The sequence below is a fragment of the Roseibium limicola genome (assembly GCF_017313085.1).
Taxonomy (GTDB): Bacteria; Pseudomonadota; Alphaproteobacteria; order Rhizobiales; family Stappiaceae; genus Roseibium; species Roseibium limicola.
Window position 1 is genome coordinate 1 of sequence record NZ_JAFLNF010000003.1, and the last position, 461,373, is coordinate 461,373.

A 461,373-nucleotide genomic window follows, 5' to 3' on the forward strand; every position below is an offset into this window, starting at 1 on the left:
TCTGGGGACAAGCTGATCGAGCGTCACAATCTCGAGCGCTGTCTGGGAAGGGCCGGGCTGCTTCAACATCAAAACAGTGAATCAAAAACCCCCGGCAAACGCCAGAGGTTTGTCAGCAGTCTGGGAGGCGCCCCTTGGGCGCCTCTTTTTTATTCCCGATTTTAGCTGACAGGCTCGCTTGACTTAGAGTGCGCTCTACCACCTATACCTGCGTGCGACGCAAGGAAGGCGAGAAATCATGAAGATCGGTATCCTGTCGCAAAAATGCGGTTTGTCCTCCCATACCATCCGCTATTATGAAAAGATTGGCCTGCTTCCGAGAGCAGGTCGGGATGCCGGCGGGCGGCGTAACTACGACGCTTCGATTTTGACTTGGCTGGCGTTTCTTGGCCGTCTGAAAGCAACAGGCATGCCCATCCGGGAGATGCTTCGCTATGCAGATTTGCGCCAATCCGGCCCTTCCACGCAGGGAGAGCGTCGAGACCTGCTTGTCAAACACCAGTCAGCCGTACGTCGCGCACTGGTCGATCTTCAGAACAACCTCACCGTCCTCGAGAACAAGATTGCCACCTATGGCAATTCCCTCTCTACACAGATGGACGAAGACGATGCACAGCGAAAACCCGCCCCCCTTAGCAAGCAACGACAGCCGGCATGAGCGCGGCCTACGAGCTCTGGCCGAGATCGATGGCGAAGGTGGGCAGAAGGTGGTCGATGCCCTCGCCGACATTGCCCCGGACTTCGCCCGCTACCTTGTGGAGTTTCCATTTGGCGACATCTATAGCCGACCCGGCCTTGCCACTCGCGATAGAGAGATCGCGACCATCGCAGCGCTCACCGCGCTCGGACACTCCGCCCCACAGCTTGAAGTTCACATACAGGCAGGATTGAACGTTGGATTAAGTCGTGAGGAAATTGTCGAGGTAATCATGCAGATGGCGGTCTACTCCGGATTCCCGACTGCCCTCAATGGTTTGTTTGCCGCCAAACGCGTGTTTGCAGAAAGCTCGTGCGAAACGTCACATGCAAAGTGACCGACAAAGGACAATACAGCTGCGAACCTGCTAGAAGACTTAAATGGAGTGGACCAGCGACGCCTTCATTCTCGCGACCCGCAAACACGGGGAAGCGGACCTCATCCTTGAGGTAATGACCCCTGCGCACGGGCGGCATCTGGGTCTCGTGCGCTCTGGTCGGTCGCGGCGGCACAGCCCGATCCTGCAGCCGGGGAACAGCGTCCGTGCCACTTGGAAAGCTCGGCTGATCTCCCAGCTTGGGCGATTTCAAATCGAGCCTCTGACCGCCCGAGCAGGATCCCTCATGGGCTCGGCCACTGCGCTGAACGGACTCCAGCACTTGGCTGCGTTGCTGCGTCTGCTGCCCGAGCGAGACAGCCATCCACAACTCTACTCGGCCCTGAGCGTCCTGGTGGAGCATCTGGACCGGCCAAACGTAGCGGCACCGCTTCTCGTGCGGTTTGAACTTCAGCTTTTGCAGGAGTTGGGATACGGCCTCGATCTGAGTACTTGCGCGGCCACCGGCTTGACGGACGACCTGGCCTACGTTTCTCCGCGATCCGGGCGCGCCGTCAGCCGCGATGCGGGAAAGCCCTATCACGACAAACTGTTGCAGTTACCGTCCTTCCTCGTGGACGGTCAGCGCCAGCAGGGCTCGGAAATCTCTTATCCGGAGATTTCTCAGGGCTTTCAGCTTACCCATTTCTTTTTGGAGAGACTGCACCGCGGGCGGTCTGGTGAAGATGCTCCTGCACCGCCCTTTGCGGCGTCGAGAGCTGGTTTGGTCAACGTGCTTGAAGGTGCCTATCGCAAGACGCAACCTTGGGACTTCATCAACCTGCCGGAAGATGCCGTGTCCTGAGACAGGAACGCCTCAGGCACGTCGCAGGACAGGGTTGAGATCCTGTCCGAACTTGGCCAGATACGGAAGGATGTCCTTGGCAGCCATCGGACGTGAAAAGAGATAGCCCTGGATCGTCGTGCCACCAAGTCTTCGGACAGTCTTCAAAACTTCTTCCGTCTCAACGCCTTCAACCACACAGCCAACTTCCATCTGACGCCCGAGTGCCAGCATAGACTTGACGATGGTAAAGCTCGCAGAGTTCGTGAGTACAGCGGACACGAATGATTTGTCGATCTTGATCTTGTCGAATGACAGAAGATGCAAGTGCGCCAGGCTAGAATAGCCCGTTCCAAAATCGTCAAGCACGATCCCAACTCCGAAAGCCTTCAACCGATCAATGGCAGTGAGGACATCATCAAAGTTTCCGATCATTGCCGTTTCGGTGATCTCCACATCGACACGACAGGGATCAACACCGCTCTCCTCAATCTGGGCAATCATCCGATCAATCATGACCGACGATGTCATGCTGTTCGGCGACAGATTGAAGGACAGCTTGATATTGTCCGGCCAGGTTTTGAGCTGATCGAGCGCCCGTTGCAGCAAGGCATGGGTCAGCTTGTCGATCAGGCCGATGCGCTCCGCAACAGGAATGAAGGTCGTCGGAGGAATCGCCCCAAAGACTTCAGAATTCCAGCGTGCCAGGGCTTCGAAGGCCAGTACCTTTCCGTTGATCGTGTCGATAATCGGCTGGTACACCACGCTTAGCTCGCGCTCGATTCCATCCGTGCGGAGGCAAAATTCAAGCGAGCGTATTCTCTGGATTTCAATCTCGTGCTCAGCACTGAAGATCTCCATCTTGCCCTTCCCTGATCGCTTGACCTGGTACAAGGCATAGTCGGCGCGCTCGTAAAGCTCCTTGGGTGTCAGATCTGGAACCTGCCATCTGGCAAAACCAATGGAGGCCGTAACATCAAGCCCACGATTTGATCCGTCTGCGCCTTCTTCGGCCGTTTCGCTGATCACCCGACAGATATCAGCTCCGATAGCCTCCAGTTCCTCATCCTCGAACTGACCATCCAGGATCATCGCAAATTCATCACCACCCAAACGGGACACAAACATGTCCGTCCGACCAAGACCGCGAAGGCAGGCTGCCACCTGCTTGAGAAGGTTATCTCCTCCAGTATGACCAAAGACATCGTTGATGCGTTTGAAGCCATCCAGATCCAGGATCCCAATCGTCACGCTTCCATTCGGTTTGATGAAGTTTGGCTGATCCATTTTTTCTTCGAGTTTCTCGAAGAAATGGCGTCGGTTCGGTAAATCCGTCAGAACGTCGACATAGGCCAGCCGCACTGTTTCGTCGCTCAACCGACGGGTGACAGCCTCTCGCCGGATTAGCTCTTTCTGCTGAGTAATCAGATGACGCCGCGATTCGATCAACGCGCGAAAATCACGAAAATTGATATTCAAGAGCATGTACATGGCCGCGGAAGCGAGTCCGACATTAATTGCTTCTGCAACAAACACCGAGTCTCCGACGTTCCAGGCGAAATAAATGAAACCTCCGTTGATCACGAGGGCCATCATGAGCGCAGCAGAGCGGATATGCATGAGGCAGAACATGCAGCCGACTGTGGTGATCCCGATATAGAAGCTGATGTGCCCGCGGGTATGATCGTCTGAATAGGGCGTCAGTGAAATCGCCCAGGCGACGAAAACCAGCGAAATTACTCCCGAGACACGGTTTGTCGCGCGCAACGCTTTCAACGTCGATCGTGTGTCGAGCCGCCGGGAACGCAACCTCGCCCAGCTGACAAACCTCGATGCGGCTACCAGACTAAGCACAACAGGAAGATACAACGACAGGTAGTTGGGAGCAGCACCAATGAAACTGGATGCCAGGCCCCATGTACTAACCAAAACGAGAAAGTACATCAGAGGAATTTGATTGGTGTTTGCCTTGTACTGGGCCTTCAAAAGGTCCGGATCAAGATCGGAAACCTTAAAATGCCGCAATACGGATTCAACGCGACCAGACAACTTCATTCTTTTCCCCGACCTCTTCACCGCTGGTCAGTTCAGCTCGACCCCTGATACAAATTGCAGACATCGAACCTCACTCCAAAGGTGTACCCCTACGTAATTTACGGAGGATTAAGAGCAGGTAGATTCTCGTCCAAAATTGTGAGTTTTCACTAGATGCAGCGAGCGATGCTTTCCTTTTTACCAAGACCGAAAGGAAGGTCATGACCTGCACTGCAGCGCCACTGGTTCGCCCCATCTGTTATCGACGAGCTGAAGACCAACAGTCGTCAGAAAGGTGGGATTTCAGTTCTTGGGACGAGACTTGGCTTGAACCTGTTCTATCAACCGTCAGCAGAAAGGAGCGCCTGATCTTTGGACAAAACGAGAAAGTCGCCGGTTTTCCGCGCCTTTCCCCGAGCTTGCGCATTGCGGAAAGCCCTCCTCCCCTGCTACGTCTCTTGGCATGGGTAATGAGCTGATTCCGCCAAATGGCATTGAAGGCATTGATCTGCGCGAAGCGCTTGAAGAGCGCTACCTCGCCTATGCCTTGTCGACCATCATGCACCGTGCGCTTCCAGATGTGCGCGATGGCCTGAAGCCGGTCCACCGGCGCCTGCTTTATGCAATGCGTCTGTTGAAGCTGGATCCGAGTTCCGGCTTCAAGAAATGCGCCCGTGTGGTCGGCGATGTCATCGGTAAATATCACCCGCACGGCGATCAGGCAGTGTACGACGCCCTGGTTCGATTGGCGCAGGATTTCGCCCAACGTTATCCGCTGATCGACGGTCAGGGTAACTTCGGTAACGTGGACGGTGATAGTGCCGCCGCCATGCGTTACACCGAAGCCCGGATGACCGACACAGCCAAGCGGCTGCTGGACGGTCTGGATGAAGATGCGGTAGAATTTCGCGAAACCTATGACGGCGAAGACAAAGAGCCCATTGTCCTTCCTGGCGGTTTCCCTAACCTTCTCGCCAACGGATCCTCCGGCATTGCGGTCGGTATGGCGACATCGATACCCCCGCATAATGCACATGAGCTGTGTGAAGCTTCGCAGCATCTGATCAAGAACCCGGACTGCACTGCGGCTGACTTGCTGAAGTTCATCAAGGGACCTGACTTTCCGACCGGCGGCCTGCTTGTTTCAGACGAAGGCTCTATTCACGAAGCCTATGAGACCGGTCGCGGGTCTTTCCGTGTGCGATCGCGCTGGGAGAAGGAAGATCTTGATCGGGGTCAGTGGCAGATTGTTGTCACCGAGATCCCCTATCAGGTTCAAAAGTCCCGTCTGATTGAAAAAATTGCCGAACTGCTGATTGCCCGGAAATTGCCACTGCTGGACGATATTCGCGACGAAAGCGCTGAAGACGTTCGTGTCGTTCTGGTGCCGCGTTCACGTAATGTCGACCCCAACCTGATGATGGAAAGCCTGTTCAAGCTGACGGACCTGGAAAATCGGTTCTCGCTGAACATGAACGTCCTGTCCAAAGGCAAGGTGCCGATGGTGATGGGCCTGAAGCAAGTGCTTCGTGAATGGCTGGACCACCGTAAGGAAGTGTTGATCCGGCGGTCCGAGCACCGTCTTGGCCAAATCAATCATCGCCTCGAAGTTCTCGACGGTCACCTCGTTGCCTATCTGAACCTGGACGAGGTGATCCGCATCATCCGTGAAGAAGATGAGGTAAAGCCTGAGCTGATGCGGACGTTTGACCTGACAGATGTTCAGGCCGAAGCGATCCTTAACATGCGCTTGCGGTCCTTGCGCAAGCTGGAAGAGTTTGAAATCCGCAAAGAGCACGAGAAGCTCAGTGCGGAAAAGGAGAGCCTGACCAAACTTCTTGAGTCCGACACGAGACAATGGACGAAGATCAGCAAGGAAATCGGCGAAATTTCAAAGGCCTATGGACCTGAAACTCTCCTCGGAAAACGCCGCACCGGTCAGGCAGAGGCCTCTGATCATGATCTGGAAGATATCTACCAGGCCATGATCGAGAAGGAGCCGATCACTGTGATCGTTTCCGACAAGGGCTGGATCCGTGCGCTCAAGGGCCATCAGAGCGAGCTTGGTAATCTGACCTTCAAGCAGGGAGACAAGCTCAAGCTGTCCTTCCATGCGGAGACCACCGACAAGATCATTCTCTTCACGACCGGAGGCAAGTTCTTCACCCTTGGCGCCGACAAGCTACCCGGCGGGCGCGGACACGGAGAGCCCGTGCGCTTGATGGTCGATATGGATGAGTCCCAGGATATCATCTCCGCTTTCGTACATAAGCCCGGGCGCAAGCTCATGCTGGCAACGACCGATGCGCGCGGCTTCCTGGTGGAAGAAGACACGGTGATTGCCAACACCCGAAAGGGCAAGCAGGTGCTGAACGTCACGCAGCCCGCCGAGGCCAGCCTCTGCGTCGAGGCCGATGGCGATCAGGCCGCCATCATCGGCGAAAACAGGAAGCTTCTGGTGTTTCCGCTTGATCAGGTGACAGTCATGACCCGAGGACGGGGGGTCCGTCTGCAACGCTACAGAGACGGCAGCATCGCGGATATTCGCATTTTCAAAGGGGATGACGGACTGACCTGGACCGACAGCTCCGGGCGCAGCTTCAACCGCTCTATGGACGAGTTGACGGACTGGCGCGGAGATCGTGGCCAGGCTGGACGCCTGCCACCGTCCGGCTTCCCACGCTCCAACAAGTTCGGCCCGCGCAAACCGTAAGAACTGGGCTTATCAGAACAGTAGGCTCTCGCTTTACTGCGTGTACTGTGAGGGCAGAAACACCCCTGAGCGTCAAAGCTCGCACAACCGGGAAGAAAGCGAATCTGGCCAACCACCATCAAGCGTCCCTCTGTGGATATCGTTGGGGCTTTCTGGGGCAGGCTGACGCGTGCTTACTCGCCCAGGGTCTCCCTTTCCGAGATCTGTGCGCTATGCGCAGTTCAAGCGGATGCGGCGTTTTTCATGGCATTAGTATAGGTAGTGCGACCGCATCTCAGGTAGGCGCCCTTTCACACCAGAGAACCCGCGCCGCATGAATTTTTAATAAACCTAATTTTCAATAGTTTAACAGAGTAAATCCAAGCCTCCTCGGAATTCCTTCCTGCTGTCCGAGGCGCTCGTTCCAGTTTCGGAGTGGCGCACGGCAGTTGGAATATGGAGGACTACAGCCCGCTCAACGCCAGCTGGATAACGGGAAAAGGCAAGGAACAAGTCGTGGATAAGCTGTGGTTACAGGCAAAATTGTTCACAGGATATCCCCAACTTGTCCCCTGACTGAAGCTGATCAAAAACTTCAAAAAGCCGGTTAGCCCAGGTTCTTCATCAAACGGGACTTTTCACGATTCCAGTCACGTTGCTTTTCCGTTTCACGCTTGTCGTGCAGCTTCTTGCCCTTCGCCAGGGCAATCTCCAGCTTCGCAAATCCCTTGTCGTTAAAGTAAAGCTTCAACGGAACAATGGTTTTACCATCCTTTTGCACTGCAAGGGCCAGCTTGCCGATCTCACGCTTATGCAGAAGCAACTTGCGCGGGCGACGCGGCTCGTGATTGTTGCGATTCCCCTGAAGATACTCTGGAATATAAACGTTATAGATCCAGATTTCGCCCTTATGCTCAGCTGCATAGGACTCGCCAATGTTGGCCTTGCCAGAGCGAAGGGCTTTTACCTCGGTGCCTTTCAGTTCGATACCGACTTCGAGTGTGTCCTCGATCGCGAAATTGAAGCGCGCCTTGCGGTTGTCGGAAATGATCTTGTTTGCCGGCGCACCGCCACGTTTGGCAGCCATATGTCTATCCTTTGAGACCGGAGACCTCACAGGCCTCCGGCTTCCTGATGGGGGCAGCCCCGTGTGGGCCTTCCCGTCAATTCCTAGTTGATCAGCCCCGCATGGCGCATCGCTGCTTCGACAGAGACCTTCGTCTCGTCGCTCACGGGTACCAGCGGCAGGCGCAAGTCATTTTCCATCTTGCCCAGAAGTGACAGAGCGTATTTCACGCCTGTCGGGTTGGGCTCAATGAACAAAGCCTGATGAAGCGGGCCGAGCTTGTCCTGATATTCCAACGCCGTGGCAAAGTTATTGGCTGCACAGGCCGCCTGAAATTCTGCACTCAAGCGAGGCGCCACGTTGGCCGTTACCGAAATGCAGCCATGACCACCATGGGCATTGAAGGCCAGAGCGGTGATATCTTCGCCCGACAGTTGAACAAAATCCGGACCACACAGGTGGCGTTGCTGCGTCGCTTTTGCAAGGTTTGCCGTTGCATCCTTGACTCCAACGATGCGGTCGCAGGACTTGTAAAGATCCGCCATTGTCTCAGGTGTCATATCGATCACCGACCGACCCGGAATATTGTAGATGATAATCGGCAAACCAATGGCATCATGAATCGCCTTGAAATGCGCCTTCAGACCAGCCTGGTTTGGTTTGTTGTAGTAAGGCGTGACGATCAGCACCGCATCTGCACCAGCTTTTTCAGCATAGCGCGCAAAATCAATGGCTTCGACAGTATTATTAGAGCCAGCGCCGGCGATGACCGGGACACGGCCAGCAGTCGCTTCGATGCAAAGTTCGATTACGCGCTTATGTTCGTCGTGGCTCAGCGTCGGACTTTCACCGGTGGTTCCAACAGGAACAAGACCGGTGCTGCCCTCTTTTATCTGCCAGTCGACGAAGTCCTGGAACCGTTTTTCATCGACCGCGCCGTTTGTGAACGGTGTAACGAGCGCTGGAATCGATCCCTTAAACATTTCAGTTTCCTCAGTCGACTAATAGATACAAACCGCCGGATCCCTCTCCGACCGGTGACGCACAATAGTCATCTGACCCGTCCTCGGCAATGGCTAAAGCCCGGATACGACGAGGTCTTTTGATCTTTGCAGTGCCTTGGCAAAGTGCGGCTCATCTGTTGCTTTCAACACCTCTGGCCAAGGCGGTTTGCGGCAGTTACGCTGCCTCTTCTGGGACATCAATAGGATGCACTGCAAAGCAGACTCTTTTCTATGCGGGAGGAATTCATGTCCACTCAGGAAGGCCCGCCGCAGGTTGGCGGCGCCAATCGTGACGGCCGAAGCACGGTGCTTCACTGGTCCGCCGACGACGGCCTCCGGCTTTCAGGCAGGATGTGGCCGGCTGTCAGCCAAGGCACGCGCAATGGCGGATTTGGCCAGGGGCGGAAACAAAAAGACGAGGCGCCTACCTTGCTCTGCCTTCCCGGCTTGTCACGAAATACCCGAGACTTCAATGATATCGCCAGTTTTGTTCAAGCCAGAGGCACGCGTGTTATCGCCCTTGATTATAGAGGACGAGGTCTAAGCGCATGGGATGATGATTGGAGCCACTATTCCCTCGAGATGGAGTCGAGCGACATTGAAGCCGGGCTACGTGACCTGCAGGTCGGCCGCTTTGCTATTCTCGGCACGTCGCGTGGTGGTCTCCACGCAATGGCGATGGCTGCAAGGTTCAAACCCGGACGGATTACAGGGGTTATTCTCAATGACATCGGGCCCAATATCCAACCAGCGTCACTCAGTCGGATTGCGCAGTCGATCGGAAAGCGGATGGAATTTGAAAGCGCCTCGGATCTGGCAATTCGAATCGCTGCTGACCTGGGCGACCAATTCACAAACCTGAGCCAGGCGGAATGGGTGAAGCTGGCGCACCAATTGGGAGAAGCCGATGGGGATGGAAAATTTCGCCTGAGTTATGACCCCGCCTTGGCAAAAACACTGACCGAATGGGAAGATCCAGGCAAGGCGCCGCCTTCCCCTGACCTCTGGCCACTCTTCGAAGCCTTGAAGCCACTCCCCTTGCTGGTTATGCGCGGCGGAAATTCAGATCTGCTATCCGATGCCACCTGCGTCGAGATGAAACGGCGCCATGAAAACTGTGACGTCTTGACCATCCCGGACCAAGGGCATGCCCCCTTACTCTGGGACAGCGCTGCGCAAGAGACGATTCAAGCGTTTCTCAGCCAACTGGCAGAATCGACCGAGACCAAAGACTTTTAATCAATCACTTTGACGCTTCGGCGATCCTCAGAACAAAAAAGAGCCCGGCGAAACCGCCGGGCTCTCTCGTCATGCCTTTAAAGAAAGGCGCAACTGATTAGAACGTACGCTGTACGCGGAAGGCAGCTGCCAGAGTGTCTGTGTCACCGGTGACATCAAAGTCTGTTTCGGAGTAACCAACGTCAACACCCAGAGCGAAGCCAGAAACCGGCTCCCACATGACGGAACCGTCGATGGCCCACTTGTTGTAATCATTGGCCGTCGAAGCAAGATCAACATCGAGGTAAGAACCGTCAAGCGCAAGGCCGACGGTCGGAGTTGCCTGGATGTAGATACCACCACCGACGTTGAAGCCAGAGGATGTGGAGCCAGCAAGGCCGTCATAACCAGCAGCGTTCAGATAGGACAGAGCACCGTCAGCATAAGCAGCCTGGAATGCAATGTTGGAACCAGATGTCAGCATTGGCAGGTTGATGACAACACCACCCTGGATAGCGTAGCCCATGTCTTCATCCGGCGTGCCGGTCATGTTGACGTGATGCAGAGCACCAGCAAGTTTGGCGCCACCCCAACCCTGGGACACTTCCAGAGCTGCAACGAGATCAGGGTAACGCTGACCGTCGTATGTGCCAACTTCACGGAACCCGCCTTCTTCAACAGACAGCGTCGCAGAGAAGCCGTTGCCGAATGCAGCGGTGTAAGCAATCAGGTTGGTTGTCTGATCGGAGTAGTCACGATCAACAATACCGACGAAAGTCTGTCCTGTGAAGTAATCGAAGAAAGACGTTGCGTAACCGAATGTAAAGCCGCCCCACTGGATGAAGGCCTTGTTCACATTCGCCGCACCTTCGGCGCCAGCAGCTGCACTAGCTTCAAGTTCGAAGAAAGTGCGCAGAAGGCCCCACTCGGTTGCCGTACGGCTATCGAGATAGAGGTAACCACGGCCCAAGAACTCATACCCGTCAGAAGCTGTGGTGGCCCAAGCGCCCCCATCAGTCATGTCGTTGAGCTGGTATTGTGCGCGGATACGACCGCCGACACGCAGGCAGGTGTCTGTGCCCGGGATGTAATAGAAGCGAGCGCCGTAAGCGTCACAAACTTTGACGTAATCAACCGGCTCCGGTGCAACCGGAAGGTCGGCGGCGTGTGCGCCTGTCACTGCAGTTGCAGCAGCGGCGGCGAGCATAAGGCTCTTAAAGTTCATTTCTGACCTCCAAATCAGTCATGTAAAAGATGACTCACCTCTCGGCGGGGCTCTTGCCCAATTGCCATCTCAATCCCCGCGAATAATGTCTGGAAGTGAAGGGGTTCGAAGGTTGGATGTTCGAACGTACGCTCCAGTGCGGCCCGTGAGCCGCTCGCAAGATGACCTTACCCATAGGAATTTGAGTCGCAACGTGGAAAACCCTTCCGAGCCGGCCGGAGGGCCTGTTTCAAATCTCACTGTTGCGTGGAAGACACAAAAACACCGCCCTCAGAAAGACTTTGGTAACACTTGCGGCGCTGATGGCCTGCAAGGTCCCGTCCCGAAGCGGAATAAAGAACTATATATAATGTGTACGGCTGCGTGATCCGCATCCGACTCACCCGTTCAACAATTTGAACCGTGAGTTCCCCATTCGTCCTCTTTGAAAAAGGGGACAGCCCGGCGAGGTGGAAGTCGCCGGGCTGCATGACCGACTGGAGATCAGAAGATCAACCTGTCAGATCTGTAATCTGGTCAGGCCAGATTAGAATGTGCGCTGTACGCGGAAGGCAGCTGCCAGAGTGTCTGTGTCAGCAGAACCAACTTCTGTGTTGGCGTAGCCGAGGTCGACGCCCATGACGAAGCCGGAAACCGGGGTCCAGGATACGGAACCGTCAACTGCGTAACGTGTCACGTTCAGGTCGTCGATGGAAAGGTAAGAACCGTCCAGTGCGAGACCAACAGTGGAAGTTGCCTGATGGTACAGACCACCGGACAGAGCGTAACCGGAAACTGTGTTACCAGCTGCAACGTCTGCATAGCTGCCAGCGCCGATGTAAGCGAGAGCGCCGTCAGCATACTGAGCCTGGAAGAAGACGTTGGAACCGTCGGACAGCATCGGCAGGTTGAAGGACACGCCACCAGCTACTGCGTAGCCGAGTTCGTTGTCGAAACCAGAGACGTTTACGTCATGCAGAGCGCCGGAGAGCTTAGCAGAGCCCCAACCCTGGGAAACGCCGAGCGTAGCAACGACGTCCGGAAGACGTGTGCCGTCGTATGTGGAAGCAGAGCTTTCACGACGTGCGCCGCTTTCGATACCAACTGTTGCGGACAGACCGTTGCCGAAAGAAGCGGCATATGTCAGCTGCTCAGTGGTGGTGTCGGACCAGTTACGACCAACAACGCCTGCCAGAGCCTGGCCGGTGAAGATGTCGAACTGTGATGTTGCGTAACCGAAGGTGAAGCCGCCGAACTGAATGTAAGCGGAGCCAACACCGAAGCCACCTGTGGAAGAGCCGTTCAGCTCTGTGAAGGCGCGCAGCAGGCCGAATTCGGTTGCTGTACGAGCGTCGAGGTACAGGTAGCCCTTGCCGTACATGGAGTAGCCGTCAGCTGCATCCGAACCCCAGTTGCCGTTGTCGGCAAAGTTGTTGGCTGTGTACTGAACGCGAACACGACCACCAACGCGGAGACATGTGTCTGTGCCCGGGATGTAGTAGAATTTGGAACCGTATGCGTCACAAACCTTGACGTAATCAACTGGCTCAGCAGCAACCGGAAGATCGGCAGCCTGGGCAGTGGTGGCAGCAGCAGCAGCAGCGGCTGCGAGCAAAACGCTCTTAAAGTTCATTTCTGACCTCCTAAGTCAAAACCATAAAGATGAGCACTCAAATTAAGTATTCGGGCTCATCAATCCCCGCGAAATTTTGACAAGACATTCTCGAAATTCGTCACGTTAAACAACGATCCGGAATGTAATGACAACGACATTGACGCCGTTCGCAAGGACGAAGAAACCAAATCGGATTCCTCGTCGCAACCGAATTCGGCGCCACTTCACATCGGGCATACGTTGCCGTGATTTATTTGCAACATATTGATATTTAGGAGATTTATTAATTACGTAAGGTAAGTTTAATAAAAATACACATTAAATCTCTATATGTTTTTGTAATTTAAATTAAAAAATTAATATTTATATTTTTTTATATTCATTTAATAATAAAAATTCGCGCAGAACTCTTCGTAATGCATCAATAAAAATTACATTTCATATCTATTTAGCCGAATAATTCGCTAAGCGATACTGCATATATACTAATATAATTTGGAATTATGTTAAAAATTCAAATAAATACATAGATTCTATTTTCGACATTCAAACAACTGAATCTGAGCATGAAAACTCATCTGAGGGACAGATTGGGGACAAAACGTCGGGAGAAATCATCTCGATCGCCGAATCTTTCGATCAGAACCGGCATGGAAATCGATTCACAGCCCAAAAATCGCGACGATGAGGTAAGCGCTGCGCCTGCAGAAGCAGCTCTGGGAACGCCCGCCTTCTTTAGAGGGGACGACCCGGCGGGTTGGACGCCGCCGGGTCGCATGGCTGACCGGAAATCAGAAGATTATCCCGTCAGGAGCCATTGAAGTCGGTCGCCCGACTTAGAATGTGCGCTGTACGCGGAAGGCTGCCAGCAGGGCATCTTCGTCCTGGCTGTCGATTTCGACGTTCGAGTAGCCAAGGTTTGCACCGAGAGACAGACCGGAAACCGGCTCCCACTGAACGGAGCCGTTCACTGCGTAGCGGGTCAGGTCGAGGTCATCGCCAGTTTCGATGTCGGCATAGGAACCATCAAGAGCCAGACCAACGGTCGCGGTTGCCTGATGGTAAAGGCCGGCACCAAGTGCATAACCGGAAGATGTGTCGCCGTTCGCTGCATCAGAGATGGAAACGTCAACGCCGTTGACGGTGTATTCATCACCCACAGCGATGTAGGACAGGGCGCCATCTACATAGACAGCCTGGAAGGCCAGCTCGGTGCCTTCGGAGATCATCGGCAGACCGAAAGTCACGCCGCCGCCGACCGCAAAGCCGAATTCGCTGTCCTGGCCGGTTACATTGGTGTTGTGCAGCGCGCCCATCAGCTGGGCAGAACCCCAACCCTGATCAACGCGAAGCTTGGCAACCAGATCCGGGTAGCGAACCCCGTCGTAATCGCCAACCTGACGGTCAGCAGCATCTTCAAGGGCGACAGTGGCGGAGAAGCCGTTGCCGAATGCCTGCGTGTAGGCAACCTGCTCAACAGTGGTATCCGACCAGTTACGACCAGCTACGCCGATGTAGGACGTGCCAGTGAAGTAATCGAAGTTGGACGTAGCATAACCGAAGGTGAAGCCACCGAACTGAACGTAGGCAGCACCGAGGCTGAAACCAGTGTCACTGCGACCGGAGAACTCGGTGAATGTGCGCAGGAGACCGAATTCAGTTGCTGTACGGCTGTCCAGGTACAGGTAACCACGGCCGTATGCGCCGTAACCGTCAGCGGAAGAGTCGCCCCAGTTGCCGCCATCGGAGAAATCGTTGGCAGTGTACTGAACACGAACACGACCGCCGACGCGCAGACATGTGTCTGTGCCAGGGATGTAATAGAAGCGCGAACCGTATGCGTCACAGACCTTGACGTAATCGACTGGCTCAGCAGCAACCGGAAGATCGGCAGCCTGGGAAGTGGTGGCGGCAGCGGCTGTAGCAGCGGCTGCGAGCATGATGCTCTTAAAGTTCATTTCTGACCTCCTAAGTCATTTCTGAGAAGCTCTTCCGGAATTAAGTATTCCCAAAGAAACCTAACCAGCGAAGCGACCATTCCCCGCCCCTCACCCAACAGCCCGAAACCGGATGCCGGGAGAGAACTCGCTCGGTGGAAACGCTCTCGCTCGCCACCCAAAAAGACAGAGTCACTAATTACACTCAATAGTTTTCTTCACACAAGGGGCATCTGCATATGACGCGTGATTTTTCTGCAACAGACTCAAAACCAGCCTAAAACAGCCATTACTATCAGAACTTTTGAATATACTAAACTGTGTAGTTTACAATTCAGATTAATTCCAGGCCCGGCTTTTTGATTTGAGTCATAGGCATGAAAAACCCTCCAGCTTTAAGGGTCCAAGACTCATATCGTTTCATTTTTGACATGAATAACGTTAGGTAAGACTTGCGGAAAATCGTAGATTAATTTTGAACTCGAATGAATTTTTACTTCACTTCACAGCTCAGAAATGAAATCTCCTTATTTTGGCTCTATATGTTTCTGAACCAATACAAGTAAGAACCATCGCCAAACGCACTTGAACTGACGCTGAAATCAAGCTGGGGAAGCGTTAGAGCCGACACAAATTGAGTCGTAGAACCCGGTTGAGCGCAGCGGGAATCGTCAAGTTGGGAGTTCTCATGGATATTTTTGCGCATTTCGGCCGACGACCCTTCGATCGAAACGCCGTCAGAGCGCATGGATGGCGATCGAATGACTGCAAGATCCAATACCCCAACCTTTGGCGTTGCTAAAGGAACGCAGGGAGGCAAGCCCGCCAGAGATAACGGCAAAGCAGTGATGCGGCTGTCATCAGGTACGATGGAGGGGGAGTTCGGACTTAAAACCGCGAAAAGAGCTCTTTCAACAGAGCGTCGACTTCCTGTGCAGCTTTACCGGAGGATTCGGTCTCAACCACTGTGAGCCCCTTGCCCATGGAAGATGCAAATGCAGTCCGGTTGCCAAGCTTGGCTGACAGAGATTCAAACCCTGCCTTGGCGATGGCTTCGGTCATTTCACCAGTCAATGCGGCGCGAGGCGGCACACGGTTGAAAACCAAAACAGCAGGCGTGTCCTCACGATCAGCCAACCGGAGGGTCTGATCTGTCGCCCACAAATCAACAGGCGTTGGCTGGATCGGAACCAAGACAAGATCTGCAGCATCAATCGCAGGTTTGGCGTCCGCATCTGTCTTTGGCGGGGTATCAATCACCACATAGTCGAAATTCCGGGCGAGTGATCTTGCTTCGCGTCGTGCGCCCCAGCCAGAAGCGGTTCTGAACTCCAGGCCCGTACCATCTTCGCCAAGGGTGCGCTCCCGAGCTTCGAACCATGTTCCAAAAGAACCTTGCGGGTCGACGTCAAGCACCGCGACAGATCCACCGGTCAACCGCGACAGGCTGACGGCCAAATGCGCGGAAAGGGTCGTCTTACCTGAACCGCCCTTCTGCTGAGCTACCGTAATAATGCGGCCAGTCATTGCAAAGTCCCTCTGTCACGCGGTCATATTGCTTTGCAACAGAGCCACTTTCAACACCTGTTCCAGCCCGTTTCCAATCCGCATCCGACGTTTTGCAACCCTTCAGGAAGGGTTATATTACGTCATCCCGGTGAAAACTTGACTTGAGTGTCAATAATAGGACGCATGGAAAGGGATTATGTTCCCATATTAGCGGCCCCCAAGACGGGAATAGACCTCCCAGGCCGGACGGCCCGTGACGGTCAAGCCGAAATGGGCCTCCGCTTTCTTGATGCCTGCTCGGGTTGCGGGACCAACTTTACCGTCTGGCTCGCCGACATTGAAGCCATTCGAGTTCAGCAGCTTTTGCAGGTCCAGCCGTTGGGCACGCGACAACCCCGGGTTCGCCGTCGGCCACGGTGCCTTGAAAGGCTCCCCACCAGACACCAGCTCGGAAAGAAGTGAAATCGCCAAGGCATAGGACGTCGAGACGTTATAGGAGCGGATTGCCTCGAAATTGCGCGTCACGAGGAATGCCGGACCATTGCTGCCGGCCGGTTGAATAAGAGCTGCTTCAGTGTTGCCACTCAAACGCTTGCCATCAACCTTGGCCACACCGCGTTGCGCCCAGGTGCTGAAGGGCGCACGCTTTTTCCGGCCAGACGGGCCATTATAGCCCTCGGGAAGCGTCACTTCGTAGCCCCATGGTCGGTGATCACGCCAACCGGCGTCCTTCAGAAAATTCGCTGTCGAGGCCAGCGCATCAGGCACCGAGTTCACCAGATCCTTGTGGCCATCGCCATCATGATCGACGGCCAGGCGTTGATACGTCGTCGGCATAAACTGGGTCTGGCCGAATGCACCTGCCCAGGAGCCGCGAAAAGCCTTCGGTGCGACATGCCCGTCTGAAGCAATCTTCAGGGTTTTGATCAGCTCTCCGCGAAAATACTTGGAGCGACGCCCCCCGGCGCAGGCAAGATTGGCCAACGCATGCGGCGTGTAGAAATCGCCCTGAAACTGACCGTAGTCACTTTCAATACCCCAGACAGCAAGAACGATGTGACGATCGACACCGTACCGCTTCTCGACGCTTTTCAGGGTGGCGTCATGTTTGCGCAGCAACGCCTTGCCGTCGGAAATCCGTTCCGGATCGACAAGAAAAGCCATGTAATCCCAGATCGGTGTCTTGTACTCGGGCTGAGAGCTGGAGAAACGGATGACCTTCTCGTCATATGTCGCGCCATCCAGCATCCCGGAAGCGATTTCAGCGCGCACGCCGGATTGCACGGCCTGTTTCTTCAAGGATGCAACACAGGAAGACAGCGACGCAGCTTCCACGGGGCTGCCCATTATTGCCAGCCCGCCCAAAAGGGCGATCCAACGCGGCGCCCCAAAGTCCGTCCATTCCGTCATGTCACGCCGCTCCAGCTCGAATCATTGCCAAAGAATCGCCGTAGAACGTGGGGGAATGATGGCAGACGCCTCGCTCTTTCTGGCTCGCCATTCAAGTCACGCCGCAACATCTGCAGCAGGAACCTTTGACGAGCGTTGCCGGGCTGTTTTGGCCGGTGTGGCGGACGTGGTGGCGTTCGGTATTACCGAGCATCTCCCCTAGGACGCCCAAAACCTGAAATCCTTGCTGCATGCGCTGCCGCTGTTGGGTAAAGGCGGTCGCTCGGCACTGTGAAGCCGAAAACGCGAAAGGCGGGCTCAAGTGCCCGCCTTTGCTTGTCAGTTCCCTGCTGCCCGGAAGGCGCTCAGCCCTCAATCAGCTTCTTGCGCAGCCAACTGGAGGCCTGATCCATCAAGATCACCACAATGATGGTCAGGATGATGATGTAGCTGGTGTTCTCCCAGTCGCGGGAGGTCTTCATGGTTTCCACCAGCATCAATCCGATACCGCCGGCGCCAAGCGCACCGATAACTGTGGCCGAGCGGGTATTTGATTCAAGATAGTAGAGAACCTGAGAGACAAATACCGGCAAGATCTGGGGGATCACACCAAATCGATACCGCTGCAATTGGGTCGCGCCGGTCGCCCGAACGCCCTCAACCTGTTTGTTATCGATGTTCTCAAGCGCTTCGGAGAACAGCTTGCCGAGTGACCCGGTATCCGTGAAGGCGATGGCCAATGCGCCCGTGAGAGGCCCCAGACCGAAGGCACGGATGAAGATGAGCGACCAGATCAGCATGTCGATGCCGCGCACGAAGTCGAAGAGGCGACGAACACCGAAGCGGACAAGGAATGACGGGGTGAAATTACGCGCAGCCAGAAAGGCGAGCGGCAGTCCGACTAGGGCTGCGGTCAACGTGCCCAGTACAGCCATCATGATCGTCTCGAACAAGGCAACGAACACCGCACCATGCTGCCAGTCCGAGTTGGACAGAAACTCGTCAACAATCAGCGAAAGATTCGATTGGTCCGGATCGATACGCTCATCGCTCATCGCGAGACTCGTCAGCTCTCCGAAAGACTTCCCATGAAGCGGCGAGTTGAAGGTGAACCAGAAGTTTTCCCAGCCACCGAAATAATTATGCACTTCGATCTTGGTCTTGGTGACCTGAACGCGTCGGTCGAGTGTCGGGCGGGCATCAAACTTGCGCGGATCGTCCTTGACCCACTCTGGGATATCGCCAGGGGGCAACTCTGTTTCAACGCCGGTCTTGGTGGCAGTCACCTTGATGACGCCATAGTCCGGCACCGTGAACTGAATGACGTTGCCGGTGATCTCGATCAGATATCCCTCATCAAGATCGACCACCGCATCATCTCCGCGGATTTGAACCCAATCCGGCGAAGCACCTTTGGCATAGGTCGCCGTACGTTCTCCTTCGATGGCGACGGACACCCCGCCCCGACGCAAGTCCTTGGTGACATGCACCTTATGGGCGACCGCATCGGTTGCCAAGATAACCGCTCTGTCGGGTCGAGCCCGTTCCAACAGATCAGGAATGTCAAAGGCGAACCAAGTGTAGGTGAAATAAGCCAGGATCAAGAGTGGCGCAGCCACTGTGAAGGCTGTGCGCTTCCGGATCTGTTCCAGAATGGCCTGGCTGTCGAAACCGGGCTGTAGCGTCGCGGCGGTCATCTCGGAATTCCTCAATGTGCCCGGCCTGCGCCGACAAGCTTGCCGCGCAGGTAGGAAGACGTCTGGTCAATGAGCATGATGGTGAGGAACAGCAGCACGAAGATCGCGGCGGTCTCGTCACCAGATCCCTTGCCCCAACCGATGGTGCGGCGCAATTCCGCCCCAATGCCGCCAGCCCCGACGAAGCCGAGGATGGCCGAAGCCCGCACATTGATCTCGAAGCGCAGCAGAAAGTAGCTGAGGTAATTGGGCGCGACCTGAGGCAGAACGGCATAGCGGATACGTTGTATCCAGCTGGCGCCACAGGCTGACAGGCCCTCGATCGGTTTGCGGTCGATGTTCTCATTGACCTCAGAAAAAAGCTTTCCAAGTGCGCCGGCCGTGTGAAACGCAACGGCGATCATCGCCGGAACCGGACTGGAGCCGAGAACAAAAATCAGGAACAACGCGAGGATCAATTCGGGAAAAGCGCGCATGATGTCCATCATTCGGCGGACCACCGGGATCAACGGGCCATAGCTGTCGACATTGCGGGTTGAAGCCATCGCTAGAACCACCGCGAGTGCGCCACCAATCAGCGTCGCAACACCTGCGATATTCAATGTTTCCAACATGAATGGCAGAAAATGGAGAATAAGGCCGAAAAGCGCCCAACCAGCCTCCCAGGCTTCCTTCACGATCTCGCCCGGATAGTCGAAGAACTTCGACAGGCCATTGATGAAACTGCCTGAATTCATGCTGTTCGACTCTGAATAGCCGGACACCAGGACAGCCACCATCAGCAACACCCCGATCATGGAGTAAAGCTGGCGGCGTTTGCGCAGGGACAGGATTTCCTGCTCAAGAGCGGCGACGGCCATATGCGAAGAACCTTTGTTGGCGGATGCATGTAGAAAACGCGGGCCGGTCCCCCGACCCGCGTCTGTGATTTAGTCGCAGCGCTTAGTTCTTGGCCTGACGAGCAGCAACGATGCTTTCGTAAGCAGCGTGCGTGATCGGCATGAAGCCCTTGGCTTCACCAGCGGCAACGCCGTAGAAGCACTCTTCGTCCATGGACTTGAGGCTAGCCATCAGGCCAGTCATCTTGACCTTGACGTCTTCTGGCAGCTTCTTGGACAGAACAACTGGACCTTCCGGGATCACCGGCGAGCGCCAGATTTCGTGGATCTCGGTCATGTCGACGAGACCGGCATCGGACGCCTTACGCAGAGCGCCGGAGTTGTAACCATCTTCCCATTCGCCCTGGCCATCGGCCCAGGTCACGCCCGCAGCGATGTCGCCATTGGCAACAGCAACGATGGTCTGCTCATGTCCGCCGGTGAACTTCACTTCAGAGAAGTACTCACCCGACTTCATGGAGTAGCCTTCCTTCGGGATCTCGATGGACGGGATCAGGTAGCCGGAGGTGGAATTCGGATCACCAAAGCCGAAAGCCTTGCCCTTCATGTCTTCCAGCGAGTTGATTTCGCTGTCGACGCGCGCAAAACCGATGGAGTAATAGCCGTAGCCGCCATCGTTGTTGACCTTGACGAGAACCGGATCAACAGCTTCCGGATCGGTCAGGAAAACCTTGGCGTAGCCCGATGCTCCGAGCCAGGCCATGTCGAGGTTACCGCCGAGGAGGCCTTCGATGACACCATTGTAGTCGGCCGGAGCGAAGAGCTTGACCGGAACGCCGAGAAGGTCAGCAGTCTTGTCTTCGAGGCACTCATAGGCGCGCAGGCGATCAGAGGCGTTTTCGCCGCCGAGGATGCCGATGCGGAATTCAGTGATGTTGTCTGCAGCAACTGCGGAAGTTGCATTCAGGGCAAGCATGCTGACCGCAGCAAGGGCGGCGAACTTAGAAACGACGTTCATCTGGGGAACTCCCGAAGAGATGGATATTGATGACTTTGGAAAGCAGCCGGGTTCACACCGCAGCCACAGCTACCGGCGTCATCGCACCGGCAGGATCTTTTCTCCGGACACTCAGGTCCGGGCTCTCGATGGCAGTGGATGTCGCCGCCTCGTTGAAGTTTTCATCGGCGCCGTAGATTTCCCGCGCCACATCCGTGGTCAGGAGCTCGGGTGCACCGTCAAAGACAATCTTCCCATCGCGCATGCCGATCACCCGATCACAGTAGTTCCGGGCGGTATCAAGCGTGTGGAGGTTGCAGATGACGACCTTGTTGTCGCGCTCGTGGATTTCGCGCAGAGCGTCCATGACGATCTTGGCATTCATCGGATCCAGCGAGGCAATCGGCTCATCCGCCAGCACCAAGTGCGGGTCCTGCATCAAGGCCCGTGCGATGGCGACACGCTGTTGCTGCCCACCAGAGAGCTCTTCGGCGCGCTTTGTCGCTTCCTGAGCGATACCCAGGCGGTCCAGCGCAGCCAGTGCGTTTCGAACATCTTCGGCGCTGAAGATGTTGAACATGCTTTTAAGTGTCGACTGAGCGTTCAATCGTCCCAGCATGACGTTGGTGACTACGTCGAGACGTGGCACGAGGTTGAATTGCTGGAAGACCATGGCGCAATCACGCTGCCAGCGACGCTTCGCGCTGCCATTCAGGCTGAGAATATCCGTGCCTTCAAAGAGGATCTGCCCGGAAGTCGCCGGCGTCAGGCGATTGATCATCCGCAGGAGTGTTGATTTGCCCGCACCGGACCGCCCGATCACGCCAACCATCTGCGGTTCGTCAACGCGAAACGTTACCTGGTCAACTGCGTGGCGATTGCCAAATGTTTTGACGACATTGTCGAACTGAATCACCAGCCGCCCCTGTCTGCTTGAGTAAAAATATCAAGCGACAAGAGCCACGGCACTATTACAGCAACATGACAAGTCCTGACGGCGCGTTTGAATATTTCATGACAGTTTCAACAAGCCAGCATGACAAAGCGCTATATCTTAGCCAAATAACTTTCCTGACTTACTATTAAAATGCCTTCGGTCAATACCTTACAGGAATACTCGCGCTCTCGATTTCAATGCCAAAATGCAGCTCTATTACACAAGCGACCTCAAACTCTCCTGCCTCCCGAACATTTTATCGGGTAAAAACCCATCGCAGAAAACGTGCCCTCGCAATGACCTCCCGATGGGGAGGCTGGCACCTCTCGTGGCCAATCATTTTTGACAAAGCGTCGCTTTGAGCCTCCCGTTGCCGGCAATCCTTGCGGAACGATGTGAGAACTGGCTTGGATGCATGCCTATTCACGTTCGCGTGAGGCTCTCCCCAGTCAAGCCAACCGCCGTTACGTTAAGCTTACTTAAATCGACATCGGCTACAAAGACGTCCTGTGTTTAGTCTGGAATTCAATTCATTCTCATTCTGTCGGGGGATTTTCAATGAAACCACTTATTCGGGCAGCGCTTGCAATATTGCTGCTGACTTTCGGTTCGGCTGCCATGGCAGCGCCCGGAGGCAAATTCTACGATCCAAACACCCGCAAGTGGATCGAATATGGTCCGACCAATGGGTCGGTCAGCGGCAAGTCGCCTGTCCGCCGCCAGACGGTTCGCTACGATGGCTCTTATCCAGTCGGCACGATCATCGTCGACACCAAGGAACGCCGCCTCTATCATGTGCTCCCGGGCGGCAAGGCCATGAAGTATGGCGTCGGCGTCGGCAAGCAGGGCTTTCAGTGGTCCGGCACCCATCGCATTACCCGCAAGGCCGAGTGGCCGGGCTGGACACCGCCTTCGCAGATGCGTGCGCGTGAACGCGCCAAGGGCCGGATTCTTCCTGCCCACATGAAGGGGGGCCCGAACAACCCGCTGGGCGCCCGTGCACTTTACATCGGCTCAACGCTGTATCGCATCCACGGCACCAATCAGCCCTGGACCATCGGCTCTGCCGTTTCTTCAGGCTGTATTCGCCTAGCCAACGACGATGTGGTCCATCTTTACAAGCATGTGAAGGTTGGATCCCGGGTCGTTGTTCAGCGCTAAAGCGCGATCCGTTTGACAACACAGAAAAGCCGGCCTCAGCGCCGGCTTTTTTTCATTTCAGAAATGAGAACCACGCAATTATCTGGCCCAGAGGCCCTTCTCTTCCTAAACTGCAGAAAAATGGGAGAGCCTGATGTCCTTGCGGATGCCATCCTGGAGCCGGAAAACCGGTCACTTTGTCGCCGTCACCCTGCTACTGAGTAGCAGCGCTCTGCTTGCCGTATCGGCTCAAGCGCAAGACGTTTCCAACGACGCACAGGTTCAGGCCGGATACGCGCTTTCCAGACAACATTGTGCCCGTTGTCACATCATCAATTCGGCCGACCGCTTCACCGGCCATGCCTCGACACCGTCATTCATGATCATGATTACGGCGCTAAGAGACTGGCCAGACCGCTTTGACACCTTCATGGCTCGCAATCCGCACCCGGCACACATCCGATTGGAAGGTGCAGAGGAGCGACCGGACCATCTCCCCTCGACAATCACCGAAGTTATGCTGACCCTGGACGACCTTGACGACATCCTGACGTATGTAGACAATCTTGCGGTAGAACTCGACAATCCGCGGCCGGAGTAATGCGCCCCTTCAGCGTTCACGGCTCAGGCCTTTTTCTTCCAGTTCCCGTACATAGGTCCCCCAGTGCTTGTCGCGTTCGTGCGCCAGCTCCAGAAAATACTCCCAGGAGAAAATTCCGGAGTTATGCAAATCATCAAAATGGATCCGCACCGCGTAATTGCCGACCGGTTCGATCTTCATGATACCGATGTGTTGCTTTCCAGGCACAGTCTTCTTCTGCGAGGGATTGTGCCCCTGCACTTCTGCCGAAGGGGAGCACACCCGCAAATATTCGGCTGAAAACTCATGAGTCTCGCCATTGTCGAACCCGACAAGAAGGGTCTTCTTGTCGGCTTTCAGCCGCAATTCAGTCGGCCAAGCCTTCTGCGTGTCGCTCACGTCGTCACCCCTGATCTCAATGTTGGCGCAACGATAGGCTTTCAGGCTGGAAGATCAAAGGGGCGTGGCGGATCCCTCAACAGGTATGGAGCCGTCTCCCCTCCTTCACGTTGGGATTGCAGGTTCAGGTCAGGTTTCCTGATTCGCCTTGTGTTGCTTGATACTCTCATAGCCATCCAGGGCAGCCTGACGCGCTTTTGCATGGTCAACAAGCGGCTTCGGATATGTCTGCCCGAGCTGCACACCGGCTTTTCGCAGCACATCAGAAGGGGCCTTAAAGGGGACGTTCAGGTATTCCTGCGGAAGCTCAGCAAGTTCCGGCACCCACTTGCGAACATAATCACCATCGGGATCGAATTTTTCACCCTGTGTCATAGGGTTAAAGATGCGAAAATACGGGGAGGCATCGGCACCGCTGCCGGCCACCCACTGCCAACCGGCCGAATTGTTCGCCAGGTCCGCATCTACCAGAGTGTCGCGGAACCATTCCTCGCCGCGGCGCCAATCGATGCGCAAGTGCTTAATCAGAAAGCTCGCCACGATCATCCGCACCCGATTGTGCATATAGCCAGTTTGCCACAGCTCACGCATGCCGGCATCGACGATGGGGTAGCCGGTTTGGCCGCGTTGCCAGGCCTTGAGATTGGATTCGCTGTCGACCCACGGATAAGCGTCGAAATCTTGCTTCCAGTTTTCCGATGCCAATTTGGGAAAGTGATAGAGGAGATGATAGGAGAAATCGCGCCAAGCGACCTCGCTCAAGAATTTTTCACCATCCTGAGTGTCGTGACCATCTCGAATTCGATGCCAGAGCTGACGCGGCGAGATCTCACCGAAATGCAGATGTGGCGAAAGTCGAGAGATGTTCGGCTTGTCTGGCCGATTGCGCAGAGTGCCATAGCCTTCCAGCCCGTTCGTCAAGAAGCTTTCGAATTGCTCAAGCGCGCCCTGCTCGCCCGGCTGCCACAGCTTTTCCCACCCTTCAGCCCAGTTCGGCCCGTGCGGTAAAAGCTCAAGGTCCTCCAGCTGGTCTTCCGTCTTGAAGTCAGCCAGCTCCAGCGCCTTGGGAGGCGCCAGGGGCGGATCTATGGTCTTGTCCTTGAGTGCGCGCCAGAACGGCGAGTAGACCTTGTAAGGGCCTCCGGTTTTGGTCTCGATCTCAAAGGGTTCCAGCAGCAGACTGGCCTTGAAGCTTCTCACTTCAATTCCGTTGGCCTTAAGGTCCGATTTCAGATCACTGTCCCGCTCGATCGCATGGGGCTCATAACAACGGTTCCAGAAAACGGCGGTCGCGCCCGTCTGCTTGACGAGCTGCGGAATTGCCATGCGGGGATCACCCCGCATCAGAAGCAGTCTGCCGAGATCTTTCTGCAGCGCTGCGAGCGAGTGATGCAGCCACCAACGACTGGCGCCTCCCAGAGGATGGGTATCGCCGGATTTCGTAGGGTCTTCGAGAACATAAACGGGGAGAACCTTGCCTCTGCCGGCTGCCTCTTGCAGCGCCGGGTTGTCGGATACTCGCAGATCCTGGCGGAACCAGACAATGGTGGTCATGGGAGATCGGCCTCTCTTGTCGCGCTCTTTTCAAGTCATTACGGATCTCGGACCAACAAAGATCACTCGCCAGCTCCGGATCATTCTCTTCGCCAGCAAACAGGTATTTGACCGGGGAGGCGCTTGATGAACACCCTGTGTGACCTCTATAGTCTTGAAAAACCCGCTGCAGCCAATACGTTCCCGGTACAGGGAACCGTTCGCGCCGCGATACGGGAGAGGGAGAAACGCATGACGAGCTCTTTTGACAAGAGCGAATCTGGTGGCGACATGTCGACCATTCGCATGCCCAGCATGGACACTCTGTCCGCAGGCAACGCATCTTCGCGTCCGAACATGATCGATCCGTTTGGCAGAGCCGTCAGCTATCTGCGCGTTTCCGTGACGGATCGCTGCGATTTCCGCTGTGTCTATTGCATGGCCGAGAACATGACTTTCCTGCCGAAGAAAGAAATCCTGTCGCTTGAAGAACTCGACAGGCTGTGTTCGGCTTTCATTGAAAAAGGTGTCCGCAAGCTGCGCCTGACTGGCGGCGAACCGCTTGTTCGCAAGAACATAATGGTGCTGTTTCGTTCACTCTCGCGTCATCTTGAGAGTGGTGCGCTGGAAGAATTGACCGTGACGACCAATGGCTCGCAACTGACCAAGTTGTCGCGGGAGCTTTATGATTGCGGCGTGCGACGTATCAATGTCTCTCTCGACACGCTGGACGATGAGCGGTTCAAGGCGGTGACACGTTGGGGCAATCTGCAAAAGGTGCTAGATGGCATCGAAGCGGCTAAAGCGGCTGGTCTGCAGGTCAAGATCAACATGGTCGCGCTGAAAGGCGTCAACGAGCACGAAATCATTCCGATGATGACGTGGTGCCACGCCAATGGTCACGACCTGACACTGATCGAAACCATGCCGCTTGGGGAAATCGACGAAGATCGGACGGACCAATATCTGCCGCTGTCGATGGTCCGTGCCCAGCTGGCCGAGAGGTTCACCTTGACCGACATTCCCTACAAGACCGGCGGGCCTGCCCGTTATGTCACGGTTGAGGAAACTGGCGGGCGGATGGGCTTCATCACGCCGATGACCCACAATTTCTGCGAAACCTGTAATCGGGTTCGGGTCACGTGCACAGGCCAGCTCTACATGTGCCTGGGTCAGGACGACATGGCGGATCTTCGTGCGCCCCTGCGCGCATCTGAAGGTAATGAGCTTCTGTCCGATGCCATCGACGAGGCCATTGGCCGCAAGCCGAAGGGCCACGATTTCATCATCGACCGACGTACCAAGCAGCCAGCGGTAACTCGCCACATGAGCGTAACTGGCGGCTGACCATGGCCGAGCAGCGCTCAACACAGCACACTCTCGATAGTCCGGCGCCCAGAGTGACAGCCCTGGCCATCGCCTTCGCCTGCCTGTTGCTTATGGCCTGGCTCGGGCGTGAGGATGTTCCCGTGTTGCGAAGCCTTTACCAAACGCTGACCGGGGCTGAAACTGCTGGCGGCATGCCCAGCAGCGGCAATCCGGAGCTCGATGCCTGTCTGGAAAAGCGGCTTGGCGATGTCACGAAGATGGTGAGCGAAGGCATTGTGACCGACACACAGGCTGCAAGCTTCAAAAGCCGGGCGACCTCCTACTGCGAGACCCAATTCCCGCGCAGCAACTGAGCCATTTTCTCCGCCCTCGCGCTCAAGCGACATGCACCACTAAGGCTGATGGTTCAGCCCTCCTCCTGGCCGAACTGCATGCGCCGCCGCAAGCCGACCTTGGCCGGCTGCTCATCCACTTCTTCATCGTCGCCTTCAGAGGCAGGCTCAAGCGTCGTGGTGTCGGTTGGCTCAGAGCCGAACACTTCTGGAGCTTCCACATTCACGCGAGCCAGCTCCGAAGTGCTGTCCTCGTTGGCGGAGCCGAGGGTCTCAAGAGCCGGCACTTCATCATCCAAACCACCCTCGGGCTCATTCTGCTCAGCTCTCAAGCGGGCGAGCCTGGCGCTTTCTTCTTCCATCTTGCGCGCGATCTCTTCCGCCTTGTCGGCGTATCCCTTGCCAACGACCCAGGAGGATTTATAGAGGTCAGTAACACCTGCGACGGTGCGAAAATCTTCGTCGTAGTCGTTCAGTCCATCCAACACCGCAAAGACCGGATTGGAACGCCAGATTCGCGACAAGGCTGCATTTTTCAGCGCGGCTGGCACACCGCGTTTCAGGAAAGCGGAAATATCCGAAGCATCCGTCAACTCATCCAGGTTGATTGCCTCAGCAGCCTCCCGGTTGGACTGAGCATCCTCATCCACTGCTTCAACTGCAGACTCTGCGGCTTCAGGCGCAATTTCAGAAGCATTCGAATCGCTTGGGAGCTGCTCTTCAGAGCCTGGAAGCGTTTCCAGGGATTGTTCCGGGTCCTCGTTCGCCGGGCCGTTGCGCTTCCGCCGCGACCAGCGTGCCAGGAAACCTTCCTCCCCTTCATCGGAGCGGCTGCGGGTCATGGAAGCTTCTTTCCCTGTTCGGTAAAGATGGGGTCCTTACCAAACTTCTGGTCGTCTTCGCGCTTGAAATTGATGCGTTTGCGTTTCTTGAATTGTTCGGGCTCTGGCATCTGCTGCATGTAAGCGGCCATCCAGGCCAGAATGGGCGCAGGCATCGGCAGTCGCTCGGCCAGCCCCTCGGCCGCATCTAGAAAGCCCTGGGCTTCATAAGGGTCGACTGTCACGCCGCGCAGTTTGAACGGCACAGGACTGTCATCCGTGTCATCAAGCATCACCCAGATGGCTGGCTGCTGCGTCAGAATGTTGTGATCATAGGCTTCGCCAAGGCGCCGATGCAGCGTCACGCTGGCAGGCCCGTAACAAAACCGGCGAACATTCAGCCCTGCCTTTGACTCATCTTCTTCGACGGAGGACGTGGCGCTGGGCAGCTCTTGCCAGCCTTTGTGCTTGGGAGATTCTGGCAGGATATCCACCACCTGCCAAATATGATCTGTCCAGGGATTCCGACTGTCCCGTCGCTCAATCACGATTGCCACCGGATAGGTTATTTCCCGTTCCACCCTGTACTCCTCCTGACGATCTTCACCGTGATTTTAAGCAATCCCCATCCTGTACGAAAGAGCCGATCTCATTCGAAAGACAGGTGTTTGCATTGGCGGCACCATGCGCTAATCTGGTCAAAATTGGAATAATTATAAACTGCCGGAAACGACCAAAGGCGCCGCAATACATGCCAGCTCAGACAAACGCCCGCATTCTCCTGTGTTCCTGCTTCAAGACAATGGACCTCGGCAAAACAGCCGAAGCCATGGCGGAACAACTGGCTGCCCCTCTTTGCTCCCAGCTTTGTCGTGATGAAGTCCCCACATTCGAAGCCGCCCTGAAGGGTGACGGCCCGTTGATGGTTGCCTGTACCCAAGAGGCCCCGCTGTTTGCCGAGATCGCAGACGATGCCGACGAAGGCGCGAAGGTCAGCTTCGTAAACATCCGCGAACAGGCAGGCTGGACCCATGATGGCGGAGACATTTCGCCAAAGGTTCAGGCTTTGATCGCCGAAGCGCAGCAAGCGGCACGCTCAACCCCCGCCCACCTGCAGGAAATCGTTTCCGATGGCATGTGCCTTGTCTATGGTGCCGGCCAGGCCGCGCTGGATGCGGCCATTGCACTGGAAGAGAGCCTGTCCGTCACTCTGGTTCTGACCAGCTGGGATGATGTGCTTCTGCCATCCGTCCTGCCCTTCCCCATTTTTGCTGGTCGCCTACGCCGCCTAAACGGAGCACTGGGGCGGTTCGACGTGGTGATGGATGCCTATGCGCCGATGCTGCCATCTTCCCGCAGTCAGCCGGAGTTTGGCCTGACCCGAGACGGCGCCAAAGCCTCCTGTTCCGTCGTGGTCGATCTGTCGGGTGCCTCCGCGCCTCTGACAGGACCCGAGCGACGTGATGGCTATCTACGTGCTGATCCGCGTGACGCTGCTGCCATCGCCAAACTGGTCAATGAAGCATCAGAGCTAACGGGCACCTTCGAAAAGCCTGTCTACGTGTCTTATGACGCTGATATCTGTGCCCATTCCCATGCAGGCAAAACCGGGTGTTCGCGATGTCTCGATGCCTGTCCAGCGGGGGCTATCACCTCGACTGGCGAGGAAGTTTCCATCGACACCGGCATTTGCGGTGGCTGCGGAAATTGTGCCGCCACTTGCCCGACCGGTGCCATTTCCTATCGCTACCCGAACCGCTCTGACCACCTGTCGCGGCTGGAGCGTCTGCTGAGTGCCTATGACGATGCTGGCGGTGTTGCGCCGGTTGTTCTCGTCCACGGTGGCGAGCACGGCAGCCAGATCATTGGAGCGATGGCGCGCCTTGGTCAGGGATTGCCTGCTCATGTCTTGCCCTTCGCTGAACATTCGGTCAGCGGCTTTGGACATGAAGCCATTCTCAGTGCCTTTTCTGCCGGTGCGCGCGGGCTGATCTTCCTTGCCGACCCGCGCCAGCAGGATGCTCTCGCGACACTGGAACAAGAAGTGGCGCTGGCCAGCGAACTTCTTTCCGGTCTCGGCTATGACATGACGAACCGACTGCCCATCCTCACCAGCAGCGACCCGGATGCCTTGGAGCAGGTCGTTGCGGGACAGGCACCTGCCGCCTTGGTCCAAACGGTCAAGCGGATCGCCCCGGTCGGCAGTAAGCGGGATATCGTTCGCCTGGCCGTCAGCAACTTCAAGCAGGAAGCCCCGGTTCCAAGCGAGACGATCGCTCTGTCCGAAGGCGCGCCTTATGGCCGAATTTCAATTGATGCAGAGGGCTGTACGCTTTGTCTCTCCTGTGTCTCGGCGTGCCCGGCGGGCGCTCTTGCCGACAATCCGGACCGGCCCGAGGTCAGCTTCATTGAAACCGCCTGTGTTCAGTGCGGCCTTTGCCAGACCACCTGTCCCGAAAGCGTCATCGCGCTGGAGCCGCGCTACAACCTGCAGCTTGAAGCCGTGCGTCCCGTCGTCCTTCACCGCGAGGAGCCGGCAACCTGCGTCTCTTGCGGAGAACCCTTCGGCACTGCTTCGACCATCAACCGGATTAAGGAAAAGTTGGCCGGCAAACACTCTATGTTCCGCTCGGAAGCCCAATCGGCCTTGATAGAGATGTGTGACGATTGCCGGATCAAGACCCAGGCCGAGATGGGGACATTTCAAACGTCTGCCCAAGGCACTGCGTCGGCAGGTGCCAATCCGTTCCTTGGGGATCTGGCCGCAAAAGGTGCAGCACCCCGCCCCAGGATCCGGACCACGGATGACTATCTTGAGGCGGATCGTCAGGGACTGAGCATGGATGACTTCCTGAAAGAGAGCTGAGCCACTCAAAGGGCGGCTCAGCCCATCAGATCGCATTGTTCTCAGCGCGGCTCAAGCTGCGCTATCCTGTAGACGCTCACCCAGGTCAACAGCACGCATAGCCCCATGACAATCACCATGGGCCAGGCGCTGTCAGCAAAAGGCGGGCCGGACAGCATGTGGGCGACAAGCGCACTGGAAAGCGCCCCGAGCCCCATTTGCAGGCTGCCGACAAGACCGGACGCGGCACCTGCAAGATCCGGCCGGACGCTCACAGCCCCGGAAATGGCACTGGGCAGGCACAGGCCGTTGCCAAAACCGATAAAGAACATCGGACCGAAAAGCGTCAGCGGGTGATAAAAATCAATCCCTGCAAAAACCGCCAAAGCGATCACCGCGACAACCGGCAGGAATGAGCCAACCATCACCATCCTCAGGCTGCCGATGCGCTGAGCGTATCGGCCAGAGAGAAAGTTGCCCAACATGTAGCCCAGGGCAATGCTCATGAAATACAGGCCCATGACCTGCGCCGACATGGCGAGGCGGCCGGCTGCCAGAAATGGCGTACCTCCGAGATAGGCAAAATAGACCGACGAGGTGAACATCACGGCCAAGGCATAGGACCGGAACAGGGGCTGGCGAACAAGTTCGCGGTAGCTGCCAGCGAGCTTCGGAAGGCTGAAACCCGATGCCCGTTGGTGGTGGGTTTCAGGCAGAAATCGCAGCGCAAGAGTGAGAACCACCAGCCCCATTGTCAGCATGAAATAAAAGCTGCCTTGCCAACCAAAGCCGGTTTGCAGAACGCCACCAATCAGCGGTGCAGACATCGGTCCAACTGCCATGCCCATGGTGACATAACCAAGCATGCTGGCCGCCTTGTCGCGCTCATAGAGATCGCGCACGATGGCCCGGCTCAGCACCAGTCCCGTACAGCCGCCCGCCGCCTGAACCATCCGCGCGACAATCAGAAACTCAACAGAAGGCGCCAGGAGGCAGAGCGTGCTGCCGATGCAGAACAGGACCATTCCGCCAATTGCAACAGGTCGACGGCCGAACCGGTCGGACAGCGGCCCGGTGACGATCTGCGCCAAAGCAACGGAGGCAAAGAACAGCGACATGGTCAGCTGAATCATGCCAGCGGAGGTCTGGAATGAGCGTGCCATAGCCGACATCGACGGCAAATACATATTCATGGAGACCGGAGCGACCATTGACATTGCCACAAGCATCAGGAGTGATGGGCTACGACGACGTGACTGACGATCTGCTTCTAAGGAACTAACGGACATAGGGCCTCTGGTTTGCGGCGTGTTCGGAACGCTCTTCTTGATCAAGCGAGGTTGGTGTAACGGCAACGGTGGCGACGGCCGCAATGGCTGATTGGGACAGAGCCCCGCGTCGGGCCAATCGATGCTCCCGCAGAAAGGTATAGATGCCTGTCGCGGCGATGATGACCATGCCAACGAGCGTCAGCCCATCCGGCACCTCGCCGAAGACCAGGAAGCCCAGGCCCATAGCCCAGAGAACGCTGGAGTATCGGAAGGGTGCAACCAGCGAGATTTCGCCGAGCCGTACAGCGATAATCAGGAAGGAATAACCGCCGACCAGAAGCACCCCAGTAAGGCCAAGAACCACAAGATCCAAAGCCGCGAGTGGCGCCCAGCCACCGATGGTTTGAGGCTCGCCTAGTCCAATAAAGACCGCGCCGAGCAGTGTTACACCGATTGTCGACATCAAGCTGATGCCGAATGTCGGAACGTCGACGGATACCTTACGCGTGGCCAGATCCCGGGCGCCCATCAGGAAAACGCTGGCCAATGCCACCAGGGACCAGGCACTGAAACCCTCGACCCCTGGACGAATTATCAAAAGCACCCCCGACAAGCCGATGAAGATCGCGAGCCAGCGACGCCATCCCACCGGCGCGCCAAGAAACACCGCAGCACCAGCGGTCACCACAAGCGGCAGGATCTGAAGGATCGCAGCCGCATTGGCCACCGGGATGTTCAGCAGCGCATACAGGTAAAGCGCAGCTGCCCCTGTTTCAAACAACGCGCGCAGTAAAACGGCAGGCTGGAGCAAGCGCTTCCAATGGCGGAAAACGCCCGTAACCTGGCAAGCTACAATCAGCAAAGCCACCGCGAAGACGCCACGGATCAGGATAATCTGCCCCAACTGCAGATGACCGGCCTGAAACTTCACCAGGACATCATTGACCATGAAACACGCGTTGGCGGTCAACATGGCTGCAATGGCGCGGCCATTGTCACGGAGATCCACAACCAGCTCCAATTTGTCGCTCAAGAAGCCATAGCCAGCGACGCCTGTAGAACAAACGACGGGCAGCTAGTACGGGACGTGTTGAGGAGCTTTGCCTGCGGGCGCGGCACCATCGTTAGATGGTATTAGTGATACCACGTAGGCCATGCAAGGCCTTCTCGCGCTCTAACTGGCCTGTGCCAACGGCAGGTTGACCAAAAGATTCTGCGGTTTCATTCGCAGGCGATTGTCAGGCCCGACGGCCAGTGCCATCCACACCGGCTTGCCAGCTATATCGGCACGCTGGTCACGCTTGTTGAGGAAGTCGAAGCGGAACAACGCAATCAGCCGCATGGCTTCCTCATCACTCATCGGTGCGCCTTGCCACAAGCTGTTCAGAAGACGCGTTGCCTCCGAATCCAGGCCAACATGCCAGGACCAGCGTTCGTCACGAATCTTCATCACCGGCTGAATACGGCAGTCAACTCCGGTGAAATGGCGTACCCATGCCTCAAGAACCCGCGCAAAGGCATCGGGTCCCGGCTCGGTAAAACGAAAATCCAGAGCCGTATCGAACCGGTCTGACCTGTCCCAGTAAAGCGCCGCATTATCCTCGCCCAGCACATCCAGAGACACCTCGCGCATCGGCGTGCCGCTTTCGCGCAGAAGGGAGCCCAGCCCGCCAAGGCCACCGGTTTCAGAAAGTTGCTCAACGATTTCGGCATCCGCAACCATCACCCGTCCGCCTTCGAACGTGATGGACTGCTCACGGAAGAAAAGCTCGGCCGCGCGCAGCCGCAAGGGATCGTTGCAGTGGCGCAGGATGTTGCGCAGAATCAGATGCACCAGCTGGTCGAGGAACACCGGCGGAATGGAAATCGGAGCCCCCTGAAAAAGGCCAGCATAAGCCGCTTCCACGGTGCCGTGATGCAGCAGATGATCGCGAAAAGCGAGCATGACGCGGTAGTTGTCGACAGCATCGGGGTCAGCAAAGCTGGCCAGATCCGCATCCGAGACCGGCCGCGCCGGATCTGCCATCAGTGCCTCGAAAAGAGCGTGTTCCGCATCGCAGCTCTCTTCCACCGGATGAATTTCCGGCCGCGTCAGATAGGCCCGGATGAGGTCCGGCGTCACATCAAGCCAGCCATGCGCATTGCGGGTCACGAGGTGATAGCCGGCAGACTTCCAAAACTCAGGCATTACTCTTCCTCAACCACGTCCCATATCCGCGCATGGGGCGTTTCCCCCGGCGCTGACACCACCGAGAACTGCTCTCGGATGTTGCCGGTCTCATCAACTTCCCGACGCATCGCCAGAAGGGTGTTCAGCGGCACGTCGGCTGCCAGTTCCAGCGCATAGCTGACCTCGTCCTGAGCGGCCTGACGCGCTGACGACACGTCCGGCGCCCCACAGTCTGACAGGAAATAGCCCGCCAAGCCCTTGCTTGTTGCCTCAACCTCGTCGGGGCGGGCCTCCCCGATGCAGACAAGTGTGGAGAACCCGAAGGAGCCGATGCCGAGAAAGCCGCTGACAAAGGCCTGACGCCCCTTGCCCTTGATGTCAGCCAGCGGGCCATAGGCACCACAGGCAAACACGGCGCTTCCCGGGACGGCCCATTCGTCCGGGAGGGCTGCGCGCGTGAACACATGGGTGTCTGAAGGATCAAAGCGGATGGCTCGCAGAAAATGCGGCATGGGTTCAGGTGTCTTCCCACTGTTGAAGGGTAGCGGCAAGATCAACGAGATCGACAGCGCTGCCCTCCGGTTTCAAAAGCAGATTTCCGGCTTCGTCGAGGCCGAGCAACCGCCCTTTTCGCGGTCCGTCGGGACCCGACACTTCAACTTCCTGCTTGTATCCCTCACACCGAAACAACCAGGCTTCCTGTACGGGCCTGAAACCTTCGCTTTCCCAGCGGTGCAACCAGACGAGAAAATGCCGCGACAGACTTTCAAGACAACCAACCGTGTCGAGTTCCGCAGCCCCTTCGTCCCACAGGCTCGTCACATCCGGCTGCTGGCCCGGTTCGCTGTCGCCCTGCCCTTGCAGGCTGTCTGGCTGCAACGCCAGATCAAGGCCCACGACAAGCCAATCGGGTGCCCCATCATCGTCGACGCTCTGGCTCATGGCCATCCGCGCACCGCCGAGTTTGCCCCGGTTGGCCAGTACAGTTGCTGGCCAAGCCCAGGTAATCCCTATTTCCGGCGGCGCAATGGCGCCAAGCGCATCAGCGGCGGCAACCATCATCACAAACAGCATGTGTCGAGCCTGCTCGGGCTTCACCTCAGGCGCCAGAACCAACCCAAAGGCCAAACGGTCAGCACGTGTAGACCAGAACAGATCGCCGGTATCTGCTTGGTCAGCTGCAGCTGCCTGACCGGCCGCCTCGAACGGATCGTCGGGCGGCACGACCGGACGGCTGTTGAGAAGCGGCGGCAGGATGAGATCGGAAAAAGGTGGAATGGCCGTCATGGGTCCAGTCGGGTAAACAGGCTAGCAGGAAGGGATGAAAATCCGTGCCTAGTCGAGCACGATCTTGCCCTTCACCTCGTGGCTGAAATCCGAGCCCTCAATTGTCAAAGTCACCTTGGCATCCAGCGCACCGCTGTCTAACCCCTGGTCGCGCACAAAGGTCTCGATGGCCTGCTGCGAGGTCACGCCGACCTGCTTGAGGAACTTGCGCAGGGACATATTGAAGCTGTCGTCGTTCATGGTTTTCATCTCGTTCTTTAAAGCTGTCATGCCGCACTGAGGTGCTCTCACAACGCCTGAAGTTCTGATTCAAGTCACTTGCAGATTGATTCAAACCGGCAAGAGAACCCATTGATTTAAAACATCAATGAAGCGCGCCGGTTGGACGCTCCCCCATGCCGGGGCTCAGACGTACCGCATCCGGATTCTGGCTCTGGTACACTCGGGAAGAGGAATAGTCGAACTCCTGGGTCAAGAGAGCCCAGGCGCCTATACCGATCACAGCAGTGACGACAAGGCTGGATAGAAAAGCGGTCATTGATTGGTGTCTCCTGTTGTTCTGTTCTCGACCGAGCCTGGATCAAAAGGCTTTGTTGCCTTCTTCAGAAAGGTCACCAGCGCCTTCCGGTCGTCTGCCGAACGCATCCGCTGCATGGGCATCTTCGAGCCAGGCGTATAGACGTCGGGTCCGTGATCGAAGAGTAGAGCGATCGTCTCCTCCGACCAGATGATATCACTTTTCAGAAGTGCTTCCGAATACGGATAGCCCTTCAGGGTGCCGGCCTCTCGGCCGAAGACGCCATAAAGCGTCGGTCCCGCGCGGTTGCCGCCATCCGGGGTCAATGTGTGGCAGACCGAGCATTTACGAGCAAACTGCAGGGCGCCCGGATCGTCCTCATCTGCCACCTGAAAGCGGCGTGGGTAAGCGACCTCAAGCGGCTCGAACGCCTTGCGCGGCGCCACCTGCCAACGATGTATCGTGTCGTCCAGCCCGGTGTAAAACAAGCTGCTGCCATCCTGCGTGAATGCCAGTCCCCAAACCGGACCATAGGGTGTTTCAAATTGCTCCAGCAGCCGCTGGCTTTCCCGATCGTAAACCCGGATCAGTCCGTCCCCACCGCCGCTGGCGATATGTGCACCATCCGGAGACACAGCCAACGCCAGAACGGGCCGAGAGTGCTGCTTCAGCTGCCCAAGATCAAACCCGGTTTCCGCATCGAGCAGACCCACCGTTCCATCAGCCCCACCGTAGACAAGAGTGCGACCGTCCGTCAGCATCTTCAGCGCGTTGACACCCCACCCCAGTGAAAATATCTCTCGTTCCAAGGTATTGGATGCAAGATCGAAACGACGAACTCCTCCATCCGTGGAAGCGGTAAAGACATGGGTTTCCTCAGGTGAGAAAACAACCGCGTTGACGTTGTTTCGATGGCTCTCAAGACTTGCCACAAGACCAGGCTCATCCGCCCCCAGATCGTAAACCCGTGCCTGGTTTTCCCAACTTGCTACCGCTGCATATCGACCACTGGCAGACACTTCCAGGCTCAAGACCTTTTCTCCCAGGCCTGCAAAGCGGTGAAGAACGTTTCCGGAAGCCAAATCCCATACGATGAGTGAACTGTCATCCGACACGGTTGCTGCTCGATTATCCGGCAAAAACCTGGCGTCATTGACTGCTGCATCGTGACCGATCAGAACCAAAGGCTCGAGGAGCATCCCCGCCTCGCCGCTGTAGATCCACAGCCGGGCAGAGTAATCGAATGATGTGCTGAGCAGTCGTTTTCCGTCCGGGGCAAGCGTGACCGACTTCACCGGCCCGCCATGGCCCTTCAGGTTTTCCGGCCAGACGTTACCAGCAGGGTCGGCAGCCCAGGTCGGTGACATCACGGTGAGGCTTGCGGCTGTCGCGATGACAGCCGCAACCAATGACAATTGGCGCTGCAAGAAGCCTGTGCTGGCGACCATGGCGCGGCCCGGACTATTCCGCCGGCTGGGCGGCGCTGCTGCCCCGCTCGCGACGACTTTCCTTCTCCAGCTCTTCATCAACCCACAGGGCGTGGTGCTCCTTGGCCCAGTTCAAGTCGACTTCGCCAGACCCCATGGCGTCGAAGGCACCTTCCATGCCCAGGGTCCCGATGTAGATGTGAGCGAGGATCACGCAGACCATGAAGATGGCCATGATTGCATGCCAGAGCTGATTGATCTGCTGTTCCTGCAACACGGTCAGGGCTGTCGGCAGCTCCGTGCCAAAGAGCCAGTTGATCTTGTCAAATGTGTCGCCAAAGAAGTGCGTCGTGAAGGGAAAGAGCAGAGCCCACCCGGACAAGGACAGCGACAGGCCACCCAGCATCACGGACCAGAAGATCAGCTTCTGGCCGGCGTTGAATTTCTTCGCAGGCGGATGCAGATTTTTGGAGAACATGCCGCCCGCCTGCAGGATCCATTTGATGTCGGTCCTGTCCGGCAGGTTATGGCGCACCCACATCACGAAGATCATCACCAGTCCGCCCATGAAGGCGAAGGCCAGATAGTTGTGCAGATACTTGCCGATCTGGGTCAGGAAGCCGAAGGCACTGTCGCCGATCAGAGCAGGAAACACATAACGGCCATACAGCACATTAAGCCCCGACAATCCGAGAACGACGAAGGAAATGGCTGTCATCCAGTGGCCGAAGCGCTCGATCCAAGCAAACCGGGTGATCGTCTGGTCAGACTTGCCATGCTCGATACGGATTCGTCCGCGCAGAGCATAAAAAAGACAAAGGCCAATAATCGTCGCCAGAATGGCCCAACTGGCATAAAGCGACAGCGGACCATTGCGGAAGGAACGCCAGGCTTCCCCTTCGGACTGAATGAGCGTGCCGGCTTTCTTGTCAGGAATGGAGACGAATCCCTGGGTGCCGCTGCGGACGGCGCGCCAGTAGTCGGCCTGGGACGTTTCGCCGAGCGCATTGCCTGGGACCTGACCGTCGACAGGGCTGATTGAACTTGCTTCTTCGCCAGTCCGAACGGAGCTTTGGGCGAAGGCATCCGACGTGCCCAGCTCGGCACCGGCCAGAAGCAACACGCCGAAGACGAGCGCAACCGCCAGACGGCGGAGCAAAGTGCGGGTCATATGAGCAGATGCTGCCTGCATGATGTTACCTCCCAGCCGAAAGTCGAAAGCACTCGGCATCAGTTTTGTTGCAGTTGGCCGCGTTGGCGGAGCTCACGAAGGGTTTCGGCGTCGAGAACCTGGTCGTGTTGACCCTCATAGCCGCCTTTTTCCAGTTTGATCTGGCGGTGCTCTTCGCTGTCACGGCAAGCGGACAGACCCACGACAAGGCTTGCCGCGATCAGGAGTGTTCTTGCCACTCGCCCATTGAAACTGAGGCTCGTCATCTCTTGAATTCCTAACCAGTGAATGAACCGTCATGCGTTGCAAGCCCGCCTGCCGGCCCATTTCCCAACTTGGAGACCTGGTTCACGGCAGGGTTCGATTTGGTTTCCCGCTGCACGCCTTGCGGAAGCGGGAAACGGAGACGCCCTGAAAAGGGTGCCTCCGTTTCGCTCTCGTCGTGGAAGATGGGGCCTTCCACGAACCTCATCTTGTGAGCCTAGAGGCTGCCAGCTTTCTGTTCGTAAGCCGTGCCCCAACCCCAGGCGCCGGATCCAAAGCCACGGGCGACAACGCGCTCGCGGTAGATCGCGGAGACCACATCCCCGTCGCCGGCCAAAAGCGCCTTCGTGGAGCACATCTCAGCGCAGAGCGGCAACTTGCCTTCCGCCAGACGGTTGCGGCCATACTTCTGGAACTCGATGGAAGACATGTCTTCTTCCGGGCCACCGGCACAGAATGTACACTTGTCCATTTTCCCACGGGAACCGAAGTTGCCAGCCTGCGGATACTGCGGCGCGCCAAAAGGACAAGCGTAGAAGCAGTAGCCACAGCCGATGCACAGATCCTTCGAGTGCAACACCACGCCCTCATCGGACTGGTAGAAGCAATCAACCGGACAGACGGCCATGCAAGGCGCGTCGGAACAGTGCATGCAGGCGACTGAAATGGAGCGCTCGCCTGGCTTGCCGTCGTTGATCGTCACAACGCGGCGGCGATTGATGCCCCACGGCACCTCGTGCTCGTTCTTGCAAGCGGTGACACAAGCGTTGCACTCAATGCAGCGTTCGGCGTCACAGAGGAATTTCATACGTGCCATTTTTTCTCTCCTCTCTTACGCGCGCTCGACCCGGCAAAGTGTTGCCTTGGTCTCCTGCATCTGCGTCACGCTGTCATAGCCGTAGGTCTGGGCCGTGTTGGTTGATTCACCCAGGACATACGGGTCGGCACCTGACGGGTACTTATCGCGAAGATCCTTGCCCTCGTAGAACCCACCGAAGTGGAAGGGCATGAAGGTTACACCGCGTCCGACACGCTCGGTGACCATCGCCATGACCTTTACCTTGCCGCCTTCCGGACCGTAGACCCAGACCATCGCACCATCGCGAACGCCAAGATCGTTGGCATCGGCAGTGTTGATCTCGATGAACATGTCCTGCTGCAGTTCGGCCAGCCACGGGTTGGACCGGGTTTCGTCGCCGCCACCTTCGTATTCAACCAGACGACCTGAAGTCAGGATCATCGGGAAGTCCTTGGAGAAATCCTTCTCCTGGATCGACTTGTAGGCCGTTGGCACACGCCAGAAGGTCTTGTCGTCGTAGGTGGCGTAATCTTCGAGAAGATCGCGACGGTTGGTGTAAAGCGGCTCGCGATGCAGCGGTACCGGATCCGGGAAGGTCCAGACCACGGCACGTGCCTTGGCGTTGCCGAAAGGCGCACAACCGTGCTTGATGGCCACGCGCTGGATGCCGCCGGAAAGGTCGGTTTTCCAGTTCACGCCGCCGATCTTCTTTTCCCAATCGGACGGATACGGACCCTGCTGTGACTGCTCGCCGACTTCCTCGGTGTTGCCTTCTTCTCGAACGTAGCCGGCGACCTTTTCGATGGATGCCCGCTCTTCGGGGCTCAGATCCTTGTCCCAGCCAAGCTTTTCAAGCATGGCCATCGTGAACTCGGGATAGCCATCCTCGATTTCCGAACCGACCGGATAGCTGCCTTCAGCAAGCAGGTTCTCACCATTGCGCTCCACACCATAACGTGCACGGAAGCACAGGCCGCCTTCGGCCACCGGCAAGGACGGATCGTAGAGGTTTGCCGTTCCCGGATGCTTCATTTCCGGGGTGCCCCAGGCCGGCCATGGCAGACCGTAGAAGTCGCCATCGCACGGACCACCATTCGCCCGCAAGGATGTGCGATCGAAGGTATGCTGGTTTTCCATGTGGAGCTTCATGCGCTCCGGAGACTGACCAGTATAGCCAATGGTCCACATGCCGCGGTTGAATTCGCGGGTCACGTCTTCGACCAGAGGCTCTTCGCCGTTGATTTCGATGTTCTTGAACATCTCGTCTGCGAAGCCGAACTTCTTGGCGAACTTGTACATGATCGTGTGGTCCGGAAGGCTCTCAAAGAGAGGCTCGACCACTTTCTCACGCCACTGCAGTGACCGGTTGGATGCGGTGACAGAACCGTAGGTTTCGAACTGTGTCGAAGCCGGCAGCAGGTAGACGCCGTCCTTGCGATCAGAAAGCACGGCAGACACGGTCGGATAAGGATCGATGACCACCAGGGTCTCGAGCTTTTCCATCGCGACCTTCATGTCCGGCAGACGGGTCTGGGAGTTCGGAGCATGACCCCAGAATACCATGACCTTGGTGTTGTGCGGCTGCTGCAGGTTGTCTTCGTCTTCGAGGACACCGTCGATCCAGCGGGACACCGGAATGCCCTTCTGGTTGATCATCGGAACGTCTTCGCCGTCAGCACCCTTCATCGAAACGAAGCGACCACGAAGATAGTCGTTGTCAACCTCCCAGACGCGGCTCCAGTGAGCCCAGGCACCGTCGGACAGACCGTAGTAGCCCGGCAGGGTATCGGCCAGAACGCCAAGATCTGTCGCGCCCTGAACGTTGTCATGGCCGCGGAAGATGTTGGTGCCGCCGCCAGCCTTGCCCATGTTGCCAAGGGCGAGCTGCAGGATGCAGTAGGCGCGGGTGTTGTTGTTGCCGTTGGAGTGCTGAGTGCCGCCCATGCACCAGATCACCGTGCCCGGACGGTTGTTGGCAAGTGTGCGAGCAACGCGCTTGAGCTGCGAGCCCGGAACACCGGTAACATTCTCGACTTCTTCGGGCGTCCATTTCGCGACTTCGTCACGGATCTGGTCCATGCCCCAAACACGCTGGCGGATGAATTCCTTGTCTTCCCAGCTGTTTTCAAAGATGTGCCACAGGATACCCCAGACCAAAGCAACGTCGGTACCCGGACGGAACCGGACATACTCGCTGGCGTGGGCCGCCGTACGGGTGAAACGCGGATCACAAACGATCAACGGCGCGTTGTTCTCTTCCTTCGCCTTTAGAAGGTGCATCAGGGAAACCGGATGCGCTTCAGCCGGATTTCCGCCGATGAGGAAGATCGCGCGGGACTTGTGGATGTCGTTGTAGGAGTTTGTCATCGCGCCATAGCCCCAGGTGTTTGCAACACCTGCAACTGTGGTCGAGTGGCAAATACGGGCCTGGTGATCGACATTGTTCGTGCCCCAGAAGGCAGCGAACTTACGCATCAGATAGGCCTGTTCATTGGAATGCTTGGCGGAGCCGAGCCAGTAGACGCTGTCCGGACCGAAGTCTTCGCGAACCTGGGTCATCTTATCGCCGAGTTCGTCGATCGCCTGCTCCCAGGACAAACGCTCCCATTTTCCGCCGACGAGCTTCATCGGGTACTTGAGGCGACGTTCACCATGAGCATGCTCACGAACCGACGCCCCCTTGGCGCAATGGGAGCCAAGGTTGAACGGACTATCGAAGCCCGGCTCCTGACCGACCCAGACACCATCCTTGACTTCCGCCAGAACGGTACAGCCGACCGAGCAGTGTGTACAAACAGACTTCTTGATTTCCACCTTGCCAGCAGAAGCGGCCTGAGCCTGAGCCTTTTGAACCATTCCACCGCCCGACAGCGCGGATACAGCAGCCACGCCACCAGCAGCAAGACCGGAGCGCCGCAAGAAGGTGCGCCGATCCATCGTCGCCATTGCGGCTCCAGACAGCGCAGAGGCCAACCGACCTGAAGCCTGGCGGGCCATACGGCTCGTCTTTTTCCTGAGCATATTTCTCTCCCTCAGTACGGGACCGAACAGCCTCGATAGAGCGGCGGCTTGTGTGCCTGTGCCCTCGTGCGCCAATCCCCTGATATGCCGGCCCCCGTCTGTGCGTCCACGGGGCCCTTTATAAGTTCCGGATCATTTCCCGAGCGCCCTCTCACCAGCACCCGCAAAAACCCGTATTCCTAGAAGCGTGCGGTCTCGTAGACCTTTTTCACGTGGTCAGTTTCCCGGTACCCGACAGCCGTCTCGGACTGCACTTCAGTAGCGACCGCTTCTCCGGCAACAAGCGTCGCCCCGCTGGCCAACGTGCCCAGTCCGGCAAGCTTCAGAAAGCCCCGACGATCTGATCCTTCGTTCGGGGAAGCTGGCGTTTTCCGTTTGTCTGTCATGCCTTGCTCCTGCGTTTTAACGCTTCACATTCAAGTACCGGCTTAACCGGCCATTCCAAACGCTTCTGTTTCAAGCGCCACCAAAACACCGCCCAAAGCCCCAACCGCCGCATAAAATGCGCTGGTGTTCTGAGCCGTCAGATCCTTGAAGAAATGCGGGGCCCAAGAGGCGATATGACAGGTGAAAAACTTTTCCTGGATCGGAAGGGTTGCCGGCTCGCCAAAAGCGCCGGTAATCAGACCTTCCATACATTGCAGAAGAGCTGCAATGTGATCCTCAGGCTCCTTGACCGTGTCGGCCCGGGCAATTCCGAGAACGCCCATGTCAGCACGCAATTCCGCTAGCGGCTTCTCATTCAAGAAGCCCGTCAGGTAAAAGCTGCCGTAAGGCACGAGTTCCCCCCGCCCAAGGCCGATAAAGAGCGCGTTATACTCATCTTTCAAGGAGTTGACGTTTGCGGATTGCGCGGCTTCACTCAATGACTTCAGCGCGAGACCCATCTCGGTTTCATCAGCCGTCAGCGCGCGCAATACATCCATATCGCCAGCACTTGGCGGAGCCTGCAATAGCCGGCCCACAAAACCATAAATCACCGCACGATCCGCATCTTCCGGTGCGATGGCGTGCGTTTGGGACGTCATTTGCGACATTCCAGCCTCTCCTTCGCGTACATGATCACCGCATTCTAAGAGGACATCAAATTAAACCTATAGTGCAACGCACTATAAAGTGCATAAAACTGATTTTAAAACACATCTTTCTTAATTAAAGAAAATTTCACGCATAAAAGATCAATAAATCATATTAGTTTAGCGAAAACCTCATATTTTAAGAATGGAATTTCTCTTTTGATTCCTTGTAGGTAACGCCATTCCTGAAGCAGCCTGAGCAACTCTTGGGCGACTTTTCGCCTTTTTGCCGGCCGAAGCGAAAATAACCGCCCCAAAGCTCTGAAGAAGGAGCAAATGCCGCAGTGCAGCAATCCGCCAAACCCCTTAAAGACCTATGCATGAAATGAAAAACTGAAGCCATATTTCCACTTTCTGGAAAAACAAAAAAGCCGGCCCCCATTCGGGAACCGGCTTCTTGATTTAGGGCAGCCTCAACAACGCATTGTCGTCACATACACCGCCATCATCGCCTCTGCTTATTCGAAGACAATATTCGGCGCGGTCTTTTCACCAGTTTCCGCGTAACGCTCGATCTCGGCCATCACCTTGGAAGCAATGTCACGGTAGATCTGTGCGTGCTGGCTATCAGGCGCAGAGACGACGATCGGTGTTCCGTTGTCGGAGTTCTCACGAATGGCGATGTCCAATGGCACTTCGCCGAGGAAAGGCACTCCGAGCTTTTCCGCTTCCTTGCGGGCGCCACCATGCCCAAAGATATCGTGACGGCCGCCACAACCCGGACAGATGAAGTAGCTCATGTTCTCGACAATCCCGAGAACCGGCACATCGACCCGGCGGAACATGTTCAAACCCTTGCGGGCATCAATCAGCGCCAGATCTTGCGGCGTGGAGACAATAACCGCCCCCGCCAATGGCACCTGCTGAGCCATTGTCAGCTGAGCATCGCCGGTTCCCGGTGGCATATCGACGACCAGAACGTCGAGTTCGCCCCAAGCCACCTCCCGCAGCATCTGGGTTAGCGCCGAAATCACCATCGGGCCGCGCCAGATCATCGGCGTATCCTCTTCCACCATGAAGCCCATCGACATCACCTTGATGCCATAGCCTTCCAACGGCTTCAGAACCCGGCCAGACACTGGCTCCGGCCGACCGGAAACCTGAAACAGACGCGGTATCGACGGACCATAGATATCCGCATCCAAAACCCCCACCTTGAGGCCGTTGGCCTGCAAGCCCAGCGCCAGATTGGTCGTCGTGGTCGATTTCCCGACCCCTCCCTTGCCCGAGGCAACGGCGATAATGCGTTTGACGCCTGGAACGCCGGGCTTGGCAGTGGCCTGCTCCTGTGGCGGATGGCCGCCACGCCCCTGCATCGGCGGCGGCACTGCTGCGGCCTGAGCCGGGGTCGGTGCCGGGCGAACGGGAGAAGCGCCGGATGGTGCTGCGGGCGGAGTTGGCGCAGGCGATGGGGCGCCAGGCATCTTTTCAGCCGTCAGGGCCACCATGGCCGCCTCAACGCCGTCCACTTCGCGCACGACCTTTTCTGCCGCCTGACGCAGTGGCTCCAATTCCTGGGCACGATGGGCAGGAACAGTAATGGAAAAGGCCACTCGCCCATCGGACACGAAGATGTCCGATATCAGCTTCAGGGACACGAGATCTCCCTCAAGATCCGGCCCCTTGACCTTGGAAAGCTGCTCCAGCACCGCCTGTTTGATTGCTTCGCTCATAAATATTCCTGTTTTGCGTCCCAGCCAGGTGCGTTCTCTGGCTGTCAGATTCCGTGCGCCTAACGTAGTCACCTTCTGTCTCGGGTCAATCGGGCCATAACGCCACCCCCGCATGTTGTCCGTCATTTCCCTCGCTTTATGCGATCTTAATGCGGAGGATATGGAATGCCATCGCCACATTGTCGGACTATTTATTTCCCTATTACAGGCAATTGGTGCCAACGCTGCCGTACCAATTGACAAGCTTGTCATAGAAGCCTGAAATCATCTCTCAGACAGACAATGCAATAGGATTAAGGCTGGCCCCTCATCTTCACGCTGCCAACTCGCACTTTTGGAGACCCCTGATGATCACATATCTCAAGAACGGCGTATCGCGCCGCATGTTGCTCAAAGGCGCGGCGGCTGCCGGGATTACTGCTGCTCTCCATCCGTATTCCGTGCTGGCCAAGGAAGGCACAGCCCACCTGCGGCTGATGGAAACCACCGACCTGCACGTTCATGTGTTTCCCTATGACTATTATGCCGACCGCCCGACCGATACCGCAGGCCTGGCGCGCACGGCCACGCTGATCCGCCAAATCCGCGACGAGGCCACCAATTCGATGCTTGTCGACAACGGAGACTTCCTGCAGGGCAATCCACTCGGCGACTACATTGCCTATGAGCGCGGCATGAAGGACGGCGACCTGCATCCGGTGATCAAGGGCATGAATGTGCTCGGCTTCGATGCAGGTACACTTGGCAACCATGAGTTCAACTACGGCCTGGAGTTCATGCAGAAGGTTCTGGCCGGTGCCAATTTCCCAATGGTCTGTGCCAATCTCGCCTCCGGCAAACTGGCCAGCAATCCGCGCGATGACGCCTTCCTGCTCGATCCCTATTTAATCGTTGAAAAGACTGTCATGGACGGTGCAGGCAAAAGCTATCCGATCAAGATCGGGTTTGTCGGTTTCGTCCCGCCGCAGATCATGAACTGGGACCGAGGCCATCTGGAAGGCAATGTGCAGACCCGTGGCATCGTCGAAGCGGCCAAGGCCATCGTACCGGAAATGAAGGAGAAAGGCTGCGACCTGATCGTCGCTCTTTCCCACTCCGGCATCGACGCTTCCAGCCATCAGGATGGCATGGAAAACGCCTCCCTGCATCTGGCCAGCGTAGATGGCATCGATGCGGTCTTTACCGGGCATCAGCATCAGGTGTTTCCGGGCCCGTCGTATGAAGGTCTACCAGGCGTCGACGTGAAAAAAGGGACGCTCTTCGGCAAACCGGCGGCGATGGGCGGCTTCTGGGGCTCGCATCTGGGGGTCATCGACCTGATGCTCGAGCGTGGCGGCGGGTCCTGGCGGATTGCCGGGTTCACCACCGAAGCCCGCCCAATCTACGAAAAGGAAGGACGGGAGGTCACGCCTCTGGTGCACAGCCAGGAAGACGTTCTGGCCGCCGTTCAGGCAGACCATGACGCGACACTGGCCTATGTCCGCCGCCCGGTCGGCGAGACCTCCGCGCCGCTGCATTCCTATTTTGCGCTGGTCGCCGACGACCCGAGCGTACAGATCGTTTCCAAGGCACAGCTCTGGTACATCGGCGACATGATGAAGGAGACGGAGTGGGAGGGCCTGCCGATCCTTTCTGCCGCAGCCCCGTTCAAGGCCGGCGGCCGCGGCGGTCCGGACTATTACACCGATGTGCCGGTCGGCGCCGTCGCCATCAAGAACGTCTCGGATCTCTATCTCTATCCCAACACCGTGCGTGCGGTGAAGGTCAGCGGAGCCACGGTCAAGGAATGGCTGGAACGCTCTGCCGGGATTTTCCTGCAGATCGAGCCCGGGGCCCAGGATGCGCCGCTGATCAACCCGGAGTTCCCAAGTTACAATTTCGATGTGATCGACGGCGTGACCTACAAGATCGACCTGAGCCAGCCATCGAAATACGGCGCCAAGGGCGAGGTGCTTGATCCGCAGGCCAGCCGCATCATCGACCTCCAGTTCGATGGTGCCCCTGTTGATCCGTCTCAGGACTTCATCGTTGCCACCAACAACTACCGCGCCGGCGGTGGCGGCAACTTCCCCGGCATCAGCGACGAAGTGGTGATTTTCGTCGCCCCCGACACCAACCGCGATGTTCTGGTGCGCTATATCGTCGATCAGGGAACTATCAATCCCTCGGCCGACGCCAACTGGACCTTCAAGCCGATGGACGGCACCTCCGTGCTGTTCGACACAGGTCCGCGCGGCAAGGAGCACCTGAACGATGTGAAAGGCGTTGACATTGTCGCGGCCGGCGATGGCGACGACGGCTTTGCACGGTATCGCATCTCCCTCTGAGAGCAGAAATGCGCGGTGAGGTGAAGCCCCATCGCTGCCAAGACAGGCGCCATCCCCGGGCAAGGACACACGGCGGGGGTGGCGAACTTCTTTTGGGGCCGACAGCCTCGAATTCTTCCCAGACCTCGTTCCACCGGAGATCCCATGACTTCACTGCTCGTCACCGGAGCCAATCGCGGCATCGGGTTCCACATCGCAGCATCGGCGCTCGCCAAGGGATGGAGTGTTTTCGGCAGTGTCCGGACCGCCGCTCAGGCACAAGAGCTTGAAACGTCCCTGCCCGGCGTCACGCCGCTGATCTTCGATGTCACCGACGCAAGCGCGGTCAGGGCGACAGCGGAAGCCTTTGACGGACCGCTCGACATCCTGATCAACAACGCCGGAATCATCGGTCCGGAGCGACAGTCGACACTGGACATGGACTTCGAAGGCTTTGCCAGAACGCTTGAGATCAACACGCTTGGCCCACTGGCCGTTTCGCAGGCCTTCCTGCCGGCCTTGAGACGCGCGCAGAGCGGTCGCATCCTGTCCATCTCCAGCCAGATGAGCTGGATGGGCTATGACAAATCTGACCGCATTGCCTATCGCGCCTCGAAAGCGGCGCTGAACAAGGTGATGCAGGGCCTGGCTGCCGACCTGAAACCGGCGGGCATTTCGGTCTGCGTCATAGACCCCGGCTGGGTCGCCACAGATATGGGCGGATCTGCGGCCGACAATGATCCTGCGGATGTGGGCGCGGGCGTGGTCGCGCTGGCCGCCGGTCTTTCACTTCAGGGGACAGGCCGGTTCTACAAGTGGACGGGCGAAGAACGACCATTCTAAACTGCTGGCAACGATAAAGATTCGTTTTCAAGGCATCGCTTTCATGTGCTGGCCCCAGCCCTGCTGCATTCGCGGCAAATACGTCACCCTCGTGCCCCTGTCCCAGGACCATGCCGCCGATCTGGCCGATGCGGCTGCCGATGGCGACGTCCACAAGCTCTGGTACACCAGTGTACCCCATCCAAAGGCAGTTCCGGCAGAGATTGACCGCCGCCTCGGATTACAGAAAGATGGCTTGATGCTGCCGTTCGCGGTCCTCGGCACGGCCAGCGGCAAGGCTGTCGGCATGACCACCTACATGAATATCGACGCGCTCAACCGCCGGGTGGAAATCGGCTCGACCTGGTATCGCAAGAAGGTTCAGCGCTCGCCGTTCAATACGGAATGCAAGTTGCTGCTGCTCAGCCATGCTTTCGAGCAACTCGATTGCATCGCGGTGGAGCTACGCACACATTTCATGAACCGGCAAAGCCGCAACGCCATCGAGCGGCTTGGCGCCAAACTCGACGGCATTCTCCGCTCACATCAGTTGATGGAAGACGGGGCGCTGCGCGACACAGCCGTCTATTCCATCATCGCCAGTGAATGGCTCGCCGTGAAAGCCAATCTGAACTGGCAAATGGAAAAGCCGCGCTAGGAACTCAGCTCAACGGAACACTCCCGCTGCAAACCGGCCTTGCGGCACAGATATGAACCCGGCATAGAGCTTGAAGTCCTCCAAAGCCTTTTCACTACGAATAGCCAATTTCCATGCCCCGAACGCTGCCTTCTCCTCAGAATATTTCCACAGGTCTGTTAATCGGCCTTGTCGGCGCAGGCAGTTCCTTCGCCGTTGTCGTTCAGGGATTGATCGGTGCGGGGGCCACCCAGTCACAGGCAGCCAGCGGCTTGATGGCGCTGTGTCTGGCGCAAGGCGTCATGGCAATCATTGCCTCGCTGAGCTTGAAGATGCCGATCAGCACCGCATGGTCGACACCCGGCGCCGCGCTGCTGGCCACTGGCGCTGCGGTTCAAGGCGGATTTGAGGCCGCTGTCGGAGCGTTTCTCCTGAGCGCCTTGCTCGTCGTGCTCGCCGGACTGTTCAAGCCGCTGACCCGCATCGTGTCGGCCATTCCCATGGCGTTGGCAAATGCCATGTTGGCCGGCATTCTCATGGGGCTTTGCCTGGCGCCGGTCAAAGCCATCCCCGATCATCCCGTTGAGGCCCTGCTGATCATCGCAGTCTGGGCCGTCACTCTTCGTATCAAGCGCGTGCTTGCCGTACCGTTGGCCATGGTGGTGACCATCGGTCTGATTGCCTGGACTGCCGATAGCTCCGATTTAGCCACCCTCTCACTCTTCACTATGCCCGAGTTGGTGACACCAAGCTTCACATGGTCTGCAGCGGTCGGCATTGCTCTGCCGCTGTTCATTGTAACCATGGCTTCCCAGAATATTCCCGGCATCGCCGTGCTCGCTGTTAATGGCTACCACCCCAATGGCGGAAAACTGTTCTCGCTCGCCGGGCTGTTCAGCCTGATCGCTGCTCCGTTCGGCGGACATGCCGTCAATCTGGCCGCGATCACCGCAGCCATGGGGGCTGGTGAGGAGGCTGACCCGGATCCGCAACGCCGCTATTTGGGCACCACCGTGTCTGGCATTTTCTATCTCATCTTCGGCGTATTTGCAGGCGCAGCGACTGTGTTCATCACCCTGGTTCCGCCGATCCTCATTCAGGCTGTCGCCGGGCTTGCGCTAATCGGACCGCTTGCAGGCGCGATCACCGGGGCGACCAATGATCCGGAAACCCGCGAAGCCGCCATGATCACCTTTCTGGTCACAGTCTCCGGAGTAACCTTCTTCCAGATCGGTGGCGCCTTCTGGGGACTCATCGCTGGCGGAGCGTTTTTGGCGCTCATGCGTTATCGACGCGGACAAGTTACCTAAGCCTCTTGCCCGCCAGGTGTTATGTCCCGTAACCTCGAGATCAAATGAGCAGCGACTCCTCCCCTTTCGACAGCTATCTGCTGCGCCCTGACCCGCATTCCGCCGGTTTATCAACCAGTGTGGACGGCATGGATCAGGATGGCCAGATGGTAGCGACCAAGGTTGTCACCGAAAAGGCCCTGACCCTTTACCTGAACGCTCAGGAAGTCGTAACGATGATGACCATCGGCGACCACCCGGACTTGCTCGCGGTTGGCTATCTGAAAAACCAGAACATGCTGGAGCCGGACGATGTCATCACCGCCATTGACTACGACGATGATCTCGAAGTCGTTGTGGTCCGCACCGAGCGGGAAACCAACTATGAGGAAAAGCTGAAGAAGAAGGTGCGCACCTCCGGCTGTGCTCAGGGCACTGTTTTCGGCGATGTCATGGACGGGTTCGAGGACATGCGCCTGCCTCAAACAGCTCGCATGAAAACCTCCTGGCTGTATGCCCTGACGAAGGCCATCAACACCACGCCCTCCCTGTATCTCGAAGCAGGCGCCATCCATGGCTGCGTGCTGGCCTGCAAGGACAAGCCCTTGGTCTATATGGAAGATGTCGGTCGGCATAATGCAGTCGACAAGATCGCCGGCTGGATGACGCTGAACAACATCCCTGCGGAAGACAAGATTTTCTATACCACCGGGCGCCTCACCTCCGAGATGGTGATCAAGACCGTCATGATGGGCATTCCGATCCTCGTGTCGCGCTCCGGCTTCACCGCCTGGGGTGTCGAGCTGGCGCGCAAGGCCGGGCTGACGCTGATCGGTCGCGCCCGAGGCAAACGCTTCGTCGCCCTGGCAGGCCAGGACAGAATTGACTTTGATCTGTCGCCTGACCTCGTTGAGGCAGAACCTCCACGAGCCTCGCGCAAAGGAAGCATGGAAGGCGAATGAGCTCCAGTCCCCTATCCCGACCCGACCCCTCTGTTCTTGCCTGCGTTCTGGCCGGGGGGCAGTCCCGCCGTATGGGAGGCGGTGACAAGACGCTTCTCGACATGGGTGGAAACTCCATGCTGGGCCTCATTCTGGAACGCTTGAAGCCACAGGTGACAGAGGTGATACTAAACGCCAATGGCGACCCGGCACGGTTTGCCAACTTCGGCCTACCGGTGGTGGCCGATCCGATCGAGGGCCACCAAGGGCCTCTGGCGGGAATTCTAGCAGGCCTGATGCATGCGCGTGAGACCGCTCCCAGCGTCAGTCATGTCGTTTCGATTGCCGGCGACACTCCGTTTTTTCCGCGGGACCTGATTGCACGCCTGAGCACTCACCTCCCCTCGGCTGCGCCGGTAATTGCTCTCGCATGTTCACGCCGACGGCTTCATCCGGTCTTCGGACTTTGGCCAGTGGCCTTGGCTGATGACCTGCAGGCCTGGCTGGAGGCTGGTAAAAGCGGCAAGGTTCTAGCCTGGGTGGAACGCCATGACAGTATCGAAGTCGATTTCGACGACGATGCAGAAACCGGACTGGATCCCTTCTTCAACGCCAATCGCCCCGAAGATCTGGACACCGCCCGAGCCGTCCTCAGCCAAGTCGAACGCAATCAGGCAGCAGGATCCGACACACCCGCATGACAACCCCTCCCATCTTCGGTGTCACCGGCTGGAAAAACTCGGGCAAGACACAACTTGTCACAGCGCTAGTCAGTGCGCTGACAGCGCGCGGACTGAAGGTCTCGACCGTCAAACACGCCCATCACGCCTTCGATGTGGACACACCCGGTACCGACAGCTACCGCCACCGGGAAGCCGGGGCGAGCGAAGTGGCACTGGTCTCTGGCCGCCGCTGGGCCCTGATGCATGAGTTGCGGGAAGACGACGAGCCGCCTCTGACCGATATCCTGAAGCGGCTGTCGCCCTGCGATCTGGTGCTCATCGAGGGCTACAAGAGAGAAAGTCACCCCAAGATCGAGGCGCGGCGCCTTGGAAGCACCAAAGACACTCCGCTCAGCGATCAGGATCCGGCCATTCAGGCCATCGCGGCAGATCACCCGGTGGCCGAAACGCATCTTCCTGTCTTCGATCTCAACGACATTTCGGCAATCGCCGATTTCATTTGCCAGAAAACCGGCTTAAAAACCGGGACATGACCAAGGCTGACACCCTCCTCAACGATTGTTTTCTGCACGACAAGGACAGGCTCCGGCACGCGGAGGCCCTGGAGATCCTGCGGAGCCGGATTGCCCCGGTCGTCCCGACCCAGACTGTTGCGTTGCATGAGGCCATGGGGCGCGTTCTGGCCGAAGCGGTTCATGCCCCGCAGGATGTGCCGCTTTGCGACAATTCCGCCGTCGACGGGTATGCCTTCCGGTTTTCCGATCATGAGCCAGCAGGCGGGTTCTTCCAGCTTCGCCACAGGATCGCCGCCGGTCACCCGGCAGCGGAAACCCTGGCACCAGGAGGCGCTGCGCGGATATTCACCGGCGCCGTCATGCCCGATGGGGCCGACACCGTGGCGATGCAGGAAGATTGCGAAACGCATGAACAGGATGGCAAATCCTTTGTTATCGTTCCGAGCGGACTGAAAGCTGGGGCGAACTGCCGAAAGGCTGGCGAGGACCTGACCGCAGGCGCCCAACTGATGCCCTCCGGCCATCGTCTGCGCGCCCAGGACATCGCAGGCCTTGCGTCCATCGGCATGGCCCATGTCAACGTCTTCGCAAAACTGAAGATCGGCCTGTTTGCCACCGGGGATGAACTGAAGCGACCAGGCGAACCGCTGTCTGTCGGAGAAGTCTACGATTCCAACACTTTCTTGCTGAAGGCCCTGGCGTCCAGTCTGCCCGTAGAGATCGAAGATCTGGGGATTCTGGAAGACAAGCAGGAGACCGTGGAAGCCGCTCTGGCCGCTGCCGCCGACCAATGCGATCTGATTCTTACCACTGGCGGCGCCAGCAAGGGCGAAGAAGACCATGTCGGCACCGCTTTGACCCGGCTTGGTCATCGCCATATGTGGCAGCTTGCCATCAAGCCTGGTCGCCCCATGATGTTCGGTCAGATCGGCAACACGGTTGTCCTGGGTCTGCCGGGAAACCCCGTCGCCGCAATGGTCTGTTTTCTTCTGTATGGGCGCCCAGTGATCAGCCGACTTTCTGGCGGTGAGTTTTTGGAGCCGCAACGGTTTCAGGTGCCGGCAGATTTCGCTGTCCCGAAGAAAAAACCAGATCGTCGCGAGTACTACCGGGGCACGTTGGTTACTGATACCCTGGGAATGAGCCGGGTAAAGAAGTTCCAAAAGGATGGCTCCGGCCTGATCACTGGCTTGCGCGAAGCCGATGGCCTCATCGAAATCGCCGAAGAGACGCGCTCCGTAAAGGAGGGCAGCCTTGTGACATTCCTGCCGTTTTCCGGCATGGGGCTGATAAGCTGAGCGCACAGTGCTGAGGCTTCTGCAGTGACCGACTTTGCCGCCTGACAGACCAGACTAAATTACCGGCTCTTTGATCGGCACAGCCCTGCTTGCGTAACCACACGTGACATCACGCAGCGAAACCTCAACCCTTGCGAGAAACATCTCCACGTAAAAGTATGTTTTTTTATTGGGCATGCTTGAATTTTATGCTGAACTACAGCGAAATCATCGCATCGGGTTCTGGAAGGCTTGGCCCTCCAGCCTCAATGCGACACAAAAAGGGGAATAACTTATGCTTTTGAAGCGTATCGCTGCAGCTACCACCGTTCTCTTGGGAACCCTTGCCGGCGCACAGGCCGCCGATTGGTCAAAAGTTCGCATCGGAACAGAAGGCGCCTACCCTCCGTTCAACACCATGACCGCTGATGGTCAGCTGGTCGGGTTCGACATCGACATCGCCAAGGCCCTTTGCGCCGAAATGAAAGTCGAATGCGAATTCGTTGTTCAGGATTGGGACGGAATGATCCCGGCGCTTCTCGCCGGCAAGTTCGACGCAATCATCGCGTCCATGTCGATCACTGAAGAGCGCAAGGAAAAGGTCGACTTCACCGGCAAGTACTACAATACGCCGCCGGCGATCGTCGTCCCGAAAGACAGCAAACTGACCGGCGTGACTGATGCCGATCTGGATGGCGTCGCTCTCGGTGCACAGTCTTCCACGACCCATTCCAACTTCGCGGAAGAAAAGCTGCCTTCCACCGATCTGAAGCTCTATCCGACACCGGATGAGTATAAGCTCGATCTGGTTTCCGGCCGGATTGATGCGGCTATCGATGACGTTGTCGTTCTCTCCGAGTGGCTCGCCACCGAAGACGGCGCTTGCTGCAAAATCCTCGGCACGATCGATCCGGTTCTCGAAATCCACGGCGAAGGCGCAGGCATCGCGATCCGGAAGGAAGACGGCGACCTGAAGGCCATGTTCGACAAGGCCATCGCTGCCATTCGCGAGAACGGCACCTACGAAGAAATCAACAAGGAATACTTTGATTTCGACGTTTTTGGCGGCTAAATACCCCTTCAAATATGGTGACCCGTGGCATTTCCTGCCACGGGTCAAACTTTCACAGGCCAAGTTTTTCTGGTCTGGCGCACACTGCACAACTGACTAGGAAAGCAGCGCCGAAGGAATGGATGACTTACTCACGCTTCTTTCTTTCGGTGACGCCGGGTGGGGAGATGAAATCGCGACTGGCGTCTTCATCACCGTCAGTCTTGCCATTGCGACGATCCCTTTCGGCCTGGTGCTCGGCTTCCTGCTGGCTCTTGCCAAACGCTCCGAAGATCAAAGCCTGCGGCTGGCTGCGAACATCTACACAACCATTTTTCGCGGGCTGCCCGAACTCCTGACGCTGTTTCTCGTCTATTACGGTGTGCAAATCGGCTTACAACAGCTGACACAGATGCTCGGCTTCGATGCCTATATCGAGGTGAATTCCTTTGCAGCGGGTATGATCGCGCTGGCGATGGTGTTTTCCTCCTATGCCTCGGAAGCTTTCCTCTCGGCCTTTCAAGGCATTCCGCAAGGCCAGTATGAAGGCGGCTACGCGCTGGGTCTCTCCAAACGTCAAACAATGGTGCTGGTGATTGCACCGCAGCTGCTCCGCCTCTCCCTGCCCGCCTTGAGCAATCTCTGGCTGATCCTGCTGAAGGACACCGCCCTCGTTTCGGTGATCGGCCTGGCAGACCTGGTTCGCCAAGCCGGTATGGCTGCGCGGATCACCAAGGAGCCGTTCCTGTTCTTCGGCATTGCCTTCCTGATCTATCTGGTGCTGGCGATCCTTTCCTCAATCGGCCTGTCGCGCATTGATGCATACGCCAAGCGCGGGGAGGCTTCACGATGAGCATTTCCCTCGCCGTCATAAGTCCGAAAGCACCACCACCGCCGCGGCCCCAGCCATGGAGCTCGACCCGTATCATCGGCCATGTGCTCATGGCATTGTGGATTGTGGCCGGAGCCTCTCTGCTTTGGTATCTTGCCAGCAATGTCGCCAGCCCGTTTGTGCTGAAATACTGGTCCGATTATCTGGACGGCATATGGACCACGATCCAGATCGTTGTCATTTCCCTAGCCATAGGTTCGCTGCTGTCGCTACCGATCGCCGCCGGGAGGTCGTCCAAGCGCAAGATCTTTTTCCTGCCGGCTTATGCCTACGTCTATATTTTCCGTGGCACGCCACTGCTCGCCCAGACGTTCCTGATCTACTACGGGGCCGGCTCCTTTCGGCCGGAGCTGCAGGAAATAGGATTGTGGTGGTTTTTCCGAGATGCCTGGTATTGCGTGATATTCGCCTTCTCGCTGAACACTTCCGCCTATCAGGCAGAAATTCTGCGTGGCGCAATCCAGAGTGTGCCCAAGGGCCAATGGGAAGGCGCACAAGCGCTTGGCCTATCCCGCCCGATCATCTTCTGGAAGATCATCCTGCCGCAAGCCCTGATGGTGTCCCTGCGCCCCTATGGCAATGAGATCATCCTGATGGTCAAAGGTTCGGCCATTGCCTCCATCGTGACGGTCTTCGACCTGATGGGCGAAACCCGGCGAGCCTTCTCGCGTTCCTTCGACTTCCAGGCCTATATCTGGGCGGCGGTTTTCTATCTGCTGATCGTTGAAATACTACGTCAGATCTGGGACCGGTTGGAACGTCGCCTCACACGCCACCTCCAGCGCTGAGCAGATCATCTGAATCCATCGCCGTCTCCCTGCCGAAAATTCGATACGTCACGATCTGGCCTTGACCAGACGACGGGCAATTCGTCAAAAGAGAGCTCAATTCAGCGCGGAGCTTTCACGATATGACTTCTCAGAAAAAGACACCAAAAGCACTGCACACCAACAGCCTTCTCGCCCACGGTGGCGGGGGCTACGACAAGGCGACTGGTGCCGTGGTTCCCCCCATTCCGATGGCCACGACCTTCGTGCGCGACGAAGCCTATGAGCTGGTCTCCGAGGGGCATCTCTACTCACGCGACCACAATGATGTGTTTCGCAAGGTCGAGGGGCTCATCGCCACTCTGGAAGACGGCGCAGAAAGCCGGCTTTTTGCCTCGGGCATGGCGGCGATTGCAGCAATCGTGCGGACAGTGAAACCGGGCGGCACCATTCTGCTGCAGGCCGGCATTTACTGGGGCACCACGGTGTTTTTTCGCAAGACCTGTGAGCGCTCCAACATCGCCCTTGTGGAAGTGGATGCAACCGACCTACAGGTGCTTGCTGATCAGATCGCTACGACAAAGCCTGACCTCATCTTTATCGAAGTACCAAGCAACCCTTTCCTGAAAGTGGTCGACATCGCCAAGGTGTCGGAGATATCGAAGTCATTCGGCTCGGTGGTCTGCGTCGATGCCACGGCTGTAACGCCGCTGATCATGAAGCCACTGCAGCTGGGGGCCGATCTGGTGATGCACTCCGCGACCAAGGCACTGAACGGCCACTCGGATGTTCTCGGTGGTGTGATTACTTGCACCGACCCAACCTCACCGGCGTGGGAGTTCATTCGTGCCGAGCGTCATGGGGCCGGCGCGGTGATGGGATCTTTTGAAGCCTGGTTGCTGCTGCGCGGTCTGCGCACGCTGGGTCTGCGAGTTGAACGGATGAATGCCAACTCTCAGGCCTTCGCAGAGCACTTCGACGGCCACCCCAAGATGGAAGCAGTGCTTTATCCGGGGCTTGAAAGCGCCGAAGGGCATGAGCTTGCGAAAGCTCAGATGTCTGGTGGCTACGGCTCATTGATGAGCCTCATCCTCAAAGGCTCCAAAGATGACGCCCTGAAGGTTGCTGGTGCGCTCAATCTCTTCCAGCGCGCGACATCACTGGGTGGAGTGGAAAGCCTGATCGAACACCGCGAGACCATTGAGGGCCCAGAATCCGGCATTCCCGTCACCTTGCTGCGCCTATCCATTGGCATCGAGCACCTGGATGATTTGATTGGCGATATGGAACAGGCACTCGAGATCATCTGATCTGACTAAAGGCCACCGCACTGGACTTCCGTTTCCGCCGCTTTGCGTTTGATCCAATGGATAAACTTCTTGAGCGGCGGACGCGGTTCGCCTTTGCCTCTGACGATATGATAGCCGGACGCCTCCGGACGCAATTCTTCAGCCAGAACGCGCAAGTGACCGGCCTGAATCAGGCTTTCCACAAAGATCCGTGCCGTAGCCGTGATCCCCGTTCCCCGCCGCACGCCATCCAGCACCATGTAGCCTGGCAAATGGGTGATATTGAGCTTTGAGCGAGGCACCACGCCCTGACGTTCCAACCATTGCGCCAGCTCATTGGTGCCCAGCTCCTGCAGCCAGGGGAAGTCCTGAAGATCAGACGGCTGATAGACCGTATCCTTGCCCACAAGGCTGGTCGCGCCAACCACCACATACCCCGACAACAGCAGCGGTTCGCACAGCAGGCCCGGCCATTCGCCGCCGCCATATCGAACCGCAACATCCACATCGCTCGCCGCCAGATCCACAACTTGCGACGTCGGATTGAGCATCAGCTCGATCTCCGGATGGATCTGCTTGAAGTCTGAGATGCGCGGCATCAGCCAGCTGACCGCAAAAGAGGGCGTCACCGTCACATTGAGCGGCCTTTCGGTGTTGCCGCGCAGAATATCGTCGACGGTCTCAGAGATCACCGCGAATCCCTCCATCAGGCCCTCAGCCAGCCGCGCCCCATCGGCGGTCAGGGACACCCCGCGCCCTGCCCGCTCCACCAGCCTTGTGCCCAGATGGGTTTCCAATGCGCGCACCTGCTGGCTGACAGCAGCATGGGTGACGTTCAACTCCCGTCCGGCTGCGGAGAAGCTGTTGGTCTGGGCGACAGCTGCGAAAGCCCGCAGTCCGGTCAAGGGGGGAAGGTGGCGAAAACTCATATGTAATTCCAGCTTACATTTGAAAAATTATCCTGACTGGCATTAATTCAGCAATGACCTCATGTTTCAAGCACCGAAAGCAAACAGAGGACGTAAGACCATGTTTAACACATACGCTGAGAGCATTCTGACCGCCACCCGTTTGGGCCAGTTCACCCGCCCTTTGCCCGTTCCCCAGCAGAGGTTGCACCACGTATCTGATGCGGCGCCTGAGAACCGCGAAATCCGGCGTCCACGCAATCGCTTCACCTTCTGGATCTAGGTCTATCTCCTGACAGGCAAAAGTGAATGCGCTACACATCTTCCACAGTGACGTGACAGGCCCAACAATGCAGGGCCTGTCACTTTTCAGCGGAGGAGTTCTCATGGCGAAGGTTGCATTCATCGGGCTGGGCGTAATGGGGTATCCCATGGCTGGCCACCTCAAGACCAAGGGCGGGCACGACGTGACCGTCTACAACCGCACAACTGACAAGGCGGAAAAATGGGCGACCGAATTCGGCGGTCAGTACGCTTCGACCCCAGCAGAAGCAGCTAAAGACTGTGACTTCGTCTTCGCCTGCGTCGGCAATGATGACGACCTGCGCGCTGTCACCATAGGGCCCGACGGCGCTTTCTCCGCTCTGAAATCCGATGCTATCTTTATCGACAACACCACGGCTTCGGCGGCAGTGGCACGTGAGTTGTACCTTGCGGCAAAGGAAAAGGGTTGCGGCTTCATCGACGCGCCGGTGTCCGGCGGCCAGGCGGGGGCAGAAAACGGCGTGCTGACTGTGATGTGCGGTGGCGATCAGGATGTCTTCGACCGCGCCAAACCGGCCATTGATTCCTTTGCCAAGTTCGTCGGCCTGATGGGCGAAAGTGGCGCTGGCCAGCTGACCAAGATGTGCAATCAGATCTGTATCGCAGGTATCGTTCAGGGTTTGTCAGAATCCATCCACTTTGCCAAGCAGGCGGGCCTTGATGTCGCGACTGTCATCTCTGCCATTCGCGGTGGCGCAGCACAGTCGTGGCAAATGGAGAACCGTTGGGAAACCATGGAAAAAGGCAAGTTCGACTATGGCTTTGCCGTGGACTGGATGCGCAAGGACCTGGGCATCTGCCTGAAAACCGCGAACGACACCGGAGCCAGGCTGCCGGCAACGGCGCTGATCGACCAGTTCTACGCCGACGTGCAGGAGATGGGCGGTGGGCGCTGGGATACGTCGTCGCTGCTGACCCGCCTGGAAAAGCCAAAAGGCGCCTGAGAAGAAGGCGCGGATCGTCAGATCCGCGCCCTTGCCCCAACGTCACAGTGGGCGCTTTTCAGCTCAGGAGGCGCTGCCCTTGGGCTTTTCGGCCGGTACATAGCCCAGCGGCAGCTGGGTCGTGTATTTGATCTGCTCCATGGCGAAAGTTGTAGAGACATCCGTGATCTCGATCTTCGCGATCAGGCGCTTGTAGAAGTCGTCATAGGCATCGATATCAGGAACCGAGACGCGAAGCAGGTAATCGACCTGCCCTGCCATTCGATAGAATTCAACCACTTCCGGAAACTCCCTGATCACATCAGCAAATTTCTTCAGCCAGTCTTCCGTATGCTGAGAGGTCGTGATCGCGACGAAGGCCGTCACCTTGACGTTGACCTTCTTCGGATCGAGCAACGCCACCCGCCCCGTGATCACCCCGTCTTCTTCCATCTTCTGGATACGGCGCCAGCAGGGCGTGGTGGACAGGCCCACACGACGGCCAATTTCAGCAACGGGGATAGTGCAGTCTTCCTGGAGAATGGACAGAATGCGGCGGTCAATGCGGTCAATCATGGTTCTTCCAGGCCCTAGAAGGGAATTAGCGATCTGCGTAAGAGCGACGGAGGTGGAATATCATACCTCAGATAACCTCAAATCCTTGCGCCCATCCTAGTCCAAAGTCAATGTAACCGGCATTATGAAACGATTTTCCAGATTCCATCAACGCTAGACTTCAGACGGACGCGCCACCAGCTTCGCCACGCGACCGCGCAGAACTGGCAAGAGGTCTGTTTCAAACCAGGGGTTCTTGCGAAGCCAGGCATTGTTGCGCCAAGAAGGATGCGGCAAGGGCAGCACTGCGGGGCTGCGTGTCTCATCCTCCAGATAATCCCGCCAATTCGTGACCGTTTCCGTCAATGTCTTCTTACGTTCGCTCCCGAGGTGATAGGCCTGCGCGTATTGACCGATGGTCAGGACCAACTCGACCTGTGGCAGCAGCGTAAAGAGACGGTCATGCCACGTCAGGCGACATTCCTTGCGTGGCGGCAAGTCGCCCCCTTTTGCGTCCAGCCCCGGAAAACAGAATCCCATGGGCACGATCGCCAAGCGGTTTTCATCATAAAATACGTCTTCATCGATCCCCAACCACGTGCGTAACCGGTCACCAGACGGGTCCGTGAAGGGCCTGCCGGATTTATGGACTCGTGTTCCCGGCGCTTGTCCACAGATACACAGACGTGCGGAGGATGAAACCTGCAGTACCGGGCGGGGCTCGTGCGGCAATGGCTTGGAAACCGGGGCTTCCACGCAGATCCTGCAAGAGCTGATTGCGCCGGCCAGTTCTGCCAGCTCCCCGCTTTCACGACATGATTCCGCCATTCCATCCAAGCCCTTGATATTTTTACGTTTCGTTCACCATGAAACTGAGCCTGTTCTTAAGAAATTCTGATCAGGATATGTCCAACACACACCCACTCAGTCAGGCTTTCGAAAGGGTTTCGTCGGCACATGGCCCCTCAGGCCCCCAGCTCAGATACCAACACCACTTCGGCTCACACCCGCACGGTCGTCAACCGTGAACGGGCAAAGCGCCGACGTGAGATGGCACGCACCCTGCGCACCGCGCGCAGTCATATCGGCCTGCGCGACCCTGACAGCAGTACCTTCGAACAAGAACGCCTGCATCTGTTTGCCGACACGCGTATCAGTTCGACGTTCGCCGTGCCACTTCTGGCGTTGGTGATTGCCGCCATCGCCAGCTTGTGGATCCACCCGGCACTGGTCGGCTGCTGGTTCGTCGGCACATTGTGCATGCACATCCTGACAGTTGCCACTTGCCGATCCTACGAGCGGGCCAGCTCTACCCGGCGCGCCAAACGTCCATGGCTGCGTCGGTTTGCACTTGGCGACCTGCTCTATGGCTGCTCATGGGCGGCATTCTTCCTGCTCCCCCGCCACACGGAGGTAAGCGACGGCTTTCTGGTTTTCCAGTTTGCCGCGATGTTGATCGTCGTGGCGATGAACACAATGCAATCGGCAACCCTGCCGCGCGCGCTTCTGGCGGGTACACTGCCCGTGTCTCTGACCTTGACGGCGACCTTCCTTCAGCATCCCGAACCGATGCAGTTCACGTTGGCCGCGATGGCGCTGGGATCGCAAGGCTTCTTCCTGATCCTCGGCAACCAGCTTTTGAAAAACGCCAACACGATGCTGGAATACCGGGCGGAGAAGGACCACCTGATCGCCGAGCTGGAAACAGCCAACGCCATGTCGGACGAATCCAGACGTCGGGCTGAGGAAGCCAATCTTGCGAAGTCACGCTTCCTGGCCACCATGAGCCATGAGTTGCGAACGCCGCTGAACGCCATCCTGGGCTTTTCGGAGGTGATGAAGGATGAAATCCTCGGGACTATGCAGAACCCGACCTACAAGTCCTACGCCGCAGACATTCATTCCTCGGGCTCACATTTGTTGAACCTGATCAATGAGATCCTCGACCTGTCCCGCGTCGAGGCCGGACGTTATGAGCTGCACGAAGGGTTCCTGGACCTGCCGGATCTGGCTGAAGACTGCATGGCCATGATGCAGATCCGCGCCAAGTCGAAGAATATTGAACTGATCGAAACCCATGATGTGGACATCGGCCGAGTGTGGGCGGATGAGCGCGCCCTGCGGCAAGTGATCCTCAACCTGATGTCGAACGCCATCAAGTTCACTCCGGTCGACGGCCGTGTCGAAGTTCGAATGGAAAGCACCTCCCACGGCGGGATCCGCATCAGCGTCTCAGACAATGGGCCCGGAATTCCGGAGACGGAGCTTCCCGTGGTTTTGCAGGCCTTTGGCCAGGGATCAGTTGCCATTCAAAGCGCCGAACCCGGAACCGGCCTCGGCCTGTCCATCGTGCAGGCCTTGGTTGCCATGCACGGCGGCACCTTCAAGCTGACGTCCAAGGTGCGTCAGGGCACCAACGCCAGCTTTACCCTGCCCGCTTCACGGCTTTCGAGCGAGGCGCCGGCGCTTTTCGACGCGGTACCAGCCTTCGACGAAGAAGACGCCCGTCGCACCGCCTGAGCGCCGCGACCTGGGCCGAGTTCCCCGCTGCGCAGATACTAATGCGCCTGGTGAGCTAACAGTGATGCGGGTCAGGCGTCCTTGGAGCTGACCCCAGCCTGCAAGAAGGTTGCCATGCCATTGTGAGTTTCGGCAGCTGCCTTGACGATGCCCGCGGCCAGAGCGGCTCCTGTGCCCTCACCCAAGCGCATTCCGAAATCAAGCAGAGCTTCCTTGCCCATGGTCTCCAGTGCCCGCCGGTGCCCGGCTTCAGCCGAAATATGAGCGAACTGGCAATGGTCGAGGCCAGTCGGATCCATGGCGTAAACGACAGCTGCCGCTGCGGTGGTGACAAAGCCGTCAACCAGCACAGGCACCCGCTGCAGACGGGCGGCCACAATCAGGCCTGCCATGGCGGCAATCTCGCGACCGCCAATCTTGCGCAGCACCTCAAGCGGATCTTTTTCGTTACCCAATCGGGCAATGGCCTGTTCGACTGCTTCGCGCTTGCGCGCAAGACCGGCATCGTCAACACCAGTGCCGCGACCGATCCAGTCAGCAGCCTGACCACCAAAGAGACCATTGAGAACAGCTGCTGCAACCGTTGTGTTGCCAATGCCCATCTCACCCAGACAGATGAGATCCACGCCGCCAGCCAGAGCCTCCATGCCGTAGGCCATGGTTGCAGCGCAATTGGCTTCATCCATCGCATCTTCTTCGGTGATCGACGGCGTCGGGATTTCGACAGCCAGATCGAAGACCTTCAGGCCGATGTCATTGGAACGGCAGATCTGATTGATTGCAGCACCACCGGCAGCGAAGTTCTCGACCATCTGTGCATTGACCGAGCTCGGAAAGGCCGAAACGCCCTTGTCGGCGACACCATGAGACGTGGCGAAGATCGCCACGAGCGGACGCGTCACCTTTGGTGAAGACTTGCCGGACCAGGCTGCCAGCCACTCTGCGAGCTCTTCCAGCTTGCCGAGAGAGCCTGCTGGTTTGGTCAATTGGGCATCGCGGGCTTTCACCGCCTGCAGAGCATCCTCATCCGGCCCCGGCATGGACTTCACCAGGTTGCGAATATCTTCAAAGGGAAGCGCGGATTCGGAGAAAGACATCAGGCAAGGGCTCCTGGCATATTGAAGTGGGACAACAAAGCGGCACGGCACTTTTGGCCGTCGTTGGGGCGCAGACAGCAACCTCCGCCGCACTTGGTTTGTCATGTGCGCCGATCTATAACGGGGGCCGTGAAAAACACAAGGTCGGGACGGGCAGCGCACCATGGATGATGGCGAAAACAGATCCTGGGCCAAAAGCCTGAAACAGGTTCTCAGGAAATGGCACCCGCTTCAGGTTGCCAGCGATGTCGCCGCCTGTGTCCGGTTCTTTTCGCGACTGCCCTTGCCTCCCGCCGGTCCCTTGGACCGGATCGACGCTGCACCGGACTTTTCCCGAATTTCCTACGCGGCTCCTTTGGCGGGCCTGGTGATCTCTGCCCCCGCAGCCCTACTCACTCTCGTCCTCGGTTTGACGCCCCTCCCCGATCTGGTCGTGGCAACTTTAGCGGTCGCGCTGCTGGTGGCAGTCTGCGGGGCCCTGCACGAAGATGGGCTAGGCGACGTTGTTGACGGCTTTTTCGGTGGCACGACCCCGAAACGACGCATGGAGATCATGAAGGACAGCCGGGTGGGTGCCTTTGGAGCGCTGACGCTGGCGATCGCGATCCTTCTCAGGGTATTGCTTCTGGCTGGCCTGCTGCAGGCTCTGGACGGCTGGGCCGTCGTGCCGCTTGTTGTCGGCGAAGCGCTCAGCCGTGGCCTTATGATCTGGCAGTGGCGATCTCATCCTTCCGCCCGACCGGGCGGGCTTGGCGCACGCTTTGGCAAACCCGACGCTGTTCAGGTAAATGCCGCCGCCCTGATTTGCGGGTTGGCTCTGCTGACTTGTCTCATAAGCGTTCCCCTGCTCAATCTGGCACTTGGCGGTCTTCTGGCCAGTGCTGGCGCCTACGGTGTCGGGCGCCTCGCCGTCTCCAAGATCGGCGGAACAACCGGCGATGTTCTGGGAGCAGCACAACAAATCGCCGTGATCTGCTTTTTAATCGGCTTGCAACTGGCCCCAATGTGATGTGATTGGCGAGGATTGCGGTTGCGCTCGCCGCGTGCCAGTTTCCCGTCATGTGCTTTCCTCCCCCGTTCCGTAAAGTTGAAATGCAGCCAGAAACCTCGACCACCCGCCTGATTGCAACGCTCCTCGTCTGCCTGTTTCTTGCCGGCTGCGGAGCGCGCCCGGTCACGGGCGCCTTGCAGGTCAGCGAAGAGGATGCGCCAGGCACCACCAAGCATGACATCCTGATCGTCTCGACACGTGAAAAGGATGAACGCCCTGGGACCTACTTCAATGGCGAGCGGTCGATGCTGGCCAATTACGCGGAGGCCGAAATCAGCGTCCCTCCGGGCCACGCAGCCGGCCAGATCGAATGGCCGAATGCCGCACCAGGCAATCCGGCCACGGATTTCACAGCACGCGAAGCATCCTATCTAAAAGACCGGGCAGCTTGGAAAGCGGACCTGAACAAGAGACTGATGGCCAAACCGAAGAGCGAACGCAGCGTTTTCCTGTTTATCCATGGCTACAACACTTTGTTTGCCGAGGGGCTCTATCGTTTCACCCAGTTCGTCCATGACAGCGGATTTACCGGCGTTCCTGTGCATTTCAGTTGGGCGTCGCGCGGCAGCCTGACCGACTACGTCTACGACCTCAACAGTGCTCTGGTGGCCCGCACTGCCTTGCAGCAAACGGTCGCCGACATTGCCGACAGCAAGGCAGAAAACATCTTCATCCTGGCCCACTCCATGGGCAACTGGCTGATGATGGAGACGGCTCGGCAGTTGCCGATCAAGGAGCGGTTGCAGCTCGACCGCAGGGTGACGCAGGTCATACTGGCAGCTCCTGACATCGACATCGATGTTTTCAAGGAGCAGCTGATGGCGATGGGCAAGCCGAGCAAGCCCTTCGTCATTCTGGTTTCGGAAGATGATCGCGCCTTGAACATTTCGCAGCGCATTGCCGGAGGGAAATCGCGGGTTGGGTCCTACGGCGATGGCAAGGAGCTGGCGGAGTTGGGTGCCATTGTCATCAATCTGACGAGCATCAAGGGCAGCGATGTCACCAACCATTCGAAGTTTGCCGAAATTGCCGCAGCAGCTCCGCAACTGGCCGACGTCCTGAGCCAGCAAGACCTGACAAGCTTCGACCCCAATGGCCCGAACCAAATCGGACAAGCGGGTCAGGATCTGGGCAGCTTTGTCCTGTCGACTGCTCAAGTCGCCGTGACCCTTCCAACTGCCCTGATCACTCTACCGATCTCACTTGCGAGCGGGAGACGGTAACGGCCAGAGACTGGCGGGATCCGCCAAGCCTGCCTATATCCCAATGCATGAAGACACCTTGTAACAAAACCTGCCAGATCCATCCCGTCACGGGGCTCTGCCTTGGCTGTCATCGCAGCCTTGAGGAAATCGGCAGCTGGTCACGCTATTCCGACACTCAACGGGCGCACATCATGGCTGAGCTTCCCACCCGCACGCCTGCCCAACGGACGGAGGCTCAATGATGCGGCAGATTCGCGGTATTGCTCTAGGTGTTCTGGTGCTGGCAATCATGGGGTTTGGTCTCTACTGGCTGTTTGGCCCCGCGACAGATCCATCCGAGCTTGACATGGACACAACCGGTCCCCGGCTTGTGGCGATGTCGGTGCTGGCGTTCGTGTTCGTCGCCAGCCTTTTGTTCCAACAACCCAAAGTTGGCGACATCGTGCGTGGCACCTTTTTCTGGGGTGGTCTGATCGCCGTACTGGTTGTCGGCTATACGTTTCGCCACGACATGATCAATGGCGGCTACCGGGTGCTCGGAGCCCTTGCCCCCGGTCTTGCTGTGCCGCAGGAGGATGGCAATATACTGGTGGTGCGTGACCGCTCCGGGCATTTCCAGGTGCGCGCCGACGTCAACGGCCAATCAACGGAGATGCTGTTCGACACCGGCGCCAGCACAGTCGTGCTGACTTACCAGGACGCGCAGGCAGCAGGATATGATCCGGAAAACCTCATCTTCACAATCCCGGTCCGCACCGCCAACGGCCGCGCCATGGTCGCCCCAGTCCAGATCAACGAACTGCAAATTGCCGACCTGCGGCTGACCGACCTGCGAGCCTTTGTCGCCCGCGACGGCACATTGGAGACCAGTTTGCTGGGCATGCGTGCCCTTGATCGTCTGAAAAGCTGGCGGATTGAAGGGGACAAGCTCGTTCTAACTCCATAAAGAGTGCTACTTTTTGAGATTAGAAACCGGCAAGGCTCGCAAAAAAGCGGGCTGACACCACCAGCAGAAACGCTCCAAAAGCCAGCTCCATCTTGCGACGGCTCGTGGCGTGCGCGACGCGAACACCCAAAGGTGCCATCAGGATGGTGACCGGAATGATCAGCGCAACACCGAGCAGATTAACGAAGCCGAGCGAGAACGGCGGCAGATAGTCAGAGCCCCACCCAGCCCAGATCAGGCCAATGGTGCCGGGAATGGAAATCAGCACGCCGGTGCCGGAGGACGTGGCGACGGCCTGATGGATCGGGCGTCCGTAGAGGGTCATGAAGGTATTGTTCATCACTCCGCCGCCGATGCCCATCAATGTGGAGAAAAATCCGATCAGCGCGCCACAGACAGGACGAATCGGAAAGCCTGGAATGTCGTCGGCAATCTTGGCCCCGCGCTTGTCGAAGAGCATTCGAAGACCCAGCACCAGTGCCAGAACGGCAAAGATGCCCTTCAGCTCGGCACCTGAAACGTAAGCCGCCAGTAGCGAGGCGACAACCACCCCCAGAGGCAAGGGAATGAGCCAGGAACGCAGAAGATCAAGATCGACAGCGCCACGGCGCTTGTGCGCCATGAAGGAGCGCAACGAGGTCGGCACGATGATCGCCAAAGAGGTCGCGACAGAAATGTGCATCCGCACACTTTCATCGACCTGCAGGATCGTCAGAAACTGGTAGAGAACCGGCACCAGAACAGCGCCGCCGCCAATGCCAAAAAGCCCTGCCAGAAAACCGGCGATGGCGCCGGCCCCGATCAGGGCGAGAGCGAGCCAGACGGCATCCATGATCTGGAAGCTGCCGGCGATCGTCGCAAAGTCCATCTTGTTTAAATTACCTTCAGGCAGGGACTGAAGGATCCTGTATCAGCGTCAGGCTGCCTCACCGGATCCAATATCAGACTCAGAAAAATCGTCGTCAGCATGATCTTGAGGCTGAACCGCCGCAAGGGCCTTTTCCACCACTTCGGTACCCGCACCCGGCTTGACCGCCTCAACAGTCAGAATACGGCGCCAAGAGCGGGCACCCGGGCGGCCATGAAACAGGCCGAGCATGTGGCGGGTGATGTTTGACAGCCGCGCGCCCTCTGACAGCCGGGCCTCGATATAGGGCAAATAGGCTTCCACCGCCTGCCAGGGAGATATGTCTTCACCGGTATCGCCATAGACCCGGCGATCGACCTCCCCCATCATCTGCGGCGTGTGATAGGCCGCACGCCCGAGCATGACTCCGTCGAATTCCGGCAGAAATGTCTCGGCCAATTCAAGGTCGCCGATGCCGCCATTAATTCCGATGAACAGGTCAGGAAAGCGACTCTTCAATCGGCGAACCCGGTCGTAATCCAACGGTGGAATATCGCGGTTCTCCTTCGGACTCAGGCCTTTCAACCAAGCTTTGCGGGCATGTACCCAGAGCGCATCGGCGCCCGCTGTTACAACCGCATCGGCGATGGCATCCAACGCCGGCTCCGGATCCTGCTCGTCAACACCGATGCGGCATTTCACCGTCACGGGAATATCGACGACATCCTTCATCGCCTTGACGCAATCCGCGACCAGCTGCGGTTCAAGCATCAGGCATGCACCGAAGGCGCCAGACTGAACCCGGTCTGACGGACAGCCAACGTTGATATTGACTTCGTCATAGCCCCAATCCTCAACTATCTTGGCTGAAGCGGCCATCGCCTCGGGTTCAGATCCACCAAGCTGGCAGGCAATCGGGTGTTCGAGATCGGAAAATCCCAGAATCTTGTCCCGGTCACCATGAATGACCGCACCTGTTGTCACCATCTCCGTATAGAGCAGTGCATGACGGCTCAACTGCCGATGGAATGCGCGGCAGTGCCGGTCTGTCCATGCCATCATGGGCGCAATGGCAAAGCGCGGCTGATGCTCGGAATAAAGGCGTTTCGATGTGGTCATGGCCGGGCTTTTAGCAGAGAGCCCCTCAAACGCAAAGACCAGTGTGACCGCACAGTTTGGCCCGCTGCTGACCTTGCGGCTTTGCAACCGACCTGCGACAGAACCTCGAACCCTGGAAGTCAGCACAAGCAAGAGTACGGTCGGGAGGAAGAGGCATGGCAACGGCGGCAGACGCACTTCGCGCACGCACCACCACCGGTATCCTGCTGATGTGTGCCGGTGTGGCATGTCTTTGCGTCAATGACGCGATCGCCAAGACATTGAGCAGCAGCTATTATCCGGTGCAGGTTCTGTTTCTACGCAGCATCATTGCTCTGCCTTTTGCAGCCCTGATTGCCTGGAAAATGGGTGGCGTTGCGGCTTTAAAATCCTATCGACCCGCCGCTCATCTCTTGCGCGGCTTGTTGTGGATCGTCGCCGCTACAATGTTCTTCACCAGTCTGGGGTTGCTCGGACTGGCAGAAGCCACGACGCTGATTTTCGCCGCCCCCATGTTCATTTGCGCGCTGTCCGCGCTGGTCTTGCGCGAGCAGGTCGGATGGCGGCGCTGGCTTGCCGTATTGGTCGGGTTTGTCGGCGTTCTGATTGTCGTGCGGCCCGGCAGCGATACCTTCCAGGCGGCCTCACTCTTGCCAATCGCAACAGCAGTTCTTTACGCCTTGCTGATGATCAGTGCCCGTTGGGTCGATCCGCGCGAGAGTGTCTGGACCATGATGGTCTATCTCGTGGGCGTTGGAACTCTTCTGAGTGCATCGGCTGCGCCATTTTTCTGGCTGCCGGTTCAGGGAAAAGACATCTGGTTTTTCTTCGGCATTGCCGTGTTCGGCACCGCCGGAATGACGTTAATGACCCAGGCGTTCCGGTTTGCGCCTGCCCCAGCCGTGGCCCCCTTCGACTATACTGCTCTGCTCTGGGCGACTTTGCTCGGATATGTTTTCTGGAGCGAGATCCCCGACACGGCGACTTACGTTGGAGCCTCCGTGATCGTCGCCAGCGGTCTGTTCATCGTCTACCGCGAATGGAAACTGGACAGCTGAACCTGCTCAGCTATTTCGGTCCTGCTCAAGCTCGGATTTGGACCGGCTGACCACCCTGTGTTCCACCCAGCGCAACACTGCGATGACCAGAAATCCGAGTAGCGCTGCTGGAATGGCGACCGACCAAAGCCCAAGTCCCACAGCGAGGCCGCTAGCCCCGGCAAGCCACATTCCGGCACCGGTGGTCAGCCCCTTCACCTCCCCTTTGGTGAACACGATCATCCCTGCAGCCAGAAATGCCACCCCGGATGTGACAGCTTCAACCATACGAATTGGATCCATGCGGACTGTTTCCTGCTTGAAGGAGCCGAAATGCAGGAACTCGATCGTCAGGATCGCAACTGTGGCAGCGGAAAGACTTATCAGCACATGAGTACGCAAACCGGCAGCGTGCTCATTCAACTCCCTTTCGAAACCCAGCAGTGCGCCCAATGCAACAGCTGCAGCCATCCGAGCCAGAATGACTGCCAGGGGCAGATAGGTTGAAGTGGTAAGTTCATCCAGCAGCTCATTCATCTGCAGCAGCTCCTTTAGCTGGAATACGCAGATCTGCAGCAGGATGTTCCGTCGAAATCTCAGACGACCGGGGGCAGACGCCTTTGAACCGTCTGTGCCTTGACCACCGCCGTGTGCGTCTCGGCTTTCTCTGCGACCTTGTCCAGCAGCGTGTCCAGTTCTTCCATGGAGCGCACATAGAGGCGGGCATAGAAGCAATCGTCTCCCGTTACCTTGTCGCATTCGATGATCTGCGGAATATCGTCCAGCAGCTTCTGCACCACATGCAATGTGCCAGGCAGGGGACGAACACGGACAATGGCTTGAAACAGATAGCCCAGCGCCTTGGGGTCGACATCCAGTGTGAAACCACGAATGACCCCGCCCTCTTCAAGCCGCTTCAGCCGCTCGGAGACACTGGGCGACGACAAGCCGACGCGACCTCCAAGCTCCTTGAGCGACAGGCGAGCATCGGCAAGAAGCTCTTCAAGGAGGCGTCGATCAATATCGTCAATTTTCATTTCGAAGGCCCTTTTCTCTAATCACCTTATTAAAAAATGCGATTTTATATTCTTACAAACTTTTACACATAGAGAAAGCCCAGCTTCTGCTGCGAAAATGAGGCATATTCATAGGAGAACCTAATTATGACTCAGTCTCAGACCCGTGGCGCATTGGAAATGTCTGCCGCGATGCTGATATCTGGCAGCATCGGCTACTTCGTGCTTCTGTCCGGCCAGAGCCCGTTCCAGGTGGTATTCTGGCGCTGCGCCTTCGGCCTTCTCGCCCTGTTTCCGGTCTGCTTCGCGCTCGGTTTGCTTCGCCCCGGCAGCATCACCTTGCGCCAGGCCCTTTGGGCTGCTTTCGGTGGCGTCGCCATCGTGATCAACTGGCTGTTGCTGTTTTCCGCCTACGACAAGGCGGGGATCGGCGTGGCAACCGTTGTCTACAACACGCAGCCTTTCATGCTGGTCGCCCTTGGCGCTCTCGTGCTGAAGGAGCGCCCGACAGCGCAGAAGCTCGCCTGGCTCACGCTGGCTTTCGCAGGCGTCCTGATGATCATCGGCGAAAAGCCACAAGGCGACTATCTGACCGGCAACTACGCAAGCGGTGTCTTGTTGGCACTGGGTGCGGCTGCGCTTTATGCTGGAGCGGCGCTAATCGCCAAAAAACTCAAGGGCGTGCCGCCTCATCTGATTGCGCTGATCCAGGTTGGCGTCGGCATTGTCCTTCTCTCGCCGGTGCTTCTGGCTGCGCCCTTGCCGCAGACGTCGGGCAGCTGGGCCAGCCTCGGCGCTCTCGGTCTCTTTCATACCGGCCTGATGTATGTGCTGCTTTACGGCGCCATTCAGAAATTGCCGACAACACTAACGGCGGCCTTGTCTTACATTTATCCGGTGGCTGCCTTGCTGATCGACACGCTCTTCTTGGGGACGTCCCTGCATCCTCTCCAGATCGGCGGAACAGCAACCATTCTGCTGGCCGCCGCCGGTGCGACCTTTGGATGGCATTTGCCGCTTCTGAGACGGGCGGGAGTAAAACCGCAATCGCTTTGAAGCGTGTCCCTCCATTCAAATGCAAAACGCCCGGCCATCGTCTGATGACCGGGCGTTTCGGCGATCCTGCTAAAAGGGGGGAAGCAGGATCAGATAGCTTTTTCGCGAGAGAACTGGATGAAGATCTCACGCAGACGCTTGGCAACCTGGCCCGGTTTGCCATCGCCCAATGCAACACCATCGATTTCGACTACCGGAACCACCATGCCGGTGGCCGATGTGGTGAAAGCTTCCTTGGCCGCCTTGGCTTCTTCGACAGTGAAAGAGCGCTCCTCAATCTTGATCTGATGCTCTTCAGCACAGCGCATCAGCGACGCCCGGGTGATCCCGGCCAGAATGTCGTTGGAGATCGGGCGGGTGACGATGTTGCCTTCCTGAGTGACGATATAGGCGTTGTTGGAGGAGCCTTCCGTCACCATGCCGTCCAGCACCATCCAGACATCATCGACGCCATTGGCCTTGGCTTCGTTCTTCAAGAGAGATGCATACAGCAACTGCACAGTCTTGATATCGCAGCGCCGCCAGCGAATGTCGTCGGCAGTCATGACCTTGAGGCCCTTGTCGACCGATGGCCCGGCGAGAAGCGACTTTTCCTGGGTGAACATCACCAGTGTCGGTGCAGTGCCTTCCGGCGGGAAAAGAAAGTCGCGGTCGGCTTCACCACGGGAGACCTGAAGGTAGATCAGACCTTCCTTGACGTTGTTGACTTGCGCCAGCTTGCGGTGAGCTGCCAACAGCTCCTCATCGGTCGCAGGTGATGCCATCTTTAGCTCATCCAGCGAGCGACGCAGGCGCGCCATGTGCCCCTCGAAGTCGACGAGCTTACCATCGAGAATGCAGGTTACTTCATAAACGGCATCGGCAAACAGAAAGCCGCGATCAAACACCGACACCTTGGCTTCCGTCTCCGGCACGAAGGCGCCATTCACATAAACAGTACGCATTTTTTCAAAACCCCTTTTAGCCCCAGAGACCTGGCACGGACGGCGTCACGAGAGAGCCGGTGAATTCAAGCGGAATGTCACGATCCTTGGCCAGCAATAGCGGACCGTCGAGATCGACATACTCTGCGCCCTGGGCAAGCAGCACCGCAGGCGCCATGGCCAATGATGTGCCGACCATGCAGCCGATCATGATTTGAAAACCTTGCGCCCTTGCAGCTTCACGCAGAGCCAGGGCCTCGGTCAGGCCGCCGGTCTTGTCCAGTTTGATGTTGATCAGGTCGTACTTGCCGCCAAGGTGGTCAAGGGACGCCCGATCATGACAGCTCTCATCGGCACATACGGGCAGAACCCGTTCCAAACCAATAAGAGCATCGTCATCGGCAGCGGGAAGTGGTTGCTCGACCATGGCAACGCCAAGACGAACAAATTCCGGTGCCAGCTTCTGATATTCGGAAACCGACCAGCCTTCGTTGGCATCAATGATGATTGTACTATCAGGCGCGCCGTTGCGCACAGCCTCGATCCGGGCGAGATCGCCTTCACCACCCAGCTTCACCTTCAGCAGTGGACGCGCAGCATTTTTCGCCGCCTGTTCGCCCATGCTCTCCGGCGTGCCAAGAGACAGAGTGTAGGCGGTGGTCACCTGCTCAAGCGCCGAAAATCCGGCGAGCGTGAAAGCCCGCTGACCTGACTGTTTGGCTTCCAGATCCCACAGCGCACAATCAAGAGCATTGCGGGCGGCGCCCGGCTTCAGCAGAGCCTGAAGCTCGGACCGGCCGGCGCCATTGGCGAAGTCATCGGAAAGGGAAAGGATGGTGTCGACGACACCATCCAGAGTTTCGCCATAGCGGGCATAAGGCACGCATTCGCCTCTGCCCGTATGGGTGCCGTCCGAGATTTCCACCGTCACCACATGCGCTTCCGTGCGAGAGCCACGCGAAATGGTGAAGGTTCCCGCAATGGGGAAAGTCTCGGCATAGGCCTTGAGGTTCAGTGCAGCCATCAGATCAAAGGGCTGCCAGAGCGTCAGCCAGACGGCCTGCGCCATGACGGAACGGATCGACGCACGGCAGACCGAGACGGTCTTCGACTTCCTTGCAGTAGGCCAGAGCTTCGTCGTCCGACATGGAAGAGGTGTTCAGCGAAACACCGACAACCTGACAGTTCGGGTTCACCACCTGCGCCAGACGCAGGGCAACGTCGCGCACGTCTTCCAGGCTTGGAAGCTGATAATCCGGTAGACCACGCATGTGCGGGCGGTTCGGCTCATGGCAAAGCACCAGCGCATCCGGCTGGCCGCCATGGACGAGAGCCAGGGTCACACCGGAATAAGACGCATGGAACAGGGAGCCCTGACCTTCGATCAAATCCCAATGGTCAGCATCATTGTCCGGCGTCAGATATTCGATGGAACCGGCCATGAAATCGGCAATCACCGCGTCCAGCGGCACGCCGCCACCGGTGATCAGGATACCGGTCTGACCGGTGGCGCGGAAAGTTGCGTTCATGCCCTTTTCGCGCATGGCTTTTTCAACGCAGAGCGCGGTGTACATCTTGCCCACAGAGCAGTCCGTGCCGACGGCCAACATGCGCTTGCCTGTCCGTGTCTTGCCGTTTGCAATCGGGTATTTCACTGAAGGAACGCGAACGTCGTGCAGGGTACGGCCGAGATCCTTGGCCTTGGCAGCCAGGTCAGCTTCGTCGCGCAGCAGGTTGTGCAGGCCCGACGCGATGTCGAGACCAGCTTCGAGCGCTTCGATCAGCACGTTTTTCCAGGCAGGAGAGATCACGCCGCCGCGGTTGGCGACGCCGATAACCAGCGTCTTCACACCCTTTTCGACAGCTTCCGCAATCGTCAGGTCCGGCAGCTTCATGTCGGCATTGCAGCCATCAAGGCGCAACTGGCCAACGGCATATTCCGGACGCCAGTCCTTGATGCCCTGAGCCACCTTGGCAGCCAGCTTGTCCGGAGCATCGCCGAGGAACAGAAGATAAGGGGTCTCGATCATGGTTGGATTCTCAATCTGGAAGGTGTCTTTGGGAGCGATCAGCGCGGGTGCCTTAATGGCCTTTTGATGAGGTCGCGTCAGATCTTCAGTGACTTCGCAATCGCACCACAGCGCCCTTGTTGCAAATGCCGATTTTAGATAGGTTATGCATAATTTGCATAAAGGTATCCGAGATGGAATTGAGCTGGCTTGAAGACTTCGCGGAACTGGCTGCCGTACGCAATTTTTCCACTGCGGCGTCGGCACGCCATGTCACTCAACCGGCATTTTCGCGGCGCATCAAGGCACTGGAAAACTGGGTTGGTGCCGAGCTGGTCGATCGCTCTTCCTACCCGGTCACTTTGACCAAGGCAGGCGAAACTTTTCTGGAAACCGGGCGCGAACTGATGCGCTCCATCTACCGATTGCGCGACGACTGTCGCCAACAAACCCAGACGGCTGCAGAAACCATCCACATCAGTGCCCTTCATACCATCGCTCTGGCGAATTTCCCGGAATTGCTGCGCGATATTGAGAAAACCGCTGGCCCGTTCACCACCCGCATGAATGCAACCGAGTTCTACGATTGCATCGAGTCGCTTTCACTCGGACGCTGTGATCTGGCCATGGCCTACGTGCATCCGCTGGGTCCACCGGTTCTGCAAACTGGACAGTTCGTCTCCAAGAAGATCGCGAGCGACCCTTTCGTCCTGATCTCCGGCGTTGATGAAAGCGGCACACCGTTGTTCAACCTCGAGGATACCGGCACGCCCTACCCGTTAGTCTCCTATTCTGGCGACACGTTTCTGGGGAAGGTTCAGGCAGATCTCTTGAGCCAACTACAGGCGCGCGGTTTCCGCTTCCGCACGGTGTTTGAAAACACCATGTCCGAGGCAATCAAGCGCATGGTGCTCACGGGAAAGGGTATCGGATTTCTGCCACGCGCAGCGGCAGAACGCGAAATCTTCCATGGCGACCTGGTCGTTCTCGATCCCCTAGAGACAAAAGTCGAGCTGGACGTGAAGGTTTTCCGCAAGATCGGCCGCGGCTCCAAGGTGATGGAACGCTTCTGGAATGAAATGCCAGAGGTTGGGTGAAGAGCAACGGTAACCCCTCCCGTCATTGCCGGCTGGATCCGGCAATCCATGCCGCTTCTGAACCATGCACTTACGTCTGTGTTGATCACTGAGGATCTACGGCATCCTAATCATGCAGGCCTTTCAGCGTTGAATTAGCGCTTCAGCCAGTTTGACTGCGCTGGCAACGCCGTCGATGACAGGGACCCCGAATTTGGAGCTGAGGTCAGCAGCCAGATCCGCCATGCCGGCGCAGCCGAGAGCGATGGCCTTGCTGCCGTCTTGCGCAAGTGCGCGTTGGATCTCGGCCTCGACCTTTGCACGGGCATTGCTGAGCGGGTCTTCCAGATCCAGAACGGGCACTTCCGAGGCCCGAACGCGTGCGCACCGCGATGCCAGACCAACGTCTTTGAGGTTCTGCTCCAGCACCGGCACCGAGACACTTAGCGTGGTGACAACGGAAAAGGTTGTCGCTGCCAGACTGGCCATGTGATAGGCAGCCTCGCCAATGCCGATGACCGGGACCGGCAAGGTTTCGCGCAGGTGCCACAGGCCGGTGTCATCGAAGCAGGCGATGATGACCGCGGAAACGCTCGCGTCTTCCGCCAGCGTCTCGTCAATCAGCGCATAGAGCTCGGGAAGTGCCGCCTCCCCGTCTTCAGGCCCCTGAATGGCAGCCGGTGACTTGGTCGGATTGACGGCGGTAATACGAGTGCGGCTGTCCGCTACGGCTCTGGCCGCCTCGCCGATCTTTGCCGTCATCGAAGCGGTGGAGTTGGGATTGACCACCAAGATATGCCGCAAGGCTGGTTCGACGTTGTGCACCTTCAGACCATTCCCTTGCCGGCATCCGAGCCCTTGCTCGCCTGGGAGCGGCGCAACAGGATGACTATGCTCAGGAAGCAGCCAATGATCAGGAATGAGAACAACGTCGTCAGCGTACCAAGCGCATAGAGAACCGGCGATGTGACGTTGGTGGTCATGCCGAAAATTTCCAGAGGCAGGGTGTTGTAGGACCCGGCAGTCAGCAGAGTTCGAGCAAACTCGTCATACGACAGCGTGAAACCGAACAGCGCCACCCCAATCAGCATCGGCGCGATGATTGGCAATACAACATAGCGCACGGTCTGCCATGGCGAGGCGCCCAAATCGCGCGCAGCTTCCTCATAGGATCTGTCGAAGCGGTTAAAGACTGCAAACATGATCAACAGGCCGAATGGCAACGTCCAGGTGAGCTGCGCACCGAAACCCGAGGTCGCCCAATGCACATCGAGATCCAGAATGTTGAAGATCAGGCCAACACCGAGGGAAACCAGGATAGATGGAATGATCAGGCTGGCAATGATCATGTAAAACAAGAACGTAGAGCCCCTGAACTTTTGACGGAAGGCCATGCCGCCCATCACCGAAAAGACCACCGTCACCACCATGACCATCAATCCGAGACCAAAGGATCGACGGAACGAGCCCCAGATATCGCCAACAGCCTGCTCCTCGAAGAGGTCAAAGAACCAGTGCAGGGAGACGCCGTTCATCGGGAAGGTCAACCCGCCGCGCGGGCCCTGGAAAGACAGAATGCCGATGGTGATGACCGGGCCGTAGAGGAACAGAACAAACAACCCGAAAAAGGCAGCAAGGGCATAGAAAGAGCGCGACCGGGGTTCCATCTTACAGTTCCTTCCGGATGTTCACAAAGCGCATCATGATGCCGATCATCAGAAGCACAGTGCACAGCAACACGACCGACGATGCGGCAGCGGCCGGGTATTGCAGCAGAGAGATTTCATTGGAGATGATGCGGCCGACCGAGGCACTCTGACCGCCGGACATGTGACGTACTGTAATGACATCGCCCATGACCAGCGTGACAACGAAGATTGAGCCGATCATGATACCTGGCTTGGTCAGCGGGATGATCACGTTGGTCAGGATCTGAAGGCCGGAGGCGCCAGCATCGCGGGCAGCCTCAATCAGCGATTTGTCGATGCGCATCATGGTGTTGAAGATCGGTACGACCATGAACAAGGCGTAGAGATGGACAAAAGCCAGCACCACCGCGAAATCGGAATACAGCAGCCAGTCCAATGGCTCATCGGTGATACCAAGAGACTGCAACATGGAGTTGGCAATGCCGTTACGGCCCAGGAACGGGATCCAGGAAATCATGCGGATGATGTTTGAGGTCCAAAACGGAATGGTGCAGACCAGAAACAGCGCAATCTGGGCCGGCAAAGACTGGACGTGAAAAGCCAGGAAGTAGGCCACGGAAAAGCCAATGGCCGCGCAGAAGATCCAGGTGATGACGACGAACTTCAACGTCTTGAGATAGGTTGCCCATGTCACCGCCGAAGTCAGGTGGAACATGTAGTTATCCAGGTTGAAGTCCGGATAGAATGACCATTCATTATAGCTCCAGAAGCTGACCGAGACGATCGTGGCTATGGGCAAGAGCAGGAAGAATCCGAGCACCAGGGTAAGCGGCGTGACGAGCGCCCAACTGACGCGTTCCGCCCGCTTTTCGGGGTCGAGTGCCTTTTTTTTCATCTATCAAACTGCCTGGATTCGTTCTGCCGGGAATGGTTGACGTGGATTGCCCGCCCGGCCCAAAGGGCCGGACTGACATGTTTGGCACAGATGCCAGCGGAGACAGGAACCCCTCCGGCGTCTGCGGGAAATCGCGAACCTTAGGCTGCGATGAACTCGTTCCACTTGCGGACCATGTACTGGTTCTCGTCCATGACGGCGTTCCAGCATGCAACAGCGCCCATACGGTCGTAGAAGGAACCACCGTCGCGAACTTCGCCGGCCTGCGCCATTGCGTCACCGAACGGGTTCTTGATGACGTCCGTGGCTTCCTTGCCTTCAAACCAGTAGCCCCATTCGTTGGCGTCCATGAACTCCTTGGAGGTTTCCGGCACAGCAGAGTAGTAGCCCTGACGCATGAGGAAGCCGCCGACCCAACCGGACAGGTACCAGTTGATGTATTCGTAAGCTGCTTCCAGCTCGAGACCGGACAGGTTCGCCGACAGGCCGAGACCACCACCCCAGGAACGGTACCCTTCCTTCAGCGGCTGATAGACGCAAGGAATGCCCTTAGACTTCACAGCCGTGATTGCCGGGGACCACATGGACTGGATGACAACTTCGCCAGATGCCATCAGGTTGACGCTTTCATCGAAGGACTTCCAGAAGGCACGGAACTGGCCGTTCTTCTTGGCTTCCGTGAAGATCGCCATGGTCAGGTCGATCTCCTCGCGGGTCATGTTGCCCTTATCCGGATACTTGTATTCACCCATGGCTTCGACAACCATGGCCATGTCCATGATGCCGATGGAGGAGATGTCGAGGATGGAGGCCTTGCCCTTGAATTCCGGGTTCAGCAGCTCAGCCCATGAGTCGATCGGACGGCCGATGAGGTCGGGACGAATGCCGAGTGTATCGGCGTTGTAGATCGTCGGGATGAGGGTCATCCAGCCGGTTTCAGTTTCTGAGAACGTCTTGCTTTCCGGACCTTCCGTGAAACCAACCGTATGCGGTGCAGTCCCCTGAGCTATGGTGCTCTCCGGTGTCAGCTTGCCGCTTTTGAAGGTGCCGACGATCTTGTCGTAGTTCTTGATCTTCGAGGTGTCCATCGCCTGCAAGTTGCCGGCACCCCAGACCTTCTTACAGATCCAGTACTCGATGTCGGCAATGTCGAAGGACTTCGGCTGCGTGGCTGCGCGCTGGGTGACGCTGTCGGAATCCAGAGCCGTCATTTCCAGGGTAAAACCAAGATCTTCCTTCACCTTCTTGCCAACCTCATTGAGGTTGGAAACGCCAGTACCGAACTGACGCAGGGTGATATCCTTGATGTTCTGCGCCCAGATGGTCGGGAAGCCAGTGATGGCGCCCGAACCGATGGCAGCGCCGGCAGCAGCAGCGCCGCCCTTGAGAACACTGCGGCGGCTAAGGCCCTTCGTGTCGAGTTTCTCAGTCATATTCCTAAACTCCTGTTCCCCAGTGGAGGTTTCGGCCTGTCCTGTCTTGGGTGCGGATGAGGCCGGATACGGCGGCTTGTGGGTCAGGCCGCCAATTCATGGGCATCTTCCGGCTTCCAGCTAAGGAAGACGGTCGAGCCAATCTCGATCGGACTTGCAAAGAAGTCGGCGTCTGACATGGAGGCCACCAGTTCGCCCTCGTTCCCTGCATCAATCGACAGGGTGACGGTCGACCCGAGGTACTCGACGTCGAGAACCTTGCCGGAAATTGCTTCGCCTGCCGGCAAGGCAGATCGACTGACCATCAGGCGGTCGGCGCGCAGCGCCAGCGGTTGCGGGCCGGTCTTCAAGACGTTATGGCCGCCAATGAATTTCGCCACGAACTCGGTCTTCGGTGCGTTGAAAACGTCACGCGGGGCGCCTGCCTGCTCGATCAGGCCGTTGTTCATGACGATGATATCGTCGGCCAAAGCCAGGGCTTCGTCCTGCGAGTGGGTGACGTGGATGAACGAGATGCCAAGCTCACGTTGCAGGCGCTTCAGTTCGGCACGCATCTTGATCCGCAGAAACGGATCGAGCGCAGAGAGCGGCTCATCAAGAAGCAGGACGGACGGCTCAGTGATCAGGGCCCGTGCCAGAGCGACACGCTGCTGCTGACCGCCGGAGAGTTGGGCCGGAAGACGGTCGGCATACCCAACCATGTCCACCAGATCCAGAAGCTCCATGGCCTTCTTTGCCCGGACCGCCTTGTCGACGCCTTTCATCTTTTGAGAAAAGGCGACATTCTCAACCACGTTGATATGAGGGAAGAGCGCATAGCTTTGAAACATCATCGCCGTGCCGCGGGCTGAGGGCGGCAAATCGGTAATGTTGGCGCTGCCGAGAAGAATGTCTCCTTCGCTGACATGCTCGTGCCCGGCAATCATGCGCAGGGTCGAAGACTTGCCGCAGCCGGACGGGCCGAGAAGGCAAGAGTACGTGCCAGCCTTGAAGCTGTGATTGATGGCCTTGACCGCAACAGTGTCACCATAACGTTTCGTCGTGGCAACCAGCTCCAGTTTCTGGATCTTGGCGGTGTCTATCGTCTGTTTCATGGGCAGCAGCCTTCAGCGTGTGTCCGTGGTGCCCCATGAATTGCAACGGTCGTGCCAAGTCGCATAAGTGGCTTGAATGCGCCATTCTTGCGGTTTTGAGTGCTGGCAAGGCGAGATCTCACGCACAATTTTTAATCACATAGAATACAAATTGAACAATTATTGTATACGATTTTAAATTGCCCCTCCTGCCCGCCTCGTCTAGACTTCCTCCATGCATAAAAACAAACAGGGTCACCCGACATGGCCAAGCCCATGACTGACCTGATGGACACGCCTGCGGGCCATCAGCATCCGCTCTTTCCTCTGCCCCCTGGCAGAACCCTCGACATCTGCACAGAACTACACAGCGCCATTCTGGAGCACCGGCTCGCACCGGGCACCAAACTGTCTGAAGATGAAGTGGGTGAGATTTATGGCGCCAGTCGTACGGTGGTTCGCGCTGCACTTCAGGCTTTGGCTCATTCAGGCATGGTTGCGATCGAGAAAAACCGGGGCGCCTTCGTCGCCAAGCCGACCGTCCGCGAGGCCCATGAAGTGTTTCAGGCCCGAGCGCTGATCGAGCCTGCTGTGGCGCGGATGGCAGCGGAGGCCATGACAATTGAGCACCTGGCCCAGCTGAAAGCGCATTTGGATGCGGAGCACGCCGCCTTGCATGATGGCGACATGGGCAAGGCTTTGGCTCTGTCCGGGAATTTTCACACGGTGATTGCCGAGATTGCGGATCAACAGGTGCTGACTCAAATGGTCCGCTCGCTGATTTCCCGCTCGTCGCTGATTATCGCGCTTTACTGGAAGCGCGCCGACACGGCGTGCGAAAGCCATTCGCACCATGCCTTGCTGAAAGCCTTTGAGGAGCGCAACGGCCGCGCTGCCGAAGATCTGCAGAAGAGCCATATCATCGATCTGCACTCCGGCCTGAATCTGAAGCAACAACCCGAGGCCACGCCTTCGCTGGCAGAGGCACTGACCCGGCGCGGGTAACAGGGGCGTTCCCGATCTCGTGCCTCTTGGCGTTTAAAGACAAGAAAACCCACCGGCAGCCCCCCGCCGATGGGTCTTCCTTCAAGGGGCCTGCGCGCCCCCTGGTTGTCTTGTGAAGTCAGAAGGTCTTGGCAACCGTCAACTTGAACGTCCGGCCATCGCCGTTTTCCTGAGACAGGTAGTTGGTGTAGGTCCGGTCAAAGACGTTCTCTACCCCGAAGACCACATCCGTACCCTGAAGCAATCCATCTTCCGGCTTCCAGACGGTCTTGAAGTTATGGATGGCATATCCGCCGGTTTCCGACAGACTGGAGACGCGATCCTGACCTGCGTTGAAAACGGCTTCCCAGCTGACATCAAGATTCCAGGTCGGGAAACGGGTTCCCACGGTCCAGCGGGCCTCATCGGCAGGAACATACGGCAGCCATCCGGAAGACCCGTACTGATTGCTCAGATCATAGCCACGGATCTGAGAGTAGCTGAACATGGTGTAGAAGCGTTCGGCGTCATAGCGCGCTTCCACTTCGAAGCCTTCCACTTTCGCTTCGTCAGCCTGAGTCGGGCCATCGATCATGTTTTCGATGTTGTTCTGATAGACGCTGAGCTTGGCTTGAAACACATCGCCATCAGTGATGAAGCTGCGGTGATCGTAAGAAACACCGGCCTCATAGTTCATGGCCGTTTCTGGTTCCAGCTCGGTCGTGACGCTGGTGTTGTAAAGCTCATCGACCGTCGGCAACCGATCCGTATAGGCGACGGAACCAAAGACATTCAGGTGATCGGTGAGCGCGTAGACCGCTTCAAAGCTTGGAGAAATAGCAAAGTTGGTGCTTTCGGCGCCATAGCCGCCTGTCGTGCCATTCAATGGCTCAATCTTCTGGAACTCGAAGCGAACCGTCGGCGTCAATGTCAGTCGACCTAACTCGATCTTGTCCTGGGCAAAGGCTGCGAGCTTCGTGCTGCGCCCATCCGGATTGGATGAGGAAGAGTTGCCGTTGTAGGAGGCAATACGGTCGTAGATCGATCCGTCAACGCCATAGATCAGAGAATGGGCAAACGCGCCAGTTTCAAGCCGCGATGTGTTTTCCGCCCGGACGGTATAGAACTCGTTGTCAAAGTCGACTTCTGTCGTTGAGGCGAACATGGGAATTGAGGAATTGGACTGCTCGATTTCCTGTTTGCGGTAGCCCACTGACAGCTTGAAGTCGACGAGATCGTTGTCACTCGGGTTGTAGCCATACTCCAGATTGGCTTTGTTCTCGACGACATCGCGATCGACAAAACCGAACATGGTGAAGCTTGGGACCAGCGCGCTGTACGGTACATTCGTCAGCTTAGCTTCACCATACTGATAACTTGCCTTGATGCTGTGCGCCTTGGTGTCGCCAAAGGTGTATTTGCCACTCAAGAGGCCGAAAGGCGTTCCGAAGTCCGACCCATCAATGTCATTGCCGTCACCGTCGACGTGAACATCGCTATAACGGTAGCTGAAGGCACCCAGCAGTTCGAGGTTTTCCAGCGGCTGAGCAGCCACGTAAGACGATGACAGCAAGCCGTCGCCATTGCTGGAGTATTCAAGCTTCTGACGCGCCATGAACCTGTCATCGCCTTCCAGCAAATCGCTGGCATCCTTGGTTTCGGCAATCACTGCCCCACCAATAGCGCCAGAAGAAAACAGCCCCGTCCCGGCCGGTCCACGGTAGACCTTGACGTTCTTGAGAAGGTCCGGCTCGATGAAACTCAAGGACCCGAGGCGGTAAGCTTCGTCCGACCCGGCACTGACACCATCGACCGACACAGCCACACGCTGATCCGACCCGTAAGTGCCGCCTTGGCTGCCAAAGCCACGAATGTTGATGGCCTGCCCCGCCGGATTAGAGGAGCCGGCAACTGACACGCCTGGAACGCTGGCCAGAAGTTCTGCAAAGCTTCCCGCCTGCTTGACTTCAATCTCTTCCGCGTCAATTTCGCTGACAGCAGCGGCGGTATCGGTTGCCACATCAGCACTGTCGGTGTTGACGACAACCGAACTCAGTTCCGTTTCCTGAGCAAGCACAGGAGAAATAACAACGAGAGAAGAGAGAACGGTGCCGGCAAGCAACATCGTCCTGAGCGCATGAGTGTTCATGGCACAAGTCCTTGGATGGTTTTTTGGGAAGGCTGGCGGAGCAGCATGGCTCTCGCTGGCAAGACAGAGAATGTGGGTCACATATCGAATGCGATGGCGCTTCCGCGAGCAGCAACCCTTAATACCTGAGCATAAACATCATCTTTTATAAAGTTGACTAAAAAATTCAATTTTAACCAGAAACCCCATTGTAAAACAATCAATGTTGCATTTAAGCCACAAACGCTCTTTGCTTGAGCTGTGGTCATTGTCACCGTCCGCCTGACACAGCGATGAAATTTCGCTGCGGCTTTCCCGCCTTGAAAGATCACAATACAAAAAGCCCGGCGCGGGGCCGGGCTTCTGATTGTCCTGTCGCGAAGACAACTGATTTGCCTCTTCGGCTCAGCTTTCGCGATGGGTCGCCTTGCGCTTGTCTTCTTCACGCAACTCAAGCCACATGGCGTTGAGGATGGCAAAGCAGCAGGCCAGCGGCATTCCGAGAAGCCAGGCAAAGTACCACATGTGTCTTACTCCTCAGTAGGCCGTGTCATTGTTGGTTTCGATGTGCTGCTCATCCACCCGGCCCCACAGGACCTTGTAGACCCAGGCCGTGTAGACGAGGATCAGTGGCAGGAAGATTGCCGTAGCGATCAACATGTTGAACAGGGTCGCATGGCTGGAAGCGCTGTCCCAGACTGTCAGGCTCGCCTCAGGCTGTGATGAAGATGGCAGCAGGAACGGGAACATCGAGAGACCTGCAGTGGAAATGATGCCGACGACCGAGAGCTTGGAACATACAAACGTCAGCTTCTCATAGCTCGTCTGCAACCCGATCACCGCACCGATTGCCCCAAGAAACCCGAGAATAGGAGCAATCATCATCCACGGGTGCGCAGCATAATTTGCCATCCAGGCGCTGCCATCCTTGACGACCTCCTTCATGGTGATGTTGGCAGCCATCTGCGGATCGACTTCACTCGTGATGCGATACCCTTCGACAAACCCACTGGAAACGAGAAAGCCCCCGACCGCGAACAGAACGATCGCAAGGATCCCGGCGAAGGTACCGAAACGGCGTCCCCTGATGGCAACGTCTCCTCCTGCCCGCATAGCAAGCCATGCGCCTCCGTGCATCACCAGCATGCTGACGGACAAGAGACCGCTCAACAGTGCAAAAGGTGAAAAGAGCTGCAGGAACGCCCCTTCGTAGGTCATCCGCAGATTGTCATCCAACGTGAAGGGTACCCCTTGCAACACGTTGCCAACCGCAACGCCGAAGACCAGCGCCGGGACGAAAGACCCGGTGAAGAGCGCCCAGTCCCAACTGGCGCGCCAGGTCGGATCGGGCCGCTTGGAGCGGTACTTGAAGGCGACCGGGCGCAGGATCATCGCCGCCAGAACGATGAACATGGCAAAATAGAAGCCGGAAAAGGAGATCGCATACAGCGGCGGCCATGCGGCGAAGATCGCCCCACCACCGAGAATGAACCAGACCTGATTGCCTTCCCAGGTCGGCGCAATCGTGTTGATGGCGACACGCCGCTGCACATCAGTTTCTGCCACAAAGGGCAATAGGGTTCCAACGCCCATGTCAAAGCCGTCAGTGACGGCAAAGCCAATCAACAAGATGCCAAGCAACGCCCACCAGATAAGCTTCAAAGTGGCATAATCGACGAATTCATAGAGGATCATGCTCTTACTCCGCTGCGACTGGTGTGAAGTTGGACCGCGCGACCTGCGGATCCGGGTCTTCCTCATGCTCTTCCGGCCCCTTGCCGATGGCCTTGATCATCAAGGAGATCTCGACCACCAGAAGCACCGTATAGAGGATGACAAACCCGGAGATCGTCACCAGAAGCTCGGCGACGCTGAGGTTGGACGCCGCCTGAGCCGTCGGTAGGACCCCTTCAATGATCCAGGGCTGACGACCGTATTCAGCCACGAACCATCCCATTTCGCAGGCCAGGAAGGGCAGCGGAATGGACAGAACCGCGATCTGCAGGATCCATCTGTGCTTTTGCCGCAAGATATCCAGCTTGCCGGCGGAAGACATGACAGTCAGCGCTGCGGTGAACGCAATGAAGAAGAAGCCACATGCCACCATGATGCGGAACGCCCAGAACATCGGCCAGACATTCGGCACGGTGGACCAGGCCGCCGCGTCGATTTCCTCTTCGGTTGCATTAAGCGGGTCGTCGCTGAAGGGAACCAGCAGGTAGCCGTAGCCCATATGCTTCTTGTTGGCCTCGAAGGCGAGACGAACCTCCGGATCAACTTCCTCGCCTTTTGCAGCACGGATTGTCTTCAGAGCATCCAGAGCAATCGCGCCTTGGCGAATATGTTCCTTGGAGCGCTCGACAAGCTCGATTATCCCCGGCACTTCCTTTGTCAGAGAGCGCGTAGCAATCAAGCCCATGACATAGGGCACCTCGATGGCGAAGGCGTTGTCCCGATTGGCCATGTCAGGCACGGCAAACAAGTTGAAGGAGGCTGGAGCCGGTTCGGTCTCCCACATGGATTCCATTGTCGCCAACTTCATCTGTTGGTTGAGGTTGGCTTCATACCCGCTTTCATCGCCGAGAACGACGACGGACAGGGCTGATGCGATGCCGAAAGCCGAGGCCACCGTAATGGAGCGCTTGGCAATATCGATATGGCGCCCCTTGAGCATGTACCAGGCAGACACCCCAATGACGAACATCGCCGCCGTGACATATCCCGCAGAGACCGTATGAACGAATTTGGCCTGAGCCACGGGATTGAACATCACCTCGAAGAACGAGACAATTTCCATGCGCATGGTGCCCGGATTGAATTCGGCTCCGACCGGATGCTGCATCCAGCCGTTGGCAATCAGGATCCAAAGGGCAGAGAAATTCGTTCCAATCGCAACCGCCCAGGTCGCCATCAGATGCTGACGGGCACTCAAGCGGTCCCAGCCAAAGAAGAACAGCCCAACAAACGTGGCCTCCATAAAGAAGGCCATCAAACCTTCAATGGCCAGAGGCGCTCCAAAGACATCACCGACATACTGGCTGAAGTAAGCCCAGTTCATGCCGAACTGGAACTCCATGGTCAGTCCCGTGGCAACACCAAGCACAAAGTTAATACCGAACAGGGTGCCCCAGAATTTGACCATGCGCTTCCAGATCTCGCGACCCGTCATCACATAGACTGTTTCCATAGTCGCAAGCAGAACGGACAGACCGATGGTCAGAGGGACGAAAAGAAAGTGATAGAGCGCCGTCATGGCAAATTGCAGCCGTGACAGGCCGACAACGTCGAGTTCCATAAGTCCACCTCGCGTTCAAAGGCCGAGGTTGCCCAGCAAGGCCGGCCTTTGGTGGTTCTGGTCTACGTTAAGTATAGGGCCATGCAGCCCATTTTTAATGTGACAAAATCACCCTCAGCAGAAGAACCTAAACGAACTCGCTACAGTTAACTACCCTTACGGAATAGCTTCGGCGGCTGTGCCTTCTGGGTCAAGGCCCGCAAGCCCTTCACTCGCGGCTCGTCGTGAACATAGCCTCTAAAGCTGGCTGAGATCGAACGTCCGATGGGCCCAGTCGATGTCGACGGACTTATGCGCGATCATCAAAACAGCTGCATCGCCGCGAAATGCGGCAAAGCGCTGGAGAACCAACTGAGCCGTGTCATGGTCCAGGCCTTCAGTCATCTCATCCAGGATGAACAGGTCTGGACGGGTGAGATAGGCTCTGGCGAGACCAAGACGACGCTGCTCACCACCAGACAACCCAAGCCCCCCCTCGCCGAGTATGGTCTCCAGCCCGGTGTCCTGTCGGGCAATACGTTCATCAAGGGAGGCAGCCTGCAGCGCTTGCCACAAGTCGGCTTCGCTGGCGTCAGGATTGGCTATTCTGAGGTTGGCGGCAATCGTATCGTGGAACAACGCCGGTCTCTGACCGATCACCGTGATGCGGCTGCGCAACGCGCCTTCTGCGATCAGATCAACAGGGCTGCCATTCAGAAGCACTTCGCCGTCATCTGCAGAGAGCAATCCGCTCGCCAGAGCAGAGACTGTTGTCTTGCCACATCCACTCGGGCCGACAATGCACAGCCATTCTCCCGGCTGCACGTCTAGCGAGACATCCGCAAGAACGGCGCGCTCGGCACCTGGGTAGCGAAAGGTCACATGCCGGAAAGCCAGAACCGGGGTGCCTTGCGGAGACGGAGCCCTGACAGCCGGTCGCTTTGGATCTTTCATCAAAGCTGCCGACTTGGCAGCGCGCGCTGTTCCGGCCACGGCCCGGTTTGCTGCCCGGCTGATCGTGCCAATACGGGCATAGCCACTGGCCACGCCGTTGAGCACATCCGGCAAGCCAAGAACAAGCAGCAGGACCGCAGTCGCCATGGGCAGAGACAACAGCCCTTGGGCCACCTGCCAACAGGCAAGCCCGAGGGTAAACGCCACTGCGGCCTGAGCGCCGAACCCAGCAACAGCAACGGCGGTGGCGGTCTTTCCGTTCAAAACGGCTTCAGCTTCTTGCAAGCGCTTGTCTGCCTGCAAAATGGCATCTGCCCGGACTGCCAGCCCTCCGTACACAGCTAGATCCCGCCGCCCTGCCACCAGATCAACTGTGCGCACACGCAGGGCTTCCTGTGCAACCTCTTGCCGACGCGCGAATTTCGTCCTGCGACGTCGCACCAAAACAGTGGCAACCGTGGCCGTGGAGATCAGCGCCAAAAATGGCCCGAGCGCGACCACCGGTGTCTGCCAGAAACTGAAGACAGCCACGCCAAGACCGACAAAGACGGCAATCACTGTTGGCACAGCCAGCCGCAAATAGACGCCGTCCAGCGCCGCTATGTCCGAAGTCAGGCGGCCGAGAAGACCGGCGGAGCGCCAAACCCGGCCGTCTCCGGCGGATTGCGCCTGCGCAGAGAATATCCGGCAGCGTAGGTCCGTCAGAAAGCGAAAAGTGGCATCGTGAGTGATCAGGCGTTCGCCGTAGCGCCCGCCTGTCCGCGCCAGGGCAAGGCCGCGGATGACCGCACTCGGCGTGAAGACGTTCATTGCAACCGCAGCAACTCCAGCCAATGCCGTTGCTGTGATGAACCAACCAGCCACCCCGAGCAACGCCAACCCAGCAACCGCTGGGACGAAGGATATCAGGATCCCGGCGACAAAGGCGCGTGGATGAAACTTCATCTGCCAGAACAACAAGGTCCGCAAACCTTGGATCGAGGACGTCGATGATGCTTCAGCAGCCATTGTTCTCACACGATCCCTCATGCGCTGATATCCTCGGGCGCTTTGGTTGTCCCTGACCTCATCTTAATCTGACGGAAGTTCCGCGCCAGCAAAGCCTCGTCGTGCGTGGCAATCAGCAGCGTCTTGTCGCGCGCCAATGACAGCAGGCCGTCAATTACCAGATCTGCAGTTTCCCGATCCAGCCCGGCTGTCGGCTCGTCAGCCAGGATCAGCAGTGCATCACGCCGCAAAGCTGCACGGGCCAATGCAACGCGGCGTTGCTCTCCGATGGAAAGCCCAAAGCCATTTTCCCCGATACGGGTGTCCAATCCGCGCGGCAGACGCGCGACAAGCGCCCTCGCACCGGCCAAATCAAGGGCAGCCAGCACTTCGGCTTCGCTGGCATTGGGACGCGCAACCAGCAGATTGGATCGCAAGGAGCCGTGGGCGAGCACCGGCGCCTGTCCGAGCCAGGCGACATGGCCGCGCCACCAATCCTTGTCGAGCGTTTCAAGATCCAACCCACCGACAAGAACCCTGCCGCTCTCCGGGCGATGAAATCCCAGAAGCAGATCGATAAGTGTGGTTTTTCCAGCCCCGCTCTGGCCTACCAGAAGGACTTTTTCACCCGCGACGATGGTGTCGCAGGTCTGTTCCAAGACAGGATGACCACCCAGTCTGACAGAAACGTCCTCCATTTCGATCGAAAGGCCTGAGCCGGCGAAGCTGACAGTCTGACCGCCCGTCGTGCGACCTTTCCCCGAGTGGGGTGTTACCTCGGCCGCCCCGCATAAACGCTGATCCAGTCCTTGCAGGCTCTCCAATGCTGCAAGACCGGAAGAACGCTCGTGATAGGCAGCGGCATAGGCGCGCAAGGGCGCATAGAACTCCGGAGCCAACAGCAGCAGGAATAAACCTGCACCGAAGGTCAACTCGCCCACCCAAATGCCGGTCGAAACATCCCCAAGCAGCGAGAAACCGACAAAAACAGCAATGAAGGCAATGCCCAGCGCGCTGAAGAGCTCAAGAACAGTGGACGAAAGAAACGCGATCCGCAGCACTTTCATAGTGCCTTTGCGAAATTGTGTACCCACCGCCTCGATCTCCTGTCGGCTGCTTTCAACGGCGCCAAACAAGCGCAAGGTCTCAAGCCCGCGAAGCCTGTCCATCACCATGCCGCTCATCCGGGTCAACTCGTGCTGCTGCGCCAGACTGGCAGATTTGGCACGCAGTCCAATCAACGCCATGAAGACCGGAATGATGGGGCCCGTCATGAGCAGGATCAAAGCCGCGAGCCAACTGATGCACCCCATTGCGATCAAGATCGCCAGCGGGACGATGGAAAGCCGCACTTTCTGCGGAAAGAAATTCGATAGATAGGGACCAACAGCGTCAATCTGCTCACCCATATGGGCCGCGATTTCTCCACTTGCAGGCAGGTGCGCCGCCGGGGACGTTGCTGAAAAAGCGTCCAGGAGTTTCCCCCGCAACCGGCTCTTGACCGATTGCGCGGCCTTCAATGCCATTTTCTGAGATCGCAATGTCAGCCGAAGTCGCAGGAAGGCGAGAGCAAAAAAACCACCGGCTGCTGCAACGATGATCATAATTCCGGGCTCGTCGAAAGCTGACGGGGCATCGGTCAATGCTGCTGGAACAAAAGCACTGACAAGCGCAGCGACAATTGCCGCCTGTGCAATCCAAAGAATGTCAGCGAAGGAAAGAATATGGCCTGCGCGGCGCAGTGCCTTGCGTTCGGTTGGCAGAAGCGGTTCGCCAGTCGTCTTCACATCGACAGGATCCGAGGACCCCTTCCGGTTTTGCGCGCGTGTCGCTGCAAGCCCCTCGGGCTCCGTAGGGAGTGCCTTATGCATGACGTCCTTATGCTTCTTTGAGGGAGCGCACGAGCTCAACTCCCTGCCTGCGTCCAGCCTCTCCGTACCAGCCTCTCCGACACCGGTTTCGGATCATTCGCCCCTTCTAGAGAGGGCAAAAACAAAATACCAGACTCCATTTGCCGCAGGTTAGATGCTCCACGACTTCGGCAAGCGACCGATGCAACCGCTACTCAACCTATTCGTGTTCAAATGAGGTGAAGCCGCAAAGCTTGTGGATATTTTCAAGACTGATTTCGACGTATCAGAGCCCGCAGACGCCCTTGCGCTGATCTTCTAATCCTCTATCTCATTATGAAAAAAGAGGTTTTTCATCTACGGAAGATTTAATCTCGTTTCGGAAAATTTACCCTCCGTAAAATAACTTATACACTAACCGTGCAAGCAATCGAAACTTGTGTTTGAAAGGGTTGTTTTAGAAAGCTGTTTTTCAAGCCATTACATCACTGCTTTTTCAGACACAGCCCTCTGCACCCATTCTGCAGGCCACAGGGATGTGCATGCCTGTTTTAAGGTACTCGCAAAAAACTTGAAGCCGGGCTTTCCAGTCCGGCTTTCTTTTTGACCAGACGCTACCCAAAAAAACGGCTCCACATGAAGGCGGAGCCGAGAGGTTCGGTTGAGCAATCCTCTGCTCTCTCCCGCCCCGGAAAGCCAGGTCGGGCGAGAGCAATTGCGAATGTCTTTTACTTCATCGTCGGCATGACGAATTCAGCACCATCCTTGATACCTGACGGCCAGCGGCTGGTGATGGTCTTGGTGCGGGTCCAGAACTTGATGCTGTCCGTACCATGCTGATTGAGATCGCCGAAAGACGAAGACTTCCAGCCACCAAACGAGTGGTAAGCAAGCGGCACGGGGATCGGCACGTTGACACCGACCATGCCGATGTTGATGCGCGAGGCAAAATCACGGGCCGCATCGCCGTCACGGGTGTAGATCGCAACGCCATTGCCATATTCATGATTCATCGGAAGCGCGAGCGCTTCCTCATAGGTGTTGGCGCGCACGACGGACAGAACCGGACCGAAGATCTCGGCCTTGTAGATATCCATCTCATTCGTGACGTTGTCGAACAGACAACCGCCGACGAAATGACCGTTTTCATAGCCCTGGAGCTTGAAATCGCGTCCATCAACCACGAGATCAGCGCCTTCTTCGACGCCGCGGTCAACCAGACCAAGGATACGCTCACGAGCTTCCTTGGTGATCACCGGGCCCATGTCTGCCTTGTCGTCCGTATATGGCCCGATCTTCAGAGACTCGATCATCGGCGTAAGCTTCTTGATCAGGCGGTCGGCCGTTTCCTTGCCAACCGGAACAGCCACCGAGACTGCCATGCAGCGTTCACCGGCCGAACCGTAACCTGCGCCCATCAGAGCGTTGGCAGCCTGATCCAGATCGGCATCCGGCATGATGATCATGTGGTTCTTTGCGCCACCGAAGCACTGGGCGCGCTTACCATTTGTGGCGGCAGTGCCATAGACGTAGCGAGCGATCGGCGTCGATCCGACAAAGGATACCGCGCTGATGTCCGGGTTGGTCAGGATGGCATCAACTGCCCCCTTGTCGCCGTTGACGACATTGAGGATGCCCTCCGGCAAACCAGCTTCGATCATCAGTTCGGCCAGACGCATCGGCACAGACGGATCCCGCTCGGACGGCTTCAAAATGAAGGCGTTGCCGCAGGCGATGGCCGGTGCAAACATCCACATCGGGATCATTGCCGGAAAGTTGAAAGGGGTGATGCCTGCGCCCACGCCAACCGGCTGGCGAATGGAATACATGTCGATGTTAGGGCCAGCGCCTTCGGTGAATTCACCTTTTTGCAGATGCGCAATACCGATGACGAACTCGCAGACTTCGAGACCACGAATGACATCGCCCTTGGCATCTTCAACCGTCTTGCCATGCTCCTTGGAGAGAAGGACAGCCAGGTCGTCCATATTGTCGTTCAACAACTGAACGAACTTCATGAACACACGGGCGCGGCGCTGCGGATTGGTCGCAGCCCAGGCAGGCTGCGCCGCCTTGGCGTTCTCGACAGCGGCTGCCAGATCAGCTTCGTTGGCAAGAGCTACCTTTGCCTGAACTTCACCCGTTGCCGGATTGAAAACATCAGTGAAGCGGCCGGAAGTACCCTCCACGTGCTTGCCGCCGATGAAATGCCCGATAGTCGTCATGTCATGTCTCCCTGAAATTGGTCCGTTCGACTTCGCCTGAAACGATAAGGAATCGTCAGGCTTAAGCCGGTTTAATCACTGGGCACTGTGTTGCCTTTTATTTTTGTCGCTAACAAGGCCTGTTTGGGCGTATCTATTGTGCAAATATTATAGTAACCGGCAGCAATGCCACGCGAGGTGATCGTGAATTGGGATGATATCCGGATTTTCTTGAGTGTAGCACGCGCCGGCCAGATTCTCGGAGCGGCCCGACGCCTGAGCCTCAACCATGCCACGGTTGCCCGACGCCTGACCGCCCTGGAAGAAGCGCTCGGCGCTCGGCTGTTCGATCGCTCCACCAACGGCTGCTATCTCAGCGATGATGGCGCGGCCTTCCTTCCCCATGCGGAGCGAATGGAAACCGAAATGCTGGCTGCGGAAGCCCAATTCGGCACCCATACGATGGAAGTGACAGGGACTGTGCGCATCGGCGCGCCAGACGGTTTCGGTGTCGCGTATCTTGCGCCTCGGCTGTCTGAGCTGACGCGCCAGCATCCGGGGCTTACACTTCAACTGGTTCCGATGCCACGCAGCTTCTCGCTCTCGAGGCGTGAGGCCGACATCGTCATCACCATCGAGCGCCCGGATCATGGACGGCTCGTGGCGGCCAAACTGACCGACTACACACTGGGGCTCTATGCCTCGGACGCCTATCTGGACCAACGCGGCGTGCCGGCGTCAATCAGCGAGCTGCAGACCCATGACCTGGTCGGCCTGGTCGAGGATCTGGCCTATTCACCAGCGCTGAATTATCCCGCCGACTTCATCAAGAGTTGGCCAGCGCGGTTTGAAGTTGCATCGGCCTTGGGGCAAGTCGAGGCTGTGGCGGCCGGAGCAGGCATCGGCATTCTGCACGGCTTTCTGGTCAAGGACCGCCCGGGCCTGCGCCATATCCTGCCAGAGGTTATCGTCAGCCGAGCCTATTGGACAGTTCAGCATGAAAGCACGCGTTCTCTGCGCCCGATCAGCCTTGTCCTGCAATTTCTGCGCGATACACTAGTGCGCGACCGGGCGCTTTTTACCTGACAGGCTCAGACAAGGTTTTCTGACCGGTCACCGATAACAAGGGGCGGTCGGTTCGCTTGCTCGGGTCGGCGCGCTGATGAAAGCCATCCGCCGGTAGGATGGTCGGGACTTCCGGAAACTGAAACAGCAAGTTCAAGCGTCGCGATGCCTGATCGTCGCCCGCTAACTCGGGATCTTCCGGCAGGATCGCAAATTTGACGCCGCGCTGTTCGGCCTCATAGCGTTGGAACCCAACCACAGCCTCGGCAAAACCATCCGGCGGGACGAGGCTGTATTGGCTTTCCAGCCGCCCCAACACCACCTGCAGGTTCTCAAGGCCGAAGGGCCACAAGTTGGGATCGGGCACGTTGAGCTTCAGCCGGATTGACCTTACTTCCCCCTGCCTGCGCCCCCGCACCAGAACAAACAAGGTCGCCTTGCCGAAATCGACGCTGGCTGTGCTGAGGGACACCGTCTCCGAGGCGCACTGCCAGAGAGTGTCGTAAAATGGCGCCTTCTGCCAATCATTCGTCTCAAGTCCAACATCATCCAGCAAGGCACAGATCGCCTCCGGATCCGCCAGCATGCTCTGAATGAAATGGATTGGGAGCTCCAGGTCCCGGTCGAGAAGCCGGGCGCGTGCTGTCTGGGAGATGTGCGCCAGCGGATCGGGCGGCGCGGCGGGAGCGGTCACCACCTCAGCTGCATTTTCCTCATGCGCAACCATGCCCGAAACATAAAGCGCGGCAACGGCCCCGGCGAGAAACACGACAAGGCCAACAGAGAGCAAGACGCGCCGGACCAAAAGCAAAGGACGGCTATCTGCGCCCGCTCTGGATCTTCCCGATATAGGAGCGCGTGCACGCCTCGGCATCGGGTTGTCTTCCTGCCAGCGCCATGCGTTTGCCGACGCCCTATCGTCAGCCTTATGCCCGAGGCTCAAACGCCACTTCTGCTTTACCGGCCGTTCGTCTCGTGCCACTTGGCCACCACACTTGCCCGTACTCGCCCAAGTTTGCTCGAGCTTAACGCATTACTCTGCCCCGACACCCACCGCATCGGCGACACACGGATCCAACTGCCATACTTCATAGCGTGAAAGCCGATAAAATGGCACCCGCTTCCGAACATCCGCGCATGGGGCAATTGTGCCAAACTGTCTGAAAGGCGCCCAACTTGGCGTTCCTACCCAGAATGCAGTTACTGCGTCGACAGGCCTTTGAAAGTGCGTGGCATCCTGCTTAAAACAAGGCAGAGAGTTTTGGAGTTTCCATGCCTGACCATTCCTGCGCCCAGCCAGCCAAGCCGCTGACAACGAACAGCGTAAAGAACGCCAAAATACGTTTCGGCATCGATTGGGGCGGGACAAAAATGGAGATCATCGCCCTGTCGCCTGACGGTCAGGAGGCCTTCCGCAAACGTCTCGACACGCCGAAAAACGACTACGCAGGTTGCCTTGCAACAGTCGAGGCGCTGTTGGCGGCAGCAGAAGCAGCAGTCGGCAATCCGGGTCCTGAGCATAGCACCCTTGGCTTCGGCATACCCGGCTCCATTTCGCCAGAAACAGGCCTCGTCAAGAATGCCAATTCCACCTGGATGAACGGCCAGCCTTTGCGCGAAGATCTGATAACCCGTCTCGGACGCACCGTTCGTATTCAAAACGATGCCAATTGCCTCGCCGTATCTGAGGCTGTTGACGGCGCTGGCGCCGGGTGCCACCTGGTCCATGCCATCATCATCGGCACCGGCTCGGGAACAGGAATCGCCATCGACGGAAAAGCACATCAAGGTGCCAATGGTATTGGTGGCGAATGGGGCGCGATCGCCCTGCCATGGCGGCGCGCCGACGAGTTTCCGGGCCCCGACAGCTGGACCGGGCACGACGGCGCGATCGACATGTGGTGCTCAGGTACCGGTTTTCAGTGGGATTACCAGAGGGCGACGGGATTGCCCGCCAAGGGGGACGAGATCATCGCCTTGATGCGTCAAGGCGACGCCGCTGCCCACGCAACCTTTGAACGATACGTCAGCCGACTCGCGCGGGCTCTTGCCATGGCCGCCAATCTGCTTGATCCGGACGTCTTCGTGCTCGGCGGTGGAATGTCGAACATCGATGAACTCTATGACGCCCTGCCAAAGGCGATGCTCCCGTTCATCATGTCGGATGTGTTTCATACACCTGTGCGCAAGGCAAAGCATGGTGACAGCTCAGGCGTTCGCGGCGCGGCCTGGCTCTGGAACTGATTTCGGACATTCCCTCTATCCGCTGAAAACGCCATAGCCTTGCCGTTATTTCCAAGCCAAAGTGCCAGAAACCCGAATCCAATCGAGGACCCTCATGTTCAAGAAGTTTGCCTTTCTCACCGCCCTGTTTGCCAGCACCAGCACATTCGCGACCGCCCAGGATCTGCAAATCACCGACGTCATGGTTGGCACAGGGCAGGAAGCCAAGGCCGGAGACACTGTGACCGTGCATTACACCGGCTGGCTCACGGACGGAAAGAAGTTCGACAGCAGCGTTGATCGCGGAGATCCCTTTTCCTTTCCGCTTGGAGCAGGTCGCGTCATCAAGGGCTGGGACGTTGGCGTGGAAGGCATGAAAGTCGGCGGCAAGCGCCAGCTGATCATCCCGCCGCAAATGGGTTATGGCTCGCGTGGCGCCGGTGGCGTGATCCCGCCGAACGCAACGCTGAAGTTTGACGTTGAGCTGCTTGCGGTCAACTGACCTTTTGTCAGCTCGCCAATTGCACACGCGCTGCGCGAAAGTACCAGCACCTCGCGCACCCTTTGCAAATTTTAAGCTGACGAACCGGTCAGGCGGCATCTGAGCAGATAAGATGACCAAAGGAACGAGATGACCCAGGATGCCAAAGTTGCCCTGATCACCGGTGTAACCGGTCAGGATGGTGCCTATCTTGCCCGTCTGTTGCTAGACAAAGGCTACATCGTCCATGGCATCAAGCGGCGGTCTTCCTCGTTCAACACCGGTCGCATTGAGGACATCTATCAGGACCCGCATGAGGCTGATCGCCGGTTTCACCTGCATTATGGTGACCTGACCGATGCGACGAACCTGATCCGTATCGTGCAGGAAACCCAGCCGGACGAAATCTACAATCTCGCAGCTCAAAGCCATGTGCAGGTGTCTTTTGAGACACCGGAATACACTGCCAATTCCGATGGTTTGGGAACATTGCGCCTACTCGAAGCAATACGTATTCTCGGAATGGAGAAGAAGACCCGCTTTTACCAAGCCTCTACGTCGGAACTTTATGGCCTGGTGCAGGAAGTGCCGCAGAAAGAAACCACGCCCTTCTATCCGCGTAGCCCCTATGCCGCTGCCAAGCTCTACGCCTATTGGATCGTGGTAAACTACCGCGAGGCTTACGGCATGCATGCCTCCAATGGAATCTTGTTCAACCACGAAAGTCCGTTGCGCGGTGAAACCTTCGTCACCCGGAAGATCACCCGTGCAGTCGCTGCCATCAAGCTGGGACAGCAGGAGAAGCTGTATCTGGGCAATCTGGATGCCAAGCGGGACTGGGGCCACGCTCGCGACTACGTTCAGGGCATGTGGATGATGATGCAGCAGGAAACTCCGGACGATTATGTCCTGGCGACGGGAGAAGCAACCTCTGTGCGTTCCTTTGTCGACCTGGCCTTCGCGGAAGCCGGCACCTCGATTGAGTGGTTCGGCGAGGGCGTGGATGAAAAAGGCATGGACCGCGTCACCGGCGAGGTGCTTGTGGAGGTTGATCCACGCTACTTCCGGCCGACCGAAGTTGATCTGCTGATCGGCGACCCTACCAAGGCGCGGGAAAAACTTGGGTGGTCACATGTAATCGGCATTGCAGATCTCGTTGCAGAGATGGTGCGCGAAGACCTTACCAGTCAGCAGCTCGCTGCTGCCACCGAAACCGCCATGAAAGAAATCTGAGATGACACAGATCTATGAACTGGCCGGAAAAAGAGTTTGGGTTGCCGGTCACAGGGGCCTGGTTGGCTCCGCACTAGTGCGACGTCTGGAGGCCGAGAACTGCGAGATCTTGACCTGCACCCGCCAGGACGCGGATCTGCGCGATCAAAGTGCGACCGCCGCCTGGGTTGCCAATGCCAAGCCGCAAGCGATCCTGCTAGCGGCCGCAAAAGTCGGCGGGATTCTGGCCAACGAAAGCCGGCCGGCGGAATTTCTCTATGACAACCTGATGATCGACACCAACATCATCGAGGCCGCCCGGCAGAATGATGTCGAAAAGCTGCTGTTTCTTGGATCATCCTGCATCTATCCAAAGTTCGCCGAGCAGCCAATCCTGGAAAGCTCCCTGCTGACGGGTCCGCTGGAGCCGACAAACGAGTGGTATGCGATTGCCAAGATCGCCGGCATCAAGTTGGCACAGGCCTATCGCAAGCAATACGGTTGCGACTATATTTCGGCCATGCCCACCAACCTCTATGGTCCTGGCGACAACTTTGACCTATCCAGCAGCCATGTCCTGCCCGCTCTGATCCGTAAAGCGCATGAGGCCAAACTGGCTGGAACTCCGCAGATCACTGTCTGGGGAACGGGAACGCCAAAGCGTGAATTTCTCTATGTCGATGATTGTGCCGATGCGCTGGTGTTTCTGCTCAAAGGATACTCCGAGTACGAGCATATCAACGTCGGTAGTGGCGCCGACGTCTCGATCCTCGACCTGACCCGACTGGTGTGCAAGGTCATCGGCTTTAAAGGTGACATCGTCCACGACTTGAGCAAACCCGACGGCACACCGCGCAAGCTGATGTCAGCGGAACGACTTACCGCGCTGGGGTGGTCGCCTAACGTCGGCCTGGAAGACGGTATTCGCCGTACCTATGAGAGTTTTCTGACTAAGTTCTGAGCTTGCTCACTTAGGATTGACGTTGAACTTTGGCCGGATAAGTCTTGTGTGAAACGTCAAAGGGAGCCACGCGGCTCCCTTTTTGCATTTTCAAACACATCGCCGGTGCGGCGATCATTTTTCCATTGGCGGCATACGGTTCCAGGCATCGAGAGCGGCAATCTTGTAGGCCTCAGCCAGCGTCGGATAGTTGAAGGTATTCTCGACGAAATACTCCAGCGTGCCGCGCAGGTTCAAAACCGCCTGACCGATGTGAACCAGCTCGGTCGCCCCTTCGCCAACGATGTGGCACCCCAGGAGCCGACGGGTCTTCAGCGAGAAGATCATCTTCAGCATGCCGGAATCGAGGCCCATGATGTGGCCTCGGGAGGTCTCGCGAAAACGCGCGATACCGCATTCATAAGGAATACCGCGCTGTTTTACTTCTTCTTCTGTCATGCCGACGGTAGAGATCTCGGGCACGGCATAAATGCCATAGGGGAAGTACTCGGGCGGGTCATAAGCCTGTTCGCCAAGCGCATGACAAGCCGCAATACGCCCCTGCTCCATCGACGTCGAAGCCAGTGAGGGGAAGCCGATTACATCACCTGCCGCAAAGATGTGCTTGACATTGGTCTGGAAGGTCTGGGCATCTACTTTCAGCCGGCCACGGTGGTCAACTTCCAGGCCACAGGCATCCAGGTTCAAGCTTCCAGTCGCTCCCATTCGGCCAGCCGCGAACAGGACCACGTTGGTGCGCACCAAACGACCGTCGGCAAGTTCGATCTCGCAGTTCGCAGGTCCGTGTTTCGTGATCTTATCGACCTTCGATCCGAACCGGAGGGCTATTCCACGGTCTCGCAATTCGTGGATGAAATCCTGCACCAACTCGTGGTCGAGGAAATCAAGCATGGTGTCGCGCGGTTCGACCAGGGTCACCTTCACATCAAGCGCGGAGAAGATCGTGGCGTATTCCACGCCGATCACGCCTGCGCCGATCACAGCAATGGTGCGTGGCAGTTCGGTCAGTTCGAGAATCTCATCACTGTCGAGAATATACTCGCCGTCAAAGGGCACATAGTCCGGACGGAAGGGCTTGGTTCCCACGGCAATGATGAAGCGGTCTGCGCTGTATTGCAGCACCTCGCCAGCGTCACCAAGAACTTCGATGGTCTTGGCATCGACGAATTTGGCTTCACCGCGCAGGGTGCGGACCCGGTTGCGGGCAAACTGGTGTTCCAGAACCTCGACTTCGTGGTCGAGGGTAATATGCAGGCGCGCACGCAGATCGCCGGCGGAAATGTCTTTCTTGACCCGGTATGCCCGACCATAAAATCCACGCTCGCGCCAACCAGTGAGGTTCAGCGCTGTCTCACGCAAGGTCTTTGAAGGAATGGTCCCTGTGTGGACCGAAACGCCTCCGACGCGGCGCCCTCTCTCGATCACCAGAACATCGCGTCCAAACTTCGCAGCCTGGATGGCTGCGCGGCGTCCAGCTGGTCCGCTGCCGATGACAATCAGATCGAAGTGGTCCATCTTTTCCCTCGTATTGCGTCGCACACCATTCACTTGTGTAGGCCACAATAATGAAGACCGGGTCAACCGCCAGGCCGATCTTCATGGCGTGAAACCCCGCGATTTTTTCTTAGAACGCCCGTGTTTTGTGCTGATTATTATTTCTGACGCAGATCTCCTCATCCTTCGCACTCGAGAGGCAATGTGCCGTCTTGGCAGCGCCGAAACGGCAAAGGGTACCACGCTCCCCCACACAACAAGCCCAGATTGAACCTCCGAAACGGGAGGCTACTTAACATTCGCCTTTAAACCGAGTGCTGACCTTAATACTTTCTTATAATTGGCAATTATACCATTGCAGCAATCTTTTCGCTGCGCCTTGCGAAATTATACTGAGCAGCGCCTCAACTTAACGCAAACTGATCTCAACCGGTTGCTTTCCATGCCTTTCCGTCTGATCCATGTCGTCGCGTTTTCTTGCGTGCTTCTTTTCTACATGAACTCCTTTTCATCAGCTGAGCAGCTTCACTCATTTACGCCATCAGACAGGCTCCCAATTTCCGGTCATCTGACGATCAAAACCGGAAATTCAGTCCGCGAGGTCGCGCTGGCAGATCTCGAAACCCTGCCAATGCATGAGGTGACGGCCAGCATTACCGTCGAAGAACCTATAAAGACGTTTGAGGGCATTTTGCTGCGTGACGTGCTCGCCTACCTCGGCGCTCTGGATGCGGAAGAAATAACCGTACGTGGAAATGACGCCTACGCTGCCAGCATTCCACAGAAGGATTGGAAAACCTGGCCGGTCCTGCTGGCCACGCGTTCTGAGGGGAAACCCTTGACTTTGCGCCAGCGTGGCCCAGCACGGGTCATCTATCCGATGCAGGACTTTGAGGAGCTGAACCACCGTCGTTACCGGAACCGCAGTGTCTGGATGGTTCAAGAGATTCAATGGTAAAAATGGCATCAGGTGCAACGTCTCTCAGACGCTTCCTTCCCCGCTCCCCTCATGTCTTTGGCGTGGCTTTCCTGATTGCCGGATCGCTGACGGCTATCTTTGCGATTCGCTCACTGGAACACCTCAAGCCGCCGGAGACTGACTACGGCCAACACCTTGGTCGGCATATGCGCTACACATTTGCAGAAGTGGCAGCGATCGACAGCATGCTCGGCGCATTGGAGGTTTCCGAGAACAAGCAAAACGCGCTCGATCTGATCCAGAAAACGGCAGACCGTTTCTACGTCCGACTCGAAAATCTCTCAGGCCTGAAAACCGGACCATTGTCCAATCCGGCAGGCCCCATCAATCTGACCGCCAACGCTCTGATGGAACAGCTGGACAAGATCGTCGTTGCTGGTGTGCCTCTGAACCCGGGCGCCCTGAATGAAGCAAAAACCCTCAGCCACAGCCTGCTGCAAGAGACCGGCGACTTCACGCGTCAAGTGGAACTAGACGTGGATCGCATGCTGCGTCATCGCCGCAAGCTTGCTTCCGCTGTCTCGTTCGAAGTCGCTTTCAGTATTTTTCTTCTGCTGATCCTGGCAATGCTGACGTTCGGGCTTTTTCTCTACAATCGCCGAATTGTCCGAAAATTGCAGATTTCAAACGGGCAAGACAGCCTGACCGACCTGTCGAACCGTCGCGGTTTCACCGACTGGATCGGACAGAAGGTCCTGGACGAGCCGGATACGCAGTTTGCTTTTCTGCTGTTTGACGTCGACCGCTTCAAAGCTATCAATGATAACTTCGGGCATTTTACCGGCGACCGGATCCTCAAACATACGGCAGCGCATTTACGTCTATTCTTTGGCGTCGAAGGCCATGTGGCACGCTGGGGAGGCGATGAGTTTGTCGCTGTCGTGCGGTTGCGGAGCGAAGGAACTGCCGCGCTTGAGCACAAGCTGATCAAACTGATTAGCCGCCCGCCAGAACTGCCCATGGACGGCGGCGGCACCATGCCGGTCGGGCTAAGCTGCGGTGTTTCCCTTTGGCCACAAGACGCAGAAACTGTTGATGAGGCCGTGTCGCGCGCTGATGCCGCCCTGCTTGAGGCCAAGCGCAATGGTCGCGGGCGCTTTGCCTTTTATCACGATGACCTGTCAGAAAAGCAGCGTCGACAAGATGCGATCCGCTCCGACCTGAAACGTGCCATTGCCGACGGTGAGTTCTTCCTTGTCTATCAGCCACAGTTTTGCGTTCGCAGTAACAAGATTGTTTGCGCTGAAGCGCTGATCCGCTGGCGCAGTTCACGCACCGGCACGATTATCCGGCCTGACGAATTCATTGCGGTTGCGGAAGAAAGCCAGCACATCTGGTCTATCGACACATTCGTACTGAACACAGCCTGCCGAGCCGCTGCGCATTGGGTCAACATGCCGAACGGGCTGGACCGCATTGCCATCAACTTGTCCCCCCATAGCTTCCAACGGGTCGGACTTGGGGCACATGTGGAAGCCATTCTCCGGCGCTGGAATATGCCAGCGAACAAGCTTGAACTGGAGATCACCGAGGGCGTTCTGTTGAGCGAAAGCCCTCAGCTAAACGAAAACCTTGCGGCTCTGAAGGCTCTTGGCATTCGGCTGGCACTCGATGATTTTGGCACCGGCTATTCAAATGTCGCCTATCTGGCCCGCCTGCGTCCGGACCTTCTGAAGATTGATCGATCGTTCCTGCGGGAACCCAACGACCACATGCGCAAGAGCATCATTCAAGGTGTCTCGCGAATTTCCTCCAGTATTGGTGCGACCACCCTTGTCGAAGGGGTAGAGACCCAGGCGGATCTCGACTTCGTGCGCGAATCTGGCTGTAGCCTGGTGCAAGGCTATCTGCTGGCCTACCCGATGCCAGAGGACGAGCTGCAAGCGCTTCTGGTCAAGACAAACCAGCCAGATGCCGCCCTCCCCGCCACACCGTAACCTACGGTTTCAAAGCCCCTGAGACGACGTGACACCCAAGGTCCGCCTCGTCTCAAAGCCAAGTGGCGTTTCAGGCGAGCGCCAACTCAGCTCATCATGTCCCGAACCAGTGGGATGACCTTGCGACCATAAAGCTCAATGCTTTTCATCAGCTGCGCATGCGGCATTGGGCCCGTGGCATATTTCAGATCGAAGCGGCTCAGGCCGAGGGTCTTCATCGTCTTGGCAATCCGCTTGGCGACCGTTTCCGGCGAACCAGCATACACGGATCCGTTGCGAACTTCCGACAAGAACGCATCCTTGCCCATCGGTGACCAACCACGTTCCCGTCCCAAGCGATCATGAAACGCCTTGTAATGCGGCCACAGCTGTTCGACCGCGGCTTCGTCCGTTTCAGCCACATGACCGGGCGAATGAACGCCGAGTGGTTTGACCGGGTGTTCCATCTGATCACATGCACGGTGGTAAAGATCGACGTAAGGCTTGAAGCGCTCCGGGTCACCGCCAATGATCGCCAGCATCATCTGGAGGTTATAGGTGACGGCCCGAATGACACTGTCGGGACTGCCGCCCACACCGACCCAAATTGTCGGTCCCTTGTCCTCAAATCGCGGAAAGACTGACTGACGTTTCAACGGCGGACGAATGTCGCCGGACCAGCTGACGACCTCATCCGCCCAAAGGGTCGTGAGGAGATCCAGTTTTTGCTCGAACAGAACCTCATATTGATTGAGGTCATGGCCGAAGAGCGGGAAGCTCTCGGTAAAGGATCCGCGCCCCAAGGTGATTTCCGCCCGTCCGCCAGACAGGGCGTCGAGCGTCGAAAAGCGTTGAAACACCCGGATCGGATCGTCCGACGACAGGACCGTCACTGAAGTCCCAAGCTTCAGCCGTTCGGTTTTGGCCGCAATGTAGGTCATCAGGATTTCCGGAGAGGAAATTGCAAAGTCCTTGCGATGATGTTCCCCAAGGCCAAGGAAATCAACACCGACCTGATCGGCCAGAACACCTTCCTCAACCAAATCCCGCAAAACCTTAGCTTCATGTTTCAGCTTGCCATTCCCGTCTTCGGTGATGTCACCAAACGTATCGAGGCCGAGTTCAAGATTTTTGCTCATAAGGGCACCTGACAGGTTCCGAGGATTGCATTGGGGCCAAGCACTCTTAAAGAGAAACTCTAGGCGCTTCATTGAGAGGGAAGGTAAGCGTTAGTGTCATCGAACAAAAGCTCGAACTGTTCACCTCGGACGAACACTCTGTTCGGCAGCGTCGGCTTCCCTGCACCAAAGCCAGGCGGTGCAGACCAAAAGAGCCAGAAGAATGTTGACGGACGGAACTATCGAGTAAGCGAGTTTCATACCGTCGGTGGGGAGCATCGCCGTGATGATCGACGTCGCCATCGGCTGCAGCCACAACAAACCCAGCACCACTTGCACACCCGCCGGCCAGGGTTCACGCTCCTTCAGAAAGGCGCAGTGTGCCGCCGCCAGCAGTGGCCAGCTATAGGCCATGAAAGCAGGTGCCGCGCAGGCAGAGGCCAGGAAGCATAGTCCAAGTGCCTGCCAGGCCTCGCACCTTCTTGCCGCGACCCAGACAATGCCGGTGGAGATCGCAATGATGAGTATATAGATGCCATCTCGCGCCATAAGCGGGAGACCCAACTTACCGAGCATGGATGTGACATTGAAGAAACCCAGCGTCGCTGCGTTGAGGTAAGAAACATATATCTCCTCGCTAAACGTGCCCAAGTAGGCTCCAAACACCTCCCCGCCATACAACAGCGCACTGGCAGCAAGAAGCCCCGCCGTCGTTACACAGGCCGAGACAATGGTTCGGTAGTGCCCGCTCGCCAGCAGGAAGACCGGTACCATCAGGCCATATTGCGGCTTTACGGTCGCCAGCCCCAACAGAAAGCCTGCAAGCCAAGGTCTTCTTTCGGAGAGAACCAACCCCAGCACAATCAACAGGATCGCAAGCACGGAGTTGTTCAAAATGTTGAGCGTATGAAAACCGATACCACTGGCGACGATAAAAAATCCCATGACTGCCGGGGCTCCCAGAATGATTGGGATGGCAATTAAAGCCCCCAGGGAGATCAGCAGGAAGACCGCTTTGGCTTGGCCGTATGTCATCCACGCCAACGGCTCCGCCATGAGAAGAAAGTGCGGCGGATAGCGGAACACCAGGGTTTCGGCGTGGCCGGTTAAGGGCGCTCTGAACGCTTCCACATCATAGGCTTCGACTCCTCGTCCTTCTGCCGCCATCTGCCCAGCGCGATAAAAAGCGGCGAGATCCTCCGAAATCGGATCGCTGATAGTTGCTGGTAAATGCCGCAGCCTCGCTGCGCCGTCAGGCACCCACACCAAGGCCGAAAGAATCGCGCTTAGGATCAGGCAAGCAAAAACAAAACGCCCGCCCAATCTGCCGGCGAGCTGATAGCCGGCATTTACCTTCTGGATCCGTTGGATGTGGTCGGCCATTGATGGAAACTCGAAATGTCAGAGAAGCGGTCGGACCTAGAATGTCCGATTCCTACCTCGCGTGACGAGAAAAGAAGCGGCTGAGCGTTCACTCCTCTGGCTCAGCCCCTGAGACCGTGCGAAGGCGGGCAGCAACATCCCGAACGATAGCGGCCAGAAGATTGACGCGTCCGGGGAGCGTGCGTCCCCGGCGCCAGGCTAGCCAGATGTCACGTCGAACAGGCTTCGGCAACTGGGAAATACGCAGTTTGCCCCGGCCACGGAAAGTCGCAACCCCACTGCGAGGCAAGATCGTGTAGCCCACGCCAGATGCCACCGGAGCGGGGATTTGGCCAATCTGGTTGACGAAGCCTCGTTGACGCAACCGACGCGCGCCCTCAAATTCGCCCGGATAATTCAGGCTGAACAGGGCGTCCGCATATTCGTATCCGTCCGGGTGAGCGATGAACCCCAAAGTTTCCAAGCTGGAAAACGTCGGCACGTTCTCAGATACGGAAGCAGGCAGGATCAGGCACAATTCTTCAAAGCCAATTCTCTCCGCTTCTATGCGGGCACGGTGAGGGGGGTGATCGAGGACCCCAAGATCAAACTTGCCCTCAACCAGGCCGGCCAGAATGCTGCTTTGAGGCGCTGCTTCAAGATGAACCGACAGTTGAGACGCCTTCGCCATTTCCGCCACCAGATCCGGATAGAGGATCATGGCGAAGCTTCCCGAACAAGCAAGCGCTGCTGTCCCCACTGACGGATCGTCGGTGCCAATTTCCGCGGCGAGTTGCTCCTCTTCAGCACGTCGGGCCACGCCAAGCCGATAAACCGCCTCGCCCGCCTCGGTCAGAGTGAAACTCTTGCCGGATTTGGTGACCAGCTGCTGACCGACCTGCTGTTCAAGCTTGCGCATGTGCTGCGAAACCCCTGGTTGGGTCATGTTCAGGCGCTCCGCAGCTCGCGAGTACCCTCCGGTCTCGCACAAGCAGGTAAAGGTCTCCAGCCATTGGGAATTCAGCATCGCGCCTCACTCAGAACGAATAATTATAACGTTTTATAATACAAATTATCAAAGATGATAATTTTTAAATATCCGACAAAGGGCATACATGAGGTCGCAACCAAAGGAGAATATTATGCCCACCTACCCAAGATCATTTTCGCATATCGGCCTATCTGTCCCGGACCTGGACAAAGCCATCGAGTTCTATGCAAACGTCCTAGGCTTTTACGTCATCATGCCACCGACTACGGTGGTTGAAGATGACAGCGAGATCGGCCGCATGTGTACAGATGTGTTCTCCCAAGGCTGGGAAAAGCTGCGGATCGCCCATCTGGCCACAGCAGACAGAATCGGCATCGAACTGTTCGAGTTCGCTGGAAACTTTCCTCCTGAGGACAATCTCGATTTCCGCCGGCATGGACTGTTCCATTTCTGCATTCAGGACCCGGACGTGGAAGGCCTGGCAGCGCGCATTGTCGAGGCAGGCGGCAAACAACGCATGCCGGTGCGCGAATATTATCCAGATGAGAAACCCTACCGCATGGTCTATGTCGAAGACCCCTTCGGCAATGTCTTCGAGATCTACAGCCACAGTTATGAATTGACCTATTCCGCAGGCGCCTACGCCGACTGATTGGCGGGTTGCTCTTGAGCCTCTGCCGCCACAGGCGGGCGGCAGAGCTGCTTTCCAATTGCCACGAAGCAGAAAAACAAAAGCCCATGACGATGCCTTAGCGTTCTCTTATTGCGTCGCCTGCGCCTTTCGGCTATGCAGATTTCCATGAACATGCTCAAGATCCAGAACTGGTGGTGGCGGGACGCTTAATTGGCGGCCAGCGCATCCTCGTGTCTGTAGTGACTTGAGTTTTTGATAGGCCGCCGCGAACCCGCTGGCGGCTTTTTTTATGTTCTTGGACAGATCAAGACCAGCCGGGCCGCCGTCCAACCGCGGTCGCAGGATTAAGAAGGAAGAGACTAATGCCGGCCTTCGCCGACCAGACTTTCAAGACCCAGGGCGGGATCACCATCCACCGTTCCGCCCGTCCTTCCGACTATGAAGCCGGCACAGATGCCTGGATCGACCGGCTGGATCAGGAGCGCGGCGCGGTGCTCGCATCTTCCTACGAATATCCGGGCCGCTATACCCGCTGGGATATGGCGCTGGTCAATCCGCCGCTGGTGATGGAAGCCGCAGATCGCACCGTCGAGATCAAGGCGCTGAACGACCGCGGGCGCCTGCTGATGCCAGCGGTTGCCGCTGCGCTGAAGAACCATCCGGATGTTGCCACCTTCTCGGCCGACGAGAACCACATCGAGCTGAGTGTCAAAAAGCCGGGACGCGCGTTCCGTGAGGAAGAGCGCTCGCGGCAGCCGTCGACCTTTTCCATCGTCCGCGCATTGAAAGAGCTGTTTGCCTGCGAAGACGATCAGCTTGGTCTGTATGGTGCCTTTGGCTACGACATCGCTTTCCAGTTTGAGCCGATTGACCTGAAGCTTTCCCGTCCGGACGATCAGCGCGATGTGGTGCTGTTCCTGCCCGACGAAATTCTGATCGTCGATCACCACGGCAAGCGTGCGCATGTTCTGGAGTATGAATTCGAGGTAGATGGCAAGTCGACCAAGGGGCTGCCGCGCGACGGCGACAAGACCCCCTATGCTCCTGCGAACGAAGATCCGGGCCGTGGCGATCACGAACCGGGCGAATATGCCAAGCTGGTGGAACAGGCCAAGGACTACTTCCGGCGTGGGGATCTTTTCGAAACCGTGCCAGGTCAGACGTTCTATGAAGCTTGCCCCAACCCGCCTTCTGCCGTCTCCCGCCGTCTGGCGCAAATCAATCCTTCCCCCTATTCCTTCTTCTTCAATCTGGGCAATCAGGAGTACCTGGTTGGCGCTTCGCCGGAAATGTATGTCCGCGTCACCGGAGGCCGCCGGGTCGAGACCTGCCCGATTTCGGGCACCATCCGGCGCGGCAAGAATGCCATCGAGGACGAGGCCCAGATCCGCAAGCTGCTGAACTCCGCCAAGGACGAAGCAGAGCTAACAATGTGTTCCGACGTCGACCGCAACGACAAGAGCCGGGTCTGCGAGCCGGGATCGGTCAAGGTCATCGGTCGGCGCCAGATCGAGATGTATTCCCGTCTGATTCATACAGTGGATCACATCGAGGGGATTCTGCGCCCTGATATGGATGCGCTTGATGCGTTCCTGTCCCACACTTGGGCAGTCACCGTCACAGGCGCGCCAAAACGCTGGGCGATGGAGTTTATTGAAAACCACGAGAAGTCCTCGCGTGCCTGGTACGGCGGTGCGATTGGTGCCGTGCTTTTCAATGGCGACATGAACACCGGCCTGACCCTGCGCACCGTGCGCATCAAGGATGGCGTTGCGCAGATCCGTGCCGGAGCCACCCTGCTTTACGACAGCGTACCGGAGGACGAAGAAGCTGAGACCGAGCTGAAGGCGGAGGCCATGCGCGCCGCTGTACGTGAGGCCGGTCTGGCGACCAAGGGCGTGGCAGAGGCTGCCAAGGCCAAACCAGGCGCAGGCATCAAGATCCTGCTTGTCGATCATGAGGACAGCTTCGTTCACACGCTGGCCAACTATTTCCGGCAAACCGGCGCCGAAGTCGTTACCTATCGCTCCCCTGTCGCCGATCATGTGTTTTACGATGTGAACCCGGATCTGGTGGTGTTGTCGCCTGGCCCAGGCAACCCGAAGGACTTCGATTGTGCGGCGACCATCGGTCGGGCACGAGCACGGGCCTTGCCGATCTTTGGTGTCTGCCTCGGCCTGCAGGCGTTGGCAGAAAGTATGGGCGGCGAACTGGGACAGCTGGATGTTCCGATGCACGGCAAGCCTTCAGCAATCTCCGTCTCCGGCAACTCGTTGATCTTCGACGGTCTGCAGGCACCGGTCATCGTCGGCCGATATCACTCTCTTTATGCAAAGAAAGACAAACTGCCGACTGGCTTCAGGGTCACCGCAGAGACGGATGACGGAGTGATCATGGCGATCGAGCATGACGAGGAGTCGATCGCCGCCGTGCAGTTCCACCCGGAAAGCATCATGTCACTGGATCAGGATGCTGGTCACAAGATTATCGAGAACGTCGTGGCCAGACTGGTTACCCAGAAGGTGACCGAAAGCGCGTAAAGCACCTCGTATTGCGCTGAGCTTTAAAGAAGCAGACCTCAGATCCTGAGGCCTGCTTTTTTCATGGCCGACACTCCATTCGAGCCCCGACCGCCTTTATGCTCTGAGCTCCTATACTCTGAGCTCCGCCAATGCGTCATGATCTATGTAGCCAAAATATAATATAACTCGACCATATTTACATTTTTTGCCCATAAAGCGAAATGTGTCTGGAATGTGAAAAGATTTTGTCGAGCCCGTGAGGCCGTATTAGTTCCAAAAACGGGGAATTTTATTTAATCGTATAAGTCCGTTTTTTTTCGGAACGATCTTTTACCTCAGAGTGTTTGCTCCTCGAACGCCGACGCTGATACCCATCGATCAGTTCATAACAAAGTCAGTGGGTGGCGTCATTAACAAAGCAGAAGGAGAAATCTCATGCGTACTATCAACACAATCCTTGCAGGTCTTTTCGCAACGACAGCACTCGTTGGCGCAGCAAACGCTGCAAGCTCCGGCGATGCAAACGGCGAAGTCAAGATCATGCCGAGCGCTTCCACGCAGGCTGAAGTCAAGGCTGAAGGCGATGCAACTGCAGGCGAAGCTCCGGAATACATCACTGGTGACGCAAACGGCGAAACCAAGGTCATGCCGGGTGCCGCTGCTAACGCAGAGGCCATGGCCGAAGGCGATGCCACAGCAGTCGAAACTCCGGAGACCATTACTGGTGACGCAAACGGCGACCAGACTCCGCTTCTGAACCAGCAGGCCGCTGCCATGGATATGGACATGACCGGCTATACCATTACAACTGTAGACGGTGAATCTGTTGGTGAAGTTGCATCCGTGAACCGTGATGCTTCCGGCAACCTGATCTCCATCGAAGCTGAAGTTGGTGGCTTCCTGGGTATTGGTGCCGACACTGTGACCATCCCGGCCGATCGTTTCACCATCTCCGGTGAAGAGCTGAAGCTCAACATGAGCGAAGCTGAAGTCAAAGTTCTTGCAGATAGGTAATCACTAGCTGGAAAACTTGCAAAAAGGGTCGTGCCGAAAGGCACGGCCTTTTTTTATGCCAAATCTCTCTTACGAGTCCGCTCCCGGCATCGGAGGCAATTGGGTCCCCCACCTGACCTGTCAAATTCCCGCGAACTTTTTGCCATCTTCGTCGTTTACCCTGAGGAAATAACAGCTGCTCAGGTGGCGACGCTCCAAAGATCCGGGAGCTGGAGAAGGAAACGACCATGCTAGATCGCCTTGATGATGCCCTTGGCAGAAACGCCACCGACGACATCGGCCTTTTGGGAGCTCGTCTCCTGCTGATAACCGGCTGCGTTTGCTTCGGCCTGTTAACGACTGTCTTTTCATCCCACGCCTTGGGTCAGGAGGTTCAGGTGGTCCGCCCCAGCACCGACGGACCTGCTGACGGCGTCAACCAAACCAAGAAGCCTCTAGTGCCGCGAACCGACGGACAAACGGATGCAACCGTTGCCGTTCCCAAGGAGCTGATCGGGGAGCCTGTCTTGTCCCTGGAAGGCCAGACCCTTGGCGATGTCACGCAGGTTCAGGTGAACGAAAACGGCCTTCTTGTCAGTCTAGATGCTGAACTCGGCGGCTTTTTCGGGATCGGCTCCAAGTCAGTACGCTTTCCAGCCGAAAACTTTGCGGTCAACAGCCACGGGATCGTTCTCGACATGACGTCGGACGATGTCGAGGCCCTGATGGACCAGTAAGGACATTCAGCAGGCAGGCTCTGGCACTGGCGGCTCCGTTGCCCCGATGAACGCAATCTCGGCCGGGCGGATGGTGGACTTCCCGAGAGTACGTGCTTTCAGCCAGTCCCAGTCACCTTCTGCAATAGCTCTGCGCGTCAGCAGGCCGCGCACCGGCGCGACCTCACGCAAGGTTTCCGCTTCCAGCTCAGCGACTGTGAAAGAGAACGTGTACCCAGGCGTCAGTCCCATGCGCAAATCTGAGATCGACACGCGGTCGCCCTTGCGATCCGCCCGGAAGAACCCGTGACTGAACCAGTCCAGCTTCTGAAAAGACAGATTGTCGTCGAGACAAGACGACAGCTCCAGATGACGGGCGTGGGTGTAAACCGGCTGAGTGTCCTGATCATCCAGAACCGAGAGATAGAGATTGTGATACCGCCCCTCCTCGAGGCCGATCACCTTCCATAAAAGCGTATTGAACGGTGCCGCCTGCGCCAATATGCGCTGCGGCGCCACCCCGGCCTGCTTGAACAGCCTTTCAGCTCTCGCTTCCATGTAAGTCTTGGCGCCGATCCCCCAGGCGAGATATCCAGTCGTCAGAACGAGGACAACGCTCAACCCCGTTTTAAACGCGTCCGACCAGCGACCACGTATGAACGCCCAAAGGACGATGAAAAGCAGCGGCAGGGAATAGACCGGATCGATGATGAAAACCGACCCCACTCCGACCGGGTCTGGGTAGAGTGGCCAGAGTAGTCGCGTGCCGTAGATCGTCAAGGCATCCAGCAGGGCATGAGTGGACAGACAGAGAAAGACCGCCGCCCAAACCCGCCACCGGTGCTCCTTCCAGCTTTTGAACACTCGAACCAGCGCCTCACCAATCAGCGGTGTTGCAGCTACATGAACCACCAGCGAGTGGCTCCAGCCCCGGTGAAAGACAAAGCTGTCGACCGGATCAGCGAATGGTTGAAGCACGTCCAGATCCGGCAAAGTGCCCAACAGGCCACCAAGAAGGGCCGCCTTGCGCAGTCCGATCTTTCCGCCCAGGCAAGCGCTGGAGACCGCGGCGCCCAGAACGAATTGAGTAAGAGAATCCATACAAATCCATCTACTTTTTGGTGAACGGAAGGACAGTGACGAAGGCGTTTTATACAGCGCAACCGCTCTTCATCAAGGCGCCTGCTTGTTTTCAGGCTTGGCCGCTTCTTCCGCTGCGACTCGCTCGAAGTCATCGAGAAAGCGGGAATAGAGCTCGGAGAATTTCGCAATATCTTCCTCAGGCCAATCGGCCAGGAGCTGTTCAATCAGGCCAAGCTTGGTCTTGATTTTTTCGCGCAAAAAGGTCTGACCTTTTTCAGTCAGAAAGATCACGGACCTTCGTGCATCAAGCTGCGAGACGCCCCGGCTGACCATATCTCGCTCGACGAGATGAGCGACAGCACGACTGGCGCGAGAGGGGTCAATGCACATTTGCTCGGCCACTGTGCCAATGGTGACTTCGCCGCCTTTCCTGGTGATCCGACCGATTGACTCGACGATATCGATGTAGCCGATGTCGAGATCCGGCGCGGCTCTGCCGATCACCAGGCGTGTGATGATCCGGCTTTTGGCCAACACCCGATACCGGGACATGGTTTTGCCGATGCGATCAATGTCCGTTTTCAATTTGCTGTCGGTCATGGTGCCGGTTTTCGCTCGCGCAGGGAGCTTCATCTCCAATGGTGAACTCAATTGCCTGACGCATATTTATGCCTTTGACATATATATGCGTCAAGCATATAAATCTGACGACCCTCTGCTTTCAAAAGACCCAACATGACCACATCCACCTCCACGACGACGCCAGCTCCTGAGGCTCAACACCCGGAAAAATCCCCCGGTGCCCCGCTCACTCTCGACAAGAAGCGGCGTTTGACGATCTTCCTCATCCTGATGACAGCCGCCTTCATGTCGATGATGGATGTCCAGATCGTTGCCACTGCGCTTCCGACTATTGTTGGCGAGTTCGGCGACATCAGCGGCTTCAGCTGGATTGCCTCAGCCTATCTCCTCACCTCCAGCGCGGTCATGCCGCTTTACGGCAAGCTGGGCGACTTGTTCGGGCGCAAGTATGTGATCATCACCGTGGTCGGGCTTTTCGTCATCGGATCGCTGGCCTGCGCAACCGCGGTCTCCATCAACACGCTGATCGCCGCTCGGGTTCTGCAGGCAATCGGCGGCGGTGGCATCATGGTGACGATCTTCGCCATTAACGCGGACCTGTTCGAACCACGCGAACGGGCAAAATATCAGAGTTACAGCAGTCTGGTGCTCATGACTGCAGGAGCAGCCGGACCGACGCTGGGCGGTCTGATGACCGACCTCTTCGGCTGGCGTTCAATCTTCCTGATCAATCTGCCCATCGGTATCGTTGTGATCGCCGGCCTTGCTTTGCTGCTTCCCTACAAGCGCCCGGAACGCAAGCCGAAGGTCGATTATGTTGGCGCGGTTCTTCTGGCTGGTGTGATTTGCAGCCTGGTTCTCTGGGCCGATAGCGCCACACTGTTCGGCAGTCTGATTGCTCCGCAGAGCCTTCTGATCATTTTGATTGGCGTCACCTGTGCTCTCGCCTGGGTCTATGTCGAGAAGCGCGTGGAAGAACCTGTTATCCCACTGAGACTTTTCAAGGACCAGACCATCTCGCTGCTGCTGATCGTGACGCTGGCCAGTGGTTGTATGGGCATCGGCATGGCCAATTATTACGCGCTCTTCCTGCAATCCGGCCTCGGTATGACTCCGTCGATTGCCGGACTGTTCTTCATTCCGCTGACCACCGGCATCGCCGTCGGCTCGGTTTCCGCCGGGCGTATCATGTCACGCACGGGGGGCTACAAATACTTTGCCGTCGCCAGCACCGCGACAACAGCCTGCGTGTTGATCGCCGTATCGCTGATTGTAGATCAAACGACCAGCCTGGCCATCGTCGCCGTCCTGCTGTTCCTGCATGGCATTGGCACCGGCATCGGCCAGCAAGTGCCTATCCTCGGGGTACAGAATGCCGCCCCCCGACAGGATATCGGCAGCGCCACCGGCATGACGACGCTGTCCCGCATTGGTGGAGCATCCATCGGCATCTCGATCTATGGCGCCATCGTTTCCTACATGATCAGCCATGCGCCGCAGACGGTACCCGGTGTCGGTGAAATCGAAACGCTGACGCCCTCAGAAATCGTCAAGCTTCCGGTCGATGTCCAGCACGCGATCAACGACATTTACCTCATGGCGTGTAACCCGGTTCTTCTGACGGCAGCCGGCATCGGTTTGACAGGCTGCGTTGCCGCGCTGTTTCTGGAAAACCGGCGACTGGGAAGCAAATAGACCCCGGCCGCAATCAAACAAACGAAAGGCCGGGATTTTCCCGGCCTTTCGATTTTCCGCAGATCGACCTGCCGCTACCTGTCAGGCTTGCTTGGCAAGAAAGCTCAGAACTGCTTCGATAATCTGACGATGAACCTCACTTCTGTCAGATCCTTCCGGGTTATTGCAAATTGGGTCCTCGCCCTCCTCGATCAACATCTCCGGTCCATTCTCCTTGCACAAGGCAAGGAAAGAAAAATGATCCGCCGGGGCAATCTGAAGATAACTGGCGTTGTCCAGACGCCCGACCAGATCGGTCCCACCTGCACCGACATTGATCGCCGGCCACAAAGTCTCGTCCGTCCCAAGGTTGATGAACAGGAACGGCAATTCGGACTCCGCCACACTTTCTTCAGTGAAACCGACACTCATGCCCGGATCGATTGCGATCACTCCAGCCAATCGCGGATCGCGGTATGTGGCGTTCATTTTTTCGGCGTCCAGCAGGCGAAAGTCGACGCGCCCCTTGTGGAAGAACTGGCAGTCCACAGCTTCCGGCTTCTCGTCACAATAAGTCGCGTAGGTTTCCAGATCCATTCGCATGCCGCCGGTTTGAAGCACCGACAGGCCTCCAAGCGAAAAACCAAGTGTGTAGATCTGTGTCTCATCAATCGCCGGGGCAAACACCGGATCTGCCAGCACCGCATCGATTGTTGCATCCAGATCCATTGGCCTGTCCCAGAACCGAGCAGAACGCCGCGGTGAACTGTCACCGCTGGTACTGCCAGGATGATTCACACCAAGCACCATGACACCGGCCTGGGCGAGCGCCGAAGACAACCAACCAGCGTTGTCCATGTTGCCGCCCGATCCGTGGGACAGCACCACAAGCGGATGCTTGCCGGCGTCGACGCCTGCCCCCAACATGACCTCCGTTCCATAGAAGACAGGATTATCACCAACCCTGGACTTGTAGGTGCGGCTTGCAGCCGGATACCAGACAGAACCCTGCAACAACGTGCTGCGGTGAGGCGCCTCGATGTCGAGTTGATCATAACCGCTCAGATCTGCTGCCTGGGCAGAAACAAGGGAAGAAGCGAGTACGCAGCAAGAAAGAAAAAGAGTTTTCATGGTATCGATCCGATTATTGAACGTGGGGTTGAACACGGAACCGATCCTGTTGAATATCAGCGCTCTAGGCGTCCTACATCCGATTTGAGGTCGCCCTAGATCCTGTTTCAGGACATCATCTTTTCAGGTTTAACCGCAAAGCAGCCATGCCCGTTCTTCCCATTCCCATGTTTGCCGCACTCGTTCTGGGCTATGTCTGGCTGCGCGCTGCGCTTCTGCGCGAGACGCCGAGGCTGATGCTGGTGCTGATTGCTGCCTGCGCGCTCCAGTCTCTGCTGATTTCCCTCAACCAGCATTACCATGTCACCGCATTGGCACCGGTGCAGCCGATCACCGCTCTGGCCATCCCGGCGTTAGCCTATCTGGCATTTCTCGACAGCGCCGTGCGTCGGCTACGCCCGCTGGACCTTGCCCTTCATGCGCTTGGGCCGCTGCTCGGGCTGGCCAGTTACCTGCTCCTGCGTGAGATCCTTGATGCGCTGATCATCGCCAGCTATCTGAGCTACGGCATAGCCCTGCTTTGGCGCATGGCATCGGGAGCCGACAGTCTGCCGCGTGTTGCGTTGGAGCACGGAAACCGCGCCACGGTCATCTGGCGTGCCGTTGCGATTGCGCTTCTGGTATCGGCGGTGAGTGACTGCGTCATTGCGATCAGCATGGCCCTTGGCGATGTCTGGTTACGGTCCTGGATTGTCTCCTTCGTTTCCACCGGCCTGCTATTGGTCATCGGCGTGCTCAATATTTCCGAGGCATTGAAACGCAGCCCTGAAGACGAGCCTGGGACTGCGGCGCCTAGAGAGCGGCAGACCAGTCCGATTGAGACCGTTGTTTCAGCGGAAGAAGACGTGGCCCTGATCAGCGACTTGCGGATCCTGCTTGCAGAACAGCAGTTGTATCTCGACCCTTCGCTGTCCTTAGGCAAATTGGCGAGGCGCCTTCGGGTGCCGGAAAAGCAGCTCTCCGCCGCCATCAACCGGCAGACCGGCGAGAACGTTTCGCGCTACATCAACAGCTTCCGGATCGACTATGCCTGTGACCTGCTCCAACAAGGCCAGCCGGTTACCGCGGTCATCTTCGCCAGTGGCTTCAACACGAAATCAAACTTCAACCGGGAATTTCTGAGATTGAAGGGTACGGCGCCCAGTGTCTGGCTGAAACAGCAGGCCGCATGATTTCCAAAACCTGCCTGTCTGTGTCCGGTTTCACAGTTCACCGTTGACCAGAGCTTTCTCCAGCTTCTGCACGGCCTCGGCAAGTTTCTCGTCGACGACATGCAGGTACTCGCGCCAGTCATCGACGTGCTTCAGCTCGTCTTTTCCGTCGGAAATTCCGCGCAGGCCGATCATCGGCACATCGAGCAAGGCGCAAGCGCGCATGACGGCGAAGCTCTCCATGTCAACCATATCTGCATCAATGCCATCATAGGCCGCGCCGGAAACAATATTTGCTCCGGTCGAAAGCGAGGCTTGTGCAACGTCTGGAATGCGAAGCGGCAGCGGAACGACGATTGGCATGTCGAGAAACGGCGTCTGGCCTTTCTCAAAGCCAAGCGGGCTGGCATCCATATCCCGGTAGCTGAGCGCGGTGGCCTGATAGACCTGCGTCCGCTCCAGTCTGGCAGAGCCAGCGGACCCGAGAGAGACCACGAGATCCGGCTTGCGGCCTTCGTGGTCGAGACGGGCGAGCGCATTGCTCAGCACAACAGCTGCTTCAATCGGTCCGACGCCCGTCATCAACGGTGCAATCAAGGCCCGAAGGTGTTCGCCGTATTCGGCATCAACCGCCATCACATAGAGGATGGACTTGTCACCGACGCTCTTTATTTCGATCTGCAATTCCCGTCTCCTACCGTTGTACGGACCGCTCCTTGTCCTTCCTGTATTTTATCGCAGGTGTCGAGGGTCGAAGCGGTAAAAGGTGACGCGGAGCGACATACGCTAGTCCGTGACTAAGCGCCTTTCCCGTCGTCATGCCATGGCTTGACCATGGCATCCATGCCGTTCGGTTTCATATCACCAAAGCCTGAGGCGCGCGGAGATGAAGCGGCATGGGGTGCAGGATCAAGTCCTGCAATGACGGAGAACAAACTGTGCGATCCCTCGCATCGCAACTTCAGCTCAACACAAAAAAGCGGACCCGAAAGCCCGCCTTCCACTTGTTGCACAGCGATACCGCTCAGTCGACGACGCGGACAGCGCCCTTGGATGCGCTGGTTGTCAGGGCGGCATAGGCGCGTAGTGCCGTGGTGATCTTGCGCTTGCGCTTTTCAACCGGCTTCCAGGCGGTATCGCCCTTGGCTTCCATCGCTTCCCGACGCGCTGCCAACTCGGCATCCGACAAATCGACTTTCATGATCCGGTTCGGAATATCGATGACGATCATGTCGCCCTCTTCGACCAGACCAATCGCACCGCCCTCAGCCGCCTCCGGCGAAATGTGGCCGATAGACAATCCTGAGGAGCCACCGGAGAAGCGACCATCGGTGATCAACGCGCAGGCCTTGCCCAGGCCCTTCGACTTCAGGTAGCTCGTGGGATAAAGCATTTCCTGCATACCTGGACCGCCGCGCGGACCTTCGTAACGGATCAGCACCACGTCCCCTTCATGCACCTTGCCAGTCAGGATCGCCGAAACTGCGCTGTCCTGGCTTTCGAAGATGCGGGCGGGGCCGTTGAACTTCAAAATGCTCTCGTCAACACCTGCCGTCTTCACGACGCAGCCATCGAGAGCAATGTTGCCGTATAGAACAGCGAGGCCGCCGTCCTTGCTGTAGGCGTGGGCGCCTTCACGGATGACACCGGATTTACGGTCGAGATCGAGCTCATCCCAGCGGCGCTCTTGCGAGAAAGCAACCTGTGTCGGAACTCCACCCGGCGCGGCCTTGTAGAAATTATGCACGCTTTCGGAGTTGGTCTGGCGAATATCCCAGCGTGCCAGAGCTTCCTTCATGGTTGTGGAATGCACTGTCGGATTGTCGGAATGCAAGTGCCCTGCCCGGTCAAGCTCGCCCAGAATCGCCATGATGCCGCCTGCCCGGTGAACATCTTCCATATGGATGTTCTCGATCGCTGGTGCGACTTTACAAAGCACGGGAACCTTGCGGGACAGACGGTCGATATCATCCATCGTGAAGCCGACTTCGCCTTCGTAAGACGCGGCCAAAAGGTGCAGGATCGTATTGGTCGAACCGCCCATGGAAATATCCAGGGTCATGGCGTTTTCAAACGCCTGGAAGTTGGCGATGGAGCGCGGCAGTACGCTTTCGTCATCCTGCTCGTAATAGCGCTTCGCCAGGTCGACGATCAGGTGGCCTGCTTCGACGAACAAGCGCTCGCGGTCGGCATGAGTCGCCAGTGTCGAACCATTGCCCGGCAGTGCGAGACCGAGAGCTTCGGTCAGGCAGTTCATCGAGTTGGCAGTGAACATGCCAGAGCAAGACCCGCAGGTCGGGCAGGCATTTTGTTCCATCTCCATGACATCTGCGTCAGAAGCACCGTCGTCCGCAGCCATCACCATCGCATCGACCAGATCGACAGCCTTCGCGACGCCATTTTCCAAAACGACCTTGCCGGCTTCCATCGGACCGCCAGAGACAAAGACCACCGGAATGTTGAGCCGCATGGCTGCGTTCAGCATGCCTGGCGTGATCTTGTCGCAGTTGGAAATGCAGACGATGGCATCGGCACAATGGCCGTTGACCATGTACTCGACCGCGTCGGCAATCACTTCACGCGACGGCAGCGAATAGAGCATGCCGTCATGGCCCATGGCGATGCCGTCATCGACCGCAATGGTGTTGAATTCCTTGGCGATACCACCGGCTTTTTCAACTTCCCGAGCGACCAGCTGACCAAGGTCCTTCAAATGGACATGGCCCGGTACGAACTGGGTGAAAGAGTTGGCAATCGCAATGATCGGCTTACCGAAGTCGCCGTCCTTCATGCCGGTTGCGCGCCAAAGGCTGCGTGCTCCGGCCATGTTGCGTCCATGGGTGGAGGTTCTTGACCGATACGGAGGCATGGTCTTCGTCCTTCTTGAGCTCTTCTTAGCTTTTCAATTCAGCCGCCCGCCCGTCGTTCAAGACAAGCGGCCCCGGTATCTGTCCCGGGATCTCCCTATTTGCGGCCATTGCGTCGAGGTCTTTTGTGTCAGGTTTTGCTGAAAAACGGAAGGCCGGTTCGGGCAAAAACAGTACGCTACGGTACGGCTGCGAAATACGGCGTTCTTATTGACGCCCGCGACGACCCTCGGGCTCCTTTAGAATAATTGTAAAAAATAACAATGTATTTTTTCGTGCATCCTAACTCTCTGTTTATGGGAAGTGCTGATAAGATCTAGTTCTTATCTAGATTCTGGATCCCTTCATGACGTTGGACACCACGACGCTTTTTGCCAGTGTCACCATCGCAAACTTTGCCGGCGCCCTGATCATCTGCGCTTTTGCGGCCGTCCTGAAGCCGATGGCGCAGGAAACGCGCCGAAGTTGCATGATGTGGTGTGCGGCGATTTCACTGGTGGGCGTGGGCTGTATCCTCATCGGATTGCGCGGCCAGATATCTGATACGCACAGCATCATCGTCGGCAACGCGCTCCTGCTGAGCGGACAGTTCCTGAAACCGAGCGCCATCACGCTTTTTCACCGGAACCGGATCAAATTCCTGTCACTTCCAGTTATTGTTACCGGAAGCTGGCTGCTGCTTTGTCTGCAACCTTTTTTCGAGCCGAGCCTGCTGGTGCGCGTTGCCTTTGTGCAAGGCCTGATGATCCTTGGCAATCTGATCAGCATTCGCATGGTGCACAAGGGCAACCGGGAGCAGATGATCACCCCGCGTCTGCTCATCGTGACGTTGCTGCTGGAAATCGCGGCCAGCGCGCTTTTCAGCATTTATCACGCAAATCAGCCTTTCGATGATTTGATGGGCTCCTTCGGAACCACCACAACCACCATCTATATGGGCTTGGTTCTGGTTGCCATGATGCTCAAGACCGTTCTCATTCCGGCAATGGCCCTGGAATGGATGCAGGTGAAGTTTCGCAAGGATGCCTGGCAAGATCCTTTGACCGGCCTGGCCAACCGTCGGGCCTTCGAGCGGGAAGCCAGAGACATCCTCGCCCGGCAAGGACAATGCAATCAGCCGCACGCACTCATCGTCCTCGACATCGATGACCTGAACGAGGCCAACCAGCAGTTCGGCTCACCCATGGGGGACGCGCTTTTGCGCTTGCTGGCAAAGATCTGCCGACAGGCTGCTCCTGACAGTTCGCTCATCGGCCGCATCGGTGACGATGAGTTCGCGCTGCTCCTGCCCGAGGCCAACCAGTCCAAGGCCCAAGCGTTGGCCGCCCAAATCTGCCATACGATGAAGTTTGAAGCCGCCCGTGCCTCAAACAACCGTCTCCGCGTGACGATCAGTGCTGGGATTTACTGGGGCTGGTCCGGCCTTCCCCTGTCAGAAGTCATGGAAATTGCCAATTCCTGTCTTCGCAAAGCCAAACGCATCGGTCCTGGCTTGACCATCACCAACCATGACACTTCCAAGGTGTCCTCCAAGCCGCGTCGACTGCTGTCGCCCTTCACCACCAGACGCGTCGACGCTGCTTGACTAGGAGGGCTGACTGGATTGGTTCCAACGGATGCCCAACAAACACGTTTTACTAAGCCTAAACTTGACTGAAGACCACTTGCTGAGACTGCGGTGATCTGCAAATAACCACTGTGACCTAGTCCGCCACAAAGGCGGTCTTCTGACCTCCCTTGCAAACCCGAGAACTGCGTCCCTAAATTTCCAGCCTTTCAGGTTCCATTCCATGTCATTGGACACGCCCACGCTGTTTTCAGCCATTACACTCGCCTATTTGACCGGCGCTGTTTTAATGGCGGTCCTTGCGCTTTCGGTGCGGGGCCTGCCCAGCTCGGTCCGCTCGAGCTGGCTCATCTGGGCGGTGGCTCTCGCACTCTCGGCAGGCGGCACCTATATGGTCGGGCAGCGTGGTGCGATCCCCGCGTGGATGAGTATCACTGTCGCAAACGCACTGGTTCTTGCGAGTTTTGGCTTGCGGCCGAATTCCCTCAGCCTTCTGACCCGCAACCAATTTGCTTATCTGTACCTGCCGTTGACTGCGGTAGGTGGCTGGCTTGCGCTCAACACCATGTCCTGGTTTGCCGACACCATCAGTTTTCGAGTTGTCTTCATCAATTCCTTCTGCCTGCTGTCTTCCGCACTCTGCATCCGTGAGGCCCTCCTGCTGCGCAAGGAAACCCCGATATCCGGCGTCATTCTGATTGTTGCGTTTGCCTGCGACATGTTCGCTCGGACGGCCTTTATTCTCAGTCAACTCTGGCTGCATGCTGACAATTTCCTGGCGACGTTCCAATCCACATCGCTCAAGCTATGCCTGATCGGCCTGATGGTCGCGATTGTCTTGAAGATGATCGGGCTGGGGTTAGCTCTGTTTGAAAAGCTGCAGTGGAACTTCCAGCGGCTTGCTGATCGCGACCCGTTGACGTTGCTTTACAACCAGAAGGGGCTTCAATCGGTCTTCTCAGAAGCCTCCGACCCAGAGACCAAAACTCCTGGTCATGGTGCTCTGATCGTTCTGGAAATCACCGATTTCAGCAAAATCCGCAAGCGTTACGGAAACTCCATGGGAGAAGCTGTCTTGCGGCTGATCGCCCAGACCTGCCGCGAGATGCTGGAGCAACCGCAACAGGCCGCTCACCTTCACACAAACCACTTTGTGCTGATGCTTCCAGGCGCCACAACTGCCCAGACCAACTCCCTGCTGCATCGAATCCGTTTGTGCCTGCAGTTGGAAAGCAATCTTGCATCCCAGCACAAACTCCCAATCTCCGTCGATGCCGGGGTTGCCCTTTATGCCTCTGGGGCCTCACTTCCGGAGATCCTGAACGAAGTAGATCAAAACTTGCGTACTGGACGTGAGCAGAAAACATCAAGCCCTCTCGCTTCAGAAAGCCACGCCCGAAAAGCGGCAAGCTAATCCAGGTTCGTGCATTTCATTTCCGGAGACAGACTGCGCAGAACCGCCTTGAAGAATTACTATTTAGTAACATATAAAGTTACAAATAAATTTCATCAAGGAGTGCGCAGTGTCCGCTTCGATAATCCCAGGATCTGCAGGCGGATACGCCGAAAGGGTCGCGCGCCACGTTCCCGGTCTGTCAGACATGCACCGGATGACTGCACTTTTGCTGCAGGAACAAGCGCCAGAGGACGCCCATGTTCTGATTGTCGGAGCTGGTGGTGGCCTGGAGCTTAAGGCCATTGCCGATGCCAGACCCAAATGGCGGTTCACTGGCGTGGACCCGTCGACAGACATGTTGGATCAAGCGCGCAGCACCCTCAATGCGGCTGCCAACCGTATCCGCTACCACCAAGGCTATATGGATGACGCGCCTTATGGCCCCTATGACGGCGCAACCTGCCTGCTCACTCTGCATTTCCTTGAGGCTGAAGACCGACTTCGTACGCTGATTGAAATAAGACGTCGATTGAAGCCGGGAGGCGTTTTTGTTGCCGCACATCACAGCTTTTCCAAAGAGCGTCAGGAAATATGGCTGGCGAGAAATGCGGCCTTTGTCGGCACCTCTGGCATTCCTGTCGAACAGGTCGCCAAGAACATCGAGGCGATGAAGTCGAGCTTGCCGGTTCTTTCGCCCGCCGATGATGTCGAGCTTCTCCGCCAAGCCGGTTTTTGCGACGTTGAATTGTTCTACGCCGCCTTCACCTTCAAGGGTTGGGTCTGTCGCAAAGCCTGAAAGTATTACAGTCTGACAGACACAAAAGAACCGGCGCCGAAGAGAGGACGGCGCCGGTTCTGTCTGGCAGATCACCCAAGAGGGATGGAGCCCTTTGTCATGGTCGGGCGATCTGCCGAACCTGCTGGGAAGATGCCGCTTACGCGGCCTTTTCTTCGCTGAGGGTCGGATAGTCGGTGTAGCCCTTTTCCGAGCCGCCATAGAAGGTGGACTGGTCCCACTCGTTGAGTGTCGCATCTTTTTCCAAACGCTCGACCAGGTCGGGATTGGAGATAAAGAGCTTGCCGAAGGCAACCATGTCGACGGCGCCGCTTTCAACAGCGTCAACGGCGAGCTTCCGGTCATAACCGTTATTGCCCATCTTCACGCCGTCAAAACGGGCATAAAGCGCTTCAAGGCTGAGGCCCTCTTCCAGTTCACGCGGGCCACCGGTCTGGCCTTCAACGAGGTGCAGATAGGCAAGGCCGTAGCTGTTCAGCAGGTCCACGACATGACCGAAGAGTGCCATCGGATCGCTGTCAGAAACGTCATTGGCAGCGGAGAACGGGCTGAGACGGATGCCCACCTTGTCGGCGCCGATTTCTGCGGTCACTGCATCCATGACTTCCTTCAGGAAGCGCGTGCGGTTTTCAATGGAGCCACCGTAAGCGTCCTCACGCTTGTTGGAGCTGTCACGCAGGAACTGGTCGATCAGATAGCCATTTGCGGCATGCACTTCGACGCCATCAAAGCCTGCAGCAATCGCGTTGGCGGCTGCCTTACGGTAATCGGCGACGATGCCCGGCAGCTCATCAGCTTCCAGCGCACGTGGCTTGGGTGTGTCGACGAACTGCTCGCCGTCAAAGGTCTTGGAAGCCGCCGCGATGGCTGACGGTCCAACCGGGTCGACACCGCCTGGCTGCAGAACCGGATGCGAAATGCGGCCAACGTGCCAGAGCTGAATGACGATCTTGCCGCCCTTGGCATGGACGGCATCGGTCACCTTCTTCCAGCCTTCGATCTGGCTTTCGGAATAGATTCCCGGTGTCCAGGCATAGCCCTTGCCCTGTGGCGAGATTTGCGAGGCTTCGGTGATCAGCAGGCCAGCAGAGGCGCGCTGGCCGTAATATTCGGCATGGATCTCATATGGTGCATCGTCTTCTGCGCGGGCACGGTTACGGGTCAATGGCGCCATGGCAATTCGGTTTTGGACCTGGATCGAGCCAACGGTAAGGGGGGAAAACAGTTTTTCTTCACTCATGTCATTCTCCTCGAATGCGTCCCGTGGAGGCGGGAATTTTGGACTGATTGATCCATAATGAGCCGGAAAGAACCCGGCCAGATGGATTTGACTGCAAACTCTCCGCGTCACAAAAACGTTCCCGGAGAGCAGACCAGTCAGGTGGAGAGGATGCCTTTAGCAGCCTGCAGTGCTTGCGACACCTGCTCAGGTGGCATCCCGGATTTGCGCAGCGTCAGAGTCCCAATCGCCAGAGCAGACAAGGCACAAGCCTTGTCACGCGCTGCATCCGGATCATCTGGCGAGATCGCTTTGGCAAACAGCTCCTCGATCTTGCGAAGATGCTTGCGTCCAAGCTCGGCGACATCTTCCTGATGCGGTGCAAGCTCGGCGATACAATTGACCATCAGGCAACCACGAGGGCCTTCCTTTGGCAGGGAAAGTGCTTCCAGCATGGCCATTGGTGCCTGATCGCCAGGGAGCTCAGCCAGCTTCTGCAGCTGAGCCAGTCCCGAGACGGAATAGTTTTTCAATGCCGCCATCAGCACACCCTGCTTGGATCCGAAGGCTGCATAGAAAGATGATCGTGACAGGCCCGTGGCTGCGGTCAGATCATCAAGCGATGTCGCCTCGTAACCCTGGCGCCAAAATACTTGCAAGGCGGCATCCAGAACCTTGTCCTCGTCATAGGCGCGCGGACGCCCTGGACCGGACTTGACCGGTGCCGACGTCACCCCAACCGGGGCACAAACATGGGTGGGTTGCTTGCTCATGAACGGGGATATCGGACCGGCCAGTACAAAATACAAGAGCGCACATCTTTTATTTTGGACCAGACGTTCCTATTTGCAGGATTAATCAGCATGCAGGCTTCCCCGCCTGCCGAACGCCCCCAGACTTCAGGCAGTTTCATGACCCCATATTCCCTGCTCGACCTCTCCCCCGTTCCCGAAGGCGAAACCGTCGCCCAGGCCCTGCGCAATACGCTCGACCTTGCCACGTTGGCCGATACGCTCGGGTTCACCCGGTATTGGCTGGCGGAGCACCACAACATGCGCGGCATCGCCAGCGCCGCAACAGCCGTGCTGATTGGTCAGGTAGCCGCCGTCACCAAAACCATTCGGGTGGGTTCTGGCGGCATCATGTTGCCCAATCACGCCCCGCTTCAGGTGGCAGAGCAGTTTGGGACACTGGCTGAGCTCTTTCCCGACAGGATCGACCTTGGGCTGGGCCGTGCACCAGGCACCGACATGTTGACGGCCCAGGCACTGAGACGCGACCCGAACGCTGCCGACACCTTCCCCGATGACGTGATGGAGCTGATTGCCTATCTGGACGACTGGGATGGTCAGCGAAAGATCATCGCGGTTCCCGGTATCGGCACGAAGGTGCCTGTGTGGATCCTCGGGTCATCCACTTTCGGTGCGCAGATGGCGGCCTATTACGGGTTGCCTTATGCATTCGCCTCGCACTTCGCACCTGCAGAACTGAAAAACGCCGCGCAGATTTACCGCCGCTCCTTCCGCCCGTCGAAGCATCTGGACAAGCCGCATTTCATGTTGGCGGTCAATATATTTGCAGCCGCGACCGACGAGGAAGGCGCCTATCTCAAGACCTCCATGCAGCAGGCCTTCATCAATTTGCGCACAGGTCAGCCCGGTGCCCTGCCTCGTCCAGTGGCGGATCTTGAAGCGCAAGTCGGCCCTGTAGCCATCGAAATGGTGGAAGATGCACTGAAAATTTCGGCGACCGGCTCACCTCAGTCCGTCAAGGCAAAGCTGGAGCAGCTGATCGGCACCTACAAGCCGGACGAAATCATATTTACCGGACATATTCACGATCACATTTCCCGCCGGGCGTCTTTCGAGATCGGAGCGCGGGTCATGCAGGAGATCAACGCCGAGCGGGTTGCAGCCGAGTAAAACCGACGGCATAAACCAGGCTGGCGGCAGTCCCTCATCAGGACCGCCGCCGGCTTTTTCGTGTCTAGCGGTAGATCAATGTCGGCAACCACATGGAGACAGCCGGCACGAAGGTGACCAACAGCAGCACCAGGACCAACGGCACCAGGAAGGGCATGGTCGCAGAAAGGCATTTCTCAAACGGCACTTTCGAAACCCTCGAGAGCACATAGAGCACCATGCCGACTGGCGGCGTCAGCAGGCCAATCATCAGGTTAAGCACCATCACCACGCCAAAGTGGACCGGGTCGACTCCAATGTGGATCGCGATTGGTAGCAGAACCGGCACCAGAATGGTGATCGCGGCAACCGTCTCCAGAAAACACCCGACAACCAGCAAGATGATGTTGATCAGCGCCAACACGACATACGGATTGTCGGAGAACTCCAGGATTAGGCTGGCAAAGCTTTCCGTCACCCGGTTCGACGTGAGGATCCAGGCAAAGATAGAAGCGCCAGCGACGATGAAGAGCACCACAGAGGTGGTCTCGATCGTATCAAACGATACCCGCAGGAACCGTTTCAGGGTCAGAGTGCGATAGACACCTAGTCCGAGAAACAACGCCCAGGCACAAGCAGCGATGGCTGCCTCAGTTGGTGTAAAAATGCCGAACAAGATGCCGCCAACGATGATGACCGGCGTCAGCAACGACAGCAATGCAGACTTGAACGTGTCCCACAGCACAGACATCTGGAAAGCCTGATCGCGGGGGTAATTGCGAGTACGTGCATACCAGGCGACCATGATCATGAGCGCCACCGCCATGATCAGACCGGGGATGAAGCCTGCAGCGAACAACTGTCCGATCGATGCCCCTGCCATCACACCGTAGATGACCATAGGCAGTGAGGGCGGAATGATCGGGCCGATTGTCGAAGATGCTGCCGTCACGCCAATGGCGAAACCAGGATCATACTTGGCATCTCGCATGGCCTTGATCTCGATGGCGCCAAGCCCACCAGCATCTGCCACGGCAGCTCCGGACATCCCGGCAAAAATCACAGACGCACCAATATTAACGTGCCCTAGCCCGCCCCGCATCCAGCCGATAAGCGCCCGAGCAAAGCCGAAAATGCGGTTGGTAATGCCGGACGTGTTCATCAGGTTACCGGCCAGAATGAAGAAGGGAACCGCCAGCAACGGGAAGCTGTCGACCCCGTTGATCATGCGATGAACCACGATCACATCCGGCACCTGGCCGGTGTAAAGGATAAATGCAAGCGACGACCCGGCAAGGGCAATCCCGACCGGCAATCCAAGTACGATCAGGCCGAAGAGAAGCAGAAACAGACCCAGAATTTCCAAAACCGTTACTCCACTTGCAGGGCCGGCTTCGATGCCGGGTCATCCGGAAGCTCCGGATCGATCAAAGCGCTCGTGCCGGTGCGCAAATGCTTGACCAGAATAACGATAGCAAGCAGGCACATGCAGGCGAAACAGGCTGCGACAGTCCAGTAGACGATCGACTTCGGCACATCGATGGAGACCATCTTCTGTCTGGTCTTCATGGCCAGACGGACGCAGGTGAAGGTCATCGCGCCATAAAAGCCCATCGCGATCAGATCGATAATGAACTGGCAGAACCGTCGACCAGGACGGCCAACCCAGCGATAGAAGATCTCCACCGCAATGTGGCTCTCCTTTCGGACCGCAGTGACCGCGCCGATGAAGGTGACGAGTATCAGGAGGTAACGTGCGATTTCCTCGGTCCAGCCAAGGGAATCATTCAAGACATACCTTGTGAAAAACTGCAGGAAAACAACGGCAAACAGAGCCCAGAAGACGAGAAGAACAAGACCATCAGGCCAACGAACATCGTTGAGCTCGATCGGCTCTTCTTCCAGCAGCACTTCGGGACCCTGCGGAAGATCGGATGCGCTCATGACGCAGGACCTCTTCGCGTGATGGGGAGAAGGACAGTAAAACGGACAAGACATCCAGAGGGTCGGCCGGGGGCCTAGGTGACGCCCGGCCAACCCTCGGGATTAAAGCGGCGAAGCCTAGAGGGCCTGAAGCTTGTCGTAGATTTCCTGGCTCCAGGTCGCGTCCGGGCCGTTGTGCAGAGCCATGGTGGCTTCACGGAACGGTGTGATATCCACCTCGTTCACGTTGTTGCCCTGCTCCTTGAACCATTCGCCAAGAGATGCTTCGTTCTGCTGGATATCGCCCGTACATCCAGCTGCTGCCTCATGCAGGACTTCAAGCAGGAGGTTGTAGTCGGCCTCCTCCATCTGATCCTTTGCCGGGCCGCCAACGATGGTCAGCAGAGCATCCGTGATGTGTCCGGTGAGGTTGATGTCTGACTGGACTTCGTAGAACTTCTTCGCCTGGATCGTGGTCAGCGGGTTTTCCTGCGCATCCACGGTTCCTTGCTGCAGAGCCAGATAGACTTCTGCAAAGGCGATCGGTGTCGGATTGGCTCCAACGGCCTTCGGGAACATCATGTAAAGCGGCGCATTCGGCACGCGGATCTTGAGGCCAGCCATATCTTCCGGCTTCAGGATTGGCTTGTTGGATGTCACGTGACGCTGACCGTAATAAGTCAGGGAAGCGACGTGATTGCCCGCAGCATCCCGGTATCCGGCGGCAAGCTCCTGCAGCAGCTCTGAGTCGCGATAAGCTTCCCAATGGGCAAAATCGCGGAACATGAAGGGCGCACCACCAATGGCGAGAGCACCGAAAGACCGTCCTGCGAACAGCTGGCCGGTGTAGATGATGTCGACTGTGCCGAGGCCGAGGCCTTCGTTGATGTCGACTTCCTTGCCAAGCGTTGAAGCCGGGAAGACCTCAATGCCATATCGATTGTCAGTGCGCTTGGCCAGCTCCTCTCCGGCCCACTCCGCCCACTTGTGATAGGGCTCTGACGTTTCGTAGACATGCGCCCACTTCAGCACCTTGCCAGCCTGCGCCTTGGCACCGGAGACGGCGCCAGGAACAAGTGACAACCCGGCTGCAGCAGCGCCAGTTGCAAGCAGAGTCCGCCTGTTAATTGAAAAAGCCACGGTTCATTCCTCCCAGAATTAAATCGTTTTAAATGTTTTAGTTATGGCAGGAGTGTTCCGAAGTTATACGTATTTGGCAACACTCAACTTCAAAATTCCGCTAAGCACTTGATACACATGACATGCTCGCGTTAGCGCAGCAGGCCTCCCAGACGTTTGGCGCTGACCAGTGCTTGCTCCCCCAAAAGAGCCCAGCTCTGGGTGAGTCCCTCCATGATCACAGTGATTTCCACCACACACGCCGGCAGGCCGACAGCCTCTGCAGCACGCTGTCCGACGTCAGCCTTGTGGCGCTCTAACAAGTGTCTCAACTTGGCATTATTTGGTGCGGCTGCAACGGCTGAATGGAACAGACAACCATGTGTGGCCTCCGTTTTCATCCAGTTTGACACCCGATCCAGCAGAGTATCCAGTGCAATTCCCCCCTCTTCGGGCAGGCCGTGGAACAATAGGCTTAGGTAACGCCCATGGCGGTGCTCAAGCGCGGCCAGAACCATCTCATCGCGTGACGGCGTGTATTTGTAGAGGGTTCGCAAGCTGACGCCTGCGGCTGCGCGCAGGGTCTCGATCAGGATGTGTTTGCCAATTTGATCCGATGCATTGAAAAATCCGAGATCAAGCCGCTCGTCGCAGAGATTTTCTCCTTACGGGAAATCGGCGCGGCTCAGGCAGCTTTCGCGCAAAAAGGCTATATTGGGAAAATCGTGCTGAAGGTGAGTTAAGCTGGCGCGGCGTGCGCTATCGGCAGGCACCGGAGCGCGCGCCCAGCGCCCCACGGCTCTTCACACCGACACCAGCTGAAGAACGGCAATCAGGGGCATTTTCCTGCGAACAGATCTGGTAGGCCATGTCGTACAGTGCCTGCCAGCCTCCAGGATAGGCCGCCAGATTGTCGAGAACCGCCTGAGCGCCCCCGGCTCTGGCGCCACGCCGCGCACCACGCGGACCGCCCCAGGCGCCACCCTCCGCCGCCCCTTCCATGCCCCGTGTAATCACGTCGCCGATCGGATCTCCAGAGCCGAGAAATTGATCAGCGTAGGCGCGAGCATAGGCATCGCATCCACCGCCTTCGGGGCGGGCTGGTGCGGGGATAGGCTGCGGATCACCAGTCGGCGCATCCATGCCCCCAGCGAGCACAGCGGTCACACCGAAATGGCAGAGAAGCGCAGCCGCCAGAACATGGCCGATCCCGATCATCATCGTGTTTTCCCGGTCCATTTAAGGATGTCCTGCAAGAATATTCAGTAAGGGCTTAACAACCGGTCGTTTTTTGCCTTTAAATGCTTCCATACGCAATTTTCGCAGCCCGCATTGGAAACACGCCATGCGGGACCAAGCGAAACGAGGGGAATTTAGGGGAACCATCATGAAACGCATTCTGTCTGCCTTGGCTGTCAGTACCATTGCCGGAACGGCCACCCTGTTCGCAGGTGTTCTACCGGCCGCCGCCGAAGGTCTGAAGATCGGCTTTCTCGCCACCCTGTCCGGCCCACCAGCGGTTCTGGGACAGCACATGCGCGACGGCTTTCTGCTCGCCGTCGAGCAAGCTGATGGCAAACTCGGCGGTGTCGAGACGGAAGTCATCGTTGTCGATGACGAGCTGAAGCCGGACGCCGCCCTTACCAAAGTGCAGGGTCTGATCGAGCGCGACAAGGTCGACATGCTCGCAGGCGTCGTCTTCTCCAACGTTATGATGGCCGTCTACAAGCCGATCATCCAGTCGGAGACCATCTTTGTTGGTGCAAACGCTGGTCCCTCCCCGATCGCCGGCAAAGGCTGCAGCCCTTATTTCTTCTCTGCCGCCTATCAGAACGATCAGAACCACGAAGTCATGGGCCGCTATGCTGCCAACCAGGGCTACGAAAAGGTCGTCGTTATGGCGCCGAACTACCAGGCCGGCAAAGACGCGATTGCAGGTTTCAAGCGTCACTACACCGGCACCATCGTCGAAGAAATCTACACCAAGCTTGGCCAGTTGGACTTCTCCGCTGAACTTGCCCGCATCTCGGAAGAAAAGCCGAACGCGCTCTTCACCTTCATGCCCGGCGGCATGGGTGTAAACCTGGTGAAGCAGTACGACCAGTCCGGCCTGAAGGAGAGCATTCCGTTCCTCTCCACCTTCACCGTGGACGAAACCACCCTGCCTGCGACCAAGGATATGGGCGTTGGCCTCTACTCCGGCGCGGAGTGGGCTGCAGACCTCGACACGGCGGCCAATAAGAAGTTCGTTGCCGATTTCGAAGCCGCTTACGGCTATGCCCCGTCGCTATATGCCGCGCAGGGCTACGACGCAGCCCGTCTGATTGGCGGTGCGGTTGAGATGAACGGCGGCATCGAAGACAAAGCCGCACTGATCAAGGCGCTGGAAGCGGCGCCGTTTGAAAGTGTGCGCGGCGACTTCTCCTTCAACACCAACCACTTCCCGATCCAGGACTTCTATCTGGTAAAGGCCGTGAAGTCGGGTGAAGGCAAATACACGACCTCCATCGTTGAAAAGGTCTTCGACGACTTCGGCGACGCTTACGCCGGCTCCTGCAAGATGTAAGCTGACCGTCACGATCAAGGCCCCGGCGCGGAGCATCCGCGCCGGGGCCTTTTTGAATTGCCCTGTCGCCTTCGTGCCCGGACCTGACCCTTGAGCTTCACTCTTCTCGCCGTGCAGACCCTCAACGGGCTGCAGCTCGGTATTCTCCTGTTTCTGATTGCCGCCGGACTGACGCTGGTCTTCGGGGTGATGGATTTCATCAACCTGGCACACGGGGTGCAATACATGCTGGGCGCCTATCTGGCCGTTGCGGCTTTCCAGTTCACGGGCGGGTTCTGGAGCGCGTTGCCGCTGGCGCTTCTGGCCGCCCTCGCCTGCGGCCTGCTGCTGGAGGTGCTTGTCTTCCGGCGACTATACGACCGGGACCATCTGGATCAGGTGCTGGCAACGTTTGGCGTGATCATTTTTTTGAACGAGCTGGTAAAAGTCGTCTGGGGCGCGGCCCCCTTGTCCGTACCGCTGCCGCTTTATCTCGACTGGTCGGTGCCTCTCACCGATACGCTTTCCTATCCGGTCTATCGTATCGCATTGATTGTGGCCGGACTTCTGGTGGCCGTGCTGCTTTATGGATTGGTGACACGCACTCGCATCGGCATGCTGGTGCGCGCCGGGGCGAGCGACGCTGAGATGGTCGCAGCGCTCGGCGTCAACATTCGCCGCCTGTTCATGCTGGTCTTCGGCTTTGGCGCCATGCTCGCAGGTTTCGCCGGTATTCTGGCAGCGCCGATCTTCTCGGTTGAGCCGGGAATGGGCGACAATCTGCTGATCCTCGCCTTCGTGGTGATCGTCATCGGTGGCATCGGCTCCATCCGGGGCGCCTTTGTGTCTGCCCTGATCATCGGCCTCGTCGACACCCTTGGACGCTCGTTTGCCACTGACATCGCCCGCCTCGCTCTGCCGCCCTCTGCGGCCAATGATGTTGGCCCGGCACTGGCCTCCATGCTGATCTACATCCTCATGGCCGTCGTTCTCTTCGTACGTCCTTCCGGCCTCTTTCCGGTAAGCAGCAAATGATCCCCGCTTCCATCACCCCAAAAACCTCGCCGCTTAAGGCAAGTACCCTGGTGCCGCTGATCCTGTTTCTCGGCCTTGCGCTGGTGCCTGTGTATGCGCAGGTCTTCGATGACCGCTTCATGATGCTGTTTGCGACCAGGATCGCCGTACTGGCGATTGCCGTCGTCAGTCTCGACTTCATCCTCGGCTTTGCCGGTCTTGTCAGCTTCGGGCATGCCGCCTTCATCGGCATCGGCGCCTATGCCATCGGGATCCTGTCAGAGCACGATATCTGGGAAGCGTGGATCAGCTTCCCCGTTGCGCTGGCTGCAGGCGGCCTGTTCGCCCTGATCACCGGCGCCATTTCGATGAAGACCCGTGGCGTCTATTTCATCATGATCACCCTTGCATTTGGGCAGATGGCCTATTTCACCGCCACATCGCTTTCGGCCTATGGCGGCGATGATGGCCTGACCATGTGGGGCCGGACGGAATTCTTCGGCACGAACCTCTTCGCCAATGACATCAGCTTCTTCTATCTGGTCGTCGGCTGCCTGGCGGCAAGCTACCTGCTGCTGCGCATATTCACCGGATCCCGCTTCGGGCGCGTGCTTGCGGGCGCTAAACAAAGCGAATTGCGGGTCGAGGCTCTGGGCATTTCACCCTATCGCTATCGTCTGGTGGCCTATTGCATTTCCGGCATGGTCGCGGCGCTGGCCGGGGCACTGATGGCCAATCAGGCCGAATTCGTTTCCCCTTCGGCCATGTCGTGGCATCGATCCGGCGAACTGATCGTCATGTGCTTGCTTGGCGGGCTTGGCTCGCTGCATGGCGCGCTGCTGGGAACCATTGCCTATCTCGCGCTCGAAGAAGTTCTCTCCGGCACGACAGAGCATTGGCGTTTGATTTTTGGCCCTCTCCTGGTTCTGGTTGTGCTCTACGGCAAGGGCGGATTGATCGGCCTTGTCACCCGGAGGCCTGGCAAATGACCCCGGTTCTACAACTTGAAAACCTCAACAAGGCCTATGGCGCCCTGCAGGTGACGAAAAACCTGTCATTGGACGTGCGCCCAGGTGAAATCCATGCGCTGATCGGGCCGAATGGTGCTGGCAAGACCACGTTGATCGGCCAGATCTCCGGGGCCCTGACAAGCGACAGCGGCCGCGTTCTCTTCGCTGGCCGCGATGTCAGCCGCTTGAGCCTGCCTGAGCGCGCCCGCGCCGGTCTGGGGCGTACCTTCCAGATCACCCAGATCCTTCCTGAATTTTCTGCACTGGAGAATGTTGCTCTCGCTGTTCAGGCGCATGAGGGCCATTCCTTTCGCTTTTTCCGCAATGCCGCAACCGATCCCAGCCTGAATGACAAGGCTGCCGCCATCCTCGCGGATGTCGGGCTCGGAGACCGCTGCACGGAGCCGGCCGGTCAGTTGTCGCACGGCGAAAAGCGCTCTCTCGAACTGGCGTTGGCCTTGGCTCTCGAGCCAAAGCTTCTATTGCTCGATGAGCCAATGGCGGGCACAGGTCCGGCAGAAACAGAGCGCCTGACTGAGCTGTTGAAGACCGTCAAAAACCGCTGCCCGCTGCTGCTGGTAGAACATGACATGGCCGCCGTGTTTGAACTTGCAGATCGGATTTCTGTACTTGTCTACGGCGAGATCATTGCCACCGGCACACCGGACCAGATCCGAGCCAGCAAGGAAGTCCAGTCCGCCTATCTGGGCGAGGAGGACGAGACATGAGCACGCCGCTGCTTGAGGTCACCCGACTCGCCGCCGCCTATGGGCCGGCGCAGGTTCTGTTTGACATCTCCCTGTCTGTCAGCACCGGCGAAGTGGTCACCCTGATGGGCCGCAACGGCATGGGAAAGACCACCACCTGCAAGACGATCCTCGGCATGGTCTCGACCTCTGGCGGCGAGATCCTCTTTGACGGCACCCCGCTAATCGGGCGCAGCTCGCACGCCATCGCCCGGCAAGGCATCGGGCTGGTGCCGGAAGGTCGCCGGGTCTTTCCGACACTGTCCGTGGAGGAAAACCTCGTAGCAACCTCTCGCAAGGGCGCCACCGGCGCCTGGACGCTGGAAACGCTGTACCAGTTGTTTCCGCGCCTGCGCGAACGTCGCAAGCATCTGGGGTCACAATTGTCGGGTGGCGAGCAGCAGATGCTGGCGATCGGCCGCGCCCTGATGACCAACCCGAAGCTGTTGATTTTGGATGAGGCAACGGAGGGCCTTGCCCCATTGATCCGCGCCGAGATCTGGGAGTGTCTGCGGCGGCTGAAAGCCGAAGGCCAATCCATTCTGGTGGTCGACAAGAATGTTTCTGCGCTGGAAAGCCTCGCCGACCGACACGTCATCCTGGAAAAGGGCTGTACGGTGTGGTCGGGCAACAGTGAAGCGCTGCGTGCTGAACCGGAATTGCGCACGCGCTATCTCGGAGCGTAAACCAATCTTTACCATGAGCAGCGAGGATCGCGCCCGATCAACGGTTGACCGCGGTCCAGGAGCCGCGTCAATTAGAGCGAATGACCACAAGAGACGCTGCCTTTGGCCGCGCTCTTTCCGATTATCCGGGACCGGAGACATTCATGTTAAAGCCCTTCCGACGCGCCGCCCTCGCACTCACCGTTCTGCTCGCCAGTGCGCCTGCCACGCTCGCAGCTCAATGCGGTGGTGACTTCAGCACCTTTCTGCGAGGCGTCAAGCAGGAGGCCGTTGCCAAGGGCCTGAGCCAGCGCGCCGCCGACACGACCCTGCGCAATGCCCAGATCGACCGCAAGGTTCTCGCGCGTGATCGGGCCCAGGGCGTCTTCAAGCTGGACTTTCTAACCTTCTCCAAGCGCGTGATCTCGCAGCACCGGATGCAACACGGCGCCAAGAACATGAAGAAATACGCCCGCATCTTTGATCGGGCGATAAAGGAATACGGGGTTCCGGCGCCGGTAATCACCGCCTTCTGGGCACTCGAGACCGACTATGGCGGGTTCCAGGGTGACTTCAATACAGTCAACGCGCTGGCAACTCTGGCGCATGATTGCCGTCGACCGGAACTCTTCCGCCCGCAGCTGATCGCCGCCATCGAGATGGTGCAGCACGGCGACCTCAACCCGGCGACCATGACAGGCGCCTGGGCCGGCGAAATCGGTCAGGTTCAGATGCTGCCGGAAGACATCATCAAGTGGGGTCGCGACGGGGATGGCGACGGGCATGTAAACCTGAAGCAAAGCTCTGCCGATGCGATCCTGACGGCCGCCGCCTTCATCCAGCACCTGGGCTGGCGCCGGGGCGAACCCTGGCTGCAGGAAGTCAGCGTTCCGGGCAACCTGAACTGGGCAGACAGCGGTCTGGACCACACGAAAAATGGCAACGACTGGGCACGCCTGGGCGTCAAGGCACGCTCAGGCCAGATTGCCAATCTGCCGGCATCGCTGATCCTGCCGCAAGGACGTAAGGGCCCTACTTTCCTTGCCTATCCGAACTTCGCCATCTATCTGGAATGGAACCAGTCGTTCATCTACACAACGACTGCCGCCTATTTCGCAACGCGTCTGGGTGGTGCATCGGTTTACAATCCGGGCAACCCGGACGCCGGGCTGAGTGATGGTCAGATGAAGCAGCTTCAGAGCAAGCTTCAGGGCATGGGCCACGACGTCGGCAAGATCGACGGCATTCTGGGCTCCGGCACACGCAATGCCGTACAGGCCGTCCAGCAAAAGCTCGGAATGCCGGCAGATGGTTGGCCGACGCCTGCGCTGCTCAACCGGCTTTGAGCCCCCGGATCAGCGCTTAAGCCAACACGATGAGGTCGACGGTGGTTTTTATCCCGTCGACCCGTTCCGCAGGGCGCTCATCGAGGATTTCACCTGAGAACCCTTGGTCGCGCGCCAGCGCCAGCGTCTCGGCGTCAGTCAGTGCCTTGCTCGACTGGCGCTTGTTGGCATCTTCCAGCTTAGCCGCCCGGTTGACGGCATTGCCTATCACGGTGAACTCAAGTCGCTCGGCCGTTCCAACAGTGCCGACCATAACCGGCCCAGAAGCAACAGCCGACCCGAGCCGCAAGTCTCCTGGCCATCCGGCGTCACGGAACAGGTGCTGATTGTTTTCCACCCGCGAAATCACAGCCTGAGCGGCGCGCAGCGCATCGGCAGCGAAACTCCCGGATGGGGCAACCGCACCAAAAGTTGCCAGAATTCCATCGCCGAGAAACTTGTCTACATGACCTCCCGTGGCTTCGATCTCGGCGACGGCCATATTCTGATAGTGCGCCAGAACGGCCATCACCATAGCTGGTGAAAGCGTGCTGGCAGTGGCCGTAAAGCTGCGCAGATCCACATAGAGAATGGCTGCTGGGCGCAGATGCCCCTGCCCGGCTTGCAATCCGGTTTCGGCTCCGGTGATCGACTTTGCCACTTCCGGATCGAAGAAGCGGCTCAGGTCTGCTGCTGCGGCATGATCCCGACTTGCGGCGAACAGCAATGCCCTTGCCCGAAAGATGACAGCCCCCAAAACAGCCGTCACCGTGATGATGACCATCGTCTTGTCCAACTCTGCGCCAATCAGAATCGTATTGTCAGTGAGATATTCGACATAGTTTCGGGTGATCCGCATGGCCCCCATCTGCGCGAAGACCGCATAGGCGACAAGCCCCAACCAGCCGATCACCGCCACCACCCCGGACACAAGAACAAAGCGCGGGTCGAAGCGCAGGGCGCGCAGAACGATGAAGATGAAGACATACATCAGCGTCGGCGTCTTCAGATAGAAGGTCGGAGGCTGGTCGTACTGGATGTGGAACGAGAATATGATCCCGACAAGCAAGGCCACGTCGGCGATGATGGAAAGATAAAGATACCAGTTCGGCAATTCAACCCGATAGGAGAGCCAGAGTCTGATGAGCGTGAAGAGAAAATAGCCACCCAGCGCCAGGGGCACGAAGTTGAAGCCGGAGCTGCCTTCGGCCCGCGGCGCCAATGTGTAAAGGGTGGAGAAAAACAAGACGATGGCCAGCTGCACCCAGCCGATCAATTGTTCGGACTGACGTTCCGCCGCATGAATTTGCGCCTGAACACGCTGCGGCAATCGGGTGGCCGACCCAATGGGCGCAGGCACAACAGTTTCTTCATCTTGAACCGGCATGGGCAGCGTTCCTACTCTTCAGGTCTTGTAGAAACCCTATACCAGCTCTTGTTCAAACGCTTGTCACAGACGTTCACTTGCCTGTCGCGCTCGATATCTTTCGTAACATGTCATGGCGATCGCCATGACCCCGCCAAAGACAATCACAGCAATAACGAACCGTTGCCAAGGCGATCCAGGCACATGGGTATTGAAAAGCAGCTGTACGAGCGCGAAAGGAACACCGTAGACCAGCACCTTGAGGAGGAATTTCAACCCGGCTCTGAGCGGCACCTTCCGACCCTGCATCATGGCGTCAGAACCATGCCTTCACTGGCAATCAACGCGCCGGGATGCGCTTCTGCTACGGCCATGCCGATCTCATCGAGTTCGTCATCGGAGCGGCGCGGATCGTGGTGGAACATCACCGGGACCTGGACATTCGCGGCCTTGGACAACTCCAGAGCCCTTTCCCAGGTAGAATGACCCCAGCCTTTGTAGACTTCATATTCGGCATTCGAGAACATCGCATCATAGATCATAATGTCCGTGCCCTGAACAAAGGCCTGCAGATTGGCATCGATCTCTGCATCGCCATGTTCGTGATCGGTGATGATGCAGATCGACTTGCCCTTGAATTCAAACCGGTAGCCGCAGGCGCCACCGGGGTGGTTGAGGCGGACCGTCTTGATCTTGAGGTCTCCCGCAAACGGCAGATCGTCGCCTGCGTGAAAGCTCTTGAAGGTGACAGCCTTCAAGGTCTTCGCGGCAACGGGAAAGATCGGCGGGGACATGATCCGACTGATGATGTCGATCAGGCAGGTTTCATCCTTAAAATGTCCGGCCCAGGCGGTGAGGTCAAACCGCGGATCATAGGCCGGCTTGAAAAACGGCAGCCCACAGATGTGATCCAGATGGGTATGGGTAAAGAGCATGTTCAAATGGCAGGGACCGGATTTATACAGCTCCATTCCCAGATTGCGGGCACCGGACCCGCAGTCGATGAGAATGACTTCGTCGCCGGCACGCAACTCAAAGCAGGAGGTCTCGCCGCCATAACGCAAGGTGCTTGCGCCAGGGGTCGGGGTAGATCCGCGTGCCCCCCATATCCGGAGAGAAAACTCTGCCGTCAAAACCGTTCTCCCTAGTCAACCGCACCAGAGCGTGCTGCGGCCAGATCCCGTGTCGTGCGCTCCAGCCGCAAGGCCAAGGTTCGCATCACCTCCAAGGAAATATCAGGAAACTCTTTCAAGAGTTTTAGAAAGTCGTCCTTGGAGACCGTCAGGACATCCATGTTGCTGGCGGCGATCAAGGTTGCCGTACGGGGCACATCGCAGAGGATGGCAATCTCGCCGACAATCGAATTCTCCTTAACATCTGCAACCTTGCGCTCCCCATCGGGGGTTTGCACAAGAACATCCGCCGACCCTTGAAGAATGATAAACGCGCTGTCGCCCTCCTCACCCTGGGTACACAGGCGCTCGCCTTCCTGAAATTCCATCCGATCTGAAATAAACGCCAGGAGGCGCAATTTGGTTTCGTCGATCCCGCGGAACAAAGGAACCTTGCGCAGAGCCTCGACTTCGGTTTCCAAAGACACCTTAAACCTCCACCGGGGCATCGCGCCCCGAAATTCCTGCGAACTGCCTGCCCAAGCCATTATGGCGACAGCACAATCCAAGTTCGATCAGCAAACCATTTTGTGGACGCGGGCTCAAGCTCAACTCTCCCGCTCTTCGACGATACGTCCTTGATCCAGAACTATTTTCTGCTCGAATTCGTCGCCGACTGTCGCACTCGACGCGCCAAAGATCAGAGTGCGCCCTGACAGCAGCTCGCGCAGCACGGCGCGCGCCTTCTTGTCATCTTCGCCAAGACCGGTCGCGATATCATCGAGAATGGTCACCCGCGCATTCTTCAGCAGCGCCCGCACCACTGCCAGCCTCCGGCGCTGGCTTGCCGACAGCCGTGAACCAGAGACACCGACGTGGTAATCGAACCCAGCATAGACAATTGGCTCCCGCAGGCCATTCTCCTCAACCATGGACCGGATAACCTCGTCGATCCGCTGACGTGCATCGCGCCGGTCTACACGGGCGCGACCGAACAGCAGATTATCCTCGATCGTCAGGGACGGCAGATAGACCTTGGGGTCGATGGCTTCGAAATCGGGAGATTTGTCGACAACCTCCTTTAGGAAGGTCTGCCGCGCCTCGATCATTTCCTTGCGCATTTCATCGTCCAGAACGCCCAGACGATGGCGCGCGGGCACCATCTTGAGGGCCAGACGAATCAGCTTCATCTTATCTTCGTCTGCCAGTCCCGGCTTGGCGCTGGCAGACTTGGCCAAGCGTATGATGCGTTCGTAGTCGGGCAACTCCTCCTGAGTAATGAAGGAGTAAGTGCCCAGAAGCCCGCTGTCGCCACTGACGTTGGCAAAAAGCTCGACCATGGTTTCAGCGATCTTCTGACCGATGTCCTGCAGCTTCTTGTCCAGCTTCTGCTCAGCCAGGAAGACCCTGACCTCCGGGATGGCGGACACTTCGTCCATCCGCATGTCTGCGTCGGAAGGCACCGCGAAGAAAAGGTTTTCCGCAAGAGACGCTGAATTGTTGAAGTGGTCGACCTGCCACAGCTCCGTCAGACCCGAAAGCTTCGGATCCTCGGCGATACGTGTTGCCAAAGCCTGACGAACGGCCAGAATTCGGTCGGCAAACGTGTCATTCAGGGTTGGATCCAGGCGCGACTGAAGCCCCAGGCGATAGACATCGGGTTCAAGACCAACTGTCTTCAACAGTTCCATTGCACGGGCGTTCAAGGCCTTGTCATCCCGAACCCCGGCCGCTTCCAGGTCATTCCACGGCGCGTCCAGATCGAGGATCAGGTTCTTGGTGAAGTTGGCTTCGCTCAAGCGGCGCTTGTACTCGACAAGATCGTCCCCCTCACGCTCGATTTCAGCCGTTGGACGATGGCGCAACCCGTAAAACAGATTGTCTCGAATAGTGCCGGTCCAGATGTGGACAGCCCCGCCGACATAGGCGATCTGCCGACCAAGAGTGGCTGCTGCCAGCTTTTCCAGGTCCTGTCCGCCGATTTCAACACGGCCCGACACTGGGCTGACGAGACCGGCTGCGAGTTGCAGGATTTCCGTCCGACCGGATCCGTCGGGACCGACAATAGCGCAGGTGCTGCCTTCCTTGATCTTCAAGGTCGCATCAAACAGCTCCTGCCCGGCAGCACCGCCTGAGAAACTGACATTCTTCAGCTCCAGGTCGCCTTCCAGCGACACAGCTTCTTCGGAGGTCAGACGCTCGACGGGATAAATGTCGACCGGATCAAAGTTTTCCACGACGGTCTGATACTTGACGTCTACATCGGAGACCATCTGATAGTAGGACAGCAGCTCTTTCCAGGGACCGGCCAGGTCCTTGTAGGCAGCAATCACCGCCAGCAGCGCACCGATGCTCAAATCCCCCTGAATGACCAGATAACCGCCGATCAGATAGAAGAAGAACGGCGTCAACTGGTTCATGAAGTTATTGAGAAACTTGATGAAATACTTACGGTTGAAGATCTCGTAGCGGATGCGGAAATTCTGATAGAGCCGGTCTGAAATGTCGGAGGAATGCCAGGCAGCTGTGTCGTTGGCATGGATTTCCGGCACGCCTGTGATGCTTTCGCCCACCTTGTCGGCGATGACGCGAATATTTTTCACCCGTTCCCGCGACAGCACCACGACGCGACGCTGCAGCTTCGGGATGATGTATCCTTGGATCGGGTAGGAGGAGATCGCTGCCAACCCCAGGAGCGGATCCTGCATGAAGATGAAGCCAAGCTGCACGACCAACATGCCGCCCTGATAGGCAGGCAGAGCGATGGCCTCGCCGATGAAGCCACCGACATCTTCCACTTCAGACGTAATCATCGGGATGATTTCGCCGGAACTGATCTTGCGGAAATGCGGAAGACGGAACCTCAGAACCCGCTGGAACAGCTCAAAGCGCAGCCGCCGCAACATGCGCTCACCCAAACGGCCCTTGTAGACGTTGAGATAGAGCTTCAGTCCATTGGAGGCGACAACCAGCCCCAGAAAACCAACGCAGAGCAGAACGAGGTAGGAGATCTGGTCGAATTCAAAGCCGAAGACTTCTCGCGGAAAACTGTCGCCCTGCACAGCGTCGTTGACGATAAGCTTGGGCAACTCGAGAAGCACATAGCTGATCGGATAGGAGAAAACCGTGACCAGAAGGATGAAAAGCTGCTGTCGCGCGCTGAATCGCCAAATAAAGCGAAAGAGGCTCTTTTCCATTCCCCAAACCCCGAGTTTTCAATCCCTTAATTTACGTGCATACCACAGGTCCTGCGGGCTGTAACCGCTTTGTCTCAAATGGATTGTTTGAGAACCCTCGGGAAACATACCGAGGCGAATGATCAAGCATTCTTGCACTTGTCCTGCCCACGCCTTATTGTCCGCGCAGAGAACACATAGTCCCCGGAGACGACGTTACGTCGTCTCTGCCTGGGTAAAATTTTGTCCAGCCCTGACAGGGCGCCTTCGGGTTCAGCGCAATTATTGGGGACGCATGCGCTCTCATCCTCCGAAAGTCTTGATCTACAGCCATGATTCATTCGGGCTGGGTCACCTCCGGCGTTGCCGGGCGATTGCCCATTCGTTGGTGGGAGAGTTTGAGGACATGTCTGTTCTGATACTTTCCGGATCACCGATCATCGGCAGCTTCGAGTTCCGCTCGCGGGTTGATTTCGTGCGCATTCCCGGCGTGATCAAGCTGCGCAATGGCGAATACACACCGCTATCTCTGCGTCTCAACATCGATCACACCCTGGCAATTCGGGCGTCCATCATCGAGCACACGGCCAAGGTCTTCGATCCGGATATCTTCATTGTCGACAAGGAACCGCTCGGCCTTCGTGGCGAAGTTCTGCCAACCCTGGACGCTCTGAAGGATACCCACACCCGCCTTGTTCTGGGCTTGCGTGACGTCATGGACGACGCCGAGATCCTACAGCAGGAATGGGACCGCAAGAACGTCTATCCCGCCCTGCAAGATCTCTATGATGAAATCTGGGTCTACGGCCCTGAGGGTCTGTGCAATCCGGTTGAGGGCGTCAAACTGCCCGAAGGCGTCACCGACAAACTGCGCTACACTGGGTATCTGCGCCGGGAACTTCCCGACGATGCCGACCAGGTGCCGACGCCAGAACCATTTGAGGGTGCGCCGTACATTCTGGTGACGCCAGGCGGTGGTGGCGACGGGGTGGAGATGGTCGACTGGGTGATGAGCGCCTATGAAAGCCGCCGTCATCCGCTCTTTCCTGCACTGATCATCCTGGGCCCTTTCATGCCGGCAGCCAGCGTTGCCGAGTTCACCGAGCGTGCCCAGCATCTGCGCGATGTGGAGATCATCCGGTTCACACCGCAGATCGAGCCCTATCTGGACCGTGCGACCGCGATTGTTGGCATGGGTGGCTACAATACGTTTTGCGAGATCCTGTCGTTCGACAAGCCGACCCTAATGGTGCCGCGGGTCGTTCCGCGGCGTGAGCAGGCCATTCGAGCCGCGCGGGCTGAAGAATCCGGTCTCTTGACCGTTTTGCCAATCGACCTCTACCCGGATCCCGTGCGCATGGCAGATGCACTTGCTATCCTTCCGAAAGCCACCCGCCCATCTGCTGCGGGTGTCGAAAACCTGTTGCGTGGCCTCGACCTCGTCGGAGACCGGGTTACTGATATCCTGTCAGACAAGCCGGATTCAGTGCTGCCCTTCGGGCCACCAAAGGAACACGCGGACATGGACGACCAGGACGGCGATTCAGATGAAGCAGAAGCCGTGAATTTTTAGCGCTCGTTTCGCCTGCCTGTCCTGTTCCACTCCATCGCCCCGGATTGCTCAGGTTGTTGCAAGAGCTCCCACTTTCACTCGGTTCATACGACCTGCAGCTCTAGAAAAAGAAGATCGTTCGTTCCATGTCCCGCATCGCAGTCGTGGTCAAAGGCTATCCCCGCCTGTCCGAAACATTCATCGCCCAAGAAATGCTTGGACTGGAGCAACGCGGCATCCCGATCCTGATCGTGGCCCTGCGCAAGCCCTACGATCCGTTCATTCATGAGCTGCATCGGCAGATCAAGGCCGACGTGCTCTATTTGCCAGAGTATGTGAAAGACGATCCGGCGCGGGTGGCGCGGGCCAAACGCTGGGCGGAGAAACAGCCGACCTACGCATCGGCAAAAGCTCTCTTTGATGCAGACTACGCTCAAGAGAGCAATGCAGGGCGCCAGCGGCGTTGGGCGCAGGGCTGTGTGTTTGCCCATGAGCTGCCCGACGACATCAGTTGGATCCACACCCACTACCTGCACACGCCCTGTTCCGTGTCGCGCTATGCGGCGCACCTGAGCGACCGCCAATGGTCGTTTTCTGCTCACGCCAAAGACATCTGGACCAGTGAAGAGTGGGATCTGCGCGCCAAGCTGAACGACAGCGCTTGGGGCGTCACCTGCACAGGCGTCAACGCCGCCCATCTGAAGGGCCTATGCGATGATCCGGACAAGATCGAGCTGGTCTATCACGGATTGGATTTTTCCGGTTTTCCGGAACCGTCCGGCGCCCCCTCGCAACGTGATGGATCGGGAGAGCCCATACGCATCGTCTCCGTCGGACGTGCAGTCGCCAAGAAAGGGTATGACGATCTGCTGACAGCTCTGGCACAGTTGCCCGACACGCTGAACTGGCAGTTCACCCACATCGGCGGTGGAGAATTATCAGAGGCCCTGAAAGCTCAGGCCGACCAGCTCGGCTTGAGTGAGCGGGTCATCTGGCGCGGGGCCCAGCCGCGCGAAACGGTGATCGAAACGCTGCAGCGGGCTGATCTGTTCGTTCTGCCATCCAAGATCACTCCTTCTGGCGACCGCGATGGATTACCTAACGTTTTGATGGAAGCCCAGTCGTTAGGACTTTGCTGCCTGTCCACCCAAGTCTCTGCCATTCCGGAGTTGATTACCAATGGTCAGACCGGCTGCCTTGTTGCGCCTGGCGCGCCTGATGCCTTGGCGCCGGCGCTGGCCAAGTTGATCGTAGAACCTGAAACCCGTGCTACCCTCGGCCGCAACGCCAGTGCTCACGTCCGCAAGGCATTTTCTGCCAATCCGGGTCTCGATCATCTGGCAGGAAAATTCTCCAAGATCCTCTGACCTTTCAAGAGAGCGCGCTCGTGCAAATTGCCTTCACAGCCCCAATGAAGCCGCTCGACGATCCGGTGCCTTCCGGCGACCGGACCATGGGGCGTCTGATCGTTCAGGCGCTTGAACTGGCCGGACATGAGGTCACAACCGCAACCCGGTTTCGCGCCTGGCTGCGCGATCCGACAAGCACCGGGTTTGCCGACCTGAAGGATGCTGCCTTGGCCGAGGCACAACGGATCGGTGACAGCTGGAAGGCAAGTGGCACGCGGCCCGATCTTTTCCTGACATATCACCTGTATCACAAGGCACCGGACTGGATCGGCCCGGCTCTGGCGAAGCGCTTCGCCATTCCCTATGCAGTGATCGAGGCAAGCCGCGCGCCAAAACGCCAGACCGGCCCCTGGGCGCCGGGGTTCGCAGCAGCAGACGCAGCCCTTGCGCGTGCCGATCAGGTAGCCGCTCTGCATGCAGCAGACGCCCAATGCCTGGCCGCCCTGCTGCCACCTCGCCGGCTTCAGGTTCTGCTGCCGTTTCTTGACACCTCGCCCTTCGGTAACGCGGCCAGTGCGCCGCGCCTACCTCAAGATCACGCTCCCCGGCTGCTGGCAGTTGGCATGATGCGAGAAGGCGACAAGGCACGATCCTACGAAATTCTGGCGGAGGCACTGGGGCACATTCTGGACCTCCCCTGGAGCCTCACCATCGTCGGCGACGGACCGGCACGCACGCATGTGGAGCAGCTGTTTCCGCCCGAGCGTGTGACCTTCACCGGAGCGACTGCGCCGGAAAACATACCGGACATCTATGCAGCGCACGACCTATTCGTCTGGCCTGCCATCCGGGAAGCGTTCGGCTTCGTCTTTCTGGAAGCCCAGGCGAGCGGGCTTGGCGTCATCGCCGGAAACACCTTCGGCGTGCCGGATATCGTCAAGGACGGGGAAACCGGCCTGCTGGCCCCTGAAGGCGACGCCATGGCCCTTGCGCTGAAACTGCGCGAGGCCCTGAGCAACCCGGAGCGCATCGCGAACATGGGGCATGCCGCAGCGGACCACATCCGTCAACGACATACCTTGCAAGAAGGTGCCCGCAGGCTGTCGGCTTTTCTGGAAGCCGCCCAGGACCAGTTCTGGGAACGCTCTCCCAACAACAGATCCTTCACCGTCGAGGGTTCATGACCACTTCCGCCTTCATTCACGTCCAGCACCTTTTGGGCACGGGTCACGCCGTACGCGCCACCCGTCTCGGTCAGGCTCTGGCAGCACGTGGCGTTGATGTCACGCTGGCCACCGGCAACCTGTTGCCGCCGACACTCGACACCTCCGGACTGACGGTGGTTGACCTGCCGCCCGTGCGCTCTCCCGATGCCGTCTTCAACCGGCTGGTGACACCGGATGGCACTGAGATCGACGCCAACTGGCGCGCGGCACGGGTAAAGGCCACGCTCACAGCCTTTTCCGCCAAGCCCTACGATCTGCTGTTGACCGAGACCTATCCCTTTGGCAGGCGGATGTTCGAGTTCGAGCTGGGAAAGCTGGTCGAGACGGCAAAGTCCAGCGCCCGACCGCCGCTGATGGCCACATCGATCCGGGATATTCTGGTGCGCAAGCAGGAGCTGTGGAAGGAAGAATGGATGGCCGACAAGGCCCTCGCCTTCTACGATCGGGTTCTTGTTCATTCCGATCCGGCTTTCGTGCAGCTCTCCGACAGCTTTCCCTTTGCTGACAAGATCGATCATCTGGTGCGTTACACCGGCTATGTCGGAGGTGCAGCACGTGCCTCCTCGACGGGCCATGACGGGATGGATGAGGTCGTCATCTCCTGTGGTGGCGGAGCTGTCGCGAGGGGCCTTCTGGAAGCAGCCCTTGTCGCGCGAACCTTGTCCGCCGTTTGCGGCGACGCCACCTGGCGCATTCTGGTGGGCCATGACATTTCCGAGGAGGCGTTTCTCAACTATCGCAACCGTGCTGGCGACGGGGTCATCGTCGAGCGCGCCCGACCGGATTTTCCAGACCTGCTCAAGCGGGCAAAGTTGTCAATCAGCCAGGCGGGTTACAACACCGTACTGGATCTGCTGATTGCCGGAACGCCATCGGTTCTCGTGCCCTTTGCCCAGGCCAAGGAAACCGAGCAGTCGCAGCGGGCCGAGGCCCTGGCTAAACACGGTCGTGCGGTGGTTGTCGCTGAAGACGGCATCACACCTGCGCAGCTGGCGGAAGCAGCCGATGCGGCTCTTGCCCTGCCGCGCGAATCGGCGGAAGTGCGGCTCGGCGGCGCTGAAGCAAGCGCAGATATTCTCTTGGCTGATCTGAAGGAGCGCTTCGGGTGAACGAAGATCTTGACCGCTTCAAGCGGCAGCTGACTGCCCATCTCGACTGGTTTTCCGAGCGGGGCCGCAAAGTTCGCTTCTGGTGGCGCGATGATGATGCCATTGAGCCGACGCCTGACCTTGAGCGGCTTCTGACGCTCGCCAACAGCCACCAGGTGGAAGTTGCGATGGCGGTCATTCCCAAGGATGCCACGCAAGCGCTGGCCGACCGGCTGCAAGACGAGCGTTATGCGGTTGTCCTGCAACACGGATGGCAGCACCGCAACTTTCAGGACAAGTCCAAGGGCGAAAAAGCCGCCGAGCTTGGAAGCCGTCGTAATCTCGATGATCTGTTGCCGCAGCTTCGCGATGGCAAGGCGCGCCTCGATGACCTTTTTGGCCAGCGCTTCGTGCCTGCCGTGGTGCCGCCGTGGAACCGGATTGCTCCGGCTGTTATCCGCGCGCTGCCGGACTTGGGTCTGACGGGCCTTTCCACGTTCACCTGGATGCATTTTCCGCGCGACCTCTCCGGGCTGACGCAGGTTCAGTCCCATGTCGACATCATCAAGTGGAAAAAACAGCGCCGTTTCATCGGATGGGAAAGTGCCCGCCTGCGGTTCGATCTACAGTTGGCCCGACGCCGGACCAACCCGCAGGAGCCGCTCGGCATTCTGTCGCATCACATGGCACACGATGAAGGGTGTTACGAATTTCTTGACGCGTTCCTCAGCATCGCGGCCCATCACCCGGGCGCTGAGTGGCCCCATGTCGCCGATTTGTTTCGCGGCAAATGACCGTTTGGAATTGACACGAAATAATAGCTGACTTAAGTCAGCCATTATGTTGAATGATATCGAACGTTGTCGGCGGTTCAGCCGGTCCGTGACCACTGTGGTCGGGGCGCTGGATACGTCGTTTCTGGGACGCGGACGCCCGTTAGGGGTTGCCCGGGTCCTCAATGCCATTGGTCACGGCCGTCAGGATGTAGCTGAAGTTCGCAGCTATCTCGGATTGGATTCAGGGCTCATGAGCCGCATGCTCCGCAGCCTGGAGGACGAAGGCCTGATCACCCTCACCGCTGATGAGCAGGACGCTCGCAAGCGCAAGGCGGAGCTGACGGAAGCCGGGCGGATCGAGTTTGCCGAATATGAAAGGCTTTCCGATGAGCGAGCCCACAGTCTACTGTCTCCCCACGCCAAAACCTCGCAGCTTCTCGACGCGATGGATCTGATTGCCTCGGCCTTGGGCAAGAAGCAATGGCAGGTTCGTGAACTCGATCCTCGTGATCCGGTCAGTCTTTATTGTCTCCAAGAATATTACGCCGAGCTGAATCGACGCTTTGACACCGGCTTCGACGTGTCTCTGTCTGCTGATCCGGAAGCAACCGATATGGTAACGCCCCGCGGCTCGTTTCTGGTCTGCTTTTCCGACGAGATGCCGCTTGGCTGCGTCGGCTTGAAAGGCACCGACAAGGGCTATGCCGAAATCAAGCGCCTTTGGGTATCCCCGGCCGCCCGTGGCATGGGACTGGCACGACGGCTGATGCAGGATACGGAAGACCGTGCCCGGCAGCTGGGCATCAACGTCTTGCGCCTCGACACCAACAAAAAGCTGCCCGAAGCAGTGAATTTCTATCGCAAGGATGGCTGGGTCGAGATCGACCGGTTCAACGACGATCCCTATCCGGATTACTTCTTCGAAAAAGTTCTTTAGGATACAGGCTCATTCTCGCCACCTGACTCGTATTTTCCAAAGGCATTCCCTTGATGAAGCAACGCAAGATCGGTTCGTCCACCGTCTCAGCCGTCGGACTCGGCTGCATGAACTATGCCCATGGGTACGGCAACGGCCTGCCTGACAAGGAAGCGACCGAGCTGCTGCTCAAGGCACTTGACCTCGGCTACACCCATTTCGACACGGCGACCATGTATGGCGCAGGCCGCAGTGAAACCATCCTGGGCGACACACTTTCGACGCGTCGCAGCGAATTCTTCCTCGCGAGCAAGTGCGTGCTGTTTCCAGGCCCCAATGGCCAGGGCCGGGAAATCGATGGACGGCCGGAGCGGATCAAGCAAGCCTGTGAAGACAGCCTGAGGCGCCTGAAGACGGACGTTATCGACCTGTATTATCAGCACAGGCTCGATCGCCACGTTCCGATTGAGGAAAGTGCCGGTGCCTTTGCCGACCTGATCAAGGAAGGCAAGATCCGTGGCTATGGACTGTCGGAGGTGTCTGCCCAGACCCTGCGCCGGGCCCATGCGGAGCATCCGGTAACCGCCCTGCAGTCGGAGTATTCACTATGGACGAGAAACCCAGAAATAGCCACGCTGGAGGCATGTCGTGAACTCGGCGTGACCTTCGTTGCCTTCTCACCGCTGGCCCGCAAGTTTCTCAGTGGCAAACTGAGCCTTGAGGACGTACGCAGTCCGGCTGAGGGCGACATGCGCGCAGTCATGCCGCGTTTTACACCAGACACCTACGCGAAGAACCTGGCGCTTCTAGACGGCTACAAAGCGATTGCCAGTGAGCTGGGCTGTTCTATGGCTGAACTGGCTCTTGCCTGGGTTCTGGCTCAAGGGAAAAATGTGGTTGCCATCCCCGGCACTTCAGATCTCGACCATCTTGCAGAAAATGCGCGAGGTGCCGATGTCGAGCTCTCACCCGACATCCTCGGCCGGTTGGACGCGGTCATCAACCAGTCCAACGTGCATGGTCATCGATACTCTGCTGGCCAGCTTGCGGATGTCGAGACGGAAGAATTCGCCTGAGGCAGCTGCTCCGCTGGCCAATCCCACTATTCCTCTCTGCTCGCGCTTGCTGGCCGGAGAGGAAAAGGCAAGTGCATTACTGATCCACACAGGTTGCCGGCGTCGCCGACCCACGCTGCATCAGGGCGGCGATCCGCTGCGCCGCCTCCGCCGAGGTGGGATTGAACACCAACATGCCAAGATCCGGGCGACCATCGACGGCAAAGGAAGAAAACTCCAGCTCCACCACACCGACATCTGGATGGTGCACCCGCTTGCTGCCTTCAGTGTAACTTGAAACATCGGTCTCCTGCCAGAAGCAGGCGAAATCCGAACTTGCTGCAGACAGCTCATCGATAACGCGCTGCGCTTCTTTCGCTGCACCTGCGCCCGCGCGAGCGACATCGGCTCGAAACGCACCGACCAGATAACGCGCGACCTGTTGCCAATCATCCGGCCGTTTTCTGGCACGCTGCGCACTGAACATAAGACGCAAGACATTCCGTTCTTCCGGCGGCAGAAGCGCATAGTCAGTCAGCAGGACGGCAGCTGCATCGTTCCAAGCAACAACATCCCAAACGGCAGTCCGCAGGATTGCCGGACTGGGAGACAGCGCATCAAGCACGCGCTGCAGGCGCGGCGTCACGCCTTCCTGCGGTTTGTAATGCGGCTCTGGCGGCCGTCCCAACCCCAGCATGAAGAGATGCACTCGCTCGGGTTCGGTCAACATCAGGCCGGATGCGATACGCTCCAGCACATCGGCTGAAGGTGCGCCGCCACGTCCCTGTTCAAGCCAAGTGTACCAGGTCGGGCTGATATTGGAGCGCTGAGCCACTTCCTCCCGACGTAAACCGGGAGTGCGTCGACGACCTCCGCCAAAGCCGAAGGTCATCGGGTCCAGCCGCGCACGCCGGTCTCTCAGAAAAGCACCAAGAGTGGAGGTCTTGTCCGATTGCATAAGGTATCCTGGTTATTATTATAATAGGATAAGATCACTACTTTAACAGGATGATGAATAGCACAAGATAGGAGGAACACCAAAACTGGAGCGTTTCTCATGCGTGTTTTTCTCACCGGAGCCACCGGATTCATCGGTTCCAAAATCATTCCCGAACTGCTGAAGGCCGACCACGAAGTCCTTGGCCTGACACGCTCGGATGCCGGAGCCGAAGCGCTCGCCTCGATGGGTGCTGACGCCTACCGCGGCACACTGGAATTCCCTGCGGGGCTGATTGCCGGCGTCGAGAATGCCGATGCAGTCATTCACACGGCCTTCGATCATGACTTTTCAAACTATGCTGCCAATTGTGAAAAGGACCGGAAGGTCATTGAAACCATTGGCGCTGCTTTGAAGGGCAGCAAGCGGCCATTCCTCATCACCTCGGCCGTCGGTTTCGGTCAACCAGACAATGGCGGCCCCGCCATCGAAGATGTCTTCAACACCGCCCAAGCCCATCCGCGCATCGCGAGCGAGCTAGCAGCAAACAGCCTTCTGGAGCAGGGACTCGACATGCGCATCATGCGCCTGCCGCAGGTCCACGACCTCTATCGTCAGGGATTGGTGTCCTATTATATCGACATCATCCGCGAAAAAGCGGCCGCGCCCTTCATTGGAGATGGATCCAATGCCTGGTCGGCAGGTCATGTCACGGATGTTGCAAAACTTTATGTTCTCGCCCTGGACAAGGGGTTGGCGGGGGCGCGCTACAATGCGGTCGCAGAGGAAGGCGTCTCGATGCGTGCGATTGTCGAAACCGTTGCTCAAGGGCTGGGCATTACGACCAAATCCATTGCACGGGAAGAGGCTCAAGCGGAGTTCGGCTGGTTCGCCATGATGGCGGGCGCCGACATGGCAGCCTCCAGTGCCCTCACCCGCGAGCGCCTGGGCTGGACACCCAGTGGCCCGGATCTCCTGAGCGACTTGAAATCCATGGATTACTCAGTCTTCACAAACAGGCATTCGTAAGGCGAACACGCACAGAGAGGACGCAGCGAGGACCAAGGGCAAGTCGAGCAATAGCATCAGCAGCCTGCAGGTCAAAGTGAAGCGCCACGCTCTCACCTTTCCTTGGGAAATACGCCTTTCCATCGTCGTTCTCCAGATTGCCCCGCGCATGACGGAGGAGAGTTTCGAAGCATCACTGCTTTAAAATACGAAAAGGGCGGTTCCTGCGAACCGCCCTTTTCTTAAGTCATCGAAGGTCTGAACGCCTTAACCAATCAGGCTGTTGAGCGTTGCGCTTGGGCGCATGGCATCGGAGACCTTGGACTGCGGCGCATGGTAGTAGCCGCCGAGATCGTTGGCCTTGCCCTGAACGCTGTTCAGCTCAGACACGATCTTGTCTTCGTCGGCGCGCAGCTTTTTCGCAATCGGAGCGAAATGCGCCTTCAAATCGGCATCCTTGTCCTGTGCGGCCAGTTCTTCAGCCCAGAAGAGGGCGATGTAGAAGTGGCTGCCGCGGTTGTCGAGCTGACCAACCTTGCGCTGCGGGCCCTTGTTCTCGTCCAGCAGCTTTTCAGTCGCCTTGTCGAGAGCGTCAGCCAGAACCGCTGCCTTCGGGTTGTCCTTGGTCTGGGCCAGATGTTCGAGCGATGCACCAAGGGCACAGAACTCACCCAGTGAATCCCAACGCAGGTAGTTTTCTTCCACCAGCTGCTGAACGTGCTTCGGAGCAGAGCCACCGGCGCCGGTTTCAAACAGACCACCGCCGTTCATCAGCGGAACGATCGAGAGCATCTTGGCAGATGTTCCGACTTCGAGGATCGGATAGAGATCCGTGAGATAGTCGCGCAGCACGTTGCCGGTGATGGAGATCGTGTCTTCGCCCTTGGCGATGCGCTCCGTGGTGTAGCGAGCGGCTTCTGTCGGTGCCATGATCTTCAGATCGAGACCCTTGGTGTCATGATCCGGCAGATAAGCGTTGACCTTCTTGATCAGCTCCGCGTCGTGGGCACGGGCTTCATCCAGCCAGAAGATGCCGGGCAGGCCGGAAAGACGTGCCCGTGTGACGCCAAGCTTGACCCAATCGCGGATGGGAGCATCCTTGGTGCGGCAAGCGCGCCAGATATCGCCACCTTCAACTTCATGCTCGATCAGCACTGCGCCGGCCGCATCAACAATACGGATCGTACCGTCGGCGGGTGCCTTGAAGGTCTGCGGATGCGAACCGTATTCCTCAGCCTTCTGAGCCATCAGGCCAACGTTCGGCACAGTGCCCATCTTGGACGGGTCGAGTGCGCCGTTCTTCTTGCAGAACTCGATAACCGCATCATAAACGCCGGCATAAGAGCTGTCCGGGATGACGCACTTGGTATCGGCTGCCTTGCCATCCGGGCCCCAGCCCTTGCCGCCTGCACGGATCAGAGCCGGCATGGACGCATCGATGATGACGTCGGAAGACACATGCAGGTTGGTGAGACCCTTGTCGGAGTTCACCATGTACATCGCCGGGCCGTTGTCCAGGGCAGCCTTCAGATCGGCCTGAATTTCGGCAGCCTTGTCGGCCGGCAGCGTGGCAATCTTGGCTTCCAGATCGCCAAGACCGAAGTCCGGATTGACGCCCAGTTCCGCGAAAGTTGCCTCATGCTTGGCAAACAGGTCCTTGAGGAATGTCTTGACCACGTGACCGAAAATGATCGGGTCGGAGACCTTCATCATCGTCGCTTTCAGGTGAACCGAGAACAGGACGCCCTGGGCCTTGGCATCGGCAATTTCCTTTGCGAGGAAAACGTCGAGAGCCTTGACACTCATGAAGGTGCCATCAATGACATCGCCGGCTTCCAGCGGCCAGCCGTCCTTGAGAACCTTGGACGCGCCGTCTTTGCCGACGAATTCGATCTTGGCCGCGCCGGCAGAGCCTGCAGCTACAGTCACAGACTTCTCGTTGGAGGCAAAGTCGTCCTTGCCCATGGTCGACACGTGGGTCTTGGAGGAGGCAACCCATTCGCCCATGGAATGGGGGTTCTTCTTGGCGTATTCCTTGACGGCCTTCGGAGCGCGGCGATCGGAGTTGCCTTCACGCAGCACCGGGTTCACCGCGGAGCCCTTGACGCTGTCATAGGCTGCCTTGACCTTCTTGTCTTCGTCAGTCGTCGGCTCATAAGGATAATCAGGGATCTTGTAACCCTGGTCCTGCAGCTCCTTGATGGCCGCATTCAGCTGCGGCTGGGAGGCCGAGATGTTCGGCAGCTTGATCACGTTGGCGTCGGGCTGCTTGACCAGTTCGCCCAGTTCAGCCAGATCGTCCGACTGCTTCTGATCGGCGCTCAGGTAATCCGGCATGACGGCCAGGATACGGCCCGCTAGAGAGATATCCTTGGTGCCGAAGGTGATGCCGGCAGGCGCGGCGAAGGCCTTGATGATCGGCAGGAACGAGGCGCTCGCCAGTTCCGGAGCTTCGTCGACCTTGGTGTAAATGATGTCAGGACGGTTGGTATCGGCCATGTCGGTCTGATGTCCTCAAAGCTACTGAGAGATCCGTGCGATTGCAGGCGCGCTGAATTCCAGCTTGCGCCACGCGGTTCGCGGATCTGTATACGGATGTATTCAATCTTTTTCCAGCCCCTTTGCGCGGCAGGTTGTCGGACCCTAGCAAAGCACACAGGAAAGGCAACTGGAGGAAGCGCAGGATGGGTAAACGTCTCACCTAGATCTTGCTCCTTGCCGTCATCTCCCCTCCGTCATCCTCGGGCTCGACCCGAGGATCCATGCCGTGAGGTCACGGCAGGCACGGGCGCCAGCGAATGGAGAAAGGGAACGGCATGGATCCCGGATCAAGTCCGGGATGAAGGCAAGCGGTGTGAAGCGACGCCCGCGCCTCGCGGCGTCCCGGATGGACCTGCCGTTGGTCGGAGGCTTCTCAGGCCCTGCCCAGCGGGACATGGTTTGGCAACTCTTGACCCGTGCATCTACACAGGCTACCTACTTGCGTGCAGATACACACGAGCCTTCCCCAGCCTGAGTTCGAGACCGTATGCCAGAGCAGCACGATTTCTCCCTTTGCATGTTGAAGAACGTCCGCAATGCGGCGCGAGCGATCAGCCGTCGGTATAATGCCTTCATTCATCACCTGGGCCTGACCGGGGCTCAATTCACGGTGCTCATTCTGGTGCGTAACAACCCGGGCAAGACAACATCGGACCTGGCGGCGACCGCGCTGCTGGAGCGCACGACGCTGGTGCGCAATCTGGCGGTGCTTGAGCGCATGGAGCTGCTCAAGAGCCAGCCTCTGAAGAAAGGCATTGGCAAGTCCCATCGCCTGACGCCAAAAGGCGCGACCCTTCTGGAGGAAGCCCTGCCCCTTTGGGAGGAGGCTCAGGCAGACCTGAAGGAAAAAATGGGCGAGGACTCCTTTCTGGACACGATCAAGGCGCTGCAAGCCCTCTCAAAACTTTGAATCATTTTCTCATCAGAGATTGGCACGTCTCTGATTGATCGACTCCATCGAATCTTGTTGAGTTAAAATGTGTATATACACGAAAGGTGAAAACATGCGGAAAGTCGTCATCACCGGCCTTGGCGTCGTGTCCCCTCTGGGGTGCGGCGTCGAAACCTTCTGGCAGCGCATCTGCACTGGTGCCAACGGCATTCGGGCCGTCACACGGTTTGATACCGAGGGCTATGCCTGCCGCATCGCCGGAGAAGTCCCGTCCATCGCCGAAGATCCCATTGGCGGGTTCGATGTGGATCAGGTTCTGGCACCTCGCGATCAGCGCCGTATGGATCGCTTCATCCACTTTGCCATCGCAGCTGCTGACGAGGCACTGAGACAATCCGGGTTCACGCCCAAAACCGAGTTTGAGAAAACCCGCAGCGGCACGATGATCGCAACTGGCGTCGGCGGTTTTCCGGCAATGACGGCAGCGGCAGAGCTTGTGGCGGAAAAGGGCCCGCGGCGTGTATCGCCGTTTCTTGTACCGTCCTTTCTGGCCAACCTTGCCAGCGGACAGGTCTCCATTCGCCATGGCCTCAAGGGCCCGATTGGCGCACCGGTCACTGCCTGTGCCGCCAGTCTTCAAGCCATCGGCGACGCAGCCCGTCTAATCCGCTGTGACGAGGCTGATCTGATGGTGGCGGGAGGGGCGGAAGCCTGCATCGATCCCGTCAGCTTTGCCGGTTTTTCTGCCGCAAAAGCCATGTCGACGCGCAATGACGATCCAGCCGGAGCTTCGCGACCATTCGATCAAAGGCGCGATGGCTTCGTCATGGGTGAAGGAGCTGGTGTGCTGGTGCTGGAATCCGAGAAACACGCGCTGGCACGCGGCGCCACGCCGCTTGCCGTGGTCTCCGGTTATGGCACCGCCGCCGATGCCTATCACGTGACGGCCGGGTCGCCAGATGGAGATGGCGGCATTCGCGCCATGCAGGGCGCGCTGGCCTCCGCCGGTCTGCAAAACACGGACATCGGTTATGTGAATGCACACTCCACTTCTACACCGGTCGGGGATGCAGCCGAAATCGCCGCTCTGAACTCGATTTTCAGTGGGCGTGGCAAGGACCTTGCGGTTTCATCATCCAAAAGCATGTTCGGCCACCTGCTCGGTGCGGCCGGCGCTGTCGAGGCGATCTGCTGTGTTCAGGCACTGCTGAGTGGCATGCTGCCCCCCTCGCGTAATCTTCAGACACCTGATCCGGCCCTGCCCGACTTCGAGTTCGTCCCCGGCCAGGCCCTTGCTCGCGACGTGACCCATATTCTGTCGAACGGCTTCGGCTTTGGCGGCGTCAATACCAGCGCGGTTTTCTCACGCGCCTGAGTTCTGGCTTGCCAGCACACACATCCGGGATTAAGTCTCAAATATGAGATTTAATCCCGGATTCGAAATGGCATCTGACAGTATCCGGCTTGCCCGCCGATTGACCGAGCTGCGCCAGACGCGGCAGTGGACGCTTGAGCAGCTCACCGAGGAGTCCGCCGTCAGCCGGGCGACCCTGTCGCGGATCGAACGTGGAGAGGTCAGCCCGACGGCGCAGGTGCTCGGCAAGCTGGCCAAGGCCTATGGCCTGCCGATGCAAGCCTTTTTCACCGAGGCAGACACCTCCGCCTCCTTGCATATGCCCGTTGCTCAGCAGACGGTCTGGGAAGATCCGGAAACCGGGTTCGTCCGCCGCAGTCTTTCGCCCACATTGCCGGGCTTTCGCGGCAGCATGATTGAAGGGCTTCTGCCTGCGGGCAAGACCATTGCCTACGCTGCCCCACCCCTTAGCGGTCTGGAGCATCATGTGGTGCTGCTGGAAGGCGCATTGGAGGTGACGCTGGATCGCGATACCCATTGGCTCTCCGCCGGAGACTGCCTGCGCTTCCGGCTCGATTACCCCAACTCCTATCACGCTCCAGGCCCCCACGAGGCCCGCTACATTTTGACGGTGATCCTTCCATGACGTCTTCCGATTTTTTAGCAACATCTCCCATCGAACTTCTGACGCCAGCGGAGGCTGAAAGGGCCGTTGCGCAGCTCGGCGTTATTCTGGAGGCCTGTGTTTCCGAGGGCTCGGGTGTCGGCTTCGTCCTGCCGTTTTCGCAAAGTCTGGCGGAAACATTCTGGCGGGGGCGCCTTGCGGGCCTTATGGAGGGAAGCCGCCACACGCTGATCGCACGGCACACGGGCGCCATCGCCGGGACGGTTTCTCTCGAACTTGCGCCTCAACCCAACGCTCGGCACCGGGCTGAGATCTCCAAGCTGCTTGTCCATCCAGAGGCGCGCCGCCTCGGCCTTGCCCGCAAACTCTTGCAGGAGGCGGAACGTCTGGCTGTCACACTGGGCCGAACCCTCCTGGTGCTTGATACGGTCACCGGGGACCGTGCCGAGCGGCTTTATCCCACCTGCGGGTTCGTTCGCGTTGGCGTCATCCCGAATTACGCCGTATCGCCGGCAGGCACGCTGGACGCGACGACGGTCTTCTACAAGGATCTGACGGTAAAGTGAGGGATCACCAGTTTGCGACGGCGACATTTTGCGACAAATGAATACAGCCTCGACAGGATTGATGCACACGATCCGGTGTAAGTAAAAAGGTGCCATCTATCCCTATCCCGGAGCGCATGATGCCCATCGTCCCCAAGCTTCCCCGCCTCGCCCTGTCGACCCTGATTATCACGGCTGTAACCGTGGTTTTTTCTCCGGCGAAATCGGCCGACGTGCATCAAGATCTCAAGGGGGGGCGCGTGGCAAACCTACGAGACCAATTCTCGCGACGATGAGGAACGAGTGAAAATTCTGGAGGAAATCAGCCAGACGCGTGACGACCTTGCCGAGCTGGAGCGCAAGCGGTTCGGGATGACCGACACACCGCAGAAACTGGCGGAAATCACAACCTCTATCCAGATCAAGGACACCCACATCCAGCGGCTGGAGTTGGCCCTCAAGTACTTCGATTGAGGCTATCTGACGTCAATTCCGTCTCAAAAAAGTGAAGAGCCGTGGAACTCATTCAACACTGAGGAGTTTTGCCTGTAGGGATATGGGGCAGACCTCTTCTGATAGCCAAAAGCCATTCCCTCCCAGAAGACGCCGGCAGCCCCCAATGCCGACATTCGTCTTACCCAGCCCATGGATTTGACGCGGTTCCCTACCTGCATCACCGCCCGCTCGGGCGGTTCCTTCACGTCTCTATTCGGAGAAGGTCATGGCACGTATTTTGACAGCTGTGCTGTTCGCTGCGATCGGTATTTTTCTAGCCGGTGGTGGTATATGGCTCGTCGCGCTCGGCGGCAGCCTGTTTTATCTTTTGGCTGGCGTTGCCTATCTGGCGACCGCCGGTCTTGTTCTTTTCCGACGCCCAGCAAGCCTTGAGCTCTTCGGCCTCTTCACTCTGGCAGCCTTGGGCTGGGCTGTATGGGAATCCGGTTTCGACTGGTGGGCACTGGCTCCACGCGGCGGCATCATCATTCTGAGCGGGCTCTGGCTCTTGACGCCCTGGGTCCGACGCTCTCTCGACGACGATCCCGAGCATACCTCGGCACCAGCCTGGCCTGTTGCAGTGCCCGTTGCGATTGCCGTCGGTGTAGCGGTCTTTGCTATGGTCAACGACCCGCATGATCTGCCGGGCCAATTGCCGACAGATGTTGCGCAGGCCAGCCCGGACCTCGGCAACGACATGCCGGCTGGCGACTGGCATCAGTATGGCCGTTCGCAATACGGCCAACGCTACTCCCCACTGGATCAGATCACCCCTGAAAACGTCTCATCGCTTGAAGTTGCCTGGCAATACCAGACCGGCGACGTGAAGCAGGAAGGTGACACCAAGGAAACCACCTATCAGGTGACGCCGCTGAAAATCGACGATACGATCTATTTGTGTACGCCCCACAACTGGGCCATTGCCCTGGATGCGACAAGCGGCGAGCAAAAATGGAAGTACGACCCGAACGTCGGCTTCAACACGGATCGTCAGCACCAAACGTGCCGCGGGGTCACCTATTGGGAAGACCCATCGATTGCCGCTGGCGAGCGCTGTCACTCCCGCGTCTATCTGCCAACCTCTGATGCCCGATTGATCGCCCTGAACGCCGACGATGGGACCGTGTGCGAGAGCTTCGCCGAAAACGGCACGCTGCATCTAGAGCAGCACATGGAGTACAATCCCGCCGGCTACTACTACTCCACCTCCCCGCCCATGGCCATCGACGGCAAGATCATCATCGGCGGTGCGGTCAACGACAATTATTCCCTGTATGAACCCTCCGGCGTGATCCGTGGCTTCGATGCCCAGACGGGCGAGCTGCTATGGAATTGGGATTCGGCCAAACCGACCCAGACGGAACCACTGGCAGAGGGCGAAACCTACACCACCAACTCGCCCAACAGCTGGTCGGTGTTCTCCGCCGACGAGAACCTCGGTCTTGTCTACATTCCGATGGGAAATCAGCCGCCGGATCAGCTGGGCATGAACCGCTCGGAAGCCGTCGAAACCTACTCGTCCTCACTGACGGCACTGGACATCAACACCGGTCAGGTCCGATGGGTTAAGCAGTTCGTTCACCACGACCTGTGGGACATGGATGTGCCAGCACAGCCGGTGCTGCTCGATCTGCAACGTGATGGCACTACCATCCCGGCCGTCGTGCAAGCCACCAAACAGGGCGACATCTACGTGCTGAACCGGGAAACCGGTGAACCGATCATTCCGATCACCGAGGAGAAAGTCGGCTCCACCGAAACTATTCCGGAAGATACAGCGGCTCCGACACAGCCCACGTCCGGCATTTCCTTCAAGCCCGAACCTTTGACCGGCGCCGATATGTGGGGCGCCACCCTGTTCGACCAGCTGGCTTGCCGGATCAAGTTCCATTCCTACAAGTACGCTGGCCGCTACACACCACCGTCCCTGCAGGGTTCGATCGTCTATCCCGGCAATTTCGGCACGTTCAACTGGGGCTCGGTCGCCGTTGATCCGAAGCGTCAGGTGATGTTCGCGATGCCGGTCTATCTGGCGTTCACCTCGCGCCTCGTCCCTGCTGACAAAATTCCGGCGAAGGATGCCAAGGCGACTGCCAGCGAAGTTGGTCTGAACCGAAATGATGGCGCAGACTACGGCGTCGACATGGGGCCGCTTTACTCTCCACTGGGCATTCCCTGCCAGGAACCGCCCTGGGGCTATGTTGCCGGCGTCGATCTGACCACAGGCGAAACCATGTGGCAGCACAAGAACGGGACGGTCGAAGATCTCGCTCCACTGCCAGTGCCGATCAAACTGGGCGTCCCAGGCATCGGCGGACCGATGATCACCGGCGGTGGCGTCGCTTTCATGGGGGCTGCGGTCGACAACTATCTGCGCGCCTATGACCTGACCACCGGCGACGTTCTGTGGAAGGCACGTCTGCCAGCCGGAGGCCAGGCAACGCCGATGTCGTACGAGCAAGACGGTGCGCAATATGTCGTCATGGTCGCAGGTGGGCACGGATCCGTCGGCACAAAGCCCGGCGACTATGTGATCGCCTACAAGCTGGCCAGCAAATAAACTACTGAGCCGCTTGAATTCCCGACCCGGACGGCCCCCGCCGCCCGGGTTTTCTCTTTTGAGATAGAGCCAATCACACTCCTCTCTCTTCCGTCACCCTCGGGCTTGATCCGAGGGACCATGCCGATTCGGCATCACACGCGCCCACCTCTCGAGACAGCGAGGCAACGGCATGGATCCCATGGTCGAGCCATGGGATGACGCAAGTGGGGAGGCTGACGGCACGGCGAACAGGAGCCACGGGGGACAAGTAATCGCCCTGCGCAGCACTTTCTTCTCCATCACCCCTTCTTCCGTCATCCTCGGGCTCGACCCGAGGATCCATGCCGCTTCGGCGCCACACGCGCCCACCTCTCGAGACAGCGAGGTAACGGCATCGATGCCATGGTCCAGCCATGGCATGACGGAGAAGAAGGTGGGGGAATCCCCCTCCAGTTACAGCAGCGGGGCAAGCAAATCTAAACAGACCTCCGCTATCCCGGTTATGAACCGGGATCTCTCTCCCCGCCGTCATTGCCGGACTTGATCCGGCAATCCATGCCGTGACGCGGCCTCACGCCGAAGCTTTGCCGTCCGGATAGGAAAGGCATGGATGCCATGGTCGAGCCATGGCATGACGCAAGTGGGGAGGGCTGAAGTGGAACGGCTGGGGCATGCATTTTCCGCCATCCCCCGCCAACGTCATCCCGGGTGTAGCCGTAAGCCGCAGATCCGGGACCGGGATGACGTCAGTGTGGAATACAGAGAGTGGCAACCAAGCCCTTGCCCGGACTTTTCAGCTAGCTGCAAGCAGGGTCAGGGATTGGCGCACACCGGCGGATTGACGATGGCTCCTGCGCCGACCTGCAAGATCGTCGGATCGTTGCGGGCAATAAAGCAGTAGCTGTCACCGGGATCCGGCGCCGCGATGACACATGAATTCTGACCATCGACAATACGATAGGTCTCATCGGCGTCTATGTCATAGACACTCGCTTCACCATTTCGATGCGGGACCGGATGCTTGGACAGCAGGATCGCGTTGTTCGGTGGCGCGACGTTGATCAGCTGATGTGCCCGGCAATCCGGCGAGAATGCCAACTGCGCATTGACCTGAGATGACACCGCCAACGACAGCCCGAACAGGAACACGGCAAGGCCGACAAGCATCATTGTCAGCATCCCTCCGAAGGTCGGACCAAACACGCCGGGGCGTAAAATGGCAGGTCGATTGAAGTTGAAGGAGTTTGTCTGAAGGTCGTTCATGAAATGCACTCCGAAAGATCAGGATAGGACACTTCAAGGGACGCAAGTCATGCAGCTTCGTGAGGCGCAATCAGCAGCTTTTTCGCCGAACTTTATCCCGCCCCGCCCCTCCCACGGTCATCGCCGGACTTGATCCGGCAATCCATGCCGTGACATCAGCCCAAAGCCAAAGCCGTGCAATTGCGAGAGGGAGCGGCATGGATCCCATGGTCGAGCCATGGGATGACGGAGGGAGGGATCGGCGAGTAAAAGCGACCGCAGAGGCGGATGACAGCCAGTGCGCCTCAGACCACGGGCTTGACCAGACGCAGGCGCCAGGTGACGCCTTTCTTGTCGGAAACGAGGCGATAGTCGTCGAGGACTTCCCATTGGCTGGTGTCGTCGGTGGCTTCCCACAGCTTGGCGATCAGCTTGTTAGCGCCGCTTTCCGGCCGCTTGGGAGAATACATCGACAGTGCAATGACTCCGTCTTTCTTCAGGAACGGCACATAGCGCGCGACGACTGCGGCCGGGTCTTCTGCGAAATGTAGAACTTCATTGAAGACAACCGCCGAAAAGCTCTCACCGTCCTGCGGCTCAAAGGCATGCATGTCACCGGCGCGCAGAGACGCGATCTTCGGGTCAACATTGGCGATCTCAAGCGCAGCAGGCGCCAAATCCATGCCGACGTATTTCTTCACGCCCATCGGCGCCAGTCGCTCGTACAGAAGACCTTCGCCGCAACCGATGTCGAGCACCTCGTCGAGGCTCTCTGTCAGCGCCAACCACATACCGATGATGCCATAGCGACCGCTCTCGGGAAGGGAGCGCAGGAAGGCCCAGCGTCCGGCTTCATATTCCTCATCCCATCCATCGGCGGTACTGGCGTTCTTCGACATGCTTTATTCCTTGGTATCTTAAGTATCGAAACTCTGGGCCTGGTCACGCTCAGGCCAAGTCCATGGTGCCTGAGGCCCTGAGCCAAGTGCAGTAAAACTCACTTATAGGGATCAGCCGCGTCGCGCAAACCATCGCCGAGAAAATTGAAGGCCAGAACCACGATGATGATCGGAATGACCGGTGCCATCAGCCAGGGATAGACCGTCACTACGGAGATATTCTGTGCTTCATTGAGCAATACGCCCCAGGACACAGATGGGCGCCGCAGGCCGAGGTTCAAGAACGACAGGGCGGTTTCCCCCAGGATCATGGAGGGAATGGAAAGGGTGGCGCTGGCAATGATGTGGCTGGTGAAGCCTGGCAGCAGATGACGGGTGATGACCCGCTGCGGTTTGGCGCCCATCAGCACGGCCGCACGTGCGTATTCTTCCTCGCGCAGGGACAACAGCTTTGAGCGCACCGCGCGGGCCAGGCCAGGCCAGTCAAGCAGCCCGAGAATGATCGTCAGGCCGAGATAAATCCAGACCGGCGACCAATTGACAGGCAAAGCGGCCGAAAGCGCCATCCACAACGGCAACTCGGGCAGCGAGCGCATGATCTCAATGAGACGCTGGATCAGGCTGTCGGCAACACCGCCGAAATAACCGGCAATGCCACCGAAAAACAGCCCGAGGACAATGGAGATCGTTACACCGACCAGGCCGATGGTGAGCGACAGGCGGGCGCCATAAATCAGACCAGAGAGTTGATCACGGCCCAGTCGGTCCGTCCCGAGCAGGAACATGGTGCCGCCTTCTGCCGGGCAAACCAGATGGAAGTTCGCATCAAACAGCCCCCAGAACTTGTACTCCGTACCGAAGCAGAAAAAGCGCAAGGGCTGAACCTGGTTCGGATCGTCCGTGAACACCCATTTCATGTTGGTCAGATCGACTTCCGACGTCTGGCCATAGACGAAGGGCCCGACAAACTGGCCATCATGGAAGAAATGAAGGGCTTGGGGCGGCGCGTAGAGATATTCGGAATCGCGGGTGTTGGGCGTATAGGGCGCAATCACCTCGGCAAACGGCACACAAAGGTAGAACAGGATCAGCACGACGCCGGACCACAAAGCCAGCTTGTGGGTCTTGAACTTCCACCACATGATCTGCCATTGGCTGGCTTGATAGTAGCGCTCCTGTTCGGGCGTCAGCACCTCGTCCTCAATCGGATTGAATGGGGCCGGATTGACATAGTGGGTGGTGTCGCGCGCGTCAGTCATGATTGCCCCTCACCTCAGCTTGCCGCTCGTCCGCCGAGGCGGATGCGTGGGTCAAGAACGGCTAGCAGCAGGTCGGAAACCAGCATGCCGACGAGGGTGAGACCAGCCACAAACAGCAGGACAAAGCCGGCCAGGAACTGATCCTGGCTCTGCAAAGCTGACAGAAGCACCGGCCCGACCGTCGGCAAATTGAGCACGACAGAGACAATGACCGAACCGGAAACCAGCGAGGGGATCAGGTTGCCGATGTCAGAAATGAACGGGTTCAAGGCCATCCGCAGCGGGTATTTGACCAGCAGCTTGCGCTCCTTCAGGCCCTTGGCCCGGCCGGTGGTGACATATTGCCGGTGAAGCTCGTCCAGGAGGTTGGCCCGCAGGCGGCGGATCATTGCCGCCGTGCCCGCCGTCCCGATGACGATCGTCGGCACGACCAGATGTGCGAGAACCGAGAGGGCCTTGCCCATACTCCACGGTTGGTCGATGTATTCCGATGCCATCAGACCGCCGATGGACAGGCCGAACCAGCGGTTGAACAGATACAGCAGGATCAGCCCAAGCAAAAAATTCGGCGTTGCCAGCCCGATGTAACCGAGGAAGGTAAAGCCGTAATCCCCCCAGGAGTACTGGCGGGTAGCCGAATAGATGCCAATCGGAAAAGACACGATGTAGACGAAGAGGATCGTCGTGAAATTCAGGATGATCGTCATCGGCAATGTCGGGCCGATCACTTCTTCGACCGGCTTGTTGAACTCAAACGACCACCCCCAATTGCCCTGCAACAGCCCGTCGAACCCATGCGGGCCGGACCATAGGCCGACCCAGATCAGATACCGTTCCAGGAATGGACGATCGAGTGCGAATTCGGCCCGGAGAAACTCCAGCTTTGCGACAGCTGATGCCTCGCCAGACGAACGCAGAGCCGCGATCTGATTGGAGATATAGTCACCGGCCGGCAGCTCGATGATCAGGAAAATCAGGAAGCTGATTACCAGCAGCGTCGGAACCATGGTGATGATCCGGCGCAGGATGTAGTCCAGCATTATGAGTTCCCCATTCCCCTGTTCCGGCGCGGCCACTGAGCCTTGTCGGTGGCACGCCGGTTGCGTTTGTCTCGTCTTGCCTGCCCAACCGTTTCTGGCGGACCCAAGCCTTCCTTAGGCCACTCTGGACCAGCGCTGGTCGTATCGCCAGCTGCCATGCCCAGAAAGGCTTCAGGCCAGGATCCGCCGTGCGGGCTTACTTGGCGAAGTAGAATTCGTCCATCCGGTGAAGTCCAAAGTGAGCGCCCGGATCCCAGCCATAGAAAGCTTTCAGTGGCACATTCTTCAGGTCCTTGATCACCACCGGCTGCGGCACCTCGGACACAAGACCAATGTGGATCGTTTCCTCGGCATGGATCGACAGCATCTCTTCCCAGATGCTGGTGCGTTGCTCTTCCGAGGTGGAAACCAGCCACTCGCTATAAAGCTCCATCAGACGCTCTGCGGGTGCCCAGTCCGGCTTTTCCCCGCCTTCACCTTTGGTTTCGTAATAGTCACCCCAGGAATGCCAGTTCAGGCGATCACCATGGACTGGTGCGAAGTCATCAGGCGTCATCTCGGACGTCGGAATTCCGTTTTCGAAACCCGACCAGACCGACATGACGAGATCACCGGAGATGGCCCGTTCGCGCAGGATGTCGCGCTGGCTCGGCTTGATGAACAGCTTGACGCCGATTTCTCTCCAGGTTTCCGACACCAGCTCCAGGGCATCGACCTGACTGGAATCTTCGCCTGCTGTCTCAATGATGATTTCCAGAGGCTGGCCGTTCGGCAGCATCCGGGTGCCGGCGCTGTTCGTCTCGGTCAGACCAATTTCATCGAGCAGTGCATTGGCCTTGTCCGGATCATACTCTGCCCACTTGGTGCGGAACTCTTCCTTGAACAGCGGGCTTGCCGGAAGCACCGTGTCGTTGCCGATCTTGCCCAGCCCGAAGTAGAGCGTGCGGTTGATCATCTGACGGTCGATACCCAGTGACAGCGCATGACGGAAGCGTTTGTCGCGCAGAAGTTCACGCCACATCGGGTTCTTGACGGTAAGGTTCGGCAGGATCGACATTTCCGATCCCTTCGAATTGCTCCAAAGCGCGGTAACATAGCCCTGCTGCGCTTCTCCCTGCTTCAGCACCGTAATGTCGGCGAAGGAGAGGTTGCGCGCCTGAAGTTCGCTTTCGCCCGCCTGGGTCTTGGCCGGGATCAGCTTGCCATCAACCACCGTCATGATGACACGGTCAACGTAGGGCAGTTGCTGTCCAGTTGAATCAACCCGGTGGTAAAAGGGATTACGCTCGAGCACAAACCGGCGGTCGTTGCCGGTGGCGGTGCGGATCCACGGCTGCAGGGAAGGTTCATCGGGGTTCTGAGCGCCGTAAAGATCATCCTGCTTGTTGTGCAGGGGCGCCCAACCACGCACTTTCTGCTCTTCTGCCAATTTCTCGATCTCGGCAGGATCGCCGTACTTCTCATGAAACTGCTTCAGGTAATGCGCTGGACGGTAGATGAAAGGTGGCCGCGACTTGGCCAGCTCCGGCAGAAACATGGGGTTCGGCTTCGACCATGTGTACCGGACGGTCGTCTCATCCAGCACCTCAAAGGTCGGTTTCTCGCCGTCGACCAGCATGAAAGGCTCAAGTCCGGCCGGATTCAGATGTTCGTTGCTCGCGACATCCTCAAAGTAGTAGCGCATGTCCTCGGCGCCGAAGGGAGCACCGTCGGACCACTTGTGGCCTGCCCGCGTGTGCAGGGTGAAGATACGGCCTTCTTCAACTTCAACCGCTTCCAGCAGGTCGGCGACCAGCTTGAGGTTGGCATCATATCCGACCAGGCGGGAATAGCCCCAGGCGTTGATCAGACGCACGTCCTTCGAACGGCCGATCATCGTGTTGATGGTACCGCCATGCTGGCCGACAGTCCGGCCTTTTGCAGCCAGATCGACCACCAGAGGCTGCAGCGGCACGCGCTCGGCGATCGGCGGCAGATCCGCTTCCAGGCCTGGTGTTTCCCGCAGGTCCAGCGCCGATGCGGCTCCGGCACAAAACAGCAAGGGAAGCGCCAGAACCGTGGCGGGCAAAACAAGTTTCGCTATGTGTTTCATCGTCATTTAAAGGTCCTCAAACCTCAGGCTGCCGTGCCCTGGCGGGAAGTTTCAACCAGCGCCGGTGCGCATACGAAGTGTTCCGGCTCCATTTCCACCAGGATGGGTGGCGTACCATCTTCCAAACGGAAAGGCGCAGGCCAAGCGGTGGGATCGGAGGCGCGCGTCTTGTTCAGCGCATCGAAATCAAGTGGGGCATTCAGATCCGGCTCCGGCACCGCAGATAACAGGGCCTTGGTGTATGGATGTATCGGATTTGCGACAACTTCCTGGGTTTTGCCGATTTCAACGACCCGTCCTCTGCACATCACGGCCACCCGGTCGGCGATATAGTCGACCACCGCCAGATTATGGCTGACGAACAGGTACGTCAGGTTCAGGTCGCGTTTCAAATCCTGAAGCAGATTGAGGATCTGAGCCTGAACAGAAACATCGAGCGCAGAAGTCGGCTCATCGCACAACAGAAATTCCGGATCGAGCGCCAGCGCCCGGGCGATGCCTATGCGTTGACGCTGACCACCTGAAAATGAATGCGGGTAGCGCCGCAGGTAGCGCGGATCGAGACCGACAAGTGCCATCAGGGTACGCACCCGCTCGGCCTGCGTCTCAGCCGTGCCGACCTTATGGATCTGCAGAGGTTCGGTCAGAATATCGTTCACCGTCATACGCGGGTTCAGTGACGAAAACGGATCCTGGAAGATCAGCTGCACACGCTGGCGATATTCCATGAGTTGCTTGTTGGTGAACTCATGGATGTTTTGCAGCCCCTCGCCCCGATTGTAGAGGATTTCGCCCCGGTCCAGCGGCAGCGCCCGAAGGATGGCGCGGGCCACGGTCGTCTTGCCCGAGCCGCTTTCCCCCACCAGCCCGAGGCACTCGCCGCGTCGGATGGTCAGATTGATATCGTCCAGGGCCAACAGACTTTTCGACTGACCGCTGAACAGCCCGCCCTTGCGGGAAAAGAACTCCTTGCGGATGTTCTTCACCTGAACCAGGGGCTCTCCCGGTGCGACCTTGCAGTCGACCCGACTGGTTTGCAGCGCTTCCGAGGGCAGCACAATCGGACGGATCGGCTGCAGCCGCTCATTCTTGTCCATGTGAAAGCCCGGCACCGCTTTCAGCAACGCCTTCAGATAAGGGTGTTGAGGCGCGGAGAAGAGCTGCTGGCTGGATCCCTTTTCCATGATCTCGCCATGATAGATCACCACGACGTCGTCGGCCATGTTCGCGACCACACCGAAATCATGGGTGATCATCAGAACCGACATCTCAAGTTCGGACTGGACGTCCTTGATGAGCTTGAGAATTTCAGCCTGAATCGTGACATCGAGTGCCGTTGTCGGCTCATCCGCAATCAGCAGCGCAGGCCGGCAGATCATCGCCATGGCGATCATCGCACGTTGACGCAGGCCACCGGACAACTCGAACGGATAGGCACTGATGGCGCCTTCCGGATCGGGAAACTGTACAAGCCGCAGCATTTCCTTCGTCAGCTCGCGCGCTTCGGCACTGCTGACATTGCGATGCAGGAGGGCTGCCTCGCCGATCTGGTCGCCAATGGTGTGCAGCGGCGAGAGAGACGTCATCGGCTCCTGGAAGATGATCGCGACCCGGTTGCCCCGCAGGTGACGCATACGCGTGCCCTTGCGGTCCAGTGTGGCGATATCGACCTGCGGCTCGGTGCCTCCAGGATCAGACAGAATGACGCCACCGGAGGATATCTCGGCATTCGGCGGCAGCAGACCCATGATGGTCTGCGAAATCACTGTCTTGCCGGACCCGGACTCACCGACCAGCGCGACAGTTTTCTTCTGCGGCACGGAAAAGGAGACATTGTCGACCGCACGGACGCGCCCTTCGGCCGTCTTGAAGTCGACGGTCAGTCCTTCGATCGCCAATACATCCACGCGTGGCTCTCCTCCCGCTTGAACCGGTTCGGTTTCAGTCAGACCGAACTAGACATCTTTCTGCGCGGAAAAGACAACCACAAAAACCAGTCACTTATCAACGGTCTCGCAAAATTTGCCAAGACAGTGACCAAGATCACGCTTTTCGGGAATTACATCGGGAGCGTTTTATTCAGCCGCCGTGGTGGAAAAAGCTGGCGCGGCAGCAATCTGATCTTCATTTGGCGAAGCATAAGGATCAAGTTTGAAGACTTCCATCGGTTCACTGCGACCGCGCAGGGAAAAATCACCTGCACGCTCCGCAGCCTGTTCTCCGTAAAGCTCGGCGATGGTGTCGCTGGAGACAAGAATCACCACCTTGTCCTCTGCACCCAGCTCCCGGCCGAGAGTTTGCAGACGCTCGGTGACATTCACCGTGTCGCCCACCACCGTGTAGTTCCACCGATCGAGCGCCCCCACATTGCCCACCACCGCAGGTCCGGTGTGAATGCCGATGCGGATGCGCACAGTCGGGTCCCCGCGTTCCGCCGCCTCGCTGTTGAAGTCTTCCAGGTCACGGGAAATACGACGGGCGGCTCTCACTGCTGCCATGGCGTGATCGGCACGCGCATCAGGGGCGCCCCAGAAGGCCAGCATCCCGTCACCGACAAACTTGTCGACCGTGCCGCCCTCTTCCTCCACCCCGGAGACCAGAACGGCAAAATGCGCATTGAGATAGCGCGCGGTTTCTCCGGCACTCATGGTTTCCGACATGGCGGTGAAGCCGACAATATCGGTGAAGAGGATCGTCAGGCGGGCTTCGCGAGCTTCTGCCGCCTGACTGCCCCCAAGGCGCATCAGCTTGTTGAACAGGGAGCGCGGCACATAGGTGTTCATCGCCCGCAGGCCGACCACCATGGAATTGAAGGCTTGAGCCACCTGGTCCAGCTCGGCAACGCGTGAGCGCGGCAAGGGCTCGACATTGTCCAGCGACAGCGTGGCGACGGCCCGCGATTGCTCGGCCAATTTCTTCAAAGGCCGGGCCATAACACGCCCCATCCACAGTGCCACCAGCACAGCAATGATCATCGCCCCGATACCGACCAGGGCCGACCCGGTCAGACGCTCGACCTCGCGGGTAATGCTGGCGCCGCGGAAATACTGGCCGATAACCCATGGCTCGGTGCTGTAGCCCGGAATATCCGCTTTCATAACGATGAATTCGCGCTTGCCGACTTCAATCCGGCTGACATTGATCCCCAGTCTCGCCGCCTTGGCAAAGCCGTCGAGCTTGTCTGCCGTGTCCATGTTGGCGAGGACCGGATCGCCGAACGCTTCACGCGGCGCCGGCAATGGCTGCAAGGCCTTGCCGCCCACCTGAAACTCGTCCTTGTCGGAGTGCACCAGAATCTCGTCACCATTGACCATGACGAAGGTGGTGCTCTCGTCGCCCTCGTCCAGCGAGCGGATGGCCTTGGCAAGGCTGTCCAGAGAACTCGCCGCCGTCAACGTGCCGATCAGCTTGCCCTTGATCACAAGCGGCACGGACACATTGGCGAACTGGCCGACATCGTTGTTGAGGATCGGTCCCCATGTCGGTCCGGAGTAGACATTCAGTTTGGGAAGCACGTAGGTCTTGTCGCTGCCGGGCGGCAACTGACGCTTGAAGGGCCAGAGGCGGCCACTGGGCGCCTGATAGACGCCGAAATTCTCGCCGTTCAGATCGGTGGCGACCAGAACCGTGATGCGCGACGATGTGGCCACCGCCACCTTCATCATGTCCAGGCCGGTGTCCTGATCGCTGAAACTGATCTCGCCCCGGTCGAAGAACGGTTTCAGATCGGTGACGGCTTGCTCAACAGAGTAAAAGTGATCGCGGACCCGCTGCTCCATCGAGGTGCTCAGCAAGATCGCCTTGTCGTTCAGCAGGGAAAAGGTGTTCTGGACGTTCGCCTTGACCGACAGAAACAGGATCAGGGAAATCGAGATTGCCACAAAGCCGCCGAACGCAAAGGACACGATCCTTGAAAGCGGCATCTTGAGGTATTTTCGTTTGAGGCTGAACGCCATCCGAACCGGTCCCGATCTCCAGGCTCCCGCGACCCACGGACCATATGCCGTGGGCGGTCGTCCTGTCTCGCTCGCTTAACCCTGGTTCAATAAGGCAAAAAAGCGAATAAGATCTTGACGCAAGGAGACATTGCGACCCCGCATGTAAGGCCTAAACCCCGCGACGTCCAGAGTTCGAAGCGTAACAGAATGTCTCAGTCCACGGGCTTCATGCCTATCTCGGCAAGGATCTCATCCGTGTGCTCACCAAGCTTTGGCGCCGCGCGTTGCAGCACAAGCTCACTGTCGGAGAACTTCAACGGAGTCCGCACCGACGGAACCGTACCGCCCTGAATGCCGGGTGCCTCCAGATCGACACGCATCTGTCGAAAATTCACCTGCGGGTCGTTGAAAACATCCTCGACCGTGTTGATCGGACCGCCGGGAACACCGCGTTCTTCCAGGGATTTCAGCAGATCGTCGCGAGGAAACGTCTGCATTTTCGCACTCAGCAGTGGCACCAGTGCCTCGCGGTTGGCAACACGCGCTGCATTGGTGGCAAAGGCCGGATCGTCGGCAAGCTCCGGCAGCCCCAGGATCGCACAATATTTGCGGAACTGGCTGTCGTTGCCGACGGCCACGATCACATGGCCGTCGCTGACGCCGAACACCTGATAGGGCACAATATTGGGATGAGCGTTGCCGAGACGCTTCGGCGACTTTTCCGTTACAAGATAATTCAGTGCCTGATTGGCCAGGACGCCGGTCAGGCTGTCCAGCAGTGCAAGATCGATCTGCTCGCCAACCCCGGTGACATCACGTTTGCGCAGGGCCGCCAGCACGCCGATCACCCCGTAGAGCCCAGTGAAGATATCAGCGAAGGCGACGCCGATCTTTTGCGGCTCGCCCTCAGGATCACCGGTCAGGTCCATCACCCCGCCCATGCCCTGGATCATAAAGTCATAGCCGGCACGATGGGCATATGGTCCGTCTTGACCGAACCCTGTCACAGAGGCGTAGATCAGTTTCGGATTGATCGCTTTCAGACTGTCATAATCAAGTCCGTACTTGGCCAGTCCACCGACCTTGAAGTTCTCGACCAGAACATCCGCATCAGCAACAAGACGACGCACGGCTTCCTGACCTTCTTCGGTGCGGAAATCGACGGTGACCGAGCGTTTGCCGCGATTGCAGGAATGAAAATACGCGGTATCCCCAGTCGTGCCGTCCTCGTTTTCCAGGAAAGGCGGTCCCCAACCGCGTGTGTCGTCACCAGCGGGACTTTCCACCTTGATGACGTCTGCACCAAGGTCGGCTAGGGTCTGACCGATCCAGGGCCCAGCCAGAATACGGGCAAGCTCGATCACTTTCACACCGGTAAGCGGGGCTGACATGGGTTTCTCCGAAAGGCTGTTCATTCTGGCAAAGCGGCTGCCCATGGCGATACAGGCAGAGCTCGGCCCCTGCAATGGACAGTTCGTCATGAGGTTCGGAAGGAAGGCCCCTTGGTCTTTCTTGAAAGCCCCCGCCCCCTCTGGCGTCATCCCGGGCTTGACCCGGGATCGGGGAGCCACAAGCCTGTCCGACTGAACCGGGCCCACCGCCTCCGGATCTCCGCGAAGGCTGCGTCCTGGGTGACGAGAGAAAGGGTCTAAAACTCAGATCTTCTTGCGGTAGAGGTGATAGCGGCCGGGGCGAATGCCGTCGGGCTTTTCAAGTTCATCAAAATTATCGAGCGCCAACTCCAGTCCGGAAAGCACGTAGCCGCCTGGTTTGCAGCGCGCATCGACGAGCGGCGAAAGCCAACTTTGCGTCGCCAGATCGGTGGTCGGATCGCCTGAGCCGATGTCGGCATGGATGAAGGCCGCCTTTTCCCCCACACGCGGCTCGCAGAACTCCAGCGTTTCGCGGATCTCACCGAAGATCATGAAGTCGCCCTGCGGAATGCAGCTGGGATGGCAAGACAGTTCACGGTCAAAGACGTAAATGTCGCGACCCGGCAAGTTCTCCCGCAAATGATCGTAGGTGCGACCGTTGCCTAACCCCAGCTCCAGAACTGGGCCGGCGACTTCCTTCACCAGATCGGTTACATGTTCCAGCAGGATCTTCTGGGCAGTCAAGCGGCGGATGAAACTGTCGAGGCGGCTCATGCGCTCTCCCTATGGGTTCGTCGTCAGGGGCAGTCGCCACCTTCCGGGATCTGGGCTCACGCCCTTGGTCTCCTTACTTAGGAACGACAAGGCGCAACGTCAAAGGAAGAAGGGCTGTAAAGTCTGCTCCGCACTTCCGGATCAGCTCGGTTGAAAGCTGTCGTCATACCGCTTTCAGCTCTGGCACCCTTGCCGCATGGGCGTCCTCATGCTTCAACCTTGCCAGTTCCCCTCAAGCCTTTTGAAGCGATCCCCATGAGCCCCATACCTACCCAGATCGACGCCGTCCTGGAGATCGAATATGACAATCGCGGACGAGTGCCTGAGCATCCTGCACTGATTGCCGGCTGGCAGGCGGATGCGGCCCGATATCGCACTGAACGCCCCGAGGCCGAATGCGATATCATCTATGGCAGCGCGTCTCGGCAGGTCTTTGATCTGTTTCCCGCCCTGCCCGGAACACCGGAGCGGCAGCGCTCGGTGCTCTTCATCCATGGCGGCTATTGGCAGGCGCTGTCGAAGGATTTCTTTTCGCATATGGCTCGCGGATTGAACGCACGCGGCTTTGACGTCGTGATTGCCAACTACAGCCTGTGTCCGGAGGTCACGGTGAGAGAGATCGAGGAAGAAATGCGCGTGCTGGCAGGCGTGCTGCATCAGCGTTTCGGTCGCAAGCTGATCGTCACCGGACATTCGGCCGGCGGTCATCTGACGGCAAGTCTGTTGGCCACCGATTGGGGAGCCCGCAACCTCCCAGAAGACCTGTGCGACCGTGGCCTGCCGATCTCCGGGCTGTTTGACCTGGTCCCCCTCGTCTCCACAAGCGTCAACACGGCACTGCAAATGACGGAAGCGACTGCGCGTGCGGCCTCACCAATGAAGCTGTCGCCTGCCCCTGGCAGCCGTTTCATCGCCGTCGTGGGTGGCGCGGAATCGTCAGAGTATTTACGCCAATCCCGTCAACTGGTGGAAAAATGGTCTGCGGATGGTGCTTCCGCGGAGCTGGACATTGTTCCTGACGCCAACCATTTTACGGTCATCGCCCCCTTGGCAGATCCGAATAGCGACCTGGTCGATCATCTCGTTGCTCTTGGCAATGAAAGCTGATCTCACACGCAGACCGACTGCCCTACTCACTCAAACCTTATTGCAAGGAGACAGCGTCCGATGCGTTCCGATACGGCGCCTGCCATTCGCCTGGAAGACTACAGCCCGGCTCCCTACACGATCGAGGCTGTTGCTCTTGATATGCAGCTGGCGCCCAAGGCAACGCAGGTCCATGCCCGCCTTACGATCCGGCGGCTGACGGACACTCTGCCCGGCACGCCTCTGGTGCTGGACGGCGGCGGACTGGAGCTGACAAGCCTGAGCGTCAATGGCGTAGCCATCCCGGTGGAGAGCTACACGGTCACGCCCGACAAGCTGGAGCTTCTGTCGCCACCTTCCGAACCGTTCGAGCTGGAAATCGGCACGCGGATCGATCCGGATGCAAACACCCAGCTGGAGGGGCTCTATCGCTCTTCCGGCACCTATTGCACCCAATGCGAGGCCGAGGGTTTTCGCCGCATCACCTATTTCCTCGACCGCCCGGATGTACTGGCCGTCTACACCACCCGTATCGAAGCGCGCAAATCGGAAGCGCCGATCCTGCTGGGCAACGGCAACCCGGTGGAGAGTGGTCCTGTTCCAGACAAACCGGAACGGCATTTCGCCATCTGGCACGACCCGCATCCCAAGCCGTCCTATCTGTTTGCCATGGTGGCCGGCGATCTGGCGCATGTGGCGGACAGCTTCACCACCCGCTCGGGACGGAACGTCGATCTGAAGATCTATGTCGAGCACGGGCGCGAAGACAAATGCGACTGGGCCATGGACAGCCTGAAGCGCTCGATGAGATGGGACGAAGAAGTCTTTGGCTGCGAATATGATCTCGATGTCTTCAACATCGTCGCCGTCTCCGACTTCAACATGGGGGCAATGGAAAACAAGGGCCTGAACATCTTCAACGACAAGTATGTTCTTGCCGATCAGGACACCGCCACCGATCAAGATTACGCCAACATCGAAGCGGTGATTGCCCATGAATATTTCCACAATTGGACAGGCAACCGCATCACTTGCCGTGATTGGTTCCAGCTCTGCCTGAAAGAAGGCCTGACTGTTTTCCGCGATCAGGAGTTTTCCTCCGATATGCGCTCACGCGCCGTCAAACGCATCTCTGATGTGCGGCTGCTGAAATCACATCAGTTCCCGGAGGACGCCGGGCCGCTGGCGCATCCCGTTCGCCCGCGCAAGTACACGGAAATCAACAACTTCTACACAGCCACCGTCTATGAAAAGGGCGCAGAAGTTGTCCGCATGCTGAAGACGCTTGTCGGCGCTGACGGCTTCAAGGCCGGTACTGATCTGTATTTCCAGCGCCATGATGGTGAAGCCACCACGATTGAAGCATTTCTCGCTTGTTTCGCGGAAGTCTCCGGCCAAGACCTCTCGCATTTCGCGCTGTGGTACGAGCAAGCCGGTACGCCGCTTGTCGAGGTGGAGAGCAGCTATGATGCGACGGCACAGAGCCTGACGCTGCAGATCTCGCAAGAGATCGCTCCGCTGCCGGGACAAGCCGACAGCAAGCCAGCGGTCATTCCGATCCGCTTCGGGCTGATCGGCTCAGATGGGGCCGACATGTCCTTCGACAAGGTTGAGGGTGCCGAGGTGCGTCAGGACTGCCTCATCCTCAGCCAGCGCCGCCAGACCGTTCGGTTTTCCGGCGTCAGCGAGCGTCCTGCCCTGTCGCTTTTGCGCGGGTTCTCCGCTCCGGTGAAATTGCATGCGCCCGAGAAGGACCAGGATCTGGCTTTCCGGGCCGCCCATGACAGCGATCCTTTCAACCGTTGGCAGGCCAGCCAGACGCTGGCGACGCAAAGTCTGCTGCGTCTGGTGCGTGCAGCAGAAGCCGGAGAAGAACTCGTCGCCGACAGTGTGGTTCTGGACGTGTTTGGCAGTATCCTCAGTGACGGCAGCCTGGATCCCGCCTTCCGAGCCCTGTCACTTCAGCTGCCGGGCGAAGCCGATCTGGCGCGTGAAATCGGCAAGAACGTCGATCCGACTGCGGTTCTGAAGGCTCGTGATGCGCTCCGCGCTGCGCTGGGCTCGACCCATATGGACCTGCTGCGGGCGGCATTGTCTCAACGCGAAAGTGGCCCGTTTGACCCGGGCGCGGAAGCTGCCGGCAAGCGGGCGTTGGCCAATCAGGCCCTGGCCTATTTTGCCGCCTCCGACGCTAGCGATGCTGCCCTGATCGTCAACGACCTGTTTGACCGGGCAGACAACATGACGGACCGTCTGGCCGCTCTGACACTGCTGGTCCACGGTGACCTTCCCGGCGCTCAGGCGGCACTCGAAGCCTTCAGAAACCGGCATGAAACCTCCTCTCTGGCGCTCGACAAGTGGTTCATGGTTCAAGCCACGGCACCGCTGAGCTCGACTTTGGAGACGGTTCGAGATCTGGCAGGACATCGACTATTCGATGAAAACAATCCGAACCGGGTGCGCTCCCTCGTTCACGCGTTTGCCACCGGCAATCCGTCGCAGTTCGGACGACCCGATGGCGCCGGCTTTAGCTTCGTCGCCGACCATGTTCTGGCGCTGGATGCCCGCAATCCACAGGTCGCGGCAAGACTATTGACCTGCTTCCGCTCCTGGCGCGCCTATGAGGCGCAAAGATCTTCTCATGCAGAAGCTGCGCTTCAACGCATTTCAGAGGCAGAAAACCTGTCGCGAGACAGCCGCGACATCGTAGACCGTTGCCTTCAATAGCTGGATCAAGAACAAATGTTAACGCGACGGCCGATAAGAGCTTTTCGCGTTAACCATTTTTTTCTTTCAGACTCTGGACAAAACCGCGCTCGTGGATTCAAATGAACTGATTCGGCAAGGGGCTTGTCGGGGACAAAACAAAAACTTCAACGAAATCGGGGCGATATCCGATGGCGCGGGCACATGCTGGCAGCGCGTCCACGCGACGCTTTGCCCGAATTCCACAATTGGTGTTAAGCCAGGTCAAAGCATTGCTTTCGGGCCGCAAGACCCTGAGTGCCACGGCACGCAGACGAAGCGCCCTGGCGGGCAGCCTGCGCTTCTGGCGTCATCCAACCTATCAGAGCCTGTTCCGATCCGAGCCGCTGATGCGGCGGGTCATCCCCCTTCTCTGCCTGATTTTCATCGCCTGCCTTGCCACCTACCGCGGCCTTGAACTGAATTTTGAGTATCAGGAAACCGACCGTCGTGCCCGTGACCAGATCTCGCTGATCGCCACTGCCGTTTCCAGCTCGATCAACGCCGTCAAGGACGAGTTGCCGACATTGGGCTATCGCTCGGCTCTGAAGCGGGTTCTCGCCGACAGCCTGCCGTCCGGCGCGACCAGCCACGGGCGCACGATCCTGATGGCCGGACCGACCGGCAAGATCGTCGCCAGCGCACCCTTGCAACCGGATCTGGAAGGCCTGCCGATCCGCGATCTCTTCAAGACACCGCAGCCGCTGATCATCTTCGGAGAACGGGCGGGCGTGCTCAGCGTGCCATCCGCCCTGCATGGCAATGAGGAGGTTGATGCCTTCGCAACGGTCCACCACCTTGACGGTGAGCTTGGCATGATTGCCGTGCTACAGCCGGAAAATGCCATCTTTGCCGAGTGGCGTTCCACCCTCTCCGTCAACGTGACCCTGTTCGTCGGTACCGCCTGCGTGCTGCTGGTGCTGATCTATGCCTTTTACGCCCAGTCGACCCGGGCCGAGCAGGCCGACGAAATGTATGCCTCCACACGTGGCCGCATCGATGCGGCGCTGAACCACGGGCGATGCGGACTTTTCGACTGGGATCTGGCACGCGGACGCATGTTCTGGTCGGCCTCGCTTTATGAGCTTCTGGGCCGTGCGCCGAAGGACGACATTCTGTCGTTTGCCGAAGTGTCCGAGATTGCCCACAGCGACGACATCGATCTGTTCAAGCTGGCGGAAGAGCTGCTGACGACTGGCGAAGCGACCGTCGACAAGACCTTCCGCATGCGCCATGCCGATGGCCGCTGGATCTGGTTGCGGGCCCGCGGTGAAATCCAGCATGAGCCGGGTCGGCATGAGCCGCATCTGATCGGTATTTGCATCGACGTCACCGAACAGCACGAACTGGCAGAACTCAGCCGCACCGCAGACCTGCGCCTGCGCGATGCGATCGAGACAATCTCAGAAGCCTTCGTTCTCTGGAATTCCAAGAACGAACTGGTGATCTGCAATTCCAATTATCAAGCCCTGCACAACCTGCCGGGCCACGCGGTCGTGCCAGGAACCCCCTATCGCGATGTCATGTCGGCTGCTGCCAATGGCCCTGTGTCCACCGGCCCGATCTCAACGGGTCCGGCGACCTATTCTTCTGGTGCAGCGCTTGAACAAATCGCCGCCGCCGGCAGGTCCGGAACGGACGGTTCCTATGAGGCTCAGCTTGAAGACGGCCGTTGGCTGCAGATTTCCGAAAGACGCACCAAAGATGGCGGCTTCGTGTCGGTTGGAACGGACATCACAGATCTGAAGCGCCACGAAGAACAACTGGTCGACCGCGAAAAGCGTCTGAAGGCAACCGTCACCGATCTACAGAAATCCCGTCGCACGCTGCAGACCCAGGCCCAACAGCTCGTCGAGCTGGCCGAGAATTACAACGCGGAAAAGACCAAGGCGGAAGACGCCAACCGGGCAAAGTCGGAGTTCCTCGCCAACATTTCGCACGAGTTGCGCACACCGCTGAATGCGATCATCGGCTTCTCCGACATCATGACCCAGCAGATGTTCGGCCCTCTCGGTGAGGGACGCTACATGGAATACTGCCATGACATTCACAATTCGGGCACCCATCTGCTCACGTTGATCGACGACATTCTCGACATGTCGAAGATCGAGGCAGGTCGGATGTCGATCGACACGGTGCCGCTGAATGCTGCCGAAGCTGCCAGCGATGCCTGCCGTATCATCGCCGCCGCCGCACGAGAAAAAAACATCACCGTTTCCCATGAGGCGCCAGACAGCGCCATGGTTCTCGCTGATCGTCGCGGGCTGAAGCAGGTGTTGTTGAACCTTCTGGCCAATGCGGTGAAATTCACCCCCGACGGTGGAAACGTCTCCCTCGCCGTGGAAGATCAGCCGACAACCATCCGCTTTGCCATCAAGGACACGGGAATTGGCATTTCGAAAGAGGATGTCAAACGGCTGGCGCAGCCATTCGTGCAGGTGGAGAACCAGTTCTCCCGCTCCCACAAGGGCTCCGGCCTGGGGCTGGCCATTGCGCGCTCCCTGGTCGAGTTGCATGGCAGCAAGCTGACCTTGAGGTCAGAAGTCGGCAAGGGCACAACCGTCAGCTTCACGCTCGACAAGGTTGTCACGGAGCCCAGCAAAAGCAACCACGCACGCGCGAAGACTGCCACAGGCTAAAGCTTGCGCTCAGTCGGTGGCTGCGGTCCGTTTCAGAGCTGCCCTGGTTTCGAAGATGGTTGACGCGCGCCAGGCCTTAGCCGCACCGGCCTGCACATCAACCCAGTGCCTCGACCCGTTCCACCGGGCCAACCAGCTCCTCGAACTTCGCCCGGACAGCCTTCTGGGTGTCGGCAAGTTCGATTTCCAGATGCTCCAGATTTGGTGCTCCGGCGGCACGGGTCAGAAGCTCCAGCACACCGCGCGGTGCTTCCTTCAGCTTGAACTTGCCCTCAAGACACATGCGCAGCACCTGGGTCAGCTTGTGATAGAGCCTGAGCGCCTGCAGCAACAGGTCGGCATCGCCCGCCGACAATGAACCGGCATCACGCAGAACTATCAATGCCTCCTCGGTGTTCTGGCAAAACAGCTCCGGATTGCCAGCCCCATCTGCCAATTGCAGAAACTGAGCGAGGAACTCGATGTCGACCAAACCTCCGGCAACCTGCTTCAGATCCCAGATGTCCTTGGTGCCCTTTTCCTTCTCGATCCGCGCCCGCATGTGACGTACCTCATCGCAGAGGGTCTGGCGGTCGCGCTTGCGCGACAGCGTGTTGCAGATGTGGTGGCGGATCTTCTTCTTGAAATCTTGCGAGGTGGTGGCGATCACCCGGCCACGGGTCAACGCCATGTGCTCCCAGGTCCAGGCCTGTTTTTCCTGATAGTCGATGAAGCCTGTCAGATTGGTGGCCAGCGGCCCGGCATTGCCGGACGGCCTCAGGCGAAAATCCACCTCATACAGCGCACCTTCGGCAGTCGGGGCAGAGAGTGCCGTCACCAACCTCTGGGTCAGCCGCGTGTAATACTGCGTGACAGCCAGGGGGCGCTTTCCGTCGGACTGACTGGCGTCTTCCGGTGGCTCATACAGCAGGATCAGATCGAGATCCGACGAGGCGGTCATTTCGCGCCCGCCAAGCTTTCCCATCGCCAGAACCGCCAGCTCACCGCCCTCAATCCGGCCATGGCTTTCCGCGACATGCTCGATCACCCGTGGCAGCAAGGCTTCGATCACCACTTCGGCCAAACGCGCCAGAGCGTCGCCGACCCGGTCGGCGGCCAGAGTATCCGAGATCAGCCGCAGGCCGATCAGGAACACCTGTTCCTGATTGAAGATCCGCGCCCGGTCCAGTGCTTCCTCATAATAGCGTGCCTGGGCCAACGTCCGCTCCAGGCCGACACGAAACTCCTCATGGCTCGGCATGACGCCGAAGAAGGCCGGATCCAGAACACTGTCGAGCACATGAACCCGGCGCGACACGGTTTCCGCCAACCGAGGGGCGGAGCCCATGACTGTGGCCAGCAACGACAAAAGTTCGGGATTGGACTTCAACAGCGAAAACAACTGCACGCCGGCAGGCAGTTTGGCGAGAAACGCATCAAAGGTGCGCAGGGCGGCATCGGCATTGTCACTCAGGCCAAGCGCCATCAGAAGCGTCGGATGCAGCTCAGTCAGCAGTTCCCGCGCCTTGGTCGAGCGTGTCGCGGCATACCGCCCGAAGTGCCAGGCCTTGACGATGTTGGCAGCTTCCACTGCCTGCTTGTAACCAAAGCGCGTCAGGGTCTCCAGCGTGTCCGGGTCATGGTCATCACCGGTGAAGACCAGATTGCCCTCCGAGGAAAGCTCGGTCTCATCCTCGAACAAAGCCGCATATTGCGCCTGAACCCGCTTCAGCCGCTTTACCAGAGCTTCCTCGAAATTCGTGCGTGCGTCATAGCCCATCATAAAGGCGATCTTTTCCAGCCCCTCTTCGTCCTTGGGCAAAAGTTGGGTCTGTTCATCGTTCATCATCTGGATGCGATGCTCGACGTTGCGCAGGAAAACATAAGCCTCATGCAACTCGTCGCGCGCTGACTGCTCGATCCATTTTGCCTCGACCAACGCATCGAGCATGTCCAGCGTCCGGCGTCCGCGCAGGGCGGGGTTACGCCCACCGGCAATCAACTGCTGGGTCTGGACGAAGAATTCGACCTCGCGGATGCCTCCGCGACCCAGCTTCACGTTGTGACCGGCGATGGCGATCTTGCCGTGGCCCTTGTGCCGATGGATCTGGCGTTTGATCGCCTGCACATCGGCGATGGCCGCAAAGTCGAGGTACTTGCGCCAGATGAAAGGAACGATCTCTTTCAGGAACCCCTGTCCCGCCGGAATGTCGCCGGCGCAGGGACGCGCCTTGATCAGCGCCGCGCGCTCCCAGTTCTGGCCGAGGCTCTCGTAGTAGGACAAGGCGGCCGGAAGCGACATGGCAAGCGGCGTCGCCCCGGGATCCGGTCGCAAGCGCAGGTCCGTGCGGAAGACATAGCCCTCCGCCGTTCGCTCTTGCATGATCTTGAGAAGCCGACGGGTCAGGCGGACAAATTCGACTGAGGGTTCCGCGCTGCCGGTGACCGGGGTCTTGTCAGGATCGTAGAGTATGATCAGGTCGATGTCGGACGAGTAATTCAGTTCACGCGCCCCGTGCTTCCCCATCGCCAGCACAATGAACCCGCTGTCTTTCTCCGGATGCTCGGGATCGGGCGGTGAAAACTTGCCCTTGGCTGCCAGTTCGCCGAGCAGATAGCGCAGCGACGCATTCAGGCAGGCATCGGCGAAGTCCGCCAGTGCGCCCGTCACCTGATCCAGTGACGCAGCTCCTGCGATATCCGCCAGCCCAAGGGTCAAGGCCATGTCTTGCTTCAAGAGCCGCAGCGCCTTCATCAACTCGGCTTCCGTCTCCGCCCGGGTCTCGGCAGCATCTGCCAGCAGACGTGCAATGCGACCTTCCGGGCTTTCATGCAAAATGGCACAAAGCCGGACCGGGTCCTGAAGGGCCAGATCACGCAGAAATGCAGAGTTGGCGAAGACGCCGCTCAAAAAGGCCCTGGTTTGCGGCGCCTTTCCACACAGGTCTTCCAATGTGGTGGCAGCCACGCAGCCCTCGTCGAATAGGTCAGCCAGAAACAGCTCGCCCCGCCCTGCTTCACAGCCTCGCGGCACAACCTGCAGGCGTTCGGCCAGAGACCGGATCTCCTCTGCGCCGAGGTCCCCGGTTGCGCCGTCTGTTGCCGCCTGCTTCGTCATGCCTGGCTACCTTCCTTGATATCAATGCTTTCCGGGGTTCCGATGGTTTTCAAATCGAAACTCACATTCAGCCCGGGGGCCGCATTGTGCAGAGAGAGGCTTCCCCCATGCAAGCGGGCAATCGCATTGACGAGGCTTAATCCAAGGCCATAACCCGGCTGGCTGCGGCTCTTGTCGAGACGCACGAAGCGCCCAGACACCCGGTCCATGTCGGCGTTGTCGATCCCGGCGCCGTGATCCCGGACGGAAACCGCGCAGCGGTCCTTGTCCAGCCGGGTGGAGATTTCAATACGGGGAGCTTCCTCGCCGTCCGCACAGCCGTATTTCAGGCCATTTTCAATCAAGTTCACCAATCCTTGGGCGATCAGTTCCCGGTTGCCCAGAACGGTCTGTCCCTGCGCCACGTCGACATCCAGAGATCCACCAAGATCTTCCAGCACAGGCTGGTAGAGGTCGGCAACCTCCTCGACCACCGCAGAGAGGTCGACAGGCCCCATTCCGGCTTCCGGTGACATGGCCTCGACGCGGGCAATGCGCAGCAGGGCATCAAAAATGCGGATCAACCCGTCGCTGTCATCAAGGGTCGCCTCCATGGCTTGACGGTAGTCATCATCGGTCTTCGCCTCACGCAGGGCCGTCTCGACACGTGTGCGCAGCCGGTTCAGCGGTGTCTTGAGGTCATGGGCAATGTTGTCGGTGACTTCTGTCATGCCCTGCATCAACAATTCGATGCGCTCCAGCATGTCATTGAGATTACCGGCCAGCCGGTCGAATTCGTCGCCATTTCCGGCAACCGGCAAGCGCCGTGTCAGGTCGCCTTCCATGATCGTGCGGCTGGTGGCGGCAATCCCGTCGATGCGCTTCATCACCCGGCGGGAGACAAAGAACCAGGTCGCTCCAGCCATCAGAATGACCGAAATCAGCCAGAACTGCAGCGCATCGGAAAAGACATTGGCAAAGCGTTGCTGTTCACCGAGATCGCGCCCGACAAGCACTCTGTAGCCACCGCGCAACTCAAAAATGCGCACCAGCGCCTCGCCGCTTTCCGTGCTGCCCTCGCCGGTGCTGCGGGTATAGCGCATGCGCTGCACGTCGCCGTCAGCTTCCTCCAGCACGATGGTCGGCAGTTGCGGAATGTTGCCCACCAGCGGGTTGCCGGCGAAGTCGACGAGCAGATACAGGCTGGCATCGGGGCGCCGGGCCCGGCGCTCCATGCTCTCCACCAGAGCGCGCACACCGCCGCGCACATATTCCTCGCTCAAGCCGGTGATTTCAGCATCCACTGTCTGCACCACCTGCGCCGCCATGATCTGGTTGGTGGTGCGGGAGATGTAGATCAGCAGAAAGCCCGAGAGGGCGGTGAACACCACCAGATACAAAAACGACAGCTTGAAAGCTGTCGTTCTCATGAGCCTAGTCAGCCATGTCACGGATAGAATACCCCGCGCCTCGAATTGTGTGCAGCAGCGGCCGATCGAAATCCTTGTCGATCTTGCCACGCAGCCGTGAAATATGAACGTCGATGACGTTGGTCTGCGGGTCGAAGTGGTATTCCCACACGTTCTCCAGAAGCATGGTCCGGGTCACGACCTGACCGGCATGCTGCATGAGATACTCCAACAGGCGGAACTCACGCGGCTGAAGGGTGATTTCCTTGTCACCGCGCCGGCAGGAGTGCGCCATACGGTCGAGGATGAGTTCGCCAACCTGATAGGTTGTCGCCACCTCGCCACCGGCCTTTGGACGACGCCCGAGCGCTTCCACCCGAGCCAGAAGCTCAGTGAAGGCATAAGGCTTGGGCAGATAGTCATCGCTGCCCGCCTTCAGGCCTTTTACTCGGTCATCCACCTGGCCAAGCGCAGACAGGATCAGAACCGGCGTCTGGTTGGACTGGGCCCGCAGGGCCTCGATCACCGACAGCCCGTCGCGCTTCGGCAACATGCGATCCACGATCAACACGTCGTAAGCCACGTCGAGTGCCATTTCCAGACCGCTCTCGCCGTCACTGGCGTGATCGGCGACGTGTCCGACTTCCTTCAAACCCTTGGCCAGGTATGCCGCTGCTTCGGCGTCATCCTCGATAATCAAAATCCGCATCATGTCTTCCTTTTAGTCGCTCCACCAACGTTGACAATCCTCCCTTCCAAAAGAACTCCGGCGGCAGATCCACTGTGGGATCTGCCGCCGGCAGGTCGACTTCCTCAGGGGATCTGAGGGGGGCTTTCGAACCCCTGGGAAGCCTATGCTCCGGTGCGCAGTTTTTGCGATTCCGCACCGGACAATTCCGACCCGACTAAACTAGCCGTTCGAAAAACTAACGTTTTCAATCACCCAAGGTTCATCGGCAGAGCAACAAATCGGGTTGCTTCGTTGCTTTCAACCCGGAAAAGAACGGCTTTCCGACCTTCCTTTTCAGCCTTCTTGACAGCCTCAACCACGTCATTCGGTGTCTTCACCTCGGCTCCCGCGACGGCCAGAATGCGATCTCCACGACGCAGACCCTTTTCAGCAGCGGCCCCATCAGGATCGATTTCGGCGATGACAACGCCATCGCCTTCGACGCCGGCTTCCTGGGCGGTGAGAACCGTCAGGCCGAGGTCTTCAAGCGTGGTTTCCTCGGATTCCGTCGGAGCGGCCTCTGCCACCTGTTCGGCATCCTGCAAACGGCCGAGCTTCACCGTGACGTCCTTTTCCGACCCGTCACGCCAGACGGTGATGTCGACGTCGGTGTCAGGCGAATAAGCGGCAATCATCTTGGACAATTCACGCGGCCCATCGACCGAGTTTCCGTCCACCGCCAGAATGGTGTCACCGGAGATCAGGCCGGCCTTGGCTGCCGGGCCGTCTTCCTGTGCATCCGCAACGATGGCGCCCTTGGCTTCCTTCAGGCCGAGGCTTTCGGCAATGTCGTCGGTGACGCCCTGAATGTGGACACCGAGCCAACCACGCACCACGGAACCATCATCCTTGAGGTCCATGATCACGTCTTTCGCCGTGCTCGACGGGATGGCGAAGGCGATGCCGACGTTGCCGCCAGACGGCGAGAAGATCGCAGCGTTCACGCCGATCACTTCACCCTTCATGTTGAAGGCCGGACCGCCGGAGTTGCCTCGGTTGACCGGTGCATCGATCTGGATGAAGTCGTCGTAAGGGCCAGCGCCGATGTCACGACCACGGGCAGAAACGATACCGGCCGTTACTGAGCCGCCGAGCCCAAACGGGTTCCCGATCGCCACAACCCATTCACCGACATTCGGCGCGCCATCGGCGAACTTGACGTAGGTGAAGTCGCGGTCCGCGTTATCGACCTTCAGCAGTGCCAGATCCGTGCGCTTGTCGGCGCCGACGAGCTTGGCATCGAATTCCTTGCCATCATCGGTGACGACGGTGAACTCGGTACCCTTGTCGATGACGTGATGGTTGGTGACGAGATAGCCGTCCTCAGAGATGAAGAAGCCGGAGCCCTGGGACATGCCATATCGGTGCGGACGCTCACGCTTCTGCGACTCATCGGACTTGGGACCATTCTCTCCGAAACGACGGAAAAAGCGATAAAGCGGGTGGTCCTTCGGCAGCTCGTTGAAGAACTCATCGAAGTCATTGCCACCGAAGTTCATCATCTTCGGTTCGATTTCCTGCTTGACGCGAACGCTGACCACGGCCGGCTGAACCGCCTGGACAACAGGCGAAAAGTCCACCGGACCGGCAACGTCGACCTTGACCGGATCGGCCAGGGCAAAGCCTTGCGGCAAAACGGTTTGGGCACTGAAAGCACCGGCAATGCCGAGCATCATGGCGCCTGCCAGGAGGCGGCCCTTGGTTGCACGCAGGCCAGTTTTTTTCGGGGTGCTGCTGGTGGCTGTCATAATCGTCTTCCTCACACAGGTAGGTCAGAAACAGAGTTCACAACGGCGGCGGCCCGTCGCGGGGAGCGATGACCGGCGTCTTGTTGACCGTGACTATGGAGAGGGCAGTCTTACCGCTGTCTGACCGCGAGATTAAGCTTTTGTAATGTGCTCGGGTTTGGCGGTTTTCGGGGAAAAATCAGAAGTTACGAGCGTAACGATAAGGGCTCAAGACGGCTCCGGAAACACCACCACCGCGTCATCTGCCTGCCATTTGGCATATTTCGTCATGATTGAGCCGAATCTGGCAGACGTCTCAAACGCCTGAAGAAGGCCGATCAACTGCGGCCAGGGTTCGGAATCGAACCAGGCCCGATCCACATTGGCGAACTGGCGCAGAAACGGCAGGAAGGCATAATCGGCCAGCGAGGCGCGATTTCCAAAGAGCCACGGCGAGATCGCAAGACGCTCGTTGATCCCTCGCAGAAAGACGGCAGCAGCCTCCCGTTCCACTGAGGCATTCGCTTCCGGATAGCGAGTGTCATACTTGAACCTGTCGAGATGCCGCTTGAAAGGCCCGTCAACTTCGGTAATCAGCGCCAGCATCTCGTCCAGACTGCCAAGCTCCGGAGACAGCCAGCCAGACGGGTCCCGCTGGCGCAAGGCCCAGAGCATGATATCGAGGCTTTCATCCATCACCTCCCCATCCCTCGTCAAAAGGCAGGGAACCGTCGCGCTCGGGCTGGTTGCCAGAAACTCCGGCGCCTTGTCGCGCAGAACAATTTCGCGCAGCTCCACCTGCAGGCCAGTTTCGGCAATCGCCAGTCTCGCCCGCATCGCATAAGGACAGCGGCGAAAGGAATACAGCAGCGGCAGCGCGGCTGTCGTGGGCATCGGCGCCGAAGAAAAGCTTGCGGAAGAGGTTGTGTCGATCATGCGAGGGTTTTGCTGCCAAGACGGAAAAGGGTCAAGTCATCTCGACGGCTCCCGCCGCTATCATCACGTTGAACGACCTGACCTGAAAGCGCAAAACCTCAAGCAACCTAGTAATTATTGACATTATTTACATTGTATTTTTTCAGTTAAAACTTCTGTTTACCACATAAAAACTGAAATCATCCAACAGGCGCAAGATTCAGATAATTTTCAACATAATCCCCCATGTATATGATCGAAACAACCAGGATAAGACCATATGCTTTCATCGCTAATAGAGCTCGCCAAGGAAAGTGACAGCGAGAAACGCCGCGAGCTTCTAGGGCATGTCTCCGCGCTGTTCATCGCAGGGGCCGAGCGTTACACGAATGAAGAAAAGACCCTGTTCAATGGCGTCATGAGACGCCTTGCGGAGCTGGTCGAAGTGGGGGACCGACAGGCGTTGGCGGAAGACCTCAGCAAGGTCGACCAGACTCCTCACGATCTGGTCATGCAGCTGGCCAACGACAACATCGTCATCGCCCGCTACATGCTGCAATATTCTGATGTTCTGACCCAAGCCGATCTGATGCATCTTGCCAAGACCAAGAGCCAAGGCCATCTGCTTGCCATTTCCAAGCGCGATCATCTGGAAGCCCGCCTGACCGATGTCCTGCTGGAACGCGGCGAACAGCCGGTGCATCACTCTGTTGCAGAAAACCCGGGCGCCGAGCTTTCAAACTGGGGAGCCCGATTCCTGATCAAGCTGGCGGACAAGGACGAGACCCTGCGGGACAACCTGCTCAGTCGACAAGACCTGACAAAAAATCATTTCGACAAGCTCATCGATCAATTGCCGGAAGACGAAGGCAAAAAGCTGCGTCATCTGTACGTGAGCAACGAGAAACTGGTGGAAGACCTGTTCCATGAAGCCAGCAAAGTGGTGGCCGCCAGTACACTTGATCGAAAAAAATCGCGGATCAACACCAAGGTGGACATTCGCGACATCCGCAACGAGCGCAAGGATCTGAACAAGGTGTTTGCCGAATATGCCATGTCCAACCGGCTTCTTGATCTGTCTTTCCTGCTCGCCGACCTGGCGGAAATCGACCAAAAGCATGTCATCAACGTCATCCTGCGGATGGAAATCGACGGGATTGCGATTCTCTGCAAGTCCCTCGATGTCGGAGAGACCGAGTTCGGGAATTTCTGCCGGGCGCGGTGCGGCATGCTGAAGCTGCAGTGCTCAATCGCCGACAACTGGATGGCGGACTACCGCGTTTTGAGCAAGGCCGACGCCAAGCGGGTGGTTCGGTTCCTTAAAGTTCGACTGAAAACGATGGAACACAGCGACACGTTGAAACAGGCCTCCTGAGGCGATACTGACGGCTCCTTCTCGACGTAGCCCCGTCCGGATACATCGGCATGGATTACCGGATCAAGTCCAATCATGACGTGGAGTGAGAGGCAGAGGCCACGAGAGACACACCGCCGTCATCCTCGGCCCTGTGCCGAGGATCCAGTCCTTCCCCATCGGCCAGACGGCAACCGAGCAGCGCCGCAAAAGTCTGGATCCCCGCCTGCGCGGGGATGACGGGAGAGAACGCGTGGCACCGCCCGCCGCCGTCATCCCATGGCGCGACCATGGGATCCATGCCGCACCCGAGCCCCACGACCAGCCCTTCGTTGACCCGAGACGGCACGGCATGGATTGCCGGATCAAGTCCGGCAATGACGGAGTGAGAGGCAGGGGCCGCGGGAACCCACCGCCGTCATCCTCGGCCCTGTGCCGAGGATCCAGTCCTTTCCCCATCGGTCAGCCGGCAACCGAGCAGCGCTGCCAAAGTCTGGATCCCCGCCTGCGCGGGGATGACGGAGGGAGAATGCGCGGCACCGCCCATCGCCGTCATCCCATGGCGCCACCATGGGAGCCATGCCGATACGTCTCGACAGGCGACAGATTTCCCGAAAAGCACCTAAACGGCATGGACTACCGGATCACCTCCGGCAATGACGGAGCTAGGGGGAACGACAATGGCGAAAGACGTGATCAGAAACAGCTAAAATGCCCAGCGTCAATCCACGGCCCGATCACGGGAGCCATGCCGAAACCGTGCCCAACGGCCAGCCCTCGTTGACCCGAAACGGCACGGAAAAGACGTTCGGCTCAGGACCTATGTTCCCGGTCTTTGTCCAACTCAGTGTCCTGCGTATCGATCTGATCGATCAGCAGCGACAGGCGCGCCTCTTCTTCTGCTGACAATCGGGCGTCTGTCCCTTCCCCGGCCAGCGCTTTGCGCCGCCTGACGCTCAGCCAAAGGGCGAAGATGCCGAGCAAGAGTGCGGCAGGAGGGACAACCCACAGCGCTGCGTTATGCCAGGCAAAGCGTGGCTTTAGCAGCACGAACTCACCATAGCGCGAGACCAGGTAGTCGATGACTTGTGTGTCCGTGTCGCCGGCAACAAGCCGCTGGCGCACCAGCACCCGCAGATCCTTGGCCAGCTCCGCATCGCTGTCGTCGATCGACTGGTTCTGGCAGACCAGACACCGCAGCTCGGCAGAGAGTTCTCGGGCGCGGGCCTCAAGCACAGGATCATCGAGGATCTCGTCCGGTGTCACCGCATAGGACGGCAGCAGAGCGGCACCCAACACGAGTGCAATGAGCAGGGCCTTGAAGGTGGTCTGAAGTCTGTTCATGAGCAGCGCCCTATTCTGCCGCAACGGCGGCGGATTTGGCGCGGGTCTTTTTGCGCGCCGGAGTGGGCGCGCCAACCCGCAAGCGCCGGTCGCCAATCGAAACGACGCCACCGAACGCCATGATCACGCAGCCAATCCAGATCAGCGTGATCAGTGGCTTGTGATAAATGCGCACATCAACCCCGCCATCCTCACGCGCTTCACCCAGCGACAGATAAATTTGCGAGAACCACGACGTCAGAATGCCCGCTTCGGAGGTCGGCATGCGGCTGGCCTGATAGACCCGCTTGGCCGGCTCCAGCTGTGCCACCTCCACGCCACCGCGTCGCAGCGAGAAAAGCCCGACATCTTCCTGATAGTTTGGCCCCTGACGTGGGATCAAACCGTCGAAAGTCACCTCATAGCCTGCCAGCTCGACTGAGCTACCCGGCTTCATGGTCAGGATATGCTCTTCCTGAAACGCCGAGGCGGTGACGATGCCGAGAACGGCAACCCCGACGCCGAAGTGCGCAATCGACGTTCCCCAGGCAGAACCTGGCAGACCGATCAGCCGCGACAGCGCACGGCGCGGCCCAATATCGAACAGCTTGACCCGGCCCAGTAGCTCGACGATCGAGCCGAGCATCAGCCAGACAGCCAGCCCGACACCCAATGGCGCCAGGGCGGAGGCACCACCCCACAGCCAATAGGTGAAGAGCACTGCCAGAAAGGCCAGACCAAAGGCTGCGTAAAGCCGCTGGCAGGCGGCCAGCAGATCGCCGCGTTTCCAGGCCAGAACCGGCCCGAAGGGCACGGCCATCAACAGCGGGATCATCAGCGGCCCGAAAGTCAGATTGAAGAACGGTGCGCCGACGGAGATCTTCTCGCCGGTCACCACATCCAGCACCAGCGGATACAGCGTGCCGATGAGGACAGCGGAGGCGGCCGCCGACAGGAACAGATTGTTGAGCACCAATGCGCCTTCGCGGCTGATCGGCGCGAACAAGCCGCCCTGTTTCAGCATCGGTGCACGCCAGGCAAACAGCGACAGCGATCCACCGATGAAAAACGTCAACAGCCCCAGAATGAAGACGCCGCGCTCCGGATCTGTGGCAAAGGCATGCACTGATGTCAGCACACCGGAGCGCACCAGAAATGTGCCCAGCAACGACAGGGAGAAGGCGAAGATGGCCAGAAGCACGGTCCAGACCTTCAGGCCCTCGCGTTTTTCCATGACGATCGCCGAATGCAGCATCGCCGTTCCGACCAGCCAGGGCATCAGCGAGGCATTTTCGACCGGATCCCAGAACCACCAGCCGCCCCAGCCGAGCTCGTAATAGGCCCAGTAGGAGCCCATGGCGATGCCAAGCGTCAGGAACACCCAGGCCAGCAGCGTCCAGGGCCGCACCCAGCGCGCCCAGGCGGCATCAATGCGCCCGAGGATCAGCGCGGCAACCGCAAACGAGAAGGTGATGGAAAAGCCGACATAGCCGATGTAGAGCAACGGCGGATGGATCGCGAGGCCGATGTCCTGCAGGATCGGGTTCAGCCCCTGCCCTTCCATCGGTGGCGTCGCGATACGTTCGAACGGGTTCGATGTGATCAGCAGGAATGCCAGGAAACCTGTCGTCACCCAGGCCTGGACGGACAGCGTTGCTGCGCGCAAGGGAGCTGGAATATTGCGACCGAAATAGCCGACCAGCGCGCCAAAGAACACCAGGATCAGGATCCACAGCAACACCGAGCCTTCGTGGTTTCCCCAAACGCCGGAGATCTTGTAGATCAGCGGTTTGGCCGAATAGGAATTGGCGTAGACGTTGAGAACGGAAAAATCCGACGTCAGATAGGCAATGGTCAGGCTGACAAACGACAGGCTGACGAGCAGGAACAGGCTGATGGACACGGGCGGCGCAATCGCCATCAGCGCCCGATCCTCCCGCAAGGCTCCGACCAGCGGCAGAACGCACTGAACCAGCGCGAGCGCGAATGCCAGCACCAGGGCGTAATGTCCAAGTTCAACAATCATGCGTCTTGTCCGTCCTCACCGTGGCGATCCATTGCGCCGCGGCCCCTGCGTTTCCTCATAGCGGATCGCCCCTTGCGTCCCGCCACCCAATGTGGCCACTCAGTCTGCGCCTTGCCAGACGCCTTTTTCCTTTAGTGCTTCGGCCACTTCCTTGGGCACGTAATTCTCGTCGTGTTTGGCCAACACGCTGTCGGCGGCGAAGACCCCGTCCGGGCCGACCACGCCTTCGGCCACCACACCTTGCCCCTCACGGAAGAGATCCGGCAAGATCCCCTTGTAGGTGACGGCGATGGTGCTGACCAAGTCGGTGACCGTGAAGGCGACATGGGCATCGTCGGAACGCACGACAGAACCTTCCTCGACCAGGCCGCCGAGGCGGATCCTCTGACCTGCCGGAATGGACTTCTGCGCGATATCCGTCGGGCTTTGAAAGAAAACGATCTGGTCGCTGAGGGCAAACAGGATCAGGCCGACGGCCAGCGCCAGAACAGCCCCGGCGACGCCAATCAAGGTCAGGCGCCTTTGCTTGCGTGTCATGTTTCGCGTCCGTCCTCTCGCAACTCGTTCCTCAAACCCGGCTGGCGCGATCCCTCACCGCTCATTCAGCCTGCCGGGCCATCTTCGTTTCGTCGTGAAGCCTCGGCTCGGTTAAAGCCCGAGACTGGTGGCCAGGGCATTGATCTGTGCCAAAGCTGCCTCATCTTCGGCCAGATCCTCTCGCGCCAGTAACAGGGCATCGCGTGCCTCGGCCTCGCGACCCAGAACCATCTGAGCCCGTAGCAATCTCTGCCAGTCCTGCAAGGATCCACCTGCCCCGCGCAACCGGTCCTTGAGGCCGCTTACCATACCCTCGATCATAGCGGAACGGTCGGCGTCGCTCATTTGCGCCGCCTCAGCCACCGCAGCGGCATCCGGACCGGGCTGACCAGGTGCAGCAGGTTGGGCCAGCGCCGCAGTTGCGCCAGTCAGCTTGGCAAGTTCGGCACGGGCAACGGGCACCCAGGATTCCGTTTCGTCGGCGCCATCGAGCAGCTTGCGCCAGGCGGCCACCGCGGCTTCGCGATTGCCGTCCTGGGCCAAGGCAATCGCCAGGAAGAAGCGGGGTTTGACCGCGTCGGCGTCCAGCTCGACGGCGGCTTCGAAAGCCGCCTGAGCGGCGGCACTGACGATGCCGTTGTTGGCGGCGGCAAGTGCTTCGCCCATGTCGGTCTGGCGCGTCGCGCTTGAGCCCAAAAGCCGGATGACATTGTCATAGGCGCGCGCAGCTTCCTCCGGGCGGTTCAGCCGCATATAGACCGGAGCAATCACTTCCCAGCCCTTGCCGTCCTGCGGATTTTGCGCCAGATGACGCTCCACGCGGGCCACCAGTTCGCCAACTGACTGGCCTTCCACCGGCGCCTGAAGCCGGGCAATCAATGGACTGTCAGGCTGGTCGGGGCTGCCGAGCATCAGATACATGCCGAGGGTCACTGCGGGCAGGAAGACAAGCGCTGCAAGGACAGCCGCCCGGCGCAAAACGCGGCTCGAAGCTGGCGCAGAGGCTTCACGACGCGTTCTCGCATCTTCGGCGGCCAGCAGCCGCCGGGCAATTTCAGTGCGGGCGGCGTCAAACGCCTGATCGTCGATCAGTCCGCGCACCCGGTCACGCTGCAGTTCCTCAAGCTGAGCCCGGTAAACCTCGGCATCCTGATCCAGGTCCGGTGCAGCAATGCCCACGGACGCGTTTTCAGGCACGCTTTCAGGCCTGCTGCGGGTGCGCGTCAAAGGCACTAGAACAGACAGGGCGGCGGCGGCCGTCAAGGCAGCTATGGCAATCCAGAATATCATGGTCGGCATATAGACCCGCAGCCGGGCTGGAAGGCAAGCGCCGTCGCTGTGACCGAGGGTCGCAAGTGTGTGATCGCAGGGTGAACAGGGACCTGGGTGGGCCTAAGCCGCCAGCGCAAGCAAACCACAAACTCTGCCTAGCCGGCAGCCAGTTCCTTGACCTTCGGCTTGCTCAGGCCTGGCATTGGGGATGCCTTCGCATGCTCCTTGGCATAGGCGACGGCGCTGTGGCGCGAACGCCGCAACTGTTGTGCATACTCGGCGCCGTAATAAATCTCCGACAGCATGATCGCCACGTCGACAGCCGCCATATGGGCTTCCATCGCCCGCCCGTGCTGCTTGCGCAATTCGCTGATCAGCGAGCGGGTCAGGATTTCCAGGGTCTGTTCGACAGCCTGACGGGTGCGCTTGCCCAGGTCGTTGACCGCGAATGTCTCAGACGCCTTGCCGACCATGACGACCACACGCAGGGCACGAACCGCGTCGTTGATCACATCCTGATCGATCTCAAACCGACCCGTCGCATCAACCCCCGGCACTTGCAGGGAGCGGCGCACCACGGCGTGGGCGCTCGACAGCTCGCGGCTGACGATATCGGATATCGACTTCTTGGTGTTGGCCAGTCGCAGCCGCCAGTCACCGGCCTGAGACAGGTCCATGTCCCGTTCCACGCCCTTGACCAGGGTATGATATTCCTGCAGCGCCTGAGAGAAGGCCACCGGATCCGGATTGTTGGAGCGGTGCGCCTCGGCCAGAATGTTCAGCCGTTCGGCTTCACTCATCACCATATTCACAAACGGCGCATAGGGTGACTGACCAATAACCCTGGGGTCTTCGGAGCGCGCCAGTCGGCCGGCAAAGCTGCAGAGGGCGGACGGACGGTCGGCCCGGTCCAGCAGCGCCGCTGCCACGACGGAATTGTAATCCGGAAACCGCTTGGCTGCCTTTTCCACCAGGTTCAGAATGTCGGGATCGCCTTTCAGGCGGTTCTCACTGAGACTTTCCGGAACGGCGTTGAGGAAGGGCACCAGCCAGGTTTCAGCGGCAAAAATCTTGTTGATGTCACGCAGATCTGCAAGGCCACGCTCGCCGCCCATTTCCATGGCCAGACGGCGGTATTCCTTTTCCGAGGCCGAGCCACGATCCAACGCTGCCGACATAGCCTCGACTGAGCGGCGGCGCAGAGCGCGCACCATGTCATCGAGACGGTCTTCGCTGAGCACGCCCTTCTCGATTTCTCCGATCAGCTTTTCAATGTCATTGCGCAGGAGATCGCGGGAAATCCAGTTCCAGACCTTGGACAGCATCGGGCGGTGAACACGGCCCTCCTGCTTTTCCGGAAGCTTCTCGTTAATCAGGAACTCTTCGAGCGGATTGAAGAACAGACGCGGCACCATCTCGCGGCCATTGGCATTCATCTTCAGATCTTCGGGGACGAAGTCCTCATCCTCGGCAAGAATCTCCGTGCGCAGCAGATCGACCGATGCAGCCAGGATCAAATCAACGTAGGGATCAGCCGAACCGGACGCCCGTTTGCGCTCAAGCGTCCGGACAAGCGTTCGCACAGCCTGCGGGCTCAATTCCTGCAGGTACGTTTTAATTTTGCTCGTTACCAGTTCAGAGTGGGTCATAAGCGGCTGTGGTCTTCTCGGCATACCAATGCGCGACCATAGCCGGGGAAGGCTTAAACAATGGTTGAAAAACCCTCTTAAATACGCTTGTCAAAAATCGCGAAAGATGTGCGCCAACAAGCGCTTAGGACTGGCGATATTTAACGCTGGGGTTTCCGCCGTTTCTGTGGAAAAGCACGCCCTTGCAAGATGCCGGAAAAATCGGCCTCCGGAAATTTTCCTAGGCATAAATATCAGGATGGGGAGAGGAATCTTCTCCCTATGTGCGCAAGCCTGAAATCAGCCCAGCTTTTCGCGTAGTCCAAGCCTCGTTCAAGCCGGGTCAATCCGCTTACAGCCTTCTATCAGCTCAGGGTTTCCCAGTCGCCTTGCGGTCCCTTGCAGGCGGTGCCGCGTGAAACGTAGCGACGCTCTTCCACGATCATCTCATGGGTCACTTCGCGGCAGGTGGTGGTGTTGACCTGATAAAGCGGACCCGGACGCACCTGGCCACTGTGACCGGTACGGGTGTTGTTCCAGGAGATCGCGGCTCCCGTGCCGCGTGTGCGCAAGGCTTGCGCCTGGGCTGCGGCAACGGCTTCATGATCCGAGGGTTGAAGCGCCTGACCGAAATCATCACGAAGCAAGGCAGCGATGGCCGCACTGGCTTCATCCTGAGCCAGACTGGAACTGGCGCCATATTCATTGCCACTCAGATCCGGACCAGAGGCGCCGGGCGTGCCAAAACAGCCCGCCAAAAGCAGCACGGGAAGGATACCCGGCAACAATTTCCGGAAAGACTGCATTCTGGTCATTCGAAAGGGCCTCCAAGCGGTCACGATGGACCAGCCCAGATTAGATGGGACTAGATTATGTCTATCCTACGCCTAAAATGCGGAATAGTTCCGTGATGTTCATCACATTTTGCAACGGCTTCTTACGTTAGGGTGCGTTCGTCGGCGGCCGGCAGCTGCAATTTTGCACGCAATCCGCCTCGTTGCGCCCTTTCCAGACGCACAGCCCCGCCATACAGCGCGGCCAGATCTGCAACGATGGACAGTCCAAGCCCTGTGCCCGGTACGGTCTCATCAAGCCGGCGCCCGCGCTTCACCGCTTCGCGCATCTGCTCTTCGCTCAATCCCGGCCCATCATCCTCGATCACCACTTCCAGCCAACGCCGTCCATGGCCCTCTGCCTCCTGACGGCGCACTTCAATGGCGACCTCGGATCTGGCCCATTTGCAGGCATTGTCCAGCAGATTGCCGACCATCTCCTCGAGATCCTGCGCCTCACCGAGAAACCGCAGTCCCTCGGGCGCATCATGCGACAGGTCGATGCCGCGGCTCTGGTAGATCTTGCTCATCGCCCGGGCAAGGCGCTCCGTCAGCGGCTCGACTTCGCAGGCAACACCAATAACCCGCCGCTGGGCGGCCTGCCGCGCTCGCTCCAGATGGTGCTGAACCTGGGTCTGCATCAGCGCGGTCTGCTCTGCCACCTTTTGGGCCAAGGGCCCTTCGCTGGTGCGCGCCTCATTGGTCAGCACGCTGATCGGGGTCTTGAGCGCATGCGCCAGATTGCCGACATGGGTGCGGGCCCGGCCCACGACTTCGCGGTTGGAATGGATCAACGCGTTAAGCTCCACGGCCAGAGGGGCGAGCTCCCGCGGCATGTCTTCGTCCACCTGCTCGCGTCTGCCCTCGCGCACATCGGACAGCGAGCGCTGCAACCGCGTCAGAGGCTTGAGCCCGAAACTCACCTGCCAGAAGATAGCCCCCACCAGACCGATGCCGACGACCAAAAGGGTCAAAGCGACATTTCTGGCAAACTCCCAAACGTCTGCGCGGAATCCGGCCGTCTCGATTGCCGCCGACAAAATATAGCTTTGATCGCCGAGTGCGACCCGACGCCGGAGATAGCGCACCTCCTCGCTGCCCGGACCGGCGGCAAACCCTGAAGCCAGCTCGTCAGTCGCGCCTATCTGCGGCAACACCAGAGGGTCGCCAACCAGCGAAGCAGAGGCAAACAGCACGTCGGTCCGCGCCTCGGCGACCTGCTCCAGGCTCCAGTACCAGCCGGACAGAGGCAGGGAAAACCGTGGTTCGCCAAGCGCATCCGGTTCGCGAAGCCGCAAGACGTCCGGTGCTGCGGCAGCGCCAGCCACAGCATTCGGGGTGTCCGGCAAGGCGCTGGCAAGAAGGGTTTTGACGTGCTGGTCGAGCTGGGCGTCGAAGCCGCGCTCGCCCGCCTGTTGATACAGGCCAACCAGAATAAAGCCCGCAACAGCAAGCGCGATGACCGACCACAGGGCTGCGACACGCACCAGCCGTTGGGCCAGTGACCCCAGCCTGTTTTTCTTGGACCGCCGGTCGTCAGCCGCAGGCGCGTCGTCCTCAGCCTTCACGGGCGTCTCCCAACCGGTAGCCAAGGCCCCGGATGGTCTCGATCAGATCCGCACCGATCTTTTTGCGCAAGCGTCCGACAAACACTTCAACGGTGTTGGAATCGCGGTCGAAGTCCTGCTCATAAAGGTGCTCGGTCAGCTCGGTTCGGGAAATCACCTTGCCCTGATGGTGCATCAGATAGGTCAGCAGACGATATTCGTGGGACGTCAGCTTGATGGCGGTGCCGTCGCGGGTCACCCGGCTGGTGCGCAGGTCCAGCCGCAGTGGTCCGCAGGTCAACTCATTGGACGCATGACCGGCGGCGCGGCGCACCAGCGCCCGCACCCGCGCCAGAATTTCTTCCATGTGAAAGGGCTTGGAGACATAGTCATCGGCCCCGGCGTCAATACCTGCCACCTTGTCGGACCAGCGATCACGCGCGGTCAGCACCAGAACCGGCATGACCCGGCCATCGCGGCGCCAGTTTTCCAGCACCGACAGGCCGTCCAGCTTGGGCAGGCCAAGATCCAGGACAACCGCATCATAGGGCTCGGTATCGCCGAGGAAATGTCCTTCTTCCCCGTCGCTGGCCGTATCCACCGCATAGCCTGCCTCAACCAGAGCTTCCACCAGCTGGCGGTTCAGGTCCGCATCATCTTCCACCACCAAAAGGCGCATGGTTTCTCCCGAGTTTCATTCGTTTAGCCCATGCCGTCAGCGGCTGGCGTTGATCACCTTGGTTTGCACCTGACCGCCGACCAGAACCGACAGCCGGTAGACATAGCGCCCGCCTTCAATGCAGAGGTCCGCCTTGACGATCTCGCCACCGACCTGCCCCATCAGGCTGCCCAGAGGCTGTGCCTGTCCGCTGGCAACGGCCTGACGCGCTTCGCCCTGAGAGAGACATTGAGCTGCCGCAGGCGCGACTCCGCTCAACATGGCTGTCACCGCCAATACCGCGAAAAAACTGATTTTGGATCGTCCTGCCATAATTCTCGTCTGCCCTGCCGCAGTTCTTTTGTTATTCCGATTTTAAAAGCCTCTGCCAACCCGCCCAGGGATGGCCCGCCTTCTGCGCTTCAACGCCTCGCTGCCATAAGGGTAGCGGATTCGCCAAAGGATTTGTCTGTGCGTTTTTATAGTGGCTGACCTGAACACAGGCTGAATGGCTGCTTCAAGTGCTTCACTGACGCACCATATGTCTTGTCGCAGGTTTGTCGCCTCTTGACCTGCCCTGAGGGTGCGCCATTTGCCAGGTTTGCCAGCATCCCGCTAGGCTGAGCATGGCAGCCGGATCGACCGCGACCCGGCAACCAGGGAGACAACACATGCGGCTGATCCAACTTGCACTGATGGCGCTCGTGTCGCTGACGGCCATGCTGGTGCCGGTTCACGCCTGCTCGCTGGCGCTGGTGGTGGCGATGGATGGATCTTCCAGCGTCGATGACCGCGAACATCGGCAACAGCTGCAGGGGCTGGCCCATGCCCTGCGCGATGCGGAGGTCGTGGATGCCATTCAGGCGGTCGGCGGGATCTGGTTTTCAAGCTTCGAGTGGAGTGGGCGGCACAAGCAGCAAGTGCAGGTCGGCTGGCGGTTTCTCAACAGCGCGGGTGATGCGGACGCCGCCGCAGACCAGCTTTCAAACGCACGGCGCGGTTTCACGGAGTTTCCGACCGCTCTGGGCTATGCGCTCGGCTACGCCTCGGTGCATCTGCGCAAGGTGCCGCAGGAGTGTCTGCGGCTGGTAATCGATGTGGCGGGGGATGGCATCAACAACGAGGGCTTCGGGCCGCGAATGGCTTATGACGCCTTTGATTTCACCGGCATCACAGTCAATGCGCTGGCCATCGCGGGGGCGGATCCCGACCCGATTGCCTATTATCAGCAGGAGGTGGTGCGCGGTGCCGGCGCCTTTGTCGAGGTCGCCAACGGTTTTGACGATTACACAAGGGCGATGAAACGCAAGCTGTTGCGCGAGATCCTGTTCAGCCTGTCAGCCGAGGGCCCGCATCCGCCGCAGGTCACTGTCGCCCGTGCGGATATTCTGCTTCCATCGAGCGGTAAAAATCCTTGAGGGTCTTGCCCGGCTCGGGCCGGAAGGTCTCGCCGGTGTCTGTTACCTGCTGCAGCCGGTCGAGGCGGAACATGCGAAAATCCTGACGCAGCTCGCACCAGGCGACCAGGGTCCAGACCTTGCCCCAGAACCACAGGCCCAACGGCCTGACAATGCGCTCGCTGCGGGCGCCTTCACCGTCGGCATAAGAAATGCTCAGCCGTGCCCGCACATCCGCGGCGCGTTCCAGAGCGTCGATCCGCCCACGGACCTCTGCGCTCATTTCCCAGGACAGGGCATGGATCTCGATGGAGCGGGCTTTTTCGCGGGCACTTTCCGGCAGCACCGCATCGATTTTCACCAGCGCCTCCTCCGCGGCCCGCGCCATCTGGGTGCCGCCCCAGGCGCGGATCATCCGGGCGCCTGCGACCAGCGCGACGATCTCGTCACGACTGAACATCAGCGGCGGCAGGTCATAGCCAGCGCGCAACACGTAGCCGACGCCGGCCTCCCCGTCGATGGGGACGCCGGTCGCCTGCAGGTCCGCGATGTCGCGGTAGATGGTGCGTTCCGACACTTCCAGCCATTCGGCCAGCTGCCGGGCACGGACAAGCCGCCCGCCGCGCAGGTATTGAACGATCTGAAAGAGCCGGTCGGCGCGTCGCATCAGAAGTCTCAGGCCGTGTAAAGGCTGATGGAGTTACCGTCGGGATCGAGGCAATAGGTGAAGCGGCCATAGGGGATCTGGATCGGATCGCTGACCACTTCGCCCCCGGCCTCGACCAGTCGGTCCATGGAGGCCTCCAGCGTGTCAGGGCATGGCAGATGAATGGTCATGCCGGTGCCCTTTGCGGCTGGCTTTCCTGGATAGAGGTGTCCACCTCGGCCCTTCATTTCGGCCGTCGGGAAAAAGGCGACCGGATTAGGCTCCATATCTTCCTTCACCAGTTTTGTTTGAAACACCGCTTCGTAAAAGCCGATGGCCTTGTCCAGATCGGTGACGGGCAACTCGAACCATATGTTAAAATTCTCAGGCGTGAATGTCATTGGAAAACTCCCGTGTTTGACCAACCGGGAGAGACTACGACACCCCTCCTGACAGCCTTCTGTCAGGAGGGTATCAGGCCGGCAGAAAAGATCGTTCAGCGCGTCGCCTGCCACATGCGACCGACGCTTTTGACCCCGTCGACCAGGAACAGGCTGGTGACGATGGCGCCGCCCCAGTCGCGCAGGACCGGCACTTCCGCCACCTTCCAGCCGAAGTGAAAGACGCTGTCGAGGCAGATCGCCGACCACCACAGCCCCAGCGGCAGCACAAACGACAGGCGCCCGAGGCGTCCGGCAGAGAAAAACACCCCGTTTTCGGCCACCAGCACCTTGCGCGCTTCGGCTCGAGCCGAGATTTCCGCGCGGATTTCCTCTGCCGCCAGATCGGCCGACAACGCCTCCTGCGAAGTCTTCGCCTTCAACCGGCTCTCGTAGGCCTGCAGCAGGAGCTTCAGCAGACCACCCGACAGCAGGGAGATCAGCGCCGCGATCATGAGCGCGGGTCCGAAGACGCGCTGCCCTCAGCATTGCCCACCCACCCGGCGGGACCGCTGGTCATGTGACGCAGCAGGATATTCGCCACGCCGATCGACAGCACCACGTAAGGCGCGCTTTCGGGCGGAACCAGCTGCTTCCAGTCCAGATCGGTCAGATAGGACATGAGTTCGGCCAGAATGGCGACGAACCCCATGGCGCCATTGAAGACAAAGGTTTTCCAGCCTTGCATGATGTTTCTCCGGTTTACGTGAAAGAAATCTCAGACAATCAGACGCAGGAGTGTTCCATCCGTGCCCACCTGCGCGCTCAGTTCGGGGCCAAAAAACGCCCGCGATTGCGCCAGAGAAACCCCAGGCCGAGGATGGCAAGGCCCACTGCGGCGGCAACGGTAACCGCGATCAGCGGCGATACGCCGGTGCTGGCGGCTGTCAGGATCAACCCCGCCCCGGCACCAAGACTTGTCAGCTGCTGGCGTTGAGCCGCCGTCTTGCGCTGCAGGGCGGCGCGGGTCGCAGGCCCGGCAATGCCGTCGACGGCCAGTGGCGGAGTGTCGCGCTGAAACCGCATCACGGCGCGGGTGGTGCGCGGACCGATCCGGCCGTCGGCAGGCCCCGGTGCATAGCCGAGGCTGGCAAGCGCCTTTTGGGTCTGCTGCAGAACGGCATCGACGGCTTGCGCCTCGCGTGGATATTTTCCCGAAAGCAGAAGCTGCGCTTCCTCCCGGCGCCTGCGCACCAGTCCGGGCAGCTTTCGCCCGCCGGCCGTCGTGCCGGTGCGTTCCAGCAGACGCGAGGCTCCAACAACATCACCGCGTGCCAGAGCTTGAGCCCATTTCCAGCGAAGCGCCCGGGGCCCGAGATTGTAGACAGCCGAGATGCAGGCATCGCTTTGGTGCGGCTTCAGCTGCTTGAAACGCTGCACAACCGGCGGCGCATATTCCTCTTCGATCAGGCGGCGCAGCAGGGTGTTGGCATCGAAACGCGTCAGCCTGTCGCCCAGCCGCAGGGCTTCGCTGTGACGGGTCCCCCACCAGCTGGAGAACACCCGCGATCTCATGGTGAAGCCATAACCGATGGTCAAAACGCCAGCCGGATCGAGATAGGCTTTCGACACAAAGCCTTCGTGACCGGCGATGAACGCCAGTCCCTTGTCAGTGATCGTCATGGAAATCTCCCTGAAGAACGCGGGATTTAGCTTTGCGGCACGATGGGCAGCAGCAGATGGACAGCAAGTCGCACGCTGCCTGCGGTGAAATCGCCGCCGTTGGCACTGATCCGCAGCGGTGTGTCGCCGTAAAACGCCGTCGGTCCGATCACCCCTGCATTGGTTGACCCCGCAGAGACACCCAGGCTGCCGCCGAACTTGGAGCGCTCGCCGCTTAACCCCACATCGTAGGAGCCTGCGCCGCTGACGGTCGCCGTGGTGCGGCTGGAAACACAAAAAACGATGGCCCGGTTCGGAATGATCGGTGCAGTTTCCGCATAGGCGCCGCTGAGGCCAGTCAGCTCGGATTCCAGCAGCAGGCAGCGTGTTTCCGCCCCATGGGCGGTGCGGGCCAGACGATTGTTCTCAGCGACGAGATCCACCGCAGAAACCCAGCCGCCGGTGCCGTAGATCAACTGCAGTCCTTCATCTGCAATCAGCAGCGACAGGCCTTCGTACGGCGTGAGGAACTGCCAGCTCCCGTCGCGCCAATGGGCCAGTTTGCCGTCATGACCAGCCCAGTCGCCGCCGGCACCGGCGCCCACCAGATAGGTTGCGCCTTCGCTGGCGGCGGGAGGCGCGCTGAGCGAGCGGCTCAAGGCCGAGGCATTGCTCAGAACATCGAGCCGCAGCAAGGCCTCGTTGTGGGTCACATGCTTCTGCGCCTGGGCAGGCGCAAGAAGCGGCAGGGCAAGTCGCAAGGTATCAGACATTCAAGACCGCCTTTCGGAGATGGCCACGGCCCGCTGTGGCCGAGAGCTGGACAACGGAGAAAGTCAGAGAGCTTTGCGGCGCGCCAAAATCCGCCAGTTCCTGCGCGCTGGTGTAAACCACCTGCGGCGCGGTGCTGGCGAGTGTCCGCAGGAGGCTGTCGCCGGGTCCGAGAATATCGACCTCATAGGCCTCGCTCGTCTCGCCGAGGGGAACCTCTTCCTGCTCCCAGCTGCCGCCACCCCGCCGGGTCTGGCGGATCCAGCTCAAGGAAATTCCCACTGCCTCGCGGCGCGCACTCAGATGCACCGGCGCAAGCGGCAGACGCCCGCGCCCGCTTGCGGCATGGGTCAGGCTGGCGACGCTGGCTTCCTCCAGGCTGGCTCCGGACGGCACCAACCGGTAGGCGTATTCCAGTCCGATCTGGTCAGTGGCCAGTGGCACCAGCGGCACCCGCTCCGGCTCCAGCAGCACCGCAGCTGCGCCCGCCTCTGCGCCCAGCGCGGCTTCCTGTTCCGTGCCCCTCTGGCCGCGCAACAGCCTGCTCAGCCGGTAGAGCCTGTCGCCGACCAGCTCGGCCTCGACGAATTGCAGGACTTCAAAGCTGCCGGACCGGCTTCGCACCGCCAGTGCATTCAGCCCCGACAGAACCGAGGCCAGACTACGGCTTTGCAACAAGCCGCCGTAAAGCTCGACCGTCATGTCTGAGGCCCGGTCGAGATAGCCGATGGGCCCCGGCGACAGATCGGTCGTCAGCCGGCCCATCACCGCCGGGCGTTCCAGATCCAGCACGGAGGCATAGCCGGTGCCATCAACTGAGCGCATCAACGTCTGGCCACCAGGCCAGGGCTTGGCGAAACAAGCCAGCCTCAGCGGTGCATCCGGATCTTCATCCCGCAAGGGTGGCAGGTCGAGGAAGACCGCCGTTGCCGGGCCGATCTCCCCACCGGGAGAAACGATGCCCGGATCAGCCACCGCCGAGCTGTTGAACGCGCGGGCAACGCCAGTGCGGCGTGCCTCCAGACGCCGGGCCGGTCCGTCCTCGATTGCCTCGACCAAAAACTCCAATGGCGGATCGAAGGTCTGGCCGGGCACGGCGGTCAGCGACAGGCGGTCGCCGGGTTCCACGTCAATGCGATGGGGCGACAGTGCCAGATTCAGCCGCTCTCGCCCATCCCAGATGCGGGCAAGCCTTGCGTCGGCAGCCCCCTGCAGCAGATCCGGCGCGACACTGGCGCCCAGGTCCAGAGCTTCGACCAGACCGCTGCCCCCAGCCAGACGCCGCGAGGCGACCACCCGCCTCCGATAGTCTTCCACCGCACTGGCCGCACTCAGACGGATTTCCGAGGGTAATTCACTGGCTTGCGCACGGGTTCTGACCAGCGGGCTTTCGTCCTCCTGCGGGTCGACAATGTCGGCCTCGCCAAGCGCTGAGACCGGAGCTGCGGCACGCGGTTGAAAGCGCACATGGGTTCCCGCATCCACTCCATTGGCGCCAAAGGCTTCCAACAGCGGTTCGACCACCTGACGCAGGCTGACCGGACCGGCCACGGCAATCCCTTCCAGACTGCCGGGCAGATCCGCAACCTGATACAGCACAGGGTCGAGATCATACTCGCGGATCAGTTGCCGGATCAGCCCGCTGAGGGAGACGGTTCCCAAGCGACCGTTCAGCCAGTGCCCCAGCCGCCAATTCTCGCCGTCGGACCAAACGTCTTCATACAGTGGAAAGGCCGGATAGGGCCGAGCATCCCAGGTCCAGAGGAAAATCCGCCCCGGCTCCAGCATCTGCCCCCCGTAGACAGTGGAGATCGGTTGCGGCACGGCGGCATGATCCGGATGGCCCGTCTCCCAGACGCTGAGCGTGGCCTCCAGCGACCGACGCTGGATCAGATCGTCCCGTGCCCCACTGGAGAAATGCGGAAAGGCACTTTCCGACGACTTCGGATCCACAAAGACATTCGGCTGATTGGCGCCCTTGTCGATGGCCGGAAAACCCAGTTCCGTCAGCCAGATCGGTTTGGAGGCAGGGACCCATGGCGTTGAGGAAGCCAGCTCAACTCCGCCGACGCGTTCCACATGTGGGTTTTCCCACCAGCCGCGTAGATCCTTGGCGCGGTAGACAAAGGGCTTTGCATAGGCGCCATCGGTGATCGGGCTGCGAACGCCTGCCGCACGGTCCGCCGCGCTGGCATAATACCAGTCGTGATATTCCCCGCTGGTGACACCTGCTCTGAGAGCATCCACATCATAGAGGTTGGGCCCATCGCGCTGGTCGGTCAGCGGCAGGTAGCAATCAATGCCGATGAAATCGACAGCAGCGCTCGCCCACAGGGGATCAAGCGGAAAGCGCAACTCAGTTCCACCGGCCTGATGCGCGCCGTACTCGCTCCAGTCGGCGGCATAGGAAAGCCTGGTCTCAGGCGACAACACGCCGCGCACATCTTCGGCCAACGTCTTCAGCCCGGCAACGAAAGGATAAACGCCGGGAGCCGCCTGGGCTTGCGTCAGCCCGCGCAATTCCGAACCGATCAGGAAGGCATCGACCCCGCCAGCCGCCTCGACCAGATGCGCCATATGTAGAATGAAGCGGCGATACCCCCAGTCCTCGCCACCAGCAAAGCCAATTGTCTCTGCCTGCACCGAGAACTGCCCGGCCGTTGCCGTGCCGAAGAAGGCGGAGGCCTCTGATGTGGCATCCGCCGCTGGGACTATCCGACCGCGCCAGGGATAAGGTGCCTGCGTGCTGCCGCCATAGGGATCCGGCAAGTCATTGTCAGTCGGCACGTCCATCAGTAAAAACGGATAGAGCATCACCTTCAGGCCGCGAGCTTTCAGGTCGGCAATCGCCGCCAAGACGGACGCATCGGACGGCGTGCCGCCATAGGCCGGGTTGCCGTCAATCCGGCTGACAAGCGTTGCATCGCCCCGAGCCAGACCGGAGACCGACCACGTGGCGCCAGTGGTCGTTTTTGAATTGAACTCCACCTTGGGCCGCGCGGTGCAATGACCAGCGCGCAGATCATCGCCGAACCAGGACACCACCAGGGCAACGCTCTCCAGATTGGGACACAGGTCCATCAGCTCATCCAGCGACACCTGCCAGTCGGTTATGCCCCGCCCGGTGTGGCGGTTGACGCTGCGGGTGGTTCCCGGCGACGGGGTCTCACTGACTTTCGTGGGCTGATAGATGAATTCGCCCGCACTGGGGATCAGCGTCACCGCCCGGATCTGGTTTTCCAGTGGCTCAACGCTGCGGATGACCTCGAAGGTCAGTTGCGGCAGGCGATTGCCGAAGGTCTCCAGCGCCAGATGTTCAAACACCACATAGGCCGTGCCGCGGTAGGCCGGGGCCTCGCCCTGATGCGCTTCGACCAGCGGGTCCGGCGCCTGGATCTCGTCGCCGTGATAAAGCCGCCAGGAGATGCCGGTCATGTCCAGCGGCTTGCCGTCGGCCCAGACCCGGCCAATGCGGTTGATCGAGCCTTCGCACAGGGCCACGGCGAAGTTGCCGAAATAGGCATAGCTCTTGACGGTGACACTGCCGCCACCGCCCTTGCCGCCCTGACGCTCCTCATTCACCTCCTCCTCAAAGCGGGTGGCCCAGATGATCTGCCCGGCGAGACGCATGCGGCCATAGAGCTTCGGCAGGCTGGCTCCCTCTGAGGACGACTGGACGGAGAGATCGTTGAGGCGTCCGGCCTCCACCGTGCGCGACGCGCCGAAGAGCGACTGGTCGAGGCTGGAGCCGGCGAGCGCGCCCACCGCCTTGCCTAGGATCGCCCCGGCACCGCCAAGACCGAAAAGCCCCCCGGCGCCAGCGCCAAGGGCCTGTCCGACCGCTGTCAAGATCAAGGTTGCCATCAGTCCTCCGGTGGATTGTCTGGAATGGGGGGGAAGCGGTAGGCATGGGAAATCCGCCGCTGCCAGGCCGGCACCAGCGGGCTTTCGACCACACCGACGCGCTCGAACGCGTGGATCATCTGATCTTGGGAACTCAGGATGCCGACGTGGCGCGCGGGCAGCCCATCGCGCCAGCGAAACAGCACGACCATTCCGGGGCGAAGTGGTGCCAGATCGCAGGACACAAGCCAGCGGCTGGCCGCCGTCACCAGAGGCTCTGCCTTGTCCGCCACCACCCAGTCGGGCTGATAGGCCGGGACAGGCTGCGGCTCCGGGCCGTAGAGTGCCCGCCAGACACCGCGCAGCAGCCCAAGGCAATCGCAGCCCTGCCCCTTGCATCTGGCCTGATGCCGATAGGGCGTGCCGAGCCAGGAGCGGGCTTCCTTCAGGATCCGTGCGGTCTCCAACGCGGGCTTATCCACGCAGAGGACTGCCATCGTTCTCACCGGAATTGCGCTGGGGGTAAGACAGGACGAAATCATTGCCGGGCATATGCGGAAATCCTCTGAAATTCAGGTGGTTGGAGAATTTTTCTGAACAGGTCGCCAAACAGCGATCACAGCCTGCGGTGACATGAAGGCCGGTGCCCGGAGCAACCAGTCCGGGCGGCGCCTGCCACAGGGCGAGATCGACCTGGCCGGTCAGGGGCGACACCCGGTGATCGGCGATCTCGGTGTGAAAGCCGGCAAAGTCTCCGTCGAGCACCTTCAACACCCCGCCGGAAAACCAGCCACTTTCGAAACCCTCCAGACCAGAGACGCTCAGCTGTGATGGATCGCTCATGGCGACCACCAGCGGACTGGCGTGGTAGGCCGGATCGCTCAGGTCGATGCCACAACGGGCATCGCCAAGATCAGCGTCGCACTGGTTGGAGAACACCCGCCCCTTGGCGACGTCCAGCGCGTGGGACAGACTGCGCAGCTCGGCGGTGAAAGCCTGGCCCTTGCGGCTGACCTCGCCGATCCGGGCCCGGCGCAGCAACAGAGCCTGGGTCACATCGGCCCAGTTGACCTGCCAGATGGCCACTTCCGCCCCGTCCCAAAGGCCCAACTCCAGATCGACATCGCGCAGGCCAGAAGTTGAGAGCGCGCCAGAAACCTCCCCGCCGCCGACCGCCAGATCTGGTCCCGACTGGTCGAGGGAGGCTTCGAGTCCCTCTTGCGGCTGACATGTGACCCCATCGACACTCAGGGACTGGTCGTGATCGGTGAAGCCGAGACGCACGCCATCGGCGCGGGTCACCAGCCAGACGCGGGCAAGCGTCGTCGCCCGGCCGGCCAGATGGGCCGCCAGCGCCTCGGGGATCTGTTTCATGCAGGACCTCGCCTTAAATCCGGATCTCGATCAGCGGAATGGAGGGGATGTCACCAGCCTCGAAGTGGGTCAGCGACATTTCCAGCCGGTCGGTGTCAAAGCGCACCGGCACGTCGAAGAAGAACCCGGCGGTGATGACAGCACCAGGGACCGGAGGCACTGCGAAGACCAGCTCGCCAGTGGCCGCATCCAGCGCCGCGTCGACGGGTTGATTGATCTGCGCGCCATCGACGGCGACCTTGAGACTGGCCGCATCGACCAGCCGGACCGGCCGGGTGTAGGCCGTGGCACCCTCGCCGTAGTTCTTGCTCAAGGCAAATCTCAGCTGCTCGCCGTCGCCGGTTGCGACCGGCTGGTCCAGGGCGGCAGGCAGACTGCCGTCCGTGCGTGACGAATGGTCAAAAGGATCGCGAAAACGGAAGCCGTAAAGCCTGCCACGGGCGCGTTCAAACAGCGACACGACCTCGCGCAGGTCTTTCAGTGAGCGGATGCCGGTGGAGGCGTCATATCGGCGTCGACTGCCGCTCCAGCGGGCGTTGCGCGCCTCATGGCCGGAGGCCAGCTGCACCACGTCGGTGCGGCGCTCCGGTCCGCCCAGCGCGCCGAAGGCGACGGCGGTGGGAAACGCCAGGTCGAGAAACTCGGACATCATCTACTCCCGTTATTTGCGCCGCGATTGATTTGCCTCAAGGCGGCTTGCCACCGCCGTTGCCATAGTCGGACCACCAACAAAGGAGGAAACTGATGAGCCATGTCCCGCACGAGCTGCACGAGGAATTTCCCGATGCAAGCGCGACGCTGAGCCAGCTGAAAACCAGCGACGCCCATTTCGCCAAGCTCAGCGACCGCTACCACGAGGTGAACAGGGAAATTCACCGGATCGAAACCGACGTCCAGCCGGCCTCCGACGAGGCGTTGGAGACCTTCAAGAAGCAGCGCCTGGCGCTGAAAGATGAGATCGCCGGCCTGCTTGCAGCCGCAGAAGTCACCGGCTCCTGAGCCCCTCCTTATTCAGGCCGGTGTCACAGCCCGCGTCGTCCCCGTCCGACGGCGCGGGCGACCATTGCAGAGACCTGGGCTTCGGCCCGGGAAAAGCTCTGAACGTCGCGCGCGGCCACGTTGATTGTCACCGGCGGCAGTCCGGCTCCTCCGGTGCGCACCCCCAGGCGGCCGTCGCGTCCCCGCGCCAGCGGCAGGATGGCCTCGGCCCCGGCTTCACCTGCCATCCCCAAACCGCCCTCGAATGAAAACAGGCCAGGCTCCGAGACCACACCGCCACGGGCAAAAGGCGTCACCGCTCCGAGCAGCCCCGAGACACCGGCGGAAAGCCCCTGCCCGACCGACTGAACGGCTCCGGTCACGGCTTGTCCCGCCAGATTTTCCAGCGGAGCCAGTGCCGAATTCAGCGCCCGCGACGAGGCACCCAATGCCAGCCGGGAAAACACCTGCTGCAAGCTCTTGCCATCGACCAGCGCCGCCTTCAGCCCGCCTGTCAGGTTGAGTGAAAACCGCTGAGCCTCGCGGGAGATCTCGCTCATCTGGCGCGAAAACTGCTCAAGTTCGGACAAGGGCTCGCTGACGCCCAGGTCCAGTCCGTCATCTGATGCGGGCATGAAGCATTCCTCTCAAGTCGCTGATCAGTCTGGAAAACGCCGCATCAAGGCGGCCAGCTCGACAGCTGCCAGTTGCCCACTTGCGGCACGCGCGTCTGGCGATAGCAGAGCGGCAGAGAGTTCCGGCAGGGTCGCAGCCCAGAATGTCTGAGGCGACCACCCCAACCGACTGAAGGCCAAGTGCATCAGCCTTGACCAGAGGCCACCTCTCCCGGCAGCGTCCCTTGCGCAAAAGGGGCGGAGGTCGGTCCCTGTTCCTCATCGTCTTGCTGGGTATCATCGCCGCTGCCGAAGGTGACATGCAGCAGATCGGCGGCAATCGCGACAAAGCCGGCTGCTCCACCTACGCCGCGCATCATCGCCACCTGATCATCTGAAACCTCGTTGCCAGCGCCGCGCAGTCCTGCACCCAGAACCCGGATCAAGTCGGGCGTCGACAGTTTGCCGGAGGCGAAGTGATCCGCCAGTCCCTGCAGGTCGGAGCAACCAAGAGCTTCCTCCAGCTCGGCCAGTGCGCCCAGTGTCAGAACCAGGGTCCAGGAGCGGCCATCCAGCATTGCGGATATTTCACCGCGAAGACGATTGGGCATGATGCCTCCTCTGCAGTCTTTCGTAAGATCGGATGTGAGTGTGGTTAGTCGGCGGTGAACCCGAGCTCACCGGCACTTTCCAGTGCCAGCTCATAGGTCACCTCGCCATCGTGGCGCCCCGCATATTCCAGCGCCGTGACCTGAAACGGACCTTCGAGCGTGCCGAAATCCGGTACGATCACCCGCCAGGGGCGCACAGAGCCTTCAAAAAACAACGATCGGACGGCGGCATCGCTTGCCTGATCACGAAACAGGCCGGAGCCTGACAGACTGGCGGCGCGGGTTCCGGCGTTTTCCAACAGCTCGCGCCAATGGCCGGCGCTGTCGGCGTTGGTGATGTCGACAAGGCTGGCATTGAAGGCAATGCGCCGCGCCCGCAGACCGGCGACCGTCTGAAAACTAGCGGTGCCGTTGAGGTCGAGTTTGAGCAAGAGGTCACGTCCAGCCTGAGCAGTCATGGCAGGGTTCCTTGAGTGGTGTCGCTTTGGCGGTCAGGCCTGAGGTTCGGTCACGGCCCGCAGCGATGCTTCGGCCCGGAAGGTCCGGCCATCACGCATCAGTCGGGAGGTCACTTCGGTCACCTGCAGACCTATCAACCGGTGGCCCGTCAATTCGGGCGGTTCGTCCATCAGCAGTCGAGCAGCGCGTTGAACACCCCCCAGCGCCTCGTCGCGAGAGGCTGCGCGGGAGAAGACCGCCAGCACAAGCTCATGCACCTCGCCCTCGTCCACCCGTGTCAGCAGCGGGCGAGAGCCGAGAGCTGCCAACACCACAAACGGAAATTTCTGATTGCGTGGGGCTGCATCAAAAATGCGGTTGGCGCCGATCCGGCTTGTCAGGTCCGCATCCGCAGACAGGCGCGCGAAAAGGCCTGCACGCAGGGCCAGGGCAGCATGGCTCATGAGGGGGCCTCTTCGGTTTCGGTTTCAACTTCCGCCAGACAAAGACTGTATTCCCCCCGGCGCCCCTCTTCGGCCACCGACAGAAGACGGAAGCGGTCGCGCGGGCTTGTCACCTGCCATCCGGCGCCAATGTCATCGCGACGGCGCAGGCGAATGGAATGGGTGGCCGTTGCCCGCAGGCTGCCGGCAGACACCGCCTCGCCCTGCCGCAGCAGACGGATTTCGGCAAAGTCGCTGCCTGCCGGGGTGTAGACCAGCGACTGGGATCCGTCTGCTGATGCGGTGAAAACCGGCGCCTGCAGCTCGACAGCTGAGCGATAGCGTCCGGCGCTCATAGCTGCGGGATCCGGTTGACCGACAGCAGCCGGTCCAAGCCAAATGGCAGGCTGGCCATGGAGAGCTCGGTTCCTGCCTCGCGGTTTTCAAACCAATGGGCAGCGAGCAAGCGTACGGCCTGACGCAAGGTGGCGGGCACAGTGTCTGCGGCATCGCCATACCCGGCAATGAAATCGATCTCGATGGCCGAAAGCTCGGTGATGGACAGACCGGCGCCCGGCAAGACCTTCACACGGGCTGGATCGCTGCCCTTCGACAGGCTCCAGAACGCTTGCGCCAGATCAGACGCCGCCCCCACCCGATCATACAGCAGCACCTGGGAGACTTCCTGTACCGGGCCCGTCGGCAACGGCACCACCCGGCCCATGGGCCAGCGGTCGAGATACAATCGCCACGTCTGGCTGATCAACGACCGGCGGGTTTCACGCTCCACATGCTCGCGCGCTGCGGTGATCATGTCCTGCAGGAAATCGTCTTCCGCAGAGCCCGAGAGGCGCAGATGCGCCTTCATCTGGGCCACAGACACCGGCTCGGATGCAGGCGCCGCAATCAATGCCGCTGTCATGACAACCTCCTGATCGTTCTGTTTGGGAAAATCGTTTCGGCAAAAAGATGCCGGGGCCGATCACTCGGCCCCGGCTCAAGGTGCGGGGAGGATTGATGGGGGCAGAGAAGACGGGAGGTGCCTTGCCCTTGCCCCTTTTTAAGGACCGGCGATCCACCGCTGCGTGACGAGCGCGAGCAAAAGACCGCCCCGATCAGGCGGAAAAACTCAGCAGCTTGATGGCGTCATAATCCTGAACGCCGCCACCCACCCGCTTGGTGGTGTAGAAAAGCACGTAGGGCTTGGCGGAATAGGGATCGCGCAGGATGCGGACGCCGACCCGGTCAACCACCAGGTAGCCGCGTTTGAAGTCGCCGAAGGCAATTGCCGTTTCATCCACGCCGATGTCCGGCATGTCTTCGGCTTCACTGACGGGGAAATTCAGCAAGGTCGCTGCGGCCCCCGCGCTGACCGGTGGCTGCCAGAGGTAATTGCCGTCACCGTCCTTGAGCTTGCGCAATGCCCCTTGCGTTCGCCGGTTCATGACGAAGCGGGCATTCTGGCGGTAGCCGCTCTTCAGCGCATAGATCAGATCGAGCAGCACATCGGCAGGCGCAGTTGCCTGAAAGGCTCCTGCCTCACCGGTTGCGATGGTGCCAAGCGAACCCCAGGCCCAACTGGTCTCGGCCACCTGCGGCACGGACAGAAAGCCCATAGGCTTGTTGACGCCATCGCCATTGATGAAGGCGGAGCCCTCCTGCTCGGCAAAGGCGGTCTCCACTTCCTCGGCAATCCAGGCGTCCATATCAACCGCTGCATCGTCGAGCAGTGCGGAGGTGGCCGCCGGCATGGCGTAGAGCTCCATGGCCGGGAACGTCAGCTCGGCCAGAACCGGTGACGAGGTTTGCGGGCGAGCCGCCGTCTCCCCGACCCAGCCGGCCTGCGGCCCGGTGATGGAGAACGGCTTCTTGAACGAGGCGGAAGACACCTGACGGTTGCCGGCGATGGCGCGGATCGGCGAGACATTGGCCAGTCGGGACAAAATACCCGCTTCGGTTTCCTCCGGCACCAGATAGCCGCCGTCCGGGTCCGACCCGATCGACAGGGCCTTGGTGTCGAGACTGGTCAGGGCGCGTTCCCGTCCGGTGCGCATGTAGGTTTCAAAGGCCGCCTTGCGCTCCAGCGCCGGGCCGGTGCGATGGCGCTCCGAGACGCCACCCAGCGGCGGGCGGGCGTTTTTGATCGACAGCGCATCAAGACGCCGTTGAGTGGCATCCAGCACCGCATCTAGCCGATCGAGTTTTTCCAGGGTGACAACGTCGGAAGCACCGCGCTGCTCGATCTCCTGCAGCCGGGCATCATTGACCTGCCGATAGCTCTCGAAGGCGGAGAAGAACTCGTCAAAGGTGCGGGCAACATCCTCGCCGGACCCGGCAGGCAAGGCCGGAACGGTAGCCACTTCCGGGGTTTCCGCCTTGGTCTCAAAGGCCGATTTGATTTCAAATGGCAGATGCGCGTTTGGTTGGGTGGGAGTGGTCGGGTCAGATCGTGTCATGTCAGTCACAGGCTCCTCCTTGAGCGGTACGTCCCCAGCCGGCCGGTGAGACGGGCGACCGGAACTTGGGCGGATTTTTGTGTGGTGGCCTCTGGCGGCGCGACGAGCTGCACACGGGCGCCCGGTATCTGCGGAAAGGTGACGAGAGACACCTCCCACAGATCGATTTCTGTCAGAACGCGGCGGGCGGCTTTTCCCGTCTGCGCCCGCACGGCCTTGAAGCCGATGGACAGGCCGCTGAGGGCGCCGCTGGCAATCAGCCGGGCTGCCTCTTCCGAGCGCTGCACGCCCGGTGTCAGGTGGCCGGTGACCCGCAGCCCGAGGTGGTCCTCACAGACCGCTGTCCAGCGCCCGATGGGACGGGACGGATCGTGTTGCCACAGCATCGGCAGGGATCGGTGCGCTTGGTTGCGCAGGACGCGGGCAAAGGCGCCGGGGCGGATCATGTCGCCGCCGCCGTCGACCACATCAAACAGCGCCGCGTAGCCGGTCAGGACGGCACCAGTCATCGCAGCCCCTCCTGTGGCTTGTCCGAAAGCACCGCCATCAGCTTGGCCAGCCGGTCGGCAAAGGAGCGGAACTCTTTTGTGGCTGCAGGGACAGCTGCTCGGGATCCGGGATGCGGGTCGTCAAGGCGTGCAGATTTCAGGCTCGCAGCCATTTCGGCGCTCCTTTTTCAAAAATGTCTTTGATGTTTGACCTCAGTCGCTTGACTGATTTTCCTGAGATAAACCTGCTGCGGCTGGCGGGTTTAGAACCCGGTTGAGAAACCGGTTTAACCGGGCGATCTCGTCGACAAAGGCGGAGAACCGCCGATTGGCTGCGGCCAGCTCGCGCACCAGCCCCAGCGCCAATGCAGACGCCGCCACGGCCCAGAGAAACAGCGCCAGATGGGCCAGGTCGCCGCGCTCGATCACCGAGCGGGTGATGTCCTCACTCATCGCCCCGCGCTCACGCTTCGCCCTGCTGCAGGCCGTAGCCGACGGCCATGCGTTTCTCGTCGTCGGACAAAAACTCTGCCGCGCCGACCCGCCGCCACAAGGCCTCGCGTTCCGCCGACAGGGCTTCGATGCCGTCCAGATCCGGTATCAGGGACAATGGGAGGTCGCCAAACGCCGGGCCGAGCCAGCCGGTCAAGGCGGCGGCCGTGCGCCCCACCAGCGGCAGCACGCAGGTGCGCCAGAAGGCCAGATTGGCCTCGCGGTAATTGGCGTAGGTGTTGTCTCCGGGAATGCCCAGCAGCATCGGCGGCACGCCGAAGGCCAGGGCGATTTCCCGCGCCGCCTGGTTCTTCGCCTCGATGAAATCCATGTCCTTCGGCGTCAGCCCCATCGGCTTCCAGTCCAGCCCGCCTTCCAGCAGCAGAGGCCGCCCGGCGTTCTTGGCGCCCTGGTAGCCGGCCTCCAGCTCCTGCTTCAGCCGGTCGAACTGATCCGGCGACAGGTTCGTCGCCTCGCCCTGACCGTAAACCAGCGCCCCCGAAGGCCGGGCGGCGTTATCAAGCAGCGCCTTGTTCCAGCCTGCCGCCGCATTGTGGGTGTCGAGGCTGACCTGGGCGGCCTCGATCGGGGCAAAGCCGTAATGATCATTCAGCGGATGAAACAGCTTCAGATGCCGCACCGTGGCAATGTCGCTGCCCTCTCCCGGTACAGTGCCGAGACGCAAGGAACGACCGCCGACGCTGTAGTCGACCGCCTCGACCCAGCCGGAGGCGGCGACCACCAGCTTCACCCGGTCCGGCCGCAGGGGATGCAGCTCGCGCAGACTGCCTTCCACCGAGACCTGCTCCAGAAACGCGTTCCCGGCGCCGAGCAGATGGCCATAGACCGTTTCCAGAAACTCTGCCCCGGTCATTTCGCCATTCGGCTGTGCCAGAAGCGCCTTCAGAGGATGCGTCGTAACCTCCTGATCGGCCTCGAACAAACCGAGGGGAACAGAGGCAGCCGCCTCGCTGATCAACCGGATGCAGCGGTAGACCACCGGGTTGCGGGCATAGCCCTCGCGGGCCAGCGCAGCATAGTCGCGCGGGCTCCAGACCGGCGCCTGATGACCGCTCCAGGCAATCAATGGCGCCGTTTGCGAGGCCTTTGTTTCTTCTGCCACCCGTGTTGGCCGGAACCCGGCGGCGGCACGGCGAAATGGGAAAGAGGATTCAAGTCTTCCGAACAAGCGCATGATTCAATAAGCCTTTCGCCTGCAGTTTAAAGATTGATTCAAGACGTTTGTCGCATGGGACTTCCCGCCGCCTTAAAGCTGCCGTAAGGTCAATATACGTGAAGATACCTAGTGCAGCCTGGCCCCATCCTCTGCACGCCGCAGTGCCGGAGATCTGAGAAATGTCCCACTCGACCGTGTCCGACTGTCCAGAGAAAAATGCCGCGACAAGCGGTGAACCGGACGTGCCCAATGGCATTCGCTTCCACACCTGGTTGCCGCTCAGCGCCGAGCGCGCCTGGCTGGTTCTGACCAAGGCGGAACACCTGAAGGAATGGTTTGGCGATCACATCTCCCTTGATGCGACCCCCGGCGGCTTCTTTCGCGAAATCACCCATCGGGACGGTCGCAAGGTCGTGACCTTTGGCCAGATGAAGCAGCTGGAACCGCCGCAGCGCATCACCATGACCTGGTCTGACGAGGACTGGGGCGTGGAAACCGAGCTGGAATTGTTGCTGACTGGCCTGCCCGACGGAACCCTTTGCACCCTGACCCACTCCGGATGGTGCGGGCTTGATCCGAACACCGCCGCCGCCGTCCGACTGGATCACGAGGCCGGATGGAAACGTCATCTGACCAGCCTCGAGGCCTATTGCCGCTTGCAGCTTGGCGTGCCAGTACCTCGCCAGACGGGCCCAAATCCAAATCGGGTCCGGCCGCTGGGCGCAACCATCGTGCTGCCATCACCAGAGGTCGCCGGATTGGCCGCCACAGTGCGATAGAGACAGGACACAGAACACCCGAGGCCAGGTCCGGCTGACTGGTCATCAGGGCAAAGCCCCATCGTCGGAGGTCGAAAACCACCTCCGTCCAGCCGGGAAAACCCGCACGAAACGGCGTCTTTCACAAATGACGCACACGTGGTTCGGCCCTTGAGCCCAGCAGCAACTCGCTGACTGCCCAGACCAGCGCATCCAGCCGGTCGGGGGACCGGCCGCTGGACAGACCGCTCGGCGAGAAATCACACATTTCATCTTCCAGCTCCGGAAACACACCGGCATGTTTCACCTTGCCCTGATCGTACAGCATGGCGACCGGCTCGGCCCGGGCGTGCTTGCTGCGACTGGCGTGAACGCGTTTCACCGGTGCCGTGTCATCGACTGAGCGGATCACCTCGCTGACCATCTCGCCGCCCTGGTTGACCTCCGCCACCAGACAATCCGCATCAAGCGCATGATACAGCCCGGTGGCCGCAGCGGCCCATTGTCCCGGCTTGGCCTGAGGCAGCGATCTGTCGGCCAGCACATAAACCCGCCCATCCTCGCCCAGACCTGCCGCCACCAGGCCGCAGGCATCCGAGCGCTTGCCCGATGAGGCGGGCGGGTCGATGGCAACGACAATGCGGACGAAGCGGTCAGGTACCTGTTCGACCCGGCACTGTTCCACCCCGGCACGCGACCACAGGGCGTCGGGTCTGTCCTCGATCAGCTCGCCGTCCAGCTCCTGCCGTCCCAGACGCGTGCCGGCATAGCGCCCGACAACAGCCTCCAGAAACCCCGGCGCCAGAAAAGGCGCGTTGACCCGTGTCGGAGCATGGGTGACGGAGGTCGCCTCTAGTCCCAGCAGCCGCTTTAGCAGTGGCACCGGGCGCGGGGTCGTGGTGATCAGTTGCCGGGGCCTCTGGCCCAGGCGCAAACCGAATTGCAGCATGTCGAAGGTCTCCTCGGCGTTTTTCCATTTTGCCAGTTCGTCGCACCACGCCAGGTGAAACTGCGGCCCCCGCAGGGCCTCCGGATCCTCTGAGCTGAAGGCCTGAGCGACTGCACCGCCCGGCCACTCCAGCCGGCGCCGGGTGGGAATCCATACCGGACGCTCGGCCTTCTGGTGGACTGCCAACAGCCCGGACACGCCTTCCACCATCACCTCGCGCACATCGGCATAGGTTTCGCCGACCAGAGCGATGCGCAGCGGTCCGTCCTCCAGCTGCCCGGTGTTTGTGTGTGCTCTTGGGCCGACACTGGCGCGCAGCCATTCCGCCCCGGCGCGTGTCTTGCCCGCGCCACGGCCGCCCATCAGCAGCCAGATGCGCCAGTCGCCCGCCGGCGCCAGTTGATGGCCATGGGCAAAGGTCTGCCAGTCATTCAGCAGAAAGCGCATTTCCGTCTGGGTCAGCTGGCTCAGCGCGCCCTCCAGCTGGCCCCGCCCCGCACAAGCGCTCAAGGCGCTGCGCAAGCGTTCGGCGCAGGGTGTCCGGGTCGAGACCGTTTTCGCTGCCCCGCCCATCGGCGTCTGTGTCGTCGGATCCTTCGACCCTGCTGTCTCGTTGTCCGGGCACCTCTGCATGGCCGCGCGCTCCCTTTGCTTTGGCTGGCATGCCCGCGTCCCGCTCGGCTTCCGCCTGCAGCCCCAGCAGCACGGTCAATGTGCGTGCCAGGCTCGCCAGGGTTTTCACGGTCCTGTCGATCTCGCCAATGTCGGCGACCCCGGCTTCCGCCTGTGTGCCTGAAGTGGCTAGTCTTTGCGTCTCCAGCGCCTTCAGGCGGCTCTCCATGCGCTCCATCTGGGCGGCGAAGGAGCGATACAGCCGGGCGATCATCGCAGCCCGCGCTTGCGGGTCCTGCAAGGACAGGTGTTCCCCTTGCGCCAGGGCTGCCGACGGGTCGTCGTCTTTCGCTGGATACTTACGCCAGCCGACCTTCCGTCCGCCCTTGCGACGGGCTCGCTTTGCTTCCATGCGCCGGCGCATTTCGGCTTCCACCTCCGCACGACTCGGCGGTTCGCGCCCGGCCTGCTCAGCCAACCGTCCCATCCGTTGCACCACCGCATCGACCAGCAACGGGTTCAACTTCACCGGAGGCCGTGGGCACGGGTTCTCTCCCGGGCCTGGAACTGTCTGGCTTGCTTCAGTCAGGTTTGCGTCAGCCTGCATCCCGTCAGTCTGGCTTGCATCAGGTAGGCACCCGTCGCTCGGCCCCCCCGCCCGCTTCCCCATGTCGCTCTCTCCCCTGTCCCTATGCCCCGTGTCGCTTTGCCCCGTGTCGCTCTCATCCTGCTGGCGTTTCAAAGTCTCATCCCCCTCACGCCTCTGCACCGCAGCTTCCCCCCCTCGCCCCCCGCGTTCATTCCATGGGAGGAGTAACAAGGAACCAGGCGCGCAAAAAACGCTCCACCCCTCGCCTCCGTCATCCCGGACAAGCGCAGCACAGAGCCGGGACCGGTGAGCCAAAGTGGTCGCCATCAAGTCGCAAGTGCCAACCTCTCCCGCGTCATGCCATGGCTCGACCATGGCATCCATGCCGTGACCTCTCCTCACCAGAAGCCTCAGCGAACAGCACGGGATGACGCGTGGGGCGCAGACGAGCGAAAGCATCCGGCGCCGAGAAATCCTCGCCAGATGCCCAAAAAATCGTTTGTTTCAAGTGAGTTAAGAAACGCGACCCAAAGTTGTCCCCGAGGCGTCAGACTGTGCGAAGCTAAGCCTCATTCAGCGCACCAGAGCCCGGCAACAGCCGCAGTTCTTCGATCATGCCAAGACCCTAGCAGACGAGCGTGACGCTGTCAAGAATATATTCCTATACTTCAAGCAACCCACAGTGATCGACTGGTTTTTCTATCCGCCCCGCTCAAACGGAGCGGCCCTGTTTTTCAGCCCGTTTCAACCACTTGGCGCGTTTTTGCGGGGTTGAGTTGCGGACGGGCGAAAACTCGGTGATGCGCAGCAGTTTGAGGCCGACGAAATTGACGATCTGTTTTTTCAACTGCTGCTTCAGGCCGAAACCATAGATCCAGTGAAGGAAGACTTTTGGCGTGTCGGAAGTGAGGAGAACTTCCGAGGTGCGGCCCTTGAGAAGAGCCACTGGCAGCAGCTTGCCATCGTCATAGCGGAAGGCCTTGCCGTGCAAAAAGCTTCGGTCGATCAACCCCTTGAGCTTGGCCGGCATGCCGCCCCACCACAACGGGTGGGCGATGACGAGATGGTCGGCCCACAGCAGGTCATCCCAAAAAGCCTGCAGATCCGGCTCCAGCGGCTTGGCATCGCGAAACCGGGAGACGCCGAAGTCCGCATCGAAGCTCATGGCGCTGAGGCGATGGGTGCGCATCTGATGGCCTGCCGCCCCTGCTCCATCGGCATAGGCCTGCAACAGGGCGTGCGAAAGGCTTTCGGCAGCCGGGTGGCCGTCGAGCAGCAAAATATTTTTCGTCATGTCTTCTCTCTGTTTGTTCGAGCCTGTGCGACCCATCCGGACCGATGACAAAATCGCAAAGGCGAAGCGAATGGTCTCGAAACGACTTTCTCTTAAATTGACCGCGGTCATTTTTTGACATCGCCAGCGATTCAGGTCAAGATTTATTTTGACCACGGTCATTTTTAAGCGAAAGATGCACATGCCCAATCCCCCTTCCAACCCCACCTCCTCTGCCACCACGCCGGCCGCGCGCCCGCGGCAACGTCGGCCCCAGGCACGGACGCTGAAGACACGGGAGAAGGTTCTGGAAGCCGCGCGCCAGATGGCTGAACGGTCCGGCGGGCTGGAAGAGCTGACGGCAGAAGCCATTGCGGCGGAAGCTGGCGTGGCGAAGGGAACGATCTTCGCGCATTTCACGGATATGGACGGACTGCTGTCCTATCTGCTTCTGGATCGGCTGGCTGAGCTGATAAAGCCTGAAGGATCAGAACCTTACGCGCACGGTTCCGGCGTACATCCTGCACCTCTGGAGGGTGTGCTTGGCAAGATGGAGCAGCTGATCCGGGTGATCACCACGGACCAGACCGTGCTGCGGCTGTTTTTACAGAACACCGGCTACGGCATTGGCACTTGCGCCCCGGAATTCCTCGCCGTTCTGCACAGGCTCGACGGAGAACTCGAAGCGTTTCTAAGGGCTTGGCAGGAACACTCGCAGTGGCGCCCGGCGCTGCGACAGGACCTGGATCCGGCGGAAATGACCGATGGGCTGATCGCCTTCATGGTCCATGCCGCCCTGAAACACCGCTCCGGCCAGACCGCTGACTTGTCGGATGTGCTAGCACGGTTGAAACGTCATACCCGAGCCTATCTGACTGTGGCAAAGTAGGTCGCGCCTCGGCACCGACCGGCGCCAGAACCAGATCCACAAGCCAGCCCTTTTCGCCGCCAGTGACAGGTCATCAATTTGCCCCTCCCCATCGCCTCTCCGATCCCAGCGCGTAAATACGTCTTTTTTATCAGCATCTTCCTGGCACTCGCCAATCTCGCCTATGCGCTTTTGGCGAACATCTGGTTCCTGCTGCCAGCGCTGATCTTCATCGGTCTTGCGGTGGTCGGGATCCTGGATCTGAGGCAAAAACGGCATTCCGTTCTGCGCAATTATCCGATCCTCGGGCATTTTCGCTACATGTTCGAATCCATCCGCCCGGAAATGCGACAGTATTTCTTCGAGAGCAATCTCGACGGTACCCCGTTCTCCCGCGAACAACGCTCTCTGGTCTATGACCGGGCAAAAGACATCGAGGGCAACAAGCCCTTCGGCACCGAGCATGATCTTTATGCCGAGGACTACTCCTGGATGAACCACTCGATGGTGCCCAAGGGCGGACCGGGAAAGCCCCGCAAAGACCCGCGCAGTGACGAAACCCTACGAGTTCTGATAGGTGGACCGGATTGCACAAAGCCCTATTCCGCCTCACTTTTCAACATTTCGGCCATGAGTTTCGGCGCTCTGTCGGCCAATGCGATTACTGCGCTGAATTCCGGTGCGGCGATGGGGAATTTCGCCCACGACACCGGCGAAGGCGGCATCTCGCGCTATCACAAGCAACCCGGTGGCGACCTGATCTGGGAGATCGGCTCGGGTTATTTCGGTTGTCGATCGGCTGAAGGCGGCTTCGACCCAGTGGCTTTCGCCACCCAGGCTGCCCTGCCGCAGGTGAAGATGATCGAAATAAAGCTGAGCCAGGGCGCAAAACCCGGCCACGGCGGTGTGCTGCCTGCACCGAAGGTCAGCGAGGAGATTGCCGAGGCGCGCGGCGTGACGAGAGGCGAGGATTGTGTATCTCCCTCCGCCCATTCAGCCTTCTCCACACCGCTAGAACTTGTTGATTTTATTATCAAACTTAGAAATCTTTCGGAAGGAAAGCCTGTCGGTATCAAGCTGTGCCTGGGGCATAAGTGGGAGTTCATGGCGCTCGTCAAGGCGATGATCGAGCGCGATACGGCACCGGATTTCATTGTCATTGATGGGGCGGAAGGTGGCACCGGCGCGGCTCCGCTTGAGTTCTCCAACCATCTGGGCACGCCGCTTCGCCAGGGTCTGGTGTTCGTGCACAACACATTGATCGGCGCCGGACTGCGCCAGAGGATCAGTCTTGGCGCCAGCGGCAAGCTGATCACTGCGTTTGACATTGCCGCGACGCTAAGTCTTGGAGCAGACTGGGTAAATTCAGCAAGAGGCTTCATGTTTTCCATCGGCTGCATCCAGTCCCAGAGCTGCCACACCAACCGCTGTCCGGTTGGCGTCGCCACGCAGGATCCACAGCGTCAGGAGGCTCTCGTGGTGCCGGAGAAATCCATCCGGGTCGCCAACTTCCACCGCAACACCTTGCGGGCCCTTTCGGAATTTGCCGAGGCCTCCGGGCTGGACTCCCCACGTCAGCTGCAGCCAGAGCATATTTATCTGCGTGAAGGCCACCGCGAGATATTGCCCGCCAGTGCCGCACTGGAGTGGTTGAAGAAGGGGGCGTTGTTGATACAGAACGACATTGCCGGATACTCGACCTATTGGAAAATGGCGCAAGCCAGCAGTTTCGAACCAATCAAGAGCGTCGAAGCCGCTCATGATGAACGCAAACAGGACACGTGAGCATCCGGCACGGCGAGTGGCGCATAGGTGCAGTGATCCTCTTCGCTACCAGAAGAAGGAAATATCCTTTCGGCTTTGAATTAGGCAAATTTACCAAGGACAAAAGCAGGGTAAATACTGATACTATTCGCAGGAACTGTAAGTATAAAATAATTTACTGTGCTCACAACGTCAAAACAAGGTGACTTTTCACACTGCATTAACCAAAACTCTCCAATGCTCTGCACTAGATATTGTTTGGAGCACCCGAATGTCCCTGTTTAAGCGCAAAAAAACTTCTCAACTTGAAGACATTTACAGTGCATTGGACCGTTCCCAGGCTGTCATTGAGTTTAACCCTGACGGTACGATCCTCACCGCCAACGAAAATTTCCTCAAGACGCTCGGCTATGAGCTCTCTGAAATTCAGGGCCATCATCACTCGATGTTTGTCAGCGAGAGCGACCGGAGAAGCTCAGAATACCAGGACTTCTGGGCAAGCCTGTCACGCGGCGAGTTCAAGGCCGGACAGTTCAAGCGCATCGACAAGAATGGTGAAGAGGTCTGGATCGAAGCAACCTACAACCCGATCCGCAAATCTGATGGCACGCCTTACAAGGTTGTGAAATTCGCCTCCGACATCACAGCGCGGATCGAAGAAGCCGCCGAGATGAAAGGCCAGGTTGCTGCCATCAATGAAGTCAGCGCGGTCATTCATTTCGATCTGGACGGCACAATCCTTCACGCCAATCCGAATTTCCTTGAGGCAATGGGCTACAGCCTGAATGAAATTCGCGGCAAGCACCACTCCATCTTCGTCGACAATGACTATAGCCGGAGCGATGAATACACCCAGTTCTGGGCAGGATTGAAGAATGGGAAATTCTGCGCCGGACAATACAAGCGCCTTGCCAAGGGCGGACGAGAAATCTGGATCGAAGCTTCCTATAATCCCATCCTGAAACCCGACGGAACGCCATACAAGGTGGTCAAGTTCGCCACTGACATCACCAAGCAGGTTGAGCTTCTGAAGAACCTGGAAACAATCATCAACGGCAATTTCGGTGAGATAGAAGGTGCGTTGACGAGCTCCGAACAGCAGACCTACTCTGCCGTGTCCGCTGCGGACGAAACCAGCAACAATGTTCAGACGATCGCATCTGCGACAGAAGAACTTGCTGCCTCGATCCGTGAAATCGCCCACACGATGAACCGGTCACGCGATGCCACGACGGCCGCCTCGGAATGCACCCAGTCGGCCAGCAATGCGACCGTCCGGCTCAACGACGCAACACGGGCGATGACCGGTATCGTCAAGCTGATCCAGGACATTGCCGAGGAAATCAATCTTCTGGCGCTCAACGCCACGATTGAATCCGCTCGCGCCGGGGAAGCCGGCCGTGGCTTTGCGGTGGTGGCCAATGAGGTTAAGAATCTGGCCGGACAGGCCGCCAAGGCGACAGAGCAAATCACCCAAGAAATCTCCGGCATTCAGACCATTTCCGGCGATGTCGTGGCGGCCCTGGAAAAAATCAACAGTGCAGTTGAAACCGTCGAGGAGCAGGTCGCCTCCGCCTCGGCTGCCGTGGAAGAACAGAGCGTTGTCACCAACGGCATGTCTCACAACATGCAGGATGCAGCCAATGCTGTGGGCACCATTTCCCGGTCCGTCACCGACATCAAGTCATCGGTGCTTAACATCAGCTCCGCTGTTGTCAAAACACGGGATGCCACCAGCGTGCTTGCACGCTGACCGGGCTGTTTTGCCAAGGCGCTTTAAGGTTTGTCTGAAGAGGATGTCGGCATTTCACTGCCTGCCGGCACTTCTCCTGGCCAGCTGACAACATGCGCCTCATAATCCTCAATCTCGATACCGTCCTCCGGGACCGTCATGCCGGTTACTGAAATTCCCGCCTGGTGCACCGTGTCCGGATCGCCGGAGAGCAACGGATGCCACCAGTAGAGGTCCTCCCCGTCACGCACAAGACGATAGGCACAGGTCGGCGGTAGCCAGGTCAGGGTGTTGACCTCTTCCACGGTCAAGCGGATGCAGTCGGGTACGGTGTCAGCGCGGTTTTCATAATCGCGGCAACGACAACTGTCGCCATCGAGCAGAGTGCAGGCGACATCGGTCCAGACAATGGCACCGGTATCCCAGTCTTCCAACTTGTTCAGACAGCAGCGCGCGCAGCCATCACACAAGCTTTCCCACTCGGTCCGGTTCATCTCGTCCAGCTTCTTGGTCTTCCAGAACGGTAAATCGCTGGATGTCTTGGCTGGATTTTCTGTTGGGGCGATTGATTTCATCTGTCTTTTGACGTTCCTTGTCAGGACATGATTTGGCTCGCGGACTAACAGGGTCCGCATCAAACGGCAAGCAGGACTTCCCACCTTGGTAGATAAGGACAGGACAGAGGACGCTGCATCCACCGGATCCGACGGAACTTCTCCCGACGGCAATGAGGATGTGGTGCGCGGTGAGACAGATGTCTCGCAGCGGGGCGCTGCCGAATCTCCTGCAGCTCATCTGAAGCCCAAGCGCGGCATTGGCCACTGGTTTCTGGGGCTGGACGCCTGGCTCGATACCGGCCTCTGGGCACTTGGCTCAACCCTGCGCAGAGGTGCAGAGGCCTATGATGGGTTCCTGCGGCGCTTCCGGGCGCGCGGCTTCTGGCGGGCCATGGCCGAGGTGGCTTCTGAAGGCGCGACCTGGGGGCTGGTCGGGCTGGCCGTCATGCTGGCCTTCGCGCAACCGGCGTTTGAGGCAACCCGGCACTCCGACTGGCGAACAACCGATGACTTCGCCGTCACCTTTCTGGACCGCAACGGCAAGGAAATCGGCAAGCGTGGCATCGTGCTGAATGACAGCGTGCCGCTGGAGGAAATCCCCGACGGGCTGGTGAAAGCCACGCTTGCCACTGAAGATCGACGGTTTTTTCTCCACTTCGGCATCGACATTCTGGGGACCTTCCGCGCCATCGTCGAAAATGCCCGCGCCGGCGGGGTCGTTCAGGGAGGGTCGACCTTGACCCAGCAGCTGGCTAAGAACCTGTTTCTGACCAATGAGCGAACTCTGGGCCGCAAGATCAAGGAAGCCTATCTTGCGCTGTGGCTGGAAGCTAATCTCACCAAGAACGAAATCCTCAAGCTCTACCTCGACCGGGCCTACATGGGCGGTGGGGTATTCGGCGTGACGGCAGCAGCCGAATTCTACTTCGACAAGAACGTGCGTGAGCTGACCCTGGCGGAGAGCGCCATGCTGGCCGGCCTCTACAAGGCACCGGTCAAATATGCGCCACATGTCAACCTTCCGGCAGCACGTGGGCGGGCCAATGAAGTGCTGACCAATATGGTGCAGGCCGGGTTCCTGACCGAGGGCCAGGTGATCGGTGCCAGACGCAACCCCGCGCAGGCGGTGGATCGCACCCAAGAGCAGCTGCCGGAATATTATCTCGACTGGGCCCTGGAGGAAGTGAAGAAGCTTTCCCGCAAGAACCCAGATCTGGCCCGCGACCGGATTGTGACTGTACGCACGCCCTTCGACGCCGCTCTGCAAAAACAGGCGGATGAGGCGGTCTCCTCCGTATTGGCAGAAAACGCCAAGATCCGTGACGTGGATGAGGCAGCCCTCGTGGCAATGCGCAGCGACGGCGCAGTCGTCGCCATGGTCGGCGGGTCGTCTTATGGAGAAAGCCAGTTCAACCGGGCAACCAACGCCCTGCGCCAACCCGGTTCCTCATTCAAGCCCTTCGTCTACATCACCGCTTTCATGAATGGCTATGACAAGAACAGCATCGTGCCCGACCGGCCGCTGACAATTGGCAACTGGAGCCCGCGAAATTATGGTCGCAGCTACCGCGGACCGGTGTCTCTGAAACTGGCCTTGACCAAGTCGATCAACACCATACCGGTGCGTCTGGCGCAGGCAATCGGCCGCAAGAAAATCATCGAAACGGCTTATGACATGGGCCTGACCCATGAGCTGGAAGATGTGGTGACACTGCCAATCGGCTCCTCAGAGGTAACCGCCATCGACATGGCCGGATCGTATTCTGCCTTTGCCAATGGCGGCTACCGCGCCACGCCCTATGCCATTCTCGAAGTGACCAACACCGAGGGCCGCGTGCTTTACAACCGGGCGCGCGACGAAGCGGAACCAAAGCGAGTGCTGCCGGCCGACAAGGTGGCGGAAATGAATGAGATCCTGGTCAATGTGGTGGAGGCGGGCACCGGCGGTCGGGCGCGCATCGACGGGGTCGTCGCGGCGGGCAAGACCGGCACGACCTCGGCTTATCGCGATGCCTGGTTCGTCGGCTACACCGGCAACTTCACCGCTGCGGTTTGGTACGGCAACGACAATTTCTCTTCCACACGGCGGGTGACCGGTGGAAGTCTGCCGGCCATGACCTGGCAGAAGTTCATGGAGTTTGCGCATCGGGATGTCGAGCTCGCGCCAATGCCCGGTGTTGACCCGGACACACTGCCGCGGTTTCCCAAGACCGGGATAGCCACAGGGCCAGAGCAGAAAACTCAGCCGCAGCTGCTGAACCGTAATACCCAGAAAGCGCTGCAAGAAATCGAGGACGCCTTGCAACGCATGGCACCCCAGGTGCAGGCTGACCTCTTGCAGGGATCGCGACCAGCAGGCGTTCTGGCGCCCCATGAGGTTGCAAGCTCCGCTGCCCCCTCCGCCAGCATGACCAGCATGGTCGGGAGTACGGCGCGATGAGCGTTGCCGACGACAGGGCAGCTTCGGCTGGACAGAGCCAAACCCGCAGCCCACGGGTACTCTCGGTTGCCCGGGCCAAGGCCCAGACACAAGCGGAGGCCTGGGGGGGCCACGACAGCCTGGTACAATTGCGCCCCGACCTTCACGACGTGGTGGACGGTGGTCCGCCAAAGCCCCTGCGCGGACTGATGATGATCCTGCTCGTGCTAATGGCAGGATCAGCCATCGGCATCGGTTCAGCGGCACTCGTCATTCAGGGCGAGCGTCCTTTTACCATCACGAGCTTGGGACCGTGGACAGCCAACCCCTATGCCGGAACCGACAAGGCAGACCCCTATTCGGTGGCGATCTACACCCGAAGTGCACGCGTTCCCCTGGCTCAGGGCGAAGGCCTGGCGCTGACCGCATATGACGACAGCTCCGGGCGTCCGCTGTCACCGGACTGTACCTATGAGATCTCCGGCACCACACCGACAGCGCGGCTGTGGACGCTGACGGCGGCCAATGACAAGGGCGACTTGGCCGCAACCATGGCCGGCCGGACCTCTTTGGCGAGCCCGGGGCTGTTGCGAAATGAGGACGGCAGTTTTCAAATCACCGCCTCACGCACGCCCTCATCGGGCAACTGGCTGCCTCTGGCAAACAGCCCCGACGTGCTGGAGGGCCTGAGCTTCACATTCCGGCTGTATGATGCCCCGGTAACCACCGGCGCCTCTCTGGAAGGCGCCGAAATGCCGGACATTCGGAGGCTTGGCTGCCGATGAGCATTCACCTGCCCTCCCGACTGCGGTGGGGTGCTGCCTTCGTGGCAACACTCTCGCTGGCCGTGGTCGTTCACATTCTGGTGGTGTTGGCGATCCCGCGCGAGGTAACCCACAGCGCCTATACGGACGCGGCACGCTTTGGTCCCGACCGACAATTCAACCTGCTGCCGGCTGTCGAGGCAGGTGCGGAACCCCTGCCCGGTCTCGACCCGGCTATGAAACATGCTGCCTGCCGCTATCAGCTGGATGACGGGCCTGTGCTCTTCACGGCTGCTGTGCCGGTGCCGTTCTGGTCCATCGGGTTGTTCAATGCAACTGGAGAAGTCGTCTACTCGCTCAACAACCGGACGGCTGGATCCGACATCCTGTCACTGCTGTTGATCACCCCGCAACAGCTTTCCATCCTGCGCGAAAATCCGCCAGAAGATCTCGACAAACTGATCGTCATCGAAACCGCTGCCACACAGGGCTTCGCGCTCCTGCGCGCGTTTTCACCCTCGCCTGCCAAGGACCTGGAAGTCGATCTGGCAATGAAGACGGCGTTCTGCGGTAGGTTTGAATAGCTTTTCAGGTGAACCGGCTGCAGCTCAAGCGGTGCCATAATCGCTGGGGGAGAGGCTGATGTGGACGTGAAGGCCGGATTTGCCGTCGACGGTCAACATGCCGTTGTGGGTGAACGTCAACGTGCGGATCAGCTTCCAACCAAGAGAGTTGGAGCGTTCGGGGCGTTCTGCGTCGGCGGGAAGACCAACACCATTGTCGAAGACGACAAGTTCCAGTCCCTCGTGCCCCTTTGACGTCAGGCGGACGGTGATCACACCATCTTCGCGACCGACAAAGGCATGCTTGTAGGCGTTCGTAATCAACTCGCCGACGATCAGGCCGATGTCCACAGCCAAGCGGCCGTCCAGATCCGTCGGGACGCACTCGACGCGAATTTCCACCTGCCGGTCTTCGGTGTTGAAGGCCCGTTCAGCGTTGCGGGCAACTTCCTGAAGAAGTTCTGCAGCTGGCACCGTGCCGGCGGTCGCGGCGCGCTGCATCAGTTCATGCGCTTTGGTCAGAGACGCCACGCGGGTTTCCAGCTCGGCCAAGACCTGCTTGGTCTCATCGAGTGCTGCCTCGTTCTTGCTCATACGAATAAGCGCCACGATCAGCGACAGATTGTTACCGGTGCGATGATGCAGCTCTTTCATAAGCAGGTCGCGGTCAGCGATGCTTTCCATCAGCGCGCGGTTCTGCTCGCTCAGGGCGGCGGCGGGATCGGAGGCATTCAGCCCAGCAAGTGCATTGGTGGCCTCCGCCACCAACTCGGGGCTGCCGAGCAACGGCTCGGCGCCGAGAAACGCCGTCTCGATCCTGGTGCCTTCGCTGCCGGTTTCAATTGCAAATTGTTCTGCAATGCGCTGCACACCGCGCAGGCCAAGTCCCAGCCCGGGGCCAACGCCTCCGGTCAAAAAGGCGCCTTTTCTGTCGGACAGAGGCTCGCTGGCAATACCATGGCCCTGATCGACAACGGTAACCCCCAGCGCTTGCCTGCCCTGAACCTCAGTCAGCGAAAAGCTGGCGCGTCCTCGCTTGGCGTGTTCGATAGCATTGCGGCCCATCTCCACGACGGCGGTAACGGTGCGGGTCTTTTCAAAGGTGCCAAAGCGCAAAACACTGGTCAGCGCCGAAGTCACATCGCGCAAGCGCATGATGTCGGCGCTTTTCTCAAGCCGCACAGTTGTCAAACGAGCTGGTTTCATCGCAATCACTCGCCTTTTACCCGCGCGACAACGATGCTGGCATCGTCCCGACCGCGGAACATCCGATCAAGCAAGAACCCCGCAATCAGCAGCGGGCTGCGGTTCAGCAGCGCCGGGTTCAAGTCACCTTCGCGCAGAGTTGTCAGTCCGTCGCTGTGCATGATCAGCACATCGCCCACTTCAAGCTCGCGGGTTTCTTCAAAGCCCTTCACGGCGGGGCCGCCGATGCGACCATCGCGCACGGCAAAGCGCTTGATCCCCTGCGCACCGACAATCATCGTGGTGATGTTGCCGATACCGGCGTAAGATAAAACGCGCGCGTCCATATCCAGCCGGACCATGGCGACCACAGCGCCTCGATGACCGATCAGCTCTTCCGACAGCCGCGCAATGGTTTCAGAAGGGGCAGCGCAGCCATCCTGCGACAGGGCAATCAGCTCATCGGCTGCTTCTGCTGCCTTCGGTCCATGGCCCAATCCATCGCACAAGAGAACATCGACGAAAGGCGGCAAATGACGGATCATCCAGGCGTCGCCGCAGGTATTCTCCGTCGGGTAACAAACACGAAGTCCGTCGACCTCCAGTCCCAATCCTACCGGTAGATTGTTCATCACCTCGAAAGTGCAGACAATCGTCGTCCCGGCTTCGGCTGAAGAGAAAACATCGAAGCTGTCGGACAGACGTTGAATGGCGCCCAGTCCCAGCCCGGCGGATTCCGAGGTGCTCGTCCCATCCCGCATCATCATGTCGATGTTGGCAATGCCAGGGCCGTTATCCGTAAACACCAGCACAAGCTTCTCACTGACGGGCGTGCGAACTGCCTCGATAAGCACCCGGCCACTGCCGGCATAGCGTACAATGTTCGTCGTTGCCTCGGTCACGACGATGGCCAATTCCTCGACGCGAGCTTCAGAGAGCCCGAGGGCTGAAGCGTGCCGGCGCGACAGTCGACGCACGGCCGCAATGGCACTCCGGTCGTCTACCTCGATCCATCGCTTCATAGTTTAATGCCCATTTTAATAGTTGTTCCCCCGTCCGCTGAGGAAATGATCTCGAACACATCAGCCAGCCGTTTCGCACCGCCCAATCCCCGGCCCAGGCCACCTGCCGTGGTAAAACCATCTGTCAACGCTTGGGGAATGTCGGCAATGCCGCGCCCCTTGTCGCTGGACACAGTCATCAGATACCCCGCCGCCGGATCGAGATAGACGGAAAATTCTCCGCCACCACCGTGAACAATCACGTTGCGTGCAATCTCGCTGACAGCGGTTGAAAATCTGGTAACTCGAATGTTGGAAACGCCCCTATCCCTCAATTCGCGTGCAACCGATTGGCGTGCTTGCACCACATCTCGGCTGACATGCAACGGGAAACGCGCGAGAGGCGTAAAACGTTCCTGAGTTTTTAGGTCAGTCACTTCGCAACTGCGACAGGGCATGAGACAGGCTAAGAGCTGTCTGGGCCTCAGGAAGATACATACCAAGTTCAACCAGCGTCATGGCGACAGCGGGGCGCATGCCGACGACATAGGTTTTGGCGTCCAGCAACTTGGAAATTCCGGCCAGTTGGGCAATCACACGACCGACAAAAGTATCCACGATCTCCAGGGCACTGATGTCGATGATCACACCGGCAACATTGTCCTGGGCAATGCGACGAGACAGGGAATCCTGAAGTTCCAGGATCTCTGTGTCGTTAACATCGTCCTGGATGGATACCAGCAGGGCATTTTCGACGAGGTGGATGGACGCGATTCCCGACACCTCAGTTACCCTTGATCTTGGTAATTTCGTAGCCCATCTTTTTCAGTGCGTCGTCCAGCGCACTGCGAATGCTTGAGCGTGTCGAGACAGTGCCGACATCAATGCCAAGCTGAACCATGGTCTGGGCGATCATCGGGCTGATACCGGAAATGATGCATTCCGCCCCCATCAGGCGAACTGCTGCAGCGGTGCGCAGCAGGTGCTGAGCAACCTGAGTATCGACTGTGCCGACGCCGGTGATATCGACAATCACCACGCGCGCCTGTCGCTGCATGATGGTCTCCAGCAGGTTCTCCATGACTTCCTGGGCGCGGGCGCTGTCCAGGGTGCCGATCAGCGGCAGTGTCAGAACGCGGTCCCAGAGCTCAACCACCGGGGTCGAAAGCTCCATCATTTCGAGACGCTGGCGCTCAATGATCTGCTCACGCTCGTTAATAAACACCTCGTTGGTGTAGATTCCGAAAGCATCAACCAGTCGCGAAATCATCAGCACTTCGCCGATCAGCCCTTCCGGATTATCAGCCAATTCCTTCTTCAGCCGCTCAAACATCGGCGCTTTCAAGGCCAGAACGAAGGTGGCCATTTCCGTCGGCGTAACGCCGCGCTTCACCCGTTCCTTGGTGATATCACTCAGCGTGGCGCGCAGGTCTTCCCAGGCGGTATCCTTCAGATCAAATTCTGAATCGACGACACCGGCGCGCACCCCCTTGGCGAAACTACGCAAAAGCTCGACGTTCTGTGCGCGGTTTTCTGAATCGGAGAACAAATCGGAGCGCTTCACGCCTTCTTCGATTTGGGACCCCACCCATTCTTCAACAATCGAGTTAAAATCTACTTCGAGGATTCTCAGGATGGTCGCTGTATCGGTCTGGGGCATATCAAACTCTTCATTGATGTTGCCGGATACAAAGACACCGCCGAAACAACTTGTCAATTATGCAAATCACAGGCGAACGTCAGCACTCATATAACTTTTGGAAATCATGTTTGCAGCGTTATTTATACATCTTTGGAAACTTCAAGGTTTCACCCAGCCAGCTGCGCCCGAGGACTTGCCACTGACTGCCGACGCCTGCGTAAAGGCTTTGCATCATTTCATCTGCGGTGAAGGCCAGTGATAGTCGTTGGCCGACCTTTTCCCCGACTTCCCAAGACTGTAGCTGCCGCTTATAAGACTGCAAAGATGGCTCAAGTGCCAACCCCCGCGACCATTCCCAGAAGGCCCAGATGACCGACCTGACCCGCGTTCTTGATCATGCCCGCATTGCGGAGCTTCCAGCCCCCTATTATGGCAAGGTCCGGGACTGCTATGATCTGCCGGATGATCGGCGGATTCTGATTTCATCCGACAGGATTTCCGCCTTCGACCGCATTCTTGCGGCGATTCCGTTCAAGGGCCAGGTACTGACGCAGACCGCGCGCTACTGGTTTGAGAAGACCGCAGATATCTGCCCCAACCACGTGCTGGACTATCCAGACCCGAATGTGGTGATCGGACGCAAGCTGACCATCCTGCCGGTGGAAATCGTTGTGCGCGGCTATCTGGCCGGGTCCACTTCCACCTCTATCCTGACGCGCTACAAAAAAGGCGAGCGGGAGATGTATGGCCATACGTTTCCGGACGGCCTGCGTGACAATCAGGCGCTGCCTGCCGCCATCATCACCCCGACCTCCAAGGCCTTTGACGGTGGCCATGACGAACCGCTGACGGCAGTAGAAATCATCGAGCAGAAGCTGCTGACAGCGGAACAATGGGAGCGGATTTCCGATATCGCCCAGAAGCTGTTCGCCAGAGGACAGAAGATCGCGACCGAGCGCGGGCTGATCCTCGTCGATACCAAGTATGAGTTTGGCGTCGACGCGACCGGCGAAATCATTCTGGCAGACGAAATCCACACGCCGGACAGTTCGCGCTTCTGGCTGGTGGATGGCTATCAGGCGGCGCTGGACAACGGCACACGTCCACCGTCCTTCGACAAGGACATCATTCGCGCCTGGGTCGATGCGCGTTGTGACCCTTACAAGGATCCGATCCCGGTCATTCCAGCGGAGATGATCGCGGCAACCGCGGACGTCTACATCAAGGCCTTTGAGGCTATTACCGGACAAAGCTTCGAGCCGAACTTGGAGGGCGACACGCCGCTGGCCCGCGTTCGGGCCAATCTGGCATCCTATTTCCCCGAATAACCGGGGGTAGTCCGCCGCCACTGGCCGGTCTTCTCGCTAAGGACAGGCTTGTGGCGGAGGGCTTGAATTGCGCGTGACTTGCGAAGAAATTCGGGCGGAAAAATCCGCTTCACCATCTTCCTGCCATCTGCCTGCGTTTTTATCCCGAACGTCCATTTCCGCCGGCATACAGACCGGCTTTTCTCACCCTGTTCGAGTGCCGTACCCGATGGTCTTCGCCCTTTCCGTCCAACACCCTGCCCTGCTCCTGTGTTTCCCCCACACGCTGATCACAAACTCCGCCAAGATACTTGGGGCCGTGCTTGCCATGGCTCTGGCACTGAGCGTGGGCGCGACCACCGCGTCTGCCGGCGAAGCACGTCTCCTGATGGACTTGCAGAGCGGTCAGGTGCTGGAGGCCGAGAATGCGGATGTGCAGAACTATCCGGCCTCGCTGACCAAGATGATGACGCTCTACCTGACCTTCGAGGCCTTGAAGAAGGGTGAGCTCGCCTGGGACAGCCGGGTGCCGATCAGCAAACTGGCGGCCCTGACACCACCTTACAAGTTCGCCTTGCCGGAAGGCGCGACGTTCACCGTGCGCGAAGCGGTGGAAGGGATGATCGTCATCTCCGCCAATGATGCGGCGCAGTCGATGTGCGACTATTTCGGCACAAAGCGCGGCAGCGGCTGCGGCGCCGTGATGACGAAAAAGGCCCATGCCCTGGGGATGAGCCGAACCACCTTCATCAACGGCTCCGGCCTGCATGACCCCCGGCAGTTCACAACAGCGCGCGACATGGCCACGCTGGGTATGGCGCTGATCCGCGACTTTCCCGATCAGTACCACCTGTTTTCCCTGCGTGCCTTCACCTTTCGCAACATGAAGCTGCGCGGTCACAACTCGCTCATGTACCGCTATGAGGGGATGGATGGCCTTAAAACCGGCTTCACCGATCCCTCCGGCTACAATCTTGTCTCTTCTGCCAAGCGCGACGGGCGGCGGCTGGTTGGCGTGGTGCTCGGTGCCAAAAATGGTGCTGACAGGGCCTCCAAGATGGAAGCCATGATGGACGCTGGTTTCGCCGGCGCCAGCCGTTCCAAGGCGTTGATGGCCCTGGCGCCCGACAACAAGCAGACGCTTCAGGCCGCAAATCGGGCGGCAGAGAATGGCGGCAAGGACGCTGCTGCCATTCTGTCCGGGTCAATTGCCAGTCCTTCCGGATCGGCAGACCCTGCGCAATCGGCCTCCCTGTGGGCAACCACCAAGTCTGCCCTGTTTCGCCCGCTGAAAGCGCCGGAAGATCCTGCACAAGGGACCAACGCCAGCCCTCCGGAGCCGTTTCAAGACGATCTGGCAGGCTCCGCGCATGTCGCCAAAACGTTGAGCAAGCTTCTGCCGCGCGCCAAACCCCTGTCGGCGGTCGCGAAGAAGGCAGCGACTGCGGCACCACGAGCCTCGCGGATCAAGACCGCCAATGCGGTCAGCCGGTCTGCTTGGGAAGTTCAGGTTGCGGCCGTCGACCGCCCGGAGGCTGCCTCTACACTGCTGTCGCAAGCCAAGGACGTCCTGGGCGCAAAATTTGCGCAGATCATGCCCTTCACCCAGACTATCAGCCGAGGCTCGATGACGCTGATCCGGGCGCGGCTCACCGGCTTCGATACGAAAGCATCGGCAGAGGCGGCCTGCAAGCTGCTTCAGGCCAAAGAGAAAAGCTGCTTCGTGGTGGGCAGCAAGGCTTAAAGGCGTCGCCAGCTCACTTGACGAGCGGGGGACGCTCGGTGCCCCAGTTGGAGTAGATCCGCGAGCGGCGAATCTTGTCGTCATCGACGCTGACCCGAGTGATACCTTCGTTGCAATTGGTCTCCGCCAGCCGCACCTCGCCCTCCAGTGTCCGCACGGCGGAATTGGCTTTCCACAGGCGGTCCTGTGACGGCGTTTCGACTTCCAGCGCCTCAATCGCCCGCTGATAGGCCGCGATGCGGAAGCGCAGCGCCTGACCGACCCAGCCGATCAGCGCACGGTTTTCCCAGACACGCGCCTTGGCGCCCTCATAAACTTCCTCGGTGACGACCTGCTTGGTGGCGAGCACGCGCAAGCGCTCGCTGTCGGTCGCCATGACGCGCTTGGCAACGATGCAGTAGGGCGGCACCAGCTCGGCGTCGCCATTGGCATCGGCGGCGATCCGGTCATAGCGGGCATCGGAAGATTGGAACTGGTCGGTGCGCAGGAACTGGTAATAGAGATCCGGCGGGATGCGGCCTTCCACCTCGGGCAAGACCCGGGTGCGGGACAGCTCTGCGATCGTTCCACCGATCCAATCATTTGCATGAGGGGGCCGGATCAGGCCCCAACTAAGGTCACGCAGCAGCTTTTCGTCGTTGGTGAAATTGAACTTGGAGACAGGATCACCACGCAATCGGGCATTTTGCTCGCCCAGAAGCGGCATCGCCTTGTCGTGGACAAAGCTCGGCTTGGCACGCCCGAAGTCACCGCTGGGCCGGGCGCAGCCGCTGACCAGAAGCGCCAGAGCAAGGATCGTCATGGGCCACGCGAGACGTGATCGGCTGATACGCGGCGTGGAGACCGACTGTGTCAAACGGGATCCGGCATTGAGTCTGGCAAGTGACCTCGCCTGCTTCGATCCGCGTTTGATGCTGTAATTGCTGCCCATCGGCCTCACTCTTGGCGGACCGGGGTATTGCGGGCTGTTCAGAGACCGGATTGCCGCATCGCGGTCAACTTGGTCCTTGAAGGCCTTGTCCGGCTCCTAGCCCGATGGTTCCGATTCGCAACGACAGTTCAAGTGCCGCACGTTCATATCGTACACCGGGAAAAAAGATAATCTCGGCAGAGCGTGTCGAAATTCCGGCACGCTCGCCATGCCGCTGTGGACGAACCCGAGACGTTGGTCTTTGCGCGTTGGAGAAATCAAGCAATGTGCCCATCGTCTCCTCCTTCTCATGGTTTTCAGCCTCTTTGCAGGCCGGAAATGTCAATGGGGGGACGCAATACTTTTCCACGATCATTAGGAAACGGTCAGGGTTAACAGCACGCTAACGCTTTTGGTCTAAATTGAAGGATAGAACGCTGTTGTTCGCTCTTTTGTTTGTACCGCGTATCGTTGAGAGCCATGTTCCGAACCAGTTCTCCGCCTGCCATTCACCCGCCCTCTGGTTCCCGGAGCCCGCTCGAGGTCACAGAACCGTCCGAGCTGCTGAAATCGGCGACCGAACTCTTTGCTGCCCGTGCAAATCATACGCAGCACGAAGTCACCATCTTCCGAGAGCTGGCGATGAACCTCCTGCCGCAAACGCCTGTCGAGGTGCGCAGGACCATGGCCAAACGGCTGATGTCGCACCCAACGGCACCACGGGATGTCTTGCTGGCCCTGGCTGGCGATACGGACACCGCAGTCTCCTTTCCGCTGCTGCGCAACATGGACCATATTCCGACGCAGATCCTGGTTGAGCAGGCCGAAAGAGGACCTGACAGCTTGCGCCGGACCATCGCCGAGCGACATGAACTGGCGCCTGATGTCATTGATACCCTCATGCGCCACTCCGGGACTGGGGTCATCGAGATCCTGCTGCTGCGCTCCGACCTGCGGCTGACGGAATCCCAAATAGATACGCTGCTCAAGCGGCCCGACGGCAAAAGCGGCTTCGGCCAGCTGATGCGCAACCGCGCGCCGTTAAGCGATAGTCAGCTGATGGGACACTTTCTCCATTTGTCGGCACCGGAGCGAAACCAGGCGCTGGCTGCAGCAGAACTGCTGACTCTGACGGAAATGGCCCGCAAAGGCCTGACACGACCGATCCGCCCGGTGTTCAAATCGTCTGTTCTGACCATCTTGCGCGAGTGCGCCATGGCGCCGGGGCCGGAGCTGTTCACCGCCGAACTTTGCTACGCCCTGCGCCTTCCTCGGCCTTTCGTCCAGCGCATCATCTCTGCCGATGATGGACAAACGCTCGCAATCGGCTTGAAGGCTATCGGCTTTGAGGTGGAAGACGCTTCGCGCATTCTCGTGCGCATGTTGGGGGATCGGATGCCTCTGAGCGAAATCAAGGGCCTCCTGCGACTCTATGCAAGGGTCAGCCATGGTGCCGCCATGACATTGGTCGACCGTTGGATCGGCGTCGAAGCCCCCGACAAAAACCTTCATCGCAAGGGCATCGCCGAAGCTGCGGTCGAAGAAGCCATGTCAGCAGCGACGACGATTGCCGAAACCAGACCGGCAAGAGTGGCAAGCCCCTATCAGGAGACCTCTCGCCCTGCGGCCCGCCAGGCCGGATCATCGGAGCGCGACGGTAAAGAGCATCCCTGGAAAGAAATCGCAGAGATCGAGAATCTGCTCAAGTTCGGTTGAAGCGGTTATCGTTGCCCGATTTCAGAACTTGAAATAGCTGTTGGGGTCGTCTTCGGGCGGCCCCTTTTGCGTTTCGTCGGATGCGTCGTCAGGCCCTTCCCCCGCAACCAGGGGCAAGTCGACCAGGCCATCCCGCGCCTCAATTTCAACGGCCCAGAAATCCGGATCCATCCGCGCTTCACTGGCAAGGCGGGCGGCGATTTCCTCCGGCTTCACCAGGCTCAGGACCTTTTCAAACAATCGGCCATCGGGGGCCTCTTCAAACCAAGATTGCGGAGCAGGACCGTAGAAATCACTGGTGCCATCCAGACGATCGACAATGATGAAAATCGCGCCGGCCTCTAAAGCGCCCCGCCGCTTCAAAGCAGCGAAGCCGCCGGCTCCCATGACCCGTCGGATCAGCGCAGAGATGAAAAAATCGGATGTGATACGCATGGATCCAGCCAGTTCCCGGACAGACGCTAACGGTCGGTTAAAAAGCACTGAAAGGTCAGCGCCAGTTGCGACCGGTGTACTTGCTGAAGGTCACTTGGTCAGTTGACCTTCTTGCCGCTGACGAGCTCAAGACGGGCAACGACGGCGTCGGACGGGTCGCCGGTCAACGGCAACCCCCGGTCCAGCTCAAACCTGCGAATGGCCGTGGAGGTATTTTCGCCCATCACACCGTCCGCCACAAGGGGACCATACCCAAGGTCAGACAGAAGTGCCTGGATCTGGGACAACCGGCGTTGCGCCGGGCTCATGACGACAGCGGGTGGCGTGGGAATGCTGGCGGTGATTTCCGGTTCGGGCGGAGAACGCAGCACCGGTGCACTTCCCGCAGAAGTATCACGCACCGCCGGACCCGGTTTCGGTCGCGGAATTGGGGCCTGCGGTTCATCCGGAATTGGTCCCTGTAGGGCAATCATCGCCAGAAGCGCTTCGCTGGGTTCTCCCGTCTCCATTATTCCCTGCAAACGCTGGAAGTGGCGGATAGACCGTTCGGTTGCCGGCCCCTCGATGCCATCGAGCGGCCCTTCATACAGGCCAATGCGGCGGAGATCTTTCTGCAGATCCAGTACCAGAGCCGAAACCACAGGAGCTTCCACCGAGCGCCATCCGTCAGGATCTGACGCGGGCTGCTCGACGGCCCGGTCTCGGGTAGAAAACAAGGGCGCAGGGTGGCGATCCGTCTGGAATCCGACGGCGTTCGCAACAATCAAGCATCCTGTCAGCACCATGACGACCGTGCCGCCAGCCGCAACCGGATTGTCACGTGCCATGCTTCCCGCACGGGTGGATACCCCGGCAGAGTGAGCCTTTGAATTCTCTTCCTGTTTTTGCCGCCGTCGCGCCATTGCCGTCCTGTTTTACTCCGCTGCAGCGCCCCTATGAAGTGCGGGGCTATCGCTGATTATTCAACATCTTATTGCGTGTCCAGGCCAGCCGGATCAAGCCGTCTTGGACAATAACTGCTTCTGACTTTTTTGCACGTCGGATCCGCCGGATCCATCCGTCTTTAAGGAACGCTCCGTCAGACCGCGTGACTGAGCCACGGCGCGTGCAGCGAGCGCACTCATAGGCTTTGTCTGGGACAGGTTGGCAGCCGTCCCCCGTGCCTGCATCTGAGCGGGATCCATCGCGGCCAGCGCTTCTGCGACGGCCGGAGTGATCTGGCCGGCGCCCTGCTCGGAGCGCTGCGTCGGTGCCCCCAGCGGCAGACGAACGCGGGCTGTCGTCCCCTGGTTTTTCTGGCTTTCCAGCTCCAAAGCCCCGCCATGCAACGCGCACAACCCCTTGGCAATGGAGAGACCCAGTCCGGCTCCTGGAATTGTCAGCTTGCTGCCATCAGAAGAAGACGCCGCGGTCTGTTGGGCGCACCGGACGAAAGGTTCGCCAATACGGGCGAGATCATCAACGCTGATACCGCAGCCGTTATCCCGCACTTCGAGCAGCACATCACGGTCTTCGACCTTCGACGTCAATGTGACGCGGCCCCCAGGGTTGGAAAACTTAATGGCATTGCCAAGCAGATTGATCAGAACCTGGCGCAGAGCCTGCGCATCGGCAGCCACCACCGGGTAATTCGCACGCGGTGCCAGATAAAGCGTCAGATCACGCTCCATTGCCAACGGCTGCAACATGGCGATGCAATCCTCAGCCAGGGATCTGAGGTCGACGGGCTCAATGGTCAGACGACGGGTTCCGTTTTCGAGAACCGAGCTGTCCAGCATATCTTCTACCACCTGCAACAGGTGACGCCCGGAGCGGTTGATCAAGTCGGCATAAGACTGCTGCCGCATGGCATCCAGGCCCGGAGCCGGTTTGCGCAAAAGATCCGAGAAACCGATAATGGCGTTGAGGGGCGTGCGCATTTCATGCGCCGCAGTCGAGATGAACCTTGCCTTGTCCTGTGTTGCCGCACCGGCCTGCGCATAGGCAGCTTCCAGCTTTTGGGCCATCTCCTGACTGGCGCTGTCATCACGCAAACTGACGAACACCGCCGGCTCAGCATATGGGGTGGCTTCCATTTCCCGCAGGAACTGCAAACGGAATGGCATGTAATCCGCCCGCCCAGCCTGGCCAGGTGTCGTCGCCCCACGACGCAGGCGCACCGTCAGCTCACGGGTGCCCTTGCCTTCCCGCGCATCCGCAAGGGCGCTCAGGTATCCCGGTCGATCACTAACGAGAACACGGTCAAACAACCAGTCACCGCGAATCTGATGCCGGGCAAGACCAAGAAGCTCCGGCAAGGACCCGGAGACAATCTCGGCGGACCCGTCTTGACGCAGCCGACAGGTCACATCGCGCGACAGCTGACTGATCTGGCGGACTTTCTGCTCACCAGCCGCAGCCCGATCGGCCTGACGCGATTGGGCAAGGCTAAGGCGCAGGGCCAGAACCATCATGTAAAGGGTGGCACCGGCGCCGATCAAAACCGTACCCAGCGTTTCATAGCCATGCGGCAAGCCATGAACCAGCCAAGCCGGAGCTGCAGGCAGCAGCGCAAGGGTGGCCAGCATTGCAGCACAGAGCCCCGCAGCCGACCAGATGATACGGCGCGAGCCCGAGAGGGCGGCCTCCATCGGCACGACCGCCAGCCAAACGAGGGCAAACGACGTCAGCCCACCACTCATCCAGGCAATCACGGTCAGGAAAAGCGCAAAGGCTGTGGAGGACGCTCCATAGGCGCGGGGTAAGTCACCCGTCTGACTGAGATAGAGCGCAATCGGCAAATGGCTGAGAAGCCAGGCGCAGCCGACTACCACTGCCAGATTCGGCGGGGTCGAAAGCGCCAGATGCAGCGGAAGCAGGAAAAGTGCAGCCGCACCGGCAGAAAAACATCCTGCAAGGAAAAGACGATGGCGCGGAGCCTCCGTCGTGTCTGTCTGGGCACTGGGGTGCACACGAGTATCCAGATGGCTCAACCAGGCCCGCGAAAGGCGGGAAACGGCGGCTGGCACTGCAGGAACAGGGTGCGACAAGGATCTACGCAAGCTACTCTACCCGGGCCTGAACAAGGCCCTGAACTCCAAGGATTTGAGGCTATTGTCGCCGTCAGCACTTAAGGAACGATAAAGGATAAAATTTTCCTGCTATTTTTCCATTAGTTTCATAGATTTCAATGACTTGGTCCAAATTCGATAAAAATTTAGTCAAAACTGCGTAAAACTTGGCTCAAATACCTGTTTCATTTGATGAAAATTGCTCCAAGCAGGTCAACGCGGCTTTGGGATGTGATTGCTAGGGTGGCCTCAATCAAAAAGGAATGCGGCCCGACAAGAGGCACACATCCAGACTGAAGTTGAATTTAGAGGGCGGCACCATGTTCTTTCTTTTGAGAACGGCATTTTGGCTTACGATCGTACTGGCGTTGATCCCCTTGGGGGCTCCGCAGACACCTGATGCACCGGAAACACCGGGCGTCGATCCGGTTTCCGCATTCTTTGCGGCCCAGGAAACTGTCTCTGACATTGGCGGTTTCTGTTCGCGAAACCCCAATGCCTGTGAGACTGGCGGCCACGCCATGACCGCGATCGGCACACAAGCTGTTGCCGGCGCAGGCATCGTGTTTGCCTATCTCGACCGCACCTTCTTCGACGGAGCCGACCGCTCCGCCACTCCTGCAACGCTTCCGGAGGCACCCGCCACCTTGCCTGCTCCTGAGCTTGCCGATGCGTCCGGCGGCGCTCCTGGCATCCTCAAGGCACTGGGTGAGACCTTTGTCACCGGATCACTGCCTTCTTCCCCGGCTGCCGCAGCCAAACAGGCAGGCACTCTGACCCGTCAGGACCTTGCTCTCCCTTGGGATGGCAAAGTCGATGACCGGGCCCAGACGCGCCCCACACAGGCTGCGCAGCGGGCTCCAATTGGGCTCCCTAAGCCCAATCCTCGCGCCGGCATGTCCGGTCGTGGTGCCGGCTCTCAAGCAGGCAATGCCTGAACTGAGAGACGGCTGTTTGCGCCCCCGCTTGATGCGGCTCCCTGGTCTTCTGACCAGCTGCCGTTGACAACGGAAAACCTTGAGCGGATTTTGTGCCGCTACGCCGTAGATGGAAAGCTGCCCTTCCCATCTACGGCGTTTTTTATTTTTCAGCCGTTTCTCCGCCAAAGACACCAAAACATCGGCCCTGGCCATTTGCATCCCCGGCTCTCGGGGCTATATCACGGGCGAGACGAACTTCGACGATCGAGCACAGGCCGCCATGACACATTCCCTGGACGACATTCTTGAGAGCTTTGAATTCCTCGATGACTGGGAAGACCGCTACAAGTATCTGATCGACCTTGGTCGGGAGCTGCCGCCCCTGAGCGATGACGAGAAGACCGAGGTCAACAAGGTTCGTGGCTGTGTTTCCCAGGTATGGCTTGTAAGCGACGTCAGCGAAGGCTCGGACAATGTACCCGTCCTCACCTATCGCGGCGACAGCGACGCGCTGATCGTTCAGGGGCTGGTGGCCATCGTCCTGGCGACATACTCCGGCAAATCGGCACGCGAAATCCTGGAAACCGACATTGAGGCGATCTTTGCCAAGATCGGCTTGCAAGAGCACCTCACTCCGCAACGCTCCAATGGCCTGAAATCCATGGTTGGCCGGATCCGCACGGACGCCAACGCCGTTTTGAAAGCCGCCTGAACACGCCTGCCGCAAATAACAGGACGCCTTTGCTTTAACCGCGCCAGATACGCAGCCGGGTTTCTGCCTTGCCTTGCGCCGTCAAGCCATAGGCATCCGCGAGGCACGACAAGGCAATCTGCAAGACGATTTTCGCCGAACGCGCGGGCCAGCCTCGCTCCGCCTCGACGGTTTCCAAACCCTTCAGCGAGCAACAGATATCCACCACCAGTTTTGAGAGCACCGGCGGCAATTGCTCAAGGACCCGCTCGGTCCTGTTGCGCGCCGCAATCACCTGATCCGTGAGATCTGCCGAATTGCCTCGGCCACCTCCACCACCGCTGATGCGCTCCATGCGCCAACCGCCAGCGTATTGCGACATCAAGCCACCGAACTCGTAGTCGGATCGCAGTTTTTCGCCGGCGACGACTTGATGTTCCTGCAGCAGCGGTTGGCCTTTGCGGTCACGGCGGCGGGCCAGCCATGCCAGCGGGCTCTCCGCCAGATTGAGCGTCGGCAATTGCCCCCCGTCTGCTTCTGCTGCAGGCCTAGGCCCTGCCAGGTCCTGAGAGGCTGCACCGGTTGATGCCGCTTGCATGATCCTGGTCGTTGGGCCAGCCCCTTCCCCGCCGCTCAATGCACGGCGCAGCGCTTGCTTGCCAATGGAACTCAGACACAGGCTTCTCAGACTGCAAGCAGCACTGTTGCCCAAAGCCTCTTGCTTGGCTCCTCTTTTTGCGACCAAAAAGCCAGCTGCCAGCAAGGCGTCAACCAGAGCCGCATCCAGGGGTGCGCCAGAGGGACTTCCCTCCCGTGCCAGCAGCCACTTCGGGTCACCTGCATGCCGATCTACCTGAATGATATGCCGCCCCTTGACCGCCAGACGGCGCAACAGAGGTGCGCTCTGCGCTGCGAGACTTGAATGGGCGCTTGAAGCTCCTGAACTTGCTTGATCTGTTTGCATCTTTACGCACTCCTCAATTCGAATTGGCAGGATTTGCAGTGGTCGGCTTGGGCAAGGGCGTCACAAGCACGATCTCAGGTGCGCGTTGCCCTTGCAGAAACGGATCGCGGCGCAGCGAGATCAGCTCTTCTATGTGATTGACGAGACCATCAAAGAACGGATCCTCGCGCCGATCTTCCACCTCACGGCAGGCATAGGAGGCGGTGGAGCGGTCTCTTTTGTAACGTTCAGCCACCTGAGCGATGGTCAGGCCGATTTCAACGTGAGCGAGATACATCACCAGCTGACGGGCTTCCGCCACATCCGCCCGGCCACGCGTCGCAAGATAGATCTCTGCTGGTTCGATCATATAAGCGCGGGCAACATACCCTTCCAGCAGGTGGAGATGCGCCTTGCGCTGAACGTCAAAGCGACGCTCCCGCAGTCGCGCCTCCGGCAACGATTTCGGGAGGGAAGCAAACGGCGGCTCGGTGCTGAGACACACGACGGGAGCGTGACGGTATGCATTCATGACAATCCTCCAACACGGATGCGACGGTAGGCTTATTTTCCTATATTTTATCAATCAATCGTAGGTTGGGGATAAGTTTTACAATATCCTTAAATTGCAAATCCGCAATTTTACCCGCGCCTAACCAAGTCCACACAAGGCACTGAAATTATGAATGGATTGAGGATGCGTGAAAAACCCAGCGCAAAACACGACTGCGCGCTCCGCGTGCATGCGAGGGAAAAGCAAAAAAGCCGCCCCTCTCAGGACGGCTTCTTAAAACATGACATATGTGCCTGACCGGCACCCTGTTTTTCATCTGCCCACGGGCAGTGCAACAGAGGCGTTTCCGGTTTAGCGGGCGGCGCGCTTGCGCTGCTGGCCGAGGCCCATCTTCTTGGCAAGCTCGGACCGCGCTGCGGCGTAGTTCGGAGCAACCATCGGGTAGTCCGGACCAAGGTCCCACTTCTCGCGGTACTCTTCCGGCGTCATGTCGTAATGCGTGCGCAGGTGGCGCTTCAGCGACTTGAACTTCTTGCCGTCTTCCAGACAGATGATGTAGTCCGGCATGACCGACTTCTTGATCGGCACTGCTGGCTTCAGCGGCTCCGGCTCAGGCTCGATCGAAGCATTGGCGGTGTGCTGCAGAGCGCCGTAAACTTCGTTGATCAGACCAGACAGTTCAGTTGCCGCAACAGTATTGTTGCTGACATAAGCAGAAACAATATCCGCAGTGAGATCAATAAGTGTCGTGTCCACCGGGTTGTCTGTCATCTTCCACCTGTTTTGTCTCAATGTCAGGAATTTTATTCCTAAACGCCTGGCAAGCTGCTTAAATCGCTAGAGGCCGCAAATAACGGATACTTCCAACGGGCAATGATCAAAATGATTCTACTTGGCCGGCAACGATTTCGCCCTTATATCCGGGCTCAAGGAGACCGACAACCCCTCAGCACTAATAATTACTGCAAATTACCAAATATCATCTTGTTAACCTGAAATAATGCAGCCATTAACGAACTCATTCCGTGCAATAATGACGTTACGAAAAAGAGGATTGGTACCGGGTTCACCTGAGATCCTCAACAACCTCTAGTTTTCGGACCCCAGACTCACGTAAACGTCAACTAAACGCGTTCTACTCAGCGGCACCAAAGGTTGCTGCGCAGCATGCGCGCACTGACCGCGCGTTCTGCGTCAGGTTCGTCCCTTTGTAGTTTCTTCCGGACGATAGACCTTCTGCAGTTCATCCACCTTCGTCTCCGCACAAGGCCGATAGCCGGCAATGTACGCGGCTCGCGCCAGAAGATGCGCGGAAATAGGCGCAGTCAGCAAAAAGAACACCACGCCAGCCAGAGCGCGGGTCACCACGTCCAGCTCGTGGGCGTAGACCGCCAACGCGAGCAAGGCCAAGCCCGACCCCAACGTTCCGGCCTTTGAGGCCGCATGCATGCGCATGTAAACGTCATTCAGGCGCAAAAGCCCAATCGATCCAACCAGGGCAAACAGCGCCCCCAGCACCAGCATCAACCCTACAATGATGTCAAATACTCCGTTCATTGCCCGGCCTTTCTGCGCGCGATGCTTTCATCGACTTCCTTGAGGATGGTCTTGTCACCGGCCAGGCCGCGGTTGAGTACGAAGCGGGCGAAAGCGACCGTCGCCAGAAAGCCGACCAGCCCGAGCGTCAGGGCAATGTCGAGATAAAGATAGTAATCCGTCAGGACGCCAATAGCGCCAATAAAGCCGATGCCAACCGCAACCAGCATGTCGAGGGCGATCACCCGATCCGGCAAAGTCGGTCCCTTGACGATACGAACCACGATCAGAAGGAACGAAACCGTCAGGATTACCAATGCGGCATGGGTGCAGATATCGAGGAACTGGCTTGCAAAGAGATCGAAGGATTTCATCGGAACACCTCCAGGATCTTGCGTTCAAAGCCGCTTTTGATGTCATTGATCGTACGTTCCGGATCAGGAACGTCGAGGCAATGGACATAGAGCGTCTTGCGGTCCTCTGACACATCCACCGACAGAGTGCCGGGCGTCAAGGTAATGAGATTGGCCAGGATGGTGATTTCAAAGTCGCGATCAACCGTCAGCGGATAAGCGATGATGCCCGGATGCAGATCGATCTTCGGGCGGATGACAATCAGCGCCACACGGGTGGCGGAAAGCACCAGCTCATACAAGAACAGAAACATCAGGCCGAAAGCCTGGCCTGCCTTCTTGAAATACTGTGCCGTACCCGCCTGCTCCCGGATCAGATAGAGCGTGAAGGTCGACAGGATGAAGCCGAAGGCCAGGTTCACCTCGGAGAAACTGCCTGTGACGGCGCCCCAGGAGAGCGCCATCAGTATGTTGATGAGAAAGAGCGCTGTCATGTCAGTGTTCTCCGAAAACCGAGCGGACATAGGCGGACGGGTCGATCACCCCTTCCGCGCCACGCTGAACAAGCTGCACCATGGCATCGGGCTGAAGTCCAATGTAGATGACCAGCCCGGTCAGCAGCAGCAAGGGGAGCCATAATGCCGGCGAGGTTACTTCAGGAGCCGGAGCCAGCCGAACCGTTGTCGCGCCATCCGGTGTTCCTTCCGCGCCGCCGCGCCAGAAGGCAAAGATCCAGACCCGACCGACGGCCAATGTACTCAGGAAGCCCGAGAAGAGAATGGCGAAGGCCAGCCAGCCTCTCCCGTCCACCAGTGAGGCCTCGACCAGCATCATCTTGGGCCAGAACCCCGAGAACGGGGGAAGGCCGGAGACGGCGAAGGCCAGCACCAGAAACAGGCCACCAAAGTAAGGGTTCAGGCCATACAAGGCCCCGAGCTGGCGCAATTGATAGGAGCCACCCATCAGCTTCATGATACCGGCCGCCATATACAGCGCTGTCATGACGATGATGGAATGCACGGCGTAGAAGATCGACCCGGCGATGCCTTGAGTGCTTCCCACGGCAATGCCGGCCAGCATGGCGCCGATGCCGACGATCACCAGATATCCCAGTAGCCTGCGGACTTCCGCCTGCGCCAGAGCCCCCAGCCCACCGGTGATCATCGTGGCAATGGCGATCAGAGAAATCACATCGGCCATATAGTCGCGCGCACCGGGCAAGATCAGCACGAAAATGCGGATCAGCGCATAGACGCCGACCTTGGTCAGAAGACCGGCGAAGACCGCAGACACCACAATGTTGGGAGTGTGATAGGACGCGGGAAGCCAGAAGTTGACCGGAAAGGCTGCCGCTTTCATGGCGAAAGCCAACAGATAGATGCCGGCGATGGTCGCCAGTGGCCCGACGCTCCCTCCTGCGTCCATGGCTGCCACCTTCATGGCGATGTCCGCCATGTTGAGCGTGCCGAAGTTGCCATACAGCAAGCCGGTCGCGATCAAGAACAGGTTGGTACCGATCAGGTTGAGAATGCCGTATTTGACTGTACCGTCGAGCTGAGCGCGATCATTGCCGAGCACCAGCAGGCCATAGGAAGAGATCAGCAGAACCTCGAACCAGACATAGAGATTGAAGATATCACCTGTCAGGAAGGCGCCTGATACCCCGGTCAACAGCAACAACAAGAACGGGTAGAAGCCATAGCGACGCCCGGTTCCATCGACGGTGACCAGCCCATACAGGCCGGCACACCAGGCCACGATAGAGGCAATCAGCGACAGGGATGCCCCAAGCGCATCTGCAGTGAAAGCGATACCGAAGGGCGGCAGCCAGTTGCCCATGACCATGGTGATAACGCCGTGGTCGAGCACCCGCATCAGCAAGCCAACGTTGACGATCACCAACAGGCTCAGAAAGATCATCCCGATCTTCGGCTGTGCCGCGGTGTTCTTGCGCGCCATCAGTGCCAGTGTGCCGCCCAGAATGGTGACAAGGGTGGGCGCAATGACCAGCCAGTCGGCAGCCGAAACCGGCGCCGTGATCATCGCATGGGAGAGGTCGACAGAATGCTCTGAGGATCCAGCCATTTCGTTCAGTATCCTTGCGGCGGAAGCGGATCGTCTTCGGGTTCGGCGACGCGCATTTCATTGGCGTCATCGGTCCCCAGTTCCTGGTAGGCGCGGAAAGCCAGCACCAGGAGGAAGGCGAAGAAGGAAAAGGAAATCACGATGGCTGTCAGCACCAATGCCTGCGGCAGCGGGTTGGCCGTCGCTTCCACAAGTGTGTAGAGGTGCTCGGGAATCAGCGGCGGCACCTGGCGGGTCAGACGTCCAGCTGTGAAAATCAGCAGATTGACAGCATTGCCCAGAATGGCGATGCCCAGCAAAATGCGCACCAGCTGACGCGACAGCATGAGATAGACCGAGACGGCGAAGAACAACCCGATCAGAACGGAGAGGCCAGTTTCCATCAGTCGCTCTCCCTTTCTTCCAGAGCCAGCGCAATGGAGGAAATGGCCCCGACGACGACGAAGTAGACGCCAAGGTCAAAAAGCATTGGCGTCATCAGGTCGATTTCCGTGCCGAAGGCATGCAGCGTGATGAATTGCGTTGTCATGAAAGTCTGCTTGAAAAACAGCGACGGCAGGCCTGCCAGCGTGGCGATCAGCAGACCGAAGGCTGCCAGGCTCATCGGGTGAACCCTGATCGCTCGACGCACCGAGGTCACACCACAGGCGATGCCGTAGATGGCCAGGGCAGACGCGGCGATCAGACCGCCGATGAAGCCACCACCGGGCTCGTTGTGTCCCCGCAGAAGCACAAAGATCGAGAACAGGATCATCAAAGCCGTCAGATAGGGCGCGATGGTGCGGAAAATGATCGTACGCATCACTTCACCTCCATGGGCTTGGCCAGAGCTTCCTCACCTGCGCCCTCATCCTGGGCAGAGGTGGTTTTGGTCTTGACCCGGATCAACGCCAGGACACAGAGGCCGGTGAGAACCACCACCGCAATCTCACCGAGCGTATCCACCCCACGGAAATCAACGATGATCACGTTGACGATGTTGCGGCCGTGGGCAATGACGCGGGCATATTGAGCGAAGAAGTCGGACAGACTGGTGTCGAACGGCTGCTGGGTGATGGACATCAGCGTCAGCATGACGCCCAGCCCCACGGCGACAGCAATGATGCCTGAGACCACCGAGGCGCCGAAGGGGCGGTGATCTGCAGGCGCCAGATCCAGACGGGTCATGACCAGAGCCAGAATGACCACGGACAAGGTTTCCACCATGAACTGGGTAAAGGAGAGATCCGGCGCACCGAACAGCATGAAGATCAGCGCGACTGCAAAGCCCTGAATGCCGAGAGATACGATAGCTGTCAGCCGGTTGGCTGCCGCCAGAATGGCACCCAGACCAACCACGGCGATCAGCAGAATCCCCCATTCAAAGAAGCGAAACTCGGGGAAATCCGGCCAGTTTGGCAGGCCATCGGCCAGAAACAGCGGCACAAGAAGAGCGATCGCGGTCATCGCAAAGACCATGGTCATGTAGGTTTGCATCCAGCCGACCTGAACCGAGCGGGTGACCCATGTGGCCAGGCCGACGAGGCCCTTGATAGCCTGATCGAACCCCTTGTCCGGCCCCCAGCCGATGGCGGCCAATACCTGGATCATCAGGGCACGCACCGTATCGATCTTCAGATAGAGCACGATGCCCAAGGCCACGGTGACCAGCGACAGAAGCAACGGCATACCGACATGCGCCGGGATCAGATGCAGATCGACCTCAGGCTGATGCCCCATCAGCGAAGCCAGCATCGGACCGATGAACAGCTCGCCGGTGGTGTGAGCGAAAAGCGCCGCCGCAAGCCCCGTCAAAGCCAGGGCGACGGGTCCGGCAAACAGCAGAATGGGGCCTTCATGCGCGTGTTTCGGCGTGTCGACTTTCTGCCCGATGAAGGGCTTGAGTGCGACAGCTGCCGCAACGGCAAACATCAGACCGTTGCCGACAACGGCCACCGCTGTGACCAGGAGGCCCGCCCCGACACCCAACGTGCCTTCATACAATATTTCCTTGGCAATGAAGCCGATGAAGGGCGGCAGACCGCCCATGGACAGCGCCGCCATTGCAGCGGCCGCAAAGGTGACAGGCATCGCCCCGCGCAAACCGCCCAGCTTGGTGATGTCGCGTGTACCGGCCTCATGATCCACCGTGCCGGCAACCATAAACAGCGCCCCCTTGAAGAGCGAATGCGCCAGCAGGTAAAGCACGGCGCCTTCCAGCGCCTTCTCGCTGCTTGTGCCAGTGAGCATGACCAGAAGCCCGAGAGAGGCCACGGTCGTGTAGGCCAGCATCAACTTCATGTCGGTCTGGCGCATGGCCAGCAATGTGCCGATCAACAATGTCACGCCACCAAACAGCGGCAAGACCGTCATCCACAATGTCGTATCGCCCATGACCGGATGCATACGCATCAACAGATAGACACCCGCCTTCACCATTGTCGCCGAATGCAGGAAGGCCGAGACCGGTGTCGGAGCCTCCATGGCGTTGGGCAACCAGAAATGGAACGGGAACTGTGCTGACTTGGTGAACGCACCACCGAGGATCAGCAGGAAGATCGGCAGATAATAGTCACCGCCGCGAATGGCTTCCGGATCAGCCAGAAGTTCGGTCAGGGACATATGCCCGGTCACGCCGATGATCAACAGAACGCCGGCCAAAAGCGCCAACCCTCCGCCACCGGTGACCACCAGAGCCTGTAGTGCCGCGCGACGGGATGCTGCCCGCAGATGATCGAAGCCAATCAGCAGGAACGAGGTGATGGACGTCAGTTCCCAGTAGATGAACAGGGTGATCAGATTGTCGGAGAGCACGACCCCAAGCATGGCGCCCATGAACAGGAACAGGAACGAGAAAAACCGCCCCTGCTGGGCATGCCCTTTCAGATAGCCACCCGCATACAGAATGATGAACGTTCCGATGCCCGAGATCAGCAGCGTGAACAGCAGCGAAAGGCCGTCGATGAAGAACGAGAAGTTGACGCCATAGGTCGGCACCCACTGCCAGGCGGCACCATAGGTTTCGCCATGAGAGACGTCGCCGACAAAGCCGGTGAAATGGAGGAATATCAGCGCTGGGACCAAAGCCAGCACCCAGGCCGCATTGTGTTTGAGGGCCTTGGTCAGAACAGGCGCAATGGCAGCCGCAGCAAAGGGCGCCAGAATGGCCAGAATGGTGGTGTCGGTCGCTACTGGCGTCATACGTGCTCGATCACTTCACGGGACTGGAAGCGTGGCTAGGGCGATCCGGAGCGAATCACTGCACCACAAAAGGTTTCATCAGAAGACTTTTTGAAGCTTCTGAATGCCATAGAAGAGTTATGAAACGGTTGCCAAAGGATTTCTCCCCTCAGGCCTAGTCGTTCCAACCCTCTCAATGTCCCAGTACCGCATAGCTCCCCCCCTCATTCAAATAACCCATTCCTCGCTGCAGACGATCTATTTTGCACTGCCGCATAAATTTTCATTTCAACGCAGATTAGCGCATTGCGCCCAAAGTCCAACCCAAACCTTATTCTCCCCCTGTTAGATATGCCAATAGCCTCGCAATTCCAGAGGGCTAGCGCGTTTTCGTTACTTTATTGAAAGACTTTTCACGCTCAAATTCACCCTACGTCCCGTTTTGGGAAGTCTTCTTTCGACCCTTGCATCCGAAGGTAGCCAATGGCCGTTGAGCTCTCTAAAACCGACGTAGACTACAAGGCTCTGACCGAGTGCTGTTCCGATGTGGTGATGCAAATCGGCCCTGACAATGAGCTGATCTACGTTTCCCCAGCGGTGAGTGATGTTTTGGGGTGGAGCCCGAACGAAATCTCGCATCGGCACATGGACCTTCTCTACGAGGAAGACCGTGAGAGAGTGCTCTTGAGTGCCGCCGCGCTGCATTCAGGCCGGCGTCAAAGCAGCGTTTCACAATTCCGTGTCTACCGAAAAGATGGAAAGCTGATCTGGGTCGAGGGTGCCGCGCACAAGCTGACCACGACAGGCGGCGGCGCCAATGGGCTGGTTCTTTCCATGCGGGACATATCTGTGCGCATGGATCTGCAGGAAGAGCTCAAGTCCCTGACACGCACCGATGGCCTGACGGGCCTCGCCAATCGGCGCACGTTCAATGAACTTCTGGAAAAGGAATGGGCGATTGCCCGGCGTGAGAAGACGCCACTCAGTCTGCTTTTTGTCAATCTCGACCGGTTTCGCTTCTTCAATGACCACTGCGGAAATCAGGTTGGCGATGATTGCCTACGCGATGTGGCCGGCGTTCTGGTTGCCACCGCCCGACGCCCCGCCGATCTGGTCTGCCGATATGGTGGTGATCAATTGGCCTTGGTCCTGCCTCGAACCCATGCCGACGGCGTCAGGACCATCGGCGAATATATCCGTATTGCCGTTGAAGACCTCCAGATCCCTAATCAAGGCAATACAGAGCACGGCAAAATCCTGACCTTGTCCGTCGGCGCGGCCACCGCGCTGCACCAGGACGGTGCGCCCTACGTGTCATGGGACATCCTTGTGGCGACGGCCTCCCAGGCGCTTGCCAAGGCAAAAAGCACGGGGCGCAATCGGGTAGATTTCTCTCCGCTCGTCATCAAGCCCGCACAATTGTGAGTCTTCCAAGCATTCACACCAGTGATATCGCGTTCAAGCAGACGTCAGCCGCCAGAGTCCACCTGCCCGTCTTTCCTCTCCAGCAACCTTGCCACCTTGCCTGAGATGGCGATGCTCCCTATCTCACGAGGGACAATAGCGAACGTCAGGAGATACTCATGACCGCCCCCGTACCGAAACTTGAAAAATCAGAAGAAGACTGGCGCGAAGAGCTGACGCCGGAGCAATTTCAGGTGCTGCGCAAGTCGGGCACCGAGCGACCTTTCACCGGCCCCTATTGGGACACGTTTGAACATGGCCGCTATGACTGTCTGGGCTGCGGCCAACCGCTGTTCCTGTCAGACACGAAATTCGATGCCGGTTGTGGCTGGCCGAGTTTCTTCAAGGCAGTCACCCCGGACGCCATCACCGAGATCGAGGATCGCACCCACGGCATGCTACGAACAGAAATCCGCTGTTCACGCTGCGACGGCCACCTCGGGCACGTGTTTCCCGACGGTCCGCCACCAACCGGTTTGCGCTACTGCCTCAATGGCACAGCCATGAGCTTCACGCCCCTGGACTGATGTTGCTACTCAGCTGGCTGCAGGCGGTCTGCGCCTGCGGTCGGGTGTCCTTTGTCCTCGGGGGTCCGGGCCTCACGCGCCCGCAGGATCCGACCGATGTTATCCTCGATCCAGTCGGCGAAGAGCCGAACACGCTCTGCTGCCTCGTGTCCAAGCGGGGTCAGATTGTAGTCGACATGCGGCGGAACGACCGGGCGGGAGTGGCGGTCCAAAAAACCGTCCGCTTCCAGTGCCTGAAGGGTCTGCGACAGCATCTTCTCACTGACGCCACTGACCTTGCGCCGCAGATCCGAAAAGCGCATCGGCCCATCCTCAAGCGCGATCAGCACGAGCACGCCCCATCGACTTGTCAGATGGCGCAGGACTTCCCGCGACGGGCAGTCAGCCGCCAGAAGCTCGCCACGCCGCACCGCCGACGATAAAATCCCGTCGACCCGAGGGGCCAGCTGCTCATCCCGCTTTGCGCCATGCGCTTCATCGTTGTTCATCTCAGTTATCCCGCAACGCCATCCCAAAGCAGTCTTCAGGCAACAGCCTTGCTATGAAAGCTATGGGAAAAATTCTCATCAATTTCAAAACTAACCTTTTTGTATGTACTTACAAAAAGAAAGTTTTCAAGCCACCTATGGGGTATTCCGTAATCAATCACTCAGGAGCATCCCCATGATTGCAGTGACAGGCGCCAACGGCCAGCTCGGCCGCCTCACCATCCAGGCCCTTCTCGCCAAAGGTGCAACCGACATCCGCGCGCTCGTTCGCACCCCTGGCAAAGCCGCCGATCTGCGCAGCGATATGGTTGATGTCGTCGAGGCCGACTATGACCGCCCGGACACCCTTCGATCCGCGCTGACGGGCGCCGATCGTCTGCTGTTGATTTCCGGCTCGGAAGTCGGCAAGCGGGTGGCCCAGCACACCGCTGTCATCGAAGCGGCAAAGGCCGCAGGCGTCAGCTTCATTGCCTACACCAGCCTCCTGCGGGCGGACACCTCTCCTATGAAACTGGCCGAGGAACACCGCGAGACCGAAGCCCGGTTGGCAGCCAGTGGCATTCCACACGCGCTCCTGCGCAATGGTTGGTATGTTGAAAATTATGCTGCCACCATCGGCGCTGCACTTGACCACGGGGCGGTGGTCGGAGCCTCCGGCAACGGTCTGATTTCTGCAGCTGGTCGCCAGGATTATGCCGAAGCCGCAGCAGCGGTCATCAGCGAAAGCGACCTCAGAACCCGAACCTATGAGCTGGCTGGCAGCCCGTCGTTCACTCTGGCTGATCTGGCGGCTGAACTCTCACGGCAAAGCGGTCGGGAAATCCCCTTCGTCAACATGAGCGAGACGGCCTATGCCGGCGTGCTGAAGCAGGCCGGGCTGCCGGACGGCTTTGCCTCCATCCTTGCAGACAGCGATGCAGCTGCCGCCAATGGCGCTCTGCAAGGGACGTCGCAGGATCTGGAAAGCCTGACGGGCCACGCGAGCCGCAGCCTGAAGGATTTCATCGCCACCGCCCTGGCTGGTTAAGCACTCATTCTGACCCAATAGGCAGACGGGGCGTTTCTCTCATCGGCGAACGCCCCGTTTTGCTTTGCATGTTTCTGGTCGTGGCGAGCACAGACTGCCAAACGCGATGCAACAAGGGTCTTCGAACGCGCTTGCCTCTTGCCAAGCTTCTTCAAAACTCCTACCTCGGAAAGCATGACAAACACGCCTCTTCCCCCGCGCGCTGAAGCGCGCCCGATCACCATTGAAACCCACGGCATCACGCGACAGGATGACTACGCTTGGCTGCGAGCGGACAACTGGCAGGAGGTCATGCGCGATGGCCGCGATGTGCTGGCCGACGACATCGAGGCTTACCTCGATGCGGAAAATGCCTATCAAGACGCGATCATGGCGCCGACCGAAGATCTGCAGGAAAAGCTGTTCGCGGAAATGCGCGGCCGGATCAAGGAAGACGACAGTTCCGTTCCGGCGCCCGACGGCGCCTACTCCTACGGCATCAAATATGTCACCGGCGGACAGCACCCGAAATTTGTGCGCAGCAACCGCGACGGCTCCAATGAGACCATTCTGCTGGACGGCGACAAGGAAGCCGAAGGCAAAGCCTACTTCAAGTTTGGCTCGGCCTTTCACTCCGACGATCACAAGCTGCTGGCCTGGGCCTTCGACGACAAGGGCTCGGAGTATTACAGCCTGCTGTTCCGCGACGTTGAAACAGGTCATGACAGCGATACCCGGATTGAGGACACCGCCGGTGGCGGCATTTTCTCCAAGGACGGCAAATATCTGTTCTACGTCCGCCAGGACGACAACCATCGCCCGTCCAAACTGTTTCGGCACGAAATCGGCAGCGACCCCGCCAATGACAAGCTGATCTACGAAGAAGAAGACGCCGGGTTCTTCATGGGTGTCGGTCGCACCCAGTCAGGCGAAACGATCCTGATCGACATCCATGATCACGAAACCTCTGAAGTCTGGATGATCCCGGCGGATCGACCGACAGAGCCTCCCGTTCTGATCTCGCCGCGCGACACGGGCGTGGAATATTCCGTCGATGACCACGGCGATACGCTTTACATTCTAACCAATCAAGGCAATGCGGAAGATTTCAAGATCGTCACCGCGCCGAAGGCAACGCCAGGCCGGGAATTCTGGACCGATCTGGTGCCGCATACTGCGGGCCGGCTGATCCTGTCCCACGACGTCTACAAGAGCTTCATGGTGCGCCTGGAACGTGAAAACGGCTTACCGCGAATTGTTATTCACCGGCTGACCGACGGCATAGAGCACGAGATCTCCTTCGACGAGGAGGCCTACTCGCTTGGTCTGGCCGGCGGCTATGAGTTCGACACCACCGAAATCCGGTTTTCCTACTCGTCGATGACGACGCCGGCGCGGGTGTATGATTACGACGTGGAGACCCGCCAGAGGACCTTGCGCAAGGAGCAGGAAGTGCCCTCCGGGCATGATCCGGCGAACTATGTGACCCGCCGCCTGCAAGCTCCGGCAGCTGATGGCGAGACGGTGCCGATTTCCCTGCTGTATCACAAGGACACGCCGCTCGACGGATCCGCACCCTGCCTGCTGTATGGCTACGGTTCCTATGGCATCTCGATCCCAGCCAGCTTCAACACCGGTTGCCTTTCGCTGGTGGATCGCGGCTTCGTCTATGCCATCGCCCATATTCGGGGCGGCAAGGACAAGGGCTTCCGCTGGTACAAGGATGGTCGACGCGAAACAAAGAAGAACACCTTCACCGACTTCATCGCTGCCGCCAGGCATCTGGTGGCCGAGGACTACACCTCGCACCGGAAAATCGTCGCCCAAGGCGGATCTGCCGGCGGAATGCTGATGGGGGCCGTCGCCAATCTGGCACCGGAAGCCTTCGGCGGCCTGATTGCCGAGGTGCCCTTTGTCGATGTGCTGTCCACCATGCAGGACGACACCCTGCCCCTGACGCCGCCGGAGTGGCCGGAGTGGGGCAACCCGATCTCGGACAAGGCTGCGTATGACTACATTGCCAGCTATTCGCCCTATGACAATGTTGAAGCGAAGAACTATCCGGCGATCCTCGCAGTCGGCGGGCTGACCGATCCGCGCGTGACCTACTGGGAGCCGGCGAAGTGGATTGCCAAGCTGCGCGCCACCGCCACAGGCGACAACCTTCTCATGCTGAAGACCAATATGGACTCCGGCCACGGCGGCGCCTCCGGCCGTTTCGACCGGCTCAAGGAAGTTGCCCTGGTGCAGGCCTTCGCCCTGATGGTCACCGGCAAGGTGTGACTATCTAGTCAGCCGACCTGACACAATCGGCCGGCAATACCCTAGGCATTGCCGACCGATTGCGTAACAGGGTCACATTCCGACCCAAACGGGCCAGCCATCGGCCGAGTCGTCACAGCAATATAAAATCACCATTGAGACCGACCTCGTTCAAGGTCGTAAAGCCGGTAACACCTTGCAGCTTGATCAATTGCTCATCTCCGCTGCCGGAAGTGTTCTCGTAAAAAAGATACGTGTCGCTATCATGCTCGAAAAAGGCAACGCTTTGTGGACGGGCATTGGTGTCATCTGCATCGAGAACCAGGATTTTTTCGGCCAGCGTATCGTCTGCCGCCGCAAAGGTGACCTTGCCGCCATCGCTGATCGCAACGCCGACACCTGCAACAGCTGTTGCACCACTGTTTATGGCAACAAAATCAATGGCAGAGGAGCGAATGAAGTCGGCCACTCCCGCGGTGCCGTAATCGAAGATGGTGTCGAAGGTACTGGCTACCGTTGTGCCGCTGACAGACACAGGGGTTTCGCCCAGAAAGATCTGGAAAATGTCCTGACCTGCTCCCCCGCTCAGAGTGTCTGCTCCGCTTCCACCGTCCAGCGTGTCGTTGCCGGAGCCACCAAGAATCATATTCGCGTTGGTGTCTCCGAGCACAGTCAAATTTCCGCTGAACCAGGAAGCATTTACGGTCATGACATTTGTGACCTGGCCAAGATTGAGGTCCTGTGTGCCATAGACATTCAGGGTCGCCCCTGTTGCGGCAACCAGCGAAACACCCGCGAACCCGTCGGTCCCTCCGCCCGACGATGTACCTCCAGGCCCACCTTGAATGGTGTTCGCGCTGGCGCCATAGGACGAAATGTTTATGGTTTCAAAAGCCGTTGCCACCACTCCGTTGCCGCCGTTTCCACCGGTCGCCGGACTTCCACCGCCCGTTCCTCCAGTAATCGCGATACCGCCTTTCATCAGCAGGCTCAGGCTATCGGCTGAAGTGTCCGTTGCTGGTGTGAACTGAAGCGCGTCGCCTCCATGGCCGCCGCGCGTGGTAGCTCCATCGGCCGATGAGCCACCAGTTGTGGACTGCAGCTCAAAGCGTTGATCTGAAGTGACATTGAAAACAGTCAGGTGAGTTGCTGCATCGGAACCAACCTCCTGACCGGGTGACGGCGGTGCATTTGGGGCTGCCGTTGACCCACCGATCGTCAGCGATGTCGTTGTAAAGCCAGACACATCGATCTGATAGTCGCCCTGCGACCCGGTCAGAGAAATATTTGTCGAGCCAGGGGATGTGTCGAACCCGCCTACATAATAGGCGATGCCCTCATAGGTGTATTGCGGCAACGTCGTGATCACCTTGTCCCGTTCGGCCAGGCTGGACGTGTAAAAGTGAGATTTCGTCTCGGTGTTATAAAATCGGTAGAGTGGGACGCGCCCATCATCAGCGTTGCCGTACCCCTGATAGACCGTTCCTTCAAATGTATAGGTCGCCTGGGTGGCTATGACGACATCCCGCTCTGCCTCACTTGCCGTATAAAAGTGGGCACCGGTCGCTGAATTGTAGAAACGGTAGACGGGAATATCTCCGGTACCACCGTTGCTTGTTCCATTCGATTGAAACGCGGTCCCTTCAAGCTGATAGCTGCTGTAGGTCGCGACGACAAAGTCGCGCTCGGCAACACTCGCTGTGTAAAAGTGGACGCCGTTCGCATGATTGTAAAATCTGAAAACGCTCGGCACCTCATTCTCCCCTCAATTAATTACAATAAATTTAGTAATATTTTTCGCACCCACCCAAAAAGAGCTTATCTATTATTCACCCCACCTCAATAGAGTAATTTAACCCACAAGAAATATTAAACCAAAAAAATCCAAAATTTACTTATCTTTCAATATATTACTCTAGGAAAATTAAATACTGAGACGTTTTGAAGAAACAATTTATTGTTGCAACTTTCGTCACGCTCATCTTGTAAAATTGTGTCTCGGCCGTCTTTCAAAGGCCATCAAGTTCTGCGAGGAGACGTTGAACGGCAATCATCCGACTAGATCCCAGAAAGGATCAATGACTGACGGAACAGAGGCTCAAAGGAAACGAATTATGAAACCGTCGCGCACCCGCATTCATACGTCATCGCGTTCATGCAAGACATCAGCCCTCGCGTTGATGCTCTTGGGCGCCGCCATAGTGACAGGGATCACACCGGCAGCAGCTCAGGGACTGACCCTTGGCGAGCTGCTGTTTGCGCCGACGCCCTATGCGGGCCGCAGCATCCCCTCGACCTACAACACGCCCTATTATTGCCCGACCTTCAAGAAGGGGCATTCCAGCGGCTGGAAAGGGATCATTGGCGGGCGGAAGTATGATTTTGACAACAGCTACATTGTCTCGGGCGCAGGCTGCTTTGAAACCCAGCGCGCCTGCGAGGCCTATCTGACCGGCATGGATCCTTACGTCAACATGATCAGCTATAAGGCCTGCGAACCCTTCTAAACCTCAGACTGCCAGTCCCCACGCGATGTCAAACCCAAGCGTAGTTCATTCTCCACCGGGCACAGGAAGTGCCTTGAGGTAGGTTGCGATGGCCTCGCGGTCGCGGGCGGGCAGCTTGGCAATATTGGCCTGAACGGCAGCCATTTCGCCGCCGACGCTGTCGTAGTCCGGGGTAAAGCCGCTTTCCAGATAATAGGCGATGTCGCTGACGCTCCAGCTGTCGAGGCCATGCCCAGGCGAGAGGCCCGGAATTTTACCATCCCCGGCCGGGGCCGGTGCGCCGTCCAGCCAGCGCGACAAATCAAGCGAGCCCAGTGCATCACGCGGTGTATGACAGGCTCCGCAGTGGCCCGGACCTTCAACCAGATAGCGCCCGCGCACCAGAAGCGCCAAATCCTCCTCGGCGGCCGGTCGGCCCAGCTGCTCCAGGCTCATCACCGGCTCCGGCGAGAGGTTGAGCCGTTTCCATAGCCCTATCCCCCGGCGTATGTTGAAGGGAAAGTCGAGTTCATGGTTCGCCGGGCGACCACTTACCGGCTCCACGGTCTGCATGAAGGCGAAAAGATCGCTGACATCCCCGAGGCTCATGCGGGCGTAAGACGTATAAGGAAAGGCCGGATAGTAATGTCCGCCTTGCGGCGAGGTGCCGGTCAGCATTGCATTGGCGAAATCCGTTTGAGACCAACCGCCAATTCCATCTTGCGCATCGCTGGAAATGTTTGGGGTGACGAACGTCCCGAACGGGGTCTTCATGTGCAGGCCACCAGACAGCGTCAGCTTGCCTGCGGCAGCGATAATCCCGGTTGCCGGATCAACAGCCCCGTGACAGGACGCGCAACCACCTGCCCAGAAAACAAGCGCGCCACGCTGCGCATCCCCTTGCGGCATGTCTGCGAGATCCGCACTGGCCAGTGTTCGAGGCATGGTCGCGATCCAGGCAAGAGCCCCTGCGGCCACCACAAGACCTACTCCAAGCCCCAGCGTCGTCCTGCGCATTCCAATACTCCCTCAACCCCACTCCGCATCCTCCACGGAGCGGTGCAAGGTTTCAAGGCCCTAGCGTTTGCGGAACCCCTGGTGACAGGAGCGGCATGTAGCCAAAACCGGGCCGACGACGGCCTTGAAGCTCTCGAGATCCGCCGGACCTTCGCGCCCGGAAGCCTGCATCGCAGCACTGGCTGCCGCGGCCAGCTTGGCAACTTCCGCCTCAAACCCTGCTCGGTCTTCCCAGATTTTCGGTGCAGCAGAGGTGTCACCCGTATCCGAGCCTTCCGGAAAGTAATCGCCGAATACCACACCAGCGGCGTTGAAAGTCGCAATAGCTGCTTTCCCGGCAGCAGGAGAATACGCCATCTCCCCCTTCAACATCGCACCGCTGAGACCGGCAGCCCCTGCAACCGACTGCATCACCGCCTTGCGGCTTGCGACAGGGTCTTCTGCAGCCTGACCGGAGGCAGCTGTTGCCCCGACAAGCGCGAGCACAACTGCGCCCGCGATAAGAACTCGCGTCATGAACCTCTCCTCTCGTTGGATCCACGGGTATCAAAGCGATCCGAAGGCCGATTTGAAACTCAAAGAAGTGTGATACGGGAACTTTAGTGTCACCAATTGTTTCCGAAGGATGCAACCTGCCGCCCTCCTTCGTCACACCGGACGCAAGCGCAGCTAAAGATCCGGGGCCGGGACAGCAACAGTGCGCAGCTGGAGCATCGAGGGTGAACGCTTGGGCGATTTCAGCTTCGGCGGTTCACATTTGCACCAACAGCAAATTCGCACCTCGCCCTCCTTCGTCACCCCGGACGCAGGCGCAGCCGGAGATCCGGGGCCGGTGAGAAGAAGCGGTGCTTTGCCCGCACCTCTCTCGGCTCTCCGACCCCGGCTCAAGATCGGGATAACAAGGGGGAAGATTGAGAGCGATGACCTAAGCCCCCCCCAAAAAAACAAAAAAGCGGGGTGGCCAATTGGCCACCCCGCTTTGATGTCGCAGCTTGTGGAAGCGCTTTAAGAAGCGGCTTCGTAGAGCTCGAGCACGTAGTCCCAGTTCACCATGTTGTCGATGAAGGCTTCCAGGTACTTCGGGCGAGCGTTGCGATAGTCAATGTAATAGGAGTGCTCCCATACATCCACGCCGAGGATTGGTGTGGCACCATGAACCAGCGGGTTTTCACCGTTCGGGGTCTTCATGATTTCCAGCTTGCCGTCCTTGATGGCGAGCCAGGCCCAACCAGAACCGAATTGGCCAACGCCAGCTGCGATGAAGTCAGCGCGGAACTTATCGAAGCCGCCCAGATCGCTGTCGATCTTGGAGGAGAGCGCACCCGGAAGAGAACCGCCGCCGTCCTTCTTCATCCACTTCCAGAAATGGATGTGGTTGTAGTGCTGGCCAGCGTTGTTGAAGAGAGCTGCATTCTTGCCGTAGCTTTCCTTGATGATTTCCTCGAGGGATTTGCCCTCGAGGCCGGACCCGGCGAGCAACTCATTGCCTTTGGTTACATAGGCGTTGTGGTGCTTGTCGTGGTGAAACTCTAGGGTTTCAGCGGACATGTAAGGCGCCAGAGCGTCATAGGCATAAGGCAGTTCAGGCAATTTAAAAGACATGAGCATACTCCTTCGGGTCTCAAGACCGGCGCCGGCCGCTCAAAAGGCCAATAAGCCCTTTGCGTATCCGACGCTTCATCCGCAATTTAGGAGCCCTTTGCCTCATGAGCAATGCAGCTAGCAGCAAATAAAGAAATATTTTTGTTGTTTTTTTGCGGAACCGGGAGAGAGGACGTGCGTTTGGCGATCTCGCCCCCACGCAATGCACTCTCTCCTGGCTCTCCGTTTCAGATAGCGAGCTTGCCTGTAGTCCTTAGGATTCCTGGGAAATCCCATTCAACTTCTGCATTTCATCTTCCGGGATCACCAGATCGGCAGCGGCAAGGTTCTCCTTCAGATGCGCCACACTGGAGGTGCCCGGGATCAGGAGAATGTTGGGGGAGCGTGCCAGAAGCCAGGCCAGTGCCACCTGCATCGGCGTTGCGCCGAGCCGACCAGCAACGTCGTTCAGGGTAGCGGACTGCAACGGCGAAAAGCCACCAAGCGGAAAGAACGGGACATAGGCAATCCCCTCCCCGGCCAGCCAGTCGACAAAGCCATCATCTGCACGGTGTGCAAGATTGTACTGGTTCTGAACGCAGACGATCTCCGTGATGGTTCGGGCCTTTTCCACCTGGGACTGAAGCGCATTGCTCAGGCCGACGTGTCCGATCAGCCCTTCGCTCTGCAGCTTGGCCAGGCGGGCGATCTGGTCCTTGATCTCGCCTTCTCCCGGCTGATGCAGATCGAACATCAGACGCAGATTAACCACATCGAGCTTATCCAGCCCAAGATTGCGGAGATTGTCATGGATGGCGGCTTCCAGCTCATCAGGTGAAAAAGCCTTGTTCCAGGAGCCGTCTTCGCCGCGCAAGGCGCCGATCTTGGTGACGATGGTCAGATCGTCCGGATAGGGCGCAAGCGCTTCGCGAATGATCTGATTGGTGACATGCGGGCCGTAAAAGTCACTGGTGTCGATGTGATTGACACCGTTCGCAATAGCTTCACGCAAAACGGCGATAGCAGCGGCCCGGTCTTTCGGCGGACCGAAGACACCCGGACCGGCAAGCTGCATGGCGCCGTAGCCCATGCGCCGCACACGGTGATCGCCGAGAGAAAAGTCGTTTGAACCTGGCTGGTAGGTCATGGTCTGCTCCTTGGGTTTCGATGACCTGTATTTGGTTCTTGCCGGAGGCGAAGACTAGCCCGTACAATCGAGACAGACCGTGCGGAACTTCGAACAATGAAATCACATCTCGATGACTTGAGTATCTTTGTCGCTGTGGCGCGCGCCGGCGGGTTTCGGGAAGCTGCGAAGTCCGGCACGCGCAGCGCCTCCAGCCTCAGCGAAGCGATCCGAAGGCTGGAAAGTCAGCTTGGTGTTCGCCTGCTCAACCGGACCACACGCCATGTCTCACCGACCGAAGCCGGGCAAGGACTGCTCGAGCGCCTGTCGCCTGCGTTGAAAGAGGTTGAGGCCGCGCTTGATGTGGTCAACATCTACAAGGACCGACCTGCGGGGACTTTACGGCTGAATGTACCGGTTAATGTCGCCCGCAATATCCTGCCACAGATCGTGCCGCCCTTTCTGGCAGCCTACCCGGAAATCAAGCTGGAAATCATGGCCCAGACCGGCCTCATCGACCTGCTTGCGGAAGGCTTTGATGCCGGGATCCGTTATGATGAACGGCTGGAGCAGGACATGATTGCCGTCCCGATTGGCCCGCGCACCCAGCAATTTGCGCTTGGCGCCTCCAAGACCTACCTGGATCGCAAGGGACACCCTCAGCACCCGAGAGATCTGCTCGATCACGACTGCATCGTCCACCGCTTTTCAGGCGGCGGACCACAGGGCTGGGAACTGGAAAAGGACGGTGAGAGTGTCGTGGTGATGCCGGAGGGACCTTTGGTCATCCGCTCAGGCGGTGCGGCGGATCTGGCAGTCCGTTCAGCCATCGCAGGAACTGGGGTGATTGCACTGTTTCGCGATTGGCTGGACCCGATTTTCGCCACTGGCGAGCTGGAGCCGATCCTGCAGGAGTGGTGGCCAACGTTTTCCGGGCCCTATCTGTATTATCCTGGGCGCCGGCTCGTGCCAGCGCCCCTTCGGGCCTTCGTCGATTTCATCAAGACCCAGACGTTTGAGTTCAGGCAGCCACCGCTCTGACCGCCAACACCCGCCTATCTCTTGCGTTCAAAGGCATCGCGCAGGAGCGTTTCGTCAAACATACCGGCTTCCGGCAGCTTGCCCTGAACCGCATAGACGTACAGCGCTGCCCGCAGAATGCCGTTGAGAGTGGTCACGATCAGAATTGACAAGAGCCCGATCACGACGCCTGCGGCAATGTAGCTAACGCCGATAGCAGGCTGAGTCTCGATATAGGTCGATCCGGTGATCCCCAGCAAAAAGGCGATCAACAGAATGAGTGAATGGAACGCTGCCAGCCCGACATGCGTGATCAGCGCCTCGCCCCAAGTCTTGCGAATGGTGGAGGCCGACTGGCGAATAGCCGAGATCGGGCCAACCTCCTCGACCACCAGAACCGGCACCGCGAAATAGGTCGCAATGCCCCAAGCCATTCCCATGCCGCTGGCCACCAGCCTGGTCAGGAAGTCTGAGCGGCTTGCAAGAAAGTCGAGGACCAGTTTGACCGAGGCGGCAAACAGCGACCAGGCAAAAATGTGCGGGAGCACCCGCCAGGACGACCGCAGACCGTCCATGACCGTCGGATCGCCGCCGAACAGCCGGATCATGGCGCAATAGATCAACGCGGCGTTGAAGAAGATCACGACAAAGAAGCAGAGGAAATAGAGAATGAAAAGGACAACCCAATATGCCGGATCGTTCATCACCTGCTCCGGATCCGACGCATAGGCCATCAACCCTTCAAGACCTCCGGTCGCCACGACCGGCCCGAAGAGACCACCAAAGACACCACACAGGGCCATCAGACTCAGCAGCGGGAAGACCAGAAGCTCCTTGTCAAGGAACAGCACCCGCGAGCAGGCGCCCGCAAGGGTCATCGAATGCACGAACTTGTCGATGATGCTCATATCTCAAACCCCTGTTTGCCCAATCAGGCGCGCCACTTGCGAGACCCTCACCCTGCGTCGCTTTCAGTAATACCGGGCAGCTCCCTTCTGTTTTGCTAAAAAAGCACCGGTAATTTTCACGAAAGTGTCGCTGCTGCGTCTCGTCCACAGACGCATAACCCCAGGGTCTTGCAGGCTTGTTCGCGGCTTCGCAGGTTTGGCTCCTGATTTTCCACGATGATTCGGCGGACCTGAGATACCATGAGCGGCATTCCATCACGCGATCAGCGTGCGGCTTTCTTTGTTCGCGTTGTAATACGACTGGGCATTGCAGCTCTGCTTTCCCCAGCTCTGCTGACACCGGGCTTGTTTGCCGATGCTTCCGCAGCCAATGCACTCCGCATCATTGACGGCGACACACTTGAGCTGCACGGCGAGAAAATCCGTCTGGACGGAATTGATGCGCCAGAGCACGCCCAGACCTGCATTTCCAGCGCTGGTGTCTTTTACCCCTGCGGGCAGGATGCAACCTCTGCCCTGAACCGCCTGACGCAGCGGGCAACGGTCCGCTGCGAGGGCAAGGACTATGATGTCTACAAACGCCGCATTGCTACCTGTTACGCCAACGGCCGCAATCTGAATTCGGACATGGTCCGGATGGGTCAGGCACTGGCCTATCGCAAGTACTCGCGCCGCTATATCGGCGACGAGATGGCTGCTCGCGCCGCCAAGCGCGGACTGTGGGCCGGCGTTTTCGACGAACCCTGGGCATATCGTCAGGGCAAACGACAGCTGAACTCGGAGCAGGCGCCGCGGTCGACAAAAGCCGCCAGTGCAAATAGAGCGACATCGCCACGCTGCCCGATCAAGGGAAACATCTCCAAGAACGGTCGCTTGTATCATTTGCCCGGCACCAATAATTACGATCGGACCCGGATCAACGAGACCAAGGGCGAACGCTGGTTCTGCTCCGAGATCCAGGCTCTGGCAGCAGGCTGGCGCCGCGCCCGCTGAAGCGGTCGTCTTCTGCTGGTCTTACCTGACTTGGCCTGGTTTGGCTTGGCCCATAGCTTGACCAGACATGAGAGCCCCCTCCGGAAAGACTTCTTTGCCATGAGCTGCGGGCTCTGGTACTAATTGTGGTGTTGGTTCTCATATGCGCCCGAGAGGGCGTCGAGACGAACAGGGAATCTGGAAGGCCCGACCTAAATCAGGAGGCCAATGCCAGAGCCGCCCCCGCGACTGTATGCGGTGAGCATCTTGTCAACGACGTCACTGGGTTCGCCCGGGAAGACAGACAAGATGCGTTTGAACCGTGAGCCAGGAGACCTGCCAGCATTGACGCAACCATAATTGTCCGTCGGGTGAGGCGGATGGGAGATTTAAAAAATGCAAGTTCAAGCAACCACTTCGGTTTCGACTTCCGGCAGCCGTAGCCTGCCGATCCTCTTCTGTGCCCTTCTCGGGATCGGGATCATTTTCACGACTGGACATATCCAGGCCAGCGCGCTTCATGACGCTGCCCATGATGTTCGTCATGCAACCGGCTTTCCCTGCCACTGATCAGATCCTCCGTTAGGAGCACTTCCATGTTTTCGAGACTTCTCACCTCAGCGCTCTTCGCAGGCGCTGCGGCCGGGCTTTGTGCTGCCTTGTTGCAGCTGTTTTTCGTCCAGCCGATTCTTCTTCATGCCGAGCTTTACGAGACCGGTACCCTGGTCCACTTCGGCTCAGAATCCGTCGTCAGCGCCCATCAGGCCCTGCCCGGTTTCGAGCCGATGCGTGATGGCCTGAGCATCTTTTTCACGATGCTGGTCTATTCCGGCTACGCGCTTCTGACCGTCGGGGCGATGGAACTGGCAGCGCAGCGCGGCCACACAATCGATGGGCGCACCGGCCTTCTCTGGGGCTTCGCCGGGTTCCTGGCTTTTCACTTCGCGCCCGGCTTCTCGCTGGCACCGGAAGTTCCCGGTGTGGCTGCCGCCGACGTGCAGATTCGCCAGCTCTGGTGGCTCGCGACTGTGGTGACTGCAATCTCCGGTATCGGGTTGATCGCCTTTGGCACCACCTGGAAAGCCTGGGCACCTGCCGTGGTGCTGTTGCTGGCGCCGCATGTCATCGGAGCGCCGCAGCCAGAGGTCTACACCGGACCGGTGCCAACTGAACTTGGAGCCGAGTTCGCCGCGCGGGCTTTCGGCGTCGGTCTTGCCGCCTGGGTCATGCTCGGAAGCTTTGCCGGTTTCTTCTGGAAACGGGAAACCGCGCGCGCCCAGTCCCTCGCCAACGCCTGATCAGCAAGAACAGCGCCAGTGTGCCGGCGACAAGCCGGCACACTGGCTGCCTGTATGGAGACTACACTCAATGGAACGTACCATTGCCATGCTGCTGATCGGCCTGCTGTTCGGCGGTGGCATCGGCTTCGTTACTGCCGCTGCAACCAACAGCCAGTTCGAACCGCATGATCACGGCAACCCGGCACATCATGCTGCCGCGGACAGCCATGCCCAAGTGCAGAACACTCAGTCTGCCGGAATGAGCCAGATGGCGTCTCACGATCACAGTGAAACGCTGACTGCAACGCCCGGCCCGGAAGCACCTTCCCTGACCATGCAGATCATCGCCGACCCCATGACCGGCTGGAACGTTCATCTGATGCCCACGCACTTCGCGTTCGCTCCCGAACGGGCCAGCACTAAGAACATCGCCGGCGAAGGTCATGCTCATCTTTATGTCAACGGTGAGAAGGTCGCCCGCGTCTATGGGCCGTGGTTCCATCTCTCCAGCCTGCCGAAAGGCAACGTCGAGATCCGGGCAGCACTCTACAGCAATGACCACAAGGGGTTGACCCTGAACGGCGCGGCCGTCGAGAGCGTTCAGACGCTAACTATCGAGTAGTTTACCTAGCTTCTGGAAGCGCCGGGACACGCGCTTTCAGACAAAACCGCAAACGTCCGCAGGCCAGGGCATTGTCGATCCAGCCTGCGGGCGCTTCCACCCAGCAACGGACTGTGGCGACGAGATCATCGATGTCCTTCTCGACCTGAACACCTGAAAAGATGCAAGTCGCCAGCCCCTGACCCTGCAGTGACAGCGTCACTGGCTCGGAACAGACATTCATGCAGGGCTGCGTCAAAACGGTCACCGGACGAGGCAGCCGGGCTTGCGCGAAAGTCCTCTGCATGAGCATCAGATCCTCTTGCGAACGGCCAGCATCGCAGGTGCTGCAAAGGTGCAGATAAACCGGCATCGCGTTGTTGGTCATGAGGTCGCCGCACTCGCTTTCATTGGGATCCCTTAAATCACCCTGTGCCGACAGGTGCAACGAACACTTTGGACACTTGCCTCCCCATCAGCGTAGGCAGGGGCGGGAAACCTCTGCTAGTGTCCCTTCACAATCGCGTTGCTACCTCCCACCAGCAGATCCGTCTCCATGCCCCAAGCGCCTTCTCCCGTCCGTCTCGCCATCGGCGGGCTTCTGTCACTGGCTGCAGCCATGGGCATCGGACGCTTCGTCTTTACGCCGATCCTTCCGGTAATGGTCGATGCCCTGCCGCTGAGCGCTGGTGATGGCGGCTATGTCGCGGCTGCCAATTTCGTTGGATATCTGATCGGAGCGCTCGCCGGATCGTTACTGCGCCTGCCAGGGTCCAGACGTCGGGTGTTTCTGATTGCACTCGGGCTGAGTGCGCTTACCACGGGGCTGATGGCCGGAACCGAGAGTTTTGTGGTGTTCTGTATCCTGCGGTTTGTATCGGGCATCGCCAGCGCCTATGTGCTGGTTGGCATTTCCGGACTGGTTCTGTCCCGCCTTTCAGCCCTTGGCCGTGAAGACCTGTCGGCGCTGTTTTTCGCAGGGGTCGGGCTCGGCATCGCCTTTTCCGCCCTGATGACCGGAGGCTTGCTGGCGCTTGATGCCAACTGGCAAGATCTCTGGATCGCCTCAGCCTTTGCGACAGCCTCAGCACTCGTTGCCGCTGCCATTCTCATCCCCGAGGAGCAACACGCAACCACCCAGCCACAACGCAAAGCCCAAACTTCGCAATCGAGTGAGGCCCTGGCAAGCTCCGTGCCCGTGCGCACCAGCGACGATAATAGTTCTTCCAATGCCAAACTTATGCGACTGGTGATCGCCTATGGGCTCTTCGGCTTTGGCTATGTCATCACCATGACATTCCTCTCGTTGATGGCCCGGCAGGATCCGGAGCTGTCCGGCCTTGCGGATCTGCTCTGGCTGTTCGTTGGCCTGAGTGCCGCGCCATCCATCTGGTTCTGGAACCGCTTTGCCGCACGCTTCGGAGGCGCGCGAACACTCGCCCTCGCCTGCCTTCTGGAGGCTGTCGGTGTGGCGCTGTCTGTCTCCGGTTGGGGAATGCCGGCAATGGTCATGGCCGCCTTCCTGATGGGCGGAACTTTCATGGGCATCACCGCACTCGGCCTGATGCAGGCTCAGCGTCTGACTTCCGGAGACAAGACGCGGATCGTCGCCATCATGACCGCCAGCTTCGGCCTCGGGCAGGTCGTTGGTCCCTGGGTCGCAGGCGTGCTGCATGAGCGGTCCGGCAATTTCACCTCCGCCTCGCTGGCCGCAGCGGTCGCTCTTCTGGCAGCAGCTGCCTTGTCCCTGACAATCCGCCGCGACACTGCCGCCAAGGCCTGAACGGCAAACGGCGAGACCTTGCGAGCCCCGCCGTTGTTCATGCGCACATCTGACGTTCGTTACTTGTGGGCGTACTCGAAGTAGAGCTCACGGGCCTTGCGAGAGACCGGACCGATTTCCATTGTCCGCTCTTCAATGCGATTGAGCGGCACGACCTTGTTGTAATTGCCAGTCGAAAACAGCTCATCAGCAGCCTTCAGTTCAGCGTAGGCAACCGTGCGCTCGTAAACAGTGATGCCGGCGACACGCAGCAGCTGGATCATCCGCTGGCGGGTGATGCCATTGAGGAACGTGCCATTGGGCACTGGCGTGTGCACTTCACCATCCTTGACCAGAAAGATGTTGGCCGCCGTCAGCTCGGCGACATTGCCCAGCGTGTCGAGCATCACAGCATTGTCGAAGCCGCGTGCCTTGGCTTCGCGGACGGCGCGCGCGCCATTCGGATACAGACACCCGGCCTTGGCGTTGACCGGCATCGTTTCGATACTTGGACGACGGAACGGCGACAGGGTTACGCTCATGCTGACGTCATCGCCGGCCATCGGCGCTTCAAAAAGACACAGGGCAAAACGGGTGCTTTCCGGATCACAGCTGATCACGCCGGGGCCGTCTTCTTCGGCCCAGTACATCGGCTTGATATAGAGCTGCTTGTCGGAGGAGAATTTCTTCACGCCTTCCGCACAGAGCTCAAGGATTTCGCCTTCCCTCATGATTGGCTTCAGATAAAGCGCCTGAGCGGAGTTGTTGAAGCGCTGGCAGTGCAGGTCCAGATCCGGCATCACGCCGTCAAAGAACCGGGCCCCATCAAACACGCTTGATCCCTGCCAGAACGCATGAGTGCGTGGACCGGCGATGGCCGGATTGCCTCCTTGCCAGGCACCATCAATCCATGTCCAGGTTTCGCTCCAGCCGCTCATGACCACATCGTCCTTTTGTTGTCTCAGGCGAGGGAGAGAACCTGCTTCGCCACTCCGGGTCAACCACCTGTCTCATTTCATTCGCGCAAATTGCGCAATCCTTGTCACACCTACCTAGCTGCCTAGACGCGGAAATGTTTCGTGTGCTAGGCAAAATCATGCGCCTTCCCATGCTGTTCCACACTCTGAAGACCTACGACAAGTCCCAGTTCCTCGCTGATTTTCAGGCGGGTGTCACTGTGGCCATGGTGGCGATCCCGCTGAGCCTCGCCATTGCGATTGCATCTGGCGCGCCGCCCGCCACCGGCCTCATCACCGCCGTGGTCGCCGGGTTCCTGATTTCAGCCTTTGGTGGATCAAGGGTGCAGATCGGAGGACCGACCGGTGCGTTCATCGTCGTCGTCTTCAGCGTCATCATGGACCACGGCTATGACGGATTGGTGCTGGCGACTTTCATGGCGGGCGGCATTCTCATTCTGGCTGGACTTTTGCGGTTGGGACGCTTTATCGCCCTGGTGCCTGAAAGCGTCGTGGAAGGTGTCACTTGCGGCATTGCGGTGATCATTGCCGCCAGCCAGCTGAAGGACTTCTTCGGTTTCGATGCGGGGACCCTGCCGGCTGAAGTTCTGCCTAAGCTGGCGATCCTGTGGACCGCACGCGACAGCCTCTCGCCGGCCACGCTTGCCATCGGCCTTCTAACCATGGGGTTGATCCTTGTCCTGAAGCGGTTGTACCCGAAGTTTCCCGGGTTGCTGGTGGCTGTTTCGATCGGCTCCGGCCTCGTCGTACTGCTCCAACTGCCGGTCGACACGATCGTCTCGCGGTTTGGCGCGTTGCCGGACCATCTGCCCTGGCCGCAACTGCCAGTCATCACCATCGCCCGGCTGATTGAGCTGCTGCCGTCCGCCATGGTTATCGCTTTTCTTGCCGGGTTGGAATCCCTGCTCTCGGCGATGATCGCAGACAAGATGACGGGCGAGACCCACCGCCCGAATGCCGAGCTTCTGGGGCAAGGCATTGCCAACGTCGGCTCGGCTCTGGTTGGCGGCCTGCCCGCAACGGGCGCCCTGGCGCGCACTGCGACCAACGTTCAGGCCGGTGCGAAAACGCCCGTCGCCGGACTGATCCATGCCTTCACCGTGCTGGCTGTTTTGATGCTGGCAGCTCCCCTGGCTGGGTATCTCGCCATGCCGGCGCTTGCAGCTCTGTTGTTGCTGGCTGCCTGGAACATGTGTCCGCCGGCCACCGTCCTGCACGGCCTGAAGGCTGCCTGGCCTGAGCGCGTGCTGTTTCTGGGAACGCTCGTTCTCACGGTTTTGGTCGACCTGACAGTCAGCCTCGGGGTGGGTATTGTCGCCGGTCTTGCTCTGCGTGCCTGGCGGCAACGCTCTGCGACCTCCGCACACTGAGGCTGAGTGTGTATAGTGGCTTTGAATTGAATGCAGTGCCCACACCACACCCTATGCGGAGACCTCATGGAGCAGAGACTTAGCTTGATCACCCTGCTGGTGGACGATGTAGACGAAGCGCGAAAGTTCTTCGTCGACGGTCTTGGCTGGACCTGTGCAGAGGGATCGGAAACCGAGATCGCCTTCTTCCAGATCGGCAGCATGGCGCTGGCCTGTTATGCGCGCAGTGCGCTAGAGGCAGAGCTAGGCAGTCCCGTGGAAAAAGGCCCGCCCGGCAATATCGCCATCGCGTGGAATGGTCGTTCCCCGGCAGAGGTGGATACGGCCTGCCAACTGGCGGTGGCTGCGGGTGCGAGAGTGCTCAAGGCGCCACATGAAACCCATTGGGGCGGCTATTCCTGCTATCTTGAAATCCTCGGCGGCCACATGCTGGAGCTGGCACATAACCCATTCTGGCCCATCGCCAAGGACGGCTCAGTTTCTCTTTCGGGCTAGGCACGCCCATTGTAGCCGAACCGGTGCGACGCCCCGTCACGCCAAGCCCTTGTGTATCAGATCAGCCTACGGTCTGCCCTGCCCTTGACGCCGCCCGGCGACTTAGGTCTTCTGAATAGCAAGCATCCCTTATCACCGGAGACATCTCATGGCCTATGCCGCTTATGTGTTCGACGCCTATGGCACCTTGTTCGACGTACATGCCGCGGTTCGAAAGCATGCGGAGAAGATTGGCCCGGAAGCCGACCGGTTCTCGACTCTGTGGCGCGCCAAGCAGCTTGAGTATTCCTGGGTTCGCGCCCTGATGAACCGCTATCAGGATTTTTGGGTTCTGACTGAACAGGCCCTCGACACCTGCTTTGAACTGATACCCTCTGTCGACAAGAGTCTGCGCGCCGATCTGCTTGACGCCTATTGGAAGCTCGACTGCTACGCCGAGGTGCCGCAGGTTCTGACAGCTCTGAAGGCCTCCGGTGCCAAGCTCGCAATCTTGTCGAACGGCTCACCTGCCATGTTGGAGGCTGCCGCAAAGGCCGCCGGCATCACCGATCTGCTGGACGAGATCTTTTCCGTCGACACACTGCGCACCTACAAGACCGACGAGCGCGTCTATGAAATGGCGACGACGCACTTCCGCATCTACCCGGAGGCCGTCTCCTTCCAGTCTTCCAACCGCTGGGACATAGCCGGTGCCACCGCCTTCGGCTTCCGCACAGTCTGGATGAACCGCTACAACATGCCGGACGAATACCCGGACCTGTCCCCGGCTGCGGTACTTGCTGACCTGAACGGACTGACCGCGCTGGTCTGAGTAGTCTAGCCGGATAGCTTCGGTTACAGGGACCTGGTTCCTCGGGTCAAGCTCGAGGATGACGGTGACTTGGGCTGAGTTTTTCAACCGAACCAACCTATCGCTCTGCCTCACCTGACCACAGACCTCCACTCCCCACCTGCGTCATTCTCGGGCTTGACCCGGGAATCCAAGCCGAACCGCTGCCACAGGGAAAGGCTCCCCGAATACAACCGCTACGGCATACATGCCATGGTCGCGCCATGGCATGACGGAGAGAGGTGGCGGGTGTCGCGCGTTGTGAAGGCGCCTCCCCACCACCGCTGTCCCGGACTTGATCCGGGACCTTAGCCCCCACAGGTGACCCCGGATCAGCTTCAGGGCAGCGGCGCCGCGGGTGTGGCAGTGAGATATTCCCCCACCGAGCTCGCCTCTCCACAGCCGTCATTCTCGGGCTTGACCCGAGGATCCATGCCGTTCCCTCGCTACTCGGAAAGGCTCCCCGAGACGACTTGCAACGGCATGGATGCCATGGTCGGGCCATGGCATGACGGAGAGAGGTTGGTTGAGCGGTCAGTGAAGCCCCTGCTAATCCGCCGACGGTAGATAGCCCAGCGCGGCGTTGAGTTTGGCGAGGAGATCGATTGCGGCTTCGGCAATGACTGTGCCGGGAGGAAAGATGGCGACAGCGCCGGAGCGATAAAGCGCATCATAGTCCTGCGGCGGAACAACACCGCCGACGACGATCAAAATGTCCTCGCGGCCTTCTTCGGCCAGAGCTGCCTTCAGGGCTGGCACCAGGGTCAGATGCCCGGCGGCAAGCGATGAGACGCCAACGACATGAACGTCGTTTTCCACGGCCTGACGGGCGGCTTCTTCCGGCGTCTGGAACAGCGGGCCGATGTCGACGTCGAAACCGAGATCGGCAAAGGCCGAGGCGATGACCTTCTGGCCGCGATCGTGCCCATCCTGTCCCATCTTCGCGATGAGGATACGTGGCCGCCGACCGTCGTTGTTCTCAAAGGCCTCAACCAGCTTCTGAACCTTTTCAAGGGTTCCGGACATGGCGCCCGCCTCTCGCTTGTAAACACCGGAAATCGACTTGATCTCGGCCTTATGGCGACCGAAGACCTTTTCCATTGCCAGAGAGATCTCACCGACAGTGGCCTTGGCACGTGCCGCTTTGACTGCGAGATCGAGCAGGTTTCCATCACTTGTCTTGGCACATATCGTCAAGGCATCGAGGGCGGCCTGACAGTCTGCTTCGTTTCGCTCTGCACGAAGCCGCTGCAACTTGTCGATCTGACTGGCGCGAACCTGATCATTGTCGACCTTCAGAACGTCGATCGGCTCTTCCATATCCGGCTTGTACTTGTTGACGCCGACGACCGTCTGGACACCACTGTCGATCCGCGCCTGGGTCTTGGCGGCGGCCTCTTCGATGCGCAGCTTCGGAATGCCTTTTTCGATGGCCTTGGCCATTCCGCCAAGTTCTTCAACTTCCCGGATATGGGCCATCGCCTTTTCCGCCAGATCGTGGGTCAGCTTCTCCACCATGAACGACCCGCCCCAAATATCGATGGGCGCGGTGGTGCCGCTTTCGGCCTGCAGGAAAAGCTGGGTGTTGCGGGCAATGCGGGCAGAAAAGTCCGTCGGCAGGGCCAGCGCCTCATCCAGTGCATTGGTGTGCAGCGATTGCGTATGACCTTGCGTAGCCGCCATCGCCTCCACGCAGGTGCGCACGACGTTGTTGAAGACGTCCTGAGCGGTCAGCGACCAGCCTGAGGTCTGCGAGTGGGTGCGCAGGGACAGCGACTTGGGGTTCTTGGGCGAGAAGTTTTCCGCCATCAGCTGAGACCAGATCAGACGCGCAGCGCGCAGCTTGGCGACTTCCATAAAGAAGTTCATGCCGATGGCCCAGAAGAAGGACAGTCGTGGCGCAAAGCTGTCGATGTCCATGCCGGCCGCAACACCAGAGCGGGCGTATTCAATGCCATCGGCGATGGTATAGGCCAGTTCCAGATCCGCCGTCGCTCCGGCCTCCTGCATGTGGTAGCCGGAGATGGAAATGGAATTGAAGCGCGGCATATTGGACGATGTATAGGCGAAGATGTCGGAGATGATCTTCATCGACGCCGCAGGCGGGTAAATATACGTGTTACGGACCATGAACTCCTTCAGAATGTCATTCTGAATGGTTCCCGACAGGTCCTTCTGGTCTACACCTTGCTCTTCCGCGGCGACAATAAACAAAGCCAGCACGGGCAGCACCGCGCCGTTCATGGTCATTGACACACTCATCTTGTCCAACGGAATGCCGGAGAACAGCGTGCGCATGTCATAAATCGAGTCAATGGCCACACCGGCCATGCCGACATCCCCTGAAACGCGCGGATGGTCGCTGTCATAGCCCCGGTGGGTGGCCAGATCGAAAGCGACTGAAAGGCCCTTCTGCCCGGCAGCCAGATTGCGCCGATAAAAGGCGTTCGACGCCTCAGCCGTCGAAAAGCCGGCATACTGGCGCACGGTCCAAGGCTGCTGCACATACATGGTCGGATAGGGCCCACGCACAAACGGTGGTAGGCCGGGGTAGGTTTCCAATGTGTCGATACCAGCCAGATCGCTCTCGCGGGTGACCGGTGCAACAAGAATGCCCTCCGGTGTTTCCCAGGGGTCGACGCCCTCGGCTGTTGCCGGGCTCAACACATCCTCATAAGCAACTTGCGTGAAATCAGGGATACGGCTCATCGTGCGGTCTCCTCAGTTGCTGCGGCTACCCCGAGGCGGATGTGCGCCTCCTGCAGGAGGCTCAACAAGTCACAACCCGCATAGAGCGCAGTGTCAAGACCAGCTGCTCGCAACTCGGTTTCCGCTGCACCGGGACGACCTGCCATATAGAGATATGTGCAGCCTGCGTCTCTGAGAGCCCTGAGAACCTCTTCCCCCTGCTCTTTATAAAGAGCGTCCGGGCCGATAAGACAAGCAAGCCTGGCACCAGAGTAAGTGTAGGCCTCTACCAGTGCTTTAAGGTCCGGCGCCTCGTCAGCCTCGCTGGTGCGCAGGCCACCGGCAGCAAAGGCATTGGCTGCGAACGTTGCACGAGCTGAAAATCCGGCAGGACGTCCAAGTGGCGCCAGAAAGACATGCGGTGCGTCGCCTACGGCTGCATCGGCCGCATCGCGCAAGCTCTCGAACGGCGCAGACAAGCGCGAGAACGGCAGATCGGAGATCTCCGGCGCCGGTGCCTGAACCTGAACGGGCGCTTCAGTCAGATTGGGAAACGTGCTGACGCCAGTCAGAGGCAGCGACAGATTGCCGAGCTTGGCACGCCGTGCATCCGAGGTTTGCGACAAGAGCTTCGAGAGCATGCCTGTTTCCGCAGCATTCGGCACACCACCCTTGGCTTCCACCGCCTGCAAAACCTTCCAGGCAGCATCGACACAGGCGCGGGTTATGGACTCCAAAGCACCGGAGCCTGCCGCCGGATCACTGACCTGCGCCAGATGGCCTTCTTCCATCAAGATGGACTGTGTGTTCCTCGCCAGCCGTCGGGCCAATCTGTCAGGCAGGCCCAGCGCCTGGGTGTGCGGCAGGACCGTCAGACTGTTCGCACCTCCGACGGCAGCCGAAAAGCAGGCGACGGTGTTGCGAAGCATGTTTACCGCTGGGTCGCGGCGGGTGAGCATACGCCAGGACGTTTCCATATGCAGCTTGAGCGGCGACTGAGGTACGCCACAGACCTCCAGAATGCGCGCAAAGATCATGCGGGCCGCCCGAGCCTTGGCAATCGTCGCCTGCTGGTCCGCATCGGCAACCAATGTGACAGACACAGCCTGCGCCCAATCGCTTTGGGACAGACCGGCCCGCTCAAATGCGCGGAACATCTCCAGGCAACTGGCAAAGGCCAGCCCGAGCTCCTGCCCTTGAGTGGCGCCCTGATCATGCCATATCCGTCCATCGGCACAGACGACGGGCCAAGAGACGCCTGCTGCTTCCCGTTCCGTCAGCAACGCGGCGATGCTGTCATGCGTATCCGCGCCTGTCTGCAAAGCGAGCGTCGCGTCTCCCACAGGATCACAAGCCAGGACCACGGAGAGTGCTCTCGGGTCGTATCCTTTGTCCCGAGCGACCGCTGCGAGGTTCTGCAAGGCTTGCGAAGGCGGTGTGGACGACGCCATGCCAAGTTCCAGACGCAGGGTGATAATATCAAGCAGCACGCCATCAAAGGCTGATGTGAGTGTGTCTATCGTGGCATCCGGCAGACCGAAGCCGCGCGGATCGAGGGGATTGGCAATCACCAGGCTCACCCCCGAAGCACCGCCTTGCAAATCTTCCACGGCCTGTAGCGCAGCTGCACCGGGCGTTTCCAGATCGATGCGACTGGAGACGTGCCACGCCGTGCGAGCCGGCCGCAACTCGCGCGGGCGCGCCGCAGCTTCCCGCTTGAACAACGGCGCGATCAGCGCACCATCTTCAGTCTTGCGGGTCAGAGTTTCACGCGCCGCGCCTTTGAGAGCTTTGTCGACTTGTTCCAGCCAAAGCTCTTCACTGACCGTTCCGGTTTGAGTTTCAGGCACGTTCGAGACATCTCCCTTGATGCGTCCTGCGACGTCGGTCCCTTGCATCTCGTCCTCCCAGACCCGGTTTATGCTGGGGGACGAAGCACACCATGCCGTCCACGCCTTGCGATCGATTGTGCCGGAGCTGTCGCGAGAACAGCCCCTCAGATGACAGAGTTTTAGTCCCTCCACGGCCAGACGCGCAACTCAACAGATCGACTATAGCCGCATGAATCGCCAATTCCAGGGCGAGGACGCCTGACCAGAAACACACGCAAAAAGTGCATCCGAATCGAGAGCGGCGCCCCCTTCCCCCAGAGGAGTTATGCCGCGCATCTGGCGTCCTATGTAAAGTCATGAGCAAGTCAGAGAAATTACCAAGTGGATGTCATTCACCACGCACAGGATACATTTCGCAGATTTTCTCACGAATCATGCGTGGTCCTGGCAAAGCCAAATCGCCTTAAATGCGTGAAATCCGTGATATTTTAGGCAATTCGCAGGGGTAGAACTGCTTAGCTGGCGACCCTCATGGCACTTTGGACAAGCGAAAAGAAACCTTTTGGCAATATTCAGACAACAATTTGGCGCCTTACGCTAAGTTTCGCCTCAATCTCCCATGGAGCTGCCGAAAATTCTAATGTAACTTGTACAAGCTGCCGCATAGGCAAGTTGGATTCTGAGATGGAAATATAAACAATGGCTGTGTTGGGTTCCACTCTCAGGAGCAAGCTTTTGCAACTTGGCGTTCCAGCTGCAGCACGATAGCGGGTCCTAAGCAAACTCCGGGAGGGATTTCGGGGAACATGCCTAGACCCGCTGGCGAAACTTCCAGGAGGCTGGTCCGATTTTACAATCGGCTCATAATTCTGGCGAACCGAGAGGCAGGAAAATAACAGTCGCGAGAGACAAAACAAATTTGTCCCGTGACGCCAAGACAAACCGACGGGATATAAAATCTTTCAAAATCCCGCTGGACAGACTGCCTCCCATCGGCAGCCGGCAAGTGAATTAGTAAAACTAAGGCTTCGCCGGACTTTAAAAAAAGGACCAATCCCAGCCCCAAAAAAGACGGGAAGGTCCGCAAAAAATGGATGTGCACAATGCTTGATCATACCGAATTGAAGAACAAACTTCGCGCTATCTCGGATGCAAATGCCGCTCATCACGTGTTGGATATACTTGAATCCAACCTGCGACGGATGGGGGCAACCCACATTCTTGTTACGGGTCTTCCGATGCCAAATCGGCCGATTGACAATCTCGTTCACCGTTTCCGCTGGCCTGACCAACGCAATGACGGGATCGAGAGCACTTCCCTTTCCGCCAATGACAGCGCCCTGATGCTCGGACTGGCGTCCAACCGCGCCCGCCTCTGGACGATTACTGATGGCGACGCTCAGCATTCGGAGATACTGGCTGCAGCCGGTGCCGGTTCAGAAATGGTCATAGTTCCAGTGACGGAACTGCATCCCTTCCAGGCTTTTGTCTATGCAGCGGGCCCTTCTCTCCAGGCTGGCAACCTGGAACTCTCCGGACTTGAAGCCCTTTCTGCAGGCGTTTTTGCAAGACTGCGCGAACTGGGCATTATTTCCGGACAACGCCCTGGCGCCCTCTCCACCCGCGAACGGCGTGTTCTGGAGCTCACCGCCTTTGGCAAGACTGCCGGCGAGATTGCTGAGGTTCTCGACATTTCCCAGCGCACTGTCCACGCCCACCTGCAGAATGCAAGTGTAAAGCTGAATGCTTCCAACAAGACTCACACGGTCGTGGAAGCCCTCAGATACGGTCAAATTCGGGTCTAGATCTCTATCACCCAATAAACGACCTGTGAATGCGGAGTTGAGCCACCCCTGGCAAAGGGGGACCTCAACTCCGTTTTCTTGTGTGCCACAGGTCGCGAGCTGTCAGTGGGCGGATTGACCGCGCCTCGTTCCCGGATGCCTGCGGTCAAATCCCAAGGCAATTTCTCCCTGCCCCCATACCAATGCCGCCCCATGCTGCCTTTTTGCGGACAGCACAAACGTGAAGGCTTATACAGGGGTGAGCGACCTGTCTTCAGGCTTAGATGATCTGCTTGAGAACCGGAATCGAGGCAATCACTTCATTGATCGTGTCGTCCCCGACCTTTTCCCTTGCCACTTCAATCAGCTCGCGAGCGACCTTCTGCACTTCGCCCATATCGAGACCTGCAGAACTCAATTCGCCCAGTACAGCCATTGCTCCCATGCCAGGGACCATGCCGGACAAACCGCCAAGCAGGCCGCCGCCACCGGTCTTTTCCCCGGCATAGTCGTTGACGGCCTTCTCTGCACCCGGAAGAGCGGCAAAAACCTCTTGCATCCGCTCCTGTGGCGCTTCCTTATTAAGAAAATTGAGGATGATCGTCACGGCCTGCCTGGCCGTTTCCACGTTGACGCCGGTGGCCACGATAATGCGCTGAATGAGTTCGTCCATCTTGATCTCCTGTCCGGCAATCCGCATCGCCGTTTGGTGGGAATGCTTGTCTCCTGGCGCAGGCCAGGGCCCTGCCAGACCGGTTGGGAGGAGGCTAGCAGGATGGAAACAAGAAACACTTGTTGGGTGAGCCTATAGACGGTTTTGCCCGGATCTGTCCACGGCCAGCCTCGCCGGGGCCGAGGGGATTAACGAGGCCTATCGACCGCCACAAGGCGGCATTTCGAGACGGAGAGAACAAACCGCAATGACTGGGCAAGACACTACGGGAACGGTTTATATCGGCCACAGCGAGCTGAGCAGCAGCGACGAAGCACTGACCTTGCGACTGGCGAACCGCCACGGGCTGATCACCGGCGCGACCGGCACGGGCAAGACAGTGTCTCTGCAAATTCTGGCTGAAGGCTTTTCAGCCGCTGGCGTTCCCGTCTTCTGCTCCGACATCAAGGGCGATCTGTCCGGTCTGGGCATTGCCGGCACACCAAAAGACTTTCTCACCGCCCGTGCGGAGAAAATCGGCTTTGCCGATGACTACCGGATGGAAGCCTTTCCCGTCATCTTCTGGGACCTGTTTAGCGAGCAAGGCCATCCGGTGCGGACCACTGTCTCCGAGATCGGCCCACTTCTGCTGGCCCGGCTGCTGGATCTGAACGAGACCCAAGAAGGCGTCCTGACCATTGTGTTCCAGTTGGCCGATGATGAGGGGCTGCTGCTGCTCGACCTCAAGGACCTGCGCGCCATGCTGACTCTCGTTGGCGAGCGCGCATCCGAGCTTTCCAAGACCTATGGCAATGTTTCGCCCGCCTCTGTCGGCGCCATCCAGCGCCGCCTGCTGGTTCTGGAACGCCAGGGCGCCACGCACTTCTTTGGTGAGCCAGCCCTCGATATCCGCGATTTCATGCGCAAAGCACATGACGGGCGGGGCATGATCAATATTTTGGCAGCAGACAAGCTGATGATGGCGCCGCAGCTCTACTCCATCTTCCTGCTGTGGATGCTGTCGGAACTGTTCGAGGAATTGCCGGAAATCGGCGACCCGGACAAGCCGCAGCTGGTGTTCTTCTTCGACGAAGCACATCTGCTGTTCAAAGATGCGCCGAAGGCCTTGCTGGAACGTATCGAGCAAGTTGTGCGGCTGATCCGGTCAAAAGGCGTCGGCGTCTATTTCGTCACCCAGAACCCGGCAGATGTTCCGGAGACCGTCCTCTCGCAGCTCGGCAACCGCATTCAGCATGCCTTGCGCGCCTTTACGCCTCGAGATCAACGAGCTGTACGCGCAGCTGCCGAAACTTTCCGTCCCAACCCGGATCTGGACACAGAACAGGTGATTACCGAGCTTGGCGTCGGGGAAGCTCTGGTCTCGACGCTGGAAGGCAAAGGCGTTCCGTCCATGGTGCAGCGAACCCTGATCCGGCCGCCGTCATCGCGGCTCGGGCCGGCGACGGAAAGCGAACGCCGACACCTCATTCAGACCAGCCCGGCGTTTGGTCTGTATGAGCGGACACGCGACCGGACTTCGGCTTTCGAAATTCTCGCAGAGCGAAGCGCCGAAAAGCTTCGACTGGAGGAAGCTCAGCAGGAACGTGAAGAAAAAGCCAAATCAAACCGCACGCGCTCCGGTTTTGAGTTGCCGGAATTCGGGTCATCAGGCCGGAAGACGACCCGCAAGTCCTCGGTTCCGACCACCCGGAAGCGTTCGTCACGCACGGACAGCGCCCTGGACACAGGGATGAAAGCGATTGCGCGCACGCTGGGAAGCTCTCTTGGAAAAGCGCTTGTCCGCGGCATTCTGGGCTCGATCAAACGCGGTTTCTAACGCGTCCCCTGCCGATCTGAATGTCGCGGTGAGCCTGAGGCCACCGCGACGCTGACCTTTTGTGCCATTGCCGTTCAAGGCTGGAGAGCCGAGAAGTCATCACGCGCATTCCCAAACCCATTCTTGTTTTGAATTTGCGCTTTGGGATCGGATATGAACAATGAGGGCACCCAATGGGGCCTGCAGCCCTGACCTGCCGAGCAAAAAATCAAGGACACCCGATGAGCACCATCGACAAGGTTCTGGCCCGGATCGACACCGATCTTGACCAGTCGCTGGACCGCCTGTTCGATCTACTGAAGATCAAGAGCATTTCCACGGATCCTGCCTTCAAGGCCGACTGCGCCCAAGCCGCCGACTGGCTGGCCAAAGAGCTGACCTCCATCGGCATTGAGGCCAGCGTTCGTGAAACCACCGGTCATTCGATGGTTGTCGGCCACCGCAAGTCCGGCAAGCCCGGCCCGCATGTACTTTTCTATGGTCACTATGACGTCCAACCGGTCGACCCGCTGGAACTGTGGAAGGACGATCCTTTTGCGCCGTCGATCCAGACCAAGGAAGATGGCACCAAGGTGATCGTCGCCCGCGGGTCCGCCGATGACAAAGGCCAGCTGATGACCTTCGTCGAAGCTGCCCGCGCCTTCATCGCAGAAACCGGCGATCTGCCGATTGACGTCAGTGTGCTTTTTGAAGGTGAGGAAGAAAGCGGCTCGCCGTCCCTGCATCCGTTCCTGATTGCCAACAAGGACGAACTCGCCTGCGACATAGCCCTGGTCTGCGACACCGGCATGTGGGACGCCAAAACCCCGGCAATTTCGGTCATGCTGCGGGGCATGGTCGGCGATGAAGTCATCGTCAAGGCCGCCAATCGCGATCTGCACTCCGGTTTTTATGGCGGCGCGGCGCAGAACCCGAACCACATCGTGGCCTCGATCATTGCCGGTCTGCATGACGAGAATGGCCGCATTACCTTGCCGGGCTTTTATGACGGCGTCATAGAAATGCCGGAAGACGTGACGGCGATGTGGGAAAAGCTCGGCTTTTCAGAAGAGGCTTTCCTCGGCGAAATCGGGCTGAAGCACATGCGCGGCGAAAAGGGCCGTCAGGCGCTGGAGCACGTCTGGACACGGCCGACCTGCGAAGTGAACGGCATGTGGGGCGGCTATCAGGGAGCTGGCACCAAGACAGTGATCCCGGCTGAGGCCCATGCCAAGTTCACCTTTCGTTTGGTCGGCGATCAGGATCCGGAAAAGATCCAGGATGCGTTCCGCGCCTATGTCCGTTCCAAGATCCCGGCCGACTGTTCCGTCGAGTTTCTTGCCAAGGAGGGCTCCCCGGCCCTGCGTCTGGACTTCGACAGCCCGGCTCTGCAAAAGGGCAAGAAGGCCCTCACAGACGAATGGGGAACACCTGCAGCCCTTATCGGCTGCGGTGGCTCCATTCCGATTGTCGGCGACTTCAAACGCATGCTTGGCATGGACAGCCTGCTGATCGGCTTCGGACTGGAGGATGATGCAATCCACAGCCCGAACGAGAAGTACAACCTCACCAGCTTCCACAAGGGCATTCGCTCCTGGGCTCGCGTGCTGGACCAGCTGGCCAAAGACTAATTGGTGCAAACGATTAACAGACGCCTCCCGATCTCCGGGGGGCGTCTTTGCTTCAGCTCGGCATTTGCCCCGCCTGTCCGATCCGCACATGCTTTGCCATCGTTCCATTTATCCCGTGAAAGGCCTCCCCATGAAATCGGTTTGCATTTTCTGCGGATCCAGCTTCGGAACCGACCCAGCCTATGAGGCAGCGGCCAAAGCCACAGCCAAAGCACTGGTCGATGCTGGACTGACTGTCGTTTATGGCGGCGCCAAGGTCGGGCTGATGGGCGTCGTAGCCGATACGGCGTTGGCCGCAGGCGGTAAGGTGATCGGCGTGATGCCGGACGCCCTGAAAGAAAAAGAAATTCACCACCAGGGGCTAAGCGAATTGTATGTGGTGAAAAGCATGCATGAGCGAAAAGCACTGATGGCCGAAAAGTCCGATGGCTTCATTGCACTGCCGGGCGGAGCAGGCACTTTGGAAGAGCTGTTTGAGATCTGGACCTGGGGCCAGCTCGGGTTTCATGCCAAGCCTCTTGGCTTCCTGAATGTGAACGGTTTCTACGACGGACTTCTGAGATTTCTCGATCATGCCACGGGCCAGGGCTTCATGAAGCCTGATATGCGGCAGATCGCCCAGGCGGCCAGCACGCCCGAAGAGCTGCTGCGGCTGTTCGCCAGCTACAAACCACCTGAGACGGCCAAGTGGATTTCCAAATCGGAAACCTGAGCCGCACAGAGCGGTCAGGCTGAGCAGGAACTTCAAGCTCGCGATTATTTGTAGTTCGCCACGACCTTGATGCCGCAGGGTTAGGAAAACTCTTCTGTCGACAATTGCTTGAGCCCCATTTGCAGGCAACTCCCGGCGGTGGTATCAGCACCGCTGCGATTGCTTTGCTGCGTCGACCCACATCTGTCTTTGGAGTTCATCATTTCCATGGGAATGCCGCTTTTCGGCCTGAAATTCGCATCTTTTGCCTTAGCCGCAAGTCTTCTGGCTGCGTGCTCCCCCACCATGGACTACCAGGGCGATGGCCCTGGACCGATTGAACAAACGTCCTCAGTCACCCTGATCCAGATCACCAACGATAGTGTGGGGGGCATTACGCCTGAGACCCGCTACAGCGCGAAGGCAATCGAGGCCGCCTTGCCCGGTTTCACGACCGAGGGCGTTCAGACGGCCGTGGAGAACACGACTGAATGGGCAACTGCTGTCTTCAACTCCGACGGCTTCCAGGTCCTGCAGGTGTTCAAGGACAGTGATGGCAGCGTGCGCGAAGTGCATGGCGTCACCCACCATCTGGCCGGACCTAACGGCGAGCGCATTGGCCGCAGCTTTTATAACCTCGGCCTCAATCGTCGAGATTGCCGGGTGGGGCGTTCGCTCTGGCGCGGCATGGCCATCTGCAAGGCGAAGAATGCGCCGAACGTCAAACTGGTGCTGGCCATTCCTGGCTATGACGGCCCGTTTGACCAGTTGCCGCCGGACATCGCTCTGCAGGACTCGCTTCTGCAGCGCATCCTCTGGCAGCCCAAGGGCTAAGCCCCTCGACCGCCAGCGAACAGAGTTTTTCCCGAATTCAGGTCAGATATGCGCTTCCGAGCGCAATTTGACGTCACCGACATCGCGCCAGATGGTCGGTTTCTTCATGTGTTTTTCCTGAAAATCGGACACGCCCAGGAAAAGGTTCATCTCGCGCTCGCGGATCAACGGCAGGCTGACCGGATCCAGCCCGGTCCACGGCAGGAATGGGTTGCGACGGTGATGCCAGTGGATTTCGGCGCGCGTCGTCGGGCGTTCACTCGGGGTACGGCCGTGGAAAGCATGAGTGTCGGCGACAATCAGCGTGTTGCCCGGCACCGCCATACGCACAGGCTGAGACAGGCCCAAACGGTCCAGTTCTTCGGCCTGAATGCGGAAAGACCCCGACGCATGATGCGAGCGATTGTCGGCGCTGGCTGAAAGGGAGTTCTCATATTCCCATTCCAGCCGCTCCGGCGTCATCTTGTGCGAACCGGGAACGAAACAGAAGGGGCCATCTTCCTCGCCAACGTCCTGCAGAAACAGCCAGGCTTTGGCGGTGGCGTGGAATGTGTCGGAGTGGACATCCGTCTGCGGATCCTTCGGGCCTTTGTTTGGCTCGGCGATAACTGTCTGCATGAAACAATGCGGCTGACCGCCCTGAGATGCTGCATAGCGGATCATGCCCTTGGCCAGCGGACTGCGGGCGGCAGAAGCAATGCCCGGATTGGCATTCAGCACCTCCGGTGGCAACGGCGTCATCCGTGTCACCGTCTGGCCCTGTCGCATTTCACGGGCGGCAAAAGTCTTCTCCGCAGTCTCCATCAGAAGCTTTTCGTAAATCTCGGCAGGCAGAAAGTTTTCCACCACCATGTAGCCGTTCTGATCAAAGAACGCGCGATGCTCGTCCGGAACAACCCTCGCCAACCGACTCCGACGAGAGTTCGCCATGGCTTCTGCGATCTCCACCCGTTTGCGGTGCAGACCTAGTTTATTCAACCGCTCCGACCCGATGATCGGGTTTTTCATATAGGATTTCTCTGCTCCAACGACCCCCATAAGCCAGAACGGAGCATTCAAATAAGACAGGGCCTTCATGATGGTAAAATCCATTTTCGCTGACATATTGCCCCCAAGGTAACATGTCCGCAGCGGGCGCCAAGCATTCTCCATGTCAAAAGTGCCATGCCCAGCAACCAATGCCCCGTGACAAGCTTCTCTCAGATCGGGTAAGCGTTGAGAATGACGGATTCCTCTAAAACCAACCCAGATCAGGTCAAGGCTCCCGCCTTAGCGCGTCGTCTGCCGGATATCGCAGAGCTTGCAGCCGGTATCCGCCGTGGTGAGCGTGCGGTTCTGGCGCGGGCCATTACCCTGGTGGAATCCAAGAAGCCCGAACACCGCGCCCTTGCACGGCAGTTGATTCAGGAGATTCTGCCCGACAGCGGCGGTGCCCACCGCATCGGCATCACCGGAGTGCCCGGTGTCGGCAAGTCGACGACAATCGACACGTTCGGCTCCAATCTGACCGCCATGGGTCACAAGGTCGCCGTTCTGGCTGTCGATCCCTCCTCCACCCGGACCGGTGGATCGATCCTCGGCGACAAGACCCGCATGGCGCAACTCGCCATCGACCGCAACGCATTCATTCGTCCCTCCCCCTCAGCCGGAACACTTGGAGGCGTCGCAGCCAAGACTCGTGAAACCATGCTTCTGTGTGAAGCAGCAGGCTTTGATGTGATCCTGGTGGAGACCGTCGGCATCGGCCAGTCGGAGACAACCGTCGCCGACATGGTCGATTTCTTTCTGGTGTTGATGTTGCCGGGCGCTGGCGATGAACTGCAGGGCATCAAGAAAGGCGTTCTGGAAATCGCCGACATGATTGCGGTCAACAAGGCCGACGGCGAAGGCGCCTTACGCGCCAGCTCCGCTGCCTCCAACTATCGTGCTGCCCTGCATATCCTGACACCGCGACAGATGGAGTGGTCGCCACCTGTCATCACTATTTCCGGTCTGGCCAATGAGGGGCTGGATACACTGTGGCAGCAAATCCGCCTGCACCGCGACAAGTTGAGCGCCACTGGCGCCTTTCAGGCCCGCCGCTCAGAACAACAGGTCGCGTGGATGTGGGATCTGGTCAAACTACGGCTGAATGAGGCACTGACTGCAACACCAGCGCGTGCCAACCAACTTCAGGCGCTGGAAAATTCCGTCCGGCACGGCGACACTGCTGCTTCTGTCGCAGTGGAGGAAATCGCCGCTCTGCTCGGCCTCTAACCATCCCCCATTCTTCCCGCTTTCTCAGCATATCGAGGCTGCCTTGGAAAAATCAGTTCTGGTCACCGGCTTCTCCCCCTTTCCCGGCATGCCGGTCAATCCGACTGCGCTGCTGATCGAGCGGTTGAAGCATCGCCTTCCGCACTATCGGCAGAGCGTAACATTTCGCTACGAGCGTCTGCCGACCACCTGGGCAGGACGGGAGGACGTGACCGCGCCGCTGCGCCATAAAGTCAAACCCGACGCCATCGTTCACTTTGGCGTTGATGGATCACGCCCCCAGATCAACATCGAAACACGGGCGGTCAACCGTGCAACCTGCCTGAAGCCAGATGCTGCCGGTGCCATGCCAGTCAGCCCAAAGCTGGACGCAGAGGGACCGGACGAGCGGTTTTCCACCCTCGCCGCCCTGCCGCTAAGGAACGCGATGCGCGCCACTGGCGTCCCTGCCGACCTGTCGCGCGATGCCGGGGCCTATCTGTGCAACGCCACGCTGTGGGACAGCATCGGCAGTGGCATTCCGACAATCTTCGTCCATGTGCCTTCGATCAGCCATGGCAAGCGGGATCCACGGCTGTGCCTGGCAAGCCTGGAAGAGGCTGGAATTGCCTTGTTGCGAGATCTTGCGCGTCGGCTCTGACTCTGCCCTGCCCAACCACGGCACATGGCTTGCAGATATCCTGGCATGAGCCAGAAAACCGACCTAATCCGCCGTTCTGACGACGTTACCCGTCCCGATTTGAGCCGTCGGCTGTTTCTTGCCGGAACAGCCGGGACGCTGGCGTTCCTTTCCGGCACAGGCCCCGCCTCTGCTGCCATTCAGGTGGCGGATCTGCGCGGTTCCATTGATGCGCCGGATCTCGGGCTTCTGCCAGACCAGCATGCGGATCAATCATCGGCCTTTCAGCACGCCCTGAACACAGCCGTCGAAAATGGCCGCGCCCTGTTTCTGCCCGGCGGCAATTATCCGGTCTCCAACATCCGCTTTCCATCCGGCACGCTGATCGTCGGCGTACCCGGTCGCACCCGACTGGTCTACCAGGGAGGGGGCGGACTTCTGGCCAGCACTCAGGACACCTCTCACATCAGCCTGTCCGGTGTTGTCTTCGACGGCGCGAACCGGAGTCTGGGAGAGCATACGGAAGGCCTGCTGGATTTCGTCAATGTCACCGATCTGCGGCTGGAAGATTGCATCATCAGCGGCTCGACCAAGACAGCCATCGTCGTCACGCGCTGTTCCGGTGAAATTCGCGGCTGTCAGATTTCCGGCGCCGCGGAGGCAGGCATCTGGTCGAATGAAGCGAAAGGCCTAAGCCTGACCGACAACACCGTGCAGGACTGCGCTGCGGGTGGCATCTGGATCCATCGCTGGAGCGTCGGCGAAGACGGAACAATCGTCTCCGGCAACCGCATCGAGCGCATCGCCTCACGCCACGGCGGTACCGGCCAATGGGGCAATGGCATTAACGTTTTCCGCGCTGGTGGTGTGGTGATTTCGGGCAACCGGATCGCCGACTGCGCTTTTTCCGCCATTCGCTCCAACTCCGGCTCCAATGTGCAGATCATCGGCAATTCCTGTCTGCGCTCAGGTGAGGCTGCGATCTACTCGGAGTTCGAATTCGAAGGCGCGGTGATTTCCAACAACATCGTCGATGGCGCGACCACCGGCATTTCTGTCGCCAACTTCATGCAGGGCGGTCGCATGGCCGTGGTGTCGGGAAACCTGATCCGCAACCTGAGCGACATCGGACCTTATCCGGCTGAAGTTGCGGGCTTCGGCATCGGCATCTCCGTAGAAGCCGACACGACGGTTACCGGGAATGTGATCGAAGGCGCGCCGCAATACGGCATGCTGCTGGGTTGGGGGCCCTACCTGCGCAACGTGGCAGTTTCGCAGAATGTCCTGAAGGATTGCCGCACAGGGATCGCGGTTACCGTGGTCGAGGACGCCGGCAGCGCCTCGATCCAGGGGAACATCATTCAGGGCTCCAAGGATCTGGCAATCGCCGGGTACCGCTGGACAGACCAGGTCACGGTAGACCTGAGCCAGTCCAACGATTGGGAGCATTTGCTGATTGCCGGAAACATCGTTCGCGACTAAGGCACGTCTCAGCCCAGATTGAAGCGCAGGGACAGGCAGGACAGTCCGCCATCGACCTTGCGCGGCTCGCTGACCGGCATAAGGCGTGTCTTGAACCCGGCAGCTTCGATATTCGCCAGGGTCTGCGGATAGTCTTCAGGCACCAGAACCACATCATTCACGCGGATCACGTTGGCGCAATAATCTTCACCATCGGCCACCGGCACAACCACGCGGCTGCCGAAAAACCCGCTGTCAATCATCGGCTTGGTTGCCAGAATGACGTCGTCGCCAAGGGTTGAGCAAGCCGTCTTGAAATGCAACACACCTTCCGGCGTCTCGGCCACACGCGGGGTGTAGCCCCACTCTCGCAGCAGTTTAGCAAATGCTTCCGCCCCTTCCCTATCGGTGCGGGCCGACAGGCCGATGAGGATCTCGTCGTCGAGCGTCAGGACGTCTCCACCATCCACATGACCCTTGCCCGGAATTTCCAGAACCGTGTCGTAGCGCGCTGCAAGAGCGGAGCGGATCTGAGCCGGTTCGTCGATCCGGGTGGCATGGCCGGGGCGCAACAGGATTGCCCCTTCCGGCAGACAGAAGGCCGGATCCTCAACGAAACAGCTATCAGGAAAGTCTTCCAGCGCTGGCAACACATCGACGGTCATGCCGACGGCTTCAAGCGCGCCAACATAGACCGCATGTTGTACCCGGAACTCGTAAGGGTCTGGATTGCCAGTATCGACTGCACGCAAACCGCGGGCAATGCTGTCGGCAGGCGTGCGGGTAATGGCGTGGCTGAATTGCCAGGAAAGACCGGGATGTTGCGGCATGGGCAGGCTCTCTGGATGCAGTATCGGGCTTCGGATCAGGACAGCTGTTCGTGCAGCGCGGTAACGAATTCTGCAGTCGGGCGGATCTCGCCAGCCACCACATCGCGCCGGGTCTTGATCGGCGGATTGGTGTAGCGCTGCAGCACGTCGAACTGAGCTTCATTGCGATCCGGCAACAAAACTTCCAGCACAGCGCCCATCATCGCTTCAGATGCGCGGGTTGCGCCGTCTTCGGCCTTCAGCGCAATACCCAATTCCAACTCTGGGATGGAAGCACAGAAGACGCCCTCGGCGCCAGTCTTGACGAAAACCCGGCCCTCAAAAGCGCTCATGACATCGGTGCAAAAGCGGTCAGATCCCGCCACCATGAAAGGCTCGCTGACGCAGGCTTCAAACAGCCGGTCACAGGCCGCCAGACGATCTTCGTCCAGCCCTTCGCCTGTACCGAAGACGGCGAACGCCCGTGCCCAGCCTTTCAGCGGAACCGCATATGTCGGGATGGAACAGCCATCGATGCCGCAGACATCCTGAGTGACTTCCTCACAGGTAAAAGCCTCGATGACGGTCTTGATTTCCTGCTGAACCGGATGGCTGGCATCGACATAGCCCTTGGTCTGCACACCAAGGGTTCTGGCCAGCCCGAGAAAAGCCGCATGCTTGCCGGAGCAATTGTTGTGCAGGCCGGTCGGCGTCTCGTCGGCGCGCACCAGCTCGGCAATGTCTTCGACGCGGCTCGGCCACTGAGTGCCGCACTCAAGGTCGTCCTCGGTCAGACCAGCCTTCATCAGCATGATGCGGGCAGTCTTGACGTGAACGTTCTCGCCGTTGTGCGAGGCACAGGCCAGCGCCAGTTCGGCATCATCGAAGTCGAGCGCATCGGCCGCGCCGCTTTCCACTAGCGGAAGCGCTTGCAAAACCTTGATGGCTGAGCGCGGAAAGACCCGTGTGGTCGTGTCGCCGATGGCGCAGATTTCCTTGCCAGCAGATGTCACCACCGAAAGAAAGCCGTGATGGCGGCTTTCGACAAGATCGCCGCGTGAAACTTCAACCGTGATGGGGTTGGACATGAGGTGTCCCTTGTTTTCGACATGGCCGGGTCATCCCGGGATACGCTCAGGATACACCCGGGCAACTTGGCGCCATTTAGAGAGGTAAAAGTATAGGCAGGCAAGGCTGCAGGCGATTTTTCCTGAGGCTTTTTGGCACGCTTACGCTGGCTGGCCGGTCCCGGAGGGCTGATTGCCACGCGCGCTTCCAGGCAGGCCTGCGTGCAAGCTCGTCACACGGGATCAGCTGGCACCAGCCCCTGTTGCTGCTCCCTGGCGTGGCCGCAACCAAACGGCAAGCCGCGCGATGGCCTCTTCCAGCACATGATCCTGCTTGCAGAAGCAGAAGCGGATGTAGTCGACCGGAGCATCGCCACCATAAAATGCTGATACGGGCACAGTCGCGACGCCCGCTTCCTTCACCAGACGCTGGCAGACCTCGACGTCTGTTTCCCCCAATCCCATGCCGGAAATATCGACTGTGAGGAAATAGGTGGCGTCGCAGGGCAGCACGTTGAAGCCCAGATCCTTCAGGCCATTGGCCATTCGGTCGCGCTTTGACTGCAGGTCAGCCGACAGCCAGTGGTAATAGCTGTCATCCTTGCCCAGCCCGAAGGCGACTGCGCGCTGCAGGTTCGGTGGTGTGGTAAAGGTCACGAACTGGTGCGCCTTGGCCACCGGCTCGATCAGGTTGGCCGCGCCGGTGATGTAGCCGACCTTCCAGCCAGTGAGTGAGAATGTCTTGCCTGCGGACCCAATCCGCAGGGTTCGGTTTTCCATGCCCGGATAGCTCATCAACGGACGATGCTTGCCGCCTTCAAACACCAGATGCTCATAGACTTCGTCACAAATGGCGTAGACATCATGCTGGACACACAGGCGGGCCAGCTCGGTCAGCTCTTCATCCGTGAAGACCTTGGCCGCCGGGTTCATCGGATTGTTCAGCAAAACGGCCTTGGTTTTCGGCGAGAAGGCCGCAGCCAGCGCATCCAGGTCCAGCGCCCATTCCGGCGGTGTGACACGCAAGCGCACGGGCACGCCCCCGGCACGCTGTACCATCGGCAGATAACAATCATATAGCGGCTCGATCAGGAGGACCTCGTCGCCCGGCTCGACCAGCGCAAAAATGCAATCTGCCAAAGCTTCTGTCGCGCCGGAGGTGATGATCACCTGCGACTGCCAATCGACATCCAGCCCGTAGAAGCGCTTGTTGGCTTTGGCCACAGCCTGACGCAACGCCGGAACGCCGAGCATCGGCGGATATTGATTGGGGCCGTCAATCAGGCCGCGCGCTGCTTCCTGACGGATATCCTCAGGGCCATCCACATCCGGAAACCCCTGTCCCAGGTTCACCGCGTCATGCGCCATGGCCAGGCGGGACATCGTCTCGAAAATCGTGGTCTCCAGACCGGTGAAAACGGGATTGGTCGGTTTCAAGGAAAGGCTCCAGCAGGCGAATATGGCCGAACGGCGCAGTGGGCAGGATGTTTTCCGACTTCTAGCCGGGATACCGCGAGGCGTCGAGAGGGGGAATGAGGAGGAGCTACAGATGCTGCTTGTCCGAGCAATCATCGCCGTCGGTACCTTTCCTTTCAGCAAAAAGGCCCGGAGCAATGGCCCCGGACCCTTCGTTTTGGAAGCCTGAGCTTTGCGCTTACTTGAATTTCTTGATTTCGCCAGATTGCAGGCGGGTCAAGTAGCTGGTCAGTTCCTCACGAACGATCGGCATCAGCACGTAAAGGCCGATGATGTTGACCACAGCCATGGCAAAGATCGCGGCGTCTGAGAAATCGATCACCGGTCCTAGATTGGCCGCAGCACCAATCACGACAAAGATGCAGAAGATGACCTTGAACGTCAGCTCCTTTGTCTTGCCTTCCCCGAACAGGAAGGTCCAGGCCTTGAGGCCGTAGTAGGACCAGGAGATCATGGTGGAAAAGGCGAACAGGATGACCGCGATCGCCAGCACGTAGGGGAACCAGGAAATCGCCGAGCCGAAGGCCGCAGACGTCAGCCCGACGCCGGATGCCCCCGTTACCGTGACGATAGCCCCGTTCTCGATAATGTAATTGCCGGTTGTCGGGTCTACAGTCAGCTGCTGGGTGATGATGATCACCAGAGCGGTCATCGTACAGATCACGACGGTGTCAATAAAAGGCTCCAGCAGCGACACGAAGCCTTCCGTGACCGGCTCCTTGGTCCGCACGGCGGAGTGCGCGATGGCGGCAGAGCCGACGCCGGCTTCATTGGAGAAGGCGGCGCGTTTGAAGCCCTGTATCAAGGCCCCTACAAGTCCGCCTGCAACGCCGAGACCGCTGAAGGCACCCTCGAAAATCTGACCGAAGGCCCAGCCGATCTTGTCGGCATTCATCAAAATGATGATCAGTGCAGCTACCACATACAACACACCCATGAAGGGGACGACTTTCTCGGTGACCCTTGCAATCGACTGAAGCCCCCCGACGATCACCGCAAAGACGATGCAGGCAAAGACCAGACCAGTAATCCAGCCCGGGTATTCCCCGACGATGCCGGCAATTTGTTGATGTGCCTGGTTGGACTGGAACATGTTGCCGCCGCCAAGGGCCCCCAGAATACAGAAAATGGCAAAGAGGATGGCCAGGACCTTGCCGCCGGGAGCACCACGTTGGGCAAACCCCTTGGTGATGTAATACATCGGTCCACCGGAGACGGTGCCATCGGCATATTCATTGCGGTATTTCACACCGAGCGTACATTCGGTGAACTTGGAGGCCATACCCATCAGGCCCGCAAGGATCATCCAGAATGTAGCTCCCGGTCCGCCAATACCGATGGCGACCGCGACGCCGGCGATGTTGCCGAGGCCCACCGTGCCAGAGAGCGCGGTGGCCAGCGCCTGGAAGTGACTGACTTCGCCGGCATCATTCGGGTCGGAATAGTCGCCCTTCACCAGGGAGATGGCATGACCAAATCCGCGAAATTGAATGACACCGAAGTAGACTGTGAAAATTGTCGCCGCGACTACGAGCCAGGCCACGATCCAAGGAAAGCTGGTTCCGGGGAATGGCGAGAAAATGAGACTGACAAACCAGCCCGTCGAGGCGGCAAAAGCCGCGTTCACTTGCTCATCAACGGACTGCGCCGCTGCCGAGCCGGGCAGATGTAGCGTGAAAAACACAAGGAGCGCGCCCAAGGCGGCCGAATATCTTGAAAAGGACATGGTACCCCCAGAACATATTATGGAATGATTGTTACCGGCACATCAGCATGGGCCGCAAGCGAACCGGCCACAGACCCGAAAACCCGGTCGGTAAAGCTGCTCTTGCCTGTCCGTGCGACAAAGATCTGCGAGGCGCCGACATCCTTGGTGATGCTCATCAGCACTTCTACAATATTGCCGTAACGAATGACGCCTTCGATCTGGTCGAAATCTTTCTGGTACTTGGCAATCAATGGCTTCATCACGCTTTCTTCAGCGCGGCTCAACTCCTCCTTGCGGCGACGATGACGCTCTTCCACCTCTTGTTTGGTCAGGAAAGAATAAGGCGACCACTCCAGCACATGTGCAACGACAAGGCTGGCATCACACAGCTTTGCCTGCTTTATCGCAAAAGCGATTGCCGCCTCCGAAGCGCTGCTGCCGTCATAGCCAACGACGAACTTGATACTCATAATATGCCCCCTGTTTTTATTTGGCTTTTTCATTGAAGCACAGGTTATCGGCGCTGTCACAAGAGCTTAACAAAAAATTAACTTGACCAAACAGCAGAAGCTTCGAGTCTTAAATCATATACAGCTACGGAAGCTGTGGTTGATTACTGTTTTTTCAATTGCTGCAGTTGCTTAGCCAGCTCAACCGAAGGCGCGTAGCTCGACAGCGCCTGTCCCATTTCCAAGCCAATGTCTGAGACACACGGCAGCCAAACTGACCTTTGATGCCAAACCACCAAGCCGTGATGCGGGTCACATCCAATACTAATAACGTCGCTTAGGGTTGTTTCATCGACGGGCCACAGAGACCCGACAGGACCCAAAAAACAGACATTACCGAGATACACCCTATCCAGATGAGGACGAGAGCATGTTCAAAAAGATCGCAGCATCCACCCTGACCGCCGCCATTATCGCCACCTCCGCCATGGCCGTTTCAACCAGCTCAGCCAGTGCAAAGAATGGCCGCAACGCCGGGATCTTCGCTGCCGGGGCCATCATTGGCCTGGCGACTGGCGCCATCGTTGCCTCCACGGCCCGCCCGTCCCATGCCAACCCGCGTCCGGTGTATGTTGAGCCACGTCGCCGCTGCCACAATGAACCGGTACAGCGCTGGAACCCGTACCGGGGCCATTATGAAGTCGTCGCCTACAAGCGCGTTTGCTACTGAGCTGCGTTCGGGCTCCCTGGCCCGAACCACTCCCCGCCCCCCCGACAAAAAGCCTCCGGCTCCCCACCCGGAGGCTTTTTTGCCGTGAAGACGGAACGGGGACGACGTCAGGCTGGATGTGCCGGAGCCCGCCTGCAGCTGGTTGCCGCAACGCGAAAATGCGGCTAGAACGAGCGCAGTTACACCGAAGGTTCGCCCTGCCGTCTCCTCCTTATTGCCCGGCACTGCGGCAGACCCGACAACACTCGTCAGTCATCTAGACGCCAGACACATTGGAGACTTCCTTGTCCGGACGTGCCGAGGCGCTTGCGCCCGTATCCGTTAAACTGACCCCGTTGCGTATCAAGACCGAAGTTCTCGCCGGTCTGACCGTAGCGCTGGCCCTCGTGCCGGAAGCCGTGGCCTTCGCCTTCGTGGCCGGGGTCAATCCGCTGGTCGGCCTGTATGCCGCCTTTTTCGTGGGCCTCATCACTGCCTGTCTCGGTGGTCGTCCCGGCATGATCTCTGGCGCCACCGGGGCCCTTGCCGTGGTGATGGTTTCGCTCGTTGCCCAACATGGGGTGGAGTATCTCTTCGCCACTGTCGTGCTGATGGGCATCATCCAGATAGTCGTCGGCATTCTGCGCTGGGGCAAATTCATCCGCATGGTGCCGCATCCGGTGATGCTCGGCTTCGTCAACGGCCTGGCCATCGTCATCTTCCTGGCCCAGATGAGCCAATTCAAGATGCCTGACGGCTCGTGGCTTGCCGGTATGGATCTTGCCGTCATGCTCGGCCTTGTCGGCCTGACCATGGCGATTGTCTGGTTGCTACCGAAGGTTACTTCCGCCTTCCCGGCACCGCTGGCCGGCATTCTCGCCTGCTCCGCATTGGTTCTGGGCCTGGGCATCGACACCCGCTCGGTTGGCGATCTGGCCTCTATCGCCGGGGGCTTGCCGGAGTTCCACATTCCGATGGTTCCGCTCAACTGGGCAACCTTCGAAATCATCCTGCCCTATGCGATCATTCTTTCCGCAATTGGTCTGATCGAAAGCCTGCTGACGCTCAATCTGGTTGCCGACATGACAAACACCAAGGGGGGGGCATCACGGGAATGCGCGGCTCAAGGTCTTGCCAATCTGGTCACCGGCTTTTTCGGCGGCATGGGCGGCTGTGCGATGATCGGTCAGTCGATGATCAACGTGAAGTCAGGGGCACGCACCCGAATTTCCGGCATCGTTGCCGCACTCTTCCTGCTGTCCTTCATCCTCTTCGCCTCTGGCCTGATCGAACAGATCCCGGTTGCAGCGCTTGTCGGTGTGATGTTCATGGTCGTGATCGGCACCTTCGCCTGGGCAAGCTTGAAGATCATGCACAAGATCCCGCTGACGGATGCCCTGGTGATTGTGATCGTAACCTGCGTGACGGTTTATTCAGACCTTGCCGTGGCTGTTGTCGTCGGTGTGATCATTTCCGCCCTCACCTATGCCTGGAACGCAGCCTCCCGCATTAGAGCGCGGATAGGCACCTCCAAGGAAGGCTGGAAGGTCTACCGTCTGTCGGGTCCGTTGTTCTTCGGCTCGACGACCGGTTTCGCCGATCTGTTCGACATCGAGAACGACCCGGAAGACGTCGTGATCGACTTCATCGACAGCCGGGTGGTCGATCACTCCGGTCTGGAGGCCATCGACGCGATTGCCTCGAAGTACCTCGCCGCCGGCAAGAAGATCCACCTGCGCCATCTGTCGCCAGATTGTCAGAAGCTTCTGGACAAGGCCGGCAACCTGGTTGAGGTCTCCGTTCTGGAAGATCCCGACTATGAGATTGCAGTCGACTACGGCGACAAGTTCGACAAGAACGCGTCTGCTACCTAGGAGCAGCCTCAGAGAGGCTGAACGACAGGAGCTCCCGACCTACGGGGGCTCCTTTTTTATTGTCTGGCTCAGGCCCCCGGTCCACCCTTGAGACCTGATTCCGTTCAAGCGAAAGCGACCGCATACCGTGATCTCACGCAGCAAGCTCCGCCTTACCCCGACGCTGACCACTCTCATCGGCACTTTCGTACTCCTCACCGCCTCTCTGGTGCTGGCTGTTCAGGCTCTGACCTCCGAAAAGATCCTACGGAGCCTCGGAGCCAATCTTGTGGTTGTGAGTACAAAAGCACTGGAGGCGGAATTCAATGAACGACTGGACGGCATCGAGGAACAGGCGCGATTTGCCTCCCGCGCACTGATCGACGGCTCCATCCTGCTGGATCGGGAGGAGGAGCTGACCAGTTTTCTCTATGGCACCCTGGCTGGAACGCCGGAAGCGCAACTCATTCTGGTGATCAAACCGGATGGGCAGACGTTACAAGTGGACCGGACTGGACCTGACGACGTTCTAGTGCCCAAACGGGCTCACATGGACCGGTCGCCCGATCTGCAGAAACTTGAACAGGACATACGCGCCTCGCCTCTCGGCCGCTGGTCAGAGGTCGAATACATTGCTGCACGGCAATACAGCTACGCCTCCTTCGCCGTCCCCATTCTCGACAACGGCACCTACAAGGGTCTGGTTCTGGTGGGCGTTTCCCTGGCCGACTTGTCACAAATCACCCGAACACTCAGCCATGGCGCGCTCAAGGTCTTTCTGATGCTTGGGAACGATCGGATCCTGGCTCATCCGCAGCTTGAAGACGCGCGCAAGAAACTCTCTCATCACGAGCCGCTACTGGCACTTGAGCACTCCCCCGATAACTTTCTCGCCGATTTGAACAAGCACGAAACATTTGAATCGGATGGACTTCTGCCGTCGGACATGAGCGCTAAGATCGGCACGACCCGAGATGGTGAAACACGCTTCATGGTGCTGGTCGATACACAGCGAACATTCGGCAACGAAACCGTGAAGTTGGGAGTCCACTTCCCCTCCTCTGTCCTGCAACAGCCATTCGAACAACTCCATCAGGCCATGCTCATAGGCCTCGCCTTGCTTGGATTGGCACTGGTCGGCGCCGGCCTTCTCGCTCACTTCATTGCCACGCCAATTCGCCGGGCGGCGGCCAGTGCACGCGCAGTGGCAACACTCGACCTCGACCGGGTACCGACCCTGCCGGGCAATCCTGTGCGGGAGCTGAATGACCTGGCAACCGGATTCAACTCGATGGTGTCCGGCCTGAACGCATTCCTGCGTTACATGCCACGCTCGCTTGTAACCAAGCTTGTGAGCGAGGGCGTGCACGAGGCGCCGCCGGAAGGCAGGACACTCTCCGTTCTCTTCACCGACATTGCCGGGTTCACCCAGGTCTCCGAGGGAATGAGCCCAGAGGAAACCGCAAGCTTCATCAACCACCATTTGACGCTGATTGGTCAGGTCATCGACCAGCACGCGGGTACGATCGACAAATACATCGGCGACAGTGTCATGGCCTTCTGGGGGGCTCCGAAAAGCCTGGAAGACCCGGCCGTGCCCGCAGCGCTCGCCGCCCTCGACATCGCAAGAGCACTGAAACAGGACAATTTGGTGCGGCGACAGGCCGGGTTGGAACCGGTACGGATCCGCATCGGGGTTCATAAGGGGCCGTTGATTGTCGGTGATATCGGCGCCCCAGGCCGGGTCAATTACACGGTCATTGGCGATACAGTAAATGCAGCTTCCCGATTGGAGAGCCTTGGAAAGGATGTCGATGAGGATGCTGAGGTCTGCGTGCTGGTGTCCCGGCAGATTGCAGACAGCCTGCCGCCAGCAGTCCGACGAGAAGACTTGGGCCCGCGTAGCGTCAAAGGAAGGCAGGAAACCCTGGACGTTGTTCGCCTTTATCCCTGAAAACGGAGGCGTACTTTAAGTCGCATTTCCCATCACCTTCTCCTCCTGGATCGACGGCACGCGCCCGACAGGCAAAGACGTTCGCAGACAAGGAACAAGACCGACCGGGCGCTCCTTCCCGACCGGTCCCAGTCCGTCAAGCTGCGTGTTTCAGCTGCACGCCGATTTCAAACGGCTGGGCAGCAACGAAGTCCATCGCACCAGCTGCCTGCAGACAGCCCTGCAGCTCGCTTACAGCGCCGGAACGGAATTCGACCGCCAGAAACCGTGCCTGCTCAACCGGCCCCGGCAAAGTGATGCCATCGAGGCAACCCTGCAGGAAACCAAAGCGCTGATAGTAGGCGAAGTCGCCGACCAGCAAAACGCTGCCATGCCCGGCCAAGGCAGCCTGGTTCAGCGCGTGACGCATCAGACGGCCGCCAACGCCGCCAGCCCGGCAAGTGGCATCGACAGCCAACGGACCCAGCAGCAGTGCGGGGCGGCCATTTGCGTCCACCACATGCCATAGACGCACGGTGCCGACGAGGGTTCCATCCTCATCAAGAGCCGAGTAGGCAAACGCCGGAAGCCGGCCTTCACGCAGGCGTTCCGAAGTCTTTAAAAACCGATCAGGGCCGAAACTCAGGTCGAGAAGAGCCTCACGCGCACCTATATGAGCCGGTGTTTCGTCAACAATATCAATCATTTTCGTATGCCCTAAAAGCTTACGTCAGCTCAGATCACGTGGGAGGCAAGCGGCGCAAAACCGTTGAAGCCAACCGTCGAATAGGTTGTGGTGTAGGCACCACAGGCCTCGATCAGAACCTTGTCGCCAATGGAAAGCGACACGGGCAATTCGTAGGGCGTCTTTTCGTACATGACGTCGACGCTGTCGCATGTCGGGCCAGCCAGAATACAGGGAGCGGTCTCATCGCCGTCCTTTGGCGTGCGGATCGGATAGCGAATGGCTTCGTCCATGGTCTCTGCTAGGCCATGAAACTTCCCGATATCCAGATAGACCCAACGCAATTCATCGTCGCTGGACTTCCTGGAAATCAGAACCACCTCCGCCTCGATCATGCCGGCATTGCCGACCATGCCGCGGCCTGGCTCGACAATCGTGATTGGCAGACGGTTGCCGAAGTGCTTGGTCAATGCGTGGAAGATCGCTTCGCCGTAGCTCGGCACACCTGGCACGTCCTTGAGGTAACGGGTCGGGAACCCGCCCCCCATATTGACCATTTTCAGCTCGATGCCTCGTCGGGACATTTCGTTGAAGACGTCGGCAGCCATGCCAAGCGCGAGGTCCCAGGCCCAGAGGTTGGCTTGCTGGGATCCGACGTGGAACGAGACCCCATAGGCTTCGAGACCGAGACAGTGGGCGCGCTCAAGCACATCGGGCGCCATGGCCGGATCGCAGCCGAACTTACGGGAGAGCGGCCATTCGGCCCCAATACCGTCGCAGAGTACCCGGCAGAAGACGCGGGACCCGGTTGCGACACGAGCAATTTTTTCGACTTCTTCGACGCAGTCGACGGCGAAGAGACGAACCCCAAGGGCATACGCGCGGGCAATATCACGTTCCTTCTTGATGGTGTTGCCATAGGAAATGCGAGAGGCGGCTGCGCCGGTTGCCAGCACCATTTCGATTTCGCCCACAGAGGCGCAATCAAAGGAGGAGCCAAGCTCATGGAGCAGATTGAGGACTTCCGGCGCCGGGTTCGCCTTGATGGCGTAATAGACCGAAGTGTCTGGCAGTGCATTGGCAAAGGCAGCGTAATTATCGCGTACAATGTCCAGGTCCACCACAACACAGGGGCCATCCGTCTGGCGGCGACGGAGAAAGTCAAGAATACGTTCGCTCATCGGGGGGCTCCCCAAAATCTAATCACGTCGCAGGGAGCCACACGTGCGACAGCGCAATCCCCCGGTTTGGAGCCGGCAGGCGTGGTCATTCGTGTGGCGACGGTTGGGCACTGACAGCCGTTGAACAAACGGACAGACAAGCGCTTTCCCGCGTCGGGAATGCCGTTGATTGGATCGGGAGATACCGAACCGCACGTCAGGCAATGATGTAATAAGTGCCTCGTCAGTAACCCCGGAGGTTGGAACCCCGGCAGAGACCAGAAAGGCCCTCTTACGTCGTTGCTTTAAGTCATCCGGTTTGCTGTCGATCGACCCGAGTGTTTTCTCAGGGGTGGATTACGGCAGCGGCCCCATAATTTGGTGGATGACCACGGGCACGTGCGAATTTGGGCTGCAGTGTTTTTGCGCCCATTTAAATTTCAGATCAAGCGTTTTTTTAAGGTTAGATGGATTTTTCACGCATTCAAATTTCGCGAAAAACTCCAAGCAAACCCTGAGGTTTCTCGGAGAAAATGTGATCACATTTCTAAACAGACTGTTTGGCAGGACGTGCCCCACTTTGTGGTGTACACGCCCTGCCAAACAATTGCGTAGGGGTCAAAGGTATGGGGCCATAACCCCTACGCCAGTCATGCACTTTGTTCGCCGGATCTGCGCCCAGCTGTATTCGCTGGATCTTCGCCCAGCCGCAAGATGATGTAACTTATTCAACTAGGGCTTGGATATCCGTATGATACACTACACTACGGCTATTCTGCCGATTTTCAGGAAAAAAAGAGCCACCCGAGGGTGGCTCTAAGTGTTTTTATGTAAGTATCAAGCTTAACTGCGCTCACCACGAGGTCCGTGGTTTCCCCGATCATGATCACGTTTGTGATCCCCGTGGCCGAACGAGCCGTATTTCCCATCCTTGTGCTGGCGCTTCTTGGCGAAATCCGCTGAGGTCAGAACCCCATCCTCGTTGCGATCGAGATGCTTGACCAATTCCGCCTCACGTTCTGAATACTCAGTGAGCGTGATACCTAGACTTCCATCGGCGTCCAGTTTCTGGAACATCCTGACCACACGCCCATTGCCGAGTTCGGCCCAGACCGTGCCGAACTCTTCCAATGAAAGTCCGGCCGATCCATCAGAGTCAGCCTCCGAGAAAAGGCTGGCACGCTTGGCATCGAATTCCTCACGTGTCAGCTTTCCGTCTCCATCAGCGTCAAAACTGGCGAACATCTCCATGCCGCCACGCGGACCGTGGTGTCCCTTGCCGTGGAAGCCTCGACCGTCGCGACGGCCTTCGCCATCCCCACGCCGTCCATCCCGCTCAGACTTACGGGCGTGATCACGCTCGCCGTCTCTGGCCTTGCCACCGTCGCGCTCGGCTTCGTCCGCATCGCCGGATTCAGGACGACTCGGGCCATCATCGTCGATGTCGCCAGACTTCATATCGGGCTTCATGCCGGGTTTCATGGGTCCGCGCTTACCGAAGCCACGCTTTTCCAACACACCGTCGCCATCCCGGTCCAGGCGGGAGAACAGCTTGTCAGCTGCGGCATCCGTTTCAGCCTGTGTCACAGTCCCATCGCCATCAACATCGAAGCGCTGGAACGCCCTGACCTGCATGGGTTTGGTCCTTTCAGCCAGAGCCGTCTTGAATTCCTCCAGGCCGATCTCGGCATTCCCGTCGCGGTCAGTCTCGCTGAAGCGGGTTGCGACGACCGCGTCGATTTCTTCCTGGGTAATCACACCGTCGGAATTCGTGTCGAAGTCGCTGAAGAGCTTCTTCGCCATACGTTTGCCATGGCCGCCTTTTTTGCCAAAGCCCGGCCCTTTATGGCCAGCGAATTCCACCTTGGTGAATGCGTTTGCGCCCTCACGCAAGGTTTTGCCCCCCTCCGCGTGTGCAGTCACCGCGGCCCCGGCCACCCCTGCAGCCAGAAGTGCGATCGTCAGGGTCTTCATCGGTTTCATGCCAGTCTCCTTTGGGCAGTGTTGCGATGACCTGAACTTAGGAACTGCTTGTCTCAAAACTACGGCAGGATTCGAGAGAAGTGTGATCATCTGTGGCGGTGGAGGTCAGGGATACATCTCGTTACAGTTTCCGCCAATTGCGCTGTTCCCTCAGGCCTGTAAAACAGTCGGAGGACGTGCGATCTCTTGGAAGAAGAGACAAAACAGCGGTCGCACCGGCGTCTGTCCACGCCATGACCGCCAGCATCCAAGACGGAGACTATCTGTGCAATCGCCCAGCCCCCATATTCTGATCGTCGATGACCACCGGGATATTCGCGAAACCCTGGCCCGCTACCTGGTCAAGAACGGCCTGCGTGCAACAGCGGCAGAGAATGCCGCCCATGCCCGCAAGGCGCTCAAGACTGCAGCCATAGATCTGGTCGTGCTGGACATCATGATGCCGGGAGAAGATGGCTTGTCTCTGTGTCGGCACCTTGTGGAGAACGGCTCCTTGCCAGTGATCCTGCTGACGGCCATGGCGGACGACACCGACAGGGTGATCGGGCTTGAGATCGGCGCAGATGATTATGTCACCAAACCGTTCAATCCGCGCGAGCTGCTGGCACGTATCCGCGCCGTCCTACGCCGCACAGGCAACGCGCCGAAGGAGCGTGATCCCGTCGAGCAGGAAACCCTGGGCTTTGAGGGTTGGCAGCTGAGTGTTCCCAAGCGCGAACTGACAGATCCCGACGGTGTGGCCGTACCTTTGTCCAGTGGTGAGTTCCAGCTGCTTTGCGCATTCCTGAAGCGGCCGAAGATCGTGCTCAACCGGGACCAGCTGCTGGATCTGACCACAGGACGCGCCCCTGCGGTCTTCGACCGATCCATCGACAATCAGGTTTCCCGCTTGCGGCGCAAGGTCGAGGTGGACAGCAAGGACCCGAAACTGATCAAAACCGTGTGGGGCGGCGGCTACATGTTCACGGCAGACGTGGAGGCAAACGGCTAAGTGGCAAATTTGCGCAAGTATTTGTGGCCGACCAGTCTGTCTGGCCAGCTGATCGGACTGCTGGTTCTGGCTATTGTCTTCGCCCAAGGTGTGAGCCTGTGGGTTTTTCACGACGAGCGCCGCATTGCGCTGGTCGAAGTCGCTCGCGACAATATCCTGATGCGCGCGGTCGCCACCGTCAAACTTCTGGAAGAGACACCCGATGCGATCCATGGCCGCATTCTTGATGCCGGGCGCAGTCGCTTTTCCTCGTTCTGGATCGACGATACGCCTATCGCCAAGGCCACCAATCCGAGCAACACCGAGCTTCGCCTGATCAGCTATCTGCAAAAGCAGTTCGATCAACCGCGCAACATGCAGCTGGATCTGGACCGACGCGATCGGAGCAAAAAAAAGCACGACGACAAGAAGTGGGACAAGTTGAAGCCTGACGCAGAACGCTGGTCCGACGATGAGAAACCCGACGGCGTTGATGGCAAGAGTGCAGACCGCAAGGCCTGGGAAAAAGCCCGCGAAAAACTCTATCGCAAGCGTCGTGAGCACGTCGACCTCGCCTTGTCGATCCAGCTGCCGGATGGGAGCTGGTTCAACGCCAACACGGACTATCGCCCTCCCCAGCGCTCCATAGCGCCCTTTCTCGTGCAAATGCTTTTGACCATCGTGGCGACTAGCGTGATCGTCGCCCTGCTGATGCGCCGGATCTCCAAGCCGTTGCGGCAGCTCGCAGGAGCAGCAGAAAAACTGGGCCGGGGTGAAAGCATCCAGCCGCTGGATGAAAAAGGCCCCGCTGAAATTGCGGCCCTGACGCGGGCATTTAATGACATGCAGAACCGACTGACCCGTTTCGTCCAGGACCGAACGCGCATGCTGGCTGCCATCAGCCACGACATGCGCACCCCCATCACCTCGCTGCGCCTGCGGGCGGAGTTCATCGAAGATGATGAAAACCGCGAGAAGATTATCGAAACGCTGGACGAAATGAGCCAGATGACGGAAGCAACGCTGGCCTTCGCCCGGGATGAAGCCACCAGCGAAGACGCGCAAAAGCTGGACCTCGGCAGCCTGCTGACCAGTCTGGCCGACGATCAGCAGGACCTGGGCCATAACGTAACAGCAGAGGACCATGGCCGTCTGGTGATCCGCTGCCGCCCCTTTGCCCTGAAGCGGGCCCTGCGCAACCTGATCGACAATGGCGTGAGCTACGGTGAGGCCGTGTGTTTGTCCTATGCAGACATCAACGGCCATGCGCTCATCCGCGTGCGGGACAAAGGCCCAGGCATTCCGACTGAAAAACTGACGGATGTGTTCGAGCCGTTCGTTCGCCTGGAAGAAAGCCGCTCGGAGGAAACAGGCGGCATCGGCCTGGGGCTGGCCATCACCCGCTCGATTATCCACGCGCATGGCGGTACCATCACCCTGAGCAACTCGGCCGATGGCGGCCTGCTGGTGGAGGTCAAATTGCCTTTGGGCGTGTGAGCCCCCCACCTGCGGTCCCGGACGAGATCCGGAACTGCAGGCACCAGCTTTCAGGCGTCTACAATGTTCAGATAGTGCGCCTTGTGTTCAGTTTGCGGATAGACGTCAAAAATAACTGCAATCACGTCTTGGTCTCTCAGTCTTCCGGTTCATAGCGGACGAAGGCAAAGGCGGAGCCGTCGGGGGCCCAGGAAGGAACATTGATCGTGCCCTGGCCACCAAAAAGCGACAGTAGGGTCTCCATGTTCTGCCCTTCCTCATCCATCAGGCGCAATTCGACCGTCTTGTCGCGCGGATGCCCCGTAACGCCAGCCTCATAGGCGAGATAGACAAGCTTTCCGCCAACAGGCGCCGGATGGGGGAACCAGTTCACCCTTTCATCAAACGTCAATTGGGTCAGATCACTGCCATCGGTGCGCATGCGCCAGATCTGCATTGAGTCGCCGCGACTGGAATTGAAGTAGATCCAGGTCCCACAGGGGCTGTAATCGGGTCCGTCCGCATGGCCGAGGCCATCCGTCAGCCGGGTCTCCTCCCCGCCATCGCGGGAGATCGTGTAGATGTCGTACACCCCTGCCCGCGCACCACAATAGGCCAGCGTTGCTCCATCGGGAGACCAGCCATGCCAGTAGGACGGCGCCAGATTGGTGACAGGAACCGGTGTGCCCCCCTCAATCGGCACGCGATAGATTTGCGACTGGCCGGTCTCGCTCTGATCGCTGATGACGATCTCCCGACCGCAGGGCGAAACGCCATGGTCATTGTTGCAAGAGGTGGCGAACTCGGTGTTAATCGGGTCGAGTCGAGGAAAACCCTCTGCTTCCTCATCTCGCTCCAGGTCAATGCGAAACAGACCGCCATCACCATTGACGATCAGGGCAGAGCCGTCTGGCAACCAGTTGGGCGCCTCCACCAACACGTCGGTCTGAAGGACCACGCGGGCCTTTCGGGTTTCCATGTCATAGATTTCTACAGAACTGCGCATTGGCTTCCTCCCATCGCACCTGCTTCTGAAAATCATCTAAACACAAAAAACCCGGCACGAGGCCGGGTTGTATTCAGTTCGTGCACATCGGAGTCTTTTTTGCAGCTCCTTCACCTGCTTCCTTGATGATGATGAAAGCAGGAATCTCGGATCACCCCTTCTCCGGCGCCGCGGGTGCCTTTTCCTGCGGTGGCCTGTCAGATCAGGCGTAGACCTTCTTCGCTTCAGACAAGAAACGGTAGAGCGAACCCGGCAGCCAAGGCAGACGATCTCGGTTGAAATCCTGCCGCTGCTTCACAAGTAGTGATCGAGCGATTTGAAGATTCATTTCCGGTCTCCTTTAATTATTTGTCTTTCGATCTATACATTCAAATTAGCGCACATTGTGCGCCTTTCAAGAGACGCTTTCATCAGTTTTTCGATAAAAAGCTAATTTTCCCCTGCGGTAGCTAAAGATTTGATGCTTAGGGGGATCAAACGCAAAAACCCCGGGGATGAAGTCCCCGGGGTCGAACGCAGTCATATGCTTGTTTTCGCTTCACTAATGAACGCAAACGTGGCGGTTAAAGGGCCCCGAGCTCACACACAGAGACACAAGCCGTCTTAGACAGCCTGGCGTGCCTTGAACTCGCGACGACGCGCGTGCAGCACCGGTTCGGTGTAGCCATTCGGCTGTTCCATGCCCTTGAAGACCAGGTCGCACGCAGCCTGAAACCCGATGGACGCATCGAAGTCAGCTGACATCGGCGTATAGAGCGGGTCGCCAGCGTTCTGCTCATCCACCAGTTTGGCCATGCGTTTCAATGTTTCCATCACCTGCACTTCAGAGCAGACACCGTGACGCAACCAGTTGGCGATGTGCTGGGAGGAGATACGCAGCGTGGCACGATCTTCCATCAGCCCGACATTGTTGATGTCAGGAACCTTGGAACAGCCAACGCCCTGTTCAACCCAGCGAACCACATAACCCAGGATACCCTGCGCGTTGTTGTCCAACTCAGCCTGAATGGCGTCCGGCGCCCAATTCGGACGTTCGGCAACCGGGATGGACAGAATGTCTTCCAGCTCGGCCGGCGCACGGGATTTCAACTCGCCCTGCAAGGTTGTCACTGGCACCTTGTAGTAGTGCATTGCATGCAATGTCGCAGCAGTCGGCGACGGCACCCATGCGGTGTTCGCACCAGCCTTTGGATGACCGACCTTCTGCTCCAACATGGCCTGCATCAGATCCGGCATGGCCCACATGCCCTTGCCAATCTGGGCATGGCCCGGCAGGCCACAGGCCAGACCGACGTCAACGTTGTTGTTCTCGTAAGCGCCAATCCACGGAGCAGCCTTCATGTCGCCCTTGCGGATCATCGGGCCGGCTTCCATCGACGTGTGCATTTCGTCCCCGGTGCGATCCAGGAAACCAGTGTTGATGAAGAACACCCGATCCTTGGCAGCGCGAATGCACTCCTTCAGGTTCACGGTTGTGCGGCGTTCCTCGTCCATGATGCCCATCTTGAGCGTGTTCGGCGACATGCCGAGGATAGCTTCGATGCGGTCGAACAACTCGTTGGCGAAGGCGACTTCTTCCGGTCCATGCATCTTCGGTTTGACGATATAGACCGAACCGGCGCGGCTGTTCAGATGCTTTCCATTCGGGCCAATGTCATGCAGGCCGATCAGCGAAGTGACCAGGCCATCGAGAATACCTTCCGGAATCTCGTTGCCACTTTCGTCGAGAACAGCATCGATGGTCATCAGGTGACCGACATTGCGGATCAGCAACAGGGAGCGGCCGTGCAGGCTGACCTGGCCCTTGCCATCCGGTGCAGTGTAGGTGCGATCGCCATTGAGCTTGCGCGTGACGGTCTTGCCACCCTTCTCAAAGCTCTCTTCCAGATCGCCTTTCAGCAGACCCAGCCAGTTGCCATAAACCAGAACCTTGTCTTCAGCGTCGACGGCTGCGACGGAATCCTCGCAGTCCATGATGGTTGACATGGCGGATTCCAGCACGACGTCGGCAATGGAAGCCTTGTCTGTCTTGCCAATCGGATGATCCGCATTGATGACGATGTCCAGGTGCAGGCCGTTCTTTGACAGAAGGATGTTGGTCGGCGCCGAGGCTTCCCCGGAAAAACCGACGAACTGGCTGCCGTCTGCAAGTGCGACCGGCTTGCTGTCGATCATCACGGTCAGCGTGCCGTTGTCGATGGTCAGAGCGTCGGCATCCGCCCAGGAGCCCATACCCAGCGGCGCTGTCACATCCAGAACCTGACGGGCATAGGCAATGACTTCTGCGCCGCGTGCTTCATCGAAGCCGCTTGCCTGGGGCAGACTTCCCATGGCATCGGTGCCATAAAGCGCATCATAGAGCGATCCCCAGCGCGCATTCGCAGCGTTCAGGGCATAGCGGGCGTTCATCACAGGCACGACCAGCTGTGGGCCGGCAACGGAGGAGATTTCCGGGTCGACATTTTCCGTTGTGACGGCGAAATCTGCACCTTCGCCCACCAGGTAACCGATTTCCTTCAAGTAGGACTTGTAGACCGCCATGTCCGGCACGCCGGAATGGTCGCGGTGCCACTGGTCGAGCTTTTCCTGCAGCGCATCGCGCTTGGCGAGAAGCTCGCGGTTGCGGGGACCAAGGTCGCGAACAAGTGCTGCAAGGCCCGCCCAGAAGGCTTCCTGCTCAACGCCTGTGCCCGGAAGAGCCTTGGCATTGACAAAGTCATAGAGCTCTTGAGCCACTTTCAGGCCGTGCGTTTCAATTCGCTTGTTCATGCGTCCCAACTCCTTGATTCCAATCCCGGCTCCTGCAAACACCCCAGAGGGCGCTCAGCAGCTGTCAGCTTCCGCGTCTTAATTAACGTACAGCGCGAGGAAAACCCCCTCGCATCCGCCTGTCGGTCCGGTGGGACGCCCAGCGTATGCGAACCATCGTCTTAAAGGTCTTTGTCGCGGCTTGCGGGCAGCAGGTCAATTCGTCAGTTCCAAAATTACTTTTTCCAAAATGGAAATAATCAAATCCACTTTCAACTTACTTATATAAGCAAAGCTTATTATTTTCAGTCAAGCGCTCTTGCATCGGGCCGTTTCAAAGGCCACAACCGGAGCAATCAAATCTCATTCAAGGCCTCTGTCGACGCAGTTCTGTTCGGTCGGGGCGCGAGGAATTTCATGATCGCGACCGCGCTGAAACACGCAGGCCGGCCTTTCGGCAACGCCTTCGTCCTGTTGACCCTCACTGCCTTGTTCTTTGGCGGCAACACAGTTGCGGGAAGGCTCGCAATCGGGGAAGTGTCACCGATGGCCGTGGTGATGCTGCGTTGGGTAATCGTCAGTCTGGTTTTGACGATTTCTCTGCGACACCGTCTGCGCGCCGAATGGCCGATCATTCGGCAACACCTGGGCAAGATGGCCCTCATGGCGGTTTTCGGTTTCGTCGGCTTCAACTCGTTCTTTTATGTCGCCGCGAAACACACCAATGCGGTCAACCTGGGTATTATTCAGGGCTCCATTCCGGTTTTGGTGCTCATCGGTACAGTGTTCCTGTTCCAGGCAAAGATCAGAGCCCTCCAGGTGCTCGGCATTCTGGCAACGCTGGCCGGGGTTGCCGTGGTCGCCTCCCATGGTGACTTGTCGACGCTCGCCTCGCTCACCCTCAACCCGGGTGATGGCATCATGCTGATCGCCTGTCTGTTCTACACCGGTTACACCCTGGCCTTGCGCAATCGCCCACCCATCTCCGGACTGGTGTTTTTCACGATTCTCTCGATCATCGCCGCCTTCGCGACTTTGCCGCTCGTCGGGTATGAAATCCTGACAAACACCGTGCAATGGCCTGCAACGCCCAAGGGCTGGCTGGTCGTGCTATATATCTCGCTGTTTCCATCTTGCCTGGCGCAGATCTTCTTCATCAGAGGCGTTGAGGCGATCGGACCAGCTCGCGCTGGCGTCTTCATCAATCTGGTGCCCGTGTTTGCTGCCATTCTGGCAGTGGCTATTCTCGGCGAAGACTTCCGCTTCGACCACGGCCTGGCCATGGTGCTCGTTCTGGGCGGCATCTGGCTGTCAGAAAAGAAGTCTCGCAGCTAGGCGCTGACTGCGCAATTCAGCCTGATCATTCTGGTTGCGAGACCTAGGTCGACCTGACAACGTCAGACCGCTCACCTCGGCAAACGTCCGCTGTCCGCGCCTGGCTTGAGGCCCAACGATGGCGATGGCGCCATTTAAGCCATATTTACCGGTCTCGAGCCAAACCTCCCCCAAGAAAACAACACCTTGTCAAGGTTCCGCCCAAGTCGGACCTTGGCAAGGACGCGCGGGCTTGGCAGATTGGAGCGATGGAAACACCCTTCGTCCTTGCCGCCTTCGCCGGGCTGTTGATCACCATCGCCATGGTACAGCCTCTCGCGCGTAAACTTGACCTGTCTCCGACCGTCCTGCTGGCGACTGTCGGGACCCTCATCGGCATTGGCGCAACCTATCTGCTGTACACACCACGCACCGACGTGTTCAACGAGATCGCCCTGGTCTTCGTCGACCTGCCGCTGGATGCGCAGCAAATTCTCTATATCTTTCTGCCGCTTCTGTTGTTCCAGACCAGTCTTACCCTGGATGTGCGACGGACGATGGAGGACGTCGGGCCTATCCTGCTGATGGCCGTCGTCGCCGTTTTCGTGGCCACGGCTTTCATCGGACTGGCGCTCTATCCTTTAAGCAATGTGCCGCTGCTGGCGTGCTTGCTCCTCGGTTCGATTGTCGCCACGACGGATCCTGTCGCGGTTGTCGCCATTTTCCGCGACATCGGCGCACCTGCCCGATTGACGCGTATTGTCGAAGGCGAAAGCCTTTTGAACGACGCTGCCGCTGTTGTGCTGTTCGTCCTGATCCTGGGCTTGTTGACCGGCACCCGTGAGATGAACACGACGGATGCAATCCTGGCATTCTTCCGCGCCTTCTCGGGCGGTATCCTGGCAGGCATCATCATTGGCCGGCTGTTCGTCTTCCTGTTGCCGCTGCTGCGCGGCATGCGTCTGGCGCAGGTAACCCTGTCGCTGGCGCTTCCCTATCTGCTTTATGTGCTGGCCGATCAGGTGGCTGATGTTTCGGCAGTTGTTGCAGTGGTGATGGCCGGGATCATCTTCAATCTCTATGGCCCCTCCCGCATCTCGCCGGAAAACTGGACCTTCCTGCAGGATATCTGGGAGCAGATTGCCTATTGGGCTTCGTCGCTGATTTTCATACTTGCTGCCATCCTGATCCCGCGGCTGGTGCAAGGGTTCCAGCCTATCGACATTCTGCTGCTTGTCGTCTTGGTGCTGTCGGCGCTGGCAGCACGGGCAGTGGTCATCTTCGGGCTGATGCCTCTTTTGACTATCATGCGGATCGGCCAAGTCGTCGACACGAAGTTCAAGGTCGTCATGCTGTGGGGCGGCATGCGCGGCGCAATCACGCTGGTCCTGGCGCTGTCTGTCTCCGAACACCTGCTTCTGGAAGACGGTGTCTCCGAGTTTGTCACCAAACTGGCGACCGGCTTTGTGCTCTTTACGCTTCTGGTCTATGGCCCCAGCCTGAAACCCCTGATCAAAGTGTTGAAGCTGGATCAGCTGACGGCCCGCGATCAGGCGCTGACCAATCAATTTCTCGCCCTTGCTCTCTCCGATGTCCGTCAGGAATTGGCCCAGACGGCCCGCGCCTACCACATCAGTCCGCAGGTCGCCCGACAAGTGACGAAGGAATATGAGGCGCGCATCGAGGAAGTGCGGGACCGGACCACGTCCATTGACGACCTGAAGGACAAGGAACGGGTCACGCTGGGGCTCATCGCGCTTTCCGAGCATGAGCGCGAGCTCGTCTTGCAGCACTTTCGCGAGAAAACCATCTCATCGCGCGGCGTGTCCCTGCATCTTGCGGAGGCGAGCCGGATCAGTGACCTGACGCGGCAGGAAGGCCGACCGGGGTATAACCGCGCCGTTCGTTCTCCGCTCAAGTTCGGCGTCCGTTTTCGCATTGCCCAGTTTCTGCATCGCACCTTGCGGATCCAGAGCATGTTGGCAATGTTGATCGCCGACAGATTTGAATACCTGATCGTCTCCAACATCATTGCCGAAGAGCTTGTCGGCTTCAATCAACGGCGCGTGCGCCCATTGATTGGAGAGCGTGTCGGCGACATCCTGAACGACACGCTGTCGGCACGACGCGACGAGGTCAAGCGGGCTATCGATGCCCTGCGCCTGCAGTATCCGGACTACGCTGATGCACAGGAACGGCTGTTCCTGCGGCGAACCGGGATCCGGATCGAAGAAACCGCCTATCACGAGGCCCATGCGCACACGCTGATCGGCTCGGAAGTCTTCTCTCGCCTGAAGGACGAAATTCAGGACGCACAGCGTCAAACCAGCCTGCGCCCGCGCCTCGACCTGGGTTTGAAAACCGACGACCTGATCTCGCAGCACGGCCTGTTCTCCGATCTGCCCCCTGATCGGCGCCAGCAGGTGGCAAAACTGATGAAACCACGATTTGCCACTCCGGGTGAAAAGCTCATCGGCAAAGGCGACCGTGGAGATGCCGCCTATTTCATATCATCGGGCGCTGTGGAGGTGCGTGCTCCGAACGGAGCCTTCCGGCTCGGTCGCGGCGACATGTTTGGCGAGATTGCCCTGATCACTGGCAAGCCCCGCACAGCCGATGTGGTGGCTCTCGGCTACTGCCAGCTCTTGGTTCTGACCGCCGCAGATTATCGCAGACTGGTGGAGACGGCGCCGGACATCAAGGCGCATATGGATGACCTGTCGAGCCGTCGGGAAACCATGAATGCCGGCACATTGGCCGGCGTCGTGCCGGCTGGAATGCCCGGCTTTATCCGGGGTGCGGAAACCGAGCTGGAGACGCCTCTGATCGTCAAGGTCGGCCCCGCCACCGAAGAAGAAGTGCAAGCATCTGCCGAACGGGACGACACGTCTGCAGAAACCCTGGCTCAAGTACCGCCCTCCACTCCGCGGCCTGAAGATGCCGGCCTTGAGGGACCAGACCCGGACGATCCGACGACGAAACCCACAGATGCCTCGTGATGGTTCTAACCTGTAGACCGTCATCCCGGCCAAACGAAACCTGAGCCAGAAAGCGTGAGCCTCGATGCCGACGGTTGGCATGGCAGCATCTTATTTTAGTGACTCGCCCCCTTCAGGAGACGCCTGAGCAAATAACGCCGAATGTCTGGATCACGTCGCTCTGAAACCCGAAGCAGCATGCATGAGCAGCAAGCAGGAAGGCGGCGAGCGCCAGACCTGTGGCTCCTGCGGTCAGAGCCCAAGGGTCCTTGCGCACTTCGTCCCAACCGCTGTCCCATTCGAAACCAAGGATGGACTGTCCTGTATCCTTGCTCGCCTTCATGCCAATCTCGATTGTTCCTGATGCCATGATTTCTTCTCCCATCCTCGCGGTTTCATCTCAAGGCTGCGACAAACGCACCCTTGAGATATCTTGGTTTGACCGGCACCGCCGCCCCCTCAGGCGTCGGTATCCGCCGGCTTTTCGTCTTTCTTGCTAAATACGCCCGAAAGCCAACCTTTTTTCGCAGGCTCTTCCGCGCCGTCAGTGCTTTCTGCAGCTTCTGTATTTTCACTGGAAGGGGCAACCACCTCGCCGAAGGTTTTGAAGAACTCTCCTGCAAGACGCTTGGCTGTGCTGTCGATCAGACGACCGCCGAGCTGGGCGATCTTGCCGCCAACCTGTGCATCCACATCGTAGTGCAGGATCGTGGCATCCGGTCCGTCTTCCTCCAGCCGCACCACGGCGCCGCCCTTGGCGAAGCCTGCAACACCACCCGAGCCTTCACCCACAATCCGGTAACTTTCAGGCGGGTTGAGATCTTCCAAGGTTACCTTGCCACCAAACGTGGCTTTGACCGGGCCGACCTTCAGCTTGACCTTGGCCTGCATCTGGTTGCCATCGGTCATTTCCAGCTCTTCACACCCTGGAATGCACTGCTTCAAGACCTGCGGATCGTTCAGCGCAGCCCAGACGGTTTCGCGGGGCGCTTCGATCTTCTGACTGTCGGCCATCTTCATGGCTGTTCTCCTATCGACGTTTCACTGTTTTGGCTTTTAATCGGATTCGCCAAGAGCGTCCGTCTTCTTGGCGTCAATGTCCAATTCCTGGCGCTGGCTCTTGCGGCGGACCGCAAGAATCTCAGCCAGAATGGAAAGCGCTATTTCTTCCGGCGTGATCGCCCCAAGGTCGAGGCCGGCAGGCGCTTTCAGGCGATCCAGCTGTGCAAGGTCCTGTCCCTCATCACGCAGCTTTTCGCAGATGACCGCTGCCTTCCGACGGCTCCCGACAAAGGCCAGGTGTGCTGAAGGCAAGCCGAGTGCGGCTTTCAAAGCCAGTTGATCACCCTTGCCCTGGGTCGCGACAATACAGAACCTTTGCGCCTTATCGTTGACCTGATGGTCAAAGCCCTCGACCAGCCGCAGGGCCGGATGAAATTGCGGCAGATCCTCGGCCTGCGCGCAGACTGTCACCTCGAAACCGAGGCGCGGCGCCAGATCACTCAACGCGACAGCCACGGGGCTGCCGCCAAAAATCGTCAAAACCGGCCGTGGCAAGACGGGCTCGACAAAGATGTCCATTGAGCCCTGACTTGGGCACATGTTGCGCGCGAAGCGCACCCCGTCGCGCTCATCACCCGCCCCCACGCCAAGATCTTTCAACAGGTCTTCAGGCTGGATAGACACCAGTTTGGGCTGGCCATCCTCCAAAGTCTGGCGCGCGGCTTTCAAGACAGCTCCGCGCGCGCAGCCGCCGCCAATCCAGCCGCCGGCAATGGCACCGTCTGCGGTGATGACAGCTTTGGCGCCGGCCTTGGCGGCGGTTACCGAAAGCGTGCGGACAACCGTTGCCAGCGCAAAAGGCTCGCCCTGCGTACGCAAGCGGTCCATCAAAAGCGACAGATCCTCGCGCACCGGCGGGGTCAGGTTGTTGGCTTCATATCGGGTCATGGTGTCTCCTCCCATGTCACAGCTCAGCCAGATAGGGTTCAAGCGCCGCCAAGCTCTTGAGATTGTGGGCGGGGGCGAACAGATCGACGTGCGGAAGGGCTGCCGCCATTCCTCCGGCCGTTGGCTCATACCCCTCCCATCCGATCAGCGGGTTCAGCCAGACGATCCGCTTGCAGCGTTTGCGCAGGCGTTTGATTTCCACGCCCAGCGCTTCCGGTGCGTCGGTGTCATAGCCGTCGGACAGGATGAGCACGCAGGTGCGTGAATGAATGACCCGCGCTGCATGCCAGCGATTGAAGTCGGCGAGGGCTGCGCCAATGCGCGTGCCACCGCCGACGCCCTGCGCCATCAGCCCCAAACGATCCAGAGCCCGCGCTGCGTCTCGCTCTGCCAAAGCCGACGAGACATGCACCAGGCGGGTGTGAAACAGAAAGGCTTCGGCCTCTCGAAAGCTGTCGAGCAGACCATGCACGAAGCGGATAAACACGCCAGTGTAATTGGACATGGAGCCAGAAGCATCCAACAAGATAACCAGCCGCAATTGCTTCTGCCTCGGTCCCTTCCGCACGAGGTCCATGGGTGTGCCGCCACGCGAGACGGACCGGGCAATCGTGCGACGCAGATCCAGCCGTGGCCCCTTGCGCCGCTGCTTGTCACGGCGCGTCAGACGCACGCGCATTTGCCGGGCGAGGCGTTCGGCAAGATCCTTTGCGTCTTTTTCAGCCTGCGGATCAGACAGCTTGCGAAAGTCGACTTCTGCCAGGTTCTCCGCGAGGCTTGCCCCTTCCTTGCGGGTAGCGGGTTCGTCATCGCTGTTCTCTTCGTCCGCCTCATCGCCGGGCACCCGATCAACGTCGCCAGCAGGGCCGTCCTGGTGAATACCCGAAGCCTCATCCGTCATCTGCTTGAGCGTGCGAACAGAAGAGTTCGGGCTGTCACCAATGGTTTTGACGGCCGCCTTCAGCCCCTTTTCGCTCCAATAAGCCTCAAAGATCTCATCAAAGCGCTGCCAGTCAGATTGACGTCCACACATCAGCGCCCGCAAAGCCGGCTTCAGCGTCCTGGAGCGCTGGCCCTGGCACGCGGCCAACAAGCAGGCAGCATCGCCGGCCTCTGCAAGACCAACTTTGAACCCGCTGTCACGAAGAGAGCGCAAAAAACCAGCGAGCCGCAGCCGAATGACTGCGCCCAACTCTTCTGGTGTCTCCAACTGTCGCAAGGCGCTCATCTCAGGCCACCTTGCCGATCAGGCGATCAAGAACTTCTGGAGAGACACGCAAGGTGTCTTCGCGGGTCTTTAACACGCAAGCCAGCGTGTCGTAGACGATTTCCCGGGCCTCGTGAATGTTGCGGACCTTCAGTCCGACGAGAGCAGCCGCCCAATCAAGCGTTTCGGCCACGCCGGGGATCTTGTTCAAATCTTCCTTGCGAATTTTCTCCATCATCCCGGCGACCTGGAGAGCCAGTGCCGTGTCGATGTCAGGGATGCGCGTCAGAATGATCCGCGCTTCCCGGTCCACTTCGGGATAATCGACATAGTGATAGAGACAGCGACGGCGCAGGGCATCGGACAGTTCGCGGGTGCCGTTGGAGGTCAGGACCACCTTTGGAATGCTGGTGGCCGTGATCGTGCCGAGTTCCGGGATGGAAATCTGAAAATCCGACAGTATCTCCAGCAGGAAGGCCTCGAATTCCTCATCTGCCCGATCTATCTCGTCGATCAGCAGAACCACCGGTCGCTCTGCTTTCAGGGCGGCCAGAAGCGGGCGTTCCAGAAGATACTTTTCCGAGAAAATCACGGATTCCACATCGTCCGCCGATCCAGACCGGCCTTCATGGGCCTTGATGGCGAGAAGTTGCCGCTGATAGTTCCACTCATAGAGCGCTTCCGACCGGTCAAGGCCTTCATGGCACTGCAAGCGGATAAGACGGGTTACCTCCAATCTGGCCAGCGCCTTGGCCACCTCGGTCTTGCCGACACCCGCCTCGCCTTCCAGCAGGAGCGGACGCGACAGCATGTCCATCAGCGCCAGGGCATTGGCCAGCGAAGCGTCGGGCAAATATCCCAGCTCTGCCAGCTCTACGCCTATTGATGTTCCGTCCCGCGCCATGATCGGTTCACCGTTGTTGGTTGATAAGAATGAAGATCGGTGAAGGCAGACCGCAACGGCCCCATCGACTGGCGGCCGCCTCCACCAATCCCCCTCTTATGAGGGGGCTGTGGGCGGACACCCCGAAAGCCATCCGCCTCACGAGTTGAACTCAGCCGTGGGCGCCGAGGTCCTTGGCCACTTTCCAGAGACGCCAGGCATCATGGGGCATCTGGATATGGGTTGCCCCCAAGAAGCCGAACGCATCGTTGACCGCATTGGAGAACGCCGGCACGCCGCCGACATTCGGGCTTTCACCGACACCCTTGGCACCGATCGGGTGATGCGGGCTTGGGGTGACCGTGAAGTCGGTTTCCCAATGCGGTGTCTCGACAGCCGTCGGCAGGAAGAAGTCCATGAAGGACGCCCCTTGAACGTTGCCCATCGCGTCGTAGGAAATTTCCTGCCCCATCGCGATGGCAAAGGCTTCCGTCAGACCGCCATGAACCTGGCCCTCAATGATCATCGGGTTGATGCGGGTGCCGCAATCATCCAGCGCATAGAAGCGTCGGGTCTTGGCGACACCGGTATCAACGTCGATATCCATGACGCAGAAGTAAGCGCCAAATGGATAGGTCATGTTGGGCGGATCATAATAGCTGACGGCTTCCAGCCCTGGTTCGATCCCCGCAGGGGGCGCATGATAGGCTGCCCAGGCGATTTCCTTCATCGACTTGCGCCGCTCCGGATTGCCCTTCACCTGAAAGCCGTCCACGTCCCAATCGAGATCATACTCGGAGACTTCCAGCATGTGAGCGGCAATCATCTGGGCCTTGTTGCGGATTTTCCGTGCGGCCAGAGCAATCGCGGCACCAGCCACCGGCGTGGAGCGCGAGCCATAGGTGCCCAGCCCATAAGGGGCCGTGTCCGTATCGCCTTCCTCCACTGTGATATCTGAAGCCGGAATACCGATTTCCGTTGCGATGATCTGTGCCCAGGTGGTCTCGTGGCCCTGGCCCTGCGACTTGGTGCCCATGCGCGAGATTACCGAGCCGGTCGGATGGATGCGGATCTCGGCGCTGTCGAACATGGCAACGCCCAGAATATCGCAGTTCTTGGAGGGTCCCGCGCCGACAATCTCGGTGAAGAAGCTGACGCCGATGCCCATGATCTCCCGGGTTTCACCGCGTTTGAACGCCTCCTGCTTGGCCTTCTGCTCTTCGCGCAGGCCGCGGTAGTCGATGGCATCCATCGCCTTGTGCATGGCGGTCGGATAGTCGCCACTGTCGTATTCCCAGCCGAGGGCTGAATTGTAGGGAAACTGCTCCGGCTGGATGAAGTTCTTCAACCGCAAGTCTGCCGGATCCATGCCGAGTTTCTGGGCCAGCACATCCATGCCACGCTCGATGCAATAGGCCGCCTCGGTGACCCGGAAGGAGCAGCGGTAGGCCACGCCGCCGGGCGCCTTGTTGGTGTAGACGCCATCAACCGACAGATGCGCGACCGGGAAATCGTAGGATCCGGTGACGATGTTGAAGAAGCCGGCCGGCCATTTACTCGGATCAGCACAAGCGTCAAAGCCACCGTGGTCACCAAGTACATGAACCTTGAGCGCGGTCACTGTGCCGTCCTTCTTGGCCGCGATTTCCGTCGTCATGTGATAGTCGCGGGCAAACGACGTGGTGGAGAGGTTCTCCATCCGGTCTTCGACCCACTTCACCGGCAGGCCGGTCACGATGGAGGCGACGATGGCACAGACGTAGCCGGGATAGACACCGACCTTGTTGCCGAAGCCGCCGCCGACATCCGGCGCAATCACATGGATCTTGTGCTCCGGGATCGTCGACAGCAGCGAGGCAACCGTGCGCACCACATGGGGGGCCTGAAAGGTGCCATAAACCGTCAGCTGTCCCGTCACCTTGTCCATGGAGGCTAGGCACTGACAGGTTTCCAGCGGAGACGGATGGGTGCGGTGATAGGAGATCATCTCCTTGACCGTAACATCAGCCTCGGCAAAGGCCTTGTCTGTGGCTTCTTCTTCGCCGACGGACCAGTTGAATATGTGGTTGTGATGCTTGCGCGGACCATGCGCGCCTTCCATCTTGCCATCCAGATCCGGACGAAGAACCGGTGCGTCCGGGTCAAGCGACTTGAAAGGATCGACCAGAACCGGCAGCTCTTCGTATTCCACTTCGACGAGCTGGACCGCGTCATCGGCGATATAGCGGTCTTCTGCGACGACGAAGGCAACTTCCTGGTTCTGATACAGCACCTTGCCGTCGGCGAGGACCATCTGCACATCACCGGCGAGCGTCGGCATCCAGGCGAGGTTCACGCCCTTCAGGTCTTCCGCCGTCAGGACCGCGATGACGCCTGGAAGTTTCAGCGCTTCCGTCGCATCGATCTTTGTCACTTTCGCGTGGGCGTAGGGAGAGCGGACGAAATCGCCATGCAGCATGCCGGGCAGCTTGATGTCATCGACATATTTGCCCTTGCCCTGGGTGAAGCGAATGTCCTCGACGCGCTTGCGCTTGCAACCCATGCCTTCAAGGGCTGCCTCACGCTGTTCCCGTGTGGGGGTCATGTCATTCATTCTGCAGCCTCCTGAAAGGTTTCACCGTTCAGCTTTGCCGCCGCATACTGGATCGCCTTGACAATGTTCTGATAGCCGGTGCAACGGCACAGATTTCCAGAAATACCGGCGCGAATTTCATCTTCAGTCGGCGACGGGTTTTCCTTCAACAGCACATGCGCCCGCATGATCATGCCCGGTGTGCAGAAACCGCACTGCAGCCCGTGCATCTGGCGGAAACCTTCCTGCAGGGCCGAGAGTGTCCCGTCGGCATTGGCCATGCTTTCCACCGTGTTCAACTCTGCGCCGTCTGCCTGAGCTGCAAACAAGGTGCAGGACTTTACGGACATGCCATTGAGCTCGACGGTGCAGGCGCCGCAATGGCTTGTTTCGCAGCCGATGTGCGGGCCAGTGATGTTCAGCTCTTCGCGCAGAAAGTGAATGAGTAGGGTGCGCGGTTCGACGAAGCGCTGCACTTTTTTACCGTTGACGGTCATCGTGACCGGAAGGTTTTCGATCTCGCTCATGGACTTCTCCCTTATCCTTGAGCCCGCTCAGCGGCGCGCTTGAGTGCTCTTTCCAGCATGACGCCGGCCATTTTGGTGCGGTATTCTGCCGGGCCGCGTCCGTCGGAGGCTGGCATGGTGATGGCTTCAGCCGCAGCGACCGCCTTCTTGACGGTCTCCCTGTCCAGCGTCGATCCGTCGAGAATGGATGCTGCCTCTTCGGCAAACAGCGGCGTGTCGCCAACATTTGTCAGTGCGATGGCACAACTGGAAACCGTGCCGCCTGACATCGTCAGCATCACAGCTGCTGCAGCAGTGGCGTAGTCACCGACCTTCCGTTTCAGCTTCTCATAGGCATAACCATGCCCTGGGGCCGGAACAGGAATTTTGACCGCGGTTAAAATTTCTTCAGGCGCAAGCGCGGTGAAGTAAGCCGCCTCATAAAAATCGCGAGATGACACTTCACGAGTACCGTCTGGTCCAGCCAGAACATAACTCGCGGAGAGGCACTGCATCAGCGCCGGCATGTCGTTGCCCGGATCACCGTTGGCAACGTTTCCGCCCAGCGTACCGACGTAGCGGATCTGCGGGTCTGCGATCAGCAGAGCCGTTTCTCTCAAGATCGGCAATTTATCGGTCAGAAGTGCAGACCCGATAACCTCGGCCTGGGTGGTCATCGCACCGATGGTGATGACATCCCCCTCCTGCGAAACACCCTTCAGATCCGCCACACCCGACAGATCGATCAGATGTTCCGGAGCTGCCATGCGCAACTTCATCATGGGGATCAGGCTGTGACCACCGGCCAGAGGCCGCGCCTCATCGCCATGATCCACCAGAAGCGCTATTGCTTCGGCAACCGACGCTGGCCGGTGATAAGTGAATTCGCCTGGAATCACGATACGTCCTCCCTCATAAACCCCTCGCCCGTTCTTTTTGAACTGCGACGTGAGGCAAACTCTTCCCTCGTGCATAGGCTGATGGCGGACCTACAAGCCCGGATCGCGCCGTACCCCTTGCATTGCATTCAGGCGTATGAAAACACCGCCTGAATCCGTCCTCGGCACCAAGATCCCTCTGCTGATCTCTGAGTACCGACTTGCGGCATCTCCTCCGATGCCTAGCCATTCCCGGAAACGTGGCTCACGCCCGCTCGTCGTTTGTCGCTCCGGAATGTAAGCTCTCCCTTGGTGACCCTCTCGTAAAACCCGAGAGGCCCCAAAAGATCGAGGCCAAAAACCGCTCTGCCGAAGATGCTGGGACGTATCGCGGCGCAGCGACAACGTGCCCTGCACCATCGGCGGCGCTTTCTCACGAAACACCAAAAACCTGCGGTTTTTTGCGAACCATCCTGCACGAACTGCGTAAGACTTGCTGTCGCTTTTCATGAAATGCGGCGCCTTGCACCAAGTGCGCTGAGCCTTCGCATCTGCAATACCGCGTCCCCAGGGCGCTCGACCCGCACGCTGCTCAATGGTTGCCTCCTGCAAGGGCAATCGACAGTCCGCTTCCCCCCGCGCAAGCAAAGCGCGTGGTGCCGGGAGACATACCCGATTGGTAGAGAGAAGCCTGAGGCGAGACCAAACCCCCGCCCAGCGGCAATCCTGCATCTGAAAGCACGACAGCAGCACGTCGGCGGACGCGACGAGCGCAAGAGCCATCACTTCACAGGGCTCACAGGCTCAGACAAATGCAACTGGAAGGGAGGATGCAGAAGCGCTCAGGCGCGGGAGGGCAGCCCTGCTCCGGCGGCTTCCGGAAGACGCGTAGGCTGCTCAGTATGGTGCCCAGAGCTGGTTGGCGACGCCATATTGCCCTGATCTTCACCGTCAAAGCGCGAGCGCACCTGCGCCCAACGACTGCGGCTGACTGGAACACAGACGGTCTCGCCTCGTGTTTCCTTCCGTGTGCCATCCGGATGACCGCTCGGCGCCAACAGCAGAACACCGCTATCGCCTTGGCGCCGTTGGCCCGTCACTCGGCTCAGGCGCACAATGTGGCTCCGGTGAACCCGCATGAATTCCGCCGCATCCAGTCGACGCTCTACCTCAGAGATCGACAAGGGGCAGAACAGGTGGCGCACACCGTCGAACACCTTGGTGTAATGCGCATCAGCCTGAACTGCATAAACATGCTCCACCGCCACGACGGCCTTCACTCCATCTCGCTCAATGGGAAGTCCCGATCTTTCAGCAATGCTGCTGCTAGAGACAACACGCCGAGGCATTGTCTGAGATGCAAAGGGTTCATGCTGATTGCTGAAAGTGCCGTCGGTCTGCAAGGGGTCGACATGACCTCGCATGGTCCAGGCTTGGGGCGTTCCACTAGCCCCAGGCACTTCAGGCCTTTCTGGTGAGCCATCAGCACTCTGTTGGGGGACCAGCGTCAGCAGAAACAGGCCTGACACAAGAAATGCCACGCAGGCAACAACAATCGCCAAGGTACCGGCAGAGAGCTCGGGGGCCAGAGACGGAGCGGGCATGGGGGAAAGCGCCGGACCAAGGCTCAATCCGGCCATGGCGATGTAATGCATCGCGGAGATTGCCAATGCTTGCACAGTCGCGGAGCGTACCAGCGGCGGCCGACGTCCGCCAAAGGAGAGCCACAGCGCCAGGCCAGCTGCATTAAACGCGACGAGAAAGCTGGCGATCACATAGACCGGATCATGCTGCATCGCGACTGCGCCATGCAGGGCGTACATGCCCAGGTAATGCATGGTGCAAATGCCCGCGCCCATTACCAGAGCCGACAGGGCAAGCCGCACGACGCTGAGCCGCCCCTGACTGGCGGCCATCACCGCAAGACCGACGACCAGAACGCAGACGAGGAAGGAGACAAGTGTGGGAAGCACCAGAAAGTTCACGGTAACAGGCAGGCGCGCGGCCAACATGCCCACGAAGTGCATTGACCAGATGCCGAGCGCCAGGGTCAAGGCGGAAGCAGCCAGCAACTTGCGGCGGTCCTCCAGGGCTGTGTCCCGCAGCCGCACGGCCAAGCTCAGCCCGACGAAGCTGCCTTGAAAAGCAACTACGAGCGACAGCATCACGAGCCAGGGCTCATGCGAGACGGTCATGGCGCTTCTCCTCCCTCAAGCCACCTGCCGATCGCAACCAGCCGCCTCACCGACCGGTCACAAATATCACGATAGCCCATTCCGCCCAGTTGACCAAGACACCAGCAAGCATTGCGAAAACACACAAGGCGCGCCTAAGCTGCAACCGGAAAATGGCGTTAAGGGATGGGAACGAATAGCCCCTAGATTTGTAGACGCCTTCTTCCCTAATTTTGAGACAAGGAGGCGATCCTTGATCTCTCAGGCCTTACGCCTTTGACCGGCCGAGAGGTTCCACTGTCCGAGCAAACAGCCGAAGACGGCGATGGTGACGACTAAAAATACCGGTTCGGTCGGCTGTTGATTGCGCGGGCGAATGGTTGTTCGTCAATCGGGCTTCCGTCCGATGACCATTTCGCGTTTACCGGAGAACCCCTTGGTCTTTTCAATGGTGAAACCGGCGGCCGAGAGGTTGCGGCGGACCCACCCGGCTGCTGTGTAGGTGGCCAGTGTGCCGCCTGGCGTGGTCAATGAACACACCTGCTGCAACAGATCCAATTGCCAGAGTTCAGGATTTCTCGACGGCGCAAAGCCATCCAGGTACCAGGCGTCGACGGAGGCTGACGGCGCTGACTGTGCCCCACTGAGTTCGGCGCCCGCATGTTGCATCAGCTGGCGCGCATCGCCGATCCCCAACAGCAGTTCGTGACCGGCGATCTGCCAGCGGTTCCATCCCGGGCTCGGCTGCCAGTTTGCGAGCAGCTGCGTGCTCAACTCAGACAGCTGAGGCCAGACCGCCAGGGCCTTGGCAAGCTGGTCCAGGCTCAGGGGGTAAAGCTCGAACGACAGAAAGGTTAGCTTCGGCGCTGTCTGCTGCTCTGACAAGGTGAGGAGCGTGGTGAGGAAGTTCAGGCCCGTGCCAAAGCCCAATTCCCCAATCGTGAAGCGATCCTGGCCGACCCAGCGGTCCGGCAGCCGATTGCCGTCCAAAAAGACATGCCGGGTTTCCTCCAGCCCACCATCCATGGAGAAATAGGTATCCTGAAACTGTGGCGAACGCGGCACGTCGCCTTCGAGCCACTCCAGCTGTGGACTCTCGTTTGGCTTGTCACAGGTCTCACTCACCATCTGCCGGCACCTTGCACCATGAACCCGTTAGAGGATATGTCGGCAGGAGAGGCCGCCGACGCCTTGTCGGTTTTAGCCTGCCCTCGTAAAAAGCCAACCTCAGATTTCCTCTTCGCCGCCTCTGCCTGTCCTTCTCCCTTGCCCCGGTTCATGTGATGTCCACCGCACCGCACTCCCCTTTCGATCTTGCCGTTGCCGGCGGAGGAATCTTCGGCCTCAACATCGCCTATCGTGCCATCCAAGCTGGCATGCGCGTCGTGGTGCTGGAGGCCGACCATGTCGGTGCCGGCGCGTCGGGCGGACTTCTGGGCGCCTTGATGCCGCATATGCCTGCCCGCTGGAACCCGAAAAAGCAGTTTCAATTCGACGCACTGTCGTCGTTACCGGCGCATGTGCAAGAACTTGAAGCCACAACCGGTATGTCAGCGGGATATCGCGCCTGCGGCCGCATTCTGCCGATTGTCAGTGAAGACAGACTGGCGCATCACCATGAGCGGGCGGAAGAAGCTTTGGAGCGCTGGAAGCCGCAAGACACCGGCTTTTCCTATCGAGTGGAACCACACGGGGCCTATGCGGACTGGCTCTCCCCCTCTGCCGCCCCCCATGGGCTGGTCCACGAAACTCTGGCGGCACGGGTTGCGCCGCGCGACTACCTGGCTGCGCTGGCCCATGCGATCCGCGCCCAAAACAGCCTTCTGGAGGGTGTCCGATTGGATGCCTATGACGAGGTTACAGGCAAACTGGACGCCTCCGGCCATACCGGTGCGCTTTATGCTCGTAACCTCGTTCTGGCGACCGGCTATGAAATCTTTCCCCAGATCGCAGCACTGACGGGCCCGATGATTGGCCGCGGTGAAAAGGGCCAGGCAGTGCTGCTGGAAGGTCACGGGCTGGAAGAGCGTCCGGCCATCTATTGCGACGGCCTGTATGTCGTCCCGCATGACAATGGCACTGTGGCTGTCGGCTCCACGTCCGAACGCCACGACGAGACCCGTCACGTTGATGCTGAGATGACCGATGAACTCCTGCGCCGTGCCGTTGCCTTCTGCCCTGCGCTGGCAGGACGTGCGGTGCTGGAACGCTGGGCTGGCGTGCGTCCGCGCTGCAACAAACGAGATCCTTTGGTCGGCAGGCTTCCCGGACAACAGCGGACTTATATCGCGGCGGGAGGCTTCAAGATATCCTTCGGAATAGCCCATCTGTTGGCCGATGCGCTCATCGCGGAGTTGACCGATACCCCTGCCCGCTTCAGCCTGCCGGAGACTTTTAGGCCCGGACATCATTTTCCCGGGCTCTGAACAGACGCCTTGACCTGACTGCTAGGAGCCCGCAGTCAGGTCCGTTATTTCGCTTCGTTTTCTCCCAATAGCCAAGGATGTCCCATGAGCCTGGAAAGTGTACGCGCCCAATTGAGCAAGGCCGCCCCTGATCTGATCATCCTGACGACCGAAGACAGCAGCGCCACAGTCAGCGAAGCAGCTCAGGCGCACGGCGTTGCGCAGGCACAAATTGCCAAGACGCTCTCCTTTCGGGTGAAAGATGAAGTCTGCCTGCTGGTGGCACGGGGAGATGCCAGGCTGGACAACAAGAAAGCCAAGGCCGCCTTTGGTGGCAAGGTGAAAATGCTGGGCCTTGAAGAGGTCGAGGAGGTCACCGGGCACCCGGTTGGCGGCGTGTGCCCGTTTGGACTGGCACGTCCGCTGAAAATCTATTGTGACGTGAGCCTGCAAGCATTCGACGAAGTCATACCGGCGGCCGGCGCAATCAATGCGGCCTTGCGCATTTCTCCGTTGCAGATGGCAGAGATCACCAGCGCGACCTGGGTCGATGTCTGTCAGGAACCGGCATCCGCCTGAAGTCCGTCGAAACTTACCCTCACTCCAGCGAAAACAAAAAAAGCCCCGGAGCCTGATAAAGGCCTCGGGGCTTGTTGTTGGAACCTGCCGTTCGCTACAGCGCCCAGATTGCCAGGGGCGGGTAGAACAGCAGCAGTGCCAGCACGATCAACTGCAACCCAATGAAGGGCAGCAGAGCCTTGTAGATCTGGCCGAGTGTAATGTCGCGCGGCGCCACGCTCTTCAGATAGAAGGCAGCGGGTCCGAACGGCGGCGTCAGATAGGAAACCTGCATGTTGACCGCAAACAGGATGCCGAACCAGATCGGGTCGTAGCCCAGCTTGATCACGATCGGCACGAAGATCGGCAAAGTCAGCAAGGCTATGCCGATCCAGTCGAGGAACATGCCAAGGACGATCAGGATCAGCATCATCACCATGATAACAACGACCGGCGCTGCGTCCAGACCGAGAATGGTCGAGGACACGAAACGGTTGCCGCCCATCAGGTTGTAGACACCGACCAAAACCGCCGCCGCGATGCCGATCCAAATGATCATGCCGCAGGTTTCCAGCGTATGGACAAGGCTTTCCTGCATCATCTTCAGGTTCAGCTCACGCCGCAGCAGCGACAGAACCAGCACCGAGGACACACCAAGCGCCGCAGCTTCCGTGACCGAGGCCACACCGCCATAGATCGAGCCGAGCACCACGAAGATGATCAGGAATGGCTGGATCAGTGCCTTGATGGCACCGCCAAGCGATTCCTTTGCCCGATCCTCTGCCGACATGGGAGGGCCCATTTCCGGATTGCGGAGGCAACGGAAGAGCACATAGGCAACATAGATCGCCAGCAGCAGCAGCGCTGGCGTAATGGCCGCCACAAACAGATCGGCAATCGAAACGCCGGCAACCAGACCGTAGATGATCAAGACGATCGATGGCGGCATCATGGTTCCGAGCGAACCGCCCGCACAGACCACGCCAATCGACAGGCTCTTGTCGTAACCAAGGCGCAGCATTTGTGGCAGGGCCAGAATGCCAAGCAGGACGATCTCTCCGCCAATTACGCCAGACATGGCCGCCATCAGGATGGCAACGATCAGGGTTTGCACCGCCACTCCGCCGGGAAGGCGCCCGGCGAGGATCCGCATTCCGTTGAACAGATCCTTGGCGATGCCCGATCGGTCGAGAAGGGCTGCCATGAAGACGAACATCGGAATGGCGACGAGGGAATATTCTGTGATGAAGCCGAAGATACGCGACGTCACCAGCGGCAAGGCCATTTCGCCGAACCAGCCGTAGGTGAAGGCAAGTGCCACCAGGCCAGTCACCCAGGCCAGAGGCTGGCCGGTGATCAGCAGAGCAAAGATGGCGCCCACCAGAACATAGGTGCCGTATTCAATACCGAGAGAACTGAGATCCATATCAGCGCGCCCCCTGTCTGGCCGGGGTGTCCGATGGCTTGCGGCGCAGTGCCTCAAGCAGATGCAGGAACGACTGGACGAACATCATACAGACGCAGAAGAAAATAATAATCTTCAAGAGCGCGGGCGTCGGGGGATTCCAGGCTGTGCCCGTTCCTTCAAAATGGATAGCGCCGGTGGGCGTGTGCGTAGCTTTCCACATCAAGGTCCAGCCCGCATGACCCAGGCCAGCGAAGAACACCATGGCGATGAGAGAGTTGATCACGTCCAACCAGCGCCGCGCCTTCTCCGACACGGCATCATATAGCACGCGCACACGGATGTGCTTGTCACGGGACAAGGCAATCGGACCACCGATCAGGAAGACAGCGGCAATCAGGAATGTTGTGGATTCATGTGCCCAATACGTTGGACTGTCGAAGACGTAGCGAGAGATGACTTCATACACGCTGACGAAGAATGCCAGGAAAATCGCCCAGGCGAACACCTTGGAACTCATCGCAATGGCAGCGTCGAGACGTGAACGGATTGCGCCGCCTTCACCAAGGTCTTCCTGAGCCTTACCCATTCCCTTTTGCACTTCAAGGCCTTGGTCTTCCGCCTGAAGCCTTTCATTATCCGGCATGCATATCCTCCCTAAGCGCCGAACGCCCGACAGGTGTCTGCCGGGCGCTTGAGGTTTTTATGTCCTGTCTCAAGTCAGAGCAGGTTGCGGCCTTTCAGATAGGCCACCACGGCGTCGTAGTAGCGCTGGGTCATTTCAGTTTTTCCAGCCCAGTTTTCCCACTCAGCCTGAGCGATGCGACGGAACTTGGCGCGCTCATCACCCGACCAGTTGATGATTTCGATTTCCGGGTTTTCCTTCGCCTGGCTCACGGCTTCGGCATCGAGCTGACGCACGGAGTAAACGTGCTGGAAAATGAAGACATCGACAGATGCATTCAGGATCGACTTCAGATCCTCTGGCAGCCCGTCCCAGATTTCCTTGTTCATCGAGATGTCGATCAACGGCAGGGAATGGAAGCCCGGATACAGCGGGTAATGGGCAATGTCGTTCATGCCCTGCTTCTGGTTGGCAGCAAAGACTGTGTAGTCAGCAGCATCCACCACGCCCTTGTCGAGGGCTGTGAAAACTTCGGAACCCGGCAGAGCAACCGGTGCGGCACCGGCCTTCTGGAAGATCTCGTAGACCATGCCTTCCGGTGCGCGCAGCTTGACGCCCTTCAGGTCGTCGACTGAACGGATCGGCACGGAGGCAACGAAAGCCTCTGGCTCAGTTGCAGCAGCTCCGAGGAAATGAACGCCGTAAGGCTCAACCAATTCAGAGTAGAGTTCCTGACCGCCACCGGACTGCATGAACCCAAGCAATTCGAAGGGATCGGACCATGCGCCAACGAGGTTGCCCATCATCGCAAATGCCGGGTCTTTCCCTGCAAAGTAGCTCGGATCCGTCAGGTGACCCTGAAGAATTCCAGCCCCGACAGCTTCCAGCGTGTCGGTGTGCGGAACAACTGCGCCGATTGGCAGGATCTCGATTTCGATCCGGCCACCGGACATTTCGCCGACTGTATCAGCCCACTTTTGCTTGTTGATGAAGCCAGGCTCACCAGCCGTTTCGGACGTCTGGAACGTCCAGTTGTAGTCAGCGGCCTGCGCAGCAGCGGACATGGCAATGACGGAGACCGTCACAGCGACGGTCTTCATAAAGGATTTGAACATGAGGGTTTCCTCCCGAGAAACAAAATTTAAGGAACCTTGAGGAGCGCTCCTCATCCTAAAAACGCTCACTCGTCCCTGCCAAGAATGGAACATCCCTGACCGAAAGTTGCAAGAGCTAATACAGAGTCGATAAATGGCTTGAGACACCTGCGGCACAAACGACAAGGGTTTGACGGCCCTGCATTTTTCCGAAACCCACAGCCGGGATCAACAGGCGCAAACCCCTTTCAGTGCCACCTGAGGTTTTAACCGTTTGCCAGCAGAAACCAGAGCAAGAAGGCAGAAAGGCCAGAGCACGTTAGTCACGGCAGAGCGTTTGCCGGCCCTTAAAATGACAGCGGCCATGAAACGAGCTTCAGTTGGAGACCCATACTCAATTTTACGGAAATATATTTGGAAAAGTGGCTGGGGTGGCAGGATTCGAACCTGCGCATGCCGGTACCAAAAACCAGTGCCTTACCGCTTGGCTACACCCCAGTATCGCATTTGTCAGCGGTGATGTTTGACAGTGCGTCTGTGAGAAGGGTGTATATCCAAACCCTTGAGCAAGTTCAAGAGAAAGACAGCCCCCCGATTGCTGGTGTTCGAGCAGTTTTCCCCAGAGGACTTCTCGTGGTGCAAGTTTTCCACGTCGTTCCCAGAGATCCAGGATGTTCTGTGACCAGTGAATTCAGCCTCCGTCGACCGCCATGCGGCCCATCCTCACAGGCGCTAGCGACTTGAAAAACGACGGTACTTGGGCCTCCGCATAGAGTGGCTTCATAGCCGGTGAAACTTTCCACAGTGGCTGGAGAAATTCGCTTGCGGCACCGAAAACGCGATGCTAATAGAGCGCCACATCAGCAGCGGGCCTCGCCCGCGTTGTTCCCGACAAGCCTTTTAGAGCTTGAGAATACAGTGTCGGAGTGTAGCGCAGCCTGGTAGCGCACCTCGTTCGGGACGAGGGGGTCGGAGGTTCGAATCCTCTCACTCCGACCATTCTTCTTTTCTCCCATGCAAGTCTTCGACTTGATCCATGATTGTGGTAATGCGCATACCTGTGCGTTCAATTGCCTAGAATTTCGCTTTACCGTTCCTGCGTGCCTCTGGTCTGGCGGACAAATATCAGCTATCGGGCGGGCATGCGTCTTCATGCCATCAGCGACCTCCATCTGTCTGCCGACAACAATCGGCAAGCTGTCCTCGATCTCCCGGATTTCGGGCCCGACTGGTTGATCGTTGCCGGTGATGTGGCAGAGCGCTTCAAGGATATTCGTTTCGGCATCGAAGAACTGGCAAAGCGGTTTGCCAAAGTGCTCTGGGTTCCCGGCAATCACGAACTCTGGTCAATCCGCCGCAAGAATACCCCACCGCCCTTGCGCGGCGTGGAGCGCTACAAGGCGCTTGTCGATCTGGTACGTGACGCTGGTGGCCTGACGCCAGAAGATCCATTTGCAGTCTGGGGAGGTCAAAGCCACGACGCGGAGCCCTCTCCCATTGTTCTGGCCCCGCTGTTTCTGCTTTACGACTACAGCTTCCGGCCCGCGCATGTCGCTCAGGAAGATGTGGTTCGATGGGCGCGGGAGCACCGAACGGCTTGCGGCGATCAGTTTTATCTCAAGCCTGACCCGCATGAGAGCCGCGAGGCCTGGTGTGCGGAGCGGCTGAAACTCACTGAAAAGCGATTGAGTGACGCCTTGGCAAGTCTGCCGGAAGGGGCACGCACGGTGCTGATCAATCATTACCCCTTGCGAGAAGAGCTGATCCGCCTGCCCCGGGCGCCGCGCCTCACCCCGTGGTGCGGAACCCGTGCGACCCACGACTGGCATACGCGTTTCAATGCACTGGCGGCCATCTACGGCCATCTGCACACGCGTCGAACCGACCACCGGGACGGCACCCGCTTTGAGGAAGTATCGCTTGGCTATCCACAGCAGTGGGATCAATCCCGCGGGCTCGCCGCTTATCTGCGTCGTATCCTTTAACTACGCACAGCGCAGTTAGACGCCAAGCATGACCTGGCGAACACCCACAGCAATCGGCTCCTCCCCCCGGCTGACGGCGACACCGAGAATGTGATTGTCGGTGAGGCGTAGCTGCGCAAACTGCCAGCTGCAATCCGGATCTATTGCGCCATCGAAGTACACCTGTGGAGATTTGTCTTCGGAACCAAGCTGGAAGGAAATCCGCTTCAGGGGCTGCGCCAACCCCTTGCCGATTGCTTTGACGTAGGCCTCTTTCAAGGTCCAGAACTGCAGAAACACAGGTAGCCGGTCGCGTTCTTTTTCCGCAAAAATCGCCGCGCATTCTGCGTCGCTGAAGACACGTTTCGCCACCAGCTCCATGCTTGGTGAGCGGTCCAGGCGCTCGACGTCCACGCCGATGTCGCGTCTCATGCTCAGGCCCGCAGCAACCAGGCCATTGGTGTGTGAGAGGTTCAAACGCAATCGCGCCGCCCCAGGGGCACAAATGACCTCCGGTTTGCCACGCTCGCCAATCTCAAAGCGAAAGAACCGCGGGTCCTCTCCGGTCGCCCGACTGAGCATCAACCGCCCCAGCGCATGGGCTGCGATATAACTGAACCGGGCGCCATCCTGCTGAAACCTGGAGGAACGCTCCAGCTCGTCCTCAGAGAGAAGATCTTCCAGTCTCTGCCAAGCCGTCGCGCTAGCATCATCCGCGAGGGGGGAAGGAAGCGGTGCGAGCCACACGCGCACCTCCTGCGGGCTCAGCGGCTGCACAGCAGTGGACGTCGTTCCCGATGACGGGCTCAGATCGAGTATGTCAGTTTCAGCAGGGGCAAAGCTCATCATGGCCCCAGCCTATAGCAGTTGGTCGCCTGTTGGCGTACCCCTCTTGTTGGCAGTCGACTAGCCGAGAGCCTTGGCTGTCACGCAACCGTCTTCCCCGGCGTGATTGTGCCGATCTGACCTTGCAGCAAGCCCGACAAACACCTCGCCCACCCCGATCAACACCGGATCGCCGGTGCCCAAAGGGTCAATTTCACTCATCCCTGCTTCCAGATCGGCCAGACATCCGGCCCATCGGCGTTCCCCTTGCCGACCAATGCCAGACATGACCACAACAGGTGTAGACGCGGACCGTCCATCTTCGATCAAGCGTGCCGAAATCCGCCCGGCCATGCGCCCGCCCATATAAAAAATTACAGTCGTGGCCGGATCGGTCAGTCCGGTCCAGTCAACCGTTTCCGGCAGGTCGCCATGACGCGAGTGTCCGGTCACGAAGCGCACAGACTGAGCATGATCGCGATGGGTCAGCGAGACACCAAGCGTTGCCGCCATTGCTGCGGCAGACGTCACCCCCGATACAACGGAAACCGGAATGCTCTCGTCGCGCAACCGCTGGATTTCCTCGCCGGCGCGACCGAAGATCATCGGGTCACCGGATTTGAGACGTACGACGTTCTTGCCCTTTCGGGCGAGATCCACCATCAGGTCGTTGATATCCTCCTGCCGACAACTTTCACGGCCTCCGCGCTTGCCAACGAGCATGCGCTTGGCTTCGCGCCGTGCCAACTCCAGCACGTCGTCGGCTACCAGATCATCAAACAGGATCACATCGGCACCTTGAAGAGCTCGCACAGCCTTGATTGTCAGATCGTCGGCGCTGCCTGGTCCGGCTCCGACAAGGGTGACGCTGCCCTGGCGCGCACCTTGAGCCAGCGCAGTACGCTCCACCAGGTCAGATGCATCTTGACTGCCATCCAAAGCTTCCCGCCCGGAAAAGGCCCAGTCGGTAAACCGCTCCCAGAAGACCCGACGCTGCGGACCGGGGGCAAGCTTCTCCAGAACCACCTGCCTCACGTCACCGGCCAACTTGGCCCAGCCCGCCAGCTTTTGCGGCAACAGGGTCTCAATGCGGCGCCGGATCGCCTGACCGAGGATCGGTGCCACGCCATTTGTCGAAATACCGATCACCACCGGTGAGCGATTGACGATGGAACCGAACTGGAACTCGCAAAACGGCGGATTGTCGATCACATTGACGGGAACCCCGGCAGCACGAGAGGCACAAAAGAAGGCTTTCGCCTCGCCATTGTTCTCGGCGTCACAAATCGCCAAAGCGCGTGTTGCAAACACGTCCAGCCCCCAGGGGCGCTGATGATGGACGAACCGTCCCGACGGGCTTCCCGCCTCAATCAGGCCGCTGAACACCGGATCCAGAGTATCGGCATAGATATGCACCTCGGCACCGCTGGCCGCCAGAAGCTCGGCCTTCCAGGCGGCAGCATCGCTGCCTCCCGCCACCAGCACCTGTTTGTTTTTAAGAGAGAAAAAGACAGGCAGAACACTAAGAGCTCCCATCCGCTCTCGCCGCCTTGGCGAGGTCACGGCAGCTTGGTCGGAAGTCCGAACGATTTCAACCGGCTTGCGCGATGTCGGCATGATCCACCTCCTTCTCCTGCAGGCCTGCAATCAGGCTGCAAATTTCCGAACGGCATGAGCCGCAATTGGTGCCCGCCTTCAGGGTCGCACCGATAGCATCGAGCGTTCCTGCACCGGTAGAGACAGCCCTGGCGATGTCATTTGCCCCGACCTGGAAGCAGGAGCAAACAATTGCGCCGGGATCCGGCCGGTCGGCGGCGGGGCGCCCGGCAAGAATGCCCAGGCGATCCTTCGCAGTGTCCGCAGGTTGCTGCAGCAAGCCCACCGCCCACTGACGGGACACGGCCACAGGCGCCGGTGCCAGAAAGACCGCACCCTGCAACGCGCTGCCTTGCCAAAGGGCATAGCGCCCGGCGTAAACATCCCGGTCCTCGACGGCCATCAGACCGTTTTCCACATCAACATCACCGATTTGCAAAAGCCCCTGTGCAAGATCTCGTGGCGACTGCTCGCCCTCGCCTGCGAATTCCAGTCGCCAGCCGCCCGGAGCCGGTGCCAGCGCCCAATAGGAAAAGTCCAATGTGATCGGCTTATGCTTCAAAATCGCAAATCCGTGCCAAGAAAACGCCGCCTTTTTCAGCGCCACCGGCGTGAATTTGGAACCCGGCTGGCCGGAGATCGGGTCCACTTCAGGTGCAACGACGGCATCCACCCGTCCCTTGGCGGCGAACTGATCGGTCCAATGCATCGGCACGAACACATTTCCGGGTTGAGCACGATCGCTGACCAGCGCCCGAACGATCACCTTGCCGTAGGGGCTTTCCACCTGAACCAGATCAGCCGGCTGGATCCCCAATGCTTCCGCATCATCAGGATGAAGTTCGGCATAGGGCTCACCAATATGCGACATCAGCCGCGAGGTCTTTGCCGTCCGCGTCATCGTGTGCCACTGATCGCGGATCCGGCCCGTGTTGAGTACGAAGGGATAGCGCCGCTCCAACCTCGGTGCTGCGCGTGACGTCACGGCAATAAAGCGCGCCCGACCGTCCGGCGTGAAGAAGCCGCCATCGGCGAAGAACCGGCTGTCGCCTTCGTCCAGCGCGGAAGCACGCGGCCACTGGAACGGCAACATGCGGTTATAGGCGGCTTCTGAAACAAGCGAGTAAGCGCCGATGTCGAAGTCGCGCGTACCGTTGTTGCCTGTCGCGGACAATTGGGCGAATTCAGCAAATATTTCGGAAGGACCAGCATAATCAAACCCGCTGGCATGGCCCATGCGCTTGGCCACTTCCGCCAACGCCCACCAATCCGGGCGTGTCTCGCCGGGCAGCGGCAGGAAGCTCTTCTGGCGTGACATGCGGCGCTCGGAGTTGGTCACCATGCCGTCTTTTTCGCCCCAGGCAGCAGCAGGCAAAGCCACATCGGCATAGGCCAGAGTGTCGACGGCAGTAGACACCTCAGACACGACAACGAAGGGGCAGATCCTCAATGCCTCGGCAACACCATCGGCATCCGGCAGGCTGTCCACTGGATTGGTGCCCATAATCCAGATCGCCTTGATGCGGCCATCGCGCACGGCCCGGAACATCTCGACAGCTTTCAAGCCTGGCTTCTCGGCCATCGCCGGGCTTTGCCAGAACGTTTGAACCAACTGACGATGATCGGCGTTTCCAAGCTCCATATGAGCGGCCAGCATATTGGCCAAACCACCGACCTCACGCCCGCCCATGGCATTGGGCTGACCGGTGACCGAAAACGGCCCGGCTCCCGGCTTGCCGATCCGGCCCGTCGCCAGATGTGTGTTCAGGATCGCATTGACCTTGTCAGTGCCGACCACCGACTGATTGACACCCTGACTGTAGACCGTGATCGTCTTGGGCGTGCGCGCGACCATCGAATAAAACAGCGCGACGTCTTGCGGAGCCAGGCCAGTGGCTGCCGCGATTGTCTTGATGTCGCAAGCTCCGGCTTTTTCCAGCGCCTCTTCAAAACCCGATGTGTGCAGGCCGACATATCTTTCATCAATGGCGGAGCATTCGTTCAAGAATGCCAGAAGCCCGTTGAACAGCGCCACATCGGTATCGGGTTTGAGCTTCAGGTGCAGATCCGCCTGCTCGCACGTCGCAGTGCGCCGCGGATCGATCACGACCAGACGCATCTGGGGCCGTGCGCGTTTTGCGGCCTCAATGCGTTGAAAAAGCACAGGGTGACACCAAGCCAAATTCGACCCGACCAGTACAATCAGATCCGCCTGCTCCAGGTCTTCGTAGGTACCGGGCACCGTGTCCGAGCCGAAGGCACGCCGATGCCCGGCAACAGAGGACGCCATGCAAAGGCGCGAATTGGTGTCTATGTTTGCAGAACCAATGAAGCCCTTCATCAGCTTGTTGGCAACGTAATAGTCCTCAGTGAGGATCTGGCCCGACACATAGAACGCCACACTATCCGGACCGTGTTCTGCAATGCTTGCCCGAAACCGCTCAGCCACCAGATCCAGCGCCTGATCCCAGCTTGCCTGCTTGCCATCGACTTGAGGAACCAGAAGACGATCGTCCAGAGACAGGGTTTCGGCCAGGGCGGAGCCTTTGGAACAGAGCCGCCCGAAATTGGCCGGATGATCCGGGTCCCCCTTGACCGACACGCTGCCATCCGGCTCCTGCATGGCCAGCACGCCGCATCCGACGCCGCAATAGGGGCAGGTCGTGCAGGTTGTTTCTGGGGTTCCGGTCATGGCGGTTCCTTCAAGATCTGCTGGCTTCAGCTTGCAAAACAACGTTTTGCCGAAACGAATAGAGATGTGCGGTGAACGATGGAGGTCCGTGCAGTTCGCCTCTTACCAGGCGTTATAGGCGAGGAACTTTCCGCTCATCTTGATTTCGATGCGGTCGCCCTTTTCGTAGGGCACCTTTTCGACCGACATGTCGAAATCAATCGCACTCATGATGCCGTCACCGCCCTTTTCCTGGATCAGTTCCTTCAACGACTGACCGTAAACGCCCATGATTTCGTAGAAACGGTAGATGCACGGATCTGTCGGAATGGCTTGCGCGAAGATCTTGTTCGGAAACTCCGCCAAGACGATTGCCGCTTCCTGCGGCAGACCGAGATTGCTTGTCAGGGCTTCGGCCTTGTCCTTGGGCAGGGAGTTCATGCCAAGGCACGCGGAGGTGACGAAGACCTCGCTCATGCCGATGTCGGCAGCAATGGTCGCCCAGCTCAAGCCGGCGGTGCGCTTCTTCTCGTAGATCAGGTCAGTCACATCGCTTTTACTCAACATTCCAAACATCTCCTTTGGTCGAAACAGGACTTGTGAACAGGCTTCAGCCGACAGACAGCCGGTAGAGAAGTGCTATGATGGCAAGGCTCAGGCACAAGCTAACTCCCTGCCAGAAGCGGACCGGATCCCGAGCAATAAACGCTGCAGGCCTGACACCCGGAAGTGTCGGGTTGGGGCGCGACAGGTCGGCCAGGAATTCTGAAGGCTCTGCATAGCGCCAGAACGGCTCGAGATGCACCGCCTTGCGCAGCGCCGCATCAATCCAAACCGGCACGCGGCTGGTGCCGCCGCTGGCCGGGCGATAGCTGACTTTGCGTTGTGCCGCGGGACTTGCGGCGCGCGCCATATCGGCGCCATACGGTAAGGATCCGGTCAACATCTGATAGGCAATGACGCCCAACGCGTAGGTGTCAAAGGTTGGCTCAGCCAGAGACCCGAGCAGGCCTTCCGGTGCAGTATATTGATGTGTGGAAAGCCCCACACCGGACACGGGTACCTCGGCACCTGTGCCGAGAATGCGGGTCGAACCAAAGTCGATAATCACCGCCCTGCCCTCACGGGTCACCAGCACATTGTCAGGACGGAGGTCCTGATGCACCATCTGGTGCCGGTGCATGGCCTGCAGGCCTTTGGAGATGTCACTCAGGAGGCCGAACACCACGGCCATCTCAGGTTGCGGATTGGCCGCCATCCACGCCGTCAGGGTCTTGGCCTCGATCAACTCGAATGTCGTGTAGAGCATTTTTCGGGCGCGGTCCGGCGTGCAGGCAGCCTTCATGAGATGCGGATTATCAAGCCGCCGGGCCACCCATTCCTCCGTCAGAAAAGACTGCAGAAACGCGCTATCGTTTGACACCGAGCCTGCAGGAACTTTCAAGGCGACGAGAGCTCCGGTCTGCAGGTCTTCGGCCTTGAACAAGCGGCTGCGGTCGGAAACATGTAACGTTTCCAACAGGCGCCAGCCGTCGAGTTCCTTTCCAGGCTGGGGGTCTACGGGAACGGCAAGCTTTTCGGCCAGAGCGCCGAGATCATCGGCTTCCGCATCGGGCAAATCATCAACACGCAGGATCTGCAGGGTAAGATTGTCGTTGGCGCCCTCACGAATGGCCTGGGAAATCGCCTTTTGGGCCAACGCGTCGAGGTCATCCGAGAGAGGGACTTCAGCCATCAGGCCGGCGAGCACATCGGAGGCAAACGTGTTGCTTGGAAAGCCGAGTTCCAGCTGCTCCGCCATGCCGTCAGTCACCAACAGATAGATGTCACCGATAGCGAGACTGATGGAGCAATAATCGATCTTCACTGCCGGCGTAATACCCAGCGCCCGGCTCAAGACACTTTCGTTGCCGCCCAGATGCGAGCGATGATCCTCAGTTACCTGCGTCAGACCGCCGTCCGACAGCCGGTAGAGACGCCCATCGCCAATATGCAGCACGTGAGCGCTGCGGCCTTTGAAGATCAACGCCGTAAAAGTGGAGACGTAACCGCGATCATGATCGTAGCGGCCCTCGCTTACGCGGGTTTGTCCGTAAAGCCAGGCGTTTGTGGCAGACACCACCCGCTCGCCGGAGTGTTTGACGCTCCAGCCTTCCGGCGTGGCGTAATAGTCGCTCAAAAAGCTTTTGACCGCCGTTTCAGCTGCCTCACGCCCATGCATGCTGGTTGAAATTCCATCTGCCACGACAGCGGCAATGCCCTTCGTCTTCAACAGACTTCCATCGGGTACGAGGGCGCCATGGAAATCCTGATTGGATTCCTTGGCTCCCTTGTCCGAATGCTGGCCGATTGAAATGCGCAGGGCGCCTGCCATGGAAGTTCCTGTCTGGAAGCGAATTGGACGTTTCTGGAAAAAGACGCCCGAAACACATGGCTCCGGGCGTCAAGTGGAGCTTATTCAGCTGGAACGTATGCCCCGCTCTGGCCCGGAGCGTTGCGCTTCGGGGAAGTCTTGTAGTGGGTGGCGTAGATCATGCCGCCGACAAACGTCAGGCCACCGACCAGATTGCCAAGCACAACCGGAATCTCGTTGTAGGCAAAGTAGTCGACCCAGGTGAACTGGCCGCCGAGCATGATACCGCTCGGGAACAGGAACATGTTGACGATGGAGTGCTCGAAACCAAGGTAGAAGAACACGATGATCGGCATCCACATCGCCATGATCTTGCCGGAGACAGAGCTGGACATCATCGCAGCGACCACACCGGTAGAGACCATCCAGTTACACATCACCGCACGGATGAAGACCGTCAGCATGCCTGCGCCACCGGCTGCAGCGTATCCGAGAGTACGTGCTTCCCCGATCTGGCCGATTTTCTGCCCCACGGCGTTCGGCTCCTGACTGAAGCCCATGGTAAAAATGATCGCCATGAAGACGGCCGTGGTCAGAGCGCCGGCAAAATTGCCGCAGAAGACCAGCCCCCAGTTGCGTAGAACGCCGTTCCAGGTACAGCCCGGGCGCTTGGCGATAACGGCCAAAGGCGCCAGCGTGAACACGCCGGTCAGCAGGTCGAAGCCCAACAGATAGAGCATGCAAAAGCCGACTGGGAAAAGCAGAGAGGCAACGAGAAAGTTGCCGGTGTTGACCGCAATAGTTACGGCGAAGGCTGCGGCGAGAGCCAGAATGGCACCTGCCATGAAAGCTCTGATGAGCGTGTCCTTGGTGGACATGAAGATCTTGGATTCGCCTGCATCAATCATTTTTGCAGCGAATTCCTGAGGCGCTACGTACGACATATCATTCCCCTCTTGAAGTTGTCCGGCAGATTGCCAAAACAGTCATCTCTCGCGCCCTTTCCGGGTCGTTTCCTCCCTAGACTCCTGACCTTGCCGGGGTTGACCCCGATCAGCAGGTGTCCAGTCACTCAGCGCAGGCCGAGAAGAACCGTGTCACCCTCCAGTTTCACCGGGAATTGTCTCACTCTGCCCTCATCTGCTCCCTGCGCCTCGCCTGTTTCCAGGCTGATGACCCAATTGTGGAGCGGACAGGTGACGCAGCCGTCGTGCACGATGCCCTGGCTGAGCGGCCCGCTGCGGTGAGGGCACTTGTCCTCCAGCGCATGGACGTGATCATCAGCAGTGCGGAAGATCGCGACGGTCATCTCCCCCATTTTCACGCAGCGTGCTCCCTGACGAGGAATGTCGGTGATGGAGCCAACAGCGGCCCAGTCCTGCATGGCAATAACGTTCATTCCGCAGCCTCCTGAGGTAGGGTCGCCAGGGGGTTGAACTCGTGCTTGTCCTTACCGGAGACGCGCTCCGACCACGGATCCACCTGGGCGAATTTCTGAGAGAAAACAAATCGGTCGAAATAGGCGTTGCGCTTTTCCGCGTCATCCATGATCTGACGGCGGATTTCATCGAGACCAATGCGCTTCGCCCATTTGTAAATCCGCTCCAGGTAATAGCCCTGTTCGCGGTACATCTGAGACAGAGCCACCACGTAAACGAGAGCATCTTCCTCTGTACGGACAGTGCCCAGCACTTCGGTGCCCTTGATGTCCAGGCCAGCAGCTCCGGCAAAATGGATCTCGTAGCCACTGTCAACGCAGATGATGCCAATGTCCTTGCAGGTCGCTTCTGCGCAATTGCGGGGACAACCCGAGACGGCCAGCTTGAGCTTCGCAGGGGTCCAGGACCCCCACATGAATTTCTCAAGCTTGATGCCCAGACCGGTGGAATCCTGCGTGCCGAAGCGGCACCAATCGGTGCCGACACAGGTTTTCACTGTGCGCAGGCCCTTGGCATAGGCTTGTCCGGAGACGAACCCGGCCTTGCCGAGATCAGCCCAAACGGCAGGCAAGTCTTCCTTCTTGATGCCGAGCATGTCGATGCGCTGACCACCGGTGCATTTCACTGCCGGAATGTCGAACTTGTCGACCACATCGGCGATCGCCCGAAGCTCTTTCGACGAGGTCATGCCACCCCACATCCGCGGGACAACCGAGTAGGTGCCGTCCTTCTGAATGTTGGCGTGAACACGCTCGTTGATGAAGCGTGACTGGTAGTCATCGGCATATTCATCCGGCCAATCAGAGACCAGATAATAGTTCAGGGCCGGACGGCACTTGGCACAGCCCTGGGATGTGGTCCATTCCAGCTGCTGCATCACTTCCGGAATGGTCTTGAGTTCCTTGGCCTTGATCAAGCGCCGGACGTCGCCGTGACCCAGTTCCGTGCAGCCACACATCGGCTGGACTGCGGCAGGGTTGTAGGCATCCCCGAGAGTTGAGGCGAGCAGCTGCTCGACCAGACCTGTACAGGTTCCGCAGGACGCGGAAGCCTTTGTATGCGCACGAACTCCATCCAAGCCTGTCAGTCCCTTGGACGTGATGGCGTTGACAATGGTGCCCTTGCAAATGCCGTTGCAGCCGCAGATTTCTGCATCATCCGGCAAGGCTGCAACGGCCGCCGTAGGGTCCAGGGGGGCGCCCCCCTGATATGCCTGGCCAAAAATAAGGGTCTCACGCATCTCCGCGATGTCGGTCCCCTTCTTGAGCATATCGAAGAACCACGGACCATCGGATGTCTCGCCGTAGAGAACCGCGCCGATGATCTTGTTGTCCTTCAGGACCAGCCGCTTGTAGACGCCCGAAGATGCGTCACGCAGAACGATCTCTTCGCGGTCATCAGCCTCGGCGAAGTCGCCGGCGGAGTAGAGGTCGACGCCCGTCACCTTCAGTTTGGTGGCCGTGACTGATCCCTTGTATTCGGCCGTGCCCTCAAGAAGGTTATCGGCGATGACCTTGGCCATCTCGTAAAGCGGTGCGACGAGGCCGTAGCACATGCCGCCATGCTCAACGCACTCACCCAGCGCAAAGACGTCCGGGTCTGACGTGCGCATGTCGTCGCCAACCAGAATGCCCCGGTTGACGTCCAGGCCGGCGATCTTGGCAAGATCCCCGGAAGGTCGGATGCCGACCGCCATGACGATGATCGAGGCATCGATAACTGATCCGTCGTCGAGTTTGATGCCGGCGACCTTGCCGGTACCATCATCCAGGATCTCGTGGCTGTTGGCCTTGGTGCGGACATCAATTCCACGCCGCTTGAACTCTGCCTCAAGCAGATACCCCGCTGCGGGATCAAGCTGACGCTCCATCAGGGTCGGCATAAGGTGAAGGACGGTGACGTCCATGCCCTGCATCTTGAGGCCGGCTGCAGCTTCAAGACCGAGCAGGCCGCCACCGATCACCACAGCCCGGCCCCCGTTTTCGGCAGCGACGAGCATCTTGTCCACGTCATCCAGATCGCGGTAGGTCAGAACACCATCGAGATCCTTGCCCGGAAGCGGAATAATGAAAGGATTGGAACCGGTCGCAATGACCAGTTTGTCATAGGCGGCAGTGATCCCGCTTTCCGACGTGACAGTCTTCGCTGTTCGATCGATCTCGCTGATGCGGGCCGACTTGTGCAGTGTCACCCGATTGGTCGCGTACCAATCTTCGTCATGGGTGATGATGTCCTCATAGGTCTTCTCGCCAGAGAGAACCGGCGACAACATGAGGCGGTTGTAGTTCACCCTCGGTTCGGCGTTGAAAATCGTAACGTCATAGGCGTCTGGATTGGACTCGAACAGATGCTCCAGCATCCGTCCCGGCGCCATGCCGTTGCCCACCACAACCAATCTTTGCTTGGTCATATTGATCCTCTCCCTCTTGAGGACTATTCCGCGGCCTGCATGGCGGCTTTCTGCCGGGCCATGCGGGTTGCGCGTTTTTCCTGAATGGATTTCAACTGTTCTTCGCTCGGATCCGCGCCGCCTTCGTAGGCTTCCAGGAAGTCCAGAAGCTCTTCGCGGTAGGCGTAGTAATCCGGGTGAGCGAGAAGCTCCTTGCGGGAGCGTGGACGCGGCAGGTCCACTTCCATGATGTTGCCGATGCGTGCATTCGGCCCGTTCGACATCATCACAACACGGTCAGCCAGCAGGATGGCTTCATCCACATCGTGCGTGACGCAGACTGCCGTCACCTGGGTGCGTTTCCACACCTCCATCAGCACGTCCTGCAACTCCCAGCGCGTCAAGCTGTCAAGCATGCCAAACGGCTCATCAAGCAACAGAAGCTTCGGTGACAAGGCAAAGGCCCTGGCGATCCCGACCCGCTGCTTCATGCCATTGGAGAGATCCAGGGCCGGCTTGTTCATCGCATCGCTGAGACCGACCTTGGACAGGTAATATTCAATAACGTCGCGTTTCTCGGTTTTGGAGGCGTCTGGATAGACCTTGTCGACACCAAGTGCGACGTTTTCATAAGCCGTCAGCCAGGGCATAAGACTGGGAGCCTGAAACACAACGGCTCGGTCCGGGCCGGCCTTGGTCACATGGGTGCCGTCCAGAATGACCGAACCTTCGGTGATCCCATTAAGGCCTGCGACCATCGACAGCACCGTCGACTTGCCGCAACCTGAATGACCGATCAGCGTGACGAACTCGCCCTTCTTCATTTTCAGATCGAAGCCGTCGACAACGGTCAGCGGTCCCTTTGGCGTCGGATAGACCTTCTTCACCTGGCTGAATTCCAGGTAACGGTCTTCCGTGATCGTTTCGGCTGCCCGCTCGTAGGCCGCCGGCAGCCTGTCTGCTTTTGACAGTCTCTGAGTGATTGGCACCAGAGTCGGCAACACAATCTCGCGCTCTACCTCAGCCTCGACCTCCGCGCCCACCGTCATCAGGTAGTCAGTGATTTCGGCGCGAAGACTGATGAAGTCATCATTGTGGTTCAACTCTCCCCGGTCGCGGGGACGCGCGAAATCAACCTTGAACTCCGGCCCCAGCGTGGCCGGTGAACCGGGCTTCAACGGCACGATTCGATCCGCCAGGAGAATGGCCTCATCCACATCGTTGGTGATAAGAAGGATGGTCTTCTTCTCTTGCTCGCAGATTGCCGCAAACTCGTCCTGCAACTTGGCCCGTGTCAGCGCATCCAGAGCCGATAGGGGCTCATCCAGCAGCAGAAACTCCGGGCGCATGGCAAGCGCGCGTGCCACAGCCACGCGCTGACGCATACCACCGGAGAGTTCCGAAGGCTTACGATCACGGGCGTGACCCAGACCGACCATGTCGATGTATTTGTCTGCAATCGCCTTGCGCTCCGAAGAGGGCTTCTTCTTGAAGACCGAGTCGACAGCAAGCGACACATTCCCGAACACCGTCAGCCACGGCATCAGGGAATAGGACTGGAACACCACGCCCCGCTCCGGGCTCGGCCCGGAGATTTCCTTGTTCTTGAAGATGATGCCGCCCGTGTCAGGCTCGATCAAACCAGCCAGCAGGGAGATCAGAGTGGTCTTGCCGGAGCCGGAGAAACCGACAATGGCAATGAATTCGCCTTCGCCGATCTTAAGGTTGATGTCACCCAGGACCTTTGTCCGGGAGGCACCCTCACCATAGCTTTTCGACAGATTGGAGATCTCAACAAAACTCATCGGATGCTCCTTATCGATTGGCAGAGAAGGTGAAGGCGCGCTGCAAGGCAAACATCAGGCGATCAAGAGCAAAGCCGATGATGCCGATGGTGACGACAGCGACCATGATCTTGGCCAGGGACTGGGAAGAGCCGTTCTGGAATTCATCCCAGACGAATTTTCCGAGCCCCGGGTTTTGCGCCAGCATTTCCGCGGCGATCAGCACCATCCAGCCCACGCCCAGCGACAACCGAAGACCGGTGAAGATCAGCGGCAAGGACGACGGCAGAACCAGCTTGGTGATGGTCTTCCAGGTCGGCAGTTGGAGGACACGACCGACGTTCATCAGGTCCTTGTCGACAGAGGCAACACCCAGTGCGGTGTTGATCAGCGTCGGCCACATTGAGCAGAGCGTCACAGTCACGGCGGAGATCAGCAGAGACTTGGACAGCCAGTCATAGGCATCGGCGTAGGTGGCGGAGACGATCATCGTGACGATTGGCAGCCAGGCTAGTGGCGAGACCGGCTTGAAGATCTGGATCAACGGATTGATGGCACCATTGAATGTTCGTGACAGACCGGAGGCGATGCCAAGCGGCACTGCAATCAGTGTGGCAATCAGGAACCCCAGGCCGACAGTCTTCAAGGATGTGCCGATCTGGTCGATATAGGTCGGCGCGCCGGTGAACGTACGCCATTTGATCCGGTCGGTTTTACCGGCAGCTTCCAGCTTGGCGTTACGCTCGTCCTGGCGGTCGTAGAAGGCGTCGGCCTTTTCGCGTTGTCGAACGTGGTCGCCCCACAGGTTGACCGCCTGATCCCAGACCTGAACCGGACCTGGGACGGCACCGAGGGATGTCTGGACCTGCGGTGCCAGGACGCCCCAGAGGGAAACAAATGCAACGATGCCAAGGAGTGGGATCAGAAGCACCCGCTTCAATTCACCCACCTGTTCTTTGACGTCGTCACCAGCAGCAATTTTCAGAAGTGGAACAGTCCAGGACAGGCCGAGCGCATCAAGCCAGCTTGATGCCTTGTTAATCCTGGTGAAGAGACGTTCCTTACGGGCCTGACGCGCTATATCCGCGCCTGCAGCAGTCTCGGCATTGGCCATTTGGCTTGATCCTTATCGCGAAGCTATCGTTGAGATCTGGCGTTTCACGCAGGCGGCCGAGGGGAGGTCCGCCGCCTGCGAGGGAGGTGAGCGATGGGACTCAGCCTCCGACCACTTCAGATCCTTCGACGGTTTGCTTGCCCTTCAAGCCGATGGGCAGGCTGTCGATGTAGGCGTTGGGCTGTTTGCCGTCGTAGGCAATGCCATCGATGATGTCTTCAGTTGGAGTTGGGTCGCGATAACCATCTGTTTCCCAAGGAAAATCACCATCCTCAACATAGCCTTCCTCGACCAGCATCTTCGCGGCCTTGAGATAGATTTCCGGCTTGTAGACGGACTTTGCGACCTCGTCGTACCAGCTGTCAGGCTTGTAATCGGAAATCTGGCCCCATCGGCGCATCTGGGTCAGATACCAGACGGCATCGGAGTAATAGGGATAGGTCGCGAAGTAGCGGTAGAAGACGTTGAAGTCCGGCACTTCACGCTTGTCGCCCTTCTCGTACTCGAAGGTTCCGGTCATCGAGTTGGCAATGACTTCCTGATCAGCACCGACATATTCCGGACGGGACAGGATCTCGACGGCTTCCATGCGGTTGGCGTTGTCGTTCTCATCCAGCCACTTGGCAGCACGGATCAGCGCCTTGGTGATCGCCAGTGTCGTGTTCGGATATTCTTCCGTGAACTCCTGGGTCAGGCCGAAGACCTTTTCCGGATTGTTCTTCCAGATCTCGTAGTCGGTGATGACCGGTACGCCGATACCCTTGAACACAGCTTGCTGGTTCCACGGTTCTCCGACGCAATAGCCGTAAATGGTGCCTGCCTCGAGAGTGGACGGCATCTGCGGCGGCGGCGTTACCGAAAGAAGTGCATCGCCTTTGATCTGCCCGGAAATGTCGGTCTTGGAATAGAAACCTGGATGAATGTCGCCGGACGCGAGCCAGTAGCGCAGCTCATAATTATGGGTCGAGACCGGGAAGACCATGCCCATGTTGAAGGGCTTGCCTTCAGACTTGAACTGGTCGACGACCGGCTTCAAAGCAGACGCCTTGATCGGGTGTACCGGCTTGCCATCGGCCTGCATCTCAAGATGCGGCTTCATCAACTCGAAGATCTCGTTGGAAACGGTGATGCCGTTGCCGTTCAAATCCATCGAAAATGGCGTTACGATATGTGCCTTTGTGCCGAAGCCAATGGTTGCAGCAAGTGGCTGACCGGCCAGCATGTGGGCTCCATCCAATTCACCGGTAATTACCCGGTCGAGGAGCACCTTCCAGTTGGCCTGCGGTTCGATGGTGACGAAAAGACCTTCATCCTCGAAGTAGCCCTTCTCATAGGCAATGGCGAGCGGCGCCATATCGGTCAGTTTGATGAAGCCAAACTTCAATTCGTCCTTTTCCACGTCCAGCATGTCTGCATTCGCAGTCGTGGACATGAAACTCGCGCCTGCGGACACCCCAGCCGCCAACACTACGGCGGCCCAGGTGGTGTTGCATTTGATCGTCGTGGTCACTTGCAGATCCCTCATTCTTACAAGCCTTCCGCCCTGAGCCCACCGTCCGTCTCCAGGTCCCGAGCTCTTCGCTCCGGTTCCTGGGCCTTCCGGTATGGCCGCCTGCGGGTCGACTGTTGGTCAAAACAAAAAAGCCGCCGATGGACCGACACACGGGAGGTGTGTTTCAGTCTCATCGGCGGCTTTGCCGTGTCGCCCCGCTTCGGGCGCTTATTCCTCTGGAAGGCCTTCTTTGGCTCTCACCCCTAACCTTGCAGGAAGTGTGCCAATTGGATTACTTCCCTATACTATTAATGAATTCAATACCTTAATGAAAATTAACAGAATTACCCAATGCGTGCGCCGCACAAAAACTCGGCCCGTTTATTTCGCAGATGAACAATATTTACGCATAGCGTCCGGAGATTTAGCAGTCAGGAACGGATCTTGAACCCGTCGATGTAACCTTTGACGTTCTCTGGATTGAACTCCAGTCCATCAAAAAAATGGAAACCGAGATCAGCACGCCCGGCGGTAAGGGGGGCCAGCCCCATTGCCGATGAGTAAATGTCCGGCGCAAAGGTGTGTTGAACCACCTTCAGGTCTTCGTCGGAGTAGATCGCCTGACCCCAGCGCACCATCTGGGAATAGAACCACAGACCATGATGAGGATTGGGCAATTGGGCGCCGTACCCGGAAACCTTGAAGATTTCCGCCTCCACTTCAGGCCCGGTCTTGCCCAACTGCAAGCGTCCTGTCAGAGCAGGAAGACAGGCCTCAGCCGGGCAATCAAGAAACTCCTGACGTGCCAGAACCTGCGCCAGCTCAGTGGCATTCTCCTTGAGCGCGCACCAGTCGGAGGCATTCTTCAACGCCTGGATAAGGCGATGCAAAACATCCGGATTGCGTGCCGCCCAGCTTTCCGTGACACCAAGCACCTTTTCCGGGCTCGACGGCCAGATCGCCTCCTTGAAGGTCACGATACGTCCGCGACCACTTAGAACAGACACCGTGTTCCAAGGTTCGCCCACGCAATAGCCATCAATCTGATGCATCGTCAGTGCATCGGGCATCAATGGCGGTGGCAACACCGAAATCTCGACATCCCGGTCGGGATGAATCCCCACGCCTGCAAGCCAGTAGCGCAGTTCATAGGCGTGACCGGAGAAAGGATGCACGACGCCGAAGCGCAAAGGATGCCGTCCGGCATCCGCGCGTTTTCTGACCAGAGATGCCAGCGCTTCCCCCGTCGCCCTGGGTTCGCCGTCCTCGGCTGCCCCCTCGCCCTGCAAATCAGCCCAGAGTGCGTTGGAGACCGTGATGGCATTGCCACCAAGCCCCAGGAACATCGCAGCCCGCATTGGCACGGCAAGGGTCGTGATTTTCAGTGAGGCGGCAATCGGCATCGGCCCCAACATATGGGCGACGTCGAAATGACCGACGGCAATACGGTCGCGAATATTGGCCCAGGAAGTCTCGCGGATCAGCTTCAGATCAATGCCCTGTTCCTCGGCAAATCCATAGGTCGATGCAATTACCAGCAGTGCACTGTCAAGCAGCGGTATATATCCGGCAACAACGCTATCCAAAGTCCCAGCGCTCATACTCATTCCTCCAAGAGACCACTGGCAATCACGAGGCTCTGGGCTACCTCGATTATCTTGCGGCTCTGGTTCATCGCGGTCTTTCGCAGGAGCCGATAGGCCTCATCCTCCGAAATCCCGCGCGTTTTCATCAAGATCCCCTTCGCCCGCTCAACCGTCTTGCGCTCAGCCAGTTCACTGCGCGCCTCTGCCAGCTCGTTTGTCAGTCGGGAAAATGCGCGGAAGCGGCTGATCGCCATATCGAGGATGGGCTTCACCCGTTCCTTTTTCAGCCCGTCCACCACATAGGCAGAGACGCCTGCTTCGACGGCCGCCTCAATAGAGCCCGCGTCGGACTGGTCAACAAACATGGCAATGGGTCTTTGGACTGCACGCGTCACCTGAAACATGTGTTCCAGCTTGTCACGGTTGGGATTTTCCAGATCGATGACGATCACATCAGGATCGATCTCTGCGATGCGCCGAACCAGCCCATCCATTTCATGCACCAGGATAACCCGAAAATGACCAGCATCGTGCAGGCCCTGCTCGATTATGGAAGCACGGATGTGATTGTCATCAATGACGAGAATGGAAAGCGCGGGCGACATGCCCCCATTATGCGCAGGCCTGATAATTGTGCAATGCACCAAAAGCACTGGACCACTGAAATTCACGTCTTGCTTAAGCTGCCGCCCACCAAGATCGGTTATCAGCCAAAAAGATCCTGATATTTTCAGATATAGACGCCAGCCAACAGCAGACGAAGATGATCTCATAAGCTGGGATTACCAGAGTGCCGCACCACGAACGTCACTCTCAGCGCAACCCAAAATGCCGGCTCCCAGTCGCCTGGCAAGACAGTTCATGCCCTGCACTGCCTTTTCTTTTACCTGATAATTTGCTTCCATCGCATCTCATCCGAAGCACGGCAGGAGGTGCTGCGTTTCGGTTCATGTCTTTGGGAGGAAACGCCAAATGGCGAAAGTTGCAATCGTGGGTTCCGGCTTTATCGGCCGTGCCTGGGCCATCACCTATGCGCGCGCGGGATATGAGGTAACGCTATGGGACAAGCTTGACGGTGCCCCAGAAGCCGCAATCTCCTACATTGGCGACGTACTCGGTGATCTTGAGGCCAACGACCTGCTGAATGGTCAAGCGCCAGCAGAGGTTCTGGCGCGGGTTTCGAGCCAAAAACGGCTTGCGGAAGCCCTCGACGGAGCCCTTCATGTTCAGGAGAATGCTCCGGAACAAATTGAGTTGAAGCAGTCTCTCTGGTCGGAGATGGATGAGATTGCAGACCCGCAGACGATCCTCGCCAGCTCGACCTCGGCTCTGCTTCCGTCGAAATTCACAGAACATCTGAAGGGACGGGATCGCTGTCTGGTTGCCCACCCGATCAATCCGCCTTACCTGATCCGTGCCGTTGAAGTTGTCCCCTCCCCCTGGACGTCTGATGACGCCATGGAGAAAACACGGCAACTGATGATCAAGGCCGGGCAACAACCAATCATGATGACCGGCGAAATCGATGGTTTCATCATGAACCGACTTCAAGGCGCGCTTTTGGAAGAAGCTTTCCGGCTGGTCGATGGCGGGCACGCTTCTGCCGAGGACGTCGATATCGGCATTCGCGAAGGATTGGCGGCGCGTTGGGCCTTCATGGGCCCGTTTGAGACCATTGACCTGAATGCGCCGGCAGGAGTGCGCGACTATGCCCAGCGCTACCAGGGCATGTTCGCCAACATGTTCACGCAGATGCTGACACGCGTAAATTGGGATGGCCCGGTGATGGATGCGGTGGAAAGCAACCGCCGCGAACGTCTGCCCGCCAACAAACTGGAGGAACGCCAGAAGTGGCGTGATCGCCGTTTGATGGCCCTCGCCTCCCACAAACGCCAGCAAGAAGCTAAGCTCGGCGAGTAAAGGCCAAGGTGTCCTAGGCTTCTGAGCTGCTTTATCGCGTATGTCAGCTTCCGCAGCGTGCACAGGGAACCAAAAGAACTCCTGTCCGGTTTTTATATCAGACAAAAGACGGACAGGAGACCTCCGATGGCAAAATCTCATAGCCCCTCCATCAAGGATGATGAGCTCTACGACGCCTTGCGCGATGACGGCATGAGCAAGGAAAAGGCAGCGCGCATCTCCAATGCCAAAGCCGCAGGGGACAAGCCCTCGGAAAAAGGTGGAAAAGCCCCGCCTTATGAGGAGTGGACTAAAGACCAGCTTTACGAAAAGGCCCAGGAGATCGGCATTGACGGCCGATCCGGCATGAACAAGGCTGAACTGATCACAGCGCTGCGCGATCACTGACCTTTAGCTTTTGCGTGACATTTTTCTGCAAAACTCTTAGCTCATAAAACAGCTTCGCTGACCGCGCTCCTCCACGCGGACAGCCTTTTCTTTTGCGTCGGCCATTCTGCCGGCCCTTTTCACAAAGATCCTATTCTTATGCCAAATCCCGAAACCAAGGGCGGCCCCGGCACGCCCGACCTGCACTTCAATCCGTGGCTCGCCGCAGCGGTGTTGCTGCTTGCCAACTTCATGAACTTGATTGACATCACCATCGTCAATGTTGGCCTGCCTGCCATTCAGGCCGGCCTGGATGCATCGTCGACAGATCTGGAATGGGTCTCGGCCGGTTATGTTCTGACCTTTTCCGCGGGTTTGCTGCCGTTTGGACGGTTTGGCGACCTGTGGGGCCGTCACAGAGTTTTCCAGGCTGGCCTGATTGTCTTCACTTTGGCCTCAGTCTTGTGCGGCTTTGCCCCAAACATCGAAACACTGATTGTCGCGCGTCTGATCCAGGGTGTCGGTGCTGCAATGATGGTGCCGCAGGTCCTGGCCATCATCCACGTCATCTTTCCGCCTGAGCAGAAAGGCAAAGCCTTTGCCATGACTGGGGTGATCACCAGCCTCGGCGCGGTGGCGGGCCCGCTGATTGGCGGCGTTCTGATATCCGCCGATCTGTGGGAGCTCGGATGGCGCACGATCTTTCTGATCAATCTGCCAATTGGTGCACTGGCGATTGCCGGTAGCTTTCTTCTTATACCGCGGATCCCGGCTCAGGCTGCTACACGTCCCGACTGGCTCGGGATCCTGTTGTTCGGCGGGTTTTCCGTCTGTCTGGTTTTGCCCTTGGTCGAGGGGCGTGACTTCGGCTGGCCCTGGTGGACCTTTGCCATGATGGGATGCGCACTGCCTTTTGGGATCGGCTTCTATTTCTGGCAATTCTATTGTGACCGCCCTGGCCGGTCGGCTCTCATGCCACGCAGTCTTCTAACCAGCCCGGCGTTCCTGTCTGGGCTCGGGATCGCCACTGCGCATTTTTCCGGCATTGCCGGCATGTTCTTTCTGCTCGCAGTGTTCCTGCAAAGCGGCTTCGGGCTGTCCCCCCTGATGTCCGGACTGCTCACTGTGCCCTTTCCGGTTGGCGTCATGCTTGCCTCAACTTTCGGCGCGCGCCTGGGAACGAAGAACAAGACAGTCTGGATGGCCTCAGGAGCTGCTCTAATGTGCACTGGCTTCCTTGCCTTGCGCATAGTCGTCAGCTCGACTGGTGACGAGATCATCTCTCTGAGCTTTGTTATTCCGCTTCTTCTGTGTGGCATGGGCATGGGGGCTGTCGTACCCACCTTGTTTCAGTCAATCATGGCGTCTGTCGACAACACATCTGCAGGGGCCGGATCCGGCGCCATGCAGGCGTTCCAACAAGCCGGAACGGCTTTCGGCATTGCAGTGCTGGGGCAGATCTTCTTTGCAACGCTGGGCGTGGATGGCCACGCACCGGGCGCAGCCAGCCATGCCGCCTTCATTCAGGCACTGGAAACCGCGTTGATCTATCCGATCGTGCTTTATGCCGCGATTGCGGTCTTCACCCTGCTGCGCGGGCGCTTGCGCTCGGTGAAAAGCAGCTAGGCCGTAAACTGATCACCACGCATGAAAAAGGCTGCAGCAAAGGAGCTGCAGCCTTTTTGAATGGGATGAACAGTTAGTTGATCACGCAGCTTTGCGCTTGTGTTCGCCCTCTTCGATTTCCTCGATGATCTTGGCAACGAATGCCTGAAGATCCTCGGGCGACCGAGACGTGACGATGCCGTTGTCGCAGACCACCTCCTGATCACGCCATTTGGCTCCGGCATTCTCGATATCGGTCTTGATCGACTTGTAGGACGTCGCTTCACGGCCGTTCAAAGCGCCGACTTCAGCCAGTAGCCACGGGGCATGGCAAATGGCGGCAACGGTCTTGCCGTTGTGAACGAAGGAACGGATCAGTGCGAGTGCATCATCGTTTACGCGCAGCAGATCCGGATTGATCTGGCCACCAGGCAGGACCACCGCGTCATAGTCGGCAGGGGCAGCCTGCGTCAGTTTCAGGTCGGCATCAGCCTTGTTGCCCCAATTGTCCTTGTCCCAGCCCTTGATCGCTTCACCATCAGGTGTGGCGACATGGACGACCGCACCGGCTTTTCGCAGTTCATCGCGTGGATATTCCAGCTCCGACTGCTCAAACCCATGCGTGGAAATAATCAGAATTTTCGCGTCAGTGATCTTGGGCATTTCATACTCCCTTGTTTGCGTTTGCACCCGGACAACGATCCTTCCCCCGGCGCCGTTCCCTGACGAAACGAGGCATTTTCGTGATGCAAAACGGAACATTGACGGGAAATGGGCGTTCCCTAGCCATACTCCGATCAAAGGTTACCTCGCCCGCAAGCGCACCAGCCGATCTCAATCAGGATATCTCAATGGCCAATTTCTTCTCCTCCACGCCATCTTCACCCGAGCAACGTGCAGCTACCGAAACCACTCCTGCGACGATGAAAAGCCTGGAAGAAGAACCTCGCGAGGAAAAGCGCGGACGTGGAGCCAAGCGCATGGTCGAGATACCCGCGCGAGGCTGGCTGGACATCATCCTGCGGGTGCAACAGCAGCTTTCAATCGATAACATCGGCCTTGTGGCTGCCGGCACGACGTTTTTCATCATACTGTCGTTGGTACCGGCGCTTGGGGCACTTGTCTCCCTATACGGCTTGCTGACCGATCCGGGCGCGCTGGCTGCGCAACTTGACCGCTTCGCGCTTTATATTCCCGGAGGTGCCATGGAAATTCTACGGGGCGAGCTCACCCGGCTGATTTCGCGGCCAGATCAGACCCTCGGCGTATCCTTCATGGTTTCGCTCTTTCTGGCCATCTGGAGTGCCAACAAGGGTGTCACGGCAATGTTTCAGGCGATGAACGTCGCCTACAACGAGACTGAAAGCCGTAACTTCCTGGTCGTCAAAGGGCTGACGCTGCTGTTCACAATCTCGGTCCTGATTTTTGGCTTGGTGCTGCTGAATTCCGCAGTCACCCTGCCGCTGATGTTTAGCTATCTCGGCATGGATGGTCTCTACGCCCTCGTCGCCGGCCTTACACTTCCGGTTTTGCTGATTGCCGGCAGCGTCTTCGGCATCAGCGCCCTGTATCGCTGGGGACCGAGCCGTCGACCGGCCAAATGGCGGTGGATTTCCCCCGGTGCGGTTGGGGCTGCCTTGGGTATGGTGGCTGTCGCTGCCGGCTTTGCCTACTACCTCTCGCGCTTCGGTAACTACGGCGCAACCTACGGCTCACTTGGCGCGGTCGTCGGTCTGATGATGTGGATCTACCTGTCCACCTACGTGGTGCTTCTGGGAGCTGAAATGAACGCAGAGATCGAACACCAGACCTCGGTAGATTCAACTGTCGGCCCCGATCGCCCACGCGGTGATCGTCGCGCGATGGTCGCTGATACCGTCGGCGACAGGCAGAGCCTGGGGTTGATCAGCACATATCAAAAGATAAAGAACAAACTCTCGCGCGCCAAACCGGTGACCGTACAGGGCAATTGAATGCATATGAAAAAGGAGGCAAACATGACGCTGGCAAAGAAATGGCTACCGCTCAAGATCTTTCTTCGAGACTACGGATGGATTCATCTCGGGCTTGGTTTGATCGGAAACGGAACCTTCTTCATCGGCTCCATTCTGTTTCTGCCGTCTCTTGAACCTTACAAGACACTTGGCGTCTGGCTGTTCATTCTCGGGTCTTTCCTGATGCTCGTCGGCTCGGTCGGACGGTTTCTCGTTGACCTATTCAAACGCGAGGAGAGAAGCAGAACCGAGAGGGCAGAGGAAAACCAGTGGCGCAGTTCTCGTTTTTCAGAGGACCGCTCTCATCGCGGGCACTCAGCCGTTTTTTAGAGCCAGGCTACGCGCCTTGCGAGCGGGCCCAGCTTATTGAGATGGCCCGCTCTCTCATCAGGCGGCGGCAACTTCCGCCAGGAAGGTCTCGATTTCCTTCTGCAGTTCGCCACTGCGCTGCCCCAGATGCCCCGCCGCAGACAACACCGATCCTGAAGCAACGCGGGTTTCTTCCACTGCTTCTGCGAGGCTGACCATGTTTGATTGCACAGACCGTGTTCCCTCAGAAGCTCGCTGTACGTTGCCGGAGATCTCGTTGGTTGCAGATCCCTGCTGAGTGACGGCGGAAGCTATCGACTGGGTATAGCCATCGACTTCTTCCATAATGCCGGAAATCGACCCGATCGCTTCCACGGCGTCTTTGGTTGACCCCTGAATCGTGGTGATCTGTGTAGAGATCTCTTCCGTCGCCTTGGAGGTCTGGGTCGCCAATTCCTTGACTTCGGCTGCGACCACAGCAAAGCCTCGACCCGCCTCGCCTGCTCTTGCTGCCTCGATTGTCGCATTGAGGGCCAACAGGTTTGTTTGCTCGGCAATCGCCTGGATCAGGCTGACCACCTCGCCGATTTTGCCTGCTGCTTCTGACAGAACAGCAACCTTGCCATTGGTCTCACGCACCGCCTGTGTTGCGGTCGAGACGATTTCAGTTGTCCGACCCACCTGGCTGCTGATTTCACCAATGGACGCGGAGAGCTCTTCGGCTGCACCAGCGACATTCTCCACATTCATGGAAGCTGCCTCACTGGCGCTCGAGGTGTCGGCTGCCTGAGCTGCACTGCGCCCGGAAATTTCCTGCAAAGAATGCGCTGTTCCATCCATTTCGCGTGCGGTGTCGGTCAGGGAGATGAACATCTGCTGCACCGACGTGCGGAAGGCCGTGATCAAACCGTCCACCTTGCCCTGGCGCACCTGCTGCAGTCTGCTGTCCTCTGCGCTGACATCTTCCAAACGCCGCCGTTCGAGAGCATTGTCGCGGAAGATCTGGACGGTACGGCTCATGTCGCCAATCTCGTCTTTCTGATCCGTGGAAGGGATTTCAACATCCGTGTTGCCAGCCGCCAGACTTGCCATGACCTTCGTCAGATTCTGGGTAGGTCTTGCGATCACAAGGGACAGGACCAATGCAATCAGCAGGCCCAATCCGACGGAGACCGCAACGGCGATGGCAATCAAGGACAACGCCAACGTCGATTGTGCGGAAGCCTCGTCGGCCTGGGCTTCAGCCAGTTCGGCGATCCCTTCACGCATCTGTGCTGACAGGGTGTTGAGTTCAGCAGTGACGGTATCGACCGTTTCGTAAGCTGCTTCCAGCGTCGCAAAGTTGGACCGGAAGGTTTCGATCTCGTCCAGGATGGCTTCGCTCGGGGCTTTCATTGCAGCGAAGGCCGCAGCATCCGCCTTCAACGTGTTGGCAAGGTTCTGCAGGATCGCCAGCCGATTGATGACATCATCGCTGCTTGCCGTTCCCAAGCCTGAGAACAGCGCCATTGTCGTAGCCTCAAGCCCCAGCGCTTCCTTGACGAACTTATCGGCATTGCCGGCAACCAACTCAACAATGGTGACCTGGGACGTGGCCGAGGAAGCAACCTTCCGCGCCTGACCGGATGCGGCAAATGCAAGACGGCTCAGTGCGTGGCTGTCGTCTGAGATCGTGTCCAGTAACTTGATGGCCGACACACGCGCCCGAACCTTGTCGACGTTCTTGGTTGCATTGATGGCGGTTTCGATGATGGCGGACAGTTCCCCACCTTTATCGACCATACCCTTCATGTCTTCCGGCTTCAGGCCTTCCAACTTCAGCTTTCCAGCCTTCTTGGCGGCTTTCTCCAGACGGCCTGCGGATTCGAGAAGAGTAGCGTAGATTTCTTTCGCTTGCTCCGCAGCGGCAGGGTCGAATGCCATTTCCTTCGTCTTCAACTCAACGAAGCCGTCTTCGAGAACCAGCGCTTCATCTTGAATATCGGCAATCAGCAATAGAACGCGGTCGGCACGGTTGCGCAGGCTGCCTGCGTTCTTTGCCTCGCCTGTCGCCTTGCGGCGGATCGTTTGCATCTGATCGGCAATGCCATTGGCAGCGGCCCGCAGACGGTTGGTGGACGACATCAAAGTCCCGACCACTTCGCGCTTGGCATCCGTCGCACTGACGACTTCGGTGAATTTGCCGGACAGTGCACTGATCTGGTTTTCCGCATCCTTCACGCGTCTGTGAGCCTCCGCCCCCTCGGGCAAGGCACTGTCCAGCGTCAACAGGGCTTTTTCCAGACTGCCGATTTGCCCGACAGCTGCTTCTGCAGCCTCTGCCGACTGAAGCTTCATGTAGGTTTCCCGGTCAGACGACACATGTTGCAACGTGGCCATTACATGAGTGGCAGCGGCACCGGTCTCCGACTGACCCTTGAGGTTCAATATAGAAAGTGTCCCGAAACCACCGACAGCGGCTGTCAACAACACAAGTGCTGCGCAGCCGCCCCCAAGCTTCCATGTCAGCCGAACATTGCCCAAGGGTTTCAACAGTCGGTTCACGGTACAGTCCTCCCAGTTACCATCCTGAGACGATGCGCCTTGCACCATGAATATTTGGTTTATGGAGAATAACTCAGCGGCAATCTTGTAATTTCACTTTAGACATCAAAAAACCCGATGCAATGCACCGGGTTTCATTGGTCTTCCTAAAGGCCATTCGCGGCCGGAACAGTGCCTTGATCAGGCAGCTGCGACCCGGGAGAGAAAGCCTTCAATTTCAGTTCGCAGAGCCTGGCCGCGCTGACCGAGATCACCAGCCGCCGAGAGAACTGTGCCTGCTGCTCCCTGGGTCTCATCAACAGCCTTGGACAGCACTTCCATGTTGGCCTGCACCGAACGGGTCCCTTCAGAGGCGCGCAACACGTTGTCCGAAATCTCTCCGGTCGCCGCGCCCTGCTGGGTGACAGCGGAAGCAATGGCCTGGGTGTAGCTGTTGACTTCCTCCATGGTCGAGGAGATTGCCGAGATTGCATCCACCGCCTCTGAGGTCGAGCCCTGGATGGCGGAGATGTGCTGGCTGATCTCTTCCGTCGCCTTCGAAGTCTGAGTTGCGAGTTCCTTTACTTCGGATGCAACAACCGCAAAGCCCTTGCCTGCATCACCGGCACGTGCCGCTTCGATGGTAGCGTTCAGCGCAAGCAGGTTGGTCTGCTCGGCAATGGCCTGGATGAGAGTCACGACTTCGCCGATTTTACCCGCAGCCTCGGCCAGATGCTGAACCTTGTTGTTGGTGTTCTGGACCGAGTCTGTCGCCTGGGAAACGATGGTCGAAGTGCGTTCCACCTGTGAGCTGATCTCGCCGATGGAGGCGGAGAGTTCTTCGGCAGCACCGGCAACATTCTCAACATTCATCGTTGCCTGAATGCTTGCATCAGATGTGCTGGAGGCTTGCTCGGAGCTGCTGGCGGCAAGCGCACTGAGCGACGAAGCCGTTCCATCCATCTCGCGAGCCGTATCGTCCAGGCTGCTCAGGACCGATTGCACATTGTCGCGGAAGCTGGCAATCAGCGTCTCGACTTCAAGCTGGCGACGCTTCTGTGCTTCCTGCTGCTCGGCGCCCTGCTCTTCCAGACGCAGCCGCTCAATGGCGTTGTCACGGAAGATCTGCACCGTGCGGCTCATCTCACCGATTTCATCTTTCTGATCTGCATTCGGAATTTCAACATCCGTGTCACCTTGGGCCAGACGCCCCATGACGCTGGTCAGCTGACGGGTCGGCTTGGTAATCAACAAGGAGACCACAAAGGCCAACAAGGACCCCAGAGCGATGGCGATGGCAAACGTGATACCGATACCCGCCAGAGCCATATCTGCCTTGACCGACGAAGCTTCCAACTGGTCAGTCACCACATCCGAAATGCCCGTACGCACTTCCTCCGAAAGCTTGGACAGACTAAAGACTGCGCCATCGAAATCTTCAGTCGCATACTGAAGCTCATTGAAGTCACTGGCATATGTTTCGATGTTGTATTTCATCGCACGGGCTGGACCAACCACCTTGGGGAACGCAGTCGCAGCCGCAACCAGGTCTTCCGCCTTGGAGGTCAGGACCTCGATTTGAGCATGAACGCTCGCGAGTTCATCCGGCCCTTTTTTGACCACGTAATCCTTCGTCATGGACTCCAGGGCATAGGTCTCGCGCACCAGAACGTCAGCCTTGGAGACCACCTTTCCAACTAGATTGGCTTGTCCCACGGCAGCGGCAGCTTCGTCACGGGAGGCTTCGACGATCTTTGAAACATCCGCGTTGAGGCTGTCGACCGCCGTCAGCAGGTTCCCGGCACTCGTAGCAACAGCAGTGCGGTACTTCTGCTGATTGATGCCCCTGTCGGCCTTTTCCATCTCACCCAAATTGCTGGTCAGCTTTCCGGCGTCCGCCTTCATCTGCTTCAGCTTCGTGGCATCAACGCCCGGAAGGTTGAGGCTGGCAATCATATTGGTGCTTTCGCTCAGCGCGCCGGCGTGAATATGCGCTTGCTCGACAAGCTCCGTCGCCTTGGCAGCAGCCTCATCCCCCTTGGCAATGGCGGCAAGGCGGAAGCGCTTCAGCACACCGTTCAGACTGTCGGCTTCGCTCTCGATCTGAGCCAGAGCTGAGAAGAAAGAATCTGCCTTGGTGCGTGTCTCGGTGGCGCGTGCGGCAACCTCCTCCGCTTCACTGGCAATCATCCCCATCTTGTCGGAGACCATCAGGCCATTGTGTTCCAGCTGGTTGGCCGTGTCGTCCAGAATAAACATCGTTTGCTGTTGAAGGTCGACCGCCTCAAGAACCGTCTCCAGTTCCCCCTGCAGCTCGGTCACAGAGGCCGTTGCCGTTGCGACCCGCATTCCACCGACTGAGGTTGCGTCCAGATGCTTTGCCAGCCCTTCCAGGCCTTTGGCGAGGTCTGTCGTGCGCTCCCTCAGGCTGTCGGCCATCGACAGATCCTGGCTGACCAGGAAAGCTTCCCGCTGAGCGGAAACCTGTTGCAGGGAGGCCATCACCATGGAGGCTTCCGACGTCACCTTGTTCTGCCCGCGCAGCTCAAGAATCGATAGGGTGCCAACAGCACCGATGGCGCCTGCCAGTACGATCATGGTGGCAAATCCACCACCGACTTTCCAAGAGAACCCAAGATTGCCAAGGGGCTTTAGCACTGCGTTCACGCCAAGAACTCCATCTGTGAAAATTTTTCACAGTGTCAGGCCTGCGAATAAACAAAACGTGAAAAACGTTGTTTTTAAAAGGCTTTTTGCCCGAAGGGATCGATGGAAACAGCTCTTCTTATGTGTGACTTTCGTGTAACGACGGCCATTTCCTGCCAAGTTGTGAGGCGGAACCTCACCACCCTCTCCGTGTGACGCTCGCAAGCTTTGGAAAACGTTACGGCAGATTTTGTTTCATTTAAATTCACCGTGACTCAACACCCCGAACCCGCTCCGTGTCGATATTGTTGACTGCTTGCAAGCCCTCCAACGAAATGCTATGAGAACATAACAAGAACATTTTAGCGTTTTCCCACACTTCGTCTCTCGAAGGAGGTCGCCATGTCCGATATTCAATCCGCAAACTCCGACCCGTATAACCGAACGAGCCATGCGACATTGCGGTCACCTGCAAGCGGAAACGGCTATGCTCGTTTTAAAAAAATACCGCAAATCGTCGGCCGCACAGATATCCAGGAAGACGATCTGGAGAACCTGGTGATCTATCTGCAGCGGGTCAGGGTGCGTGCAGAACGCATACGCGACAATGCACCTGCTGGAAGCTATCTTGCTGATGTTCTCAGCCGCACCCTGGACGGACTGACCGGCGAGATCAGCCAGCTGCGGCACCTCATGGGGCTGCGCGACAGCCTACCCCTGCCAGCTTCTCAGCCGGCGGTCGCTCAGCGACGTATGCGGCCTGCGACATGATCAGATGACTTGAGCCGGAGGCCTTATCGCGTCCTACCTGTTCCTTCAGGCGGACCGTTCAGGCAGCGGCTTCATCACCTGGAGCCGTTTGCCACCCCAAGTCCGTCAACGTAACAATACGGTTGCCGCGCAGATCCGTGGCACAGACCAGGAAACCGCGCTCTTCCATATGCGAAAGCAACCACCTTCCGCGACCTGGAGAACGGGTGCCGTAAGCGGTGGCGATTTCCAGGTTTCCCGGACATGGGGCCTTGGCCAGCGCGGCTTTGGCCAGCAGCAGGTAAACGCCGCGCATGTCATCGGGCAGCTCGCCGGCAATCAATTCGGCCTGTTTCCATTCGCTTTCGTCGATATCCCCTTTCTCCACACCGGCTCGCGCCACGGACAACCGTTCGCGGAACCTCTGGAGATCCGGGGCCCCACCCGTCAGCTTGGCGATGCGGCAGCGCACCTGAAAGTCCTGATACAGAGAAGCGATCGGTTGAAAGGCTGCTTCCGGATCCTCCAGGATCTCGGAAAGTATGACATCGATCTTCTCTTCCCGATCGCCAACATCGAACAGGTTTTCGGCCTGAGGCACATCCGCAGCAGCAACGTCCTCCGCATTCGACAGTCTGCTCAATACATCTTCCGTTGAGACCTTCGGTTCGCTGAACCGCTGGCGGACAGGCACCGCCTCGCCCTCTGAAGGCGTGAAGATCAGATCCTTGGCCTCTTCCTTCGGCTGTTCAGGAAGCGGCATCAACTTGGGGCTTCCGCCGCGACCAGACGTCTCCACCGGGCCGATCTTGACGGGTATCGGACGCCGCGAGAGCGCGGGTCCAAGTGCAATGAAATGACCACGGTCAAGATTTCGAAAGGCTTCTGCCTGACGTCGTTCCATCCCCAGAAGGTCGGCAGCACGGGCCATATCGATATCGAGGAACGTCCGGCCCATCAGGAAGTTTGAGGCTTCCGCCGCCACGTTTTTTGCCAGCTTGGCCAGTCTCTGGGTGGCGATGACACCTGCAAGTCCACGTTTGCGGCCGCGGCACATGAGGTTGGTCATTGCCCCCAATGAACGCCGACGGGCTTCTTCGGTCACTTCACCGGCAACTGCCGGGGCGAAAAGCTGTGCTTCATCCACGATCACCAGCATCGGATACCAGAGTTCGCGATCCGCCTCGAACAAACCATCCAGGAAGGCAGCTGCAGCCTTCATCTGTCGATCGGCATCGAGCCCCTCCAGGTTGAGCACAACCGAGACCCGGTGCTGCCGCACACGGGCAGCGATCATCTGAAGATCTTTTTCGGTGCCGACGGCATCGACCACCACATGGCCGTAGTGGTCAGCGAGCGTGACAAAGTCGCCTTCCGGATCAATGATCGCCTGTTGCACCCATTTGGCGGATTGCTCCAGCAGGCGGCGAAGAAGATGCGACTTGCCGGACCCGGAGTTGCCCTGCACCAGCAGGCGGGTGGCCAAAAGCTCTTCCAGATCCATCTGGGCGCGGGCATTTCCCGCCATTTCACCAATATCGATACTAACTGTCATGCGGCGATCCGACGACCCACAGGTTTTTCAGCCAAGCTACAATAAGCCTGACCGACCCACCTGCAGGAGGTCTGTTCGTAAGGTTGAAGTCTCGTCAAAGGGCGTGTCATCGAAACGGAGGGAAATTGATCACGATTCCGGGTCGAGCGCAAAGGACGACGAGGAGAAAATGGCAGCTTTCCCCGCTTGCCACAGGGATATAGGGCCTCCAAGCTCAGGCTCCCCGGCAATATGCCAGCCGGAGCTCAAAAGATCGGCCCTAACGGAGAGCTACGACCGCCGAATGTTCATCCCCTTGCCTGTGGGTTAAAACCTTTCACCATAGGGTTTTCCTTGCCCATGCAGAACTGCGCACCCACTGTGCTGGCAATCGGTTGTTCGGGAGACGATAGATGAAGCTTCATGCAGACCTGACCAAACGTGCCTCAGTCGACAGCGGCTCGCTGGCCTGGATTGCCTCGCCCTCAGGCGGCGTGGAACGACGCATGCTGGAGCGCGATGGCGAGGAAGTGGCACGCGCAACGACGATTGTACGCTTTGCTCCGGGCTCGGACTTCCCCGCTCATGCCCATGAGATGGGCGAAGAGTTTCTGGTACTCGACGGCGTGTTTTCAGACGAAACCGGCGACTTTCCCAAAGGCATGTATGTACGCAATCCTCCAGGGTCGATGCACATTCCCTCAACGACGCAAGGGGCGACAATCCTGGTCAAACTGCGGCAAATGTCCTTGGATGACGATCACGTCGTGCGCATCGACACGACGGATACCCGTGCCTGGCAGGAAACACGACCGGATGAAGCTACCCTGCCTCTGTTCACCGCTGCCAATGAAACAGTGGAGATGGTGGAATGGGCCGAGGGCATGTCGATCGGGCCGCTCCGCATGTCGGGTGGCGTTGAATATTTCGTCTTGTCTGGCAGTTTTGCCGATGAAGACGGCATTTACACGCCAGGCTGCTGGTTGCGCTTGCCGCCGGGCAGCACGCAAAAACTAACCTCTAAAACCGGCGCGAGGGTCTGGCGCAAGAGCGGCCATCTAACATTGAGCCTCGCGACGTAACAGTATGAAAAAGGCGGGTTCCCCCGCCTTTTCTCGTTTTCTAATGCTGCGATAGGGACGTTGATCAGCCCTTGAAGGAGCCGGAGAACGCAATCTCATCCAGCGGCTTGCGCGGGCTCGGAGCTTCGCGCCCCTGCAATCCTTCAGGCAGGGTGGTGACATCGCCACGGCGGCCAATGGCGATCGCGATTTCCGGTTGGAAGCGCGCTGGCACATTCAACGCCTGATGAATGTCGTCCTTCAAAATTCCGGCCATGCCGTGGGAGTAGTATCCCAATGCCGTCGCCTGCAGCGCGGCATAGGACCAGGCGGCTCCAGCATCAAACGCATGCGTTCCGGATGCCCGTGTGCTGCCGTCCGAGTTCTCAACCAGAGTGTCGGACAAAAGATAGACCAGCGCCGAGGCGTTCTGAGCCCAATCCCGGTTGAACGGATTGAGCAGGTTCACCAGCGTCTGCCAGTTTGCATCGCCACGCAGAGCATAAACAAATCGCCATGGCTGGATGTTGAAAGCCGACGGCGCCCATCGGGCTGCTTCCAAGATGGTCTTAAGATCGGTTTCCGGCATTTCGGAACCGTCAAATGCCCTTGGCGACCAGCGGTTGAGGAAAAGCGGTTCAATCGGATGGTCCTGGGTCCGGTGGTCGACCACCAGCTGATCCTTGGAGGGATGGAGTGTCATTGCTGATCTCAATTTCTGAAAAGGCTGAAGAGCAGAGCGCCTGCCCGCTTCGGGTTATCTCTGGCACTAAGTGCAGAGTGGCACCACTCATTTCAAGAGATGGCTCGGGCCACGATCGGTGAGATCTATGTTCACCACATGTGAACAATGGTACAGGAGATGGCGCCCTTCACTTCAGCCTACTTCAAACCAGGTGGTCATTCCGGAGACTGCATGCCCCAGCATGTGGCAATGAAGCAGCCACTTGCCCGGATTGTCGGCCTGAAACGCCACACTGGCGGTATCCTTTCTATGTAGAGTGACCGTGTCGCGCCAGTCCTGAGGGTCTTGCGCCTCTCCGTTGAGAGACAGCACCTGGAAATGATGACCATGCAGGTGAATGGCATGGGTGAAAGCCGTATCGTTGGCTATATCCAGCTGAATGCTTTCGCCTTGTTTTGCCCGGAAAAGCGGTTCTCTTTCCATACTGCCCGGTTCGCCGTTAAAGGCCCAGAACTGGCCGTTCTGCATCATTGCGCGCGGATCTTTACCGGCCTCCATCAGCGCCCGCATTCCTCCCATCGCGCCGCCGGCCATATCCAGCGGCATGCGTCGGACTTTAGAGAGATCAGGCTTCGGCAATGCATTGGCTGCGACAAGCGGACGGTTCCTGGGTCCGCTGCTCGTGGGTCCTTCAGTGACTATGAACCGAGCAAAGGCGAAAGGCTGACCGGTGGTCATTTCAAATGGCATTGCGCCGAGAGCTTCGGGCTTGAGAGCCAGATCGACGCGTTGCCCCGGTGATAGTTGAAGAGCGCCGCTGGTCTCTGGAACGCTTTCCAAAGCCTGCCCATCGAGCGCAATCACCTGAGCCCCAAAGCGCGAGGGGTCGAGATCGAGCACCCGCGCTGCCGATCCATTGATCACTCGCAACCGGTGCCAGACGCCCTGAACAAGGGGGATGTCCGGCATGCTCTTGCCATTCACAGTCAGCCAATTGCCGAGGCGACCGGCATGAGAGAAGTCGTGCATCGCACCAAAGCTTGCCGTGTCGAGACGACCGCCATCGTCCAGACGCCAATCACTAAGGAACAGTGTCAGGTCCTGCTCCCTCGGGAATGCCGGCACATCCTCCTCGACAATGAGCGCGCCTGCCAACCCACGCGGAACCTGGTTCCAGCTCATTGTATGCGCGTGATACCAGAAAGTGCCTGCATCCGGCACGGTAAACTCATAGATAAAGCTTTCGCCGGGCTGCACCGGCTCCTGGGTCAAACCTGCGACCCCATCCATGCGGTTGTCGATCCGGATACCGTGCCAGTGGATGGATGTCGGTGTGTCCAGACGGTTGGTAAAATTCACCCGTAGGGTTTCACCGCGTCTGACGCGCAATTCAGGGCCGGGCAGGGTCTTGTTGTAGAGCCAGAGATCGGAAACACCTCCGTCCTCACCGTATAGCCTGCCTTTGCCGACATGGGCCTCAAGATCGTAGGTGGCCGGCGCGGTTATGCTCAGCGCCAGGCGCGGCTGCACACACAATACGGAGGCCACCAATGACGACCCAAGAAAGCTTCTTCTGTTCATCTTCGCACCTCTCCCGGCCCCCGGATTGTTGCAGGAGTGTAGAAGGAAGAGTGTCTGCGGAGAAGCCTCCAGGCCTCCCCGCGTCGGTTTGCCAGATGAAGAAAACGTGACCCAAGCTCAGTCTGTGTCTGACTGCTTGGTGATGACCGGCGGCACGGCTATTGATGCCGGGATAGCGCCTGGTACTGGCAATGCCTTGAAAGCGGCAAGCGACGGGACGACTGTATCCGCGCCGATCGTTGCCGCCAGCTCACTTGCCTGAGCGTGATGACGGGCATATCCATCGCGCAGCCCGGCAGCCAGACACGCTGCGGCCATGGCGGCTTGGGCTGCTGCAAGTTCGGACGGTTCTGACGGTTTGTCTTTGAAATGTGCCAGCGCGTCGGAGGCAGCTAACAAGGCGGCATCACCTGCACCGGCTTTGGCCATTGCCCAGGCAAACAGCAGGTTCGCATGGGCGATACCTTCGGGCGCTCCAACGGCCTGCCAGTGAAACCGAGCTGTGGCGGCCAAATTGGCCAGGCGCATCTGCTCAGCCGGAACGAGGGGTCGAAGCCTCGATCAGCTCCCACGCAGCCTGATGGCAGCGCGCAGCTGTGCGGTGGTGAAACTTGTCAATTTCCGCCTGAAGTGCGGGCGTCTGTGGGGCGGCCATTCGTGCCCCTCCTGAAATGCGAAAAACAATCAGAAAACTTTAGACGCTATTGCAGGATCATCCGCAAGCTTCACTTTGCACAAAACGTTACAGATTTCGCGCGCAGTCTTGGCAATAAAGAGAAGCCTTGCCGCCCAAAAGGCGAACGCCCTCATGGTGGGACGTGTCTCCCGCTCTCGCGGGAGACACGTAACATCAGGAAAAATCGTCTTTGAATTGATCCCGGAGAACATTCTTCTGGATTTTACCCATGGTGTTTCGCGGCAATGTGTCGACCACATGGATCTGCTTGGGCTGCTTGAACTTGGCCAGCTTCTCACTCAGGGCGGCGGTAATTGCCATCGGGTCGATGGTCACACCGGATTTTGCGGCCACCACAGCCACAACACCCTCGCCAAAGTCAGGATGGGGTACGCCAATGATGGCGTTTTCCGCAACACCTTCGATCTCGTCGATCAGCGCCTCGACCTCTGCCGGATAGACATTGAAGCCACCAGAAATAATGAGATCCTTGGAGCGCCCGACGATGGAGATGTAACCATCGTCGCTAAGTTGCCCCATGTCACCAGTTATGAAGTAGCGATCAACCCGAAATTCCTCGGCGGTCTTTTCCGGCATGCGCCAATAGCCCTGGAACACATTAGGCCCCTTAACCTCGATGATCCCGACCTCGCCCTGAGCCACTTCTTTTCCCGTATCAGGATCCGCAATGCGAACGGAAACGCCTGGTAGAGGAAAGCCGACAGTGCCCGGACGGCGTTCTCCATCATAGGGGTTGGAGGTGTTCATGTTGGTTTCTGTCATGCCATAGCGTTCCAGAATGGCATGGCCAGTGCGCGCGGAGAACTCCCTGTGAACCTCGGCTGATAGAGGCGCAGAGCCCGAGATGAACAGACGCATATGCGCCACCAGATCCTTGGTGAAGGCATCCGAGGTCAAAAGGCGGATGTAGAACGTCGGAACGCCCATCATTGTGGTGGCGCGCGGCAACAACTCCAACACCTTGCCGAGGTCGAACTTCGGCAGAAACAGCATTGAAGCACCAGCCATCAGCAGGCTGTTGGTTGCGACGAACAGACCATGGGTGTGAAAGATCGGCAGAGCGTGAAGCAGGACATCGTCTGACGTGAAGCGCCAATAGTCCACCAGAGTGCGGGCGTTGGACGCCAGGTTTTCATGGGAAAGCATGGCCCCCTTGGAGCGCCCCGTCGTGCCCGATGTGTAGAGAATGGCAGCAAGGTCGTCTTCTGTCCGCGCCACATCAGCGAACTCAACATCTGCGGCCTGGGCCAGGTCTTTCAAACTGCCTTTTCCATCCGCGCCCAGCGTCTCCAGGCTCGCGCCGACCTTCGATGCGGTCTCCGCTAGCGCATCCCGACGAGACGGGTCACAGACAAAGACTTTCGGTTCAGCATCGGAGATAAAATAGTCGATCTCGGCAGGTGTGTAGGCCGTGTTCAACGGCAGAAAGACGCCCCCTGCCCGCACAGTTGCGAGATAAAGCATCAAGGCTTCCGGGGTCTTTTCCACCTGCACCGCAACCCTGTCCCCCGGCGTCACTCCCAGCCCGATCAACGCATTCGCGAAACGAGCCGAAAGCGCAAGCACGTCCTGATAGGTGAGAACCGAACCGTCGGCGGTCTCAAGAAAGGGCTTGTTGCCATCCGGCATGCGGTCACGGATCTGGGAAAACAGGTGATTGGTCATGGGATGTCTCATGCAAGGTTTCAGGCTTCAAGCCTCGGATTTTGTCTGCTTTTGCTCGGGCAACTGCCGCAGAAGGCGGGTCACCTGAGCGCTGGCCGCAACGCTCCCGGTCGCGGCGAAATTCTCATGGTTTCGTTCGATGTCTTTCAGGTCATAAAGGTAGTTCACCATCAAGCTGTGCGCTTGGCGCAGACCGTTTTCAGACAGGTCTGCGTTCCAGTGTACCCGCTCAAGCCGAGCCCCATTGCCAATGTGAAACCGAGCCACGGGGTCCAGCGGGCGGGCGCCCCGGGATTTTTCCTGTGTCAGATAATGTGCACCGAGCGCAGGCATAACTGTTTCCAGGTCCTTGGAAAGTTCCTCATTGTCTTGCCATGTTCTGTCCCGCAGGGCATCCAGTTGCTGACCACTGAGGGCGGCACCGGCCAGGCCCTTGTCCTCGGCCAGTGACTGGGAGAGCCACTTGGTAAAGCCGGGAACCGGCGATAGCGTGACAAAGGTCTTCAAGTTCGGCAGCTCCCGGCGCAGCTCTTCAACGACCTGCTTGATCAGGAAGTTGCCGAAGGAAATGCCGCGCAAACCTCTCTGGCAATTGGAAATGGAATAAAACACAGCCGTTGCGGCTTCGTCTGCCCGGATTTCCGCCCGCTGCTCAGCAAGGATAGGCCCAATCGCTCCAGGGATTTCGCGGGTCAATGCCACTTCCACAAAGATCAGCAAGTCATCGACTAGTGCCGGATGGAAGAAGGCATAGAGTCGACGGTCAGCCAGCCCGATACGACGGCGCAGGTCGTCCCAGCCGGTGATCTCATGAACGGCCTCATACTGGATAATCTTTTCCAGTATGTTGGCAGGCGTCTGCCAATCGATCCGACGCATCACCAGAAAACCCCGGTTGAACCAGGAGGAAAATAGATGCTCGAAATCCCGGTCGACTTCCTTGAGATCGGGCTCTTCGGCGAGACAATCGAGCAGATCCGAGCGCATCGCGACAAGTGACTTGGTGCCACCCGGCGCCAGGTTGAGACGACGGATCAACTCCTGACGGCGCGGTTCAGACGCGGAGTGAAGTCGGCGCTGCAAGACCGGATCATCAGCTTTTTCGGCCAATTCCTTGGCCAGATTCGCGATTTTTTGCGTGTCAGCACCAAAGTCCTGGTAAAGCGTGCGGAAGAATGTGAGCCGCTCTTCCCGCGACAATTTCCCGTAGTTCAAGAGCACTTCTTCGGCGATCGCCACCCCGGATGCCTCTCCCCTTCCGGAGAGAAGCTGGTCGCACAGCGACCCAAGTGGGACCTCGCTCAACCGCCCTTTCCGGCCGTCGATAAGAGAGCGTCCCTGAAGCGTGATGGAGTTCAGAAGTTCGCCGAAGAAGCTGGTGTTCATAATGCCTTGCCCATCAGGAATTCGGGAAGCCAGGTGGCGATACCCGGGAAGAAGCAGAGAAGCAGGATCCCGACCACCATACACAACACATACGGAATGGAGCCGCGCAGGATTTCAGACAAGGTGATCGAGGGCGCAATCCCATTGATGACATACAGGTTCAACCCCACCGGAGGTGTAATCAGACCGATTTCCATGTTGATCGTCAGAACCACAGCGAACCAGTAGGGATCAAAACCGGCCTGCAGAATGATTGGCAGCAGGATCGGAGCGGTCATCAGGATGACGGCAACTGGTGGCAAAAAGAAGCCCGCAAACAACAGGAAGAAGTTGATGATCGCCATCAGCACCCAGCGGTTCACCTCAAGAGCGCCAATCCACTCGGCGATCGACTGGGTGATGAACAGCGATGATAGCGTGAAAGAGAACAATTCAGAGGCCCCGATGATCATCATGATCATCACGCTTTCCTTCAGCGTGTCGCGGAACATGTTGGTGACTTTTTTGGGGCTCCACATCCGGTAAATGACCACGACCAGCACGATGCAGAAAAGCGCACCGACGCCAGCGGCCTCAGAGGGTGTCGCAACCCCCCCATAAAGTACGTAGAGAATGCCGACGATGATTGCCAGGAAAGGCAGAACACGCGGCAGAGCGGCAAAGCGCTCCTTCATGGTGAAGCTGTTGGAGAGCGTCGTCAGGCCAATGCCGCGGCGGCGGCAATCATAGATCGTCCAGGCCATGAACAGAGCTGTCAGCATGAAGCCCGGCGCAAGACCGGCCAGGAACAGCCGACCAATCGAGGTTTCTGTGGCGATACCGTAAACGATCATTGTGACCGATGGCGGGATGAGAATGCCCAGTGTACCACCGGCGGCAATCGAGCCGGCCGCAATCTCGTTGGGATAGCCACGCTTGGTCATCTCCGGGATGCCCATCTTGCCGATGGCGGCACACGTGGCAGGAGAAGAACCGGACAAGGCTGCAAAAATCGAACAGGCGCCGATGTTGGACAGAACCAACCCGCCGGGAACCCTGTTCAGCCAGCGGTCAAGCGCTTCATAAAGGTCCTTTCCGGCGGGCGACGAAGCAACCGCCGACCCCATCAGAATGAACATCGGGATAGAGACCAAGCCGAAAGATGCCAGTCCGCCGAAGAAGGTCTCGCCCAGAATGGCGAGGCTTCCTGAGCCTTCCACAATCATCAACGCGATAATGGAGACAAAGCCCAGCGCGAAGGCGATGGGGGTGCCAATGCCGAGGAGCGCCAGCAGGCCAAGGAGGATCAAAAGTCCGATGAACAGCGGGCTCATGCTTCGTCTCCCTTCCAGATTTTACCCAGCTCAGCAATGTATTGCAGCGCCATGAGTCCGATGCCCAGAGGCAGCGGCAAAAGCGGGATCCACAGTGGCGGTCCCCAAACCGTATCCGTCGTCCAGCCATAGCTCCATGCCTCGGCGAAATATTCCCATCCGGAGAATGCAAGAAGACTGCAGAACACCAACCCGACAAGTCCGGCAGCAGATTTTACCAGCTTCAACGGAACGCCTTCGAGTTTCATCCAGAGCAGGTCGACGTTGACGTGACCCTTTTCCATCAGCACATAGGGTGAGGCGAGGAATGTCATCGCCACCAGTGCATAGACTACATACTCCGTCTGCCACACGGTGGAGGCATTCAGCACATAGCGAATGACGACCATCTGCGTCACGACCAGAACGGCGGACGCCATCAGGAGAAGAGAGAACACCGCAGCGAGGCGGGATAGGCTGGAAACCCAGCGGATGTAGGCAGTCATATGCGCAAGTCCGATTTAACGTGCCGGCAGGCGCCAGCTACCCGGAACGCAATCAAGCGACCCGGCGGCTGGAATGAGTAACTTCTTCAGGGTGGGGCTCCGGACGCCATTCAAGTGAACTTGCGCCCGGAGTAGAAGCGATCACGAAACCGCCTAGAGATCACCTGCGATTATTCGACCGCAAGCGCTTTCTCGATCAACTCCTGGCCGCCTTCAACCTTTTCGGCGAAGACCTTGTAGGAGGTTTCCTTGGCGATATCGAGCCAAGCGTTATAGTCGTCACTGGACATTTCAACCACTTCAACGCCAGCGTCGGAATAGACCTGAACGAGCTTGTCATCGAGGCCTTTGGCTTCACCGGCGAAGTAGTCTTCGGCGACCTTACCGGCTGCCATCAGAGCATCCTGCTGCTCCTTGGAGAGCTCATCCCAGCTGCGCTTGGACATGAGGATCGGCTCGTACATGAACCAGAGGGCGTTGGCGCCCGGCTTGGTCAAGCAAGTCGCCTGCTCGTAGATGCGGTAGGAGATGAACGAACCGGAAGACGTGTTCGCTGCATCCAGAACACCGGTTTGAAGGCCCGTGTAGATTTCCGAAGATGGCATGGAAGCGATCGAAGCGCCGCCACCGACGAGCATCTGCTCGAATGCCGGACCTGCAGCACGGGTCACCTGACCCTGCATGCTCGCCGGATCGGTGATGCACTGCTTCTTGGAGGCGAAGGCCCCTGCCAGCCAGGCGTCGGCGAGCACGACAATGCCGCCTTCGTCGATCTCGGCCTTGATGTCATCCATGAACGGCGACTTGTTCAGACGAGCTGCGCGCTCATGATTGCGAACAAGACCAGGCATCAGAGTTGCTGAGAACATCGGATGACGACCAGACGCATAATCCAGCGGGAATGCTGAGATATCCAGCACACCCTTGACCATCGCGCCCCACTGTTCTTTTGCCTTGAACAGGGACTGGCCCGGATACACCTGAATTCGTAGATCTACGCCGGCCTTTTCGACCTCACGCGCCAGGATCTGCACCATCTCATCGCGGACATCACCCTTGCCACCTGGCCACTGGTGAGATGCCTTGAGGACGGTCTCGGCCTGGACGCCGGTTGCCGCGATTGCGAGCGCCGGGATAGCCAAGCTAGCGGCGACGCCGAGACGACGAGCCGTTTTAAAAATCGATTGCATATTTTTCCTCCCAAATTCAGAGCAGCCCCTCCCAGAGCCGACTCCGATCGGCGACTTTTGGCCACCTCTCGGTCAGGCAACCACGGGCCCACCGCCAAGTCAATCATTTTTGTATACAAGAATGATTTTCTCGCATACTTATAAATCCATGACAAAAACCGACCGCCCCCTGCGTCGGGCCGATAAACTCCGGCAGGCGCTAGAAGATGACATTGCCACCGGCGCCCTGCCGATTGGCACACGTCTGGATGAGGTCAAACTGGCGCAACGCTTTGGCGTGTCCCGCACCCCCATTCGGGAGGCTCTGATCGAGCTCGCCACCGCCGGCCTGGTAGAACAAAAACCCCGCCGTGGAGCGTTCGTCCGAGAGATCGGCATCCCGCGTCTGATCGAAATGTTTGAAGTGATGGCCGATCTGGAGGCCACTTGCGGTCGACTCGCCGCGCGACGGATTTCCCTAGCGGAAACACAAATCCTCAAGGCAAGTCACATCGCTTGCGAGGACGCCCTGACCTCTGGCGATCCAGATCGCTACTATCAAGCGAACCAGCACTTCCATGAAACGATTTATCAAGCCAGCCACAATGGCTTTCTCGCCGAACAGGCAATCGGACTGCACAGCAGACTCGCCCCCTATCGCCGCCTCCAGCTTCGGGCACGCAACCGTGTTGCGGTTTCTCTGCATGAGCACGCTGAGATTGTAGCTGCCATCGTCTCTGGACAGGCGGAGGCTGCTGCGGACTGCCTGCGGCAACATGTCCTGATCCAGGGAGAGCGCTTCAATGACTTTGTTGCGACCCTCGCGGCCACGTCTACCCAGCAAGAACGAGAGCGATCCTCGCTAAAATCCGCCTCCGCCGCAGAATGACTTGAGCTTGCAGAAAACTTCAGCATTCCCCAAGGGCACCCCGTTGATCCTTACGCTTAAGTAAGGCACCCTCCCGCATATCAACTGCGCATTCAGGAGGACGCCTTGCGGATAGAAACACTGGCAGAACGCATCGCCGACGGCACCATACATGCAATCGGCGTCTGTCTTGGTATTGCCGCCTTCATCACGTTTACGGTCATTCTGTGGAACAATCCTGAGCCGAGCCGGCAAGTTGCCGTGTTCATCTATTCGGCTTGTCTACTGATGATGCTGATCTGCTCGGGTCTCTACAATGTGTTCGCCAAGCAGAACAAGACCGGGATCCTGAGACGCCTCGATCACGCCGCCATTTTCCTGCTGATTGCCGGAACCTACACGCCCCTGGCTTCAATGATCATCGGTGGTTGGACTGGCGGAATTCTGCTTGCGGTCATCTGGACCGGTGCAATTGCCGGCGCGGCCCTGAAGATTTTTCATCTGCAAGGCGTTGACCGCATCACCGTGCCACTCTGCCTGGCGCTTGGCTGGGTCGTTGTTTTCGCACTCAAGCCGCTGCTTGATAATGCGTCAACATTCGGCTTCTGGATGATTGTCACGGGCGGCCTGCTGTATACGGCGGGAACCGTCTTTTATGCCTGGAAGCGCCTGCCCTTCCAAAACGCGATCTGGCATGCCTTCGTGCTGGCAGCGGCGATCTGCCACTTTTCTGCAGTCCTGCATGATGTGGCGCTGCAGCCTGGCACATTCAGCTGAAAGCGTTTGAACACCTGAATGTCGGCGAGGCCCTCAGGCCTCGCCTTCCTTCGACAGTACCACGACATTGGTTCGCAAGGGCACACGCTCAAACAAGTCAATCACGTCCTGATGCCACATACGGATGCAGCCCGAAGACACATTGCGGCCAATGCTTGAGGGATCAGGCGTGCCGTGGATGCGGTAGAGCGTGTCCGTTCTGCCCTGCCAGAGATCCATCGCACGCGCGCCCAGCGGGTTCTTGAGACCGGCTGGAAAGCCTTCTTCCCAATAACGGCCGAGCGACGGTTTGCGGGCAATCATTTCCTGCGGAGGGCGCCAGATCGGATGCATCCGCTTGACCCGGATCTGCGCATCCCCAGACCACGCAAAACCAGCACGACCAACGCCGATGCCGTAGCGCAGGGCTTTGCGGTTGCTCAGAATCCAGTAAAGGAACCGATTATACGGGTCGACCACCACCGTGCCTGGGCGGGAACCGGACTTATAGTCTACGACTTGTCGCCAGTACTTGCGGTCGACGGATTTGTAATTGATCGCCGGCCAAGTGTAATCCCCATCCGGAAGAGCCGCGTAGGCCAGTTCGTAGTCGAAATCGTCGCCGGGAAGCGCTGGCTGGCTCGGCAGGCCGACCGAATAGCAACCTGCCAAGGACAGCGCTGCCATCCCGCCAAGCCCCCATGCGCCGGCCCGGAGGATTTGTCGACGACTGATCTGTCCGTCGGGGCCTGACGCTGCGATCTCGTCAGAAGACACTGCAAAGTTCATGGTCGGCTCGTCTGGCAAAACTGACACCTCAATCCTTTGGACGGCACCTGAAAAAAACCGTCGCATCTTCGCATTCAAGACGCTGAAATGAAGTCATGAGACTTGTTTAAGACAAGTGCAAGGGGGCACATTCACAAATCTGCTTGAGCCGGCGCAAGTCCGTCGCAGACTATGGCTTTTGCGCACCGGCAAGCTTGCGCAAGCCTGACGAATAAGCCTTAACTGTTCCACTTTCCGCTCCTTTTGCGACCCTTGACGTCACTAGGCTCTCAGTCCCCTGAACTCTGGCAAAAGATCGATACGCACCACATGCCCCACGTCCCCGATATGCCACTCTCCGCCATGCCTGTTGCAATTTTTGACGGTCACAACGACACGCTTCTGCAACGGATACTTCGTAGGGGGACGGAACGGGATCAGGACTTCTTCACAGCGACACAAGCCAACCACATCGACTTTCCGCGCGCCCAAGCCGGTGGGCTGATCGGTGGCTTGTTTGCGATGTTCGTGCCATCTCAGACCAAGCAAGACTTCTCCAAACCGTTCAATCCATCCGATCCGGCAAATTACGCCAGGGTTGACCAGCAGGAAGCCCTCGCTTTCACGATGGCTATGGCAGCTGAAGCCTTCCGATTGACCCGCGCCTCCAATGGACGGATGAAGGTCTGCCGCTCGGCTACCGAAATCCGGCAGGCCATGCACGATGAAGTGATGGCCATCTCCCTGCACATTGAAGGCGCGGAGGCAATTGACCCGGATTTCCACGCACTCGAAGCCCTGCATGAAATGGGCTTACGGTCTCTCGGCCCAGTTTGGAGCCGCGGCAACATTTTCGCAGAAGGCGTGCCCATGCGTTTCAACTCCGGGCCGGACATCGGCAACGGCCTGAGCGACACAGGCAAAGCGCTGATCAAAGCCTGTAATGAGCTTAAAATTCTCGTCGACCTCTCACACCTGAACGAAAAGGGCTTCTGGGACGTCGCAAGTCTAAGCGACGCTCCGCTGGTCGCCAGCCATTCGAATGCCCATGCTATCTGCCCAAACGCGCGCAACCTCACAGACAAGCAACTCGGTGCGATCCGGGAAAGCAAAGGACTGGTCGGCGTCAACTTTCACGTGGCGTTTCTCCGTGAAGATGGCGGCTACGCACGTGACACCCCACTGGACTTGATCGTGCGCCACACGGCCTATCTGATCGAGGCTTTGGGAGAGGATCACGTTGGCCTAGGCTCAGATTTCGACGGCTGCCTTCTTCCCGCGGACATTGGCGATGTCTCCGGATTGCCAAATCTGATCGACGCCTACCGGGCTGCTGGCTTCGGAACTGACCTTATCAATAAGATCGCACACGAAAACTGGCTCAATGTGCTTGATAAGACTCAGAAATAAAATTCTAGCCGAACCGTCTAGGGCATGTATTCAAAAGATTACTAATCACCTGATTTAACATTACAAAACAGAATGAAGCCTATAAAATTGAGCTCCAACCTGACCGCAATGGTATTTTTTCCTTTGTGAAAGCCCTTACTTTACGTCTTCACTTCATGGCATTAGTTTCACTGTCAATTCTTCCCTGATGGTTCAGCCCATTTTGGAAGGCCAAGTAAAACTGGAACAGTATATTCCACAAATGGCTTGAGATGACGCCATTGATTGAGTGTAAAAAAATAAACAATCAATGGTTGCAAAAGGGAACTATGGGGAGACAAGGCTCATCCGTCACATCTGCCAAGAGATGTCGGACCTTTGGATCCCCCGCAATGGAGATCAACGGAACCCCATCGAACGAAGGCTCAAGGCCATAGGACTTGCCATCATCAAACTTTAACAACCTCCACGGACAGCGCGCTTGCTCTCAGCAACAACGCTGTCACTGAACAAGAGGGCAAAGTTTTATGCTCCGGTCGCTAGGGACTGGAACAAGATGAAAGCAAGTACCGAAGCAGACCCTTTCAGGCATGCAGTCTCTCCTCCCGTTCGGAGGTAAGACATCCTTTATGGCGACCATAGAGGTGGCGCTCTCAGTCAGAGCTCCCCTTTGGTCAACATGAGACTGCTTACCCAAAAGGCCGCCATACTGGAGCGAGATTTGCCGCAGCCGTGGCAATCTCCCGTTATGGCCGTGACCTGTGCATGAGGCTCGGTCGGAGCCCAGTGCCAAGTGTGATCTTGAACACGGCAAAGCCAGTCAAACGAACCTGGCAGCCGACAAGAGGTTGTAGGTAAAACCCGCTGGCCTCTTGTTAATCTAGAAAGTTGGGGTCCGCTACGGGGGACAAATGCAATGACAACTGGCTCGACCGGTCTCGACACGCCGATTGACGAGTTTCTATTTTCCGAACTTCTGTTTGACGAGACGCCCGCTCATTACCGGCGCACTCCAAAGAAATCCCGCGTCGTCTATCAAATACTCAAACGCCGTATTCTTCTTGGTGACCTGACCGAAGAAAGCGCCATTACCGAACAGGCGCTCGCCCAGAGTTTTTCCTGTTCTCAGGGCACCATCCGAGAGGCCCTGCTCACCCTGCAGGAAGATGGATTGGTAGACCGTCGTGGGTATCAGGGGACTTATGTCACGCTGACCAGTCCACAGGAGGCAGTCTTGCTTGCGCGACTGCGTCTATCTCTGGAGTTTGAGAGCGTCACGGCAGAGGGAATTGCCAATTGCACACCCCAGCACATGGACCGCCTGCGCAAACTGGCGAATGCCTATATCGAGGCGCGAGCCCGCGAGGATGTCTATGCCTGCAGCGAGATCGACCGTGCGCTGCATATGGCACTTTTCAGTCTAAATAACATGCCAGGTCTCGAACCCGTACTCAGTCGTACCTTGCTGCTCTTGCACCGCCACTCCCTTGCCCGCCTTCGGGGACGAGTCGAGTGGAAATCGCTGCAGAAAGATCCCCACGGCCCGATCCTCGACGCCTTGGAGAACCGCGACCTTGAGCAAGTGCGGCAACGGCTGATAGAGCACGTCTCACGCGCCATGCTGATGATGATGCCAGACGTCCATGCCATCGCCATTGCCCCGTCGGACGTGAAATTCGGCATGCTGTCCAAGAGCACGTCCTGACCGGGCACCCGTGCGCGCCGACAAACCTCAGCTGGCGCGTGCGGTTGCGGTCATAAAGGCAGCCCGGATCAGCTCCTTCGTGTAATCCTGCTGGGGCGCCTCAAAAATATGCGAGGTCGCCCCAGCCTCTACAACCTTGCCGTTTCTCATGACCATCACTGTGTCAGCCATGGCACGCACCACGGCGAGATCATGAGAAATGAACACATAGGTCAGGCCGTGCTCTTCCTGTAGCTTGCGCAAAAGGTCGACGATCTGCTTTTGCACGGTCCGGTCGAGAGCCGACGTCGGCTCATCCAGCACCACAAGCTTCGGTTTGAGGACCATCGCCCGCGCAATCGCAATTCGTTGACGCTGCCCACCGGAAAACTCATGCGGATATCGATTGCGCATCACCGGATCAAGCGCCACCTCTTCCAGAGCCTGCGCCGCACGGCGGTCGCGATCCTTACCGGACAGCTCGGTTGCATGCACCTTCAGCCCTTCGGAGATGATCTGACCGACCGTGAGCCGCGGACTCAAGGATCCAAAAGGATCCTGAAACACCAATTGAAGATCCTTGCGCAGCGGACGCATTTCCTGACGCGACAGCCCGACTATCTGGCGACCATTGAGCATCACGCGGCCATCTGAGGGGAGCAAGTTCAGCAGAGCTCTTCCCAACGTCGATTTTCCAGATCCGCTTTCCCCCACGATACCCAAGGTCTGTCCTGTGCGCAGCGAGAAGGAAACATCATCGACCGCGCGTAGAAGGTGGGGGGCAGAGAAGAACCCGGTGTCGAGTGCAAACTCGACCGAGATCTTCTGCGCCTCCAGCAGGATCTGCGCATCAGCCTTCACAGGCAGCTTTGCCCCTTCAGGCTCGGCGTCCAGCAACATCCTCGTGTAAGGCTGCGATGGGGTGTCGAAGATCTGCGCCGTACCGCCCTCTTCCACCACCTCGCCATTCTTCATGACGTACACCCGATCGGCAATCTGGCGGACAATGCCGAGATCGTGGGTAATAAAGATAACAGCCATGCCGAGCCGGGTTTGCAGCTCTTTCAACAAAACCAGGATCTGAGCCTGAGTGGTGACGTCCAGCGCCGTGGTTGGCTCATCCGCAATCAACACGTCCGGATCATTGGCAAGCGCCATAGCGATCATTACACGCTGCCGTTGACCACCGGACATCTCATGCGGGTAGGCTTTGATCTTGTGCTCCGGCTCGGGAATATTGACCAGTTTCAACAGGTCCAGCGCCTTGGCATGTGCTGCCTTCCAAGACAATCCGCCATGGACAACCATCGGCTCCGCAAGCTGACGTCCGATGGTGTAGAGAGGATCCAGTGAGGTCATCGGCTCCTGGAAGATCATCGTGATCTTCTTGCCGCGCACCTGATTCAGCTGGCGGATCGACAACCCCAGCAGATTTCGGTCTTCGTAGATCACGGTTCCGCCGGTGCGACCGTTGGAGGCCAGGAGCCCCATCGCCGCCATCATCGCCTGGCTTTTGCCGGATCCGCTTTCACCGACGATGGCGACGGTTTCTCCCCGTGCAACATGAATATCGACACCGCGGACCGCATGGACTGGGCCTGTCGGCGTCTCGAAATCGACCGTCAGGTCCTTGATCTCAAGAACTGTCTCGTTGCTCAGCTGCAGATTTGAAGAGTGTGCTTCAGTCATTGTCATGCCCCTCACCGATCCTTCGGGTCCAGCGCATCGCGCAGGCCATCACCGATGAAGTTCAAGGCGAACAACGTAGAGGTCAGGAAAATGGAGGGAAAAATCAACATCCAGTAGGCGCCCTGCAGATTGCGCGCGCCCTCTGAAATGAGAACGCCCCAGCTTGTCATCGGCTCCTGCACTCCAAGTCCAAGGAAGGACAGAAAACTCTCCAACAGGATGACCTTGGGCACCAGCAACGTCATGTAGACGACCACTGGTCCCAGCGTATTGGGAATGACATGCCGACGCAGGATGCCGCCATCTGAAACACCCATCGCTTCGGCTGCCTGAACATATTCCTGGCGTTTGATGGTCAGGGTCTGGCCGCGCACGATGCGCGCCATGTCGAGCCACTCGACGGCGCCGACGGCGATGAACATCAGCACGAAATTTCGTCCGAAGAAGACCACCAACATGATGACGAAGAAGATGAACGGCAGTGAATAGAGAACGTCGACAACACGCATCATCGACTGATCGACCCGCCCTCCCAGATAGCCCGAGGTTGCACCATACACCACGCCGATAGCGATCGCGACGATGGTCGCCAGCAGACCGATGGTCAGAGATACCCGACCGGCAATGAACGTCCGAGTCATCAAATCGCGGCCGTTGCTGTCCGTGCCGAAATAGAAATGCACGAAAGCAATATCAGCCTGCATGACCGCGCTCTTCCCATCCTCGGAAAAGTCGCCGAGCGTTGCTCCGGAGAACATGTCGCTGCGGTCGGCATAGCGGACAATACGCGGATCGATCTCCCGCTTAGACGTGACTATAGCCGTCACGACGTTGCCCGTGCGCTCAAAGCTGTCGATGGAAACGCGCGCGCGCTTCAACAAGCTGCGGAACGCCGGCTCAACCTCGTCTTCGGCAGGATAAGCCGAGAGGCTAGCGGGAACCTTGACGTAATCGCGGTAGACCTTGTCGAAGGGATGAGGCGACAGCATCGGACCCAGAATCGAAATGATAGTGATCAGAACCAGAACGCAGAGGCTAGCCATGGCGGCTCTGTTGGCCAACAGTCGATCACGTGCATCATCCCAAAGGGATCGCCCGCGCACTTCCTGATGTACTGCAGGATCGCCATGGGGCTGGTCTGGCGGTGTCTGAGGAGAGCTGATGGTACTCATATCAAGTTCTCCTCCTTAATCGTAGCGGACACGGGGATCGAGCAACGCATAGATCAGATCCACCATGAGATTGAAGAGAATGACGAAGCAGGCCACGACCACGACAGTGCCCATGACAAGCGTGTAATCGCGGTTGAGAGCGCCTTGCACAAAATAGCGACCTATGCCGGGAATACCGAAGATCGTCTCCACCACCACAGATCCGGTCAGCAGGGCAGCGGCAGCCGGGCCAAGATAGGAGACCACCGGCAGGATCGCACCGCGCAAGGCATGCACGACAATGACCAGCCATGTGGTCAGACCATACGCTCGGGCGGTTCGCACATGATTGGAGCGCAGGGCCTCGATCATCGAGCCTCGCGTCAGGCGTGCAACGACCGCCACCTGCGGCAAAGCCAGAGTGATCACCGGCAGGATCGCATTGACGAATTTTCCGCCGTTCCAGCCACCGACAGGTAACCACCCGAGCCAGCCCCCCAGTGTCAGCGTCAAAATGGGAGCGATCACGAAATTCGGGACTGTCACACCAAGGGTAGCAGCCGTCATGACGGAATAATCCGTCATCCTGTTCTGGCGCAGCGCGGCAATGACACCGAGAGTCCCCCCGACCACGAAGGCGAGGCACAAAGCGCTCAAGCCCAGCTGGATGGAGATCGGCAGGCTCTCGGCAAACAATTCGTTGATCGAGAAATCGCGGAAATAGAAACTCGGCCCGAAGTCGAGAACCGCGATGCTTTTCAGATAGATCAGGTATTGGTTCCAGAGCGGCTCATCCAGATGATAGATCCGGTTGAGGTTCTCCATCACCTTGGCTTCCAGAGGGCGTTCCAGATCGAACGGGCCACCGGGCGCAATGCGTATGAGAAAGAAGGAGATCGTGACAATCAGGAACAGGGTCGGGATTGCTCCCAAAAGCCGTCCCAGCACATAGCGGTGCATGGCTGTCTTGCCCTTTGTTTTTATGCGCGCGGTCTTCTGCCGCGTTCTCGTCATGTGTGGATGAGGCGCGTGCTCTGCGCCGTCAGGCGGAACAAGAGAGTTCCGGCCTGTGCAAGAAAAAGGACAGGACCGGCGAAGCTGCCCTCACCGGTCCTGACACCATATTTACTCGGAAACGCTCATCCAACGGCTCAGGTGGACATTGAGAAGATTGTCCTCGAAGCCCTGCAGTTTGTCAGAGACCAGGTTCATTGAGCTGTAGTACAGCAGCGGAATGAAGGGCAGATCGCGCATGAAGATGGCTTCCGCCTGTTTCAGGATCGCAGCACGCTTCTCCAGATCGACCGTCGTTGCTGCTTCATCCATCAGAGCGTCATACTCTTCATTGCTGTAGCGGGCGTAATTGAACCCGTCGTTATCGCTTTCGACCATGAACAGGAAGTTCTGCGGATCGGAATAATCACCGATCCAGCCAGCACGGGCGACATCAAAGTCTCCTCGGTCGCGCAGCATGGCGTAGTGGGTCTTGGTGTCGGTGTTGATCAGCTCCACATCGACGCCCAGCGGCTTCCACATGTCGGCAATTGCAACTGCCGTGTTCTTGTGATTTTCCGATGTATTGTAGTTAATCCTCAGATGCAGCGGATTGCTTTCATCGTAGCCGGCGGCTTCCAAGAGCTCACGAGCCTTGTCCTCGCGGTCGATGATCGACATGTCCTTGTAGTCGGCGTAGGCGGGCTCGCCATAATTGCCGATCCCTGGTGGAACAAACGAATATCCCGCCACCATGGTGCCACCCCAGATCTCATCTGCGAGGAACTCGCGATCAATCGCCATCGACAGCGCCTGACGGACTTCTGGTTTATCGAGGCCTTCGGACTCATGGTTCAACGCGTAATAATAGGTGCCCAGGTACGGCGCCACGCGGAACTGATCGCCGAGCTCCTTTTTCATGAAGTCGACCTGTTCGGTCGGGGCATCATTGTTGGAGTCCAGCTCACCAGCCTGAAAACGACGCAATGCAGCACCACGGTCTTCCGTTGGATAGAAGTAGACTGTGTCGATCTTCACGTCGGCCGCATGATGGAAATTCGGGTTCTTGGTGACTTTCACATGCGCGTTCGGAATAAATTCCGCCAGCGTGAACGGGCCGTTGGTGACGATGTTCTCTGCCTTGACGAAATCCGAGCCGAATTCTTCCACTGTGGCCGGATGAACCGGCAGGCCCGTCTGGTGGCCAAGAAGGTCGATGAAATACGGCGTTGCGGAGGCCAGCTTGATTTCAAGCGTATGATCGTCGATCGCCTTGACCGCCAATTCCTCGACCGGCTTCTCGCCCTTGTTCACGGCCTCTGCATTCAGGATCGGATACAGAACACTGGCGTATTTTGCGCCTGTCTCCGGAGTCATGATGCGACGCAGAGAGTACTCGAAATCGCCTGCGACGACCGGGTCGCCATTCGACCATTTTGCATCTTCACGCAGATTGAAGGTGTAGGTGGTGCCGTCTTCGGAGACCGTCCAGTCCTTGGCAACACCCGGAATGATCTTGCCTTCTGCGCTGTAGGACACCAGGCCCTCGTACATGTCGCGCAGGATATGGGATTCATAAACGGTCGATGTCTTGTGCTGATCCAGCGTTTCCGGATCGGCGGCGTTGCCGCGATGATAGACCATCTCGGCAGACGCGCCGAGGCTGGTCGCAGTCAGGAGCGCAGCTGCCAGCGCCGTGACCCTCAAGGAATTCAACATGTCGGTCTCCCCTCTTGATTATCGAGTACCAAAACAATGGCAGCACGATTTCACGAGGCAATCACGCATGCAAGAGCGATAGAGGAGCACAACCCCAAATAAGCATAGGTTCTTTCGAGACCTGCCGCAAACGCTTGATCTCTTGACGACTTTTTTCCCAAAAGAGAGCTCGGGAAGAAAAATATTCCTCAGACTTTCAAGCTCTTTGTAGCCGTTGTTCCATAAGACGACACCACGTGCCCTAACGACACCGGCGAACTTTGCCACCATAAGTTACATAAGTGCCGGTTCGCGGGTTGAAGGACCGATACTTGCGAGCGCAATAGGCAATCCATTCGGGCGTGCCAGGTGCAGCACGATAATGAACCCGTGGTGGGGCATAATAAACTGGAGGTGGGGCCATATAGCGTACGCGCGGCGGGGCGTAATAAATCGGTCCATTATACCGTGGCCCTCGATAGGGCTCGTAATAGCGTGGCCCAGCCATCGCAGACCCGGCAATGGCACCAGCTGCAAAGCCTATGATCCCGGCTGCTGCGGCGGCCCCGCCATTGCGGTGCCAGCGCTTGCCGGCTTCCGCATTCGTCGTAGTGCCCAAGGTCGTCCCAGCCAGCATCAGCAACGCCAGTCCAAGCTTCACTGCGCTTCCGATATGCCAATGCCACTTCAATTTAGCGATCCCACGTTCCAACATGTCCTCTCCTCCGTTTCGATGCGCTGCCTCACTGCCCATACGTTAACTTTACCACAATCGCTCGATTTTCGGGACCAGCGAAACATTACAAAAAGGCTGTTGCCTCCGATTACGACTTTCGCCGTTTTGTCAGCGCAATAGCGATCTGTCTGGCCTTTCTGCCTGAAGGGCGTGGGAATTTGTATGCTGCCCCCACCACCCACACAGGAAGGGGCTTGTATTTTGTCGCTAGCCTCGTATTCCTCTGCTGCTAAACGGGCTGCCGATCGCTTGAAGCAGGCGCTGCCCTTCGACCACATGCACAAGGTTTTCATGGCTCTTCCTCCGCTGCTCACCCTTCGCGACATTCACCTGACCTTTGGCGGCACACCTCTGCTGACAGGAACAGAGCTTTCCGTTTCAGAAGGCGAGCGCCTGTGCCTTGTCGGGCGAAACGGGTCAGGCAAGTCGACCCTCCTGAAAATTGCGGCCGGCATGGTCGAAATGGACAAGGGCGAGCGCTTCTTCCAGCCGGGTAGGACGCTGCGCTACCTGCCGCAGGAACCTGACCTTTCCGCCTATTCATCGACGCTTGAATACGTCAACGAAGGACTGTCCCCGGGTGATGATCCTTATCGCGGGCAGTACCTGCTTGGTGTTCTGGGGCTGACAGGCTCGGAAAATCCAAATGACCTTTCCGGCGGCGAAGCACGCCGTGCCGCGCTTGCCCGAACGCTTGCTCCGGAGCCCGACATCTTGTTGCTCGACGAGCCGACCAACCACCTGGATCTGCCGGCCATCGAGTGGCTGGAAGGCGAGCTGAAGTCGCTCAAGTCAGCCATCGTGTTGATTTCGCACGATCGGCGCTTCATGGAAAATCTGTCGCGCGCAACCCTGTGGATCGAACGGGGCACCACACGGCGCATGGACAAGGGCTTTGCTCATTTTGAAGCCTGGCGCGACGAAGTCTTCGAACAGGAAGAGATCGACCAGCAGAAGTTGGCGCAGAAGATCAAGCGCGAAGAGCATTGGATGACCTACGGGGTCACCGCAAGGCGCAAGCGCAACATGCGCCGCGTGCGTGAGCTTGCCGACCTGCGCCAAGAGAAGAAGGACCACCGCGGTCCGCAAGGCACGGCCAAGCTGTCCTCCACCGACGCGGAAGTCTCCGGCAAGCTGGTGATCGAAGCAAAGAGCATCTCCAAGGCCTTCGGCGACCGGACAATCGTCAAGGACTTTTCCAGCCGCATCCAACGTGGTGACCGGGTTGGTCTGGTGGGGGCCAATGGTGCTGGCAAGACGACCTTGCTGAAAATGCTCACCGGTGAATTGAACCCGGACGAAGGGAAAGTGCGTCTAGGCACCAACCTGGAAGTGGTGACACTCGATCAGAAGCGCGAGAACCTAGACCCGAACGACACCCTGTCCAGCGCCCTGACCGGCGGACGTGGTGACACTGTCGTCATCGGTGATGAAACCAAGCACGTGATGTCCTACATGAAGGACTTCCTGTTCTCTCCCGAACAGGCGCGCACCCCTGTCGGCGTTCTGTCGGGCGGAGAACGCGCCCGTGTGATGTTGGCCCGCGCGCTTGCCAACAAGTCCAACCTGATGGTGCTCGATGAGCCGACCAACGATCTGGACCTGGAAACTCTTGATCTGCTGCAAGAGCTTCTGGCGGATTATCCCGGTACCGCGCTGATCGTCAGCCACGATCGTGACTTCCTCGACCGGGTGTGCACATCCGTCATCATGTCGGAAGAAAACGGCCTGTGGCAGGAATATGCCGGCGGCTATTCGGACATGTTGGCGCAGCGCGGCGAAGGCGTCTCGGCCCGGAAGTCTGAAAAGAAAGCCAGCAGCAAAGGCAAGACTGGTCAGGTTAAGGCAGCGGCAAGCGAAAAGAAGCCATCCAAGGCCAAGCTGTCCTTCACGCAACAGCACCTTCTCAAGACGTTACCGACCAGAATTACTGAAATCGAAAAAGAACTGCTGACGGTTCAGAAAGATATGGCCGACCCGGCGCTTTACTCCAAAAACCCGGACAAATTCGCCAAGCTGACAGCAAGGATCACCGACCTGACGACGGAAAAAAGTCAGGCAGAAGAGCAATGGCTCGAACTGGAAATGCTGAAGGAAGAAATGGAAGGCTGAAGATTGCCTACCTGACGGGCCAAATGACAAACTCCACCTCTGAAGTCTTAATACGACTTCCCTCCACCATCATGCCATTGCTCGACCATGGCATCCATGCCGCTGCCTCGCCACCCTGTACGGCTACCGCGTTTGTCGAGAGGTCACGGCATGGATTGCAGGATCAAGCCCTGCAATGACGGAGATGCAGGAGTAGGAGGCGGCAAGGAGCCGCGCCATCGCATTGGTCCCATGATCGGTCATTCACGATGTTCGACGCATTCGCGGCAACAACTCGTTGGCTCCTTACCTCTCCCCTCCACCGTCATGCCATGGCTCGACCATGGCATCCATGCCGTTGCCTCGCCACCCTGCTCAGCTACCGTGTATGCTGAGAGGTCACAGAATGTATTTCAGGATCAAGTTCTGCAATGACGGAGGTGCAGGAGAAGGAGGCGGCAAGGAGCCGCGCCATCGCATTGGTCCCATGATCGGTCATTCACGATGTTCGACGCATTCGCGGCAACAACTCGTTGGCTCCTTACCTCTCCCCTCCACCGTCATGCCATGGCTCGACCATGGCATCCATGCCGTTGCCTCGCCACCCTGCTCAGTTACCGTGTATGCTGAGAGGTCACAGAATGTATTTCAGGATCAAGTCCTGCAATGACGGAGATGCAGGAGAAGAACCCCACCTCTGTCTGTTTGCGCAATTGGAACTTCCCCCCTGCCCTCTCCGTTAGCTCTGTTGAAACAAGACAACGGAGATTTCCATGCAGAAGACCACCCTGCTTTCTGTCGAAGCCGTGACTCACGATGTAAGACGCTTCAAGTTTCGTCGACCTGGCGGCTTTGGATATCAGCCCGGCGACGCGACCGAACTGGCGCTCGACATAGAAAACTGGCGTGATGAGAAGCGTCCGTTCACGATGACGTCGCTGCCTGATGATGAAGAGATCGAGTTCACTATCAAGGGCTACCCAGAGCATGATGGCGTGACCACCCGTCTGCATGCGCTGCAGCCAGGAGATACTGTTCTGATCGACGAGCCATTTGAAACGTTCCGCTACAAGGGTAAGGGCGTTTTCATTGCTGGCGGCGCCGGTCTCACTCCTTTTCTGGCTATCTTGCGCGACTTGCGCGCCAAGGGTGAGCTGCAGGGCAATCAGTTGATCTTTGCCAACAAGGAAGAGAAAGACATCATCTGCGCCGATGAACTGGCCGCGATGGAAGGTCTGGATCTGGAGCATGTCTTGTCAGAAGAAGACAAGGGCGGATACCGCCACGGCCAAATTGATGTTGCCCTGTTGAAAGATCTGGTGCCAGACTTCGACCGCCGGTTCTATCTTTGCGGGCCGCCACCCATGCAGAAGGCCATTCAGGAAGATCTTCAGGAACTCGGCGTCGATGCCGATAGCGTTTCCTTGAGCGATTAGAGCTGTCCGCCGTATCCCAGCTGCAGATAAACAAAAACCCCGGCAGCAGGTCCGGGGTTTTTGCATTTCTTCTTAAATCTCAGGACTTTCAGTCGAATATACGAGCCTTGGCAGCCTCATCCAGCAGGCGCCACTCGCCTTCTGCCACGCCTTCCAGGCCGAGTGCGCCGACATGAGTACGCGACAATTCGTTGACGTGGTTTCCAGCTGCTGCGAACATTCGGCGCACCTGATGATAGCGCCCCTCATGCAGCGTCAGGCGGACGCGCTTCTCGTCGAGAACTTCCAACTCTGCCGGCTTCAAGGGCTTGGTTTCTCCCTCCAGCAGCATCTCGCCGGAAGCAAAGAGCGTTGCTTCGTCGCCTTTCAAAGGACGATCAAGCACGGCCTCATAGATTTTCGGGACTTCCGACTTTGGTGAAATCACCTGATGGAGGAAGGTGCCATCATCGGTAAACAAAAGCGCACCGGATGTTTCCTTGTCGAGGCGTCCGATGGTGGACAGGACAGGCTTTCTGACCCGGAACCGATCTGGCAGAAGATCATAGACCAACCGGCCCGTGTCTTTGATCGAACAAGTGTATCCGACAGGCTTGTTGAGCAGCAATACCATGCCTGGTGCCGGGTCCAACGGCTCGTCGTCGAATAGAATGTCTTCATGCGGGGTCTTGGCGTCAGCTTTAAGCTTGTTGCCTTCCCGATCAGTGATCCAGCCGTGCCTGAGGGCCTGACTGACTTCCTTGCGCGAGCCATAGCCCAGGTTGGCGATAAGTTTGACCAGTCGCATAGACTTACTTTCCCGCCGTCTTGCTGAGAACTTGCCCGGTGATCTTGCCTGTCGCCTTGATGGCACGGATGACCTTGTAACCACCTTCGTCAGCGAGCATTTCCACGACCTTGAAAGTCTCTCTCAATGTCTGCTCGTAGGGCAGATGCCGATTGGCCACCAGGAAGAGCTGCCCGCCCCCACGCAGGCCCGAGGAGGCAGCCCGAATAAAGCCTTGCCCCACATCAGTCCGGTCCGCCTTTCCCGATTGATGGAACGGCGGGTTCATGATGATGAAGTCATAAGGGCCGTCGACGCCCTTGGTCACGTCGGACCAAATTCCCACCAGTGGCTTTTTGCCTTTCCAGGAGGCGAGATTTTCCTCGGCCAGGTCAAGAGCACGCCGTTCCGCCTCATACAGGTCAAGAGAGGCGATCTTCGGCGCTTTTTCAAGGGCAGCCCGGCTCAGCACGCCGAAACCACAACCGAGATCGGCACCGCGCCCAGCAAGGGTATTCGGCATGTGTTCGATGAGGAGCGCAGACGCTGGATCAACCCGGTCCCAAGCGAAGACGCCGGGGCGAGAGACGAAAGCGCCATCCAGAACTTCGCGCTTTTCATCCAGAGCTGCCCACGCCGTCAGCAGATCCTGATTAATGCTGTCGGCGAGCTTTGGCGCCCAGATGGCCCTGCACTTGTTCTTGATCAACGTATCAACCGGCCCCAGCAGGGCTTTGAGGTCGGCCTCGACGGTTTTTGCGCCTTCGGAATTGGCCGCACAGGCAACCACAATGCCACCTTCTCGCGTTGCCAGGACGGCGCGCGCTAGCTCTGCCCGGGTTTCCTGCCGCTGACGGGTGGGCATGACAAGCACGCGATCAAAGGTTTCGCGGACAGGGATTTCTGCGTCAACGGTATAGCCCATGGCAACGAGGCGATCACGCTCAGGCGCAAAGCTCTGCTCGCAGATCAGGCTCTTGCAGTTCATCTGTGCCAGGGCCCGGTCTGCACGCGCCCGAAAGAAGGCGACCGTGTGATCTTCGCCTGGCGCCACGGCTTCCAGTTCAAGAGCCAACATAAGTGTGTCCAGAGCCGGATCGTGCATGATGTGTCCTGTTCAAGGGGCGAGACCGGTTCGGCCGCCCGAAAAGCTTTGGCGGCTGCTATAGGCTCCATCACGGCTCAGGTCAAAGGGAGAAGCCAATCAGCGCTGAAACCTCTAGCTTTCGGCAGGCACTGCGCCAGCCTGGGGCACCCCACGTACATTCAATAGCCAAGTATATTACACCATGGCCCATCAGGAGCGGGCTCTGCGACCCAGAACCATTGGCATGGCAAACAGTACTGCGCCGGTGGCGACCATCACCATTGTCAGGGCGAAAATCACCGCACTGGCATCTTCGCCAACGGCGTAGAGGGTTACCAACAAGCCGGCCAGTGGCTGGCTGAGGTTATTGAAGCAAACGATCAGCCCAGTGGTCTTGCCGAAATCCTCCAGTGGGATAAGCGTTTTGCGCAGGGTCCGGACATAGACGTTGAACATCTTGTCGAAGCCAGTCACCAGCAAGAAGCCGATGGTATAAACCACAGGCAGCTCACCAAACGAGGTGAGATATGCGCCTCCGGCAACCAGGCAATAAGACGCGACGCCCATGCGCTGATAGGGCCAGCCGACATGAGCCGTCACCAGCAATATAGCCACAGTCGCAAGCGCACCGCCTGTCTGCAGCAAAGCATAGGCGCCCTCTCCCAAGCCCTGAACCCCGGTCACCATGGCAGCAGATGTCGCAAGCGTTACACCGATGATCAAATTGACGGCCGCCGCCAGCAGGATTGGCCGCATCAGCCCGGGTAGCGTTATTATCCGATCGAGGCCTGTCGCCAGCGAACGAATCCAAGGCTCGCTCACCTTCGGCATGTGTGTCAGAGACGGATCGGTTCTGGCAGGCCAGAGTGCGCTGGCTAGATCGGCCAAGAGGAAAAGCCCGGCGGCAAGAACCACGACGGCCTGCCAGGGTAGAACCGCCATCAGGCTGGCGGCGATCAACGGCCCGAGTACCGTTCCCAACTGATCCGCCAACTGGGTGTAGCTGGCGACTTTTTCAAAACGCTCGGTGGCGAAAACCCTGGGCAAAATCGCCTCACGTGCCATCAACCCTTGTGTCGTCAACACGCCGCTCAGCGCAGACAAGACAATCAACCACCACACCCCGCCGACGGAAAGTTCCCCTGCGATGCCGATAATGCACACCACCGCCCGCATCGCCTGACTGAGACGCAGCAGCCGGTACGGCGGGTGTCGATCGCAAAGGATCCCCGCAATCGGAAAGGCAACATAACGTGGCAAGGTTTCGGCAAAGAATGCTAGTCCGGACCAACTGACGCTGCCAGTGATCTGAAAAACCACCAGGGGCACGAGAAACAGCAGTATCTGATCAGCCAGCCGTGTCAGAAACAGCGAGACGAAAAAGGCCTTGTGCCGGGCAAGCATGGAGAGCTTTCAAGCGGAGGGAATGCAAAAACCGTCAGCACTTTAGCATGAGCGAAAGCCGTATGAACAGATGCAGCCACGGTCTCCGGACCAATCGCTGACTTGGACACAACGACCGCGGTTGGCTACTGAGCGAACATCCAATTCAATACCAGGCGCCAATCGGTCATGCGGATCGGGGTACCGTGCGAGCCGGTGTTGAACAGATGAAACTTGATCGGGTATCCCGGAGTCGTACTCTTGATCCGCTTGAAGAAATTCGCTTGATCTTCCCAGTTGTAGACACTGTCTTTCGACCCCTGCCCCATGAAAACCGGGACTTTTCGGGAAAGAGCACCGGAAGACAGAAATCCAGGATCACGGGGAGAGCCCAAAAGCATGATACCGGCGAGCTGGCTGGCAGTTCCGGCATTTTTAACCAGGTTCCAACAGATGATGCCGCCCATGGATCCGCAGGCGACCACGATCTCGGCACGGGGGGACAGCTGCTTCTGATAGGCGACGAGGGCGGCAATATCCTGAGTGCCAGCGGCTCCGAAATCGGTGAACTCAGTCGACAGATAAGCACCGCCATTGCGTACCATCAGGTTTTTGATGCGATTAAAGTTACCGCCGAAGCTGTCGTCGTTCATCCCCTGGAAACGGTTGCCGCCTTGCCCGTGAATGTAGATCACGACGGCCTTGGCGCCGCCCTTGGCTTTGCCGACACCGACATATTTGATCGACCGCCCATTGGCTTTCAGCTCGTAGCTCGATTGAGACCGGCGCGGTTTATAAGAGACGTAATGCCCGAACACCTTGCGCTCATCGATTTCGTCCCGATCGCGCAGATCGCGCTGCTTGGAGTAGTCGACCACTAGAAAGTCGCCACCAAAACCGCTGTCTGTGACCGAACGATAGGAAAAGAGGTTTTCCTTGTATGGCTTGAGTTCGACCGCCCCAGCCCCAGCGATCCCCGCAAGGCTCAAAGTTGCCGCCAGGAAGACTGCCTTGGCCTTTTGGCGCAAGGCGCATGGGAAAATGTACTGCGACATGAGGCAACTCCATCCGGGCCAAGGCAACCGACACTTCTCGGCGCAAGCCTATCCACCCCGCAACGGCCGATGCAAGCGAAGCCGACACTTGCGACGCCCCCCTCCACAGGCAGCTGCAGTTCCCAACACGGGAATGCTGCTCACAATGTGACAGGACCAGTCGCCGCAAAGACAGCAATGTAACGCCAAGAGGCTGCCGTAAAGTCCCATTTCAACTTTAACGCGGAACCATCGTCATTTTTAGCTAATCTACGTGGATATATTCGTGGATCCACATAAGTATATGAACCTAAAAAGGTTTTCCGAAATCGCTTAAGACTTTAGTAACCATGTTTTATCGAAAATAGCCGCAGGAAATCTGGAAGCAGAAGCTTTCCGGGTTCAGTCAGGAGAACAACGATGCCAGTCATTTCCTTCGCGAATGCAAAGGGCGGTGCCGGTAAGACCACAGCAGCCTTGTTGCTCGCGACAGAAGTCGCGGAACGTGGGAAGAGTGTCACGATTTTCGATGCGGATCCGCAAAAGTGGATTTCGACATGGGCCGATCTGCCGGGGCGTCCCGGCAACATTCAGGTGATCAGCCAGATCATCCCGGCTTCAATCACCGAACAGATCATGGATGCGGCGGCTCAGACCGACTATGTGATTATTGATCTGGAAGGCACGGAAAATCTGATCGTCGCAAATGCGCTGTCTGTTTCCGATCTGGTTGTGATTCCAATCCAAGGCTCGTCGATGGACGCACGCGGCGGTGCGAAAATCCTGACGTTGATCAAGAAACTGGAAAAAATCGTTCGTCACGACATCAAACACTGCGTTGTGCTGACGCGCACCAATGCTGCCGTGACCACTCGCGCCTTGAAGGCCGTGCAGGAGTTTCTCGCCGTCAATGGCATCGATGTTCTGCTGACGCCGATTGTCGAGCGTGCAGCCTACCGGGACCTGTTTGAATTCGGTGGCGGCCTGAGGGCTCAGAACCCGAAAACAGTCACCAACCTGGGCAAGGCAAAGGAAAACGCTGTGATGTTCTCCGCCGAGGTCCTGGAACGCGCGCAGGTCACACCGCGTCGCCGCTGGTACGACGTGTTCAAAAGAGCATCCTGAGCCGACCTGCGGCTTCGTCCAAGGTCACAGACCCTCCAAAACGCCCCACTCATCAGCCGTCGGGGCGTTTTTTCGTGTCTTAACAGATACTCTCTCCAGCAAAAGAGCGACCATTCACTGCACAGCGTATGCCGCCTCAGGCGTGTGAAGGCACCGCTTGCCGAAGGTGGCTGTTATTAAGAGCCTTTGTCAGGCGGCAGTCAATCGTCGGAGACAAGGCACGCGGCAAGTAAATAAGACACGCCTTGCTTCATGCACTGGGCCAGGACAGGCAAACACTGCTGTTGCAGCGACGCCACCAGCTGCTCACGTTGATACTGCTCTATTTTCTTGAAACATCAACCAGGGAGATACCCTGTTTTCCCAGACGCTCGGCCACGGGGGACAGAAGCGATGAAGGCTCCCGGCCTCCTGCATGAGCAACCTTGAGATTTTGAGTTTGCGGGCCCTCGGCGTCACTGCAGGGCAACGGATGCCCAAACAAATAGCCCTGACCTTCGGTGCAGTTCTCGCGGCGCAAAAGTTCCATTTGGTCGGTCGTCTCGATGCCTTCGGCCAGAACCGGAATGCCAAGGCTCTCGCCAAGTGTAAGTACTGCGCGGAAGATGGCCTTGGACTGTCGGTCATGACCAATACGGTCAACAAAAGCCTTGTCCAGCTTGATCCGATCGAACGGAAATGTCTGCAGTGTCTCCAAGGAAAAGAATCCGCTGCCAAAGTGGTCAAGGGCGACGCCGATTCCCAACAGCTTGATCTGACGCATAATCTGAAGTGATCGCGTGGGATTATGGATGATGGCCGCCTCAGTCAGCTCAAGCTCAAGACGCTCAGGCGCCAGACCGGTATCCAGAAGCACCTCATGCAGCAACCGCGGCAAGTTTCCGTCCATGAATTGGACCGGCGACACGTTGACTGCGACACGATGCGGCGTATCCCAGGCAGCAGCGTCGGCGCAAGCCCGCCGGAACACCCATTCTCCCAGCGGACCGATCAGCCCGTTCTGCTCAGCCACCGGAACAAATACCGCTGGCGAAACGACACCCAGACGCGGATGGGTCCAACGCAGCAGCGCTTCGCAACCGTTGATCGTGCCTGAAGGTTTCTCCAGCGTCATCTGAACCTGGTAGTAAAGCTCAAGCTCATTCTCTTCCAACGCTGTCTTCAGGGCGTCTGCCATCTGGCGGCGTTCTCTGACCTCAAGTGCAATCTCTGCATCGTAAAAACAAATGGATTCCGGACTGGTATGCTTAGCGTGGTACATTGCGAGGTCGGCGTTCTCCAGCAATTCCTCTGGAATGCTGGCATCATCCGGCCACACAGCAATCCCGAGACTGGCACCAACGGACGTATTCACGGTCCCGATCTTCATCGGCAGACTGAACAGGCTGCACAGCCGATGTGCGAACTGATGCACTTCGTCGTGGTCAGCATAGGGCAGGATTGCTGCAAACTCATCGCCACCAATGCGCGCAACAAATTCGTCGTCCCGCAGCGTTTGCTTCAAACGATGTGCGAGTGTCTTCAGAACCTCATCGCCAGCGGCGTGGCCCAGCGTATCATTCACTTCCTTGAAGCGATCCAAATCGATGGCGATGACGGAAAACCTGGTTTTCGCCCTGATCGACTGAACATGGACCTGATCCAGGTAATCCAGGCAACTTGACCTGTTGGGAAGGCCGGTCAGAGGGTCATGGGCTGCCATATGGTAGAATTGCGCCTTGGTGTCGGCGCGAACCCTCGTGTCGATCAGGTAGCTGGCAAAGCCAGTGCCGACGACAATGAAGGCGACGACCGCTATGCCCAGTGCGAGGGCTGTCACTGCCTGGGGATCAAGGTTCGGCACCACACCAGCCATCGGAGTTACCCGGAAAGCAGTCATGCCCGTGAAGTGCAGGCCAACGATCGCAATGACCATGGCTGCGACACCGCCCCAAAAATAAGAGGCGCGGCGACTATACCAAAGCAGCCCGAATGCCAGGGCGGAGAAGACAGCCGCCACCAGCACAGAACTCACGATGTATTCGAACCGCCACTCGACGAGGCCAACGACTCGATAGGCAAACATTCCAGTGTAGTGCATCGCGGCAAAGGAAAGGCCGCAGAATGCGCCTGAAATGGCTGGAGCGATACGGCTGGTCTTGGTGCCACTTATCAGCAGACTGGCGAACAGGCCAAGCATGGCAACAACAAGGGACAAGACAGTCAGTATAGGGTCGAAAACGACAGGAACCTGAGGTTCAAATGCCAACATCGCCACGAAATGGGTCGCCCAGACGCCACCACCACCAGCAACGGCCGCGAGAAAATGCCATCCAACCTTCTGGGAGCCGTGAGAGTTTGTCCCTCGTTGAACCAATCGAAGGAAAACAACCGAGCCGAAGAGACATACGAGAGCAGCCAAAACGACCAAAGCAGGATTGTTCTCGTATATTATGCACCCAATTACAGCAAACATCATCACAACCCAGAGTACGAAATAGTACAAAAAGGATTATGCCCAACTCATTACCGCTTTCTTTCCTCAGAGTTAGAATCTAATTTTTACATGTAAAATAACTTAAAAATAAATACTATTGTAAAATTTGAGTAATAGTCAATTTTATCTATGCATTGATAAAAATAAGCTCAATTCAGGCTCTTCTGTAGGGATCATCCGCCAGGACAATCAAGCGCGTCTTTTCCGATCAAGCGCCCCCCCAAAAAGGCCCTGACGCGACATTGCAAGGGTCGCATCACTCGGGAGGTACACGTTGGGTCAGAGCACCTGACAAAGCGTCAGGATGATCTTGATCTCTTCGCCGAAATCCGCGTTGCCCGGCAAGTAACTTTGCGGCGCACTTTTATCGAGCAGCTTCCACAGTCGCTGATCTGCCACGGCGCCAATTACCCTATCGAAGTCGTGCTGCTCCCAGCGATCAACTCTCTGGGTAAAGGCGATCACACCACCGGAGCGGACACATCGGCACAGGTCATGAAAAAGCGGCCCGGCATCTTCGACATAAGTCAAAACGCCAACACAGACGGCCGCATCGTAGGCATTGGAGGTCAAAGGAAGCGGAGGTTTTTGAAGATCATGACAAAACAGACGTTCGTAGGCGCCGCGCTTTTCAGCCTGCTTGAGCGATTGCGACGAGATATCTATGCCATGCAGGCGCCGCTCGCCTCTCCCGGCATTGAGTGCCTGTGAAACCAGGCCAGTGCCGCATCCCACATCAAGGATCAGAGCATCATCCTTCAAATGCGATGCAACTAACCTAGCGATATCGTTTGGCGCTTCGTACTCCCAGCCGGCCAGAGTCTCATCATATGTGCTGGCCCAGCCATCGTAATACACGGCAATTGCTTCAGTGTCGGTCGAGCCCGCCTTGAGAGAGGAAAAACCTCGCGGCGCGGACGTGTTGGCATTTTTCATCGTCAGAAGCCCTTTGCACAACTCGTCAACCGATCGTGAAAGCGCCTGAGACTTTGAAATGCGTCAGAACCGACCGCGCCTCGGAAAATCGGAATATGTCCCAAATTTCGAGGGCCGCCGGCGACCAAGCCTGAGACCCAGCCGCTCAATGAGCGAAACAGACGCCACAGCAATTTCCCCCGATTGAGAGCACAAAACTTAACAAGCTCTCCGCCCCCATACAAGGCAGGCCGGAAGCATGGCGCCTTTAGGCTGCTTCCTCATTCTTGCGTTGCTTTGGACCGCCCTGGCCTGCCAAAGCACTGTTTGGCGAGGGGCGTCCCAGAAGAAAGCCCTGCCCTTCATCACAGCCTTCCGCACGCAATAGTTCCATCTGCTCTGAAGTCTCGATGCCTTCGGCCAAGACCGGAATATCAAGACTTTTGCCAAGCGCCAAAATAGCGCGGATGATGGCCTTCGACTGACGGTCCTGGCCCACGTCGTCGATGAAGGACTTGTCGAGTTTGATCTTGTCGAAGGGGAAGGTGCGCAGAGTCCCCAGAGACGAATAGCCGGTGCCAAAGTCATCCAGCGCAATACCCACCCCAAGCGCCTTGATCTGGCGCATAATGTGTAACGAGCGGGCCTGATCCTTGATCAGGGCGGTCTCAGTCAACTCCAGCTCAAGGCGATCCGGCGAGAGACCTGTCTCCAGGAGCACCTCCTGAACCAGGTTCGGCAAATTGGCATCCATAAACTGCACCGCCGAGACATTGACCGCGACCCGATACGGCGGCAACCAATGCGAAGCATCGCGACATGAACGGCGCAGCACCCAGGCCCCCACCGGACCGATCAGTCCATTCTCTTCAGCAATCGGAATAAAGACAGCAGGAGAAATTGAGCCCTTTTCCGGGTGGTGCCAGCGCAGCAGCGCTTCGTAGCCATGGATGTGCTCGCCGTCGAGAGCCATCTGAACCTGGTAGTGTACTTCCAGTTCGTCATTTTCCAGCGCCAGGCGGAGATCCTCAGCAAGCTGGCGACGTTCCCGCACTTCGGACGCGATGTCCGCATCATAGAAGCACAGGGTTTCCAGCAGGCCGTGCTTGGCGTGGTACATGGCAAGGTCGGCATTGTTGAGTAGTTCATCGGGCTCGGCAGCATCGGTCGGCCAGACAGCGGCCCCCATGCTCGCGCCAACCGCTGTCGTCATGCCGACAACTTTCATTGGAAGGCTAAAGAGGCTGGCCAATTTATCGCCAAAGGCCGTCATCTCTTCCTTGTCGACGAAGGTACGAACAGCAGCAAATTCATCACCACCAAGACGCGCGATAAACTCCCCCTGCTCCAAAGATTGATCGAGCCGTTGAGCCAGGGTCTTCAGCACCTCATCGCCGGCCGCATGGCCAAGTGTGTCGTTGACTTCCTTGAAACGATTGAGGTCAATTGCAATGACACCGACTTGGCTGCCATCCCCTTCAGCCACATCAAGAACGTTCTCCAGATAGTCGCGGAAGCAGGCACGGTTCGGCAGACCTGTCAGCGGGTCATGGGCTGCCATATGATGCAGTTGCGCTTTGGACTCCTCACGGACCTTCGTGTCGATGAGATAGCTTGCAGCCCCCATGCCGACAATGATCATCGCAACCACGGCAATCGCCAAAGCCAACGCCATGATGGCCTGTGAATCTACTCGCGGAAAGACACCTGTCATCGGCGTCACCCTGAAAGCAGTCATTCCGGTGAAGTGCAAGCCGATGATCGCCAGAACAAGCAAGCCAACAGCAGCGAAGAAGGGCTTGGGCTTTCTCACCTTCCAGGACAAAGCCCTGGCTGCGGCTGTGAAAACCACCGTCAGTAGAATGGAGGCGACCACATAATCCATGCGCCATTCCACCAGACCAACAACGCGATAGGCGAACATGCCCAGATAGTGCATGCCGGCAAAGGAAAGACCGCAGAAGGCCCCTGCGACCGCGGCGTGTACACGTCCTCTGCGCAAATTTCCGATGATCAGACTGACGAACAGCCCCACCATGGCGACAACCAGAGACAGAACCGTAATGACCGGATCAAAGGACACCGGCGCTTGTGGTTCAAAGGCCAGCATGCCGACGAAATGCGTCGCCCATACACTGCCTCCTCCCGCAACGGCGGCGAGAAATTGCCAGCCGATACGGTGCACGCCACCTGTATTTTCTGTCCTCTGAACCAGCCGGAGGAAGACGGTAGAACCAAGCAAACAAATGATCGCTGCGAGAAAAACGAGATAAAGATTGTTCTCGTAAACGATACAGCCGAGGACAGATAGCATCAGGAAAAATCCGTAAAAATACGATAAGTGTTTTTAGTGATACCCGCCTAAGCGTTATGATTTGGTTGCGCTGCCTCTCACAAATTTATTCGAGATCGAGTTACGGACGCCGCGTTTCCTGCGCCCTATGCAAACTCCAGCCGGGAACGAGGATCTCTGCATACACATACCGGCCCACGGCAAAGCCGCTCGCAGTCGACTGGCCGCAAGCAGGTTCATTTATTCGGACCTTTCCAGCAGGCGCTGAGTTTCTCAGGCGTCGTAGACGATCTCGCGGGTTTCGCGGAATTTTACGTCGGGGTACTTTTCACCGACGTAGCCGACTTCCCAGGCATTCTTGAACAGAAACACCGGGCGGTCATCACGATCGTTGGCAATCGACATACGATGGTTCTCGATCATCTTGGCGAGGGTCGCATTGTCGGTCTCGATCCAGCGAGCCGTGGAATAATTGACCGGCTCGAAGCTGATCTCCGTGCCGTATTCCTGGCGGATACGCTCGATCACCACATCCAGCTGAAGAATGCCGACCACGCCGACAATCCAGTTCGATCCAATATCCGGCTTGAAGATCTGAACGAGACCTTCCTCCGCCAGGTCCTGAAGACCCTGGCGCATCTGCTTCACCTTCATCGTGTCACCAAGACGGACGCGACGCAGGATCTCCGGCGCGAATGCCGGCAGCCCGGTGACGTGAATGTCCTCGCCCTCGGTCAAGGTATCCCCCACCCGCAGCTGACCATGGTTGGGGATGCCAATGACATCGCCAGGGAAGGCCTCTTCGGCAATTTCGCGTTCTTCGGCGAAGAACAAGATAGGCGCGGTCACGGCAATCTGCTTGCCGGTGCGCACATGCTTCAGCTTCATGCCGCGCTTGAACGTGCCTGAGCACAGGCGGAAGAAGGCAATGCGATCGCGGTGCTTGGGATCCATGTTGGCCTGCACCTTGAAAACGAAGCCGGTTACCTTGCCTTCATCCGGCGTGATCGTGCGCCCGCCTGTGGCGGATTGGGAATGCGGAGGCGGCGCGCAGCGGGCGATGAAATCAAGCAACTCTTCGATGCCATAGTCACGCAAGGCCGAGCCGAAGAACACCGGGGTCAGGTGGCCATCGAGAAAGCTTTCGAGATCAAAATTGGCGTAGCCTTCGGCACCAAGCTCAACGTTTTCCTCAAGCTCATCCATGATCCGGTCGAATGCAAACTCCGTCAGGATCGGATCTTCGAGACCCGAGACGTCCTTTGTCTGGGTATAAGCGCCGCCGCGTTCGCCGTCAGAGGTATGGAATTTCTTGGCCTGCCAATCATAGACGCCGAAGAAATCCGAGCCCATGCCGACGGGCCAGGTCTGTGGCGACACGTCCAGAGCAAGAGCTTCTTGAACCTCGTCGAGGATCTCGAGTGCGTGACGACCTTCCCGGTCGATTTTGTTCACGAAGGTGATGATCGGGATGTCGCGCAAACGGCAGACTTCGAAGAGCTTGCGGGTCTGGGTTTCGATACCCTTGGCGGCATCGATAACCATGATAGCCGCATCAACGGCCGTCAGTGTACGATAGGTATCCTCCGAGAAATCTTCGTGGCCCGGTGTATCCAGCAAATTGTAGATAATGCCGTTACGCTCGAACGTCATGACCGAGGACGAAACGGAAATCCCACGCTCCTGCTCGATCTTCATCCAGTCAGACCGGGCACGACGCCGTTCACCACGGGCACGCACCTGCCCCGCCGCCCGGATCGCACCACCTGACAGAAGCAGTTTTTCCGTCAGGGTCGTCTTACCGGCATCCGGGTGGGAAATAATCGCGAAGGTGCGTCGGTTCTTGTAGGAAGCGCCGTTGGCGGACATGTCTTTTCAGGCTCCTGAAGGGCGGCCGCATCCGGCTCTCAAGCCCCCACATGCTCCAAGGTCTGCAAAGGCAGCCTGAGCAGGACGTCAGGGGTCCGGCACGGATCATCGGGTTATGGTTCGTTGGCGCCGGTTCTAGAAGGTGCGGAGAGAAATTTCCAGTGAAAAGCTTTCATGACGAGAGGAACGCACGCCGTTGGAACACAACGGCTTTGTTCCACAATCTCTCATCCAGCCAACCTTTCTGGTTGACCGAGCAGAAAGTCTCCCGGAAAGTCCGTCGCTTACCAGTCACACACTGCGTTTTGAGCCGCCTTTACAAATGAGGGTTTCATGTCCCGACGCTTAACATGGGCCCTTGGTTTCGGCCTTCTGGTCCTCACTGCCGTGATCCTGCTTAGCATGGGACGCATTCCGATCTGCGCCTGCGGCACGATCAAGCTCTGGACGCCTGTTTGGGACGAGGCGGGCAATTCCCAGCACATTGCCGACTGGTACACCCTCTCCCACATCATCCATGGTTTTCTGTTCTATGGATTGTTCTGGCTGCTTTTGCGCAACAGACCGGTCGGTGAACGTGCGTTGACTGCCATCATTGTAGAAGCTGCATGGGAGATCCTGGAAAACAGTCCGATCATCATCGACCGCTACCGGGAGGCGACCATTGCTGTCGGATATACCGGAGACAGCGTGTTGAACTCGATGTCCGACATTGTCTTCATGCTGGTCGGGTTCTGGTTCGCCTGGAAAATGCCGCTGTGGGTCACTGTAGTGCTCGGAATTCTATTTGAGCTGCTGGCGCTTTATGTCATCCGAGACAATCTGACCTTGAATGTGCTGATGCTTGTCTATCCAGTCGACGCGGTCAGGCAGTGGCAGGGAGGCTAACGCGCCCGGTCACCCACGCGACCAGATACGGCCTCACCCCGCGCAAAAAAACACCCCGGCCTGCGGACAGATCGGGGTGCAAATGTTGTTCAGATCAAAACCAGACCGATAGGTCAGTTCTTGGTCTGGGGGAGTTCGATATCAATGCCGAGAGTTGTGATATCACCGGAACGGTCCATCTCCAGGCGCACGGCGTCCGGGTCAATGTTCATTCTCTTGCGCACCACTTCCAGGATATCCTCGCGAAGCTCGGAGATCAGCTTGGCATCAGACCCGTCACCCATTCTTTCGTGGGCAAGCAGGATCTGCAGACGATTCTTGGCTACCGATGCGCTCTCTCCGCGCCGGGCGAAGAAGCTCATGAAGTTCATGCAGCCCTCCCCTTGAAGAGCTTGCCGAACAAACCCTTCTTCTCGGACGGTATAGTCACGGGAATTTCCTCGCCCAACAGGCGACGAACCGCTTCCACATACGCCTTAGAGGCTGGAGAGGCTTCATCAGACACGGTCACCGGCATCCCGACGTTGGAGGCCTTCAACACGTCCCGACTTTCCGGCACGACACCAATCAGCGGTACGGAGAGGATCTCCACGACGTCGTCGACAGAAAGCATATCACCAGTTTTCGCCCGTTCCAGATCAAAGCGGGTGATCAACAGATGCTTTGGCATCCGTCCGCCTTCTTCGGCGACAACCGTCTTGGCATCGAGCAAGCCGATGATCCGGTCACAGTCGCGTACGGAAGAGACTTCCGGATTTGACACGATGATCGCTTCATCCGCATAGCGCATGGCCAGCGTTGCACCGCGTTCGATCCCGGCCGGGCTGTCACAGACAATCCAGTCGAAATACATCCGCAGTTCGTTGATGACGGAGGCCACGCCCTCGTCGGTCAGCGCGTCCTTGTCACGGGTCTGGGAGGCGGGAAGCAAATACAGATTGTTCAGCTTCTTGTCGCGCACCAGCGCCTGTTTGATCGAGGCTTCGCCGCGAACGACGTTGACCAAATCAAAGACGACACGGCGCTCAGCGCCCATAATCAGATCGAGGTTTCGCAGGCCGACGTCAAAATCGACCGCACAAACCTTGTAGCCTTCCTTGGCAAGGGCCGAGGCAATGGCTGCGGTAGAGGTGGTTTTCCCCACACCGCCCTTGCCCGAGGTCACCACGACAACTGTGGCTTTGCTCATGTTCCTATTTCCTGTCGTTGCAAGACAAACCCGATGGCCGAGGAAGGCGCATCAGCCCAGTCGTTCAAACACCAGAGTTTCATTTTCAAAGCGGATCTGAGCCGAGGCATTCAGAACCTCTTTCCCGAAATCATCCGCGATTTGATAGAGCCCGTTGATGGACACCAGTTCCGCATCCAGCTTGGTGCAGAAAATGCGGGCATCCTCATTACCGGAAACTCCGGCCAGCGCCCGCCCGCGCAGGGCGCCATAAACATGGATTGATCCGCCGGCGATCACTTCAGCACCGGAAGACACCGACCCGATGATGGTGACATCGCCCGTGGGATGTACCACGGACTGGCCGGAACGCACCGGCTCAGTGATCACGATAGAAGTCTGATCGTTTGCCGGATCATCATCCAGGTCAACCGTTGCATCAGAATCTGCGTCAGCGTCTTCGCCCTTAGACGCCTTTTCCGTGACCTCCACGGCAGAGACGCCCACGCCTGCGGGGCCCGGAACATCGACTTCAGCCGCCAGACGACCACCACCGAAGCTTGGCGGCATGCCAGGCTTCAGGCGTGTGCCGGCAATGCCATCAATGCCCATCACGCGGATCGACCGCTGGCTCAAACCTTCCAGAACACCTTCCAGATCGTCAATCGGCATTTTCGTGCCGCGCGCATCGAGAATGATCGGCCGATCAATGAAGAACCCCGGCGAGCGGGTCATGATCCGGTCGATTTCCGCAAACCACGCATCAGACGGAATTTGCGGGGTCAGCACGATGGCAATAAAGGACTTACCCTTGAATTTCATAGGGGGCTCAGCACTCACGATCTATTGACGATTCAAACCACGATAAGAGCTATCATTGTGGCTGTTTCACAATAAGGCGCACCCTTGTTTTCCACTGAATTCCTTTAACCATTTGGCAACCACTGGCCACCTCGCCCCATATAAACAGGCAGGGAAAAGCTGTCGGCTCAATACCCTGCGGAAGTTCCTGCGAGCAAAATGTGACGCTGGCTTTCTGATCTGCGATTTGGCAAGTTTGCCGCCAGGAGTGCCGAATGAACGACGAGACCGAGACAAAAGCCAAGCTGCAAAACAGGTCCCTGGACCGGGGAATCGATGTGCTCGAAGCCCTCGCCCGGCATGGAGCCTGCTCGCTGGCAGACTTGAACCGACACACAGGGCTGGCAAAGTCGACCCTGAGGCGCCTGATCGGCACCCTTCTGGAGCGCCACATCATTCGCCAGTCCCTGACCGACAAGCTCTACCGCTCCAATGTCATCTTCCCGCCCGGCAGCGACGCCCCGCAAGCTCTTGAGCTAACGATGCTGGTGGACCGCGCAATGCCGCATCTGGTCGCACTGACACGAAAGGTCGGCTGGCCTTCCGACATCCACATCGTCGAAGGATCAAAGATGCGGATCGTCGACAGCACTCGCCCCTTGAGCCCATACAGGCTCAACCATGGATTTGTGAATCGGGTGATCAACATCTTCGGATCTGCGTCAGGATCAGCCTGCCTTGCCGCCATGCCTGACGCCATCGTGGCCGAACACGCCAAGCAGACTGCCGGTGACCCCGTATGGGGGTTGCGCCGGTTTGACATGTCGCTGGATACCTACTTGGAACGTCTCGAAACTGTCCGAACTCAGGGATTTGGCCTGCGCCTGTCGAACTATCTCGGCGAAACCGTGCTTGACGACGGACTGGCCGCGATGGCGGTGCCGATTTTTGTAAACGACTGGCCATCAGGCGCGGTAACCCTCGTCTGGCCACGTACATTCAAAAGCCCGGAGGAATTCTCCGAGAGTTTTCTGCCGGATCTAAAGAAAGCAGCGCAAACCATTTCCAATGCGATTGCCGGCAAGCAGTCAGCCGCCTGAAGCGTGGCCATGGTTCTCCAGCGGACCATTGCGACGCGGCGGCCTTCACTCAGCTGCCAGCACTGACTGCAAGAGCCCGGGAAAACGGGCATCGATATCGTCCTGACGCAAACTTAGCAGGCGGTTTCGGCCCTTGGCCTCGTTACGGATCACCCCCGCCTCACGCAGAACCTTCATCAGATGCGATTTAGTCGACTTGGGCATGTTGGGGTCTATCGCGCAGCAATTGGCCATTTCCTGTGGACCTGCAGCGAGATGACGGACGATGGCCAGTCGCGCCGGATCACTCAGCGCAAACAACACCTGTGTCAGTTTCAGATCGGCCCGTGAGGGGTGTGGCAGCTCGGATGGATCCTTCATGGTTCGAATATAGTTGAACCATCGAGGCATGTGTACTAGGTAAAGGTTCCAAAATTATCGAACCATAACTCCGACCCCCAAGGCATACTCTCCATGAGCCTATTTGTCAGCCGCAGCAGCGGATCATCTTTGGCCGGTTTCGGGCTGATCCTTGCGGGCATGGGCGCCATGCTAGCCGGTGCCAGCGCCCCTTCTCCATTTTACCCGATCCTGCAGCAGGAAATGGGCTTCTCGGCGGCGATGATGACCGGCATCTTTGCCGTTTACGCGATTTTCCTGCTGGCGACCTTGTTGATGACAGGATCCCTGTCCGATCATGTCGGTCGACGTCCGGTTCTCTCGGCTGGCTTCACCATTTTGGCAGTCTCCATTGTCCTGTTCTGGCAGGCAGGCAGCCCCGAGACACTCCTCGTCGCCAGGGCGATACAGGGGATAGCAAGCGGATTGCTGCTTTCAACACTGTCAGCCACGGCCGTGGATCTGGAACCGAAATCGCGACCAGGCTCAGCCGCCATCTGGAACTCGGTCATTCCGCTCGCGGGTCTCGCCATAGGGGCACTGGTTGCCGGCATCGCGCTGGACTTCAGCCCAACACCGAAAACAGATGTCTTTGGTGGATTAACGCTGCTTTACCTGGTGCTGGCCGGGTTGATCTGGACGCTGCCGGAAACCTCATCCCGGCTCCCCAATGTTCTTTCGTGCCTGCGCCCGCAGATCGGCCTGCCGAAATCGACCCGAGCTGCCTTTTTGCGCAGCTCTCCGGCCGTTGTCGCTGGCTGGGCCACAGGTGGCCTCTATCTCTCTCTCGGCACACCGATTGTCGATCATGTGTTCGATGTTCATGATACCGGGCTTCAGGCGCTGGTGGTGACCCTTCTGGCGGGGTCCGGAGCGCTGGCCTGTTTCGCAGCCCAAAACCGCAGCGCCCGCCAGATCACTCTGTTTGGCACCTATTCGTTGGCACTCGGCACATCACTGACCCTGATCGGATTATACGCCCAGCACCTGCCGATTTACCTGATTGGCGTGGCCATCGCCGGCGCAGGGTTCGGAACATGCTTTTTCGGCATTCTTCGCTCCATCATTCCGCTGGCGGCACCAGCCGAACGATCCGAGCTTTTCGCTTCGCTCTTCACCCTGAGCTATGCCGCATTCGGACTTCCGGTGGTCGTGGCGGGCGTCGCAATGCCCCACCTTGGACTGGTCCTGACCACCGGTATCTACGGCGGCATTATCGCGCTGTTTTCAGGTGTCGCAGGCCTGCTGCGCCAATTCGGAACCTCAGACTAAGGCAGCAGGCTTCTTAGCGGGAGAACAGCATCGAATAGGTGATCGTCGCGTGGGAATGCTCCCGCATCATGGCTTCCGCCCGGGCCGCATCACCCTTGGCAATCGCGTCATAGACAATCAGATGCTGACCATAACCAATCGTCAGACGCTGGACTTCCGTGTCGTAGGAGTCGTGATTGAAAACCAGCACCCCAAGCTTCAGCAGCGGCACCGTTTCTAGGCGCGTATAGGTGAAGGGTACAAAGGAGTTGCCGCACTCACGCATGATCGTCTCGTGAAACAGCGTGTTGGCCTCCTGATAGAGGTCCATGCCGCTGTCTTTTTTATCGCGCAGATGGTCGAGGGCATCACGCGTCATTTCGAGCGACCGACGCAGGATACCGTCAACCTCCTCAGACATGCCGTTTTCGGCAAGGCAGCGCGCAGCCAGACCTTCCAGCACACCGCGCACCTGATAGGCATTTGATGTGTCATCAAAATCAAAGTCGACCACGGTGTAGCCGCGCCCTGACCGCTTCTTGATCAGTCCTTCGACTTCAAGCGCACGCAGTGCAAGCCGTACGGGCGTCCGCGAGACCTCAAGCAGACCGGCAAGCCCAACCTCCGTGATCTTTTCGCCTGACGGGATTGAACCGTCCATGATGTGGCGCCGCAGAGTGATCAGAACCCGCTCGTCTGAAGAGGCGCGCCCCCCCGTATCTTCTTGTAGCAGCTCGAGACCGCCATACGCCTCTGGGGGCGCGCCATTTAAATCATAACTTTTCATGCCCGGACTATGACTTTGTATCCATAAAACGTCAATTGACGATCCAGACAACCGCACAACTCGGTCATTTTATCAAAAATGTACCCACTCATCCGGAATCTATCTTGTCATTATGGATCCAAAGTGCCTATCCTGAATTCAGGTGCCGAAAGTGAGGAGAACTTTCGGCAACCACCACTCAGGGAGGAGTGACATGAATAAACGCAAATTCCTGGCTCGCGCCACAGCGGGTCTCACAACCCTTGCCGCCGCCAGCCTTCTCAGCTTCACGGCCCTTGCTGCCGACACCATCAAAATTGGAACTGTCGCACCGAAAACCGGCCCCCTTGCCGGCGGATCGCTGGTCAGCCAGTGGCCGAACGTGGACCTTTGGGTGCACGAAGTGAACGAGCGCGGCGGGCTCAAGATGAAGGAAGGTCAGAAGAAAATCGAGCTGATCGCCTATGACGACAAGACCAACCCGACCGAGCACATCAAGGCCGTGCAGCGCCTGGCGACCCAGGACAAAGTGGACTTTATCATCGCGCCCTATGGCACCGGCTTCAACATTGCCGCAGCGCCGATCTACTCAAAATACGGTTATCCGCAGATCGCCGTAACTTCAGTGACTGACCAGATCGGTGAACTTACCGAGCGCTTCCCGTCTCTGTTCTTCACCCTTGGCGACACCACTTCTTTCGTTGCTGGCTTGAAGGACGTACTGGTCAAGCTGAAAGATTCAGGCGAGATCAACAACAAGATCGCCATGGTAAATGTGGCTGACGCCTTCGGCATTGAGCTGGCAGACGTTGCGCGCCCGCTTCTCCAAGAAGCCGGGTTCGAGCTGGTCTATGACAAGTCCTACCCGCTTGGCACACCTGATCTTTCGCCGATCATAAAGGGCGCCAAGGCGACTGAAGCAGATAGCTTCATCGCCTGGTCCTACCCACCGGACACCTTCGGCCTGACCGAACAAGCAGTCATCGAAAATTATGACGTGAAGGTATTCTACACAGCCGTCGCGACAGCTTTCCCGGCGTATGCGGGCAAGTTTGGATCCAAAATCGAGAATGTCCTGGGTGCAGGTGGCGTCAATCCGGACACGGATGAGATGAAGGCCTATCGCGCGCGTCATGAAGAAGTGACCGGCAAGGCGCCCGACTACTGGGCCTCGGCCAACACCTATGCCAGCTTGCAGATCCTGGAAGCAGCCATTGAAGGCGTTGGCGAAGTCGATCGCGAAGCGGTGACAAATTACATCAAGTCCAACACATTCGACACGATCATGGGCCCGATCAACTTCGACGATCAGAACTCCAACCGGTTCTGGACTGTTGGCCAGTGGCAGGAGGGCGTCTTCCGTGGCGTTGTTTCCTCCAACATCGAAGGCGCTGTCGATGTGAAGCTGAAAGACGGCTGGAACTAAGAGGCGAAAGTTTGGAGAGCCCAACCCCGCCACTTGGGGTCCAAGCCCTCTGCCTGCACTTCGTCATGCCCGGGGTCGTCCCGGGCATCCAGCCTCTTGCCCGAAATTGGATCCTCGGGACACGCCCGAGGATGACAGCGGTGACGTCTTTGTCGCTTTCATAATCCGACTTCATTCGGACTGACCCAGCAACAACCCAAGAAACGACCCCATGGATATTCTGATTTCCGGCCTTCTGCTCGGGGGCACATATGCCCTTGTGGCGATGGGGCTGAACCTGCAGTATGGCGTTGCCCGCATCATGAATCTCGCCAACGGCGAGACTTTGGTGCTGGGCGCTCTGGCCGCCTTCCTTGCGTTTACCGCCATTTCCCTCAGCCCTCTTGTCACCTTGGTCATCGTGGCGCCATTGGCCTTTGCAGCCAACTGGCTGGTCTATCAGTTCCTGCTACGCCCATTGGTGAAGCGCGCCAAGACATCCGGCCAGTTGGAAGTGGATTCCATCCTGGCGACCTTCGGCATGAGCTTTGCGCTGGTCGGCATCATGGTGTCGATCCACGGCGAATATTACACCTATTCGTTTCTGGCGCGCCCGTTCGAAATCCTCGGCACCACCGTGGCCCAGAACCGTCTGGTCGCCTTTTTCGCCGCAGTCATCATCGGCGGCGGCCTGGTCGCCTGGCTGAACTACACCAGGACAGGCACGGCTGTGCGCGCGGTCTCCGTCGACACCGAGGCCGCCCGACTGGTAGGCATCAACGTGCCACGAGTCTCAGCCCTTGCCTTCGCGCTTGGCGGTGCCGTCACGGCCGTCGGCGGCACATTGATCTCCACATTCATCACTCTGGATGGTTCGATCGGCGTCATCTTCACCATGAAAGCCCTGATCATCGTCATCATGGGCGGTGTGGGTGATCTGCGCGGCTCGATCATTGCAGCAGTGGTGCTCGGACTGGTCGAGACCGCTGTCGCCAGCCTGATCGATCCAGGCCTGACGCTTGTCGCAGCCTATGTGATCTTTCTCGGCATTCTTCTGTTCCGCCCGCAAGGGCTCTTCGGAAAGCGAAACGCATGACCGGACAAGGTTTCAAGAGCCTCACCCTCATCGGCGTTCTGGTGATCGCCGCTGCCTTTGTGCCATTCGTCACCAATGGCTACTGGCTCTCAATCGCCGTCACGGCCATGATGTACATTGCCCTGGCCACCGCCTGGACGCTGTTTTCCGGCCCGACCCATTACATCTCGCTGGCAACTGGCGCCTTTTTCGGTATCGGCGGCTATCTGGTCGCCACCGGCATGAGTGACTTCGACATCTCGTTCTGGGTGATGGCGGCCATCGCACCGATCGTCGCCGTGGTGCTGGCAGCACTGATCGGGGCGGCCACGCTGCGTCTGTCTGGAATCTACTTCGTCATCTTCACGCTTGGCCTGGCGGAAATGATCCGCGGGCTGGTGTCCTGGGTGCAGAACAACTTCCTCGGATCGCGCGGCCTGTATGTGCTCACCGACTTCACCGAAGAGCACATCTACTGGATGCTTCTGGGGATCGCCGCCACCGTCTATGTCATCGGCTGGCTGATTGATCGGTCAAAGCTCGGCTTTGCCATGAAAATTATCGGCAATGACGAGGGCGTCGCCAAGCATCTGGGCATCAACACCGCCCGCGCAAAGGTGATCCTCTTCATGATCACCGGTTTTTTCTCCGCGCTTGTCGGTGTCATCGTCGCTCCACGCTACTCCTACATTGAGCCGAACCTGGTGTTTTCGCCAGAAATCAGCTTCATGGTCGTCATCATGGCGCTTCTGGGCGGCACACAAAGGCTGTGGGGACCGATTATCGGTGTGATCCCGTTCATTTTGATCTGGGAAACGATCACGGTCTCCTTTCCCAATGCCACGACGCTTTATCTTGGCCTGTCGTTTCTTGCCATCGTCTACTTCCTGCCCAACGGCGTGGTCGGACTGATCGAAAGCCTCACCAAACGAGGGCGCGCCTCATGACACCACCCCGCACACTGCTCAAGGTCGAAAACCTGACCAAACGCTTCGGTGGCCTGGTTGCGGTCAACGATATGACCTTTGACGTGAAGGAACATGAAGTTATGGGACTGATCGGGCCAAATGGCTCCGGCAAAACCACAACGATGAACCTGATCTCCGGTGCCTTCGGACCAAGCACCGGCACCATCAGCATGAACAACCGGGTGCTGTCCGGCTTACCAGCCCATGAAATCACCCGCGCCGGAATTTCGCGAACCTTTCAGCTTGTGAAAGTACTGCCCGGCTTGTCGCTGACAGAAAACGTCATTGCCGGCGCAGCCTTCGGCCACAAGAAGCGCTGGGGAGCGGAAGCCGTCGACATGGCACACCAGCTGCTCATTCGTGTCGGCCTCGAGACCCAGATCGATCTGCCGGTAACCTCTCTGACCTACATCGATCAGAAGCGTCTGGAGTTGGCCCGCGCGCTGGCCGGAGAGCCAGAGGTTTTGCTGCTAGACGAATGGCTGGCCGGGCTGAACCCGACGGAACTACAGGACGGCATCGCGCTGATTTCCGACCTGCGCAAGGAAGGTCGCACGATCATTCTGGTGGAACATGTGATGGATGCCATTCGCTCCCTTTGCGACCGCTGCGTGGTGATGAATTCCGGTACCAAGATAGCCGAGGGCACGCCGCAGGACGTCCTATCCGATCCGGAAGTCATTCGAGCCTACCTGGGAGACGAATAATGCTGACTGTCTCTTCCCTGAAAGCCGCTTACGGGATGCACCGGGCCCTTGGCGGAATCGACATCACCGTTGGCGCCGGTGAGATCGTCGTCATTCTCGGAGCCAATGGCGCCGGCAAAAGCACCTTGCTGCGGGCGATTGCCGGCATGTGCGAAGGTCAGACCTCCGGCGAGGTTAATCTGGACGGAAAATCGATTTTCGGCATGCCGGCAGAGGACATTGTCGAGGCCGGAATAGCTTTCGTCCCCGAAGGCCGTGGCATCTTCGGCGATCTGAGTGTCACTGAGAACCTGCAATTGGGTGCCTACTGCCGGCACGCTCGCACAAACAGCGTTGCAAATCTGGAGCAGGTCTACGACCTCTTTCCCAAGCTGAAGGAACGCGGTCGCCAGATTGCACGCACCATGTCAGGGGGCGAGCAGCAGATGGTGGCCATCGGCCGCGCCATGATGGCAGATCCGAAAATCCTGATGCTCGACGAGCCGTCCCTTGGCTTGTCACCGCTGCTCTCCAAGGAGCTCTTCCACAATCTGTCGCGGATCTCCGCGACCGGCATGGGAGTTCTTCTGGTGGAACAGAACGCAAAACTCAGCCTCGGCATCTCGGACCGTGGCTATCTGATCGAAAACGGCGCAATCACCGGTGAAAACCGGGCCGATGCGCTGCTGAATGACCCGGCGGTGCAAGCCGCCTATCTGGGAGGCGCTGTCGCGCCTTCGGGTTCCTGACCAACAGGTGCGGCGCCTTCCGGCCCGTAGCAGAAGACAACCGGGGCAAAATAGCCCCAAATCACACGCCCGTCGGCAGACCCGCTGCGGGAGGAAACGCGAACCCCATGGAGTGTTCACATGGCCCGTGCAATCGATGGCTTTTACGCAGGCGGTAGCTGGAAAAAGGCTGCCAAGACTTTCCAGGACTTCAATCCGGCAAACGACGAGCTTTACGCGGAAGTGGCCGACGCCACTGTAGAAGATGTGCGTGACGCAATCGCCTCCGCACATGGTGCATTTGCCAGCTGGTCCGAACTGCCCTTTACCGAACGCGCTGCCTTCATGCTGAAGATCGCCGACGAGATCGAAAAGCGCCAAGACATCCTGTGCAGCGCCATTCAGGCGGAAGCCGGCAGCTGGTTCGGCAAGGGTATGTTTGAATCCGGTTATATTCCTGGTGTCTTCCGCGCGGCTGCGGCCCTGTCCTATGCGCCGATCGGTGAAGTTCTGCCCTCCGAGCACAACAAGGTCTCCCTGGCCGTGCGCCGGGCAATGGGCGTCGTCACGGTCATCTCCCCATGGAATTTCCCTGCTTTGCTGACCGCTCGCGGTTTTGCCTTTGCAATGGTCGCCGGCAACACCATCGTCTTGAAGCCATCTGAAGAAACGCCCTACTCTGGCGGACTTTTCTTTGCTGAAGTGATGGAAGCTGTCGGCCTGCCGGCTGGCGTCTTCAATGTTGTGACCTGCTCACGCGACAACATCGCCGAGATCGGCGACGAACTGATTATCAACAAGCATGTAAAGGGCATCTCCTTCACCGGCTCCACGCCTGTGGGCCGGATGATTGCTTCCAAGGCCGGCCAGCACCTGAAGAAGTGCTGTGTCGAATTGGGAGGCAAGGACAGCCTGATCATTTGCGACGATGCCGATCTGGAAAAATCTGCACAGACCGCCAACTTCGGCGCCTTCATGCATCAGGGCCAGATCTGCATGAGTGTGGAGAAGGTTCTCGTTCACGAGAGCATCTACGACACTTTCGTGCCGAAGTTCGTGGAACGCGCCGCCAAGCTGAAAGTCGGCGACCCGACCACCGACAAGTCGAACATCATCGGTCCACTAATCAATGACAAGCAGGTTGCCCAGGTCAAGGCACAGCTGGAAGACGCCATTGCAAAGGGAGCTAAAGTGCTGGTCGGTGGCAAGATCGAAGGTCGCTTCGTCGAGCCGACCATCCTCGAAGGCGTCACGCCCGACATGCTGATCTATCAGAATGAGACCTTCGGCCCTGTCGTGCCGGTGATCAAGTTCTCGACCGACGCAGAAGCCGTGCAGATCGCCAATGACACCGAATACGGCCTGTCCTCCGGCGTGATGACCGAGAACGAGAAACGCGGCCTGGAGATCGCCTCCATGCTGGAAACCGGCATCAGCCACGTCAACTGCTCGTCCGTCAACGACGAACCGCATATTCCCTTCGGTGGCTCCAAGGCATCCGGAGTTGGCCGACACGGCGGCCGCTGGTCGATGGAAACCTTTACCGAAACCCGCTGGATCACGCTGGAGCGCGGTGGGCGTCACTTCCCGCCGATGTTCTAAGCTAACGGAATCAAAAGCTTAGTGGCGCGGCGGATCTTTTCTCATTCTCTGCGCCCGTTATTCCCAAGCCCGCACGTTTAAAGACTACAGGTTTGAGAGATGGGATATGCACATCCCCACTTGGCATGGCGAATTCATTCGCCATGCCTTTTTTCTTTCCACGCATCCCTTCCGAGTAGAAAGGTGCAGCGACGGGCGACCTCCGAGACCTCAAGGCAGTTTGCCGGGGAACCTTTTTACCCTGTTGGTGTTCTCCTATCGACATTTCGCCATATTGCAGTGCAAAATGAAAATGTCGAAACCTGAAAAGGGTTTTCGACCACAATGGAGCCCGCAAAAAATGAGCAACTTCAAGGCGATTATGGACCTTTTCGGCCTAAGCCCCGAAGATGCAGCCACATATCTAAAGGTGGATGCAGCCGATGTTGTTCGCTGGTGCGAGATGCACGAGAGCCCACCAATCGACGTCTGGCAAAAAATGGTACAGTTGTTCGACACGATCCGCTTTGCTGCAGAAGACGCAGCAAAGGCGGCCGATCTGGACAAGCTGCAAGCAACCGACTTGAACGGCCTCTCCTACCGCCAGGATGGCGTGCAGACAACGCCTGCCTCGCCGCTTGATGCTCTTGCTGGCCCACAGCGCATGATCGCCGCCATGGCAACAGCCAGCCTGGCCCGCGTTTTCGTCTAGGGCCGGAACTCGGACGCCTTGAGATGCTGTTGCCTAGCAAGCGTCCCTGCCCCCTCTTTCTGTCAAGGCTGATCCGCCCGCCCAGCTTTAGGCCCAAGCAGCATTACAACCCTCTCCTGTCGTTTCATGCCTTTCCCGACATGACTCCTATGGATAGTGTCGGTTGAAATTCAGGAACCGTGCGCTGAGCGAGCAGCTGTGGCGCGACAAGCGATAGAGGTTGCCATGACGATCGAACTTTGGGCTTTTGATACACCGAATGGTCGCAAGATCAGTATCGCGCTGGAAGAGATGGAGCTGCCCTACACGGTAAAGGTGGTCGACATCCGAGCCGGCGAACAGCACGCACCAGAGTTTCTTCGTATCAGCCCGAACAATCGAATTCCGGCGATTGTCGATCCGAACGGGCCGAATGGCCAACCGATCAGTGTCTTTGAATCCGGTGCTATACTGCTCTATTTGGCGCAGAAAACCGGGCGCTTTCTGCCGTCAGACCTGCGAATGCAAGTTCCTGTGCTGGAGTGGCTCATGTGGCAGATGGGTGGGTTTGGTCCGATGCCCGGCCAGGTTCATCATTTCCTCGGCGTATCTGACCAGACCGACCAACGCTATGGTCTGGCACGCTACAGCGCAGAGACCCGCCGTCTCTATGGGGTCGCCGATCGCAGGCTTGCAGAGGTCGAATATTTCGCCGGTGAGCTGTCGATTGCAGATTTTGCGATTCTTGGCTGGGCCTGGCGGCACGAGAGGCACAAGGTCGATCTCGCCGATTTCCCAAATGTCAGACGCTGGTATGATGCGATGATGGCCAGACCCGCTATCCAGCGTGGCTTTGCGGTTCCGCTTTCCTGACTTTAAGCAGATCGGGTGACCGGATGGAAAGGCGTTGAAAGACGTAATTCCATCTCGCCGCGATTTCTGCGCCGCAGCAGAACACACTTCCGCTGTCCGCACGCAAAAGCACACTGACAACAACGAGCAAAATATCAAAATGTTAGGGAAGAAGATGGTGCCCGGAGACGGATTTGAACCGCCGACACGCGGATTTTCAATCCGCTGCTCTACCAACTGAGCTATCCGGGCATACTTGGCGCTGCGAGAAGGCTCTCTGTGCGCCGGAAGTGGGGGTCTTATAGAAGCAGAATTCGGGCTTGTCCAGCGCCCCGACGAAGTTTTTCAACAACGTTGGATTTGACCGTTACCCCTGTGGGAAACTCAAAATCCAGATTGGTTTTCCGGCGTTTTTTCAGAGGCTTAAGTTTTGGACCTTTCCAAGCTCCAAATGTCAGGTAGAGGCGGCCCTGGGCCCTCGAAGTCCATCGCCGCGCCTCTACAGTGACGACTGCTTCTGATGCCTTCAACGGATCAAGAACCAGGGGTATTGTTGGTAGCCTGGGCGCGTAAAAAAGCAGCCGCTGCCGCGGCCATACCGGTAGAAACGCACGAAATCAGCTACTGGTTGGCGCCTGTTTGCAGTTCACCAGCGATGATGCCTGTTGCCTGCCAGTCGGCATCACGTGCATTGAAGTCGCCAATCACACCCTGGACACTGCTGGTTGGACCGCGGACAACGGAGGTATGCATGGTCCCGATATGATTTGCTGCCTGGTTGGAAATCGCACCGTAAAACTTGTTTGTATTCCCTCCGGCAAAATTATTCAGATCGGCGGAGAGAGAGCGTCCATCGAAATTGCTGATTGTCGCTGAGCCACTCCGGCTGGCGAAATCGACGCTCATAGAAAAGTCACCTGCCGCGAGATATTGATTGGCGGCGTTTCCACTGCCGCGAATGACACTACCTACGGCATGGCCGGCATAGCTCGCACTACCTGTGGCTGGCAGCTCACTCTCGGACAGGACGTCGCCCGCTACCCATGTGCCCATGTGTGTTCGAGCAACCTGTGTGCCATCGGGCAGTGTCGCGCTCTGTGAGCCATCCAGCTCCAGCTCACCGCCCCAGTATCCCCACTCGAGGAAGGCGCAGGTGCATTCCGTCTTGCCGATGAACAAGGCGTCATCCCCGGTGCCGGCCACCGTGCTCGGAATGAAATAGTTGTGAGAATTTTCATCCGTCAGCTGCGTCAAGATTTCTTCACTATCGAGCACAGCATATGAATCGGTGTGTTGCTGAGGATCCCGTGCAGCGTAGGTATCAGCATCGACAAAAATGCCCCGCTGGGTGCCAGTGCCATCAATGCTTGATCCGAATTGAAAGTGCAGCATTTCAAGGTAGTTGTCGGCTTGAACTTCAGCTGCTGCGGCAGACTGATAGAATGTGGCATCGGAGACGATCATGGAAACCTGAACGGTACTTGCATCGGCATCCAGCTTAAGGCTTAGATCGCTTGGGGCGCGGCTGCTGAAAATCACGGCACCAAGCCCAGAACCATAGTTCATGCTGGTTTCAACCGCTCCGGTTGCATAGCCCAAATACGTAGCTGTTTCCCGTTCAAGGTCTGCCTTTGCTACCTTCCCAGCCAATGATGCAACCTGAAACGAGCCACTGAAGCGTTGGGCCGCGTCGACAGATAGAAAGGCTGGCGTCAAAAGATAGCTATCGCTGTAGGGGTCATTTTGATCCAGGTTAAGTCCGAGAACCATGTAATCGGCATCGGGACCAAAGATGTAACCTCCGTCAGCTGCCATCTGCAGGCTGCCACGCCCGCCGAAGCGACCTGCGGTTTGATCGGCTTTAACCCGTTGGCTGCCACGGCGTTCCCACGTTGCGGAGACGTTGCCTGCTTCGTTTGCAAAGAAGTCGTCGACCAGCAGGGAAACAAAGGACCTTTGGGCCGCGCCTGCTCCGGAAATCAAAAAGGAGCTGGCCAACTTCTTAGCGCCCTCAAACGAGCCTGACGACTGTTCAAGCACATACAGTGGCGTAGTCTGAATACCTTCAACAAAATCGGAACCAAACTGTTTGGCGACCAAGGGGTTCAGCATAAGGGCAGCACTCTCCAGCGGCAGGTAGCCACCATCGGCGAGTTCAGAGCCCAAACTGAACGACAGTGTAGGATCCGGGGTCAGTGCATAGCTGCGAACCTGCGGCTCTGCTGGCACAACACCACTGAAATCCGTCTTGATCGCGCGCATGCCAAGAGCGACATCCCCCACTTTATAGGCTGGCTCAGCACCGTTACTAAAGAAATGGGCAAAAGCCAGAAAGTTGTTGTCATAGTCAAAGTATTGAACGCCGCGCGCATAGCCGGTCACAGGACCGCGCAGGAGTTCATCCAGCATTGGCGCATCAGGGACCACGCTGCCATCGCTGCTCTGGGCGACATAATCCGTCGAAGTCAGAGCCTGTTGATAGTAATGACTCCCCTTGCCCTTGAAAACGAATTGATAGAGAGGGTTGCCTGCAACCTGAGCATAGGCCAACTCGGTCGCGTTCCCTTCCTCGACATATCCAAAGTCTGCGGCAACAGTCTGGGCATGGCCGTCTCCAAGGCCGATCAACCCTTGCGATCCTGGATCCGAAATAACTGCCGTCTCGCTGTCTGGATGAACAAACGTTTCTGCAGGAGTGAGAATGCGCACATCGACCGTGATCACAGGGTCTATGGGCGTCTCAGGGTCAGTGGGTGTTACCGGCACTTCTGGATCGACCGGCGTCTCCGGCTCAGGTGTCTTCACCGGCCGCTTGTTGATCGTATGGGCCACATGCTCCTGATTGGCGACCTGTGGTGGGGCAAGTGCGTGCTCTGCCTGCTTTGGCTCAGTCGAGCGCACGACATTTGGTTTGCGCGGAGGCGCCGTAAAATTCGCCGGAAGTCGCGAGTTTGCGTTCGGGAAACCGGAATTTACGACTGAGCGTGGCGTCGGCGGATTTCTTGTGCCCCCACGCTGCCCAGCGCGCCCGGCAAGCGCGGATTGCACCTGTCCGATGTCATTGCTCGTCGTGCGCCTCACCGCGCTACCACGGCCGCCACTGGCGGTCTGTATCGTATAGCCAGGCTCAAAAACACGACGCGAGATCCCTTGCGGGTCAGTAAAAATCAGTTCGTCACCAAATATGAGCGAAAAAGTCGACGAGTTCGCGTCATCTACCTTCAGGTTGGCGATGGCGCCGCGGATCCCGATCGTGCCGACCGGTGTCTTGACGCTGACAGCCCCCTCGTTTTTGGAAAGCTTGCCACCAACAAACCGTGCTGCCCCCTTGCTCAGAGTTGCGATCAGAGTTCCGGTGCCGGAATTTGGGTCATAGACGAATTCATCGATGATCAGATCGGACCCCGGCCCGACGGTAAAGGTAGAGCCATCATTCAGCAGGATTTGGGCCAATCCCTCGTCGCTCGTCTCGATCCGGTGGCGGTAAATTACGTTGTCCCCGAGCACCATCACCTGACGGGCCGCTCCTGGAGCCGTGCCATAAGTTGTCTTGTTGACAGCTGCTGTCACCCCGACCGGAGCGGCCTCAACGGAAAGAGCGTGCAAGGACAATGTCATAACGACAGCAACTGCGAGCACCACGGCGGGGCGAACGCCCTTTAAACGCGCAGACTTTTGCGCTGCTGAAGACATCATCAGAGAGCATTGGCGGCTTTGCTTCTTGCGCATCGCGCGCTCCCTCGTGTAGCTCACGGTCAAAAGGTCTTGATCAACGCAACGGAGGCTGCGACGTCGCTGTATGTGCTCAAGTCATAGTTGGAGAACAGTCTCCGATATTCGCCCGTCACACTCACAGCAAAATCGCTGCGTAGCGGTACTGTCAGAGTTGCACGCACGAATCCCTCATCGTCCTCCTGTGCTTCCGTCGCGCTGACGACTGGATCCGCGCCCTGAAAAGTTCGATGCAGGTAGCCTACATCCAGAGACGCGGACCAACTATGAGGTAGTGTTGGCAGCAATGAAGCAAACTGAACGGTCGCACCAGCGCTACCGCCAATTTCCCAACTCTGTCGCCAAACGCTCTTGGCTTCTTCAAAATCTCCAAGAACTGTCACACGAGCAGAAAGGGCACCCGTGAGTTGATGGGTGAGTGTCAGATTGCCCTTCAGCTGATATCCGGCACGGTCTGACAACGTCGGATTGGTGGCCGTGTCGTTATACCAGCGACGGCGAAACTCAAGCTTTCCGGAAAGCTCCGTCTTATCTGCTGGCCTTAGTGCGATCCGAGTGCCACCGCCCAAAGCAGCACTATAATTTGCATAATCCAGATGGACACCGCTAACGATACCATAAAGACCCAAGCGGCCACTGCCGATGCCAAACCTTGCGAGGTTTAGAGAAGGACCGAAGGTGACCTCCGACAACACGGTGTCGAGTCGACTGACATCGCGATAGTGGGATCCGTAGGCAAGGAAGTCTGCCTCCAGTGCGTCACCCTGCGTTCCCAGATCGTATCCCAGATGACCGGTAGAAACACCGTAAAGGTTGACATCGGCGCGGCCCGTCGAGGTCTCATCAAGTAAAAAGGTGCTGCCATTCAGGGAAATCGCTCGGCTACCCGGGGCTGCATTGGCGTTGCTCTGCACCCGAACACCCGCCAACAGCATGGCCTGAAAGTTCGTCGTTTCCTCCGAGGCGTCGATGGCGGTTAGGAACGACCGAACCCGAGATTCGACTTCTTCTGGAACCTCAGGCCCGCTAATGGCAGCAGTGAAATACTGCCGGGCCATTTCAGATGCCCCAATTCGGTAATACAACACACCGAGTTCAAGCTGAACGCGTGCCAGTCCCGGCGCAAAGATCAGCATTCTTTCAAATGTGCTGACTGCAGCTTCAAAATCGCCCAGCTGCGCAGAGACGCTGGCGTATTCGAAGGCAATATCCAGATTATCTGGCTGTACCAGCATTGCGCTCAAAAGCTGCTGCTGACGTGCCGGGAGAGTGGCCGTTCCCCCTTCCACCGTCTGGGCAGATGCAGGCACGATCAAGCTTGAGAGACCTAAGTAAAACAATAAGCATACACGACTAATCCAAGCGACAAAAGAATGCCATGTCAGACAACGTGCATATATCCCTGTTCTGCGTACAAATGCCTTCATGCGGAAAACTAAGATCTTAAATTGAAAAGAATAGAAATTAAGGAATACACAGAGAAGCACTGCATTCAAGATAAAATAAGGGCGCACCGAAATGAACTGGCGCGCCCTGAAAATTTCGATATTAAGTAAAAGCGATATTCCTAATGATACCCCGACTTACTTGATTACAATACGACCATCCGTGAAAGGCTTGTAACCGTTTGACTTGGCGATAAATTCGGCAACGACCTTTTCCAGGTTCGGGCCGTAGTCATAGGCTTCCTCGCCCTTTTCATCAAAGACAGAGTATCCGTCACCGCCGCCGCGCATGTAATTGTTGGAAACAACACCGTACACTTTTGCAGGATCAATCGGTGCCCAGGAATCGCCAGAACCAACCATCACATCGCCGATTCGTTCACCTGCAGGCTTGGAAGCGTCAACGCTGAACTTGAGGCCCGCAACCTGCGGGAAACGACCAGCGCCCTCTTCGATCTGCGAGACACCATTCTCCAAGGCTTCCACCACACCGGAGCCCGGCAGCAGGAAAGTCGCCAGGGTATTCTGGAATGGCAGCACCGTCAGAACTTCGCCCATGGTAATGTCGCCACTGTCGATGGAGGAGCGCAGTCCGCCACCGTTTTGAATGGCAATCTGAACGCCCTGCGCTTTCACACGGTCAAGCATGGCTTCGGCCACCAGATTGCCCATTGAGCATTCCATCGCACGACAGACGTCGCGAGAGCCTTCAATTGCCTCGGAGGTATGACCGATGACTTCCTGACGGATCTCATCCAACGGTTCGGCAAGCTGTTTGATGCGGTCCTTCAACTCGGCGTTTTCGACGATCTGCCCATCAACGACGATCGGCTCTCCAACGGCTTCGGTCACAACGCCCGCATCATCAAAGGTGACATTCAATTCGCCCAAGAACTTGCCGTAGGCATAGGCCTGCACGATGGCTGTCTTGCCGCCCTCCGGCGTATCGACCCAGGTCGGATAGGCACCCTTGGCCTTATCCGAGGTGTTCGACAGGTAGGTGTTCGAGTGCCCACCGACGATCACGTCAATTCCGGAAACACCGGCCGCCAGGGCCTTGTCGACTTCATAGCCAGAGTGGCTGAGCACAACGATCTTGTTGATGCCTTCAGCGCTGAACTTTTCGATTTCGGCCTTAACCGCTGCAATCGGATCCGAAAAGCTGACGTTGGGACCCGGGCTGGACAACTCATGTGTGTCTGCGGGTGTCAGGCCGATGAGACCGATCTTCTCGCCGTTCTTTTCGATCACGGTCGACGGCTTCAACACGTCTGCGAGCTGCGGCTCCTTGGAGACATCTGCGTTGGACAGCAGGATCGGGAAACCGACCGCGTCCATAAAGCCGCGCAGAACTTCAGGGCCATCGTCGAATTCGTGGTTGCCCACGGTCATCGCATCATAGCCGAGCGTGTTCATCATCTCGGCGGCGACTTTACCCTTATAGTAGGTGTAGAAGAGCGACCCCTGAAACTGGTCACCACCGTCCACCAGCAGGGAATTGTCGAGCGCCCCACGACGCTCCTTGATCAAAGTCTCAAGGCGTGCAGAACCACCAAAGCACTTGCCCTCGGCATCGTCTTCCTCACTGCAGCCGCTGTCATACTTGTTGATCGGCTCGATCCGGCTGTGGAAGTCGTTGGTGTGCAAGATGGTAATCTTGTAGTCGGCCAAGGCCGCTGAAGACAGAAGTGTGCCGGCTGCCAGAGCGGCCACCCCCCATTTGATAGACATACCCATTTCAATCACCTCATCTTTCAGGCTCGCTCGCCCTGAACGCGCAGGGTCTGCTGCCCCCCTTGACGCATCATGCTACCATGCAGTTACAACGATTTTTCGTCGCACCTGCACCGGAGAAAACACAGCCAGACCCGTCAGCTGCTCGCCGGCAAAGACGCATGCACTAAGGGCGCAGGTCAGCCGCTTTTTTACTCGAACAGTATGGAGGTGATTATTTTTTCACGACAAGACGTTTTTTTCACCGCCCAGTCCAAAATTATGCCAATTTCTATTAAGTATATGAAATATAATAATATTAAATGTTAGCCGAATAATCTCTCTAATTCACAGCCCACCTTGATCATCGTCATCAAGATCGTCCGTTTCCACCACTGGCACAGTATAGCTCTCGGTAAACCAGCGATTGAGATCGACCTTGCGACAGCGCTCTGAGCAAAAAGGAAAGTCCTCCTGGGTCGATAGCTTAGAGCAGATCGGGCAAGGGCGCATGGTCCGCGAAGGCTTGTTTTCAGCGTCACTCATGGTCCGCAATCCTTACAGAAGTTGTTTGAAGCCACCTGAGGCTACACGACTGCAGGCAGCGACTTGAGGCAGAGTATCAACACTCAACTGGCGGATGTCACCCAGTTCCGGTGGACCGGGTAGCCGGCCCCAGACAGCAGATTTACGGTTTCAATCAGAGGCAGACCGACCACGCTCGGATAAGAGCCCGTCAGCTTGACGACGAAGCTGCCTGCAAGTCCCTGGATCGCATAGCCGCCAGCTTTGCCACGCCATTCGCCGGAAGCAATGTAGTCGTCCATATCCTGACGCGACAGGCGCTTGAAGCGAACACGTGTTTCGACCAATTTGGTGCGCACCCGTCCATCAACGTCAATGACGCAGACACCGGTAAACACCCGATGACCGCGCCCCGACAGTAGTGAAAGACAGGCGAGTGCCTGATCACTGTATTCGGCTTTGGGCAGAATTCTACGGCCTACACCGACCACCGTATCGGCGGCCAGCACGATGGAATGGCGCAACTCGTCGGACCGTTCCGCGATGGCATGCACCGCCTTGGCCTTTTCTCTGGCGAGACGCAAGGCAAGCGCGCGCGGCGCTTCCAGCTTCTTTGGAGTTTCATCGACATCGGCCGGCATCAGGACATCCGGCTCAAGGCCGATCTGCTGCAAAAGCGCAAGCCGTCGTGGCGATGCGCTCGCCAAAATCAGCGAGGGGACCTTGATCATGTCTGTCCGTTGCTATTCTGGTGCCTATCCGGTCGGTGAAACCTGCCGGACTTACTTGAAGCGGTAGGTGATCCGACCCTTGGTCAGATCGTAAGGGGTCATTTCGACAAGAACCTTATCACCCGCGAGAACGCGAATACGGTTCTTGCGCATACGACCAGCTGTATGAGCAATGATTTCATGTTCATTTTCGAGTTTCACGCGAAAAGTCGCGTTGGGCAGCAGTTCCGTGACGACGCCCGGAAACTCCAGTGCTTCTTCTTTTGCCATTTGGTATCCTGGTTAAGGCGATCAATTGAGCGGCGAACCTAGCGGATCACTTCAACAAAGTGAACCGTTCATTTCCGCGTCTGTGAGGGGCATATACAAGGGTTTTGGGATCAGGTCCAGTTTGCCTTGGGACAAACCGGTTTGCAGCGCTCCAAGGGGCCCACTTCACCCGCTCGGTGGTGGTGTCCAGTCCAGCCGTTTCTTGATCCGCGCCATCAGTTGAGTGCGAATACCGCGATAGGCATCCAGGATCTGCGACCGGCTGCCCGTGGCAAGCGTCGGGTCCATCGTCGGCCAATACTCAACGTCCACCGCATCCGTACGGGTCATCTCAAGTGCCGCATGGTGGGCTTCAGGAGCCAGGGTGATGACCAGATCAAAACCGGATTCAGCCAGGTCCTCAAGTGTCTTGGGCTTGTGCTGGCTGGTGTCCATGCCAACTTCCGCCATCACACTGTCGACAAAAGGATCCGACACCCCCTGCCGCACGCCGGCCGAACGGACATAGATCTGCGAGGGGAAGAGCGCACGGGCTATCGCGGCTGCCATCGGCGAACGCACTGCATTCATGCCACAGACGAACAGCACCGAGGTTGGACGCCTCTTGATGGGTTCACCGCTATCGGGCGACACGAGGCTCTAGCCCTTCCAATGCAAGGCGTAGACAAGGGTAAACAGGCGTCGGGCCGTGCGGACGTCGATTTCAACCTTACCTTCCAGACGTTCCTGAAGAATGCTCGCGCCCTCGTTGTGCACACCACGGCGCCCCATATCGATGGCTTCGATCTGGCTTGGTGTCGAGCGGCGGATCGCGTCGTAGTAGCTCTCACAGATCATCTGGTAGTCCTTGACGATCCGGCGCAATGGCGACAGCGACAGAACATGAGTGACCACCTCTTCGCCGCTGGCACTCTGGATCTGGAAAATCAATTTCTTCTCAATGACCGAGATGCATAGAACGTATGCGCCAGCGGGAAAGCCCACCGGCTGAAAGGTATTGTCCTCAATCAGATCATAGATAGCGACGGCTCGATCATGCTCCACATCCGCTGTGGAACGGGCAATGGAGGCAGTGTCGAGCACCACATCGATCAGATGAGCACCTCTGTCTTCGCTTACTTCCGCCTCGCTCATCGCAACTCCTTGTCCCAATGTGCGACTGCCTCCACAGTCTATATCCGGACGCAAAACCGCTCCGGCTCACCCACCCTGCTAGAGGTTGAGCCGGATGGCAACAGATCTCGCATGACCAGAAAGACCTTCCGCTTCACCCAACACCACGGCCGACGGGCCGATCTGGCGCAGATTATCCGCAGTGCACTTCAAGATGGACGTGCGCTTGACGAAATCGAGAACAGACAGTCCAGAGGAGAACCGCGCAGAGCGGGCCGTCGGGAGAACGTGGTTGGAACCGCCGACATAGTCGCCTATTGCCTCCGGCGTATGGGCGCCGATAAACACCGCGCCTGCATTGCGAACCTTCTTCAGCAGCACTTCTGAATCGGCCACCGCCAACTCCAGATGCTCAGGCGCAATACGGTTGGACAGAGGCATTGCCGCCTCGATGTCGTCAACAACGATAATCGCACCGAAGTCGCGCCAGCTTGCTCCAGCAATATCAGCTTTTGGAAGGGTCTTGAGCTGACCTTCCACGGCCACTTCAACAGCATTTGCAAGGTCTGCGCTGTCGGTGATCAGGATGGACTGCGCGACCTCGTCGTGCTCGGCCTGGGCCAGCAGATCAGCGGCGATCCATTCCGGATTTGCGCTGCTGTCGGCAATCACCAGAACTTCCGACGGACCGGCGATCATGTCGATGCCAACGGTGCCGAATACACGGCGCTTCGCAGCTGCCACAAAAGCGTTGCCAGGACCGACAATCTTGGACACTGGTGCGATGGTTTGCGTGCCATAGGCAAGTGCGGCCACAGCCTGCGCGCCCCCAACACGGTAAATCTCCGTCACACCGGCAATATGCGCTGCGGCCAGAACCTGCGGGTTGAGAACGCCGTCGGGGCTTGGAACCACCATTGCGATGCGCTCAACGCCAGCAACCTTGGCCGGCACGGCATTCATCAGAACCGAACTGGGATAGGAGGCAAGACCGCCGGGAACATACAAGCCAACGGCCTCAACCGCCGTCCAGATGGAGCCGAGCTCAACCCCAATCGGATCGGTATACCGATCGTCCTTGGGCATTTGGCGGGCATGGTGAGCATGAATGCGCTCCCGCGCCAGTTCCAGAGCATCAATTGTGGCCTGTGGCACCTGCTGGAGCGCAGCGGCAATCTCTTCTTCGGAAACCCGCAATTCCTCCATGGAAGAGACAGTCAATCGATCAAACTTCGCCGTATACTCCAGAACGGCCGCATCGCCACGCTTGCGAACATCCTCCAGGATGTCCCGCACGATGTGATCCACGTCCTCAGACACTTCCCGTTTGGAAGAAAGAAGCTCTGTGAAACGAGCTTCGAAGTCCGGAGCCTGCGCGGAAAGGCGTTGCGCCATCGTGTCATGTCCTTGTGTGTCGGCCCTGCCACGTCGGGGCCTGTCGTGTCATATGGTGAGAGAATACATCGCGCGGCGCCGCACTTCGCAGTGCCAAGAGCTGATAGTTATCCCAGAAAATGCGTCGGTTTGTTATTCGTGCCCCAGGCAGCGCCAAGATCGGCAAGCTGGACCTCGATGCACTCCACGTCCAGGGCCATCACACCACCACCGGCGAATGTCAGGGTAAGCGTTCCCGCAGGGTCTTCGCCTGTATCAAAGGTGACAGCCAGCAACTCCAGCACTTGGGCCTTGTCGCTCTGCTCGATGTTGCTGGAGCGCATAGATTGCACCCTATGAACAGACAGAGCCGCGCGACGGCGCTCATATTGACCGGTACGTTTGTCTTTGCCTGATGTCCAGACGAAGCGGTTCATGACCAGAACTGCCGTTTTTTCGCGCGGCAAAAAGCGGATATCGCCAACGCTCAGAACAGCATCCTGCACGTGAGCAGAGACAACAGCGAGATCTTCAAGGTCGAGGGCGGCGAGTTTCAGCTGTTCCATGACGATTCTATTGGCAATCCGGGCTTGGGGGACGGGGCGGACGAACGGCAACAAGAGGCTTGCCAGCCAGCTCATCACCCTGCTTGATGACCTACAAGCAATAGGCCGGTTTGACAATCCGCCAGTTGGGCGCACGCCCTCAGCAGTGCTCGTGAAAAAGCCCAGCCCTCCGCAAGGAAGACTGGGCCTGACATTCATCAAAACGACAAGGCCAGATTGGCGGCACCCTGGATCAGCCGGAAATACGCTCGATCTGTGCACCGCATCGGGTCAGCTTGTCTTCTAGACGCTCAAAACCGCGATCCAGATGATAGACGCGGCTCACCGACGTTTCACCTTCCGCTGCCAGCCCCGCGATCACCAACGACACCGATGCGCGCAGATCAGTTGCCATGACAGGCGCTCCCCGCAGGGTCCCGACACCGTCAACGAAGGCCGACCGGCCCTCGATATGGATCTGTGCGCCCAGGCGAGCCAATTCCTGCACATGCATGAAGCGATTTTCGAAAATCGTCTCCGTGATGCAAGAGCGGCCTTCCGCCTTGGTCATCAGTGCCATGAACTGGGCCTGAAGATCCGTCGGGAAGCCCGGGAAAGGCTCCGTCGTGATATCGACAGCCTGAATGCCGTTGCCATTGCGGCGAACGCGCAGGCCATTGGCCTCCTCGGTGATTTCCGCCCCGGCTTGGCGCAGAGTATGGAGTGCACTTTCCAGCAGGTCGCCTCTGGCCCCCTGCAGCAGAACGTTGCCACCAGTCATGGCGACTGCCATGGCGTAAGTCCCCGTTTCGATCCGGTCTGCCACGACGGCGTGATGTGCACCATGCAGGCGCGGCTTGCCCTGAATGCGGATGGTCGGGGTCCCCGCCCCTTCAATCTCCGCGCCCATCGCCTTCAGGCAATTCGCAAGATCGACAACTTCCGGCTCACAGGCCGCATTGACGATCTCCGTTTCGCCCGAAGCCAGTGTAGCGGCCATCATGATGGTGTGGGTGGCGCCAACCGAAACCTTCGGAAAGACAACCTGCGCGCCCTTCAGGCCATTCGGTGCCTTGACGACGACATAACCGGCCTCAATTTCGATGTCGGCGCCCAGCGCGGCCAGACCGTCAATGAAGAAATCGACTGGACGCGTGCCGATCGCACAGCCGCCAGGCAGGGACACCCGGGCTTCGCGGCAGCGCGCCAGAAGCGGACCGACCACCCAGAAGCTGGCACGCATCTTGGAAACAAGTTCATAGGGTGCAGTGGTATCGACAATTTCGCGGGCTGTCAGATGAACAGTCTGGCCTTCCAGCTCGTCCTGCCCATTGCGCTTGCCGTTGACGGAATAATCAACGCCATGGTTTTGCAAGATCTGAGTCAACTGAGCCACATCGCGCAAACGCGGCACATTGCTCAGGGTCAGTGTCTCGTCAGTCAAAAGCGAAGCGATCATCAGCGGCAGCGCTGCGTTCTTGGCGCCAGAGATCGGAATGATGCCGTTGAGCTCTGCGCCCCCAACAACCTTGATGCTGTCCATAAACCCATCCCAAAGGTTAAATGCCGCGCCAGACTTTATCCTCAAAGAGACATCCGTCGCGTTACTTGGTTGACTAAACCCCGCCTCTACACGCTCCGTGTGGCCCACGCAAGGCGAAGCCATGGCGAGATCAAGAGCTGCCCAGGCCCCCACGATGACGGCAGCCAGTTGAGTCTCGCTTGAGCTCTAAGGCCAGCACTCGAGATCTGAGCCTCGATCCCGAACGTCTTACGCCTCATCCCGTCGCGACTTGGCTGCCGCCTTGCGCCGCCGCAGGTTGACCCTCAACGCCTCCGCCAGCCGCTCATCGCGACTTTGCCTCGACTTCGTGCCTGACTTTTCGCTCACTGTCTTCGACTGTCTCTTGACCTGAGTTTGAGCCACAGATTGCTTCGGGACTTGCGCTGCCATCTGAAAAAGCGCCTCAACATCTTGCGGTGCGGAGCCGCCGCCCCCCGTCGCGTCGCTTGAAGAGATCTTCTTTACAGCTTCAGAGTTGTTTCGATCGTCTGTCATATTCAGCCGCTGAGTGTTGCCAATTTCCTGAGCTTTCATTTCATGAAACGCCCTTCGATCGCAAGCCATCTGGCCAGATGGGATACGACACCGGGCTCGTTCGTTATTTCCCCTCTCCCGCACGTTGGCCCAAACATTTGAGAACGAGAAAACCCAGGACCCAGCGTATCGGTTCGAGTTTTATACAGGTTCAATTCCTTATACCCGCTTATCCACAAACCGGATTTCCCGCCAAATTCTGCGCTTTGATATCACCTCCGGACGTTTCCCAAGGCGTGTCGAAATTTGTTTCCCAGACAAAAATGCAAAAACAACAAAGAGCGCTTGCACGGCTTCGGGACTTATGGCAAAAGCCCCTCATTCCGGACGGCATCGCCGCCGGGGCACAGCACTGACTGGCCTTCAAGGTCTTCTGTTTCAGGCACTTAACCAAAGTCCTCATAACAGAATATAGCAGCTCTCAAGAGCTACAAGAAGTCAGACAGCATCGATGCTGCCGTAGCTCAGGGGTAGAGCACTCCCTTGGTAAGGGAGAGGTCGAGAGTTCGAATCTCTCCGGCAGCACCATTTATTTCAAAATGAAATCAATATCTTTTGCGAAGCAGCTGGTTTTTCCTTGCGATTTGCCTGGCATGAACAAGCTGTCACAGCGTCTCTCTCAACACGCCCGACCAGCCCCGAGTTTACTGCCGTCTCCGAGCTGCGACAGCGCGCCAACGCAGTTTCGGCGCAGCACGGATCGCCGCTTGAGAGCGTGGGGTTGTGTGGGACCTGCTTAAACCACGCGCAAGTCGGGGGACATGGCCCGTCCCGCCAAGGCAGAATGCTGGGTCTCGGCTTTTTCCAGAAGTCCCGAGAGGTGCTCACCAAGATAGTCGACAATCGGCGACTGCTTTTTGGCCTGAGTGTAGATTGCCAGGCGGGTCGCCGGCAGTGGCGGAAACCCATCCTGTTCTTTCAGAACCTTGAAGCCATCGAGGATCGCACCAGCAGGAAGCGGACAGATACCGGCCCCCGACTGCACTGCGACCTGGGCTGCGGCGACACTGGACGTCGTGATCCGCTCATACCAATGACGGCCTGCTCGAGAGAGAGCCTTGAAGGTCATCTCCCTGAAGGGGCATGGCTCTGGAAACAAGATCAGCGGAAGCGGATCGACAAGCGGACAGATGTCACTCACCGCCCAATGCAATGGCTCCTCAACGACGCGGTTCGGTTCTGCCTTCGACGGATTGACCAGGGCGAGCGCGAGGTTGATCTCATTACTTGATAGCCGGTCATGCAAGGTGGCGCTGTCGGCAACAGTCATCTGCAACTTAACGTTTGGATGCGCGCGCACGAAATTGCAGAAAATCGATTGCAACTGCCCGGTCGCGTACCACTCCGGTAGGCCCACATGAACGGTGCCGGTCAATTCCGGCGCAGAGAGACGCATGCGCGCCTCTTCGTGCGTCTTCAGGATTTCGGTGGCATGCTGGTACAGGATCCGCCCGGCGGGGGTCAGGTTCATCGTTCTGGCCGTCCGCTCGATCAGCGGTTTGCCGACACGATCCTCCAACCGCCTGAGCTGAGTACTGACACACGGTTGGGTTCGGTTCAATTTGCTCCCAGCATGAGTGACATTTCCGCTTTCCGCGACCGCCACAAATGCTTCCAGCAATTCGATATTGAAACGTCCGATAGTCATCCTGCGCAGCCTCCGCACTTCTGGCCCAGACCCTACGTCCAAGGCACCATTCACGCCTGTTCAGAGGTACCTGGCGCAAGGCTCACCCGTGATTTGCAAGCATAACGTTTCATTATGGGTCGATTCAATTAAAAATTTAGAGGGCCGGTCAAAAGCTCGTATTCCGGGAGCATAGTTTCTTTTCTCAAGGTGGGTATTGCCATGTCCGTTGCGCATACAATGAGCTTAATCGACATCATCGAGACGCCAGAGCGACCAATCACGTTGCAGCAAAAAGTCCAAAAGACCATTGCATCCCATACAGAATTTTCGCTGAACCGGATCGTGACCCAGGACAACCGGGTCAAATATGCCCGACCCGACGGGGAGGATACTCCCCACGACCATCTGAATGAAGTGTTTCAGCTGATGCGTCAGTTGAATGAGGTCGGCGTGAGCTCTCACTCCCTTGGGCGCACACGCGCAGGTGGCATGTCTTTTCGCAAGGCGCTGGAACAGGCCTGCGCCCAAATTGCTGCCGATCTGAACGGACGCGCGCTGGTTTATGTGGAACTTGGACCAGAACCGGTGAAGACGGGATTTGTCCTGAAGACCCTGGCACAGCTCGGTGTCAGCATCGACCGCTATATTGCCGTCGACATCAATCCCAAGTCGGCAGCACCGATGCGGGCCAATCTTGAAAAGATCATCCCCGGCACCCCAATGCAGTTCGTCACGGCTGCCTTCGAGACCATTCGGCTGGAAACATTGCTGGAGCCTGAAGCCCCGCCTGCGCTTATCACAATGCTCGGTTTTCAGGAAGGCAATGATGACCCCTTCACTGTCAATGGATGGCTGCGTGACATCGCCCGGCAAGGTGATCTGCTCCTGTCGGAGAGCCAACTTTATCGCCGCAATGAGGTCTCCAAGATCCCGGCCTTTTATGGCCACGCCGCCATGCAACGGTTTTCCCGCATAGCATTCGAGCAAGCCATAGACCGCACGGCACCGACCTTGAACCGCTTTTTCCTGCTCCCTGTCACCTTTCAGGACGGAGAAAGTGCCCAGGTCGCCATTCTTGGCGAGGAGTTTACTCACTCAACCTATGGGCGCTCCTTGCACGTTTCCAACTTCTGCCTGAAACTAACCGCCGATCAGTATCGTCATTACCGGCAGCACGGCAGCTATTTCGAAATCATCGGCGAGAGTTTTACAGATGACGAGACCCTTCACTTCCAGCTCTCCCGCCGGACTTGAGCCACCACTGCTGAAAGCTCGCGGCCTGACGGCCGCGGGCCTTGCCATTGTGGCGGCAACCTACGGGCTGGCGCGCTATTGCTTCGGGCTCTTTCTGCCGGATATCAGGGACGAGTTCCAGCTGGCGACCGAGACCGTCGGGCTGATCGCCGGCTCGTCCTATATCGGCTATCTGGCGGCAACATTCATCGGGTCCTGGCTGTCGACAACCTACGGCCCACGGTTGCCGATCATTCTGGGGGGGCTCGCGGCGACGCTGGGCATGGGCATCATCGCCCTTTCCACAACCCCACTGATTTTGGCAGCCGGTGTCTTCATCGCCGGCACCAGCCCAGGCCTTTCCTACCCGCCGTTTTCCGACGTTATCGTCAGACACACAGAAAGCTCACGGCAAAACACCGTCTACGCATGGATCAACTCGGGTACTGGTTTCGGCGTGGCGATTGCCGGGCCACTCGCTCTTTATGCCGGGCAGGATTGGCGGCTGGCATGGTTCGCCTTTGCCGCTCTGGCCTTGATGATCACCGTTTGGAACCTGATCGTGTTGCCGCCACCCCAGCCGACGCGCAGACAGCGTTCCATCGGCGTCCCAACACATGTACTGATGCGACGGGAAAACGGCCCTCTGTTCACGGCGGCACTGATCTTCGGAGTGGTGACAGCCATCTACTGGACCTATGCGGTCGAGCTGCTCCATACGCTGACTGACGACCCGCAGGCGCCGATCCTCTTCTGGATCATTCTGGGCGTGGCGGGGATTAGCGGGTGCTTCGCCGGGGGGGTGGTTGACCGGTGGGGGCTGCGACGGGCTTATTTTGCACTCGTGATCCTCGTTGGCCTGGCAGTGGCCTCCTTGCCGCTACTAATCCAAGCGCCCGCGGGGATCTACTTCTCCGCCGCCTGTTTCGGCTCCGGTTTTATCGTCATGACAGCACTCTTTGGCATCTGGAGCATGGGCGTCTGCCGCGACATGCCTTCCATAGGCTTTGGCATGACATTTTTCCTGATCTCTCTCGGCCAAGGCGTGGGGCCAGTCCTGGGTGGCTATCTCATCCCGGTTTTCGGCGAACCAAATCTCTTCCTTGCCGCCGGCTTGTTGTGCTTCAGTCTGGCGTCGCTCGCCCCTGGCAAAAGCTATGCTCCTACCAATTCCGAACAGGCGTGAAGGAGGCATAATTTCCCATTATGACGTAGGGGGTTCCCATAACCGCTATTTGCTGGTCCTCCCCGGTTTTCGCGAACATCATCCCGACACGCCCAGATCGACACCCGATATAGTTGAAGCTCATGATTGTGACACTGCCCCGCCAAGACATGCCTCTCCTTGACGTCGAGTTGTGCCGCGCGATGTTTGAGAAGAACCCGGACAAAATGATCGAGCTGCTGTCAGAGTGGCTGGAAACCAATCAGCTGACTCCAAGCCAGTGGTTCAACGTACCCCCCTATCTTCGGGAAGTGCTGTCTGAGGGGCAACGACACACTCTACCGAATTGACGCTGGCACCAGCCTTCGTTGCGGCACACCAGCGACCTTCAGCCTCGGCGCAATGCCAACTCATTTGCTTCTGAATCTCGACAAAAGCAGCAAATACAAGCTGCATTTCACGCACCGGCTTATGCACAGAAAAGCCGGCACGGGCATTTAGGCTCGCCTCCACGTTTGCGTCATGGTACGGCAACAATCATTTGTTAGCAGGGAAAAGACTTGGGCGGCCTCATCGCCCATCGGCAGTTTTCCTCCCCAGACGATTGGACGAGTAAATGCGCGTTGCGATGATTGGAACAGGCTATGTCGGATTGGTCTCCGGCGCATGCTTTGCCGACTTCGGTCACCAGGTTATCTGCATCGACAAGGATGCCTCCAAGATTGATGCGCTGAAGGACGGCCGCATCCCAATCTATGAACCCGGCCTGCAAGACCTTGTGGCCAAAAACGTTGCGGAAGAACGCCTTTCGTTCTCCACGGAAGCTGAAGAAGCGATCCGCCAAGCTGATGCTGTCTTTATCGCTGTCGGCACACCGACACGGCGCGGAGACGGTCACGCCGACCTGTCCTATGTCTATGCAGCAGCAGAAGAAATTGCAGGGCTGATTGAAGGTTTCACGGTGGTCGTCACCAAGTCCACTGTGCCTGTCGGTACTGGTGACGAGGTGGAAGCCATTATCCGTCGAACCAACCCGGAGGCGAAGTTCGCGGTTGTTTCCAACCCGGAATTCCTGCGGGAAGGCGCGGCTATCAGCGACTTCAAGCGCCCCGACCGTGTTGTCGTCGGAACGGAAGATGACGCGGCGGTCGAGGTAATGCGCGAGCTGTACCGTCCGCTTTACCTCAACGAAACGCCGATCATCGTGACCCGACGCAGGACGTCGGAACTGATCAAGTACGCAGCAAATGCATTCCTTGCCGTGAAGATTACCTTCATCAACGAAATCGCAGACCTGTGCGAAAGCGTTGGTGCCAATGTCCAGGAGGTTTCGCGCGGCATCGGCCTCGACAACCGCATTGGCTCCAAGTTCCTGCATGCCGGCCCAGGCTATGGCGGATCTTGCTTTCCCAAGGACACGCTCGCCCTGTCCAAAATCGGTCATGATGCAGGATCACCCCTGCGGATCGTCGACAGCGTCATCGACGTGAACACAGCGCGTAAAAAGAAGATGGCGGACAAGGTCATTGCGGCCATGGGCGGCGACGTCAACGGCAAGACGATTGCGCTCCTCGGCCTGGCCTTCAAGCCGAATACCGATGACATGCGCGAGGCCCCGGCGATCGATATCGTTGCCAAGCTGCAAGAGGCCGGAGCGGTTCTGCGTGCCTACGACCCGGCTTCCATGGAGGAAGCCGCAAAAGTTATGCCTGATCTGATGTTTTGCGATGGCCCCTACCATGCCTTGGAAAATGCTGACGCCGTGGTGATCATTACCGAATGGGATCAGTTCCGTGCGCTCGATCTGAACCGGGTCAAGACCTTGCTAAAAGCTCCCAAGGTCATCGACCTGCGCAACATCTACAAGCCGGACTATATGGCGGACCGTGGCTTCGACTACACCAGCGTTGGGCGTGCTTACTGACAGGACGCCTTCGCGCCTGACAGGATGAACTCTGGGAAAAACATCAAAACCCGGGTCACTGCCCGGGTTTTTTCTTATTGTATCATTGGGTTGGAACGATCTACCTGGATCAGGCCGGTTCGACCAGCTGTACAAGTCGGCGCAGCGCCAACTCGTAGCCCAGAATGCCACACCCCGCGATAACACCATCCGCGCGCAGCGACACATAAGAGTGATGGCGGAAGCTCTCACGCTTGTGGACGTTGGAGATATGGACCTCGAACACCGGAGACTCGAAGGTGTTCAGCGCATCAAGGATGGCCACCGACGTGTGTGTGTAGGCAGCAGGGTTGATCACCAGCCCGCAAGCTTCATTGCGTGCTTCATGGATCCAGTCGATCAACTGGTGTTCGGCATTGCTCTGGAAAAACTTGAGGCCAAAGCCGAGCGGTTCGACGAGCGCGCGGCAGTTGGCCTCCACATCAGCCATTGTGTCGGAGCCATAAATCTCCGGCTGGCGTGTTCCGAGAAGATTGAGGTTCGGCCCGTTGAGGACGTAAATGGTCTTCACGATCAATCCTGTTGGTTTAACCCGGCTGACCCGAATGCCTGCCGGACATGCCTTTTATCTTCCCACCATGAACCAACTGTCAATTGCAGGGCTGAAGCCGCGCAGCCGGGGACGAAAAAATGGCTATTTCAGGGGATGTGCAGGCTCTGCCAACACGGAACGGGAAGCGGTAATCAATTGATTGCCGCAACCTCACCGCTACCTCCGACCGGCTGACCTTCACCACCAGGCGAGCCTTGCCAGATCTTCTGACGATTGCGGATCTCGCGCGGAGCCGGTCCGAAATAGCTGGCTGTCTTGATGAAATCACGTGGGTGCAGGATGACGCTGGAAATGCGCTGGTAAAGCGCCTTGGCCGAAATCGGCTTCGACAATAGCTCATGCACGCCGAGACGACGCGCCTCGACAATCCGGCTGCGCTCCGTGTGGGCAGTCACCATGATGATCGGAATATAGGCGAACGGGTTGTTCGGGCTGCGGATCATGCGAACCATGTCCGCACCATCGAGAATCGGCATAACCCAATCCAGGATCAAGATATCTGGGTTGGCACGGTCCATCGCTTCCAGGCCCGACGCGCCATCTTCCGCCTCCACAATGCGTCGGGCACCGAAGCCCTGCAACATGGTACGGATGATCGTGCGCATGTAGGCACTATCCTCAACCAGCAAAAATGTCAGCGAGGAAAGGTCCAGGCTCACCGCGTTACCTCCGTGTTCTAGGAAAAGCCTTGTCAGAAAAGTCTGAAGAGAGAGTTATTAACCGCCCAAAGGGATAAATTTCAGTTCGATACCTAGCCATATGGCTAGGCGCCGCTTAAATAGTTTAGGATACCTCTAAACTGAGTTAAAAGTAGAAATCGCGGTACTCTTTGCGCTCGGTCAATTCGCCAGCAAGGAATTCGCCGTAGATTGGTTGCGAAAACAGGCTCCTGTCAGGACGGACATCAAGGGGCCATACATTTGAAGGGCACGACCTGGAGGGGATCAGCCCGCGCAGAACCTGCGCTCATCCTTCCGCGTCAATATGCCAGTCGACGTTCAGACTTCGGGTCACTAGGGTCTGACGGACAAACGCCAGGATAATAGGTTCACTCAATGAACTATAAAGAAACCTTTGAAAACGCGATTGAAGCCCTGCGGGACGAAAAGCGTTATCGGGTTTTTGCCGACCTCGAACGTATCGCGGGCTCTTTTCCGAAAGCCATCTGGCGGGCGGAGAACGGCCTCGAACGCGAAATCACAGTCTGGTGCTCCAACGACTATCTCGGGATGGGGCAGAACAAGGATGTGATCTCCGCTCTGACAGAGGCCGCCCAGACCATGGGCGCCGGTGCGGGTGGTACGCGCAACATTTCCGGAACCAACCACCCACTTGTCCAACTGGAACACGAACTTGCCGACCTGCATGGCAAGGAAGCGGCCTTGGTGTTCACATCCGGATTTGTTTCGAACGAAGCCGCAATCTCGACCATCGCCAAGCTTCTGCCCGACTGCTTGTTGCTCTCCGACCAGCTGAACCATGCCTCGATGATTGCCGGTGTTCGCGGATCAGGCACGGCCAAGCAGATCTGGCGGCACAATGATCTGGAACACCTGGAAGACCTTTTAAAGGCCGCCGGAAAAGACCGCGCCAAGCTGATTGTGTTTGAAAGCGTCTATTCAATGGATGGCGATGTAGCCCCGATCGAGCGCATCGCGGATTTGGCCGATAAATACAACGCCATGACCTATATCGACGAAGTCCACGCAGTTGGCATGTACGGCGAGCGCGGTGCCGGCATCTGTGAGCGCGACGGCGTCATGGACCGGATCGACGTCATCGAGGGAACAATGGCCAAAGCCTTTGGCGTGATGGGCGGTTATATCACCGCCAGCCAGGCGATCGTCGATGCTGTTCGCTCCTATGCACCGGGCTTCATCTTCACCACCGCCCTGCCGCCAAGTCTTGCAGCTGCCGCCTGTACTTCCATTCGCCACCTGAAGTCGTCTCAACGCGAACGTGAAATGCACCAGCGTCAGGCTCAGCAAACCAAGGACAAGCTGGCGGCGGTCGGTCTGCCTGTCATGCCGTCGGAGACCCACATCGTGCCCGTTCTCGTGGGCGATCCGGATCTTTGCAAGAAGGCATCCGACATGCTTCTGGAAAAGCATGGCGTCTATATCCAGCCAATCAACTACCCCACTGTTCCGCGCGGCACCGAGCGGTTGCGGATCACTCCGACGCCGCTGCATGATGATGCCTTGATTGTTGATCTATGCGCGGCACTGGAAGACGTCTGGGAGGCTCTCGGCCTGCCAAAGGGGAAAGTCGATGCCGACTGTCGGATCATCGAATTGGAAAATACCCCGGCACCGGCGATCTACCCTGCCGCCGGCGGATAACGTCTATTTCGCACACCAGGTATCGGAAGGCCGACGATTGATTTCGTCGGCTTTTTTCGTCATCGTCCGGCGAACATCTTTCTGATTGCAGGTTTCGACAATGTAATTAACCTGCCTTTAGGTGCCGAAGCCTATTCTCTTTCGACAATAGATTTTTATAAACTCGACGCAGTGGGCGGCGGGACAGGGCAAAACAGATGACTGTGCCATTCATACCCGGACCGGAAGACAACCGAGCCTCTCCTGTGGGAACGCGCTTTGAAGCACAGCTTCGCGCCGCCTCCGATGTCTCGGACGATGGCCGTGCGCCCAAACGCCGGCGTGAGAGTCTGCTGCTGTTTTCCGGCGTCGGACTTTTGATCCTTTCGGCTTGCATGGTTGTTATCGCGGGCATCGACTAGGTTTAATCCGCCAGATCATCGTCTTCCAGAATACGCCACTTGGCGCCTTCGAGATCCTCATACTGACCGCTTTTTAGCGACCACAGAAACCCGACGAGGCCGACAAGCCCGAGGGCAATGGCAATCGGTATGAGATAAATCAGAACGTCCATCAGATACCCTCCGGGGCTATCCGTTTAAGCTTCCGGCCAGCTGAAAAACGCAGTCGGAGCGCATTCGCTGTCACCACCAGGGATGAGGCCGACATCGCCAGCGCCGCCATCAGCGGAGTGACGAAGCCTGCCACCGCCACCGGCACCGCAATCGCATTGTAGCCAACGGAAATCCAAAGGTTCTGCTCCATCGCTGCGCGGGCTCTTCTCGACAGGACCAGAGCTTCCAACACGGGACGCAGATTCTCGCCCAAAAAGACAGCATCAGCGGCGGCTTGCGACAGATGCACAGCGGTGACCGGCGAGAGCGAGACATGGGCAGCAGCCAGAGCAGGCGCATCGTTCAGGCCATCTCCCACCATCAACACTTTTGCGCCTTGTGCCTTCAACTCTTCAAGATGGGCAATCTTGTCGGCAGGTGTCAGTTGTGCCTGCCAGCTGGGGACAGAGACGCGCGCCGCGATGTCCTCAACCGCTGCCATGCGGTCGCCGGACAGGATTTGAAGCCGGTAACCTGCCCCTGACAAGCACTTCAGAACTTCAGCCGCGTCTGGCCGCAGGGCCTGATGCAATGGCAGGAGCCTCACAGGACGATCTCCCAAACGAACTGCGAGCAAAGAGGCCCCCGGATGCGACCTTAGACAGCGCGCGACCTGCACCGGATCCGCTTCGCAGAACTCCGGGCTGCCGATCCGCAAGGCCATGTCTTGCCAGGAGGTCTGCAGCCCCCGCCCCGGCAGCTCCTCCGCTGCCTCTATCGGTTCAAGTTCGCCAAAGGCCCGCGTTGCGGCCTGGGCCAGTGGATGCTTGCTCGACAGCGCCAACCGTGCACCAAGATGCGCGACCTCATCATCAAGCAGGGTCTCGTCCAGAAGCACGGGCTCTGCCTTCGTCAATGTTCCGGTCTTGTCGAAGACAACGGTATCAACTTCCGCCAATCGCTCGATGGCATCGCCAGAGTTCAGCAGTACACCAGCCCGAAACAACTGACCAGAAGCCACAACCTGCACTGCTGGAACGGCCAGGCCGAGTGCGCAGGGACAAGTGATGATCAGCACCGAAATTGAAATCACCAGGGATGGCTGCCAGTCGAGGCCGGCAAGCCACCACCCGATGAAGGTCAGCGCAGCAGCCCCGTGGACGAGTGGCGCATAGGCCTGCGCTGCCCTATCGGCGATCTGGACATAGGCCGAGCGCGCCTGAGATGCCGTCTCCAGCAACCGATTGACATCATCCAGAAATGTGCCACTGGCGGCCGCCGTGACCAGAACCGTCAAAGCTCCGGCACCATTCAGCGTACCGGCATAGACGGGCTGGCCAGCTCCAATCGGAACCAGCATGGTTTCGCCGGTGATCAGACTCTGATCGAGTTCGGAGTTGCCGTGCTCTACCGTACCATCGACCGGAATTCTCTCTCCTGCGGCCACCAGGACCCTGTCCCCTGACTGAATGCGCGACAGGGGCGTTTCCCGGACGGTTCCATCTGCCCCGATTCGCCCTGCAACCTCTGCTCTCAGGGCCGTCATATTCTCTGCAAACGATCGGGTCCGGCCGCGCATGTTGTGGTCCAGGTAGCGACCAACCAGAAGGAAAAACAACAACATGACTGCAGACTCGTAATAGGCATGCTCCTGATGCTGCGCAGTCTGGACAAGCGAGAGGCCAATCGCCAGTAAAACTCCGATCGCAATCGGTACATCCATATTCAACCGACCTGCCTTCACTGCACTCCAGGCGTTCCTGAAGAAGGTCTGACCGGCATAGGCAACCGTTGGCAGGGCAATCAACGCTGAAAGCCAATGAAAAAAGTCGCGGGTTTCAGGCGTGATGTCGGTGGCATTTCCGGACCAGACAGAGACCGACAGAAGCATGATGTTCATGCCCGCAAAACCTGACACCGCAAGCGCTCTCAAAAGGCGCTGGCCCGCTTCATCCTGACGTTGCCCGTGATGTGCCGGATCAAACGGATGCGCTTTGTATCCCAGGCGTGAAAGCACCGACAGGATTTCCTCAGGCGAGGTTTTCTCCTGCTCCCAATCGACTGAAAGCCTATGACTGGTGAGATTGACACGGGCGTGATGAAGGCCCGGCATCCGTGAAAGACCGCGTTCGATCTCTCCCATGCAGGCAGCGCAGGTAATGCCGTCGACGGCAAGGTCCATGTGAACCAGGCCTCCTGCTGCCGGGGTCATGAAGGCTTCCCAGTCGCGCTGATGCACGCTCACAGTCAGTCGTCCTCATTCTTCAGAAAAAGTCTGTTCTCAGAGCGAAACAACCGTTGATCTCCCCGACGCGCCTCAAGCACCAATTCCCAGTTCCCTCCGGCAAGGCCGGTGGCTGATGCCTGATAGACACCACTTTGAACTTCGCTCAGGGCCAGCGAAACATCACCGCCCTTATGCGCCGGATGTTCCATGACCGCGATGAAATCCAGTCCTGCCAAAACGTGGCCTTCATGGTCCTTCGGCTCGATGCGAAGCATGGCGGCACCGCCGACGACGCGTGTCAGAGAGGCCGACACCAGCCAACCACGTTCCGCTTGGGCACGCGCATCTGCCAGCTCCTGATTGTACGCCTGCCCCGCTTTGTAGGAGCTTTCCACCACCACGCCGGGAAAGGAATTCAGGGCCAGATAAACAAAGACACCGTTGGCAGAGAAGATCACGGCGAAGAAGCCTATGATCCAGAAAAGCACTCTGCGCCCGGTCAAAAGTTTCACGTCGGGAGGAGCCCCGTTGCGCTCGACCGTGGTCATTTCATCTCTCCTCTGGGGACTTTGAAATAGTCTTCGGTGGTCACTACCTCTCCCATCACGCTTTCCGTCAAACGGAAGGTTATGGAGGTGCTTTCTGCAAGTTCGCGCGCATCAGGCACCACGACCAGCACACGCAATTCCCGTGTGCGATCCGGCCCAATCGCGATGACCGGGCGGCCGGCAAAACTGTCCTCGATCCCGACTGCCGTTATTTCCGTATCCGCTGGCAATCCCTCGACGTGCAGCATGAAGTGACGTTCGTGGGTCCGCTTGTTCAAAAGGCGAACCGTGTAGCCATTGCGCACGCCCTTGTCGGACAAGCTGACGTAGATTGGATTGCGATCATGCAGGACGCTGATGCCCGCATAGTCGCGGGTCAGAAGTGCTGTCAGCATGATGGCACTGACACCCACGATGATGGCTGCATAGGCCACCGTACGACCGCGAACAATCTTGTAGACGCTGTCCTTGCCTTCTACCCTGCGCTCGATGTTCTCGTCCGTATCATAGGCAATCAACCCGGAAGGCTTGCCGACCTTCTGCATGACCGCATCGCAGGCATCAATGCAAAGCCCACACTGTATACAGTCCAGCTGTGCCCCCTTGCGGATATCTACACCTGTTGGGCAGGCATGCAGACATTGGTAGCAGTCGACACAGTCCCCTGCAGGAAGTCCTTGCAACTCCAGAGCCTTGTTGTGCTTCAAGGATCCACGCGGCTCACCACGGTCCCAGCGGTAGGTAACATTGAGCGCCTGTTCATCGGTCAGAGCGGCCTGAATCCGCGGCCAGGGGCACATGTAGATGCAAACCTGCTCACGCATGTGCCCGGCCAGCAGATAGGTGGTTGCCGTCAGAATGCCGATCCAGACATAAGCAACGACAGGCGCTTGCAAGGTCGCAAGATTATAGACGAGCGTCGGCGCGTCCGAGAAATAGAGCACCAATGCTCCACCGGTCCACCAGGCCACCATCAGCCAGAGAAAATGTTTCGTCGCGCACTTTCTGACCCTGCTGAAAGTCCAGGGCTGCTTGTCGAGGGCAATGCGCGCGCGCCGGTCTCCTTCGACCTTGCGTTCAATGAAGAGAAACAGGTCCGTCCAGACGGTCTGCGGACAGAGATAGCCGCACCAGAGTCGCCCGGCGACAGCGTTCATCAGGAACAGGGTGACCGATGCGATGATCAGGAGGCCGGTAATATAATAGACTTCCTGGGGCCAAATCTCGATGAAGAAGAAATAGCCGCGCCGCCCTTCCAGATCGACCAGCACCGCCTGACTGGGCGCATTGGGCCCACGATCCAAGCGAATGAATGGGAGGAAGTAGTAGATACCCAGAGTGATGAAAAGCAGCGTCCACTTGATCTTCCGGAACGTGCCATGCACCGCCATCGGATAGATCTTTTGGGCCGAGGCGAACCAATCCTGGTCCTTTTCGGCGCCCGCCCTGTCTGCTTCGGCGCTCATGCCGTTCGTCCTTTTGTCTGAAAGAAAGGATCTCCCTGCCCCTGGGCTGATCCTTCTGTTTGGTCAGTGGGCCGGAGCATGCTGTCCGGCCCACTGACCCTGCTTGTAGAGCCTCGCTGTCCTTGCGACTTTGCGGCGGATCAAATCTCGCAAGGTTTATTCGCGATCAGACCGCCCAAAGCGTCTTGCACGGCGGACTACTGCCCCCCGCCGAAGGAGTGGACGTAGACTGCAAGCGACTTGATGGTGGCCTCGTCCAGTCGGTCCACCCAAGCCGGCATCACGCCGTTCCGCGGGCTATGAACCTGCTTCTTGATGGCCTCCAGGGACTTGCCATAGAGGTAATTCGCCGACATCAGGCTCGGCGCTCCCATCTCTTGGATGCCGCGAAGATCGTCGCCATGACAGGCCGCACAATTGTCTACATAGAGGATCTCGCCCACACTCAGATCGACACCATCCTGAGTTTCCAGACCCGTTCGGGATGCGACGTAGTTCGACACCTGCTTGATCTCATCCCGGCTGAGCAGCTCGTCGCGACCGAAAGCCGGCATCTCACCGAGCCGGGCCTCGTCATGGTCCGACCGGATGCCGTACAACAGTGTTGTGTGGATGTCCTCCAGAGTGCCCCCCCAAAGCCAGGTGTCGTCCTGCAGGTTGGGATAGCCTTCAGATCCGCTGGCACCGCTGCCGTGACAGGGGGCGCAGTTGTCTCCGAAAGCTGCCGCTCCGTTCGCGGCCGCGAACTCCAACAGATTTGGTGTCGCCGGAATGTCTTCCAGAGCAGTCGCGACGATCTGATCAGCAAACACGGATCGGGCAGAAACCCCTTCGTCGTAAGCTGCCAAGGCATCGGCCCTCTGGCTGTATCCCATCACCCCGCTCGTATAGCCGGAGATCAGTGGCCAGGAGGGATAGATGATCCAGTAGCCAACGGCCCAGACAATGCAGGCGTAGAAGCTATAGAGCCACCATCGCGGTAGTGGATTGTTGAGTTCTTTCAGGCCATCCCACTCGTGACCGGTGGTTTCGACCCCTGAAATCTGGTCGATTTCTTTTTTGTGAGTGTCCGACATGGATCAGTCCTCCCGAAACGGGATCTGTGCGGCATCGTCGAATTGCTTGCGGTTCTTGGGCCACAGCACATAAGCGACAACGATGGCGAAGATAACGACGAAGTAGATTAGGCCCCAGGTCTGCGCGAAGCCCGCGACGGCGGTGTAGCTCTCGTTCATGACATCACCTCAAGTTTGCCTTGTCGTCGTAGATGGAGAAGTCCACCAGTGTGCCGAGCATCTGCAGGTAGGCGACCAGAGCATCCATCTCGGTGACGGCTTTCGGGTTGCCGTCGAAATCCCGCACCAATGCTGTCGGATAGCGCTCCTTGAAGGCATCGCTTGCATCCGTGTCGGGATTGGCTTGTCCCAGCATGTCGCGACCGGCCTCCGCAATCTGCTCATCCGTGTAAGGAACACCGACCAGAGCGTTCACCTTCAGATGATCGGCGATGCCATAAGTGTCCAGAGCGGTTTCGGCCAGAAAGGGGTAGCCGGGCATGACTGAGGCAGGGACGACTAAGCGTGGATCTCTCAGGTGTTCGACATGCCAGTCATCGGAGTATTTGCCGCCGACGCGTGCCAGGTCCGGTCCGGTGCGCTTGGAGCCCCACTGGAACGGATGGTCGTACATGCTTTCGGCTGCCAGCGAGAAGTGGCCATAGCGCTCCAGTTCGTCGCGCATCGGGCGGATCATCTGCGAGTGGCACAGATAACACCCCTCGCGGACGTAGATGTTCCGGCCAGCCAACTCGAGTGGCGTATAGGGGCGCACCCCTTCCGTCTCCTCGATGGTGCTCTTCAGGTAGAAGAGCGGGGCGATTTCCACCAATCCCCCGATCGACACCATGATCAGGATGCCGATCAGGAGCGCGAAGGAGTTCTTTTCAAAAACCTGGTGTTTGGTCCAAAGAGACATTTTTCCATCCCTCCTTATTCGGCTGCGGCGAGAACGCCGGGGGCCGGAGCTGCCGCTTCAGCCGGCTCGCCGGCCCTGACAGTCATCCAGAGGTTGTAGGCCATGATCAGAGCGCCCAGCAGGAAGAGCCCACCGCCCAGCGCGCGGATCACATAGAAAGGGAACATCGCTTCGACAGTCTCGATGAAGGAATATTCCAGGAAGCCGAGGCTATCGTAGGCACGCCACATCAGACCCTGCATGATGCCGGAGACCCACATCGCGGTGATGTAGAGCACGATGCCCAGGGTGGAGACCCAGAAGTGCCAGTTCACCAGTTTCAGCGAATACAGGCTCTTCTTGTTCCAAAGCCATGGAACCAGGCAGTAGATGGCCCCAAAAGAGATGTAGCCGACCCAGCCCAGCGCGCCTGAATGCACATGACCGATGGTCCAGTCCGTATAGTGCGAGAGCGAGTTGACCGCCCGCACCGACATCAGCGGCCCCTCAAAGGTCGACATGCCATAAAAGGCAACAGAGACCACCATCATGCGCAGAACCGGGTCCGTGCGCAGCTTGTCCCAAGCCCCGGAGAGCGTCATCAGCCCGTTGATCATCCCGCCCCAGGACGGCATCCAGAGGATGATCGAGAAGGTCGCACCCAGGGTCGAGGCCCACTGCGGCAGAGCCGTGTAATGCAGGTGGTGCGGACCGGCCCAGATGTAGATGAAGATCAACGCCCAGAAGTGCACGATCGACAGGCGGTACGAATAGACCGGACGCTCTGCACGCTTCGGAACGAAGTAGTACATGATGGCGAGGAAGCCAGCGGTGAGGAAGAAGCCAACCGCGTTGTGGCCATACCACCACTGCACCATGGCATCCTGAACACCGGACCAGACGATGTAGGACTTCATGCCGAAAACCGAAACCGGAATGGTCAGATTGTTGGTTATGTGCAGAACGGCAATGGTGACGATGAAAGCCAGATAGAACCAGTTCGCCACATAGATATGCGGTTCCTTGCGCTTCCAGATGGTGCCGAGAAACAGCAGCAGATAGGCGACCCAAACGATGGTCAGCCACAGGTCCGCATACCATTCCGGCTCGGCGTATTCCTTGCCCTGAGTGGCCCCCAACAGATAGCCTGTGCCAGCAATGACGATAAAGACGTTGTAGCCAAGGATGACAAACCAAGGCAGAACGGAGCCTGGCATGCGCACGCGACAGGTGCGCTGGACCACATACATGGAGGTAGCCAGCAGCACGTTGCCGCCGAAGGCGAAGATCACGGCGGAGGTGTGCAGAGGCCGCAAGCGACCGAAGCTGGTCCAGGGCAGATCAAAGTTCAGCGCGGGAAAGGCCAGCTGCAGTGCAATGATCAGACCGACCGTGAAACCTGCGATCCCCCAGACCATGGACGCAACAGTGCCGAACTTCACCGGCCCCATGTTGTAATTGGGTTTTCCATCGATCTCCTGAAGAACAGGAGCTGCGTTTTCGGAGTTGAAATAATTGTTGAAGATGATGAAAACACCCGCACCGGCGGCAACTGCCCCGATGAGAGCGTGGAAGCTCATCACTCCGTCATGGGTTTTGCCAGCCACGATCAGGCAGGCGAAGGTCAGGAGCACGAGGAAGCCGGCGAAGAGCCCCTCCTCGAGCGAGACCAGTCTGGCTTTTTCAGATGCCATTAGTTTGCGCGCCCCAGTCTTGAATCGACACATATGTGTCCAGGATGAGACTGGTTATGGGCTGGCTACCAAATCGTGACGTTGATTCAGATCAAACAAACTGCATTTGGCTTCAACAGGCGGCAAAACAGGGGCGCAGCGGCTGTTCATCGCGTTTTCGGAAAATCGACATGGTTTGAACCGGGTCGCAGAGCCAATCCCATCGGATCGAAACACCCGCTACCGCCGTCCCGGATTGATCCGTGACTGGCCTAAACACATCGCCCCGGCTCAAGGCCGGGCCGGCGGTAGCCCGCTTGTTTCAGGCTTGATCCAGCACCTCGACAGCCAGCACTGTTGGCAGATGCCTTGCAATCTCCTGCCAGCTATCGCCTTCATCGAAGCTGGCGAAGACCGAGCCCGAGTTCGTGCCGAAATAGACGCCTGCCGGATCCTGGTTGTCCCCACCCATCGCCTGACGCAACACGGTGAAGAAGCAATCTTTTTGTGGAAGGCCGTCGCGCATCGCACCCCAGCTTTTGCCGCCATCGCGGGACCGCCAGACTGCTGCTGCGGCATCCGGAGGATACCGTCCGATGCTGTCGCCATTCAGCGGTAAGGTCCATATCGTTTCCGGATCACGCGGATGGACCCGGATCGGAAAGCCGAATGTTGAGGGCAACCCTTCCGTCAAATCATCCCAGCATCTGCCACCATCAGCGGAACGCCAGACGCCATGATGATTCTGCTGATACAGCAGATCTCCACCGCCGGGAGCGCGCATCATGTTGTGAATGCAATGTCCGACTTCCCCGTTGGAGGGCGCGGCAGGATGGGAGTGACCTACGCAAACACCGGCGTTGGACAGTCTGTTGCGTCGATCCCACGTCTTGCCGCCATCCTCCGTTGCAAATACGCCAGCAGCGGAAATCCCAATCCAGATTTTTCCGGGGTCAACCGGATCAAAAACGATAGTATGCAGGACCAGCCCTGCGGCTCCCGGGTTCCAGCTGTCCGACGACGGGTGATTGTTCAGGCTCTCCAGTTTTTTCCATGATTTTCCCCGGTCCGTGCTTTTGAGCAGATTTGCCGGTTTGGTGCCCGCATAGAGAGCCCCATGCGAATAGCCTAGAGACCAGACTTGCGAGAACTCTTTCTCAAACGGCGTTGGCTCACCTGCCCAGGGGGCGAACTTCCTGACCTCCGGGTCATTGTCCGCCCAGTCATCCAGTGTGCCACGTGTCAATCTCGAGAGCTCCCAGGTCTCGCCACCGTCTTCAGAGCACCAGATGCCAGCCCCGAACCAGTCACCTCCCCCGCCAGCCCATATGGTTCCCGTTTTGGCATCGCCGATCATATGATTGATGGGCCAACCGTCGCAAAGAGGTCCCTTCACGGACCATCCTGTTCGCTCCGCCCCCCCTGACAGTAAAAATGCCCCCTTGGTCGTGCCAACCAGCACAGTCACTCCACCTTTGGTCATGACGCATCTGCTCCTCCCGCAGCTTCACCGGGTCTAAATTATCATGCCTCTACGTAAGCGCAGCAAAAAACTAGGGGCTTGAGATAGATCAAGGACGGGTTTCAAAATTGCATGAAAGTTATGTCCATGAGCAAGCTGACCCGAACATACGCAGCACGCAATGTGCCCCGCTACACAAGCTACCCGACCGCCCCCCACTTCCACAGTGGTGTTGATGCGACTGTCTATAGCCGGTGGCTCACTGAGCTAACCTGTGAAGACAGCTTGTCACTGTATCTGCATGTGCCATTCTGTCGGGATATCTGCCATTATTGCGGCTGCCTGACAAAGGCCAGTCGACAGGATGCTCCCTTGCAAGCCTATGGGGATACTTTGCTGCAGGAGCTGGAGCTGGTGGCCGACCGCCTCAAGCACTCCGGCCCCGTGAAGCACATCCATTGGGGCGGGGGCACTCCGAGCCTCCTGCCGAGACAAGACTTTCTGGAAATAACCGGAATGATGCGGGTATTGTTCGAGTTGGCGCCCGATCTGGAACATGCCATCGAGCTGGATCCACGCCTCGTCACCACTGAGCTGACGCAAACGCTGCGTGATATCGGCATCACACGGACCAGCCTCGGCGTGCAGGATTTTGATCGGAATGTGCAAAAGGCCATTGGTCGGGTGCAACCACGAGAGACTGTCGAACGCGCCCTCGACTTGTTGCGAGCTGCCGGACTGAAAGATGTCAATTTCGACTTGATGTACGGTCTGCCAGGCCAGTCGGAAGAGACAGTCGCCTCCACAATCAAACAGGCACTTGCGCTGCGGCCGTCGCGCATTTCGCTTTTCGGCTACGCCCATGTCCCCTGGATGAAGAAGCATCAACGGCTGATCGACGAAAGCCTGCTGCCCCAGCCGGCTGACCGGCTGAGCATGGCCAAACTGGCTCGTGAGAAGCTTGTCGCTGGCGGCTATCAACAGATCGGACTGGATCACTTTGCCTTGCCGGACAACGCAATGGCCACTGCCCTGGCCAGCGGAAAGTTACACCGGAACTTTCAAGGCTACACCACGGACCAAGCGAGCCAGCTGATCGGATTGGGCGTTTCATCCATCGGCAAGCTCAAGACGGGATACGCTCAGAACATCTCGGACGTGGGTGGCTGGAGGAAGAAAGTTCAGGCTGGTGAACTGCCAATTGCTCGTGGATTTGCATTGACAGGTGAAGATCAGCTGCGCGGCCATATCATCGAACGTTTGATGACCGACTATCGCTGTAATCTGACGGCGAGCTGCAACGCCTTCGGTCTGCCTCTCAGCACGTTGGATGGTGCCCTTGGCATCCTCGCACCCTTTGTGGCGGATGACTTGGCCCGGCATGAAGGAGATGAACTGGTGATGACACCGGAGGGGCGCCCGTTCGTCCGCCTGGTCGCATCGGCCTTCGATGCATATCTCAAGACCGCTCCAAGCACCGGAGCCTCAAAACAGACGCCCCCCGTGCCGCGCCATTCCATGGCCATCTGATGCCAGAGCGGTGCTTGAGGTCCCAGGAAGCCCTAGTGGATGCCGGTAATCTGGCACATATCGCAAACGCGTCTGAGGTGGATCCGATCGGATTTTTCCAACCGGATGACCTGGCGTTTTTTCAAATCTGAGATGACGCGACTGACGGTTTCAATTGTCAATCCCAGATAATCGGCGATTTCCTGCCGGGTCATATGCAGTTCCAGATCGCAGCCATCACCTTCAACCTCGGGATCCGGGCCCACACAACCGGGTCCGCCGCGGTTCGGAATGAGATACATGAAAAAGCTCGCCACCCGCTCCGTCGCCGATTTGCGCCCGAGCAGCATGGCATGTTCGTGCAGAGCATTCATCTGACCGATCAGGCACTTCGTCAACTGCTGCTGAAGGCCAACAGAGCTCTCCACCTTTTTCAGATCGATTTCATACACGGATGTCTTGGTCAGAGTTTCTGCTGTGCAATCATACTCGCTGCCCTCCGCAAGACCGAAAATATCCCCGGCTTGCAGAACCTCGACAACCTGGCGCCTTCCATCCGGCAGCAATTTGTAAAGCATCAGCGAACCCTCGCTCAGCTGAAACAACCGTTTGACCGGGTCTCCTTCGTAATACACCACTTCATGTGCTGCAAAGGCCCGGCGGGTTCCACCGAAGTCTTCAAAGCGCGCACGTTGAGTTGTCGCACGCCTCCCCAGGGTTGCTCCTGTCGAAGACGAAAAAAGAGAATTCGAAACTGCAGAATTAGGCATGACACCCCTTCCCGACGCCGTCGCGCCAGGTGCACAGGTCAATGAATGAACGCGTATATTCGCTTGAGCCTCACCCGCGCTTGGTGATGATGCCCCATATTCCCTTAAGGCTATCGAAGCGGCAGAAAAAGGCAAATGCAAAGCGGACGCTATTTCCGCGCCAGTTTGTCGCGAACCTTTGGGGACAGTTCAATGGCCGCACTCGACAGAGAGCCCTTGTTCCAAAAAGCGACCGGCTGCCTCGAGGAAGCAACCGGTCGATATCATGATCGTCGCATTGAGTGTCGGTTCAGCTGACAGCCGAAAATTTAGCCGAGAACGATCCGCACAAGATCAGCCGCATTGCGCGCACCAAGCTTTTCCATGATGCGGGCCCGGTGGACCTCAATGGTGCGCGGAGAAATTCCAAGCGTCCGGCCAGCTTCCTTGTTTGAAGCACCGCCGGTGATTTCCTTGAGAACTTCGCGCTCACGGCGGGTCAGAAGATCCGCTCCCTGGAAGGTCGACTCAGTCGTCTCCTTCTGGCGGTTCTGCATCGCCTTGATGCCTTCTTCGACCCTCTTAACGACACCATCAGCTGTAAAAGGCTTCTCAATGAAGTCAAATGCGCCGTCCCGAATAGCATCGACAGCCATCGGAATGTCGCCCTGCCCGGAAATAATGAAGATCGGCGCCGGATAGTCTTCGCCATTCAGCGCCTTCAGAATTTCAAGACCTGAGCGTCCTGGCATATATACGTCCAGCAACACAACAGCTGGATAGGTCTTGGAAGCAGATTGAATGAAAGCATCACCGTCGGAGAAGGTTTCTACGACGTATCCTTCCATGCTGAAAACAACCGATAAGGCATCGCGAACGGCAGGATCGTCATCAACGATATAGATGGCCTTGGATTCAGTTTGCATTCTGTCTTCCCTTCCCGGCAGAGAATATGTTTGTCCCTGCCTGCGCCCTTTGGGATAGGCAGATCAGCTGCCACCCACCCCTCGTCTTTTTTTACTCTCGCCCTGGAGCCTTACGTCATACTCGTTCACGAATATCGCATCACATCCGTGGGTAGTTTCACTGTCTAAGCTCGTTGCTCGCAATGATCTTGCGCAATTGACTGACAAAACTCTACACTTTGACCGAAGATTTTCTTGGGATTTCCGGAAAAAAATCTCAAAGGCTATGATCTGCCTCGACCTCTCGGCCAACGAACAGAATCCTGTGAATGGTTTCAACCACTTGCGCCGCTAGTATTGCGAGTATGAGCACCTCTTACGTCACAAAAGAGAGAGACAGCACCCTCAAGAACTCCGGTCAATTCATTATGGTCCAACCCGGCTTATCGGATGCACCACGTCCCTTGAAAAGCATCACGGGACGCTGCTTGATGTCTTGTGGGAGCCCGTTGCACCTCATCCTGAACCGGCCGCTCTGAGAGAGGCCGCAGATGTACGACATGCGCTTCTGGCCAAGCCCGCACTTGCGGTGAGGCCTTGAAGGAAGGCACTTAGTTGTGCTTTGCCGTTCTGCTAATCACCCCTCGAAGCAACACTCTCCATGTACGTGTTTTAACGGATTCAACTTAGCCTGCAACCTTATACTGGGCGGCCCAATCACCAATCCTGTTGCCAGCTGTCTCAAGTCGTTTCAGGCTACTTGCATAGCAAAGGCGAAAATAACCCTCACCAGCAGCTCCAAATGCAACTCCCGGAGCCAAGCCGACGCCCGTTTCACGCACCAGGTCCAATGCCCCTTGCCGGCTGTCACGAACACCGTCGATGGAAAAGAACAGATAAAACGCTCCATCTGCTTCGCTCAACTGCAGTCTTGGTACCTGAGACAGTGTAGAGACAATTGCCTCGCGTCCTGCAGCCGCCCTCGAAATCTGGTCAGCAAGAAAGTCCGCGCCTTGCGTCAACGCTGCAATGGCAGCCCGCTGGGTGGGAACCGGCACTCCTGAAGTCGAATACTGAATGAGGTTTTCGATCACCTGCCCAAGCGCCCTAGGCGCGGAAATCCATCCCGCACGCCACCCGGTCATCGCCCAGTTCTTCGAAAATGTATTCACATAGAGGATCATGTCATCCTCCTCCGCCACATCATAAAACGATGGGGCAGCCGTGCCTGCTCCGTAGAAGAAGCGGCCATAGACCTCGTCGGCGATGATCCAGAGACCGCGCTTTCGCGTTTCGGTCAGCACGGCTTGCAGAACCTCGCGACCGGCAACCCAGCCTGTCGGATTACAGGGCGAATTTAGAAAGATAGCCCGGGTCTTCGGCGTAACGGCAGCGAACAACCGCTCCACATCTAATTCCCACCTGCCGTCATGCAGTTCCATCGCAACTGGAACTGCATGAGCCCCTGTCAGCTCCACCGCCGCCGGAAGGTTCGGCCAGGCCGGCGCGGCATACACAACCTCATCTCCCGGACCCGCCACACATCTGACGGCAATCTGGATAGATTGCATGCCGGAGCCTGTGACGAAGAAGCGCTCCGCAGAAAAGGGCTTACCGTAGAGCTTGCTGTGGTCCTCCGCCAACGCCTGACGCAGCTCAGGAATTCCGCGCTGATAGGTGTAGAACGTCTCGCCTCGGTCGAAAGACTGTTTGGCGGCCTGACAGATGAAATCCGGTGTCGGAAGATCGCCTTCACCAACCCAGAGCGGAACCAGATCATCGCGTTCCCGCCCCGCATTGATGACTTCGACAATGCCAGATTCGGGCGCCCGTCGCGCTTCGGCGCTGAGATGGCGGACCAGAGGCGAGACAGATGATATGTGCTGCATGAAGATACCGGCTAAAAACCTGAAGGGAAGGATGTAGCCGCATCCTATCGGGTTGCTGGTGCTTTTGGCATGACAATTCGTCGCGTTTTCATCAAGGCGCCTGATGGATCACCAAGGACTGCAGAGCAGCCCGGTAAAGCTCTGCGCCGCAAGTTCAATAGACAGGAACCGGTGAAATGTGTTCAAGTCCTCAGATAGGGTTTCGTCAAGTACTTCAATTGCTTGCAGGATACACGTCTTGCTGCGTCGCACAAACGAAGTCGTTGAATGAGCCGCTTTAGGCGGTGTGGCAACAGGCATGACGCAGACAGCTGAAGTGCGGGAGCCTGGGGTGGAGGAATTTGAGTAAACCATGGTGCAGGCATGGCTCGTTATCTTTGCAGCTGTCGCTTACATCCTGTTGCTGTTTGCGATCGCCAGCTACGGCGACCGCAAGTCGCGACGGCAGGGCTTTTCCGTCCGGGGCCGCCCGATCATCTATGCGCTTTCACTCTCCGTCTATTGCACCTCCTGGACGTTCTATGGCTCGGTCGGAAATGCCTCCCGGACTGGTCTTGAGTTTCTCACCATTTACCTGGGGCCGTTTATCGTCTTCGTTCTCGGCTATGCGTTGCTGCGACGTGTCGTGCGGATCGCCAAGGCAGAGCGCATTACGTCGATTGCCGACTTCATCGGCGCCCGCTACGGCAAGAGTCAGTCCGTTTCCGCACTAGCAACACTGATCGCCGTTATCGGCATCGTTCCCTACATCGCTCTGCAGCTGAAGGCAGTCTCTCAGTCCCTGACGACGATGATCGGTCCAGTTGCCGACATCACGCCGTCTTTTGGTTCCTCGTTGGCCCTGACCGATATAACGCTTGTCATCGCCATCGGCATGGCGGTGTTCTCGTGGCTGTTCGGCACCCGCCATATTGACGCAACCGAACATCAGGAAGGCCTGATGTTGGCGATCGCCGCTGAGGCCATCGTCAAACTTCTTGCGTTCCTTGCGGTGGGCATCTGGGTATGTTTCAGCCTGTATGATGGTCCCGGCGACCTGACGCGTGCCATTGCAGAAGCCCCTGAAGTGCGGCAGGTTTTCGAGCAACCGCTCAATTTGGGCAACTGGACGGTGATGACATTGCTGTCCGGCTTTGCCGTTCTTCTACTGCCGCGGCAATTCCATGTGACGGTGACCGAGAACAATTCCGACGACGAACTCAAACGGGCGACATGGCTGTTTCCGCTTTATCTGGTCGCCATCAACCTGTTTGTTGTCCCCATCGCGGCTGCCGGGCTGCTGCGCTTCGGTCAGGACATCAATCCGGACACCTTTGTTCTTGCTCTACCGATTGACCAGGGGCAGTCGTGGCTAGCACTGTTCGTCTTCATCGGCGGTCTGTCCGCCTCCACAGCCATGGTCATCGTAGCCACTGTCGCGCTCGCGATCATGATCTGCAATGACATTGCCGTCCCCCTGATCTTGCGCCGACGCAGCGAAGACGAGATCATTGCGGGTGGTGGCAAGGACATGAGCCGGCTGCTGCTCAACACCCGTCGCATGGCCATCGGCGGGATTTTACTCCTTGCCTACGCTTTCTATCTGACCGTCGGCGACACCGCCGCCCTTGCCTCTATCGGCCTACTGTCCTTCGCCGCCATCGCCCAGTTCGCGCCTGCCTTCATCGGCGCGCTGGTCTGGCGTCGGGCGACGGCACGCGGGGCGATTGCAGGCATGTGCGTTGGTTTTGCCTTCTGGCTCTACACTCTGCTCCTACCGAATTTCGCCAGTTCGGGCCTGATCTCGCCAAGCATACTGGAACTCGGACCTTTCGGCATTTCTGCACTGCGCCCTCAAGCTCTCCTTGGGCTTGAGATGGATTCCTTCATTCATGGCAATCTTTGGGCGCTTGGCAGCAATGTCATCTGTTTCATCCTGCTGTCGCTGAGCCGCAAGCCGGATCCAGCAGAAAAGCTGCAAAGCAATGTCTTTGTGCCCGCCGATCTCGCTGCCGCCCCAAGCCTGCGTCTGTCCCGCAGCACAGTGACTGCCGGGGATCTGCTGGCCACGATTGCGCGGTATCTCGGCCTGGAGAGAACCCAGCGCTCCTTCGACCGTTTCGGCCGTGAGCGTGGGATGGAAGTCGACCCGCAGGAATTGGCCGATGGCAACCTGCTGAGGTTCTCCGAGCAACTTCTGGCCAGTGCAGTCGGGGCAGCGTCCTCTCGGTTGATCCTGTCGCTGATGCTCAAGCGGCATGATCCCTCGACCAAGGCCGCCGCCAAACTGCTGGATGATGCCTCTGCGGCCATTCAATACAACCGCGACCTGCTGCAAACCGCTCTCGACCAGGTGCGCCAGGGAATTGGCGTTTTCGACAAGGACTTGCGACTGATCTGCTGGAACCGCCAGTTCCGACTGCTGCTGGGACTGCCACCGGAATACGGCCAGGTTGGCACGCCGCTCGATACAATCCTGCGCTACAACGCAGAGCGTGGGGAGTTCGGAACAGATCCGGTAGAGGCAATCGTCTCCGACCGACTAGACAAGCTAGTTGTCTCTCAGGACACCTTCCAGGAGCGTCTGATGTCAACCGGCACCGTGCTGGAAGTGCGTGTCAGTCCAATGCCTGACGGCGGCATCGTGATGACCTACACCGACATCACAGAGCGGGTTCTGGCGGAGGAAGCCCTTGCCCGGGCCAACGAAACTCTGGAACGTCGGGTGCGCGAGCGTACCGAGGAGCTGACCCACGTCAACGAAAGACTGGTGCAGGCAACCGTGGTGGCCGAAGAGGCCAATCTTGGAAAGACTCGCTTCCTCGCAGCCGCCGGGCACGACATTCTCCAGCCGCTGAATGCTGCGCGTCTTTATGCCTCTGTTCTGGTGGACCGGGTGAAAGATGGCGACACTGGCACTCTGGTTCGCAATGTCGAGGCCGCTCTGGATTCGGTTGAAGACATCATCGGTGCAGTGCTCGATATCTCCCGGCTCGACACGGGTGCCTTGAAGCCAGAACCAACAGTCTTCCGCCTTGACGAGTTTCTCTCTGGACTGGAGCGTGAGTTCGAGCCAGCAGCCCGCGAAAAGGGCTTGGAATTGATTTTTGTCACCTGCAGCCAGTCGATACGTTCAGACCGCCGTCTGTTGCGACGCTTGATCCAGAACCTCATTTCCAACGCCCTGAAATACACCGAGGGTGGCAAGGTGCTGATCGGCTGTCGCCGTCAGAATGACATGGTGCAGATCGAAGTGCATGACACTGGCATGGGCATCCACCCCTCCAAACTGAAGCAGATCTTCGAAGAGTTCAAACGTCTGGATGAGGGTGCGCAGGTCGCCAAAGGGCTCGGCTTGGGTCTTTCCATTGTCGACCGGATCGCTCAGGTCCTCACCCACCCGGTGAGTGTGACATCCTCTGTCGACAGCGGGTCATGCTTCCGCGTCTGCGTGCCGATTGCAGCTCCGGTTCCGCTGGAGGCAGTGGCTGTGCCTTCCCCCGCGATGGCAACCCAGCTCGATGGCATGTGCGTGGTGGCCATCGACAATGAACCGGAAATTCTGGACGGGATGAACCTGCTGTTGAGCACCTGGAACTGCGACGTCATCACCGGGGCTGACGATGTCGAGGCACTGACGGTACTGACACAAACTGGAAAACGCCCCGACGTTGTGCTGATCGACTACCACCTCGACAAGGGCACCGGCCTGGAAGCTATTGTTCGGCTCCGACGGACCTTCGGGAACGATCTGCCGGCCATTCTTGTCACCGCAGACCGCAGCCGGGCGGTGCGGGCCAAGGCGGCGGAACAGTCGATTGAGGTGTGCGCCAAACCAGTCAAACCTGCTGTCCTGCGCGCTCATCTCGCCCGCTGCCGGGCGGAACGCTATGCAGCCGAGTAGCCTGCACTCATTCGCCACGCGCAAGCGGCCTATGGCCTGGAGCCCAGGTAAATAAAACCCCTCCCGGCGGATCAAGGCGGGGAGAGGTCTGACAAGACTTCAGCAATGTGCCTGCGACTTACAACGTCGCTGTACGGGGCTCCGTCCCAGGCGCATCCGCGTCACCGCTCTGCCACTGGCCATTGTCGATCTTCGACGCCGCGATCACCGCCTGGGTGCGGCTCTCCACCCCGAGCTTCTGCAGAATGGCGGAGACATGTGCCTTTACCGTGGCTTCCGAGACCGAGAGCTCATAGGCGATCTGCTTGTTCAGTAGTCCCTCCGACAGCATCATCAGGACGCGCACCTGTTGTGGCGTCAGAGTCGCCAACCGCTGAACCAGATCGCCATTGTCATCCTCAGCAGACAGATCAATCTCATCCGGGGTCCAGGTATTGCCTTCCATGATGGACTGCACGGCCTGACGGATGACGTCGATCCCGCGTGATTTCGGAATGAACCCGGACGCCCCGAACGACATGCAACGGCGAATAGCCTGCGGATCCTCATTGGCCGACACCACGACAACAGGCACTGCTGCATATTGCGCTCGCAGATACATCAGCCCGGAGAACCCCCGGACTCCCGGCATCGTCAGATCCAGTAGGATCAGATCAACTTCATTGTCCTTTTC

The 461,373-nt window shown here is 58.4% G+C and carries 409 protein-coding genes, 4 tRNA genes and 1 riboswitch (1 of these 414 only partly in view); of the genes, 154 read left to right on the top strand and 259 right to left on the bottom strand.

Features of this window, described 5'->3' with window-relative positions; all coding sequences use genetic code 11:
* The first annotated feature begins 238 nt into the window (after positions 1 to 238).
* The 3 genes from J0X15_RS07245 to recO are packed head-to-tail and all read left to right on the top strand — an operon-like array spanning position 239 to position 1,878.
* Entirely contained in the window at positions 239 to 658 is a 420-nt protein-coding gene (locus J0X15_RS07245) for a MerR family transcriptional regulator (protein ID WP_206939341.1), read from the top strand.
* Positions 609 to 1,034 (top strand): carboxymuconolactone decarboxylase family protein, encoded by a 426-nt coding sequence (locus J0X15_RS07250; RefSeq protein WP_206939342.1) that lies wholly within the window; start codon positions 609 to 611, stop codon positions 1,032 to 1,034. Before J0X15_RS07245 ends, J0X15_RS07250 begins: the two co-directional genes overlap by 50 nt.
* A 43-nt stretch (positions 1,035 to 1,077) precedes the next feature.
* Positions 1,078 to 1,878 (top strand): DNA repair protein RecO, encoded by an 801-nt coding sequence (recO, locus tag J0X15_RS07255; protein ID WP_206939343.1) that lies wholly within the window; start codon positions 1,078 to 1,080, stop codon positions 1,876 to 1,878.
* A gap of 12 nt (positions 1,879 to 1,890) precedes the next feature.
* On the opposite strand, the gene J0X15_RS07260 is transcribed toward recO, so the two are convergent.
* Positions 1,891 to 3,912, bottom strand: coding sequence for a putative bifunctional diguanylate cyclase/phosphodiesterase (locus J0X15_RS07260; RefSeq protein WP_206939344.1), 2,022 nt, complete (start codon positions 3,910 to 3,912; stop codon positions 1,891 to 1,893).
* 442 nt (positions 3,913 to 4,354) lie between these two features.
* On the opposite strand from J0X15_RS07260, the gene parC reads away from it, so the two are divergent.
* Entirely contained in the window at positions 4,355 to 6,604 is a 2,250-nt protein-coding gene (gene parC, locus J0X15_RS07265) for a DNA topoisomerase IV subunit A (RefSeq protein WP_206939345.1), read from the top strand.
* A 586-nt stretch (positions 6,605 to 7,190) separates the two neighbouring features.
* On the opposite strand, the gene smpB is transcribed toward parC, so the two are convergent.
* Positions 7,191 to 7,670, bottom strand: coding sequence for an SsrA-binding protein SmpB (smpB, locus tag J0X15_RS07270; protein ID WP_206939347.1), 480 nt, complete (start codon positions 7,668 to 7,670; stop codon positions 7,191 to 7,193).
* An 83-nt stretch (positions 7,671 to 7,753) separates the two neighbouring features.
* On the bottom strand, positions 7,754 to 8,632 hold the full coding sequence (dapA, locus tag J0X15_RS07275; protein ID WP_206939348.1) for a 4-hydroxy-tetrahydrodipicolinate synthase: 879 nt from the start codon (positions 8,630 to 8,632) through the stop codon (positions 7,754 to 7,756).
* Positions 8,633 to 9,004: 372 nt separating this feature from the next.
* Between dapA and J0X15_RS07280 the strand changes: the two genes are divergently transcribed.
* Positions 9,005 to 9,892 carry an alpha/beta fold hydrolase gene (locus J0X15_RS07280; RefSeq protein WP_209015167.1) on the top strand — a complete coding sequence of 296 codons (888 nt, stop codon included), beginning with the start codon at positions 9,005 to 9,007 and terminating at the stop codon, positions 9,890 to 9,892.
* A 97-nt stretch (positions 9,893 to 9,989) separates the two neighbouring features.
* Here the strand turns inward: J0X15_RS07280 and J0X15_RS07285 are convergent, their stop codons facing one another.
* From J0X15_RS07285 to phnC, 9 genes are all read right to left on the bottom strand, one after another.
* Positions 9,990 to 11,096 (bottom strand): porin, encoded by a 1,107-nt coding sequence (locus tag J0X15_RS07285; protein ID WP_206939350.1) that lies wholly within the window; start codon positions 11,094 to 11,096, stop codon positions 9,990 to 9,992.
* A gap of 526 nt (positions 11,097 to 11,622) precedes the next feature.
* Entirely contained in the window at positions 11,623 to 12,708 is a 1,086-nt protein-coding gene (locus J0X15_RS07290; RefSeq protein ID WP_206939352.1) for a porin, read from the bottom strand.
* A gap of 818 nt (positions 12,709 to 13,526) precedes the next feature.
* The gene (locus tag J0X15_RS07295; protein WP_206939355.1) at positions 13,527 to 14,648 is read right to left on the bottom strand and encodes a porin; all 1,122 of its coding nucleotides are present in this window, start codon (positions 14,646 to 14,648) and stop codon (positions 13,527 to 13,529) included.
* Positions 14,649 to 15,515: 867 nt separating this feature from the next.
* Entirely contained in the window at positions 15,516 to 16,154 is a 639-nt protein-coding gene (gene parA, locus J0X15_RS07300; RefSeq protein WP_206939356.1) for a ParA family partition ATPase, read from the bottom strand.
* Positions 16,155 to 16,343: 189 nt separating this feature from the next.
* Positions 16,344 to 17,546 carry a lytic murein transglycosylase gene (locus J0X15_RS07305; protein ID WP_206939358.1) on the bottom strand — a complete coding sequence of 401 codons (1,203 nt, stop codon included), beginning with the start codon at positions 17,544 to 17,546 and terminating at the stop codon, positions 16,344 to 16,346.
* Between the two features lie 344 nt (positions 17,547 to 17,890).
* The gene (gene phnE, locus J0X15_RS07310; RefSeq protein ID WP_206939360.1) at positions 17,891 to 19,222 is read right to left on the bottom strand and encodes a phosphonate ABC transporter, permease protein PhnE; all 1,332 of its coding nucleotides are present in this window, start codon (positions 19,220 to 19,222) and stop codon (positions 17,891 to 17,893) included.
* 11 nt (positions 19,223 to 19,233) lie between these two features.
* Positions 19,234 to 20,082 (bottom strand): phosphonate ABC transporter, permease protein PhnE, encoded by an 849-nt coding sequence (gene phnE / locus J0X15_RS07315; protein WP_206939362.1) that lies wholly within the window; start codon positions 20,080 to 20,082, stop codon positions 19,234 to 19,236.
* Positions 20,083 to 20,164: 82 nt separating this feature from the next.
* Positions 20,165 to 21,079: a phosphonate ABC transporter substrate-binding protein gene (gene phnD / locus J0X15_RS07320; protein WP_206939365.1), complete on the bottom strand. Its 915-nt coding sequence runs from the start codon at positions 21,077 to 21,079 to the stop codon at positions 20,165 to 20,167.
* Positions 21,080 to 21,131: 52 nt separating this feature from the next.
* The gene (phnC, locus tag J0X15_RS07325; protein ID WP_206939366.1) at positions 21,132 to 21,974 is read right to left on the bottom strand and encodes a phosphonate ABC transporter ATP-binding protein; all 843 of its coding nucleotides are present in this window, start codon (positions 21,972 to 21,974) and stop codon (positions 21,132 to 21,134) included.
* A gap of 579 nt (positions 21,975 to 22,553) precedes the next feature.
* On the opposite strand from phnC, the gene J0X15_RS07330 reads away from it, so the two are divergent.
* Together J0X15_RS07330 and J0X15_RS07335 are read left to right on the top strand one after the other, a co-directional pair.
* Positions 22,554 to 23,156, top strand: coding sequence for a L,D-transpeptidase (locus J0X15_RS07330; RefSeq protein WP_206939367.1), 603 nt, complete (start codon positions 22,554 to 22,556; stop codon positions 23,154 to 23,156).
* Positions 23,157 to 23,289: 133 nt separating this feature from the next.
* On the top strand, positions 23,290 to 23,736 hold the full coding sequence (locus J0X15_RS07335) for a hypothetical protein (protein WP_206939368.1): 447 nt from the start codon (positions 23,290 to 23,292) through the stop codon (positions 23,734 to 23,736).
* 9 nt (positions 23,737 to 23,745) lie between these two features.
* On the opposite strand, the gene J0X15_RS07340 is transcribed toward J0X15_RS07335, so the two are convergent.
* Entirely contained in the window at positions 23,746 to 24,114 is a 369-nt protein-coding gene (locus J0X15_RS07340) for a gamma-butyrobetaine hydroxylase-like domain-containing protein (protein WP_206939369.1), read from the bottom strand.
* A 129-nt stretch (positions 24,115 to 24,243) separates the two neighbouring features.
* Positions 24,244 to 25,668 (bottom strand): cryptochrome/photolyase family protein, encoded by a 1,425-nt coding sequence (locus J0X15_RS07345; protein WP_206939370.1) that lies wholly within the window; start codon positions 25,666 to 25,668, stop codon positions 24,244 to 24,246.
* 294 nt (positions 25,669 to 25,962) lie between these two features.
* Between J0X15_RS07345 and moaA the strand changes: the two genes are divergently transcribed.
* The gene (gene moaA, locus J0X15_RS07350; protein ID WP_206940153.1) at positions 25,963 to 26,994 is read left to right on the top strand and encodes a GTP 3',8-cyclase MoaA; all 1,032 of its coding nucleotides are present in this window, start codon (positions 25,963 to 25,965) and stop codon (positions 26,992 to 26,994) included.
* Between the two features lie 2 nt (positions 26,995 to 26,996).
* The gene (locus tag J0X15_RS07355; RefSeq protein ID WP_206939371.1) at positions 26,997 to 27,329 is read left to right on the top strand and encodes a hypothetical protein; all 333 of its coding nucleotides are present in this window, start codon (positions 26,997 to 26,999) and stop codon (positions 27,327 to 27,329) included.
* Between the two features lie 53 nt (positions 27,330 to 27,382).
* On the opposite strand, the gene J0X15_RS07360 is transcribed toward J0X15_RS07355, so the two are convergent.
* A complete protein-coding gene (locus tag J0X15_RS07360) occupies positions 27,383 to 28,150 on the bottom strand; it encodes a DUF3306 domain-containing protein (protein ID WP_206939373.1) in 768 nt (255 codons plus the stop codon).
* Positions 28,147 to 28,710, bottom strand: a complete 564-nt coding sequence (locus J0X15_RS07365; RefSeq protein ID WP_206939375.1) for a DUF3305 domain-containing protein — start codon at positions 28,708 to 28,710, stop codon at positions 28,147 to 28,149. The genes J0X15_RS07360 and J0X15_RS07365 overlap by 4 nt, the downstream gene beginning before the upstream one ends.
* 170 nt (positions 28,711 to 28,880) lie before the next feature.
* Between J0X15_RS07365 and J0X15_RS07370 the strand changes: the two genes are divergently transcribed.
* Positions 28,881 to 30,995 carry a 4Fe-4S dicluster domain-containing protein gene (locus J0X15_RS07370; protein WP_206939377.1) on the top strand — a complete coding sequence of 705 codons (2,115 nt, stop codon included), beginning with the start codon at positions 28,881 to 28,883 and terminating at the stop codon, positions 30,993 to 30,995.
* A 41-nt stretch (positions 30,996 to 31,036) separates the two neighbouring features.
* On the opposite strand, the gene J0X15_RS07375 is transcribed toward J0X15_RS07370, so the two are convergent.
* The 15 genes from J0X15_RS07375 to apbC all read right to left on the bottom strand — a co-directional run bounded on the left by J0X15_RS07375 (position 31,037) and on the right by apbC (position 45,650).
* Entirely contained in the window at positions 31,037 to 32,263 is a 1,227-nt protein-coding gene (locus J0X15_RS07375; RefSeq protein WP_206939379.1) for a multidrug effflux MFS transporter, read from the bottom strand.
* Positions 32,253 to 33,278, bottom strand: coding sequence for a DMT family transporter (locus J0X15_RS07380; protein ID WP_209015168.1), 1,026 nt, complete (start codon positions 33,276 to 33,278; stop codon positions 32,253 to 32,255). The genes J0X15_RS07375 and J0X15_RS07380 overlap by 11 nt, the downstream gene beginning before the upstream one ends.
* A gap of 141 nt (positions 33,279 to 33,419) precedes the next feature.
* The gene (locus tag J0X15_RS07385) at positions 33,420 to 34,433 is read right to left on the bottom strand and encodes a DUF6352 family protein (protein WP_206939381.1); all 1,014 of its coding nucleotides are present in this window, start codon (positions 34,431 to 34,433) and stop codon (positions 33,420 to 33,422) included.
* Entirely contained in the window at positions 34,433 to 34,927 is a 495-nt protein-coding gene (locus J0X15_RS07390; protein WP_206939383.1) for a DUF6505 family protein, read from the bottom strand. The genes J0X15_RS07385 and J0X15_RS07390 overlap by 1 nt, the downstream gene beginning before the upstream one ends.
* A gap of 4 nt (positions 34,928 to 34,931) precedes the next feature.
* A complete protein-coding gene (locus J0X15_RS07395; protein WP_206939385.1) occupies positions 34,932 to 35,702 on the bottom strand; it encodes a biotin/lipoate--protein ligase family protein in 771 nt (256 codons plus the stop codon).
* Positions 35,703 to 35,750: 48 nt separating this feature from the next.
* Positions 35,751 to 35,942, bottom strand: coding sequence for a DUF6494 family protein (locus J0X15_RS07400; RefSeq protein WP_206940157.1), 192 nt, complete (start codon positions 35,940 to 35,942; stop codon positions 35,751 to 35,753).
* 124 nt (positions 35,943 to 36,066) lie between these two features.
* Positions 36,067 to 36,240: a hypothetical protein gene (locus tag J0X15_RS07405; RefSeq protein WP_206939387.1), complete on the bottom strand. Its 174-nt coding sequence runs from the start codon at positions 36,238 to 36,240 to the stop codon at positions 36,067 to 36,069.
* Complete coding sequence (locus J0X15_RS07410) at positions 36,237 to 37,667, bottom strand: c-type cytochrome (protein WP_206939389.1); 1,431 nt, start codon at positions 37,665 to 37,667, stop codon at positions 36,237 to 36,239. Before J0X15_RS07410 ends, J0X15_RS07405 begins: the two co-directional genes overlap by 4 nt.
* Before the next feature lie 13 nt (positions 37,668 to 37,680).
* On the bottom strand, positions 37,681 to 38,838 hold the full coding sequence (locus J0X15_RS07415) for a formate dehydrogenase subunit gamma (RefSeq protein WP_206939391.1): 1,158 nt from the start codon (positions 38,836 to 38,838) through the stop codon (positions 37,681 to 37,683).
* A 38-nt stretch (positions 38,839 to 38,876) separates the two neighbouring features.
* A complete protein-coding gene (locus J0X15_RS07420) occupies positions 38,877 to 39,083 on the bottom strand; it encodes a hypothetical protein (protein WP_206939393.1) in 207 nt (68 codons plus the stop codon).
* Between the two features lie 215 nt (positions 39,084 to 39,298).
* The gene (gene fdh3B / locus J0X15_RS07425) at positions 39,299 to 39,898 is read right to left on the bottom strand and encodes a formate dehydrogenase FDH3 subunit beta (RefSeq protein ID WP_206939395.1); all 600 of its coding nucleotides are present in this window, start codon (positions 39,896 to 39,898) and stop codon (positions 39,299 to 39,301) included.
* A gap of 15 nt (positions 39,899 to 39,913) precedes the next feature.
* Positions 39,914 to 42,901, bottom strand: a complete 2,988-nt coding sequence (locus tag J0X15_RS07430) for a formate dehydrogenase subunit alpha (protein WP_206939396.1) — start codon at positions 42,899 to 42,901, stop codon at positions 39,914 to 39,916.
* Between the two features lie 179 nt (positions 42,902 to 43,080).
* Positions 43,081 to 43,287: a twin-arginine translocation signal domain-containing protein gene (locus J0X15_RS07435; protein ID WP_206939397.1), complete on the bottom strand. Its 207-nt coding sequence runs from the start codon at positions 43,285 to 43,287 to the stop codon at positions 43,081 to 43,083.
* 42 nt (positions 43,288 to 43,329) lie between these two features.
* Complete coding sequence (locus J0X15_RS07440; RefSeq protein WP_209015169.1) at positions 43,330 to 43,929, bottom strand: TorD/DmsD family molecular chaperone; 600 nt, start codon at positions 43,927 to 43,929, stop codon at positions 43,330 to 43,332.
* 506 nt (positions 43,930 to 44,435) lie between these two features.
* Positions 44,436 to 45,650, bottom strand: coding sequence for an iron-sulfur cluster carrier protein ApbC (gene apbC, locus J0X15_RS07445; protein WP_206939399.1), 1,215 nt, complete (start codon positions 45,648 to 45,650; stop codon positions 44,436 to 44,438).
* A 347-nt stretch (positions 45,651 to 45,997) separates the two neighbouring features.
* Between apbC and J0X15_RS07450 the strand changes: the two genes are divergently transcribed.
* The 12 genes from J0X15_RS07450 to J0X15_RS07505 all read left to right on the top strand — a co-directional run bounded on the left by J0X15_RS07450 (position 45,998) and on the right by J0X15_RS07505 (position 58,140).
* On the top strand, positions 45,998 to 47,977 hold the full coding sequence (locus J0X15_RS07450) for a bifunctional 2',3'-cyclic-nucleotide 2'-phosphodiesterase/3'-nucleotidase (RefSeq protein ID WP_206939400.1): 1,980 nt from the start codon (positions 45,998 to 46,000) through the stop codon (positions 47,975 to 47,977).
* A gap of 144 nt (positions 47,978 to 48,121) precedes the next feature.
* The gene (locus J0X15_RS07455; protein ID WP_206939401.1) at positions 48,122 to 48,799 is read left to right on the top strand and encodes an SDR family oxidoreductase; all 678 of its coding nucleotides are present in this window, start codon (positions 48,122 to 48,124) and stop codon (positions 48,797 to 48,799) included.
* Between the two features lie 43 nt (positions 48,800 to 48,842).
* On the top strand, positions 48,843 to 49,436 hold the full coding sequence (locus tag J0X15_RS07460) for a GNAT family N-acetyltransferase (RefSeq protein WP_206939402.1): 594 nt from the start codon (positions 48,843 to 48,845) through the stop codon (positions 49,434 to 49,436).
* A gap of 113 nt (positions 49,437 to 49,549) precedes the next feature.
* Positions 49,550 to 50,725 (top strand): benzoate/H(+) symporter BenE family transporter, encoded by a 1,176-nt coding sequence (locus J0X15_RS07465; protein WP_206939403.1) that lies wholly within the window; start codon positions 49,550 to 49,552, stop codon positions 50,723 to 50,725.
* A 44-nt stretch (positions 50,726 to 50,769) separates the two neighbouring features.
* Positions 50,770 to 51,666 (top strand): formate dehydrogenase accessory sulfurtransferase FdhD, encoded by an 897-nt coding sequence (locus tag J0X15_RS07470; RefSeq protein ID WP_206939404.1) that lies wholly within the window; start codon positions 50,770 to 50,772, stop codon positions 51,664 to 51,666.
* Entirely contained in the window at positions 51,663 to 52,346 is a 684-nt protein-coding gene (gene mobA, locus J0X15_RS07475; RefSeq protein WP_206939406.1) for a molybdenum cofactor guanylyltransferase MobA, read from the top strand. Before J0X15_RS07470 ends, mobA begins: the two co-directional genes overlap by 4 nt.
* Positions 52,343 to 52,861, top strand: a complete 519-nt coding sequence (gene mobB, locus J0X15_RS07480) for a molybdopterin-guanine dinucleotide biosynthesis protein B (protein WP_206939408.1) — start codon at positions 52,343 to 52,345, stop codon at positions 52,859 to 52,861. The genes mobA and mobB overlap by 4 nt, the downstream gene beginning before the upstream one ends.
* On the top strand, positions 52,858 to 54,141 hold the full coding sequence (locus J0X15_RS07485; RefSeq protein WP_206939409.1) for a molybdopterin molybdotransferase MoeA: 1,284 nt from the start codon (positions 52,858 to 52,860) through the stop codon (positions 54,139 to 54,141). Before mobB ends, J0X15_RS07485 begins: the two co-directional genes overlap by 4 nt.
* 274 nt (positions 54,142 to 54,415) lie before the next feature.
* On the top strand, positions 54,416 to 55,192 hold the full coding sequence (locus J0X15_RS07490; protein ID WP_206939410.1) for an ABC transporter substrate-binding protein: 777 nt from the start codon (positions 54,416 to 54,418) through the stop codon (positions 55,190 to 55,192).
* 118 nt (positions 55,193 to 55,310) lie between these two features.
* Complete coding sequence (locus J0X15_RS07495; protein WP_206939411.1) at positions 55,311 to 56,024, top strand: ABC transporter permease; 714 nt, start codon at positions 55,311 to 55,313, stop codon at positions 56,022 to 56,024.
* Positions 56,021 to 56,851, top strand: a complete 831-nt coding sequence (locus J0X15_RS07500; protein WP_206939412.1) for an ABC transporter permease — start codon at positions 56,021 to 56,023, stop codon at positions 56,849 to 56,851. Before J0X15_RS07495 ends, J0X15_RS07500 begins: the two co-directional genes overlap by 4 nt.
* A gap of 122 nt (positions 56,852 to 56,973) precedes the next feature.
* The gene (locus J0X15_RS07505; protein ID WP_206939413.1) at positions 56,974 to 58,140 is read left to right on the top strand and encodes a trans-sulfuration enzyme family protein; all 1,167 of its coding nucleotides are present in this window, start codon (positions 56,974 to 56,976) and stop codon (positions 58,138 to 58,140) included.
* Between the two features lie 5 nt (positions 58,141 to 58,145).
* On the opposite strand, the gene J0X15_RS07510 is transcribed toward J0X15_RS07505, so the two are convergent.
* A complete protein-coding gene (locus J0X15_RS07510; RefSeq protein WP_206939414.1) occupies positions 58,146 to 59,048 on the bottom strand; it encodes a LysR family transcriptional regulator in 903 nt (300 codons plus the stop codon).
* Between the two features lie 100 nt (positions 59,049 to 59,148).
* Between J0X15_RS07510 and J0X15_RS07515 the strand changes: the two genes are divergently transcribed.
* Positions 59,149 to 59,310: a hypothetical protein gene (locus J0X15_RS07515; RefSeq protein WP_206939415.1), complete on the top strand. Its 162-nt coding sequence runs from the start codon at positions 59,149 to 59,151 to the stop codon at positions 59,308 to 59,310.
* A gap of 103 nt (positions 59,311 to 59,413) precedes the next feature.
* Entirely contained in the window at positions 59,414 to 60,295 is an 882-nt protein-coding gene (locus J0X15_RS07520) for an NAD(P)-dependent oxidoreductase (protein WP_206939416.1), read from the top strand.
* A gap of 63 nt (positions 60,296 to 60,358) precedes the next feature.
* Here the strand turns inward: J0X15_RS07520 and J0X15_RS07525 are convergent, their stop codons facing one another.
* Together J0X15_RS07525 and J0X15_RS07530 are read right to left on the bottom strand one after the other, a co-directional pair.
* A complete protein-coding gene (locus J0X15_RS07525) occupies positions 60,359 to 60,847 on the bottom strand; it encodes an Lrp/AsnC family transcriptional regulator (protein ID WP_456239066.1) in 489 nt (162 codons plus the stop codon).
* A 156-nt stretch (positions 60,848 to 61,003) separates the two neighbouring features.
* The gene (locus J0X15_RS07530) at positions 61,004 to 61,657 is read right to left on the bottom strand and encodes a uracil-DNA glycosylase family protein (protein WP_206939420.1); all 654 of its coding nucleotides are present in this window, start codon (positions 61,655 to 61,657) and stop codon (positions 61,004 to 61,006) included.
* Positions 61,658 to 61,786: 129 nt separating this feature from the next.
* On the opposite strand from J0X15_RS07530, the gene J0X15_RS07535 reads away from it, so the two are divergent.
* Positions 61,787 to 63,349, top strand: coding sequence for a sensor histidine kinase (locus tag J0X15_RS07535; protein ID WP_206939422.1), 1,563 nt, complete (start codon positions 61,787 to 61,789; stop codon positions 63,347 to 63,349).
* A gap of 71 nt (positions 63,350 to 63,420) precedes the next feature.
* On the opposite strand, the gene cobT is transcribed toward J0X15_RS07535, so the two are convergent.
* Entirely contained in the window at positions 63,421 to 64,446 is a 1,026-nt protein-coding gene (cobT, locus tag J0X15_RS07540) for a nicotinate-nucleotide--dimethylbenzimidazole phosphoribosyltransferase (RefSeq protein WP_206939424.1), read from the bottom strand.
* Positions 64,447 to 64,609: 163 nt separating this feature from the next.
* Here cobT and J0X15_RS07545 point away from each other — a divergent pair, with 163 nt between their 5' ends.
* The 4 genes from J0X15_RS07545 (at position 64,610) to J0X15_RS07560 (ending at position 67,648) form a co-directional block, all read left to right on the top strand.
* Positions 64,610 to 65,455 carry an adenosylcobinamide-GDP ribazoletransferase gene (locus J0X15_RS07545; RefSeq protein ID WP_206939427.1) on the top strand — a complete coding sequence of 282 codons (846 nt, stop codon included), beginning with the start codon at positions 64,610 to 64,612 and terminating at the stop codon, positions 65,453 to 65,455.
* An 83-nt stretch (positions 65,456 to 65,538) separates the two neighbouring features.
* Positions 65,539 to 66,720: an alpha/beta hydrolase gene (locus J0X15_RS07550; protein ID WP_206939429.1), complete on the top strand. Its 1,182-nt coding sequence runs from the start codon at positions 65,539 to 65,541 to the stop codon at positions 66,718 to 66,720.
* Between the two features lie 47 nt (positions 66,721 to 66,767).
* A complete protein-coding gene (locus tag J0X15_RS07555) occupies positions 66,768 to 66,944 on the top strand; it encodes a DUF1289 domain-containing protein (protein WP_206939430.1) in 177 nt (58 codons plus the stop codon).
* Positions 66,941 to 67,648 carry a retropepsin-like aspartic protease family protein gene (locus J0X15_RS07560; protein WP_209015170.1) on the top strand — a complete coding sequence of 236 codons (708 nt, stop codon included), beginning with the start codon at positions 66,941 to 66,943 and terminating at the stop codon, positions 67,646 to 67,648. Before J0X15_RS07555 ends, J0X15_RS07560 begins: the two co-directional genes overlap by 4 nt.
* A 19-nt stretch (positions 67,649 to 67,667) precedes the next feature.
* Here the strand turns inward: J0X15_RS07560 and J0X15_RS07565 are convergent, their stop codons facing one another.
* Positions 67,668 to 68,516 carry a sulfite exporter TauE/SafE family protein gene (locus J0X15_RS07565; protein WP_231710333.1) on the bottom strand — a complete coding sequence of 283 codons (849 nt, stop codon included), beginning with the start codon at positions 68,514 to 68,516 and terminating at the stop codon, positions 67,668 to 67,670.
* Between the two features lie 48 nt (positions 68,517 to 68,564).
* Positions 68,565 to 69,614 carry a tRNA dihydrouridine(20/20a) synthase DusA gene (gene dusA, locus J0X15_RS07570; protein WP_206939432.1) on the bottom strand — a complete coding sequence of 350 codons (1,050 nt, stop codon included), beginning with the start codon at positions 69,612 to 69,614 and terminating at the stop codon, positions 68,565 to 68,567.
* Between the two features lie 155 nt (positions 69,615 to 69,769).
* Here dusA and J0X15_RS07575 point away from each other — a divergent pair, with 155 nt between their 5' ends.
* On the top strand, positions 69,770 to 70,651 hold the full coding sequence (locus J0X15_RS07575; protein WP_206939434.1) for a DMT family transporter: 882 nt from the start codon (positions 69,770 to 69,772) through the stop codon (positions 70,649 to 70,651).
* 6 nt (positions 70,652 to 70,657) lie between these two features.
* Here the strand turns inward: J0X15_RS07575 and J0X15_RS07580 are convergent, their stop codons facing one another.
* Both J0X15_RS07580 and J0X15_RS07585 read right to left on the bottom strand, forming a co-directional pair.
* Entirely contained in the window at positions 70,658 to 71,167 is a 510-nt protein-coding gene (locus J0X15_RS07580; protein ID WP_206939436.1) for an MgtC/SapB family protein, read from the bottom strand.
* Between the two features lie 59 nt (positions 71,168 to 71,226).
* On the bottom strand, positions 71,227 to 71,667 hold the full coding sequence (locus tag J0X15_RS07585) for an Lrp/AsnC family transcriptional regulator (protein WP_206939438.1): 441 nt from the start codon (positions 71,665 to 71,667) through the stop codon (positions 71,227 to 71,229).
* A 126-nt stretch (positions 71,668 to 71,793) separates the two neighbouring features.
* Between J0X15_RS07585 and J0X15_RS07590 the strand changes: the two genes are divergently transcribed.
* Positions 71,794 to 72,702: a DMT family transporter gene (locus J0X15_RS07590; RefSeq protein ID WP_206939440.1), complete on the top strand. Its 909-nt coding sequence runs from the start codon at positions 71,794 to 71,796 to the stop codon at positions 72,700 to 72,702.
* 89 nt (positions 72,703 to 72,791) lie between these two features.
* On the opposite strand, the gene J0X15_RS07595 is transcribed toward J0X15_RS07590, so the two are convergent.
* Genes J0X15_RS07595 through dgcN form a run of 3 tightly spaced genes read right to left on the bottom strand, consistent with a single transcriptional unit; the run spans position 72,792 to position 75,655 of the window.
* Positions 72,792 to 73,646 carry a D-amino-acid transaminase gene (locus tag J0X15_RS07595; RefSeq protein ID WP_206939442.1) on the bottom strand — a complete coding sequence of 285 codons (855 nt, stop codon included), beginning with the start codon at positions 73,644 to 73,646 and terminating at the stop codon, positions 72,792 to 72,794.
* Between the two features lie 16 nt (positions 73,647 to 73,662).
* On the bottom strand, positions 73,663 to 74,649 hold the full coding sequence (gene dgcA, locus J0X15_RS07600; protein ID WP_206940164.1) for an N-acetyl-D-Glu racemase DgcA: 987 nt from the start codon (positions 74,647 to 74,649) through the stop codon (positions 73,663 to 73,665).
* 4 nt (positions 74,650 to 74,653) lie between these two features.
* Complete coding sequence (gene dgcN / locus J0X15_RS07605; RefSeq protein ID WP_206939444.1) at positions 74,654 to 75,655, bottom strand: N-acetyltransferase DgcN; 1,002 nt, start codon at positions 75,653 to 75,655, stop codon at positions 74,654 to 74,656.
* 173 nt (positions 75,656 to 75,828) lie between these two features.
* On the opposite strand from dgcN, the gene J0X15_RS07610 reads away from it, so the two are divergent.
* The gene (locus J0X15_RS07610) at positions 75,829 to 76,731 is read left to right on the top strand and encodes a LysR substrate-binding domain-containing protein (RefSeq protein ID WP_206939446.1); all 903 of its coding nucleotides are present in this window, start codon (positions 75,829 to 75,831) and stop codon (positions 76,729 to 76,731) included.
* 123 nt (positions 76,732 to 76,854) lie between these two features.
* On the opposite strand, the gene J0X15_RS07615 is transcribed toward J0X15_RS07610, so the two are convergent.
* The 5 genes from J0X15_RS07615 to J0X15_RS07635 form a co-directional block, all read right to left on the bottom strand.
* Entirely contained in the window at positions 76,855 to 77,535 is a 681-nt protein-coding gene (locus J0X15_RS07615; RefSeq protein ID WP_331461892.1) for an aspartate/glutamate racemase family protein, read from the bottom strand.
* 2 nt (positions 77,536 to 77,537) lie between these two features.
* Positions 77,538 to 78,377, bottom strand: coding sequence for an ABC transporter permease (locus J0X15_RS07620; RefSeq protein WP_206939449.1), 840 nt, complete (start codon positions 78,375 to 78,377; stop codon positions 77,538 to 77,540).
* 1 nt (position 78,378) lies between these two features.
* Positions 78,379 to 79,254, bottom strand: a complete 876-nt coding sequence (locus J0X15_RS07625; protein ID WP_206939450.1) for an ABC transporter permease — start codon at positions 79,252 to 79,254, stop codon at positions 78,379 to 78,381.
* Between the two features lie 140 nt (positions 79,255 to 79,394).
* Positions 79,395 to 80,687 carry an ABC transporter substrate-binding protein gene (locus tag J0X15_RS07630; protein ID WP_206939451.1) on the bottom strand — a complete coding sequence of 431 codons (1,293 nt, stop codon included), beginning with the start codon at positions 80,685 to 80,687 and terminating at the stop codon, positions 79,395 to 79,397.
* A gap of 83 nt (positions 80,688 to 80,770) precedes the next feature.
* Complete coding sequence (locus J0X15_RS07635; RefSeq protein ID WP_206939452.1) at positions 80,771 to 81,781, bottom strand: ABC transporter ATP-binding protein; 1,011 nt, start codon at positions 81,779 to 81,781, stop codon at positions 80,771 to 80,773.
* 243 nt (positions 81,782 to 82,024) lie between these two features.
* Between J0X15_RS07635 and J0X15_RS07640 the strand changes: the two genes are divergently transcribed.
* Entirely contained in the window at positions 82,025 to 82,765 is a 741-nt protein-coding gene (locus J0X15_RS07640) for a GntR family transcriptional regulator (protein WP_231710334.1), read from the top strand.
* A gap of 118 nt (positions 82,766 to 82,883) precedes the next feature.
* Here J0X15_RS07640 and J0X15_RS07645 read toward each other — a convergent pair whose 3' ends face one another.
* From J0X15_RS07645 to J0X15_RS07680, 8 genes are all read right to left on the bottom strand, one after another.
* A complete protein-coding gene (locus J0X15_RS07645; protein ID WP_206939453.1) occupies positions 82,884 to 84,893 on the bottom strand; it encodes a TonB-dependent receptor domain-containing protein in 2,010 nt (669 codons plus the stop codon).
* A gap of 77 nt (positions 84,894 to 84,970) precedes the next feature.
* Complete coding sequence (locus J0X15_RS07650; RefSeq protein WP_206939454.1) at positions 84,971 to 85,141, bottom strand: hypothetical protein; 171 nt, start codon at positions 85,139 to 85,141, stop codon at positions 84,971 to 84,973.
* A gap of 136 nt (positions 85,142 to 85,277) precedes the next feature.
* Positions 85,278 to 85,397, bottom strand: a complete 120-nt coding sequence (gene cydX / locus J0X15_RS07655) for a cytochrome bd-I oxidase subunit CydX (protein ID WP_206939455.1) — start codon at positions 85,395 to 85,397, stop codon at positions 85,278 to 85,280.
* 12 nt (positions 85,398 to 85,409) lie between these two features.
* The gene (gene cydB, locus J0X15_RS07660; RefSeq protein ID WP_206939456.1) at positions 85,410 to 86,567 is read right to left on the bottom strand and encodes a cytochrome d ubiquinol oxidase subunit II; all 1,158 of its coding nucleotides are present in this window, start codon (positions 86,565 to 86,567) and stop codon (positions 85,410 to 85,412) included.
* A 4-nt stretch (positions 86,568 to 86,571) separates the two neighbouring features.
* On the bottom strand, positions 86,572 to 88,167 hold the full coding sequence (locus J0X15_RS07665) for a cytochrome ubiquinol oxidase subunit I (protein WP_206939457.1): 1,596 nt from the start codon (positions 88,165 to 88,167) through the stop codon (positions 86,572 to 86,574).
* 237 nt (positions 88,168 to 88,404) lie between these two features.
* Entirely contained in the window at positions 88,405 to 90,129 is a 1,725-nt protein-coding gene (cydC, locus tag J0X15_RS07670) for a thiol reductant ABC exporter subunit CydC (protein WP_206939459.1), read from the bottom strand.
* The gene (gene cydD, locus J0X15_RS07675; protein WP_206939461.1) at positions 90,126 to 91,958 is read right to left on the bottom strand and encodes a thiol reductant ABC exporter subunit CydD; all 1,833 of its coding nucleotides are present in this window, start codon (positions 91,956 to 91,958) and stop codon (positions 90,126 to 90,128) included. Before cydD ends, cydC begins: the two co-directional genes overlap by 4 nt.
* A 707-nt stretch (positions 91,959 to 92,665) precedes the next feature.
* A complete protein-coding gene (locus tag J0X15_RS07680; protein ID WP_206939463.1) occupies positions 92,666 to 94,162 on the bottom strand; it encodes a CoA-acylating methylmalonate-semialdehyde dehydrogenase in 1,497 nt (498 codons plus the stop codon).
* Positions 94,163 to 94,345: 183 nt separating this feature from the next.
* Here J0X15_RS07680 and J0X15_RS07685 point away from each other — a divergent pair, with 183 nt between their 5' ends.
* A complete protein-coding gene (locus tag J0X15_RS07685; protein WP_206939465.1) occupies positions 94,346 to 95,227 on the top strand; it encodes a LysR family transcriptional regulator in 882 nt (293 codons plus the stop codon).
* Here the strand turns inward: J0X15_RS07685 and J0X15_RS07690 are convergent.
* On the bottom strand, positions 95,220 to 96,017 hold the full coding sequence (locus J0X15_RS07690; protein ID WP_206939467.1) for a DUF6030 family protein: 798 nt from the start codon (positions 96,015 to 96,017) through the stop codon (positions 95,220 to 95,222). The two genes, J0X15_RS07685 and J0X15_RS07690, sit on opposite strands and share 8 nt — an antisense overlap.
* A 527-nt stretch (positions 96,018 to 96,544) precedes the next feature.
* Here J0X15_RS07690 and J0X15_RS07695 point away from each other — a divergent pair.
* The 4 genes from J0X15_RS07695 to fcl all read left to right on the top strand — a co-directional run bounded on the left by J0X15_RS07695 (position 96,545) and on the right by fcl (position 100,083).
* Positions 96,545 to 97,450 carry an ROK family protein gene (locus tag J0X15_RS07695; protein WP_206940170.1) on the top strand — a complete coding sequence of 302 codons (906 nt, stop codon included), beginning with the start codon at positions 96,545 to 96,547 and terminating at the stop codon, positions 97,448 to 97,450.
* Positions 97,451 to 97,544: 94 nt separating this feature from the next.
* Positions 97,545 to 97,931 (top strand): FKBP-type peptidyl-prolyl cis-trans isomerase, encoded by a 387-nt coding sequence (locus tag J0X15_RS07700; RefSeq protein ID WP_206939469.1) that lies wholly within the window; start codon positions 97,545 to 97,547, stop codon positions 97,929 to 97,931.
* 129 nt (positions 97,932 to 98,060) lie between these two features.
* Positions 98,061 to 99,143 (top strand): GDP-mannose 4,6-dehydratase, encoded by a 1,083-nt coding sequence (gene gmd, locus J0X15_RS07705; protein ID WP_206939471.1) that lies wholly within the window; start codon positions 98,061 to 98,063, stop codon positions 99,141 to 99,143.
* A 10-nt stretch (positions 99,144 to 99,153) separates the two neighbouring features.
* The gene (gene fcl / locus J0X15_RS07710) at positions 99,154 to 100,083 is read left to right on the top strand and encodes a GDP-L-fucose synthase (protein WP_331461901.1); all 930 of its coding nucleotides are present in this window, start codon (positions 99,154 to 99,156) and stop codon (positions 100,081 to 100,083) included.
* Between the two features lie 114 nt (positions 100,084 to 100,197).
* Here fcl and sthA read toward each other — a convergent pair whose 3' ends face one another.
* Complete coding sequence (gene sthA, locus J0X15_RS07715) at positions 100,198 to 101,598, bottom strand: Si-specific NAD(P)(+) transhydrogenase (protein ID WP_206939474.1); 1,401 nt, start codon at positions 101,596 to 101,598, stop codon at positions 100,198 to 100,200.
* 421 nt (positions 101,599 to 102,019) lie between these two features.
* Here sthA and J0X15_RS07720 point away from each other — a divergent pair, with 421 nt between their 5' ends.
* Together J0X15_RS07720 and J0X15_RS07725 are read left to right on the top strand one after the other, a co-directional pair.
* Entirely contained in the window at positions 102,020 to 102,535 is a 516-nt protein-coding gene (locus J0X15_RS07720) for a molybdopterin-dependent oxidoreductase (RefSeq protein WP_206939476.1), read from the top strand.
* Positions 102,529 to 104,493, top strand: coding sequence for a putative bifunctional diguanylate cyclase/phosphodiesterase (locus J0X15_RS07725; RefSeq protein ID WP_206939478.1), 1,965 nt, complete (start codon positions 102,529 to 102,531; stop codon positions 104,491 to 104,493). The genes J0X15_RS07720 and J0X15_RS07725 overlap by 7 nt, the downstream gene beginning before the upstream one ends.
* A gap of 86 nt (positions 104,494 to 104,579) precedes the next feature.
* On the opposite strand, the gene J0X15_RS07730 is transcribed toward J0X15_RS07725, so the two are convergent.
* The 3 genes from J0X15_RS07730 to J0X15_RS07740 all read right to left on the bottom strand — a co-directional run bounded on the left by J0X15_RS07730 (position 104,580) and on the right by J0X15_RS07740 (position 107,979).
* Complete coding sequence (locus J0X15_RS07730) at positions 104,580 to 105,611, bottom strand: LLM class flavin-dependent oxidoreductase (RefSeq protein ID WP_206939480.1); 1,032 nt, start codon at positions 105,609 to 105,611, stop codon at positions 104,580 to 104,582.
* A 120-nt stretch (positions 105,612 to 105,731) separates the two neighbouring features.
* Entirely contained in the window at positions 105,732 to 106,973 is a 1,242-nt protein-coding gene (locus tag J0X15_RS07735; RefSeq protein ID WP_206939481.1) for a glycosyltransferase family 87 protein, read from the bottom strand.
* Between the two features lie 88 nt (positions 106,974 to 107,061).
* On the bottom strand, positions 107,062 to 107,979 hold the full coding sequence (locus J0X15_RS07740) for a LysR family transcriptional regulator (protein WP_206939483.1): 918 nt from the start codon (positions 107,977 to 107,979) through the stop codon (positions 107,062 to 107,064).
* A gap of 115 nt (positions 107,980 to 108,094) precedes the next feature.
* On the opposite strand from J0X15_RS07740, the gene J0X15_RS07745 reads away from it, so the two are divergent.
* The 4 genes from J0X15_RS07745 to J0X15_RS07760 all read left to right on the top strand — a co-directional run bounded on the left by J0X15_RS07745 (position 108,095) and on the right by J0X15_RS07760 (position 112,829).
* Positions 108,095 to 108,595 carry a lactoylglutathione lyase family protein gene (locus J0X15_RS07745; protein WP_206939485.1) on the top strand — a complete coding sequence of 167 codons (501 nt, stop codon included), beginning with the start codon at positions 108,095 to 108,097 and terminating at the stop codon, positions 108,593 to 108,595.
* 344 nt (positions 108,596 to 108,939) lie between these two features.
* Entirely contained in the window at positions 108,940 to 111,117 is a 2,178-nt protein-coding gene (locus J0X15_RS07750) for an anthranilate synthase component I (protein ID WP_206939487.1), read from the top strand.
* Positions 111,118 to 111,534: 417 nt separating this feature from the next.
* Complete coding sequence (locus J0X15_RS07755) at positions 111,535 to 112,113, top strand: PRC-barrel domain-containing protein (RefSeq protein ID WP_206939489.1); 579 nt, start codon at positions 111,535 to 111,537, stop codon at positions 112,111 to 112,113.
* A gap of 227 nt (positions 112,114 to 112,340) precedes the next feature.
* Complete coding sequence (locus J0X15_RS07760; protein ID WP_206939491.1) at positions 112,341 to 112,829, top strand: PRC-barrel domain-containing protein; 489 nt, start codon at positions 112,341 to 112,343, stop codon at positions 112,827 to 112,829.
* A 6-nt stretch (positions 112,830 to 112,835) separates the two neighbouring features.
* Here J0X15_RS07760 and J0X15_RS07765 read toward each other — a convergent pair whose 3' ends face one another.
* Together J0X15_RS07765 and J0X15_RS07770 are read right to left on the bottom strand one after the other, a co-directional pair.
* Positions 112,836 to 113,909, bottom strand: a complete 1,074-nt coding sequence (locus tag J0X15_RS07765; RefSeq protein ID WP_206939493.1) for a metal-dependent hydrolase — start codon at positions 113,907 to 113,909, stop codon at positions 112,836 to 112,838.
* Between the two features lie 72 nt (positions 113,910 to 113,981).
* Positions 113,982 to 114,491, bottom strand: a complete 510-nt coding sequence (locus J0X15_RS07770) for a MarR family winged helix-turn-helix transcriptional regulator (RefSeq protein ID WP_206939495.1) — start codon at positions 114,489 to 114,491, stop codon at positions 113,982 to 113,984.
* Between the two features lie 135 nt (positions 114,492 to 114,626).
* On the opposite strand from J0X15_RS07770, the gene J0X15_RS07775 reads away from it, so the two are divergent.
* Positions 114,627 to 116,168 (top strand): MDR family MFS transporter, encoded by a 1,542-nt coding sequence (locus J0X15_RS07775; protein WP_206939497.1) that lies wholly within the window; start codon positions 114,627 to 114,629, stop codon positions 116,166 to 116,168.
* Positions 116,169 to 116,249: 81 nt separating this feature from the next.
* On the opposite strand, the gene J0X15_RS07780 is transcribed toward J0X15_RS07775, so the two are convergent.
* Complete coding sequence (locus J0X15_RS07780) at positions 116,250 to 117,278, bottom strand: alpha/beta hydrolase family protein (protein WP_206939498.1); 1,029 nt, start codon at positions 117,276 to 117,278, stop codon at positions 116,250 to 116,252.
* Positions 117,279 to 117,424: 146 nt separating this feature from the next.
* Here J0X15_RS07780 and J0X15_RS07785 point away from each other — a divergent pair, with 146 nt between their 5' ends.
* On the top strand, positions 117,425 to 118,450 hold the full coding sequence (locus tag J0X15_RS07785; RefSeq protein ID WP_206939500.1) for a helix-turn-helix domain-containing protein: 1,026 nt from the start codon (positions 117,425 to 117,427) through the stop codon (positions 118,448 to 118,450).
* A 30-nt stretch (positions 118,451 to 118,480) separates the two neighbouring features.
* On the opposite strand, the gene J0X15_RS07790 is transcribed toward J0X15_RS07785, so the two are convergent.
* Both J0X15_RS07790 and ilvD read right to left on the bottom strand, forming a co-directional pair.
* Positions 118,481 to 119,113: a 5'-methylthioadenosine/S-adenosylhomocysteine nucleosidase gene (locus J0X15_RS07790; protein ID WP_209015174.1), complete on the bottom strand. Its 633-nt coding sequence runs from the start codon at positions 119,111 to 119,113 to the stop codon at positions 118,481 to 118,483.
* Between the two features lie 340 nt (positions 119,114 to 119,453).
* The gene (gene ilvD, locus J0X15_RS07795) at positions 119,454 to 121,298 is read right to left on the bottom strand and encodes a dihydroxy-acid dehydratase (RefSeq protein WP_206939501.1); all 1,845 of its coding nucleotides are present in this window, start codon (positions 121,296 to 121,298) and stop codon (positions 119,454 to 119,456) included.
* Between the two features lie 344 nt (positions 121,299 to 121,642).
* On the opposite strand from ilvD, the gene J0X15_RS07800 reads away from it, so the two are divergent.
* From J0X15_RS07800 to J0X15_RS07810, 3 genes are all read left to right on the top strand, one after another.
* Positions 121,643 to 122,881, top strand: a complete 1,239-nt coding sequence (locus tag J0X15_RS07800) for a GGDEF domain-containing protein (RefSeq protein WP_206939502.1) — start codon at positions 121,643 to 121,645, stop codon at positions 122,879 to 122,881.
* A 205-nt stretch (positions 122,882 to 123,086) separates the two neighbouring features.
* Positions 123,087 to 124,277, top strand: a complete 1,191-nt coding sequence (locus J0X15_RS07805) for a GGDEF domain-containing protein (RefSeq protein ID WP_206939503.1) — start codon at positions 123,087 to 123,089, stop codon at positions 124,275 to 124,277.
* A 109-nt stretch (positions 124,278 to 124,386) separates the two neighbouring features.
* Positions 124,387 to 125,055 carry a class I SAM-dependent methyltransferase gene (locus tag J0X15_RS07810; RefSeq protein WP_331461893.1) on the top strand — a complete coding sequence of 223 codons (669 nt, stop codon included), beginning with the start codon at positions 124,387 to 124,389 and terminating at the stop codon, positions 125,053 to 125,055.
* 139 nt (positions 125,056 to 125,194) lie between these two features.
* On the opposite strand, the gene J0X15_RS07815 is transcribed toward J0X15_RS07810, so the two are convergent.
* Positions 125,195 to 126,295 (bottom strand): alkene reductase, encoded by a 1,101-nt coding sequence (locus J0X15_RS07815; RefSeq protein WP_206939504.1) that lies wholly within the window; start codon positions 126,293 to 126,295, stop codon positions 125,195 to 125,197.
* A gap of 137 nt (positions 126,296 to 126,432) precedes the next feature.
* The gene (locus J0X15_RS07820; protein WP_206939505.1) at positions 126,433 to 127,047 is read right to left on the bottom strand and encodes a TetR/AcrR family transcriptional regulator; all 615 of its coding nucleotides are present in this window, start codon (positions 127,045 to 127,047) and stop codon (positions 126,433 to 126,435) included.
* A 138-nt stretch (positions 127,048 to 127,185) separates the two neighbouring features.
* Here J0X15_RS07820 and J0X15_RS07825 point away from each other — a divergent pair, with 138 nt between their 5' ends.
* The gene (locus J0X15_RS07825; RefSeq protein WP_206939506.1) at positions 127,186 to 128,196 is read left to right on the top strand and encodes an LLM class flavin-dependent oxidoreductase; all 1,011 of its coding nucleotides are present in this window, start codon (positions 127,186 to 127,188) and stop codon (positions 128,194 to 128,196) included.
* Between the two features lie 64 nt (positions 128,197 to 128,260).
* On the opposite strand, the gene J0X15_RS07830 is transcribed toward J0X15_RS07825, so the two are convergent.
* From J0X15_RS07830 to J0X15_RS07850, 5 genes are all read right to left on the bottom strand, one after another.
* Complete coding sequence (locus J0X15_RS07830; RefSeq protein WP_408015335.1) at positions 128,261 to 129,535, bottom strand: TRAP transporter large permease; 1,275 nt, start codon at positions 129,533 to 129,535, stop codon at positions 128,261 to 128,263.
* An 11-nt stretch (positions 129,536 to 129,546) separates the two neighbouring features.
* Complete coding sequence (locus tag J0X15_RS07835; RefSeq protein WP_206939509.1) at positions 129,547 to 130,119, bottom strand: TRAP transporter small permease; 573 nt, start codon at positions 130,117 to 130,119, stop codon at positions 129,547 to 129,549.
* Positions 130,120 to 130,236: 117 nt separating this feature from the next.
* Positions 130,237 to 131,226, bottom strand: a complete 990-nt coding sequence (locus J0X15_RS07840; protein ID WP_408015336.1) for a sialic acid TRAP transporter substrate-binding protein SiaP — start codon at positions 131,224 to 131,226, stop codon at positions 130,237 to 130,239.
* A gap of 143 nt (positions 131,227 to 131,369) precedes the next feature.
* Positions 131,370 to 131,774, bottom strand: coding sequence for a TetR/AcrR family transcriptional regulator (locus J0X15_RS07845; RefSeq protein WP_206939511.1), 405 nt, complete (start codon positions 131,772 to 131,774; stop codon positions 131,370 to 131,372).
* A gap of 202 nt (positions 131,775 to 131,976) precedes the next feature.
* Positions 131,977 to 132,456, bottom strand: a complete 480-nt coding sequence (locus J0X15_RS07850) for a hypothetical protein (protein WP_206939513.1) — start codon at positions 132,454 to 132,456, stop codon at positions 131,977 to 131,979.
* A 148-nt stretch (positions 132,457 to 132,604) separates the two neighbouring features.
* Here J0X15_RS07850 and J0X15_RS07855 point away from each other — a divergent pair, with 148 nt between their 5' ends.
* The 6 genes from J0X15_RS07855 (at position 132,605) to J0X15_RS07880 (ending at position 138,543) form a co-directional block, all read left to right on the top strand.
* Positions 132,605 to 133,783, top strand: a complete 1,179-nt coding sequence (locus J0X15_RS07855; protein WP_206939514.1) for an ABC transporter substrate-binding protein — start codon at positions 132,605 to 132,607, stop codon at positions 133,781 to 133,783.
* Between the two features lie 90 nt (positions 133,784 to 133,873).
* The gene (locus J0X15_RS07860) at positions 133,874 to 134,797 is read left to right on the top strand and encodes a branched-chain amino acid ABC transporter permease (protein WP_206939515.1); all 924 of its coding nucleotides are present in this window, start codon (positions 133,874 to 133,876) and stop codon (positions 134,795 to 134,797) included.
* Positions 134,794 to 135,765 carry a branched-chain amino acid ABC transporter permease gene (locus J0X15_RS07865; protein WP_206939516.1) on the top strand — a complete coding sequence of 324 codons (972 nt, stop codon included), beginning with the start codon at positions 134,794 to 134,796 and terminating at the stop codon, positions 135,763 to 135,765. The genes J0X15_RS07860 and J0X15_RS07865 overlap by 4 nt, the downstream gene beginning before the upstream one ends.
* On the top strand, positions 135,762 to 136,514 hold the full coding sequence (locus J0X15_RS07870; protein ID WP_206939517.1) for an ABC transporter ATP-binding protein: 753 nt from the start codon (positions 135,762 to 135,764) through the stop codon (positions 136,512 to 136,514). The genes J0X15_RS07865 and J0X15_RS07870 overlap by 4 nt, the downstream gene beginning before the upstream one ends.
* An 8-nt stretch (positions 136,515 to 136,522) precedes the next feature.
* Positions 136,523 to 137,218 (top strand): ABC transporter ATP-binding protein, encoded by a 696-nt coding sequence (locus J0X15_RS07875; RefSeq protein ID WP_206940181.1) that lies wholly within the window; start codon positions 136,523 to 136,525, stop codon positions 137,216 to 137,218.
* A 143-nt stretch (positions 137,219 to 137,361) separates the two neighbouring features.
* Positions 137,362 to 138,543 carry a lytic murein transglycosylase gene (locus J0X15_RS07880; protein ID WP_206939518.1) on the top strand — a complete coding sequence of 394 codons (1,182 nt, stop codon included), beginning with the start codon at positions 137,362 to 137,364 and terminating at the stop codon, positions 138,541 to 138,543.
* A 16-nt stretch (positions 138,544 to 138,559) separates the two neighbouring features.
* Here J0X15_RS07880 and J0X15_RS07885 read toward each other — a convergent pair whose 3' ends face one another.
* The 5 genes from J0X15_RS07885 to J0X15_RS07905 form a co-directional block, all read right to left on the bottom strand.
* The gene (locus J0X15_RS07885) at positions 138,560 to 139,909 is read right to left on the bottom strand and encodes an adenylate/guanylate cyclase domain-containing protein (protein WP_206939519.1); all 1,350 of its coding nucleotides are present in this window, start codon (positions 139,907 to 139,909) and stop codon (positions 138,560 to 138,562) included.
* A 63-nt stretch (positions 139,910 to 139,972) separates the two neighbouring features.
* On the bottom strand, positions 139,973 to 140,200 hold the full coding sequence (locus J0X15_RS07890) for a hypothetical protein (protein WP_206939520.1): 228 nt from the start codon (positions 140,198 to 140,200) through the stop codon (positions 139,973 to 139,975).
* Complete coding sequence (locus J0X15_RS07895; RefSeq protein WP_206939522.1) at positions 140,197 to 141,021, bottom strand: MBL fold metallo-hydrolase; 825 nt, start codon at positions 141,019 to 141,021, stop codon at positions 140,197 to 140,199. The genes J0X15_RS07890 and J0X15_RS07895 overlap by 4 nt, the downstream gene beginning before the upstream one ends.
* Positions 141,022 to 141,032: 11 nt before the next feature.
* Positions 141,033 to 141,488 carry a cyclic nucleotide-binding domain-containing protein gene (locus J0X15_RS07900; RefSeq protein ID WP_206939525.1) on the bottom strand — a complete coding sequence of 152 codons (456 nt, stop codon included), beginning with the start codon at positions 141,486 to 141,488 and terminating at the stop codon, positions 141,033 to 141,035.
* 120 nt (positions 141,489 to 141,608) lie between these two features.
* On the bottom strand, positions 141,609 to 144,197 hold the full coding sequence (locus J0X15_RS07905; protein ID WP_206939528.1) for an ABC transporter ATP-binding protein/permease: 2,589 nt from the start codon (positions 144,195 to 144,197) through the stop codon (positions 141,609 to 141,611).
* Between the two features lie 274 nt (positions 144,198 to 144,471).
* On the opposite strand from J0X15_RS07905, the gene J0X15_RS07910 reads away from it, so the two are divergent.
* The 7 genes from J0X15_RS07910 to J0X15_RS07940 all read left to right on the top strand — a co-directional run bounded on the left by J0X15_RS07910 (position 144,472) and on the right by J0X15_RS07940 (position 152,159).
* Positions 144,472 to 145,749 (top strand): glycosyltransferase family protein, encoded by a 1,278-nt coding sequence (locus J0X15_RS07910; RefSeq protein ID WP_206939529.1) that lies wholly within the window; start codon positions 144,472 to 144,474, stop codon positions 145,747 to 145,749.
* A gap of 125 nt (positions 145,750 to 145,874) precedes the next feature.
* Positions 145,875 to 147,095, top strand: a complete 1,221-nt coding sequence (locus J0X15_RS07915; RefSeq protein WP_206939531.1) for a glycosyltransferase family 4 protein — start codon at positions 145,875 to 145,877, stop codon at positions 147,093 to 147,095.
* Positions 147,096 to 147,115: 20 nt separating this feature from the next.
* Positions 147,116 to 148,261, top strand: coding sequence for a glycosyltransferase family 4 protein (locus J0X15_RS07920; protein WP_206939533.1), 1,146 nt, complete (start codon positions 147,116 to 147,118; stop codon positions 148,259 to 148,261).
* Positions 148,258 to 149,412, top strand: a complete 1,155-nt coding sequence (locus J0X15_RS07925) for a glycosyltransferase family protein (protein ID WP_206939535.1) — start codon at positions 148,258 to 148,260, stop codon at positions 149,410 to 149,412. Before J0X15_RS07920 ends, J0X15_RS07925 begins: the two co-directional genes overlap by 4 nt.
* The gene (locus J0X15_RS07930) at positions 149,409 to 150,185 is read left to right on the top strand and encodes a polysaccharide deacetylase family protein (protein ID WP_206939537.1); all 777 of its coding nucleotides are present in this window, start codon (positions 149,409 to 149,411) and stop codon (positions 150,183 to 150,185) included. Before J0X15_RS07925 ends, J0X15_RS07930 begins: the two co-directional genes overlap by 4 nt.
* Before the next feature lie 46 nt (positions 150,186 to 150,231).
* Positions 150,232 to 151,104 carry a bifunctional helix-turn-helix transcriptional regulator/GNAT family N-acetyltransferase gene (locus J0X15_RS07935; RefSeq protein ID WP_206939539.1) on the top strand — a complete coding sequence of 291 codons (873 nt, stop codon included), beginning with the start codon at positions 150,232 to 150,234 and terminating at the stop codon, positions 151,102 to 151,104.
* A gap of 53 nt (positions 151,105 to 151,157) precedes the next feature.
* Positions 151,158 to 152,159, top strand: coding sequence for an aldo/keto reductase (locus J0X15_RS07940; protein ID WP_206939541.1), 1,002 nt, complete (start codon positions 151,158 to 151,160; stop codon positions 152,157 to 152,159).
* Between the two features lie 76 nt (positions 152,160 to 152,235).
* Here the strand turns inward: J0X15_RS07940 and J0X15_RS07945 are convergent, their stop codons facing one another.
* Positions 152,236 to 153,096: a helix-turn-helix transcriptional regulator gene (locus J0X15_RS07945; RefSeq protein ID WP_206939542.1), complete on the bottom strand. Its 861-nt coding sequence runs from the start codon at positions 153,094 to 153,096 to the stop codon at positions 152,236 to 152,238.
* A 99-nt stretch (positions 153,097 to 153,195) separates the two neighbouring features.
* On the opposite strand from J0X15_RS07945, the gene J0X15_RS07950 reads away from it, so the two are divergent.
* Complete coding sequence (locus J0X15_RS07950) at positions 153,196 to 154,104, top strand: SDR family oxidoreductase (RefSeq protein ID WP_206939543.1); 909 nt, start codon at positions 153,196 to 153,198, stop codon at positions 154,102 to 154,104.
* Between the two features lie 246 nt (positions 154,105 to 154,350).
* On the opposite strand, the gene J0X15_RS07955 is transcribed toward J0X15_RS07950, so the two are convergent.
* Positions 154,351 to 156,582: an NADP-dependent isocitrate dehydrogenase gene (locus J0X15_RS07955; protein WP_206939544.1), complete on the bottom strand. Its 2,232-nt coding sequence runs from the start codon at positions 156,580 to 156,582 to the stop codon at positions 154,351 to 154,353.
* Positions 156,583 to 157,141: 559 nt separating this feature from the next.
* Between J0X15_RS07955 and J0X15_RS07960 the strand changes: the two genes are divergently transcribed.
* From J0X15_RS07960 to J0X15_RS07985, 6 genes are all read left to right on the top strand, one after another.
* Positions 157,142 to 157,534, top strand: a complete 393-nt coding sequence (locus tag J0X15_RS07960; RefSeq protein ID WP_209015177.1) for a MarR family winged helix-turn-helix transcriptional regulator — start codon at positions 157,142 to 157,144, stop codon at positions 157,532 to 157,534.
* Between the two features lie 94 nt (positions 157,535 to 157,628).
* Complete coding sequence (gene fabF, locus J0X15_RS07965) at positions 157,629 to 158,891, top strand: beta-ketoacyl-ACP synthase II (protein ID WP_206939546.1); 1,263 nt, start codon at positions 157,629 to 157,631, stop codon at positions 158,889 to 158,891.
* 67 nt (positions 158,892 to 158,958) lie between these two features.
* Entirely contained in the window at positions 158,959 to 159,516 is a 558-nt protein-coding gene (locus J0X15_RS07970) for a helix-turn-helix domain-containing protein (RefSeq protein ID WP_206939547.1), read from the top strand.
* Positions 159,513 to 160,061 carry a GNAT family N-acetyltransferase gene (locus tag J0X15_RS07975; RefSeq protein ID WP_206939548.1) on the top strand — a complete coding sequence of 183 codons (549 nt, stop codon included), beginning with the start codon at positions 159,513 to 159,515 and terminating at the stop codon, positions 160,059 to 160,061. The genes J0X15_RS07970 and J0X15_RS07975 overlap by 4 nt, the downstream gene beginning before the upstream one ends.
* A 282-nt stretch (positions 160,062 to 160,343) precedes the next feature.
* Positions 160,344 to 160,514 carry a hypothetical protein gene (locus tag J0X15_RS07980; RefSeq protein WP_206939549.1) on the top strand — a complete coding sequence of 57 codons (171 nt, stop codon included), beginning with the start codon at positions 160,344 to 160,346 and terminating at the stop codon, positions 160,512 to 160,514.
* Between the two features lie 247 nt (positions 160,515 to 160,761).
* Positions 160,762 to 163,095, top strand: a complete 2,334-nt coding sequence (locus tag J0X15_RS07985) for a glucose/quinate/shikimate family membrane-bound PQQ-dependent dehydrogenase (protein ID WP_206939550.1) — start codon at positions 160,762 to 160,764, stop codon at positions 163,093 to 163,095.
* Between the two features lie 795 nt (positions 163,096 to 163,890).
* Here J0X15_RS07985 and J0X15_RS07990 read toward each other — a convergent pair.
* From J0X15_RS07990 to J0X15_RS08030, 9 genes are all read right to left on the bottom strand, one after another.
* A complete protein-coding gene (locus J0X15_RS07990; protein ID WP_206939551.1) occupies positions 163,891 to 164,340 on the bottom strand; it encodes a hypothetical protein in 450 nt (149 codons plus the stop codon).
* Between the two features lie 284 nt (positions 164,341 to 164,624).
* Positions 164,625 to 165,218 (bottom strand): class I SAM-dependent methyltransferase, encoded by a 594-nt coding sequence (locus J0X15_RS07995; protein WP_206939553.1) that lies wholly within the window; start codon positions 165,216 to 165,218, stop codon positions 164,625 to 164,627.
* A gap of 98 nt (positions 165,219 to 165,316) precedes the next feature.
* Entirely contained in the window at positions 165,317 to 166,477 is a 1,161-nt protein-coding gene (locus J0X15_RS08000) for an ABC transporter permease (RefSeq protein ID WP_206939555.1), read from the bottom strand.
* 14 nt (positions 166,478 to 166,491) lie between these two features.
* Positions 166,492 to 167,517, bottom strand: coding sequence for an ABC transporter permease (locus J0X15_RS08005; RefSeq protein WP_206939557.1), 1,026 nt, complete (start codon positions 167,515 to 167,517; stop codon positions 166,492 to 166,494).
* Positions 167,518 to 167,713: 196 nt separating this feature from the next.
* The gene (locus tag J0X15_RS08010) at positions 167,714 to 169,615 is read right to left on the bottom strand and encodes an ABC transporter substrate-binding protein (RefSeq protein ID WP_231710335.1); all 1,902 of its coding nucleotides are present in this window, start codon (positions 169,613 to 169,615) and stop codon (positions 167,714 to 167,716) included.
* A gap of 17 nt (positions 169,616 to 169,632) precedes the next feature.
* Positions 169,633 to 171,516: an ABC transporter ATP-binding protein gene (locus J0X15_RS08015; protein WP_206939559.1), complete on the bottom strand. Its 1,884-nt coding sequence runs from the start codon at positions 171,514 to 171,516 to the stop codon at positions 169,633 to 169,635.
* Between the two features lie 168 nt (positions 171,517 to 171,684).
* Positions 171,685 to 173,565: an adenylate/guanylate cyclase domain-containing protein gene (locus J0X15_RS08020; RefSeq protein ID WP_206939561.1), complete on the bottom strand. Its 1,881-nt coding sequence runs from the start codon at positions 173,563 to 173,565 to the stop codon at positions 171,685 to 171,687.
* Between the two features lie 194 nt (positions 173,566 to 173,759).
* The gene (locus J0X15_RS08025) at positions 173,760 to 174,938 is read right to left on the bottom strand and encodes a CaiB/BaiF CoA transferase family protein (protein ID WP_206939563.1); all 1,179 of its coding nucleotides are present in this window, start codon (positions 174,936 to 174,938) and stop codon (positions 173,760 to 173,762) included.
* Positions 174,939 to 175,202: 264 nt separating this feature from the next.
* Positions 175,203 to 175,694 (bottom strand): class I SAM-dependent methyltransferase, encoded by a 492-nt coding sequence (locus J0X15_RS08030; RefSeq protein ID WP_206939565.1) that lies wholly within the window; start codon positions 175,692 to 175,694, stop codon positions 175,203 to 175,205.
* Between the two features lie 255 nt (positions 175,695 to 175,949).
* Between J0X15_RS08030 and J0X15_RS08035 the strand changes: the two genes are divergently transcribed.
* The 3 genes from J0X15_RS08035 to J0X15_RS08045 all read left to right on the top strand — a co-directional run bounded on the left by J0X15_RS08035 (position 175,950) and on the right by J0X15_RS08045 (position 182,164).
* Positions 175,950 to 176,801 carry an alpha/beta hydrolase gene (locus J0X15_RS08035; RefSeq protein WP_206939567.1) on the top strand — a complete coding sequence of 284 codons (852 nt, stop codon included), beginning with the start codon at positions 175,950 to 175,952 and terminating at the stop codon, positions 176,799 to 176,801.
* Positions 176,802 to 176,861: 60 nt separating this feature from the next.
* Positions 176,862 to 179,507 carry an aminopeptidase N gene (pepN, locus tag J0X15_RS08040; RefSeq protein ID WP_206939569.1) on the top strand — a complete coding sequence of 882 codons (2,646 nt, stop codon included), beginning with the start codon at positions 176,862 to 176,864 and terminating at the stop codon, positions 179,505 to 179,507.
* 170 nt (positions 179,508 to 179,677) lie between these two features.
* Positions 179,678 to 182,164, top strand: a complete 2,487-nt coding sequence (locus J0X15_RS08045) for an ATP-binding protein (RefSeq protein WP_206939571.1) — start codon at positions 179,678 to 179,680, stop codon at positions 182,162 to 182,164.
* Positions 182,165 to 182,261: 97 nt separating this feature from the next.
* Here the strand turns inward: J0X15_RS08045 and J0X15_RS08050 are convergent, their stop codons facing one another.
* From J0X15_RS08050 to J0X15_RS08070, 5 genes are all read right to left on the bottom strand, one after another.
* On the bottom strand, positions 182,262 to 185,261 hold the full coding sequence (locus J0X15_RS08050) for a bifunctional [glutamine synthetase] adenylyltransferase/[glutamine synthetase]-adenylyl-L-tyrosine phosphorylase (RefSeq protein ID WP_206939573.1): 3,000 nt from the start codon (positions 185,259 to 185,261) through the stop codon (positions 182,262 to 182,264).
* Positions 185,258 to 186,670, bottom strand: a complete 1,413-nt coding sequence (locus tag J0X15_RS08055; RefSeq protein WP_209015178.1) for a sensor histidine kinase — start codon at positions 186,668 to 186,670, stop codon at positions 185,258 to 185,260. The genes J0X15_RS08050 and J0X15_RS08055 overlap by 4 nt, the downstream gene beginning before the upstream one ends.
* 4 nt (positions 186,671 to 186,674) lie before the next feature.
* Complete coding sequence (locus J0X15_RS08060) at positions 186,675 to 187,361, bottom strand: response regulator transcription factor (RefSeq protein ID WP_269439398.1); 687 nt, start codon at positions 187,359 to 187,361, stop codon at positions 186,675 to 186,677.
* Positions 187,362 to 187,588: 227 nt separating this feature from the next.
* Positions 187,589 to 189,127, bottom strand: coding sequence for a Do family serine endopeptidase (locus tag J0X15_RS08065; RefSeq protein ID WP_206939579.1), 1,539 nt, complete (start codon positions 189,125 to 189,127; stop codon positions 187,589 to 187,591).
* Positions 189,128 to 189,334: 207 nt separating this feature from the next.
* Entirely contained in the window at positions 189,335 to 190,042 is a 708-nt protein-coding gene (locus J0X15_RS08070; protein ID WP_209015179.1) for a glutathione S-transferase, read from the bottom strand.
* A gap of 259 nt (positions 190,043 to 190,301) precedes the next feature.
* Between J0X15_RS08070 and J0X15_RS08075 the strand changes: the two genes are divergently transcribed.
* Entirely contained in the window at positions 190,302 to 191,396 is a 1,095-nt protein-coding gene (locus J0X15_RS08075; RefSeq protein WP_206939581.1) for a DUF2336 domain-containing protein, read from the top strand.
* A gap of 792 nt (positions 191,397 to 192,188) precedes the next feature.
* Here the strand turns inward: J0X15_RS08075 and J0X15_RS08080 are convergent.
* The 9 genes from J0X15_RS08080 to J0X15_RS08120 all read right to left on the bottom strand — a co-directional run bounded on the left by J0X15_RS08080 (position 192,189) and on the right by J0X15_RS08120 (position 201,481).
* On the bottom strand, positions 192,189 to 192,719 hold the full coding sequence (locus tag J0X15_RS08080) for a cytochrome c-type biogenesis protein (RefSeq protein WP_206939583.1): 531 nt from the start codon (positions 192,717 to 192,719) through the stop codon (positions 192,189 to 192,191).
* A gap of 10 nt (positions 192,720 to 192,729) precedes the next feature.
* Positions 192,730 to 194,724, bottom strand: coding sequence for a heme lyase CcmF/NrfE family subunit (locus J0X15_RS08085; protein WP_206939585.1), 1,995 nt, complete (start codon positions 194,722 to 194,724; stop codon positions 192,730 to 192,732).
* A gap of 99 nt (positions 194,725 to 194,823) precedes the next feature.
* Entirely contained in the window at positions 194,824 to 195,261 is a 438-nt protein-coding gene (ccmE, locus tag J0X15_RS08090) for a cytochrome c maturation protein CcmE (RefSeq protein ID WP_206939588.1), read from the bottom strand.
* A gap of 111 nt (positions 195,262 to 195,372) precedes the next feature.
* Entirely contained in the window at positions 195,373 to 196,560 is a 1,188-nt protein-coding gene (gene ccmI, locus J0X15_RS08095) for a c-type cytochrome biogenesis protein CcmI (RefSeq protein ID WP_209015180.1), read from the bottom strand.
* A gap of 128 nt (positions 196,561 to 196,688) precedes the next feature.
* Positions 196,689 to 198,182, bottom strand: coding sequence for a hypothetical protein (locus tag J0X15_RS08100; RefSeq protein WP_206939589.1), 1,494 nt, complete (start codon positions 198,180 to 198,182; stop codon positions 196,689 to 196,691).
* Between the two features lie 344 nt (positions 198,183 to 198,526).
* A complete protein-coding gene (locus tag J0X15_RS08105; protein WP_206939590.1) occupies positions 198,527 to 198,976 on the bottom strand; it encodes an RT0821/Lpp0805 family surface protein in 450 nt (149 codons plus the stop codon).
* 122 nt (positions 198,977 to 199,098) lie between these two features.
* On the bottom strand, positions 199,099 to 200,562 hold the full coding sequence (locus J0X15_RS08110) for an ATP-binding protein (RefSeq protein ID WP_331461895.1): 1,464 nt from the start codon (positions 200,560 to 200,562) through the stop codon (positions 199,099 to 199,101).
* Positions 200,552 to 201,220 carry a response regulator transcription factor gene (locus J0X15_RS08115; RefSeq protein ID WP_206939591.1) on the bottom strand — a complete coding sequence of 223 codons (669 nt, stop codon included), beginning with the start codon at positions 201,218 to 201,220 and terminating at the stop codon, positions 200,552 to 200,554. The genes J0X15_RS08110 and J0X15_RS08115 overlap by 11 nt, the downstream gene beginning before the upstream one ends.
* 36 nt (positions 201,221 to 201,256) lie before the next feature.
* On the bottom strand, positions 201,257 to 201,481 hold the full coding sequence (locus J0X15_RS08120) for a PepSY domain-containing protein (RefSeq protein WP_206939592.1): 225 nt from the start codon (positions 201,479 to 201,481) through the stop codon (positions 201,257 to 201,259).
* Between the two features lie 389 nt (positions 201,482 to 201,870).
* Between J0X15_RS08120 and J0X15_RS08125 the strand changes: the two genes are divergently transcribed.
* Positions 201,871 to 202,617, top strand: coding sequence for a DUF1194 domain-containing protein (locus J0X15_RS08125; protein ID WP_209015181.1), 747 nt, complete (start codon positions 201,871 to 201,873; stop codon positions 202,615 to 202,617).
* Here the strand turns inward: J0X15_RS08125 and J0X15_RS08130 are convergent.
* The 10 genes from J0X15_RS08130 to J0X15_RS08175 all read right to left on the bottom strand — a co-directional run bounded on the left by J0X15_RS08130 (position 202,565) and on the right by J0X15_RS08175 (position 211,921).
* Positions 202,565 to 203,263 (bottom strand): helix-turn-helix transcriptional regulator, encoded by a 699-nt coding sequence (locus tag J0X15_RS08130; RefSeq protein WP_206939593.1) that lies wholly within the window; start codon positions 203,261 to 203,263, stop codon positions 202,565 to 202,567. The two genes, J0X15_RS08125 and J0X15_RS08130, sit on opposite strands and share 53 nt — an antisense overlap.
* A gap of 8 nt (positions 203,264 to 203,271) precedes the next feature.
* Positions 203,272 to 203,643 (bottom strand): VOC family protein, encoded by a 372-nt coding sequence (locus J0X15_RS08135; protein WP_206939594.1) that lies wholly within the window; start codon positions 203,641 to 203,643, stop codon positions 203,272 to 203,274.
* Between the two features lie 95 nt (positions 203,644 to 203,738).
* The gene (locus tag J0X15_RS08140; RefSeq protein ID WP_206939595.1) at positions 203,739 to 204,137 is read right to left on the bottom strand and encodes a hypothetical protein; all 399 of its coding nucleotides are present in this window, start codon (positions 204,135 to 204,137) and stop codon (positions 203,739 to 203,741) included.
* Positions 204,134 to 204,370 (bottom strand): hypothetical protein, encoded by a 237-nt coding sequence (locus J0X15_RS08145; protein WP_206939597.1) that lies wholly within the window; start codon positions 204,368 to 204,370, stop codon positions 204,134 to 204,136. The genes J0X15_RS08140 and J0X15_RS08145 overlap by 4 nt, the downstream gene beginning before the upstream one ends.
* Before the next feature lie 77 nt (positions 204,371 to 204,447).
* Entirely contained in the window at positions 204,448 to 205,305 is an 858-nt protein-coding gene (locus J0X15_RS08150; protein ID WP_206939599.1) for a glycoside hydrolase family protein, read from the bottom strand.
* A gap of 26 nt (positions 205,306 to 205,331) precedes the next feature.
* Entirely contained in the window at positions 205,332 to 206,057 is a 726-nt protein-coding gene (locus tag J0X15_RS08155) for a DUF2793 domain-containing protein (protein WP_206939602.1), read from the bottom strand.
* On the bottom strand, positions 206,050 to 209,919 hold the full coding sequence (locus J0X15_RS08160; protein WP_206939603.1) for a baseplate multidomain protein megatron: 3,870 nt from the start codon (positions 209,917 to 209,919) through the stop codon (positions 206,050 to 206,052). The genes J0X15_RS08155 and J0X15_RS08160 overlap by 8 nt, the downstream gene beginning before the upstream one ends.
* Complete coding sequence (locus tag J0X15_RS08165) at positions 209,919 to 210,395, bottom strand: NlpC/P60 family protein (protein ID WP_206939604.1); 477 nt, start codon at positions 210,393 to 210,395, stop codon at positions 209,919 to 209,921. The genes J0X15_RS08160 and J0X15_RS08165 overlap by 1 nt, the downstream gene beginning before the upstream one ends.
* Positions 210,373 to 211,272 (bottom strand): DUF2163 domain-containing protein, encoded by a 900-nt coding sequence (locus tag J0X15_RS08170; RefSeq protein WP_206939605.1) that lies wholly within the window; start codon positions 211,270 to 211,272, stop codon positions 210,373 to 210,375. The genes J0X15_RS08165 and J0X15_RS08170 overlap by 23 nt, the downstream gene beginning before the upstream one ends.
* A gap of 13 nt (positions 211,273 to 211,285) precedes the next feature.
* Positions 211,286 to 211,921: a DUF2460 domain-containing protein gene (locus J0X15_RS08175; protein WP_206939606.1), complete on the bottom strand. Its 636-nt coding sequence runs from the start codon at positions 211,919 to 211,921 to the stop codon at positions 211,286 to 211,288.
* A 95-nt stretch (positions 211,922 to 212,016) separates the two neighbouring features.
* Between J0X15_RS08175 and J0X15_RS08180 the strand changes: the two genes are divergently transcribed.
* A complete protein-coding gene (locus tag J0X15_RS08180; protein ID WP_206939607.1) occupies positions 212,017 to 212,271 on the top strand; it encodes a YdcH family protein in 255 nt (84 codons plus the stop codon).
* A 23-nt stretch (positions 212,272 to 212,294) separates the two neighbouring features.
* Here J0X15_RS08180 and J0X15_RS08185 read toward each other — a convergent pair whose 3' ends face one another.
* The 12 genes from J0X15_RS08185 to J0X15_RS08240 all read right to left on the bottom strand — a co-directional run bounded on the left by J0X15_RS08185 (position 212,295) and on the right by J0X15_RS08240 (position 218,987).
* Positions 212,295 to 212,885 (bottom strand): phage tail tape measure protein, encoded by a 591-nt coding sequence (locus J0X15_RS08185; protein WP_209015182.1) that lies wholly within the window; start codon positions 212,883 to 212,885, stop codon positions 212,295 to 212,297.
* Between the two features lie 24 nt (positions 212,886 to 212,909).
* Entirely contained in the window at positions 212,910 to 213,071 is a 162-nt protein-coding gene (locus J0X15_RS08190; RefSeq protein WP_206939608.1) for a phage tail assembly chaperone, read from the bottom strand.
* On the bottom strand, positions 213,071 to 213,475 hold the full coding sequence (locus J0X15_RS08195; protein ID WP_206939609.1) for a gene transfer agent family protein: 405 nt from the start codon (positions 213,473 to 213,475) through the stop codon (positions 213,071 to 213,073). Before J0X15_RS08195 ends, J0X15_RS08190 begins: the two co-directional genes overlap by 1 nt.
* Positions 213,476 to 213,519: 44 nt before the next feature.
* The gene (locus J0X15_RS08200; RefSeq protein ID WP_206939610.1) at positions 213,520 to 213,933 is read right to left on the bottom strand and encodes a phage major tail protein, TP901-1 family; all 414 of its coding nucleotides are present in this window, start codon (positions 213,931 to 213,933) and stop codon (positions 213,520 to 213,522) included.
* A gap of 33 nt (positions 213,934 to 213,966) precedes the next feature.
* Positions 213,967 to 214,377: a DUF3168 domain-containing protein gene (locus tag J0X15_RS08205; RefSeq protein ID WP_206939611.1), complete on the bottom strand. Its 411-nt coding sequence runs from the start codon at positions 214,375 to 214,377 to the stop codon at positions 213,967 to 213,969.
* On the bottom strand, positions 214,374 to 214,712 hold the full coding sequence (locus tag J0X15_RS08210) for a head-tail adaptor protein (RefSeq protein ID WP_206939613.1): 339 nt from the start codon (positions 214,710 to 214,712) through the stop codon (positions 214,374 to 214,376). Before J0X15_RS08210 ends, J0X15_RS08205 begins: the two co-directional genes overlap by 4 nt.
* Positions 214,709 to 215,278 carry a head-tail connector protein gene (locus J0X15_RS08215; RefSeq protein WP_206939615.1) on the bottom strand — a complete coding sequence of 190 codons (570 nt, stop codon included), beginning with the start codon at positions 215,276 to 215,278 and terminating at the stop codon, positions 214,709 to 214,711. Before J0X15_RS08215 ends, J0X15_RS08210 begins: the two co-directional genes overlap by 4 nt.
* A 193-nt stretch (positions 215,279 to 215,471) precedes the next feature.
* Positions 215,472 to 216,812, bottom strand: a complete 1,341-nt coding sequence (locus J0X15_RS08220) for a phage major capsid protein (RefSeq protein ID WP_206939618.1) — start codon at positions 216,810 to 216,812, stop codon at positions 215,472 to 215,474.
* A 5-nt stretch (positions 216,813 to 216,817) separates the two neighbouring features.
* On the bottom strand, positions 216,818 to 217,321 hold the full coding sequence (locus J0X15_RS08225) for an HK97 family phage prohead protease (RefSeq protein ID WP_206939620.1): 504 nt from the start codon (positions 217,319 to 217,321) through the stop codon (positions 216,818 to 216,820).
* On the bottom strand, positions 217,318 to 217,473 hold the full coding sequence (locus tag J0X15_RS08230; protein ID WP_206939621.1) for a hypothetical protein: 156 nt from the start codon (positions 217,471 to 217,473) through the stop codon (positions 217,318 to 217,320). Before J0X15_RS08230 ends, J0X15_RS08225 begins: the two co-directional genes overlap by 4 nt.
* A gap of 40 nt (positions 217,474 to 217,513) precedes the next feature.
* A complete protein-coding gene (locus tag J0X15_RS08235; protein WP_206939622.1) occupies positions 217,514 to 217,753 on the bottom strand; it encodes a hypothetical protein in 240 nt (79 codons plus the stop codon).
* Between the two features lie 10 nt (positions 217,754 to 217,763).
* The gene (locus tag J0X15_RS08240; RefSeq protein WP_206939623.1) at positions 217,764 to 218,987 is read right to left on the bottom strand and encodes a phage portal protein; all 1,224 of its coding nucleotides are present in this window, start codon (positions 218,985 to 218,987) and stop codon (positions 217,764 to 217,766) included.
* 161 nt (positions 218,988 to 219,148) lie between these two features.
* On the opposite strand from J0X15_RS08240, the gene J0X15_RS08245 reads away from it, so the two are divergent.
* Positions 219,149 to 219,748: an SRPBCC family protein gene (locus tag J0X15_RS08245; RefSeq protein ID WP_206939624.1), complete on the top strand. Its 600-nt coding sequence runs from the start codon at positions 219,149 to 219,151 to the stop codon at positions 219,746 to 219,748.
* A 121-nt stretch (positions 219,749 to 219,869) separates the two neighbouring features.
* Here the strand turns inward: J0X15_RS08245 and J0X15_RS08250 are convergent, their stop codons facing one another.
* The 3 genes from J0X15_RS08250 to J0X15_RS08260 form a co-directional block, all read right to left on the bottom strand.
* Positions 219,870 to 221,123: a DNA-packaging protein gene (locus J0X15_RS08250; RefSeq protein WP_206940193.1), complete on the bottom strand. Its 1,254-nt coding sequence runs from the start codon at positions 221,121 to 221,123 to the stop codon at positions 219,870 to 219,872.
* Entirely contained in the window at positions 221,104 to 221,958 is an 855-nt protein-coding gene (locus J0X15_RS08255) for a hypothetical protein (RefSeq protein WP_206939625.1), read from the bottom strand. The genes J0X15_RS08250 and J0X15_RS08255 overlap by 20 nt, the downstream gene beginning before the upstream one ends.
* 631 nt (positions 221,959 to 222,589) lie before the next feature.
* Positions 222,590 to 223,393, bottom strand: a complete 804-nt coding sequence (locus J0X15_RS08260; RefSeq protein WP_209015183.1) for an NAD(P)H-dependent oxidoreductase — start codon at positions 223,391 to 223,393, stop codon at positions 222,590 to 222,592.
* Here J0X15_RS08260 and J0X15_RS08265 point away from each other — a divergent pair.
* The 3 genes from J0X15_RS08265 to J0X15_RS08275 all read left to right on the top strand — a co-directional run bounded on the left by J0X15_RS08265 (position 223,353) and on the right by J0X15_RS08275 (position 227,535).
* Positions 223,353 to 224,039 (top strand): TetR/AcrR family transcriptional regulator, encoded by a 687-nt coding sequence (locus J0X15_RS08265; protein WP_206939626.1) that lies wholly within the window; start codon positions 223,353 to 223,355, stop codon positions 224,037 to 224,039. The genes J0X15_RS08260 and J0X15_RS08265 overlap by 41 nt on opposite strands.
* A gap of 78 nt (positions 224,040 to 224,117) precedes the next feature.
* The gene (locus tag J0X15_RS08270; protein ID WP_209015184.1) at positions 224,118 to 225,803 is read left to right on the top strand and encodes an FMN-binding glutamate synthase family protein; all 1,686 of its coding nucleotides are present in this window, start codon (positions 224,118 to 224,120) and stop codon (positions 225,801 to 225,803) included.
* Positions 225,804 to 226,053: 250 nt separating this feature from the next.
* Positions 226,054 to 227,535 (top strand): methyl-accepting chemotaxis protein, encoded by a 1,482-nt coding sequence (locus tag J0X15_RS08275; protein WP_206939627.1) that lies wholly within the window; start codon positions 226,054 to 226,056, stop codon positions 227,533 to 227,535.
* Positions 227,536 to 227,558: 23 nt separating this feature from the next.
* Here J0X15_RS08275 and J0X15_RS08280 read toward each other — a convergent pair whose 3' ends face one another.
* Positions 227,559 to 228,089, bottom strand: coding sequence for a YcgN family cysteine cluster protein (locus J0X15_RS08280; protein WP_206939629.1), 531 nt, complete (start codon positions 228,087 to 228,089; stop codon positions 227,559 to 227,561).
* Between the two features lie 220 nt (positions 228,090 to 228,309).
* On the opposite strand from J0X15_RS08280, the gene J0X15_RS08285 reads away from it, so the two are divergent.
* The 3 genes from J0X15_RS08285 to J0X15_RS08295 are packed head-to-tail and all read left to right on the top strand — an operon-like array spanning position 228,310 to position 231,838.
* The gene (locus tag J0X15_RS08285; RefSeq protein WP_209015218.1) at positions 228,310 to 230,511 is read left to right on the top strand and encodes a transglycosylase domain-containing protein; all 2,202 of its coding nucleotides are present in this window, start codon (positions 228,310 to 228,312) and stop codon (positions 230,509 to 230,511) included.
* A complete protein-coding gene (locus J0X15_RS08290; RefSeq protein WP_206939630.1) occupies positions 230,508 to 231,275 on the top strand; it encodes a DUF1214 domain-containing protein in 768 nt (255 codons plus the stop codon). The genes J0X15_RS08285 and J0X15_RS08290 overlap by 4 nt, the downstream gene beginning before the upstream one ends.
* On the top strand, positions 231,272 to 231,838 hold the full coding sequence (locus J0X15_RS08295; protein ID WP_206939633.1) for a DUF1254 domain-containing protein: 567 nt from the start codon (positions 231,272 to 231,274) through the stop codon (positions 231,836 to 231,838). The genes J0X15_RS08290 and J0X15_RS08295 overlap by 4 nt, the downstream gene beginning before the upstream one ends.
* A gap of 24 nt (positions 231,839 to 231,862) precedes the next feature.
* On the opposite strand, the gene J0X15_RS08300 is transcribed toward J0X15_RS08295, so the two are convergent.
* The 5 genes from J0X15_RS08300 to J0X15_RS08320 are packed head-to-tail and all read right to left on the bottom strand — an operon-like array spanning position 231,863 to position 235,663.
* Positions 231,863 to 233,023, bottom strand: coding sequence for a sensor histidine kinase (locus J0X15_RS08300; RefSeq protein WP_206939634.1), 1,161 nt, complete (start codon positions 233,021 to 233,023; stop codon positions 231,863 to 231,865).
* Positions 233,024 to 233,028: 5 nt separating this feature from the next.
* Positions 233,029 to 234,024: an ATP-binding SpoIIE family protein phosphatase gene (locus J0X15_RS08305; protein WP_206939635.1), complete on the bottom strand. Its 996-nt coding sequence runs from the start codon at positions 234,022 to 234,024 to the stop codon at positions 233,029 to 233,031.
* Positions 234,021 to 234,440: an ATP-binding protein gene (locus J0X15_RS08310; RefSeq protein ID WP_331461896.1), complete on the bottom strand. Its 420-nt coding sequence runs from the start codon at positions 234,438 to 234,440 to the stop codon at positions 234,021 to 234,023. The genes J0X15_RS08305 and J0X15_RS08310 overlap by 4 nt, the downstream gene beginning before the upstream one ends.
* On the bottom strand, positions 234,433 to 234,786 hold the full coding sequence (locus J0X15_RS08315; protein ID WP_206939637.1) for an STAS domain-containing protein: 354 nt from the start codon (positions 234,784 to 234,786) through the stop codon (positions 234,433 to 234,435). Before J0X15_RS08315 ends, J0X15_RS08310 begins: the two co-directional genes overlap by 8 nt.
* A gap of 1 nt (position 234,787) precedes the next feature.
* Positions 234,788 to 235,663, bottom strand: coding sequence for an STAS domain-containing protein (locus J0X15_RS08320; protein WP_206939638.1), 876 nt, complete (start codon positions 235,661 to 235,663; stop codon positions 234,788 to 234,790).
* 350 nt (positions 235,664 to 236,013) lie between these two features.
* On the opposite strand from J0X15_RS08320, the gene J0X15_RS08325 reads away from it, so the two are divergent.
* Positions 236,014 to 236,973 carry a phosphoribosylaminoimidazolesuccinocarboxamide synthase gene (locus tag J0X15_RS08325; protein WP_206939639.1) on the top strand — a complete coding sequence of 320 codons (960 nt, stop codon included), beginning with the start codon at positions 236,014 to 236,016 and terminating at the stop codon, positions 236,971 to 236,973.
* Positions 236,974 to 237,181: 208 nt separating this feature from the next.
* Positions 237,182 to 238,696 (top strand): D-alanyl-D-alanine carboxypeptidase, encoded by a 1,515-nt coding sequence (locus J0X15_RS08330; RefSeq protein WP_206939640.1) that lies wholly within the window; start codon positions 237,182 to 237,184, stop codon positions 238,694 to 238,696.
* Between the two features lie 13 nt (positions 238,697 to 238,709).
* Here J0X15_RS08330 and J0X15_RS08335 read toward each other — a convergent pair whose 3' ends face one another.
* Positions 238,710 to 239,627: a hypothetical protein gene (locus J0X15_RS08335; RefSeq protein WP_209015185.1), complete on the bottom strand. Its 918-nt coding sequence runs from the start codon at positions 239,625 to 239,627 to the stop codon at positions 238,710 to 238,712.
* Between the two features lie 459 nt (positions 239,628 to 240,086).
* Between J0X15_RS08335 and J0X15_RS08340 the strand changes: the two genes are divergently transcribed.
* Positions 240,087 to 241,322, top strand: a complete 1,236-nt coding sequence (locus J0X15_RS08340) for a DUF2336 domain-containing protein (RefSeq protein WP_206939642.1) — start codon at positions 240,087 to 240,089, stop codon at positions 241,320 to 241,322.
* Between the two features lie 21 nt (positions 241,323 to 241,343).
* On the opposite strand, the gene J0X15_RS08345 is transcribed toward J0X15_RS08340, so the two are convergent.
* The 3 genes from J0X15_RS08345 to J0X15_RS20345 all read right to left on the bottom strand — a co-directional run bounded on the left by J0X15_RS08345 (position 241,344) and on the right by J0X15_RS20345 (position 244,708).
* Positions 241,344 to 241,757 (bottom strand): DUF1491 family protein, encoded by a 414-nt coding sequence (locus J0X15_RS08345; protein WP_206939643.1) that lies wholly within the window; start codon positions 241,755 to 241,757, stop codon positions 241,344 to 241,346.
* Between the two features lie 98 nt (positions 241,758 to 241,855).
* On the bottom strand, positions 241,856 to 242,584 hold the full coding sequence (locus J0X15_RS08350; RefSeq protein WP_209015186.1) for a peptidoglycan-binding domain-containing protein: 729 nt from the start codon (positions 242,582 to 242,584) through the stop codon (positions 241,856 to 241,858).
* Between the two features lie 168 nt (positions 242,585 to 242,752).
* Positions 242,753 to 244,708: an ATP-binding protein gene (locus J0X15_RS20345; protein WP_206939647.1), complete on the bottom strand. Its 1,956-nt coding sequence runs from the start codon at positions 244,706 to 244,708 to the stop codon at positions 242,753 to 242,755.
* Between the two features lie 419 nt (positions 244,709 to 245,127).
* Here J0X15_RS20345 and J0X15_RS08360 point away from each other — a divergent pair, with 419 nt between their 5' ends.
* Both J0X15_RS08360 and J0X15_RS08365 read left to right on the top strand, forming a co-directional pair.
* Positions 245,128 to 245,745 carry a DUF5330 domain-containing protein gene (locus J0X15_RS08360; protein WP_206939648.1) on the top strand — a complete coding sequence of 206 codons (618 nt, stop codon included), beginning with the start codon at positions 245,128 to 245,130 and terminating at the stop codon, positions 245,743 to 245,745.
* 262 nt (positions 245,746 to 246,007) lie between these two features.
* Entirely contained in the window at positions 246,008 to 246,439 is a 432-nt protein-coding gene (locus tag J0X15_RS08365; protein ID WP_206939649.1) for a SufE family protein, read from the top strand.
* A gap of 34 nt (positions 246,440 to 246,473) precedes the next feature.
* Here J0X15_RS08365 and J0X15_RS08370 read toward each other — a convergent pair whose 3' ends face one another.
* From J0X15_RS08370 to J0X15_RS08415, 10 genes are all read right to left on the bottom strand, one after another.
* On the bottom strand, positions 246,474 to 247,382 hold the full coding sequence (locus J0X15_RS08370; RefSeq protein WP_206939650.1) for a DUF6456 domain-containing protein: 909 nt from the start codon (positions 247,380 to 247,382) through the stop codon (positions 246,474 to 246,476).
* Between the two features lie 13 nt (positions 247,383 to 247,395).
* Positions 247,396 to 247,893: a helix-turn-helix domain-containing protein gene (locus J0X15_RS08375; RefSeq protein ID WP_206939651.1), complete on the bottom strand. Its 498-nt coding sequence runs from the start codon at positions 247,891 to 247,893 to the stop codon at positions 247,396 to 247,398.
* A 333-nt stretch (positions 247,894 to 248,226) separates the two neighbouring features.
* Positions 248,227 to 248,646, bottom strand: a complete 420-nt coding sequence (locus tag J0X15_RS08380; RefSeq protein WP_206939652.1) for a MucR family transcriptional regulator — start codon at positions 248,644 to 248,646, stop codon at positions 248,227 to 248,229.
* A gap of 423 nt (positions 248,647 to 249,069) precedes the next feature.
* On the bottom strand, positions 249,070 to 249,432 hold the full coding sequence (gene mnhG, locus J0X15_RS08385; protein WP_206939654.1) for a monovalent cation/H(+) antiporter subunit G: 363 nt from the start codon (positions 249,430 to 249,432) through the stop codon (positions 249,070 to 249,072).
* Positions 249,429 to 249,785, bottom strand: coding sequence for a cation:proton antiporter (locus tag J0X15_RS08390; protein ID WP_206939656.1), 357 nt, complete (start codon positions 249,783 to 249,785; stop codon positions 249,429 to 249,431). The genes mnhG and J0X15_RS08390 overlap by 4 nt, the downstream gene beginning before the upstream one ends.
* Entirely contained in the window at positions 249,782 to 250,258 is a 477-nt protein-coding gene (locus J0X15_RS08395) for a Na+/H+ antiporter subunit E (RefSeq protein ID WP_206939658.1), read from the bottom strand. The genes J0X15_RS08390 and J0X15_RS08395 overlap by 4 nt, the downstream gene beginning before the upstream one ends.
* 1 nt (position 250,259) lies before the next feature.
* On the bottom strand, positions 250,260 to 251,849 hold the full coding sequence (locus J0X15_RS08400) for a Na+/H+ antiporter subunit D (protein ID WP_206939660.1): 1,590 nt from the start codon (positions 251,847 to 251,849) through the stop codon (positions 250,260 to 250,262).
* 5 nt (positions 251,850 to 251,854) lie between these two features.
* Complete coding sequence (locus J0X15_RS08405; RefSeq protein ID WP_206939662.1) at positions 251,855 to 252,232, bottom strand: Na+/H+ antiporter subunit C; 378 nt, start codon at positions 252,230 to 252,232, stop codon at positions 251,855 to 251,857.
* Positions 252,232 to 252,651 (bottom strand): Na+/H+ antiporter subunit B, encoded by a 420-nt coding sequence (locus J0X15_RS08410; RefSeq protein ID WP_206939663.1) that lies wholly within the window; start codon positions 252,649 to 252,651, stop codon positions 252,232 to 252,234. The genes J0X15_RS08405 and J0X15_RS08410 overlap by 1 nt, the downstream gene beginning before the upstream one ends.
* The gene (locus J0X15_RS08415; RefSeq protein WP_206939664.1) at positions 252,651 to 255,029 is read right to left on the bottom strand and encodes a putative monovalent cation/H+ antiporter subunit A; all 2,379 of its coding nucleotides are present in this window, start codon (positions 255,027 to 255,029) and stop codon (positions 252,651 to 252,653) included. The genes J0X15_RS08410 and J0X15_RS08415 overlap by 1 nt, the downstream gene beginning before the upstream one ends.
* A 462-nt stretch (positions 255,030 to 255,491) precedes the next feature.
* On the opposite strand from J0X15_RS08415, the gene J0X15_RS08420 reads away from it, so the two are divergent.
* Together J0X15_RS08420 and msrB are read left to right on the top strand one after the other, a co-directional pair.
* Positions 255,492 to 256,433, top strand: a complete 942-nt coding sequence (locus tag J0X15_RS08420) for a GGDEF domain-containing protein (protein ID WP_206939665.1) — start codon at positions 255,492 to 255,494, stop codon at positions 256,431 to 256,433.
* A 158-nt stretch (positions 256,434 to 256,591) separates the two neighbouring features.
* Positions 256,592 to 256,999: a peptide-methionine (R)-S-oxide reductase MsrB gene (gene msrB / locus J0X15_RS08425; protein ID WP_206939666.1), complete on the top strand. Its 408-nt coding sequence runs from the start codon at positions 256,592 to 256,594 to the stop codon at positions 256,997 to 256,999.
* Positions 257,000 to 257,004: 5 nt separating this feature from the next.
* Here msrB and J0X15_RS08430 read toward each other — a convergent pair whose 3' ends face one another.
* Complete coding sequence (locus J0X15_RS08430; RefSeq protein WP_206939667.1) at positions 257,005 to 257,487, bottom strand: winged helix-turn-helix transcriptional regulator; 483 nt, start codon at positions 257,485 to 257,487, stop codon at positions 257,005 to 257,007.
* Positions 257,488 to 257,662: 175 nt separating this feature from the next.
* Between J0X15_RS08430 and J0X15_RS08435 the strand changes: the two genes are divergently transcribed.
* A complete protein-coding gene (locus tag J0X15_RS08435) occupies positions 257,663 to 258,514 on the top strand; it encodes an SDR family oxidoreductase (protein ID WP_206939669.1) in 852 nt (283 codons plus the stop codon).
* Positions 258,515 to 258,688: 174 nt separating this feature from the next.
* Positions 258,689 to 260,776, top strand: coding sequence for a S9 family peptidase (locus J0X15_RS08440; protein ID WP_206939671.1), 2,088 nt, complete (start codon positions 258,689 to 258,691; stop codon positions 260,774 to 260,776).
* A 112-nt stretch (positions 260,777 to 260,888) separates the two neighbouring features.
* Here the strand turns inward: J0X15_RS08440 and J0X15_RS20350 are convergent, their stop codons facing one another.
* The gene (locus J0X15_RS20350) at positions 260,889 to 262,508 is read right to left on the bottom strand and encodes a hypothetical protein (RefSeq protein WP_206939673.1); all 1,620 of its coding nucleotides are present in this window, start codon (positions 262,506 to 262,508) and stop codon (positions 260,889 to 260,891) included.
* A gap of 361 nt (positions 262,509 to 262,869) precedes the next feature.
* Here J0X15_RS20350 and J0X15_RS08450 point away from each other — a divergent pair, with 361 nt between their 5' ends.
* A complete protein-coding gene (locus J0X15_RS08450; RefSeq protein WP_206939675.1) occupies positions 262,870 to 263,262 on the top strand; it encodes a hypothetical protein in 393 nt (130 codons plus the stop codon).
* Between the two features lie 45 nt (positions 263,263 to 263,307).
* Here the strand turns inward: J0X15_RS08450 and J0X15_RS08455 are convergent, their stop codons facing one another.
* The 4 genes from J0X15_RS08455 to J0X15_RS08470 form a co-directional block, all read right to left on the bottom strand.
* Positions 263,308 to 264,258, bottom strand: a complete 951-nt coding sequence (locus J0X15_RS08455) for a c-type cytochrome (RefSeq protein ID WP_206939677.1) — start codon at positions 264,256 to 264,258, stop codon at positions 263,308 to 263,310.
* Positions 264,259 to 264,318: 60 nt separating this feature from the next.
* Positions 264,319 to 264,774, bottom strand: a complete 456-nt coding sequence (locus J0X15_RS08460; RefSeq protein ID WP_206939679.1) for a c-type cytochrome — start codon at positions 264,772 to 264,774, stop codon at positions 264,319 to 264,321.
* A gap of 489 nt (positions 264,775 to 265,263) precedes the next feature.
* Positions 265,264 to 265,860, bottom strand: a complete 597-nt coding sequence (locus J0X15_RS08465; RefSeq protein ID WP_206939681.1) for a superoxide dismutase — start codon at positions 265,858 to 265,860, stop codon at positions 265,264 to 265,266.
* 253 nt (positions 265,861 to 266,113) lie between these two features.
* Positions 266,114 to 266,986 carry an aldo/keto reductase family oxidoreductase gene (locus tag J0X15_RS08470; protein ID WP_206939684.1) on the bottom strand — a complete coding sequence of 291 codons (873 nt, stop codon included), beginning with the start codon at positions 266,984 to 266,986 and terminating at the stop codon, positions 266,114 to 266,116.
* 96 nt (positions 266,987 to 267,082) lie between these two features.
* Here J0X15_RS08470 and J0X15_RS08475 point away from each other — a divergent pair, with 96 nt between their 5' ends.
* Positions 267,083 to 268,006 (top strand): LysR family transcriptional regulator, encoded by a 924-nt coding sequence (locus J0X15_RS08475; RefSeq protein ID WP_206939686.1) that lies wholly within the window; start codon positions 267,083 to 267,085, stop codon positions 268,004 to 268,006.
* A 14-nt stretch (positions 268,007 to 268,020) separates the two neighbouring features.
* Here the strand turns inward: J0X15_RS08475 and J0X15_RS08480 are convergent, their stop codons facing one another.
* Entirely contained in the window at positions 268,021 to 268,893 is an 873-nt protein-coding gene (locus J0X15_RS08480; RefSeq protein ID WP_206939688.1) for a DUF6159 family protein, read from the bottom strand.
* Between the two features lie 240 nt (positions 268,894 to 269,133).
* On the opposite strand from J0X15_RS08480, the gene J0X15_RS08485 reads away from it, so the two are divergent.
* From J0X15_RS08485 to J0X15_RS08500, 4 genes are all read left to right on the top strand, one after another.
* Positions 269,134 to 269,886: a thermonuclease family protein gene (locus tag J0X15_RS08485; RefSeq protein ID WP_206939690.1), complete on the top strand. Its 753-nt coding sequence runs from the start codon at positions 269,134 to 269,136 to the stop codon at positions 269,884 to 269,886.
* A 115-nt stretch (positions 269,887 to 270,001) separates the two neighbouring features.
* Positions 270,002 to 270,223: riboswitch (cobalamin riboswitch) on the top strand.
* Positions 270,224 to 270,261: 38 nt separating this feature from the next.
* A complete protein-coding gene (locus tag J0X15_RS08490; protein ID WP_206939692.1) occupies positions 270,262 to 270,435 on the top strand; it encodes a CbtB domain-containing protein in 174 nt (57 codons plus the stop codon).
* A gap of 26 nt (positions 270,436 to 270,461) precedes the next feature.
* Entirely contained in the window at positions 270,462 to 271,163 is a 702-nt protein-coding gene (locus J0X15_RS08495; protein ID WP_206939694.1) for a CbtA family protein, read from the top strand.
* Positions 271,164 to 271,233: 70 nt separating this feature from the next.
* A complete protein-coding gene (locus J0X15_RS08500) occupies positions 271,234 to 271,767 on the top strand; it encodes a hypothetical protein (protein ID WP_206939696.1) in 534 nt (177 codons plus the stop codon).
* Position 271,768: 1 nt separating this feature from the next.
* On the opposite strand, the gene J0X15_RS08505 is transcribed toward J0X15_RS08500, so the two are convergent.
* Positions 271,769 to 272,134 carry a DUF1636 family protein gene (locus J0X15_RS08505; protein WP_209015187.1) on the bottom strand — a complete coding sequence of 122 codons (366 nt, stop codon included), beginning with the start codon at positions 272,132 to 272,134 and terminating at the stop codon, positions 271,769 to 271,771.
* 168 nt (positions 272,135 to 272,302) lie between these two features.
* Between J0X15_RS08505 and J0X15_RS08510 the strand changes: the two genes are divergently transcribed.
* The gene (locus J0X15_RS08510; RefSeq protein WP_206939698.1) at positions 272,303 to 273,529 is read left to right on the top strand and encodes a YbfB/YjiJ family MFS transporter; all 1,227 of its coding nucleotides are present in this window, start codon (positions 272,303 to 272,305) and stop codon (positions 273,527 to 273,529) included.
* Between the two features lie 59 nt (positions 273,530 to 273,588).
* On the opposite strand, the gene J0X15_RS08515 is transcribed toward J0X15_RS08510, so the two are convergent.
* Positions 273,589 to 274,446: a branched-chain amino acid aminotransferase gene (locus J0X15_RS08515; RefSeq protein WP_206939700.1), complete on the bottom strand. Its 858-nt coding sequence runs from the start codon at positions 274,444 to 274,446 to the stop codon at positions 273,589 to 273,591.
* Between the two features lie 158 nt (positions 274,447 to 274,604).
* Here J0X15_RS08515 and J0X15_RS08520 point away from each other — a divergent pair, with 158 nt between their 5' ends.
* The 3 genes from J0X15_RS08520 to J0X15_RS08530 all read left to right on the top strand — a co-directional run bounded on the left by J0X15_RS08520 (position 274,605) and on the right by J0X15_RS08530 (position 277,161).
* Complete coding sequence (locus tag J0X15_RS08520; RefSeq protein ID WP_206939702.1) at positions 274,605 to 275,855, top strand: SulP family inorganic anion transporter; 1,251 nt, start codon at positions 274,605 to 274,607, stop codon at positions 275,853 to 275,855.
* Between the two features lie 66 nt (positions 275,856 to 275,921).
* The gene (locus J0X15_RS08525; RefSeq protein WP_206939704.1) at positions 275,922 to 276,350 is read left to right on the top strand and encodes a VOC family protein; all 429 of its coding nucleotides are present in this window, start codon (positions 275,922 to 275,924) and stop codon (positions 276,348 to 276,350) included.
* A 148-nt stretch (positions 276,351 to 276,498) separates the two neighbouring features.
* Positions 276,499 to 277,161 (top strand): haloacid dehalogenase type II, encoded by a 663-nt coding sequence (locus J0X15_RS08530; RefSeq protein ID WP_206939706.1) that lies wholly within the window; start codon positions 276,499 to 276,501, stop codon positions 277,159 to 277,161.
* Between the two features lie 567 nt (positions 277,162 to 277,728).
* Here J0X15_RS08530 and scpA read toward each other — a convergent pair.
* Positions 277,729 to 279,888 carry a methylmalonyl-CoA mutase gene (gene scpA / locus J0X15_RS08535; protein WP_206939710.1) on the bottom strand — a complete coding sequence of 720 codons (2,160 nt, stop codon included), beginning with the start codon at positions 279,886 to 279,888 and terminating at the stop codon, positions 277,729 to 277,731.
* Entirely contained in the window at positions 279,885 to 281,765 is a 1,881-nt protein-coding gene (locus J0X15_RS08540) for a methylmalonyl-CoA mutase family protein (RefSeq protein ID WP_206939712.1), read from the bottom strand. The genes scpA and J0X15_RS08540 overlap by 4 nt, the downstream gene beginning before the upstream one ends.
* 1,037 nt (positions 281,766 to 282,802) lie before the next feature.
* Between J0X15_RS08540 and J0X15_RS08545 the strand changes: the two genes are divergently transcribed.
* Complete coding sequence (locus J0X15_RS08545) at positions 282,803 to 283,504, top strand: helix-turn-helix transcriptional regulator (RefSeq protein WP_206939714.1); 702 nt, start codon at positions 282,803 to 282,805, stop codon at positions 283,502 to 283,504.
* A gap of 259 nt (positions 283,505 to 283,763) precedes the next feature.
* Here the strand turns inward: J0X15_RS08545 and J0X15_RS08550 are convergent, their stop codons facing one another.
* Complete coding sequence (locus J0X15_RS08550) at positions 283,764 to 284,156, bottom strand: DUF2267 domain-containing protein (protein WP_206939715.1); 393 nt, start codon at positions 284,154 to 284,156, stop codon at positions 283,764 to 283,766.
* A 247-nt stretch (positions 284,157 to 284,403) separates the two neighbouring features.
* On the opposite strand from J0X15_RS08550, the gene J0X15_RS08555 reads away from it, so the two are divergent.
* The 4 genes from J0X15_RS08555 (at position 284,404) to J0X15_RS08570 (ending at position 289,107) form a co-directional block, all read left to right on the top strand.
* Positions 284,404 to 285,972 (top strand): helicase HerA-like domain-containing protein, encoded by a 1,569-nt coding sequence (locus J0X15_RS08555; protein WP_206939716.1) that lies wholly within the window; start codon positions 284,404 to 284,406, stop codon positions 285,970 to 285,972.
* Positions 285,973 to 286,193: 221 nt separating this feature from the next.
* A complete protein-coding gene (locus J0X15_RS08560; RefSeq protein WP_206939717.1) occupies positions 286,194 to 287,582 on the top strand; it encodes a dipeptidase in 1,389 nt (462 codons plus the stop codon).
* A 130-nt stretch (positions 287,583 to 287,712) separates the two neighbouring features.
* Positions 287,713 to 288,294 carry an LOG family protein gene (locus J0X15_RS08565; RefSeq protein ID WP_206939718.1) on the top strand — a complete coding sequence of 194 codons (582 nt, stop codon included), beginning with the start codon at positions 287,713 to 287,715 and terminating at the stop codon, positions 288,292 to 288,294.
* A 207-nt stretch (positions 288,295 to 288,501) separates the two neighbouring features.
* Positions 288,502 to 289,107, top strand: a complete 606-nt coding sequence (locus J0X15_RS08570; RefSeq protein WP_206939719.1) for a DUF1131 family protein — start codon at positions 288,502 to 288,504, stop codon at positions 289,105 to 289,107.
* Between the two features lie 42 nt (positions 289,108 to 289,149).
* Here J0X15_RS08570 and J0X15_RS08575 read toward each other — a convergent pair whose 3' ends face one another.
* Positions 289,150 to 290,211: a phytanoyl-CoA dioxygenase family protein gene (locus J0X15_RS08575; protein WP_209015189.1), complete on the bottom strand. Its 1,062-nt coding sequence runs from the start codon at positions 290,209 to 290,211 to the stop codon at positions 289,150 to 289,152.
* 117 nt (positions 290,212 to 290,328) lie between these two features.
* Between J0X15_RS08575 and meaB the strand changes: the two genes are divergently transcribed.
* Genes meaB through J0X15_RS08590 form a run of 3 tightly spaced genes read left to right on the top strand, consistent with a single transcriptional unit; the run spans position 290,329 to position 293,464 of the window.
* The gene (gene meaB, locus J0X15_RS08580; RefSeq protein ID WP_206939720.1) at positions 290,329 to 291,363 is read left to right on the top strand and encodes a methylmalonyl Co-A mutase-associated GTPase MeaB; all 1,035 of its coding nucleotides are present in this window, start codon (positions 290,329 to 290,331) and stop codon (positions 291,361 to 291,363) included.
* Between the two features lie 43 nt (positions 291,364 to 291,406).
* Complete coding sequence (locus tag J0X15_RS08585) at positions 291,407 to 292,003, top strand: pyroglutamyl-peptidase I family protein (RefSeq protein ID WP_209015190.1); 597 nt, start codon at positions 291,407 to 291,409, stop codon at positions 292,001 to 292,003.
* 45 nt (positions 292,004 to 292,048) lie between these two features.
* Complete coding sequence (locus J0X15_RS08590) at positions 292,049 to 293,464, top strand: TIGR03808 family TAT-translocated repetitive protein (RefSeq protein WP_206939721.1); 1,416 nt, start codon at positions 292,049 to 292,051, stop codon at positions 293,462 to 293,464.
* A gap of 8 nt (positions 293,465 to 293,472) precedes the next feature.
* Here the strand turns inward: J0X15_RS08590 and J0X15_RS08595 are convergent, their stop codons facing one another.
* From J0X15_RS08595 to J0X15_RS08615, 5 genes are all read right to left on the bottom strand, one after another.
* Complete coding sequence (locus J0X15_RS08595) at positions 293,473 to 294,273, bottom strand: dimethylarginine dimethylaminohydrolase family protein (protein ID WP_206939722.1); 801 nt, start codon at positions 294,271 to 294,273, stop codon at positions 293,473 to 293,475.
* A 35-nt stretch (positions 294,274 to 294,308) separates the two neighbouring features.
* On the bottom strand, positions 294,309 to 295,340 hold the full coding sequence (locus J0X15_RS08600) for an asparaginase (RefSeq protein ID WP_206939724.1): 1,032 nt from the start codon (positions 295,338 to 295,340) through the stop codon (positions 294,309 to 294,311).
* A gap of 222 nt (positions 295,341 to 295,562) precedes the next feature.
* The gene (locus tag J0X15_RS08605) at positions 295,563 to 296,756 is read right to left on the bottom strand and encodes an aminotransferase (RefSeq protein ID WP_206939725.1); all 1,194 of its coding nucleotides are present in this window, start codon (positions 296,754 to 296,756) and stop codon (positions 295,563 to 295,565) included.
* Between the two features lie 217 nt (positions 296,757 to 296,973).
* Entirely contained in the window at positions 296,974 to 298,521 is a 1,548-nt protein-coding gene (locus J0X15_RS08610) for an alanine/glycine:cation symporter family protein (protein ID WP_206939726.1), read from the bottom strand.
* 17 nt (positions 298,522 to 298,538) lie between these two features.
* A complete protein-coding gene (locus tag J0X15_RS08615) occupies positions 298,539 to 298,973 on the bottom strand; it encodes a universal stress protein (protein WP_206939727.1) in 435 nt (144 codons plus the stop codon).
* A 409-nt stretch (positions 298,974 to 299,382) separates the two neighbouring features.
* Between J0X15_RS08615 and J0X15_RS08620 the strand changes: the two genes are divergently transcribed.
* The 3 genes from J0X15_RS08620 (at position 299,383) to J0X15_RS20355 (ending at position 303,468) form a co-directional block, all read left to right on the top strand.
* Positions 299,383 to 299,682, top strand: coding sequence for a tyrosyl-tRNA synthetase (locus J0X15_RS08620; RefSeq protein ID WP_206939728.1), 300 nt, complete (start codon positions 299,383 to 299,385; stop codon positions 299,680 to 299,682).
* Positions 299,683 to 299,966: 284 nt separating this feature from the next.
* Positions 299,967 to 301,535 (top strand): SulP family inorganic anion transporter, encoded by a 1,569-nt coding sequence (locus J0X15_RS08625; protein WP_206939729.1) that lies wholly within the window; start codon positions 299,967 to 299,969, stop codon positions 301,533 to 301,535.
* A 127-nt stretch (positions 301,536 to 301,662) separates the two neighbouring features.
* Entirely contained in the window at positions 301,663 to 303,468 is a 1,806-nt protein-coding gene (locus J0X15_RS20355; protein ID WP_206939730.1) for an adenylate/guanylate cyclase domain-containing protein, read from the top strand.
* A 136-nt stretch (positions 303,469 to 303,604) separates the two neighbouring features.
* Here the strand turns inward: J0X15_RS20355 and J0X15_RS08635 are convergent, their stop codons facing one another.
* From J0X15_RS08635 to J0X15_RS08645, 3 genes are all read right to left on the bottom strand, one after another.
* The gene (locus tag J0X15_RS08635; protein WP_206939731.1) at positions 303,605 to 304,153 is read right to left on the bottom strand and encodes a GNAT family N-acetyltransferase; all 549 of its coding nucleotides are present in this window, start codon (positions 304,151 to 304,153) and stop codon (positions 303,605 to 303,607) included.
* A gap of 29 nt (positions 304,154 to 304,182) precedes the next feature.
* Positions 304,183 to 305,313, bottom strand: coding sequence for a type III PLP-dependent enzyme (locus J0X15_RS08640; RefSeq protein WP_206939732.1), 1,131 nt, complete (start codon positions 305,311 to 305,313; stop codon positions 304,183 to 304,185).
* An 822-nt stretch (positions 305,314 to 306,135) separates the two neighbouring features.
* On the bottom strand, positions 306,136 to 307,275 hold the full coding sequence (locus J0X15_RS08645) for a calcium-binding protein (protein WP_206939733.1): 1,140 nt from the start codon (positions 307,273 to 307,275) through the stop codon (positions 306,136 to 306,138).
* 265 nt (positions 307,276 to 307,540) lie between these two features.
* Between J0X15_RS08645 and J0X15_RS08650 the strand changes: the two genes are divergently transcribed.
* Positions 307,541 to 308,266: a response regulator gene (locus tag J0X15_RS08650; protein WP_206939735.1), complete on the top strand. Its 726-nt coding sequence runs from the start codon at positions 307,541 to 307,543 to the stop codon at positions 308,264 to 308,266.
* Positions 308,267 to 309,742 (top strand): ATP-binding protein, encoded by a 1,476-nt coding sequence (locus tag J0X15_RS08655; protein WP_206939736.1) that lies wholly within the window; start codon positions 308,267 to 308,269, stop codon positions 309,740 to 309,742. It begins immediately after the preceding gene.
* A gap of 136 nt (positions 309,743 to 309,878) precedes the next feature.
* Here J0X15_RS08655 and J0X15_RS08660 read toward each other — a convergent pair whose 3' ends face one another.
* The 3 genes from J0X15_RS08660 to J0X15_RS08665 form a co-directional block, all read right to left on the bottom strand.
* Positions 309,879 to 310,727, bottom strand: a complete 849-nt coding sequence (locus J0X15_RS08660; protein WP_206939738.1) for a TolB family protein — start codon at positions 310,725 to 310,727, stop codon at positions 309,879 to 309,881.
* Between the two features lie 202 nt (positions 310,728 to 310,929).
* The gene (locus J0X15_RS20270; protein ID WP_269439400.1) at positions 310,930 to 311,055 is read right to left on the bottom strand and encodes a hypothetical protein; all 126 of its coding nucleotides are present in this window, start codon (positions 311,053 to 311,055) and stop codon (positions 310,930 to 310,932) included.
* A gap of 275 nt (positions 311,056 to 311,330) precedes the next feature.
* Complete coding sequence (locus tag J0X15_RS08665; RefSeq protein WP_206939740.1) at positions 311,331 to 313,496, bottom strand: malate synthase G; 2,166 nt, start codon at positions 313,494 to 313,496, stop codon at positions 311,331 to 311,333.
* Positions 313,497 to 313,892: 396 nt separating this feature from the next.
* Between J0X15_RS08665 and J0X15_RS08670 the strand changes: the two genes are divergently transcribed.
* Together J0X15_RS08670 and J0X15_RS08675 are read left to right on the top strand one after the other, a co-directional pair.
* On the top strand, positions 313,893 to 314,810 hold the full coding sequence (locus J0X15_RS08670; protein ID WP_206939742.1) for a DMT family transporter: 918 nt from the start codon (positions 313,893 to 313,895) through the stop codon (positions 314,808 to 314,810).
* A gap of 248 nt (positions 314,811 to 315,058) precedes the next feature.
* Positions 315,059 to 317,788 (top strand): cation:proton antiporter, encoded by a 2,730-nt coding sequence (locus tag J0X15_RS08675; protein ID WP_206939744.1) that lies wholly within the window; start codon positions 315,059 to 315,061, stop codon positions 317,786 to 317,788.
* A 112-nt stretch (positions 317,789 to 317,900) separates the two neighbouring features.
* On the opposite strand, the gene J0X15_RS08680 is transcribed toward J0X15_RS08675, so the two are convergent.
* The 10 genes from J0X15_RS08680 to mnmD form a co-directional block, all read right to left on the bottom strand.
* On the bottom strand, positions 317,901 to 318,137 hold the full coding sequence (locus J0X15_RS08680; RefSeq protein ID WP_206939746.1) for a hypothetical protein: 237 nt from the start codon (positions 318,135 to 318,137) through the stop codon (positions 317,901 to 317,903).
* An 89-nt stretch (positions 318,138 to 318,226) separates the two neighbouring features.
* A complete protein-coding gene (locus J0X15_RS08685) occupies positions 318,227 to 318,787 on the bottom strand; it encodes a CoxG family protein (RefSeq protein ID WP_206939748.1) in 561 nt (186 codons plus the stop codon).
* Between the two features lie 36 nt (positions 318,788 to 318,823).
* Positions 318,824 to 319,717 carry an XdhC family protein gene (locus tag J0X15_RS08690; RefSeq protein WP_206939750.1) on the bottom strand — a complete coding sequence of 298 codons (894 nt, stop codon included), beginning with the start codon at positions 319,715 to 319,717 and terminating at the stop codon, positions 318,824 to 318,826.
* Between the two features lie 16 nt (positions 319,718 to 319,733).
* Positions 319,734 to 320,945 (bottom strand): vWA domain-containing protein, encoded by a 1,212-nt coding sequence (locus J0X15_RS08695; RefSeq protein ID WP_206939752.1) that lies wholly within the window; start codon positions 320,943 to 320,945, stop codon positions 319,734 to 319,736.
* Between the two features lies 1 nt (position 320,946).
* Entirely contained in the window at positions 320,947 to 321,828 is an 882-nt protein-coding gene (locus tag J0X15_RS08700; protein WP_206939754.1) for an AAA family ATPase, read from the bottom strand.
* A gap of 151 nt (positions 321,829 to 321,979) precedes the next feature.
* Complete coding sequence (locus J0X15_RS08705; RefSeq protein WP_206939756.1) at positions 321,980 to 324,400, bottom strand: aerobic carbon-monoxide dehydrogenase large subunit; 2,421 nt, start codon at positions 324,398 to 324,400, stop codon at positions 321,980 to 321,982.
* On the bottom strand, positions 324,397 to 324,906 hold the full coding sequence (locus J0X15_RS08710) for a (2Fe-2S)-binding protein (RefSeq protein ID WP_206939758.1): 510 nt from the start codon (positions 324,904 to 324,906) through the stop codon (positions 324,397 to 324,399). The genes J0X15_RS08705 and J0X15_RS08710 overlap by 4 nt, the downstream gene beginning before the upstream one ends.
* An 11-nt stretch (positions 324,907 to 324,917) precedes the next feature.
* Positions 324,918 to 325,784 (bottom strand): FAD binding domain-containing protein, encoded by an 867-nt coding sequence (locus J0X15_RS08715; RefSeq protein WP_206939760.1) that lies wholly within the window; start codon positions 325,782 to 325,784, stop codon positions 324,918 to 324,920.
* Positions 325,785 to 326,605: 821 nt separating this feature from the next.
* Positions 326,606 to 327,958 (bottom strand): MHYT domain-containing protein, encoded by a 1,353-nt coding sequence (locus J0X15_RS08720; RefSeq protein ID WP_206939762.1) that lies wholly within the window; start codon positions 327,956 to 327,958, stop codon positions 326,606 to 326,608.
* Between the two features lie 366 nt (positions 327,959 to 328,324).
* A complete protein-coding gene (gene mnmD, locus J0X15_RS08725; RefSeq protein WP_206939764.1) occupies positions 328,325 to 329,065 on the bottom strand; it encodes a tRNA (5-methylaminomethyl-2-thiouridine)(34)-methyltransferase MnmD in 741 nt (246 codons plus the stop codon).
* 155 nt (positions 329,066 to 329,220) lie between these two features.
* Between mnmD and J0X15_RS08730 the strand changes: the two genes are divergently transcribed.
* Positions 329,221 to 330,363: an NAD(P)/FAD-dependent oxidoreductase gene (locus tag J0X15_RS08730; protein WP_206939766.1), complete on the top strand. Its 1,143-nt coding sequence runs from the start codon at positions 329,221 to 329,223 to the stop codon at positions 330,361 to 330,363.
* 84 nt (positions 330,364 to 330,447) lie between these two features.
* Complete coding sequence (locus tag J0X15_RS08735) at positions 330,448 to 330,921, top strand: YbaK/EbsC family protein (protein ID WP_206939768.1); 474 nt, start codon at positions 330,448 to 330,450, stop codon at positions 330,919 to 330,921.
* A 94-nt stretch (positions 330,922 to 331,015) separates the two neighbouring features.
* On the opposite strand, the gene J0X15_RS08740 is transcribed toward J0X15_RS08735, so the two are convergent.
* The 4 genes from J0X15_RS08740 to J0X15_RS08755 all read right to left on the bottom strand — a co-directional run bounded on the left by J0X15_RS08740 (position 331,016) and on the right by J0X15_RS08755 (position 334,522).
* Complete coding sequence (locus tag J0X15_RS08740; protein WP_206939769.1) at positions 331,016 to 332,326, bottom strand: TRAP transporter large permease; 1,311 nt, start codon at positions 332,324 to 332,326, stop codon at positions 331,016 to 331,018.
* A 1-nt stretch (position 332,327) separates the two neighbouring features.
* Positions 332,328 to 332,951, bottom strand: coding sequence for a TRAP transporter small permease subunit (locus J0X15_RS08745; RefSeq protein WP_209015195.1), 624 nt, complete (start codon positions 332,949 to 332,951; stop codon positions 332,328 to 332,330).
* Positions 332,952 to 333,025: 74 nt separating this feature from the next.
* Positions 333,026 to 334,045 (bottom strand): TRAP transporter substrate-binding protein, encoded by a 1,020-nt coding sequence (locus J0X15_RS08750; protein ID WP_206939770.1) that lies wholly within the window; start codon positions 334,043 to 334,045, stop codon positions 333,026 to 333,028.
* A 402-nt stretch (positions 334,046 to 334,447) separates the two neighbouring features.
* Positions 334,448 to 334,522, bottom strand: a tRNA-Gln gene (locus tag J0X15_RS08755).
* A 424-nt stretch (positions 334,523 to 334,946) separates the two neighbouring features.
* Here J0X15_RS08755 and J0X15_RS08760 point away from each other — a divergent pair.
* Both J0X15_RS08760 and J0X15_RS08765 read left to right on the top strand, forming a co-directional pair.
* Positions 334,947 to 335,023: transfer RNA gene (locus J0X15_RS08760), tRNA-Pro, on the top strand.
* Positions 335,024 to 335,166: 143 nt separating this feature from the next.
* Positions 335,167 to 336,009 (top strand): metallophosphoesterase family protein, encoded by an 843-nt coding sequence (locus tag J0X15_RS08765; RefSeq protein WP_206939771.1) that lies wholly within the window; start codon positions 335,167 to 335,169, stop codon positions 336,007 to 336,009.
* Between the two features lie 15 nt (positions 336,010 to 336,024).
* Here the strand turns inward: J0X15_RS08765 and J0X15_RS08770 are convergent, their stop codons facing one another.
* From J0X15_RS08770 to J0X15_RS08830, 13 genes are all read right to left on the bottom strand, one after another.
* Positions 336,025 to 336,837: a 4'-phosphopantetheinyl transferase family protein gene (locus J0X15_RS08770; protein ID WP_206939772.1), complete on the bottom strand. Its 813-nt coding sequence runs from the start codon at positions 336,835 to 336,837 to the stop codon at positions 336,025 to 336,027.
* Positions 336,838 to 336,894: 57 nt separating this feature from the next.
* The gene (gene cysG / locus J0X15_RS08775) at positions 336,895 to 338,349 is read right to left on the bottom strand and encodes a siroheme synthase CysG (RefSeq protein ID WP_206940203.1); all 1,455 of its coding nucleotides are present in this window, start codon (positions 338,347 to 338,349) and stop codon (positions 336,895 to 336,897) included.
* 55 nt (positions 338,350 to 338,404) lie between these two features.
* Entirely contained in the window at positions 338,405 to 341,101 is a 2,697-nt protein-coding gene (locus J0X15_RS08780) for a nitrate reductase (RefSeq protein ID WP_206939773.1), read from the bottom strand.
* Between the two features lie 102 nt (positions 341,102 to 341,203).
* Complete coding sequence (gene cynS, locus J0X15_RS08785; protein ID WP_206939774.1) at positions 341,204 to 341,647, bottom strand: cyanase; 444 nt, start codon at positions 341,645 to 341,647, stop codon at positions 341,204 to 341,206.
* 43 nt (positions 341,648 to 341,690) lie between these two features.
* Positions 341,691 to 343,454, bottom strand: a complete 1,764-nt coding sequence (locus tag J0X15_RS08790; protein ID WP_206939775.1) for a bifunctional protein-serine/threonine kinase/phosphatase — start codon at positions 343,452 to 343,454, stop codon at positions 341,691 to 341,693.
* 80 nt (positions 343,455 to 343,534) lie between these two features.
* Positions 343,535 to 344,377 (bottom strand): formate/nitrite transporter family protein, encoded by an 843-nt coding sequence (locus J0X15_RS08795; protein WP_206939776.1) that lies wholly within the window; start codon positions 344,375 to 344,377, stop codon positions 343,535 to 343,537.
* A 128-nt stretch (positions 344,378 to 344,505) separates the two neighbouring features.
* Positions 344,506 to 344,832, bottom strand: coding sequence for a nitrite reductase small subunit NirD (nirD, locus tag J0X15_RS08800; protein ID WP_206939778.1), 327 nt, complete (start codon positions 344,830 to 344,832; stop codon positions 344,506 to 344,508).
* On the bottom strand, positions 344,829 to 347,282 hold the full coding sequence (gene nirB / locus J0X15_RS08805) for a nitrite reductase large subunit NirB (RefSeq protein ID WP_206939780.1): 2,454 nt from the start codon (positions 347,280 to 347,282) through the stop codon (positions 344,829 to 344,831). The genes nirD and nirB overlap by 4 nt, the downstream gene beginning before the upstream one ends.
* A 23-nt stretch (positions 347,283 to 347,305) precedes the next feature.
* The gene (locus tag J0X15_RS08810) at positions 347,306 to 349,066 is read right to left on the bottom strand and encodes an ABC transporter ATP-binding protein (RefSeq protein ID WP_206939789.1); all 1,761 of its coding nucleotides are present in this window, start codon (positions 349,064 to 349,066) and stop codon (positions 347,306 to 347,308) included.
* Between the two features lie 10 nt (positions 349,067 to 349,076).
* A complete protein-coding gene (locus J0X15_RS08815) occupies positions 349,077 to 350,159 on the bottom strand; it encodes an ABC transporter permease (RefSeq protein ID WP_206939790.1) in 1,083 nt (360 codons plus the stop codon).
* Positions 350,160 to 350,259: 100 nt separating this feature from the next.
* Entirely contained in the window at positions 350,260 to 351,591 is a 1,332-nt protein-coding gene (locus J0X15_RS08820; protein ID WP_206940205.1) for a CmpA/NrtA family ABC transporter substrate-binding protein, read from the bottom strand.
* A 491-nt stretch (positions 351,592 to 352,082) separates the two neighbouring features.
* Entirely contained in the window at positions 352,083 to 353,252 is a 1,170-nt protein-coding gene (locus tag J0X15_RS08825; RefSeq protein ID WP_206939791.1) for a CmpA/NrtA family ABC transporter substrate-binding protein, read from the bottom strand.
* Positions 353,253 to 353,254: 2 nt separating this feature from the next.
* Complete coding sequence (locus J0X15_RS08830; RefSeq protein WP_206939792.1) at positions 353,255 to 353,842, bottom strand: ANTAR domain-containing response regulator; 588 nt, start codon at positions 353,840 to 353,842, stop codon at positions 353,255 to 353,257.
* Positions 353,843 to 354,209: 367 nt separating this feature from the next.
* Between J0X15_RS08830 and J0X15_RS08835 the strand changes: the two genes are divergently transcribed.
* From J0X15_RS08835 to J0X15_RS08845, 3 genes are all read left to right on the top strand, one after another.
* Positions 354,210 to 355,157, top strand: coding sequence for a 3-hydroxyacyl-CoA dehydrogenase (locus J0X15_RS08835; RefSeq protein ID WP_206939793.1), 948 nt, complete (start codon positions 354,210 to 354,212; stop codon positions 355,155 to 355,157).
* Between the two features lie 126 nt (positions 355,158 to 355,283).
* Entirely contained in the window at positions 355,284 to 355,544 is a 261-nt protein-coding gene (locus tag J0X15_RS08840; protein ID WP_206939794.1) for a Rho termination factor N-terminal domain-containing protein, read from the top strand.
* Positions 355,545 to 355,682: 138 nt separating this feature from the next.
* Positions 355,683 to 357,149 carry an MFS transporter gene (locus J0X15_RS08845; RefSeq protein ID WP_206939796.1) on the top strand — a complete coding sequence of 489 codons (1,467 nt, stop codon included), beginning with the start codon at positions 355,683 to 355,685 and terminating at the stop codon, positions 357,147 to 357,149.
* A gap of 81 nt (positions 357,150 to 357,230) precedes the next feature.
* Here J0X15_RS08845 and J0X15_RS08850 read toward each other — a convergent pair whose 3' ends face one another.
* The gene (locus tag J0X15_RS08850; RefSeq protein WP_206939797.1) at positions 357,231 to 357,791 is read right to left on the bottom strand and encodes a type 1 glutamine amidotransferase domain-containing protein; all 561 of its coding nucleotides are present in this window, start codon (positions 357,789 to 357,791) and stop codon (positions 357,231 to 357,233) included.
* A gap of 188 nt (positions 357,792 to 357,979) precedes the next feature.
* Here J0X15_RS08850 and J0X15_RS08855 point away from each other — a divergent pair, with 188 nt between their 5' ends.
* Positions 357,980 to 359,101, top strand: coding sequence for a YihY/virulence factor BrkB family protein (locus tag J0X15_RS08855; RefSeq protein WP_206939798.1), 1,122 nt, complete (start codon positions 357,980 to 357,982; stop codon positions 359,099 to 359,101).
* 24 nt (positions 359,102 to 359,125) lie between these two features.
* On the top strand, positions 359,126 to 359,452 hold the full coding sequence (locus J0X15_RS08860) for a YrhK family protein (RefSeq protein ID WP_206939799.1): 327 nt from the start codon (positions 359,126 to 359,128) through the stop codon (positions 359,450 to 359,452).
* Positions 359,453 to 359,509: 57 nt separating this feature from the next.
* Here the strand turns inward: J0X15_RS08860 and J0X15_RS08865 are convergent, their stop codons facing one another.
* Together J0X15_RS08865 and J0X15_RS20360 are read right to left on the bottom strand one after the other, a co-directional pair.
* Positions 359,510 to 361,975 carry a methyl-accepting chemotaxis protein gene (locus tag J0X15_RS08865; protein WP_206939800.1) on the bottom strand — a complete coding sequence of 822 codons (2,466 nt, stop codon included), beginning with the start codon at positions 361,973 to 361,975 and terminating at the stop codon, positions 359,510 to 359,512.
* A 180-nt stretch (positions 361,976 to 362,155) separates the two neighbouring features.
* Positions 362,156 to 364,621 carry a methyl-accepting chemotaxis protein gene (locus J0X15_RS20360; RefSeq protein ID WP_206939801.1) on the bottom strand — a complete coding sequence of 822 codons (2,466 nt, stop codon included), beginning with the start codon at positions 364,619 to 364,621 and terminating at the stop codon, positions 362,156 to 362,158.
* A 381-nt stretch (positions 364,622 to 365,002) separates the two neighbouring features.
* Between J0X15_RS20360 and J0X15_RS08875 the strand changes: the two genes are divergently transcribed.
* On the top strand, positions 365,003 to 365,371 hold the full coding sequence (locus J0X15_RS08875; protein WP_206939802.1) for a hypothetical protein: 369 nt from the start codon (positions 365,003 to 365,005) through the stop codon (positions 365,369 to 365,371).
* Between the two features lie 58 nt (positions 365,372 to 365,429).
* Here the strand turns inward: J0X15_RS08875 and J0X15_RS08880 are convergent, their stop codons facing one another.
* Positions 365,430 to 366,905, bottom strand: coding sequence for an ATP-binding protein (locus J0X15_RS08880; protein WP_206939803.1), 1,476 nt, complete (start codon positions 366,903 to 366,905; stop codon positions 365,430 to 365,432).
* A 392-nt stretch (positions 366,906 to 367,297) separates the two neighbouring features.
* Here J0X15_RS08880 and J0X15_RS08885 point away from each other — a divergent pair, with 392 nt between their 5' ends.
* Entirely contained in the window at positions 367,298 to 367,966 is a 669-nt protein-coding gene (locus J0X15_RS08885) for a cupin domain-containing protein (RefSeq protein ID WP_206939816.1), read from the top strand.
* 64 nt (positions 367,967 to 368,030) lie between these two features.
* On the opposite strand, the gene J0X15_RS08890 is transcribed toward J0X15_RS08885, so the two are convergent.
* The 9 genes from J0X15_RS08890 to dctP all read right to left on the bottom strand — a co-directional run bounded on the left by J0X15_RS08890 (position 368,031) and on the right by dctP (position 376,947).
* Positions 368,031 to 368,648, bottom strand: coding sequence for a nitroreductase family protein (locus J0X15_RS08890; RefSeq protein WP_206939817.1), 618 nt, complete (start codon positions 368,646 to 368,648; stop codon positions 368,031 to 368,033).
* A gap of 174 nt (positions 368,649 to 368,822) precedes the next feature.
* Positions 368,823 to 370,211, bottom strand: a complete 1,389-nt coding sequence (locus J0X15_RS08895) for a multicopper oxidase family protein (RefSeq protein WP_206939818.1) — start codon at positions 370,209 to 370,211, stop codon at positions 368,823 to 368,825.
* A gap of 117 nt (positions 370,212 to 370,328) precedes the next feature.
* Positions 370,329 to 370,739 carry a hypothetical protein gene (locus tag J0X15_RS08900; RefSeq protein ID WP_206939819.1) on the bottom strand — a complete coding sequence of 137 codons (411 nt, stop codon included), beginning with the start codon at positions 370,737 to 370,739 and terminating at the stop codon, positions 370,329 to 370,331.
* A gap of 4 nt (positions 370,740 to 370,743) precedes the next feature.
* Positions 370,744 to 370,866, bottom strand: a complete 123-nt coding sequence (locus J0X15_RS20275; protein ID WP_269439401.1) for a hypothetical protein — start codon at positions 370,864 to 370,866, stop codon at positions 370,744 to 370,746.
* Positions 370,867 to 371,061: 195 nt separating this feature from the next.
* Positions 371,062 to 372,573: a malonate--CoA ligase gene (locus tag J0X15_RS08905; protein WP_206939820.1), complete on the bottom strand. Its 1,512-nt coding sequence runs from the start codon at positions 372,571 to 372,573 to the stop codon at positions 371,062 to 371,064.
* 27 nt (positions 372,574 to 372,600) lie between these two features.
* Positions 372,601 to 373,959, bottom strand: coding sequence for a malonyl-CoA decarboxylase (locus tag J0X15_RS08910; protein ID WP_206939822.1), 1,359 nt, complete (start codon positions 373,957 to 373,959; stop codon positions 372,601 to 372,603).
* Positions 373,956 to 375,272 carry a TRAP transporter large permease gene (locus J0X15_RS08915; RefSeq protein ID WP_206939823.1) on the bottom strand — a complete coding sequence of 439 codons (1,317 nt, stop codon included), beginning with the start codon at positions 375,270 to 375,272 and terminating at the stop codon, positions 373,956 to 373,958. Before J0X15_RS08915 ends, J0X15_RS08910 begins: the two co-directional genes overlap by 4 nt.
* The gene (locus J0X15_RS08920; protein ID WP_206939824.1) at positions 375,269 to 375,757 is read right to left on the bottom strand and encodes a TRAP transporter small permease subunit; all 489 of its coding nucleotides are present in this window, start codon (positions 375,755 to 375,757) and stop codon (positions 375,269 to 375,271) included. The genes J0X15_RS08915 and J0X15_RS08920 overlap by 4 nt, the downstream gene beginning before the upstream one ends.
* Before the next feature lie 170 nt (positions 375,758 to 375,927).
* Positions 375,928 to 376,947, bottom strand: coding sequence for a TRAP transporter substrate-binding protein DctP (gene dctP / locus J0X15_RS08925; protein WP_206939825.1), 1,020 nt, complete (start codon positions 376,945 to 376,947; stop codon positions 375,928 to 375,930).
* A 148-nt stretch (positions 376,948 to 377,095) separates the two neighbouring features.
* Between dctP and J0X15_RS08930 the strand changes: the two genes are divergently transcribed.
* Positions 377,096 to 377,815, top strand: a complete 720-nt coding sequence (locus J0X15_RS08930; RefSeq protein ID WP_206939826.1) for a GntR family transcriptional regulator — start codon at positions 377,096 to 377,098, stop codon at positions 377,813 to 377,815.
* A 105-nt stretch (positions 377,816 to 377,920) separates the two neighbouring features.
* The gene (trhA, locus tag J0X15_RS08935) at positions 377,921 to 378,571 is read left to right on the top strand and encodes a PAQR family membrane homeostasis protein TrhA (protein WP_206939829.1); all 651 of its coding nucleotides are present in this window, start codon (positions 377,921 to 377,923) and stop codon (positions 378,569 to 378,571) included.
* 33 nt (positions 378,572 to 378,604) lie between these two features.
* Here trhA and J0X15_RS08940 read toward each other — a convergent pair whose 3' ends face one another.
* The gene (locus tag J0X15_RS08940) at positions 378,605 to 379,339 is read right to left on the bottom strand and encodes a L,D-transpeptidase (protein ID WP_209015199.1); all 735 of its coding nucleotides are present in this window, start codon (positions 379,337 to 379,339) and stop codon (positions 378,605 to 378,607) included.
* A 309-nt stretch (positions 379,340 to 379,648) separates the two neighbouring features.
* Between J0X15_RS08940 and J0X15_RS08945 the strand changes: the two genes are divergently transcribed.
* Positions 379,649 to 380,728, top strand: a complete 1,080-nt coding sequence (locus J0X15_RS08945) for a dipeptidase (RefSeq protein WP_231710337.1) — start codon at positions 379,649 to 379,651, stop codon at positions 380,726 to 380,728.
* Positions 380,729 to 381,623: 895 nt separating this feature from the next.
* Positions 381,624 to 382,412 (top strand): GntR family transcriptional regulator, encoded by a 789-nt coding sequence (locus J0X15_RS08950; protein ID WP_206939831.1) that lies wholly within the window; start codon positions 381,624 to 381,626, stop codon positions 382,410 to 382,412.
* A gap of 27 nt (positions 382,413 to 382,439) precedes the next feature.
* On the opposite strand, the gene J0X15_RS08955 is transcribed toward J0X15_RS08950, so the two are convergent.
* The 5 genes from J0X15_RS08955 to J0X15_RS08975 form a co-directional block, all read right to left on the bottom strand.
* The gene (locus J0X15_RS08955) at positions 382,440 to 384,080 is read right to left on the bottom strand and encodes an ABC transporter ATP-binding protein (RefSeq protein WP_206939833.1); all 1,641 of its coding nucleotides are present in this window, start codon (positions 384,078 to 384,080) and stop codon (positions 382,440 to 382,442) included.
* 11 nt (positions 384,081 to 384,091) lie between these two features.
* Entirely contained in the window at positions 384,092 to 385,252 is a 1,161-nt protein-coding gene (locus J0X15_RS08960; protein ID WP_206939835.1) for an ABC transporter permease subunit, read from the bottom strand.
* A gap of 15 nt (positions 385,253 to 385,267) precedes the next feature.
* Positions 385,268 to 386,191: an oligopeptide ABC transporter permease OppB gene (oppB, locus tag J0X15_RS08965; RefSeq protein WP_206939838.1), complete on the bottom strand. Its 924-nt coding sequence runs from the start codon at positions 386,189 to 386,191 to the stop codon at positions 385,268 to 385,270.
* A gap of 165 nt (positions 386,192 to 386,356) precedes the next feature.
* Positions 386,357 to 387,943: a peptide ABC transporter substrate-binding protein gene (locus tag J0X15_RS08970; RefSeq protein WP_206939839.1), complete on the bottom strand. Its 1,587-nt coding sequence runs from the start codon at positions 387,941 to 387,943 to the stop codon at positions 386,357 to 386,359.
* A 241-nt stretch (positions 387,944 to 388,184) separates the two neighbouring features.
* The gene (locus tag J0X15_RS08975; RefSeq protein WP_206939841.1) at positions 388,185 to 388,637 is read right to left on the bottom strand and encodes a BA14K family protein; all 453 of its coding nucleotides are present in this window, start codon (positions 388,635 to 388,637) and stop codon (positions 388,185 to 388,187) included.
* Positions 388,638 to 388,949: 312 nt separating this feature from the next.
* Between J0X15_RS08975 and J0X15_RS08980 the strand changes: the two genes are divergently transcribed.
* Together J0X15_RS08980 and J0X15_RS08985 are read left to right on the top strand one after the other, a co-directional pair.
* Positions 388,950 to 390,770: an ABC-F family ATP-binding cassette domain-containing protein gene (locus J0X15_RS08980; protein ID WP_206940211.1), complete on the top strand. Its 1,821-nt coding sequence runs from the start codon at positions 388,950 to 388,952 to the stop codon at positions 390,768 to 390,770.
* 752 nt (positions 390,771 to 391,522) lie between these two features.
* Positions 391,523 to 392,185 carry an FAD-binding oxidoreductase gene (locus tag J0X15_RS08985; protein ID WP_206939843.1) on the top strand — a complete coding sequence of 221 codons (663 nt, stop codon included), beginning with the start codon at positions 391,523 to 391,525 and terminating at the stop codon, positions 392,183 to 392,185.
* Positions 392,186 to 392,273: 88 nt separating this feature from the next.
* Here the strand turns inward: J0X15_RS08985 and J0X15_RS08990 are convergent, their stop codons facing one another.
* The 4 genes from J0X15_RS08990 to J0X15_RS09005 all read right to left on the bottom strand — a co-directional run bounded on the left by J0X15_RS08990 (position 392,274) and on the right by J0X15_RS09005 (position 396,476).
* Positions 392,274 to 392,972, bottom strand: coding sequence for a pseudouridine synthase (locus J0X15_RS08990; protein WP_206939845.1), 699 nt, complete (start codon positions 392,970 to 392,972; stop codon positions 392,274 to 392,276).
* A gap of 4 nt (positions 392,973 to 392,976) precedes the next feature.
* Positions 392,977 to 394,056: a class I SAM-dependent methyltransferase gene (locus tag J0X15_RS08995; protein ID WP_206939847.1), complete on the bottom strand. Its 1,080-nt coding sequence runs from the start codon at positions 394,054 to 394,056 to the stop codon at positions 392,977 to 392,979.
* 192 nt (positions 394,057 to 394,248) lie between these two features.
* Complete coding sequence (locus tag J0X15_RS09000) at positions 394,249 to 395,442, bottom strand: MFS transporter (protein ID WP_206939849.1); 1,194 nt, start codon at positions 395,440 to 395,442, stop codon at positions 394,249 to 394,251.
* Between the two features lie 125 nt (positions 395,443 to 395,567).
* Entirely contained in the window at positions 395,568 to 396,476 is a 909-nt protein-coding gene (locus tag J0X15_RS09005) for an alpha/beta hydrolase (RefSeq protein WP_206939851.1), read from the bottom strand.
* A 399-nt stretch (positions 396,477 to 396,875) separates the two neighbouring features.
* On the opposite strand from J0X15_RS09005, the gene J0X15_RS09010 reads away from it, so the two are divergent.
* A complete protein-coding gene (locus J0X15_RS09010; protein WP_206939853.1) occupies positions 396,876 to 397,580 on the top strand; it encodes a ParA family protein in 705 nt (234 codons plus the stop codon).
* 322 nt (positions 397,581 to 397,902) lie between these two features.
* Here the strand turns inward: J0X15_RS09010 and J0X15_RS09015 are convergent, their stop codons facing one another.
* The 4 genes from J0X15_RS09015 to J0X15_RS09030 form a co-directional block, all read right to left on the bottom strand.
* A complete protein-coding gene (locus tag J0X15_RS09015; protein WP_331461897.1) occupies positions 397,903 to 400,038 on the bottom strand; it encodes a putative bifunctional diguanylate cyclase/phosphodiesterase in 2,136 nt (711 codons plus the stop codon).
* 297 nt (positions 400,039 to 400,335) lie between these two features.
* Positions 400,336 to 400,992, bottom strand: coding sequence for a class I SAM-dependent DNA methyltransferase (locus J0X15_RS09020; protein WP_206939857.1), 657 nt, complete (start codon positions 400,990 to 400,992; stop codon positions 400,336 to 400,338).
* Positions 400,993 to 401,239: 247 nt separating this feature from the next.
* Entirely contained in the window at positions 401,240 to 403,285 is a 2,046-nt protein-coding gene (locus J0X15_RS09025; protein ID WP_206939859.1) for a putative bifunctional diguanylate cyclase/phosphodiesterase, read from the bottom strand.
* Positions 403,286 to 403,537: 252 nt separating this feature from the next.
* Positions 403,538 to 405,133 (bottom strand): peptide chain release factor 3, encoded by a 1,596-nt coding sequence (locus J0X15_RS09030; protein WP_206939860.1) that lies wholly within the window; start codon positions 405,131 to 405,133, stop codon positions 403,538 to 403,540.
* 333 nt (positions 405,134 to 405,466) lie between these two features.
* Here J0X15_RS09030 and J0X15_RS09035 point away from each other — a divergent pair, with 333 nt between their 5' ends.
* The gene (locus J0X15_RS09035; protein ID WP_206939862.1) at positions 405,467 to 406,021 is read left to right on the top strand and encodes a DUF2585 domain-containing protein; all 555 of its coding nucleotides are present in this window, start codon (positions 405,467 to 405,469) and stop codon (positions 406,019 to 406,021) included.
* Positions 406,022 to 406,134: 113 nt separating this feature from the next.
* On the opposite strand, the gene minE is transcribed toward J0X15_RS09035, so the two are convergent.
* Genes minE through minC form a run of 3 tightly spaced genes read right to left on the bottom strand, consistent with a single transcriptional unit; the run spans position 406,135 to position 408,011 of the window.
* Positions 406,135 to 406,392 (bottom strand): cell division topological specificity factor MinE, encoded by a 258-nt coding sequence (gene minE, locus J0X15_RS09040; RefSeq protein ID WP_206939864.1) that lies wholly within the window; start codon positions 406,390 to 406,392, stop codon positions 406,135 to 406,137.
* Positions 406,389 to 407,210, bottom strand: a complete 822-nt coding sequence (minD, locus tag J0X15_RS09045; protein WP_206939866.1) for a septum site-determining protein MinD — start codon at positions 407,208 to 407,210, stop codon at positions 406,389 to 406,391. Before minD ends, minE begins: the two co-directional genes overlap by 4 nt.
* 51 nt (positions 407,211 to 407,261) lie before the next feature.
* Positions 407,262 to 408,011 (bottom strand): septum site-determining protein MinC, encoded by a 750-nt coding sequence (minC, locus tag J0X15_RS09050; RefSeq protein WP_206939868.1) that lies wholly within the window; start codon positions 408,009 to 408,011, stop codon positions 407,262 to 407,264.
* 254 nt (positions 408,012 to 408,265) lie between these two features.
* On the opposite strand from minC, the gene J0X15_RS09055 reads away from it, so the two are divergent.
* A complete protein-coding gene (locus tag J0X15_RS09055) occupies positions 408,266 to 409,090 on the top strand; it encodes an IclR family transcriptional regulator (protein WP_206939870.1) in 825 nt (274 codons plus the stop codon).
* Between the two features lie 45 nt (positions 409,091 to 409,135).
* Here J0X15_RS09055 and J0X15_RS09060 read toward each other — a convergent pair whose 3' ends face one another.
* Positions 409,136 to 409,450 (bottom strand): ArsR/SmtB family transcription factor, encoded by a 315-nt coding sequence (locus tag J0X15_RS09060; RefSeq protein ID WP_206939872.1) that lies wholly within the window; start codon positions 409,448 to 409,450, stop codon positions 409,136 to 409,138.
* 93 nt (positions 409,451 to 409,543) lie between these two features.
* On the opposite strand from J0X15_RS09060, the gene J0X15_RS09065 reads away from it, so the two are divergent.
* Positions 409,544 to 410,740 (top strand): MFS transporter, encoded by a 1,197-nt coding sequence (locus J0X15_RS09065; protein WP_206939874.1) that lies wholly within the window; start codon positions 409,544 to 409,546, stop codon positions 410,738 to 410,740.
* Between the two features lie 13 nt (positions 410,741 to 410,753).
* Here the strand turns inward: J0X15_RS09065 and J0X15_RS09070 are convergent, their stop codons facing one another.
* Positions 410,754 to 411,506 carry a GntR family transcriptional regulator gene (locus J0X15_RS09070; protein ID WP_206939876.1) on the bottom strand — a complete coding sequence of 251 codons (753 nt, stop codon included), beginning with the start codon at positions 411,504 to 411,506 and terminating at the stop codon, positions 410,754 to 410,756.
* Positions 411,507 to 411,699: 193 nt separating this feature from the next.
* On the opposite strand from J0X15_RS09070, the gene J0X15_RS09075 reads away from it, so the two are divergent.
* The 8 genes from J0X15_RS09075 (at position 411,700) to J0X15_RS09110 (ending at position 419,492) form a co-directional block, all read left to right on the top strand.
* Positions 411,700 to 412,911, top strand: coding sequence for an amino acid ABC transporter substrate-binding protein (locus J0X15_RS09075; RefSeq protein ID WP_206939878.1), 1,212 nt, complete (start codon positions 411,700 to 411,702; stop codon positions 412,909 to 412,911).
* Positions 412,912 to 413,122: 211 nt separating this feature from the next.
* A complete protein-coding gene (locus tag J0X15_RS09080) occupies positions 413,123 to 413,986 on the top strand; it encodes a branched-chain amino acid ABC transporter permease (protein WP_206939880.1) in 864 nt (287 codons plus the stop codon).
* Positions 413,983 to 414,912: a branched-chain amino acid ABC transporter permease gene (locus tag J0X15_RS09085; protein WP_206939882.1), complete on the top strand. Its 930-nt coding sequence runs from the start codon at positions 413,983 to 413,985 to the stop codon at positions 414,910 to 414,912. Before J0X15_RS09080 ends, J0X15_RS09085 begins: the two co-directional genes overlap by 4 nt.
* A complete protein-coding gene (locus J0X15_RS09090) occupies positions 414,909 to 415,640 on the top strand; it encodes an ABC transporter ATP-binding protein (RefSeq protein ID WP_206939884.1) in 732 nt (243 codons plus the stop codon). Before J0X15_RS09085 ends, J0X15_RS09090 begins: the two co-directional genes overlap by 4 nt.
* A complete protein-coding gene (locus tag J0X15_RS09095) occupies positions 415,640 to 416,368 on the top strand; it encodes an ABC transporter ATP-binding protein (RefSeq protein WP_206939886.1) in 729 nt (242 codons plus the stop codon). Before J0X15_RS09090 ends, J0X15_RS09095 begins: the two co-directional genes overlap by 1 nt.
* Before the next feature lie 120 nt (positions 416,369 to 416,488).
* Positions 416,489 to 417,949: an aldehyde dehydrogenase family protein gene (locus J0X15_RS09100; RefSeq protein WP_206939888.1), complete on the top strand. Its 1,461-nt coding sequence runs from the start codon at positions 416,489 to 416,491 to the stop codon at positions 417,947 to 417,949.
* A gap of 340 nt (positions 417,950 to 418,289) precedes the next feature.
* Positions 418,290 to 418,640 (top strand): hypothetical protein, encoded by a 351-nt coding sequence (locus J0X15_RS09105; RefSeq protein WP_206939890.1) that lies wholly within the window; start codon positions 418,290 to 418,292, stop codon positions 418,638 to 418,640.
* A gap of 225 nt (positions 418,641 to 418,865) precedes the next feature.
* Positions 418,866 to 419,492, top strand: a complete 627-nt coding sequence (locus tag J0X15_RS09110; RefSeq protein WP_206939893.1) for a glutathione S-transferase family protein — start codon at positions 418,866 to 418,868, stop codon at positions 419,490 to 419,492.
* Positions 419,493 to 419,647: 155 nt separating this feature from the next.
* Here the strand turns inward: J0X15_RS09110 and J0X15_RS09115 are convergent.
* The 13 genes from J0X15_RS09115 to J0X15_RS09175 form a co-directional block, all read right to left on the bottom strand.
* Positions 419,648 to 419,723 (bottom strand) — tRNA-Phe (locus J0X15_RS09115).
* A 369-nt stretch (positions 419,724 to 420,092) separates the two neighbouring features.
* Positions 420,093 to 423,200, bottom strand: coding sequence for a FecR family protein (locus tag J0X15_RS09120; protein ID WP_206939895.1), 3,108 nt, complete (start codon positions 423,198 to 423,200; stop codon positions 420,093 to 420,095).
* Positions 423,201 to 423,226: 26 nt separating this feature from the next.
* Complete coding sequence (locus J0X15_RS09125) at positions 423,227 to 424,630, bottom strand: tetratricopeptide repeat protein (RefSeq protein WP_206939897.1); 1,404 nt, start codon at positions 424,628 to 424,630, stop codon at positions 423,227 to 423,229.
* 156 nt (positions 424,631 to 424,786) lie between these two features.
* Complete coding sequence (locus tag J0X15_RS09130; protein WP_206940213.1) at positions 424,787 to 426,379, bottom strand: bifunctional metallophosphatase/5'-nucleotidase; 1,593 nt, start codon at positions 426,377 to 426,379, stop codon at positions 424,787 to 424,789.
* A gap of 330 nt (positions 426,380 to 426,709) precedes the next feature.
* Positions 426,710 to 426,907, bottom strand: a complete 198-nt coding sequence (yacG, locus tag J0X15_RS09135) for a DNA gyrase inhibitor YacG (protein WP_206939899.1) — start codon at positions 426,905 to 426,907, stop codon at positions 426,710 to 426,712.
* A gap of 83 nt (positions 426,908 to 426,990) precedes the next feature.
* Entirely contained in the window at positions 426,991 to 427,617 is a 627-nt protein-coding gene (locus J0X15_RS09140) for a Maf-like protein (protein ID WP_206939901.1), read from the bottom strand.
* Positions 427,618 to 427,668: 51 nt separating this feature from the next.
* The gene (gene infA / locus J0X15_RS09145; protein ID WP_068413114.1) at positions 427,669 to 427,887 is read right to left on the bottom strand and encodes a translation initiation factor IF-1; all 219 of its coding nucleotides are present in this window, start codon (positions 427,885 to 427,887) and stop codon (positions 427,669 to 427,671) included.
* Positions 427,888 to 428,052: 165 nt separating this feature from the next.
* A complete protein-coding gene (locus tag J0X15_RS09150; protein WP_331461899.1) occupies positions 428,053 to 428,520 on the bottom strand; it encodes an arsenate-mycothiol transferase ArsC in 468 nt (155 codons plus the stop codon).
* A 6-nt stretch (positions 428,521 to 428,526) separates the two neighbouring features.
* Positions 428,527 to 429,021 (bottom strand): UPF0262 family protein, encoded by a 495-nt coding sequence (locus J0X15_RS09155; protein WP_206939903.1) that lies wholly within the window; start codon positions 429,019 to 429,021, stop codon positions 428,527 to 428,529.
* Between the two features lie 78 nt (positions 429,022 to 429,099).
* Positions 429,100 to 430,395 (bottom strand): histidinol dehydrogenase, encoded by a 1,296-nt coding sequence (gene hisD / locus J0X15_RS09160; protein ID WP_206939906.1) that lies wholly within the window; start codon positions 430,393 to 430,395, stop codon positions 429,100 to 429,102.
* A 107-nt stretch (positions 430,396 to 430,502) separates the two neighbouring features.
* Positions 430,503 to 430,940, bottom strand: a complete 438-nt coding sequence (locus tag J0X15_RS09165; protein ID WP_206939908.1) for a DUF2948 family protein — start codon at positions 430,938 to 430,940, stop codon at positions 430,503 to 430,505.
* Between the two features lie 232 nt (positions 430,941 to 431,172).
* Complete coding sequence (gene murA, locus J0X15_RS09170) at positions 431,173 to 432,462, bottom strand: UDP-N-acetylglucosamine 1-carboxyvinyltransferase (protein WP_206939913.1); 1,290 nt, start codon at positions 432,460 to 432,462, stop codon at positions 431,173 to 431,175.
* A 228-nt stretch (positions 432,463 to 432,690) separates the two neighbouring features.
* Positions 432,691 to 433,017, bottom strand: coding sequence for a hypothetical protein (locus J0X15_RS09175; protein WP_206940248.1), 327 nt, complete (start codon positions 433,015 to 433,017; stop codon positions 432,691 to 432,693).
* A gap of 453 nt (positions 433,018 to 433,470) precedes the next feature.
* Here J0X15_RS09175 and J0X15_RS09180 point away from each other — a divergent pair.
* Positions 433,471 to 433,545 (top strand) — tRNA-Thr (locus J0X15_RS09180).
* A gap of 208 nt (positions 433,546 to 433,753) precedes the next feature.
* On the opposite strand, the gene J0X15_RS09185 is transcribed toward J0X15_RS09180, so the two are convergent.
* Positions 433,754 to 434,665 (bottom strand): LysR family transcriptional regulator, encoded by a 912-nt coding sequence (locus J0X15_RS09185; protein ID WP_206939914.1) that lies wholly within the window; start codon positions 434,663 to 434,665, stop codon positions 433,754 to 433,756.
* A 201-nt stretch (positions 434,666 to 434,866) separates the two neighbouring features.
* Between J0X15_RS09185 and J0X15_RS09190 the strand changes: the two genes are divergently transcribed.
* The 3 genes from J0X15_RS09190 (at position 434,867) to J0X15_RS09200 (ending at position 438,969) form a co-directional block, all read left to right on the top strand.
* Positions 434,867 to 435,901, top strand: coding sequence for an L-histidine N(alpha)-methyltransferase (locus tag J0X15_RS09190; protein WP_206939915.1), 1,035 nt, complete (start codon positions 434,867 to 434,869; stop codon positions 435,899 to 435,901).
* Positions 435,861 to 437,066, top strand: a complete 1,206-nt coding sequence (locus J0X15_RS09195) for an MFS transporter (RefSeq protein WP_206939916.1) — start codon at positions 435,861 to 435,863, stop codon at positions 437,064 to 437,066. Before J0X15_RS09190 ends, J0X15_RS09195 begins: the two co-directional genes overlap by 41 nt.
* Positions 437,067 to 437,661: 595 nt before the next feature.
* Positions 437,662 to 438,969 carry a UDP-glucose dehydrogenase family protein gene (locus J0X15_RS09200; RefSeq protein ID WP_206939918.1) on the top strand — a complete coding sequence of 436 codons (1,308 nt, stop codon included), beginning with the start codon at positions 437,662 to 437,664 and terminating at the stop codon, positions 438,967 to 438,969.
* Positions 438,970 to 439,078: 109 nt separating this feature from the next.
* Here J0X15_RS09200 and aroQ read toward each other — a convergent pair whose 3' ends face one another.
* Both aroQ and J0X15_RS09210 read right to left on the bottom strand, forming a co-directional pair.
* Entirely contained in the window at positions 439,079 to 439,519 is a 441-nt protein-coding gene (aroQ, locus tag J0X15_RS09205; RefSeq protein ID WP_331461900.1) for a type II 3-dehydroquinate dehydratase, read from the bottom strand.
* 173 nt (positions 439,520 to 439,692) lie between these two features.
* Positions 439,693 to 440,220 carry a response regulator gene (locus J0X15_RS09210; protein ID WP_206939921.1) on the bottom strand — a complete coding sequence of 176 codons (528 nt, stop codon included), beginning with the start codon at positions 440,218 to 440,220 and terminating at the stop codon, positions 439,693 to 439,695.
* Between the two features lie 396 nt (positions 440,221 to 440,616).
* Here J0X15_RS09210 and hemA point away from each other — a divergent pair, with 396 nt between their 5' ends.
* Positions 440,617 to 441,903 (top strand): 5-aminolevulinate synthase, encoded by a 1,287-nt coding sequence (gene hemA / locus J0X15_RS09215; RefSeq protein WP_206939923.1) that lies wholly within the window; start codon positions 440,617 to 440,619, stop codon positions 441,901 to 441,903.
* 197 nt (positions 441,904 to 442,100) lie between these two features.
* Positions 442,101 to 442,304 (top strand): hypothetical protein, encoded by a 204-nt coding sequence (locus J0X15_RS09220; protein ID WP_206939924.1) that lies wholly within the window; start codon positions 442,101 to 442,103, stop codon positions 442,302 to 442,304.
* A gap of 2 nt (positions 442,305 to 442,306) precedes the next feature.
* Here J0X15_RS09220 and ccoS read toward each other — a convergent pair whose 3' ends face one another.
* The 9 genes from ccoS to J0X15_RS09265 all read right to left on the bottom strand — a co-directional run bounded on the left by ccoS (position 442,307) and on the right by J0X15_RS09265 (position 451,786).
* Positions 442,307 to 442,456: a cbb3-type cytochrome oxidase assembly protein CcoS gene (gene ccoS, locus J0X15_RS09225; RefSeq protein WP_206939929.1), complete on the bottom strand. Its 150-nt coding sequence runs from the start codon at positions 442,454 to 442,456 to the stop codon at positions 442,307 to 442,309.
* Positions 442,456 to 444,681 carry a heavy metal translocating P-type ATPase gene (locus J0X15_RS09230; protein ID WP_206939933.1) on the bottom strand — a complete coding sequence of 742 codons (2,226 nt, stop codon included), beginning with the start codon at positions 444,679 to 444,681 and terminating at the stop codon, positions 442,456 to 442,458. The genes ccoS and J0X15_RS09230 overlap by 1 nt, the downstream gene beginning before the upstream one ends.
* Before the next feature lie 2 nt (positions 444,682 to 444,683).
* Positions 444,684 to 445,211: a FixH family protein gene (locus tag J0X15_RS09235; RefSeq protein WP_206939935.1), complete on the bottom strand. Its 528-nt coding sequence runs from the start codon at positions 445,209 to 445,211 to the stop codon at positions 444,684 to 444,686.
* Positions 445,208 to 446,677 (bottom strand): cytochrome c oxidase accessory protein CcoG, encoded by a 1,470-nt coding sequence (ccoG, locus tag J0X15_RS09240; protein ID WP_209015201.1) that lies wholly within the window; start codon positions 446,675 to 446,677, stop codon positions 445,208 to 445,210. The genes J0X15_RS09235 and ccoG overlap by 4 nt, the downstream gene beginning before the upstream one ends.
* Before the next feature lie 197 nt (positions 446,678 to 446,874).
* Positions 446,875 to 447,753 (bottom strand): cytochrome-c oxidase, cbb3-type subunit III, encoded by an 879-nt coding sequence (gene ccoP, locus J0X15_RS09245; protein ID WP_206939937.1) that lies wholly within the window; start codon positions 447,751 to 447,753, stop codon positions 446,875 to 446,877.
* A 3-nt stretch (positions 447,754 to 447,756) separates the two neighbouring features.
* The gene (locus J0X15_RS09250; RefSeq protein ID WP_206939939.1) at positions 447,757 to 447,912 is read right to left on the bottom strand and encodes a cbb3-type cytochrome c oxidase subunit 3; all 156 of its coding nucleotides are present in this window, start codon (positions 447,910 to 447,912) and stop codon (positions 447,757 to 447,759) included.
* Between the two features lie 4 nt (positions 447,913 to 447,916).
* Positions 447,917 to 448,651, bottom strand: coding sequence for a cytochrome-c oxidase, cbb3-type subunit II (ccoO, locus tag J0X15_RS09255; RefSeq protein ID WP_206939941.1), 735 nt, complete (start codon positions 448,649 to 448,651; stop codon positions 447,917 to 447,919).
* Positions 448,652 to 448,665: 14 nt separating this feature from the next.
* Positions 448,666 to 450,324, bottom strand: coding sequence for a cytochrome-c oxidase, cbb3-type subunit I (gene ccoN, locus J0X15_RS09260; RefSeq protein ID WP_206939944.1), 1,659 nt, complete (start codon positions 450,322 to 450,324; stop codon positions 448,666 to 448,668).
* A 301-nt stretch (positions 450,325 to 450,625) separates the two neighbouring features.
* Positions 450,626 to 451,786 (bottom strand): WD40/YVTN/BNR-like repeat-containing protein, encoded by a 1,161-nt coding sequence (locus tag J0X15_RS09265; protein ID WP_206939946.1) that lies wholly within the window; start codon positions 451,784 to 451,786, stop codon positions 450,626 to 450,628.
* Between the two features lie 126 nt (positions 451,787 to 451,912).
* Here J0X15_RS09265 and hemN point away from each other — a divergent pair, with 126 nt between their 5' ends.
* On the top strand, positions 451,913 to 453,295 hold the full coding sequence (hemN, locus tag J0X15_RS09270; protein WP_206939948.1) for an oxygen-independent coproporphyrinogen III oxidase: 1,383 nt from the start codon (positions 451,913 to 451,915) through the stop codon (positions 453,293 to 453,295).
* A 32-nt stretch (positions 453,296 to 453,327) separates the two neighbouring features.
* Here the strand turns inward: hemN and J0X15_RS09275 are convergent, their stop codons facing one another.
* The 3 genes from J0X15_RS09275 to J0X15_RS09285 form a co-directional block, all read right to left on the bottom strand.
* Positions 453,328 to 454,044, bottom strand: coding sequence for a Crp/Fnr family transcriptional regulator (locus J0X15_RS09275; RefSeq protein WP_206939950.1), 717 nt, complete (start codon positions 454,042 to 454,044; stop codon positions 453,328 to 453,330).
* 308 nt (positions 454,045 to 454,352) lie between these two features.
* Positions 454,353 to 454,949, bottom strand: a complete 597-nt coding sequence (locus J0X15_RS09280) for a response regulator transcription factor (RefSeq protein WP_206939952.1) — start codon at positions 454,947 to 454,949, stop codon at positions 454,353 to 454,355.
* A 665-nt stretch (positions 454,950 to 455,614) separates the two neighbouring features.
* Complete coding sequence (locus tag J0X15_RS09285; protein WP_206939954.1) at positions 455,615 to 456,817, bottom strand: pyridoxal phosphate-dependent aminotransferase; 1,203 nt, start codon at positions 456,815 to 456,817, stop codon at positions 455,615 to 455,617.
* Positions 456,818 to 457,169: 352 nt separating this feature from the next.
* Between J0X15_RS09285 and J0X15_RS09290 the strand changes: the two genes are divergently transcribed.
* Positions 457,170 to 460,700, top strand: coding sequence for a PAS domain-containing hybrid sensor histidine kinase/response regulator (locus J0X15_RS09290; RefSeq protein WP_206939956.1), 3,531 nt, complete (start codon positions 457,170 to 457,172; stop codon positions 460,698 to 460,700).
* Between the two features lie 118 nt (positions 460,701 to 460,818).
* Here the strand turns inward: J0X15_RS09290 and J0X15_RS09295 are convergent, their stop codons facing one another.
* A protein-coding gene (locus tag J0X15_RS09295; RefSeq protein WP_206939958.1) for a response regulator transcription factor crosses the window boundary here: on the bottom strand, positions 460,819 to 461,373 show its 3' portion. It continues 168 nt past the right edge of the window; only the last 555 of its 723 coding nucleotides appear in the window; its start codon lies beyond the right edge, outside the window; the stop codon is at positions 460,819 to 460,821.

Coding starts and splice junctions, on each gene's coding strand:
- J0X15_RS08810 (WP_206939789.1), bottom strand. CDS start 349,066: ATGAGTTTTGTTGAGATCTCCAATCTGTCGAAAAGCTATGGTGAGGGT.
- J0X15_RS09120 (WP_206939895.1), bottom strand. CDS start 423,200: ATGCGCAAGAAGCAAAGCCGCCAATGCTCTCTGATGATGTCTTCAGCA.
- mnmD (WP_206939764.1), bottom strand. CDS start 329,065: ATGGTGAGTGAGACCTGTGACAAGCCAAACGAGAGTCCACAGCTGGAG.
- J0X15_RS07455 (WP_206939401.1), top strand. CDS start 48,122: ATGACTTCACTGCTCGTCACCGGAGCCAATCGCGGCATCGGGTTCCAC.
- J0X15_RS07495 (WP_206939411.1), top strand. CDS start 55,311: ATGGATGACTTACTCACGCTTCTTTCTTTCGGTGACGCCGGGTGGGGA.
- J0X15_RS08790 (WP_206939775.1), bottom strand. CDS start 343,454: ATGGCAGGCGCCCTGCGCATTTCAATCGGCCAGCATTCGGACAAGGGA.
- J0X15_RS08475 (WP_206939686.1), top strand. CDS start 267,083: ATGAAATCACATCTCGATGACTTGAGTATCTTTGTCGCTGTGGCGCGC.
- J0X15_RS08855 (WP_206939798.1), top strand. CDS start 357,980: ATGGCCAATTTCTTCTCCTCCACGCCATCTTCACCCGAGCAACGTGCA.
- J0X15_RS07785 (WP_206939500.1), top strand. CDS start 117,425: ATGCCCGTTCTTCCCATTCCCATGTTTGCCGCACTCGTTCTGGGCTAT.
- J0X15_RS08930 (WP_206939826.1), top strand. CDS start 377,096: ATGACAAAAACCGACCGCCCCCTGCGTCGGGCCGATAAACTCCGGCAG.
- nirD (WP_206939778.1), bottom strand. CDS start 344,832: ATGAACGTTATTGCCATGCAGGACTGGGCCGCTGTTGGCTCCATCACC.
- J0X15_RS08635 (WP_206939731.1), bottom strand. CDS start 304,153: ATGATTGATATTGTTGACGAAACACCGGCTCATATAGGTGCGCGTGAG.
- J0X15_RS08825 (WP_206939791.1), bottom strand. CDS start 353,252: ATGAGCGCTGGGACTTTGGATAGCGTTGTTGCCGGATATATACCGCTG.
- J0X15_RS07855 (WP_206939514.1), top strand. CDS start 132,605: ATGAAACGCATTCTGTCTGCCTTGGCTGTCAGTACCATTGCCGGAACG.
- J0X15_RS08435 (WP_206939669.1), top strand. CDS start 257,663: ATGATTGCAGTGACAGGCGCCAACGGCCAGCTCGGCCGCCTCACCATC.
- J0X15_RS08060 (WP_269439398.1), bottom strand. CDS start 187,361: ATGATGCGGATTTTGATTATCGAGGATGACGCCGAAGCAGCGGCATAC.
- J0X15_RS08170 (WP_206939605.1), bottom strand. CDS start 211,272: ATGAAACAGATCCCCGAGGCGCTGGCGGCCCATCTGGCCGGCCGGGCG.
- J0X15_RS09235 (WP_206939935.1), bottom strand. CDS start 445,211: ATGACCACGGTCGAGCGCAACGGGGCTCCTCCCGACGTGAAACTTTTG.
- J0X15_RS09195 (WP_206939916.1), top strand. CDS start 435,861: ATGACGAGACCCTTCACTTCCAGCTCTCCCGCCGGACTTGAGCCACCA.
- J0X15_RS09190 (WP_206939915.1), top strand. CDS start 434,867: ATGTCCGTTGCGCATACAATGAGCTTAATCGACATCATCGAGACGCCA.
- J0X15_RS07420 (WP_206939393.1), bottom strand. CDS start 39,083: ATGACGAGCCTCAGTTTCAATGGGCGAGTGGCAAGAACACTCCTGATC.
- J0X15_RS08950 (WP_206939831.1), top strand. CDS start 381,624: ATGACAACTGGCTCGACCGGTCTCGACACGCCGATTGACGAGTTTCTA.
- J0X15_RS07400 (WP_206940157.1), bottom strand. CDS start 35,942: ATGAACGACGACAGCTTCAATATGTCCCTGCGCAAGTTCCTCAAGCAG.
- J0X15_RS08710 (WP_206939758.1), bottom strand. CDS start 324,906: ATGAGCGAGATCGAAAACCTTCCGGTCACGATGACCGTCAACGGTAAA.
- J0X15_RS08115 (WP_206939591.1), bottom strand. CDS start 201,220: ATGCGCCTTTTGGTGGTGGAAGATGATGCGGACCTGAACCGCCAGCTG.
- J0X15_RS08920 (WP_206939824.1), bottom strand. CDS start 375,757: ATGACTGCCTACATCCGCTGGGTTTCCAGCCTATCCCGCCTCGCTGCG.
- J0X15_RS08070 (WP_209015179.1), bottom strand. CDS start 190,042: ATGATCGACACAACCTCTTCCGCAAGCTTTTCTTCGGCGCCGATGCCC.
- meaB (WP_206939720.1), top strand. CDS start 290,329: ATGACGGATTCCTCTAAAACCAACCCAGATCAGGTCAAGGCTCCCGCC.
- minC (WP_206939868.1), bottom strand. CDS start 408,011: ATGAAATTCAAGGGTAAGTCCTTTATTGCCATCGTGCTGACCCCGCAA.
- J0X15_RS08450 (WP_206939675.1), top strand. CDS start 262,870: ATGAAACCGTCGCGCACCCGCATTCATACGTCATCGCGTTCATGCAAG.
- J0X15_RS07885 (WP_206939519.1), bottom strand. CDS start 139,909: ATGCCGGTTCAAGATGAAGAAACTGTTGTGCCTGCGCCCATTGGGTCG.
- J0X15_RS07585 (WP_206939438.1), bottom strand. CDS start 71,667: ATGAAAATTGACGATATTGATCGACGCCTCCTTGAAGAGCTTCTTGCC.
- J0X15_RS07460 (WP_206939402.1), top strand. CDS start 48,843: ATGTGCTGGCCCCAGCCCTGCTGCATTCGCGGCAAATACGTCACCCTC.
- J0X15_RS07515 (WP_206939415.1), top strand. CDS start 59,149: ATGTTTAACACATACGCTGAGAGCATTCTGACCGCCACCCGTTTGGGC.
- J0X15_RS07590 (WP_206939440.1), top strand. CDS start 71,794: ATGACTCAGTCTCAGACCCGTGGCGCATTGGAAATGTCTGCCGCGATG.
- ccoP (WP_206939937.1), bottom strand. CDS start 447,753: ATGTCGGACACTCACAAAAAAGAAATCGACCAGATTTCAGGGGTCGAA.
- J0X15_RS08720 (WP_206939762.1), bottom strand. CDS start 327,958: ATGACCGTCTCGCATGAGCCCTGGCTCGTGATGCTGTCGCTCGTAGTT.
- J0X15_RS07485 (WP_206939409.1), top strand. CDS start 52,858: ATGACCAAGGCTGACACCCTCCTCAACGATTGTTTTCTGCACGACAAG.
- J0X15_RS08345 (WP_206939643.1), bottom strand. CDS start 241,757: ATGCGTATCACATCCGATTTTTTCATCTCTGCGCTGATCCGACGGGTC.
- J0X15_RS08325 (WP_206939639.1), top strand. CDS start 236,014: ATGACCGACCTGACCCGCGTTCTTGATCATGCCCGCATTGCGGAGCTT.
- J0X15_RS07760 (WP_206939491.1), top strand. CDS start 112,341: ATGCTAGATCGCCTTGATGATGCCCTTGGCAGAAACGCCACCGACGAC.
- J0X15_RS07960 (WP_209015177.1), top strand. CDS start 157,142: ATGTTGAAGAACGTCCGCAATGCGGCGCGAGCGATCAGCCGTCGGTAT.
- J0X15_RS20275 (WP_269439401.1), bottom strand. CDS start 370,866: ATGGCCGCCCCACAGACGCCCGCACTTCAGGCGGAAATTGACAAGTTT.
- J0X15_RS08180 (WP_206939607.1), top strand. CDS start 212,017: ATGAGCCATGTCCCGCACGAGCTGCACGAGGAATTTCCCGATGCAAGC.
- J0X15_RS07530 (WP_206939420.1), bottom strand. CDS start 61,657: ATGGCGGAATCATGTCGTGAAAGCGGGGAGCTGGCAGAACTGGCCGGC.
- J0X15_RS07290 (WP_206939352.1), bottom strand. CDS start 12,708: ATGAACTTTAAGAGCGTTTTGCTCGCAGCCGCTGCTGCTGCTGCTGCC.
- J0X15_RS08175 (WP_206939606.1), bottom strand. CDS start 211,921: ATGTCCGAGTTTCTCGACCTGGCGTTTCCCACCGCCGTCGCCTTCGGC.
- J0X15_RS09060 (WP_206939872.1), bottom strand. CDS start 409,450: ATGAAGGATCCATCCGAGCTGCCACACCCCTCACGGGCCGATCTGAAA.
- J0X15_RS07330 (WP_206939367.1), top strand. CDS start 22,554: ATGAAACCACTTATTCGGGCAGCGCTTGCAATATTGCTGCTGACTTTC.
- J0X15_RS07630 (WP_206939451.1), bottom strand. CDS start 80,687: ATGACTGAGAAACTCGACACGAAGGGCCTTAGCCGCCGCAGTGTTCTC.
- J0X15_RS08645 (WP_206939733.1), bottom strand. CDS start 307,275: ATGAAACCGATGAAGACCCTGACGATCGCACTTCTGGCTGCAGGGGTG.
- ilvD (WP_206939501.1), bottom strand. CDS start 121,298: ATGCCTCCGTATCGGTCAAGAACCTCCACCCATGGACGCAACATGGCC.
- J0X15_RS08945 (WP_231710337.1), top strand. CDS start 379,649: ATGCCCCACGTCCCCGATATGCCACTCTCCGCCATGCCTGTTGCAATT.
- J0X15_RS09005 (WP_206939851.1), bottom strand. CDS start 396,476: ATGTCGCAGTACATTTTCCCATGCGCCTTGCGCCAAAAGGCCAAGGCA.
- J0X15_RS08620 (WP_206939728.1), top strand. CDS start 299,383: ATGTTCAAAAAGATCGCAGCATCCACCCTGACCGCCGCCATTATCGCC.
- J0X15_RS07405 (WP_206939387.1), bottom strand. CDS start 36,240: ATGACCGCTTTTCTATCCAGCCTTGTCGTCACTGCTGTGATCGGTATA.
- J0X15_RS07880 (WP_206939518.1), top strand. CDS start 137,362: ATGTTAAAGCCCTTCCGACGCGCCGCCCTCGCACTCACCGTTCTGCTC.
- J0X15_RS07890 (WP_206939520.1), bottom strand. CDS start 140,200: ATGATGCAGGGTCGGAAGGTGCCGCTCAGAGCCGGGTTGAAATTCCTC.
- J0X15_RS09105 (WP_206939890.1), top strand. CDS start 418,290: ATGAGCAACTTCAAGGCGATTATGGACCTTTTCGGCCTAAGCCCCGAA.
- J0X15_RS07815 (WP_206939504.1), bottom strand. CDS start 126,295: ATGAGTGAAGAAAAACTGTTTTCCCCCCTTACCGTTGGCTCGATCCAG.
- apbC (WP_206939399.1), bottom strand. CDS start 45,650: ATGAGCGAAGCAATCAAACAGGCGGTGCTGGAGCAGCTTTCCAAGGTC.
- J0X15_RS08035 (WP_206939567.1), top strand. CDS start 175,950: ATGAGCCCCATACCTACCCAGATCGACGCCGTCCTGGAGATCGAATAT.
- nirB (WP_206939780.1), bottom strand. CDS start 347,282: ATGACCAAGCAAAGATTGGTTGTGGTGGGCAACGGCATGGCGCCGGGA.
- J0X15_RS08330 (WP_206939640.1), top strand. CDS start 237,182: ATGGTCTTCGCCCTTTCCGTCCAACACCCTGCCCTGCTCCTGTGTTTC.
- cynS (WP_206939774.1), bottom strand. CDS start 341,647: ATGTTGAGTAAAAGCGATGTGACTGACCTGATCTACGAGAAGAAGCGC.
- J0X15_RS07805 (WP_206939503.1), top strand. CDS start 123,087: ATGTCATTGGACACGCCCACGCTGTTTTCAGCCATTACACTCGCCTAT.
- J0X15_RS08000 (WP_206939555.1), bottom strand. CDS start 166,477: ATGACTGACGCGCGCGACACCACCCACTATGTCAATCCGGCCCCATTC.
- J0X15_RS08005 (WP_206939557.1), bottom strand. CDS start 167,517: ATGCTGGACTACATCCTGCGCCGGATCATCACCATGGTTCCGACGCTG.
- hemA (WP_206939923.1), top strand. CDS start 440,617: ATGAACTATAAAGAAACCTTTGAAAACGCGATTGAAGCCCTGCGGGAC.
- J0X15_RS07825 (WP_206939506.1), top strand. CDS start 127,186: ATGACCCCATATTCCCTGCTCGACCTCTCCCCCGTTCCCGAAGGCGAA.
- J0X15_RS07610 (WP_206939446.1), top strand. CDS start 75,829: ATGGAATTGAGCTGGCTTGAAGACTTCGCGGAACTGGCTGCCGTACGC.
- J0X15_RS08340 (WP_206939642.1), top strand. CDS start 240,087: ATGTTCCGAACCAGTTCTCCGCCTGCCATTCACCCGCCCTCTGGTTCC.
- parA (WP_206939356.1), bottom strand. CDS start 16,154: ATGACTGGCCGCATTATTACGGTAGCTCAGCAGAAGGGCGGTTCAGGT.
- J0X15_RS07865 (WP_206939516.1), top strand. CDS start 134,794: ATGATCCCCGCTTCCATCACCCCAAAAACCTCGCCGCTTAAGGCAAGT.
- J0X15_RS07595 (WP_206939442.1), bottom strand. CDS start 73,646: ATGCGTACTGTTTATGTGAATGGCGCCTTCGTGCCGGAGACGGAAGCC.
- J0X15_RS09100 (WP_206939888.1), top strand. CDS start 416,489: ATGGCCCGTGCAATCGATGGCTTTTACGCAGGCGGTAGCTGGAAAAAG.
- J0X15_RS08010 (WP_231710335.1), bottom strand. CDS start 169,615: ATGACGATGAAACACATAGCGAAACTTGTTTTGCCCGCCACGGTTCTG.
- J0X15_RS09175 (WP_206940248.1), bottom strand. CDS start 433,017: ATGAAAGCTCAGGAAATTGGCAACACTCAGCGGCTGAATATGACAGAC.
- J0X15_RS09130 (WP_206940213.1), bottom strand. CDS start 426,379: ATGTCTATCAAATGGGGGGTGGCCGCTCTGGCAGCCGGCACACTTCTG.
- J0X15_RS07285 (WP_206939350.1), bottom strand. CDS start 11,096: ATGAACTTTAAGAGCCTTATGCTCGCCGCCGCTGCTGCAACTGCAGTG.
- J0X15_RS09000 (WP_206939849.1), bottom strand. CDS start 395,442: ATGCTTGCCCGGCACAAGGCCTTTTTCGTCTCGCTGTTTCTGACACGG.
- J0X15_RS08300 (WP_206939634.1), bottom strand. CDS start 233,023: ATGAAACCAGCTCGTTTGACAACTGTGCGGCTTGAGAAAAGCGCCGAC.
- J0X15_RS08190 (WP_206939608.1), bottom strand. CDS start 213,071: ATGCACTTGGCCTTCAGTCGGTTGGGGTGGTCGCCTCAGACATTCTGG.
- J0X15_RS08400 (WP_206939660.1), bottom strand. CDS start 251,849: ATGGCTGGATCCTCAGAGCATTCTGTCGACCTCTCCCATGCGATGATC.
- J0X15_RS07835 (WP_206939509.1), bottom strand. CDS start 130,119: ATGAGCGCATCCGATCTTCCGCAGGGTCCCGAAGTGCTGCTGGAAGAA.
- J0X15_RS08395 (WP_206939658.1), bottom strand. CDS start 250,258: ATGACAGCGCTCTTTCTCATCAACATACTGATGGCGCTCTCCTGGGGC.
- J0X15_RS08860 (WP_206939799.1), top strand. CDS start 359,126: ATGACGCTGGCAAAGAAATGGCTACCGCTCAAGATCTTTCTTCGAGAC.
- J0X15_RS08875 (WP_206939802.1), top strand. CDS start 365,003: ATGTCCGATATTCAATCCGCAAACTCCGACCCGTATAACCGAACGAGC.
- minD (WP_206939866.1), bottom strand. CDS start 407,210: ATGAGCAAAGCCACAGTTGTCGTGGTGACCTCGGGCAAGGGCGGTGTG.
- J0X15_RS08900 (WP_206939819.1), bottom strand. CDS start 370,739: ATGCGCCTGGCCAATTTGGCCGCCACAGCTCGGTTTCACTGGCAGGCC.
- J0X15_RS08485 (WP_206939690.1), top strand. CDS start 269,134: ATGAGCGGCATTCCATCACGCGATCAGCGTGCGGCTTTCTTTGTTCGC.
- cydX (WP_206939455.1), bottom strand. CDS start 85,397: ATGTGGTACTTTGCCTGGCTTCTCGGAATGCCGCTGGCCTGCTGCTTT.
- J0X15_RS08770 (WP_206939772.1), bottom strand. CDS start 336,837: ATGATGAGCTTTGCCCCTGCTGAAACTGACATACTCGATCTGAGCCCG.
- J0X15_RS07385 (WP_206939381.1), bottom strand. CDS start 34,433: ATGCCTGAGTTTTGGAAGTCTGCCGGCTATCACCTCGTGACCCGCAAT.
- J0X15_RS08195 (WP_206939609.1), bottom strand. CDS start 213,475: ATGCCCAATCGTCTTCGCGGTGAAATATCCGCAATGCTGGATGGCCGC.
- J0X15_RS08155 (WP_206939602.1), bottom strand. CDS start 206,057: ATGTCTGATACCTTGCGACTTGCCCTGCCGCTTCTTGCGCCTGCCCAG.
- J0X15_RS09035 (WP_206939862.1), top strand. CDS start 405,467: ATGTCCCGACGCTTAACATGGGCCCTTGGTTTCGGCCTTCTGGTCCTC.
- J0X15_RS08405 (WP_206939662.1), bottom strand. CDS start 252,232: ATGGAAACTGGCCTCTCCGTTCTGATCGGGTTGTTCTTCGCCGTCTCG.
- J0X15_RS09095 (WP_206939886.1), top strand. CDS start 415,640: ATGCTGACTGTCTCTTCCCTGAAAGCCGCTTACGGGATGCACCGGGCC.
- J0X15_RS07470 (WP_206939404.1), top strand. CDS start 50,770: ATGAGCAGCGACTCCTCCCCTTTCGACAGCTATCTGCTGCGCCCTGAC.
- J0X15_RS08215 (WP_206939615.1), bottom strand. CDS start 215,278: ATGACAGCGGCATTGATTGCGGCGCCTGCATCCGAGCCGGTGTCTGTG.
- J0X15_RS07955 (WP_206939544.1), bottom strand. CDS start 156,582: ATGGCCGATACCAACCGTCCTGACATCATTTACACCAAGGTCGACGAA.
- J0X15_RS08545 (WP_206939714.1), top strand. CDS start 282,803: ATGCTTGATCATACCGAATTGAAGAACAAACTTCGCGCTATCTCGGAT.
- J0X15_RS08975 (WP_206939841.1), bottom strand. CDS start 388,637: ATGTTGGAACGTGGGATCGCTAAATTGAAGTGGCATTGGCATATCGGA.
- J0X15_RS08255 (WP_206939625.1), bottom strand. CDS start 221,958: ATGGGGAAGCGGGCGGGGGGGCCGAGCGACGGGTGCCTACCTGATGCA.
- J0X15_RS09030 (WP_206939860.1), bottom strand. CDS start 405,133: ATGTCCGCCAACGGCGCTTCCTACAAGAACCGACGCACCTTCGCGATT.
- J0X15_RS08940 (WP_209015199.1), bottom strand. CDS start 379,339: ATGAACTTTGCAGTGTCTTCTGACGAGATCGCAGCGTCAGGCCCCGAC.
- J0X15_RS07295 (WP_206939355.1), bottom strand. CDS start 14,648: ATGAACTTTAAGAGCATCATGCTCGCAGCCGCTGCTACAGCCGCTGCC.
- J0X15_RS08515 (WP_206939700.1), bottom strand. CDS start 274,446: ATGAGCGGCTGGAGCGAAACCTGGACATGGATTGATGGTGCCTGGCAA.
- J0X15_RS09085 (WP_206939882.1), top strand. CDS start 413,983: ATGACCGGACAAGGTTTCAAGAGCCTCACCCTCATCGGCGTTCTGGTG.
- phnE (WP_206939362.1), bottom strand. CDS start 20,082: ATGGCCGTCGCCGCTCTTGAGCAGGAAATCCTGTCCCTGCGCAAACGC.
- J0X15_RS07985 (WP_206939550.1), top strand. CDS start 160,762: ATGGCACGTATTTTGACAGCTGTGCTGTTCGCTGCGATCGGTATTTTT.
- J0X15_RS08550 (WP_206939715.1), bottom strand. CDS start 284,156: ATGGACGAACTCATTCAGCGCATTATCGTGGCCACCGGCGTCAACGTG.
- J0X15_RS08490 (WP_206939692.1), top strand. CDS start 270,262: ATGCAAGTTCAAGCAACCACTTCGGTTTCGACTTCCGGCAGCCGTAGC.
- J0X15_RS07745 (WP_206939485.1), top strand. CDS start 108,095: ATGCCCACCTACCCAAGATCATTTTCGCATATCGGCCTATCTGTCCCG.
- J0X15_RS07755 (WP_206939489.1), top strand. CDS start 111,535: ATGCGTACTATCAACACAATCCTTGCAGGTCTTTTCGCAACGACAGCA.
- hemN (WP_206939948.1), top strand. CDS start 451,913: ATGAGCAAGCTGACCCGAACATACGCAGCACGCAATGTGCCCCGCTAC.
- J0X15_RS09265 (WP_206939946.1), bottom strand. CDS start 451,786: ATGACCAAAGGTGGAGTGACTGTGCTGGTTGGCACGACCAAGGGGGCA.
- cobT (WP_206939424.1), bottom strand. CDS start 64,446: ATGTCTTTCTCCGAATCCGCGCTTCCCTTTGAAGATATTCGCAACCTG.
- J0X15_RS08275 (WP_206939627.1), top strand. CDS start 226,054: ATGTCCCTGTTTAAGCGCAAAAAAACTTCTCAACTTGAAGACATTTAC.
- J0X15_RS07725 (WP_206939478.1), top strand. CDS start 102,529: ATGGTAAAAATGGCATCAGGTGCAACGTCTCTCAGACGCTTCCTTCCC.
- cysG (WP_206940203.1), bottom strand. CDS start 338,349: ATGGGAGCTCTTAGTGTTCTGCCTGTCTTTTTCTCTCTTAAAAACAAA.
- J0X15_RS08375 (WP_206939651.1), bottom strand. CDS start 247,893: ATGAATGCATACCGTCACGCTCCCGTCGTGTGTCTCAGCACCGAGCCG.
- J0X15_RS08690 (WP_206939750.1), bottom strand. CDS start 319,717: ATGACCCGATATGAAGCCAACAACCTGACCCCGCCGGTGCGCGAGGAT.
- J0X15_RS07990 (WP_206939551.1), bottom strand. CDS start 164,340: ATGAACGACCTTCAGACAAACTCCTTCAACTTCAATCGACCTGCCATT.
- murA (WP_206939913.1), bottom strand. CDS start 432,462: ATGGACAGCATCAAGGTTGTTGGGGGCGCAGAGCTCAACGGCATCATT.
- sthA (WP_206939474.1), bottom strand. CDS start 101,598: ATGGACCACTTCGATCTGATTGTCATCGGCAGCGGACCAGCTGGACGC.
- J0X15_RS07415 (WP_206939391.1), bottom strand. CDS start 38,838: ATGCAGGCAGCATCTGCTCATATGACCCGCACTTTGCTCCGCCGTCTG.
- J0X15_RS09075 (WP_206939878.1), top strand. CDS start 411,700: ATGAATAAACGCAAATTCCTGGCTCGCGCCACAGCGGGTCTCACAACC.
- J0X15_RS08765 (WP_206939771.1), top strand. CDS start 335,167: ATGCGTCTTCATGCCATCAGCGACCTCCATCTGTCTGCCGACAACAAT.
- moaA (WP_206940153.1), top strand. CDS start 25,963: ATGGACACTCTGTCCGCAGGCAACGCATCTTCGCGTCCGAACATGATC.
- J0X15_RS08735 (WP_206939768.1), top strand. CDS start 330,448: ATGAGCCTGGAAAGTGTACGCGCCCAATTGAGCAAGGCCGCCCCTGAT.
- J0X15_RS09275 (WP_206939950.1), bottom strand. CDS start 454,044: ATGCCTAATTCTGCAGTTTCGAATTCTCTTTTTTCGTCTTCGACAGGA.
- J0X15_RS08065 (WP_206939579.1), bottom strand. CDS start 189,127: ATGACAGCCACCAGCAGCACCCCGAAAAAAACTGGCCTGCGTGCAACC.
- J0X15_RS08220 (WP_206939618.1), bottom strand. CDS start 216,812: ATGACACGATCTGACCCGACCACTCCCACCCAACCAAACGCGCATCTG.
- J0X15_RS08165 (WP_206939604.1), bottom strand. CDS start 210,395: ATGGCAGTCCTCTGCGTGGATAAGCCCGCGTTGGAGACCGCACGGATC.
- J0X15_RS09200 (WP_206939918.1), top strand. CDS start 437,662: ATGCGCGTTGCGATGATTGGAACAGGCTATGTCGGATTGGTCTCCGGC.
- J0X15_RS08680 (WP_206939746.1), bottom strand. CDS start 318,137: ATGGCATCAGGAACAATCGAGATTGGCATGAAGGCGAGCAAGGATACA.
- J0X15_RS08780 (WP_206939773.1), bottom strand. CDS start 341,101: ATGACCGGAACCCCAGAAACAACCTGCACGACCTGCCCCTATTGCGGC.
- J0X15_RS07915 (WP_206939531.1), top strand. CDS start 145,875: ATGTCCCGCATCGCAGTCGTGGTCAAAGGCTATCCCCGCCTGTCCGAA.
- J0X15_RS08125 (WP_209015181.1), top strand. CDS start 201,871: ATGCGGCTGATCCAACTTGCACTGATGGCGCTCGTGTCGCTGACGGCC.
- J0X15_RS08130 (WP_206939593.1), bottom strand. CDS start 203,263: ATGCGACGCGCCGACCGGCTCTTTCAGATCGTTCAATACCTGCGCGGC.
- J0X15_RS07870 (WP_206939517.1), top strand. CDS start 135,762: ATGACCCCGGTTCTACAACTTGAAAACCTCAACAAGGCCTATGGCGCC.
- pepN (WP_206939569.1), top strand. CDS start 176,862: ATGCGTTCCGATACGGCGCCTGCCATTCGCCTGGAAGACTACAGCCCG.
- J0X15_RS08815 (WP_206939790.1), bottom strand. CDS start 350,159: ATGGCCAATGCCGAGACTGCTGCAGGCGCGGATATAGCGCGTCAGGCC.
- J0X15_RS08575 (WP_209015189.1), bottom strand. CDS start 290,211: ATGTCAGCGAAAATGGATTTTACCATCATGAAGGCCCTGTCTTATTTG.
- J0X15_RS08670 (WP_206939742.1), top strand. CDS start 313,893: ATGATCGCGACCGCGCTGAAACACGCAGGCCGGCCTTTCGGCAACGCC.
- J0X15_RS07565 (WP_231710333.1), bottom strand. CDS start 68,516: ATGGACTTTGCGACGATCGCCGGCAGCTTCCAGATCATGGATGCCGTC.
- J0X15_RS07905 (WP_206939528.1), bottom strand. CDS start 144,197: ATGGAAAAGAGCCTCTTTCGCTTTATTTGGCGATTCAGCGCGCGACAG.
- J0X15_RS07970 (WP_206939547.1), top strand. CDS start 158,959: ATGGCATCTGACAGTATCCGGCTTGCCCGCCGATTGACCGAGCTGCGC.
- J0X15_RS07640 (WP_231710334.1), top strand. CDS start 82,025: ATGGCCAAGCCCATGACTGACCTGATGGACACGCCTGCGGGCCATCAG.
- J0X15_RS07740 (WP_206939483.1), bottom strand. CDS start 107,979: ATGCTGAATTCCCAATGGCTGGAGACCTTTACCTGCTTGTGCGAGACC.
- J0X15_RS08840 (WP_206939794.1), top strand. CDS start 355,284: ATGGCAAAATCTCATAGCCCCTCCATCAAGGATGATGAGCTCTACGAC.
- mnhG (WP_206939654.1), bottom strand. CDS start 249,432: ATGAACGGAGTATTTGACATCATTGTAGGGTTGATGCTGGTGCTGGGG.
- J0X15_RS08675 (WP_206939744.1), top strand. CDS start 315,059: ATGGAAACACCCTTCGTCCTTGCCGCCTTCGCCGGGCTGTTGATCACC.
- J0X15_RS08420 (WP_206939665.1), top strand. CDS start 255,492: ATGGCCGTTGAGCTCTCTAAAACCGACGTAGACTACAAGGCTCTGACC.
- J0X15_RS07820 (WP_206939505.1), bottom strand. CDS start 127,047: ATGAGCAAGCAACCCACCCATGTTTGTGCCCCGGTTGGGGTGACGTCG.
- J0X15_RS08525 (WP_206939704.1), top strand. CDS start 275,922: ATGGAGCAGAGACTTAGCTTGATCACCCTGCTGGTGGACGATGTAGAC.
- J0X15_RS07580 (WP_206939436.1), bottom strand. CDS start 71,167: ATGAATGAGCTGCTGGATGAACTTACCACTTCAACCTATCTGCCCCTG.
- J0X15_RS08025 (WP_206939563.1), bottom strand. CDS start 174,938: ATGTCAGCCCCGCTTACCGGTGTGAAAGTGATCGAGCTTGCCCGTATT.
- gmd (WP_206939471.1), top strand. CDS start 98,061: ATGACCCAGGATGCCAAAGTTGCCCTGATCACCGGTGTAACCGGTCAG.
- J0X15_RS08750 (WP_206939770.1), bottom strand. CDS start 334,045: ATGTTCAAATCCTTTATGAAGACCGTCGCTGTGACGGTCTCCGTCATT.
- J0X15_RS07535 (WP_206939422.1), top strand. CDS start 61,787: ATGGCCCCTCAGGCCCCCAGCTCAGATACCAACACCACTTCGGCTCAC.
- J0X15_RS07355 (WP_206939371.1), top strand. CDS start 26,997: ATGGCCGAGCAGCGCTCAACACAGCACACTCTCGATAGTCCGGCGCCC.
- J0X15_RS09090 (WP_206939884.1), top strand. CDS start 414,909: ATGACACCACCCCGCACACTGCTCAAGGTCGAAAACCTGACCAAACGC.
- J0X15_RS08080 (WP_206939583.1), bottom strand. CDS start 192,719: ATGAACAGACTTCAGACCACCTTCAAGGCCCTGCTCATTGCACTCGTG.
- J0X15_RS09290 (WP_206939956.1), top strand. CDS start 457,170: ATGGTGCAGGCATGGCTCGTTATCTTTGCAGCTGTCGCTTACATCCTG.
- J0X15_RS09155 (WP_206939903.1), bottom strand. CDS start 429,021: ATGAGCGAGGCGGAAGTAAGCGAAGACAGAGGTGCTCATCTGATCGAT.
- J0X15_RS09185 (WP_206939914.1), bottom strand. CDS start 434,665: ATGACTATCGGACGTTTCAATATCGAATTGCTGGAAGCATTTGTGGCG.
- J0X15_RS09285 (WP_206939954.1), bottom strand. CDS start 456,817: ATGCAGCACATATCATCTGTCTCGCCTCTGGTCCGCCATCTCAGCGCC.
- phnD (WP_206939365.1), bottom strand. CDS start 21,079: ATGAACGTCGTTTCTAAGTTCGCCGCCCTTGCTGCGGTCAGCATGCTT.
- J0X15_RS08745 (WP_209015195.1), bottom strand. CDS start 332,951: ATGCCGGATAATGAAAGGCTTCAGGCGGAAGACCAAGGCCTTGAAGTG.
- J0X15_RS08360 (WP_206939648.1), top strand. CDS start 245,128: ATGTTCTTTCTTTTGAGAACGGCATTTTGGCTTACGATCGTACTGGCG.
- J0X15_RS08225 (WP_206939620.1), bottom strand. CDS start 217,321: ATGACTGGTGCCGTCCTGACCGGCTACGCGGCGCTGTTTGATGTGGTC.
- J0X15_RS08705 (WP_206939756.1), bottom strand. CDS start 324,400: ATGAATGACATGACCCCCACACGGGAACAGCGTGAGGCAGCCCTTGAA.
- J0X15_RS08365 (WP_206939649.1), top strand. CDS start 246,008: ATGACACATTCCCTGGACGACATTCTTGAGAGCTTTGAATTCCTCGAT.
- J0X15_RS07490 (WP_206939410.1), top strand. CDS start 54,416: ATGCTTTTGAAGCGTATCGCTGCAGCTACCACCGTTCTCTTGGGAACC.
- J0X15_RS08240 (WP_206939623.1), bottom strand. CDS start 218,987: ATGCGCTTGTTCGGAAGACTTGAATCCTCTTTCCCATTTCGCCGTGCC.
- recO (WP_206939343.1), top strand. CDS start 1,078: ATGGAGTGGACCAGCGACGCCTTCATTCTCGCGACCCGCAAACACGGG.
- J0X15_RS08460 (WP_206939679.1), bottom strand. CDS start 264,774: ATGACGCGAGTTCTTATCGCGGGCGCAGTTGTGCTCGCGCTTGTCGGG.
- J0X15_RS07250 (WP_206939342.1), top strand. CDS start 609: ATGCACAGCGAAAACCCGCCCCCCTTAGCAAGCAACGACAGCCGGCAT.
- ccoO (WP_206939941.1), bottom strand. CDS start 448,651: ATGTCTCTTTGGACCAAACACCAGGTTTTTGAAAAGAACTCCTTCGCG.
- J0X15_RS07635 (WP_206939452.1), bottom strand. CDS start 81,781: ATGAAACAGACGATAGACACCGCCAAGATCCAGAAACTGGAGCTGGTT.
- hisD (WP_206939906.1), bottom strand. CDS start 430,395: ATGGCGCAACGCCTTTCCGCGCAGGCTCCGGACTTCGAAGCTCGTTTC.
- J0X15_RS09070 (WP_206939876.1), bottom strand. CDS start 411,506: ATGAAAAGTTATGATTTAAATGGCGCGCCCCCAGAGGCGTATGGCGGT.
- J0X15_RS08265 (WP_206939626.1), top strand. CDS start 223,353: ATGCCCAATCCCCCTTCCAACCCCACCTCCTCTGCCACCACGCCGGCC.
- J0X15_RS08470 (WP_206939684.1), bottom strand. CDS start 266,986: ATGACCTACCAGCCAGGTTCAAACGACTTTTCTCTCGGCGATCACCGT.
- J0X15_RS08370 (WP_206939650.1), bottom strand. CDS start 247,382: ATGCAAACAGATCAAGCAAGTTCAGGAGCTTCAAGCGCCCATTCAAGT.
- minE (WP_206939864.1), bottom strand. CDS start 406,392: ATGAACTTCATGAGCTTCTTCGCCCGGCGCGGAGAGAGCGCATCGGTA.
- J0X15_RS07910 (WP_206939529.1), top strand. CDS start 144,472: ATGCGCTCTCATCCTCCGAAAGTCTTGATCTACAGCCATGATTCATTC.
- J0X15_RS07335 (WP_206939368.1), top strand. CDS start 23,290: ATGTCCTTGCGGATGCCATCCTGGAGCCGGAAAACCGGTCACTTTGTC.
- ccoS (WP_206939929.1), bottom strand. CDS start 442,456: ATGGACGTTCTGATTTATCTCATACCGATTGCCATTGCCCTCGGGCTT.
- smpB (WP_206939347.1), bottom strand. CDS start 7,670: ATGGCTGCCAAACGTGGCGGTGCGCCGGCAAACAAGATCATTTCCGAC.
- J0X15_RS08280 (WP_206939629.1), bottom strand. CDS start 228,089: ATGAAATCAATCGCCCCAACAGAAAATCCAGCCAAGACATCCAGCGAT.
- J0X15_RS08430 (WP_206939667.1), bottom strand. CDS start 257,487: ATGAACAACGATGAAGCGCATGGCGCAAAGCGGGATGAGCAGCTGGCC.
- J0X15_RS08250 (WP_206940193.1), bottom strand. CDS start 221,123: ATGCGCTTTCTGCTGAATGACTGGCAGACCTTTGCCCATGGCCATCAA.
- J0X15_RS08045 (WP_206939571.1), top strand. CDS start 179,678: ATGGCGCGGGCACATGCTGGCAGCGCGTCCACGCGACGCTTTGCCCGA.
- J0X15_RS08660 (WP_206939738.1), bottom strand. CDS start 310,727: ATGCGCAGTTCTGTAGAAATCTATGACATGGAAACCCGAAAGGCCCGC.
- ccmI (WP_209015180.1), bottom strand. CDS start 196,560: ATGCCGACCATGATATTCTGGATTGCCATAGCTGCCTTGACGGCCGCC.
- J0X15_RS08105 (WP_206939590.1), bottom strand. CDS start 198,976: ATGACCAGAATGCAGTCTTTCCGGAAATTGTTGCCGGGTATCCTTCCC.
- J0X15_RS08505 (WP_209015187.1), bottom strand. CDS start 272,134: ATGACCAACAACGCGATGCCGGTTTATCTGCACCTTTGCAGCACCTGC.
- J0X15_RS09065 (WP_206939874.1), top strand. CDS start 409,544: ATGAGCCTATTTGTCAGCCGCAGCAGCGGATCATCTTTGGCCGGTTTC.
- J0X15_RS07780 (WP_206939498.1), bottom strand. CDS start 117,278: ATGAAAACTCTTTTTCTTTCTTGCTGCGTACTCGCTTCTTCCCTTGTT.
- J0X15_RS07800 (WP_206939502.1), top strand. CDS start 121,643: ATGACGTTGGACACCACGACGCTTTTTGCCAGTGTCACCATCGCAAAC.
- J0X15_RS07925 (WP_206939535.1), top strand. CDS start 148,258: ATGACCACTTCCGCCTTCATTCACGTCCAGCACCTTTTGGGCACGGGT.
- J0X15_RS08905 (WP_206939820.1), bottom strand. CDS start 372,573: ATGACCAATCACCTGTTTTCCCAGATCCGTGACCGCATGCCGGATGGC.
- J0X15_RS08665 (WP_206939740.1), bottom strand. CDS start 313,496: ATGAACAAGCGAATTGAAACGCACGGCCTGAAAGTGGCTCAAGAGCTC.
- J0X15_RS20270 (WP_269439400.1), bottom strand. CDS start 311,055: ATGAATCTTCAAATCGCTCGATCACTACTTGTGAAGCAGCGGCAGGAT.
- J0X15_RS07575 (WP_206939434.1), top strand. CDS start 69,770: ATGGCAACGGCGGCAGACGCACTTCGCGCACGCACCACCACCGGTATC.
- J0X15_RS07850 (WP_206939513.1), bottom strand. CDS start 132,456: ATGGACCGGGAAAACACGATGATGATCGGGATCGGCCATGTTCTGGCG.
- J0X15_RS07700 (WP_206939469.1), top strand. CDS start 97,545: ATGTTCAAGAAGTTTGCCTTTCTCACCGCCCTGTTTGCCAGCACCAGC.
- J0X15_RS07500 (WP_206939412.1), top strand. CDS start 56,021: ATGAGCATTTCCCTCGCCGTCATAAGTCCGAAAGCACCACCACCGCCG.
- J0X15_RS07260 (WP_206939344.1), bottom strand. CDS start 3,912: ATGAAGTTGTCTGGTCGCGTTGAATCCGTATTGCGGCATTTTAAGGTT.
- J0X15_RS07305 (WP_206939358.1), bottom strand. CDS start 17,546: ATGACGGAATGGACGGACTTTGGGGCGCCGCGTTGGATCGCCCTTTTG.
- J0X15_RS08570 (WP_206939719.1), top strand. CDS start 288,502: ATGGGAATGCCGCTTTTCGGCCTGAAATTCGCATCTTTTGCCTTAGCC.
- J0X15_RS08295 (WP_206939633.1), top strand. CDS start 231,272: ATGAGCATTCACCTGCCCTCCCGACTGCGGTGGGGTGCTGCCTTCGTG.
- J0X15_RS07545 (WP_206939427.1), top strand. CDS start 64,610: ATGGATGATGGCGAAAACAGATCCTGGGCCAAAAGCCTGAAACAGGTT.
- J0X15_RS09280 (WP_206939952.1), bottom strand. CDS start 454,949: ATGCAAACTGAATCCAAGGCCATCTATATCGTTGATGACGATCCTGCC.
- J0X15_RS08695 (WP_206939752.1), bottom strand. CDS start 320,945: ATGAGCGCCTTGCGACAGTTGGAGACACCAGAAGAGTTGGGCGCAGTC.
- J0X15_RS08590 (WP_206939721.1), top strand. CDS start 292,049: ATGAGCCAGAAAACCGACCTAATCCGCCGTTCTGACGACGTTACCCGT.
- J0X15_RS07245 (WP_206939341.1), top strand. CDS start 239: ATGAAGATCGGTATCCTGTCGCAAAAATGCGGTTTGTCCTCCCATACC.
- J0X15_RS09250 (WP_206939939.1), bottom strand. CDS start 447,912: ATGAACGAGAGCTACACCGCCGTCGCGGGCTTCGCGCAGACCTGGGGC.
- J0X15_RS07665 (WP_206939457.1), bottom strand. CDS start 88,167: ATGGAACTCGACGTTGTCGGCCTGTCACGGCTGCAATTTGCCATGACG.
- J0X15_RS09125 (WP_206939897.1), bottom strand. CDS start 424,630: ATGAAGGCATTTGTACGCAGAACAGGGATATATGCACGTTGTCTGACA.
- J0X15_RS08610 (WP_206939726.1), bottom strand. CDS start 298,521: ATGTCCTTTTCAAGATATTCGGCCGCCTTGGGCGCGCTCCTTGTGTTT.
- J0X15_RS08210 (WP_206939613.1), bottom strand. CDS start 214,712: ATGAGCGCCGGACGCTATCGCTCAGCTGTCGAGCTGCAGGCGCCGGTT.
- J0X15_RS08740 (WP_206939769.1), bottom strand. CDS start 332,326: ATGGATCTCAGTTCTCTCGGTATTGAATACGGCACCTATGTTCTGGTG.
- J0X15_RS07935 (WP_206939539.1), top strand. CDS start 150,232: ATGTTGAATGATATCGAACGTTGTCGGCGGTTCAGCCGGTCCGTGACC.
- scpA (WP_206939710.1), bottom strand. CDS start 279,888: ATGAGCCGTATCCCTGATTTCACGCAAGTTGCTTATGAGGATGTGTTG.
- J0X15_RS09055 (WP_206939870.1), top strand. CDS start 408,266: ATGAACGACGAGACCGAGACAAAAGCCAAGCTGCAAAACAGGTCCCTG.
- J0X15_RS08085 (WP_206939585.1), bottom strand. CDS start 194,724: ATGATTGTTGAACTTGGACATTACGCCCTGGTGCTGGCATTCGCGCTC.
- J0X15_RS08100 (WP_206939589.1), bottom strand. CDS start 198,182: ATGACCCACTCTGAACTGGTAACGAGCAAAATTAAAACGTACCTGCAG.
- J0X15_RS08050 (WP_206939573.1), bottom strand. CDS start 185,261: ATGACGAAGCAGGCGGCAACAGACGGCGCAACCGGGGACCTCGGCGCA.
- J0X15_RS08795 (WP_206939776.1), bottom strand. CDS start 344,377: ATGTCGTACGTAGCGCCTCAGGAATTCGCTGCAAAAATGATTGATGCA.
- J0X15_RS08640 (WP_206939732.1), bottom strand. CDS start 305,313: ATGAGCGAACGTATTCTTGACTTTCTCCGTCGCCGCCAGACGGATGGC.
- J0X15_RS07440 (WP_209015169.1), bottom strand. CDS start 43,929: ATGACGTCCCAAACGCACGCCATCGCACCGGAAGATGCGGATCGTGCG.
- J0X15_RS08845 (WP_206939796.1), top strand. CDS start 355,683: ATGCCAAATCCCGAAACCAAGGGCGGCCCCGGCACGCCCGACCTGCAC.
- J0X15_RS08885 (WP_206939816.1), top strand. CDS start 367,298: ATGAAGCTTCATGCAGACCTGACCAAACGTGCCTCAGTCGACAGCGGC.
- J0X15_RS07680 (WP_206939463.1), bottom strand. CDS start 94,162: ATGACGACTATCGGGCATTTCATCGGCGGCAAGCACGTGGAGGGTACT.
- J0X15_RS08410 (WP_206939663.1), bottom strand. CDS start 252,651: ATGCGTACGATCATTTTCCGCACCATCGCGCCCTATCTGACGGCTTTG.
- ccoG (WP_209015201.1), bottom strand. CDS start 446,677: ATGAGCGCCGAAGCAGACAGGGCGGGCGCCGAAAAGGACCAGGATTGG.
- J0X15_RS08075 (WP_206939581.1), top strand. CDS start 190,302: ATGCTTTCATCGCTAATAGAGCTCGCCAAGGAAAGTGACAGCGAGAAA.
- J0X15_RS09080 (WP_206939880.1), top strand. CDS start 413,123: ATGGATATTCTGATTTCCGGCCTTCTGCTCGGGGGCACATATGCCCTT.
- J0X15_RS07750 (WP_206939487.1), top strand. CDS start 108,940: ATGCCGGCCTTCGCCGACCAGACTTTCAAGACCCAGGGCGGGATCACC.
- J0X15_RS08145 (WP_206939597.1), bottom strand. CDS start 204,370: ATGCAAGGCTGGAAAACCTTTGTCTTCAATGGCGCCATGGGGTTCGTC.
- ccoN (WP_206939944.1), bottom strand. CDS start 450,324: ATGGCATCTGAAAAAGCCAGACTGGTCTCGCTCGAGGAGGGGCTCTTC.
- J0X15_RS08380 (WP_206939652.1), bottom strand. CDS start 248,646: ATGACAGACAACCCGGTGGACACGACACTTATTGATCTCACTGCGGAT.
- J0X15_RS07450 (WP_206939400.1), top strand. CDS start 45,998: ATGATCACATATCTCAAGAACGGCGTATCGCGCCGCATGTTGCTCAAA.
- J0X15_RS07995 (WP_206939553.1), bottom strand. CDS start 165,218: ATGTCGAAGAACGCCAGTACCGCCGATGGATGGGATGAGGAATATGAA.
- J0X15_RS08235 (WP_206939622.1), bottom strand. CDS start 217,753: ATGAGTGAGGACATCACCCGCTCGGTGATCGAGCGCGGCGACCTGGCC.
- J0X15_RS08480 (WP_206939688.1), bottom strand. CDS start 268,893: ATGAGCATCATCGACAAGTTCGTGCATTCGATGACCCTTGCGGGCGCC.
- fabF (WP_206939546.1), top strand. CDS start 157,629: ATGCGGAAAGTCGTCATCACCGGCCTTGGCGTCGTGTCCCCTCTGGGG.
- J0X15_RS08150 (WP_206939599.1), bottom strand. CDS start 205,305: ATGACGATCACTGACAAGGGACTGGCGTTCATCGCCGGTCACGAAGGC.
- J0X15_RS08910 (WP_206939822.1), bottom strand. CDS start 373,959: ATGAACACCAGCTTCTTCGGCGAACTTCTGAACTCCATCACGCTTCAG.
- dctP (WP_206939825.1), bottom strand. CDS start 376,947: ATGCAATCGATTTTTAAAACGGCTCGTCGTCTCGGCGTCGCCGCTAGC.
- J0X15_RS07645 (WP_206939453.1), bottom strand. CDS start 84,893: ATGAACACTCATGCGCTCAGGACGATGTTGCTTGCCGGCACCGTTCTC.
- J0X15_RS08185 (WP_209015182.1), bottom strand. CDS start 212,885: ATGCCCGCATCAGATGACGGACTGGACCTGGGCGTCAGCGAGCCCTTG.
- J0X15_RS09110 (WP_206939893.1), top strand. CDS start 418,866: ATGACGATCGAACTTTGGGCTTTTGATACACCGAATGGTCGCAAGATC.
- J0X15_RS08140 (WP_206939595.1), bottom strand. CDS start 204,137: ATGATCGCGGCGCTGATCTCCCTGCTGTCGGGTGGTCTGCTGAAGCTC.
- J0X15_RS07410 (WP_206939389.1), bottom strand. CDS start 37,667: ATGGTCGCCAGCACAGGCTTCTTGCAGCGCCAATTGTCATTGGTTGCG.
- J0X15_RS08500 (WP_206939696.1), top strand. CDS start 271,234: ATGGAACGTACCATTGCCATGCTGCTGATCGGCCTGCTGTTCGGCGGT.
- J0X15_RS08955 (WP_206939833.1), bottom strand. CDS start 384,080: ATGACTGAAGCACACTCTTCAAATCTGCAGCTGAGCAACGAGACAGTT.
- J0X15_RS08835 (WP_206939793.1), top strand. CDS start 354,210: ATGGCGAAAGTTGCAATCGTGGGTTCCGGCTTTATCGGCCGTGCCTGG.
- J0X15_RS08440 (WP_206939671.1), top strand. CDS start 258,689: ATGACAAACACGCCTCTTCCCCCGCGCGCTGAAGCGCGCCCGATCACC.
- J0X15_RS07555 (WP_206939430.1), top strand. CDS start 66,768: ATGAAGACACCTTGTAACAAAACCTGCCAGATCCATCCCGTCACGGGG.
- cydC (WP_206939459.1), bottom strand. CDS start 90,129: ATGAGGGATCGTGTGAGAACAATGGCTGCTGAAGCATCATCGACGTCC.
- mobA (WP_206939406.1), top strand. CDS start 51,663: ATGAGCTCCAGTCCCCTATCCCGACCCGACCCCTCTGTTCTTGCCTGC.
- J0X15_RS07390 (WP_206939383.1), bottom strand. CDS start 34,927: ATGCCGCATTTTCTGCGAGCCATCCGCTTTGATCCTTCAGACACCCAT.
- J0X15_RS07735 (WP_206939481.1), bottom strand. CDS start 106,973: ATGGCCGACCACATCCAACGGATCCAGAAGGTAAATGCCGGCTATCAG.
- infA (WP_068413114.1), bottom strand. CDS start 427,887: ATGGCAAAAGAAGAAGCACTGGAGTTTCCGGGCGTCGTCACGGAACTG.
- yacG (WP_206939899.1), bottom strand. CDS start 426,907: ATGAGTGACGCTGAAAACAAGCCTTCGCGGACCATGCGCCCTTGCCCG.
- J0X15_RS07730 (WP_206939480.1), bottom strand. CDS start 105,611: ATGAGCAAAAATCTTGAACTCGGCCTCGATACGTTTGGTGACATCACC.
- J0X15_RS08390 (WP_206939656.1), bottom strand. CDS start 249,785: ATGAAATCCTTCGATCTCTTTGCAAGCCAGTTCCTCGATATCTGCACC.
- J0X15_RS08685 (WP_206939748.1), bottom strand. CDS start 318,787: ATGAAGATGGCCGACAGTCAGAAGATCGAAGCGCCCCGCGAAACCGTC.
- J0X15_RS08455 (WP_206939677.1), bottom strand. CDS start 264,258: ATGCGCAGGACGACGCTGGGGCTTGGAGTAGGTCTTGTGGTGGCCGCA.
- J0X15_RS09165 (WP_206939908.1), bottom strand. CDS start 430,940: ATGGAACAGCTGAAACTCGCCGCCCTCGACCTTGAAGATCTCGCTGTT.
- J0X15_RS08995 (WP_206939847.1), bottom strand. CDS start 394,056: ATGCACGATCCGGCTCTGGACACACTTATGTTGGCTCTTGAACTGGAA.
- J0X15_RS08530 (WP_206939706.1), top strand. CDS start 276,499: ATGGCCTATGCCGCTTATGTGTTCGACGCCTATGGCACCTTGTTCGAC.
- J0X15_RS07505 (WP_206939413.1), top strand. CDS start 56,974: ATGACTTCTCAGAAAAAGACACCAAAAGCACTGCACACCAACAGCCTT.
- J0X15_RS07510 (WP_206939414.1), bottom strand. CDS start 59,048: ATGAGTTTTCGCCACCTTCCCCCCTTGACCGGACTGCGGGCTTTCGCA.
- J0X15_RS08335 (WP_209015185.1), bottom strand. CDS start 239,627: ATGGGCAGCAATTACAGCATCAAACGCGGATCGAAGCAGGCGAGGTCA.
- mobB (WP_206939408.1), top strand. CDS start 52,343: ATGACAACCCCTCCCATCTTCGGTGTCACCGGCTGGAAAAACTCGGGC.
- J0X15_RS07370 (WP_206939377.1), top strand. CDS start 28,881: ATGCCAGCTCAGACAAACGCCCGCATTCTCCTGTGTTCCTGCTTCAAG.
- phnE (WP_206939360.1), bottom strand. CDS start 19,222: ATGACCGCCGCGACGCTACAGCCCGGTTTCGACAGCCAGGCCATTCTG.
- J0X15_RS07465 (WP_206939403.1), top strand. CDS start 49,550: ATGCCCCGAACGCTGCCTTCTCCTCAGAATATTTCCACAGGTCTGTTA.
- J0X15_RS07520 (WP_206939416.1), top strand. CDS start 59,414: ATGGCGAAGGTTGCATTCATCGGGCTGGGCGTAATGGGGTATCCCATG.
- J0X15_RS08895 (WP_206939818.1), bottom strand. CDS start 370,211: ATGAACAGAAGAAGCTTTCTTGGGTCGTCATTGGTGGCCTCCGTATTG.
- J0X15_RS08415 (WP_206939664.1), bottom strand. CDS start 255,029: ATGACGCCAGTAGCGACCGACACCACCATTCTGGCCATTCTGGCGCCC.
- dgcN (WP_206939444.1), bottom strand. CDS start 75,655: ATGATCGAGACCCCTTATCTTCTGTTCCTCGGCGATGCTCCGGACAAG.
- J0X15_RS07945 (WP_206939542.1), bottom strand. CDS start 153,096: ATGCAATCGGACAAGACCTCCACTCTTGGTGCTTTTCTGAGAGACCGG.
- J0X15_RS07975 (WP_206939548.1), top strand. CDS start 159,513: ATGACGTCTTCCGATTTTTTAGCAACATCTCCCATCGAACTTCTGACG.
- J0X15_RS08915 (WP_206939823.1), bottom strand. CDS start 375,272: ATGAGCCCGCTGTTCATCGGACTTTTGATCCTCCTTGGCCTGCTGGCG.
- J0X15_RS08205 (WP_206939611.1), bottom strand. CDS start 214,377: ATGAGCCATGCTGCCCTGGCCCTGCGTGCAGGCCTTTTCGCGCGCCTG.
- J0X15_RS08495 (WP_206939694.1), top strand. CDS start 270,462: ATGTTTTCGAGACTTCTCACCTCAGCGCTCTTCGCAGGCGCTGCGGCC.
- dusA (WP_206939432.1), bottom strand. CDS start 69,614: ATGACCACATCGAAACGCCTTTATTCCGAGCATCAGCCGCGCTTTGCC.
- J0X15_RS08970 (WP_206939839.1), bottom strand. CDS start 387,943: ATGTTGAATTCCTTGAGGGTCACGGCGCTGGCAGCTGCGCTCCTGACT.
- J0X15_RS08980 (WP_206940211.1), top strand. CDS start 388,950: ATGGCTCTTCCTCCGCTGCTCACCCTTCGCGACATTCACCTGACCTTT.
- J0X15_RS07560 (WP_209015170.1), top strand. CDS start 66,941: ATGATGCGGCAGATTCGCGGTATTGCTCTAGGTGTTCTGGTGCTGGCA.
- J0X15_RS07775 (WP_206939497.1), top strand. CDS start 114,627: ATGACCACATCCACCTCCACGACGACGCCAGCTCCTGAGGCTCAACAC.
- J0X15_RS08030 (WP_206939565.1), bottom strand. CDS start 175,694: ATGAGCCGCCTCGACAGTTTCATCCGCCGCTTGACTGCCCAGAAGATC.
- J0X15_RS07395 (WP_206939385.1), bottom strand. CDS start 35,702: ATGACGGCCATTCCACCTTTTTCCGATCTCATCCTGCCGCCGCTTCTC.
- J0X15_RS09140 (WP_206939901.1), bottom strand. CDS start 427,617: ATGATCAAGGTCCCCTCGCTGATTTTGGCGAGCGCATCGCCACGACGG.
- J0X15_RS09015 (WP_331461897.1), bottom strand. CDS start 400,038: ATGATGTTTGCTGTAATTGGGTGCATAATATACGAGAACAATCCTGCT.
- J0X15_RS08465 (WP_206939681.1), bottom strand. CDS start 265,860: ATGTCTTTTAAATTGCCTGAACTGCCTTATGCCTATGACGCTCTGGCG.
- J0X15_RS08245 (WP_206939624.1), top strand. CDS start 219,149: ATGTCCCACTCGACCGTGTCCGACTGTCCAGAGAAAAATGCCGCGACA.
- J0X15_RS07765 (WP_206939493.1), bottom strand. CDS start 113,909: ATGGATTCTCTTACTCAATTCGTTCTGGGCGCCGCGGTCTCCAGCGCT.
- J0X15_RS08985 (WP_206939843.1), top strand. CDS start 391,523: ATGCAGAAGACCACCCTGCTTTCTGTCGAAGCCGTGACTCACGATGTA.
- J0X15_RS08700 (WP_206939754.1), bottom strand. CDS start 321,828: ATGGCGCGGGACGGAACATCAATAGGCGTAGAGCTGGCAGAGCTGGGA.
- J0X15_RS07550 (WP_206939429.1), top strand. CDS start 65,539: ATGCAGCCAGAAACCTCGACCACCCGCCTGATTGCAACGCTCCTCGTC.
- J0X15_RS07770 (WP_206939495.1), bottom strand. CDS start 114,491: ATGACCGACAGCAAATTGAAAACGGACATTGATCGCATCGGCAAAACC.
- J0X15_RS08020 (WP_206939561.1), bottom strand. CDS start 173,565: ATGGCGTTCAGCCTCAAACGAAAATACCTCAAGATGCCGCTTTCAAGG.
- J0X15_RS09220 (WP_206939924.1), top strand. CDS start 442,101: ATGACTGTGCCATTCATACCCGGACCGGAAGACAACCGAGCCTCTCCT.
- J0X15_RS08520 (WP_206939702.1), top strand. CDS start 274,605: ATGCGCCTTCCCATGCTGTTCCACACTCTGAAGACCTACGACAAGTCC.
- J0X15_RS08230 (WP_206939621.1), bottom strand. CDS start 217,473: ATGGCTGCGAGCCTGAAATCTGCACGCCTTGACGACCCGCATCCCGGA.
- J0X15_RS08730 (WP_206939766.1), top strand. CDS start 329,221: ATGTCCACCGCACCGCACTCCCCTTTCGATCTTGCCGTTGCCGGCGGA.
- J0X15_RS08350 (WP_209015186.1), bottom strand. CDS start 242,584: ATGGCACGTGACAATCCGGTTGCGGCTGGCGGCACGGTCGTCATGGTG.
- J0X15_RS08595 (WP_206939722.1), bottom strand. CDS start 294,273: ATGCCGCAACATCCCGGTCTTTCCTGGCAATTCAGCCACGCCATTACC.
- J0X15_RS08600 (WP_206939724.1), bottom strand. CDS start 295,340: ATGTCCAACCCCATCACGGTTGAAGTTTCACGCGGCGATCTTGTCGAA.
- dapA (WP_206939348.1), bottom strand. CDS start 8,632: ATGTTTAAGGGATCGATTCCAGCGCTCGTTACACCGTTCACAAACGGC.
- J0X15_RS08135 (WP_206939594.1), bottom strand. CDS start 203,643: ATGACATTCACGCCTGAGAATTTTAACATATGGTTCGAGTTGCCCGTC.
- J0X15_RS07280 (WP_209015167.1), top strand. CDS start 9,005: ATGTGGCCGGCTGTCAGCCAAGGCACGCGCAATGGCGGATTTGGCCAG.
- J0X15_RS08820 (WP_206940205.1), bottom strand. CDS start 351,591: ATGTCCACGACTGCGAATGCAGACATGCTGGACGTGGAAAAGGACGAA.
- J0X15_RS08200 (WP_206939610.1), bottom strand. CDS start 213,933: ATGACTGCTCAGGCTGGACGTGACCTCTTGCTCAAACTCGACCTCAAC.
- parC (WP_206939345.1), top strand. CDS start 4,355: ATGGGTAATGAGCTGATTCCGCCAAATGGCATTGAAGGCATTGATCTG.
- J0X15_RS08850 (WP_206939797.1), bottom strand. CDS start 357,791: ATGCCCAAGATCACTGACGCGAAAATTCTGATTATTTCCACGCATGGG.
- J0X15_RS08510 (WP_206939698.1), top strand. CDS start 272,303: ATGCCCCAAGCGCCTTCTCCCGTCCGTCTCGCCATCGGCGGGCTTCTG.
- J0X15_RS08890 (WP_206939817.1), bottom strand. CDS start 368,648: ATGACACTCCATCCCTCCAAGGATCAGCTGGTGGTCGACCACCGGACC.
- J0X15_RS09025 (WP_206939859.1), bottom strand. CDS start 403,285: ATGCTATCTGTCCTCGGCTGTATCGTTTACGAGAACAATCTTTATCTC.
- J0X15_RS07625 (WP_206939450.1), bottom strand. CDS start 79,254: ATGAAAAAAAAGGCACTCGACCCCGAAAAGCGGGCGGAACGCGTCAGT.
- J0X15_RS07650 (WP_206939454.1), bottom strand. CDS start 85,141: ATGACCACAGCTCAAGCAAAGAGCGTTTGTGGCTTAAATGCAACATTG.
- J0X15_RS08565 (WP_206939718.1), top strand. CDS start 287,713: ATGAAATCGGTTTGCATTTTCTGCGGATCCAGCTTCGGAACCGACCCA.
- J0X15_RS09020 (WP_206939857.1), bottom strand. CDS start 400,992: ATGAAAAATGCCAACACGTCCGCGCCGCGAGGTTTTTCCTCTCTCAAG.
- J0X15_RS08055 (WP_209015178.1), bottom strand. CDS start 186,670: ATGAGAACGACAGCTTTCAAGCTGTCGTTTTTGTATCTGGTGGTGTTC.
- J0X15_RS07720 (WP_206939476.1), top strand. CDS start 102,020: ATGCCTTTCCGTCTGATCCATGTCGTCGCGTTTTCTTGCGTGCTTCTT.
- dgcA (WP_206940164.1), bottom strand. CDS start 74,649: ATGGCTGCACTGAACCTCAAGGCCTATGCCGAGACTTTCCCCATTGCG.
- ccmE (WP_206939588.1), bottom strand. CDS start 195,261: ATGACACGCAAGCAAAGGCGCCTGACCTTGATTGGCGTCGCCGGGGCT.
- J0X15_RS07375 (WP_206939379.1), bottom strand. CDS start 32,263: ATGTCCGTTAGTTCCTTAGAAGCAGATCGTCAGTCACGTCGTCGTAGC.
- J0X15_RS07430 (WP_206939396.1), bottom strand. CDS start 42,901: ATGCTCAGGAAAAAGACGAGCCGTATGGCCCGCCAGGCTTCAGGTCGG.
- J0X15_RS08305 (WP_206939635.1), bottom strand. CDS start 234,024: ATGAAGCGATGGATCGAGGTAGACGACCGGAGTGCCATTGCGGCCGTG.
- J0X15_RS08990 (WP_206939845.1), bottom strand. CDS start 392,972: ATGCGACTGGTCAAACTTATCGCCAACCTGGGCTATGGCTCGCGCAAG.
- J0X15_RS07435 (WP_206939397.1), bottom strand. CDS start 43,287: ATGACAGACAAACGGAAAACGCCAGCTTCCCCGAACGAAGGATCAGAT.
- J0X15_RS08560 (WP_206939717.1), top strand. CDS start 286,194: ATGAGCACCATCGACAAGGTTCTGGCCCGGATCGACACCGATCTTGAC.
- oppB (WP_206939838.1), bottom strand. CDS start 386,191: ATGCACCGCTATGTGCTGGGACGGCTTTTGGGAGCAATCCCGACCCTG.
- J0X15_RS08120 (WP_206939592.1), bottom strand. CDS start 201,481: ATGTTGAGCGGAGTCGCGCCTGCGGCAGCTCAATGTCTCTCTCAGGGC.
- J0X15_RS08320 (WP_206939638.1), bottom strand. CDS start 235,663: ATGCCCCAGACCGATACAGCGACCATCCTGAGAATCCTCGAAGTAGAT.
- J0X15_RS07950 (WP_206939543.1), top strand. CDS start 153,196: ATGCGTGTTTTTCTCACCGGAGCCACCGGATTCATCGGTTCCAAAATC.
- J0X15_RS07360 (WP_206939373.1), bottom strand. CDS start 28,150: ATGACCCGCAGCCGCTCCGATGAAGGGGAGGAAGGTTTCCTGGCACGC.
- J0X15_RS07620 (WP_206939449.1), bottom strand. CDS start 78,377: ATGGAACCCCGGTCGCGCTCTTTCTATGCCCTTGCTGCCTTTTTCGGG.
- J0X15_RS08880 (WP_206939803.1), bottom strand. CDS start 366,905: ATGACAGTTAGTATCGATATTGGTGAAATGGCGGGAAATGCCCGCGCC.
- J0X15_RS07345 (WP_206939370.1), bottom strand. CDS start 25,668: ATGACCACCATTGTCTGGTTCCGCCAGGATCTGCGAGTATCCGACAAC.
- J0X15_RS08615 (WP_206939727.1), bottom strand. CDS start 298,973: ATGAGTATCAAGTTCGTCGTTGGCTATGACGGCAGCAGCGCTTCGGAG.
- J0X15_RS08960 (WP_206939835.1), bottom strand. CDS start 385,252: ATGAGTACCATCAGCTCTCCTCAGACACCGCCAGACCAGCCCCATGGC.
- J0X15_RS07940 (WP_206939541.1), top strand. CDS start 151,158: ATGAAGCAACGCAAGATCGGTTCGTCCACCGTCTCAGCCGTCGGACTC.
- cydD (WP_206939461.1), bottom strand. CDS start 91,958: ATGCATAAGGCACTCCCTACGGAGCCCGAGGGGCTTGCAGCGACACGC.
- J0X15_RS08830 (WP_206939792.1), bottom strand. CDS start 353,842: ATGTCGCCCGCGCTTTCCATTCTCGTCATTGATGACAATCACATCCGT.
- J0X15_RS08540 (WP_206939712.1), bottom strand. CDS start 281,765: ATGCAAGGGACCGACGTCGCAGGACGCATCAAGGGAGATGTCTCGAAC.
- msrB (WP_206939666.1), top strand. CDS start 256,592: ATGACCGCCCCCGTACCGAAACTTGAAAAATCAGAAGAAGACTGGCGC.
- J0X15_RS09010 (WP_206939853.1), top strand. CDS start 396,876: ATGCCAGTCATTTCCTTCGCGAATGCAAAGGGCGGTGCCGGTAAGACC.
- J0X15_RS08555 (WP_206939716.1), top strand. CDS start 284,404: ATGACTGGGCAAGACACTACGGGAACGGTTTATATCGGCCACAGCGAG.
- cydB (WP_206939456.1), bottom strand. CDS start 86,567: ATGATCCTCTATGAATTCGTCGATTATGCCACTTTGAAGCTTATCTGG.
- J0X15_RS08290 (WP_206939630.1), top strand. CDS start 230,508: ATGAGCGTTGCCGACGACAGGGCAGCTTCGGCTGGACAGAGCCAAACC.
- J0X15_RS08160 (WP_206939603.1), bottom strand. CDS start 209,919: ATGGCAACCTTGATCTTGACAGCGGTCGGACAGGCCCTTGGCGCTGGC.
- fdh3B (WP_206939395.1), bottom strand. CDS start 39,898: ATGGCACGTATGAAATTCCTCTGTGACGCCGAACGCTGCATTGAGTGC.